Source organism: Pseudomonas sp. Emmai, from assembly GCF_055179735.1.
In genome coordinates, this window is the sequence record NZ_CM143685.1 from 1,876,577 (window position 1) to 2,328,284 (window position 451,708).

Here is a 451,708-nt window from a genome sequence, read left to right on the forward strand (position 1 = left end):
CGCGTAACGGCACCCGCCGTGTTGGAGGTTGAGGACGACGGGCCGGGCATTCCCCTGGAAGAGCGCGATCGGGTATTCGAGCGCTTTTACCGGCGTAATCAGCAGGTCGCGGGGTCCGGGTTGGGGTTGGCGATTGTGGGGGAGATTTGCCGCGCGCATTTGGCGCAGATCAGCCTTCACGACGGGGAGCGTGCGGGGTTGAAGGTGAGGGTGAGTTTTATTGCGGGGGAGTGAGGGTGTTTGTGCCGGCCTCTTCGCGGGCAAGCCTCGCTCCTGCAGAGGGCTCGTTGCGTCTGTAGGAGCAAGGCTTGCCCGCGAAGGCCGCAACTCGGTCTCGATTAATAAAACATCGACCTGGATTCTTCCAGCTCCAGGCACATCGGCTCGTTCTCGGGATCAATCCCCAGCTTCTTGAAGGCCGGCACACTGAACGCGTCGATGCGCGCCAGCGGGTGGTCGGTGCCTTTGTGGCAATACAGGCTGGCGACCTGCACCAGGTCGACATAATCAACCTTTGCGGACTCACGCTTGAAGTCCAGATACTGGCCCGGCAATTTCACCAGCATTTCCGGAAACTCCCAGACGCTGAGCAGTTTATCGCCCAGCAGCGGATGAATGCGGTCGATCACATGATTGAGGCTGACCGGGTCCGAGAGCAGTTCGTAGTGATCTTCGGCGTACGTCAGGATCGGCAGCACCCCAATCTGATGCACCAGACCGCCCAAGGCTGCCTGATCCGGTTTGAGCTGGGTGTAACGGCGGCACAGGGCATAACTGATCCCGGCGATTTCAAGGCTTTTGCGCCAGACATCGCGCATTTTCTGCTCTACCACCTCGGAACTGGCGTGGAAGATTTGCTCCATCACCAGGCCGATGGCCAGGTTGCTGCTGTAATTCACGCCCAGCCGGGTGATGGCGGTGTGCAGGTCGGTGACTTCCTGGGTCGCCCGCAGCAACGGGCTGTTGACCACTTTGATCAGGCGCGCCGACAGTGCGGTATCGCGGCCAATCACCTTACTCAAGGTGCTAACGCTGATTTCCGGATCTTCAGCGGCCTTGCGAATCCGCAGGGCCACTTCCGGTAATGTTGGCAGAACCAGGTCATCGTTATCGATGGCCTCAACCAAATCCTGTTGGACCTTATCCGCCAGCTCACTCATTTCTGTTCTCTAGGGTCTTGCAAAAAAATACTGCTCTCAGCGCTGGATTTCTTTATCGCGATCCAGCGTGTAGGGCAGGTCGAGCAGGTGCAGGGCAGGGCCTTCGAGCGCTGCCAGATGGATATCACCCGACTCTGCAGCTTCGGCTTGCAGCACCGCCAGGAGTTCAATGTTTAGTTCGCCGCGTGCGGCAATCACCACTTCGCCGATGGCGCTGCCGTGGCTTGGGGCAAACAGCTGGGTGCCGGGCTCAGGCAATTCATTGCCATCCAGCTTCAAGCGATACAAGCGACGCTTGAGTTTGCCCAGGTATTGCATGCGGGCGACGATTTCCTGGCCGGTGTAGCAGCCTTTCTTGAAACTCACGCCGCCGACGGCTTGCAGGTTGAGCATCTGCGGGATGAACAGCTCGCGGGTGCTCGGCATGACCTGGCCGATCCCTGCGCGGATCTGGCCCAGCAGCCATTGATTCAGCTCGCCTTCGGCCAGCAGGGTAGCGAGTTTGCCTTTGATCGCATCGGCTTGATCGGCAGCGACCCAAAGTTCCGCCCGCTCAGGCGATACACGAATGGCGATCAAGCCATCGTTACGCACAACACTGTCAGTGTCGGCCGGCAACTCAAGACCCAGGCTGCGCAATGCGGCATCGCCATGGTCGAGGCCCAGGCGCACCCAGGCGGCGCTTTCGTCGGTCAGTTTGGATTTGGAAAACACCGCGTATTTTTTCAGGTCCGCCAGTTGCGGCTCCAGCAGTTCGCTGGCCATGGCCAGGAGCACGCCATCGCCATCCAGCAGAATGCGGAAACTCGACTGCATCCGGCCTTTCTGGGTGCAGCGGGCACCGAGGCTGGCCTGGGTGTCACTCAGGTAATTGAGGTTGCAGGTCAGTTGGCCCTGCAGGAACTTGCCGGCATCCGCGCCGCGGACCGCGAGAACGCCTTCGTGTGACAGGGTGCAGAAAAAAGCAGAATCGGCCATGGGTCATCGCAGGGTAAAGAGTCTGGGGGACATCATAAGGGGGCGCCCATGAAATGGGTAGTTCACAAAAGGTCGGGAGGGCCGACCAAAGCCGACTGTTCGACCGTGCGCGGGGCTGTATACTTGCCGCCTATTTGAGGAGCGCTCCATGGTCGAAGATGTTGAACTGAATCGCCTCTACTGGCACAGCCGCCGCGGCATGCTTGAGCTTGACGTGTTGCTGGTGCCGTTCGTGAAAGAGGTCTACCCGCACCTCAATGATGTCGACCGCGATTGCTACCGTAAGCTGCTTGAGTGCGAAGATCAGGACATGTTCGGCTGGTTCATGGAACGCGCCGAATCGGAAGATCCGGAGCTTCAGCGCATGGTTCGCATGATCCTGGACCGTGTCCAGCCCAAGTAATGGGTTCGAATGCCGCTGGCATGCCTCACGGCAGTTGCTGGCGGTTTACGTTGTGGCCCAGCTGTTCGCGTTGGGTTCTTTGTTTCTTCTTTCTATACCTGCCTGGGCTAGCGTGCTCGGCATCTTGCTGTGCGCGGTTCATGGCTTTTGGGCGTTGCCGCGACAGATTTTACTGACGCATCCGCAGGCGTTTCGCGGGTTGCGTCGTGATGCGGACGGCTGGCAATTGTGGAATCAGGCGGGAGGTTGGCAACCGGTGCAACTGCGGCCGGACAGCCTGGCGCTACCGTTGGTCGTGGTGCTGCGGTTTCGTCTGCGGGGCGAGCGGCGGGTCAGGACGATCTGCGTGCCCCGGGATGCGCAAGCGGCGGATTTGCACCGACGCCTGCGGGTTCGGCTGAAATTCAGTCGGCGTAGGTGGGCGGCACCAGAATAGTGTCCAGGGCCACGGGCAGCAGGTTTGGGTAGTCGAGGGTGTAATGCAGGCCGCGGCTTTCCTTGCGTTCCATGGCTGAGCGGATCATCAATTCGGCCACCTGGGCCAGGTTACGCAACTCGATCAAATCCCGGCTGACTTTATAGTTGCTGTAGAACTCGTCGATTTCGTCCAGCAACAACCGCACCCGATGCTGGGCCCGTTGCAGACGCTTGTTGGTGCGCACGATGCCGACGTAGTCCCACATGAAGCGCCGCAGCTCATCCCAGTTGTGCGCGATGATCACGTCTTCGTCGGAGTCAGTAACCTGGCTGGCATCCCAGACGGGCAGGGCGATGGGGATCGACACCTGCGGCAACTGTTCAAGAATGTCCGCCGCCGCCGAACGCGCATAGACGAAACATTCCAGCAGCGAGTTGCTGGCCATGCGGTTGGCGCCGTGCAGGCCGGTGAAACTGGTTTCGCCAATGGCGTACAGGCCCGGCACATCGGTGCGGCCCTGCTGATCGACCATCACGCCACCGCAGGTGTAGTGCGCCGCCGGCACCACCGGGATCGGCTGTTTGGTAATGTCGATGGAAAACTCGAGGCAGCGCTCATAAACAGTCGGGAAGTGGGTCTTGATGAAGGCTTCGGGCTTGTGGCTGATGTCCAGGTAGACGCAGTCGACGCCCAGGCGCTTCATTTCATGGTCGATGGCCCGGGCGACGATGTCCCGGGGCGCCAGTTCGGCCCGGGGGTCGAAGCGCTGCATGAAACGTTCGCCGTTCGGCAGCTTCAGGTGCGCACCTTCGCCGCGCAAGGCTTCGGTGATCAGGAAGCTTTTGGCCTGGGGGTGATACAGGCAGGTGGGGTGAAACTGGTTGAATTCCAGGTTCGCCACCCGGCAGCCCGAACGCCAGGCCATGGCGATGCCATCACCGCAGGCGCCGTCGGGGTTGCTGGTATAGAGGTAGACCTTGGCGGCGCCGCCGGACGCGAGGATCACGAAGCGCGCGCCATAGGTGTCGACTTCGCCGCTGGCGCGGTTGAGCACGTAGGCGCCGAGGCAGCGGTCGCCTTCCAGGCCGAGGCGCTTTTCGGTGATCAGGTCGACCGCGACCCGCTGTTCCAGCAATTCGATGTTCGGGCGTTTTTTCGCCTGATCGAGCAGCGTCCTGAAGATCGCCGCACCGGTGGCGTCGGCGGCGTGGATGATGCGCCGATGACTGTGGCCGCCTTCGCGGGTCAAGTGAAACTCGAAACCGCCGTCTTCGGTGCCGGATTGTTCATCGCGAGTAAAGGGCACGCCTTGGTCGATCAGCCACTGGATGGCTTCCTTGCTGTGCTCGACGGTAAAGCGCACGGCATCTTCATGGCACAGGCCACCGCCGGCATTGAGCGTGTCATCGACGTGGGATTCAACGGTGTCGGTGTCATCCAGGACGGCGGCGACCCCGCCCTGGGCCCAGAATGTCGAGCCGTTGGCGAGGTCGCCTTTGCTCAAGACGGCGATGCGCAGGTGACCGGGCAAGGTCAGCGCAAGGCTCAGACCGGCAGCGCCGCTGCCAATCACCAGAACATCGTGTTGAAACTGTTGGCTCATTTCAGGATTCCGCTCAAAGCGACCCGGGTCGGGGTTGGCGCAAGACACCTGGATCGGCGAGTCAGGCAGCCATACAGCCCACTAGTATATAGAGGGGGGGAGCGGCACAATAGCCGGGCCACCATGGCATTGTGAAACTACAGTGACAGAAAAGACTGGACGCTTCGTCGGATGTTTTTTTCGCCGGTTCGGCGACAAGACGACTGTATCGAGGATTTAACACTCTTTTTCACTTCACGGTTGCACAATGTTGGTTGCACCCGGCTATAAATATTTGGAACTTTTGCCAAGGGCCCAAGATCAATAGCGGGTTGCCTGAATCAAGGGACAGTGTCGGCTTCAGTGCGGGACCTGCGGTTTGGTCCTCGCCGGCGAACCGATGACAAGATTATTCGCGCAGCCGGGTTGTCCCGAGCTGCGCTTTTCGTGCGTGCCAAATCAGAGAGCCCGCAGGAAACTTGCTTGGAGGGGGAGAACTTTTGCGAAAAGCCCGAGTCTATGTTTGCAAGTCTGGTCGTTTAGTTATGCAAGCCTCCTTCGAGCTTATCGAGGAGTGTTCATGCTAACCCAGGAAGAGGATCAGCAGCTGGTTGAGCGCGTCCAACGCGGCGACAAGCGAGCTTTCGATCTGCTAGTGCTGAAATACCAGCACAAAATTCTCGGGTTGATCGTGCGTTTCGTGCACGACACCCATGAAGCCCAGGATGTGGCACAGGAAGCCTTTATCAAGGCTTACCGTGCACTTGGTAATTTCCGCGGAGACAGCGCGTTTTATACGTGGCTTTACCGCATCGCCATCAACACGGCGAAAAACTATCTGGTTTCACGCGGCCGTCGGCCGCCGGATAGTGATGTCAGTTCCGAAGATGCAGAGTTCTACGACGGCGATCATGGCCTCAAGGATCTCGAGTCGCCAGAACGCGCATTGCTGCGGGATGAGATCGAAGGCACTGTCCATCGAACCATCCAGCAACTTCCAGAAGATTTGCGTACGGCCTTAACTTTACGTGAATTCGATGGTCTGAGTTACGAGGACATTGCGGCAGTCATGCAATGTCCGGTGGGTACCGTGCGTTCCCGGATTTTCCGGGCTCGGGAAGCCATCGATAAAGCCCTGCAGCCGTTGTTGCAGGAAAACTGAGACAGCGGCGACAGCCAAGAGAGGAACGCCATGAGTCGTGAAGCCCTGCAGGAATCGCTGTCCGCAGTGATGGATAACGAAGCGGACGAGCTGGAATTGCGTCGGGTACTGAATGCCTTTGACGATGTTGAAACCCGCGAAACCTGGGCTCGTTACCAGATCGCTCGGGCAGTCATGCACAAGGATCTGCTGCTTCCACGTCTGGACATCGCTGCGGCAGTCTCTGCTGCGTTGGAAGACGAAGCCGTCCCGGCCAAGGCAACTCGCGGTCCATGGCGTAGCCTGGGTCGTCTGGCCGTCGCTGCTTCGGTCACCGTTGCTGTATTGGCGGGTGTTCGTCTGTACAACCAGGACGAAATTGCTGGCGTCGAATTGGCGCAGCAATCCACTCAGTCCACCCTTGTTGCTCCACAAATCAAGGGTCCGGCTGTATTGGCAGGCTATAGTGAGAGTTCGGAAGCCACTGGCCCTATGGCCAACGGCGTATTGCAAGGTCAGCCGGGCTGGCACGATCAGCGTCTGCCAAGCTACTTGCGCCAGCATGCTCAACAGGCTGCACTGAAAGGCACTGAAAGCGCTCTGCCTTACGCTCGTGCAGCAAGCCTGGAAAGCCGTTAAGGAGGATCATGCGCGCCATCCCTCTACTTTCGCTTCTGCTTAGTGGCTGGTTCGTTGTTCCAGCCCACGCCGATGACGCCCAGGACTGGTTGACACGTCTGGGCCAGGCCGAGCAAACGCAAAGCTTTCACGGTACTTTTGTTTACGAGCGTAACGGTAGTTTTTCTACCCATAACATCTGGCATCGCGTCCAGGATGGCAAGGTCCGCGAGCGTTTACTCCAGCTCGACGGCTCGGCACAGGAAGTCGTGCGCATTGATGGGCATACTCAATGCGTCAGCGGTACCCTGATCGCAGGGCTGGGGGACTCTCCCAACTCTGCCGCTCGTGCACTCGATCCACAAAAGCTCAAGAATTGGTACGACCTTGCCGTCATCGGCAAGTCGCGTGTGGCTGGGCGTGCGGCGGTGATTGTTTCACTGACGCCGCGCGATCAGCATCGTTACGGTTTCGAGTTACACCTGGATAAAGAAACCGGCTTGCCCCTCAAGTCATTGCTATTGAATGACAAAGGGCAATTGCTGGAGCGTTTCCAGTTCACTCAACTGGATACCACCGACGCGCCGTCGGACAGCGATTTGCAGGCAGGCTCTGACTGCAAGGCGCTTGTCCTCGACACTGACAAGGCGACGGCGATCAAAACCGCCGAGGTCTGGCATTCGGATTGGTTGCCGCCGGGTTTCGAACTCAGCAGCAGCTCCTCGCGCAAAGATCCCGAGACAAAAACACAAGTCAGCAGTCTGATGTACGACGATGGCCTGGCCCGCTTCTCGGTGTTCCTTGAACCGTTGAATGGCGGCACCGTCACCGACACCCGTACTCAGCTGGGCCCAACCGTCGCGGTTTCCCGACGCTTGACCACGCCTCAGGGCGAGATGATGGTGACCGTTGTTGGTGAGATCCCGATCGGTACCGCCGAACGGATTGCGCTTTCCATGCGCTCCAACGCTACAACAGCCAAACAGTGAGCTGAACCAAAATGCTCATGGATCGACGATTTGATAGTGCGAGAGGTCAGCGATGCCCATCCCACCATTGAGATGTCGAAATGTTTAGTGAGCATTTCAATTTGCAAATCCCCCCGAATTTTCCTATAGGTCAGAGCCTCTCGGCTCTGGCCTTGTTTGTTGTTCCCGGAACAAAAATACCGGCGTATCGTTCCCGGTGTTCCTTGCTCCATATCGCTTAACCATGCTCGTCGTAACGGGAGCCGTATGTCGATACCACGCTTGAAGTCTTACCTTTCCATTTTCGCTACCGTGCTCGTGCTCGGTCAGGCGGTTTCTGCCCAAGCGGCGGAATTGCCTGACTTCACGCAACTGGTCGAACAGGCCTCGCCTGCGGTGGTGAACATCAGTACCACGCAAAAACTGCCTGATCGTAAAGTGTCAGGCCAGATGCCCGATCTCGAAGGCCTGCCGCCAGCGCTGCGCGAGTTCTTCGAGCGTGGCATGCCGCAACAGCGTTCGCCGCGTGGCGATCGTCAACGCGAAGCCACGTCCCTGGGTTCGGGTTTCATCATCTCGCCTGACGGCTACATCCTGACCAATAACCACGTGATTGCCGATGCCGACGAAATTCTCGTCCGCCTGGCTGATCGCAGTGAGTTGAAAGCCAAGCTGATCGGCACCGACCCGCGTTCCGACGTGGCACTGCTGAAAATCGAAGGCAAGGACCTGCCGGTGCTCAAGCTCGGCAAATCCCAGGACCTGAAGGCCGGTCAATGGGTTGTCGCCATCGGTTCGCCGTTCGGCTTTGACCATACCGTGACCCAAGGCATCGTCAGTGCCATCGGTCGCAGCCTGCCGAACGAAAACTATGTGCCGTTCATCCAGACCGACGTGCCGATCAACCCGGGCAACTCCGGTGGCCCGCTGTTTAACCTGAACGGTGAAGTGGTCGGGATCAACTCGCAGATCTACACCCGTTCCGGCGGCTTCATGGGCGTGTCGTTCGCCATCCCGATCGACGTTGCGATGGACGTGTCCAATCAGCTGAAAAGCGGCGGCAAAGTCAGCCGCGGCTGGCTGGGTGTGGTGATCCAGGAAGTGAACAAGGATCTGGCTGAATCGTTCGGCCTGGAGAAACCGGCCGGTGCACTGGTCGCTCAGATCCAGGATGACGGCCCGGCTGCCAAGGGTGGCCTGCAAGTGGGCGACGTGATCCTGAGCATGAACGGTCAACCAATCATCATGTCTGCCGACCTGCCGCATCTGGTCGGCGCGCTGAAGGCGGGTGCCAAGGCCAATCTTGAAGTTGTCCGCGAGGGCAAGCGCAAGAATGTCGAACTGGTCGTCGGCACGATCCCGGAGGAAGGTAAAGAGTCGGATGGCCTGCCGAAATCCGGTGTCGAGAGCAGCAGCAACCGCTTGGGTGTTTCTGTCATCGAGCTGACCGATGAGCAGAAGAAAACCTACGACCTCAAGGGCGGTGTGGTGATCAAGGACGTCGAGGATGGTCCTGCTTCGCTGATTGGCTTGCAGCCTGGCGACGTCATTACGCACCTGAATAACCAGGCGATCGGCTCCACCAAGGAGTTCACCGAAATCGCCAAGGCGCTGCCGAAGAACCGTTCGGTGTCGATGCGGGTTCTGCGTCAAGGTCGTGCCAGCTTCATCACCTTCAAACTGGCTGAATAAACCGGTTGTCGGCTGAATAAAAAACCGCCTCGAAAGAGGCGGTTTTTTTATGCCTGCTTTTTGTTGAAGAGGCTGGTTTAACCCATCATGTCCTTGATCATCCGCTCCTGCTCCATCAGCTCCCGTTGCCGGGCGTCGATGCGCGATGACAGCGGGAAGTTGCCGCTCGCCTTGCGCTTGGCGAAGTCCAGTTGCTGAATGGCCTGGCGGTAATCGCCGACCAGCGCGAAGTATTCGGCGCGCGCCTGATGCAAGCCGATGATATTGCCCGACAGGCCGCGAGTCTCCGCCACCATGTACCAGACATCCGGATCGTCCGGCCGAGACTTGAGCAGGTTTTCCAGGGCTTTTTCCGCATCGGCGGTGCGGTTCTGTTTGAGCAGCAGGTCGACTCGCACCTGATTCAGCGGGTAGTTGCCCGGGAACTGGGTGAGTAACCGGTCAACCCGGGACTGTGCATCCGGCAAGCGATTGTTGGTGATGTCCAGATCGACCTGGGCCAGGTTGTAGATGATCTCGTTCGGCGCCGTGGCCAGCAGTTGCTTGAGATTCTCCCGGGCTTCATTCAACTGGCCGCCCTTGATCTGGGCGATGGCCAGGCCGTAGCGAGCAACATCGTTTTTCGGGTTTTCATCGAGCTGCGCGCGAAAGCGTTTGGCGCCCAGACCGGGGGTTTCTTCGTAGACCAACTGCACCCGCGCGCGGATGAGTTGATAACGCATGCTGTCTTCGATGCCGCCCGCCTTGGCCTGTTCGGCACGGTTGCGGGTGTCGGCAATCCGCGATTCGGTCACCGGGTGAGTCAACAGGAACTCCGGTGGCTTGGCGTCGAAGCGATACTGGCGCATCAAGCGCTCGAACATGTTCGGCATCGAGCGCGGATCGTAACCAGCCTTTTCCAGATTGAGGATGCCAATCCGGTCGGCTTCCTGCTCGTTCTGGCGTGAGAAACGGCGTTGCTCCTGAATCGCGGCCGCCTGGGTGCCGGCAATGGTCGCGATCCCGGCATCACCGGCGCCAGCGGCGGCAATCACGATCCCGGCCAGCAGGGCGGCCATCATCGGCACTTGCATGCGTTGCGAAGCTTCAACGCCACGGGCGAAGTGGCGTTGCGACAAGTGAGCCAATTCGTGAGCCAGTACCGACGCGTATTCGCCTTCGGTCTGGGCATTGAGGAACAAACCGCCGTTGACCCCGATGATCCCGCCCGGCGCGGCAAAGGCGTTGAGCTGCGGGCTGTTGATCAGAATGAATTCCAGGCGCCGGTCAGTGACCTGGCTGGTCTCCACCAGCTTATAGACGCTGGATTCGACGTAATCCTTGAGCTGCGGGTCATTGAGCTGCGAGACCTGGCTGCGCAACATCGCCAGCCACGCGCGGCCCAACTGGTATTCCTGCTGCGGCGAGACAATGGCAGAACTGGCATCACCGAGTGACGGCAGGTCGTCGGCGAAGCCTGGTGAGGCGAGCAGGCAAGCGAGCGTCAGCAGGGTAGGGCGCAAAAAAGTCATGCACAAAGCCTTAGTCGACAAAGACCTTACTGTAGCCGGACACCGGGCTTCGGACCAGATATTCTAAGCCGCTCAACCACCTGACCCGGAGTGATGCAATGATTGACGCGGTAGCCCATGACGTTGAACTGGACGCCAGTGGCCTGAATTGTCCGTTGCCATTGCTCAAGGCCAAGCTGGAGCTCAATCGGATGGCCAGCGGCGCGGTTCTCAAGGTGATCGCCACGGATGCGGGTTCCCAGCGCGACTTCCGCACCTTTGCCCGGTTGGCCGGTCATACGCTGCTGCGTGAAGAAGACGAAGCGGGCATTTACCGCTATTGGTTGAAAAAAGCCTGAAACCGGCTGCGTTTGTGACTAAGGATTATTGATGTTCAAAGTGTTACGCGACTGGATTCAGCGCTACTTCTCCGATGAAGAAGCCGTGGTGCTGGCGGTGCTGCTGATCCTGGGCTTTACCGCCGTGCTCACCTTGGGCGGCATGCTCGCGCCGGTGCTGGCCGGGATGGTGCTGGCGTATCTGATGCAAGGACTGGTCGTCACCCTTGAGCGTCTGCGTGTGCCCGGTGGCGCGGCCGTAGGGCTGGTGTTCGCGTTGTTCATGGGGCTGTTGCTGGTGTTTATCGTGGTCGTGGTGCCGTTGCTCTGGCATCAGCTGATCACGCTGTTCAACGAATTGCCCGGCATGCTCGCCAAGTGGCAGTCGCTGCTGTTGCTGCTACCTGAGCGTTACCCGCACCTGGTGTCCGACGAGCAGGTGCTGCAAGCCATCGAAGTGGCCCGGGGCGAGATTGGCAAGTTTGGCCAGTGGGCGCTGACGTTCTCGTTGTCGAGCCTGCCGCTGCTGGTCAACATCATGATCTACCTGGTGCTGGTGCCGATTCTGGTGTTCTTCTTCCTGAAGGATCGGGAAATGATCGGGCAGTGGGTTCGCGGCTACCTGCCGCGTGAGCGGGCGCTGATTACTCGCGTTGCCCGTGAGATGAACCGGCAGATCGCCAATTACATTCGCGGCAAGGTCATTGAGATCTTCATCTGCGGTGGCGTGACCTACGTCGGTTTCGTCGTTCTGGGGCTCAACTATGCGGCGCTGTTGGCGTTGCTGGTGGGCGTTTCGGTGGTGGTGCCGTATGTCGGCGCCGTAGTGGTTACCGTGCCGGTCATGCTGATTGCGTTGTTCCAGTGGGGCTGGAGCGATCAGTTCATCTACCTGATGGCGGTCTACGGGATCATTCAGACCCTGGACGGCAACGTGCTGGTGCCGCTGCTGTTCTCGGAGGCGGTCAACCTGCATCCGGTGGCGATCATCTGCGCGGTGTTGTTGTTTGGCGGGTTGTGGGGCTTCTGGGGGGTGTTCTTTGCGATTCCCCTGGCGACGCTGTTCAAGGCTGTGCTCGATGCGTGGCCGCGCAAGGAGCCGGTGGTGGCGCCGTTGCTTTAGATTTCAATCTTGAGGACCTCTTCGCGGGCAAGCCTCGCGCCTGCAGACTTGCGTCGTTCCCGATCTGGCGAACGGCGCAAACTTTGTAGGAGCGAGGCTTGCCCGCGAAGGCGCCGGAACAGGCGTCAATAAAATCAGGCCTTGTTCAGTGCCTGAGCCGCCGCCAAAACCGCATCCACATGCCCCGGCACCTTCACGCCGCGCCATTCCTGACGCAGCACACCGTTCTTGTCGATCAGGAACGTGCTGCGATCAACGCCCATGTATTCCTTGCCGTAGAGCTTTTTCAGCTTGATCACATCGAACAGCTGGCAGAGCGCTTCTTCCTTGTCGCTGATCAGCTCGAAGGTGAACGCCTGCTTGGCCTTGAAGTTCTCGTGGGATTTCAGGCTGTCGCGGGACACGCCGAAAACTTCAGTGTTGGCGGCTTTAAAGGCCTCCAGATGGTCGCGAAAACCCTGGCCCTGGGTCGTGCAGCCCGGGGTGCTGTCCTTCGGATAGAAGTAAATCACCACCTGCTTGCCTTTGAGGCTCGCGAGGCTGACGGTCTGCCCGCTGGTGGCGGGTGCTTCGAAGTCGGTAACCGGTTGGTCGATAGCAACGGCCATTAAAGCTTCCTTACATTGGGTTTTGTGGGCGCCACGGTTCGATCAGGGCGTCCAGGTTCAGCGCGTCGGCGAAATCCAGGAACTGATCGCGCAGCCAGCTGATTTGCACGCCGGCCGGCAGCGTCACGGTAAACGTGGCGTTGAGCATGGTGCCGCCGGTTTGCGGTGCCTGATACGTGTCGCAGGTCAGGTTTTCCAGCTCGACGTTGTGGTCCATGAAGAACTGGCACAACTCGTTGATGATGTCCGAGCGGTAGGCCGAGCTGACATAGGCGACGTAAGGCAGGGCCTGTGGACGGTTCTCCAGGGCCGCGCTACGCACCACGTTGACCGTGAAGGCGTGCTTCTTGGCGAGGATCGGCAGGCTGCCTTCCAGGCGGGCCAGGGCATCCCAGCTGCCGGAGATCTCGAGGATCAGGGCACTGCACTCGCCATGACGGGTCAGGCGAGAAGTGACCACGGCGCAGCGGTTTTCATGGCTGGCGCGGCACAGGACGTTAGTCAGCTCCATGGGGTTGGCGCCGAGGGCACTGATGACAAGGAATTGTTCGCGAACTGTGGGGGTGGACATGCAGCATTCCTAAAGCGATGAGCGGTCGATACTTCTACGGGCTTTTTTTACCGGGGGCGACCCTGCGCAGACGAATTCAGAAAACCCGAGCCGAAGGTTGCAACGTGCTCCACAGTGGCGGGAGCGAGGGGTGGCAACGCTGGATCGGGGCTTGTGATGCCGAAAATGGAGGCTGGAACCCGGCGTACGAGCTTATCAGTACCGATCAAAGTCTGAAGGGTAGCGAAAAGCAGCGCCAAGGGGAATGGCAGCAGCGCAGTACTTCGCTTGTACAAGCATCTTGGCGCCAGTACCATTACGGCTCTCTTTTTCCGGCAGGAGCGGTTGCATGATTGCGGGCAGTATGGTGGCACTGGTCACACCCATGGATGCACAAGGTCGTCTCGACTGGGACAGCCTGAGCAAACTGGTGGACTTTCACCTGCAAAACGGCACCCACGCGATCGTGGCGGTCGGCACTACAGGTGAATCGGCCACGCTAGACGTGAACGAGCACATCGAAGTGATTCGTTACGTGGTCAAGCAGGTTGCAGGGCGCATCCCGGTCATCGCCGGTACGGGTGCGAACTCGACGCGCGAAGCCATCGAGCTGACCACCAACGCCAAGAGCGCCGGCGCGGACGCCTGCCTGCTGGTCACGCCGTATTACAACAAGCCGACCCAGGAAGGCTTGTACCAGCACTTCAAGGCCATCGCCGAAGCCGTCGATATCCCGCAGATCCTCTATAACGTGCCTGGCCGCACTGCGTGCGACATGCAGGCCGAGACCGTGATCCGCCTGTCGACCGTGAAAAACATCATCGGTATCAAGGAAGCCACCGGCGACCTGGCCCGTGCCAAGGCGATCATCGACGGTGTCAGCAAAGACTTCCTGGTGATCTCCGGTGACGACGCCACGGCGGTCGAGCTGATCCTGCTGGGCGGCAAAGGCAACATCTCGGTGACCGCCAACGTCGCCCCGCGTGACATGGCCGACCTGTGCAACGCCGCGCTCAAGGGCGACGCCGTGACTGCGCGGGCCATCCACGAAAAGCTGATGCCGCTCAACAAGACCCTGTTTATCGAATCCAACCCTATCCCCGTGAAATGGGCACTGCATGAAATGGGCTTGATGCCGGACGGTATCCGTCTGCCGCTCACCTGGCTCAGTGCTGCCTGTCACGAACCGCTGCGGCAGGCCATGCGCCAGTCCGGCGTCCTGGTTTAATTGAGGAAGTACAACGCATGAAGCGAATGGCCGGACTTTCCGCACTTGCCTTGATTATCTCCAGCACCAGTGGCTGTGGATGGATCTGGGGCCCGGAAGGTTACTTCCGTGACCGTGGTAGCGATTACCTGGAAGCGCAACAGACTGCACCGATGCAACTTCCACCGGATGTCCAGACCGCCAAACGTCTGGATCCGCTGTTGCCGATCCCGCGTAACGTGGCCGATGACACCGCCAAGGGCGAATACATCGTGCCGCGTCCGCAGCCGCTGTCGGCAGTGGCTGACGCCAGCGACTACACCCTGCAGAAAAGCGGTGACTCGAGCTGGGTCATGGGTCAACACCCACCGGCCGAAGCCTGGCCTGTGGCCGTGCAATTCTTCCAGGACAACGGTTTCCGTCTGGATGAACAACGTCCGCAAACCGGCGAATTCACCACCACCTGGCAGCATTCCGACGAACTGTCCGCCGCGATGGCCAAGCGCCTGAGCGCGGCCGGCGTCAGCGCCGACAGCGAAACCCGCGTGCGGGTCCGCATCGAGCCAGGCGTGCAGCGCAACACCAGTGAAATCTACGTGGTCAGCGCCCAGCGCCCGGCCGGCAGCACCGCCGACGTCGACTTCACCAACCGCTCGGTCAACACCGGCCTCGACGCTGCACTGGTCGACGACATGCTCGCGAGCATGAGCCGCACGGCCGAGAAGGGCGGTTCGGTTTCGATGCTGGCTTCCCAGGACTCCGATAAGCCAAGTCGCGTCAGCCTGAGCGAAGATGGCAGCGGCAACCCGATCCTGAACGTCGGTCCGGACCTGGACCGTGCCTGGTCGAGCGTCGGTCGCGCGCTGGAACAGGGCGAGTGGCGCGTTGAAGACATCAACCGCAGCCTGGGCCTGTACTACATCAACCTGTCCGAAAAAGCCGAGAAGAAAGACGAGAAGCCTGGCTTCTTCAGCAGCCTGTTCGGCAGTGCGCCGACCAAGGAAGAAGTTGAAGCCCGTGCCGAGCGTTATCAGGTTCGCCTGAGCAAGGTTGGCGAGAACGTCCAGGTCACCGTCGAGAAAAACATCAATACCGTGGCGCCGGCAGAAGTGGCGCGCAAAGTGTTGAGCGTGATTCAGGACAACCTGGGCTGATATCACATGCGTTTTGCCGTTCTCGGCAGCGGTAGCCAAGGGAACGGCACGCTGATAGCCAGCGCTGACACGTATGTGCTGGTGGATTGTGGTTTCTCCCTGCGGGAAACCGAAAAACGCCTGCTGCGCCTGGGTGTAAACCCGGCGCAGTTGAGCGCGATACTCGTGACCCACGAACATGCCGACCACGTGCATGGCGTGGGTTTGCTGTCTCGGCGCTACAATCTGCCTGTCTACCTCAGTCGCGGCACCCTGCGCGGGATGCGCAAACCGATCGAACCCGCAGGCTTCCTGGCCGGCGGCGAGCAATTGCAAATCGGCGCCCTGAACATCGAAGTCATTGCTGTGGCCCACGATGCACAAGAGCCGACGCAATACGTGTTCAATGACGGTGAGCGGCGCTTCGGCCTGCTGACCGACCTGGGCTCGTATTGCAACAAGGTGCTGGACGGCTATCGGGACCTCGATGCGTTGATGATCGAGTCCAATCATTGCCGTGACATGCTGGCTCGCGGTCACTACCCCTACTTCCTGAAGCAGCGGGTGGGCGGTGAACTGGGACATTTGAACAACCACCAGGCGGCATTCCTGGTGTCCGAGTTGGGCTGGCAAGGCCTGCAACACCTGGTCCTGGCCCATCTGAGCAGCAAGAACAACCTGCCGCAGCTGGCCCGGCAATGTTTTGTCGACACCCTCGGGTGCGACCCGGACTGGCTGCAACTGGCCGATCAAGATTCAGGGCTCGACTGGCGACACATCGCCTAGCCCACCTACTTAGCAAGCGGAGCCCATCATGGAAAAACGTGAAGAACTCTACCGCGGCAAAGCCAAATCGGTTTTCAAGACCGATGACGCTGACCGCTTGATCCTGCTGTTTCGCAACGACACCTCGGCGTTCGACGGCAAGCGCATCGAGCAGCTCGACCGCAAAGGCATGGTGAACAACAAGTTCAACGCCTTCATCATGCAGAAACTCGAAGCAGCCGGCGTGCCGACTCAATTCGACAAACTGCTGGGCGACAACGAATGCCTGGTTAAAAAACTCGACATGATCCCGGTCGAATGCGTCGTGCGTAACTACGCCGCCGGCAGCCTGGTCAAGCGTCTGGGCGTCGAAGAGGGCATGAAGCTCAACCCTTACACCTTCGAACTGTTCCTGAAGGACGACGCCAAGGGCGACCCGTTCATCAACGAATCCCACGTCGTGGCGTTCGGTTGGGGCACCGCCGAGCAACTGGTTCGCATGAAAGAACTGTCGCTCAAGGTCAACGAAGTCCTGAGCAAGCTGTTCGACGACGCCGGCCTGCTGCTGGTCGACTTCAAACTCGAATTCGGCGTGTTCTCCGACGGCTCCATCGTCCTGGGCGACGAATTCAGCCCGGACGGCTGCCGCCTGTGGGACAAGGCCACCGGCAAGAAAATGGACAAAGACCGCTTCCGCCAGGGCCTCGGTGACGTCATCGAAGCCTACGAAGAAGTCGCCAATCGTCTGGGCGTACCGCTTTAATCGACGCAAGCATCTGATAGCACGGAAAAAAATTGCTTAAGGGGGTTCGCTTCCGGCAAAAGTGTTGTTATGATGCGCGCCGTTGGAGAGATGCCAGAGTGGCCGAATGGGACGGATTCGAAATCCGTTGTACCTTCACCGGTACCTAGGGTTCGAATCCCTATCTCTCCGCCATTATTGAAAAACGAAAACCCCTGATAACTTCAACGTTGTCGGGGGTTTTTCGTTTAGGGCAAAAACAAAATGACTAATTCTGGTACGGTCTTCGTTAATTGGCGATCTGGATATCAGTCATGAACCTGGAAAAACCGCTGACACTCTTGCAGGAGCAACTTCCTGATCTGTTGGCTGTGTACGTATTCGGCAGTCAGATGACCGGTGATGCTGGCGCTGAGAGTGATCTGGATGTAGCGGTGCTTTCTGCAGGGGCGGTCGAGCCGCTGGTACTTTGGCGGTTGTCTGGAGAGCTTGCTGATATCGTAGGTGTTCCTGTCGATTTGCTCGATCTGCGTGCTGCATCAACAGTGATGCAATACCAGATACTGACTACAGGGCGTCGACTTTGGTCCAAAGACAGCCAGGCAGGTCTTTTCGAAAGCTTTATCTTGAGCGAAAAGACTGCATTGGATGCTGCAAGAGCGGAGTTGCTGGCAGATATCCAGAAGGAAGGGAAAGTGTATGGTCGATGATGTTCTCATCAATAAGGCTGCGAGCATTGAGCGTTGTGTAGCGCGAGCTCGTCAGGAATATGAGAAGGATCCCGTCAGTTTTGCCACTGATTTCACTCGTCAGGACGCCGCGATACTGAATATTCAGCGTGCCTGCGAAGCCGCGTTGGATATGGGGCAGCATCTAATTCGTCGTGAGCGTCTAGGGGTGCCACAGAGTGCGCGTGACGTGTTTGAGCTGCTATCCACGGGTGGATGGGTAAGCGCTTCGCTGCTCAGCAGTCTTAAGAATATGGTGGGGTTCCGCAATATTGCCGTACACGAGTATCAAATCCTCCAATTGCCGATTACTGTCGCGATAATCACCAATCATCTCGATGACTTTCTGCAATTCAGCTCCCATATTTTGATCAGGGATGCGAGTTTGGGAAGTCAACAGGGCTGACAACTCCCTCTTTCCGAGCGGATATATACGCTGCAACGTCTCCAACGATAAGCTGCGCAAAGTTCTACCCCCTGATCTCTCCGCCATTATTGAACAAGACGAAGCCCCCGTAATCATTGCTGATGACGGGGGCTTTTTCGTTTCTGGGGTTTTGTTTAGGGCAATTTAAAGTCCATACGAACAAGGGCGCTAAAAAGGCGCCCTTGTGGCGCAAGGACGTGCAAGGCTAGCCCGCTTTCGGCCACCCCCAGTGCCCGGAATCCGGCTCTACCAGCCGTTCAAAATGCCCACCAATCCCCTCAATCAACCCTGCATCCTTGACCGGATCCAGCCCCGGATACGGTTTGCCGTTGTAACTCCCCGTATACGTCAACATTGCCTCGACACTCCCGCTCTCTTCATAAAGCGTGCGCATCAACTGACTTTCCTGATCCTTGGCGTCCGTCGAACGCAGCGCGTAATGCAGGGCTAGCGCTGTGCCGAACTCGAGGCCGGTAGAATCGATCCCGTGTTTGCGGGCCAGGTCGATGCTGCGCAAGATGCGTTCGTTGCGTTGCAGTTTACGCAGCGGGTCACGGCCGACTCGGGCACACGGGTCTTTGAAGGAGGTGTTGCAGCGTTCGAGGAAGGTTTTGGCGAAACCGGCGACGGCTTCGCTCATTTGCGGGTTTTCCGCTACCAGGGCCGGACCGACTTCCTGGCGGATCAGGCGTTCAGCCAATGCACTGACACGCGGGTCGCCCATGCCCTGGCCCAGCCACGAATAGCCCAACAGGCTGGCGTACCAGGCAATGATCGCGTGGGGACCGTTCCACAAGAGGTTCTTGATGACCTGGGTCTGGGTGATGTCTTCCACGGTTTTCACCTGGCGCAGTCGCTCTAGCAAGTTGCTGCCGCGCTCGACGTAGAGAGGCATGTCCGGTTCGCTGTTGAACAGGATCAGGTGCATCTGGCTCAGGGCGTTGCTCGACTGGGCGAAGGGCCGGAAACGGCCGATCAGCCGTTCATATTCGGGCGCCTTTGTGGTCGTCAGTGCCTGGGGGGCGCTCGGTTCGTCGCTCAGGCTGTTCTGGAAGATCTTCGATTTGATCCGCAGTTGTCTGAGCAAGGCCTCGTTGGAAATCTTCGAGACGATGCGGCTGACGACGGTTTCGGCAAAGTGGGTCTTGTCCAGGATCTGCTGGCAAGTTTCAGGCGAAACCAGCAGCAACAGTTGCGCTTCGACATGGCGGCGGACGAAGGCGGCGCCACCGACCTTGTTCAGCACGATCAGGATGGTCAGTTCGCGTCTACGGCGTTCGTAACGGCGGATCAAACCCTTGGCGATGACATCGGCCTGTTTGCGGATGGCGGGCTCGGGCAGGCTCAGGCCGACGATTTCCGCGACGTCGTACATATCGATCACCGCTTCGGCGTCGTCCATGTCGATCATCCGCAGGTTTTCGATGGTCTGGTCGAAGGACGTGGCGCCGTAGCGCACGCTGAAGCGGCCGAAGGCGTCGACCGTTTCACGCAGCATGCGCGAACGGGTGGCGCCGATGATTTCACAGGGCCGGGTGTAACCGTCCCAGTGGGAGAAAATCTGTGTCAGGTAACCGCCGCCCATGGCGCCGAAGCCGTGGATGCCGACGCGAAACTGATTGAGGGCCTGGGGGAAGGTCTCGGTCAGTTCGGGGGTGCCGAGGTCGGGCATGCATTCGGTCAGGTCGCCGAGAAATTCCTGCATGTTGCTATAGGCCTTGAGCGCACCGGCCTTGACCTCAGGCGCGGGAGGCTTGATGTCTTCGATCAGGATCGGCTGCCCCTCGGCACGGATCGCCGAGAGCAGGCCGTTTTCCGAATCTTCGACCATGAAGCAGTGGCCCGGCTCGCAATTGAGCGCGCTGGCTGCCCGCAGGAAGATCTCGGGATGGGGCTTGCCCTGGGTGACTTCGTCGCCACACACGGTGATGTCGAAATACTTGAGCACGTTGGCATTGATCAAATACTCCTCGGCAATCGCCCGACGGCTTGAGGTCGCGACCGCCATGGTCAGGCCGTACTTGCGCAAGCGCTCCAGCACTTCCAGCAACCCGGCCTTGATCGGCACGCCTTCATTGCGCACATACGCTAACTCAAGTTCATCGGCGCGCTGGCGAATCTCGGCGTAGGGAAAGTCTTCCCCGTTGTGCGCTTTCGCCAGGGCCTCGGCCTTCTTGGCGCTCAGGCCCAGCGAGCCGATCAGGGTTTCCTCGCTCAACGACTTGCCGAAAATCTCGCTGGACGCCTGCTTGAGGGTTTTGAAGCGCAGGCGTTCGGTGTCAAACATGGTGCCATCCATGTCGAAGATGGCGCTGAATATTCTTTTTCCCTGGAAAAAAATCATTGATTGATACTCCTTGTACCGTGGGGTGGCGCGACGCAAAGCCGCCTGAAAAGGGGCACTGCATCTGCGAAATGAGATGGCCTGGAGCCGACGGGCACGGTTCGAGGCGCGAAGGCCGACCGGGCGATGTCTCGCTCAGGAAGGGATGGGTTCAGATGGAAAAGCCAGACGAGCACGAACTCCGCGAAAAAACGGAAGAAGGGCGCACCGGTTCAGTGGCTGATGATCAGGAACAGACAGGCGGAGGGACGGAGCAATGGCGCCGATGGGCGCACCAGTCCGACAATCGAAGTCGCAGGCGGTGTACAGCGAGGAGTGCAAAGAGGCGAGGAACAAGCCCTGTGGCTGCTTCAGCGAAGCGTTTGACGTGAGGCCCACAGTGCGCAATCAGGGATGCGGAAAGTGGGCCGACAAGGCGATCGATACGTGTGATTCCGAGCATAAGACGCTGTGATTTCCTGCGGCGTGGCTTAGGGTCTTTTTAGGTATACAGCATGGGAAGCGTCTATATCAAGGTTGGGGCGCGGTGGAGCTCGAGCGGGAATGAGGTGGTATGGCCCCATGCGCAAGCACATCACTCGCCCATGAAAAAATCTCCTGACGCCATGTTGAGAGGTTTTTTTGAGGGCTGGGATGTGCCCGTGCTCGTTCACGGGCGGATGAAGGTGCGGCCTCTTTTTACTAATAGAAATCGTAGTAAATGGCCCATGTTCCGTTGTTCCTGTTCTTCCAGAACATCAGGCTCCCGCTGTCCACGACATTCAAATTGATTTTCGAGTCGGACGAAATCTGGAACACGAATTCAAAATCATCGCCGGGGTCCATGCCTGACTGACAGAACGAGGGATAGCCGCCGATTTTGTGTTCGTAGGTGTGAGTGATCACGTCGTAATAGGATTCGATTTGCCCAGATCGCTCAAGTTCGAGTATTTCAAGCTCGAGATCTCTGGGGACACCGCCGCCGTCCCAGAGTGGAAAGTCCTCTTCAACCAATTCGGCCTTCAGCGCAAAGGGCTTGAGGAAGGTATTGGCTACCGGCAGTTCTTTGCGTACCAGCTCATCATCAAAGGTGTATTCCCGGATGACCCAGTTGTTGCCCATGGGTTCAAAGGGCTCGGGAAACGGGTAAGAGACAAAGACTGTCAGTACGCGAATCCCCTTGAGGGCCAGGCTGGCAAACGGCAGGCAGGGTAGAAAAAACTGAGCATAGGGATGCAGTTCCTCGCCTGCATCGTTTTTGGGGATCGCTTCATCCGGGCGGAAAAGGAATACGTTGCCCAGCCAGCTTTCCTCATCCTTGAGCGTAGGCCGGAACCCGCCAGCGACGAACTTGATGGCGGGTACCGCGAGGCGGCGCCTGATTTCTTGTATCTCCATTACAACCAAACTCCTGATCAGGGTGGTGCAGTCAACTATGTCTTGTCTGCAGTGTCGAGTTCGGGATCCAGGAGCTGCCCATCAAGCATGAGCAGCCGGCTCAATCCTTTAGATTTCCTTGACTGGAGTCTCCCCCTGCACCCCCTTGATCAACTCGATCACATGCAAACAGTCCGCCTTGTTCACATATGACTCCCCACTGGCAACCGTCTCATGATTCCCCGCCCGTAGCCGCCAGCGCCACTGTCCTTTTCCTGTGCTCGGGGTGCCTTTCGATTGCCTGTAAATCTCAAAATACATTCAGCTCGCTCCATGCGATGGGTCAATTGCGACAACCTGTGTGCCGCATGTCAGCAAGCCTAGCGGAGCTGGTTTTTTTGGCCATCGGGCATTTGTTTCCAATGATTTGAGGGCTTTTCCTACAGCTGGCCGGGCTCTGAAAGAATGGCCAAAACCGCCGCAGTTTCGCCCTTGCATCACCCTGCATGCTCCTGCTTAATACGACTCGGCTCATGGCGCTGGAAAACACCCCGGCGACCGAAGATTGTTGAAAAATCACTATAAAAAAGAGCAATCCATTGACTCATCAGCACGGAACGCAACTCGCCGGGCATGTGGCGCTTTCGCTCGTCATCCCGGTGTTCAATGAAGCGGCGACCATTGATCTGTTCATCGCGCGGATTTCTGACGTCTTCAAGGATGAGGCGCTGGTCAGTCTGGAAATGGTGTTCGTCAATGACGGCAGCACCGATGCGACTTTGGACATTCTTCTGGAACGCCAAGCGTCTGACCCGCGCGTGCGGATCGTCGATCTGAGCCGTAATTTCGGTAAGGAAGCGGCGTTGACCGCAGGCTTGCAAACAGCCACCGGCCAGGTGGTGGTGCCAATCGACGTCGATTTACAGGACCCGCCGGAAGTGATCCTGCAGATGATTGCCCTGTGGCGCCAAGGCTATGAAGTGGTGCTGGGCCATCGTGTGAGTCGCAAGACCGACTCCTGGGCCAAGAAAACCTCGGCCAACTGGTTCTATCGCCTGCACAACAAAATCGCGGATCAACCGCTGCCCAAGGATGTCGGCGATTTCCGGCTGATGGACCGCTGTGTGGTCGATGCCTTGCAGACCCTGCCCGAGTCCCGGCGCTTCATGAAAGGCTTGTTTGCCTGGGTCGGGTTTCGCACCACGCATGTCGATTATGAGCGCCCGGAACGGGTCGCCGGTGAAACCAAGTTCAACGGTTGGCGCCTGTGGAATTTCGCGCTGGAAGGCATCACCAGTTTCAGTACCGACCCGCTCAAGGTCTGGACCTATCTGGGGGCGTTCGTGTCCGTGGTGTCTTTCTCATTTGCCATTTTCATCATTTTGCGCACGTTGATTTCTGGCATCGATTTGCCAGGTTATGCCTCGCTGATGGTGGCCGTGACCTTTCTCGGTGGCCTGCAACTGATCGGCATCGGGGTGCTCGGCGAGTACCTGGGCCGCACCTATATCGAATCAAAACGCCGGCCGGTTTATCTGGTGCGCCGTGTCTATAACGCCAAGGACTGAACCATGGATCTCAAGGAAACCGACATCCTCGGTTCAAGCATTGATCAGCACTGGTATTACGCGTCCAAAGCGGCGGCGACCAAGCGTTTGCTGGGCGATACGCCCATCAGGAAAATCCTCGACGTTGGCGCCGGTTCCGGGTTTTTCACTCACCACCTGCTGACCCACACCGCCGCGAATGAAGCCTGGTGCGTGGATATCAGCTACGACGCCGATTCCGACGCCAGCACCTCCGGGAAACCGGTGCATTACCGTCGCGGCATCGAGGCGGTGGACGCCGATCTGGTGCTGCTGATGGACGTGCTGGAGCATGTCGATGACGACGTCGAGCTGCTCAAGGCTTACGTCGATAAAGTCCCGTCCGGCAGCCGTTTCCTGATGACGGTGCCGGCGTTCCAGTTTCTCTGGAGCGGGCACGATGATTTTCTGGAACACAAACGCCGTTACACCCTGGCGCAGTTTGAAACCGTGGCCCGGGACGCCGGTTTGACGGTGAAGCAGGGCGCTTACTACTTCGGCGCGGTGTTTCCGATTGCGGCCACCCTGCGGCTGTTGCCCAAGGGCACACAACCGTCGCCGCCGCGTTCGCAACTCAAGCAGCATCATCCGGTGGTGAATTCAATTCTGAAGACCCTGTGCAGCATCGAGCTGCCGTTCATGGGGGCCAATCGCCTGGCCGGCCTCACGGTGTTTGTGCTGGCGCAGAAGCCGTGACCTCAGCCGAAAAGTCAGCGTTGATCAAAAGAGCGTTGAGGTTTGCCGTGACCGGGTTGTTTGTCACGGCGCTTCACGCGGTCGTGGCTGTGCTGTTCATCAATTTCGTGATGCCGGTTCCGCCCCTGGCCAATGGCGTGGCATTTGCCGTGGCGACGGTGGTGTCTTACCTGATCAACACGACCTGGAGTTTTTCCGCCCGGTTGCATGGCCGCACGCTGCTGCGTTTCATGATGGTCTCGGCGGCGGGGTTCTTGCTGGCGATGTTCGTGGCCTGGGCGGCGCAAATCGCCGGGCTCAATTATTTGCTGGGGATTGGCGCGGTGGCGCTGACAATCCCGGCGTTTACCTTCGTATTGCATAATTTCTGGACGTATCGATGAAGGATTCGGGAAAGCGCTGGGCTGTCACGCTGCTGCCATTGCTGATGGGGGTATTGGCTTTTTTCATCGTGATTGGACCGCGGGCGCTCAATCCGCAGAACATTGCCTGGCTGGGCGCTGGTGATCCGGCCACTCATTATCTGGGCTGGGTGTTTTTCAGGCATTCGCCATGGACATTCCCGTTGGGGCTCAACCCTTCATATGGGCTCGAGTTGAGCAACGCGGTGATCTTCTCCGATTCCAACCCGCTGTTTGCGCTGATCTTCAAGCCGTTTTCAGCCCTGCTGCCAGAGCCATTTCAGTATTTCGGATTGTGGTTCCTGACGTGTTTCGTCCTGCAGAGCTGGTTCGCCTGGAAGCTGATGGGGCTGGCCAGCCGCAATGTGGCGGTGCGGCTGCTCGGCGCAGGGCTGTTTTTATTCATCCCTGCGATGATTATCCGGATGGGCGTGCATTTGTCCCTGGCAGGGCATTTTCTGGTGGTGGCGGCGCTCTATCTGGCGCTGCGGCCCTTTACGCACAAACGCTGCCTGGCATGGGGAGTGCTCTTGGCTGCGACAGCACTGGTGCACGCTTATTTGTTGGCGATGGTTGCATTGATCTGGATTGCGGACCTCGCAGCCAAAGCCCTCCAGCGCCGCCTGACCCCGGCCAAGGCATTGATCGAGCTCGTCGGTCTGTTCTTGCTGGTCAGCCTGTGTTGCTGGCAGGCGGGCTATTTCAGTCTCGGCGACAGTGGCCTGGCGTTAATGGGGTACGGCTTGTTCCGGGCCAATGTCCTGACCTTTTTCGACCCGGGTACCTGGTCCTACACCTTGCGGGACATACCGGGTGTACTGGGCGACGGCGAGGGTTTCGCGTTCCCGGGCCTGGGGGTGATCTTCCTGTTGGTCTGCGCGCTGGTGGTGCTGTTGCAAGGTTCCAGTGACCTCTGCGCAAAGGTGCGTCGATATCCGTTGCTGCTGCTTGCGCTGGCAGGCCTGACGATATTCGCGGTATCCAACAACATCGGAATCGGGGCGTTCGAGTTCCAGATTCCCTTGCCTGATGCCCTGATGGCTGTCGCTACCATTTTTCGCGGTTCGGGACGGATGATCTGGCCGGTCATGTACATGGCCATTTTTGTCATCCTTTATCTGGTGGTGCGGGGCCATGCGTCACGCACGGCAGTGTTGCTGTTGAGCATCGCTCTGGTGATTCAGGTAGTGGATACCCGTGCCGGGTGGGCGGTCTCACGTGGATTTTTCATGACCGCACCGACGCCCACATGGAAGACGCCGCTGACCGATCCGTTCTGGGAGCAAGCCGCACAGCATTATCAGTCTGTGCGATGGCTTCGCCCGCAGAATTACTCGGAACAGTGGATGACGCTGGCCGACTATGCAGGGACTCATCATCTGCCGACCAATGCCGTCTACCTGGGGCGGGTCAGTACGGTGGCCACCGAATCTGCGCAGGCTCAGTCGCAGCGGATGGTGGATTCGGGGATTTACGCAGCAGATACGCTGTACGTGCTGGATAACCGTACCTTGCTTCAGGCTGCTCTGACTTTGAACCGTGAGACCGATGTGCTCGCCAGAATTGACGGCTTGAATGTATTGGCGCCGGGCTGGAAGCGTTGTGCCGATTGTCCGCCCGTCCCGGCTCCCGATCCCTTGAAGCTGATTCCGGAGCTCAAGGAAGGCGAGAGGGTGGTGTTCAGTGTTGCGAGCCCGGCGGTGGCTTACCTGAGCAAGGGCTGGTCGCTTAACGAACCGTGGGGTACCTGGTCCGAGGGGGCTGAGTCGCAAATCGTTCTGCGGCCGACATCACGGGTGCATTCATTGTTACTGGAAACCACCGCGTTGCTCGCGCCGACGCATACCGAGCAGTCTCTGGAAATTTTCGTCAACGATGTGCGGGTACTCTCCACTCGGCTGGTCAAGCCCGAAGCTAACCGGATTGCCATCGAATTGCCTGTAGACGTGCAACAGCTGGTTGAGCGTCAAGGCGTGCTGCGTATTCAATTCAAATACGCCAATGCCATCAGTCCGGGTGAGCTTGGCATGAGTAAGGACTCGCGCAAACTGGCGATCGGCTTACAGGCACTTACAGTGAATTGAAGCTCAGGCGCGGTCAGCCCTGTCATTGACAGACGTACAGGCACGTAGACGTCATCCTTCGGTCTTTCTACACTGCCCGGAGTCTTGGGGACTGGGGTGCAGTGGATGAATCGCAATGAACTACGCAAGGCCGACATCAACCTGATGGTGGTGTTCGAGACCTTGATGCTGGAACGCAACGTGACGCGGGTGGCGGAGAAACTGTTTCTCGGTCAGCCGACCATCAGTGCCGCGCTCAACCGTTTGCGCACGATGTTCAACGATCCGCTGTTCATTCGTGTCGGCCATCGCATGGAACCCACGGCCCGGGCCGAAGAAATCATCCTGCACCTGTCGCCGGCGCTGGACTCGTTGTCAGTGGCCCTGAGCCTGACCCACGATTTCGACCCGGCCAGCAGCACCATGACCTTTCGGATCGGCCTGTCGGACGATGTCGAGTTCGGCCTGTTGCCGCCGCTGCTGCGCGCCCTGCGCCATGAAGCGCCTAAGGTGGTGTTCGTGGTCCAGCATGTCGATTACTGGCGCATTCCCGACCTGTTGGCCTCCGGCGATATCACCGTCGGCATCAGCCAGACCCGCGGTTTGCCGGCCAATGCCAAGCGCAAATTGCTGCGACACATCCTGCCCAGCATCTTGCGTGCCGATGCGTCCGACACGCCGCTGACGCTGGATGAATATTGCTCACGTCCCCATGTACTGGTGTCCCACACCGCCAACGTCAGTGGCTATGCCGATGAGTGGCTGGCGGAGATCGGGCGCAAGCGCCACGTCGTGCTTTCCGTACCGCAATACAGCTCGTTGCCGGCCTTGCTGGCGGGGACTGACCTGATTGCCAGCTTGCCGGACTACACCGCCACCGCCATGGCGGCGTCCGGTCAATTGTTCCAGGAACCCTTCCCGTTCAAGACTCCGACCCTGGACCTGTCCATGGTCTGGCTCAGTCATGTCGACACCGATCCGGCCGAACGCTGGTTGCGTTCGCGCCTGGAAGCGTTCATGAGTGAGCGTGGCCTGGCCGACCTGCACACTACCGGTTCACTCTGATAATCGAGTCCAAAGAAGCCGCCGGAGCGTAGCCCGGCTCTGTGATATATGTAGGCCCTTTCTTCCCATCCACAGGAGCACCGTCATGCCTCACCTGCACATGGAATACACCGCCAACCTGCCCGAGCTGAACGCCGACGTGGCGTTGATCCGGCTCAACAATACGTTGGTGGGGTCCGGGCAGTTTGCGGCGGAGTTCGATATCAAGAGCCGTGCCGTGAAGGTCGAGACCTTCAAGGTCGGTACCGCGTTGGGTGAGCGGGCGTTTGTGCATGTGAAACTGGCGTTGCTCAGTGGTCGCCCGCCGCAGGTCAAGAAGCAGCTGTCCGAAAGCCTGTTGGCCGTTGTGCAGGATTTGTGTGAATGGCCGACGGGGGTTGAAGTCCAGTTGTGTGTGGAAATCCTCGACATCGACCGCGAGTCCTACACCAAGACGGCCATCGGCCTCTGAGTGTTCAGGCGGCTTGCTGCTCCGCGCAGGCCAGGGCCACTTGTTCACGCAGCCAGGTGTTGGCGCTGTCCTGGTCGACGCTTTGGCTCCATTGCATGTCGAGGGTGAAGCCCGGCAAGCCGTTGGGTGCCTCGCAATGTTTGAATACCGCCTCGTTGGCCAGCAAGCGCTGGATGCGCCGGGGCAGGGTCAGGATGAAATCCGTGCCGGTAATCATCTTCAGCGCCGCGCTGTAGCTGTTGGATCGCGCCACAATCTGGCGCTTTTGCGCCTGCCGCGCCAGCCAGCCGTCGACCATGTTGGTGGTCGAGGTCCAGGGCGTCGGGAACACGTGACGGCGTTCGGTAAAGGCTTGCAGGCTTAAACGCGGTTCCAGCGGCGTGGCGCGCTTGTCGAAGACACACACCAGATCATCTTCTAGCAGCTTGCGGGACTTGAGGTCGGTGTGGCTGCAATGAAAGTTCGGCCCGAAACAGATCACCAGGTCGAGGCTGCCATCGCGCAGTTCGTCGGCCGGGATATCGGTTTCGAACTTATGCATGTTGACCAGCACCGGCAGGTCCGCGAAATCGAAACGCTTCAACAGGCGCGGCAGGATCAATTGCTCGAAGTATTCCGGTGCGCAGATATTGAAGGTGACGGGCTGTGCGGTCGGGTCGAACACTTGGGCGCCGGCGTGACACAAGTTGATGCTTTCAAGGATCTTCAGCACGTGGGAATACATGGTGCTGGCTTTGTAGGTGGGGCGCATGCCGGTGCGGGTGTTGATGAACAACTCGTCTTCGAAACTGGTCCGTAGTTTCTTCAGGCAGTAACTCACGGTGGATTGACTGACGAAGAGGGCCTCCGACACACCGGTGACGCTGCTTTGCTCATACACGGCGACAAACACCATGAGGTCCTGCATATCGAGCTTTCTAAGCAAGTTACTGTTCAGCATCCGTTCTGTCTCGCTGTGCTCCTTGCGCTGACAGTGCGCAAACGTGTGCGAACGATCCTAACGGAACGATGGTGCCAGGAGAATGGCCTGTAGGAAGTTTCACGTTCAGGTGTGGGACAGAAAATGTTGTGAACACGACCTACGATTTTAATCTCCGCAAACATGGCCAGAGGCCTCTAGCCTCAGGCCCCCGCGTTGGCGGGTCAGTGAATGTGTTTGGCATAGTGCCGTGGATCGAAGCGCAGGACCATCACTATCATCAGCGCCATGACCCCGGTCAGTGACCACCAGGCCCATTCGAAACTGCCCAACTGATCGCGAATCAGCCCGGCGATCAGCGGCGAGAGGCCGGCGATCAGGTAGCCGATGCCTTGCACGAAGGCCGTCAGTCCGCCAGCGCGCTGAGGGTTGTCCAGGTGATCGAGCGACACGATCAGGCTCATCGGAAACAGCCCGCCGATACCCAGGCCCAGCAGGCACGGCCACAGCAGGCTCAGGTGTTGCGGGCTGAGAATCAGGCCGCAGAAACCGGCCATGATCAGCCCCAGCAACACCACCAGTACCAGGCGTCGGTCGCGGCTGCGGTTGGCGATGGCCGGGGTCAGCAGGCCGGACAACACTTCCATCGCCGTCAGAAAGCCCAGCAACAATCCGGCGTTCTGTTCGCTCCAGCCTTTCTCCACGTAATACGGCGCCAGCCAGGCGAGCACACAGGTGTAGGACGCCGTGCCGAGGCCGAAGAAGATCGCCAGTAACCAGGCGCGGGAATTGGCGAAGAAGGATTCGCCGCGCCGTGCCTGCGCCGGTAGCGTCAGGGTCGTCTTGCGCTGGGCGGTCCAGAACAGCAACGCCAGCACGGCCAGCGCCGCCCAGATCGCCAGGCCGGTGCGCCAACTGCCGGTCTGGGTCATCACCAACGGCGCAAACGACGCCGCAATCGCCGCGCCGCCCATGATCGAGGTGACATACAGCCCCATGCACACGGCGACGTTGTCGCTGAAGCGGGATTTGATCAGCGCCGGCATCAATGCCTGGATCAACGCGATGCCGACGCCGGCGGCGATGGCGCTGACGATCAGTTCGGCGGCGGAGTCGAGGAAGAGTCGCGACGCTGTGGCCAGGCCGATAATCAGCAGCGACAGCACCACGGTACGCTGCTCGCCCAGGCGTTGGCTGATACCGGTCCCGAAAAACATCGCCAGCCCCATGGCCATCACCGGCAGCATCGTCAGCAGCGACGCGAGGCTGAAACTCAACGGGATATCCCCGCGTATCGCCGACAACAACGGACCGACGGCGGCCATGGAAGGCCGCAGGTTCAAGGCGACCAGAATGATGCTGACCATCAACCACAGGGCAGGGCGGGCTGTTGCGCGAACGTTTTCCATGAGCGGACCTTACAAAACAAGGCCCCGATTAGGCGGGAGGGGCAGGGCGGCGGCAAATCAGAAAGTCGGGAGTGGTATTTAGAAATTAAATAAGTGTTGCGTTGGTGTGCAGGAATAGAGCGAGCAACGAGAAACCTGTGGCGAGGGGGCTTGCCCCCGTTCGGCTGCGCAGCAGTCGTAAAGGATGCTGCACGGAGTGACTGAAAAACGCGCTTGGGGCCGCTGCGCATCCCAGCGGGGGCAAGCCCCCTCGCCACAAGGATTCGTGGCATCTCAGGAGTATGTTTAGCCAACCCGCAACCAAAGTTCTTGAATTCCCGATTTAACCCACCCTCCACCCGTGTGACGCTGCGGCTCATCTGTTTTCTGCGGTTTTCTCTATGGACGGTTGGCCAGTCGCACTCCACCACCCGGCATCCAGCGGCGCTTGTGCGTCCAGCCGTGGTCGTCGGTTCCGGCCTGCCACCGCGCCAAACCTCTCTGCACTTCCTTCCGAACTGGCCTTCTGGGCGCTATGGCATTGCCGTCATGCGCGCCCGCCGGATTCCTGCGTTTCCCGTTGATTGTTCCTACAGGTCCCCGCGCCACACGTCGGGATCAAATCGCTGACGCCTGTGCGTTTGCCTGACACGGAAAAACGAGAATTCCCATGAGTTGTGCCACGACCTCCTTTGCCACGCAGCAAGAAGCCCTGACCTTTCTGGAACAGAACCCGGATATCGAGATGTTCGAGTTGTTCATCCTCGACAACAACGGCGTACCCCGGGGCAAGTTGCTGCATCGCGATGAACTGCTGGCGGTGTACGAAAGCGGCCGGCCATTGCCGAGCACCATCCTCGGCCTGACGATCAACGGCGACGATGTGGAAAACTCCGGCCTGGTGTGGGACGTCGGCGACATCGATTGCCGCGCCTATCCGGTCAGCGGCAGTTTGCAGCGCATGCCCTGGCGGCTGATTCCGACGGCGGCGGTCCAAGTGAGCATGCACCCCACCGAAGGGATGCCGGCCACGATTGCCGACCCACGGCACTTGCTGGCCAAGGTCATCGAAGGCTTGCAGGCCGACGGCTATTACCCGGTGATGGCGGCGGAGCTGGAGTTCTACTTGCTGGATCAAAAGCGCGACAGCAACGGCCGACCCCAACCGGCGCGGGACGTCGATGGCGGCCGGCCGCGGGCCACCCAGGTCTACGGCTTGCGCGAGCTGGAGCAAATCGAGCCGTTCCTCGCCGACCTCTACAGCGCCTGCAAACTCCAGGGCATCCCGGCACGCACGGCGATTTCCGAATACGCGCCGGGCCAGGTGGAAATCACCCTCGAACACCGCACCGACGCCTTGCAGGCGATGGACGAAGCGGTGCGTTACAAGCGGCTGGTCAAAGGCGTAGCGCACAAGCACGGGATGGCCGCGTGCTTTATGGCCAAACCTTTTGATGACCTGGCCGGCACCGGCATGCACATGCACGTCAGCCTGGCGGACAAGGACGGCAACAACCTGTTCGCCAGCGAAGCGCCCGACGGCACGCCGCTGCTGCGACATGCGGTGGGTGGCATGCTCGGCACCTTGCTCGATTCGTTGCTGCTGTTCTGCCCCAACGCCAACTCCTATCGGCGCTTCCAGACCAACAGCTACGCGCCGCTGGCCGCCACCTGGGGCGTGGACAACCGCACCGTGAGCCTGCGCATCCCCGGCGGGCCGGCGTTCTCCCGGCACATCGAACACCGCATCTGCGGCGCCGATGCCAACCCGTACCTGGCCGCGGCGGCGATCCTGGCGGGCATTCACCGTGGCATCCGCGAGCAACTCGACCCCGGCGCCCCGGTGGAAGGCAACGGCTACGCCCAGGCCACGGAGCTACTGCCGACCGACTGGCTGACCACCCTGCGCGCACTGGAAGGTTCGGATTGGGCGCGGGAAGCGTTCGGCGCCGAGTTTCTGGGGGTGTACCTGGCGGTGAAGCGTGCCGAGTATCGGCAGTTCATGGGCGAGGTCGGCGAGCAGGACTGGCGCTGGTACCTGAACCAGGCCTGACCGCTTCTCAATGACTTTAAACGTTTCACGGTTATATCCGGAGCCAACTAATCGTTGGCTTCTTTTTCACGAAAAATTGATGGTTCGCTGCTTAAAGTTTGTGCTGTCGCGGAAAATGAAATTTTCACATTTCCGGCGGCACTTCTTTTCAGGAACAGTCGATCCGCATGTTGAAATTCAAAGCCGTGCGCCCCGAGTGGGTGACACTGATTGCCAGTGCGTTCTTATTGGCCGGGTTTAACCTGGTGCTTTGGCAGCATCTTTTCGAAATCACTGCCTCGGACGCCCAGGGCATTGCCATGCGCGTGGCGTTTGGCGTGATGGTGCTTGGCGCGTTCAATATTGTCCTGACCCTGCTGGCGTTCCGGCCGCTGCTCAAGCCGCTGCTGATGTTGATCTTTATGGTCAGTGCGGGCGTGGCGTATTTCATGAGCCAATATGGCGTATTGATCGACGCCGGCATGTTTCGCAACTTCGCCGAAACCAATGCCACGGAAGTGCGCGATTTACTCTCGATAAAGTTGTTTGTCTACATTGCTTTGTTGGGTGTTTTGCCCGCGTGGTTAGTGTGGAAAACACCGATCAATTATCGCGCCTGGCATCGTGATCTATTAAGTAAGGCATTGGTGAGTGTCGCCTCCGTAGTGGTGGTCGGTGGCGTCGCATTGGTGAACTACCAGGGCCTGTCGTCGCTGTTTCGCAATCACCATGAACTGCACCTGATGGTGGTGCCGAGCAACTACATCGGGGCGTCGGCCGGTTATTTGCGTGAACAGGTCGCATCGGCACAACAACCCTTCGTCAAGATCGGCGAGGACGCCCGCAAGGACCTGACCTGGCAGACCCACGGCCGTAAATCCCTGACAGTGCTGGTGGTCGGCGAAAGTGCCCGGGCCGAGAACTTCGGCATCCTGGGTTATGGCCGAAACACCACCCCCAAGTTGAGTAAAGAAGCGGGTCTGATCGCCTTCACTGACGTGCATTCCTGCGGCACGGAAACCGCAGTATCGGTGCCATGCATGTTCTCCAACATGGGTCGCAAAGACTACAGCGCCAGCAAGGCCAAGAATGAAGAAGGCTTACTGGATGTGCTCAAGCGCGCCGGGCTGGACGTGATCTGGCGCGATAATCAGTCGGGCTGCAAAGGCACGTGTGATCGGGTGACGATCGATGATGTCAGCAACTTGAAAGACCCGGTGCTGTGCTCCAGCAGTGAATGCCGCGATGAAATACTCCTGCAAGGTTTGCAGCACTTTATCGACACCCTGGACAAAGACACCGTGCTGGTCCTGCACCAGATGGGCAGCCACGGCCCGGAATACTTCAAGCGTTACCCGAAAGAGTACGAACACTTCACGCCGGTGTGTGAAAGCAATGCGCTGAACAATTGCAGTCGCGAAAGCATCGTCAATGGCTACGACAACACCCTGGTGTACACCGATCACGTGCTCTCGACCCTGATCGATCTGTTGCGCAGCAACCAGGACAAGGTCGATACCGCGATGCTGTACCTGTCCGACCACGGCGAGTCTTTGGGCGAGTACAACCTGTTCCTCCACGGCACGCCGTACATGATGGCGCCCGAGCAACAGAAACATGTGGCGATGCTGGCGTGGTTCTCCGACAGCTATCAACGCTCGTTCTCGGTGGACACTCATTGCCTGCAGATGAGTCGGGAAAAACCCCTGAGCCAGGACAATCTGTTCCATTCGATGATTGGTCTGCTGGAGGTCGACAGCAAGGTCTACAACCCGGACCTGGACATGTTCGCCGGCTGCCGCGCGCCTGTGATCGATGGCGTGCTGGCCAGGAAATGAGGGTTTCGACTTATTTTTCACAGGCTGGTCGCTAACCTGCGGCCGTTAGATCTTCCAATAAGAGCCCCTGTATATGTCCGCGCTGCCCCCATCTGTTGTCGAGCTTGAGTTCGCCCGGCGCTACGATCAGGAACACGCACGCGTCTGCCTGCAGCCGCAACCCCGTGGCCTGGCCGGGCGCCTGGCGTTCTGGCGCGTCGAGCAGTTGGTGCGCAATGCGCTCAAGGTCGCTGGTGAACCGGGTTTGTTGCTGGACGTGGCCTGTGGTGTCGGACGTTTCTGGCCGGTGCTGGCCGAGCACGGTAACCGCGTGATCCTGGCGTCGGACCCGTCCCAGGACATGCTCGATCACGCACGCACCCATCATCCGGCGCATTTGCTTGAGCGGATCAAGACCTTCCAGAGCTCGGCGTTCACCATCGGTTTGTCGGCGAACGCAGTCGACAGCATGATTTGCATGCAACTGTTTCAACATATCGCCAGCCCTGAACACCGGTTGGCCATGTTGGGGGAGTTTCACCGCGTCAGTCGTGACACCGTGATTGTCGCGGTGCGCCTCGCCAGCCGCTTCCAGCGTCGGCCCAGCGCTGCGCAGGGCGCCATGCCCACGCCGCTGGAGAGCAAGGCCGTGGTGGAAGCCGAGTTCAGGCAAGCGGGTTTCAGCCTGCTCAGTCATCAGGACTTCTTTCCCGCTTGCGCGCGGATGCGGGTCTACGTACTGCGTAAGACCGGATAACCTCCCTTCGTCAGACGCTTCTTGCCCTTTTGTAGGGTTTTTCGCTAAAGCTCTTGTGCAGTGGATGCGCGGAAATCGCCGGGGGCGATATATACTGCGCGCCATTCTTCAAGGGAGAGCCGTGTGGCCATCGATATTCACTGGATTCGCGACAACGATAGCCTCGGTCAGTTTTGCGCCGAGTGGCAAAAGCTGCCATTCGTTGCCCTCGACACCGAATTCATGCGGGTCGACACCTTTTATCCGATTGCCGGCCTGTTGCAGATCGGCGATGGCGTACGCGCTTACCTGATTGATCCGCTGACCATCGACAACTGGCAACCCTTGGCCGCGCTGCTGGAAAACCCGGCCGTGGTCAAAGTCGTGCACGCGTGCAGCGAAGACCTCGAAGTCCTGTTGCGCCTGACCGGCAGCCTGCCGGCGCCGTTGTTCGATACGCAACTGGCCGCCGCTTATCTGAACCTCGGTTTCTCCATGGGTTACTCGCGGTTGGTCCAGGAAGTGCTCGGCATCGACCTGCCCAAGGGCGAGACCCGCTCCGACTGGCTGCAACGTCCGCTGTCCGACACCCAGATCAGCTACGCCGCCGAAGATGCCCTGCATCTGGCGGAAGTCTACGTACGCCTGCAACCGAAGCTGTCCGAAGACAAATACAGCTGGGTGCTGGAGGACGGCGCCGAACTGGTGGCCAACCTGCGCCGCGAGGTCGACCCGTACGAGGTCTACCGCGAAGCCAAACTGGCCTGGAAGCTGTCCCGCGCCCAACTCGCCGTATTGCGTGAACTCTGCGCCTGGCGCGAGCACGAGGCCCGCGCCCGTGATCTGCCGCGCAACCGCATCGTGCGTGAGCATTCCTTGTGGCCGCTGGCCCGGACTCAGCCGGACAACCTCGGCGCGCTGGCGAAAATCGAAGACATGCACCCGCGTACCGTGCGTCAGGACGGCGAATTCCTGCTTGATCTGATCAAGCGTTCTGCCACTGTGTCGCCGGATCAATGGCCGCCGGCGGTGCCGGAGCCGTTGCCGGTGGACGCCGCCACGCTGGTCAAGCAACTGCGGGCCATCGGCCAGGCCGAAGCCGAGCGCCTGAACATCGCGCCAGAACTGATGCTGCGCAAGAAAACCCTGGAAGCGCTGCTCAAGAGCGGCTACCCCAACGGTCCTTACCAATTGCCTGATTCGCTGCGTGGCTGGCGCCGCGAATTGATGGGCCAGGCGCTGCTCGACAGCCTGGCCACCGCCGGAGAACAGCCTTGAAACGTATTTGCTCCATCTACCGCAGCCTGAAGAAAAACGAGATGTACCTTTATGTGCTCAAAAGCGATGCACTGGAGCGCGTCCCGGAATCGCTGATGGCGGCGTTCGGCAAGCCCCATCACGCCTTCGACCTGGTGCTGAGCCCCGAGCGCAAACTGTCGCGCGAGGACATCACCGTGGTCCTGGAAAACCTTGAAAAGCAGGGTTACCACTTGCAGATGCCGCCGGCCGAGGACGAGTACATCGAACACTTGCCCGAAGAGTTGCTGCGTCGCAACGACCCGATGTGATCGGCAGACAGGTTCTGTTCAGAGCCTGTATGAAACACTGGAATGATTTTGGCGATGGCCGCCGCGACAGCGCGGTGGCCGTTTGCACTGTTTTCGAAAGGTTTGAACCATGCGCGTTCTGATTGCTGAACACGACCACCCTGTGTACGCCCAACTGCTGCGTCAGGCAGCGCCCGAGCTGGAAGTGCTGACCAGCGGCGACTCCGCCGAACTCGCCCGCCAGGCCGCCGATTGCCCGATCTGGCTCGGCCAGCCGGACTTGCTGGCCAACCTGCTGCGTCAGAGCCACCAGCCACAGTGGCTGCAATCGACCTGGGCCGGCATCACGCCGCTGCTGGCCGACGGCCTGCCACGCCACTATCGCCTGACCCGGGCGGTGGGGATTTTCGGCCAGGTCATGGCTGAATACGTTTTGACTTATATGCTCGGCCACGAGCGCGAAGTACTGGCGCGATTGGTCAGCCAGGTCGAGCGCAAATGGGACAGTCGTCAGGGGCAAAGCCTGGCGGGGCGCAAGGCGTTGATCGTCGGTACCGGCGACATCGGCCAGACCGTGGCGCAGTTCCTCGTACCCTTTGGCGTCGAGTTGTACGGCATCGCCAGCGAAGCCCGGGAACAGGCGCCATTCGTTGAAGTCGGCGCGCTGGCTGACTTGCCGCGCCTGGTTGGCGAAGTGGATTACGTGATCAACCTGCTGCCCAACACACCCAATACCCACGACCTGTACGACGCGGCACTGTTCAAGCAATTCAAGCCGACGGCTGTGTTCATCAACGTCGGGCGCGGCGTGGCGGTGGTGGATGCGGATTTGGTCGAAGCCTTGAAAGAAGGGCATCTGGCCGGCGCGGTGATCGACGTCTGCCGTCAGGAGCCCTTGCCGCAACGGCATCCGTTCTGGACTGCCTGGGGCTTGCTCCTGACCGGCCACAGCTCGGCACCGACCTCGCCATCGATGATGGTGAACCTGTTTGTCGAGAACCTGCGGGCGTACGAGGCGGGTGAAGCGCTGCGCGGGGAAGTGGATTTCAATCGCGGGTATTGAACCCACTCCAATCAACTGTGGCGAGGGGGCTTGCCCCCCGTGATCGTTCCCACGCTCTGCGTGGGAATGCATCCCGTGACGCTCTGCGTCACTTCCAGAAGCGGAACGCGGAGCGTCCCTGGCGGCATTCCCACGCAGAGCGTGGGAACGATCAGGCGATCAGGCGATCAGGCGATCAAGCGATCAGGCGATCGGGGTAGTGGGTTAGAGGGTGAAGCTGCCTTCTGCCGCGAGTTCACTCAACGGCCGACGCGGGCTCGGTTCTTCCCGGGCTTGCAGATATTCCGCCAACGTCGCTTTATCCCCCAGTTTGCCAACGGCCACCGCAGCGTGCAGTGCATAACCCTCGGGAATGTTCAGCTCTTTGCGGGTCAGTTCCTGGTCGAACCCGGCCATGCCGTGGGTGTGCCAGCCGCTGATGCTCGCTTGCAGCGCCAGGTGGCCCCAGGCCGAGCCGGTGTCGAAGGTGTGCCACAACGCCGGGGTTTCTTCGGTGGCGCCCGGTGCGGTGAAGGTGGTTTTCGAGATCACGATCACCAGCGCCGAGGCGTGTTGCGCCCAGCCACGGTTGAATTCGTTCAACAGGCCGAGGAAACGCTCCCAGTTTGGCGTATCGCGACGTGCATACAGAAACCGCCAAGGCTGCGAGTTGTAGGCCGACGGCGCCCAGCGCGCGGCTTCGAAGAAGCTCAGCAGGGTTTCTTCCGGGATGGCTTCGCCGGTAAACGCCCGTGGCGACCAGCGATCGGTGAACTGTGGGTGAATGGCGTAATCGGCGACGCGTGGGTTGGCACTCATGCAGAGGTTCCTTGCTACGTTTGAGTAAGACTGTCGAAGTAAAAACCTGCGGCCGCAGTTGAGCTGAGCGATGAGGTTTTCATGAGCCGTGGCAGTTCACCGGAATGCAACGCGGTTGCGCGTTAATGGCCTTCGGGTTTGGCTCGTTGCGACTGGCAAAGCTACGCGGCGGCGCAAAAACTGACAAGAGCGTTCTACCGACAGTCGCCGGCGCTTGGCCCGCAAGGCCTGGGGCACTAGACTGGCGGCCTTTTCACCACCTGATGTTGATGCTTGAACCATGGTCGCCAAAGTCGAACCGTTCTGGATGCGCAAAACCCTCGATCAACTCGATCCCCAGGAATGGGAATCGCTGTGCGACGGCTGTGGCCTGTGCTGCCTGCAAAAGCTCGAAGATGAAGAAGACAACAGCGTCTACTACACGCGCATCGCCTGCAAACTGCTGGACCTGAACACCTGCCAGTGCACGGACTACCCGAACCGTCGCGAATTCGTGCCGGACTGCATCCAGCTCACGCCGGGCAAGGCGGAAGAGTTCCAGTGGCTGCCGCCGACCTGCGGCTATCGGCTGGTCAGCGAAGGCAAGGACCTGCCGCTGTGGCATCACCTGGTGTGCGGCGATCGCGAGGCAGTGCACCACGAACGTATCTCCCAGTCCGGGCGCATGCTCGCCGAAGGCAGCGTGCCGGAAGACGATTGGGAAGATCACCTGATTTTCCGCGCGGGTTAATTTGTGGCGAGGGAGCTTGCTGTGGCGAGGGAGCTTGCTCCCGCTTAAGTGCACAGCAAAACCATCAGTGATTACTAAAATTTGGGGCCGCTACGCAGCCCGGCGCGAGCAAGCTCGCTCGCCACATAAGGAGTGTGTATGGCTGTGGGATTGCGGCTCGCGTTGGCCGTCGGGGCGTTGGCCCTGAGTTCGTCGGTGTGGGCGGCGAAGAAGGTCGATCTGGATTATCACGTGCGCCTGTTGCCCCAAAGCGATCAGGCCGAAGTGCGCCTGACCCTCGCCCAAGGTTCGGCGGTGCGCAGCCTCGACTTTGACCTGGGCGATGGCAGCCACTACAGCGACTTCAAGGCCGACGGCCAATGGCAACTGACCCCGGGGAAAACCGCTCGCGGTGTTTGGCACCCGGCCGCCGACAAAGCCAGCCTGACCTACCGCGTGCGCATCAGCCACGGGCGCAAGAACGGCAGCTTCGACACGCGCATGACTCCGACCTGGGCACTGATGCGCGGTGACGACCTGGTGCCGGCGGCCAAGCTCGATCAGCAGGACGGCGTCGAGTTGGTGTCACGCCTGGAATTCGAATTGCCCAACGGCTGGAAAAGCGTCGAAACCGCCTGGCCGCGCATCGGCAAGAACAAATTCCGTATCAACAACGTCTCCCGGTTGTTCGACCGCCCGACCGGCTGGATGCTCGCCGGCCACCTCGGCAGCCGTCGCACCCGGTTGGGCGAAACCGAAGTCACCGTCGCCTCGCCGTTGGGGCAGGGCATGCGCCGCATGGACGTGCTGACGTTGCTGACCTTCGTCTGGCCGCAAGCCCAGGCCGTGTTCCCCCGTCACCCGAGCAAACTGCTGATCGTCGGCGCCAACGACCCGATGTGGCGCGGCAGCCTGGCGGCGCGGGAGTCGATCTACCTCAACAGCCGCTTGCCGCTGGTCAGCGAAAACGGCACCAGCCCGTTGGTGCGTGAATTGGCGCAAATTTTCGGGCGGGTCAATGACCGCCAGCACAGCGACTGGATCAGTGAAGGCCTGGCCGAGTTTTACGCCATCGAACTGGTGCGCCGCGGGGGTGGCATGAGTGATGAGCGCTATGAGGCTTTGCAGAAGAAGTTGGCCAAGGACAGCCAGAAGGTGACAACTTTGCGCGGCTCGCAGATCAGCCCGGCGCAGATGGCCAAGGCTGTGTTGCTGCTACAGGAACTGGACCGCGAGATTCGCCTGAAGACTCGCAACAAACGCTCGCTGGATGATGTACAGCGTGGGGCGATGCACCTGGAAAGCGTCGATACCAAGGAATTTGTTCAGCTCGCCGAAAGCGTGATTGGCGAACCTTCCAAAGTCCTCGATACCGAGTTGCTTCAGTAACGCAGCCTTCGCGGGCAAGCCTCGCTCCTACAGGACATGAGTCGCTCACCCATTATGTGAACGACCTCAATCCCGTAGGAGCGAGGCTTGCCCGCGAAGAGGCCATCAACCTCACCGCGATATCCGGATTGATCGTTCCCACGCTCTGCGTGGGAATGCCTCCGGGGACGCTCTGCGTTCCAGCGCTGGAAAGGGACGCGGAGCGTCCCGGGCTGCATTCCCACGCGGAGCGTGGGAACGATCGGGACGGGGGGTTAAACCCCGGCTTTCGGCGATTTCAACGAATCATTGCCGGTCACCGTAGCGGTATGGGTCGCCGCCTCGGCATTGGCCTTCAACTGGCTCAATTCTTCCCCCGCGCGCTGAATCTTCGCCCGCACGTTGTTCATGTCCTGACGACTTTTCTCCAGCAGGCTTTTCACCGAGCTGTGCCCGGTAATGCCACGTGCCAGGGCCACGCCGCCGATCGCCACTTGAATCAAGCCAAACACACCGCCGCGACGCAGGCCCTTGCCGACCATCACCACGCCGCCGGCCAGGGAACCGATGCGCTCCCAGCCCTCGACGTTCTGTTCGTGGCGAGTCTGGAACGGGGTGGATTCGATGCGTTCTACGCGTTTGAGTTCGCTCATGATCTGTCTCCAGGCAGGGAAGGATAATTAAGCTGACTGCCGAGGCGCGCCGCTTGTTCCATCGGATGTGCGGTGAGTCAGCGGAATTTCGCCCCCGAGCGAGTGTTCAGCCCTTTGGCCATGCGGTCGTAGAGCACGACGTTGACCGTGGCCGCCAGGTTCATGCAACCGGTGGTCGGGATGTAGACCACGTCTTCGCACCAGTCACGGATCTCTTTATCCAGCGAGCCGTCTTCCGGGCCGAAGATGTAGAGGGCGCGATCCGGGTGGGTGTATTCCGGCAGCGAGCGCGCGCCTTCGACCAATTCCACGGCGACCGGCACACAGCCGAGCGGCAGGATCTTTTTCAGGTCGTCGATGCCGATCAGCGGGATGTCGTAGTGCACGCGCTTGGTGTCGGTAACGAAGTCGGCGGCGCGCTCATAGCGCTTGCCGGTGTAGAACACCGACGCCACGCCATAACAGCCCGCGGCGCGCATCACCGAACCGACGTTCTCCGGTGACTTGGGGTTATACAAACCAATGCAGCTGTACCGTTTGTCTGCCACGAGCGGGGTGCCTTCGGGAAAAAGAGGGCGATTATACGGGGATTGGCCGGGAGCGGGCAGTTTCGGGATTGGCGGCGTTCGGGCGACTGTCATCGCGGGCAAGCCTTGCTCCTTGGGGTTTGTGTCGAACCCCAAATGAGTGAACGCCCCAATCCCGTAGGAGCAAGGCTTGCCCGCGAAGAGGCCAGCACATCCAGCCTCAATTTTCGGCGCTGTTCCACCCCCCACCCAACGCCACCACCAACCCGACACTCGCCTGCAACTGCCGTGTCTGTAACGTCTGCAACCGCCGCTGCGCTTGCAGCGCCGAGGTCTGGGCCGTCACCACATCCAGATAATTCACCGCCCCGGCCTCATAGCTGTTCATCGCCAATGTCTGCGTGCGCTGCGCCGCCTCGACCGCCGCCTGCTCATCCTCTGCCTCCCGTTGCAGGTCGCGCAGTTGCCCGAGGTTGTCTTCGACTTCGCGCACCGCCCGCAGCACCTGGCTACGGTAATGCGCGGCCGCTTCTTCGAACTCGGCCTTGGCCTGGCGTTCGTTGGCGTCGAGGCGACCGCCGTCGAAGATCGGCAGGTTGACCAACGGCCCCAACGCCCAATAACGATTGCTGGCGGCCAGCAGATTACCGCTGCCCGCCGTTTGCCCACCGAGTAACCCGGTCAAGCTGAAATCCGGGTACCACGCGGCGCGGGCCACGCCGATATTGGCGTTGGCGGCATACACCCGGCGTTCGGCGGCCGAGATGTCCGGGCGGCGTTGCAGCAGGGTGCTCGGCAGCGCGTCGGGGACTGAAGGAAGTCCCAATGCCTGATCGCTCGCACTCAATCGGAAAACACTCGCCGGCTCACCCACCAACTCCCCAATCGCATGCTCGGCCAGATCCCGCTGCGCCCGCACATCGTCCAGTTGTGCCCGGGCCTCGGCCAGTTGGCTTTGCGCCCGGGTCAGGTCCAGTTCCGAAGCGATGGCGCCTTCGTAGCGGTCGCGGGTCAGTTGCAGCGCCTGGGTGTAATCGTCGAGGGAGCTGGCGAGAATTTTGCGCTGGGCATCCAGGCCATTGAGCTGGATATACAGCGTCGCCAGTTGCTGTTGCAGGCTCAGCCGCGCCGCCGCCAAGTCGTCCGCCGACGCCTGGGCCTGGGCATCACCCGCCGCCACCTGATTGCGAATCCGCCCCCACAAATCGAGATCGAAGTTCAGCGCCAACCCGGCGGTATTGCTGTTGTACACCGACGGCTGATTGCTGCCGCGCAACGGCTTGCCGTCCGACTGACGCTGACGCAGCGGCTGGGCGCTGGCGTTGATTTGCGGGAACAACCCGGCATGCAGTTGACCGGCATACGCCTGCGCCGCCTCAAAGTGCGCGAGGGCCGCCGCCAGGTCCGGGTTGGCCTTGAGCAATTGCTGTTGCAGGTGGTTCAGGCGCGGGTCCCGATAGAGCTGCCACCAGTTCGACGCCAAGGGCGGCGCTTTTGCCAAGTGCCACGGACCGTCGCTGGTCTGCTCGCGATACTGCGCCGGCAAGTCGATCGCCGGCACCTTGTACGTCGGCGCCATCGAACAGCCTTGCAACAGCAACGTCATCACCAGCAGCTCAAGCCTTGGGCGCATGCACACCTCCAGCGTCGGCCAGCTGCACGGCATCGCCTTCACGCAGGGCATCCGGCGGGTTATCCACCACTCGATCCGCAGGTTTCAAGCCCTGATCTATCACCAGCCGCTCCCCCAGATCCAGACCGATATGAATGTCGCGCAAGTGCACATGGTTATCCGGATCCAGCACCGCCACCTGGGTGCCCTGGGCGCGGAAGATCAGCGAACTCGCCGGTATGCTCACGCCATGGGTATCGGCGGGAATCTGCAACGTCGCCTCGGCATAGTCACCGGGCAACAACGCGCCGTCGGGATTGTCCGCGACAAACTGCGCGAGCAAGGTGCCGGAGCGGCGATCCACCGCCGTCGAATCCCCGAGCAACCGCGCGGTGAAGTGCTGGCCGGGATGCTCCGGCACGATCAATTCAGCCGACATGCCGGGTCGGATCACACTGGCGTAGTTCTGCGGCACCGGCACGTAGAGGCGCAGTTGATGGGTGTCGGCGATGTCGAACAGTTGCGGATCGCTGTCATTGTCGGCCTTGATCAACTGGCCGATGTCGGTGTTGCGCGCGGTGATGGTGCCGGCGAATGGCGCACGAATAGTCTTGTAGTCTTCCAGCGCCGACAGTCGCGCGTAATCAGCCGCAGCGGCATCAGCGTTGGCCTTGGCGGCGGCCGCGTTGGAGCGTTTTTCATCGGCTTCCTGACGCGAAACCGAATGCGTCGCCAACAGGTTTTGCCAACGGCTGGCGGTGGTTTCGGCCAGGCGCGCATTGGCCTGTTCCTGAATCAACCGGGCACGGGTTTGCGCCACTTGTTGATCGAGGTCCGGGCTGTCGATCTCGGCCAGGATCTGCCCGGCCTTCACATGGGCGCCGATGTCGGTTTTCCAGTCCTTGAGGTAGCCGCTGACCCGTGCATGGATTGGCGCCTTGCTCCACGCCTCCAGATGCGCCGGCAAGCGCAGGCTGTCGCCCTGCACGTTCTGTTGCGGCTGGAACACGCTGACCAGCGGCATCGCTGCGGTTTCAGTCCAGGCGGCCACGGCTTTCTCGTGGCGAGTGCGGGCGGCCAGACCGTTGGCCACCAGCAGCGCGGCCAGGGTCAGGCCGCCGACCCCGACCCACATCAGGCGTTTGCGCGACGGTTTTTGATCAGACATGAGTGCTTTCCCCAGAAAGGTTTTCTTCAGCAACAGCGCGAGAGGATTGACGTCCGTGGACCAGGCTGAACACCACCGGTACGAACAGCAGCGTGGCGGTGGTGGCGAGGATCAGGCCGCCGATCACAGCGCGGCCCAACGGCGCGTTCTGTTCCTCGGACAGGGCCAGCGGCAGCATGCCGATGATCATCGCCAGGGCGGTCATGCACACCGGGCGAAACCGGGTGTAGCCGCCTTCGAGCGCAGCCTTGAGCGCATCGCCGTGTTCGGCCAGGCGTTCACGGCAGAAACTCACCACCAGAATCGAGTTGGCCGTGGCCACGCCCATGCACAGGATCGCCCCGGTCAGGGCCGGCACCGACAGCGAGGTGCCGCTGAGAAACAGCATCCACACAATCCCGGCCAGCGCGGCGGGCAGGGCGGTGATGATCACGAACGGATCGACCCAGGACTGGAAGTTGACCACGATCAGCAAGTAGATCAGCACCACCGCGCCGAGCAGGCCGAAGCTCAAACCGCTGAACGCTTCGTGCAGCGCATCGATCTGCCCGTGCAGGCTGATCACCGCGCCTTTGGGCCGCATCGAAGCGGTGTCATCCAGCACTTTTTGAATGTCCTTGGCCACGCCGCCGAGGTCGCGGCCCTGCACATTCGCGTACAGGTCGAGGGTCGGCATGATGTTGTAGTGACTGACCACCGCCGGGCTCTGCACCCGGGAAATGCTCGCCAGACCACCAAGGATCTGCGATTGCCCGTCACTGCCGGTCACCGGCAAGGCTTCCAGCGACGGCAGGCTGTCGAGGCGATATTGCGGCGTCGCGGCGACCACGCCGTAGGACACGCCGTTGGCTGGGTTGAGCCAGAACGTCGGCGCGGTCTGCGAACTGCCGGCCAGGGACGCGACCATGCTGTTGGTCACGTCGCGCTCGGTGACGCCCAGGCCATTGGCCCGCAGTCGATCGACATTGACCTGCAACGACGGATAACCGGTGGACTGCTGGATGCGCAAATCGGCGACCCCGGCCACATGCTGCAAGCGTCGCTCAAGCTCCACGGCATAGGCGCGGTTCGCCACGTCATTGGGCCCGGAGATTTTCACGTCCAGCGGTGCCGGGGCGCCGAAGTTGAGGATCTGGCTGCTGATGTCCGCCGGCAGGAACGCGAAGTGGCTGCCGGGAAAACTCTCGGGCAAGGCTTCGCGCAGGCGTTTCACGTACTCGGCGGTGGGGCGGTGCTCGGCCTTGAGGCTGACCTGGATGTCACCGTCCTGCGGGCCGATGGTGCCGCTGTTGCTGTAGGCCATGTCGATGCCGCTCAGCGGGATGCCGATGTTGTCGACGATGGTGTCCAGTTGCTCGGCGGGGATGATCTCGCGGATCCGCGCTTCGATGCAGTCGAACGCCGCCGCGCTTTCCTCGATCCGCGTGCCCAGCGGCAAGCGCACATGCAGCGACAACGCGCCAGCGTCGGTGGCGGGAAAGAAGTCCTCGCCCAGGCTCGGCAGCAGCGCAAACGAAGCCAGCACACAGGCCAGGAACCCGAGCAGGAACCGCTTGCGGTATTCCAGCGCCAGCTCCAGCAACCCGAAATAGGTGTCCCGCAGGTTGGAGAAATGCCGCTCGAAACCCTGCTGGAAATTCAGCACCCGCTGCAGCAACGGATGATGGGTTTTTCGGTGCTGCTCACCCTCGTGATGGTTGATGAATTCATCTTCCGGGTGATGCCCCGGACCTTGCTCGGGTACGTGAGGTTTGAGCAAAAACATCGCCAGGGTCGGCACCAAGGTGCGCGACAGAATGAAGGAGCTGGCCATGGCAAACATCACCGCCAGCGCCATCGGCCGGAACAGGTAGCCGGCGATGCCCTGCAACAGGAACATCGGCACAAACACGATGCAGATGCACAGCAACGACACGAACGCCGGGCCGACAATCTGTTTAGCGCCGTCGAGGATCGCGGTCTTCACCGCTTTGCCCTGTTCCAGGTGCCAATTGATGTTCTCGATGGTCACCGTGGCGTCGTCCACTAGAATCCCCACCGCCAACGCCAACCCGCCGAGGGTCATGACGTTGAGGGTCTGGCCGCTGGCGGCGAGCAGGGCGATGGCCGACAACACCGCGAGCGGAATCGAGGCGGCGATGATCAGGGTTGAACGCCAACTGCCAAGAAACAGCAGGATCATCGCGCTGGTCAGCAACGCGGCGATGATGCCTTCCTTCGCGACGCTGCCCACCGACTGTTTGACGAACACCGAGGCATCGCCCAGCAGGGAAGTCTTGAGCGACGGCGGCACGGTTTCGTTGATGCGCGGCAGCATCTGGCGAATGCCGTCGATGATCGACAGCGTGGAAATATTGCCGTTCTTCAACGCCGGCATCAGCACCGCACGACGGCCATCGACCCGCACGATATTGGTCTGCGGCGGTGAGCCATCGCGCACGTGGGCCACCTGGCCGATGGTGATCAGCGCGCCGTCGACGGTTTTGATCGGCAGGTCGTTGAGTTCGTCGATGGCTTTCGGGCTGTTGTTCAGCAGCACCGTGTATTCATTGGGACCGAGTTTGGCAGTGCCCACCGGGATGATCTGGTTCTGGGCAGCCAGCGCATTGCCGACGTCCTGGGCGGACAAGCCTTTGGCGGCCAGCGCCTGCGGGTCGAGGTCGAGGGTGATCTGCCGTTGTTTGCCGCCCATCGGCGTCGGAATCGCCAGGCCCGGCACCGAGGTCAGGGGCAGGCGAATGTTGTTCTGCACCAGGTCGCGGATCTTCGCTTCCGACAGCGTGGGGCTTGAGAACGCCATCTGCAAAATCGGCACGGTCGAGGCGCTGTAGTTGAGGATCAGCGGCGGGGTGATGCCCGGTGGCATCTGTTTGAGCACGGTCTGCGACACCGCCGTGACCTGGGCGTTGGCGGTGCGGATATCGACGCCGGGCTGGAAGAAAATCTTGACGATGCCCATGCCCGGCAGGGATTGCGACTCGATGTGCTCGATGTCGTTGACCGTGGTGCTCAGGGAGCGCTCATAGGTGTAGATCACCCGCCCGGCCATGTCCTGCGGCGCCAGGCCGTTGTACTGCCACACCACGGCGATGACCGGAATGCCGATGTCGGGAAACACATCGGTGGGCGTTCGCAGGGCCGCCATCGGCCCGATGATGCAGATGAAAATTGCCAGCACGATAAACGTGTAGGGCTTGAGCAGTGCGGTCTTTACCAGCCCGAGCATGCCGTAAACCTCCGAGGTCTTGAATGCAATTGCCCGGCAGTCTTGCGTGTGCAACTTAAAGATTTGCCTTCACGGGGATGAAGAAATCTTTAACGTTTTCCTGAAAAACCTTTCATGGGTCTTCATTTGTCCGCGCCGCTCTAGCCCGCCACTCTTCACCTCAAGCCGATGGCCCGTCGTCACACCTGACGGCGGCATCGACGCTCAACTTTCGAGGTGTTTTTCCATGACGCTCAAACCCCAGTTACTGGTCCCGGGCCTGAGCCTGATCTGCCTGTTATCGGCGTGTGCCGGCCCGGAACCCAAGTCGGACCCGAGCGAAGCCTGGATCGATCTGCAACAACCGGGAAACACCAACGTGCTGGCGGAAAAGATCGATGGCCAGCGCGTTAAAGACGGACGTTATTTCGAGGTCAAGCCCGGCGTTCATCGGCTGGACGTGACGCTGATCCGCGGCACCGATGGCAACTCGGCGGAACCTATTTGCACGGGGCGCCTGGACTACAGCCACTTTCAGGCGGGTGAGCGCTACCAGATGAATGCGTCCAGCGCAGGCTTGTCGGCCAGCGCCAGCCTGGTGGACTCCCACGGCAAACAGGTGGCGCAGAGCGATCGTTTTCAGTGCTCGTAGGCCCGGCGTTTCAAGGTTGTTTTTTCATGAAGGAAGGTCATTGCAATGACACTTAAACCACTGCTGTTGATTCCGGGCCTGAGCCTGGTTTGTCTGTTGTCCGCTTGCGCCGGGCCGATGCCCAAACCCGATCCGGGCATGGCCTGGATCGGGCTGCAGGAAGAGGCGCCCAATGACATGCTGGCCGAACGGGTGGATGGCCAGCGTATCGATGACGGCCGCTTCTTCGAAGTGGCCCCCGGCGCCCATGACCTGGAGGTGACGTTGTTCGAGATGCCGAGTGGCGATTCGAACCAGGAGGATTGTGAGGGCAAGGTCAGTTACCCGCAGTTCAAGGCTGGCGAGCATTACCGGTTGGTAGAGTCGAGTCTGGGCGAGGAGGTGAGCGCGCGGCTTGAGGATTCGCACGGCAAGCAACTGGCGCAGACTGGCGATTTCCAGTGCATGCCGGGATAAGCCGCTGCGCGACGGCGGTGTGCCGAACATCGCCCCTGTAGGAGCAAAGCTTGCTCGCGATAGCGTCCCCGAGACCGCCATCGCCTGTAGGAGCAAAGCTTGCTCGCGATAGCGTCCTCGAGACCGCCATCGCGAGCAAGCTCCTACAGGTCGTCATCGCTGGCCTTTAAAGCGGTTCTGCAATCACATACCCCGACCCACGCATGGTGCGGATCAACGGCGGCATACCCGGCGGGTCGATTTTCTTGCGCAGCCGGCCGATGTGCACGTCGATCAGGTTGGTGCCCGGATCAAAGTGATAGCCCCAGACCTCCTCGAAAATCATCATCCGCGACAGAATCTGCCCCGGGTTGCGCATCATGAATTCCAGCAGTTTGTACTCGGTGGGCAGCAGGCTCAGCGGCTGGTTGGCGCGGTGGGCTTCGTGGCTGATCAGGTCCAGTTCCAGGTCGGCGATGCGCAGGGTGGTGTCGAAGGTTTTGGCCGGGCTTTTACGTCGCAGCAACACTTCGACCCGCGCGGCCATTTCGTCAGTGGCGAACGGTTTGGCCAAATAATCATCGCCCCCGGCACGCAAGCCGCGCACGCGTTCATCGACGTCGGAGAGGGCGCTGATCATCAGGATTGGCGTCGCCACGCCAATGGCGCGCAGGGTGGTGACGATGGCCAGGCCATCCAGCTCGGGGAGCATGCGGTCGAGGGTGATCAGGTCGTAATTGCCACTGACCGCGCTCACCAGACCTTCGCGGCCATTGCTCACCCAATCCACTTCAAAACCGTGGCTTTGCAACTCGGTGACGATTTCCGTGGCGGTCACGGCATCGTCTTCGATGGTCAAGATTCGGGACATGTCGGTTACCTGTGAAGAGTTCCGTATGTCGCGATTTTGCCAATAAACGATTGCCGGCTTTCTGATGAAAGTTTCATGTGCGATACAAAGGAAATGCGCTAGGCCTGATGCGGTTTCATTTTGCAGGAGCAAGGCTTGCCTGCGATGGCGAACTGAAGATCGCTATCGCGGGCAAGCCTTGCTCCTACAGACAATGCGCCCGATTCACTGCGCCTTGGGCAACATCGCTTTGAGCTTGGCCATCATGGAGGCCGGCGCATTGGCGATCTGGTTGCTCGCCGGGTCCTTGCTCCCCGTACCGTTGGTATCAACGCCCGCGAGGATTTCCGCCAGATTGTTGAAGTGCCCGTCTTTTTTCTTGCCCCCGGCGACGGCATCGTCCTTGCCGTACTGGGTCAACGCGTCCTGCAAGGTCTGGTGCTGGGACAGCCATTCGGGCTTGGTCTTTTCCTCGGGGCTCATGTTGTCGAGGAAATTCAGCGCAGCCTTGGCCCGGCCAATCGGGTCGTTGGCGAACGGGTCTTTCCAGTTTTTCTTCTGATCTTCCGGGCCGCTGTAATGACCCGACGCCAAGCGCACCTGTTGCTGCATCAGCGCCTTGGCCGCTTCCTGTTCATCGCTGGAAAACTTGCCGCCCTCGTTGGTGGCCACGGCGTTCAGCGAACGGCGATCCAGGTCGCCCATCAACGCATTCTTGTCTTCAACGCTGGCGTCGTAGGGCTTTTCGCCGGCCTTCATCTGCGCGTATTTCACGTCCATACGCTTGCGTGCATCCGCGGCGACTTCCGGGAAGGTCTTGTCCTTGGAGCTGGACACCGCGCCGGGTTGGGTGACGCCCAGCACCAGGGCGTCCGCGTTCATGCCCTTGCGCACCGGGAAGAACGGCGCGTTGTTGCCGATAGAGCCGCTGTAGTCGGTGGACTTTGGCGAGAGGCTGACCGAGTCACCGGTCTTGGGGTCTTTGGCGGCCTGCTCGGTGGCAGCGGTTTTAGCCTTGGCCTGAGCAGCGGCGCCGTAAGCCAGCATCGCAGGGCTGTTGAAGGTTGAGGTGACGTTCATCGTCTTCCACTGTCTGGCGTGTATTGATGCGGATACATCGCAAGAACAGTGCCAGCAACGCTGATGGCACCTCGAACCCAAACGGGCAGGGGCTTTTGTAACGGGTCAGACACGATTGGAGCGCGGCAAAAAAATGACATCCTTTGCCAGCAGCGGCAGTTTTTGGCCGCTGCATGGCCAGGTGTCAGTCTTCTTTCTTCATCAACCCCGCCAGCGCGGCGAACGGGTTGTGCGTGGCCTTGGCGACTTTCGGCGTGCTGAGGGAGCCTTCGCTGAAGTACTGCTGGTCGGTGTAGCGCGAGTGTTCGTTGTCGTGGCAATACAGGCACAACAATTCCCAGTTCGAGCCGTCCTGGGGGTTGTTGTCGTGGTTGTGGTCGCGGTGGTGCACGGTCAATTCGCTCAGGCGCTTGCCGGAAAATTCACGGGCACAGCGGCCGCACACGTGCGGGTACATCTTCAGGGCCTTGTCGCGGTAACCCATTTCCTTGTCGCGCTGGTTGTCGGCGAGGATGCGATCCAGCTTCGAGGTATTGGTCGGGGTGGACGAACTCATGGGTTCACCTTTGTAGAAGACTAATGACGGTAATGAACAGAGTTTAGCTCAGCCCTTGAGCTTCTCGGCAATCCAGATCGTATGGCGCGTGCCTTTGTTGCCGTGGGCGAAGACCTGGACTTCTTCGGCCTTGAACCCGGCCTTCTTCAATTTGTCGGAAAACTGCTTGTCGGCGCTGGCCGACCACACCGCCAGTATGCCTTTGGGGCGCAGGGCCTTGGCACAGGCGCTGAGGCCGCCGGAGGAATAGAGCCAGCTGTTGGCGCGCTGGGTCAGGCCTTCGGGGCCGTTGTCGACGTCGAGCATGATCGCGTCGAAACCCTGGGGCTCGGCTTGCAGCACTTTGGCCACGTCTTCCATGCGAATCACGGTACGCGGGTCGAGCAGCGGGTTGCCGGCCTTTTCGCCCAGCGGTCCGCGATTCCACTCGACCACGCCGGGCACCAGTTCGGCGACCACCACTTCAGCGGTCTTGCCCAGGTGCTTGAGGGCGGAGGCGAGGGTGAAGCCCATGCCCAGGCCTCCGATCAAGACGCGGGAGTTCGGCCGGCCGGCGACCTTGCGGCACGGGATCTCGGCCAGGGCGTCTTCGGAGCCGTGCATGCGGGTGTTCATCAGTTGCCCGCCATCGCCACCCTGGATCTTGATGACGAAATCCTCGCCGTATTCGAACAGGCACAGGGCACCGCCGTTTTCAGGGATGGGGGCGGTGTCGAGTAGAACGAAACGTTTCATGGCAGGCTCTTGGAAAAAATTGGCATAAGGCAAACGGACGCGGTTGGGAGTAGCCTGCAAGCAGACAACAAGGCCAACGGAGCCATTGATGAAGCGCACCATTCTAACGGTCATTGCCTTGGCCGCGCTCTCGATAACTGCAGTGCAGGCCCAGGAGCAGCAAATCATCCCCATCAGCCCGGCGCCAATGCCCGGCTCGCCCGGCACCGCGACCCCCACGCCCTACCCGCAAATCACCCCGACCAGCGTGCCCCGCACCGGGCCTGGCAGCGGCGGCCCGCCCCTGGTGCCGATCGAAATGCCCAGCCCGCCGTCCAAGGACCAGCCGTTGCCGGGCCTTGAGCCGAACGGAGCGAAAAGCAAGTCGCCGGGGGGTTAGACCTGTTGCGAGAGCAACTGCCCGTCGGCCATGCGCAAACGCTTGGACAGGGAGACGGCGAGGGCGCGGATGATCTTGGCGGCGATTTTCGGCGCGTCGTTGAGCATCTTTTCCAGCGAATCCTTGCCCAGGTTGAGCAGTTGGCAGTTGCTCGCCGCGACGCAACTGGCCGAGCGCCGCTCGCCGTCGAGCACGGCCATTTCGCCGAACGCCCGACCGCTGCGCAGGGTGGCCATGATCACCGTTTGCCCGTCGCTGTTGGTCTTCTGCACCGAGACCTGGCCGGTGTGGATGATGCACATGAAACTGCCGGCATCGCCCTCGTGGAAGATCTCCTCGCCCTGGGCGATGGTGCTGATGCTGAAGTAGCCGGACGCGGCGGCGAAGTCCACCGGCAGCAGTTGATCGAACAGGCCGCAGTCCATCAGCCAGTCGCGGATTTCGTTGTTCAGTAAGGTCGGTTCTGACATGTCGTCACGGTCTTTTTTGTTTTTTGCTGAATGATGCTCGTATCCCTGTAGGAGCGAGGCTTGCCCGCGAAGGCGTCGTGTCAGCCAACATAGATGTTGAATGTTGCGGCCTCTTCGCGGGCAAGCCTCGCTCCTACAAGGGCGGGTCGGCGTATGAGGTTTAAGACCGGAACGCCGAGCCAAGTTCCTCAGGCAATGCCCAAAACCTGGAAAACAAATGCGTATTCGAGGGCTACGTCACGTAATCCCTGGTAACGCCCGCTCATCCCGCCATGCCCGGCGCCCAGTTCGGTCTTGAGCAGCAGCGGGTTGTCGTCGGTTTTGGTCGCGCGCAATTTCGCCACCCACTTGGCCGCTTCCCAATACTGCACGCGACTGTCGTTGTAGCCGGCGATCACCAGCGTCGCTGGATACGCCTGGGCGGTGACGTTTTCGTACGGGGCGTAGGCCTTGATCCGATCATAGACGTCCGGCTCTTCCGGGTTGCCCCATTCGTCGTATTCGGTGACGGTCAGTGGCAGGTCCGGGTCGAGCATGGTGTTGAGCACATCGACGAACGGCACCTCGGCAATCGCCGCCGCGAACAGCTCTGGACGCTGATTAAGCACCGCGCCGATCAACAAACCCCCGGCGCTGCCACCGCTGATCGCCAATTGCTGCGAAGTGGTGAAGCCATTGGCGATCAGATGCTCGGCGCAGGCGATGAAGTCGCTGAAGGTGTTGTGCTTGTGTTCCTGCTTGCCGGCGCGGTACCAGGCTTCGCCCAATTCACCGCCGCCGCGCACATGGGCGATGGCGAAGGCGACGCCGCGATCCAGCAGGCTCAGGCGCGCATGGGAGAACCACGGGTCGAGGCTTTCGCCATAGGCGCCGTAGCCGTACAGATAAAGTGGCGTCGGTTTGCCGAGTACTTCGCGTTTGACCACCAGGCTGATCGGCACTTGTGTCCCGTCCGGCGCGGTCGCCCACAGGCGCTGGCTGACATAGGCATCGGCGTCGAACGGGCCGAGCACCGGGGTTTCCTTGAGCACTTTCTGCTCGCCGGTGGCCAGGTCCAGCTGACGCACCTGCGCCGGACGGTTCAACGCCTCATACCGCAGGCGGATCCGGTCGCTGACGAATTCCAGGCTGTTTTGCACATGCAGGCTGTAGGCCGCGTCCGGCAATTGCACGCGATAAGGCGCCAGGCCTTGTGGACGCACCTCGATGATCGGCAAGCCGCCTTCGCGCAGGCTCAGGGTCACGGCTTCGACGTTCAGGCTCAGGCCTTCGATCATCACCGTGTCGCTGTGGGGGATCAGGTTCTGCCACTCGGCCTCGGTCGGCGCCACGCCCGTGTCGGCGGCTGTGTACAGGGCGAAGTTGATGCCGTCGCGATTGCTGCGGATGAACCACGTCCACTGGCCATCGAGGGCGCCGTGATCGACGTCGTACTCGTGGTCTTCGACCCGTGGCGCCAGGCAGGTAAAGGCCAGGTGCGGCTGGAACGCATCGAGCACCCAGACTTCGCTGGTGGTCTTGCTGCCCAGGGACAGCAGCAGTTGCTGTTCGGAGCTGGAGCGGTAGCAATGCAGGAAGAATCGGCCGTCCGGCTCATGGAACACTTCTTCGGCCGCCGTGCCGTCCAGGCGATAGCGCATCAGTTTGTGCGGGCGATGGGTGTCGTCCAGTTCGCCGAAGAACAGGGTCAGGCTGTCGTTGGCCCAGGTCATGCTGCCGTCGCAGTCCTCGAACGCCAGTTCGCTGACACGGCCGCTGGATAATTCCTTCACGAACAGCGTGTAAATCTCATCGCCCGTGGTGTCGAGGCTGTAGCCCAGGCGCTGGTGGTCCGGGCTGATGCTGAAGGCGCCGAGGGAGAAGAAGCCGCCGTTGGCCAGTGCGTTCGGGTCCAGCAGCAGTTGCTCCTGGCTTTCGTCGATCAGCAGGCTGTCATCGGCCGGGCGCGGGCAGCGGTAGTGGCGAGCGTATTCGTCACCGGCCGTGGTGCGGGTGTAATACAAAAACGGCCCCCACGGCGACGGCAGGGACAGGTCGGTTTCCAGAATCCGGCCCTTGATCTCTTCGAACAGGGTTTCACGCAATCCGGCCTGATCGGCGGTTTGTGCTTCTTGATAGCTGTTTTCTGCCTTCAGGTAGTCGAGCACCGCGTCGGTGTCGCGCTCCTGGAGCCAGGCATACGGGTCAACCCCATCGGCCTTGCGGGCAATCGGGGCGCGGGTGACGTTGGCGGTTAAGGGCATGAAGGGCTCTCGGACAATGTACGGAATAAGGGTTTCGCAGCGCTGCAGAACCTGGTGGGTGCGGACCTGTGGCGAGGGGGTTTACCCCCGTTCAGCTGCGCAGCAGTCGTAAAACCATTGCACGCGGTGTATCTGGTGCACCGCGATCTCAGGTTTTGGGGCCGCTTCGCGACCCAACGGGGGCAAGCCCCCTCGCCACACAAGCTCATTGACCATACGAGCTCATTGGCCACACAAGCTCGCTCCCACAGGTTCTGTGTCTTGACCGGCTGGCATTGGGACAAGCCGGACGCGCGAAAAGTCGTTACTATAAGCGCCTCTTTGCCTGCCTTGCCATGGACACCATGACCGAGAACGACTATCTGATCGCTTGGGGCCTCTACGCCTTTGCCGCTTTAGGCTGCCTGTTGGTGTGGATGCGCCTGACCCGCTGGATGTGGCGCTACCTGCGTGAACCCCTGCGGCTGCTGATGGCGGTGTTGCTGTTCAGCCCGACCATCATCGACCCGGTGAAGGAAAAGGTCGCTCCGGCCATCGCCATCACCGCCCTGGACCTGGCGTTCAAAGTGGGCAACAACGCCTGGCGCGCGATTTCCGATCTGTTCATGTACGGCATGATCGCCTTCGGCCTCTACCTGATTCTGGTGCTGATCCGCTGGCCGATCGAACGCGCCGCCGCAACCCGCAAGGAACAGGCCGCTGCTGCCAAAGCCGCGATCAAACCTGACGATTATGAAGACGATCAACCGTTCGGCGTCGCCGGGGATGATCGCTACGGCCGTCCACCAATCCCGAACAACCCTCAGCGTTCGCGCATCGAACCGCGTTTGTAACCTTGCCCCAGCATTGAAGCGAGAGTCCGAGCATGTGTGAGTTATTGGGCATGAGCGCCAATGTCCCGACCGATATCGTGTTCAGCTTCACCGGGCTGATGCAGCGCGGCGGGCGTACCGGGCCGCACCGTGACGGTTGGGGCATCGCCTTCTACGAAGGCCGTGGCCTGCGTCTGTTCCAGGACCCGGCGGCGAGTTGCGAGTCCGAGGTCGCGAACCTGGTGCAGCGCTACCCGATCAAGAGCGAAGTGGTGATCGGGCATATCCGCCAGGCCAACGTCGGCAAGGTCTGCCTGTCCAACACCCACCCATTCGTGCGCGAGTTGTGGGGGCGCAACTGGTGTTTCGCCCACAACGGCCAGCTTGCGGACTTTGAACCGATCAAGAGTTTCTACCGCCCGGTCGGCGATACCGACAGCGAAGCAGCGTTCTGTGACTTGCTCAACCGCGTGCGCGCAGCGTTCCCGGAACCGGTGGAAATCGAAGCACTGCTGCCGGACCTGGTAGCGGCTTGCGCCGAATACCGCAGCAAAGGCGTGTTCAACTGCCTGCTCAGCGACGGCGACTGGCTGTTCTGCTATTGCTCGACCAAACTGGCGCAAATCACCCGCCGCGCCCCGTTCGGCCCGGCGCGCCTGAAGGACGTCGATGTGATCGTCGACTTCCAGGCCGAAACCACGCCCAACGACGTGGTCACGGTGATCGCCACCGAACCCTTGACCGAAAACGAAACCTGGACCCGCTACGAACCGGGCCAATGGAGCCTCTGGCGACGCGGTGAATGCGTCAGCCAGGGCAAGACCGAATAAGGACTTACCCCATGTTGCTCAGTTATCTACGGCTGGTGTTGTTTGCGGCGGGCCTGTTGATCGGTGTCCAGGTGCCGGGGTTTATCAGCGACTACGCCAAGCGGATCGAAGCGCACCTGATTGAGGCGCAGACCGGGTTGAGCGGTTTCCAGGGCACGGCCAATGAGTTCTTCAAGGGCGACATGCAGGCGTTGGTCGCGCATTACCGGGCGAGCGAAGACCCGATCTTTCGCAGCGATGCCGACAGCCTGAGCAACCTGCTCACCCGTCAGGTCGCCCTCGATAAACAGCACATGGCGATGCAAGGCCCGTGGTACATCCGCTTCCTGCAAGTGGCACTGGCGGCTGATCCGGACATTCGCAAGGAAACCTGGAACGGCTACAGCTACCAGATCCTGCTGACCCCGGAAGCGATGATCTGGGGCATGAGCGGCGCATTGCTGCTGTCGTTCGGCATTGAATGCCTGTTCCGGTTGATCGACTGGGTGGTACTGGGCGGCAAACGCCTGCGCCAGAGCCGTCCGATTGAAGATCGGGATGTGCGCGGCCTCTAAAACCAAAGATCACTGCCCCCTGTAGGAGCGAGGCTTGCCCGCGAAGGCATCGTGTCAGTCGACATCGACGTTGTTTGACACGACGCCTTCGCGGGCAAGCCTCGCTCCTACGAGGGCAGCGGTGTGTCAGGCCAGCACGATGTAGCTTTCACCCACCTTGCGCGCATACCCCTCCAGCACCTGCTGACTCAACGCCACAATCTCCTCGACCCATTCCACCCCGACCCGCCACGACACCACCACTTGCAAGTTCGGTGGCCGTTGATCAATGGCCAGCAAGGTCAATTCCCCCCGGGCCAGCTCCTCGGCCACCAGCACCGGTGGCAACGCGCCGATACCAAAGCCATCGCGCAGCAACCGGGTAATCGCCGACACCGAGTTCACGCAGTTCAACCGTGGCGCCATCACGCCATTGGCCTGCATCAACGCCAGGATGTCCTGGTGCGGATGGGAGTTTTTCGAGTAGGTAATGATCCGCTCGCGGGCCAGGTCCGCAACCCCTGAATACTCGCGGTTGTAGATGGAGTTGCTGGCCACGATCCAGCCCATCGGGTGGCTGGCCAGTTCCAGGCTGCGAACGCTTTCCTGGCGCAGCAGGTCGGTTTGCAGGATCAGGTCGAGAAAGCCTTTTTGCAGCTGATCGCAGAGGTTCAGCGAGGTATCGGCCACCAGCTCGATTTCCACCAGTGGATAGTGATCCATCATCTGCGCCACCAACGGGCTGAGCCAGGTGTGAATCACCGTGTCCATCACCCCGATCCGCACCCGCCCGACCTTGCTCGAACGGGTCTCGATCGACTGCTTGAGCGCCTGCATGGTGTCCATCATCTGCTCGGCGTATTCGAGCACTTTCAAGCCTTCCGGGGTCAGGCTCACGCCCCGGGAATCGCGCAGGAACAGCTTTACCCCCAGCTCGCTTTCGAGCACGGCGATGCGGCTGGAAATCGACGCCTGGGTGGTGAAGAGCTTGTCCGCGGTCAGGCGAAAACTCTTCAGCCGCGCGACCCAAACGAAGGTTTCGAGGAACTTCAAATTCATAAGATCAACTTTTTCTTATGCCTGGGCCGGGTTTTTATTAGTTGGACGCAGCAGGGCCGGGCGCCCAAAAATCGGGCCATCCGGTTCCCACGATAGGCGTCGTCGGGGCTTCGAACAATACCAATAAAATTTGCACGGAGATTCGCCATGAGTGCGCCCGACACCACAGCCATCCCCAAGGCCACGGCTCGCCCCGGACCTTTCGACTGGTATCGCAACATCAACAAACAAGAACGCCGCACGTTCTGGAGCTGCAAGATCGGCTATGGCCTGGACGGCATGGACACCCAGATGCTCAGCTTCGTGGTGCCGACCCTGATTGCCATGTGGGGCATTACCACCGGTGAAGCGGGGCTGATTCACACCAGCACCCTGATCGCCTCGGCCATCGGCGGCTGGGTCGCGGGGATTCTCTCCGACCGCATCGGCCGGGTGCGCACCTTGCAACTCACCGTGCTGTGGTTCGCGTTCTTCACCTTCCTCTGCGGCTTCGCCCAGAATTACGAACAGCTGCTGATCAGCCGCACCTTGATGGGCTTCGGTTTCGGTGGTGAGTGGACGGCTGGCGCGGTGTTGATGGGTGAAGTGATTCGCGCCAAGGACCGTGGCAAAGCGGTGGGTATGGTGCAATCCGGTTGGGCGCTGGGCTGGGGGCTGACCGCGATTCTGTATGCGCTGCTGTTCTCGGTACTGCCGCCGGAAGACGCCTGGCGCGCCTTGTTCATTCTCGGCATCGTCCCGGCGATTTTCGTGATTTTCGTCCGCCGCCTGGTCAAGGACCCGGAAATCTATCGCGAAGCCAAAGCCAAACAAACCCCGGACAACCCGGCCAAGTTCTACGAGATCTTCGCCCCTGGCATCCTCTTCACCACGATTCGCGCTTCGGTGCTGACCACCGGCGCACTGGGTGGTTACTACGCGATCACCTCCTGGCTGCCGACCTTTCTGAAGAACGAACGGGGCTTGAGCGTACTCGGCACAGGCGGTTATCTGGCGATGGTGATCGTCGGTTCCTACGTCGGTTACGTCATCAGCGCGTACTTGACCGACATCCTCGGGCGCAAGAAGAACTTCATCCTGTTCGCCGTCGGCTCGTTCACCATCGTCTTGCTCTACACCCAATTGCCGGTCAGTAACGGCGTGATGCTGTGGCTGGGCTTCCCGTTGGGCTTCTTTGCCTCGGGGATTTTCAGCGGCATGGGCGCGTTTTTGACCGAGTTGTTTCCGACGCGGATTCGCGGCTCGGGCCAGGGCTTTTGCTACAACATCGGGCGGGCGCTGGCCGCGTTGTTTCCACTGTTTATCGGTTTGCTCAGCCAGAAAGTGCCGCTGAGTGTCGGCATCGGAGCGTTTGCGGCGGTGTCCTACGGCGTGGTGATCCTGGCGGCGTTGAGCCTGCCGGAAACCCGTGGCAAGCAACTTGAAGCCGAGTAACTGATAATCTGCCGGGCATGTTTTACAAGCATGTCCCGGCAGTTAAAAAAGAATATGCCTACAGGAGTGTTCACCGTGAGCCGCCTGCTATTGAACTGCGACATCGGCGAAAGCTTCGGCAACTGGACCATGGGTCTGGACGCCGAGGTCATGCCCTTCATTGATTGCGCCAACATCGCCTGCGGCTTCCATGCCGGCGACCCGAGCATCATGCGCAAGACCGTCAGCCTGGCCCTGAGCCATGGCGTACAGATCGGCGCGCACCCGGCGTATCAAGACCTGGTCGGCTTCGGCCGGCGTTCCATGGCCTACACCGCCCAGGAACTGCAAGACATTCTGCATTACCAGATCGGCGCCCTCGACGGCATCTGCCGGGCCCAGGGCGGCAAGGTCAGCTACGTCAAACCCCACGGCGCGATGTACAACGACATGATGGCCAACCCGGCGCAATTGCGCGCGGTGATCCAGGCTGTGGCCGCCTATGACCGCACCTTGCCGCTGATGCTGATGGCCACCCGCGACAACAGCGCCGCGCAGCAATTGGGCGATGAGTACGGCGTGACCCTGTGGTTCGAAGCCTTCGCCGACCGCGCCTACGACAGCGCCGGGATGCTGGTCTCGCGGCAATTGCCGGGGGCGGTGCATCACGATCCGGAGAAGATCATCGAACAAGCGCTGATCATCGCCCGTGGCGATCACCTCACGGCCAATGACGGCAGCGCTTTGCACTTGCGGGCCAACACCCTGTGCGTGCACGGCGACAACGCCAGTTCGGTGGCGGCCGTGCGCCGTATCCGTGAGGCCTTGAACCAGCAGAGCGCGTCATGAAACCACGGGTGGAAGTGGTCGCGCTGGATTGCCTGATGGTGCGCCTGTTCGATGAAATCGCCGAAGCGAACATGCCATGGATGCTCGCGGCCAGCGAAAGTCTGCGCGCTGCGTTTGCCGGGCATTTGATCGATCTGGTGCCGTCCTACACGACATTGATGGTGCATTACGACCTGACCGCGCTGAGCCCGGCCCAGGCGCGGGAATTGATCGCTGAGGCGTTGATCGATCTGTCGCCCAATGCCAGTGCCGGTGGCAAATGCCATGTGCTGCCGGTCTGGTATGACTTGAGCGTGGGTCCCGAATTGAGTCTGTTGTCTCAACGCAGCGGCTTGGCGATGGACGAGGTGATCCGCTGCCACAGCGAGCGTGAGTACCAAGTGTTCGCACTGGGCTTCGCCCCGGGGTTTGCCTTCATGGGGTTGGTAGAGGAAATCCTCGCCGCACCGCGCCTGAACACGCCGCGCAAGAAAGTCGCGGCGGGCAGCGTCGGCATTGCCGAGCGACAAACCGCGGCTTACCCGGTGGTGTCCCCTGGCGGCTGGAACCTGATCGGCCGCACCCCGGCCAAACTGTTCGACCGCGAGCGGGACGGCTACAGCCTGATGCAGCCCGGCGACACGGTGCGCTTCGAAGCCGTCAGCCATGCCGAGTTCATCAACCTGGGCGGCGACGACACGCCACTGGAGGCCCAGGCATGAGCCGTCTAAAAATTGAAGCGAGTACGCCGCTGTGCCTGTTGCAGGATGCCGGCCGATTCGGCGTGCGGCACCTGGGCGTGACCCAGGGTGGCGGGCTGGATTGGCGGTCGATGTCGTGGGCCAATTGGCTGCTCGGCAATGGGCTGGATGCACCGGTGATCGAAATCACCCTCGGTGGCCTTAGCGTGGTGGCCGAAGAGGATTGTGTATTGGCGTTGGCCGGCGCGGATCTGGGCGCGCAAGTGGATGGCGAGGCGTTGGCGCCGTGGCGCAGTTTCAGGCTGCATAAAGGTCAGCGACTGCAATTCACCCAACCGCTGCTTGGCGCTCGGGCCTATCTCGCCGCGCCGGGCGGGTTTGATGCGCCGAAGGTGTTGGGCAGCAGTTCGACGGTGGTTCGCGAAGAACTTGGTGGACTTGATGGCATGGGCCGGCCGTTGGCCAAGGACGCGCCGTTGAGCTATTCGGGCAGCGGGTTAATCCTGTTGCGCGTACTGCCGCAGGAGCATGTCCCGGATTTCAAACTCAATGCACCGCTGGACCTGGTGCTCGGCGCGCAGATTGGTGCGTTCAGCGGGCAAAGTCTGTTCGACGCGTTCAACAGTGTCTGGGAATTGGACAGTCGTGCCGACCGCATGGGCATTCGCCTGCTGGGCACGCCGCTGGAATACCAGGGCAAACCGATGATCTCCGAAGGCATCCCGCTGGGCGCCGTGCAGGTGCCGCCGGATGGACAGCCGATTGTGTTGCTCAATGATCGGCAGACCATTGGCGGTTATCCGCGTTTGGGGGCGTTGACGCCGTTGGCCTTGGCGCGGCTGGCGCAGTGTCTTCCGGGGGCGAAGGTCAGGTTGCGGCCGGTGGTGCAGGACGTGGCGCATCGGGAGCAGGTCGGGTATTTGCAGCGGTTTGCTTCACAGTAATCGTTCCCACGCTCTGCGTGGGAATGCATCCAGTGACGCTCCGCGTCACAGGGGACGCAGAGCGTCCCGGGCGGCATTCCCACGCGGGAGCGTGGGAACGATCGGTAAGGCATCCCGCTGGGCGCGGTGCAGGTGCCGCCGGATGGACAGCCGATTGTGCTGCTCAATGATCGGCAGACCATTGGCGGTTTGCTTCACAGTGATCGTTCCCACGCTCTGCGTGGGAATGCATCCAGTGACGCTCCGCGTCACAGGGGACGCAGAGCGTCCCGGGCGGCATTCCCACGCGGGAGCGTGGGAACGATCGGTAAGGCATCCCGCTGGGCGCGGTGCAGGTGCCGCCGGATGGACAGCCGATTGTGCTGCTCAATGATCGGCAGACCATTGGCGGTTTGCTTCACAGTAATCGTTCCCACGCTCTGCGTGGGAATGCATCCAGTGACGCTCCGCGTCACAGGGGACGCAGAGCGTCCCGGGCGGCATTCCCACGCGGGAGCGTGGGAACGATCGGTAAGGCATCCCGCTGGGCGCGGTGCAGGTGCCGCCGGATGGGCAGCCGATTGTGTTGCTCAATGATCGGCAGACCATTGGCGGTTTGCTTCACAGTAATCGTTCCCACGCTCTGCGTGGGAATGCATCCAGTGACGCTCCGCGTCACAGGGGACGCAGAGCGTCCCGGGCGGCATTCCCACGCGGGAGCGTGGGAACGATCGGTAAGGCATCCCGCTGGGCGCGGTGCAGGTGCCGCCGGATGGGCAGCCGATTGTGTTGCTCAATGATCGGCAGACCATTGGCGGTTTGCTTCACAGTGATCGTTCCCACGCTCTGCGTGGGAATGCATCCAGTGACGCTCCGCGTCACAGGGGACGCAGAGCGTCCCGGGCGGCATTCCCACGCGGGAGCGTGGGAACGATCGGTAAGGCATCCCGCTGGGCGCGGTGCAGGTGCCGCCGGATGGGCAGCCGATTGTGTTGCTCAATGATCGGCAGACCATTGGCGGTTTGCTTCACAGTGATCGTTCCCACGCTCTGCGTGGGAATGCATCCAGTGACGCTCCGCGTCACAGGGGACGCAGAGCGTCCCGGGCGGCATTCCCACGCGGGAGCGTGGGAACGATCGGTAAGGCATCCCGCTGGGCGCGGTGCAGGTGCCGCCGGATGGGCAGCCGATTGTGTTGCTCAATGATCGGCAGACCATTGGCGGTTTGCTTCACACTGATCGTTCCCACGCGGGAGCGTGGGAACGATCGGTACGCTACTTGGAAAGAAACCGCATCCCTTCTTCCAACCCACGCAGCGTCAGCGGGTACATCCGGTCTTCAATCAAATCCCGAACAATGTTGGTCGACGAGGTATAGCCCCAGGTGTCTTTTGGATACGGGTTAATCCAGATCAGCTTCTTGTACTTCTCCATGAAGCGTTGCATCCACAAATAGCCCGGCTCTTCGTTCCAGTGCTCGACGCTGCCGCCAGCCTGGGTGATTTCGTAGGGCGCCATGGCGGCGTCGCCGATGAAGATCACCTTGTAGTCGGCGCCGTATTTGTGCAGCAAATCCTGGGTCGAAAAGCGCTCGGAGGTGCGGCGCATATTGTTCTTCCACACCGATTCATAGACGAAGTTGTGGAAGTAGAAATACTCCAAGTGCTTGAACTCGGTCTTGCAGGCCGAGAACAGTTCTTCGCAAATCTTCACGTGGGCGTCCATCGAGCCGCCGATGTCGAACAGCAGCAACAGCTTGACGGTGTTGCGCCGCTCCGGCCGCATCTGGATGTTCAGCAGGCCAGCATCCCGGGCGGTATGGTCGATAGTGCCATCGATGTCCAGCTCTTCCGCCGCACCCTGACGCGCAAATTTGCGCAACCGGCGCAGGGCGACCTTGATGTTGCGCGTGCCCAGTTCCACCGAGTCGTCGAGGTTCTTGTACTCGCGCTGGTCCCAGACTTTCACCGCTTTGCCCTGACGCTTGCCGGCATCGCCGACCCGGATGCCTTCCGGGTTGAAGCCGCCGGAACCGAACGGGCTGGTGCCGCCGGTGCCGATCCACTTGTTGCCGCCGGCGTGGCGTTCTTTCTGTTCTTCCAGGCGTTTCTTGAACTCTTCGATCAGCTTGTCCAGACCGCCGAGGGACTGGATTTGCGCGCGCTCTTCATCGCTCAGGGAGCGCTCGAACTCCTTGCGCAGCCAGTCTTCGGGGATCAACGCCTGAAGGTGATCGTCGAGTTTTTCCAGGCCATTGAAGTAGGCACCGAAGGCGCGGTCGAACTTGTCGAAATGCTTTTCGTCCTTCACCAGGATCGCCCGGGCCAAGTAATAAAACTCGTCCATGTCGGCGAAGACCACGCGCTGTTTCAGCGCGTTGATCAGGTCCAGCAACTCGCGCACCGAGACCGGCACCTTGGCGGCACGCATTTCATTAAACAGGTTGAGCAGCATGGCGGTCAGCCTCTTAGCGGGTGCCGCGACGGCTCATGAACGCCAGGCGCTCAAGCAATTGCACGTCCTGTTCGTTCTTCACCAGGGCTCCAGCCAGCGGCGGGATGGCCTTGGTCGGATCGCGCTCGCGCAGCACCGCTTCGCCGATGTTGTCGGCCATCAGCAGTTTCAGCCAGTCCACCAGTTCCGAGGTCGAAGGCTTCTTCTTCAGGCCCGGCACCTTGCGCACGTCGAAGAACACGTCCAGCGCTTCGCTGACCAGGTCTTTCTTGATGTTCGGGTAATGCACGTCGACGATGCGCTGCATCGTGGTGCGGTCCGGGAACGCGATGTAGTGGAAGAAGCAGCGGCGCAGGAACGCGTCTGGCAGCTCTTTCTCGTTGTTGGAAGTGATGATGATGATCGGGCGAACCTTGGCCTTGATGGTCTCGTCGATCTCGTAAACGTAGAACTCCATCTTGTCGAGTTCTTGCAGCAAGTCGTTCGGGAACTCGATGTCAGCCTTGTCGATCTCGTCAATCAGCAGGATCACCCGCTCCTCGGACTCGAAGGCTTCCCACAACTTGCCCTTCTTCAGGTAGTTGCGCACGTCGTGGACCTTCTCGGTGCCCAGTTGCGAATCGCGCAAGCGGCTGACCGCGTCGTACTCATACAGGCCCTGATGCGCCTTGGTGGTGGACTTGATGTGCCAGGTGATCAACCGGGCGCCAAAGGACTCGGCCAATTGCTCGGCGAGCATGGTCTTGCCCGTGCCCGGCTCGCCCTTGACCAGCAGCGGACGCTCCAGGGTGATGGCGGCGTTGACCGCCAGCTTCAGGTCATCGGTGGCGACGTAGGCCTGGGTGCCTTCGAACTTCATCTGCTAATCCTCGAACGGTAACGCCGGCCTGAACGGGGCAGGGCGGGACGCGACATTTATGATGCCCCGACTATAACGCGCTGCCCGGTCGACTGTGAACGCAGACGGGTTATTCAGTCTCTGAATGGGGCGTCACTTGGTGACTTAACCCTTATCCGGCTTCGGCTGTTCATACCGCGCATTGAACGCCTGGACGAAACCATTACGCAAAATCTGCAAAAACGCCTGGAACGCGCTGATATCTTGCTGGTGCACGTTGCCGCTGAGTTCAACTTTGGTGGCGAACTGGTTCTTGCGCTGGTTCTTCAGCACGGTTTCGGTGCTGCCGACGATGGCTTCCCAGACGGAGCGCAAGATCCCTTTGTTCTTGTTCTCGACGTCCTGCTGCCAGTTGAACACTTCAACGTCTCGCAGCAACGGTTTGATGTAACCCTTTAGCTGGCCCTTGTTGGCTTCGGCTTCGATCACCACGTCGCCGTGGCCGGCATTGAAATCGAATTTGCCGTAAGCCGAGGCGAAGTCGTTCAAGCGTTTAAGTTCGATGTCCTTGGCCCGCAGGCGGAATTCGAAGTCTTCGAAGTTGCTCAGGGGATCGAAGGTGGCGGTGGTTTCCAGCGGGGCGTGGCCCAGCAGCAGGGCCTTGCCTTCGAAACGGGCGTCGCGCTTGCCTTGGGTGTCGACCACGTTGGTCAGGTTATAGAGGCTGGCGTTGACCTGGGTGGCGTTCATGTTCACCGGCGGCGTGGAGTTGAAGTTCCTGAAGCTGATTTTGCCGTCGTTGATCCGCACTTCGTTCAGGGTAAACGGCAGCAGTTTGCTCAATTGAGCGCGCCAGTCAGTGCCGCGACCGGTCTGGGAGTTCTGTTTGTTGGCCCCGCCATCGACGAAGTTCACTTCGGGGTTGATGAACTGCACCTCGGCCACCACGGCATGGTCGTACCACAGGGAGTGCCAACTCACCGAGAGGTCGATCAGCGGCGCGTTGACGAAAGGCACCGGGACCTTGCCGTCGACCTTGACGATCTTCAGCCCGTTGATCTTGTAGGCACCGCGCCACAGGGCCAGGTCCACATCGACCACCTGGCCACGGTAGTCGCCCATGTCCGCGAGTTTGTCGTTGAGGTAATTGCGCACCATATAGGGCAAGGCGATGTCCAGGGCGACCAACAGGATAACGAGGCCGGCGAGGGTCCAAAGGGGCCAACTGTATCGACGTTTCATGATGGCAATTCCTTGGCAATGTAAAGCCATTGACTGCTGGCGCCGGCGGACGTTCGACCTGACTGGACGACCCTCGGCAACAGGCATACCTTGAACAGCTAATTCAACGCTGCATAAGGACCCAGCCATGAGCCGTATTTTCGCTGACAACGCCCATTCCATCGGTAATACACCGCTGGTGCAGATCAATCGCATCGCGCCTCGGGGCGTGACCATCCTGGCCAAAATCGAGGGACGCAACCCCGGTTACTCGGTCAAGTGCCGGATCGGCGCGAACATGATCTGGGACGCCGAAAGCACCGGCAAACTCAAGCCTGGCATGACCATCGTGGAGCCGACGTCGGGCAATACCGGCATCGGCCTGGCGTTTGTGGCCGCCGCCCGTGGTTACAAGCTGATGCTGACCATGCCGGCGTCCATGAGTATCGAGCGGCGCAAGGTGCTCAAGGCGTTGGGGGCTGAGCTGGTGCTGACCGAGCCCGCCAAGGGCATGAAAGGCGCGATTGAAAAGGCTGCGGAAATTCTCGCCAGCGACCCGGCCAAGTACTTCATGCCGGCGCAGTTCGAAAACCCGGCCAACCCGGCGATCCACGAAAAAACCACCGGTCCGGAAATCTGGAACGACACCGACGGTGCGGTCGATGTACTGGTGGCAGGCGTCGGAACGGGCGGAACCATTACCGGTGTTTCGCGGTATATCAAGAATACCCAGGGCAAACCGATTCTCTCGGTGGCCGTGGAACCGATGTCGTCGCCGGTGATTACCCAGAAACTGGCCGGTGAAGAGATCAAGCCGAGCCCGCACAAGATCCAGGGCATTGGCGCCGGTTTTGTGCCGAAAAACCTCGATTTGTCGATGGTTGACCGGGTCGAACTGGTAACCGACGACGAATCCAAGGCCATGGCCCTGCGCCTGATGCAGGAAGAGGGGATTTTGTGCGGGATCTCTTGCGGTGCGGCGATGGCGGTGGCAGTGCGCCTGGCCGAAACCCCGGAAATGCAGGGCAAGACGATTGTGGTGATCCTGCCGGACTCGGGCGAGCGTTACCTGTCGAGCATGTTGTTCAGTGATCTGTTTACCGAGGCGGAGACCCAGCAATAATCTGTGTATCGGTTGTGGCGAGGGAGCTTGCTCCCGCTGGGCTGCGCAGCGGCCCTAAAATGTTGTGAGCGCTGCGCACTCAAGCGGGAGCAAGCGCCCTCGCCACACAATGCACCCTGACTCCCAATGGTTGACTCCGGTCAGCCTTCGTTCAGGAACCTTATGTTAATAAGTGCTTTGTTGCGCAATCCTCAACACTGTTTGTTCAGATAGGTGGGTTTTTCCCCAGTCCGGTAGTGGGTATCATGGCCGGCTGCCACGTCGGGTAAATGGCGCGGTGCACAGTTGTTTATTCTCAAGGAGTCGTTGATGACCTTTTCCCTGGCCGCGAAAGCGTCGGTGTTGCTGTTATTCCTCGGCAGTACGCTCTATGTGCATTTGCGCGGCAAGGCACGGTTGCCGGTCCTGCGTCAGTTCGTCAACCATTCGGCGCTGTTCGCACCTTATAACGCCCTGATGTACCTGTTTTCTGGTGTTCCGTCCAAACCCTACCTGGATCGCAGCAAGTTCCCGGAACTGGACGTGCTGCGGGACAATTGGGAAATCATCCGCGACGAAGCCATGCACCTGTTCGACGAGGGCTATATCCGCGCCGCCGAAAAGAACAACGACGCCGGTTTTGGCTCGTTCTTCAAGAAGGGCTGGAAGCGTTTTTACCTCAAGTGGTACGACAAGCCTTTGCCCTCGGCCGCAGCCCTGTGCCCGAAAACCGTGGCACTGGTCAGCAGTATCCCGAATGTCAAAGGCGCGATGTTTGCCCTGTTGCCGGGCGGCAGCCATTTGAACCCGCATCGCGACCCGTTCGCCGGGTCCCTGCGTTATCACCTGGGGCTGTCGACCCCGAACTCCGACGATTGCCGCATCTTTGTCGACGGTCAGGTCTACGCCTGGCGCGATGGCGAGGACGTGATGTTCGACGAAACTTATGTGCACTGGGTCAAGAACGAAACCGAGAAGACCCGGGTCATCCTGTTCTGCGACATCGAGCGACCGTTGAGCAACCGCGTCATGACCCGTATCAACCGCTGGGTCAGCGGCTTGCTGGGCCGCGCCACCGCACCGCAGAACCTTGATGATGAACGCGTCGGCGGGATCAACCAGGTTTACGCCTGGAGCAAGAATTCCACTGACAAGTTCAGCGGCGTAGTCAAACAGTGGAAACGCCGTCATCCCAAGGCCTACCGCGTATTGCGCCCGGTGCTGGCAGTGGTGGTGCTGACGTTGTTGGGGTATTGGTTGTTTGGTTAAAGCCTTCACCACTCATTAACGCCGATCAGTTAAACCAGGCACCGACTCTGTGGCGAGGGAGCTTGCTCCCGCTCGACTGCGCAGCAGTCGTAAAACAAGTGCATGCGGTTTACCTGAAAAAAACGCGATTGCAGGTTTTGGGGCCGCTGCGCAGCCCAGCGGGAGCAAGCTCCCTCGCCACAGGTTATTCATCGCTAGCCCCCTCTCTTCACTGACTGGCCTCGCTCTTTTATGCCGGTCAGACAATGCGCAAAAGCGCGACAAACCGACACAAGCCGTTAAACTCCCTCCCGGCGGTACGGCCCTGAACCACAGGCTTTTCCCTTGGCTGGCTCGCGCACTCCCTCAATGAAGGCGCAGCACACCTGCAGTGTGCTGCCATACACCCCATGGAATAGGCGACTCCCCTTGACTCAATCCCTCAAGCCCGGCGAAAACACCACCCTCAGCCTGCCCAAAGGGCATGTCGTGGTCACCCATGCGGCTGGCGACCAGCTGGACGTCAACCTCACCGCCTTCCTGGTCACCGAAACCGGCAAGGTGACGAACGACAGCGACATGGTGTTCTTCAACGCCCCGGAACACGCGTCCGGCGCCGCCATGTTCATCGCCCCGGTCACGCAAAGCGGCACCGTCAGCCACCGTATCGGCTTTGATCTGTCGCGCCTGCCGGCCAGCATCACCAAGATCGCCATCACCCTGACCCAAGATGGCAGCGCCGGCGGTTTTGCGGCGGTCAAGGACCTGCGCGCCCAAGTGGTGGTCGGCGACCAGGTGCTGGAGCTCGCGCCGGGTGCGTTCTCCCAGGAGACCGGCATTGTCGTGCTCGAGTTGTACGTTCGAAACGGCCAGATGAAGGCGCGCTCGGTCTGGCAGGGGTTCGCTTCGGGCCTGGCCGGGCTCTGCGGTCTCTACGGGATTGAAGTGGACGACGCGCCTGCCCCGGCAGCGGCCCCGACTCCCGCCGCCAAACCAGTCAATATCGTCAAATCGGTCATCACCCTGGACAAGCCAGGCACCAGCCACAAGGTGTCCCTGGAAAAAGGCCCGAGCGCACCGAAGGTCATCCGGGTCAGTGCGACCTGGGTGGACAACGGCGATGGCGAGGACAACGACGACCTCGACCTGCGCATCGGCATCCTGCGCCCGGACGGCCGGATGTCCATCATCCAGGCGCCCGACAAGAGCGGTGCCTTTGACGTCGACCCTTTTGTGTTCCACACCGGCGACGTGGTCAGCGCCAGTGCGTCGGCACCGGGCATCGAAACGGTCGAAATCAACCCGGCGATCTCCCAGCGCATGGGTGGCAAGGTCGCGCTGGTCTGCAGCGTCTACTCCGCGGTGGACAACGGCGCCGTCTCGGTGGCGTCGCTGAAACCGAAAATGCGCATGGAATACGGCGACCAGATCGTCGAATGCGCCTTTGAGTTCAAGGACGGTTTTTTCAGCAGCGCGATTTACACCTACGTCATTGGCCTGATCGAAATCGACCTGGATCACATTGAACTGAGCCCGTCCGGCAAGACCTCCAAGAGCACCAGCGAAGCGACCCCGTGGCTGTCGCGCAAGGGTGACAAACTGGAAATCACCATGGATGGCCCCGCTGTGTTCAAAGGTCATCCGCCGGAAAACAGCGGCAACAAACGTTACGTCTGAGTCCCTGTGACGGGCGCGTGGCACTCGTCGAGTCGCCACGCGCTAACGTGACGCAACGCAGGCTTGCCGAGCCTTTTCGGCAAGTCGTTGCAATCTGTGTCTGGCGCTGGTTATAGTCGGCGCTCGGTTGTCTTGCGACGCACCGTTCTTCCCCTCAAAAAAGATCAGCCCATGCCTGCATCCCACATCAACGCGGTAGTCGATTCAGCGGTCAACGCTGGCGTCGTGCCGTGCGGGATCCAGCAGCCTGTGCAGATCAGTCATTACCCCCCTCCTGTCAGTAGCACGCCGGTGTGCGCCGTCGTATCACCGCCAGGCGTTGGCATTTCGGGCTGATCAGCTTTTCTCTGCTGTTCCCCCATGCCCGTCTGAAAAAACGACTGAACTTCAGCCTCGGCTGAGTTGGCTTTTTTGCCTGATGACAGGTGGTATTTCATGTTTGTCCTTTCGAAAAAAACCGCGCTCGCGGCGGCGTCCACGAGCCTGTTCGTCCTGCTGTGGAGCAGCGGGGCGATCTTCTCCAAATGGGGCCTGGCCCACGCGTCACCGTTTGCCTTTCTGTTGATCCGCTTCACCATCGCCCTGTGCGGGCTGCTGCTGTTGATGCCGTTGCTCAAGCTGAAACGGCCCAAGGGCGGCAAGCCGATGCTGTATGCGATGGCCACGGGCGTGGTGTTGCTGGGGGCGTATCAGATTTTCTATCTGCTGGCCCTGGACCTGAAGGTCACGCCGGGCGTGATGGCGACGATCATGGGCGTGCAGCCGATCCTCTCCGTGGTGATCATGGAGCGCCAGCGCTCTATTAGCCGCCTGTTCGGCCTGGCGCTGGGGTTGGCCGGGTTGATCATGGTGGTTTACCAAGGCATCGGCCTGGCCGGGATGTCGCTGGCCGGAATGCTGTTTGGGTTGCTGGCGCTGGCGAGCATGACCTTCGGCTCGATCATGCAAAAACGCATCACCGACAATCCCCTCGGCACGCTGCCCGTGCAATACCTGGCCGGGCTGTTGCTGTGCGGGATCTTTGTGCCGTTCCAGCCGTTTCATTTCGAACACAACACCGGGTTTATCGTGCCGGTGTTGTGGATGGGCCTGGTGGTGTCGGTGCTGGCGACGTTGCTGCTGTATCGGCTGATTGCCCGGGGCAATCTGGTCAACGTCACCAGCCTGTTTTACCTGGTGCCGGCAGTGACGGCGGTGATGGATTACCTGATCTTTGGTAATCGGCTGGCGTTGTTGAGCGTGCTTGGGATGTTGCTGATCATTGTGGGATTGGTGTTTGTGTTCCGTCAGTCGCGCTAACGCTGACGGGTGGTCCTACAGCGAACCTGTGCGCTGTCGCGGCGGCGCACAACTTTCCAAGACGTTTCCTACGACGTACCCTGTTGCCGCGTTTTGGTATCGACCTCTATAGTTTGGGCTCGCGGAAAATCCCGCGAATGACCTTGGCCGGTCGAGCATCCAAAACGCATCAGCGTCATTGTTCAGGCATTTTCATGCCTGGATGTCGTGTTATGGCAGCTGTGCTCGGGACATCTTCGGGTGTGCCGGTTTGATGGGTGCCGGTCGGCCAACCCGTACACAGCTGCCACCTTTTTCGTTTGGCCGCGGACGAGAGGTAGCCCTATTTGGAGTTTTACCCATGCTCGAAGTAATGCCGCGTTACCTTCCCATCGATACCTACGACGCCGACCACCCGGTGCTCTACATCAACACCCACCGAGAAATCAGCGACATCGCCGCCTGCGCGATGCACCGCTTCACCGTGATCCGCGACCTGACCGACACCCTGACCAGCCTCAACCTCACCGGCATTTCCGACGGCGACCTGACCCGCGTCACCCGTGCCGTTCACCTGCTGGCGCGCGAAGGCTGCGCCATGCTCAACGTGGTCCAGGCCCGGGCGCGGCAGCGAGAAGACGGTTACAAAGCGGCGGTGTAGCGACTGACGCCTGACCAGCGTGCGGTATGCCAGGCACGCCGCACACGAAAAATAACCCTCGGATTTTGCAGAAAACCTCAAGAACCGACCCCTGCCTGTCGACAACCTCCTTACATACTCAAGGAGCGTTCACTATGAACAGTCAGCGTTTGGCCGTCGGGATCAGTCTGTTTTTCGCCATGAGCGGTGCTTGCCTGGCGAGCACGACGATCAGCCAGGGCGTCATCGAGTTTCGCGGCAGTCTTGTCGAATCGAGTTGCGCCACCGGCATCGGGGCGAACTCGACGGTTGAACTCAGCGATTGCGCGACGTCGGCGCGGGGTGGCAACGTCAGTGCGCATCGCGTCGAACCGGCGCGTTCGGTGAGTGCACTGGACCCTTCCAGCGTGGATGTGAAACTGCTGAGCGAAAGCCGTCAGGGTGAGCATTACTACGATCAGCAATACGCCTTGGTCGACGGCGCCGGCAAACCGGTGACGACCGGCAATTACCTGATTACGCTGACAGCGCCTTAATAGCCGCTCAGTACCCCGAGCTGCCGAAGGCTGCGATCTTTTGATCTTGTTTTTACGATCAGGATCAAAAGATCGCAGCCTTCGGCAGCTCCTGCGGGGGGCAGTCTCTAGCGGGTAGCCACCTCAGCCGGCTTCACCACCGCCGGTTTCAACACCAGCCACAACGCCGCCGCAATCAACACCCCGCCATAGATGTGCGCCATCGACAACGGCTCATCCAGCAACAGCGCGCCCCACAACACGCCGAACGGCGGGATCATGAAGGTCACGGTCATCGATTTCACCGGGCCGATGGAGCTGAGCAAGCGGAAGTACACGATGTACGCAAACGCGGTGCACACCAGGCCCAGCCCCAGCAGCGACAACCAGACATTCCAGCCGCCCCAGCTTGCCGGAGGGTTGCTGATCACGCTGTAGCCGAACAGCGGCAACAGGAACAATGTCGCGCCAAGCATGCTGCCCAACGCCGACAAGCGACTGTCGAGGCCGCCGGCCTGATCCAGCCAGCGACGGGCCAGGAACCCGGCGAAGCCGTAGCACGTGGTGGCGAGCAGGCAGGCGAGGGCGCCCATCAGCAATTGCAGGTCGAACGCCACCGGCCCGGCGCGGGTCAGCACACCGACGCCAAACAGCCCGAGGAACACCCCGCCTAGCTTGGCTGCGGTGAGTTTTTCATGGAAGAACAACCCGCCGATCAACACGCCCATCAGCGGCGTGGTGGCGTTGAAAATCGCTGAGTAACCGGCCGGCAGCACTTGGGCAGCCACGGAATACAGGGTCGCCGGAATCCCGGAGTTGATCACCCCGAGCAGCATCACGGTCTTGAGTTTGCCTTTGAAGTCCCAGCTGATGCGCATCAGCCCCAGGATCACCAGCAAGCCAACGGCCGCAATCGACACCCGGAAAAACGCTGTGGGAATGGTGCCAATCACCGGGGCGATGATGCGCATGAACAGGAAACTCGCGCCCCAGATCGCCGCCAGCGAGAGTAAACGGACAATATCGACAGGGCTCACGGTGCACTCCTTCCTTTATGGGGACGGAAGTGTTGCCGAGCGCCTGATCGATGGCAACCGAAAAACGTGCAATTAACTCCGGCCGAAAATTACGCTTCTCCTGCACCCGGTTCACTGGCTAAGCTCAGGGCTCCGAAATACCCGCAGAGGTCTCACCATGCCGCAGCAATGGCCAGCCGCCGATATCGCCCGAAGGATCCTCGACGGCTTTGACGATTACCGCGAGCATTTTCGCCAGATCACTGACGGTGCCCGGGCGCGTTTCGAGCAGGCCCGGTGGCAGGAGGCGCAAGTCGCCTCGGCGGCGCGGATCAACCTCTATGAAGAAAAGGTCGGCGAAACCATCGAGCGATTGCGCGCGGCCTTAGACAGCGAAACGCTGATGGACGTGAGCTGCTGGCCACTGGTCAAAAGCGCCTATATCACGCTGATCGACCTGCGCTTCGACGATGAACTGTCCGAGACCTGGTACAACTCGATCTTCTGCGGGCTGTTCAGCCATGACCTGATCAGCGACGGCTGCATGTTCATCCACACCACCCGGCCGAGCCTGCGCCGGGCCCGGGCCGCGCAGACCCGCACCTACAAGCCCCAGGGGCACCTGTCGGAAATGTTGGCGAGTATTTTTGCCGACTACCGCTTCAGCGAAGATTACGCCGACCTGGCCGGCGACCTGCGCCGCCTCGAAGCGCAACTGCGCGAGAACCTGCCGGACTGGGTGTGCAAGGACCCGGAACTGTCCGTCGAACTGTTCTCCTCGGTGCTCTACCGCAATAAAGGCGCATACCTGGTCGGGCGCATCTACACCCAGGACGAGCAATGGCCGCTGGTGATTCCATTGCTGCACCGCGAAGGGCGCGGGATTCAGATCGATGCGTTGATCACTGATGAAGCGGATGTGTCGATCATCTTTTCGTTCACCCGTTCGTACTTCATGGTCGATGTGCCGGTGCCGGCGGAGTTCATCGGCTTCCTCAAGCGCATCCTGCCGGGCAAGCACATCGCCGAGCTGTACACCTCGATCGGCTTCTACAAACACGGCAAGTCCGAGTTCTACCGGGCGCTGATCAACCACCTGGCCAACACCGACGACCAATTCATCATGGCCCCCGGTGTGCGCGGCATGGTCATGAGCGTGTTCACCCTGCCGGGCTTCAACACCGTGTTCAAAATCATCAAGGACCGCTTCTCGCCGTCGAAAAACGTCGACCGCGCCACGGTGATCGAAAAGTATCGACTGGTGAAAAGCGTCGACCGGGTCGGGCGCATGGCCGACACCCAGGAATTCGCCGACTTCCGCTTCCCGCTGAGCAAGTTCGAACCGGCGTGCCTGGAAGAACTGCTCGACGTGGCGGCGTCCACGGTGTCAGTCGAAGGCGACACCGTGCTGATTCGCCACTGCTGGACCGAACGGCGCATGACGCCGCTCAACCTCTATCTGGAAAACGCCAACGAGGCGCAGGTCCACGAGGCGCTGGAAGATTACGGCCTGGCGATCAAGCAACTGGCGGCGGCGAACATCTTTCCCGGCGACATGTTGCTGAAGAACTTCGGCGTCACCCGACATGGGCGGGTGGTGTTTTATGACTACGACGAGATTTGTTTCCTGACCGAAGCCAACTTCCGCCACATCCCGCAGCCGCGCACGCCGGAAGACGAGATGGCGTCCGAGCCGTGGTATTCGATCGGGCCGCTGGACGTGTTTCCCGAGGAGTTTCCGCCGTTTCTGTTTGCCGATGCCGGGCAGCGGCGGTTGTTTGATCAGTTGCATGGCGAGTTGTACAACGCCGATTACTGGAAAAGCCTTCAGGAAGCGATTCGGGCCGGGAAGGTTATCGACGTGTTCCCGTATCGGCGTAAGGGAGGAGAGCAGCTGTAAGCATCAAGCTGCAAGCTTCAAGCTAAAAGCCGATCTGCTTGTAGCTTGATGCTTGTAGCTTGCCGCTGCTTCTCTGTGCTGATCGTTCCCACGCTTCGCGTGGGAATGCCTCCCTGGACGCTCCGCGTCCGCTCTTGGAACGCAGAGCGTCCCTGGCTGCGTTCCCACTCAGAGCGTGGGAACGATCACAGAGCAGCTGTAAGCATCCAGCTGCAAGCTTCAAGCTAAAAGCCGATCTGCTTGTAGCTTGATGCTTGTAGCTTGCCGCTGCTTCTCTGTGCTGATCGTTCCCACGCTTCGCGTGGGAATGCCTCCCTGGACGCTCCGCGTCCGCTCTTGGGACGCAGAGCGTCCCTGGCTGCATTCCCACGCAGAGCGTGGGAACGATCACAGAGCAGCTGTAAGCATCCAGCTGCAGGCTTCAAGCTAAAAGCCGATCTGCTTGTAGCTTGATGCTTGTAGCTTGCCGCTGCTTCTCTGTGCTGATCGTTCCCACGCTTCGCGTGGGAATGCCTCCCTGGACGCTCCGCGTCCGCTCTTGGGACGCAGAGCGTCCCTGGCTGCATTCCCACGCAGAGCGTGGGAACGATCACAGAGCAGCTGTAAGCATCCAGCTGCAGGCTTCAAGCTAAAAGCCGATCTGCTTGTAGCTTGATGCTTGTAGCTTGCCGCTGCTTCTCTGTTACCCTTGCGGCTTTTGGCTTACAGCTTGCCGCTGCTTCTATGACTGACGAATCGCCTTCCATCGACAAACTGCTGAAAAACCTCGATCACGCCATGATTGCCGACCGCCACCGGCTGCGGCGGCAGTTGCTTGAGCTGCGCAAGAAACCTGACGAGGCCAAGTTGGCCCAGTGGGTGACGCGCATGCAGGCGTCCTGTGATCAGGTGTTGGCGCGGCGCGCCAGCCTGCCGGTGATTCGCTACGACGACAGCCTGCCGATCGCCGCCAAGCGCGACGAAATCAAAGAGGCGCTGCTCAAGCATCAGGTGCTGATCATTGCCGGCGAAACCGGTTCGGGTAAAACCACCCAGTTGCCGAAGATCTGCCTGGAAATCGGGCGCGGCCAGCATGGTTTGATCGGCCACACCCAGCCGCGTCGGATCGCTGCCCGCAGCGTCGCCAGCCGGGTCGCCGAAGAACTGACCACGCCACTGGGCGCGCTGGTCGGCTATCAGGTGCGGTTCGAGGATCAGAGCGATTCCAACACCCTGATCAAGCTGATGACCGACGGCATCCTGCTGGCGGAAACCCAGAACGACCGCTACCTCGAACGCTACGACACGATCATCGTCGACGAAGCCCACGAACGCAGCCTCAACATCGACTTCCTGCTCGGTTACCTGAAAACCCTGCTGCCGCGTCGCCCGGACCTGAAAGTCATCATCACTTCGGCGACCATCGACCTGGAGCGTTTCTCCAAGCATTTCGATGACGCGCCGATTGTCGAAGTCTCGGGCCGGACCTTCCCGGTGGACACCTGGTATCGCCCGCTGACCCTGGAGCAGGACGAAGAGGGCAACCGCGTCGAGGATGACTTGACCGTGGACCAGGCGATCCTCGCCACCCTCGACGAAATCGCCGCGTTTGAACGCAGCGAGCGCAAGAGCCCCGGCGATGTGCTGGTGTTTCTGCCCGGCGAGCGCGAGATTCGCGACGCCGCGGACATGCTGCGCAAGGCCCAGCTCAAGCACACCGAAATTCTGCCGCTGTACGCGCGGTTATCGCCGGCCGAACAGCAGCGGATTTTCCAGTCGCACCCAGGGCGCCGCGTGGTGCTGGCGACCAACGTCGCCGAAACCTCGCTGACGGTGCCGGGCATTCGTTACGTGATCGACAGCGGCACCGCGCGCATCAGTCGCTACAGCTACCGCGCCAAGGTCCAGCGCTTGCCCATCGAAGCGATTTCCCAGGCCAGCGCCAACCAGCGCAAAGGGCGTTGCGGGCGGGTCGAGCCGGGCATTTGCATTCGTCTCTACGGTGAAGAAGATTTCATCGGTCGCCCGGAATTTACCGATCCGGAAATCCTGCGCACCAACCTCGCCGCCGTAATTTTGCAGATGCTGCATCTGCGCCTCGGCGAGATCACCGATTTCCCGTTTATCGAGCCGCCGGATGGCAAGGCGATCAGCGACGGTTTCAACCTGCTGCAAGAACTCTCGGCAGTGGATCGCAACAGCCAACTGACCCCGCTGGGGCGCAATCTGGCGCGCCTGCCGGTGGACCCGCGCATGGGCCGCATGTTGCTGGAAGCGGCGAAACTCGGCAGCTTGCAGGAAGTGCTGATCGTCGCCAGCGCCATGTCGATCCAGGACCCGCGCGAACGTCCGCCGGAACGCCAACAAGCCGCGGACCAGGCCCACGCCCAGTGGAAAGACGTGGATTCGGACTTCGCCGGGCTGGTCAATCTGTGGCGCGGTTTTGAAGAGCAGCGCCAGGCGTTGACCGCGAGTCCGCTGCGTAACTGGTGCCGCAAGAATTTCCTCAACTACTTGCGCCTGCGCGAGTGGCGCGACTCGCATCGGCAATTGAGCCTGATCTGCCGCGACATGCAGTTGACCCTCAATAAAGAGCCGGCGGACTACCCGAAACTGCACAAAGCCGTGCTCTCCGGGTTGCTCAGCCAGATCGGCCAGAAAACCGACGAGGGCGACTACCTTGGCGCGCGTCAGCGGCGTTTCTGGATTCACCCGTCATCCGGCCTGGGCAAGAAGCGCCCGCAATGGCTGATGGCCGCCGAACTGGTGGAAACCACCAAGTTGTATGCGCGCATGGTGGCCAAGATCGACGCCGACTGGATCGAGCCGCTGGCCGGGCACCTGATCAAGAAAAACCACTTCGAACCGCATTGGGAGAAGAAGCGCGGCCAGGTTGTGGCGTTTGAACAGATCACCTTGTTCGGGCTGATCGTGGTGGGGCGCCGACCGGTGCATTACGGGCCGATTGATCCGGTGGTGTCCCGTGAATTCTTCATTCGCGAAGGCCTGGTCCGGGGCGAGATTCAGTCCAAGGCCAAGTGCCTGACCGCCAATGCGCAGTTGCTGGAACAGCTCGACGAACTGGAGGCCAAGGCCCGGCGTCGCGACATCCTCGCCGACGAAGAAACCCTGTTCGCCTTCTACGACGCGCGGCTGCCGGCGGAGATCCACCAGACCGCAACCTTCGACAGTTGGTACAAGGTCAACAGCCAGAAAGACCCGCAACTGCTGATCATGCGCGAAGAAGACGTGCTGGCCCGGGAGGCCAGTGAAGTCACCGCCCTGCATTACCCGGACACCCTGCACATCGGTGATCTGGAACTGGCCCTGAGTTATCACTTCGAGCCCAATCACCCCCGCGACGGCGTGACCCTGCGCGTACCGGCACCGTTGTTGCCGATGCTGCCGCCGGAACGCCTGGAATGGCTGGTGCCGGGCGTCATTGAAGCCAAGTGCATCGCGTTGGTGCGCAACCTGCCCAAGGCGCTACGCAAGAACTTCGTGCCGGTGCCGGATTTCGTCAAAGCCGCGCTGCAGCGCATGACCTTCGCCGAGGGCTCATTGCCCCAGGCTCTGGGCCGCGAACTGCTGCGCATGACTGGCGCGCGGGTCAGCGATGAAGCCTGGGCCGAAGCGGCGCAGCAGGTCGACAGCCATTTGCGGATGAACCTGGAAATCGTCGATGGCCAGGGCAAGTTCCTTGGCGAAGGGCGGGATCTGGCGGAGTTGACCGCACGCTTCGCCGAGGCCAGCCAAGCGGCATTGGCCGTGCCGCAAACCGCGAAAAACCAGCAACCGGTGGAGCCGAAAGTCTTCGCCGCTGTCGCCGAGAAAACCCAGCAGAAGATCGCCGGGTTGTCGATGACGGTGTATCCGGCATTGGTGGAGGAGAGCGGGACGGTCAAGGAAGGGCGTTTTTCGACCCCGGCTGAGGCCGAGTTCCAGCATCGCCGGGCCTTGCAGCGTTTATTGATGCAGCAACTGGCCGAGCCAGCGAAGTTTCTGCGCGGCAAGTTGCCGGGCCTGACCGAATTGGGGCTGATGTACCGCGAATTGGGGCGCATTGATGCCCTGGTCGAAGACATCCTGCTGGCGAGTCTCGACAGCTGCATCCTCGACGGCGAAGACCCGTTGCCGCGCGATGGCGCCGGGTTGGCGTCGCTGGCCGAGCGCAAGCGTGGCGGCTGGACCGAGCACGCCGAACGTCTGGCGAAGCTGACCCTGGAGATTCTCAAGCTCTGGCACGGTCTGCAAAAACGCTTCAAGGGCAAGATCGACCTGGCCCAGGCCGTGGCGTTGAACGACATCAAGCAGCAGCTCAGTCATCTGGTGTATCCGGGATTTGTCCGGGAAACCCCGATGCAATGGCTCAAGGAACTGCCGCGCTACCTGAAAGCGGTCGAGCAGCGTTTCGAGAAGATCGGCGCGCAGGTGCAGCGGGATCGGGTCTGGAGCGGAGAGTTGTCGGGCCTGTGGACGCAATACCAGACCCGCGCCAACAAACATGCGCAGGAAGGCAAACGCGATCCGCAACTGGAACTGTATCGCTGGTGGCTGGAGGAATACCGGGTTTCCCTGTTCGCCCAGCAGTTAGGGACCAAAGTGCCGATCTCCGATAAGCGCCTGAACAAACAGTGGACCCAGGTCGAGCCATAACCCCTCTGTGGGAGCGGCTTTTGTGGCGAGCGAGCGAGCTTGCTCGCGCTGGGCTGCGCAGCGGCCCCAAAATTTTGTGAGCGCTGCGCACTCAAGCGGGAGCAAGCTCCCTCGCCACAAAAGCCCGCTCCCACAGGGGTGAGGTGTTTGATCCGGCAAATAGGGCCAAACCCCAGCGTTTATGGCAAACTTCGCGCCTATAAACGCCGGCCCCGCCGTTTTGCGCCTTCACAGGCCCGGGCGGTTCGGAATAAAGCGATGCCAGGTTTGCTTCCCCGGACGGGAAACGACCCTTTGTGTGTTGGTACGTCGGTGCCAACGCTTTCTGCCTGAACAGATTAGAGAAACGACCATGCATAACGTCGTCATCAGCGGCACCGGCCTCTACACCCCGGCCAACAGCATCTCCAACGAAGAGCTGGTGCAGTCTTTCAACGCTTACGTCGCGCAATTCAACGCCGACAACGCCGACGCCATCGCGCGCGGCGAGCTCGAAGCGTTGACCGAGTCCAGCGCGGCGTTTATCGAAAAAGCCTCCGGCATCAAGAGCCGCTTTGTCATGGACAAGGACGGCATCCTCGACCCGCAACGCATGGCGCCACGCCTGCCCGAGCGGTCCAACGACGAATGGTCGGTGCTCTGCCAGATGGCCATCGGCGCTGCCGAGCAAGCCTTGCAGCGCGCCGGCAAGACCGCCGCGGACATCGACGGCGTGATCGTTGCCTGTTCCAACCTGCAACGCGCCTACCCGGCCATCGCCATCGAAGTCCAGGAAGCCCTGGGCATTGAAGGTTTCGGCTTCGACATGAACGTGGCCTGTTCCTCGGCGACCTTCGGTATCCAGGCCGCCACCAACAGCGTGCAACTGGGCCAGGCCCGGGCGATCCTGATGGTCAACCCGGAAGTCTGCACCGGTCACTTGAACTTCCGCGACCGTGACAGCCACTTCATCTTCGGCGACGCCGCCACCGCGGTGATCATCGAACGTGCCGACCTGGCGACCTCCCCGTACCAGTTCGACATTGTCAGCACCAAGCTGCTGACCAAGTTCTCCAACAACATCCGCAACAACTTCGGCTTCCTCAACCGCGCGGCGGAAGAGGGCATCGGTGCCAAGGACAAACTGTTCGTGCAGGAAGGCCGCAAGGTATTCCGCGACGTGTGCCCAATGGTCGCCGAGCTGATCGCCACGCACCTGGACGAAAACAAGCTCAACATCGGCGATGTGAAACGCTTCTGGCTGCACCAGGCCAACCTCAGCATGAACCACTTGATCGTCAAGAAACTGCTGGGTCGCGAAGCCACCGAAGAAGAAGCCCCGGTGATTCTTGATACCTACGCCAACACCAGCTCCGCCGGTTCCGTGATTGCGTTTCACAAGAACCAGGATGACCTGGCCAGCGGTTCGCTGGCGGTGCTCAGCTCGTTTGGTGCCGGGTATTCGATTGGTAGCGTGATTCTGCGTAAGCGCTGAGTTCGCTTTAAAAGATCGCAGCCTGCGGTAGCTCCTACAGGATCGGGTTCAACTCAATAGTGAGGTTGGACTCGATTCTGTAGGAGCTGCCGCAGGCTGCGATCTTTTTTTGTGCATGAGGTATTTGGGCCAAGGACGCTTCTGTGGCGAGGGAGCTTGCTCCCGCTCGGCTGCGAAGCAGTCGTAAAGTCAGCGAATGCGGTCTGTCTGATGAAATGCAGGGGACCGCTTCGCGCTCCAACGCGAGCAAGCTCGCTCGCCACAAAAGGCCGGTGTGAATGGGAAATGAAAACAGCCCCGCGTTGGGCTATCGGACGGATGATGGGGACCGATAGACCAACGCGAGGCTGTAAAGGAGCAGCTTCGAGCGGCAAGCTTCAAGCTGCCAGCAGTGCGCTTGAATTTGAAGCTTGTAGCTTGAAACTTGCAACTGCTTTTTTAGAACTTGGCTTCGGCATCCAGTTGCAGGGTCTTGATGTCCGAGTCGCGGATGGTGGCGTTGGTGAAGTCGGATTTAGCCATGAAATACGTCGCGCCCAGGGCGAAGTTCTTGTCGATTTCATAGCTGACTTTCAACTTGCTGCCACGCGAACCGGTGAAGCCGTTGGCGAAGTCGGAATCGGTGAAGGCACCGACCACGGCGTTACGCTGTACGTCGCGATAGTTGTAATCCACAGCGAAGCCGTAAAGCTTGGTCTTCACACCGGTCAACCAGGCGGCGTCCTGATCGTTGCTGGCGTCTTTGTTGGTGACGTATTGACCGTACAGCGACAACGGCATTGGCAGGCCGCCGATGTCGATCTGACCAAAACCTTCGTACAGCTTGAACTGTTCGTTCGGGGTGTTGCCGTTGGTGGCCAGGATCGATGGCGTGGTGGTGCCGCCTGCGGTGATGTCGTCGTCGTTGTCGTAACCGTAGACGCTGCCACCCAGGGTCAGTTTCAGATTGTCGGTGATGGCGAAGCGCGCACCCAACTGACCGGCGTACAGGCGCAGGTCGTGCTTGAACTGCACGCCGTCGCCGTCGACGTTGTCCTTGAGGGTGTAATGGCCGGCGCTGCCGAACAGCTCGGTGCTGGCGCCCAACGGGTACTTGTAAGTCAGTGCCAGACCTTCCGGGCTGATGTCGCTATCCCAGATGATGTCGCCCATGCTCACCCATTGCTGCGGCATCTTGCCGCCCACAACGTGCAGGTTCTTGAGGAAGTCGGGGTGGTAGTCGACGTAGCCCTGATCCAGCCAGATCGACTTCTTGTCGAAGTAGCCGTCCAGGCTCTGGTTGGTGGAGCGAGCGTCGTCGTTGTTGCCGGTGGCGATACGGATACCGGTGTCGACCTGCGGGTTGATTTCGCTGTAGGCACCCAGGCGAACGCGAATGCGCTGACGGTCCTGGTCTTTGTTGTTCGACACACCATCGTTCTTCACCGTTTCCTGGCGGAAACGCACGTCACCCTTGAACTGGGTCTTGGCGGCCCAGGCCAGTTTCTGGTCGAAGGTGCTCAGTTCATTGGTTTTCTTCGCAGTCGCGGCGATCTGCTCGTTGGTCTCTTGCTGAGCCTGGCGGGCGATTTGCTGGTCTTTCTGGTCACGGGCCAGTTCGGCTTGCAGTTCGGCGTATTGCGCCTGGGAAATCGAGCCGTTTGCCTTGAGCATGTCGAGCAGTTTGGCGTCGACTGCGGCGCTGGCCGGAACGCTCATGGCCAGCATCAGGCCGCCACACAAGGCCGCCGCAGTTTTCGTGGAAGCAAGACGCATATCAATCTCCGAAGATGAAAGGGATGACTGAGCCATCCAGGACACAACCGACCAATGACGGACGGAAAACAGTGACCGGGTAGAACCCGGCGCTCTAAAAACAGGCGCCAGTATCGCGATGGTTTATGACAGTGCAGTGGCAAAGTGATGGCAGCTCGATGACGATACAAACCTTTCGTGAACCTTTGTTCTAGAGCACTGTCGGCGGATGACGGGTGTGCAATGGGCGGCGATAAGCGATACTCGCCGGGCTGTTACGCGAACAATTGTGAGAATGCCGATGCCGCTGCAACGTCTGGAAAGCCTGTCCGAAATCGCGCCGCTCACGTGGGACGCGCTGGTGCCCGAAAATCAGCCATTCCTGCGCCATGCCTTCCTCAGTACGTTGGAAGACAGCGGCAGCGTCGGCCCGCATTCCGGCTGGCAACCCGAGCATTTGCTGCACATCGAAGGCGAGCGTCTGATCGCCGCATTGCCCAGTTACCGCAAGTGGCATTCTTACGGCGAATACGTGTTCGATCATGCCTGGGCCGATGCCTGCGCCCGTGCCGGCATCGACTATTACCCCAAACTCCTGACCGCCGTGCCGTTCAGCCCGGTCAGCGGCCCGCGCTTGTTGGCGGCCCGTGTCGAGGATGGTTTTGAGTTGCTCAAAAGCCTGCCGGGTTATCTGGAAATCGAAGAACTCTCCAGCGCGCACATCAATTTCACCGACCCGTTCACCGACGCCGCGTTGGCCGAACAGCCCGGCTGGCTGCAGCGCATCGGCTGTCAGTACCACTGGCAGAACCGCGACTATCGGGACTTCCAGGACTTTCTCGACGCCCTCAGTTCGCGCAAGCGCAAGCAGATGCGCAAAGAGCGCGAGCAAGTGGCGGGGCAGGGCATCGAGTTCGAATGGCTCGAGGGGGCGCAACTGACCGAGGCGCAGTGGGATTTCGTCTACGCCTGCTACGCCAATACTTATGCGGTGCGTCGGCAAACGCCGTACCTGACGCGGGAATTCTTCAGCCTGCTGGCCGAGCGCATGCCGGAATCGATTCGCGTGGTGCTGGCCAAGCAAGGTTCACGGCCGGTGGCCATGGCCTTCAGCCTGGTGGGGGGCGACAGTTTCTACGGTCGTTACTGGGGTTGCCTGGCGGAGTACGACCGTTTGCATTTCGAGACGTGTTTCTATCAGGGCATGGATTACGCCATCGCCAATGGCTTCCAGCGATTCGACGCCGGGGCTCAGGGCGAGCACAAGTTGATTCGCGGCTTCGAGCCGGTGATCACCCATTCCTGGCACTACTTGCGGCATCCGGGGTTGAAAGCGGCGGTCAAAGACTTCCTGCAACAGGAACGGGTCGGGGTGTTGGCGTATGCCGAGGAAGCGAGGACCGCCTTGCCTTACCGGCAAGCCTGATCCTCGCCACGGGCATCAGCTGCCTTCCTTGGACAGCCAGCGATAAGTCACCCCGCCGACCACCGCGCCGAGCAGCGGGGCGACCCAGAACATCCACAACTGCGCGATGGCCCAGCCGCCGACTATCAACGCCGGGCCGGTGCTGCGCGCCGGGTTGACCGAAGTGTTGGTGACAGGAATCGAGATCAGGTGGATCAGCGTCAGGGCCAGGCCGATGGCGATCGGTGCCAGCCCGGCCGGCGCGCGTTGGTCGGTGGCGCCGAGGATGATCAGCACGAACATCGCTGTCATCACCAGTTCACAGACGAAGCCTGCGGCCATCGAGTATTTGCCGGGGGAATGCTCGCCGTAGCCGTTGGAGGCCAGGCCTGCCGACAGGTCGAAGCCTTCCTTGCCGCTGGCGATGTAGTAAAGCAAGGCCGCCGCGATGATCCCGCCAATGACTTGGGCGATGATGTAGGCCGGCAATTCCTTGGCCGGGAACCGACCGCCGACGAACAGGCCGACCGATACGGCCGGGTTGAGATGACATCCAGAGATATGGCCAATGGCGAACGCCATGGTCAGCACGGTAAGACCAAACGCCAGGGCTACACCCAGCACCCCGATACCCAACGGCGAAGACGCGGCCAGCACCGCACTGCCGCAACCTCCCAACACCAGCCAGAACGTACCTAACAACTCAGTGACTGAACGTTTGAACAGAGACATGAGAGCGTCCTTGATAGGCGACCTATCGAGACTGTAGTGCGTGATGCGTCCTGCAGATGTACGACAGGCTCATTTCCAGAACCTTGGCTGAGTACAGCAGGGTTCTGGCGGAAATCCAGCAGCCATGAAAAAACCGCCAGAGCACGTCATTAAAGGGCTCTGGCGGTGATCGTTCCCACGCTTCGCATGGGAATGCAGCCCGTGACGCTCCGCGTCACTGGACGCGGAGCGTCCCCTGAGGCATTCCCACGCAGAGCGTGGGAACGATCAGGTAACGGTTTCAATCGATCCCGACAAACCCACCCGTCTGGTGCGCCCACAACCGCGCATATAACCCGCCATGGGCCAACAGTTCGGCGTGGGTGCCGGTCTCGGCGATCTTGCCGTTTTCCAGCACCACCAGACGGTCCATGCGCGCGATGGTCGAGAGGCGGTGGGCGATGGCGATCACGGTTTTGCCTTGCATCAGGGTTTCCAGGCTTTCCTGGATCGCCGCTTCGACTTCCGAGTCCAGTGCCGAGGTGGCTTCGTCCATGATCAGGATCGGCGCGTCCTTGAGCAGCACCCGGGCGATGGCGATCCGCTGACGCTGGCCACCGGAGAGTTTCACCCCGCGCTCACCGACGTGGGCATCAAAACCGCTGCGACCTTCGGCGTCCGAGAGCAACGGGATGAACTGGTCGGCGCGGGCTTTGTGCACCGCGTCCCAGAGTTCGGCGTCGGTGGCGTCGGGCCGGCCGTAAAGCAGGTTGTCGCGAATCGAACGGTGCAGCAGCGAGGTGTCCTGGGTGATCATGCCGATACGCTCGCGCAGGCTTTCCTGGCCGACTTCGGCGATGTTCTGGCCATCAATGAGGATGCGTCCGCCCTCGACGTCGTAGAGGCGCAACAGCAGGTTGACCAGGGTCGATTTGCCGGCACCGGACGGGCCGATCAGGCCGATTTTTTCGCCGGGTTTGATGTTCAGGTTGAGGCCGCCGATGATGCCTTTCTTCTTGCCGTAGTGGAAATCCACGTGCTCGAAACGCACCTCGCCACGGGCCACGGCCAGGGGTTTGGCTTGCGCGTGGTCGGTGACGCTGACCGGTTGCGCGATGGTGCGCAGACCGTCCTGGACCATGCCGATGTTTTCGAAGATGCCGGTGACCACCCACATGATCCAGCCGGACATGTTGACGATGCGGATCACCAGGCCGGTAGCCAGGGCAATTGCGCCCACCGAGATCAGCGACTGCGACCACAGCCACAGCGCGAGGCCGGTGGTGGTGACGATCAGCAAGCCGTTCATGCTGGTGATGGCCACGTCCATGCTGGTGACCACGCGGCCGGCCATCTGGGCTTTTTCGGTCTGTTCCTTGATGGCTTCCTTGGCGTACTGCTGTTCGTAATTGGTGTGGGCGAACAGCTTCAACGTGGTGATGTTGGTGTAGCCATCGACGATCCGTCCCATGAGTTTGGAACGCGCATCGGAGGACTGCACCGAGCGGTCCTTGACCCGTGGCACAAAGTAATAGAGCGCGCCGATGAAACCGGCGATCCAGGTGATCAACGGGATCATCAGGCGCCAGTCGGCTTCGGCAAACAGCACCAGGGCGCTGATCGCGTAGATCAACACATGCCACAGCGCATCCACCGCTTGCACGGCCGAGTCGCGCAGGGCGTTGCCGGTTTGCATGATGCGTTGGGCGATGCGCCCGGCGAAGTCGTTCTGGAAGAAATTCAGGCTCTGCTTGAGCACGTAGCGGTGGTTCTGCCACAGGATCAGGCTGGTCATGCTCGGGGTCAGGGTCTGGTGCACCAGCAGGTCATGCAGGCCGAAGAAAATCGGGCGCAGCACCAGGGTGACCACCACCATCCAGGTCAGTTCGAGGGCGTGATCCTGGAAGAAATTCGGGTTCGGCGTGCCTTGCGCCAGGTCGATGATGCGGCTCAGGTAATTGAACAGCGCGACTTCGATCAGCGAGGCGAACAGGCCGACAATCAGCAGGGCGGCGAAACTCGGCCAGACCTGCTTCAGGTAATAGGTATAGAAGGGGAGAACCCGGTCCGGCGGAGCCGCCGTTGGTGCATCGCGGAAGATGTCGATCAGTTTTTCAAAACGGCGATAAAGCATGGGTTCTCCGCCCGCGCTGGGGCTCTCCTTTGAACAGTGTGAGCGGTGCCGCAGGGCGACAACCGCTCAAGACATCCTGTGAAGCTTAGTCGATGACTTTGGCCGACTTGATGAACACAGGATCGGCGGGTACGTCTTTCATGCCGCCACGGGTAGTGGTTGGCGTGTTGACGATGATGTCCACCACGTCCATGCCTTTGACGACTTTACCGAATACGGCGTAGCCATCGCCCTGGTCGAGGAAATCGTTGTCCTTGACGTTGACGAAGAACTGGCTGGTGGCCGAATCCGGATTGGAAGTACGCGCCATGGACAGCGTGCCACGCACGTTATGCAGGCCGTTTTTGGATTCGTTCTTGATCGGCGCCTTGGTGTCTTTCTGCTGCATCTGCTGCGTGAAACCGCCGCCCTGGACCATGAAGCCCGGGATCACACGGTGGAAAATCGTGTTGTTGTAGAAGCCACTGTTGACGTAATCAAGGAAGTTCTTGGTACTGATCGGTGCCTTGACCGCGTCCAGCTCGATTTCGATCTGGCCGTTGGTGGTGTCCAGCAGCACGTGCGGTGCCTTGGCGGGCGTGGCGGCCATCAGGTTGGCGGCAAACAGCACGGAGCCAGCGACGAGGGCGATTTTTTTCAGCATGGGTCAGTGATCCTGAGTAGTGGTGTCGACTGCGGTGAGAAACTCGAGCAGGGTTTGGTTGAAGCGTTCGGGTTGATCCAGCGGGGTGGCGTGGCGCGAATCGGCGATCACCACCAGCCGCGCATCGGGCAGCAGTTTTACATAGGTTTCTTTCAGCGCCACCGGCGTGTAGTCACGGTCGGCGCTGACGATCAGGGTTGGACAGACGACCTTCGAAAGTCGTTCCTGAACCCCCCAGCCAACGATGGCATCGAAGCTGGCGAGATAAGCATGTTTGTCGTTTTTTGCCCAGCGCTCGGTCATCTTTTGTCGCAAGTCCGCCTGCTCCGGTTTCGGGAACAGCTTGGCGCCCAGGGCCTTGCCGATGGCGCCGAGGCTGAGTACGCGCATCAGACTCCAGCGCTTGAACCACTGCCAATAGTCGTCGCGGCTGCGCAACTTGACCTCGGGCGAGCTGTTGACGATGCACAGGCTCTTAAGCAGTTGCGGCTGATCCGTGGCTAGCTGGAAACCGATCATGCCGCCCATGGACAGGCCCACGTAATGGGCCGGGCCGAGGTTCAGGTGTTCCATCAGCGCGATCAGGTCGGCGCTGAACCCGGCGATGCTGTAGCGCTCGCGGGGTTTGTCCGAACGACCGTGGCCGCGCACATCCGGGACGATCACCCGGTAGCGGGCGGACAGCGCCGGGATCTGCATTTCCCAGTCCAACGTGCTGGAACCCAGCCCGTGGACCAGCAGCAACGGCGTGCCGTGGCCATATTCCTCATAGTGCAGGTTGCAACCTTCATGTTCGAAATAGGCCATGCAAAAACTCCGTGTCAGGCTTGTTCAGGGGCGGCGAAAGGCGCATCCAGCGGCGCAGTGTCGAAGGTGCGCAGCAGTTCGATGAGGATTTGCGTCGCCGGGCCCAGGGGTTTGTCCTTGTTCGAGTACAGATAGAAGCTCGGGTTGCGACTGCCGCCCTGGTCCAACGGTAGCAGCTTGAGCGTACCTTCCTTCAATTCCCGTTCGATCATGTGCCGGGGCAACCAGGCAAAGCCTAGCCCGCTGCTGACAAAAGTCGCGGCGGTGGCCAGGCTGCCGACGGTCCAGCGCTGTTCGGCGCCGAGCCAGCCGACGTCCCGTGGCTGCTGGCGACCGGAGTCGCGGATCACCACTTGCATCTGGGTTTCCAGGTCCTGGAAATTGATTTCGCGGTTGAGTCGATGCAGCGAGTGATCGGGGTGGGCGACGGCGACAAATTCCACATCGCTCAATTCCGCGCCCAGGTAGCCGGGAATGCTGAAACCGGTGATGGCCAGGTCGGCCACGCCTTCGAGCAGGACTTCCTCGACCCCCGACAACACTTCCTCGCGCAGCCGCACCCGGCAGCCACGGCTTTGCGGCATGAACGCGGTCAAGGCGCGCACGAGACGGGCGCTGGGGTAAGCGGCATCGACCACCAGCCGCACTTCCGCTTCCCAGCCTTGTTCCATGTGATGGGCCAGGTCTTCCAGTTGACTGGCCTGTTTCACCAATTGCCGCGAGCGACGCAGCAACACGCCGCCGGCTTCGGTGAGCACGGCTTTACGGCCATCGATGCGCAGCAGCGGCACGCCGAGCTGGTCCTGCATGCGGGCCACGGTGTAGCTGACCGACGATTGCGAGCGATGCAGCGCTTCGGCGGCCTGGGCGAAACCGCCGTGGTCGACCACGGCTTGCAATGTTCGCCATTGATCAAGGGTCACGCGGGGCGCTTTCATGATGAGCTCCTCTTGTCCTAAGCTGGCGGTCCCTATTGGAGACTGCCGAATGAAAAAATTCTGTTGTGTAGTGTTGGCGCTGTTGCCGCTGACGGCGTTTGCCTATCCGATCGATGTTCAAAAACAGCTCAATGGCATGAGCATCGACTACAACGCCTTCGACACGGATAACGACATCGCGTCCATTCAGGTCAACAACTACGGCAGTACGGATGCGACGTGTAAGGTGGTGTTCAACAACGGCCCGGAAGCACCGCGCACCCGCACCGTCGACGTGCCCGCCGGCAAACATAAAAACGCCACGGCCAAATTCACCCGTACGATCATCAAGATGCGTATCAACCTGAGCTGCACCCCGAAATAGATGTCTCCCCGGTAGGAGCGAGGCTTGTGTGGCGAGGGGGCTTGCCCCCGTTCGGCTGCGAAGCAGTCGTAATCCAATCACCGCGGATTATCTGGAACACCGCGGTGGATGGTTTTGGGGTCGCTTCGCGTCCCAACGGGGGCAAGCCCCCTCGCCACACAAGCCCGCTCCCACAGGAATAGGGCATGCTCAGCTTATAAACGAATTTATCGATGCTTTATAGCAGTTATTTGCGCTTTTTCATCGATATAACTCTGTTTAACCTCCACTCCATCGCCCTACAGCATTCTCAGATGGAGGCTACATCCCATGTCCCGCGTTCTGATCATCGAAAGCAGCGCCCGTCAGCAAGACTCGGTTTCCCGTCAGCTGACCCAGACCTTCATCAGCCAATGGAAAGCCGCGCACCCGGCGGATCAAATCACCGTCCGTGACCTGGCCGTCAACCCGGTGCCGCACCTGGACATCAACCTGCTCGGCGGCTGGATGAAACCTGCCGAACAACGCAACGACATCGAACAGGCGTCCCTCGACCGTTCCAACCAGTTGACCGACGAACTGCTTGCCGCCGACGTATTGGTGATGGCCGCGCCGATGTACAACTTCGCGATCCCGAGCACCCTCAAAGCCTGGCTCGACCACGTGCTGCGTGCCGGCGTGACCTTCAAATACACCGACACCGGCCCCCAAGGCCTGCTCAGCGGCAAACGTGCCTACGTGCTGACCGCTCGCGGCGGGATCTATGCCGGTGGCCCGGCGGATCACCAGGAACCGTACCTGCGTCAGGTCATGGCCTTCATCGGCATCCACGACGTGACCTTCATTCACGCCGAAGGCATGAACCTGGGCGGCGACTTCCAGGAGAAGGGCCTGAACCAGGCCAACGCCAAGCTTTCCCAAGTGGCCTGAGGCTTTAATCGCCAGATAATCCCTTGATGTTCAAGTGGCCTGGCGCAACCCCTTCAAGGCTTTACGCGCATCGAACCTCCCTTTGCACTTGTTGCTCCTGAGTGCTGTAGCCCGATTGAACGCATTAGCGAGATCGGGCTTTTTTTTGCCCGGGATTCACACAGACCTGTAGGAGCGAAGCTTGCTCGCGAAAGCGGTGTGTCAGCCAACATCAATGTTGGATGGGCCGCCGCCTTCGCGAGCAAGCTTCGCTCCTACAAGGGATTTGTGTGATTAGCCGTGAAGCGCAAAACCCGCTATCGTCGCCGCCATTCGAAACGAGGCGAGCATGGGCTATCTACTTTTTGTCACGCTGATCCAGGCGTTTTCCTTCAGTTTGATCGGCGAGTACCTGGCCGGGCATGTCGACAGTTACTTCGCGGTGCTGGTGCGGGTGCTGCTGGCCGGGCTGGTGTTTATTCCGCTGACGCGCTGGCGTTCGGTCGAGCCGGCGTTCATGCGTGGCATGTTGCTGATCGGCGCGTTGCAGTTCGGCGTGACCTACGTCTGCCTGTACCTGAGTTTCCGGGTGCTGACGGTGCCGGAAGTGTTGCTGTTCACCATCCTCACGCCATTGCACGTGACCTTGATCGAGGATGCGCTGAACCGGCGCTTCAACCCGTGGGCCCTGGTCGCGGCCCTGGTGGCGGTGGCAGGCGCGGCGGTGATTCGCTACGACCGGATCAACCCGGACTTCTTCATGGGTTTCCTGCTGCTGCAACTGGCCAACTTCACCTACGCCGCGGGGCAAGTCCTTTATAAACACCTGGTGGCCCGTCACCCCAGCGACCTGCCGCATTACCGGCGTTTCGGCTACTTCTACCTCGGCGCATTGGCGGTGGCGTTGCCGGCGTTCCTGCTGTTCGGCAAACAGAACTTCCTGCCCGAAGCACCGCTGCAATGGGGCGTGCTGGTATTCCTCGGGCTGGTCTCGACCGCGCTGGGGCTGTACTGGTGGAACAAAGGCGCGTGCCTGGTGAACGGCGGGACGCTGGCGGTGATGAACAACCTGCATGTGCCGGTGGGGTTGCTGATCAATCTGCTGATCTGGAACCAACATGAGGAGTTGGGGCGGTTATTCTTCGGTGGTTCGGTGATCCTGGCGGCGGTGTGGATCAGTCGATTGGGCGTACGCCGGCCTGTCTTGACGTCGTAAGCGCAAGTGCGCAAAAAGTTGCGCACTGCTTTTGGCTAAAACGACGGGTAAATGCGCTGTAAGCCACGCTGCTCAAGGCTTACAGCCAAGTGCGCAACTTCTTGCACAGTACTGCGCAACTTCTTGCGCACTTGTCGGCCGTTTCCTACAGCAAAAGTCGGAAAAAACCCACGGTCACGTCGCCCAAACCCTTGAAACATAATGGCCACATGATGGCTGGCACGCCTTTTGATATCTCCTTCGGCACCTGGACAGGCAATCACGCCGTCCGGTCCTGTCTTTCAAGCAAGGAGAGCACCCCATGGCAACACCTGCCTACATGTCCGTCACTGGCGAAAAACAAGGCCTGATCACTGCTGGCGCCTTCACCGCCGACTCGGTTGGCAACACCTACCAGGAAGGTCACGAAGACCAGGTCATGGTTCAGGCGTTCAGCCACGACGTGATCATCCCGCGTGACCCGCAATCCGGCCAACCGACCGGTCAGCGCGTGCACAAGCCAGTGGTGATCACCAAGGTCTACGACAAGGCTTCGCCACTGCTGCAAGCTGCTCTGACCTCCGGCGAGCGCATGAGCGAAATCGTTATCCAGTGGTACCGCACTTCGGCCCAAGGGACCCAAGAGCACTACTACACCACCAAACTGGAAGACGCGATCATCGTCGCCATCAACAACAAAATGCACAACTGCCAGGATCCGTCGAACGCCCACTTCACGCACCTGGAAGAAGTGCAATTCACCTACCGCAAAATCACCTGGACCCACGAAGTATCCGGTACTTCGGGTTCCGATGACTGGCGTCTGCCGGTGGCCTGATCCAGGTTGACCGTTGTACCGCCTCGGCCCGCGCGGCCGGGGCGGTTGGTTGTCCCCTAAAGAATTTTTGCAGTCGTTGATCGCCAACGGGCGTCGACGGCTGTCGCAACATCGCATGAGGAACACGGAATGTTCGCACCGGCCAATCAGACCCACTTTGCCCTGACTATCGACGGGGCCGACAGCTATTTTCAGGTGCTGTCCTTCACCGGCCGGGAAGCGCTCAACCAACCGTTCGAATTCGAGCTGGAACTGGTCAGCGAAAAGGCCTCGCTGAACCTCGAAAGCCTGTTGCACAAACTGGCGTTTTTACAGCTCGCGCAAAACGGCACCGGCATCCACGGGTTGGTCTACAGCATCGCCCAGGGCGAGGCCGGCAAGCGTCTGACCCGCTACAAGATCTCGCTGCGCCCGCAACTGGCGTACCTGGCGCACCGGGTCAATCAGCGGATCTTCCAGCAGATGAGCGTGCCGCAGATCATCAGCCAGGTGTTGGAAGAACACGGCATCCTCGCCAGCGACCACAAGTTCCAGCTCAGCGCCGTGTACCCGGAGCGCATCTACTGCGTGCAGTACGACGAATCCGACCTGCACTTCGTCCAGCGCCTGTGCGAAGAGGAGGGCATTCACTACCACTTCCAGCACAGCGCTTCCGGGCATCTGCTGATGTTCGGCGACGACCAGACCGTTTTCCCGAAACTGGCGCCGGTGACTTATCAGCAGGACACCGGACTGGTCGCCGATCAGCCGGTGATCAAGCGTTTCGGCCTGCGCGTAATCACCCGAACCAGCCGCACCACGCGCCGCGATTACGACTTCACCAAACCGAAGATCGAGCTCGAAAGCGACGCCAAGAGCGCGGCCAAACCGGACCTTGAGGACTACGATTACCCCGGCCGTTTTGTCGACCGCGAGCGCGGCAAACACCTGGCCAATCGCGCCCTCGAAAGACACCGCAGCGACTACCGTTTGGCCGAAGGCAGCAGCGATCAACCGCTGCTGGTGACCGGGCATTTCCTCGCCCTGACCGCGCACGCCAACCCGGCGTGGAATGACCTGTGGCTGCTCACCGAAATCTTCCACGAAGGCAAACAGCCGCAAGTGCTGGAAGAGGTGATCAGCAGTGACGTCACCGACCTCAAGGACGACTTTCACCAGGGCTATCGCAACCGTTTTTCCGCGACCCCGTGGAACGTACCGTACCGCCCGCCGCTCGAGCACCCGAAACCCAAAGTCCTCGGCACCCAGAGCGCGGTGGTCACCGGCCCCGAAGGCGAAGAGATTTTCTGCGACCAGTACGGCCGGGTGAAGGTCCAGTTCTTCTGGGACCGCGAAGGCCAGCACGACGACAAGACCAGCTGCTGGATGCGCGTCGCCTCGAACTGGGCGGCGCAGACCTTCGGCTCGATCAACCTGCCACGGGTTGGCATGGAAGTGCTGATCACCTTCCTCGAAGGCGACCCCGACCAGCCGCTGATCACCGGTTGCCTGTACCACGGCGTCAACCTGCCACCGTACAAACTGCCGGACTTCAAAACCCTGGCCACGGTCAAGAGCAAGGAATACAAGGGCAGCCGCGCCAACGAACTGCGCATCGACGACACCACCAGCGAGATCAGCATTGCGCTGCGCAGCGATCATGGCGCCAGTGCGATCAACCTCGGTTACCTGACCCATCCACGCCCGTCCGGCGGCCAGCCGCGTGGCGAAGGTTTTGAACTGCGTACCGACCGTCATGGCGCGGTGCGTGCGGCCGCCGGTCTGCTGATCACCACCGAGCCGCGTCCCAACGAATCCAAACACCATAAAGACTTGCCGGAAACCGCCGAGCGTTTGGCCACGGCCAGCGAGCAGCAGGACGGTTTTGCGATACAGGCCAAGGAACTGCAAGCCCAGGAAGCGGGCGATCAGGACGACGTGGCCAAGGCGTTGCACGCTCAGCACCAGGGCATTCTCGGTAGCGGCCCGGCGAACATGAGCGCCAACGAATTTCCCGAGTTCACCGAAGCGCATCTGGTGCTCGCCAGTCCGGCGGGCATCGCCCTGACCACCCCGCGCTCCAGCCACATCGCCACCGGCGAACACCTGGCCCTGAGCAGCACCGGCCACACCAGCCTGTCGATCGGTAAACGCCTGCTGGCCAGCGCCAGCCAGGGCATGCGCCTGTTCGTGCAAAACCTCGGCTGGCGGCTGGTCGCGGCGTCGGGTGACATCGACATTCGCGCCTTGAAAGACAGCATCAACCTGCTGGCCAAACTCAACATCACCGCGAATGCCGACCGCATCACCATCACCGCGAAAACCGAACTGGTGATCCAGGGCGGCGGCAGCGCCACGACCTACAACGCCGGCGGCATTACCCATGCCACCACCGGGCCGTACACCGCCCACGCGGCGAACTTCGCCTACACCGGGGCGAAAAGTCTGGCAGGGGTATTCCCCGAACCGCCGAAACCGGGCAAGGGCAACCTGGAGCTGTTCAACCAGTACGCCGGGCAGCAGGGGATCAAGGGCGGCGACTTCGAAGTGATCGACGCGTTGGGCAAAAGCCTCAAGGGCACGCTGGATGCCAAGGGGTTTGCTACGGTTTCCGGTGCCGCACCGGGGCCGGCGCGGGTGATGTTTGGCAAGGACCCGGCGGACACCTGGAGTGATGGAAGTTACATCGGTAAACCGGAATGGCCGCTCAGTCCGCTGACGGAGGATGACATCCCGTCGCAGGTGCAAGCCATGGTTGCCCAGGTATTGCCGAGCAAAAACTGGGACGTGCTGGAGCAAGGCAAAGGCCTGGCGCAAAGCGGCATGAGCGCCGTGCAAAGCGCCCAAGGCGCGATGCAGACCGCGCAGCAAGTCAAAGGCGCGGTGCAGGGCGGCGTGGCCGGGTTGCCGAAACTCGCCAGCGCCTCGATGCCGAGCGCCTCAAGCCTCCTCGGCGCCGCCAGCAAGAGCGGCAAGTTGCCGAGCCTGCCGGCTGTCACGCCTCCCAAGACCTCCTTTAAAACCCCGGGCCTGCTGGCGGGTGAGATGCTGTCATGACCACTGAATTCGTAAAACGTGAACCGCAGGTTGCCATTGTTCCGCTGAGCGCTATCGACGTTCAGGACGTCGCCAGCAGCGCGGCAGTCTTCGACGCCTGGTTGCAATCCGCCAGCGGCGGCGTGGTCACCCTCGACCGGATCAAGAACGTCGCCGGTGCCTTGCCGGTGGTGGGCAACATCATGGCGCTGGTCGATGCGCTGGGCGACATCGTCACCCTGTCGAATGCCCAGAAACGCGACCTGCTCGCCTGGGCCAGTCTCGGCATCAACCTGATCGGCGTCCTGCCGTTGCCGCCGGCCATGGCCGCTGCACGCATGACCCTGCGTCCGACCCTGTTTCTGGTGCGTCAGGAGATGAAGGCCTCGACCAAAGCGCTGCTTGGCTCGTCGGTGGTCGAAATACTGATAGGGCACTTGAACGATTCGATTATCGGTACCCTCGACGACTTCGTTGAACAAGCCAAAGGCAAGCTGCCGGGTATTCTGGCGGACGCCGGCAAGCTGGGCGAGGACGTCATCAACGAGATCGCCAAAGGCCTCGACGCGGTGGCCAATGGCAAGCTCGATGCCAAGGGTGATGCCCAGGCGGCCGGTCAAAAAATCAGCGCCGCCGGCGACCAACTGCTCAATGATCCACTCGCGGCGATCGGCAACATTTTCGGGGCCGCAGCCAGTGCATATAAAGCCGCAGGCAAGGGCCTGGCCAATAGCGCAGCCGAAAACCTGCTACCCGATGACATCAAAGAACGGGTGGCCACCGAAACCAAGAAGTTGCGGGCGATGGGGCCGGAACTGCGCACGCAGTTGAGCAAGCTGGACGATGAATCGGTGCAGAACTCCATCGGCTGGTTGCTGTTTATCCTGTCCAGCGCCGTCACCGTCTGGCGTAAGCGCAATGCTCATGGTCAGAGCGCTGGAGTCAAACCTGACAAGACGAGTCAGGCCAAGCGCACGGCGTCTGAGGGTGGTTTGGGGGCCAACAGTCATCAGGTGCCGGCCACGAATACTGCCAATGGCAAGAAAAATGGCACCTGTACCGGCACCTGCAACAGCATCAGTTTTGCCATGGGGTCGGAGAGTCTTAGCCACACCGATTTCAGCCTGCCGGGGCCGTTCCCGATTGAGTGGACTCGTACCTACAGTTCGCGCCTCGGGGCCTACGATCAAAGCGAGCTCGGCGCCCGCTGGATCACTGAATTCACCACCCGTTTTGACTGCATTGGCGATGGCCTGAAGTTTCACGACGCCGACGGCCGCAGCCACGACTATCCGCTGCCGAAGGTCGGCCTGTTTCAATACGACGCCATCGAAAACATCACCCTGGTGCGCTCGGGAGATGACCAATTACTGCTGTGCCGTGGTTTCGAGCGCAAAGAAACCTACGTCCGTCGCGGCCAGCGTTATGTGCTGACGAATGTGGTCCTGCGCAACGGCGCCGGGATCATGCTGCATTACGAGCATCGCCACGGCGAGCAGTCGGTGCTGTCGGACCTGATCACGTATCAAGAAAACGACATCAGCAAAGTTCACCTGCACCTCGGTACGATGATCGACGATCACGGTCGGCTTATTGGCCTCTGGGAAATCGTCGACGGTGCACCGCTGCGACAGCTCTGTGCCTATCAGTACGACGCTTACGGCGACCTGATGCAGGCGCAAGACGAGAACGGCGCCGCCTGGTCCTATCAGTACCAACATCACCTGATCACCCGCTACACCGACCGCACCGGTCGCGGCATGAACCTGGAATGGCAAGGTACCGGCACCGACGCCAAAGCAGTGCGCGAATGGGCCGACGACGGCAGCTTCGACACCCGTCTGGAGTGGGACGAAAACATCCGCCTGACCTACGTCACCGACGCCCACGGCAACGAGACCTGGCACTACTACGACATCCTTGGCTACACCTACCGCATTCGTCACCCGGATGAGCGTTCGGAATGGTTTTTCCGCGATGACGCCAAGAATGTGATTCGTCATGTCCGTACGGATGGCAGCACGGATCGCTACACCTACGACGAGCGTGGCAACCGCCTCGAACACATCCGCGCCGACCACACCGTGATGCACTACGCCTACGACGATCAGGACTTGCTGATCAAGATCAGCGATGCCGAGGGCGGCCAGTGGCAACGGGCCTACGATGATCAGGGCAACCTGGTCGAAACGGTCGATCCGCTGGGCAACAAAACCGAATACGCCTACAACAAATCCGGCCAACCCACCGCGATCAAAGACGCCAACGGCAACGAAAAAGCCCTGGCCTACAACGACGCCGGGCAGTTGGTGGAATACGTCGATTGCTCGGGCAAAACCAGTGTTTGGGAATACAACGAACTCGGGCAGATGATTTGTTTCACCGATCCGGCCGGGCAGAGCACTGAGTACGAATACAAGGCCGGGCAGTTGGTGTTGATCAAACACCCGGACAAGACCGAAGAGCGCTTCGAGCGCGATGCCGAAGGTCGTTTGCTCACCCACGTCGATGGCCTCGATCGCTGCACCACCTGGAGCTACACCGCGGCCGGTCTGATCGCCGAACGGGTCGATGCCGCCGAACAAACCCTGCGCTACCGTTGGGACCGCCTCGGCCAGTTGCTGGCCCTGGAAAACGAAAACGAACAACGCGCGCACTTCCACTACGACCCGGTCGGTCGCCTGCTGGAAGAAACCGGCTTCGACGGCCGCTCCACGCGCTATCAATACGACGCCCAGACCGGGCGCCTGGCCCACACCGTCAACGGCGAACGCGTGATCTCGGTCAGCTTCGACCCCATGGGGCGCCTGACCGAACGCCGCGCCAGCCTGGGGGACAAGTCGCAAAGCGAAACCTTCGCCTACGACGGCAACGGCAACCTAGTCATGGCGAACAACGCCGACAGCCGCTTGCAATGGTTCCACGACCCGGCCGGCAACCTGTTGCGCGAACACCAGCATTACCTCGGCCTGGAACAACCCACGGTCGCCATCTGGCAGCACGAGTACGACGTGCTCAACCAGCGTGTCGCCACCGTACGCCCGGATGGGCACCGCGTCAGTTGGCTCACTTATGGCAGCGGCCACTTGCTGGGCCTGCGTTTGGACGATCACGAACTGATCGGCTACGAACGCGACGACCTGCACCGCGAAGTCGCCCGCCACCAGGGCAACCACCTGCTGCAAACGCAAAAATGGGACCCGGCCGGCCGCTTGCAAGAGCAACTGCTGGGACGCAGCGACGACCAATCCACGCTGCTCAAGCGTGAATACAAGTACGATGCCGCCGGCCAACTGACCGACATCAACGACAGCCGCCGCGGCCCGCTCGCCTATCGTTACGACCCGGTCGGCCGCCTGCTCAGCGCTACCACCCGCCAAGGCGTGGAAACCTTTGCCTTCGACCCGGCCAGCAACCTGCTCGACGACAAAATCACGGAAATCCGCCGCCCACTGGATCAGACTCCGCCACGCAGCAAACTGGTCGACAACCTGCTGCGCGAATACGCCGGCACCCACTACGACTACGACGAGCGCGGCAACCAGATCCAGCGCTGGCACAACGGCACCCGCAGCGATCTGAAATGGGACCTGTTTGATCGACTGGTGCGTTTCGAAGACCCACGCCTGGCCGTCGACTTCGCCTACGACGCGTTAGGACGGCGCCTGCACAAAAACTCCAGCGCCCACTACAAACAGCGTCCCGAAGCCGGCTCGCAATGGAACCGCAGCGAACACGCGCGCAAACAACGCGAATACGGCTGCGGCTTCACCCTCTACGGCTGGGACGGCGACAACCTCGCCTGGGAAAGCAGCCCGGCGCAAACCGACGGCGCGCCGGGCCGCACTGTTCACTACGTCTTCGAACCCGGCAGTTTCGTCCCGGTCGCCCAGGCTGTGCGTCACGCACCGATCAACCTGGCGGGCCAACCGGATTACAGCGGCGAATACAGCCTCGACGAGGATCCGTTGTGGAATTACAAGGTAAGCGCCCCAGCGTTTGATGCGTTGGCGTGGTACCAGTGCGATCACTTGGGTACGCCGCAGGAATTGACTGACCCGCAGGGCAACATGGCCTGGACCGCGCAGTACAAGGCGTGGGGGCAGGTGACGGAGCAACGTTCGGAATGGGCGCGGCAGCAGGGGGTGGTGAACCCGATACGGTTCCAGGGTCAGTACCACGATCATGAGACGGGGCTGCATTACAACCGGTATCGGTACTACGATCCGGGGGTTGGGCGGTTTGTTAGTCAGGACCCGATTAGTTTTGCCGGGGGGACGAATTTCTATCAATACGCGTCCAATCCTGTCATATGGATTGACCCGCTTGGGCTCGCTGCTGATGGGCAGTTAGGTACGTATGGTAGCCTCAATGGCGGTAGCAATGTCGGTGATCAGTTGGAGGTACATGAACTCGTCAGGCATGAGTCTCTCGTTCAAATGGGGTGTGCTAATAAAAGGCGCCGCAACAAGGCCAACCCATCTATTGCTATAGACCCGACACGACATGACGCTATTCACTCGAACGAAAACGCTTTGGCGCGAACTCATCTAGGCTTGGGGGTTAATGAATTTGATTTTGACCCAGCAACGGGTAAACCGTCTAAGCGGCAAATGGACGTTTGGCAAGGGGCCATTCGTCAGTCGGGAATATCAGCTTCACAGGCCCGACGGCTTAGAAAGTGCTCGGGTCAATATGTAAATTCACTTAACTGCTGCTGCGATCAATAACTGAGTGGAGAGATGCGGATGTTTAACGAACTGATTTTTAGCCATGAACCGCCTACAACTCATGATGCCTATGCGGGCGGTGGTGTCTATCTTCCAAATCATATGGCTTGGCCTTGCTCGGCTGACGGAACCCCTCTCACACATCTAGCTTCTTTTCCTGGAAGTTGGTTTTCAGATGAGTTGATGGATAAATCGTATTGGGTTTCTGTGTTTGTACCTTACGTATCGGGTGAAGTTGGTCACTATCGAAAGCTCCGCGCAAGTAATGGAGGGTCTGAAGCGGTTGTTTTAGGATATATTCGTGCAAGTGACGAACGAAATGAAGCCTCTGATAAGATTTTAGATTGCGGAAAAATCCTGCTTTCGGAAAATTCCGACTCAGATGATGATGAGAATTTAGCGTCTAAGTTGGATGGCGTAGATGCTTGGTTGCAGGCGCCTATTTCGTCAAATATAGGGCGTAGAAGAGTCTCTATTTATGGTGGTGATCTTGATGTTGCGCTACCTCGTAACAAAGGCATACTTTCGGATGGTATGGGCTACCTTTTTTTGAGTGAGAACTTTTCAGAGAAGGCGATCGCCGAAAATGGCAGGTTCTTTCTGCAGTTAGGTTAGAGCAAGATACTTGAGCGCTCAGAGTGCAAAGGGTTCAAATTCGAGTTGGGTTGAAGCTTCTAATGCACGCATGAGAGTGAGCAGCAGTTTGAAATATGCTATTCGTTTGGGCGATTGCGCTAGCAAGGTAAAGGAAGGTAAAGGGGACGGATTTATTTTCAAGGTAAAGGGGACGGATTTATTTTCTACCCAGTTGCTAAAAAATCAGCCTAGGAAATAAGGAATAAAAAAAAGGGGACAGATTTATTTTTATCCAGTCGGTAAAAGTAAAAAAAGGGGACAGTTTTATTTTTATCCAGTCGGTAAAAGGATCAGCCCTGGAACTAAGGAAAATAAATCAGTCCCCTTTTCGGAAGCCAACGCGGGTACCAGCACCGCAACACCTTCCAAGAGACGGAGTCGATAAATGAGTACACCTACTAATCAGCAAGCCTATGCCAAGACCAAATTGCTCGTAGAGGCCATTGATCGGCGTGACTCGCCGGCGCTTGAGAGAGATTTTGGAATATCCAGCGCGGTTGCTGATGAGATTTACGAATCTATCGATGATTACTTCGACAAAGGAACCAAGATATCCATCGCACCAGAAGAAAAAGCTTTTGATTCACGTGCACAACACCGTCCTTTCATTGATGCATATGAAACTGACGGTAAAGCACTCGGATTAGAATGTGTCCTTTTTGCTAATGGCGCCCCCGGTGAAGCGATCCTTCATCTTGAGGTTTCCGAAAGTAATGGCCAATTGGCGGTTTATTATAAGTACATTGGTTCCTGATAGCTCATGGAGAGCGTGAATCAATGCGGGCATTGACCACTGATAATTTTTACGGAATCAAGGCGAGGGAAGTTGCTCAATGAAAGGCGTTATACGATTGGGCGACTCCACCTCCCACGGTGGAGTGGTGCTCGAGGCGTTCTCTCAAGCCAATAAAGGGGGACGGATTTATTTTCTACCCCGTCGGTAAAGAGTTTAGCCCTGAAAATAATGTGCTCATATAATTTGATGGTAAAAAAAAGGGGGCGGATTTATTTTTTGTCCAGTCGGTAAAAGGATAAGACCTGGAAATAAGGAAAATAAATCTGTCCCCTTTTTGTTCCAAGTAATGGAGGGTCTGAAGCGGTTGTTTTAGGATATATTCGTGCAAGTGACGAACGAAATGAAGCCTCTGATAAGATTTTAGATTGCGGAAAAATCCTGCTTTCGGAAAATTCCGACTCAGATGATGATGAGAATTTAGCGTCTAAGTTGGATGGCGTAGATGCTTGGTTGCAGGCGCCTATTTCGTCAAATATAGGGCGTAGAAGAGTCTCTATTTATGGTGGTGATCTTGATGTTGCGCTACCTCGTAACAAAGGCATACTTTCGGATGGTATGGGCTACCTTTTTTTGAGTGAGAACTTTTCAGAGAAGGCGATCGCCGAAAATGGCAGGTTCTTTCTGCAGTTAGGTTAGAGCAAGATACTTGAGCGCTCAGAGTGCAAAGGGTTCAAATTCGAGTTGGGTTGAAGCTTCTAATGCACGCATGAGAGTGAGCAGCAGTTTGAAATATGCTATTCGTTTGGGCGATTGCGCTAGCAAGGTAAAGGAAGGTAAAGGGGACGGATTTATTTTCAAGGTAAAGGGGACGGATTTATTTTCTACCCAGTTGCTAAAAAATCAGCCTAGGAAATAAGGAATAAAAAAAAGGGGACAGATTTATTTTTATCCAGTCGGTAAAAGTAAAAAAAGGGGACAGTTTTATTTTTATCCAGTCGATAAAAGGATCAGCCCTGGAACTAAGGAAAATAAATCAGTCCTCTTTTCGCACCAAAAACTGGTAGGGGAAAGTAATGAACATTCAATTTTCGGCAAAATATTATGATTCCTCCGCAGAGGATGATGTTTTAACAGTAGGGTTGGCAGACAGTGAAGATGATCCTAAGCACTTTCTGATTTTGCAGCGCGCTGAAGACGTTGATGAGCAAGATGTAGAGCTTGGCCAGGACACGTACTACGTTGAGATTGGTGAGCCTGGGATGGCTGGCTATGGTGGCATTGATGATGTTTTGATAGCAGCAGATAAGCTGATTTTCAGTTTTTCAAGCGCCACCAAGTGGTGCAAGACTATAAAAACTATTGAAATTGAAATTGCGCCTCAGTTGGGATCTATTGACGATATTGAGAAATCTCTTAGAGAGATATTCATAGACACGCCAACAACAATCTCACGGTCGTAATTGGTCATGAGGTCGGATAGGGGAACGAAACCATGAAGGACATCATTCGTCTAGGCGACTCCACCAATCATGGCGGAGTGGTGCTTGAAGCGTTCTCTCAAACTGACCTCAATGGCAAACCCATTGCTGGTGTAGGCCATAAGGTAAGTTGCCCACTGTGCAAAGGCGTTTTCCCCATCGCCGAGGGAAGTAGTACGAACACGGTGGGAGGGATCGCTGTGGCGCTTGATGGTATGAAAACGGCCTGCGGTGCCAGTCTGATTGCCAGTGGTCCCAAGGGCGCAGTGATCAGCTGATTCCAATTTGGATACCTATATTACCCGAGCTGAGTGGCCTTTCAGCGCGAGAAATATGTCTGTAACGAGGCCCGCTAGCAACAGAAAAGGTGACGGATTTATTTTAAGAACATTGGCATGTAAAGAATAAATCCCTCAGTTTTTCTAAATTACTAATTTTGATTAGTTGTCCCGTGATCTTAGTGATAATTCGTCGAGATCGCCTGAAATCGCTTCAAATAACGCTTAACCCACCATCCCAATATGAGATTTTTGTATGCTGCAATTAACTCCTGTCTTTAACCGTTTCCGAACTGCCTGCATCGTCACTTCGGTTCTCTTCTGCGGCCCGAGCCTGGTGCAAGCTCAGTCGGCGGACGTGTCCAAGCAACTGGATAATGCGGTACTTCAATACGCTTATTCCAAAGAGCAGAAAGATCTTGAGGCCGTGAACCGGTTACTCAAGAGTGGCGCCAAACCCGATATTCAGATTTTGTGGCATGCCGCTTATTACAAGCGTCCTGACCTGGTCGATCGTTTTCTTGAATTTCCGATTGATGTCAATCAGCCCATCAGTGACAACGGAGAAACCGTACTGCTGTCAATGCTGGGGCATATGGGCGATCCAGAAGAGCTCAAAGATACAACGCACATTGTGCATAGTTTGCTCAAGGCGGGTGCCGACACTAATGTGATTGCTCAGGGCGGGACTAATACCCCACTTATTGCGGCGGCAAAGCTAGAGAAGTCATCGGCGCCGGAGTTGATTAAGTTACTGTTGCAATTTGGTGCTGATGCCAAGATGGTGACGCCGCAGGGGTTTTCGCCACTCATGAAGTCGGCGTCTGATCTTGAGGTTATCAAGGTGTTGATTGCCGCTGGCACCGATCCTTATGGTGTCACCAAGGTTGGTTCAACCGCTTTGCATTTTGTTTGCGAGCGCGCCTATAACCTGAGCGATCAACCTGATCCGCAAGCTGCACAGCGGATTGCCCTGCTGCACAAGGCTGGCACTTCGATTGATGCATTTCAGCCACAGCAGCAGGCATGGCCTGTTGGTACACCTTTGCTGGAAAGTGCGATCCACCACAATCCTGACTGCACCAAGGCCTTGATGGCAGCAGGTGCTGACAAGGATGCTCTCGCTTTCCCTCCGGAATATGTGGCTGAAGATCCCAGTGCGAAAGGCCAGACGGTGCGTCAAAATGTACTGAAGTCGGCAAAAGATGTACCTGATCTGTATTCGGATGCCGTTGTGAAGTTGTTCCAGTAAAAACATTAAACCGAGCACCATTAATTTAAGGATGAATATGAAAAACGCAGCATTGATCTTCGTACTCACAAGCACTTTTTCAACCTTTAACGTCGCACAGGCAGAAGACGTTGATCCCGCAGCAATGAAGAATGTCTACGACTCCACACGCAACATTGCCGGTCTCATTACTTACTGCGTCGATAAAGGCTTTCTAAAGTCGGACAGTACTGAAAACGCCAAGAAGATGGTGGCGTTCGCGAAAGGTATGCCTGGCGGTGTGGACACCAGCGACGGGGATAAGAACGAAGCCTATGGTCGCGAGGGTAAGGGCAAGGGGCCAGACGGAAAGTACGAGCGCGTGGAAAGTGCCGCGCCCCAGGGTGTTGAAGCCTGGTGCAAAGAAGCCGATGAAGGCGTGCGTGAAGGGTTGAAGTCAGTCGGTCTGTAGGCGTTACTGCACTTGCCACTATGATTGCCTGGACTGAAAGACGCTCGCTGACTGGCGAGCGTTTTCAGCTGTCGGGGACGTTCGGTTATTACAGGGATGACCACATCATGAAAGACATCATTCGCTTGGGCGACTCCACCAGCCACGGTGGCGTGGTGCTTGAAGCCTTTTCCCAAACTGACCTCAACGGCAAGCCGATTGCCGGTGTCGGCCACAAGGTCAGTTGCCCACTGTGCAAAGGGATTTTTCCGATTGCCGAGGGCAGCAGCACCTACACCGTGGGCGGTATCGCGGTGGCGCTGGATGGGATGAAAACTGCGTGCGGTGCTGCGTTGATTGCCAGCGGGCCAAAGGGCGCAGTGATCAGTTGAGTATCGAACAGGGTTACATGACGTGTTTTTCCTGTTCGGGAATATGGCTTGCGCCGAGCACCGCTGGCAGCAACCCGGACCGCAAATCTCCACCACTCGGCTGTTGATACAGGCTCAAGCCGAACTCCGGCAGCACCGCCAGCAGGTAATCGAAGATATCGCCCTGGATCCGCTCGTAATCGGCCCACGCGGTGGTGCGGGTGAAGCAGTAGATTTCCAGCGGGATACCTTGGGCGGTGGTCTGCATCTGGCGGACCATGCAGGTCATGTTCGGCTGGATCTCCGGGTGGCTTTTCAAGTACGCCAGCGCATAGGCGCGGAAGGTGCCGATGTTGGTCATGCGCCGGCGGTTGGCCGACATCGCCGCGACATTGCCCTGGGCCTCATTCCAGACCTTGAGTTCCGCTTGTTTGCGGCCGATGTAGTCGGTCAGCAGGTGCACTTGGGCCAGTTTCGCCTCTTCGTCATCGCGCACGAAACGCACGCCGCTGGCGTCGATGAACAGGCTGCGCTTGATCCGGCGTCCACCGGACTGCTGCATGCCGCGCCAGTTCTTGAACGACTCGGACATCAGGCGCCAGGTCGGGATCGAGACGATGGTCTTGTCGAAATTCTGCACTTTGACCGTGTGTAACGTGATGTCCACCACGTCACCATCGGCACCGACTTGCGGCATCTCGATCCAGTCACCGACCCGCAGCATGTCGTTGCTGGTGAGTTGCACACTGGCGACGAACGACAGCAGCGTGTCCTTGTAGACCAACAGAATCACCGCCGACATCGCGCCCAGACCCGAGAGCAGCAACAGCGGTGAACGGTCGATCAATGTGGCGACGATGATGATTGCGCCGAGCACGTACAAGACCATTTTCGTCAGTTGCACGTAGCCTTTGATCGAGCGGGTGCGGGCGTGTTCGGTGCGGGCGTAGATGTCCAGCAGGGCGCTGAGCAGGGCACTGGCTGCCAATAGAAGGAACAGAATGGTGAACGACAGCGCGACGTTACCGAGGAAGATCCGGCTGGTTTTGCTCAGTTCCGGCACCAGGTACAGGCCGAACTGGATCACCAGTGACGGCGTCATCTGCGCCAGCCGATGGAAGACCTTGTTGTGCCGTAAATCGTTGACCCAATGCAGCGCCGGTTGGCGGCCGAGCATTTTGGTGGCGTGCAGAATGAGGTAGCGCGCCACTCGTCCGAGGACCAGCGCCACCACCAGTAGCAGGACCAGCGCCAGGCTGGAATGCAGGAGCGGGTGCTGGTCGAGGGCGCCCCAAAGGTCTTGGGCATTGAGCCAGAGCTGTTTGATATCCATGGGCGAAAACGATTCTTCTGTAGGTTGCGTCGGGGCGATTAGAGCATTTAAGACGCTGTGGATGACGTTTGGAGACAAACAGGCAACAAAAAAGCCACTGTTTACTGTCGTTTGTATAAAGAAACTCGGCCTTAGCGCTCGAAACCGTTACCCTATGCAGCTGTTTTTTTGTATTTCTTCGAGGTAGCACCCGTGTTTTCCCAATTCGCCCTGCACGAACGCCTGCTCAAAGCCGTGGCCGAGCTTAAATTTGTCGAGCCAACGCCTGTGCAAGCAGCGGCTATTCCGCTGGCGCTCCAAGGGCGTGACCTGCGGGTGACAGCGCAAACCGGCAGCGGCAAAACCGCTGCTTTTGTTTTGCCGATCCTCAACCGTCTGATCGGCCCGGCGAAAGTCCGCGTCAGCATCAAGACCCTGATCCTGCTGCCGACCCGTGAGTTGGCCCAGCAGACCATCAAGGAAGTCGAGCGCTTCGCCCAGTACACGTTCATCAAGTCCGGCCTGATTACCGGCGGTGAAGACTTCAAGGTCCAGGCCGCCATGCTGCGCAAGGTGCCGGACATCCTGATCGGTACGCCGGGCCGGATGATCGAGCAATTGAACGCCGGCAACCTCGACTTGAAAGAAGTTGAAGTGCTGGTGCTCGACGAAGCCGACCGCATGCTCGACATGGGCTTTGCCGAAGACGTTCAGCGTCTGGTGGCAGAGTGCACCAACCGTCAGCAGACCATGCTGTTCTCCGCCACCACCGGCGGTTCAGGTCTGCGCGACATGGTCGCCAAGGTCCTGAACAACCCTGAGCACTTGCAGCTCAACAACGTCAGCGACCTGAACGCGACCACCCGTCAGCAGATCATCACCGCTGACCACAATCAGCACAAAGAACAGATCGTGAACTGGCTGTTGGCCAACGAGACCTATCAGAAGGCCATCGTGTTCACCAACACCCGGGCCATGGCCGACCGTATCTACGGCCGTCTGGTGGCGCAGGAATACAAAGCGTTCGTGCTGCACGGCGACAAGGACCAGAAGGATCGCAAACTGGCGATCGACCGTCTGAAGCAGGGCGGCGTGAAGATTCTGGTTGCCACCGACGTTGCCGCTCGCGGCCTCGACGTGGAAGGCCTGGACCTGGTGATCAACTTCGACATGCCGCGCAGCGGCGACGAATACGTGCACCGCATCGGACGTACCGGGCGTGCCGGCAACGATGGCCTGGCCATCTCGCTGATCTGCCACGGCGACTGGAACCTGATGTCGAGCGTCGAGCGCTACCTCAAGCAGAGCTTCGAGCGCCGCACCATCAAGGAAGTCAAAGGCACCTACGGCGGACCGAAAAAGGTCAAGGCTTCGGGCAAAGCCGTTGGCGTGAAGAAGAAAAAAGTCGACGCCAAAGGCGACAAGAAGAAAACCGGCGCCAAGGCCCCGACCAAACGCAAAATTGCTAACCGCCCGAAGACCGACGCCCTGTCGCTGGTCAGCAAGGACGGCATGGCGCCGCTCAAGCGCCGCAAGCCGGAAGCGCCGGCTGCTGAGTAAAGCTGTGGCGAGGGAGCTTGTTGTGGCGAGGGAGCTTGCTCCCGCTGGGGCGCGAAGCGACCCTAAAAAGAAAGGACTGCTGCGCAGTCCAGCGGGAGCAAGCTCCCTCGCCACAGGTTCTGTGTTGCACCTGAATGACCCAATAAAAAACCCGGACAAGTGTCCGGGTTTTTTTATCTCCAGCGTTTATCAGCTCCCCAACAGCCCACTGGTGTCCGCATCAAAGCGTTGCTTGGCCTGATCCGCCACCGGTTTGAGCAAAGCCAGCAGCGCCGCCTCGCTGTACAACTGAGTGACCGCCAGTTCCTTGGGCGTCGGCTCAATCGGGATCAGCACGTCTTCACCGTCTGCATGCAGCCAGATCGCCACAAGGTGAATCGCCGAGACAAACAGCACCCGCAGTTCAACGGTTTTACCCTGCAATTGCGGCGACTGCTCCGCCAGTTTCAACGCAGCCACCGTGGCGGCCGCGATGGCCCCGTGGTTCAGCGAGGCGAACTCGACATGACCGCGGACATCGGCCAATTGCGCATCGGCAATCGTCACGCCATCGGAAAACACCAGGTAATGCCAATCGCCGACCTTGGCGTCTTTCAGGCCTTTGCCGTGGCTCAAGTCCTCCAGGCTGAGCGAGTAACCGCGATAGGCCTCGCTGAGGCTGATCTTGCTGGCCGTGGCGCTGGCGAACTGGCGATTAATGCCAAAGCCTTGGGTTTGTAGCGCGGCTTGCAGCGCCGGACGCAATGTTTGCACGCCGTTGGAAGGCGCCTTTGGATAAGTCAGTTGCATGATGTCGCCCTCCTAGTTTTTCACGGTGAAGTAAGTGTTGGTCCAGTTGCCGCCGCCGTTGTACGAACCGGGGAACGAGTTCAGCGCGCGGGTCGAGTAACCGTAGATGGAATCCGCGATCAACACGTAGTTGCCGTTGGTCCCATAGATCGTCACGAAGTGCGCACCGCCGCCATACCAGGCACAGCGCAAACCAATCGGTCGGCCCATGTTGATCTGGTTCTGAATGGCCGACATCTGCAACGAGCCTTGATTCATGCCGTTGAAACTGCGGGTGATCCTCAAGGCTGAATCCAGATAGCCATACACATTGCACGGCCCTGGCTGATTACAGCAATTGCGGTCCAGCGCAGCAGTGGCCACGCCGCATTGGGTCCAGGACCCGGTGCCGTAATAGTTGCCGACCGAGGCCGAGACTGCCGCCCAGCACCAGTTGGTCTGGGTTTGTGGCTGCATCGTAAAGTTGAGGCTGGCAGCGGCCAGTGCATTGAGTGGTGCCGCCGACTCGACGTCGACCAGGTGCGGGTTGAGCAGATGACCGGTCAGGCACCTTGGCAGTGTCTCGCCGGTGAATTGCGTTGCTTCAGTGGTTAACATTTTTCAATCCTCCATGAGTGAAAACTAGTGTCCAGCTAGTGGGGGTGTAGCGGTGTTGCTGAGCGATCGGCGTACGCGGTTTGCCATGTTGAATGGCCGGCTCCGATCCAGGCTCGAGGTAACCTTAGGTGCGGTTATGCGTTTGTGCAAATAATTAAATGCACTAGTGCAAAATCAAAGTCAAAAGATCGCAGCCTTCGGCGGCTCCTACGGGAATGTCGGTCTTACACGATCCCCGTAGGAGTTGCCGAAGGCTGCGATCTTTTGATCTTGCCTCTAACTCTCAGCCTTCTTATCCGCCGCATCCAATTCCTTCAGCCGCTGATCAATCAACTGGCACTTGTCCGGCAAATCCGCGCTGGCTGTGCCGAGATCCATCTTCTGCAACTCATCGTTAATCTCCTTGGCCTTCTTCGGATTCTGCTCGGTGGGAAGAAAAGGGGACGGATTTATTTGTTTGGCTGTGCAATCGCTAGAAAATAAATCTGTCCCATTTTTCCGATGCTGTGCTGGGTGAGGTTAAGTCGCTTGGTATAAGAGGGGCAAGCCGGGTACTGGCTGTCAGCTCAAAAGGAAATGGCAATCAACCAAACACTGATATAACGCCAAGCAGACCCACGGTTACCAAAATTGAAAAAATGGAAGACTTTTTCAATCAGTCTGGTTTTGGCAGAAAGTTGTTGGAAGGAGCTAGAAAAAACATCAAAAAGATATCAAGGGCAAACGGTATTTAAAGCGACTGAAAAAATAGGTGATAATATTAAGAAGGTGATCAGATACATTTGGACAATTTGCATAAAGATCACCTGGAGGTTTTTGATAAATTCGGTGATTTAAAGTTTGTTTTGAATTTGGATGGCTCAAAAAATATTGAAAAAAACAGACAAGGCAATCGCGTCGGGAAGGAAGCTGAAATGAATGATTTAGATGTGATAAAGGGTTTTATTGTTCAACTGGTGCAAGACAAGAAAGGCAGTTTCGATGGCAGCGAATGGGAGGCTGATTATAAGTTGAGCTGGAATTCAGAGTTCGCCGAAAGAATGGAGAAAGGGCGTTCTAATATTGCAAAAGCAATGTCTGCAAGAAAAAACAAAGACGAAGTTATGTTGAAAGCAGCTTTATTGCATGCTCGTGTGGATTTTATGGATTTGGCTAGTTTTTTCAGAGATATTTATGAAGATCTTGATGCTCTTGTAAAGGACAAGTCGTGGCCTGAGATTCCTGAAGATTTTGATTATTAGAAAGATATAAAACAGCGGTGATGGGGCAGGGATAATGGGGCGAGGGATAATGGGTCAGATTTATTTGTTTGACTTTGCAATGCTCAGAAAATAAATCTGTCCCCTTTTTTTCGGGGGGTATATTTCTGGTGGCGTGCCAGAGGCTGTCATTCCCGGGCAGTTGCGAATTGATCAAGTCGCTGTAAAGGCTGTGGAGGAGTTGTTCAGTGGAAATTGATTTGCCACTTGGTTATTGGTTGAAGAACACTAGTGAAGGGCATTTTTGCATCGGCTTTCAATATGGGGGGCACATGGGGGGGGAATGTGAAATATTTCTTCCAAGGTCCAAGTTGCAAAAGTTTTGCTCTGATGACGAATGGCGTAATCAGACTATAAATCGATTTTACAAAATTGTTTTTCTAGCCATCCCAGAACTGAATGTGCCGACCCCTGAGACTGAAGCAAAAAAGGACGGCGTAGTTCCTGATGACTGGGCTTGAAATAAAAGTCGCAATAGAAAACAATAGGGTGCAAAAGGAGAATTCGGGAGAATTGAGCCACCCATTCCCAAAGTAGATGTCACAAATGGTTTTATGATGAGTGTGTCCAACGGGGGGACTACTCTTATGAAGAAAAGGGGTCAGATTTATTTGTTTGACTGTGCAATGCTGAGAAAATAAATCTGTCCCCTTTTTTTACTAGGGGTAAAGTGGCTGAAAGCTTTGGCCTGAAGCCGGGTGTGCCGTTAAAGGAGCAAGGGTATCCTAACGGCATTCCTATTGAGGTTATGAATTTCCCTGGTGCCAAGTAATGAAAGAAAAAGATGTTGTTTCAATCTTGAAGGAGCAGGGCTGGGTTTGTAGCAAGGATGAAGTTGGTGATTATTTTTGCGTCACCGATGTCGGAGGGGTTCAACTTCAGGTTATCCCATCTGTGGGTAAACGCTCGGACCATTTTCGGGTTTCGCTTATGCCCTCCATTTCCTCCAAAGAATTTTCGGAGGCTGTTTCTCTTATATTGGGTGATGGCGGTAGTAATGCTCCGATTATAGTTAGCAATGAAGCTCCGGAGAAATTGTCTGATTTTTCTAGTGATGATGTTATTAGGTTGTCTGAGAAGGCTATGTCTTGGGCTCGTTCTCAGAGTATTGAGGAGGGGTTGGCGGTTTATAGGCAGCTCCCAACTGATGTTAAAGGTGCAATGCCTATCCGACATTTGGCGGCTCTAGCAATAGCTGGTGATACTGGACGTTTAGACGAATACAAGAAAAATTTTGAGAAAGGCGATAGGCTCGGATTTGTGCCTTACATTACTTCCGATATGATTGATCGAGCACTCATGATAGCCCAAAAAAATAAATAACCGTCCAATAAGAACCCCGGTCAAAGAGCTGGGGTTTTTATTGCCTGTGATTTGCATTCGTCGCCCTCGCTGTTTAACTGCATGCAGGAAAGCCTTCGCCCCACTCCGGCAAATAGAGCTCAGAAAGTGTTTGATGAGCTTAGAATTAAATACATTTCAGTGAAGGTGATTCATGAGCCAGGAAATCAATAAACAGGTTGTACGAGCTATTGCTGAGGTTGCTGTATTCCTTGAATTTTCGGGGGAGGATGCAATAAATCCGGATGCTGCCGTGCAGATGCTTGAGCAATTAGCTTCGACATTGCAAATGATGGACTCAAAAAACAAATCATCTTTGTGTTCGCTGTTTGAAAATATTGCAGTGGAATACTCAGGTGAACAGGCAGAATTTGTGGAAAGTCTGGGTGAAACGCTGGGATTGATCGAGGAGTAGTTCCCCCTCCGGTTGTACCGTGATGTAGATGTTCTAGCACCGGCCTTGCGCCGGTGTTTTTTTATCTGGCTTTTGGTTTTTCGACTTTTTCTTTGAAGAAAAGGGGACGGATTTATTTGTTTGAAGTTCCCGACCTGTGCGAAACGTTCTATGTCACCGGTTTCCAACATGATGACCGTTGCCCGTACTTCACCCACGCCGGGCATCGTCTTCAGCAACAAATATTCAGGTCGTAGTTTGGGTTGTTGCAGCAGTCGCGCTTCAAGTCCGGCGATTTGTGCCTCGAGCGTCTGGATAACCACCACATTGGCCTTCATCGCCAAAGCCACATCTGTTGGCAGGCCCAGCCTGTCAACAGATGTGGCGCAAAAGCCTTTGATTTCATTACAGCTGAAACCATGGCCGAACTGGCGTGCGGCGATGTTCTCGACCGCCAGAATGTGCTGAGTCCGACTGCGTACCAGTTGAATACGTTTTCGTGCCAAATCTCGCAGCGCACGTTCTTGCGGCGGGTGGATGTATCCGGTCGGTAGAATCCCGAGTCGCAGCAAATGCGCCAGGAAAGTCGCATCATCCTTGTCGTCTGAATGCTTCAAACCGTCGTAGCGTTTCATCGCCACGGGGTGGGCCAGCCTGACCTCGAAGCCCGCCGCCTTAAGGCCATCGACCAACCAATACCAGTTGTAGGTGGACTCAACCACGACGCCAACCAGTTCAGCACGATGTGGTTCGAGCAGCGAAAGGATTGGCGTCAGCTCGTTGGGGCAGCGTCGACTGACCAGTACCCGATCCGTTTCGTCGGTAACCACCACAACACTGTTGTTCGAATGCGGGTCAATGCCACAGAATTTCATCACGGCCTCCTCAGCAAAAGTCTAAGTTCGCACCTTGAATTTTGCGCCACCTCCGTGAGGTGGGGAGGCCGGCCAGATGATTCTCAGATTTATTTGTTTGGTCGTGCAATGGATAGAAAATAAATCTGTCCCATTTTTCCCTGATTTATTTGTTTGACTGTGCAATGGTCAGAAAATAAATCCGTCCCCATTTTTTTGTTTTTCTCAACCTATGAAGTGCTTCCTGATGGGTCCAGACGTTTTATTACTACCATTCCGAAAGGCATGACTAAACAATGAGTAATCTGAATAGCTATCCTGACGCCAGTGAGTTGTTTGAGTTTTTTTGTACGGAACCATTGTTTTTTGACCGAGAGAAAGGACATTTCGCCTATGAAATCTCTGTGGGTTCAGAGGGCGTGTTGATTTTTTCTTTTTCCGTCGTTGAGGGATGGGTTCAGACCGTTTTAAAGTTTAAAGATAATGTGGTGACAAAGTTTCTTTCCGAAGGGATTAGTGAAGTATGGATTTCGACGGGTACTGATAATGCTCTTTGTGCGCGAGGAGGTTTTAACGGTTCAACGGTGGCGTTGCGTTTAAGGATCTATCCAGATCTTTGTATTGATTGGTCCATTCTTGAGGATTAAGGGCTAGAAGAGAAAAGGAGGCGGGATAAACAGGGGTAGTCCACGTTTTTCTTGAAGAACGAGGGATAATGGGTCAGATTTATTTGTTTGACTGTGCAATGCTGAGAAAATAAATCTGTCCCCTTTTTTTGTTTTTTTAGTTCAATAAATCCCTTTCAAGCTCACTCACGCCCGCAGACGTTGAGTAAAGCTTCTCCAGGTTCGCCACTTCGACGAGCTGCTGCGGCCCCAGTGCCTTCTCCTCATGGTCCAATTGCGACTGCATGTTTGGGCCGACGTCCTTGGGCAATGTTTGCTTGAGTGCCACTCGAATCAGAGCACACGCCTTGATTTCGCTTTTGGTGATGCCTCGGCCATTACCGAGATTAATGGCCAGTGAAATTTGAGAAAGAGCATGTCCCTGCATCGCCGCTTGCAAGTACCAATGGCTGGACAGACGATCATCCGCAGGGACGCCTTTCTGACCGGAGTAAAGCGAGCCCAACACAAATTGCGCCGTGGCTTGACGGTGTTCGGCGGCTCGGGTGTACCAACGCAGCGCTGCTGTTACATCTTTGGGCATTCCGACGCCGTTTAGTGCGAAAGAACCCAACATTTCCTCGGCGCGGCCGCTATTGAGTTCGGCGGCTCGCTTCAGCAGTTCAATGGCTTTTTGCTGGTCCGCGGGTACACCTTCGCCAAAATGGTAGAGCACCCCCAGCAGTGCCAGTCCATCCGGATGTCCTTGTGCGGCGGCCTTGCTGGCCCACTCGAATGCGCGAGATGCGCTTTGCTCGACCCCAGTGCCGGCACTGTAAAGCCAAGCCAGTTGATATTGTGAAGTGGCCATACCTTGGGCCGCAGCCATGGCTAACCAGTGGGCAGCTTTTGCCAAGTCACGGGGTTCGCCGTTGCCCCCCAGCGCGGAAATGCCTACATATTGTTGAGCCGGTGCATAGTCTTGTGCGGCTGATTTCATCAGCCATTGGCCGGCGTTGGCCGAATCGATCGCAACCCCTCTGCCGGAAAACAGCCTCATGGCCAATTCATATTGAGCAATGCGGTCGCCTTTCATCGCTGCGTAGCGGTACCAGTCGGCGGCCTTGACGGGGTCACTATTCTGATAAGCCGAAGCAATCAACGTTCCTATGCTGTAAGTACTTACGGCAAGGAACACAGGGAAACTGAGCAGGGCGATGGCAATGCTAGCCAACAGGATAAGGGTCAGGCGACGGTACATAGGTCTTCAACCAATAAGTCAGGGCGTGGATTATAAGGTTATCAAGGCATTGTGCAGGCTATCAGTGTGGCGGTAGGGATTGTTTCGATAATGCGTTAGTATCCGAACGACTTATTAAGGAACCCATACATAATGCGAGGCAGTGAATACGCCCAGCTTCGGGCCTTTGTCGCGGTGGTCGAGCACGGTAGTTTCGTGCGGGCGGCGGCTCATCTGGGGATGTCGGCGTCGGCGCTGAGCCAGACCATCCGCCAGCTGGAAGAGCGGTTGGACGTGCGCTTGCTCAACCGCACCACCCGCAGTGTGTCGCCGAGCGATGCCGGTGCGCGGCTGTTGTTGCGCCTGCAACCGGCGCTGAACGAGGTGGACGCGGCTCTGGCCGGGGTCACGCAAACGCCGGGTACGCCCAGCGGCCGACTGCGCATCAATGCACCACGGGTGGCGGCGATTCACTACCTGGCGCCGCTGATTGGTCCGTTCCTCAATACGTATCCCGGCGTGAGCCTCGACATCGTGACCGATGAGCGTCTGGTGGACATGGTGGCGGGCGGTTTTGATGTGGGTATTCGGCTTGGTGAAAGCCTCGACCAGGACATGATCGCCGTGGAGTTGAGCGGGCATCTGGAAATGATGGTCGTGGCCTCACCGGCCTACATCGAGCAATTCGGCACGCCGCATACGCCTCACGATTTGAGCGAGCATCAGTGCCTGTCTTATCGCTGGCCCACCGATGGCAGCCTTTATCGCTGGGAGTTCGAGCGTGCGGGCGAACGCCTCGCGATTTCGGTCAACGGTCCGCTGGTGGTCACCGAACCGGAGATGCTCACCCGTGTGGCGCTTGAGGGTGCTGGCATTGCGTACCTGTTCGAGCATCAGGTTCGGGAGCACATCAGCGCTGGCCGGTTGGTCCATCTGTTGCAGGACTGGACACCGGCCTTTCCCGGTTTTTACCTTTATTACCCGAGTCAGCGGCAGATGGCGCCGGCGCTGCGGGCGTTTCTGGATTTTGTGAAGAAGCCGATGCCACCGGATTCCTGATTCTTTGTAGGAGCGAGGCTGCCCGCGAAAGCGATTTCATGATCAACCGAGATGTTGAATGCTAAATCGCTTGCGCGAGCAATTGCACTCCAGGGCGCTATCCGCCATGGCAGCAACTGGCCGACGCCTTGTCGTCGTATTTGTCGTGGTGCTTCACCCACTCCATGATTTCTTCTTCATTGCGGCCCTTGGGCGTCAGGTCGAGGTAGTTGTAGGCGCCGACCAGCAGGTCCAGACCTCGTTCGTAGGTGGAGTAGGTGTGGAAGATGTCGCCGGCTTCGTTGCGATAAAAAACGCTTAGGCCGGGCATTTCTTCCTCGGTCCAGTCAGATTTTTCGTAGTTGTAGGTAGCCGTTCCGGCCGCGACGTCTTCAGCTCGGGCGGAGACGCCAAAGTCGTAGTTGAAATCGCAACCTTCTGACGACACCCATTCGAATTTCCAGCCCATGCGTCGCTTGAATTCCTGGAATTCGGCAAGTGGTGCGTGGGAAACCGCCACCACCGCTACGTCATGGTGGGCCAGGTGCTGGTTGGCGCCGTCGATGTGGTCGGACAGGAACGAGCAGCCGGTGCAGCCTGCGTCCCAGCCTTTGGCGAACATGAAGTGATAAATGATGAGTTGGCTGTGGTCGCCGAACAGGTCGGCCAGTTTCAGTTCGCCATTCGGGCCCTGAAAGCGATAGTCCTTGTTGATCTTCACCCAGGGCAGGGCGCGGCGTTCGGCGCTGAGTTTGTCGCGTTCTTTGGTGAAGGCTTTTTCGTGGGCCAGGTGTTGCTTGCGGGCGGCGAGCCATTCTTCTCGCGATACGACGGGATGATTCTGAATGTTCATCGGGTTTTCTCCTGCGGGATGCTGGGAGTTGGCTTACACAACCTAGTCGTTCGGCCTGTGGGAATTTCGACATGCCACCGATCAGCGCCGTTCAAAACCTCGGCTGAACGGCTACCCGCCGCGCCGGTCACAACCTATGAAGGCCATCACACACTCTGGCTTGGAGGTTGAACAGGATGACGACTTATAACTGGGATTTGATTGAGCGCTTGCTACACGAAGTGCAACACGGTGAAGGCAGCTACACGCCACGCGCCTATGCCGAGCAGTACGCGGCGGAGAAAGCCTCCGAGGGCGAGCAGACTGAAAACCTGGACCATCTGAAAGCGGTGGCCGGCGAGTACGAAAAATTACTGCTGGAACGCGGCTATATCGAGCCCCGGCCCGAAGAGCAGGGCGGCTCTGGTTCGAATTACATTCTGACGCCGCGAGGTTCGAGCCTGTTGAGCCTGATCGACAGCAGCATTCCGGGTACTGACCATCCGCGCCAAGTGCTGGATGAACAGGCGGATGCGCTGGATGAAGTGACGTTTGATGAGGTGGCATCGAAGGCGCAGATTGCTTAGATCGATAAAAGCATCGCGGGCAAGCCTTGCTCCTACAATTCACACGGACTGTAGGAGCAAGGCTTGCCCGCGATAAATCTCACTGTGCCGACGTTACCCCTGCTTCACCGCCTTCAAACACTTCAAATTGTTGAAATCATTCCTCACCCCATCAATCTTCTTCAACAACCGCTCGCGCTGAGCCGGTGTGCTCTCGGCCATCAGATCCACCAGCAACCCGCGAGCCTGGTCTTCGGTATTGGCGTAGGCCTGGCGGTAAGCCGGTGTCCATAAACTCTCGCGATTGACCAGAAGTGTCTCGATTCGTTGTGGGAATTCTGGACTCTGGCGTTGTGCGACGGCCGCGCTGAATTGCTTCTGCCAGTGCACGCGGTTGGCGATCCATTGCTGATTTTGATCGCCCAGGGCGTTCGACCAGGCCATCACCCGTTGCTGCTGGGTGGGGCTGAGGGGGCCGAGCCAGTCATTCAGGCGTTTGTCCATGCGCGCGCCACGGTCCTTGATTTGCTGGTCGAGGGACGGCTTGAGGTATTCCTCCTGGCGTTTGCGCTGGTCCTTGGCGAAGGCGTCGTTCATCTCCGCCACTTGTTGGTCATTCAAGTCCTGCAGCAACTCGATGGCCGACGGGGTGATTTCCCGGGCGGTCTGGGCGATGGCTTGTTTGGCTTCCTGGGTGCGGGCCTTGAGCGCGTCGTCGGTGACCTGGTTGGTCTCGACCATGGTCTGCAAGCGGTCCAGCCAATCAAGGTAACCCGGCAGCTGCGTGGTGCAGTGCCAGCTCAAGTGTTCCTTGAGGCGTTCGTTGAACCAGCCTTTTTGTTCGCCGTTCATGTCCAGGTAGTCGCTGAGCGTCCACGGGATGATCACGTCGAGGTTGCGGTAAGCCAGTCCCATGCGGCTGCACGCGCCGAGGGCCAGGGTGATGGTGAGGAGGAGGGCAACGCGTTTGAACCAGCGCGACATGGGCGAATCCTTGCGAAGGCCTGGCTTCTTCAATGTGATTGTCTATGTGAACGCAAGATAAGCCCGGCAGTTCAAGCCAATCAATAGAAGGCGCGTTCGGCCTTGAGCGTTACCAACCCGTCGCACTGGCTGTTGTGCCCGGAGTAGGCGGAGCAGTCGCTGCCGCTGAGGTTGGAGTCGCTGTAGATCAGGTCCAGGTCGACGCCCATGAACGCTCGGGACAGTTGCAGTGACCAGTCGGTGAAACTGCCGACCATGCCGCCATCTACGGAAACCGGCGCGTTGAGCTGGTGGGTGGTGTACTTCATGCTGATCCCGATGCCGAACGGCTGATTGCCACCGAGGTCCGCGAACACCGTGCTGTTCTGTTTGTCCGGGTCGTTGCTGAAGGCGGCGCCGAAACGGCTGCCGAGAAAGGTCAAGCCACCGAACAGCTCCTGGCTGTCGAGGGTGTCCACTTTCGGATAGCTGTAATGGATCATGCCGACTTCGTAGCCGAGGGTACGGTCGAAAGGATGTTTAAAACCCATGTAGGAATCGATTTCGAGGTTGCTGCCCGGGTTTAGGCCGGCGCTCGGTGACCATTGGCCCACGTAGAAACCGCTGCCGTGGCTCAAGTCGAGGCCGCCGTGGAATGAGCCGGTGCTGGCGGGCTTGACCAGCCCCTGGGCCATGCTGCGGCTGGGCGTGGTGCCGAGCTTGAGGTCGAAGTCGCCCAATTCGCGCTGGAAGATTTGCGCGTGGGCGATCGAGCACGACAAGAGCAGGCTGCCGAGCAATAAGTAGGAGAATTTGAGCATGCGTCACTCCATGACAGCGAGGAAGCAGTGACCGAAAGTCTGCTGAAACGCTTAATCTAGACGGGTGCAAGCATACCGGCGAATGCTCGGCATTGAAGGCCGTTCGTCGATTTCTGAAATATTGATGGGTTTTGCGGGGTGTGGCGGGAGGGTTCCAGTCCAAGCGCTTCGAAGCTCAAAGCGCTTACGGACCAGTTAAAGCAGGGTGTTACTTCTTGCCGAGCGTGATTTGCTTCGACGGGCCGAATGTCTGGCCGCTGACGCCTTTGGCAATTTGCTGGATCTCGCCACCGGACTTGAGGAACGCAGCGATCTGGTTGTTGATCGATTCGCTGGTTTCAACGGCTGGAGCTGGCTTTGCTTTGCTGTTGGATGCTTTTACACGCATGGCGGCCATTAACCTGTAGAAAATTAACTTGGCCAGGCATCGTACAGGAAATACTTGACAATTGCTTGGCAAATATCCCCCTGAAATAACCGAGGCCATCACTCGATTATTCACAAGTTATTGATCGAAATACCCGGCTAAGCTGCTGTTTTAAATAAAGATGGGGCAATAAAAAACCTGTTTGGCCGCAACGAATGCTGGCCAGGGCTGGCGGATCGGTCAGACGAGCGGTGAGAAACCTGTCGGCAAGCCCAGGAAAATTAAGGCTCCCGGAGGATTTTCTCGCGCCACCGGGCCGGCCGGCGAACGCGGCCCGCAAAACCGGGTAGAATGCCGCCCACGCAATGAGGGTATTGGAAATGGCTTTAGTCGGGCGCTACAACAGTTTGCAAGTGGTTAAACACACTAACTTCGGTTTATATCTGGACGGTGGCGCGGATGGCGAAATCCTTCTGCCCAATCGTTATATCCCCAAAGATATTCCCAGCGAAGATGAAGATTGGCTCAACGTTTTTGTTTATCTGGACAGCGATGACAAACTCATCGCAACTACCGAAACACCGAAAGTTCAGGTCGGTGAATTCGCCAGTTTGAAAGTCGTTGAAGTCAACAGCATCGGCGTGTTCCTGGATTGGGGTCTGCCGAAGGACCTGTTGCTGCCGTACTCCGAAGAAAAACGCCAGATGACCGCCGGCGAGTATGTGGTGGTGCATGTCTACCTCGACAAGCACACCCGCCGCATCACCGCGACTGCGCGTCTGGACCGTTACCTGGACAAGACCCCGGCCAACTACACCCCGGGCCAGGAAGTTGATTTGCTGGTGGCCGAAGCGACCGACATGGGCTTCAAGGCGATCATCAACAACAAGCATTGGGGCTTGATCCACAAGAACGAAATCTTCAAGTTCATGCGCGCCGGTAAAGAAGAGAAGGGCTTTATCAAGGAAGTCCGTACCGACGGCAAGATCAGCCTGAGCCTGCAACCGGTCGGCGAAGAAGCCGCCACCAGTCTGAACTCGAAGATCCTCGCCAAGTTGCGTGATAACAACGGCACCCTGCCGATCAGCGACAAGAGCGATCCGACCCTGATCAGCAGCATGTTCGGCGTCAGCAAAGGCAACTTCAAGAAGGCTATCGGCGCGTTGTACAAGAACGGCCAGATCGTCATTCATGCTGATCGCATTGAACTAAGCTGACCACGCGCCGGCCCCATGTAGGTCGATGACATGGGGTTGGACTGCGATGAAAAAAGTTCTGTTTGCCTACGCCGGCACCTTGCTGGCGTTTCTCCTGCTCGACGGCCTCTGGCTCGGCGTGTTGATGGCGCCGACTTACCGCACGCTGCTCGGCCCCCTGATGCTCGACCAACCGCTGCTGGCCCCGGCAGCGGTGTTCTATCTCCTTTATGTCTTCGGTTGTGTGGTGTTCGTGGTGTTGCCGGCCCTGAGCTGGCAGCGGGCCGCGCGCCTGGGGGCGTTGTTGGGGCTGGTGGCTTATGGCACTTATGACTTGAGCGACTGGGCGACGTTGAAGGGATGGTCGGCGGGGTTGGCGGTGATGGATATGGCGTGGGGGACTTTTGCCACAGGTGTGGCGTGTACCGCTGGTTACTGGGTGGCGCACAAGCTGACGAAGGTCAAAGCCTAGCAACCGGCAGCGTTGATGACGCAATCGGGAATCTGAAGGTCCACTTCAGGCGGCATTTCCTGGCCATCTGGTTAATAATCGACGGCATGATTTTTCGCCCCAGCCTTGTGCTGGGGCTTTGCTTTTACTGTCGAGTTCCTGCCATGGATTGTGTTGTCGAGGTGTTCCGGTGAGCGCCACCCGGCGTAGCGCCGATGGGTTTGCCCTGCAAGTGATGCTCGGGTTGTGCCTGATCTGGGGCGTGCAACAAGTGATGATCAAGTGGGCGGCGCCGGACATTGCGCCGGTCATGCAAGCCGCCGGGCGGTCGGGTATTTCTGCGTTGCTTGTAGGGCTTCTCATCTGCTGGAAGGGCGGTTGGGATCAGGTGAGCCATACGTGGCGCGGTGGACTACTGACCGGTGCGCTGTTTGGCCTGGAGTTCTTCTTCATTTCCGAAGGTTTGCAACTGACCACGGCGGCGCACATGTCGGTGTTTCTCTACACCGCGCCGATCTTTACCGCATTGGGTGTGCATTGGCTGTTGCCCAGCGAGCGCTTGAGGCCGGTGCAATGGTTGGGGATTTTTCTAGCATTTGTCGGGATCTCCATCGCGTTTGCCGGCGGTGTGTCGTGGGATAACCTCGACCATCGCATGTTGATGGGCGATGCATTGGGCGTGCTGGCCGGCGCTTCGTGGGGCGCGACCACGGTGGTGGTGCGAGCCTCGCGCCTGTCGGAAGCGCCGGTAACCCTGACCCTGTTCTATCAACTGATCGTCGGTTTCGTCGGCCTGTTGCTGATTGCAGTGCTCAGCGGCCAGGTCACCCACGTCAGCCTGACCACCGTGGCGGTGGCCAGCGTGTTGTTTCAGGGGTTGGTGGTGTCGTTCTTCAGTTACCTGACCTGGTTCTGGTTGTTGCGCCGTTATCTGGCGGCGAACCTGGCGGTGTTCTCGTTCATGACGCCGCTGTTCGGCGTTACCTTCGGCGTGGTGCTGCTGGGTGAAGATCTGAGCCTCAACTTCGTGATCGGCGCAGTGCTGGTGTTGCTTGGCATTACGTTTGTCAGCGCTGAGCAGTGGGTGCGCCGTCGTTTGCGCAAAGCCCTCGGCCAGCAGTGAGCGGGCGCAGGAGCAAACCGCCGGCGATCAGCAAACCGCTGCCGGCGAATATCAGCGCAGGCTGCAAACCACCGCTGAAATGGCTGCTCAATGCGGCCAGCAACGGCCCGGCGAGCTGACCCACGGCAAAGCATGCGGTCAACAGCCCGGCGTTGCGCTGGGTGGCGTGGGGCGCCAGTTCCTGGGAGCGTTGCATCACCAATTGCATGCAGGCCAGGAACGGCGTGCCGCAGAGGATCACGCCCAACGCCAGGCCCGGGCCGCTGCCCAGCAAGCAGGCGAAGACCCCGGCGGCTTGCAGCCATAACGTGGCGATCAGCCAATGGCGCGTGGCGTTCGGCGTGTGTCGACGTAAACTCACCAGCAACACCCCAAGCGCTGCCGCGAGGCCGAAGCATGGCCAGAACAGATCCGCCATCCATTGCCCGTGGAACTGCGCGTTGGCCATTTGCGAGAGGAACGTGGCGGGGATGATGTAGCCCAGGCCGTACAAGCCGTAGATCAACCCTAAGCGGCCGATGCCCTGATTGCCTGAAGTCGTAACAGGTGGTGCCGAGACGGCGGCAGTCGGTTGCGGCAGGAAGGGCAGGATCGCCAGCAGCATCACCAATGCGACGGCGGCATATATCAGCCACAAAGTTGCCGAAGTCTGCCCTAACAGGTGTGAGACCAGAGCCAGCATCCCTGTCAGAAAAATTCCCAACCCCGGTCCGGCAAACACCAGCGCGCCAAGCCGTGGACGACCGGCGGCCGCAGCCAATGGCTGGCTCAACGCAGTAATCATGACCAACACCCAGGCGCTGGCTACGCCGGTGCCGAAGCGCAGCAGCAGATGCGACCAGAAGCCGTTGGCCCAGAACGAAGCCAGGGTCAGCAATACGCAGAGCCACAGGCCACCCAACAGGCGCAGGCGCACATGGTGATGGCGGCGGGCGAACATCGCGTCCACCGCGCCGACGAAGTAGCCAAGGTAGTTGGCCGCCGCAATCAGACCAGCGGCCGTCAGGTCAATCTGACCTTCACTGAGCAAGTGTGGAAGTTGCGGCGTCAGGGCGAAACGCCCGATACCCATGGCCATCATCAGGGCGATGAAACTGGCGGTTAAGCGAATCAGCGGGGACATGGTCCGGATTCCTGCAGAGGTTCAATGACCGTCAGGCTAGGACTGATTGACTTTCGTTAAAAATGAATAATAGTGAGCAACTTGTTCTGAATTGGAGAAGGTTGTGGAATTCAGCCAACTGCGGATTTTCCAGGCCGTCGCGCAAGAGGGCTCCATCACTCGCGCGGCCGAACGCCTGCACCGGGTACCGTCGAACCTGTCGACCCGGCTTAAACAGCTGGAAGAGCAACTCGGTGTCGAACTGTTCCTGCGCGAGCGTCAGCGTTTGCAGTTGTCGCCTGCGGGAAAAGTCCTGCTGGACTACACCGCCAAACTGTTTGCCCTGCACGACGAAGCCAGTGCGGCGGTGCAGGGCGGGCAACCGGCCGGCGACTTCGTGCTCGGCACCATGTACAGCACCGCTGCCATCCATCTTCCGGGGCTGTTGGCGAACTATCACCGCACCTATCCGGCGGTGAACCTGCAAGTGCAGTCTGGCCCCAGCGGCGAATTGCTTGAAGGTCTGCTCACCGGGCGCCTCGACGCGGCGCTGGTGGACGGTCCGCTGCAACTGGCGGGGCTCGATGGCGTGCCGCTGTGCGACGAACGGCTGGTGCTGATCAGCGAGGCCGGTCACCCGCCGATCCTCAGCGCGATGGATGTGCAAGGGCGCTCGGTGTTCACCTTTCGTCAGGGCTGTTCCTACCGGATGCGCCTGGAAGCCTGGTTTGCGCATTACCACGCGGCGATGGGCCGGGCGATAGAAATCGAGTCTTATCCGGGAATGCTCGCCTGTGTGATCGCAGGCTCAGGCGTGGCGCTGATGTCGGAGTCGATGCTCGCCAGTCTGCCGGGCCGTGAAAGCGTGGCGGTGCACCCGCTGGCCGAGCCATTTGCCAGCGCCACGACGTGGCTGATGTGGCGCAAAGGCATGCTCGGGGCGAATTTGAACGCGTGGCTGGAGCAGCAGCAATTGGCCTTTCCAACGGCGCCGAGTCAGGCGCTGGCGACGGCTTGAACTTTCGGTCAGCTATTTGGATCAATTCAGTAACAGATCATTGCGATCTTGGGCGAGCATTGCTTGGCACTTCGGACTACTATCAGTGCGAAGTGGCTACAGAATTGCGCCACTCGGCACTACCCTGAAGGGGGCACCATGAAAGAGAAAATCCAAAACTGGCTGCACGACCTGGGTGTCGCACTCGGTTTGATCGAACCGCCTCTGCAACCTGTGCCAATCCGCACTGACGACGAACAACGTCGACGCCAGCCGCGCCGCCGGTAAGCTGCATGCAGTGCCTGTGGCGAGCGGGCTTGCTGTGGTGAGGGGGCAAGCCCCTCGCCACAAAAGCCTCCCTGCCATAGATATCGGTGTGTTTGGCAGCCATTCTCAATCCCGTCCAATCCTCACTAAAAACCGACTCAAATCTTCCGCCGTCCTGGCGTCCTTGAGCATCCGGTCTTCCTCCGCCGTAAACGCTGTCAGCCCCAGCTCATCCTCCAGATGAAAGATCAGCTCTTCGATATCCTCTTTATCCAGCCCCAACTGCGCCAGGCTGGCGTTGTCATCGAAGTCATCCCGGCCTTCCAGCAGGCGGCTGATAAAGCGGTGCACGGCGGCACGAACGGCGGCTCTTTTCATGGTCGTTCTTCGAGGGCGTTATTGTTGTTGTCCCTGGGCTGAGTACAGCAGGCTTCAGCCGTGGCAGCGCTGCCACTCGTCAATCATCGTGCGCAGATGCTCTCCGGAAAAACTGCCGAAATGCCCGCCATGCACCGTGCGAATCGGTAGCGCGCGCAAGCGTTGCAGGCTGTGGGCATAGTCGTCGAGGTTGGAATGGTAGGCGTCTTCGATCAGCGGCCCGTCGTAGATGATGTCGCCGCTGAACAGGGTTTCGGTCGCCGCTTCATACAGGCTGATGCCGCCCGGCGAATGCCCCGGTGTGTGCAGCACTTGCAACACGCGGTCACCCAGATCCAGCACGTCACCCTCCTCAATGAAACCCGTGGCCGGCGCGGCTTTGACCCGGTATTCGGCATAGCACAGCGGGCAGTCCGGGTGCGCCTCGAACATCTCGTCACCGACAAACGCCGTGCTCAAGGTGTTCTCGCCGTCGGGCGACGCGAGAATCTGCGCTTCAGCCGGGTGCACCAGGCGTTCAGCGAATTCGTGATGCCCGGCAATGTGGTCGAAATGGCAATGACTCGCCACTGCCACCAACGGCCGCTCGGTAATCCATGGCAGTTGCTCGCGCAGGCTCACCAGCCCCGAGCCGCTGTCCAGCAGCAAGTCCTTGTCGCGGCCCTGGATGTGCCAGAGGTTGCAGCGGTAGAAGGGGCGGATGTACGGCTCGTGAATCAGGCGAATGCCGTCGGACAAGGTTTTCACTTCAAACCACTGGTCACGAGAAACAATCTTCATAAGCAGTTTCCTTCAGACGAAAAAAAACGGGTGTGGCAACCGACGCCACACCCGTCGAAGAAAGCATCAGTTCTTTATAGAAGCTTAGGCCGCGCTAGCCAAAACGGCCGGGCGACGGGACAGCAGGCTGACCAATACAAAGCTCACCAAACCTACGCCGAGGCTGTAATAGATCGGTGTGTTCGCATCCAGACCATCCTTGAACATGAACACCAGCGCCGTGGCGAAGCCCATGCCCATGCTGGCGATGGCGCCGGCAGTGGTGGCGCGTTTCCAGAAGATCGCGCCCATCAGCGGGATCAGCATGCCGCCCACCAACAGGTTGTAGGCCAGGGTCAGGGCGCTGATCACGTCATTCACGATCAGGGCAATGCCGAGCACGACAACGCCGGTCATCAGGGTGAACAGACGGTTGATGCGCAGGCTCGACTGTTTACCGCCACGCAGTTTCGGCAGCAGGTCTTCGGTCAGGGTGGTGGCGGCGGCGAGCAGGCCGGCGCTGGCAGTGGACATCATGGCGGCCAGTGCCGCGGCGATCACCAGGCCACGGATACCGTCCGGCAGGGACAGCTTAACGATGGCAGCGAAGGCGTTGTTGACGTTGTCCAGGTCCGGAATCAGCACATGAGCGGCCATGCCGATCAGGGCACAAGCCAGGCCGTAGAGGATGCAGTAGAAACCGGCAAAGGTACCGGCGTACTGCGCGACTTTGGCCGACTTGACGGTGAACACCCGCTGCCAGATGTCCTGGCCAATCAGGATCCCGAAGAAGTAGATCATGAAGTAGGTAATGATCGTGTCCCAACCGATGGTGGTGAAGCTGAAGGCAGTCGCCGGCAGTTTCAGCACCAACTCATCCCAGCCGCCAACGCGATACAGGCAGATCGGCAACAGGATGAACATCAGGCCCACAGTCTTGATCACGAACTGGACGATGTCGGTCAGGGTTAACGACCACATGCCGCCGATCGCCGAGTAGATCACCACCACGCCACCGCCGAGCAGTACCGAAATCCAGAACGGCAGGCCGAACAGCACTTGCAGCACGGTGCCGATCGCCAGGATCGAGGTCACGCCGATCATCAGCGCATACGCCAGCATGATCACCGCGCTCGCCGAGCGGGCCATCGGGTTGTAGCGTTTTTCCAGGACCTGGGTAACGGTGTAGATCTTCAGTTTCAGCAGCGGTTTGGCGAGGAACAGGTTCAGCGCCACGATCCCGCAACCGAGGGCCGCGCACAGCCAGAAACCGGAGATGCCATGGACGTAGCCCAGGCGCACGGTGCCGACGGTGGATGCGCCGCCCAGAACGGTGGCGGCCATGGTGCCCATGTACAGGCTCGGGCCGAGGTTGCGACCGGCGACCAAAAAGTCTTCGTTGGTCTTGGCTTTGCGCATGCCGTAATAGCCGAGTATCAGCATCGCGGCGGCGTAGATGAGTACGACGAATAAATCCAGGGCCATGATGGCGTGTCTCCGATTGTCTTTTTTATGGTGAGGCGAAAATCAATTCCTGCGAAAACATCATCCCTGTAGGCGCGAGGCTTGCCCGCGAAGGGGGCGATGCGGTCTGTCAGGCAGACCGCGTTATCGTTCTTCGCGGGCAAGCCTCGCGCCTACAGGTCATGCGTTGTCCACAAGTAATGCGTTGAATCAGGCGGCTTGGCGCAACGCCGGTTTACCCAGCGAATCCGTGCCCTTGCTGCGTGCATCCTGCGGGCCGAACACTTCCTTCGGTTCCGGGAACAGGCTCAGCAGCATGAAATACACCAGGGAGGCCAGACCCAGGGTCACCGGCAGGCTGATGTCGATGCCGCCAGCGAGGTTGCCCAGCACACCCACGAACTGCCCCGGCAGGTTCACAAAGCACAAACCCACCAGCGCACTCGGGATCCACGCCCCCAGGCCACGCCAGTTCCAGCCGTGGGTGAACCAGTAGCGGCCACCTTTCTCGCCACGGGTGAACACTTGCAGGTCATCCGGGCAGTAAAAGCCGCGGCGCACCACCAGGCCGATGATCATGATCACCATCCATGGGGTGGTGCAGGTGATGATCAGCACGGCGAAGGTCGACACGCTCTGCACCAGGTTCGCCGCAAAGCGCCCGATAAAGATGAAGGCAATCGACATCACCCCGATCAACAGCGTCGCCTTGACCCGCGATAGCAACCGAGGGAACACGCTGGACATGTCCAACCCGGTGCCATACAGCGAGGTGGTGCCGGTGGACATGCCGCCGATCACCGCAATCAGGCACACCGGCAGGAAGAACCAGCTCGGTGAAACGGCCAGCAGACCGCCGACGTAGTTGTTGGCCGCGATGTAGTCCGGGGCCTTGATCGCCACGATGGTCGCGGTGGTCAGGCCGAACAGGAACGGGATGAAGGTTGCGATCTGCGAGATCACCACCGCCGCCATGATCCGGCCTTTTGGCGTGTCGCGAGGGATGTAGCGCGACCAGTCACCGAGGAACGCCCCGAAGGAAATCGGGTTGCTCATCGCCACCAGCGCAGCGCCGATGAACGCGGCCCAGAAGCCTGGTTGACCCATGCTCACGGTGCCGGCGAAGTTCACATCGAAGGGACCGGCGAAAGCGAAGATGCCCAGCAGGAACAGCAGGCTGGCGCTCCACACCGCGATCTTGTTGACCCACAACAGGAAGCGGAAGCCGTAGATGCACACGGTCAGCACCAGGATCGCGAACAGACCGTAGGCCAGGCCCAGAGTCAGGTCGGTTTCCGGCAGGCCGATCAAGCGTTTTGCACCACCAATCAACGCATCTCCCGAACTCCACACACTGAGCGAGAAGAAGGCGATGGCGGTCAGCAACGACAGGAACGAACCGACGATCCGCCCGTGCACGCCGAAGTGCGCACCGGAAGACACGGCGTTGTTGGTGCCATTGATCGGGCCGAACAGGCCCATCGGCGCGAGGATCAGCGAACCCAGCAACACCCCCAGCACAATCGCCCAGACACCGGCCTGGAACGACAGGCCGAACAGCACCGGGAAACTGCCGAGCACGGCGGTGGCGAAGGTATTGGAACCGCCGAAGATCATCCGGAACAAGTCCGTCGGGCCTGCGGTACGTTCGCTGTCCGGGATCTGTTCGACCCCGTAGGTTTCAATTTGCGTAAGGCTTTGGTCTTTGTCTTTGTTGTTGTTATTCATGATCAGCTCCGATCATAAAGGCGCGCTCATCGTGTGTGAGCGTCACCTGTTTGGCTAAGGGGATGGCAGCCCTTCCGGCATAGCGGACAAATGTTCGTGACAGGCCAGCCAAAGGCCTTGTTGTTCTTTGCGAAAGACGATGGTCTCGCGCTCCTGGCTGAAGTGTTGCTCCCCTTGCATGCGCAGCTCGGTGGCCACGTCATGGATGAAAATCGCCACGTCACCCTGCAGGCTGACAAAGGCGTTGCTTGAAGTGCACGACAGCACTTCGAAGCCATCCTCGGCGCGCCAGGTGTCCCACAACGCCTGGTAGGCATCGCGCGACAGCAGGGGCTGTTCGAGGGTGTAGAACACGAAGCTGGCATCGGCGCTGAAGGCGCCGAAGTAGGCTTCGCGATCATTACGGGCAAAAGCGCTCACCAGATCGGCGGCGGCTTTCAAAACCTGATCGCGTTCGTTCATGACCACTCCTCAGCGGTGGGCCACGCCCGGCAGTACGCAGAGCATTTCGTACAGCAGGTTGGCGGCCAGCAGCGAGGTATTACCGGTGGTGTCATAAGCCGGCGAGACTTCTACCAGATCGCAGCCGACCAGGTCGAGGCCTTGGCAGCCACGCACGATTTCAATTGCCTGAATGGTCGTCAGACCACCGATTTCCGGGGTGCCGGTGCCAGGTGCCCAGGCCGGATCGATGCCGTCGATATCGAAACTCAGGTACACCGGACCGCCGCCGACTTTCTCGCGAACTTCGGCCATTAGCGGCGCCAGGGATTTGTGCCAGCACTCTTCGGCCTGAACCACGCGGAAGCCTTGTTTGCGGCTCCAGTTGAAGTCTTCGGACGTGTAACCCTGGGCGCGCAGGCCAATCTGCACCACGCGGTCGGGGTCCAGAAGACCTTCTTCGACGGCGCGACGGAAGGTGGTGCCGTGGGCGATTTTCTCGCCAAACATGTGATCGTTCACATCGGCGTGAGCGTCGATGTGCACCAGGCCGACCTTGCCGTGCTTTTTATGAATTGCACGCAGGATCGGCAGGGTGATGGTGTGGTCGCCGCCCAGGGTCAGCGGGATCACGTCGTGTTCGAGGATGCTGTGGTAGGACTCTTCAATGATCCGCACGGCGTCCAGCAAATTGAAGGTGTTGATCGCCACGTCACCGATGTCGGCAACCGACAGCGAATCGAACGGCGCAGCGCCGGTGGCCATGTTGTACGGGCGGATCATCACCGATTCGGCGCGGATTTCGCGAGGTCCGAAACGAGTGCCAGGGCGCAGGGAAGTGCCGATGTCCAGCGGCACGCCAATGAAGGCAGCGTCCAGGCCGGCAGCGGTGGTCAAGTGGGGGAGTCGCATCATGGTGGCGATGCCGCCGAAGCGCGGCATTTCGTTGCCGCCCAGTGGTTGGTGAAGAATCTTGTCCACGGGTAAGGCCTCATCGTCGTTGTTTTATTTATGTCGGCGCGCCGTTCACGGGAGAGACGGGCACCGCTGTGGGCCGATAATGCGAAATGTAGTGGGCGGGAAGAATCGCTACGGGCAAATACTTAGTTCAGATTTTTCTAAACTAATGAGAATGACGGCGATAGACTGCGCGGACCCCTGTGGCGAGGGAGCTTGCTCCCGCTGGGCTGCGAAGCGGCCCCAAAACCATTCACCTCTGTGTGTCAGACAGAACGCGTTGTCTGGATTACGACTGCTGCGCAGCCGAGCGGGAGCAAGCTCCCTCGCCACAAAAGCAACAGGCATTACCTTGCGATCGGAGAACCCCATGGCCAACGCTTTACCCGACCTGAAACTATTACGCATCTTCGTCAGCGTGGTCCGTCATCAGGGGTTCGCCAACGCCCAGCAAGAGCTCAACCTCTCGACCTCGGCGATCAGCACCTACATGAGCCAGCTCGAAGCCGCGCTCGGTCTGGTGCTGTGCCATCGCGGGCGCGGTGGGTTCAGCCTGACCAGTAAGGGCGAGTTGTTCCATCAGGAAACCTTGCGGCTATTGGCTGAACTGGAAGGTTTCGAGCAATACGCAGCGGCATTGAAGGGTGAGTTGCGTGGCACTCTGAACCTCGGGGTCATCGATTCCACCGTCAGCGACAAGGCCTTGCCCTTTGCCGAAGCCATCGGCGCCTACAGCCAGGAACACCCGGCAGTGCATTTGCATTTGTCGGTAATGAGTCCCTACGAACTGCAACTCGGCGTGCAGGACAACCGCCTCGACCTGGCCATCGGCGCGTTTTCCACGCGCATGAGCGGCCTGGTGTACATGCCGCTGTACCGCGAACAACACTGGCTGTATTGCAGCAGCCGCCATCCGCTGTTCACCGAGCGGCGCATTCCCGAACAAGTCATCACCCAGCAGCGCATGGTCGGCCGCGGTTACTGGAGCCAGGCGGAATTGGCGCGCCACGGCTTCAAGCACAGTGCCGCCACCGTGGAAAGTATGGAAGCCCAACTGATCCTGGTGCTGTCCGGCGCCTACATCGGTTACTTGCCGGAGCACTACGCCCAGGCCTGGGCTGACAAGGGCGACTTACGGGTGTTGCTGCCAGCAACCTTCGGTTATCAGGCGCCGTTCTCGATGATCGTGCGCCGAGGCCGCAGCCGCGAACCGCTGATCCAGACCTTCCGCGATCTGCTCAAAGCACAGCTTAATCAGGCTTAAGAACATGTCCAGAATCCAATGCCCCCGCTGCCTGCGTCCGCAAAGCCATTGCCTGTGCCCGCTGATCCCGAGCCTCGACAGCCGCACCCGGGTGTTGCTGTTGCAGCATCCCAGTGAAGTGAACCATGCGCTGAACACCGCGCGTCTCGCCGCGTTGGGCTTGAAGAATGCCGAGTTGATCGTCGGTGAGGTGTTCGAGGATTTGCCGGCGCTGCTGAACCCGCCTGGTTATCAGGCGCGGTTGTTGTTTCCTGCCGATGAGGCGCAGCCGTTGCGCAGTTATGCCGAAAACGATCAACCGCTGTTGCTGGTGGTCCCGGACGGCACGTGGCGCAAGGCGCGCAAGATGCTGCACCTCAATCCGTTGCTGGCGGCGTTGCCCCGGGTGACATTGGTCGATGGCGGTGTGTCGCGGTATCGGCTGCGCAAGGCTCCGGGGCCGGGGGCGTTGTCGACGGTGGAGGCGATTGTGCAGGCGTTGCAGACGCTCGAAGCGCCGACGTCGTTCGAGCCGTTGTTGAAGCCGTTCGAGGCGTTGATCGAGGGGCAGATTGCGGCGATGGGGGAGGAGACGTACCAAAAGAATCACGGACAGTGATCACCTGTGGCGAGGGAGCTTGCTCCCGCTGGGCTGCGCAGCAGCCCCAAAACCATCCACCCCGATTTATCAGGAATATTGTGCTGGCAGGTTTTGGGAGCGCTTCGCACTCCAGCGGGAGCAAGCTCCCTCGCCACAGGGAGTGTGAAGCCTACCTTTCGCGCATCGCTTCGGTCCGTGCCTTCAGCACCGGCTTGAGCAGATAATCCAGCACACTTTTCTCCCCGGTAATGATGTCCACCGTCGCCACCATCCCCGGAATGATCAGCAGCGGTTTCACATCCCCGCCCAAGTGATTCTTATCGGTCCTGACCTGAATCAGATAGAAGCTGTTGCCCTTGTCATCGGTAATCGTATCCGCCCCGATCAACTCCAGCTTGGCACTCAGCCCACCATAAATCGTGTAGTCATACGCACTGAACTTGACCATGGCTTTCTGCCCTGGATGCAGGAACGCCACGTCTTGCGGGCGGACCTTGGCTTCGATCAGCAGGTTGTCTTCCAGCGGTACGATTTCCACCATGTCGCTGCCCGGCTGGACCACGCCGCCGATGGTGTTGACCTTCAGCACCTTGATGATCCCGTGCACCGGCGATACCACCGTGGTACGGGTCACCCGGTCGTCGATGGCGATGCTGGAGGCGGTGATTTTCGACAGGTCGGTGCGTTTCTCATTCAGCTCCTTGGCCGCATCCGAGCGGAAGGACTGTTCCGATTCGTCGATCTTGCTTTTGATCTCGTTGATTGCCGATTCCGCCCGAGGAATGGCCAGCGTCGTGGCATTCAGCGAACCGCGAATCTCCACCGCGCTGCGTTTGAGCCGCAGGATTTCCACCGGGGATACCGCCCCGGTGCCCACCAGCGGCGCGGACATGTTCATCTCTTGTTGCAGCAACGCCAGGCTCGAACTGAATTGCCCTTGTTTCGAGCGGAATTCCGCCAGTTCCTGGGTTTTTTGCCGAAGTTGTTCGGTCAAGGTCCGCTGTTCACTGGCCAGGCGCCGTTGCCGTTGCTCGTACAACGAGCGTTCGTCCTCGGCCACTTGCGGTGCTTTGGCGATCACTTCGGGGGAGAGCTTGAACGGTCGTCCTTCAGCCTCGGCGGACAAGCGCTCGACCTGCGCGGTCAACGCATAGCGATCCGCCTCGCTTTCGCCCTTGTTCGACAAAAAACGCGTGTCATCCAGGCGCAGCAGGGTGTCGCCCTTGTTCACCATTTGCCCTTCACGGACGAAAATCTCAGTGACGATGCCGCCCTCCAGGTTCTGGATCACCTGGACCTTGCTCGACGGAATCGCCTTGCCTTCGCCCATGGTCACTTCTTGCAACACTGCAAACTTGGCCCAGACCAGCGCCGAAATCAGCAGCCCGGCCGCGAGCCACACGGTGATCCGCGACAGGCGCGGAGAATCCTGCAACGCCGCGCCGGCGGTTTCCGGCATGTATTCGCTTTCCGCGCTTTTGCTGAAGCTGCCGAAGTAGCCGCGATCCTTTGAAACATCGGACGATGAGCGAGCCATGGGCAACTCCTAGACGGCCGCAGAGCCGACACGGCCCTTGCGCAGTGCATCGATGACCGCTTCTTTCGGACCGTCAGCCACGATCCGCCCGTTGTCCAGCACCACCAGCCGATCCACCAGGCTCAGCATCGAGGTGCGGTGGGTGACCAGCAGCAGGGTTTTGCCCTGGACCCAGCTATGGAGTTTTTGCCGCAGAACGTCTTCGCTGCTGTTGTCCATGGCGCTGGTGGGTTCGTCGAGCAGCATGATTGGCGGGTCGAGCAACAAGGCCCGGGCCAGCAACACTGCCTGACGCTGACCGCCGGACAGCAGTTGTCCGCGTTCACCTACCGGCCGGTCGAAGCCTTGCGGGTGTTGCCGCGCCAGTTCGGTCACGCCGGTCAATTCCGCGACTTCGAGCATCCGCGAATCGCTGACGTAACGGGCGCCGAGGGTCAGGTTGTCGCGCAGGCTGCCGGCCAATAGCGGCAGGTCATGGGCGACGTAGCCGATCTGTTGGCGCAGGTCGGCGACGTCCAGTTGCCGCAGGTCCAGGCCATCGAGCAGCAGTTGGCCTTCTTCCGGTGCGTAGAAACCCATCACCAAACGAGCGAGCGTGCTTTTGCCCGAACCGCTGCGGCCGATGATGCCGATCCGTTCGCCGGGTTTGACGCTGAAACTGATGTTGGCCAGCGCCGGGGCGTTCTGGCCGTTGTAGTGGAAGGTCACACCGCTGACGTCCATCGCGCCTTGCAGTTGCGTGCGTTCCAGTGGGCGTTGTTTCGGATCGCGTTCTTGTGGCAAGGACATCAGCGCATCCGTGCTTTTCATGGTCAGTTGCGCTTGCTGGTAGCGGGTGATCAAACCGGCAATCTGCCCCAGCGGTGCCAGCACGCGGCTGCCGAGCATGTAGGTCGCCACCAGCGCGCCGACGCTGAGGTTGCCGGCGATGATGCTGTAGACCCCGGCGACGATGGTCGCCATGCCGGAGAATTGCTGGATGAACAGCGTGCCGTTGGTCGCCAGCGCCGAGAGGTTGCGCGCATGGCTGTCGAGGCGGGTGAGGGCGCCGTGGGTGCTTTCCCATTTGTGCTGGCGTTCGCTTTCGGCGCTGCACGCTTTCAGGGTTTCCAGGCCGCCGAGGGTTTCGATCAGCAGTGCCTGGCGTTCGGCACCCAGGCTCAGGCTTTTCTGCACGGTGTCGCGCAAACGTACCTGGATCACCATCGCGAAAATGATCGTGATCGGAAACGCCAGCAGCGGAATCACCACCAGCCAGCCACCGAGCAGGCCGATCACCACCAGCATCAATACCGCGAACGGCAGGTCGATCAGGCTGGTCAGGGTCACGGCGGTGAGAAATTCCCGCAGGCCCTGGAAGTCATGGATGCTCTGGGCGAAACCGCCGATGGTCGCCGGCCGGGCTTTCATCGCCATGCCGGTAATGCGTTCGAACAGGGTTGCGGACAGGATCACGTCGGTTTTCTTGCCCGCGGTGTCCAGCAAGTGCGCGCGGACCACCCGCAGCACCAATTCAAAACCGGTGCCGATCAGCAGACCGATAGCCAGCACCCACAAGGTCGAAACCGCCTGGTTCGGCACCACCCGGTCGTAGGTCTGCATCACAAACAGGGGCACCATCAGCCCCAGCAGGTTGATCAGGAAACTGGCGAGGATCGCATCGCTGTACAGCCATTTCGACAGCTTCAGCGTGTCGCGAAACCACGCTTCGACTCGCGGCACCAGCGGCGAGCGCAGGTCTTCGAGTTCATGGCGCGGCCGGGCGAATAACGCCTGGCCACTGTAATTGGCGGTCAGCTCTTCACGGCTGACCCATTGTTCACCGCCCTCGGCTTCGCTGGGCAGGATCAGCAGCTGACCATCCTCGCCAAAGCGGCGCAGCACGGCGGTGCGACCATTGTTCAGGATGAGCAGAACGGGCAGGTTGAGCGCGGAAATATCCGCCAGATCCCGGCGTAACAAACGCGCCTGCAAACCGGCCCTGGCCGCTGCGCGGGGCAGCAGGTCCAGGCTCATGCGTTGCTTGTTCAGGGGCAGGCCGGCACTCAGGCTGGCGCGGCTGACGGCCGCGTCGTGGAGTTTGCAGAGGATCAACAGACCGTCCAGAAGCGGGTCATCGAAGCTCAGGCGCGGATCGACACCAGTGTTGCCGGGTTCCATGCTGGTCAAATTGATCGCTCCTGTTGGCATAGGTAACCACACACCTTCCGACGTAGGAGCTGCCGAAGGCTGCGATCTTTTGATCTTAAAAAATCAAAATCAAAACATCGCAGCCTTCGGCAGCTCCTACGCGGGGGGTTATTTCAGTTCAGGCAAACGCGCTTCGTTTTTCACTTCCGAGGAGGCGATCGCATCGGCGGGCAGCACCACCCGTTGTTTGCTCAGCAACTGACCCATGTTCGCCAGCACGCGGTACATCGAGTACTCCTCGGTGTAGCGCACTTCGGTGTAGCGGCGGTTGGCGTTGTAGAGCTCGTTTTCACTGTCGAGCAAGTCGAGCAGGGTTCGTTGGCCGAGGCCGAACTGGTCCTGATAGGCCGCGCGTACACGTTTGGTGGTTTCGGCATATTCGCGTGCGGTCGGGGTCTGTTTCTTGGCATTGACCATGGCGTTCCAGGCCAGGTGAATGTTCTCGTTGAGTTGGCGCAGGGCGTTGTTGCGGATGTCCATCGCCTGGTTGATCTGGTGCGCATCGGAAGCCAGGCGCGCCTTGTCGCTGCCGCCGCGGAACAGGTTGTAGTTCATCACCACGCCGACGCGCCACTCGTTGTCGTGGCCTTCATCGCCCTGCACGTTGTTGTTCGCGCCCACCGCGGCTTCGGCGTCGAAGCGTGGGTAGAACGGCGACTTGGCGACTTCGTACTGGCTCTCGGCCGATTGCACGTCGGCCTGGGCGGATTTCAGGTACGGGTTGTTTTCGACCATGCTCTGCTGGGCTTCCGGCAGGCTGGTTGGCAATTCGCCGCGGGTCGATGCCGGGGTTTCGAGCTCGTCGGGGATACGCCCGACGACGCTGTAGAAGTTCGACTCGGCGTCGGCCAGGTCGACTTCAGCGGTGTCGAGGTTGTTCTGCGCCAGTGCCCGGCGAGCGGTGGACTGATCGGAGTCGGCGTTGCTGCCGACACCGCGCTGGGTGCGCAGGCCGATCTGGTCGTTGACCCGCATGTGCGCTTGCAGGTTGTTGGTGGCCAGCGTCACCAGCTCGCGGCGCTTGAGCACTTCGAGGTAGACCTCGATGGTGCGCAGGGCCAAATCCTGGGCGGTGCCCTGGGCGTAATAGGCCCGGGAGTTGGACACGCCTTTGGTGCGCTCGACTTCGTTCGCGGTGTTGAACCCGTCGAACAGCATCTGCCGCAGGCGCAATTCAGATTGGGTGTAATTGAGGATTTCGGTGTGGTGGTTGCCGAAGGCCCGGGTGTTGGTGTTATCGCTGTAGCCGCGCCCGTAGGCAGCGTTCAGATCCACCGATGGATAGAAGCCCCCTTTGGCGACTTTCACTTGTTCATCCGCCGACAAGCGCGCGTCCACGCGCGATGCAAGTTCGGGGTGCGTCGCGATGGTGCTTTGGATCGCGTCGGTCAACGACATGGCCTGAGCCTGAGAAGTGCAGGCCATGGCCAGCAAAACCGCGCTGCAGAGGGGGGTTAAAAGGCGCATGGGTACTTCTCCCTGTTTCCTGATGGTGCTTACTTGTCGTCAAATACTTGACGTTTTTTTAGGCGAAACCGTTTCACTCTTGTAACAACAGAGCTAAGAACATTCTAGGGAAAACCTAAGAACTATTTCTCATAAGGCTTATGTCAAAAAAAACTTATGCGCTCTGAAAAATCCAGCACATTGTTCAATCCGAAAGCCCTTGATTTATGAGCCTTAGGGAGCTCCAGAGGGTTTGAGGAAAGTTCCATCCACTTAGCGACATAGGGCGGAGAAGTGCTGGAGGGGAGGGAGGTGGGACGGTTTTGAGGCGACATTTTTTTGTCACTTGAGTGAATCAGGACCGTTACGCATCGCTCGCAGGGAGGTTGTTCCGCAGTGGGAACCCGATGCCATTGATTGCAGAGGGTTTTATGCCGAGCCGAACAAATGGCCCGCGAACGACACGCTTGGCGAGAACGTCGCCAGGAATGCGTTTTACCTTGGTAAACACGTATTCCGGTAGACGATCCGCCAGGCAAGCCCGCTTTCGCCATGAGCACGTTCTTCGCGCAACCAGATGCCGACAGCGGTTGGCAGCGCAGGAGATTTGCACATGGCTACGCTCATTGGGATCGTCAGTAAGGTCATTGGTCAGGTGTTTGCGGTTGCGGCCGACGGTACTCGACGCGCGTTGGTCGAGGGCGACCGGTTGTTTGCCGGCGATCAGTTGGTCACCGGGGCCGAAGGCGCGGTGGCGGTGCATCTGCAAAATGGCCAGGAGCTGACGCTTGGGCGAGGCAGTAGCCTGCAAATGACGTCCCAACTGCTCGCGCATCAGGCGCCCCACGTGGACACCCCTGAAGCGGTGACGCCGACTGAAGCGCAGTTGACCGATGTACAAAAACTCCAGCAAGCCATCGCGGCTGGCGCCGACCCGACCCAAACCGGTGAAGCCACCGCTGCCGGCCCGACGTCGACCGGTGCGCCTGGCGGTGCCTTGGGTGGCGGTCACAGTTTCGTGCTGCTCGAAGAAGTGGGCGGGCGGGTTGATCCGAACATCGGTTTCCCTACCGCCGGGTTTGGCGGCATTCCGGAGTTTCCTGAAGAACGGCACAACGCCGACGTGCAGCAGAACGACAACACCGTGGTGGTGCCACCGGTGAATAACATCGTCACCCTCGGCGGCCTCGACGCCGCGGGCGGTGAACTGACCCTCAACGAAGCCAATCTGCCCGACGGCTCGGCGAGCAATCCGGCGGCCCTGACCCAGAGCGGCACCTTCACCGTGACCGCGCCCGATGGCCTGCTGAGCCTCAGCATCGGCGGCATCAACGTGATCAGCGGCGGGGCGGCCTCGGGCTTCCCGCAATCGATCACCACCCAACTCGGCAACACCCTGACCATCACCGGCTACAACCCGGCCACTGGCGTGGTGAGCTACAGCTACACCCTCAACGGCAACGACACCCATTCGGCCGGCGATGGCGCCAACAACCTCAGCGAACAATTCACCGTGGTCGCCGGGGACACCAATGGCGACACGGCCACCGGTTCCCTGGACATCAACATCACCGACGACGTGCCCAAGGCCGTGGATGACAACAACGGCACCGCATCTGAAACGCTGCTGACGTTGACCGGCAACGTGCTGACCAACGACGTGCAAGGCGCGGATCGCGTGGCCATCGGCCCGAATTCCGGCCCGATCACCCCCGGCACCTTCACCGGCACTTACGGCACTCTGGTGCTGAATGCCAACGGCACTTACACCTACACGCTCAACACCAGCGATGCGGATTTCAAAGCCCTGCACGGCGGCGGCAACGGCACGGAAACCTTCGCCTACACCCTCACTGATTCCGACGGCGACACCAGCACCGCCAACCTGGTGCTGCAGATCCACAACAACGATGACCCGGTCACGCTGGGTGGGTTGAACGTGGAAGGTGGCGAGCTGACGGTTTTCGAGAAAAACCTCAGCCTGGGCAGTGCACCGGATTCCACCGCGTTGACCCAGAGCGGCACCTTCACCATCACGGCGCTGGATGGCGTGCAGACGTTGAGTGTCGGCGGGATCAACGTCGTCAGCGGCGGCGTGGCCGCAGGTTTCCCGCAGTCGATTGCGACCGGGTTGGGCAACACCCTGACCATCACCGGTTTTGATCCAGCCACCGGCGTGGTCAGCTACAGCTACACCTTGAACGGCAACGATGCGCATCCGACGGCCAACGGTGCGAATAACCTGCCTGAGCAATTTGCGGTGACGGTGGTCGATGACAACGGCACCACGGCCAACGGCTCGCTGGACGTCAACGTCATCGACGATGTGCCGAAAGCCATCGACGACAGCAACGCCAGCACTGCGTCTGAAACCTTGCTGACACTGAACGGCAACGTGTTGACCAACGACGTGCAAGGCGCGGATCGCGTAACCACCGGCCCTGTGACGCCCGGCACTTTCACCGGTACTTACGGCACGCTGGTGCTCAACGCCAACGGCACCTACACCTACACGCTCAATACCAGCGATGCGGATTTCAAAGCGCTGCACGGTGGCGGCAACGGCACCGAAAACTTCACCTACACCATTACCGATTCTGACGGTGACACCAGCACTGCCAACCTGGTGCTGCAGATCCACAACAACGACGATCCGGTCATCATCAATGGCCTGAACGTCGAGGGTGGCGAACTCACGGTCTACGAGAAAAACCTCAGCCTCGGCAGCGCGCCCGACAGTACTCAACTGACCCAAAGCGGCACCTTCACCATCACCGCCCTCGATGGCGTGCAAACCCTCACTGTCGGCGGCATCACCGTCGTCAGCGGCGGCGTGGCGGCAGGTTTCCCGCAATCGATCCCGACCGGTTTGGGCAATACGCTGACCATCACTGGGTTTGATGCGACCACCGGCGTGGTCAGCTACAGCTACACCTTGAACGGCAACGATGCGCATCCGACGGCCAACGGTGCGAATAACCTGCCTGAGCAATTTGCAGTGACGGTGGTCGATGACAACGGCACCACGGCCAACGGTTCGCTGGACGTCAACGTCATCGACGATGTACCGAAAGCCATCGACGACAGCAACGCCAGCACGGCTTCGGAAACCTTGCTGACACTGAACGGCAACGTGCTGACCAACGACGTGCAAGGCGCGGATCGCGTGGCCACTGGCCCGGTCACGCCTGGCACTTTCGCCGGCACTTACGGCACCTTAGTGTTGAATGCCAACGGCACCTACACCTACACGCTCAACACCAGCGATGCGGATTTCAAAGCGCTGCACGGCAATGGCAACGGCACCGAAACCTTCGCCTACACGATTACCGATTCTGACGGTGACACCAGCACCGCCAACCTGGTGCTGCAGATCCACAACAACGACGATCCTGTGACCCTCAACGGCCTCGACGTCGTGGGTGGCGAGCTGACGGTCTACGAGAAAAACCTCAGTGACGGCACCAGCCCGAACGCGCCGGCTCTGACTCAGACCGGTTCGTTCACCGTCACCGCACTCGACGGCTTGCAAACCCTCGATGTGGGCGGCATTCATGTGGTGGTCGGTGGCGTGGCGGCGGGCTTCCCGCAATCAATCGTGACCCCGCTCGGCAGTACGCTGACGGTCACTGGTTACGACGCGACCACGGGCGTGGTCAGCTACAGCTACACCCTGGTGGGCACCGAAACCCATCCGAACGCCAATGGCGCCAACAGCATCAGCGAAAACTTCAACGTGGTGGCCACGGACACCGACGGCAGCACGGCCACCAATCAGATCAACGTCAATATCGTCGACGACTTGCCGACAGCCCACCCGGACAGTGCGTCGGTGGCTGAGGGCGGGACGGTGTCGGGCAACGTGCTGGATAACGACATCGGCGGTGCCGATGGCCCCGCGGTGACGGGCGCAGTCGTTGGCGTACGCGCCGGCAGTGACACCTCGACCTCGGCCATCGGTGGCCTGGGCTCGAACATCAACGGCACCTATGGTTACCTGACCCTGGATGCCAACGGCAACGCGGTCTATCACAGCAATCCCAACGCGGTGAACGCCCCGGGCGCCACCGATACCTTTGTCTACACCGTGCGCGATGCCGATGGCGATGAAAGCACCACCACCATCACCATTGACGTGTCGAACAGCTGCATCAAAGCGGTCAGCGATACCGACGTGACCGTCTACGAAAAAGCCCTGGACCTGACCAAAGATGGCCAGGACCTGGCGGCCGGCACCGTCGTCGGCAGCGACCCGACCAGCACCGGCGAAACTGCCAGCGGCACACTGGTGGGCTCGGTCACCGGGGCGATCGGCGCGATCACTTATTCCCTGGTGGGGAGCGCCAATGGCAACTATGGCCAGATTGTGCTCAACCCCAACGGCACCTACACCTACACCCTGACTTCGCCGGCGAGCACCACACCGCATGCCGACGACGGCGCGAATACGCTGACGGAAAGCTTCACCTACCAAGCCACCGATTCCCTGGGCAACATCACCACCAGCACCATCGTCGTGCAGATCGTCGATGACGTGCCAAAAGCGGTAAACGACAGCAACAGTGGTGTGGCCTCAGAGACTGCGTTGACCCTCAATGGCAACGTCCTGACCAACGACATTCAGGGCGCGGACCAGGTTGCCACCGGGCCGAACGCCGGGCCGGTCACCCCCGGCACCTTCACCGGCACTTACGGCACCTTGGTGCTGAATGCCAACGGCACCTACACCTACACGCTGAACACCAACGATGCCGACTTCAAAAACCTGCACGGCGGCGGCAACGGCACGGAGACGTTCGCCTACACCATCACCGACGCGGACGGCGACACCAGCACCGCCAACCTGGTGCTGCAAATCCACAACAACGACGATCCCGTCACCCTCAATGGCCTCAACGTCACCGGCGGCGAGCTGACCGTCTACGAGAAAAACCTCAGCGACGGCACCAGCCCCAACACCCTGGCCCTGACCCAAAACGGCACCTTCACCGTCACCGCGCTGGACGGCTTGCAAACCCTTGATGTCGGCGGCATTCATGTGGTCGCGGGCGGCGTGGCCGCAGGCTTCCCGCAATCGGTCACCACGGCGCTCGGCAGCACGTTCACCGTCACCGGTTACAACGCCACCACCGGCGTGGTCAGCTACAGCTACACCCTGGTGGACAACGAAACCCATCCGACCGCCAACGGCGCCAACAGCATTACCGAGAACATCAACGTGGTGGCCACGGACGCCGACGGCAGCACCGCGTCGGGGCAGATCAACGTCAACATCGTCGATGATTTGCCAACCGCTGCGCCGAACACTGGCACCGTGACCGAAGGCGCAACCGTCAACATCAGCGTGCTCGGCAACGACGTGCTCGGTGCCGATGGCGCAGCGGCCGGCGGGGCGGTAGTCGGCGTGCGCGCCGGCAGCAACACCGCGACTTCGGCGGTGGGCGGCTTGGGCACTAACATCAACGGCACCTACGGCTACCTGACCCTGGATGCGGCGGGCAACGCCGTGTACCACAGCAACCCGAACTCGGTGGGCGTGGCGGGGCGACCGATACGTTCGTCTACACCGTGCGCGATTCCGACGGTGACGAAAGCACCACCACCATCACCATCAACGTCAACGACAGCGGCCTCAAAGCGGTGGTCGATCAGGACGTGACGGTCTTCGAAAAAGCCCTCGACCTGAGCAAGGATGGCCTCGACCTGGCCCCCGGCACAGTCACCGGCAGCGACCCCACCAACACCGGCGAAACGGCCACGGGCACGCTGGTCGGTTCGGTCACCGGCGGCACCGGTCCATTGACTTACAGCGTGGTCGGCAGCGCCACCGGAACCTACGGGCAAATCCTGATCAACCCGGACGGCAGCTACACCTACACCCTGACCTCGGCGCCAAAAACCTCGCCGAACGCTAACGACGGGGCGAACACCCTGAGCGAAAGTTTCACCTACAAAGCCACCGATGCCCTGGGCAACAGCACCACCAGCACCATCGTGGTCAACATCGTCGATGACGTGCCCAAAGCCGTGGCGTCGGACCGTTCGGTCACCGCAGTGGAAATCGATTCCAACCTGCTGCTGGTGATCGATGTCTCCGGCAGTATGGCGGATGCTTCCGGCGTGCCCGGCCTGTCGCGGATAGCCTTGGCGAAGCAGGCGATCAGCGCCTTGCTCGATAAGTACGATGACCTCGGCGACGTGCGAGTGCAGATCGTCACCTTCAGCAGCAGCGCGACCGACAAGACCACAGTCTGGGTCGATGTGGCGACCGCCAAGTCGATCATCGCCTCGCTCACCGCCGGCGGTGGCACCAACTACGACGCGGCGGTCGCGGCGGCGAAACTCGCGTTCGGCACACCGGGGCAACTGACCGGGGCGCAGAACGTCGGGTACTTCTTTTCCGACGGCAAACCCACCTCCGGCCAGGAAACCGGTACGGCGGATGAGGTCGCCTGGAAGGCTTTCCTCGACGCCAACGGCATCAAGAACTATGCAATCGGCCTTGGGAGCGGCGTCAGCAATGCCAACCTCAACCCGCTGGCCTATGACGGCAGCACCCACACCGACACCAACGCGGTGGTGGTGACCGACCTCAACCAGCTCAACTCGGTGCTCTCGGGCACGGTGCAAGGCGCGCCGGTCACCGGCACGTTGCTGGAGGGCGGTTCGTTCGGTGCCGATGGCGGCTTCATCAAAACCATCGTGGTCGACGGCACCACTTACACCTACGACCCGAAAGGCAACAGCAACCAGGGTTCGCTGACCTTCAGCGGCGGCACCAACCATGGCACCTTCAACACTGCCGATAACAGCATCAGCATCGCCACCAACAACAGCGGCACCCTGGTGATCAACCTCGATACCGGTGAATACACCTACACCTCGCAAAAAACCACGGCGGTGGTGATCACTGAAAACATCGGCTTCACCGTGAGCGACAACGACGGCGACCTGGCCAGCTCCACGCTGACGGTCAAAGTCATTCCGAACGCACCACCGGTGGCAGCGGATGACCACATCATCACCAACGTGCTGTCGGGCACCATCGTGGTGCCGGGCGAGCTGCTGCTGGCCAACGACACCGACGCCAATGGCGATCCGATGACGGCCACCCCGACCACGTTCAACACCGGTTGGGCCGCCAAGGGCGCGGACTTCACCGGCACGGGCGCGATCAGCTTCGCCGGCACCGGCAATACCGCCGCCAACCAGGCACTGGCCGATGTGCGTAACGCGTTTGCGGCCAACACGGCAGCGATGACCGCCGTGCTGGTGATCAGCGGCTACCTCGGCACCGTCACCACGGCTAACGCCAACGATGAAGACCTCATCACCGTCAAACTGAAACAAGGCGAAACCCTCAACCTCGACCACAACCTGGCGGCCGGCCACGTGACCATGGAGTACTCGCTCAACGGCGGCGCGTTCGTGAGCATCGCCGATGGCGGGACCATCACCGCGACATCCGATGGCACCTACCAGATCCACGTCACCAACATCACCAACACCAGTGGCAGCAACCCCACGGGGTCCGAGAACTATCAGCTGACCATGACCGTCAACTACGCCGGGGCCCACGATGTCACCCCGGACTACCATGGCACCTACACCGCCAACGACAACCATGGCGGCAGCGACACGGCGAACGTGACCATCAGCTACCAGGACGGCCACACCCTCACCGGCACGGCGGGCGATGACGTGTTGGTCGCGGGCACTGGCAACAATGTCCTCAACGCCGGCGACGGCAACGACGTGCTCACCGCCGGCTCAGGCAACAACGAGTTGCACGGCGGCGCCGGCAATGACTTGTTGTACAGCGGACCGGGCAACGACCTGCTCGACGGCGGCACCGGCACGGACACCGCCAGCTACGCCCACGCCACGGCCGGCGTCACCGTCGACCTGAGCCTGCTCACCGCACAAAACACCCTCGGCGCCGGCACCGACACCCTCACCGGGATCGAGAACCTGACCGGCTCCAACTTCAACGACACCCTGACCGGAGACAACAACAGCAACGTGATCAACGGCGGCCTGGGCAACGACGTGCTCAACGGTGGTGGTGGCGATGACTTCCTGATCGGCGGCCTGGGCAACAACACCCTCACCGGCGGCGCGGGTGCCGACACCTTCCAGTGGCTGGCCGGCAACAGCGGCCACGACGTGGTCACCGACTTCACCCCCGGCACCGACAAACTCGACCTGTCGCAACTGCTGCAAGGCGAAAACGGCACCGCAGCGTCGCTGGATGACTACCTGCACTTCAAAGTCACCGGCAGCGGCGCCACCCTCGTCACCAGCATCGACGTCAGCGCCATGGCCGGCGCCACGCCGAACCAGACCATCGACCTGGCCGGCGTCAACCTGGCCAGCCACTACGGCGTCACACCGGGAGCGGGCGGCGTGGTTGCGGGCGGACATGACACGGCGACCATCATCACCGGCATGCTCAACGATCACTCGTTGAAGGTGGATACGGTTTGATGCGCCAGGGCTGGAACGACGAAACCCGCCATCCTTCGTGAAAGGGGATGGCGGGTTTTAAAGTCAAAAGATCGCAGCCTTCGGCAACTCCTACAGGGATTGGCGTACACCTGGAGCTGCCGAAGGCTGCGATTTTTTGATCTTGATCTCCTACAGGACCAATGATGATGCTGATGACATCACACCTCATGTGGCGAGGGGGCTTGCCCCCGTTCGAGTGCGCAGCGCTCGCAAAGTCGTGAATGTCTTTAGCATTTTGGGGTCGCTTCGCAACCCAACGGGGGCAAGCCCCCTCGCCACAGTTCCGCGCTAGCCTTGCGGGTCGAGGTTATCCAGCGCCCGATTCACCGCCAGTTCGCCGAGCATGATGACCTGCGCGATGCCGAGCAATGTGTGGCGGTGAGGACTTTCCAGGAAGCCTGCAAGATCGTTGGCCATGACATGGGCCGAGGCCAGTGATTCACAGGCGTTGGCCAACAGGCTTTCGGTGTTGATGCCGGGAGCCACCAGGAAAAACAGACTGGGCTTGCGCGGAGGGTTGGGTGTGGCTTTGAACATGGTGATGCTCCTTGATTAATGGAGCCGCCACGGTTCGCGGTCAACCGAATAAGGTGGCAGCTGTACGCGGGTTGACCGACCGGAAATCAAGGAATCCGGCACACCCGAAGGTGTCCCACGCACAGCCACCGCGACACGATATTTCAGACGATTATCTGAAACAGGTCTTGGACGCTGGCGCGCCTTGATTGAGTCGGACGGTCAAATCCGATCGCTGATTTCAGCGACCCGCAAACCTTAAAGCCCGACCCCAAGGCGCACAAGCCGGCGGATTCTGGCGTAGCTGTAGGCAGTGGCGCAAGGATGTGTAGGGTGAGAGGGGTGTCTGGAGATGTCGGTTAAACAGTGTTGTTTAAATTTCACTGATGGGATGTTTTCAGGCATGCACAGACAGCGAGTGGCGTATCGCAGTGGAAAAAGGCAGGTGCGCAGTTTTTTGAATTTCCTCGTCGAGGAACGCCTGCAAACCTTCAATCTCTGGATCTTCTGTAAACATATCCAAAAGGGCTTGGGCAGTATCCAGATGAGGGCGTACGGCTTCCCGTCTCATTTGACGAAGCGCACCGTTTTCAGCATTCAGATTGAAAATGCGCAGGGTTTGCACCGCCCTATGACGAGATGCATCGTCGATGCCTGCACGCACGGCAATGGTTCCGTCGCTGACAAAAACGAAGTAATCATCAGGATCGTCATCATCCGGCTTGATCAGAACAGCGTGGTCATAGGCACCGTAATGGTCTTTGAATTTTCCGCACGACGCTTCACGGTTGCATGAGCCAAACAGGTTGCTCCAAGCAAAGGTGCCTTGCGGGAATCTGTCCCGCTGTCGGAAATGCTCCAGGTGTGCATTGTCGCGACTGCTGATATCGGCTTCGCAATAGGCACAGCGATTATCGTGCACCGTCTCAAGTTGTTCCCAGATTTGCCCTCGTTCCTCTCTAGTGGGCGATTCCGGTGACCACTTGTGAACACCGTGTTGATAGCGGGTCAAGCAACGTGGTCCTTCACCCCGAACAAGCTTGCGCATGTACCGATTTCCTTCGCTTACTGTTTGGCTTGTTTACGTTTGAACATTTGCAACCTGATCAACCTTTCGCAATCCAGCATGTCAGGGTGTTGAACCCCGAAATGTGCATCAAGGTACTTACGTAGCACTACCCCATCCTCTGACTCATGCAAGTTCTGCTCAATCAAAGCCAGATAGGCGCTCAGTTTGTTCGCAGGCTCATTGTCAGGTGTCGGGTCAATCTGCATGACGTGAGCCAGAACCTGAGAGCTGGCAACGCCTTGGGTCTGTTGCTCGACGTTGCTGATCGTGACGCGTTGGCCATGACCATTTTCGTCGCTCACTGTTTGCAGAACGCGAATACAGTGCGCCGGCACCGATGTGATGACTTGAGGGCTGTGGGTGGTGACGATGAACTGGATGCGTGGGAACGCCCGGAGCAAGTCGGGAATGACGGTCTGCTGCCACGCTGGATGAAGGTGCATGTCCACTTCGTCGATCAACACGATCCCAGTGCTGTCCTCGCAGGCGAGCAAACCCAAATGAGGATTGAGTTTGACGCAGCGATACGCGATGTCGGCCGTCAGGGCGACGATGTTGCGTATGCCGTCGCTGAGTTGGCTGACTTTCAAAATGCCGTGAACAGGATGCTCCAGCACCAGGTCGGCGAATTCGCTGCTGTAGGCCAGATCTCGCCACCCGGTTTGGGATTCAAGGATCGCATTGACCGCGTTTTGCACCGCTTTCACCGGGTGCACAATCTCGTCTTTCAGATTGAAGCTGGATTGACCGCGTTCAAGGCTGCGAATTTGTTCCTCTCGGTAGCTGAGAAAAATACGTGTGTACCATTTAGCGAAATTTTTGTAACTGGAGGTGATATCAAGGCAATCCTGATAGCCGAAGGTTCTGGAGTATTCGGAGTTATCGATTTTTTGAAAAGTTGGAGGTTTATGACTCCAAAGGCGCCCGGTGCCGTAATACGCTAGAACAGGTAAGTCGGGCGTTTCGGGGGCGCCAATCAGAGCACTTTTAAAAACCCCTATTTGAAGAGTTTTAGCAGCGTGCTCCAGCTTTCTGGCGCCAGTGTCACTTTTGTTTTTCGTGCCTTTTCGGATGCTGTCCCGACTGCGTGACCAGCGCCAGTCCGCGTTCTGAAAGCTAGCCTGTGCTGTCAGCCGAGCGGGAAGAGATGGTTCCATCTGATGCGCTTTGAGTGGCCGTAGAAAAACGTCGTCAGGTTGAATGCTGGTCAATGTGGATCTGCCGAGATCGAAACCACGGATGTACGGCCACAACACAACCTTGATCGCGTCCAGCAAACTGGTCTTGCCCTGACCATTGCGCGCAACCAACAACGTCAATTGCTCATCAAGCTCTAGCGTCAGCGCGGGGAAGCAACGATAGTTTTCCAGCTCCAGCCTGATCAGTTTCACAGACTTTCCTCCATGTGGACCGATGCCAGGCTGCGGCAGAGGTGATGTTCCTTGGGGAACAGATAATGGCGCGAATTCTACTGTGAATAAAAACACGTGAACACCACGGACACATGGCTTTGCACAATCACATCGGCTCCGGCGGCCCGATCAACCGCCCCATGACACCAAACAGCCCCAGCGACTTGATCTCCGCCAACTCTCCCTGCGTTTCAACCCTCTCCGCAATCAACGGCAGATCAATGCTGTTGGTTGCCCTGTATATCGCTTCAATGAACAGCCGCTTATCACTGTGTTCATCAATCCCCCGAATGTAGCTCCCGTCAATCTTCAGGTACGCCAATCCCAGCTGAGTGAGGTTGCCGATCTGGCTAAAACTCCCGCCAAAATGCTGTAACCCGATGCGATACCCCGTGTTGAGCAAGCTGTGGCTCAGGCGCTGCAATTCGTCCGGGGGCGGGAGTTGGCGTTCGTCGATTTCCAGGATCAGCAGCGGCGCGAGTTCCGGCAGGGAGTCGAGAGACTGCACGATCTGTTGCAACGAGGCCGGATCGCGCAGGGTGGTGCCGGACAGGCTCAGTGCCAGGGGCCAGCGATTGACCGCAAGGTAGTCGAGGGTGGCGTCGAGCATGGCGAGGTCGAAGCGGGCCGACCAGCCGAGGCGTTCGATCCACGGCAGGAAGTGGCCGGCGGCAATCGCTTCGCCCTGTGGGTCGAGCAGGCGCGCGAGGACTTTGTGGTGCAGCACCTGGCTGGTGTCGACGCATTGCACCACCGGTTGGAAATACAGTTGCAGCTTGCCGTGGGTCAGGGCGTCGTCGATCCAGTTGCGCCAGTCGTGTTGGGACTGGTTCGGCGCGGTGCTGGAATGATCCAGATGCGCCCACGGCCGCTCGGGGTGTTGCTGGGCCTGGGTCAGGGCCTGATCGAGGCGCAGCAGCACCTCGCCGGCCGGCTCGCCCGGTTGGTAGGCGACGATGCCCAGGTGCGCCACCGGCATGCTGTCGCTGGCACCGGTCAGGCGCAGGTTTTCCAGGGTGGCGCTGATTTCGGCGCACAGGCGCGCGGCGTCCTTGTCGTCCAGGCCCGGGGTCAGCAGGCTGAACTCGCCGCCGCGATTGCGCGCTGCCAGCCAGGTCCGACGCTCCGGGATTTGCGTCAGGCGTTTGAGCAACTCGGCGACGGCACCGATCAAGGCATCAGTGCGCTGGCCGCCCAGGCGTTGGTTGAGGCCCGCCAAGTCGTTGATCCGCAGCATCAGCAAGTGGCCGTCACTGCTCTGTTCGCTGACCAGCAAGTGATCGGCCAGTTGCTCGTCCAGCAAGCGTCGGTTGGCCAGTCCCGTGAGGTTGTCCTGATAGGAATCGGCCCGCAGCTTTTCACTGCGCGCCGCCTCTTCGGCGAACAGCGCCTTGAGCTTCTCGACCATCTGATTCATCGCCAGCACCACCCGTTTCAGTTCCGGCGTGCGTGGCAGTTTGGGTAGGCTGAGAAATTCCCGTTTGCTGATGGCTTCGGCCTGTTTGACCATCGTGTCCAGCGGGCGCAATTGCCGGCGCAGCAACCAGCCGCCGAACATCGCACTGACCACGCCGCACAGCAGCAGCCAGGCCAAACTGCCGAGGGTGCTGTCCCAGAGCTTGGCCAGTGCGAACTGCGGATTGCTCAACACTTCGACCCGCGCCACTTGCTCCCAGCCGCGCATGATCAGCGCATCGCCCCCTTGCGCGTGCAGGTTCACCAGGCGCACGAACCAGTCGGGTACACCCTCGATCCGCGCCGGAGCGTCACGTTCCACCAGCACCTGTTCATCGGCGATGTTGACCACGCGGATGCTGCTGAAATAGCCACTGTCGAAAATCGAGCTGACCATCAACTCGATCATCGCCGGGTCGTCGATCTGCGTGGTCAGCGACAGCCCCAGCGCGGTGGCGGCGTCCTGGGCGTGGGAGCGCAATTGTCCGAGCATTTGCTCGCGCGAGCTTTCCAGGCCGACAAAAAAACTGCCGCTGAACGCCACCAGCAGAAACAGGCAAATGGCGAGAAACAATTGTTTGCGCAGTGACATAAAACGCTCCTTGCTCTGGCGGCTAGCCGTCGCCCACGGCGAACCCTTCGGCCTGCATTTTTTTCAACACGTCTTGCCAGCGCGATAGCTTCTTCGAGTCGCTGCTGCGCTTGCCGCCATTGGCGCCCGGCAGGTACAGGCCTTCGGCGTTGAAGGCATACACCGGCAGCAGGTCTTTGCGCTGCGAGGCAGGGCGGATCTCGCCGATCAGGTTGTCCAGCACCAGCGGATCCGCCGTGGGGCTGCTGTAGAAGGTCAGCACCATGTGCGCCTGGTTCTGGGTCAGGGCCTTGACGTAGGTGATGCGCAGTTTTTCGCTGGGAACCCCGAGCTGACGCAGGCTGAAATATTTCGCCAAGGCGTAGTCCTCGCAGTCGCCGGCGCCCTTGATCAGGGATTCTTCTGGCGTGGCCCAGTAATCGATCTGCTGCCAGATGCGACTGTCGTCTTGAAAACTCAGTTGCTGATTGAAGAAGCGATTGACCGCGTTCAGTTGCTCGCGCTCTGGCTGGTTGCGTTCACCTTGCAGCATCTGGTTCCAGGCCTTGATCCGCCCCTGGGCCGGGCCGAGGGCGCCGTAGCGTTTTTCGGCGGTTTGCAGGATCAGTCCGAAATCCCAGTCGGCGCAGACTCGGCCCAGCCCGGCCAGCAAAAAAAACGCCAGCAGCCCGCCGCCGAACCGAAGTCGGAGCGCTGGCCATCCTGGACTACGCCGACTGCAAGACATGTCTGGCTGCTCGGGTGCAGATGACTGGAGTTTAGGTGGTGTTTTGGCTGGGGGAGGGTTGATCGTCGGCTTGCAGTGAACCCTGTGGCGAGGGGGCTTGCCCCCGTTCGGTTGCGCAGCAGTCGTAAAACCAGCCGGCATGGTGTGTCAGAAGAAACCGGGTTGCAGGGGTTGGGGTCGCTTCGCAACCCAACGGGGGCATGCCCCCTCGCCACAAAAGCCCTTTACCACGGAGACAGGATCAGGGTTTTTGCAGGGTTTTCTGCTTGAGGATGTAAACCGTGACCAGCACCGCACTGGTCAACATAAACCCCCGCGCCCAAGGCAATGGCACCAGGTAGCAGGAGAACAGAATGCTCACCCACATCAGGCCGATGGCGTAGACCTTGCCCTTGAGCGGGATACCGTTGCCGTCCAGGTAGTCGCGAATCCACGGTCCAAGCCGTGGGTGCTCGACCAGCCATTGGTAGAAACGCGGCGAACTGCGTGCGAAACAGGCGGCGGCCAGCAGCAGGAACGGCGTGGTGGGCAATACCGGCAGGAAAATCCCGATCACCCCCAACGCCACGCTCAGCCAGCCGATGGCCAGCAGCACGTAGCGCAACATCAGGGAGCGGTGGCCTATGGGGTTGTCCATAGGCAAGACCTTAGTGGTGACGTGGCTTGAGGATCGCCGGTTTCTCGTCGGGTGCCTGGCACAGCAGGTACAGCGCGGTCAGGGCTTCCGGGATCTGCACGATCATGTCGTCCATCAGGTTGGCGTCCTTGGCGATGTCTTCGAACTCAGGCTGTTCGTCGAACAGACCGGAACCGACCATGATCGGCAGGAGCATTTCGCTGACTTCGTCTTCGGCGGTTTCGAACCAGGCCGCTTCGCGCAGGAACACGCCTTCCATGAAACCGATGCACCAGCCGCGCAGGTCGGAATCATCCGGCTCTTCGCCCAGGTCCAGGTCGCATGGCAGCTCGAACTCTTCGTCGGAAGCCAGTTGGCGCGCGATGTGAGCCTTGAGGGCCAGCAGGGTGGATTCGATCGCTTCACGCTCGGTGTCGTCGGCGTAATGCGGCTCTTCGGCGAAGAGGGCGTCGATCCATTCACGGTCTGGAACGTTTTCGGAACAGATCGACAGCGCCGTGAGGTAGCCGTGGGCGGCCACGTAGTCCAGCGCCTCGTCATGCAGCTCGTCGGCGTCGAGGAAGACTTGCAGGCGGGTTAGTTGCTCAGCGAAGGACATTAAAAGCTACCTTGGGGAATTAAACAGATGCGGGAATTCTAGGCCTTCTTGAGCCCTCAGGCCAGCCGCGCGGGATATTTGCCCCTCATACACACCACCTTTCCCTGTAGGCGCTGCCGAAGGCTGCGATCTTTTGATTTTGCTTTTTAAAGACAAGATCAAAAGATCGCAGCCTTCGGCAGCTCCTTGGGGGATCAGTGTTTGTCCTGATGTGTCTTATCAGCGGCACCCTTTGCCGGGAAGGGGTCGGGTATACTCGCGCGTTTTGTGATGCCCTGCTGGCGTCGCGGCTGAGATGTGAAGCGTCATGCAATGCGCACTTACGATTTGTCAGTGCAGCCTGCGTGGTTCTGAACCAGCCTTGCAGGGATGTTTCGGTGATTTTTGGAGTTTTTATGCTCGAACAGGCTCAACGCGTCCTCAAGGACATCTTCGGCTACGACAGTTTCCGTGGCCGCCAGGGTGCAATCATTGAGCGCGTGGCCAATGGCGGCGACGCCCTGGTGCTGATGCCCACCGGTGGCGGCAAGTCCTTGTGCTTCCAGGTTCCGGCGCTGCTGCGCGAAGGCCTGGCGGTGGTGGTGTCGCCGCTGATCGCGTTAATGGACGACCAGGTCGCGACCCTTGAAGAGCTCGGCGTTGCTGCCGCGGCGTTGAACTCGACCCTGAGCGCCGAGCAACAGCGCGACCTGGCCGCCCGGATCAAGCGCGGCGAAGTGAAAATGCTCTACCTGGCGCCCGAACGTCTGGTCCAGCCACGGATGCTGGCCTTCCTGCAAAGCCTGGAAATCGCCCTGTTCGCCATCGATGAGGCGCATTGCGTATCCCAATGGGGTCACGACTTCCGCCGCGAATACCTGCAACTGGGCCAGTTGGCCGAGCTGTTCCCCAACGTCCCGCGCATCGCCCTGACCGCCACCGCCGACAAACGCACCCGGGAAGAAATCGTCGATCGCCTGCATTTGCAGGATGCCGAGCGCTTCCTGTCGAGTTTCGACCGGCCGAACATTTTCTATCGCATCGTCCCCAAGGAGCAGCCGCGCAAGCAATTGCTGGCGTTCCTCGCCGAACGGCGCAGTGACGCAGGCATCGTCTATTGCCTGTCGCGCAAGAAAGTCGACGAAGTAGCGGTGTTCCTCAGTGAACAAGGCTTCCCGGCGCTGCCGTACCACGCCGGTCTGCCCAACGAGACGCGATCCCATCACCAGAAGCGCTTCCTCAACGAGGAAGGCCTGATCATGGTCGCCACCGTGGCGTTCGGCATGGGCATCGACAAACCCAACGTGCGCTTTGTCGCGCATCTGGATTTGCCGAAATCCCTTGAGGCGTATTACCAGGAAACCGGTCGTGGCGGCCGTGATGGTCTGCCAGCGGATGCCTGGATGGCCTACGGCCTGCAAGACGTGGTGATGCTCAAGCAGATGCTGCAAAACTCCGAAGGCGACGAGCGCCACAAGCGCCTGGAGCAGCACAAGCTCGACGCCATGCTCTCGCTCTGCGAAGAAACCCGCTGCCGTCGCCAGACGCTATTGGCCTACTTCGATGAAGACATGCCCGAGCCCTGCGGCCACTGCGACAACTGCGTCGACGGCGTGCAGACCTGGGACGCCACCGAGCCGGCCCGTCAGGCACTTTCGGCGATCTACCGCACCGGCCAGCGCTACGGCGTCGGCCATTTGGTGGACGTTTTGCTGGGCAAGGACAACGAAAAGGTGCGCAGCTTCGGCCATCAGCACCTGTCGGTCTACGGTGTCGGCAAGGCGATGGGCGAGAGTGAATGGCGCTCGCTGTTCCGCCAGCTTGTTGCCCGTGGCTTGGCGGACATCGACCTCGAAGGCTACGGCGGCCTGCGTCTGAGCGACACCTGCCGGCCGCTGCTCAAGGGCGAAGTGACCCTGGAACTGCGCCGCGATCTCAAGCCGCAGACCACCGCCAAAAGCAGCAAGAGCCAGGCGAGCCAACTGGTGCGTGGCGAAGAGCGCGAACAGTGGGAAGCCTTGCGCGCCCTGCGGCGCAAGCTTGCCGAAGAACACGGCGTGCCGCCTTACGTCATCTTTCCCGACTCGACCTTGCTGGAAATGCTGCGCAGCCAGCCGACTTCGTTGGCGGAAATGGCCACGGTCAGCGGCGTCGGCGCCCGCAAGCTCGAGCGTTATGGCGAGGCCTTCCTCGAGGTGCTCGGCGGTCAGGTCGAGGCGCCGAAAGTGGTGGCCGACGTGCGCCACGAGCTGATCACCCTGGCCCGGGCTGGCATGACGCCGCTGCAGATTGCCGGTCAGCTGCAATGCTCGGAAAAGAACGTCTACACCCTGCTTGCCGAAGCGATTGGCAAGCAGCAATTGTCCCTGGAACAGGCGTTGGACCTGCCGGAAGAGTTGATGGGCGAAATCCAGGACGCGTTCCTCGACGGCGAGGGCGAGTTGCCACCGGTGGCGGAGATTGCCGCGTTGTTCGCCGGTCGTGTGCCGGAAGGGGTTTTGTACTGCGTGCGAGCGGCGCTGCAATCCGAATTCGAGATTTAGGTGACCCACCGCATAGATGTAACGATTCAGTACGGAGCAAACCTTGCCTATAGCGAAAGGTCATGCTTAGCTGACTAATAATTAGATTTTCTCTATTTAAGCCTAACCATGAGTTTTTTATGCCGTTAACCGATCAACACCGCTTTGGCATGCAATTGGCCCAGATGTCTCGTGGCTGGCGTGCCGAACTGGACCGCCGTCTCGCCGGCCTGGGTCTGTCCCAGGCGCGCTGGCTGGTGCTGCTGCACCTGGCGCGCTTCGATGAAGCCCCGACCCAGCGCGAACTGGCGCAAAGCGTCGGCGTCGAAGGGCCGACCCTGGCCCGCTTGCTCGACAGCCTGGAAAGCCAAGGCCTGGTTCAGCGTCAATCGGTGGTTGAAGACCGCCGGGCGAAAAAAATCGTCCTTTGTGCTCCGGCTCGACCGTTGATCGAACAAATCGAAACCATTGCCACCCAACTGCGCCACGAACTGTTCGAAGGCGTCGATGAGGCGGATTTGAAGGTCTGCATGCGGGTGCACGGTCACATCCTGGGCAACCTCGAAAAATCTTGAGGTAAATCCAGACGCCGAGTTTTTGAGATACCCCGTTGGGCAGACTATAAAGAACTACTCGGCAATATCGTGTTCGTACCGGATGTGCGAACGCGTACAGGTTGGTTCTGCTTAATCTAAGGGATGCTCATGCTCGAGAGTTGGCACGTGGTATTGCGGTATTGCACCCAGCTGCTTGTGGTGGGTGGTGCGGTCACTTACTCGGCATTGGCACCTGCCCTTGGGTTGGGTGACATCACGCTGCATTCGGCGCTGAACCAGCCGCTCAGCGCCGACATCGCATTGGTGGATGCCTCCGGTCTGGCGGAGGGCGACCTGTCGGTCAGCCTGGCCACGGCCGACGAGTTCAGCCGTGCGGGCGTCGAACGTGTGTTTTTCCTCAATAACCTGAAATTCACCCCGATCCTGCGGGGTAATCGCGCGCTGATCCGGGTGACCTCCAGCAAACCGGTCAATGAACCCTTCCTGAATTTCCTGGTGCAACTCAATCAGCCCAACGGGCGCTTGCTGCGAGAGTTCACCGTGCTGATCGATCCACCGGGTTCGCCGGGGATTGTTCCGGCGACTGACGAACCGACGGCCAGCGCTCCGACTTCCGGGTTCCCAAGCGTCGAACCTTTGGTTGCCCCCAAGGCCAAACCTTCGGCGAAAGTCGCTGCGCTCGCCGCAGTCGTAGCTCCACCGGCGGCAGCGCCAGCAAACGATGCAGTGGCCGAGCAACTGGCCGCCAGCATCTTGCAAAACCAGCAACTGCAAAAAACCATCGATGAGTTGAACGCCAGGCTCAAGACCCAGGATGGGCAAATCGCCGACGAGAGAAAGCAGGTCAGCGACTTGCAGACCCGATTGTCCGAAGTCGCGCAGACGCCAGCCGCCGCGCCAGTCGCCGTGGCACCTGCACCTGTCGTGGTTGAACAGCCCGAGACCGGCAACTGGCTGTTGATGGCCGGATTGCTGGGGCTGGTGCTGCTGGTGCTGCTGGGATTGTTTATTCGCCGCCAGCGGCAGCAAGCGCTGACCGAGCCGTTATCGATGACCCCCGATGAGCCCGCGCAAGAGGTGCAGCCATCGTCGCTCAGCCTCGCGAAAGTCCCCGATCACCACGAAGAAACCCCCGTCGGCGATGTGCTGGAAGGCGTGGGCATCTACCTGGCTTATGGTCGGTTTTCCGAAGCGGCCGGCCTGTTGCGTGAGGCGTTGGTCAAGGAACCGCAACGTACCGACCTGGCCGTGCAACTGTTGGAGGTGCTGGGTAAGCAGGGGGACGTGGCGGCCTATGCCGCGCAGGAAAGCAGCCTGCGTGACGCCGGGTTTGACCCGCAGCAACTGACGGACATTCGCGCTCGCTACCCGAAACTGGCGAATGCCACCCCGATCGCGGCCATTGCGCCGACGGCAGTCATTACACCCGTTGCGGCGGCGGTGGCCGAAGCCGCACCTCGTGATGAGTTCCAGCTGAACCTGGACGACCTGTCGATGGATTCCAATTGGGATCTGGTCAGCCCGTTCGACGACGCACCGGCGGCCAAACCATCGACGCCGCCGGACGAACCCGCGTTCACGTCCAATCTGCACGTAATGCCCGACGTTTTCGAAATGCCGGATGAGCCGGCGTTGGGCGAACCGGAGCTGGAGTGGGATGCCGTACCCGAGGCGGAATCCCTGGACGACAGCTTCCTCGACGCCTTCAGCGAGCCGGGTCCGGCGCTGGAGCTTGAGCCATTGCCGAGCAGCGCCGGGAAACTGGAACAAGCCCAGACCTGCATCGATGACGGTGATCTGGACAGCGCCATCGAGCTGCTCAACGAGTTGCTCAAGGAAGGCGACGAACCGCTGAAGCAGACTGCGCGCAACTTATTGGCCGGCATCCGCTGATCCTTGGCATGTGATCCATTGTGGCGAGCGAGCGTGCTCCCGCTCGGCTGCGCAGCAGAGGTTATTTCAACGCTCACGGTGTACCTGACACACTGGCTAAGCAGGTTTTGGGGCTGCTTTGCAGCCCAGCGGGAACAAGCTCCCTCGCCACTGGGTTCAGTGTTTTGCCATCGGGTCGGCGCTCAGAACGTCTGCCCCAAATTCAGATAAACCGCCTGCTCATCCGCATCATTGAGGCCATAGCTGAAGTTCAGCGGCCCCAGCGGTGTGTCAAAACCGATGAACACGCTGGCGGCGTTGATGTAGCCGCTGTCGAACGCATTGTCGTTGTTCCACGCCCGGCCGCGTTCCAGCGAGCCGCCGATGTACAGCGGGAAGTCCAGCGGCAGGTAGGAGCGCGGTGTCAGGCGTCGGTAATAAACGCCGCGCATCAGGCTGATGTTCTGCCCGGAAATCGCATCCTCGCGAAACCCCGACAACTGCCGCGCACCGCCGAGCAGGAAGCTTGAAGTCACCACGTTGGCATCGTCCAAAGTGCGGCCATAGCGCCCACCGAGAATGAGGGTGTCGGGCCCGCTGCTCATGGCCTTGTCCAGTTTGAACTCCCACTGGCGGTAACGTTGGTCCGAGCCCAGCCCCGGTTCGAATTGCCGGAACGCGAGGCTGATGTCCTTGCCTTCGTGAGGGAAGTAGACGTTGTCGAACGAGTCGAACGAATACTTGAGCTGATAGAAACCCTCGTTGAAGCTTTCACTCGGCAAGTCCTGATCACCGATGCGCACGTCCGCCTTGCCCCAGGCCTCGCCGACGCCGAAGCGGATTTCGCCGCTATTGCCGATCTGTCGGCCGATATTCAGGCCGAAGCCATAACGTTCGACGCGGTACTGGGCGATCGGGTCGTTATCCAGGATCGACTCGACGTTCTGCGCTTCAAACGCCGCGTAGGGCGCGATGAAATAGCGTGAACCGACGTCCAGCGGTTGATAGAACTCGCTGTAGAGTTCCTGTTTGTCGCCGAGCTGCGCCCGGGTCAGCCATTCGGCGCCGAGGCGATTGATGCCGTTGACCCGGTAACTGGCGCCGAGGTTGAAGGCGCTGTCGCCACGCATGTCGTCCGACAGGTTCAAGCCGACCCGCAGGTAATCGGTGCCGCTGCGCTTGCCCCGGGCGCTGATCACCAGGGTGTGATCCTCGCTCTTGTGCACCACGCGGTATTGCACCTGTTCGAAGTAATCGAGGCCGTACAGGGTGCCCATGTCGGTTTGCAGGCGGCCCATGTCCAGCGGTTCGCCGACGTGTTGGCGAATGTAGTAGCGAATCACGTCGTCGCCGACTTTCGAGTCGTTTTCCACCTTGATCGCGGTGATGATCGGCGTGCGCTGGCTCGGTGCCCGGGCGGCGGTCAGTTCGGCGTCCAGCGCTTGCGCCGGTTTGAGTTGGGTCAGGCGCGGTTCGAGGATTTTGGTGGCGCGGTAACCGGCGTCGATCATGTCCTGGGCGCGGCCGAAATCAGTCACGCCGAAACTGGCGAGTGACGGCTGAATCAGCACGTCGTCCTTGTGCAGGGCGGCGAGTTGTTCTTCGGAGTTGCGCCGGGTCATCAGGGTAATCGACTGGTTCAGCACATCGACCACGGTGGTCAATTGTTTGCGGTTGCGCAGCGGGGTGCCGATGTCGACCACGATGGCGATATCGACGCCCATCTCCCGCGCCACATCCAGCGGGATGTTGTCGGTCATGCCGCCGTCCACCAGCAGCCGACCGCCCAGTTCGACCGGGGCAAACACCGCCGGGATCGACATGCTGGCGCGGATCACCTGGGGCAAATGGCCTTTGCGGAACACGACTTTTTCGCCGGTGGAAATGTCGGTGGCGACCGCGCGGAACGGGATCGGCAGTTTGTCGAAGTCGCGGGTGTCACTGGCATGGGCCAGCAGGCTTTCCAGCAACAAGGCCAGGTTCTGGCCTTGAATCACCCCGAGCGGCAGGCCGAGGCTGCCGTCATCGCGAAAACTCAGCTTCTGTTTCACCAGGAAGTCCCGGTCATCCTGCTTGCGCCGGAACGGCACGTCTTCGCGCGGCGGTGCGTCTGACAGGGCCTGTTGCCAGTCGATGTTCAGCGCCAGTTTTTCCAGCTCATCGATCTTGTAGCCCGAGGCGTAGAGCCCGCCGATTACCGCGCCCATGCTGGTGCCGGCAATCGCATCGATCTTGATGCCTTGTTCTTCCAACGCCTTGAGCACCCCAATGTGGGCAAGGCCACGGGCGGCGCCGCCGGACAGCACCAGGCCGATTTTCGGTCGGGGCGCATCGACGGCTTGGGCGATCAGGGGGAGGAGGCAAAGCAACAGGCAACAGAATAAACGGCGCATCGTGAATCTCGGGGCAAGCGACAAAGGCGGCTATTATAGCGGCGCCCCTCTGGCTCAGGAGTTTCAGCGATCATGACCATGCAAAAACCGGAAATCGTCATCACGTATTGCACGCAATGCCAGTGGCTGTTGCGCGCCGCCTGGCTGGCCCAGGAACTGCTCAGCACCTTTGGCGATGATTTGGGCAAGGTGTCCCTGGTGCCGGGCACGGGCGGGGTCTTTCATATCTTTTGTAACGAGGTGCAAATCTGGGAGCGCAAGGCCGACGGCGGTTTCCCCGAGGCCAAGGTGCTCAAGCAACGGGTCCGGGATCAAATCGACCCGGACCGCGACCTCGGGCACAACGACCGCACTCAGTGAGAGGCGGCTTCGGCGGCCACGGTTTTCTTGCTGCTGCCGGATAACCGACTGCTGACCACGATGGCGACGATGATCAATGCACCGCCGAGCAACATGCGCGGGGTCGGGTTTTCATCGAACAGCAGCCAGGCCACGGTGATGCCGTAGATCGGCTCCATGGCAAACACCACCGCGGCGGTCCGCGCCTTGATCACCGCCAGGCTGGCAACGAACAGGCTATGGGCAACGCCGGTGCAGAACACCCCGAGCAGGCCGATCCACAACCAGTCGAGGGCGTGCACTTCGCTCAACTGCGGCGCCGCCACCGGAAACAGGCACAGCGCGACCACCACGTTCTGGCACAGCGCCGCCTGCACCGCCGGAATGCGCCTGGAACTGGCGCGGTTGGTCAGGGACAGCAGGGCGAACAGCAAACCGGAACCCACGGCCCAGAGCAGGCCGACGGTCGCGCCGGTGCCCAGGTCGAAGGCGGGGGTAACGAGCACCAGGCCTACGCTGACCAGTACCACCAACAGGATTTCATTGGCGCGGATGCGCTCGCGGAAAATCAGCCCTTCGAGGATCACGGTAAACGCGGGGAAACTGGCAAAGCCCAGGGTCGCAATCGCCACCCCCGCGACTTTGACCGCGATGAAAAAACTGACCCAATGCCCGGCCAACAGCAAGCCGCTGAGCAGCAGGCGGCGCCAGTCCACGGCTTCAAGTTTCTGCCAACGGGTGTTGCTGGCGAACCGCGCAAAAAACGCCAGGGCCAGCACCGCGAACGCCGCACGGCCGAAAACGATGACGGCGGGGGAGGCGGCCGCGAGTTTGCCGAACACGCCTGTCAGGCCAAACATCAATGCGCCGATATGCAGGGCGCCGAGGGCGGTACGGGGAGTCATTGCAGTCCTTGATAAACGTGTTGAGTCGGGCCATTGAACCGCGTAATGCCCCGGCCTGTCTGTCGGCAGACTATCGTCTTTTGTCGCCAGCCTCGCGCCGCAATGTCCCGGGCGATGCGCCAAACTCGCGCAACACCGCTGCCGCAAACGCACTTTGTGAGCTGTAGCCGACGCGGCTGGCAATCTCCCCAATCGGCAATGGCGTATCCCGCAACAACCCCACCGCGATGTGCAAGCGCCGACTGCGAATGTAGTCCATCGGTGTCTGCCCGCATTCCGCCACGAATCGCGCGTGCAGCCGAGCGCTGGAGAGGTCGGCAATGCGCGCCAGGTCGGCCACTTGCAGCGGATAGGCCGCGTGTTGATCGATGTGCGCATTCATCGCCGCATACGGCAGGCGCCGCCCACCGATGGCGTCCGGTTTGACGTTATTGAGACTGGCCAGCAACAGCACCGCGCCTTGCTGGGCTATCAGCGGATCGCTCACCGGGCTGCCCGCCAGCCAACTGACCAATTGGCTTTGCCCGGCATCCAGTGGCAGCCGTCCGGCGTTGTCGAGCAAGCGGCGGCTGGCGTCGGCGTGTTCGCCCAACGATTGCGAAACCCACTGATCGCTCGGCACATCCAGCACCAGGCAACGACTGCCGTTGGCGCTGCCACAGGCGTGGTGCATGCCGGACGGGACCACCACGAAACTCTGCTGGATCACCTGGCTGCCATGGCCGCCGACCTCGAAATCCAGCGCACCCGAGAGCCCGAACACCAGTTGCGCGTGGTCGTGGCTGTGGATGATCAGGTCTTCGGTGTACTGGCGCAGCGTGAGGAGCGGTCTCATCGCAGGTCTCCGGGCAAGGTGCGGCCAGTCTACACCGGCCGGGCGCTGTCACAGGATTGACTCGCCACTGTCATGGGCAATTAATCCGACCGGCGCAAGCTTGTAAAAACATCGCAGAGGGTTGCCCATGACCAGCGCCGAGCTCGCCAAACCCAGCCGTAAACAACGTGTGCGCACCCTATGGATTTCCGATGTGCATTTGGGCACGAGGGATTGCCAGGCTGAGCACCTGTCGCAGTTTCTCAAGGGCTACCATGCGGACAAGGTCTATCTGGTGGGCGACATCATCGATGGCTGGAAACTGCGCAGCGGCATGTATTGGCCCCAGGCCCACACCAACGTGATCCGCCGTTTGCTGACCATGAGCAAACGCGGCACCGAGGTGATCTACGTCACCGGCAACCACGACGAATTTCTGCGTCGTTATTCAAAGCTGATCCTGGGCAACATCCAGTTGGTGGACGAGGCGGTGCACGTGACCGCCGATGGCCGGCATCTGCTGGTAATCCACGGCGACCAGTTCGACGTGATCACTCGTTATCACCGCTGGCTGGCCTTTCTCGGCGACTCGGCCTACGAATTCACCCTGACCCTCAACCGCTGGCTCAACCATTGGCGCGCCCGCTATGGCTACGGCTATTGGTCGTTGTCGGCATACCTCAAGCACAAGGTGAAAACCGCAGTCAGCTTCATCAGCGACTTCGAAGAAGCCATCGCCCACGAATGCGTCAAACGCGAGTTGCACGGCGTGGTGTGCGGGCACATTCACCATGCCGAGATTCGCAAGGTCGGCGGGGTGGATTACCTCAATTGCGGGGATTGGGTGGAGTCGTGCACGGCGCTGATCGAGCATTGGGACGGGTCGATCGAGCTGTATCGCCTGGCGGATGCCCAGGCGCGGGAGGCGGAGTTGAAAGCGGTGAAAATCGCGGAGCCGGCGTAGGAAAGTCAGACGCCTTCGCGGGCAAGCCTCGCTGCTACGATTGGAATGCATTTCCCTGCAGGAGCGAGGCTTGCCCGCGAAGAGGCCATCACAATCACCCTGATCTCAGGCCGGCGCGTGCTCTTCCATCGCCGCCTTGTAAATCGAATGCTTCGGCTGCGCAAACAACCGCTCCATCATCGGTTCGAAGAAACTCAACGGCAAATGCTCATACGCCGGATCAAACGCCGCCGCATCGTATTTGGCACAGAATTCAATGGTCGCCTGGTACTGCGGATGCCCGCTGAATTGTTCGCGCAGGTGCCGGTCCATCCCCAAGTGATGGAAGAAGTAATAGCCCTGGAAGATCCCGTGTTGCTCCACCATCCACAAATTCTCGGCGCTGACGAAGGGCTTGAGGATCGCGGCGGCGATGTCCGGGTGATTGTAGGAGCCGAGGGTGTCGCCGATGTCGTGGAGCAGGGCGCAGACCACGTATTCCTCGTCGCGGCCATCGCGAAAGGCGCGGGTGGCGGTTTGCAGGGAATGGGTCAGGCGATCCACCGGGAAGCCACCAAAGTCACCCTCCAGTAATTTCAGGTGCACCACAATCCGTGTCGGCAATTGCTTCGCGTAGGCACTGAAGTCGGCGGCGATGATCGCCCAGTCTTCTTGCGTGCCGTCCTGCATGTGGGTGAAGCGGGCATTGGCGTTCATCGGCGATCTTCTTGTTTTTGGCGAAGTGATGGCTTGAGTGTAGAACTTGGATCCACTGCTGCACTGTCTGCACGGGACGCATTACTGGCCTGCGGAGCCTAGAACGGCACGCGGCCCAGAATCATGTCGCGGTACATGACGAAATCGCCGAGCAGGCTGTAGAGCGGATGCTGGAAGGTGGCGGGACGATTCTTCTCGAAGAAGAAATGCCCGACCCAGGCGAAGCTGTAACCGGCCAGCGGCAGGGCGATCAGCAGCAGCCACGCGCCTTTGCCGATGGTCAGCGCCAGGATGAAAATGACCAGGGTGGTGCCGATAAAGTGCAATCGTCGGCAAGTACTGTTGCTGTGTTCGCTGAGGTAATACGGGTAAAACTCAGCGAAGCTATTGAAACGTTTGGTGTTTTCCACGACTGCGATCTCTGTGGTTATTGTTCTGATGGCAAGTTGTTCTGCGGGTAGCTTATTTGAGTCTAGAGTGATCATTGGCATCAGCCAGTGACAATAGGCGCCACTTTAGTATCCTTCGGTAATTGGCCGTAGCATGCGGCTCATCATTTAAGTAAACGCCATGAGCGAACGAACGACTTCTGCAAGCTGGGCGATGGGGATTGTCAAAGCACTGGAGATGGACGGCCTGGATTGCCGGGTTCTGTTCAAGCAACTGGGGCTCGACTACGCGTCGCTGGATGATCCGGATGCGCGCTTCCCGCAGGATTCCATGACGCGGCTGTGGCAGCGTGCGGTCGAACTGTCCGGTAACCCGGCGATCGGCCTGAACATGGGCAAGGTGGTTCGACCGGCATCCTTCCATGTTGCCGGTTACGCCTTGATGTCGAGCCAGACATTGGCCGAAGGCTTTCAGCGGCTGGTGCGTTACCAGCGGATCATTGCCGAAAGTGCCGACCTGAGTTTCCGCTTGCTGGACGAGGGTTACGCGCTGATCCTGACGGTGCATGGCGACCACCTGCCACCGACCCGGCAAAGTGCCGAAGCGTCATTGGCCTGCGCACTGGCGCTGTGCGGCTGGCTGACCGGGCGCACCCTGCAACCGCGCAAGGTGCTGGTGCAAGGGGATGAACCCACCGATCTGGAACCCTATAAACAAGCCTTCCACGCGCCTTTGGTGTTCAACGCGCCGTATGACGCGTTGATCTTCGAGCGCGCCGACATGGAAGCACCGCTGCCCACCGCCAACGAGGCGATGGCGCTGCTGCATGACCGGTTTGCCGGTGAGTACCTGGCGCGGTTTTCTGAAAGCCGCGTGACCCACAAGGCCCGGCAAGTGCTGTGCCGGTTGCTGCCCCAGGGCGAACCGAAGCGCGAAACCGTGGCGCAGACGTTGCACCTGTCGCAACGCACCTTGCAGCGCCGCCTGCAGGAAGAAGGCACGAGTTTCCAGACCTTGCTCGACGACACCCGCCGCGAACTGGCCGAGCAGTACCTGGCGCAGCCAACGATGACTCTGCTGGAAATTGCCTACCTGTTGGGGTTTGCCGACCCGAGCAACTTCTTCCGCGCCTTCCGCCGCTGGTTTGACGCCACGCCCGGCGAGTACCGGGCGCGGTTGCTCGACGCGCCGAAACTGATCAGTGACGCCAGAACGCCGGAATACACAGAACGAACACCGTAATAATCTCCAATCGGCCGAGCAGCATGCCGAACGAAAGAATCCATTTGGCGGCGTCCGGCAGGGTGGCGAAATTGCCCGCCGGGCCGATGGTCTCGCCCAGCCCCGGGCCCACGCCAGACACGGTACTGGCGGCGCCGGTCAGCGCGGTCATCCAGTCCACACCCAGCAGCGACAGCAGCAGCGCGATCACGCAGATGGTGATGGCGAAGAAGAAGGAAAAGGTCAGGATCGAGCGCACGATCTCTTCGTCGAGGCGATGGCCGTTGTACTTCTGCTTGATCACCGCGCGCGGGTGAATCAGCTGGTTAAGGTTGGCCTTGAGCAGGATGTAGGCGACCTGGAAGCGGAAAATCTTGATCCCGCCCGCCGTCGAGCCCGAACAGCCGCCGACAAAGCCCAGATAAAAGAACAGCATCAGCGAGAAATTGCCCCACAGGCTGTAGTCCCCCAGCGCAAAGCCGGTGGTCGTGACCACCGAGGTCACGTTCAGCGCCACGTGCCGCAGGGCATCCAGCCAATGCAGATCGGTAGTCCACCAGTACCAGGTGCCGAGCACCAGCCAGGTCACCAGCAACATGCCGAGCAAACCCTGGACCTGCTGATCCTTGATCAGGGCCCGGCGGTTGCCGCGCAAGGTTGCCACGTACAAGGTGAAAGGCAGGCTGCCGAGAATCATGATCACCACCGCGACCCAGTGCACCGCCGGTTGTGTCCATTTGGCCAAGGACTGGTCGGAGGTGGAGAACCCGCCGGTGGAAATCGCCGACATCGCGTGGTTGATCGCATCGAACAGACTCATCCCCGCCCACCAGAACGCCAGGCTGCCGACGATGGTGATGCCGACGTAGGCGGCGACGATCAGGCGCGCCACCATGTGCGAACGGGGCATGACCTTTTCGGAACGGTCCGACGATTCGGTCTGGAACAGGCGCATGCCACCGATGCGCAACAGCGGCAGAATCGCCACCGCCATGCCGATAAAGCCGATGCCGCCGATCCAGTGCAGCAACGAACGCCACATCAGGATGCCGGGGGACATGGCGTCGAGACCGGTGAGCACCGTGGAACCGGTGGCGGTGATGCCGGACATGCTTTCGAAGAACGAGTCGGTGTAGCTGATGTGCTGGGTCAGCAGGAACGGCAGCGCAGCGAAGATGCACACCACCAGCCAGCTGCTGACGGTCAGCAGGTACATGTCCCGGGGGCGCAGGTGTATGTGCTCGGGGCGGCCGGGGATGACCAGCGCCAGGCCGGCGACGAAGGTGATCATGCTGGCCCAAAGGAACGATGGCAGGTCGCTGGTGCGGTCGAAAATCACCAGCGTGGCCATAGGCACGACCATGGCGATGGCCAGGGTGATCAGGAAGATGCCGATGATGAAACCAATGATCCGTAAGGTCGGCAACGCCATGAAGTCCGCTCGGGCTGAAGTAGTGAAGGGCGCCATTCTACCTGTGGGGCAGGGCATGTAAACCGGCACTCCCGAGGTGGATCCCGCTAGAATAGCCAAACATTTTTTACAGGAGGTGGCCGATGCAGGCTCTCGACGCTTTGCTCAACCGTGTTTCCGTTCCACGACTGGTCGAACCGGCCCCTACCGCCGAGCAGCGCGAAGTGCTGTTCGCCGCCGCGATGCGCGCGCCGGACCACGGCCATTTGCAGCCATGGCGCTTTTTGACCGTCGAAGGCGCGGCCCGCGAGCAAATGGGTGAGTTGCTGGCCGAAGCGGCAAAGTTGCAGGACAGCGAAGTGTCCGAAGCGGCGCTGGACAAGGCACGCAACGGCCCGCTACGAGCACCGCTGGTGGTCGTGGTGATTGCGCGGTTGCAGGATCACGTCAAGTATCCGAAGTCCGAGCAACTGCTGGCGGCAGGGTGTGCGGCGCACGGGATTTTGCTGGCGGCTTATGCGCAGGGGATTGGTGCGGTGTGGCGTACGGGTGAGTTGGCGTATTCGGCGCATGTGGCCAAGGGCCTGGGGCTGACGGAAGGGGAAGAGGTGATTGCGTTTCTGTACCTCGGCACGCCGCAGAAAGAGGCGCGGGTGGCGGAGAAGGTTGATCTGGCCGAGTTCGTTAGCGCCTGGCCGGCCGCTTGACGATCGTTCCCACGCTCTGCGTGGGAATGCCTCAAGGGACGCTCTGCGTTCCAATGGGGCGCGGAGCGTCCCGGGCTGCATTCCCACGCAGAGCGTGGGAATGATCTAAGCAGGCACTCCCGGCACCAACGGCAATTCCAGGCTGGCAATAAACCCGCCCTCCGGGTGATTGGCCAGCACCAGGCTGCCGCCATGGCGCTCAGCGGCTCGCCGCGCAATGGCCAGCCCCAGGCCATGCCCGGCGGCCGTTTGCCCCGGCGCGCGGTAGAACGGTTCGCCCAGCAGATTCAAGTGTTCGGCCCCGACCCCCGGCCCATGGTCACGCACGCTCACCACCATCCGCTCGCCCTGGCGCGAGGCCTGCATTTCAATCGGCTGGCCTACCGGGTTAAAGCGCTGGGCATTGCGCAGCAGATTGTCCACCGCGCGCTCGATCATGGTCGGCCAACCCTTGAGGTTGAGCTGCGGCTCGGCGTCCAGGCGCACGGTCTGTTCCGGGAAGCCCAGTTGCGCATCCTTTTGCAGGGTATGAAGCAAGGCGTTGAGATCGACCTCTTCGGCGCTGGCGTTATCAGCATCGACCCGGGCCAGGACCAGGATTTCGCTGATCAGCGCTTCCAGTCGGTCGCATTCACGGGTCAGGCGCGGCCAGAGTTTTTGCCGTTCTTCAGGGTTGGCCCGTTCGGCCAGGGCCAGGGCAATCCGTAACCGCGCCAGCGGCGAGCGCAGTTCGTGGGACACGTCCCGCAGCAGTTGTCGCTGACTACCGATCAGGCTTTGCAGACGTGCGCCCATGCGGTTGAAGTCGTTGGCCAGCACGCCGAACTCATCACGACGGTTAGCCAGTTTCACCAGGCTGTTCTGCTGATAAGTGGTTTGCCCCAGATCATGCACCGCACCGCGCAAACGGCTGAGCGGGCGGGTGATCGAGAGGGTCACCAGCAAACTGAACAAGGTCAGCACCACCAGCGCAATCCCCAGCGCACTCAACGGCCAGAGCAGGCTTTCGCGGTGCCACGAGTCCAGTTCCGGGTGCGGGATGCGGTAGATCAACAGGTAGGTGTTGCCGGTTTTTTTGCTGGTGTATTCAGCGGTCAGGCGGCGCCATGGCAGGCGACGATCATCATCATTCTGCCGCGCTTCGAAGGCCGCCGCACGCCGTGGGAAGGTGCCGCGCACCACCGGGTCGCCGCTCTCGTTGAGCACCTGAACGTCGATGTGATACTGGCGTTTGCGCTGTTCGAGGATGTCCTGGGCGGCATCTTCGCCTTGGGCTTCGTAGGTTTGCGTCCACTCTTCGGCCAGGGTGTTGAGGCCCGGGTGGCGGCTGAGAATCCACGCGTCCTGGTTGAGCATGTGCCCCAGCAAAAGGGAAAGCCCTGCAACCAGAGCGATGGCCAGCCAGAAGCTGGCCAAGATACGCCAGAACAATGAACGCACAGAAAATCCTCGAACAAACACAAATCCCATGTAGGAGCGAGGCTTGCCCGCGAAGGCGATTTCATGATCAACCGAAATGTTGAATGTCAGATCGCTTTCGCGGGCAAGCCTCGCTCCTACAGGGGCTTGCACCCACATTGAACAATGGCAAAAGACCCAACGGGGTGAGCCGTTGGGTCCGTAGTTAACGCATTATTGCGCTTTTTGCGGCTGTTGCGCTTTCCAGGCCTTGAACTCGGCCCACTCGGCACGGCGCTCGGCTTGTTTCTTCTGGATCTCGTCGAATTTCTTCTGTTGATCCGGTTTCAGCACGGCGCGTACATCGGCCTGGGCTTTCTGATGCTTGGCGGCCATTTCGTCTTTCATGGCTTTCTGGTCAGCCGGGGAGAGTTTCTCCAGGTATTTCTCGACCAGTTGTTTGCGATCATGCATCTGCTCGCCCATGATTTTGCGGATCTGCTCGCGCTGTTCGCGGCTCAGGTCCAGCTGGCTGTACGGGCCTTTGCCGTGCATGCCGTGCATCTGACCGCCGTGGCGCGAACCGTCCATCGGGCCACCCATCGGGCCGGCACCTTCAGGCATGGCCATGGCAACGGTCGGCAGGGCGGCGGCGAACATCAGAGCGATAAGAGTCTTGCGCATGGTGAATCTCCTTGTCTCGTTCCCGGTACGTTCCGGATGAGTTCAGATTACGGAGATCAAGGTCAGCGGCGGTCAGCGGAGCGTAAAGCTTGGGTAAAGACAGTTTTGCGCCGACCTGACAAAACTTACACGTTGCGTAGGAGCAAGGCTTGCCCGCGATGGCGTCCTCCAGAACGTCATCGCGGGCAAGCCTTGCTCCTGCACGGAAAATGCTCGGGGTTAGAGGCTGTAGTAATAGCCGCGGCTGCGCAGGGCGACGATGCGCGGACGACCGTCAGGGTGCGGGCCGATCTTCTTGCGCAGGTTGCTGACGTGCATGTCCAGGCTGCGGTCGTACAGAGTCAGCTTGCGACCGAGGGCGATCTGCGCCAGTTCCTGTTTATCCAGGGGCTCGCCGGGTTGTTTGATCAGGGCTTCGAGCAGGCGACTTTCGGAGACGGTGAGGGTGAATTCCTGTTCATCGATGCTGACCACGCCGCGCACCGGGCTGAAGCACAGGTCGCCGAGTTCGAGCTGGCTGGACACTGCGGCCGGATGACTGCGGCGCAACACCGCACGCAACCGGGCTGTCAGTTCTCGTGGGTCGCATGGCTTGGCCAGGTAATCGTCGGCGCCGAGTTCCAGGCCGAGGATGCGATCCAGCGGTTCGCCCCGGGCTGAGAGCATCAGCACCGGCAAGTCCGGGTGGTCGCTGCGCAATTGCTTGAGCAGTTCCAGGCCGCTGCCGTCGGGCAGCATCACGTCCAGCACCACGGCCGCCGGGGAGGTTTCGGCCAACGCACGGCGGGCACTCTGGCCATCGTGACAGGCACGGACCACAAAGCCTTCCTGACTCAACCAACTGCCCAGGAGCTCACACAGCTCCTGGTCATCATCAATTAATAACAGCTCGCTCATGACTCACTCAATTTAGCCATTGCCGACGTTTTCGACTTGCTCCACTGGCAAAGATACCGCAGAGCAGGGCCAATAGCGCCACTCCGCCACCGGTGACGAACCATTGCTGCTGATCCGTCAGCAAGCGAGGCAGCGGGCTGCTGGCCAGGGCTTCCTTGAGTTGCAGCTTCAAGCGCTGGTTCTCCTGGCGCAACCGGCTCAGCTGGGCGCTTTCGCGTTCGGCATCGACACTTTGCAGTTGTTTGTTCAGTTCTTCTCGTTGCTGCTCGCTGACTTTCAAACGCTGCTGCAACTCGGCGATCTGGCTGCCGGCGCTCAACGACAACGGTGTGGAGTTACTGCCGGGGGCAGCCTCTTCACCGTGCACGGGGGCCACGATCGACAACGTCACCAACATCAGACACAACGGACCCTTGCGCATCACGACTCCTGATTCCAATCGAGTTATTGGGCAAGTTGTCGGCAGGCAAACGAGAATAATGAGCGATTGAGAGCGCGATGAACCGATAAGGTTCATCGCGAGGGGAGAGATTACGGCAGGACTTGCTTGAACGGCTTCACGGAAACGTTGGCGTAGACGCCTGCGGCCACAAACGGATCGGCCTCGGCCCAGGCTTGTGCGGCGACCAGGGATTCGAATTCGGCGACGATCAAACTGCCGGTGAAACCTGCGGCACCCGGATCATTGCTGTCCACGGCAGGGTTGGGGCCGGCCAGCACGATACGACCTTCGCTCTTGAGCTGTTGCAGGCGCTCAAGGTGCGCGGGCCGGTTGGCCAGGCGGGCTTCCAGGGAGTTGGCGACGTCTGTGGCAACAATGGCGTAGAGCATGTCAGTCCTCGGTTTTTGGCGTAGTAGTGTCAGCGTCATGCAGGTGGCGGGACAGGTAGATGCCTTGCGCGACCAGGAACAGCAGGGTCATGCCCAGGCTGCCGAACACCTTGAAGTCGACCCAGTAGTTCTGGAAGGTGAACGCGACGAACAGGTTGGCGGCGCCGCAGAACAGGAAAAAGGCGATCCAGGCGATGTTCAGGCGAGTCCAGACTGCATCCGGCAGGGTCAGCGCGTGGCCCATGATGCGTTTGATCAGCAACTGGTCGCCGATGAAGTGGCTGCCGATGAATGCCAGGGCGAACAGCCAGTTGACCACCGGGGCTTTCCATTTCAGGAAGGTTTCGCTGTGGAAGGCCAGGGTCAGGCTACCGAAGACCAGGCAGGCGATCAGGGTCAGCCACTGGCTCTTCTCCAGCTTGCGCTGTTTGATGAAGAGCGTGCCGTACACCACCAGGGAACTGATGATCAGCATGGCGGTGGCACTGTAAATACCGCCTACAGTGACCTCATGACCGGCAATGTCGACGACCCGTGGATCGATTTTGAAGACGATGAAAAACAGCAGAAGCGGGATGAAGTCGATGAATTGTTTCACAGTGGCAGCCAGAAGCAGGATGTGTCGGCATAATAACAAACATATTGACGCGCGATAGCGCCAGCTGATTTGAGGTTACAAAGCCCTGTGAATGTTGATTTGCACTGCCATAGCACGGCCTCCGATGGCGCCCTGGCGCCTGCGGTACTGGTTGCGCGTGCGTTCGAGAAAGGCGTGCAAGTGCTGGCCTTGACCGATCACGACACCCTCGAAGGCCTCGATGAGGCCCGCAGCGCCGCGACGGCGCTGGGGATGCAACTGGTCAACGGCGTCGAATTGTCCTGCACCTGGGGCGGCGCGACCATTCATGTACTGGGCTACGGTTTCGACGTCAACGCGGTACCGTTGGTCGAGGCGATTGCCCGATTGCACGATGGCCGCTGGCTACGGTCCGAAGAAATAAGCCGCAAACTCGCGCTCAAGGGCATGCCCGGTGCGATGGACGGTGCCCGGGAGATGCAACAGGCCCTGGGTGACAGTGGCAACGCGCCGGCCCGTCCGCATTTTGCCGACTGGATGGTGCGCGAAGGCTACGTCAAGGATCGCGCCGAAGCGTTCCGCAAATGGCTCGGCGCCGGCAAGCTGGGGGACGTCAAGCAGCACTGGCCGACCCTGGAAGACACCGTCGCCACCCTGCGCGCCGCCGGTGCCTGGGTCAGCCTGGCGCACCCGTGGCATTACGATTTCACTCGCAGCAAGCGTCGCCGCCTGATTTCTGACTATATTCAAGCGGGAGGCCACGCGATTGAAGTGGTCAATGGCCATCAGCCCGCCGAACAGGTCGGCAGCCTGGCCATACTTGCTCGCGAGTTCGGTCTGCTGGTCAGCGCCGGCAGCGATTTTCATGGCCCTGGAGGCTGGTCGGAAATCGGTGAATACCGCCCGGTTCCGGAGGATCTGCCACCGTTATGGTGTCGATTCAAACATGACCCAATTATTGCCGCCGTCTGAACAGGTAGAGAATGTGAGTCAATTTTTCCAGATTCATCCGGAAAACCCGCAAGCGCGCCTGATCAAACAGGCGGTCGAGATCATCCGCAAAGGCGGGGTGGTGATTTATCCAACAGACTCGTCCTACGCCATTGGTTGCCAGATCGGCGACAAGAACGCCGTGGAACGCGTGCGCCGGCTGCGTGGGCTGGATGACAAGCACAACTTCGCGTTGATTTGCAGCGACCTGTCGCAACTGGGCATCTTCGCCAAGATCGACACCGGAACCTTCCGCATCCTCAAGGCCCATTTACCTGGGCCCTATACGTTTATCCTCAACGCCACCCGCGAAGTGCCGCGCCTGTTGCTGCACGCCAAGAAGCGCACCATCGGCCTGCGGGTGCCGAGCCATCCGATTGCCCTGGCGCTGCTGGCCGAATTGGGCGAGCCGCTGATGAGCGTGACCCTGATCCTGCCCGGCGACACCGATCCGCTGAGCGATCCCCACGAAATGCGCCAGTTGCTGGAGCACCAGGTGGACCTGATCATCGACGGCGGTTTCGGCGGGATCAAGGCGTCCACGGTGATCAACCTCGCCGATGGCGAACCGGAAGTGATCCGCGTCGGTTGCGGCGACCCAGCGCCGTTCATGGCCGAGGCGTAGATGTCTGCAGTAGAACCCGTCGACAGTCAGGCCGGAGCCCAGCAAGAGCTGCCCTTCGCGATGGTCTATGGCCAGGCGGTCATGGAAATGCCGCTGGACCTGTACATCCCGCCGGATGCCCTTGAAGTCTTTCTCGAAGCCTTCGAGGGTCCGCTCGATTTGCTGCTGTACCTGATCCGCAAGCAGAACATCAACATCCTCGACATCCCGGTGGCGGAAATCACCCGGCAATACATGGGTTATGTCGAGTTGATGCAGTCGGTGCGCCTGGAACTGGCCGCCGAGTACCTGGTGATGGCCGCGATGCTGGCTGAGATCAAGTCGCGAATGCTGCTGCCCCGCGCCGAGTCCATCGAAGCCGAGGAAGACGACCCGCGCGCCGAGCTGATCCGGCGCTTGCAGGAATACGAGCGCTTCAAGGCTGCCGCCGAAGGCATCGATGGCCTGAGCCGGGTCGGTCGCGACGTCGTGGTGCCCAAGCTCGATGCCCCGGAAGCGCGGGCGCGCAAACTGGTGCCGGACGTGAGCCTGGAAGAGTTGCTGATGTCCATGGCCGAGGTCCTGCGCCGGGGCGACATGTTCGAAAGTCACCAGGTCAGCCGGGAGGCCTTGTCCACCCGCGAGCGCATGAGCGATGTGCTGGAACGGCTCAAGGGCGGCGGTTTCGTGCCCTTTGTCGAGCTGTTCACCGTTGAGGAAGGACGGCTGGGGGTGGTGGTGACCTTTATGGCGATCCTCGAACTGGTCAAGGAATCCTTGGTCGAGCTGGTGCAGAATGAAGCGTTCGCGCCGATCCATGTGCGGGCCCGAGCCGAATAACGAGTTGAATCATGAACCTGACTGAACCCCGCGAGCTGGCGCCACTGCTTGAAGCCTTTCTGTTGGCCTCGGGAAAACCGCAATCCCTTGAACGCCTGTTCGAACTCTTCGAAGAGGGCGAGCGGCCTGAACCGCCGGTGTTCAAGAAAGCCCTGACGATCCTCGCCAAGTCCTGCGACGGCCGCGCCTTCGAATTGAAGGAAGTCGCCTCCGGCTACCGCCTGCAGATCCGCGAGAAGTTTTCGCCGTGGGTCGGTCGGTTGTGGGAAGAGCGCCCGCAGCGTTATTCCCGGGCCATGCTCGAAACCATGGCGCTGATCGCCTATCGCCAGCCGATCACCCGGGGCGAGATCGAAGACGTGCGGGGCGTGGCGGTCAACAGTCACATCGTCAAGACGTTGCTGGAGCGCGAGTGGATTCGCATCGTCGGTTATCGCGATGTGCCGGGTAAACCGGCGATGTTCGCCACCACCAAGGTGTTTCTCGATCACTTCAACCTGAAAAATCTCGACGACCTGCCGCCGTTGGCTGAACTGCGCGAGATGGAGCCCGACCCGGTGCTCGATTTCGATGACGCGCCAGTGCCGGCCGGCTTGCAGGAACTGGCCGACGCCAGCGCCGAGCCGGAAGAGCCCAAGGAAGAAACCAGTTTCCATACGCTGCTGCTGGAACTGGATGACATGGAGCAGGGGATCAAGACGGACTTTGATGACTTGTTGCGTGATGGGGCGGTGACGGAGACGGAAGAAGGTCTGGATCTAGCGGTGCCAGAGCCAGTCATCGAAGTTGAACTTCAGCCTGACCCGGAAGCCACAATCGAAGACGAGCCGGAAGAGGAGCTGGAGGATGATGTTCTGGGCGTTGCCGAAGCCCGCGAGAAACTCCTGGCTGCTGTCGCTGCGTTAGAGCCACACAAGCCCGAACCGGAACCCGAGCTGAGCGACGAAGAAGCCGAAGCCCGCGCCCTGGCTGAAGCGATCGAAGCCGAACGCCGGGAATTCGACGACTGACCGAATCCCCGCGGGCAATAAAAATCCCTTGTAGGAGCGAAGCTTGCTCGCGAAGACGGCGGCACATCCAGCATCGATGGGTCAGACACACCGCTTTCGCGAGCAAGCTTCGCTCCTACAGGAAGCGCGTTCACAGGAATTATTGATGAGCTCAACCAAAGACCCCTGCATCAGCCTCTGCAAGTTCACCGACGACATCTGCGTCGGTTGCGGGCGCAGCAAGCGTGAAATCAAGGCCTGGAAGAAACTCGACAAGACCGACAAGCGCACCGTGCTCGCCGAAGCGGCGTTGCGCTTGATCAAACTCGGTGCCACCGGTCGGCGGAAAGCCAAGTAAGTCTGCATTCATCAGCTAGTCTCTGATGCGCGAACGCTTGCATGAGCGTATGATTCGCGACCCTCCGGCGATCCCTTCGTCCGAGACCCAGCTTTCAACACTTCAGGGCCTTCACTTCAGAGCGTCCTGAACAGACCACACCGGGAGGTGCCCAGATGAGTATCAACGACCAGAAAGACGGCCCGAAAGACGACGCCGAAATCGGCCCCGCAGGCGAGAAACTGCAGAAAGTCCTCGCCCGTATCGGCGTCGGCTCGCGCCGTGACGTAGAAGCCTGGATCAGCCACGGCCGCATCAAGGTCAATGGCAAAGACGCCACCCTTGGCCAGCGCGTCGACATGCACGACGCCATCACCATTGATGGCCGCGTGATCAAGCGCGAAGAAGCCGCCGAGTCGGTACGCCGCGTGATCATGTACAACAAGCCCGACGGTGAAATCTGCACCCGCCTTGACCCGGAAGGCCGTCCGACCGTATTCGACAAGATGCCAAAACCGAAAGAAGGTCGCTGGATCAACATCGGCCGTCTGGACATCAACACCACCGGTCTGCTGATGTTCACCACCGACGGTGAACTGGCCAACCGCCTGATGCACCCTTCCTACGAAATGGACCGTGAATACGCGGTGCGTGTGCGTGGCGAAGTCGATGACGAGATGATCGAGCGCTTGAAAGCAGGGGTTGTCCTCGAAGACGGCCCAGCCAAGTTCACCGACATCAAGCAGGCGCCGGGCGGCGAAGGTTTCAACCACTGGTACCACTGCGTGGTGATGGAAGGTCGCAACCGCGAAGTTCGTCGCTTGTGGGAATCCCAGGGCCTGGTGGTCAGCCGTCTGAAGCGCGTGCGTTTCGGTCCGGTGTTCCTCAACTCCGACCTGCCGATGGGTCGCTGGCGCGAAATGAGCCAGTACGAAGTCGACATTCTGAGTGCTGAAGTGGGCCTGACGCCTGTGGCCATGCCGCAGATGAATGCCAAGAGCAAAGACAAGCTCGACCGTATGCAGCGTAAATCGTCGCGTCCGATGGGCAAGACCGAGCGCGTGCGTTCGTTGCGTCCAGCCATCGGCAACCAGACCGCTGCGACGCCGCGTGACACCCGCGAACCGCATATCGAAGGCGAGCGTCCAGCCCGCAAGCCCGCAGCACCTCGTGCTGATGGCGAGCGCGGTCCACGCACGCCACGTCCGGCCAATGGTCGCACCGAGCGCGGCGAAGGCCGTGGTGCGCCAAGCGGTGGTCGTAGCGATCGCGGTGCTCCTCGTGGTGAGGCCCGTGGTGATTCGAGTCGCGGTACGCCAGTGGCGGACCGTCCGGCCGACACCAAGCGTCCGGCCAAGGCGCCGGCGAAGAAACGCCCGGGCATCGTGCTGGTCGACAAGGACACGCCATCGGGCAAGCGCCGTGGCGCACCGGCCGGTTCGGGCCAGCGTCCGGGGTTCGGGCGTCGTAAGCCGGAGTGAAGCAGCGTTGAGTTTTTAGCGGCAAGCTGCAAGTGAAAAACGCCAACCTCAGGGTTGGCGTTTTTTTTCGTCTGGCTGATCGTTCCCACGCTCTGCGTGGGAATGCATCAATGGACGCTCCGCGTCCGCTTCGCAAGGGACGCGGAGCGTCCCGGGCTGCATTCCCACGCAGAGCGTGGGAACGATCATTTAAAAGACAAACCGCCCATCAAACACCGGCTCATCATCGAGCGCCAACACACCGCCGGAGAAGATCAGGTCCAGGTGATGACTGCCCTTGGCCCCGCCGCCCAACCCCAGATGCAAGCCGCAATGGCGCTCCTCGAACCCGGCGTTGCGCGCGTAAAGCTCCTTCACGCCTTCATTGGTGCCAATGCCCAACTCCTCGATCCGCCGATTCGACGGATTGGCGTCCAGGTATTTATTGAAGTCATGTTCCAGCCCCGGCACGTCCGTGGCGATTTTGTGGATGGTCGAGTTCTTGATCCACAGTTCCAGCGGCGATTCCAAGACCCCGTATTTGCGCGCGAACGGAATGGTGCTGAGGAACGTCCCCATGAACTTCACGCGGCCATTGATCTCTTCGCTATGCGTCGCGATCTCGCCGGGGGCCAGGTCAAAGTTGCCCACACCGTTGATATCAGTCCACTTCTTGATGCTGCTCAACGGTGCTTCGAACCATGAGCCGTGATCATCTTTGAAGCTGAGCGTCGTGGCATGGGACATGCGCTGGATCAAGTGGCTGTTCAACCCGGCAATGCGCTGCGGGGTGACGCTGAAGGTGTCGTAGAAGTAATCGCCGTAATCCTTGAACAGCAACGACTTCTTCCAGTTTTGCGCCATCACCCCTTGCAGCGCGCGGACAAACTCCGGGCCATCGGGACGTGGGTTGGGCAGGGTGGAAGAGTCGTAGAAGAAAATGTACAGATCGCTGTCAGTAATCGCCTGCGCCAGCAATTCGGTGGGTTCGAGGTCCAGGCGCAGGGTGCTGAAGCTGAACGGTGTGCTGAGACCGGCCTGTTCGGCGATGGCGCCGGTCAGTGCCTCGTAATCAGCGGTGTGGCCGAGCAAGACCTTCGCCGGGTTGATACCGACAAGGGCCGGGTGGTGTTCGAGGTAGTAAAGGAAATGCGAGATAGCCCGTTGCTTATCCATGTAATCCTCCCTGACAAACCGAGAAAATGTGGCAGGCACAACCGGCCGGATCGTGCCTGCCGGGGATGGCTTACAGAGGCCACATCGCCGTGCCGAACGGAACAACCGCGTCGGCTTGCATCATTTCAACGGCGGCTTCATGGGTCGGTGCTTCAAACCAATCGTCCAGTTGCAGTTCAGTTTCCAAGTCTTTGTCCAGTTGCATGTGAATCTCCTAGATGACTTTTGAGTAAGAACAGCGGCGTAGTTTTCAATCGATGAATACAACGCCAACTTGCCGGTCGATATGGCTCGGCAAGTCGCTGAAAACCTAGTTCACTGGTTTTTAAAATGCAAAAAAATAATTAAATAAGATTTGTTTGAACTATTTATTCCATTTTTCCAGAGTGAATTTCTTAATAAGAAACAAAAAACTAACTCGACCTTTTCCTTAGGAAGCTTCCTAACGTCAATTTGCAGTCGGCCTATGGAATGATCTGGTTTGGCAAATTTACGTTACGGCGTGTAACGCAATCTTGACGAAATACGCGGACATACCTCGCCTGTTAGCGTCTTCTCGTCGACTGTAAGGAAAAGCTTCCGCCATGCCCGCTCACAGTCCATCCGCAGGGCTCTGGCCCGCTTGTTTCAGCCGCGCTTGACGGGTGAGATGCGTGCCATGCCTGCCGTGCAGGTGCATAACAAGAAGGAGGCGCAATGAACGCCGTGATCGATCTCCAATTCTCTCCGTGGGCCGATTCTTCCATCGCCCGCGCCGACGACCTGCAAAGGTCTGACTCCTTTTTTGCAGCTGCCCGGCACCCCCGAGGCGGACACAGACAATCCCGGCAACCGACGCGCTGATCCAGCGGGTCTGGCAGCAGGGGGTTAGCGGTGTACAATGCGCCGCGTTTTAACTGTGACCTCCTGCGCATCTGCGCACTTCAAGGCTACCCGTCTTGTTCACTCCGCCGCGCCACAAGCGTGTCGGGTTCGATTTCGTCACGGATAAAAACAAACAGGTGACGCATGACCGTTGTAAATACGCTGAACTCCTGGTGCTTGCGCTGGGGTTTGATCGGCGCTGCTTGAAATTGCAACCGAGCAGCAACGTCTACTGAACATCATCAAACCTTGCGTGAGACCCTTTTCATGAGTGGACCAAACTCGCATTCAGGCGAGCTGAAACGCGGCCTGAAAAATCGCCACATTCAACTGATCGCCCTCGGTGGCGCGATCGGCACCGGGCTGTTCCTCGGCTCGGCGGGCGTGCTGAAATCCGCCGGCCCGTCGATGATCCTCGGCTACGCCATCTGCGGCTTCATTGCGTTCATGATCATGCGCCAACTCGGCGAAATGATCGTCGAAGAGCCGGTGGCCGGTTCCTTCAGCCACTTCGCGCACAAATACTGGGGCGGTTTCGCCGGCTTCCTGTCGGGCTGGAACTGCTGGATTCTGTACATTCTGGTGGGCATGTCGGAGCTGACCGCGGTCGGCAAGTACATCCACTACTGGGCGCCGGATATCCCTACGTGGGTCTCGGCCGCCGGGTTCTTCGTATTGATCAACCTGATCAACCTGGCCAACGTCAAAGTGTTTGGCGAAGCCGAGTTCTGGTTCGCGATCATCAAGGTCGTGGCGATTGTCGGCATGATTGCCCTGGGCAGCTATTTGCTGGTCAGCGGCAACGGCGGCCCGCAGGCCTCGGTGAGCAACCTGTGGTCCCACGGTGGTTTCTTCCCGAATGGCGTCAGTGGTCTGGTGATGGCCATGGCGATCATCATGTTCTCCTTCGGCGGCCTTGAAATGCTCGGTTTCACCGCAGCCGAAGCCGACAAGCCGAAGACCGTGATCCCGAAAGCCATCAACCAGGTGATCTACCGGATCCTGATTTTCTACATCGGCGCCCTGGTCATCCTGCTGTCGCTGACGCCATGGGACAGCCTGCTGGCGACCCTGAATGCGTCCGGCGATTCCTACAGCGGCAGCCCGTTCGTGCAGGTGTTCTCGATGCTGGGCAGCAACACCGCCGCGCACATCCTCAACTTCGTGGTCCTGACCGCGGCATTGTCGGTGTACAACAGCGGCACCTACTGCAACAGCCGCATGTTGCTGGGCATGGCCGAGCAGGGCGATGCGCCGAAGGCCCTGGCGAAGATCGATAAGCGCGGCGTGCCGGTGCGTTCGATCCTGGCGTCGGCGGCGGTGACGTTGATCGCCGTGTTGCTCAACTACCTGATCCCGCAAAACGCCCTGGAGCTGTTGATGTCCCTGGTGGTGGCGACCCTGGTGATCAACTGGGCGATGATCAGCTTCTCGCACTTCAAGTTCCGCCAACACATGAACAAAACCAAGCAGACGCCGCTGTTCAAGGCCCTGTGGTACCCGTACGGGAACTACATCTGCCTGGCGTTCGTGGCCTTCATCTTGTGCGTGATGCTGCTGATCCCGGGCATTCAGATCTCGGTGTATGCGATTCCGGTGTGGGTCGCGTTCATGTGGATCTGTTACGGCATCAAGAACAAGCGCCGCGCACAGCACGCGTTGCACACCGCGGTGAAATAACGCGGTACGCAGAAACAACAAACCCGGCCAAGTGCCGGGTTTGTTGTTTTTTTAACGCTCACTGCTTTAATGCCGCCAATACATGATCAGGATCATTATGTATCGCTCGCAGCAGAGCGCGGGCAGGCCCTTGCGGGTCGCGACGGCCTTGCTCCCAGTTACGAAGAGTGCCCAATGCCACATCAATAGTTTCGGCAAACCGGGCTTGAGATAGCCCTGTGGCCTGTCGGATTTTTTTTACCTGTGCAGCATCAATGTGGAATTCACGTGACGGCTGACGCTCGCCACGGTCAATTTCGTCCATCTGGGTCATGCTTTCTACAAGGCGGTTGAAGAGATTTTTTTCCATCATTTCCACCTACTGTTTAGTTCGCGAAGCACTTTTTTCTCATCCTCGGACAGATCGTCTTTGGCCCCTTTCTGATAGATCAGAATCAGGCGGATCTGGTAAGCCGATACGAGATGGTAGTAGATCACTCTAACCCCACCTCGCTTGCCCTTTCCTTGTGCGCCCCAGCGTACCTTCCTGAGACCTCCTGTTCCTTGGATTACATCCCCCGTGTCCGGGTTTTCTGCCAACGAATTCTGTAGTGCTCGATACTCATCCTCACTGAGAAGACCTTTAACGTCTTCGGTAAAGATCGGGGTTTCAATAACGATCATGCCTTTCCTTGGCGTACGTCAGTGGCGTAGTTCGACTATAGCCATTCAATCAAGGTGGAGCAACGACAAACTCGAGCCGCACCCACATGATCTTCTGCGCGTCGTAAATTGCATTCGCGCTATCCTGCACGTCCTGAACCCGGACGCTTTTCCATGCTGGTTATCTCCAACAACGTGCACCTACCGGATGCCGAGATCGAATTGACCGCCATCCGCGCCCAGGGCGCCGGTGGGCAGAACGTCAATAAGGTTTCCAGCGCGATGCACCTGCGCTTTGACATCCCGGCCTCGTCCTTGCCCGAATTCTACAAGGAGCGGCTGCTGGCGCTACGCGACAGTCGCATCACGAGCGACGGCGTATTGATCATCAAGGCACAGCAATACCGCACGCAGGAAGCCAATCGCGCCGATGCGCTGGAGCGGCTGGTGGAGTTGATCCTCAGCGCCACCAAAGTCGAGAAGAAGCGCCGTCCGACCAAGCCGACCCTTGGTTCGAAGAAGCGTCGGCTGGAGTCGAAGACCAAGCGCGGCAGCATCAAGGCCGGGCGCGGTAAGGTGGATTTCTAACGGGTGTCGCGCTCTTCGCGATACTTCGGCGCCTGGCGGTACAAGTAGACGCTCAACGCCAAACCGCTCAATGCGGCGAGGGCGGCGAACAGGAAGATCGAGGCAAAACCAAAACCCGCCGCAATCGCACCGGCCAGTGGCCCGGTAATCCCCAGCGACAAATCGATGAACAGCGAATAAGCCCCCACCGCGGCACCACGGCTGGAGGCTGGCACCAGGTTCACCGCTTCCACGCCCAGCGCCGGGAACACCAGCGAGAAGCCGAAGCCACTCAGCGCCGCACCGGCCAACGCCCAATTGGCGTCCGGCGCGAGCCATAGCAGCAGCAAGCCCAGGGTTTCCACCGACAGGCAGGCAATTGCCACGCGAAACCCGCCGAGGCGGTTGATCAGATTGCCGAACAGCAGGCGCGCACCAATGAAGCTGGCACCGAACAGGCTCAGGCACAGCACCGCGTTCGACCAATGCTGGGTCGCGTAATACAGGGTGATGAAGGTGGCGATGGTGCCAAAACCGATCGAGCCCAGCGCCAGGCCGCAACCGTGGGGCAACACCCGGCCCAGCACATGCATGAACGGCAGGCGTTCACCGACGACAATCGGCGCGGCGGTTTTCGGCCAGGCCAGCGCCAGGCCCAACACGGCCAGCAGCACAATGCTCACGCCCATGCTCCACAAGCCCAATTTAGACACCAGCCACACGCCAAACGGAGCGCCGATGGCAATGGCGCCGTAGCTGGCAATGCCGTTCCAGGAGATGACCTTGGCCGTGTTTGCCGCGCCGACTCGGCCGATGCCCCAGCCGATCGAGCCGGAGCCCACCAGGCTTTCCGCGCTGCCGAGGATCAGGCGGCCGATCAGCAGGCTGATGAGGCTGAGCATTGGCAGGCTTTGGGTCCAGGCCGACACCAGCATGAACACACCGCTCAAACCGCAGCCGGCGAGGCCGTACATCACCGCCAGTTTGCTGCCCTTGTTGTCGATAATGCGCCCGGCGTAAGGCCGACTGAGCAGGGTGGCCAGGTATTGCACGCTGATCACCAGCCCGGCGATCACCGCGCCGAAGCCCAGGTCGCTGTGGACGTAGCCCGGCAATACGGCCAGGGGAATGCCGATGTTGAGGTAGCCGATGAAGGTGAACAGGACGATGGAAACGACTTGCAGCGTGACCGCCAGGGGGCGCTGGTTTTCTGACATGGGTAAAAGTCCACGGGGCAGCAGGATAGATAGGCTGCTTATGATAGCGGCGCGAAGGGCGGGCGGTCGTGGAAAAGTAAAACTATTTGCCGGGCGGGGGGAGTCAGGGTTTGGCGGGGGCGACCAGTTGCGTGGTGACCAGGGCGGCGAGGGCATTTTCTTCGCTGCCGAAACGGGCCAGCAGGGCGGCTTGTTTTTCAGGGGAGAGGCGATTCCAGATCTCGATCATCTTCTCGGCGGTGCCGATCAGGACGCTGGCCTGGGTGTCGGAAAATTCGTTGGTCATGGCGGGGGACTCGGGGTTCAGGCGGTGTGGAAAGCGCATGTTAGCGCTTTCCACACGGTCTGGCATTGCAGGTGGATCAGTCTTCGCTGTCAGTCTTTCGACGGTCAGTGGCTTCTTTCGGCTCAGGCTGTTGGGCACTGGCTTGTTGCGGGGTTGTCTGCTCAGTTTCGTGCAGGCTTGGGAAGGGGAGATTAGGGATCTCGTGCATGTTTCGCGCTCCTCGCAAAGTCTGTTGATAGATCTGGTAGATCCGCGCTTTTAAAAAGCTTGGGCAGGATACAGCAGGACAAATGACAAACAGACTTTTATCTGGGATTTCTGCGACCAATGGCCGCAGGGGGGGCGAAACGCAAAAGATCGCAGTCCCTAGATGATCGTTCCATGCGCTGCGTGGGAATGCCTCAATGGACGCTCTGCGTCCGCTTTGGGACGCGGAGCGTCCCGGGCTGCATTCCCACGCGGAGCGTGGGAACGATCGGTGCTGATGAGGGTTATTTGCAGACTTCAGCAATGGCTTCAGCCAGCAACGCCAGGCGCGTCGCATCAATCCCCGCCACGTTGGCCCGGCCGGAGTTGACCATGTACACGCTGTGATGATCGCGCAGCTGTTTAACCTGTTCCGCCGTCAATCCGGTGTAGGAGAACATCCCGCGTTGCACGCCGATATGCGCAAAGCGTTCGCGCAAGCCGTGCGGTTCCAGGGCTTCGACCAAACCGCTGCGCAGTTGCGCGATACGCAAGCGCATGGCTTCCACTTCGTCGGCCCAGAGGCTTTTCAGCTCCGGGTCGCCAAGGATGGTCGCCACCACGGCCGCGCCGTGATCCGGTGGCGTCGACCACAGGTTGCGGGCGATGTTGGCCAGTTGGCTGCGGATATCCACCAGTTTGTCGGCGGTTTTCGCGCAGACAATCAGTGCGCCGGTGCGATCGCGGTACAGGCCGAAGTTCTTCGAGCAAGAACTGGTGATCAGCACTTCCGGCAATGCATCGGCGAACAACCGGGTTGACCACGCGTCCTGTTCCAGGCCATCACCAAAACCCTGGTAGGCGAAGTCGATCAGCGGCAATAGCTCGCGGCGACGGACCACGTCCAGCACCCGACGCCAATCGTCATGGGACAGATCGAAACCGGTCGGGTTGTGGCAGCAGGCGTGCAGCAACACCACGTCGCCCTTGGGCGCTTCGTTGAGCACCCCGAGCATGGCGTCGACGTCGAGGCGATTGTCGCTGCCCACGTACGGGTAGTGACTGACCTTGACCCCGGCCGTGGCGAAAATCGTTTCATGGATCGGCCAGGTCGGGTTGCTCAACCAGACGCCACGGCCCGGCAGCATGTGCGCGATAAAGTCCGCGCTCAAGCGCAGCGCACCGGTGCCACCCGGGGTCTGGGTGACGCCGGCCCGTTGCTCGGCGATCAAGGGCGAATCGGCGCCGAGCACCAGCTCGTTCATGACTTTGCCGAATGCCGGATCGCCATGGCCACCGATGTAGGTCTTGGTGGTCTGGCGATCCACCAGTCGCGCCTCGGCGAGTTTCACCGCTTGCGGAATCGGCGTCAGGCCCTGGGCGTCTTTGTAGACACCCACGCCCAGGTCGAATTTGCGCGGGTTGGGGTCCTGCGCATAGGCCTCCATCAGGCCGAGAATCGGGTCGCCGGGTACTCGGCCGATGGCGTCGAAATGCATTATTTGCGGCCCTCGGCATCCTTGGCCACGTCGTCAGTGCGCGCAGCCATGATGAAGTCGTTGCGGTGCAGGCCCTTGATGGAGTGGCTCCACCAGGTCACGGTGACTTTGCCCCACTCGGTCAACAGGCCCGGGTGGTGACCTTCGGCTTCGGAGATTTCACCGACCGCGTTGGTAAACGCCAGGGCGTGCTTGAAATTCTTGAACAGGAAAACTTTTTCCAGCTGCATCACGCTGTCGCGCACTTCGATGTTCCAGTCAGGGATCTGTTTGATCAGTACCGGCAACTCTTCGTCGCTGACCTGAGGGGCGCCGGCTTGGCAGGCTTCGCAGTGGGCTTGGTTCAAAGTGGACATAGTCTGTTTCCTGTATCGGATGTTTTTTATATCGGTCGTCAATGCCGTCACGCTAAACCAAAGTCACGACGACTGACAGACTCACTTGTGAGTAAAAGTCGCGGTTCACGCAGCCTTCGGTTTGGGTGGGAATTTCGGTGCGTGCAAGCCCAGCTGCATGCCTTGCTTGACCATGCCCATGATGTCTTCGTGGGCCACGTCGAACAGGCGCTTGAGGTTGGGCAGCACAAAGTACAGCGGCTGCAGGATGTCGATGCGATACGGCGTGCGCATGCATTCCAGCGGATCGAAGGCCTGGTGTTCTGGCTCATCCGACATGCAATAAACAGTTTCCTTGGGCGAGGACAGGATGCCACCGCCGTAGATGCGCAGGCCTTGCGGGGTGTCGACCATGCCGAACTCGATGGTCATCCAGTACAGGCGCGCCAGGTACACGCGTTCTTCCTTGGTGGCCTGTAGGCCAAGTTTGCCGTAGGTGTGGGTAAATTCGGCAAACCAGGGGTTGGTCAGCAGCGGGCAGTGGCCAAAGATCTCGTGGAAAATGTCCGGCTCTTGCAGGTAATCCAGCTCTTCACGGGTACGAATAAAGGTCGCCACCGGAAACTGCTTGCTGGCGAGCAATTCGAAGAATGTCTGGAAGGGGATCAGCGCCGGGACTCGGGCAACTTGCCAGCCGGTGGTTTCACCGAGGACTTTGTTGATCTCTCCGAGTTGCGGAATGCGGTCGTGGGGCAGACCGAGTTTTTCGATACCGTCCAGGTATTCCTGGCACGCACGACCCTCAATCACCTTCAGTTGACGAGTGATCAGCGTGTTCCACACCGCATGTTCTTCGGCGGGGTAGTCGATAAAACCTTGCGCATCGGGCTCGCGGGCCACGTATTGCGTCTGCTTCATGCTGCTCTCCTGCTAGGGGGAATTCATTCTTGTTATGTACAGCTATGGACCTAGAGATACCCCAAGGCGTGCGGTGATGCAGCAGGTGGTTTGCGTCGCGCGTAGGAAAAATCTGTGCTTTTCGTAAAGTTTTCGTTACGGAATGGCCGCTGTGGCGCAGGTATTGAGTTTTCCGGGTTTGAAAAGCGCTCTGGCTGTCACATAATCTTGACGACTAACTGAGCACTCCCGCAGAAATTTTCCGGCGGTGAGCCTCGATCACTCTGTTCAGGCTCTTTATATGCGTATCAAAGTCCACTGCCAAAACCGCATCGGCATCCTGCGTGACATTCTCAACCTGCTGGTGGAATACGGGATCAACGTCGCGCGCGGCGAGGTTGGCGGTGAACATGGCAACGCGATCTACCTGCACTGTCCGAACCTGATCAATATCCAGTTCCAGGCGCTGCGTCCTAAATTCGAGGCGATTGCCGGGGTATTCGGCGTCAAGCGGGTAGGGCTGATGCCCAGCGAGCGTCGGCACATGGAGTTGAACGCGTTGCTCGGTGCCCTGGAGTTCCCGGTGCTGTCGATCGACATGGGCGGTTCCATCGTGGCGGCCAACCGGGCGGCGGCGCAGTTGCTCGGGGTGCGGGTGGACGAGGTGCCGGGGATTCCCTTGTCCCGGTACGCCGAGGACTTCGACTTGCCGGAACTGGTGCGCGCCAACAAATCGCGGATCAATGGCCTGCGGGTCAAGGTGAAGGGCGATGTGTTTCTCGCCGACATCGCCCCGCTGCAATCGGAGCACGACGACAGCGAGGCCATGGCCGGCGCGGTATTGACCTTGCACCGGGCCGACCGGGTGGGTGAGCGCATCTATAACGTGCGCAAGCAAGAGTTGCGCGGTTTCGACAGCATTTTCCAGAGCTCGAAAGTCATGGCAGCGGTGGTGCGCGAAGCCCGGCGCATGGCACCGCTGGATGCGCCGCTATTGATCGAAGGCGAAACCGGCACCGGCAAAGAGCTGCTGGCCCGGGCCTGTCATCTGGCGAGCCCTCGCGGCCAGTCGCCGCTGATGGCGCTCAATTGCGCGGGCCTCCCGGAGTCCATGGCCGAGACCGAGTTGTTCGGTTACGGCCCCGGTGCCTTCGAAGGCGCGCGGGCCGAGGGCAAGCTTGGGCTGCTGGAACTGACGGCGGGCGGTACGCTGTTTCTCGATGGCGTCGGCGAGATGAGCCCGCGCTTGCAGGTGAAATTGCTGCGCTTCTTGCAGGACGGCTGCTTCCGCCGTGTCGGCAGTGATGAAGAGGTGTATCTCGACGTGCGGGTGATCTGCGCCACGCAAGTGGACCTGTCGGAGCTCTGCGCGCGCGGCGAGTTTCGCCAGGATTTGTATCACCGCTTGAACGTACTGTCGTTGCACATCCCGCCGCTGCGCGAATGTCTCGACGGTTTGACGCCGCTGGTGGAGCACTTCCTCGATCAGGCCAGCCGGCAGATCGGCTGCCCATTGCCGAAACTGGCGCCGGCGGCCATGGAACGGCTCAGTCATTACCATTGGCCGGGCAATGTCCGGCAGTTGGAAAACGTACTGTTCCAGGCGGTTTCCCTGTGCGAGGGCGGGACGGTCAAGGTCGAGCATATTCGCCTGCCGGATTACGGCGTGCGTCAGCCGCTTGGCGATTTCTCGCTGGAAGGCGGGCTGGATGCGATTGTCGGGCGCTTTGAAAAAGCGGTGCTGGAGCGCTTGTACTCAGAGCATCCGAGCAGTCGGCAGCTGGGTAAGCGGTTGGGGGTTTCCCATACGACGATTGCCAATAAGTTGCGTGAGTACGATGTCGGTAAAGAACCCGGAAACTAAGGTAATGCGAGGCTTTTGTGGCGAGGGAGCTTGCTCCCGCTCGGGCGCGAAGCGGCCGCAAAACCATCCCGTGCGGTGTGTCTGTCAGATCTCGGACGTCCGTTTTGGGGCCGCTTCGCAGCCCAGCGGGAGCAAGCTCCCTCGCCACAGGGTACGGCGTGGTCCATGAAGGCCGGACCTTGCCGTTAGCGGCATAACACCGCCGGTTTTTCGACTTCGACACAATCCTCCTATCCCCTCAAAACCCCTCAAGTCCTTTGTTTGCAGGGCCCGGCGCCGTCAGAAAAAAGTTGGTCTGCAAATTGCTTAAGGCTCAGCAGTACAGCAGTGGGCGGCAAACGTCCGGCATGCAGAGGAAAGAGTGTGGACAAGTACCTTTATGTGGCAATGACCGGCGCCAGCCAGAATGCACTGGCGCAGAAGGCTCATGCGAACAACCTGGCGAACATCTCCACCAACGGTTTTCAAAAGGACCTGGAGCAGGCCCGTTCGATGCCGGTGTTTGGTGACAGCTTTCCGGCGCGTGCCTATGCGATGTCCGAACGCCCGGCCACCGACTTCTCGCCAGGTTCGATGGTGGAAACCGGTCGTGACCTCGACGTCGCCGTGGCCGGCAACGGCTGGATCGCCGTGCAGACGCCCGATGGCGGTGAAAGCTACGTGCGCACCGGCAGCCTGAACATTGACGCCCTGGGCGTATTGCGCGCCGGCAATGGGATGCCGGTGATGGGCAATGGCGGGCCGATTGCCGTGCCGCCCGAGCAGAAAATCGAAGTGGGCGAGGACGGCACCATCAGCATTCGTTCGATGGGCGAAGGTCCGCGAGTGATGGCCGAAATCGACCGCATCAAACTGGTCAACCCTGACCTGAAGAACATGACCAAAGGCCTGGATGGTTCTATCCACACCAAAGACGGCAAGCCGGCGCAAGCCGATGCGGGCGTCAAGCTGGTGTCCGGGTTCCTGGAGTCGAGCAACGTCAATGCCGTGGAAGAGATGACGTCGGTGCTGGCTTTGTCGAAGCAATTCGAGCTGCACATCAAGATGATGAACACCGCCAAAGACGATGACCAGGCCATGGCTCGGGTCTTGCAGATCACCTAATTACCAGAACGTCGCGCCGTAAAACAGGCGCACGAGGAGAATCGAAATGCTTCCGGCTCTATGGGTTGCCAAAACAGGTCTGTCCGCCCAGGACACCAACCTGACCACCATTTCCAACAACCTGGCGAACGTATCGACCACGGGTTTCAAACGTGATCGCGCCGAGTTCCAGGACTTGCTGTACCAGATCAAACGCCAGCCTGGCGCCCAGTCGACCCAGGACAGCGAACTGCCGTCCGGCCTGCAATTGGGTACCGGTGTGCGCATCGTCGGCACCCAGAAGAACTTCTCCGCCGGCAGCTTGCAAACCACCGAGCAGCCGCTGGACCTGGCGGTCGACGGTCGCGGTTTCTTCCAGATCCTGCAACCGGATGGCACCACGTCCTACACCCGTGACGGTACTTTCCACCTCGACTCCAATGGCCAGATCGTCAACGCCAGCGGTTTCGCCCTGGAGCCGGCGATTGTCATCCCGAACAACGCCCAGACTTTCACCGTCGGCACTGACGGCACGGTGTCCATCACCGTTCCCGGCAACCCGGCTTCCCAGGTGATCGGCAACCTGCAAACCGCCGACTTCATCAACCCGGCCGGTCTGCAAGCAGTGGGTAACAACCTGTTCCTGGAAACCGCCGCCAGCGGCGCGCCGCAAGTCGGCACACCGGGCCTGAACGGTTTCGGCACCACGCTGCAGAACACCCTGGAAGGTTCCAACGTGAGCACCGTTGAAGAGATGGTCAACATGATCACCACTCAGCGTGCCTACGAGATGAACTCCAAGGTGATCTCCACCGCCGACCAGATGCTCTCGTTCGTAACGCAGAATCTGTAATCAAGTCTATGGGGCGGCCATAAGGTCGCCAGCAGCACCGTGAGGTAGGGTCATGAATCGCTTTGTATCTGTTGTGGCACTGAGTGGGGTGGTCGCGCTCGCGGGCTGCGTCGCGCCGACGGCCAAGCCCAATGACCCTTACTACGCCCCGGTGTTGCCGCGCACGCCGTTGCCGGCGGCCGCCAATAATGGCTCGATCTACCAGGCCGGTTTCGAACAGAACCTGTACAGCGACCGCAAGGCATTCCGGGTCGGTGACATCATCACCATTACCCTGAACGAGAAGACCCAGGCCAGCAAAGGCGCCAACTCGCAGATCGGCAAGACCAGCAAGACCGGCATCGGCCTGTCGTCGCTGTTCGGTGGCGGCTTGAGCACCAATAACCCGGTAGGCAGCGGCGACCTGAGCCTGGACGTCGGCTACAGCGGCGACCGTGCCACCAACGGCGCCAGCAAATCCGGCCAGAGCAACAGCCTGACCGGTTCGATCACCGTGACCGTCGCCGACGTCTTGCCCAACGGCATCATTGCCGTGCGCGGCGAGAAGTGGATGACGCTCAACTCCGGTGATGAGCTGGTGCGGATTGCCGGTCTGGTACGCGCCGACGATATCGCTACCGATAACACCGTGTCGTCGACCCGCGTCGCCGATGCACGTATCACCTATTCGGGCACCGGCGCGTTTGCCGATGCGAGTCAGCCAGGCTGGTTCGACCGTTTCTTCCTCAGCCCGCTGTTCCCTTTCTAGGTGGCTACGTTGAATCTTAAACACCTGATGGTGGCTGCCCTGTTGCTGTCCGCAGCGTTCACCGCTCAAGCCGAGCGTTTGAAGGACATTGCCAGTATTTCCGGCGTGCGGACCAACCAATTGATCGGTTACGGCCTGGTGGTCGGGCTTAACGGTACCGGCGACCAGACGACCCAGACCCCGTTCACTCTGCAGACCTTCAACAACATGCTCTCGCAGTTCGGCATCAAGGTGCCGCCGGGTTCGGGCAACGTGCAGTTGAAGAACGTCGCGGCGGTGTCGATCAGTGCGGATCTGCCGGCGTTTGCCAAGCCAGGTCAGCAGGTCGACATCACGGTGTCGTCCATCGGTAACTCCAAGAGCCTGCGCGGCGGCACCTTGCTGCTGACGCCGCTTAAAGGTATCGACGGCAACGTCTACGCCATCGCCCAGGGCAACCTGGTGGTCGGCGGTTTCGATGCCGAAGGTCGCGACGGTTCGAAGATCACCGTCAACGTTCCGTCGGCCGGTCGAATCCCTGGCGGTGCGTCGGTCGAGCGTTCGGTGCCGAGCGGTTTCAACCAGGGCAATAGCCTGACGCTGAACCTCAACCGTTCCGACTTCACCACCGCCAAGCGCGTGGTCGACAAGATCAACGACCTGCTCGGCCCCGGCGTGGCCCAGGCCATCGACGGCGGTTCGATCCGCGTCACCGCGCCACTGGATCCGAGCCAGCGCGTCGACTACCTGTCGATCCTGGAAAACCTTGAAGTCGATCCGGGCCAGGCGGTGGCGAAAGTCATCATCAACTCGCGCACCGGCACCATCGTGATCGGCCAGAACGTCAAGGTTTCTCCAGCCGCCGTGACCCACGGCAGCCTGACCGTGACCATCACCGAAGACCCGATCGTCAGCCAGCCCGGCCCTCTGTCCAACGGGCAGACGGCGGTCGTGCCGCGCTCGCGGGTCAACGCCCAGCAGGAAGCCAAGCCAATGTTCAAGTTCGGCCCGGGCACCACCCTCGACGAGATCGTGCGTGCGGTGAACCAGGTCGGCGCGGCGCCGGGTGACTTGATGGCCATCCTTGAAGCACTGAAACAGGCCGGCGCGCTGCAAGCCGACCTGATCGTGATCTGAGGACGACGACCATGATGGATATGCGCAAAGGCGCTTTGGTTGGCACCGGCGATTCGGGTTCGTACTCGGACCTTAACCGCCTGAACCAACTGAAAGTCGGCGACAAGAACAGCGAAGGCAACATGCGTAAAGTTGCGCAGGAATTCGAATCGCTGTTCCTCGGTGAAATGCTCAAGTCCATGCGCTCCGCCACTGACGAGTTGGGCAAGGACAATCCGCTCAACACGCCAGCCGCCAAGCAATACCAGGAAATGTCCGACCAGCAGTTGGCCGTTTCCATGTCCCGCGAGGGCGGCGGTATTGGTCTGGCGGACGTGTTGTTGCGCCAGATGTCGAAGAACAAACCGCTGGCGCCGGGTGAAGCCGCTGCCAACTCGGCAGCCAAGCAGGACGCGGCGAAAGCCAAGGCCGAGGCGATCATCACGCCGGTGGCCGCCGGCACAACTGCCACCAATGGTCCGTTGTCGCGCCTCAATGGCGAGCGTCCGTTGTGGGCTTCGCGCGGGGTCAAGGCGCCGACGGCGACCGCCGCTCACAGCAATGACGTGGCGCTGCTCAACCAGCGGCGCCTGGCCTTGCCGCCGAAACTGGCCGACCGCTTGCTCGCCGGCCTGGTGCCGTCCATCGCGACCGCCTCCACGTCTGTGGCAACGACCCTCAAGAATGTATTGCCAGAGCGCGCCACGGCCATGACGACCGGCGCCGGCCCGCTGTACAACGGCGATTGGCTGGCCTCGGCGACCGCATCGGCGTCGGGCGGGCAGATGCAGATTTACGGCCGTGCCATGGCGCAGATTCCGTTGGCGCCGGCGAAGAAAGCGTTCAGTTCCGCCGACGAATTCGTCAACACCATGTTGCCGATGGCCAAGGAAGCCGCCGACCGCATCGGCGTCGATCCGCGTTACCTGGTGGCCCAGGCCGCCCTGGAAACCGGTTGGGGCAAATCGGTCATGCGCGCTCAGGATGGCAGCAGCAGTCACAACCTGTTCGGCATCAAGACCGGCAGCAGTTGGAAGGGCGATTCGGCACGGGCAATCACCAGCGAATTCAGGGATGGCGCGATGGTCAAGGAGACGGCGGAGTTCCGCTCCTATGCCTCATACAAGGACAGCTTCCACGACCTTGTGACGTTGCTGCAATCCAATAATCGCTATCAAGATGTGGTGAAGTCGGCCGATAACCCAGAACAGTTTGTGCGCGAGTTGCAAAAGGCCGGTTATGCAACCGACCCGAACTACGCCAACAAGATTTCGCAGATAGCCAAGCAGATGACGAGTTACCAAAACTACGCTGCGGCGGGCGCTACCACCACGCCTTTATAGGCACAAGGCATAAGGTCTGAACCATGAGTTTGCTCAATATCGGGATGTCGGGTCTGGCGGCTAGCCAATCCTCTTTGGCTGTCACGGGCAACAACATTGCCAACGTCGACACCGCCGGTTACTCGCGTCAGCAAACCGTGCAGGGCACCAAGGCCTCGCAGCAGTACGGGAATGTTTTCATCGGCACTGGCACGACCCTGGCGGATGTGCGCCGGGTGTACAACGCCTACCTCGATTCCCAGTTGCAGACCGCCACTTCGCTCAACAGCGAAGCCGCTTCGTTCCAGGCCCAGGCCACGCCGCTGGATGCGTCGCTGTCGGACGTCAACACCGGCCTGACCGGCGTGTTGCAGAAATTCTTCACCTCGATGCAGGGTGTCTCGACCTCGGCGACCGACGATACGTCCCGTCAGTCGGTGCTGACCGGTGCCCAGGCGTTGAGCAATCGTTTCAATACCATTGCCAAGCAGTTGAGCGACCAGAACACCACCATCAATGGCAGCCTCGCTGACATGGCGGCCCAGGTAAACAAGCTGGCTACCACAATTGCCGGCCTGAACCAGAAGATCGGCGAAGTCTCCACCAGTGGCGGCCAGCCAAACGACTTGCTCGATTCCCGTAACGAAGCGGTGCGCCAACTGTCCGAGTTGACCGGTGCGCAAGTCGTCGAGCGCGGTACCAGCTACGACATCTATGTCGGCAGCGGCCAGCCATTGGTGATGGGCAACACCACCAATACCCTGGAAACCGCCCCGAGCAAGGACGACCCGACGCGCATGGGCCTGCAGATGAACCGCGGCTCCAGCACCATCGACATCACGTCAGTGATCAGCGGTGGCGAAATCGGCGGCCTGCTGACCTACCGCAAGGAAGTACTCGACCCGTCGCTCAATGAGTTGGGGCGTGTGGCGTTGGTGATTGCGGACCAGATGAACAGCCAGCAAGCGCAAGGCATCGACAAGAACGGCGATTTCGGCGCGGCCATTTTCAACAACATCAACAGTGCCGCGCTGATCAGTCAGCGCAGCATCGGCAATGCGAGCAACAGTGCCGGTTCCGGCAACCTCGATGTCACCATCAAGGACACCGGCAAGCTGACCACCAGCGATTATTCGGTGACGTTCACCAGTCCCACCGCGTACAGCGTCAAGCGTTCCGACGGTACCGATATGGGCTCGTTCAACACCGGGACCACGCCGCCCCCAGTGATCGACGGTTTCACCCTGTCGCTGAACGGCGGTGCCTTGAGCGCCGGTGACAGCTTCAAGATAACCCCGACTCGCGGTGCCGCAGCCAGCATTCAGATGGTACTGAGCGACCCGAAAAAGATCGCGGCGGCCGCTCCGTTAACCGGCGTCACCAGCGCGGCTAACGGCGGCACCTACACCCAGCCAACGCTCAGCAGCACCCTGGACATCTACAACCCGGCGTCCCAGGCGGAATTGCAGTCGGCGCTGAAAAACTCGACCCCGGTCAAACTGTCGTTCGGTGCCGCCAGCGGTGGCAGCCAGACTTACACCCTGAGCGACGCCCAAGGTAACCCGTTGGGTAGCGGCACCATCGTGCCGGGCCAGAGCAACACCCTGAACCTGAAAGTGGGCATGGTCGACGCCAGCGGCAACGCGATCATGGACGGCGGCACCCCGCCGGCGCAGAAAACCTTCACCGTGCAGACCACCGTAGGCGGTACGCCGAAGGCCAACGAAAGCTTCACGATTTCCCTGACCGGCGCGTCCTCCTCGGACAACCGCAACGCGCAATCCCTGGTAGCGCTGCAAACCAAACAAACCGTGGATACCGGTTCGGCGAGCAAGGGCATCAGCCTGACCGACGCCTACAGCAAACTGGTGACCAACGTCGGTACCCAGGCTGCCCAGGGCAAGTCCGACGCCGCTGCCACCTCGGCGATCCTGACCCAGGCCAAGGGCGCGCGTGATTCGCTCTCCGGGGTCAACCTGGATGAAGAAACCGGCAACCTGGTCAAATACCAGCAGTACTACACCGCCTCGTCGCAGATCATCAAAGCGGCGCAGGAAACTTTCAGCACGCTGATCAACAGCCTTTAAGGAGTCGTAATTCATGCGCATTGCTACCGCCCAGTATTACGAAACAACCGCTGCCAACTATCAGCGCAACTTCAACAACGCCATTGCCACCAGTGCTGAAGCCAGTAGCCTGCAACGCATCAACACCGCCTCCGATGATCCGATCGGTGCAGGGCGTTTGCTCTCCCTCGGCCAGCAGAGCGCGGATCTTGAGCAGTACACCACCAACATCAGCAGCACCAAGAGCGCGCTGAGCCTTCAGGAAACCACCCTGTCGTCCATCGGCACGGCGTTGCAACGCGCCAAGGAACTCGGCCTCGCCGCGAACAACGGTATTGCTACCGACTCGGATCGCAAGGCCTATGCGGCGGAGCTCGGCCAGATTCAGTCACAAGTTTTGGGCCTGATGAACTCCAAGGATGCGGACGGCAACTACCTGTTTTCCGGCTCGAAGACCGACACCGCGCCTTACTCGCAGAATTCCGACGGTACCTACAGCTACAACGGCAACCAGACCAGCATCAACCTGGGCGTTGGCGACGGCATGACGGTTGCCACCAACACCACGGGTTGGGACGCGTTCCAGCAGACCATCAACACCAGCCGCACCCAGACCAACATGACCGCTCCGGCGGTGGATGACGGTCGCGTGGTTCTGTCCAACGGTACGGTCGGCACTGCAGCGACCTACAACGCCAAATTTACCGGTGGCGAGCCGTACACCGTCAGTTTCCTGAGCAGCACCCAGCTGAAAATCACCGACGCCCTGGGCAACGACGTCACCGCCGAAGCCAGCAAGAGCGGCGTGATCAGCAACAGCAACGGCGCTAATCAGCAGATCAGTTTCCGTGGCGTTGATCTGCAACTGAACATCAACCTCAAGGCGGGTGATGCCGCCAACCCGGATGCCGCTATCGCCGGTCACACCTTCAAGTTGTCGGCCACGGCGGACACGTTTAACACCTCGCGCAGCCCGGGCAACGCGTCGACCGCGGTCGTCACCGGTGCCACCATCACCGACCCGACGGCCTACAACAGTGCCTTCCCGGCGGGCGGGGCGATCCTCAAGTTCACCAGCGCCACGGCCTTCGACCTGTATGCCGCGCCGGTCACCGCCGACAGCCGGCCGGTGTCGTCCGGCACCGTGGCCGGCAGCAATGCCACCGCTGCGGGCGTGACCTTCGCGCTGGGCGGCGGTGCCCCGGCAGCGGGTGATCAGTTCGTGGTCCAGCCCAACAATCACCAGACCCAGAACGTGCTCGACACACTGGGCAAGATGATGAACGCCATGACGGCGCCGATCGACGGTAATGACGTCGCCAAGCAGCAGTTTCAAGGCGCCATGGAAGCGGCCCTCGGTAACCTCGACAGCGCCAGCAATCAGATCGGTACTGCCGTCACCTCGATTGGTGCCCGCGGTCAGACCCTGGACACTCAAAGCTCGACCAACTCAAGCCTGAGCATGGCGAACACCACGACCCAGGGGGCGATTCGCGATTCCGACCCTGCCGAAGTCATGACCCGCCTGACCTTGCAGCAAACCATGCTGCAAGCGGCGCAACTGGCGTTCAGCAAGATCTCCTCGCTGGGTCTGTTCAACAAGATCTAACGGTGTCGGGCGCGCAAGCGCCCGTTAGCCTGACCCTTCAATAGTCATCGTCTTTTAGCGGTTTCAAGGGCTCGCTTTCCTGAGCGGGCTCGCACCGCCTGTGAGCCCGCCGTGAATTCACTCCCCCTTGTCAGCCTGGTCATTCCTGCCTTCAACCCGCGCTTCTTCGAACGGGCGTTGCGCAGTGCCATGAGCCAGGGCTACGGCAATCTCGAAATCATCGTCTGCGACGACAGTCGCGGTCATGAGATCGAGGACATTGTCACCTCGCTGAGCGAGCAGACCGGCGTGGCGGCGCGCTACGTGCGTAACCCGCGGACCCTGGGGCTGGTGGGTAACCTGGCGCAGTGTCTGGAGGAAGCGCAAGGCGAGTTCATCAAATTTCTGTGTGACGATGATCAGCTGTTCTCGACCTGTATCGAGCGTCAGGCCCACGTGCTCGCCCATCTTGAAGAGGTCAATCTGGTATTGGCCCAGCGCCTGTTCTGGGATGCCGATGATCTGGCCCTGCCTTCGCGGCTTGAAAATACGCCGCTGTCCCCGTTGTGCGGGTTGTTCAAGGGCGAGGACCTGCTGGCGATTTTCGAGAACTTCCCGGTCAATATCCTTGGTGGTTTCAGCAATGCGCTGTTCCGTCGTCGCGATGTGCTGGAGTTGTTGCCAGCCCTGACCCAGGCCGGTCACTGCTTTGTCGCGAGCCTCGATTTTGCCTTGTATGTGTGCCTGCTGCGCCGTGGCAACGTCGTGGTCTCCAATCACGTGCTGAGTGTCGAACGCCTGTATCCAGAGCGCTTGAGTGGCCAGCAACCGATGAAGGATGCCCTGGAAGTCGAGCGCCAGTGGGTCTTGCAGATGCTCAAGGCGCGCAGCGGCGAATCGGCGCCGGCCCCCGGCTGGGTGCGCTACCTGCCACTGACCAAGGCCGACGAGTTGCCGCGTGTCTGGGAAGAGTTGCCCCTGAGCCGAACCCTGGGCACCAAGCAGAGCAATCAGGAGTGGCATGTCGGCGTCAACAGCGTCAGTTTTTCCGAGCTGTATGCGCAGTGGCTGTCCTGTCGTACCTTGACTGACGGTCAGCGCAAGCAGTTGCCGGATGCCCTGGCGAGTTGGCCGTACAACCCTAAAATCGTCCCGATCATTGTCGATAGCCTCGGCAGCCGCTCGGCCCTTGAGTTCACCTTGGAGTCGTTGGCTGCGCAGGATTACGCACCCGAACTGACCCTGGTGCTGTCCACCTCCTGCACCGAGGCTGAACTGGATGGGCGGGTGTTCCGCTTGCCACTGCAAGATGACTGGCAGCAGCAAGTCAATGATCTGCTGCCGCAACTCGACGGGGCTGACTGGTTCTATCTGCTGCGTGCGGGCGACCGTCTGATTCCGCCGGCCTTGCTGGCGATGGCGGAGCGAATTGCCCTCACGCCCGCGCTGACGTGCCTGTACAGCGACGAAGGCAGTTTGCTGCAGGGTGAGTCTGCCAGTCCGGCGTTCAAGCCCGACTTTAACCTGGACCTCATGCGCAGCTACCCCTACGTCGGCAGGGCCCTGGCGTTCGAGCGCGAAGGTTTCCTGGCCCTGGGCGGTTTTCATTCCAGTTACGGCGAGTTGGCTCCCCACGATGTGCTCTGGCGCATGGTCGAGCATAAAGGCCCGCAGGTGATCGGCCATGTGGCCGAGGTCTTGCTGGAATCGACGTTCGACCTGGCGAAGTGGCTGTCACTGCCCGAAGTGGTCGACACCAACCCGCTGGTGCTCGAAGCTCACCTGGATCGGCTGGGGATCGCCCATGGCATTCGCAGCGGTAGCTCGGCGCTGCTCAATCGGGTCGATTATCAGCATGTGGCTCGGCCGCTGGTATCGATCATCATCGTCTGCAAGGACCATGTCATGGCCTTGCAGCGCTGTATTGAAAGCCTGCTGGAAAAGACCCTCTACAGCGAATATGAACTGCTGCTGGTGGACAACGGCAGCGAGAGTGTCGAGGCTCGGGAATGGCTGGCCGGCATGGCGCAGCTGGGCGGTGAGCGGGTCCGTGTGCTCAGCTATCCGGCCCAGGGCAATGGCGCCGCAGTGCGCAACTTCGCCGTCGAACAGGCCCGGGGCGACTATGTCCTGCTGCTCAACCCTTACACGGTGATCGTCGACGGCGACTGGCTGAGTGAGCTGCTCAATCACGCGCAACGTCCGGAAGTCGGCGTGGTCGGTGCCAAGTTGTTCAACCCGGATGGTCGCGTGTTGCACGCCGGCCTGATCCTGGGTCTGCAAGGGCCCGCCGGTGTGCCGTTTCACGGTGAGCCGGTGCACGCGTCGGGGTACATGTACCGGTTGCAGGCCGCTCACGATTTAAGCGCGGTCGGCAGCGATTGCCTGATGATCCGCAAAAGCATTTTTGACGCGGTCGGTGGTCTGGACGAGCAGAACCTTGCGCTATCGCTCAGTGATGTCGACCTGTGCCTGCGTGTCGGTCGCGACGGTTACCTGGTGGTCTGGACGCCGTTTGCCCGATTGGCGTTGGGCGTCCAGCCGGCCGTGGCGGCGCAGGCCTCGGATGACGCGTTGCGCAGCCAGGAGCAGGAAGTGTTTTATAAGCGCTGGCTCCCCTTGGTTGCGCGGGATCCGGCCTATAACACCAACCTGGCATTGAACGGTCCGACCGGGACCAGTTTCAGTCTCGACCCGGGCCTGCGCAGCGGCTGGAGTCCGTTTACCAAGCCCCAACTGCCACGGGTGCTGGCGGTGCCGGCCAACTCCTCTGCCATCGGTCACTACCGAGTGACCCAGCCCTTGATCGAGCTGGAAGCGGCGGGCAGGGCGCAAGGCTGCATCCACTACAACTTGCCATCGATTATTGAAATCGAGCGTCAGTCACCTGACGTGATCGTCTTGCAGGGGCGCTATTCCGAGGCCTCGATCAAAGAAATCCCGGCCCTGCAAAAGTACTCCAGTGCCCGCCGCATTTATGAGCTGGATGACTACGTCATCAATGTTCCACACCGCAACGCGCATATTCGCAACATGCCGGGCAAGGACGACATGGAAAAACTGGTCCGGCGTGCCATCGGCATGTGCGACCGCGTCGTGGTGTCGACCGAGCCGCTGGGTAATGCGCTGTCGGACATGCACCATGACATTCGCGTGGTCCCGAACATGCTTGCCAAGCACTTGTGGAGTGACCTGCACAGTCAGCGCCGGACCTCTAAAAAACCTCGCGTCGGCTGGGGCGGCGGCACCAGTCACCACGGTGACCTGGCGATCATTGCCGATGTGGTGCGCGAACTGGCCAATGAAGTCGACTGGGTGTTCTTCGGCATGTGCCCGGATGACTTGCTGCCGTTCATGCATGAGTTCCACGGCGTGATCGCGCTGGATATCTACCCGGCCAAACTCGCCAGCCTGAACCTCGACCTGGCCCTGGCGCCGCTTGAGTTTCACATCTTCAACGACTGCAAGAGCAACCTGCGCCTGCTGGAGTACGGCGCGTGCGGCTACCCGGTGATCTGCACCGACACCGAGGCCTATCGCGGTTACCTGCCGTGCACCCGGGTCAAGACCAACTCCACGGACGAATGGCTGCAAGCGATCCGCATGCACCTGGCCGACCCGGATGCCAGCTATCGCATGGGCGATGAGTTGCGCGAGGTGGTCCTGCGTGACTACGTGTTGCGTGGGGACAACCTGCGTTATTGGGAGAATGGCTGGCTGGCGGACTGATCGTTTTGCCGATGCCATTTCCAAAACAGGCGACTTTCGAGTCGCCTTTTTGTTGCCTGTGATATCGAGGTGCCCGACTCCCTCGCCACAGGTTGTTTATCGCCAATCCCTTCGCTTGCCTGACTGGCATTAGGCGATTGAAAGAGCTGGCGCGTTTCCTGCAAGTCCCCCTCCATATCGCCATAAAAAGAGCACTGGCGGCGTTGCCGGCGGTGCCAGGCGCGGCGTTCAGCGTTTTATCCAGATGGCCCGCCAACGCTTGATACAGCGTGGCCGGGCCCTGTGACGAACAAGAGGGGAAGAGGATGAAGGCAGTTATTTTGGCGGGCGGACTGGGCACTCGCATCAGTGAAGAGTCGCACCTCAAACCCAAACCGATGATCGAGATCGGCGGCAAGCCAATTCTCTGGCACATCATGAAGCAGTACTCCGCCCACGGTATCCACGATTTCGTGATTTGCCTGGGTTACAAGGGCTACGCGATCAAGGACTTCTTCGCCAACTATTTCCTGCACACCTCTGACGTCACCTTCGACATGTGCAACAACCGCATGGATGTGCACCAGAACTACAGCGAGCCATGGCGCGTCACGCTGATTGATACTGGCGAAGACACCATGACGGGCGGCCGTTTGCGCCGCGCCCGGCGTTACGTCGAAGACGAGCAGGCCTTCTGTTTTACTTACGGCGACGGTGTCTCGGACCTGAACATCGGGGCCCTGGTGGACTTCCACCTTGAACACGGCAAGCTCGCGACCGTCACGGCCGTGCAACCCCCAGGCCGCTACGGCGCGCTGAATCGCGATGGCGACCGCGTCCTTGGCTTCACCGAAAAACCCCGGGGCGATGGTGGCTGGATCAATGGCGGCTTCTTTGTCCTGTCGCCCAAGGTCTTGCCCTTGATCGACGGCGACGACACGTCGTGGGAGTCGGGGCCGCTGGATGGCCTGGCCGAACGCGGTGAGTTGATGGCGTTCCAGCACGACGGCTTCTGGCAACCGATGGACACCCTGCGCGACAAGAACCACCTCGAAGCACTGTGGCAGAGCGGGGAGGCCCCATGGAAGCAATGGGACTGAGCCCGCAATTCTGGCGTGGCAAGCGGGTGCTGGTCACCGGGCACACCGGTTTCAAGGGCAGTTGGCTGACGTTGTGGCTGCAAAGCCTGGGCGCCGAGGTCAGCGGGTTTTCCCTGGATCCGTCGACCGAGCCGAGCCTGTTCGAACTGGCGCGCGTGCACGAAGGCATCAACGATCAGCGGGGCGACCTGCGTGACCTCGGCGCTTTGCTGGAACTGATCGCCGACACCGAGCCGGAGATTGTCTTGCACCTGGCGGCACAGCCGCTGGTGCGTGAAGGGTATCGCGACCCGTTGGGTACTTATTCCAGCAACGTCATGGGCACCCTGAACCTGCTCGAAGCGATCCGCCAGGTTGGCTGCGTCCGCGCCTGCGTGCTGGTGACGACCGACAAGGTCTACGCCAACAAGGAATGGCTGTGGCCGTACCGCGAAGACGAAGCCCTCGGTGGCCACGATCCCTACAGCAGCAGCAAGGCCTGCTGCGAATTGCTGGCGCAATCCTATGCCGCGTCGTTTTTCGCCGCCGAGCGTTATGAAGAACACGGTCTGGCCCTGGCCACGGCCCGTGCCGGCAACGTGCTGGGCGGTGGCGACTTCGCGCCGGAGCGACTGATCCCGGACGTGCTCAAGGCCTGGTCGGCCAACGAGCCGGTGACCCTGCGCTACCCGCAAGCCGTGCGCCCGTGGCAGCACGCGCTGGAGCCGCTGGCCGGTTACCTGCAACTGGCGGCCGGGCTTTACGAGAAAGGCCCGGACTACGCTGGTGCGTGGAACTTCGGCCCGAGCGAGGCGGACATGTGCAGCGTTGGCGAAGTGGTCGAACTGCTCGCCAGCCGCTGGCCGCAAGCCCGTGGCTTGCGCATCGAACCGAGTGATCTGCATGAAGCCGGCCTGTTGCGCCTCGACAGCAGCCGTGCCCGGCAACTGCTCGGCTGGCAGCCACGCTGGTCGTTGCAGCAATGCCTGACGCAGACCCTCGACTGGCATCTGGCGTGGCAAAACGGCGATGACATGCGCGGCGTCACGCTGAGCCAGTTGAACCTGTACCGAGGCGCACTGTGAGCGAGTTTTTACTGAAAGCATTGCCGCTGAACGGCTTGTTCAGCGTGCAGCACAAACGCTTTGAAGATGATCGCGGGCACTTCGCCCGACTGTTCTGCGAGGGCAGCCTGAGCGCCTTCGGCCAGGCGTTTCATATCCGTCAGATCAACCATTCCTGCACCCGCGAGCGCGGCAGTGTGCGCGGCTTGCATTACCAGAATGCCGAGGCCCCGGAAGCCAAGTTGATCACTTGCCTGCGCGGTGAAGTCTGGGATGTGGCGGTGGACCTGCGCCCCGACTCCGAGACCTTCCTGCACTGGCACGCCGAACACCTGCGCGCCGGTGACGGTCGCAGCCTGTTGATCCCGGCCGGGTTCGCCCACGGGTTCCAGACCCTCACCGATGACGCCGAGTTGCTGTACCTGCACAGCGCCGACTACGCGCCGGCCCATGAGGGCGGTGTGTCGGTGAACGATCCACGGCTGGCGATTGCCTGGCCGTTGCCTGTCAATAATCTGTCAGCCCGGGACGCGAGCCATCCCGTGCTCGACGAACACTTCGCCGGAGTGCGTCTATGAACTGCCGTGGTTGCGCTACGCCGCTGGCCTTGCCGCTGATCGACCTCGGCACCTCGCCGCCGTCCAATGCCTATGTACGCGCCGATCAATTGGAGCAGGCCGAGCAGTGGGTGCCGCTGAAAGTCGCGGTGTGCCAGCAATGCTGGCTGGTACAAACCGAGGATTACACCAGCGCCGACAGCCTGTTCGACGCCGAATACGCCTATTTCAGTTCGTTCTCCAGCACCTGGCTGGCCCATGCCGAGCGCTATGTGGCGGAGATGGTCGAGCGCTTCGGCTTGACGGCTGACAGCCGCGTGGTGGAAATCGCCGCCAACGACGGTTACCTGTTGCAGTACGTCGCCGGGCGCGGCATTCCGTGCCTGGGTGTCGAGCCGACCCGCAGCACCGCGCAAGCGGCGCGGGAAAAAGGCCTGGAGATTCGTGAACTGTTCTTCGGTCGCGAGACGGCGTCGCAACTGGTCACGGAAGGCTGGTCCGCCGACCTGATGGCCGCCAATAACGTGCTGGCCCACGTCCCGGACATCAATGATTTCCTCGGCGGTTTTGCGACCCTGCTCAAACCGACCGGCGTGGCGACCTTCGAGTTTCCGCAACTGCTGACGCTGATCGCCGGCCAGCAGTTCGACACGCTGTATCACGAGCACTATTCGTACCTGTCCCTGACGGCCGTGCAAACCTTGTGCGAGCGCAATGGCCTGGAAGTGTTCGATGTCAGCCAGTTGTCGACCCACGGCGGTTCGCTGCGGGTGTTCGTCCAGCGCGCCGATGGTCAGCGTCGCGAGGTCCAGCCAGCGGTTCAACAGCAGTTGCAGGCCGAAGTCGCGGCGGGTGTGAAAACCCCTGAGTACTACGCGACCCTGGCGCCCGCCGCCGAACGCATCAAGCACGAGCTGCTGCGTTTCCTGTTGCAGGCCAAGGCCGACGGTAAACGTGTCGTCGGTTATGGCGCCGCCGCCAAGGGCAACACCTTGCTCAACTACGCCGGGGTCAAGCCGGATCTGCTGGCCTGGGTCGCCGATGCCAACCCGCACAAGCAGGGCAAGTACCTGCCGGGCAGTCGCATTCCGATTGTCTCGCCCGAACGCATCGAGATCGAGAAACCCGACTACGTGCTGGTGTTGCCGTGGAACCTGCTGGATGAAATCACCCAGGCGTTTGCCGGCATTCGTGCCTGGGACGGTCGTTTTGTCATCGCCATTCCCGAGTTGATTATTCGATGAGCCGAATTCATTACACCAAACCGAGTGTCGGTGAGCTGGAAGCGCGTTACGCCCTCGATGCCGTGCAGAACGGTTGGGGCGAGCGCTGTTACGAATACCTGACCCGCTTCGAAAAAGCCTTCGCCGAGCACATGGGCGTGCCCTATGCGATTGCCACCTCCAGCTGCACGGGTGCCTTGCACATGGGCATGGCGGCACTGGGCGTCGGCGCGGGAGACGAAGTGATCTTGGCCAATACCAACTGGATCGCCTCGGCGGCACCAATCACGTACCTGGGCGCAACCCCGGTGTTCGTCGATGTGTTGCCCGACAGTTGGTGCCTGGACCCGGAGCAGGTGCGTCGCGCGATTACCCCGCGGACCAAAGCCATTCTCGCTGTGCATATCTACGGCAATTTGTGTGACATGGACGCACTGCTGGAGATCGGCAGGGAATTCGACCTGCCGGTGATCGAGGACGCCGCCGAAGCCATCGGCTCGCAATGGCGCGGCCGCCCGGCGGGCTCGCTGGGGGCGTTTGGTGCGTTTTCGTTTCATGGCACCAAGACCATGACCACCGGTGAGGGCGGGATTTTTGTCTGCTCGGACAAAGCCTTGTACGAGCGCGTCCTGACCCTGTCCAACCATGGCCGCGTCGCGGGCAGCACGCGTCAGTTCTGGCCGGATTTTGTCGGCTACAAGTACAAGATGAGCAACTTGCAGGCGGCGGTCGGCTGCGCGCAGATCGAGCGCGTCGAGGAACTGATCGAGCGCAAGCGTGCGATCTTCGACAACTACGCCCAGGCGCTGGTCGGTTTGCCGGGTGTGTCGATGAACCCGCAGCCAGCGCATTCGCAAAACGGTTACTGGATGCCCACGGTGGTGTTCGATGAAACCACAGGGATCACCCGCGAAGACCTGATCGCGGCGTTCCAGGCCGCCAACATCGACGCCCGGGTGTTCTTCTGGCCGCTGTCGTCGTTGCCGATGTTCTGTGACGTACCTGTCAATACGCCGGTGGCCTTCGCGTTGCCTGGGCGTGCAATCAACCTGCCGAGCTATCACGACATGACGGACGCCGATCAGCGTCGGGTCATCGAGGTTGTGCGCGGTGTTCTCATGAGCAAGGGGAAATTGTGAAAGTCTATCTACTCGGTGCGGCCAACCCTGAATCGATCCGCATGATCCAGGCGGTCCAACGCGCAACGCCCAACCTCGAATTCGCGTTTCTGGACAACGACCCGGCCAAGCAAGGCACGTTGTACTACGGCGTGCCGGTGGTCGGTGGCCTGGACCGCGTCGCGGACCTCAAGGGTGACGACGTGCGTTTCGTCAACTTGATCACCGGCAGCACGACCACCCGTTATCAAACCACCTGCCAGATCGTTGAGGCCGGCGGGCTGCTGGGTAACTTCCTGCACCCCAACATCGACCTGACCATGACCCGCATCGGCCTGGGCAACTACCTGCAAGATGGCGTCATGTTGCAGGCCGAAGTATCCATTGGTGACAACAGCAGCATTCACATGGGCGCGTTGATCGGCCATGAAAGCCACATCGGCAACTCGGTGTTCATTGCCCATGGCGTGAGCGTTTCCGGTTGCTGCGAGATCGGTGACGGCACGTTCATCGGCACCAATGCGAGCATCTTGCCGCGCACCCGGATCGGCCGCTGGGCCACGATCGGCGCTGGCGCGGTGATCACCAAAGATGTTCCGGATTATGCGGTCGTCGTCGGCAACCCCGGCAAGGTCCTCAAATCCAACCCTGATTCCTTTCAAGACGGCCGGGTTTTCAAGTAACCGCCGCAGCCCATTTCTGGAGAGTGTGATGAATCCGCATGAACAGTTTCGTGAAGAAGTAAAAGACAACATCGAAGGCCTGCAACAAGACAAAGCCCTGCAAGCCGCCTCGCAGGACTGGATCAGTACGACCGCCAAACACAAGTACACCTACAACTTCAGCTGGATGGGCCGCCCGATCATCCAGTTCCCCCAGGACATGGTCGCCATGCAGGAGATCATCTGGGAGCTGCGCCCGGACATCATCGTCGAAACCGGTATCGCCCACGGCGGTTCCCTGGTGTTCTACGCGTCGATTCTGGAGCTGATGGGCCATGGCGAAGTGCTGGGCATCGACATCGATATTCGCCAGCACAACCGTGAAGCGATCGAAGCGCACCCGATGTTCAAGCGCATCGACATGATCCAGGGCTCGAGCATCGATCCGGCGATCGTCGATCAGGTTCGCCAGCGCATCGAAGGCAAGAAAGTGCTGGTGGTGCTGGACTCCAACCACACCCACGAACACGTGCTCGAAGAACTGCGCGCCTATGCGCCGATGGTCTCGGTGGGCAGCTACTGCGTGGTGATGGACACCGTGGTTGAAGACATGCCGGAAGATGCGTTCCCGGACCGTCCGTGGGGCAAGGGGGATAACCCGAAAACCGCCGTGTGGGCCTACCTGGAAGAAAACCGCGATTTCGAAATCGACCAGGCCATTCACAGCAAATTGCTGATCACCGTCGCGCCGGATGGCTACCTGCGTCGCGTGCGTTAATCAACAACATCGTCGGGTTTTTTCGGCTAACAACCGGTTGTGGGGACATTTATGCAAGGCAAGAACAATTCTGAACACGGGCTGGCGCTCAACGAACAGTTGACCGTGGTGCTGATCTCTCACGAACGTCCGGCCTTTCTGCGGCGGGCGGTACGTTTTTACAGCAGCTTGCCCTGCAGGATTCTCGTACTGGACTCCTCGGCCCAGGCCCATCCAGCCATGGCGGGTCAATTCCCGAACGTGGACTATCAGCACCTGCCGCAGTTCGGTTACTGGGGGATTCGCGCGAAGTTGGCGTATGGCGTCGAGCAAGTGACCACACCGTTCATGGTGTTTGCCGCCGACGATGACTTCCATGTGCATGACGCGTTGTACGAAGCCACCGAATTCATGATGGCCAACCCCGACTACGCCTTGTGTCATGGCTACAGCATGATGTACCTGGCGCTGGCCAATGGCGTCAGTTACTACCGGCGCGACAAGAAAGTCTGTGAAGATTATTCGGCGGAATGTGCCCAGGCCCGCACCCGGGATTACATGGAGCAATACCTCCCGCCGTTCTATGCCGTGCAGCGCACCGCGCTGCTGCATGATTGGTATCAAGTCCTGCCGGAGCAAACCAGCTTCCAGTGGCAGGAAGTCGGCCATACGTATTACATGCTGGCACGTGGCAAGGCGCGCATTCTGCCAATCCCCTATGTCGTGCGTGAAATCAACTACGAGCACTCCGACCACAAGACCGAGATTTTCCACTCGCTGGCCTATACCGACGCCAAATCGGTCGCCGAGCGCGAAGACTTCGCCGGTTTCCTGGCCGGGCTGACCACGCAAGTGGGTGATCAGGACCCAGAGCAGGGGGCGCAGGTCGTGCTCCAAACCTTCGCGGCGATGGCCGATGGCCTGCGAAAGGGGCGTGCACTGACGGCCGAATTGATCATCGAGTCCGCATGGACGAGTGCCGAGCCAGGTCCTCAGCGTCGTTTCGGGCCCAAGCAGTACGTCGAAATGCCGTTTTACAATCAGGCGTTTTTCGATCAGTTGACGCACTTCGAATTCCTGATGCACGCCATGCCGGCCGGTCGTGTCCAGTTGCAAGGCCTGGAAGGTGTGTGGACACAGCAGGAACACTTGCTGCGCGCGCGCAACAACGATACGCCGGAAAGTGTGGTCGACCGGTTGTGGATGGCCCATGACTGCAATGCGTTCAACCGCACCGTGGTCAAACGCCTGGCGGCGCAACTCGAGCTGCTGGGCGAGGAGGAGGACGCGCAAACCCTGCGTGACTGGCTCGCTCGCCTCGAGGCCGTATCGGTCGATACGCAACAAGCGGCCTTTGACAAGATGCAGTCCGGCCGCCTGCTCAAATGGCTGGCGCCGCGACAGCCCGATGCCGAGCAGTCCGAGTCAATTGCCCGGCACCTGGCCGCGAACGATGGCGGCCCGCAGTTCGGCATCTTTGTGCTCGACCTCGACAACAACATCGACCAGGTGCAAGTCACCCTCGACAGCCTGGTCGAGGGGCATGGCAAAGCCTTCAAAATCGTGGTCTTCACCACCGGTGAACCGCCAGCGGCGACCACCGGGCACAACACATTGCACTTTGTCCGGGTCACCCAGGGCAACTTTGTCGACAAGCTCAACCAGAGCGCCCGGCAGTCGGCATGCGACTGGCTGTTGCTGGCGCAAGCGGGTGACGAGTTCACCGCTGGCGGGCTGTTGCGCGCCAGTCTGGAGCTGATGGCGGCGACCGATGTGCGAGCAGTCGCCACCGACGAAATCCAGCGAATGGCCAATGGTGCGCTGGTGGATGTGTTCCGCCCTGGCTTCAACCTTGACCTGCTGCAAAGCCTGCCGGCGCTGATGGCGCGGCACTGGCTGATTCGTCGGGACGTGCTGCTTGAGGTCGGTGGTTACGAAGCCGATTTCAGCAAGGCGCTGGAATTCGACGTGCTGCTGCGCATCATTGAACAGGGCGGTCTCGGCGGTCTGGCGCATCTGGACGAGCCGTTGCTGATCACCCAGGCACCCGCGCTGGAAGAAAACCCGCATGAGCGTCAGGCGTTGCTGCGACACCTGGGCAATCGTGGCTACAAGGCCAAGATCACATCGTCGGTGCCGGGCACCTATCAGATCGATTACCGCCATACCGAACGGCCGCTGGTCTCGATCATTGTGCCTGCCGGGGATGATCTGCCTGAGTTGCAACGCTGCCTGGAAGGCGTGTTGCTCAGAACCCGATACACCCGCTATGAAGTGCTCATCGCGGCCAACCCGAATCAGTCGGCGGCCGTCAACGATTGGCTGGGCACGCTGCAGAACGCCAAGGTGCGGGTCCTGTTTGCGGATCAACCCTTGAGCGACGCGGCCGCGTGCAACGCCGCCAGTCAGCAGGCTCAGGGCGAGTACCTGGTGCTGTTGGCCGCTGACGCTGAAGTGGTCAACCCGAACTGGATCGAGTCGTTGCTCAACCATGCCCAACGTCCGGAAGTCGGTATCGTCGGTGCCAAGTTGATTGATCGTGAGCGCAAGATCGCCCAGGCCGGTCTGATTCTGGGCTTGAACGGCGGTGTCGGTTCGGCCTTTGTCGGGGAAGAATACGACGCCAGCGTCTACATGCAGCGACTGGTGGTGGAGCAGAACTACTCCGCCGTCTCAAAGGTGTGCCTGATGGTGCGCAAAGACCTGTTCGACGCCTTGGGCGGTCTGGACGACGTGACCTTCGGCGACGGTTTCAGTGATGTCGATTTGTGCCTCAAGGCCGGGCAGGCGGGTTATCTCACCGTGTGGACGCCGCTGGTCCAGGTGATTCATTCGGGCGACCTGTCGCAGGCGCCGCAGGCCCTGAGTGCGTTGCGTGAAAAATGGTCCGCCCACTTCGCTCAGGACTCGGCCTACAACGCCAACCTGGCCTTGACTGGCAAAGGCTTCGCCCTGGGCGAAAGCACTCCGATCGACTGGGCGCAGTTGCTCGTCTAAAAGGATTCACGGCATGTTCAACGGTAAATCGATTTTCATCTCGGGCGGCACCGGTTCGTTCGGGCGCAATTTCATCCGCCGCTTGCTGGAGCAATACCAGCCCAAGCGGGTGGTGGTGTTCTCCCGCGACGAGCTCAAGCAGTACGAGATGCAGCAGACGTTCAACGCACCCTGCATGCGCTACTTCCTCGGTGATGTGCGCGATGCCGAGCGTTTGCGCCAGGCCATGCGCGGCATCGATTACGTGGTGCATGCCGCAGCCCTCAAGCAAGTGCCGGCCGCCGAATACAACCCGACCGAATGCATTCGGACCAACGTCAACGGCGCGGAAAACATCATTGCCGCCGCCATCGACAACGGCGTCAAGCAAGTGGTCGCGCTGTCCACCGACAAGGCGGCCAGCCCGATCAACCTGTACGGCGCGACCAAGTTGCTGTCGGACAAACTGTTCGTGGCCGCCAACAACATTGCCGGCGAGCAACAGACGCGGTTTGCCGTGGTGCGCTACGGCAACGTGGCCGGCTCGCGGGGCTCGGTGGTGCCGTTTTTCAGCAAGCTGATCAACGAAGGCGCCACCGAACTGCCGATCACCGACGAGCGCATGACGCGCTTCTGGATCACCCTCGATCACGGTGTGCAGTTCGTGCTCGACAGCTTTGCCCGGATGCACGGCGGTGAAGTGTTCGTGCCCAAGATCCCGTCGATTCGCATCGTCGATCTGGCGCTGGGCATGGCCGAGCACTTGCCGCACAAACACGTGGGGATTCGTCCGGGGGAAAAACTCCATGAACTGATGGTGCCGCTGGACGATGCACGGATGACCCTGGAGTTCGCCGATCACTACACCATCCAGCCGTCGATCCGCTTCACCAGCGTCGACGTGGATTTTGCCGTGGACAAACTGGGCGAGCAGGGCAAACCGGTGAGCGAAGACTTCGAGTACCGCTCCGACACCAACCCGCATTACCTCACGGTGCGCCAGATCGCCGATCTGCACGCGGAGTTGCCGGCATGATTCCCTATGGTCGGCAAAGCCTGGATCAGAGCGACATCGACGCGGTGGTCGCGGTGTTGCAGTCCGACTGGCTGACCCAGGGCCCGACCATCGAGCGTTTCGAGCAGGCCATGGCCGAGCGTTGCCAGGCCGATTTCGCGGTGGCGGTGTGTAACGCCACGGCGGCGTTGCACATCGCTTGCCTGGCGGCGGGGCTTGGGCCGGGCGATCGGTTGTGGACCACGCCCAATACCTTTTTGGCGTCGGCCAATTGCGGCCGTTATTGCGGCGCCGAGGTGGACTTCGTCGACATCGACCCGCTGACCTGGAACCTCGATGCCTACGCCCTGAAAGCCAGACTGGAAGCGGCGCAGGATAACGGCACGCTGCCCAAAGTGCTGGTGGCGGTGGCGTTCTCCGGGCAGAGCTGCGACATGCGGATGATCGCCGCACTGGCCGAGCGTTACGGCTTCACGGTCATTGAAGACGCCTCCCACGCGGTCGGCGCCTCCTATGCCGGGCGACCGGTGGGCTGCGGTGAATTTGCGGCAATGACGGTGTTCAGTTTTCATCCGGTGAAAATCATCACCAGCGCCGAGGGTGGCATGGTCCTGACCAATCGCCAGGACCTCGCCGAGCGCCTGCAACGCTTGCGTAGCCACGGCATGACCCGGGACCCGGCGCAGATGACCGAACCCAGCCACGGCCCCTGGTATTACCAGCAAGTGGAACTGGGCTTCAATTACCGGATCACTGATTTGCAAGCGGCCCTTGGGCTGTCGCAACTCAACAGGCTCGATGACTTTATCGAGCGTCGGCGGGAACTGGCCGCGCGTTACGACCGCTTGCTGGCGTACTTGCCGTTGACCTTGCCGAGCGCCCAACCCGAGGCCGAATCGGCGTGGCACCTGTATGTGGTGCGCTTGCAGCTGGATCGCATCAGTCTGAGCCATCGGCAGGTCTTCGAAGGGTTGCGAGCGGCGGGAATCGGCGTAAACCTGCACTACATTCCGGTGCATTTGCAGCCCTACTACCGTGACCTGGGGTTTGCTGAAGGCGATTTTCCTGAAGCGGAACGTTACTACGCCGAGGCCATCAGCCTGCCGCTGTTTCCGTTGCTCAGCGATGAACAACAGGACTACGTGGTCGAGCAACTGCGACGATTGACCGAACAATGACCTCGACCCCTACGGGTGTACACCCCGGTGTTAGTGATAAGCGGATGGGAATGTGCAATGCGTGAGCTGAGTGAACAGGAAAAATTCTGGCAGGGCGATTTCGGCAACCAGTACGTCGAGCGCAACGTCGGGCAACCCTTGGTCGCGGCTAACCTGGCCTTGTTCGCCAAGGCGCTGACCCGCGCCGGGCGCATCGAAAGCCTGGTGGAGTTGGGCACCAATGCCGGCAACAATTTGCAGGCCCTGCGTCAGCTGTTGCCGCAATCGGAACTGTTCGGCGTGGAGATCAATGAAAGCGCGTGCGCCCAGGCCCAGGCGCTGGGGATCGCCCAGATCTGGCACGGTTCGCTGTTCGATTTCCCTCGTCAGCGCACGTTTGACCTGACCCTGAGCAAAGGCGTGCTGATTCATCTGGCGCCGGAACTGCTGTCCGCCGCGTATGCGCAATTGTATGAATTGAGCCAGCGGTACATCCTGATTGCCGAGTACTACAACCCGGTGCCGGTCGAGGTGTCGTATCGCGGTAACAGCGGTAAGTTATTCAAGCGTGATTTCGCCGGTGAAATGCTCGATCGTTACGCTGACCTGCAACTGCTGGATTATGGGTTCGGCTACCATCGCGACCCGCAATTCCCGGTGGACGACATCACCTGGTTCCTTCTGGAAAAACGCCCTTGAACAACGTCGCAATCATCCCGGCCCGCGGTGGCAGCAAACGCATACCGCGCAAGAACCTCAAGCCGTTCGACGGCGTGCCGATGATTGCCCACTCGATTAAAACCGCCCTCGATTCGGGGTTGTTCGCCCAGGTCGTGGTCAGCACCGACGATGAAGACATCGCCGAGCTGGCCCGGGCCTGTGGCGCACAGGTGCCGTTCATGCGGCCAGCGGCGCTGGCGGATGACTTCACCGGCACGGCGGCGGTGATTGCCCACGCCTTGCAAGCGTTACCGGAGCAGGATTTTGATTTCGCCTGTTGCATCTATGCCACGGCGCCGCTGCTGCAAATCCGGTTTCTGCAACAGGGCCTGGCGTTGCTGGAGCAGCACCCGGACAAGTCCTTTGCGTTCTCGGTGTGCGACTTCGCCTTCCCCGTACAGCGGGCGCTGACCCTTGACGATCACGGCGCATTGACCGCGTTGTACCCGCAGTTCAGCCAGACGCGTTCGCAAGATCTGCCGCCGGCCTATCAGGACGCCGGGCAGTTTTATTGGGGGCGGCGCAGCGCCTGGTTGCAGGGCGAGGTGTTGTATTCGACGCAAAGCCTGCCGGTGATCTTGCCGCGCTATCTGGTGCAAGACATCGACACACCTGAAGACTGGAAGCGCGCCGAGTACCTGTATGCCGCGTTGAAGGCCGGTGGGGAGTTGCAATGAGAGTGCTGATCCGTGCCGACGCCTCGCCGACCATCGGCAGCGGCCATATCGCCCGCTTGCTGCCCCTGGCCCGGACCTTGCGCAAGCAGGGCGTGCACGTCGCGTTTGCCTGCCGCAAGTTGCCGGGGCATCGGCTCGACAGTCTGGCGGCCGAAGGCTTTGAAACCTTCGCGCTACCTGAGCGCTATCCCGAAGAAGACCCGCAACAAGCCATCGAATCGATGCTGCCGTGGCAGGCAGACATTGCCGCGCTGGGCGTGTTGCTGGAAAGCCAGGCGTCGTTCGACTGGATCATCGTCGACCACTATGGCCTCGATCATCACTGGCAGACCGCCGCCCGGCGCTGGGCGCCACGGATCGCGGCGGTGGATGATCTGGCGACACGCACCTACAGCGTCGACTTGCTGCTGAACCAGAACCTGTCGGGCACGCCACAGGCCTATGCCGGGCTGATTGGCCCCGATTGCCGGACCTTGCTCGGACCCCGTTTCGCCCTGCTGCGCGATGAATTCTGCTGCCCGGTGATTGATATCAAACCCCAGGCCAAACAGGTGCTGGTGAACTTCGGCGGCTTCGATGCCGCGATGCAAACCCATCACGCCATGCTCGCGCTGATGGACTTTGCAGAACTGGAAGTCGACTTCGTCGCCGGTGCCGACAACCCGGCCTGGGACGCAATGCACGCGCTGGCAGCCGGTCGTCCGAATTGGCGTTTGCACCGTTTTGTCAGCGACTTTTACCGGTTGATGACCGAGGCCGATCTGTTTATCGGCGCCGGTGGCGGCACCAGTTGGGAGCGCGCCGCCATGGGGCTGCCGACGATTTGCATTGCCGTGTCGAACAATCAGCAGGCCAATGGCGAGGTCATGGCCACTGCAGGGGCCCATGTGTTCCTCGGCGCCCGGGAGCAGGTCAGCGTCGAGCAACTGCGCCAGGCCATCGGTTTCGTGGCGGGCAATCAGGGTTTACGCCAGAGCCTGGCCGAGCGTTCCCGGCAGTTGGTCGATGGCCGTGGTGCGCAGCGAGTGGCGACCGCGCTGGTCGGTGCGGTGTTGCCGCTGCGCGAGGCGACGCTCGACGACGCGCGATTGTTGTTCGACGGACGCAATGCCGACGCGGTACGGCGCTGGTCACTGGACAGCCGCCTCCTCGATTGGCCGTCGCACCAGGCGTGGCTGGCGGCAAGTCTGGACAACGAGCAGCGCGTGCTATTGATCGCCGAGGCCGGCGATGGCCCGGTCGGGGCGCTGCGTTATGACCTTCATGGGTTGAGCGCCGAAGTTTCGATTTATCTGTTCGAAGGCCGTTTCGGGCTGGGCTGGGGCAGGGCGCTGCTGGCCCGGGGCGAAGCCTTCGTGAAGGCCCGCTGGCCGCAACTGCAAAGCATCACCGCGCACGTCTTGCCCGCCAACCAGCCGTCGCTGAGCCTGTTTCGCGAAGCCGGTTTCACCCAGAGTGCTTGCGCGTTCACCCGCGTATTGAAGGATCACGTAAATGACTAGTTTCAAGATTGGCGATCGCCTGATCGGTGCCGATGCGCCGCCGTTCATCATTGCCGAGATGAGTGGCAACCATAACCAGTCCCTGGACGTGGCGCTGCAAATCGTCGACGCCGCCGCCAAGGCCGGCGCCCACGCCTTGAAACTGCAAACCTACACCGCCGAGACCATGACCCTGGACCTCGATGAAGGCGAGTTCTTCATCAAGGACCCCAACAGCCTGTGGACCGGCACCTCGTTGTACGCGCTGTACGAGAAGGCCCATACGCCGTGGGAGTGGCACGCGCCGATTTTCGCCCGCGCCAAGGCGTTGGGCATGTTGGCGTTTTCGACGCCGTTCGACGATACAGCGGTGGACTTCCTCGAAAGCCTCGATGTGCCGGCCTACAAAATCGCCAGTTTCGAAAACACTGATCTGCCGCTGATTCGCCGTGTGGCCGCGACCGGCAAGCCGCTGATCATCTCCACCGGCATGGCCAGCATCGCCGAGCTCGACGAAACCGTGCGCGCCGCCCGCGAGGCCGGTTGCAAGGATCTGGTGCTGCTCAAGTGCACCAGTACCTACCCGGCGACCCCGGCCAACAGCAATGTGCGGACCATCCCGCATCTGCGGGAATTGTTTGGTTGTGAGGTCGGGCTGTCCGATCACTCCATGGGCGTCGGCGTGTCGGTCGCGGCGGTGGCGCTCGGGGCGACCGTGGTGGAAAAGCACTTCACCCTCGACCGTGGCGCTGGCGGGGTCGACGCCAGTTTCTCCCTGGAGCCGGCGGAACTGGCCAGCCTGGTGATCGAAACCGAGCGCGCCTGGCAGGCCATGGGGAATGTGCATTACGGCGTGACCGAGGCCGAGCGCAAGTCGCTGGTGTACCGACGCTCGCTGTACGTTACCCAGGACATGGCCGCCGGTGAACCCTTCACCGCCGCCAATCTGCGGGCCATTCGCCCAGGCCTGGGGCTGGCGCCCAAACACGCGCAAACCCTGCTGGGGCGCCGCGCCCGCCAGGCGATCAAGCGCGGAACGGCGCTCGACTGGTCATTGGTCGAATAACCCTTGTCGGGCTGATTCGGCAAAATAGCGTGACCTGTGAGTCATAACGCGCATCTTCACTGTATTGTATTGACCGGGGAGATGGCGCCTGGCCCTTTATCGGGTCCAGTGATAGCCCTTGACGCTTCCCGCTGCCGCCCGTTTCGGGCGGCTGAAAATCTTTGTATGTCGGCGCCCCTCGAATCCTTGCGAGCGGTGGTATTGGGCTGTTTATTATTGGGAAGCCGTAATGATTGGCATAAAAAGCATTGCGAGCTACGTTCCTGTAGCCGGCGTGGACAATTACGCACAAGGTGCAAAATTCGAGAAGGATGAAGAGTTCATCCTGGGCAAGATCGGTTCGGCCTTCCTGCCGCGCAAAGACGCTGAGCAGGAAACCTCGGACCTGTGTGTCGAAGCAGCCAACGCGCTGTTCGCCAACAACCCCGATTTGAAACGTGAAGCCATCGACGTGCTGATCGTCGTGACCCAGAACGGTGACGAAGAAGGCCTGCCGCACACCGCCGCCATCGTTCAGGACAAGCTGGGCCTGTCGACCAACGTGGCCGCGTTTGATATTTCCCTGGGCTGCTCGGGCTATGTCTACGGCCTCTACGCGATCAAGGGCTTCATGGAAGCCACGGGCCTGAAGAATGGCCTGCTGATCACCGCCGATCCGTACTCCAAGATCGTCGACCCGGAAGATCGCAACACCACCATGCTGTTCGGCGATGCCGCCACCGCGACCTGGATGGGCGACGGCGCGCCGTGGCAACTGGGCAAGGCCAAGTTCGGCACCGATGGTTCCGGCGCGCCGCACTTGAAGGTCACCGATGGCGTGTTCTACATGAACGGTCGCCAGGTCTTCAATTTCGCGCTGCTCAAAGTCCCGGCGCATCTGCATGAACTGCTGGATGAGTCAGGCCTCAAGGCTGACGACATCGACGCCTTTTGCATTCACCAGGGCAGCGCGGCAATTGTCGATGCGGTCGCCCGGCGTTTCGAAGGCGAGCCGGAGAAGTTCATCAAGGACATGGTCGAGACCGGTAATACCGTGTCGTCGAGTATTCCGCTGCTGCTGGAAAAACACGTCCTGGACTCTGACTGGCAGCGCGTTGCGCTGAGCGGCTTTGGGGTGGGACTGTCGTGGGGTTCGGCGATTATCTATCGTCCCTGAGCCGGTTCTGTAGGCGCAGCCTTCGGTAGCTCCTACCGGGTATGCAGCAGCCTTGAGAACCAAAAGGGCCGACACAAAAAAGCGTTCAAGGGTTAACCTTGAACGCTATTTTTTTGCCTGTATGAACAGCGAGGCAGCATGAGCGAATGCTTTGATGACAATGCCCAGGTGATCGAGCGCCGCTGGCCGGCGTTGTATACGCGGTTGATGCTGGAAGACAGCACGTCGGTCCAGGCCGAGTTGACCGAGGGCCTGGCTTCGACGCTGAGCATTGACGGCATCCAGCTCACCAGTCGCCATGACCGTGTCCATGAAGCCCGTGTGCAGGCCGCCAGTTTGCCGACGGACAGGCCGCAGTTGCATGTCTACGGCACCGGCCTTGGGGACTTGCCGGCGGTCCTGCTGGAGCGTTCCGGGCTTGAGCGCTTGTACGTGCACATCCTCAACGGCGCCCTGTTTGCGCTGGTGCTGCAATTGCTCGATCAGCGGCACTGGCTCGACGACCCACGGGTGGAGCTGCTGTATGCCGGCGATCATGCGGATATCTACACGCCGTTTTTCGCACTGCCGGCGGAAATGCTGCTAGCCGATGACTTCAACGCTAAGATTCGTGATCGGCTGGTCAACGAAGTCCATCTGAGTTTCAACAATCGCGATTTCGACCCGCAATTGCCGTTCATTCAGCAGCGCTTGCAGGATTGCCTGGACGTGTTGCTCGCGGATGACGATGTGGCACATCTGTTTGGCACCTGCACCGGCCGTGAAATCTATGTGATTGGCACCGGGCCGACCCTGGAAAGTCACTTCGAGCGCCTGGCGGCGGTGCGCGGGCAGGCCGAGCGGCCGCTGTTCATCTGTGTCGACACCGCCTATCTGCCCTTGCGCAAGCACGGGATCGTCCCCGATCTGGTGGTGACGATCGACAAACTGATCAGTTTTCGACACTTGCCTTTCGAGGAATCCGACGGCATCCCGTTGGTGTACCTGCCCATGAGCGATCCGGCGGTGTTGAAGGCCTGGAAGGGCAAGCGCTATGGCGGTTATACCGCCAGCCCGATCTACGACGCGTTGCGTCAGCAGCATCCCAGGGCGCAACTGCATGCGGGCGGCAGCGTGATTCACCCGGCCGTGGACCTGGCGGTAAAGATGGGCGCCACGCGCATTACCCTGTTCGGCGCCGACTTTGCCTTCCCGATGAACAAGACCCATGCCGGGTGGAATGACGGCGACCTGGGGCCCGCCCTGGAGCAGGCTCGACATTGGGTCCGTGACGGCTATGGCGAACGGGTCCGCACGCAGCTGAATTTTCGCGGCTACCTGTGTGTGCTGGAGCGTTATATCGCCGCGCATCCGCAAGTGAACTTCCTTAACAGCAGCCGCGCGGGAGCGATGATCGTCGGTACGCAGTTCAATCAGGAGTTTGTGCAATGAGTGCGCTGGTGAAGTGCATCGGCGAATGCCGCCAATGCGCCGGATTGTTCCGGTTGGGGCGGGATGTCGAAGCGGCGTTGGTCATGGTGGATGTCTTCGATGAGGCGCAGCGGCTTTTAGCGTCCGCGCCTCAGGATGTTCAGCAGTCGTGGACGCAGGTACTGACCCAAATGCTGGCGAGTCAGGAGCGTCAGGATTGGTTGGGGCTTGCCGATTTCATGGAATATGAGCTGATTGATTTGCTGGAAAGTGCTCAGGGTTGAGGTCGACCAACGGCTCTGGCCTACGGGTTGGTGCCATGGACAGTTTTATGACGTCATTTTTTCGTGGTTGAGGGGCCGCCAAGCCCTTGTTTTGCAAGGGGTGGCAGGGTGATGGCAAATATTTTTGAAAAAGCCCTCAAGCAACCTGCCAAGCCGACGATAACTATTACGAAGGTTCTCTAGGCCACACCCGGCGGTTGCCAGGGCCGGAAGCCGCAGTACCCAACCAACGAGGAATTCGTCATGGCTTTAACAGTAAACACCAACACTACGTCGTTGAACGTTCAGAAAAACCTGAACCGCGCTTCCGATGCCCTGTCCACCTCGATGCAGCGCCTGTCCTCCGGCCTGCGTATCAACAGCGCTAAAGACGACGCTGCTGGCCTGCAGATCGCAACCCGCATGACGACTCAGATCCGTGGTGGCAACCAGGCGATCCAGAACGCCAACGACGGTATCTCCGTTGCTCAGACCGCTGAAGGCGCGCTGCAAGCTTCGACCGACATTCTGCAGCGTATGCGTGAACTGGCTGTTAAAGCACGTACCGGTACCAACGGCAGCGTTGACCAGACCGCTACCAACTCTGAATTCGCTCAGATGTCTGACGAATTGTCCCGTATCGCCGCTTCCACCAACCTGAACGGCAAAAACCTGCTGGACGGTTCGGCTGGCACCGTGACCCTGCAAGTGGGCGCAAACACTGGTTCGGCTAACCACATCGACCTGGTACTGAGCTCCAAGTTCGACGCCGTCAGCCTGTCGGTTGGTAGCGGTACTGTAGTTCTGACCGGTGCAAGCGTTTCGGGCGCTGCTGCAAACATCGACAACGCAATCACTGCAATCGATGCTGCAATCGCGGCAATCAACAGCACTCGCGCCAGCCTCGGTGCTTCGCAAAACCGTCTGACCAGCACCATCGCCAACTTGCAAAACATTGTTGAAAACACCACGGCTGCACAAGGTCGCGTACAAGATACCGACTTCGCCGCAGAAACAGCTAACCTGACCAAACAGCAAACTCTGCAACAAGCTTCCACCGCTGTTCTGGCCCAGGCTAACCAGCTGCCATCCGCTGTACTGAAACTGCTTCAGTAATATCGGATCGGGTTTTGGCGGGGGAGTGCGCTTGCGTGCTCTCTCGCTTTTTCCGTTTAAGAGGTGATGGTTATGGACATGGGCGTGAAGCTGAACTTGTCTTACCCGGCCGCGCAACCGGCGGTCAGCACTACCGAAAAGCCGGTCGAAAAGCCTCGTGCCGAAAGTACCCAGCCTGTCGCAGCCAGCAAAGGCTCTGATTCTGGTAAATCGGACAATTCGGATGAGTTGAAAATGGCCGTTCAAGAGATCGAAAAGTTCGTTCAGTCGGTTAAGCGCAACCTGGAATTTTCCATCGATGAAACGTCCGGCAAGGTCATCGTCAAGGTGATTGCCAGTGAGTCCGGTGAAGTCATTCGGCAGATTCCGTCAGCCGAAGCAATGAAGCTGGCTGAAAGCCTGCACAATGCCAGCAATGTTTTGTTCGATGCCAAAGCCTGATACTGGCATGAAACGTGTTTGTACGATCATTGATCGCTGACAGTGGTCAAAAGACCGGCGACACACAGAAAGGGAGATGCACATGGCAAGTCCAATTTTACCGGGTGCGGGTCTAGGCTCTGGTCTCGACATCGGTTCGATCGTGTCCGCGCTGGTCAACTCCGACAAGTCGGCCAAACAAACGCAAATTGATACCCAGACCAAAACCAACACCCTGAAAATTTCCGGTGTCGGCTCCTTGAAGAGTGCGCTGGCGGCCTACCAGGCCACGCTGACTCAACTCAACAGCGCGACCAGTCCTGCGTTTGCCGGTTTTACCGCGACGTCGGGCAATACTTCTGTTCTGGCTGCAACCTCGGATAACACGGCGGTTGCGGGTACCTACAACGTGGTTGTGCAGAGTCTGGCCACGGGTTCGAAAGTCGGCAGTGCTGCTTTCGCCGGCGGTGCCGCCAGTGCCATTCCGAGTGGTACTCTGAAAATCAGTCAAAATGGCACTGATTACAACGTCACGATTCCGGCCAATGCGACGTTGCAAAGTACCCGGGACGCGATCAACACCGCTCAAGCTGTCAACGGTATTTCCGCCAACATCGTGACCGACAGCACGGGTGCCTCGCGCCTGGTGATCAACTCCAACAAGACCGGTGCCGGTTCTGACCTAAATGTCAGCGGTATTGCCGGCCTCGAAATTGATGGCACCGTGCCGATGGGGTCCACCCCTGCGCCGGGTGCTTCCGGGGCCATCAACGGGATTGCCGCAGATGCCAAGCTGACCATCGACGGCCTGACCGTTACCAGCAAGAGCAATACGGTGACCGGTGCGATCAGTGGCCTGACGCTCAACCTGGCTGCAATGAGTCCAACTTCGGGTGGGGTTGGAACCCCGACAGTGGTCACTGTGGCGAGCAACACCACCGGTTTGCAGACGTCGATTCAGGCGTTCGTCGATGCCTACAACACCCTGAAAAAGACCATTGATACCCTGACCACTGCGACAGCGGATGCCGATGGCAAGCTGACTGTTTCAGCGGCGTTCACCGGTGATTCGCTGCCGCGCTCGCTGATTGCGGACGTACGTGGCGTGCTGACCGCGCCGGGTGCGGCGGGTCCGTTGTCCGTGCTGTCGCAGATCGGTGTGATGACAGACGCGTTCACCGGTAACCTGAAATTCGACACGGCTGCGTTCACCAAGACCATGAGCAACAATGGCATGACCGGCCAGGTGCAGCAGTTGTTCAGTGGTACGGACGCTAACAACGGCTTGTTGGCGCGCATGGGCAAGGCGATCGACCCTTACTTGAAGACGGGCGGATTGCTCGATCAGCGCAACACCAACCTTACCAGTACGGCCAAGAAAATTTCCGAGCAGCAGAAGACGCTGGATCTGCATGTCACCAGCCTGACGCAGACCTTGACGGCCAAGTACAACGCCATGGATCTGCTGGTTGGGCAAATGAAAGCGACGGCGAGCAACATCACCTCGTTCTTCGCTTCCTTGAACGCCCAGAAGTCAGCCAGCTAGTCATGAGCTGACGACAAAAACCCGGCTACGCTTTCTGGCGTGCGCCGGGTTTTTGTCTTTTGATCTAAAGTTTTTTGGCTCGCAGGCGATACACTGGTCATACGAGTCATTGTGGCAATGAGGTAGAACATGAATCCGATGTTAGCCCTTCGGCAATACCAGAAGGTGGGCGCGCAAGCACAGGCGTCCGAGGCCAGTCCGCACCGTCTGGTGCAAATGCTGATGGAAGGCGGCCTGGACCGCATCGCCCAGGCCAAGGGTGCCATTGAGCGTAAAGACGTGCCTGCCAAGTGCGTGGCGATCAGCAAGGCCATCGGCATTGTCGGTGGCTTGCGTGAAGGCCTGGATCTGGACAAGGCCGCCGAAACCGTTGGCGAACTTGACCGTCTTTATTCCTACATGATGAAGCGCCTCGCCGAAGCGAACATCAAGAGCGACCCGCGGATTCTCGATGAAGTCGCCGGTTTGCTGCGCACGGTCAAAGAAGGCTGGGATGCTATCGCAGCGCCAGGTCCGCAGTTTTAAGGAGATCACCATGAGTCTTGTATTGCAGCGAATCGAACAAACCCGCGAAGCGTTGGTCGGTGCCCTGGCCGAACGCAACTGGGAGGCAATCGGTCAGTTGGACCTGGATTGCCGTTCCTGCATGGAAGACGTCTTGAGTGAAGCTTCGCTGGACGAGGGGGCGTTGCGCGACAATCTTGAGGAGCTGCTGCATGTCTACAAGCAGCTGCTTGAGGTGGCGATGGGGGAGAGGCAGGCGATAGTCGACGAGATGTCTCAGATCCACCAAGCACAGAATGCCGCAAAGGTTTACCATCTGTTTGGTTAATCCGCGGTTAATCCAAACATAGTGCGCCATAAATTTGACTGTGCACGGTTTTTTGACTTAACTAGTGGCTGTATCCAGATTTCAGGCGTCTACAGGCATAACGTGTCTGCAAGCGTCTAGCTTGCCCCCTCATTTCGGGCATTGAGTTGACTAGGGAAGTTGCTATTGCATGTGGCGTGAAACCAAAATTCTGCTAATTGATGACGATAGCGTCCGTCGCCGCGATCTGGCGGTGATTTTAAATTTTCTCGGTGAAGAAAATTTACCCTGCGGAAGCCATGACTGGCAGCAGGCGGTCGGCTCGTTGTCATCAAGTCGTGAAGTCATTTGTGTGCTGATCGGGACGGTCAATGCTCCTGGCGCGCTTTTGGGCTTGCTAAAGACACTCTCAACCTGGGATGAGTTCCTTCCGGTTTTGTTAATGGGCGATAATTCTTCCGTTGACTTGCCTGAAGACCAGCGTCGCCGAGTGCTTTCGACCCTCGAAATGCCGCCCAGCTACAGCAAATTGCTCGACTCCCTGCACCGTGCCCAGGTCTATCGCGAGATGTATGACCAGGCCCGCGAGCGCGGTCGTCACCGCGAACCCAATCTGTTCCGCAGCCTTGTCGGCACCAGCCGTGCGATCCAGCACGTGCGCCAGATGATGCAGCAGGTGGCCGACACCGATGCCAGCGTGCTGATCCTCGGCGAATCCGGCACTGGCAAGGAAGTGGTCGCGCGCAATCTGCATTACCACTCCAAGCGTCGCGACGCGCCGTTCGTTCCGGTCAACTGCGGGGCGATCCCGGCCGAGTTGCTGGAAAGCGAACTGTTTGGCCACGAGAAGGGCGCCTTCACCGGGGCCATCACCAGCCGCGCCGGGCGTTTCGAACTGGCCAACGGCGGTACGCTGTTCCTCGACGAAATCGGTGACATGCCGTTGCCGATGCAGGTCAAGCTGCTGCGGGTCCTGCAGGAGCGCACCTTCGAGCGCGTGGGCAGCAACAAGACCCAGAGCGCCGATGTGCGCATCATCGCGGCGACCCACAAGAATCTCGAAAGCATGATCGAGATCGGCGCCTTCCGCGAAGACTTGTACTACCGCTTGAACGTATTTCCGATCGAGATGGCGCCGCTGCGCGAACGTGTCGAAGACATCCCGTTGCTGATGAACGAGTTGATCTCGCGCATGGAGCACGAGAAGCGCGGTTCGATCCGTTTCAACTCGGCGGCGATCATGTCCCTGTGCCGTCACGGCTGGCCGGGCAACGTCCGTGAACTGGCCAACCTGGTGGAGCGCATGGCGATCATGCATCCATATGGGGTGATCGGTGTGGTCGAGTTGCCGAAGAAATTCCGCTACGTCGACGACGAAGACGAACAGCTGGTCGACAGCCTGCGCAGCGATCTGGAAGAGCGGGTGGCCATCAACGGGCACACCCCGGACTTCAGCGCCAATGCCCTGCTGCCGCCGGAAGGCCTGGACCTGAAGGACTACCTCGGTGGTCTGGAGCAAGGGCTGATTCAGCAGGCGCTGGATGATGCCAATGGCATCGTTGCGCGTGCCGCCGAGCGTCTGCGCATTCGTCGCACCACCCTGGTGGAGAAGATGCGCAAGTACGGCATGAGTCGTCGTGACGGTGATGAACAGGCGGATGATTGACGCCTGTTTTTCAAGTCCTTCATTTATAGGCGGTTTTTTTTAGGCACGGGTATTGCTACATCTCTCGCAACGTTCCGTTTCACTGACGGTCAGCCAAGCGAGAGAGCACGATGCCCCAAGCCGCCCAGATGTCTCCTGTCCCTGACGCTTCGGGGCAACCGTCGTCCGTAGAGCAGGCAAGCCGGCTGGGTCTTGAGCAGGCGTTCGCGCTGTTCAACCAGATGTCGAGCCAACTGACTGACTCCTACAGCATGCTCGAAGCCCGGGTCACCGAGCTCAAGGGTGAGCTGGCGGTAGTCAGCGCCCAGCGCATGCAGGAGCTGGCGGAAAAAGAACGCCTGGCCAACCGCCTGCAAAACCTCCTTGATCTGTTACCCGGTGGCGTCATCGTAATCGACGCCCAGGGCATGGTGCGCGAAGCCAACCCGGCGGCTTGCGAGTTGCTCGGCCTGCCCCTCGAAGGCGAGCTGTGGCGCCAGGTGATTGCGCGATGCTTTGCACCCCGTGAAGACGACGGTCATGAAATCTCCCTCAAGGATGGTCGACGCCTGTCGATCGCCACCCGCTCGCTGGATGCCGAGCCAGGTCAGTTGGTATTGCTCAACGACCTGACCGAAACCCGCCACCTGCAAGATCAACTGGCCCGTCATGAACGCCTGTCGTCCCTGGGTCGGATGGTGGCCTCGCTGGCTCACCAGATTCGCACGCCACTGTCCGCCGCGCTGCTGTACGCCAGTCATTTGACTGAGCAGGAATTGCCCGTCGCCACCCAGCAACGTTTCGCCGGTCGTTTGAAAGAGCGTCTGCACGAGCTGGAGCATCAGGTGCGGGACATGCTGGTGTTCGCGCGCGGCGAACTGCCGCTGACCAATCGCGTGACGCCCAAAGAATTGCTGCAATCACTGCAAGCGGCGGCACTGACCCACGTTCAGGACCTGCCCATCCGCTGGCAGTGCGACAGTCATGCCGGGGAGTTGCTGTGCAATCGCGACACCCTGGTCGGGGCGATTCTGAATTTGATCGAAAACGCGATTCAGGCCAGCAACGGCGCTGTTCGCTTGAAGGTTCACCTCTATACCCGGGGTAGCAATCTGCGCCTGTGCGTCAGCGACAGCGGCAGTGGCATCGATGACGCCGTACTGGCGCGCCTGGGCGAACCCTTTTTCACCACCAAGACCACCGGGACCGGGCTGGGTTTGACCGTGGTCAAGGCAGTGGCCCGCGCTCATCAGGGAGAATTGCAGTTGCGCTCGCGGCTCGGTCGCGGCACCTGTGCGCTGGTGTCCCTGCCGTTGTTTATCAGCGCATCGGACGCGGAGTGAAGGGCATGGCAATCAAGGTTCTACTGGTCGAGGATGACCGCGCGCTACGGGAAGCACTGGCGGATACGCTGCTGCTCGCGGGGCACGATTACAAGGCGGTCGGTTCGGCGGAAGAGGCGCTGGCGGCGGTCGGCGTCGAAGCGTTCAATCTGGTGGTCAGTGACGTCAACATGCCAGGCATGGATGGCCATCAGTTGCTCGGATTGTTGCGGGCACGCCAGCCGCAATTGCCGGTGCTGCTGATGACCGCGCACGGCGCTGTGGAGCGGGCCGTCGATGCCATGCGCCAGGGCGCGGCGGATTACTTGGTCAAGCCGTTCGAACCCAAGGCGTTGCTCGATCTGGTGGCGCGGCATGCGCTCGGCAGTCTGGGTGCCACCGACGGTGAAGGGCCGATTGCCTTTGAGCCGGCCAGTGCGCAATTGTTGGAACTGGCCGCGCGGGTGGCGCGCAGCGATTCCACGGTGTTGATCTCCGGCGAGTCCGGCACCGGCAAGGAAGTGCTGGCGCGCTACATCCACCAGCATTCCCATCGCTCCAGCCAACCGTTCATTGCGATCAACTGCGCGGCGATTCCCGACAACATGCTCGAGGCCACGCTGTTCGGTCACGAAAAAGGCTCGTTCACCGGCGCCATCGCGGCCCAGGCCGGCAAGTTTGAACAGGCCGACGGCGGTACCATCCTGCTCGACGAAATTTCCGAAATGCCCATGGGCTTGCAGGCCAAGTTGCTGCGAGTGTTGCAGGAGCGCGAAGTCGAACGGGTGGGCGCGCGCAAACCGATCAGTCTGGACATTCGCGTCGTCGCCACCACTAACCGTGATCTGGCCGGTGAAGTGGCGGCGGGGCGTTTTCGTGAAGACCTTTATTATCGGCTGTCGGTTTTTCCGCTGGCCTGGCGTCCGTTGCGCGAGCGCACCGCCGACATCCTGCCGCTGGCCGAGCGTCTTTTGGCCAAACACGTCAATAAAATGAAGCATGCGGCGGCCAGGCTGTCGCCCGAGGCGCAGGCGTGCCTGATCGGTTATCCATGGCCGGGCAATGTGCGTGAGCTGGATAACGCCATCCAGCGCGCGCTGATCCTGCAGCAGGGCGGTTTGATCCAGCCGCAGGATTTCTGCCTGTCGGGGCCGGTCGCCTGTGCGCCGTTACCCGCGTTGACGCCGGTGCGGGCGGTGGAGGTTGAGGCAGAATCGGCCAGTGCCTTGGGGGATGACCTGCGCCGTCATGAGTTCCAGATGATCATCGACACCTTGCGCGCCGAGCGCGGCCGGCGCAAAGAGGCTGCCGAACGCCTGGGCATCAGCCCGCGCACCTTGCGCTACAAACTGGCGCAAATGCGTGACGCCGGAATGGATGTGGAAGCTTATCTGTTTGCCACCTGATTCACCGGCAAGGCTTTTGTGAAGCAAGGCCACTGAGCTGGCACCCTTGTTGCTAACACCTCAGTACCCGCCGAGTGAGTGTCAAAAAATTGCGGGTCGCCAGAGAGAGTAGACCATGAGCCAAGGTATTGAATTTAATCGATTGATGTTGGACATGCGCTCCATGCAGATGGACGCGATGTCGGCACCGAAATCGACTGCCGCAGTTCCCGAACTGGGTGGCAGCAGCTTTGCCGACATGCTCGGTCAGGCCGTCAATAAAGTGAATGACACCCAGCAGGCGTCCAATCAGCTGTCCAGTGCCTTTGAAATTGGCAAGAGCGGCGTTGATCTGACGGATGTGATGATTTCTTCGCAGAAGGCCAGTGTGTCTTTCCAGGCGTTGACCCAGGTGCGTAACAAGCTGGTTCAGGCGTACCAAGACATCATGCAGATGCCGGTTTAAGGACGAGATTGAGTCATGGCAGAAGCAGTCGCCGATAATGTTCCGGCCAAGGCCACCCCAGTAGACGGCAAACCGCCGTTGTTCGGGTTGTCCTTCCTGGAAAACCTCTCCGAGATGACCATGTTGCGTCAGGTGGGCCTGTTGGTCGGCCTGGCTGCGAGCGTGGCGATTGGCTTTGCCGTGGTGTTGTGGTCGCAGCAGCCGGACTACCGGCCTCTGTACGGCAGTCTTGCCGGTATGGACGCCAAGCAGGTCATGGAAACCCTGGCCGCCGCTGACATCCCTTATACCGTTGAACCGAACTCCGGCGCCTTGCTGGTCAAGGCCGATGATGTGTCCCGTGCGCGGCTCAAGCTCGCGGCCGCTGGTGTCACTCCCAGCGACGGCAACATCGGTTTTGAAATCCTCGACAAGGACCAGGGCCTGGGCACCAGCCAGTTCATGGAAGCGACCCGATATCGTCGCGGCCTCGAAGGCGAACTGGCTCGTACCATCTCCAGCCTGAACAACGTCAAGGGCGCCCGCGTCCATTTGGCGATTCCGAAAAGCTCGGTGTTCGTGCGCGATGAACGCAAGCCTAGCGCTTCGATTCTGGTTGAGCTGTATTCCGGCCGCTCCCTGGAGCCAGGCCAGGTACTGGCGATCATCAACCTGGTCGCCACCAGCGTTCCCGAACTGAGCAAGTCGCAGATCACCGTCGTCGACCAGAAGGGCAACCTGCTGTCGGATCAGGCGGAGAACTCCGAGCTGACCATGGCCGGCAAGCAATTCGATTACAGCCGCCGTATGGAAAGCATGCTCACCCAGCGTGTGCACAACATCCTGCAACCGGTGCTGGGCAATGACCGCTATAAAGCCGAAGTCTCGGCTGATGTGGATTTCAGTGCCGTCGAATCGACGTCCGAGCAGTTCAACCCGGATCAACCGGCGCTGCGCAGCGAGCAATCGACCTCTGAACAACGCACCGCCAGCAATGGCCCGCAAGGTGTGCCGGGTGCTTTGAGCAACCAGCCGCCGTCGCCAGCCTCCGCGCCGCAAACCACCGGTGGCGCCACTGCGTCGGCCGGCATGGTGCAGCCAGGCCAGCCGTTGCTCGATGCAAATGGTCAGCAAATCATGGACCCGGCCACCGGCCAGCCTATGCTTGCTCCTTACCCGGCGGACAAGCGTCAACAATCCACCAAGAATTTCGAGCTTGATCGCTCCATCAGCCACACCAAGCAGCAACAGGGTCGTTTGAATCGCCTGTCGGTGTCGGTGGTGGTGGATGACCAGGTCAAGATCAACGCGGCCAACGGGGAAACCACCCGCGCGCCGTGGAGCGCCGACGAATTGGCGCGCTTCACTCGCCTGGTGCAGGACGCCGTCGGTTTCGACGCCAGCCGTGGTGACAGCGTCAGCGTGATCAACATGCCGTTCTCCGCCGAGCGCGCCGAAGCGATTGCCGATATTCCGTTCTACTCCCAGCCTTGGTTCTGGGACATCGTCAAGCAAGTGCTGGGTGTGTTGTTCATCCTGGTGCTGGTGTTCGGTGTGCTGCGTCCGGTGCTCAACAACATCACCGGTGGCGGTAAAGGCAAACAGCTTGCAGGCTTGGGCAGCGACGTCGAGTTGGGTGGCATGGGCGGCCTGGACGGCGAACTGGCCAACGACCGCGTCAGCCTGGGCGGTCCGCAAAGCATCCTGTTGCCGAGCCCGAGCGAAGGCTATGACGCACAGTTGAATGCAATCAAGAGTTTGGTGGCAGAAGATCCGGGTCGTGTGGCCCAGGTCGTGAAAGAGTGGATTAACGCAGATGAGTGATAACCGAGCCGCTGTCGCCAAACTGTCCCGGGTCGATAAAGCCGCGATTCTGCTGCTGTCCCTGGGTTCGACTGACGCCGCCCAAGTGCTGCGCCACATGGGGCCTAAAGAGGTCCAGCGTGTGGGCGTGGCCATGGCGCAAATGGGTAACGTGCACCGCGAGCAGGTCGAGCAGGTGATGAGCGAGTTCGTCGACATCGTCGGCGACCAGACCAGCCTGGGCGTCGGCTCCGACGACTACGTGCGCAAGATGCTCACCCAGGCCTTGGGCGAAGACAAGGCCAACGGCCTGATCGACCGCATTCTGCTGGGTGGCAACACCAGCGGCCTCGACAGCCTGAAGTGGATGGAACCGCGCGCTGTCGCTGACGTGATCCGATACGAGCACCCGCAGATCCAGGCGATCGTCGTGGCGTACCTCGACCCGGACCAGGCCGGTGAAGTGCTCGGCAACTTCGACCATAAGGTGCGCCTGGACATCATCCTGCGCGTCTCGTCGTTGAACACCGTGCAACCTGCGGCCCTGAAAGAACTGAACCAGATTCTCGAGAAGCAGTTCTCCGGCAACTCGAACGCCTCGCGCACCACCCTGGGTGGCATCAAGCGTGCGGCCGACATCATGAACTTCCTCGACAGCTCGATCGAAGGTCAGTTGATGGACTCGATCCGCGAAGTCGACGAAGACCTGTCCGGTCAGATCGAAGACCTCATGTTCGTGTTCAACAACCTGTCCGATGTCGACGACCGCGGCATCCAGGCGTTGCTGCGCGAAGTGTCTTCCGATGTGCTGGTGCTGGCCCTCAAGGGTTCGGACGAAGGCGTCAAGGAAAAGATCTTCAAGAACATGTCCAAACGAGCGGCCGAACTGTTGCGCGACGACCTCGAGGCCAAAGGCCCGGTGCGTGTCAGCGACGTGGAAACCGCGCAGAAAGAAATCCTCACCATTGCCCGCCGTATGGCCGAAGCCGGAGAAATCGTTCTCGGTGGGAAGGGTGGCGAAGAGATGATCTAAGGTCACTATGTCGTCCAAACATGATGAGTCCAACACCGACCTGATCCGTGGCAAGGAGGTCGGTGGTTTCGACGTCTGGTCGCTGCCCAGCTTCGACCCGCATGTGCCCGAGCCCGAGCCGGAACCCGAGCCCGAGCCGCCGGAAATGGAAGAAGTGCCGCTGGACGAAGTCCAGCCACTGACCCTGGAAGAACTCGAAAGCATCCGTCAGGAGGCCTACAACGAAGGCTTCGCCACGGGTGAGAAAGAAGGTTTCCACAGCGCCACGCTCAAGGTTCGCCAGGAAGCCGAAGTGGCCCTGACCGCCAAGATTGCCGGCCTGGAACAGCTGATGGCCAACCTGTTCGAGCCCATCGCCGAGCAGGACACCCAGATCGAAAAGTCCCTGGTCGACCTCGTGCAGCACATCACCAAACAGGTGATTCAGCGCGAGCTCGCCATCGATTCCACGCACATCGAAAGCGTCATGCGCGAAGCCCTCAAACTGTTGCCGCTGGGCGTGGGCAATGTGCGGCTGTACATCAATCCCCAGGATTTCGAACAGGTCAAAGCCCTGCGCGAGCGCCATGAAGAAACCTGGCGCATCGTCGAAGACGAAGCCTTGTTGCCGGGCGGTTGCCGGGTCGAAACCGAGCACAGCCGCATCGACGCCACCGTCGAAACCCGCGTCACCCGGGTCATGGACAAGTTGTTCGATCAGTTGCATGAACAAGCGCTGCACCCGGCCGAGCCGGACATGAGCCTTGAACTGCCGATCGATGCCAAGCCTGAGCCCGCGCCGGAAGCGGAGCTGGAACTGCCGCCAGAACTGGACACTCCCGATGCGCCTTGATCGCACCAGTTTCGCCAAGCGCCTGGGCAGCTACGTCGAGGCCACGGAACTGGAAGGCGCGCCAATCCTTGAAGGTCGCTTGCTGCGCATGGTCGGCCTGACCCTGGAAGCCGAAGGCTTGCGCGCCGCCATGGGCAGCCGCTGCATGGTCATCAACGACAACAGCTATCACCCGGTGCAGGTCGAAGCCGAAGTCATGGGCTTCTCCGGCAGCAAAGTGTTTCTGATGCCGGTGGGCAGCGTCGCTGGCATTGCCCCTGGCGCGCGGGTGGTGCCGATGGCCGATACCGGGCGTTTGCCGATGGGCATGAGCATGCTCGGTCGGGTGCTTGACGGCGCCGGTCGCGCACTCGACGGCAAGGGCGGGATGAAAGCCGAAGACTGGGTGCCGATGGATGGCCCGACCATCAACCCGCTCAAGCGCCACCCGATCAGCGAGCCGCTGGACGTGGGGATTCGCAGCATCAACGGTTTGTTGACGGTCGGTCGCGGTCAGCGTCTGGGCCTGTTCGCCGGTACCGGCGTGGGTAAGTCGGTGCTGCTGGGCATGATGACCCGGTTCACCGAGGCCGACATTATCGTGGTCGGGCTGATCGGTGAGCGGGGTCGTGAGGTTAAAGAGTTCATCGAGCACATCCTCGGTGAAGAAGGCCTCAAGCGCTCGGTGGTGGTGGCGTCCCCGGCGGACGACGCGCCGCTGATGCGTTTGCGCGCGGCGATGTACTGCACGCGCATTGCCGAGTATTTCCGCGACAAGGGCAAGAATGTCCTGTTGCTCATGGATTCGTTGACCCGTTTCGCCCAGGCCCAGCGGGAAATCGCCCTGGCCATTGGCGAGCCGCCGGCGACCAAGGGGTATCCGCCGTCGGTGTTCGCCAAGTTGCCGAAACTGGTGGAACGGGCCGGTAACGCCGAGAAGGGCGGCGGTTCGATCACCGCGTTCTACACCGTATTGTCCGAAGGCGATGACCAGCAGGACCCGATCGCCGACGCCGCCCGAGGCGTGCTCGACGGCCACATCGTGCTGTCCCGGCGCCTGGCCGAGGAAGGGCATTACCCGGCCATTGACATCGAAGCGTCCATCAGCCGGGTCATGCCGTCGGTGGTCACGCCGGAACACATGATGCGCGCCCAGTATTTCAAGCAACTGTGGTCGCGGTATCAGCAGAGTCGCGACTTGATCAGCGTCGGCGCCTATGTGGCCGGTGGCGATCGGGAAACCGACCTGGCGATTTCCCTGCAACCGCAGTTGGTCCGCTACCTGCGCCAGGGCCTGAACGACAAAATCGGCCTGGGCGAAAGCGAATCCTACCTCGGTACGCTCTTCGCCCCTGCGGCCGGCGGTTAACCGATCATGGCCCAGAGTCGCGCAGGGCGCCTGGCACCGGTGGTCGAAATGGCCGAAAAGGCCGAGAAGACCGCGGTGCAGCGCCTGGGCCACTTTCAGGGCCAGGTGCGCCTGGCCCAAAGCAAGCTCGACGACCTGGAAGCCTTCCGCCTCGATTACCAGGAACAATGGATCGTGCGTGGCAGCAGTGGCGTGTCCGGCCAATGGTTACTGGGTTATCAGGGCTTTCTGGCGCAACTGGGCACGGCCATCGATCAGCAGCGACAGAGCCTGGTCTGGCACCAGAACAACCTGAACAAGGCGCGTGATGCCTGGCAGCAGGCGTTTGCCCGGGTCGAAGGCTTGCGCAAACTGGTCCAGCGCTACATGGACGAGGCGCGCAAGCTCGAAGACCGGCGCGAGCAGAAGCTGCTGGATGAGTTGTCCCAGCGGTTGCCGCGTCAGGATCCGTATTAAGGCAGGTCTACCGCGTTATCGTTCATCGCGGGCAAGCCTTGCTCCTACAAGCGATAGCGATCTATCTGTCGCAACACAACTTCCCGCCTTGCCCCCACCCCCGCCAAGTGCTAAACCTTGTACACGCACGTTCACCAATGACAAGGAAGCCGTTAAATGTCAGTCGTTACAGAAGTCTCCCAAGATGGGCAAAAGCTGACGATTTCGATCAAGGGACGATTCGATTTTGCCAAGCATCAGGAATTTCGCGAGTCCTACGAAAATCTTCAGCCAAAACCCGAGTCCTTTGAGGTTGACCTGAAGGACGCCACCTACCTCGACAGTTCGGCGCTCGGCATGTTGTTGCTGTTGCGTGATCACGCCGGTGGCGAGAACGCCGAGATCAAGCTGACCCACGCCAATGCCGATGTGCGCAAGATCCTGGCTATCTCCAATTTCGAACAGATCTTCGACGTGGCATGAGCGCCGTGCAGTCGGTGTTCGAGCCGCTGACGATCCTGATCGCTGAAGACAGCGCGGCCGATCGCATGCTGCTGTCGAGTATCGTCCGGCGCCAGGGCCATCAGGTGCTGACGGCGGCCAATGGTGCCGAAGCGGTTGCCGCGTTCCGTGAGCAACGGCCGCAACTGGTGCTGATGGACGCCATGATGCCGGTGATGGACGGTTTCGAGGCGGCGCAGCAGATCAAGGCACTGGCCGGGGAAACCCTGGTGCCGATCATCTTCCTGACGTCACTGACTGAAAGCGAAGCCTTGGCCCGTTGTCTGGAGGCCGGGGGCGACGACTTTCTGGCGAAGCCCTATAACCAGGTGATCCTCAGCGCCAAAATCAAGGCGATGGACCGCTTGCGGCGCTTGCAGGCCACGGTGCTTGAGCAGCGCGACCAGATTGCCCGGCACCACGAATACCTGCTTAACGAGCAGCGGGTGGCGAAGGCGGTGTTCGACAAGGTGGCCCACTCCGGCTGCCTGAATGCGCCGAATATCCGTTACCTGCAATCGCCTTACGCATTGTTCAACGGCGATCTGCTGCTGGCCGCGTTCACCCCGGCCGGCGACATGCATGTGTTGCTCGGCGACTTCACCGGTCATGGCTTGCCGGCCGCCGTCGGCGCCATGCCGCTGGCGGAAGTGTTCTACGGCATGACTGCAAAGGGCTACGGCTTATCCGAAACCCTGCGCGAGATGAACGCCAAGCTCAAGCGCATCCTGCCGGTGGACATGTTCTGTTGCGCAACCCTGTTGTGCCTGAGCTTTCAGCGCCGTTCGGTGGAAGTCTGGAACGGCGGGATGCCGGACGGTTATCTGCACAGCAATGCCACGGGCGAGCGCACGCCGCTGCGGGCGCGGCACCTGCCGTTGGGGGTGTTGAGCCCGACCACGTTTAACGATCGCACGGAAGTGTTTCCGATGGCGGTCGACGATCGGGTGTTCCTGTTGTCCGACGGGGTGATCGACACCTGCGATGTGAACGAGCAATTGTTTGGCGTGGAGCGGCTGGAGCAGGTGTTTGCCGCCAACCGTCGGCCGGATGCATTGTTCGCGGAGATCGAGCAGGCCCTGCGCGATTTCCGTGGCGAGGCCCGGGACGATGTGAGCATGGTCGAGGTCCGCCTGCTGGAATCGGCGCAACTGAGCCCGCCGGCGCTGGTGTATTCCGATAGTGGACAGTCGTGCCCGCTGGACTGGTCCGTGAGTTTCGAGTTTCGCGCCGCCACCCTCAAGCGCTTCAATCCGCTGCCCTATCTGTTGCAATTGTTGCTTGAAGTTCATGGCCTGCGGGCGCAAAGCGGCGCGTTGTACAGCGTGCTGGCCGAGCTGTATTCCAATGCCCTGGAGCACGGCGTGCTGGGGCTGGACTCCAGCCTCAAGCGTGATGCCTCGGGTTTTGCGCGCTATTATCAGGAGCGCAATTCCCGCCTCGACCAATTGCAGGACGGCTATGTGCGCTTGCATTTGCAGGTCACGCCAAAGGGCGAGGGCGGTTGCCTGTCGATTCGGGTCGACGACAGTGGCAAGGGTTTTGATGTGGCGCGGGTGATGGAGCGGCCGGTGGATGGCGTCGGTCTGTCGGGGCGCGGTGTCGGATTGATCCGCCAGTTGAGCCGCAAGGCGAGCTGGTCCGACGAAGGTCGTAGTGCGCACGTGGAGTTTTATTGGGAGGCTCTGGCATAATCCCGCGAATTCTTGATCAAGGAGTGAACAAGTGGCTGATACACATTTGGATCGCAACGTGCTGAACGCGTTGCAGGAGGTCATGGAGGACGAATATCCGACATTACTGGATACCTTCATTGCCGACTCCGAGGAGCGTCTACTCGTCCTGCGCAAGGCCGAGGATGCGGTGCAGCTCATGAATGCGGCCCATAGTTTCAAAGGCAGCAGCAGCAACATGGGCGCCGTTCGCCTGGCGGAACTGTGCAATGAGCTGGAACAGCGAGCCAAGCACCAGCGCCTCGCCGGCATTGAGAAACTGGTCGGCGAAATTGACGGCGAATTCGCCATCGTCCGTCCGCTCTATGAAGCCGAGCGTCAGCGTTCTTTAGCGCAGTAGCATGACCGTCCGGCGCATCAGGCGCCGGTTTTCCAAACCTGGCTCGACCTTTGCATTCATCTCACTCAACTGTACCTACGATCCCAGTGCAGCGGAGACCGCGTCATGCCCGTTACCCCCAATTTGCTTCTTCAGGCCGCTGCCAAGGCCAAGCCTCAAGCTGCCTCCGCCAATACCCCGGCGGTGACCGCTGAGCCTGGGGATAAGGCCTCCAGCTTCGCCAATGTCTTCGCCAAACAGGGCCAGAACAAGCCTGCCGCATTGGCTGATGCGCCGGTCAAACCGTCCCGGGATAAAACCCCGGACAACCCGGCGAAGAAAGACGTCAGCAACGACAAGTCTGCCGCCCCGCAGCCAGCGGTTGCCGATAGCGGCAAATCCTTGCCCGCCGACAAACCGGCGTCCGCCTCGACAGATGACAAGAGCGCCAGCGACAGCGACCCGGAGACGACCACTACGCCGGTGGCGGTCGATGCTCCGCCGGTCGACCCGACGCTGGACCCGGCCTTGATGCAAGCGGTGCAGCCAGTGGCGCCCGCACCCGCACCCGAAACCCCGCCAGCGGTAGCCGCTGTGCAACCGCAAGTCGAGGCAGCGGTTGCTGCCGCCGTCACCGCCGCGCCGGTACAGGCCGCCGCGACCACCGACACCGATTTCGATCCAGAGGCCGACCCGCTCGACGCGCTGCCGGCCCTGCGCATGGCCATGGAACAGAGCGGTCACGTCTCCGCCTCCAGCCAATCCCAGGCCAAAGCGACACCGGCCCAGGCATCCGCCGAGGGTGAGCTGACTTCGGCGCAGAACTTTGCCGCCGGCATGGCGAGCATGCTCACTGTGCAATCCGACAAGGACAGTACCAGTCAGGGCGGCGAGAAGGCGTTCAGTGGCCTGCTCAATGAAGGGCTCAAGGACCTGACGTCCGCCAGCAGCGATACCCGCGTCGATGATTTCGCCAGTCGTCTGGCGGCATTGACCCAGGCTGCCACACCGAAGACCGCCAATGCGCTGCCGGTCAATCAACCGATCGCCATGCATCAGAGTGGCTGGACCGAAGAAGTGGTCAACCGGGTCATGTACCTGTCCAGCGCCAATCTCAAGGCGGCCGACATTCAGTTGCAGCCCGCCGAACTGGGGCGCCTGGATATTCGGGTGAACATGGTGCCGGACCAGCAGACCCAAGTGACCTTCATGAGCGCTCACCCGAGTGTTCGCGAAGCGCTGGACGGGCAAATGCATCGCTTGCGCGACATGTTCGCGCAGCAGGGCATGGGCCAGGTCGATGTCAACGTGTCCGACCAGTCCCGTGGCTGGCAGGGCCAGGGCCAGGAGCAACAGGCTCAGCAAGGGCAGGGCGGGCGCACCAGCGCCAGCGGTGGCCGGGTTGATGCCATGGATGACGAGATCGTGCCGGCCGTCGCGGAAGTCGCGGCCAGCACCGCCAGCGTCATTGGCTCCAGTGCCGTCGACTATTACGCCTAGTCTCCTGTAGGAGCGAGGCTTGCCCGCGAACAAGACGCTGCGGTTTATCAGTTAAACCCCGTCATCGTTCTTCGCGGGCAAGCCTCGCTCCTGCATGCCTGATCGTTCCCACGCTCTGCGTGGGAATGCAGCCTGGGACGCTCGGCGTCCCTGCCGAAGCGGACGCGGAGCGTCCATTGAGGCATTCCCACGCGAAGCGTGGGAACGATCATTCACCCCTGCCTCAAATCCCCTCCCCGACACTTCTGGCATAACACTTGCTCTTGCCTTGCCGTGCGACTGTGAAAACTTGAATAGTGACGGATTATTGGCATGGCGAAGAGCGAAGCAGCAGCAGTGGTTAAAGACCCTGCAACCAAAGGCAAACTCAAGCTGATCATTGCGATCGTGCTGGCAGTGCTGCTGGCCATCGGCTTGTCCGTGGGGGCCACGTGGTACTTCATGCACAGCGCCCAAAGCAAACCTGTCGCGGCGGCTGAAACGGCCCCGCTGGGCAAGCAACCGGCAGTCTTCGAACCCATGGCGCCGGCCTTCGTCGCCAACTACAACCAGAACGGTCGCCAGCGCTACATGCAGGTGAGCATCACCATGCTCGGCCGCAACCAGGCGGATATGGAAGCGCTCAAAGTGCACATGCCGGTCATTCGCAATAACCTCGTCATGCTGTTCTCCGGTCAGGACTTCGCCACCCTCGCGACCCCGGTCGGCCAGGAAATGCTGCGCCAGAAGGCCACCGCCAGCGTCCAGGAAGTGGCGCAGAAAGAGCTGGGCAAAGTGGTGATCGAACAGTTGCTTTTCACTAATTTCGTACTGCAGTAGGAACACGACATGGCCGTGCAAGACCTGCTGTCCCAGGATGAGATCGATGCGCTGTTGCATGGCGTCGACGATGGTCTGGTACAGACCGATACCGCCGCCGAACCCGGCAGCGTCAAAAGTTACGACCTGACCAGCCAGGATCGGATCGTCCGCGGACGCATGCCGACCCTGGAAATGATCAACGAACGTTTCGCCCGCTACACCCGCATCAGCATGTTCAACATGCTGCGCCGCTCGGCGGACGTGGCCGTCGGTGGCGTGCAGGTGATGAAGTTCGGTGAATACGTGCACTCGCTGTACGTGCCGACCAGCCTCAACCTGGTCAAGATCAAGCCGTTGCGCGGCACCGCGCTGTTCATCCTCGACGCCAAACTGGTGTTCAAGCTGGTGGACAACTTCTTCGGCGGCGATGGCCGTCACGCGAAGATCGAAGGGCGTGAGTTCACCCCGACCGAGCTGCGAGTGGTGCGCATGGTGCTGGAGCAGGCCTTCATCGATTTGAAGGAAGCCTGGCAGGCGATCATGGAAGTGAACTTCGAGTACATCAACTCGGAAGTGAACCCGGCCATGGCCAACATCGTTGGCCCGAGCGAAGCCATCGTGGTGTCGACTTTCCACATCGAACTCGATGGCGGTGGCGGCGATCTCCACGTGACCATGCCGTACTCGATGATCGAGCCGGTGCGCGAAATGCTCGACGCCGGTTTCCAGTCGGACCTCGACGATCAGGACGAACGCTGGGTCAACGCCCTGCGTCAGGACGTGCTGGACGTGGATGTGCCGATCGGTGCTACGGTGGCCCGTCGCCAACTGCGCCTGCGGGACATCCTGCACATGCAGCCGGGGGACATCATCCCGGTCGAGATGCCGGAAGAAATGATCATGCGCGCCAATGGCGTGCCTGCGTTCAAGGTCAAGATGGGTTCGCACAAAGGCAACCTCGCGTTGCAAGTGATCGAGCCGATCGAGCGCCGCTGACCGGCGCTCAACTCCCCCATTTAACACTGGCCGCTTCTAAGAGCTGCCCGCCGAGGACACATGATGAACGACGATATGAACGCCCAGGACGACCAGGCACTGGCTGATGAATGGGCCGCTGCCCTGGAAGAAACCGGTGATGCCGGCCAGGACGATATCGATGCGCTGCTGGCTGCCGATACCGGTAGCTCGGCGTCCAACCGTCTGCCGATGGAAGAATTCGGCAGCGTGCCGAAGAACAACGACCCGGTGACCCTGGACGGCCCGAACCTGGACGTCATCCTCGACATCCCGGTGTCGATTTCCATGGAAGTCGGCAGCACCGACATCAACATCCGCAACCTGCTGCAACTCAACCAGGGTTCGGTGATCGAACTTGATCGCCTGGCCGGTGAGCCGCTGGACGTGCTGGTCAACGGCACCCTCATCGCTCACGGCGAAGTGGTCGTGGTCAACGAGAAGTTCGGCATTCGCCTGACCGACGTGATCAGCCCTAGCGAACGCATCAAGAAGCTGCGCTAAGTGAACAAGGTCCTGGGGTTGTTGCTGGCGCTGCCGGTCAGCGCTTTGGCTGCCGAACCGGTGGCCACGGCGGCTGCGGCGGCTGCACCGGTGGTCAACAGCGGCGTGGCCGGGCAATTGACGCAATTGGTGTTCGGCCTGTTGTTCGTGCTGGCGTTGATCTTTTTCCTCGCCTGGCTGTTGCGCCGGGTCCAGCAGGCCGGGCCGGCGGGCAAGGCGCAGGTGATCGATATCATCGGTTCCCGCGCGCTGGGTCCCCGTGATCGCCTGATGCTGGTACAGGTCGGCAACGAACAGATTCTGCTCGGCCTCAGCCCCGGCACCATCACGGCATTGCATGTGCTCAAGGAGCCGGTGCACGTGCCGAGCGCGAGTGAAAAAACGACCCCGGAGTTTGCCCAGCGCCTGATGGAACTGTTGGGCAAGGATCAGAAGGATAAGAAGTAATGGGTGCGCTACGCATCGTCTTGACGCTGGCCCTGATGCTGGCGGCGCCGCTGGTGTTCGCCGCCGATCCGCTGTCGATCCCGGCCATTACGCTGGGCACCAATGCCCAGGGTGCGCAGGAATACTCGGTCAGCCTGCAGATCTTGCTGATCATGACCGCGCTGAGCTTCATTCCAGCGTTCGTCATGCTGATGACCAGCTTCACCCGGATCATCATTGTCTTCTCGATCCTGCGCCAGGCCCTGGGCCTGCAGCAGACGCCGTCGAACCAGATCCTCACCGGCATGGCGCTGTTCCTGACCATGTTCATCATGGCGCCGGTGTTCGACCGGGTGAATAACGATGCCCTGCAACCGTACCTGGCGGAGAAGCTCACCGCCCAGGACGCCGTGCTCAAGGCGCAAGTGCCGATCAAGGACTTCATGCTCGCCCAGACCCGCACCAGCGATCTGGAGCTGTTCATGCGCCTGTCCAAACGCACTGACATCGCCACGCCGGATCAGGCGCCGTTGACCATTCTGGTGCCGGCGTTCGTGACGTCGGAGCTGAAAACCGCCTTCCAGATCGGCTTCATGATCTTCATTCCGTTCCTGATCATCGACCTGGTCGTGGCCAGTGTGCTGATGGCGATGGGGATGATGATGCTGTCGCCGCTGATCATTTCCCTGCCGTTCAAGATCATGCTGTTTGTGCTGGTGGATGGCTGGGCGTTGATCATTGGCACGTTGGCCAGCAGCTTTGGAGGTGTTTCGCCATGACCCCGGAAGTCGCCGTAGACATCTTTCGGGACGCGCTCTGGCTGACCACCATGATGGTCGCGGTGCTGGTGATTCCGAGTCTGCTGGTGGGCCTTTTGGTGGCGATGTTCCAGGCGGCCACGCAGATCAACGAACAGACCTTGAGCTTCCTGCCGCGTCTGTTGGTGATGCTGGTAACGCTGATTGTGGCCGGCCCGTGGCTGGTACAGACCTTCATGGAATACATCCTGCGGCTGTACGGCAATATTCCTATGGTCATTGGCTAAACCATGTCGCTGCTGCAACTGACCGATACCCAGATCAGCACGTGGGTTGCGACGTTCATGTTGCCGCTGTTTCGCGTCGGCACCTTGCTGATGGTCATGCCGATTTTCGGGACGACCCTGGTGCCACGGCGGGTGCGGGCGTATTTCGCCCTGGCCATCACCGTCGTCATCACTCCGGCGTTGCCACCCATGCCTCCGGTCAATCCGCTTGACCTGAGTGGGCTGCTGCTGATCGGCGAGCAGATCGTCATCGGCGCCGTGATGGGGTTCTCCTTGCAGCTGTTCTTCCAGGCATTCGTCGTTGCCGGGCAGATTGTCGCGATCCAGATGGGCATGGGCTTTGCGTCCATGGTCGACCCTACCAACGGCGTGTCGGTGGCGGTGATCGGGCAGTTCTTCACCATGCTGGTGACGCTGCTGTTCCTGTCGATGAACGGCCACCTGGTGGTGTTCGAAGTCCTCACCGAAAGCTTCACCACGCTGCCGGTCGGCAGCGGGTTTATGGTCAATCATTTCTGGGAGCTGGCCGGCAAGCTCGGCTGGGTGCTGGGGGCCGCGCTGGTACTGGTCTTGCCGGCGGTCACCGCGTTGCTGGTGGTCAACATCGCGTTTGGTGTGATGACCCGGGCGGCGCCGCAACTGAACATCTTCTCCATTGGTTTTCCGCTGACCCTGGTCCTGGGGATGTTCATCCTCTGGGTCAGCCTGGGCGACATTCTCAATCAGTATCAACCGTTGGCCACCGAGGCCTTGCAGTTGTTACGTTCACTGGTACAGGCGCGCTGAGTCATGGCTGAGAGCGAAAGCGGTCAGGACAAGACAGAAGACCCCACGGAGAAAAAGAAAAAGGACTCCCGGGACAAGGGCGAGACGGCGCGCTCCAAAGAACTCAATACCTTGGCGATCATGTTGGTCGGCGCCAGTGCGTTGCTGATTTTCGGCGGTGCATTGGCCGAGGACATGATGGAATTGATGCGCATGAATTTCTCGTTGCCGCGCGAAGTCATCCTCGATCAGAAAGCCATGACCAACTACCTGCTGCACTCGGGGCAGATTGCCTTGTGGGCGATTCAGCCGATCATGATTTCCCTGGTGTTGGCGGCGCTTCTCGGCCCGATTTCCCTGGGCGGCTGGCTGTTCTCGGCCAGCAGCATGGCGCCGAAGTTCAGCCGGATGAACCCGCTCAGCGGCCTCAAGCGGATGTTTTCCACCAAGGCCCTGGTGGAACTGCTCAAGGCGTTTGCCAAATTCACCATCGTCCTGTTCGTGGCGCTGGCGGTGTTGTCATCGGACATCGATGACTTGCAGCGCATCGCTCATGAACCGTTGGAATCGGCGATCATCCACAGCATTCAAGTGGTGGGCTGGAGTACGTTGTGGATGGCCTGCGGGCTGATCATCATCGCCGCGGTCGACGTGCCGGTGCAGTTGTGGGAAAGCCACAAGAAACTGCTGATGACCAAGCAGGAAGTGCGCGATGAACACAAGGATTCAGACGGGCGACCGGAGGTCAAGCAGCGTATTCGTCAACTGCAACGCGAGATGTCCCAGCGCCGGATGATGGCGGCGATCCCCGATGCCGACGTGATCATCACCAACCCGACCCACTACGCCGTGGCCCTCAAATACGACCCGGACAAGGGCGGGGCGCCGATGCTGATTGCCAAGGGCAGCGACTTCCTGGCCTTGAAAATCCGCGAAATCGCCGTGGCCAACGAAGTGCTGCTACTCGAATCACCAGCCCTGGCGCGTTCGATCTACTACTCCACCGAACTCGATCAGGAAATCCCCGGCGGCCTGTACCTCGCCGTCGCCCAGGTCCTGGCCTACGTCTACCAGATCCGCCAGCACCGCGCTGGCAAGGGCAAACGCCCGGATCCGCTCAAGGACGACCTGCCGATTCCGCCGGATTTGCGCCGGGATTCCTGATAACGCCTCAATCCCTGCAAGCGGACTCACCCCCCACACGGATCGTTCCCACGCGCAGCGTAAGAACGATCATCCCCACCCCGGCAAAAGTTGGAAGGCTTCTTGCAGTAGCCGCTCTGCGTCTGCTTCAGGCGTCAAAAGTTTGCTTTAAAGGAACGGGGAAAACCGGTGGATCGCTCTCAGTTATTCAACAGTGCTCGCACAAACGTCGCCGACTTGAGTCGGGGTAATCTGGGTGTGCCGCTGTTGCTGCTGGTCATGCTGGCCATGATGATGTTGCCGGTGCCGCCGTTCCTGCTGGACGTGTTCTTCACGTTCAACATTGCCTTGTCGATTGTGGTGTTGCTGGTCTGCGTCTACGCCTTGCGGCCGCTGGATTTCGCGGTGTTCCCGACGATTTTGCTGGTGGCGACGCTGATGCGCCTGGCGCTGAACGTGGCCTCCACGCGGGTGGTGATGCTCCACGGTCAGGAAGGGCATGCCGCCGCCGGTAAGGTGATCCAGGCCTTCGGTGAGGTGGTGATCGGCGGTAACTACGTGGTCGGTATCGTGGTCTTCGCGATTTTGATGATCATCAACTTCGTCGTGGTGACCAAGGGGGCCGGGCGGATTTCCGAGGTGAGCGCACGTTTCACCCTCGACGCCATGCCCGGCAAACAAATGGCCATCGACGCCGACTTGAACGCCGGCCTGATCGATCAGAACCAGGCCAAACTGCGCCGCATGGAAGTTGCCCAGGAAGCCGAGTTCTACGGTTCCATGGACGGTGCCAGCAAGTTCGTGCGCGGTGACGCCATCGCCGGCCTGCTGATTCTGTTCATCAACCTGATCGGCGGCATGGCGGTCGGTATCTTCCAGCACGGCATGTCCTTCGGTGACGCCGGTCGGGTTTATGCGCTGTTGACCATTGGTGACGGTTTGGTGGCGCAATTGCCATCACTGTTGTTATCGACATCGGCCGCGATCATGGTGACCCGTGCTTCCGGCTCGGAAGACATGGGCAAGCAGATCGGTCGCCAGATGTTCGCCTCGCCCAAAGCGTTGGCCGTCGCGGCCGGTTTGATGGCGGTGATGGGCCTGGTGCCCGGCATGCCGCACTTCTCCTTTCTCAGCATGGCGGCCCTGGCGGCCGGCGGCGCGTACCTGTTCTGGAAGAAGCAGAACGTGGTCAAGGTCCAGGCCTTGCAAGAGGTCCAGCGTCAGCAAGAACTGCTGCCATCCCCGGCCCGCGCCCAGGAAACCAAGGAATTGGGCTGGGACGACGTGACCCCGATCGACATGATCGGCCTGGAAGTGGGCTACCGCCTGATTCCGCTGGTGGACCGCAACCAGGGTGGCCAGTTGCTCGCGCGGATCAAGGGTGTGCGCAAGAAGCTGTCCCAGGACTTGGGCTTCCTGATGCCGACTGTGCACATTCGTGACAACCTCGACCTGGCCCCAAGTGCCTACCGCCTGACGCTCATGGGCGTGATCCTCGCCGAAGCCGAGATTTACCCGGATCGCGAGCTGGCGATCAACCCAGGGCAGGTCTACGGCGCGCTCAACGGCATAACCGCCAAAGATCCGGCTTTTGGTCTGGAGGCGGTCTGGATCGAAATCAGCCAGCGCGCCCAGGCGCAGTCCCTCGGTTACACCGTGGTCGATGCCAGTACGGTAGTGGCAACCCACTTGAACCAGATTCTGTACAAGCACTCCAGTGAGCTGATCGGCCACGAAGAAGTGCAGCAACTCATGCAATTGCTGGCCAAAAGCTCGCCGAAACTGGCTGAAGAGTTGGTGCCGGGGGTGGTGTCGCTGTCGCAACTGCTCAAGGTCTTGCAGGCGTTGCTCGCCGAACAAGTGCCGGTTCGCGACATCCGCAGCATCGCCGAGGCCATCGCCAACAATGCCAGCAAGAGTCAAGATACTGCCGCGCTGGTGGCGGCGGTGCGCGTCGGCGTAAGCCGCGCCATCGTCCAAAGCATTGTAGGGACTGAGTCGGAGCTGCCAGTTATCACCTTGGAGCCAAGGTTGGAACAGATATTGCTCAATAGTCTTCAGAAGGCAGGACAAGGCTCGGAAGAGGGCGTTCTGCTGGAGCCAAGCATGGCAGAGAAGCTGCAACGTTCGTTGATCGATGCGGCACAGCGTCAAGAGATGCAAGGTCAGCCGGTGATTCTGCTGGTAGCCGGTCCGGTTCGCGCCATGTTGTCGCGTTTCGGCAGGCTGGCAGTCCCGGGTTTGCACGTGTTGGCGTATCAGGAAATCCCTGACAACAAGCAAGTGACCATCGTTGCGACAGTAGGGCCCAACGGCTGAGGTAGTGGTTTATGCAAGTTAAGCGTTTTTTCGCCGCCGATATGCGTCAGGCCATGAAACTGGTACGTGATGAGCTGGGCGCTGATGCGGCCATTATCGGCAACCGCCGGATTGCCGGTGGTGTCGAGCTGACGGCTGCCCTGGATTACAAATTGTCGGCGCTGGCCCCACGCGTTCCAAACATGGAACTCGAGGATGAGCTGCGCAAGACCCAGTCGCGCATCGTCACCGCCCAGGCCGAACTGAGCCTGCGCGGCGAAGGCGAAACCGACGGTGACAAGACCACCAATCGCCAGTTGTTCGCCGGCCTGCCATTGACCGCTGCCGAGCCGCTGATCGAACCGACTTACGAACAGCCCCGTCGTGCCGCGCCAGCCCCGGCACCCGTGTCCGGCGGTGTTGACCCACGGGCTTTCGATTCGATGCGTTTCGAACTCAACAGCCTGCGCGAATTGATGGAAGTGCAACTCGGCTCCCTGGCCTGGAATCAGCTGCAAGGCAGCCGTCCGGCCCAGGCCAACCTGTGGCGTCGCCTGCAACGCATCGGCTTGTCCGGCCCGTTGTCCCGCGACCTGCTGGCGCTGATTACCGATATTGAAGAGCCTCGTCAGGCCTGGCGCATGTTGCTGGCGCACCTGGCGCGGATGATCGCCACACCGGAAGTCGAGCCACTGGAAGAGGGCGGCGTGATTGCCATGGTCGGCCCTGCCGGCATGGGCAAGACCACCACCCTGGCCAAGCTCGCGGCCCGTTACGTGCTCAAGTACGGCGCGCAGAACATCGCGCTGGTGAGCATGGACAGCTACCGCATCGGCGCCCAGGAACAATTGAAGACGCTGGGCCGCATTCTGAATGTGTCGGTGACCCACGTCGATCCGGGCCAGTCCCTGGTGCAGGCGCTGGATCCGTTGCTGCGCAAACGCGTGATTCTGATCGATACCGCCGGCCTTCAGGCCAGCGATCCGGCCTTGCGCATGCAGCTCGAAAGCCTGGCCGGTCGGGGGATCAAATCGAAAAATTATCTGGTCCTGGCAACCACCAGCCAGAAACAGGTTCTAACCGCCGCTTATCACAGTTACAAGCGGTGTGGGCTGGCTGGCTGCATCCTGACTAAACTGGATGAAACGGCGAGTCTGGGCGAGGTGTTGAGCCTGGCCATCAGTCATGAATTGCCAGTGGCGTACCTCACCGATGGCCCGCGCATTCCAGATGATCTGCATCTGCCGCGGCGTCACCAGTTGGTCAGTCGCGCGGTGAGCGTGCAAATGCAGGAAGAACCCAGCGAGGAAGCCATGGCTGACATGTTCGCTGATATTTACCACAGCCCGACCAAGCAGGTTGGCTGAGGTACTAATGAACAGTTTTTGTACCTACATCGATGGTCTGCCATGCATTGTTCAGTTGATGAACGCGCAGCCAGTAATGTGGCCTCCGTCTATGCAAGACAAGGTAAAGAAATAACATGGGCAGCATGCATCCCGTACAGGTGATCGCGGTGACCGGCGGCAAAGGTGGCGTCGGGAAGACTAACGTGTCAGTGAACTTGTCCCTGGCTCTAGCAGAGCTTGGCCGACGCGTCATGCTGCTGGACGCCGATCTGGGTCTGGCGAACGTCGACGTTCTGCTGGGACTGACGCCCAAACGTACCCTGGCCGACGTGATCGAAGGCCGCTGCGAGCTGCGCGACGTTCTATTGCAGGGCCCGGGCGGTATCCGTATCGTCCCGGCCGCGTCCGGCACCCAGAGCATGGTTCATCTGAGCCCGGCCCAGCATGCCGGCCTGATCCAGGCCTTCAGCGATATCGGCGATAACCTTGATGTATTGGTGATCGACACGGCTGCGGGTATTGGTGACTCGGTCGTCAGTTTTGTCCGCGCCGCGCAAGAAGTGTTGCTGGTGGTCTGCGACGAGCCGACCTCCATCACCGACGCCTACGCCCTGATCAAATTGCTCAACCGCGATTACGGCATGAACCGCTTCCGCGTCCTGGCCAACATGGCCCAGAGCCCGCAGGAAGGGCGCAACCTGTTCGCCAAGTTGACCAAGGTCACGGACCGCTTCCTCGACGTGGCCCTACAATACGTCGGCGCCGTGCCTTACGACGAAAGCGTGCGCAAGGCCGTGCAGAAGCAACGTGCCGTCTACGAAGCCTTCCCGCGCTCCAAGTGCGCCCTGGCGTTCAAGGCGATTGCACAAAAAGTCGACACCTGGCCGCTGCCGGCCAACCCGCGCGGACACCTGGAATTTTTCGTCGAGCGCCTCGTGCAACAGACCGCAGGACCCGTCCTATGACAGCCAGTGGCTACAACCTCTACAAGAAGTCGGCACGTGATTCGCAATACGAGCTGATCGAGCGTTACGCGCCACTGGTCAAACGCATTGCTTACCACTTGCTAGCGCGTCTGCCGGCCAGTGTCCAGGTGGAAGACCTGATCCAGGCCGGGATGATTGGCCTGCTTGAAGTGTCAACCAAATACGACGCCAGCAAAGGCGCGAGTTTCGAAACGTACGCGGGCATTCGAATCCGTGGCGCGATGCTCGATGAAGTACGCAAGGGGGACTGGGCGCCACGTTCGGTCCACCGCAATACCCGCATGGTCAGCGACGCAATTCGCTCGATTGAAGCTAAAACCGGCCGTGATGCTAAAGATCACGAAGTTGCGGCCGAACTCCAATTGAGTCTCGACGATTATTACGGGATTTTGAACGATACCTTGGGCAGCCGGCTGTTCAGTTTCGACGACCTGTTGCAGGACGGCGAACACGAAGGGCTGCACGAGGATGGCGCCAGTGCTCATCTGGAGCCGTCGCGCGATCTGGAAGATGAACGCTTCCAGGCCGCCTTGGCGGACGCGATTGCCAATTTGCCGGAGCGTGAGCGACTGGTGTTGGCGCTGTACTACGACGAAGAGCTGAACCTCAAGGAAATCGGTGAGGTCCTGGGTGTCAGCGAATCCCGTGTCAGCCAGTTACACAGCCAGTGCGCGGCCCGTTTGCGGGGGCGTTTGGGGGAGTGGCGAGCGCGCTGAAGGCAGTGTGGGGACACTGCGAACGAGGCTGGTGTGGTGATGAACTGCAGCGGTCTCGATCTGTTGTGCTCCAGACAGTCATTTGAGTGCTTTGCCGGATTGAATGAAATGGCGCGTCCAGGTGCTGGGCGCGTTTAAGACTGCTTGGAGGTCGAATTGGACAAGAACATGAAAATCCTCATCGTTGATGACTTCTCAACGATGCGGCGGATCATTAAAAACCTGTTGCGTGACCTTGGGTTCACCAACACGGTCGAGGCTGACGATGGCACCACTGCCATTCCGGTGCTCAACAGCGGCAGCATCGACTTTCTGGTAACAGACTGGAACATGCCGGGCATGACCGGTATCGACCTGCTGCGCCACGTGCGCGCCGATGAAAAACTCAAGCACCTGCCAGTGCTGATGGTGACCGCTGAAGCCAAGCGCGAACAGATCATCGAAGCGGCCCAGGCCGGTGTTAACGGCTATGTGGTCAAACCCTTCACGGCCCAGGCGTTGAAAGAAAAAATCGAAAAGATTTTCGAACGCATCGGTTGAGTCACTGCGCCACGGGGTAGCTATGGACCACAACGAATCTTCACAGGGCGATTTTGAATCGACCCTGAAAAAACATGCCCGCGAACTGGTCGACAGCCTTGAAAAAGGCAAGTTTGGCGACGCTGTGCAACTGATTCATGAGCTCAACCAGACCCGTGACCGCGGCCTGTACCAGGAAGTTGGCAAGCTCACTCGCGAGCTGCATAGCGCGATCGTCAATTTCCAGATTGACCCAAACATGCCGCAAGCCGAGGAAGTCTCGCAGATCACGGACGCCACCGAGCGTCTGGGGTATGTGGTCAAGCTGACCGAGGCCGCTGCCAACCGCACCATGGACCTGGTGGAAAACGCCACGCCGCTGGTCAATGGCCTGAGCACTGAAGCCCAGGCATTGAGCGCCGACTGGGGACGCTTCATGCGTCGCGAAGTCGGGGCTGAAGAGTTCCGCGAGCTGGCCCGGCGGGTCGACGGTTTCCTGACGCGCAGCAGCGCGGACAATCGCACAGTGTCGAGCAACCTCAACGACATTCTGCTGGCCCAGGATTACCAGGACCTCACCGGTCAAGTGATCAAGCGCGTGACCCAATTGGTCACCGAAGTTGAAAGCAACCTGCTCAAGCTCGTGCTCATGGCCAGCCAGGTAGACCGCTTTGCGGGTATCGAACATGACCGTGAAGCGATGCTGGCTGAAAAAGATCCACAAAAACATCTCTCGCAGGGTGAAGGTCCGCAGATTCATGCCGATAAAAGAGAAGATGTTGTGTCCGGTCAGGACGATGTGGACGATTTGTTATCCAGTCTTGGATTTTAGGTTTTTTAGGTTTTTAGACCTTTAGGAGCACCCCCTTAATGAGCTTCGGCGCCGATGAAGAGATCCTTCAGGATTTCCTGGTTGAGGCCGGCGAGATTCTAGAGCAACTGTCCGAGCAACTGGTCGAGCTGGAAAGCCGACCGGATGATGCGGACCTGCTCAATGCAATTTTTCGCGGTTTTCACACTGTAAAAGGGGGCGCCGGCTTCCTCCAGCTCAATGAGCTGGTGGAGTGCTGTCACATCGCCGAGAACGTGTTCGACATCCTGCGCAAGGGTGAACGACGCGTCGACTCGGAACTGATGGACGTGGTTCTTGAAGCGCTGGATGCGGTGAACGGCATGTTCACCGAAGTCCGCGAACGCAGCCCGATCACGGCTGCCACTCCGCAATTGCTGGAAGCCTTGGCCCGTCTGGCCGAGCCACAATCGGCCGACGTCGCAGCCCCGGTTGCCGACGCGGTGGAAGAACCGGCCGCTGAAAGCGAGTCGGGCGACATCACCGATAACGAATTCGAACAACTGCTGGACTCGCTGAACGCCGTCAAGGCCCAGGCCGAAGCCCCGGCGGCTGTGCCTGCGCCGGCCGCATCGGCCAGCGACGAAATCACCGATGCCGAGTTCGAGTCGTTGCTCGATCAGTTGCACGGTAAAGGTCAGTTCGCGGTGGATGCCGTAGCCGCTCCGGCTGCCCCGGCACCCAAGGCCCCGAAAGCGGCTGGCGACAGCTCGGACATCACCGACGACGAATTCGAAGCACTGCTCGATCAGTTGCACGGCAAGGGCAACTTTGCCGTCGATGCGCTGGAAACCGCCATTGCCTCGGCGCCAGCCCCGGCTGCGCCAACCGCTAAAGCGGCCGGCGGCGATCTGATCTCCGATCACGAGTTCGAATCGCTGCTCGACGAATTGCACGGCAAAGGCAAGTTCACTGAAGTCGGTACCGGCACTGTGGTGACGGCTCCCGTCGCCAAAGCCCCGGCACCGGCGCCGAAACCTGTCGCCAAAGCGCCCGAGCCTAAAGCCGAAGCGCCGAAACCGGCCGCCGCGGCTGCACCGGCTCCGGCCCGTGCCCCGTCCGCGCCGCCACCGGAAAAACCGGCCAGCGAAGCCGAGACCACCGTGCGGGTTGATACCGCGCGTCTCGACGAAATCATGAACATGGTGGGCGAACTGGTACTGGTGCGTAACCGCTTGGTCCGTCTGGGCCTCAACAGCGGCGACGAAGCCATGTCCAAGGCTGTGTCGAACCTCGACGTGGTCACGGCCGACCTGCAAACCGCGGTCATGAAGACCCGGATGCAACCGATCAAGAAGGTCTTCGGGCGCTTCCCGCGCCTGGTTCGCGACCTGGCTCGCCAGCTCAAGAAAGAGATCAACCTGGAGCTGGTCGGCGAAGAAACCGACCTCGACAAGAACCTCGTCGAGGCCCTGGCCGACCCGCTGGTCCACTTGGTGCGCAACTCGGTCGACCACGGTATCGAAGAGCCGGCCGAACGCGAAGCGATGGGCAAGCCGCGCAGCGGCAAAGTGATTCTGTCCGCCGAACAGGAAGGCGACCACATCCTGCTGTCCATCTCCGATGACGGCAAGGGCATGGACGCTGATGTCCTGCGCGGTATCGCAGTCAAGAAAGGCTTGATGGACAAGGATGCGGCGGACCGTCTCAGCGAGTCGGATTGCTTCAACCTGATCTTCGCGCCGGGGTTCTCGACCAAAACCGAGATCTCCGATGTGTCAGGTCGTGGCGTGGGCATGGACGTGGTGAAAACCAAGATCGCCCAGCTCAACGGCACCATCAATATCTACTCGACCAAGGGCAAGGGCTCGAAGATCGTCATCAAGGTGCCACTGACCTTGGCGATCATGCCGACGCTGATGGTCATGCTCGGCAACCAGGCGTTTGCGTTCCCGCTGGTGAACGTCAACGAGATCTTCCACCTCGACCTGTCGCGCACCAACGTCGTCGACGGTCAGGAAGTGGTGATTGTGCGGGACAAGGCACTGCCCTTGTTCTACCTCAAGCGCTGGCTGGTCAGCTCCGCCGCTCATGAAGAGCAGCGCGAGGGCCATGTGGTGATCCTTTCGGTGGGCACCCAGCGGATCGGCTTTGTCGTCGATCAACTGGTGGGCCAGGAAGAAGTGGTCATCAAGCCATTGGGCAAAATGCTCCAGGGAACCCCGGGCATGTCCGGCGCCACCATCACTGGTGACGGCCGCATTGCGCTGATTCTCGATGTTCCGAGCATGCTCAAGCGTTACGCCGCACGGCGTATTTGATTCTGCCGCAGCGGGGCGACAACGCCCCGCTGCGTCTAACGGAGTGTTTATGGTAGTCAAAGTCCTGGTGGTGGACGATTCGGGGTTTTTCCGCCGCCGCGTCTCGGAAATTCTTTCAGCGGATCCGAACATCCAGGTTGTCGGTACGGCAACCAACGGAAAAGAGGCGATCGATCAGGCGCTGGCCCTCAAGCCAGACGTGATCACCATGGACTACGAGATGCCGATGATGGATGGCATCACGGCGGTGCGGCACATCATGCAGCGCTGCCCGACCCCGGTCTTGATGTTCTCCTCGCTGACGCACGAAGGCGCCCGGGTCACCCTGGATGCGCTGGACGCCGGTGCGGTGGATTTCCTGCCGAAGAATTTCGAAGACATCTCCCGTAACCCGGAGAAGGTCAAGCAACTGCTGTGCGAAAAGATCCTGAGCATCTCGCGCAGTAACCGTCGCGCCAATACCTACACGGCGCCGGCTCCGGTGGCAGCACCTGCACCGACGCCTGCGCCTTCGAGCGTCAGCAGCTATGGCAGCAGCGCGCCTGCGCGTCCGGCACCGGCACCGTTGCCGACCCGTGCGCCAGCGTCTGCCAGCCCATCGTCGCCCGCGCCAAAACGCAAAGCCTACAAACTGGTGGCCATCGGTACGTCCACCGGCGGGCCGGTTGCGCTGCAGCGGGTGTTGACCCAATTGCCGGCCAACTTCCCGGCGCCGATCGTGTTGATCCAGCACATGCCGGCGGCGTTCACCAAGGCTTTTGCCGAGCGCCTGGACAAGCTGTGCCGCATCAACGTCAAGGAAGCCGAGGATGGCGACATCCTGCGTCCGGGCCTGGCGCTGCTGGCACCGGGTGGCAAGCAAATGATGATCGATGGCCGTGGCGCGGTGAAAATCCTGCCGGGCGACGAGCGTCTGAACTACAAACCGTGCGTGGACATCACCTTCGGGTCGGCGGCCAAATCCTACGGTGACAAAGTTCTGGCGGTCGTGCTGACCGGCATGGGTGCCGATGGTCGCGAAGGCGCGCGTCTGCTCAAGCAGGGCGGCAGTGCGATCTGGGCCCAGGATGAAGCCAGCTGCGTGATCTACGGCATGCCGATGGCCATCGTCAAAGCCGATCTCGCCGATGCGATTTACAGCCTCGACGACATTGGCAAACATTTGGTTGAGGCCTGTATCTGATGGATGTACTGAGCCTTATCGGGATCATCATGGCGTTCGTCGCCATCATCGGCGGCAACTACCTTGAAGGCGGTCACCTCGGCGCTCTGGCCAACGGCCCGGCGGCGTTGATCGTCATTGGTGGGACCGTCGGTGCGGCGCTGTTGCAATCGCCGATGAGCGCGTTCAAGCGCTCCATGCAGATCCTTGCCTGGATTCTGTTTCCGCCTCGGGTGGATCTGGCCGGTGGTATCGATCGTGTTGTGAATTGGAGCCTCACCGCGCGCAAGGAAGGTTTGCTCGGTCTGGAAGGGGTGGCTGACGCCGAGCCGGACAACTACTCGCGCAAAGGCCTGCAACTGCTGGTCGATGGCGCTGAGCCGGAAGCGATTCGCAGCATCCTGGAAGTGGATTTCTACACCCAGGAAAGCCGCGACATCGAAGCCGCCAAAGTCTTCGAAAGCATGGGCGGCTACGCGCCGACCATCGGCATCATCGGTGCGGTGATGGGCCTGATCCACGTCATGGGCAACCTCGCCGATCCGTCGCAACTGGGCAGCGGGATTGCCGTGGCGTTCGTCGCGACCATCTACGGCGTGGCCAGTGCCAACCTGGTGTTGCTGCCGGTGGCGGCCAAGCTCAAGTCCATCGCGCTGCGCCAGTCGCGTTATCGCGAAATGTTGTTGGAAGGGATTCTGTCGATCGCCGAAGGTGAAAACCCTCGCTCTATTGAGCTGAAGCTTCAGGGCTTCATGGATTGATGGGGGTAATGGATTATGGCTCGTCGCCGGCAACCTGAAGAACACGTCAATCACGAACGCTGGTTGGTGTCCTATGCGGACTTCATTACCCTGCTGTTTGCGTTCTTCGTGGTCATGTACTCGATCTCTTCGATCAACGAAGGCAAGTACAAGGTCATCTCGGAAGCGTTGATCGGCGTGTTCACCGACTCGGACCGTGCCCTCAAGCCGATCCCGATCGGTGAAGAGCGCCCGTTGACCGTGACGCCGGCCAAGCCGCTGGTCAAGGATGCCGAGCAGGTTGACGCCGGCATCTCCGGTGCCAGCGATCCGCTTAAAACCATTGCCGATGACATCAGCGCCGCGTTCGGCGACCTGATCAGCTCCAACCAGATGACCATTCGCGGCAACGAGTTGTGGGTCGAGATTGAACTCAATTCCAGCCTGTTGTTCGGCAGCGGCGACGCCATGCCCAGCGACATGGCCTTCAACATCATCGACAAGGTCGCGGCGATCCTCAAACCGTTCGACAACCCGATCCACGTCGAAGGCTTTACCGACGATCAGCCGATCCGCACCGCGCAGTACCCGACCAACTGGGAACTGTCCTCGGCCCGTTCGGCGAGCATTGTGCGCATGCTGGCGATGCAGGGTGTAAACCCCGGTCGCCTGGCGTCGGTGGGCTACGGTGAATTCCAGCCCGTGGCCAACAACGCCACCGCCGAAGGCCGTGCACGCAACCGTCGGGTGGTGCTGGTGGTTTCGCGCAATCTCGATGTCCGTCGCAGTCTCACGGGCACCGGAACCGCTAATGCGAAACCGGACGCCGCATTGAAGCGGGCTGGCACACAAACTGCACCGACCCCGGTCAAGTCGCCGGTACGAGAGAGCGCCGTCAATTCTCCGTCACCCGCATTAATACGTTGAGCTATTTCTCGGTCGACCTGATCGACCGGGAGGAACAATCCGAATGAGAGTCTGGGCAGTTGCCAATCAAAAGGGTGGTGTTGGTAAAACCACTTCCTCTATCGCTTTAGCCGGGTTGCTGGCCGAGGCGGGCAAGCGCGTGGTCATCGTCGATCTTGACCCGCATGGCTCGATGACCAGCTATTTCGGCTATGACCCCGACACCCTGGAGCACAGCTGCTACGACCTGTTCCTGCACAAGGGCAGCGTGCCCCAAGGCTTGCCCGGTCAGCTGTTGATGCCTACCAGTCACGAGAATATTTCCCTGTTGCCGTCGAGCACCGCGCTGGCGACCCTTGAGCGTCAGTCGCCGGGCCAGAGTGGCCTGGGCCTGGTGATCGCCAAGAGTCTGGCGCAATTGTGGCAAGACTTCGATTACGCGGTGATCGACAGCCCGCCGTTGCTCGGTGTGTTGATGGTCAACGCCCTGGCCGCGAGCCAGCAGTTAGTGATCCCGGTGCAGACCGAGCACCTGGCCGTCAAAGGCCTGGAACGCATGGTCAACACCCTGGCGATGATCAACCGCTCGCGCAAACAGGCGTTGCCGTTCAGCATCGTCCCGACCTTGTTCGACCGCCGCACCCAGGCCTCCCTCGGGACCCTGCGGGTGTTGCGCGACAAGTACCCGGAAGAAATCTGGCAAGGCTACATCCCGGTGGACACCCGCATGCGCGACGCGAGTCGGGCCGGTGTCACGCCTTCGCAGTTCGACGGCAAGAGCCGTGGCGTGCTTGCCTATCGGGCGCTGCTCAAGCACCTGCTGGCCGCACAACTCGTCCCGGCGGTGGCCTGATGAACCCAATTTCTGTAGGAGCGAGGCTTGCCCGCGAAGGCAGCACCACGGTCTCCACAGTTAAACCGCGTTATCGTTCTTCGCGGGCAAGCCTCGCTCCTACAGGGCGGTGTCGTTCATGAACAGGCCGGTGAAGGTCACTTCGCGTCCGCAACTGGCGCTCCAGTCTTATCTGGACAGCTTGCTGATGGAGGCGACGGAAGAGTTGCCGCCGGAAGTCGAGGCGGTGGCTGAAGTCATTGAAGTTGTCGAAGCGGTCGAGGTTGAGGCGGCGCTGGATGAGTTCCAGTTGGCGGTGCTCGAAGAACAGGCCCGTGATGCGCGCCCAACGGCTGCCGTCGCCGCGCCAGTGGTTGCGCCAGTTGTTGAGCAAGCACCCGTCAAGGTGATCGAAGCCCCGGCCCCGATCCTGGCGCCCGTCTCGACCATCGCGCCGCTGCTGCAAGCCTTGGTACCACCTGTCGTTGAAGTGCACCTGCCGCCAAGCAACACGCCGCCACCGGTGGAAACCGATGGCCGTCCGTCCTGGGCCGCCGAGCCGTTTGAATGCCTGTTGTTCGACGTCGCGGGGCTGACCCTGGCGGTGCCGCTGGTGTGCCTGGGTTCGATTTATTCCTTGACCGGCCACGAACTGACGCCGTTGTTCGGTCAGCCGGAATGGTTCCTCGGGATCCTGCCGAGCCAGGCCGGCAACCTCAAAGTGCTGGATACCGCGCGCTGGGTCATGCCGGACCGCTATCGCGATGACTTCCGCCAGGGCCTGCAATACGTTATTTCAGTGCAGGGCTATGAGTGGGGGCTGGCGGTGCATCAGGTCAGCCGTTCGTTGCGCCTGGACCCGAACGAAATCAAATGGAGAAGTCACCGAGGTCAGCGGCCATGGCTCGCCGGCACGGTGATTGAGCACATGTGTGCGTTGCTGGACGTTTCCGCCCTGGCCGAGTTGATCGCCAGCGGTGGGGCAAAACACATGAGCGGCAGCAAGCCGCTACACAAATCGACATAGCAGCCGACATAACAAGTAAGCGACGGCATTGTTGAATGCCGCCACACAGAACACACACCGCCAAGCGCGGTTTTTCGAGGGGTCAGGGTATGAGTAGTCACGCGACGAATGCAAAAGGTTCTGAAGATCCGATCCTGCAATGGGTCACCTTCAAACTGGACAATGAAACCTACGGCATCAACGTGATGCGCGTTCAGGAAGTCCTGCGTTACACCGAAATCGCCCCGGTCCCGGGTGCCCCGAGCTACGTGCTGGGCATCATCAACCTGCGCGGTAACGTGGTTACCGTGATCGACACCCGTCAGCGCTTCGGCCTGATGAATGCCGAAATCAGCGACAACACCCGCATCGTCATCATCGAAGCCGACAAGCAAGTGGTCGGGATCATGGTCGACAGCGTGGCCGAAGTGGTTTACCTGCGTCAGTCGGAAATCGAGACCGCGCCGAACGTCGGTAACGAAGAGTCCGCCAAGTTCATCCAGGGCGTGTGCAACAAGAACAACGAACTGCTGATTCTGGTCGAACTCGACAAGATGATGAGCGAAGAAGAATGGTCGGATCTGGAGAACATCTGATTGATTCTTGAGGTTGCTGTCATTGTCCTGTTCCTGTTTTGGGCAGGCACGCTGGCGATGTTCCTGTCGTACATCCGCAGCCAGCGCGTGATCGCGGCGCAACAGGCCGAGGGCGATGCGCTGCGCGATCAGCGCATCAAGGACCTGGCCAAGCGCGTCGACAACTACCAGAGCGGCAACGTGCGCATGGGTGAAGACCTGCACGAGCTGCGCGCGGTGGTCAGCCCGTTGCCGGACAAACTGGCCCAGCTGGAACAGCGCGACCCTTCAAGCCTGTCGTTCGCCCAGGCGGCGCGACTGGTCGGGATGGGCGCCACCGTCGATGAACTGACTCAGTCCTGCGGCTTGACCCAGGCTGAGGCGGAGTTGATGCGTAAGCTTCACAAGAACTGACTGTTGAAATCGTTCCCACGCTCCGCGTGGGAATGCCTCTTGGGACGCTCCGCGTTCCGCTCTTGAACGGTGACGCAGAGCGTCACGGGCTGCATGCCCACGCAGAGCGTGGGAATGATCAGTAGTCGTCGCCACGCTCGGTAACGTCCTTCTCCACCTGCGGCGCATTCGGATCCGGTCCTTGCGGAAATTTCCCCTCCCATTTGAGATCGTTCCCACGCTCCGCGTGGGAATGCCTCTCGGGACGCTCCGCGTTCCGCTCTTGAACGGTGACGCAGAGCGTCACGGGCTGCATGCCCACGCAGAGCGTGGGAACGATCAGTAGTCGTCGCCACGCTCGGTAACATCCTTCTCCACCTGCGGCGCATTCGGATCCTGCCCTTGCGGGAATTTCCCCTTCAGGTTCCACGCGAACGCAATGATCTCGGCAATCGTGCGGTACAACTCTTCCGGAATGCTGTCCCCCAACTCCATCTTCGCCAGCAGCCTTACCAGCTCCGGGTTTTCATAGATCGGCACTTCGCATTCGCGGGCGATTTTCAGAATCGCTTCGGCCAGTTCTTCGTCGCCCTTGGCGGTGAGGGTCGGGGCGTGGGTGCCGTCGTATTTGAGGGCGATGGCCTGGCGCGGGGTGTTGGGGTTTCTCATGCGGTTTCGTCGACCCAGCGTTGTTCGAGGCGGGTTTGTGCGCCTTGGGGGGGAGTGCCGAGGTGGCAATCGAGTTCGCCGACGTTGAGCCCGGAGGCCAGCAAGCGCTCGCGCAGTGCCGCCAGGTTGCTTTCGATCAGGCTCGCGGTGTACGGCCGTTCGGCCCAGAGTTGGCTGGACAGGCTGCCCTGGATCAACTGCGCCTGAACCTGCAACGGGCCCAGGGGCTCCATGTCGAACGCCAGCTCGACCCGCCACAGTTGTTGTTTCGGCTCCCGTTCTTCGCGCCGTTCGTTTTGCGCTTGTTTTTCCGGTGCTTCTTCGCGCTGGAACTTGACCTGCAACGGCACGATGTCCTGGAGGTTGCGCATCGGAATTTCCAGCTGCCAAGTGCTCATCAGCCGCCCATCGTCGGTGACGCCGGTTTGTTCCAGGCTCGACAGTTGATGGCTTTGCAGGCGCGAAATGGCAGCGGCCGCCAGACGCAACAGATGCTCCAGATCGCCTTCGCCATCCTGGCTTTGCAACAGCCGATCGGGCAGGGGGAAATGGGTGGGCAGCGGTTTGGCGCTGACCTGGCCGAGCATGCCCAGCGCACTGCGCACGAAGCTTGGCATGGCCTGGGCCAGGGTGTTGGCGGCGATGATCGCGGTGAGGTTGGTGTTGGCCGGGGCCAATTGCGCGATCAATTTCAGCAGATCGGCTTTCATGTCCGGGGCCAGCGCCGGGGTCTGGCCGGTCAGCAGTTTCGCTTCGAGGAACATACCGCTGTTGGCCAGCGCCAGGGCCAGGCCTTTTGGCGTGCTCAACTGCTGCACGTCCGGCAGCCCGGCGAGCAGTTTGTTCACGGCGGCTTGCAGGTCGGCGGAGGTATCGTCGGTCTGCGGCAGGTTCTGCAAGGCGCTGAGCAAGCCGTCCAGCGAACCCTGGCGGCTCTGCTGGGTGGTCAACTGCTGTGACACCGCCAACTGGTCCTGGCGATTGCTCAGTGGCAGGAACTTCAGGGTCTGCGTATCTTGGACCAACGCGCTCAACAGCGTGCCGATGCGCAGCGGCTGAGGACTGTCGATGGTCAGGGTGCTGCCGCTCAGGGCGGTGTTGAGCAAACTCACCAGCGAACGAAACACCGTGGGCTGGCCCGGCGTCTGCGGCAACACCTGGGACGTCAGCACTTTGCCTTGCAGCAAGGTGCCGACCGGCAGTTGCGCGGTGTCGATGCGGGTGAGGGTGGCGACGCTGGAAGCAATTGCCTGCTGCACCGTGATCGCCAGGTTGCTGGCGGACGGCTGGGTGATCGCGAGATTGGTGCCGGTGGGCAGCGGTTGCAGGCTGGTGGCCTGGACTGTGGTCTGGCGGCCGCTGTCGAGGGTGACTTTGAGCAACAGTTGAAAGGTCTGATCCGCCTGTTTCAGCGACAGCACCTCGGCGTTGGCGGTCTGGCCGGCACTGATCAGGCCCTCCATCGGCGTCAACAGTTTGAGCAAGTCGCCGCTGACCACCGGCGCACGTGCAACCGTCGGCGTGGTCGGAGGGGCTGGGAGGATGTTCATTTCGCCTGTCATACGCGGTCACAACCTTCGGAAAATGCGCTCTTTAGAGTAAGGCATGGCATGTATAATGCCGCCCGTCTTTCAGGGGACGGTGAAAACATTGCAATTGTTTTGACGCAGCTCTCTAAAACCGGCCGCCAATGCATCTATGCTGCATCTCTTTAGCGGCCGCGCCACTGCTGACTTGAACCGCCGACTGTAACGCCGACTTGTAATGTAAAGGCCCGTGATCTCTTGACCAGTCCAGTCCTTCAAACCGTCGACCTCGCCTGTGAGCGAGACCTTCGGCTGCTCTTCGAAAATCTCGAATTGAGACTGTCCAGTGGCGAAATGGTGCAGATCAGCGGCCCCAACGGCAGCGGCAAGACCAGTTTGCTGCGCCTGCTGTCCGGATTGATGCAACCGACGGCCGGTCAAGTGCTGCTCAACGGCCAGCCATTGAACGAGCAACGCAGCGAACTGGCGCGCAACCTGCTGTGGATCGGCCACGCCGCCGGGATCAAGGATTTGCTGACCCCGGAAGAAAACCTTAGCTGGCTCTGCGCCCTGCACCAACCGGCAAGCCACGAGGCGATCTGGCAAGCGCTGGCCGCTGTCGGGCTGCGCGGCTTCGAGGACGTTCCCTGTCACACCTTGTCCGCCGGCCAGCAACGCCGTGTGGCCCTGGCGCGCCTTTACCTCGACAGCCCGCCGCTGTGGATCCTCGACGAACCCTTCACTGCGCTCGATAAACAGGGCGTGGCGCAACTCGAAGAACACCTGGCCGGCCACTGTGAGCGGGGCGGCATGGTGATTCTGACCACCCACCACACCCTGAGTCGCACACCGGCCGGCTATCGCGACATTGATCTGGGGAACTGGGCCGTATGAGTGTTTTCGGCCTGTTGGTCGCCCGTGAGGCTCGCTTGCTGTTCCGCCGTCCGGCAGAGCTGGCCAATCCGCTGGTATTCTTCGCCATCGTGGTGTCGCTGTTCCCGTTGGCGGTCGGACCCGAGTCTCAATTGTTGCAAACCTTGTCTCCGGGACTGGTCTGGGTAGCAGCCCTTTTATCGGTCCTGCTCTCGCTGGACGGGCTCTTCCGCAGTGATTTCGAAGATGGATCCCTCGAACAGTGGGTCCTTTCGCCGCACCCCCTGGCTCTTCTGGTTTTGGCCAAGGTACTGGCACACTGGGCCTTCTCCGGCCTGGCACTGGTTTTGCTCGCACCACTGCTGGCGTTGATGCTCGGTTTGCCTGCCGCTTGTCTGCCGGTGTTGCTGCTTTCTTTATTGCTGGGTACACCGGTACTGAGCCTGCTCGGTGCGGTGGGCGCGGCCCTGACGGTCGGATTGAAGCGCGGTGGCCTGTTGCTGGCGTTGCTGATTCTGCCGCTGTACATCCCGGTGTTGATTCTTGGCAGTGGCGCCTTGCAGGCTGCGCTCCAAGGCATGCCGGCGACCGGTTATCTGCTGTGGCTTGGTAGCCTGACCGCCCTGGCGATAACGCTTACACCTTTTGCAATAGCTGCTGGCCTGAAGATCAGCGTCGGCGAATAATAATGAGGTCTGGTTGTTTTTTAACCGCTTTTTGTTAAAAAAAGTAGACCCTTGGCTCTTCAATAGAGAAGAGCACCCGTGATGGAAACAGTAATGAACTGGACCTGGTTTCATAAGCTCGGCTCACCCAAATGGTTTTACGGCATCAGTGGCAAACTGCTGCCGTGGCTGAGCGTCGCGGCGTTGCTGCTGATCAGCGTCGGTGTGGTCTGGGGCCTGGCGTTCGCGCCACCGGACTACCAGCAAGGCAACAGCTTTCGCATCATCTATATCCATGTTCCCGCCGCCATGCTGGCGCAGTCCTGCTACGTGATGCTGGCGGTGTGCGGCGTGGTCGGGCTGGTGTGGAAGATGAAACTGGCCGATGTCGCCCTGCAATGCGCGGCGCCCATCGGGGCCTGGATGACCGCCGTGGCGCTGGTCACCGGGGCGATCTGGGGCAAACCGACCTGGGGCTCGTGGTGGGTCTGGGATGCGCGACTAACGTCCATGCTGATCCTGCTGTTTCTGTACTTCGGTCTCATTGCGCTGGGCAACGCCATCAGCAATCGTGACAGCGCGGCCAAGGCCTGCGCGGTGCTGGCGATTGTCGGCGTGATCAATATCCCGATCATCAAATACTCGGTGGAGTGGTGGAACACCCTGCACCAGGGCGCGACCTTCACCCTCACCGAAAAACCGGCGATGCCCGCCGAGATGTGGCTGCCGCTGCTGCTGACGGTGCTGGGTTTCTACTGTTTCTTCGGCGCGGTGCTGTTGCTGCGCATGCGTCTTGAGGTGCTCAAGCGCGAAGCCCGGGCGAGCTGGGTGAAAGCCGAAGTACAGAACAGTCTGGAGGCCGCTCGATGAGTTTTGCTTCCTTCGGCGATTTCCTCGCCATGGGCCATCATGCCCTGTATGTCTGGTCGGCCTATGGCATCTGCCTGGCGGTGCTGGTCTTCAACGTGGCGGCGCCGATACTGGCCCGCAAGCGGTATCTGCAACAAGAGGCGCGTCGTTTGCGCCGGGAGAACGGCAAGTGAATCCGCTGCGCAAAAAGCGTCTTATCATCATTCTCGCGATCCTGGTCGGAGTCGGCGCCGCCGTCGGCCTGGCCCTGAGCGCCCTGCAGCAGAACATCAATCTGTTTTACACCCCGACCCAGATCGCCAACGGCGAAGCCCCGCAAGACACGCGCATCCGCGCCGGCGGCATGGTCGAGAAAGGTTCGCTGCAACGTTCCGGCGATTCTCTGGACGTGAAATTCATCGTCACCGACTTCAACAAATCCGTAACCATCAGCTATCGCGGCATCCTCCCGGACCTGTTCCGCGAAGGGCAGGGCATCGTGGCCCTGGGCAAACTCAACGCCGAGGGTGTGGTGGTGGCCGACGAAGTGCTGGCCAAGCACGATGAAAAGTACATGCCGCCCGAAGTGACCAAGGCCCTGAAAGACAGCGGTCAGTCGGCGCCTACCCAAGCCAAGGAGGGTTGATCGATGACCTCTGCAATCTTTATCCCCGAACTGGGCCAACTGGCCATGATCCTGGCGCTGTGTTTCGCGCTGGTTCAGGCCATCGTGCCGTTGATGGGCGCCTGGCGCGGCGACCGCTTGTGGATGAGCCTGGCTCAACCGGCGGCCTGGGGGCAGTTCGCGTTCCTGGTGTTCGCCTTCGGTTGCCTGACCTACGCCTTCATGACCGACGACTTCTCCGTCGCCTATGTGGCCAGCAACTCCAACAGCGCGTTGCCCTGGTACTACAAGTTCAGCGCGGTGTGGGGTGCTCACGAAGGATCGCTGCTGCTGTGGGCCTTGATCCTCGGTGGCTGGACCTTCGCGGTGTCGGTGTTCTCCCGGCAGTTGCCGCAAGTCATGCTCGCCCGGGTGCTGGCGGTGATGGGCATGATCAGCACCGGTTTCCTGTTGTTCCTGATCCTTACCTCGAACCCGTTCGCGCGGATCCTGCCGCAGATTCCGGCGGACGGTCGCGACCTTAACCCGTTGCTGCAAGACATCGGCCTGATCGTGCATCCGCCGATGCTGTACATGGGTTATGTCGGGTTCTCCGTGGCGTTTGCCTTCGCCATCGCTGCTCTGCTGGGCGGTCGTCTTGATGCGGCGTGGGCACGCTGGTCCCGTCCGTGGACCATCGTTGCCTGGGCCTTCCTCGGTATCGGCATCACGTTGGGTTCGTGGTGGGCCTATTACGAACTCGGCTGGGGCGGCTGGTGGTTCTGGGACCCGGTGGAAAACGCCTCCTTCATGCCTTGGCTGGTGGGTACGGCGCTGATTCACTCCCTGGCGGTCACGGAAAAACGTGGCGTGTTCAAGAGCTGGACCGTGTTGCTGGCCATCGCCGCGTTCTCGCTGAGCCTGCTCGGGACCTTCCTCGTGCGTTCCGGCGTGCTGACCTCGGTGCACGCGTTTGCCTCCGATCCTGAGCGCGGCGTGTTTATCCTGATCTTCCTGCTGTTTGTGGTCGGTGGTTCGCTGACGCTGTTCGCCCTGCGCGCGCCAGTGGTCAAGAGCCACGTCGGCTTCAACCTCTGGTCCCGGGAAACCCTGCTGCTGGGCAACAACCTGGTGCTGGTGGTGGCGGCGTCGATGATCCTGCTCGGCACCTTGTACCCGCTGATTCTTGATGCGATGACCGGCGCCAAGCTGTCGGTCGGCCCGCCGTACTTCAACGCGTTGTTCATTCCGTTGATGGCGTTGCTGATGGTGGTGATGGCGGTCGGCATGCTGGTGCGCTGGAAAGACACCCCGGTCAAATGGCTGGTGGGCATGTTGACCCCGGTCCTGCTCGGCAGCGCCGCGCTGGCCGTGGTGGCTGGCGTTGCCTACGGTGATTTCAACTGGGCGGTGATCGCCACATTCATGCTCGCGGCCTGGGTATTGCTGGCCGGCGTACGCGACATTCTCGACAAAACGCGTCACAAAGGCCTGATCAAAGGCTTGCCGACCCTGACCCGCAGCTACTGGGGCATGCAAGTTGCTCACCTCGGCATCGCCGTGTGTGCGCTGGGTGTCGTGTTGTCGAGCCAGAACAGTGCCGAGCGCGACTTGCGCCTGGCGCCGGGCGAGTCCATGGACCTGGCCGGTTACCACTTCATTTTCGAAGGCGCCAAGCACTTCGAAGGGCCGAACTTCACCTCCGATAAGGGCACCGTCCGCGTGATCCGCGATGGCAAGGAAGTCAGCGTGCTGCACCCGGAAAAACGCCTGTACACCGTGCAAAACTCGGTGATGACCGAAGCCGGGATCGACGCCGGTTTCACCCGTGACCTCTACGTCGCCCTCGGTGAACCCCTGGGCGATGGCGCCTGGGCCGTGCGCGTGCACGTCAAACCGTTCGTGCGCTGGATCTGGTTCGGCGGCCTGCTTACAGGTTTCGGCGGGTTGCTGGCGGCGCTGGATCGCCGTTATCGGGTCAAGGTGAAAAGCCGCGTGCGTGAAGCACTCGGTATGACGGGAGCCACTGCATGAGACGTTGGTTGATGCTGCTGCCCCTGGCGATTTTCCTGGTGGTGGCTGTTTTCCTGTATCGCGGTCTGTACCTGGACCCCGCCGAGTTGCCCTCGGCGATGATCAACAAGCCGTTCCCGGAGTTTTCCCTGCCGGCAGTGCAGGGCGACAAGACCTTGACCAAGGCCGATATCCTCGGCAAACCGGCGCTGGTCAACGTGTGGGGCACCTGGTGCATTTCCTGCCGGGTCGAGCACCCGGTGTTGAACAAGCTGGCGGAGAAGGGCGTGGTGATCTACGGCATCAACTACAAGGACGTCAACGCCGACGCCTTGAAGTGGCTGACGGAATTCCACAACCCGTACCAACTGGACATCCGCGACGACGAAGGCACCCTGGGCCTGAACCTCGGCGTGTACGGTGCTCCGGAAACTTTCTTTATCGACGCCAAGGGCATCATCCGCGACAAGTACGTCGGCGTGATCGACGAACAGGTCTGGCGCGAAAAACTGGCGGCCAAGTATCAGGCGCTGGTCGACGAGGCCAAGCCATGAAGCGCTGGATCGCCGCCGCTGTACTGGGCTTGAGCATGGCTGGCGTGGCGCACGCGGCCATCGACACCTACGAGTTCGCCAAAGAAGGCGACCGTGAGCGTTTCCGTGAGCTGACCAAAGAGCTGCGTTGCCCCAAGTGCCAGAATCAGGACATCGCCGATTCCAACGCTCCGATTGCCGCTGACTTGCGCAAAGAGATTTTCCGCATGCTCGGCGAGGGCAAGGACAACCAGCAGATCATCGACTTCATGGTCGATCGCTACGGTGATTTCGTGCGCTACAAACCCGCTCTGAACGCCAAGACCGCTCTGCTCTGGTTCGGCCCCGCCGGCCTGCTGCTGGGCGGTTTCGTGGTCATCGCCGTGATCGTCCGCCGTCGTCGCGTGCAACGCGCTGACACCCCGGACACGCTTTCCGCCGAGGAGCGTCAGCGCCTCGACCACCTGTTGGATAAAAACCAAGAATGATTGATTTCTGGCTCGCTGCAGGTCTGCTACTTCTGGTTGCCCTGAGTTTTCTGTTGATCCCGGTTCTACGGGGCCGTCGTGCCCAGCTTGAAGAGGATCGTACGGCCCTTAACGTCGCGCTTTACCAAGAGCGCGTGGCTGAGTTGCAGACTCAGCAGGAAGAGGGCGTGCTCAACGCCGCGCAAATGGACACTGGCCGCGCCGAAGCGGCCCGCGAGTTGCTGGCGGACACCGAAGGTGTTGCCGCGCCGCGCGTGTCTCGTCTGGGTAAAGCGTTTCCGTTGTTGGCGGCGATCCTCGTTCCTGTGTTGGGCCTTGGCCTGTACCTGCACTTCGGGGCCAGTGACAAGGTCGAGCTGACCCGGGAATTCGCCCAGGCGCCGCAGTCGATGGAAGAAATGACCCGTCGCCTGGAACGTGCGGTGGCCGCTCAGCCGGATTCGGCGGAAGGCTTGTACTTCCTCGGTCGCACCTACATGGCTCAGGATCGCCCGGCGGACGCAGCGAAAATCTTCGAACGCACGGTGAACCTCGCCGGTCGTCAGCCGGAACTGCTCGGCCAATGGGCCCAGGCCCAGTACTTCGCCGATGGCAAGAAATGGTCAGACAAGATCCAGGCCCTGACCGATGAAGCGCTGAAAGCTGATCCGAAAGAAGTCACCAGCCTTGGCCTGCTCGGCATCGCCGCGTTTGAGGCCCAGCGCTATCAGGACGCCATCGACTACTGGAATCGCCTGCTGGCGCAACTGCCGCCGGACGACAACTCCCGTGGCGCGTTGCAAGGCGGGATCGCCCGGGCCACCGAGAAACTTGAGGCCAGCGGCGGCAAAGTGGCCCAAGTGCCGGTCACCAAAGGCGCGTTGCTCAAGGTGCGTGTCGATCTCGCGGCGGACCTGAAAGCCAAGGTGCAACCGGGTGACAGCGTATTCATCTTCGCCCGCGCCACCTCCGGCCCACCGGCACCGCTGGCGGCCAAGCGCCTGACCGTGGCCGACCTGCCGGCCACCGTTGAGCTGGGTGATGCCGACGCGATGATGCCGCAGTTGAAACTGTCGAACTTCCCTGAAGTCCAACTGGTTGCACGCATCTCCCGCGCCGGCCAACCGACCGCCGGCGAGTGGATCGGTCGCAGCCAGCCGCTGGCCAGCAGCACCACTGCGCAGCAGCACGTGACCATCGACAGCCCGGATAAATAACAGGAACCACCGCCATGACCGCCATCGCTCGTATCACCCTGCTCAGTCTCGTCCTGGGGTTAAGCGCTTGTGCGGTCCATCGGCCCCCTCAGCAGACGTTGCCGCCGATCCCGCCGTCGCAACCCCGCCCGACGCCGTCACCGACACCCACGCCGAGCAAACCGAGCATCCCGGCCAAACCCGCCAAGCCGCTGCCCCGCACCTCCGCCAGCTTCGCCCCGCCACCGGGGGGCAACAGCCATTGGGATGCGAAGATGGGCGTCTACGTCCTCGACGACCAACCCAACACCTTCTACCGCCAGCGCACCTACTACCGCTGGAACAACGGCTGGAGCCGCTCGATCAGCCCGAACGGGCCGTGGGAAGACACCGACATCCATGGCGTGCCGGGTGGGTTGGGACGGCAATTCGGGCAGTAATCAGAAAACGGCGATCTTTGGATCGCCGTTTTGCTGTCTGGCGTTTGAAAAGATCGCAGGCTTCGCCAGCTCCTACGGGACCGCGCACGACGATGATCTGCCGGTGTACTCGGCTTTTGCAGGAGCTGGCGAAGGCTGCGATCTTTTGATCATGCTTAAAGAATGGCGCGGTAATCAGTCAGCGCTTCAACCGAGCGGACCAAACCTTGGCGTAACAGAAGGTCAAGGTACGTTCCGACATCCATCTGCGGCATCTTGAGCTGCTTGCGTTGTCGTTGTGCCGCGCAGACAACCGCTGCCGGGTCTAGATCAAACAGGTCATCGACGAACTCGTCAGGATGCTGTGCCTCCAGACCAAAAGGCTCCAGCAATGTGCATGGGAAGTCTTTCTTGTTAAAAGTCACGATAACGCTGGCATTGCAGCGAATGGCCGCCGCCAGCACATGGCGGTCATTCATGTCTGGCAGCATTAACCCTTCAACGAGGTTTTCGTAACCCGTGACACAGGCGTCGGGGATGGCGTGATCCATCAGTTCGGAGGTTCGATCCAGTTGTTCGGCTGTCAGGTCTGGACGGTTCTTCAGCAGATTTCGTTTCCATTCGTTGTGTCTCTCCAATGACCACCGCGCCTGGAAACGTCCTGATAGCGCGAGCCACATCAGGAAATCTCTCAAAGGGGCAGGGTACAAAACACATGCGTCATATACAGCGGTAAACGGGGAGTGCCTCACTCGTATCCTGTCCTTAACGCTTGTGCTTGCTCGGCGAGAAGCGTCATTGCCTGCTCGCTGGCGGTGTCGCGCCGATCTTTATATTCCATCAAATCGGCAAAGCGCACACGTCGGTGCTTGCCTGTTTTGTGGTAGGACAACTCGCCGGATTCCAGCAGTTTAATGAGGTGCGGGCGTGAGACATTGAGCAGGTCCGCCGCTTCCTGGGTGGTCAGTTCGGCGTGCACCGGGACGACTTTGACGGCATTGCCTTCTGCCAATGCCGCCAGGATATCGACCAGCAAGCGCAGTGCCGACGTGGGAAGTTCGACGCTGTGGGCCTCGTTCTGCTCGTCGAAAATCTGGATGCGCTGGGTTTCGAATTGAGTGGCGAGGTAGGCGGTGAGGGCGCGCTGGCCTTCGATAGCAGCCTGGACTTCGCGCGCCATGGGCAGGTTGATCGGGGGATGGATGACTAAAGACATGATGGTTTCCAACATTCAAAGTAGCGATGTTGGAGAGGCTATTCGAATCAAACGAAAATCGCAACAAACGAAACTGGAGTCTTGTTTAAGACTCTTTTGCCATCAACGCCTGAACGTAATCAGCAAACGCCCGAGCCTTGGCACTGGCCATTCTCCCCGTCGGAAACACCGCCCACAGGTCCTGATTCGGCAAGGTCCAATCGCTCATCACTTCCACGACTGCACCACTGGCGAGTTCCGGCGCAAACATCCACTCGGACGCCATGGTCAGCCCCAGATGAGCCAGCACTGATTCACGCAGGCCTTCGGCGGCGTTGACGCGGATGCGGCCGCTGATGATCACCGGGTGTTCTTCGCCAGACTTCTGAAACTGCCAATTTGCACCGCCACCCAGGGTGTACACCACGGCCTGATGTTTGCTCAGGTCGGCAGGGCAGGCCGGTTTGCCGTGTTGTTCGAAGTACTGCGGTGTGCCCACCACAACACGCCGGCATTGAGCAATCTTGCGCGCGGTGAGGCCGGAGTCGATCAAGGTGCCCATGCGCAGGGCAATGTCGACGCCTTCCTCCACCAGGTTGATGTTGCGGTCGTCGAGCATCAGGTCGATGTTCAGTTCCGGGTTCTGCTCCAGGAACGGCCCCAGCTGCGGCACGATGTGCTGGCGGCCGAAGGTCACGGCGGCGCAGATCCGCAGGTTGCCGGTGAGGCCGCCGGCGGCACCGCGGGCCGCGTTGTCAGCCTCGTCGGCTTCTTCGATGGCGCGTTTGGCCCGGTCGAAGAAAGCCAACCCGGCTTCAGTCGGGGTCAGGCCACGGGTCGAGCGTAATAACAGGCGCACGGCGAGCCGGGTTTCCAGTTGCGCGATGGTTTTCGACACGGCGGGCTGGCCGATATTCAGACGCCGGGCCGCTGCGGAAAACGAACCGGTTTCCACCACATAGACGAAGGTTTCCATTGCGCCGAGGCGATCCATCTTGAGTCCTTGTGCAAATGTGGTGACTTGCCGAGATCCCCCTGTGGGAGCGGGCTTGCTCGCGAAAGCGATGTATCAGCAACATTGATATCGTCTGACACGCCGCCTTCGCGAGCAAGCCCGCTCCCATAGGGGATTTATGTGGTCTGAAAAAACCCATCAAAACGCCGCTTTACCCACCGAAGCACCACCATCGACAAACAGTGTCTGCCCGGTAATGAACCCGCTCTGCTCGGACAACAGAAAGGCAATCGCCGAAGCGATTTCTTCCGGTTGTCCCAACCGGCCCATCGGTACGCTAGCCAGATAACGCGCTTCACCTTCGCTGCCAATCGGATTGTTCTCTCGGAACAGTTCCGTTTCCGTCGGGCCGGGGGCCACGGCGTTGACCGTGATCCCGGTTTGCGCCAGTTCCAGCGCCCAGGATCGGGTGAAGCTGACCAGCGCCGCTTTCGCCGCCGCATACGCCGTGCGCTGGGTGATCCCGAGCACCGTCAGGCTGGAAATATTCACCACTCGGCCCCAGCCTTTGGCGCGCATGTTCGGCAGCAACGTCTGGGTTGTTTGCAGGGCTGAGTGCAGATTGACCCGCATCACGTCGTCAAAGGTGTCAAGGTCGATTTCGCCCAACACCTGCGGTCGGACCAGGCCGACGTTGTTCACCAGCCCATCGAACTCGTACTGGCTGGCCAGATCAGCCAATACTTCCCGGGTCAGCGTCCTGTCGCTCAGGTCGAGTGGAAACAGCGTGCCGGGAAACGACAGGTCGGGTGTCCGGGCAATCCCGACCACGCGATGACCAGCACGGTCCAAGTGCTCGGCCACGGCACGACCAATGCCTTTGCTGGCGCCGGTGATGAGAAATGTACGTGGGGTCATGACAACTCCTATCAGGATGTGCCGCGGGTAACGCGGCACTTGATCGGTTCAGCCGCGAAGCGCATCCAGCATCGCTTCAGGCTCTGGCCGCTGAGTGTAATCCGGGTTGACCTCGGCGTAACGGATCACGCCATCCTGGCCGATCACATAACGCGCCGGCATCGGCAGGGTCCAGGACGGGTCATCGTTGAAGGTGGGCAGGTCGTTGCGCAGGTTTTTGTACAACTCGACCAGGTAATCCGGCAACGCGAAACGCAGACCGAAAGCCTGCGCTACATCGTTGTGAGTGTCGCTCAGGATCGGGAACTCCAACCCGTTGATGCGCACTGATTTGCGGCTGTTGGCGGCGATCTGCGGCGAGATCGCCACCAGGTTCGCCCCCAATTCCTGCAACGTCGGCAGGAACGCCTGCACGGCTTGCAGCTCCATGTTGCAGTACGGGCACCAGACACCGCGATAGAACGTCAGCACCAACGGACCCTTGGCCAGCAGATCGGCGGAGGACACAGGGTTGCCGTCGGGGTCCTTGAGCGTAAACAACGGCGCCTTATCCCCGACCTTCAGGGCTTTGCCGGCCGCGCCGGACGCAATCAATTGCGCAGTGGCGCGCTCCATGATCGGGTGGATTTCAGCCGGGGCGTTGTAAGGCGGTTTACCGGCCTTGAAGTCAGCTTTGAACGCATCGAGTTTTGCTTGCAGGGTCATGATCGTAATCCTTGAAGAGGAAGCCGGTTGGCTGGGATCAATGGTGACCTTGGACGGGGCCGCGGGGAACGTGGGTGGGGGGCATAGGATTCATTCTTGGGGGGAATGTCGTGTCTCGAATCACACGCTGTAAAACAACCGAACGTCGTGCTTCCAGTTTTCATGCTTGAATAAAGATAACTCTAGAGTTACTTTTGTTTGGCCGGAGCAAGGAGGCTGGTGGTGCAAAGCAGGCTATTGATCAAGGAGCTGGAGGAGGCGGGCTGGACACTGGACCGGGTCACCGGCAGTCATCACATCTTCATTCACCGTTACAACCCATACACGATCCCCGTCCCGCACCCGAAAAAGGATTTACCGATCGGGACGGTTAAAAGCATCAGGAGGCGAGCCGGGCTGTATTGCCCGCCTGCCAGTTACACAGGAGATCCATAATGCAATATCCCATCTGTATCGAGTGGGGCGACGAGAACACCGCCATCGGTATTCAGATCCCCGATATTCCGGGCGCTGTCACTGCCGGGGATTCGTTTGAAGACGCCTATAACGCTGCAATCGAGGTTGCTCACATAATGCTGCAGGAAATTGCGGCTGACGGAGAGCCGATTCCTATGCCGACTTCAGCGGCCGCACACCGTGGCAATCCCGAGTTTGCTGATATGGGCTGGGGAATGCTGGAACTGGACATTGCGCCTTACATGGGCAAAACCGAGAAGGTCAACGTGACATTGCCCGGCTATGTCATCCAGCGTATCGACCGCTATGTGCGGGAACATAACATCAAAAGCCGCTCCTCCTTTTTGGCGGATGCGGCGATGGAAAAATTGGTTCGGCATTGAATGAAACAACATGTTCACGGGCAAGCCGGCGAAGGGCATGCCCGTAAGCGATCAACGTGTCATCGCGCTTGATCGGGAGGTCTGCAAAGGTCAGTCATGCCATGGTGGCTGATGAGCTCCCTGATTGACGTTCCCAGTGCACTTTGACTCAGGGCTATTTCAACTTCGCCGGTGTAGGACTCGTCAACATGTCCCCGTGTGTCTGCACTGGTGAGCGGGCTGATGCTGCTGTTCTGAGGGCTGAGGCGAAAGGTTGTGTAGGGGATGCCCGGGGTTGGCTTGTTCCTTTGCCGGGTGCTCATAAAGTCGAAGGAATAGGTTCTCCTGATGGAGTCCATGCACGCTGTAACGGTCTGCGGTGGCGACGCTTCGTTGTACATCACCACCGCCTTCTCGCCGAACTGCAGAAACAGGCAGCCGAACCACCATATGCAACTGGCGAGAACGGACAGGCCCCAGGCGCGCACCACCCCAACTCTGGAAAACAACAAGTTCAGCAGATAAGGCCAGGTCATCATCGGCAGAAAGTATTTGCCAATCTTCCAGGCCCAGCTCTGGTTACCAAGCCAGATTCCCGGGTTGTAGATCATCACCAGCATGACGATGGCGTAGAACACCACTGCCAACGTCCACACCACAAAGTTGGTGGCAAAACGACTCTCGTGCCGGGTTCGCTGTTCTTCCTTCAGTTCGGCGATAACTTGCGTGAAGTCGGTTTCAGCCACGGGAGGAGGGTTGGCTTTGCGTTCTTTATCGCGCAACGCCTTGCGCTGGCGTCGCAGACGCTCAGGGTTTTTTGAAGACATGAGGGGGAAATCTTCCTTGATTGCGCTGTTCGGCGGCAGCTCCATGTGTGCCTCGATGATTGCAAGCACCTGAGTGGGCGTGAGGATAAACACCCACGCCCGCTGCGTCGATAGCGGTCTCGATCAGGCCGTCACGGGCTCTGCGACGCGCGAAACACTCAAAAACCGCCCCAACGCCAACAGCGGAAACGCACTGCCCACAATCACGATCCACAACCAGCCACCCTGTTCATACACCGCACTGGCCACCGACGAACCAAACGCGCCGCCGATGAAGATGCTGGTCATGTACAGCGCATTCAAGCGGCTGCGGCTTTTGGCGTCGAGGGCGTAGACCGCGCGTTGGCCGAGGACCATGTTCATTTGTACGCAGAAATCGAGCACCACGCCGGTGACGGCCAGGCCGATCACGCTGTAGATCGGGTGGATGAACGCCGGCAGGAAGCTCAGGCTGGCGAACACCAGGGCCAGCAGCGAGGCGATGCGGGTGTGGCCGGCATCGGCCAGGCGACCGGCGATGGGCGCGGCGATGGCACCGATGGCACCGACCAGAGCGAAGATCGCGATCTGGGTCTGGCTCAGGCCATGATTGCGCGCCAGTTCCAGCGGTACGGCGGTCCAGAACAGGCTGAAGGTGGCGAACATGCAACCCTGGTAGAACGCACGCTGGCGCAGCACCGGTTGTTGACGCAGCAACGTCCACAACGAGCCAAGCAACTGGCCATAAGAGGCACTGTGATCAGGCTGACGCTTGGGGATTGTCAACGCCAGCACGATGCTGATCGCCGCCATCAACGCCGCCGCAATCATGAACATCGCCCGCCAGCCGAAGTGGTCCGCCACCACGCTGGACACTGGCCGCGCCAGCAGGATACCCAACAGCAAACCGCCCATGATCCCGCCGACCACCCGGCCGCGGGATTCTTCCGGCGCCAGATGGGCGGCCAATGGAATAAGGATCTGCACCGACACCGAACTGAAACCCACCAGCAACGAGATCAGCAGGAACACATTCGGCTGATCGGTAAACGCCGCGCCGAGCAGGCTGGCAATCGCCACCAGAGTGGTGATGATCATCAGCTTGCGGTTCTCCAGCAGATCACCCAGCGGCACCAGGAAAAACAGGCCCAGCGCATAGCCGATCTGGGTCAGCGAAACGATGAAACTGGCCATGGTGCTGGTCAGGCCGATGTCCGGTGCGATCAGGCCGATGATCGGTTGGGCATAGTAGATGTTGGCGACAATGGCGCCGCAGCAGAAGGCGAACAACATCACCATGCCTTTGGTCATTGTCACGGCGCCGTGGGGCGTCTGAGTTGCTGGGTTCATAACGTGTCTCGCTAAACAGGAGGAATGCGCGAAGGCTAAAGGGCTGACCCATACGGCGGAAGAGAGGTTGGAGTGATAGTAATCATTCCATTGCGGAATGAGTGATGGACACATGTGCTGTCCATCGGTGGACCTGGCGTCAAAACATTGAGGTCTGATGATACATTCACTTACATCTTGTTCGATAGCGTGCTTATGTTCTCTCTTCACGTTTCATAACAGGAAGGCACTTCCATGAATGCGATGTTTCGTCACCTGATTCGCGGTGCATCGGTGGTTACCTTGATCAGCTTGTTCACGGCAACCACCGCCATGGCGGCCGAAGCGCCAGGCACGCGCATCGGCGTGCGCGGCGAGATCACCGGGGTCAGCGCCGACAGCTTGAAGGTCCATGCCAACAGCGGCGAAAACGTGGTGATCAAACTGACCCAGGACACCAAAGTCCGCGCGGTCACCCTGGCCAATATCGAAGACATCAAACCCGGCAGCTACATCGGCTCGGCGGCGATTCCCCAGGATGACGGCACGCTCAAGGCTCTGGAAGTCCACGTCTTTCCGCCGGAACTGGCCGGCAGCGGCGACGGCCATCGGCCCTTCGACTTGGCCAAGGGCAGCAGCATGACCAATGGCAGCGTGGGTGATCTGGTGGTCAGCAACGGCAGGACCCTGACCGTTAATTACAAAGGCGGCCAGCAGAAGATTCTGGTGCCGGAGGACGTGCCGATCGTGAACCTGATGCCGGGGGATCGCAGCCTGCTCAAGGTCGGAGTGAAGATCGTGACGTTCGTGACCCAGAGCGCGGACGGGACGCTGACGGCGCAATCCATCTCCGCCGGCAAGGATGGCGTGGCCCCGCCGATGTAATGACCCCAACCGTTCGTTCCCATGTTCCGCGTGGGAATGCCTCAATGGACGCTCCGCGTCCGCTTGGGACGCGGAGCGTCCCGGGCTGCATTCCCACGCAGAGCGTGGGAACGATCAACGGGGGATCGCCGTCGTGCCGTGGGTTTGGGTGATACAGCGAGCACAAAAAAGGCGACCTCTGCAGGTCGCCTTTTTCATGGTTGCCTAGGCCTTACTGCGCATAAATCTGATCAAAGATCCCGCCATCATTGAAGTGGGTCTTTTGCACGGTGCGCCAGTCGCCAAAGGTCTTCTCTACCGAGAGGAAATCAACCTTCGGGAAGCGATCGGTGTACTTGGCCAACACCGCCGGGTCCCGCGGACGCAGGTAGTTAGCCGCCGCAATCTCCTGGCCTTCCGGCGACCACAGGTACTTCAGGTATTCCTCAGCCGCGGCGCGGGAGCCTTTCTTGTCGACGACTTTATCAACCACGGACACCGGCGGCTCCGCCTCAGCCGAAACGCTCGGGTAGATCACTTCAAACTGGTCGCGACCAAACTCGCGGGCAATCATTTCCGCTTCGTTCTCGAAGGTCACCAGCACGTCGCCGATCTGGTTGGTCATGAAGGTGGTGGTGGCGGCGCGGCCACCGGTATCGAGTACCGGCGCTTGTTTGAACAGTTTGCCGACGAAGGCTTTGGCCTTGTTTTCGTCGCCGCCGTTTTTCAGCACATAGCCCCAGGCCGAGAGGTAGGTGTAGCGGCCGTTGCCCGAGGTTTTCGGGTTGGGCACGATCACCTGGACGCCGTCCTTGAGCAGGTCGGGCCAGTCTTTCAGGGCTTTCGGGTTGCCTTTGCGCACGATGAAGACGGTGGCCGAGGTGAACGGCGCGCTGTTGTTCGGCAGGCGCGTGACCCAGTTGTCCGGGATCAGTTTGCCGTTGTCCGCCAGGGCGTTGATGTCGGTGGCCATGTTCATGGTGATGACATCAGCGGGCAGGCCGTCGATCACCGAACGCGCCTGTTTGCTGGAGCCGCCGAAGGACATCTGCAGGGTGATGTTTTCGTTGTGCTCGGCTTGCCAGTGTTTCTGGAACGCAGTGTTGTAGTCCTTATAGAAATCGCGCATCACGTCGTAGGAAACGTTGAGCAGGGTCGGTGCGGCCTGAGCCACGCTGGTCAGGGCCAGGCCTGCGGCCAGAAGTGAGGCGCCAAAGAGTTTTTTCACTGCGCATTCCTTGTTCTAAATAGGTGTTCTTATTAAAAGTGAGGCCATTTGCCAGCGACTATAGCCGGGCTTGCATAGGCCTTTAAAGATTAAAAAGCACTTTGCTTATTCCATTTTCTTAAACAGCTGATTGCCACACCGCGAGCAAAACGCCGCGCCATGTTCGTGGCTGTTTTTCTTGCACACCGGGCAGTCGTGTTGCAGTTGTTCACCGCGCATGGCGTTGGCCAGTTCGGCGGTGAAAATCCCCGTCGGTACGGCGATGATCGAGTAACCGGTGATCATCACCAGCGACGAAATCACCTGGCCCAGCGGGGTCTTGGGCACGATGTCGCCGAAGCCCACGGTGGTCAGCGTCACGATAGCCCAATAGATGCCTTTGGGAATGCTGGTGAAGCCGTGTTCCGGGCCTTCGATCACGTACATCAACGTGCCGAACACCGTCACCAGGGTGCAGACGCTGACCAGGAACACCACGATCTTCTGCTTGCTGCCGCGCAGCGCCGACATCAGATAGTTGGCTTGCTTGAGGTAGGGGCTGAGCTTGAGTACGCGGAAAATCCGCAACATCCGAATGATCCGGATGATCAGCAGGTACTGCGCATCGGCGTAATACAGCGCGAGAATGCCGGGCACAATCGCCAGCAAATCCACCAAGCCATAGAAGCTGAACGCATAGCGCAACGGCTTGGGCGAGCAGTACAGGCGCAGGCCGTATTCGATGGCGAAAATAACCGTGAAGCCCCACTCGATGTACGCCAGCACGTCGGCGTAGTTCTGGTGGATCGCGTCGATGCTGTCGAGCATCACGATCACGATGCTGGCGAGGATGATCAACAGCAAGATGCCGTCGAAGCGCCGCCCGGCCTTGGTGTCGCTCTGGAAAACCATGACGTAAAGCTCTTCACGCCAGTTTTTGCTGATGTCCATGGGTTACGCCTGAACCGAGAATCAGCGAAGCCTAGGTTGATTCTCCCCAGGAGCGCAAGGCTCAAGGGCGACTGTGGCTTTGCCGTGCTTTTGAGTGGCGGCGCGGACCAGCCAGCAGGCGAGGATGAACGGCGCGGTCAGCGTAGGCAGACCGATGGCGGCAAACACCGGCGTCAGCCACAGCGCTGACGCAATACCGAGCACAGGCAGCCACGACCGCTGGCGCTGCGAGCTGAAGGCGAGGGCGGCGAGTACGGCGTTATAGCTCCCGAGCCCGAGCAATGCGCTATAGAAGTCGTGGTGCAGCAGGCTCCAGCCCATGCCGGCGACGGACGCCAGCAACGCCCAGCAGAAGGCGCGGCGATCAGCGATCAGCAAACCGGCGGCAATCATCGCGCCGGCCAGTGGATGACCAAGGAACATCACTTGACCGAGGCCTTTGAGGGGCGCCACGAGCATGTTCAGCGTGTTGATTTCGATCAAATGCGCCGTGGTCGACGGTGTGGCGAAGCACAGCAGCAACCAGCTCATCCCCACAAAGGGGGTGGTGTAGGCCGGCAGATATTGGCTGACCCGCGCGCGTTTGAGCCACTGCTGCGTAATCATCGCGCTCAGACCGCCGCAGGCAATGATTAGCAGGGGTAACATCGCGGACCAGGGGAAATACAGGCTCAGCAGCACGCCAAGCAGAACGCCGTTATAGCTGAACAGCCCGGCCTGACGATCAGCCTTGGCATAGCCGCGACGTTGCGCGGTAAGCAACCCGGCGACCCCGCCCAGCAGCGCACCGCCGAGCAGCGCGGGTGCGGTAAAAAGAATCGCCAACAGACACAGCAGACCGCACAGCGGATGGCGCTGGAGGAAGATCTGACTGAAGCCGTTGAGCAGGGCCGTGGCCCAGTCGGGGCAGTGGGTGTTGAAGTGGTTGGCAGGCATGATAAGGGTCTTAGTACCGATCTTTCCCACGCTCTGCGTGGGAATGCCTCAATGGACGCTCTGCGTCTGCTCTTGGGACGCAGAGCGTCCCGGGCTGCATTCCCACGCAGAGCATGGGAACGATCATCGTGTGGGTTAAATCAACGTCTCGATACGCAACGAATTAGTCGACCCTGGCTGCCCAAACGGCACACCCGCGGTGATCAACAACGTATCCCCGCGCTGTGCCATGCCTTGGGCCTGGGCAATCTCCAGCGCCGTCGAACACACCTCATCCACCTGCCGCAGCCGATCATTGACCACCGAGTGCACGCCCCAGGCCACGGTCAAGCGGCGCGCGGTTTGCAGGTTTGGCGTCAGGTTGAGGATCGGCACCGTCGGCCGCTCCCGCGCCGCCCGCAGGCTCGAAGTCCCGGACTCGCTGTAGTTCACCAGCACCGCCACCGGCAGCACGTTGCTGATGCGACGAATCGCACAGCTGATCGCATCGGAAACCGTGGCTTCAGCCTTCGGCCGGCTCACGTCCAGTTGCGTCTGATAGTCCGGACCGTTTTCCACCTGGCGGATGATCTTGCTCATCATCTGCACCGCCTCCAGCGGGTACTCGCCGGACGCGGTTTCCGCCGACAGCATCACCGCATCCGCGCCTTCAGCCACGGCGTTGGCGACGTCGGTGACTTCGGCGCGGGTCGGGGCCGGGGAGAAGCGCATCGACTCCAGCATCTGCGTCGCCACCACCACCGGCTTACCGAGCTGACGGCAAATGCTGATGATGTTTTTCTGAATCTGCGGCACGCTTTCGGCCGGCACTTCCACGCCCAGATCACCGCGAGCGACCATGATCGCGTCGCTCAATTCGGCGATTTCCCGCAGTTGAGTGACCGCCGACGGTTTCTCGATCTTCGCCATCAAGAACGCCTTGTCGCCGATCAGCGCACGGGCTTCGCGGATGTCCTCCGGGCGCTGCACAAACGACAGCGCCACCCAGTCCACGCCCAGCTCCAGACCGAAGCTCAAATCGCGACGATCCTTGGCAGTCAGCGGGCTCAAGTCGAGCACCGCTTGCGGCACGTTCACGCCTTTGCGATCCGACAATTCACCGCCATTCAGCACCGTGGTATCGATCGCGTCGGAGTACTGGGTGACGACCCGCAGGCGCAGTTTGCCGTCGTCCAGCAGCAGGTCCATCCCCGGCTCAAGGGCGGCGATGATTTCCGGGTGCGGCAGGTTGACCCGGCGTTGATCGCCCGGGGTCGGATCGAGGTCCAGGCGCAGCGCCTGGCCGCGATGCAGTTGCACCTTGCCCTCGGCAAACTTGCCGACCCGCAGTTTCGGGCCTTGCAGGTCCATCAGAATCCCCAACGGGTAATTCAACTGACGCTCGACTTCACGAATCCACTGATAGCGCTGGGCATGGTCGGCGTGATCGCCGTGGCTGAAATTCAGGCGGAAGATATTCACCCCGGCCTGCACCAGTTCGCGAATGTCATCGATGCCGTCGGTGGCCGGGCCGAGGGTGGCGAGGATTTTGACCTTTTTATCAGGCGTCATTTTTTGTGCTCTCGAGAATCAGGATCGCGCGGAAGTCGTTGACGTTGGTGCGGGTCGGCTCGGTGACGATCAGGGCGTCCAGCGCCTCGAAATAGCCGTAGCCATTGTTGTTGTCCAGCTCGTCGCTGGCACTCAAACCGAGGGCAACCGCGCGGGCATAGCTGTCCGGGGTCATGATCGCGCCGGCGTTGTCTTCGGAGCCGTCGATGCCATCGGTGTCACCGGCCAGGGCGTACACGCCGGGGAGGCCTTTGAGGCTGTCGGTCAGGCTCAGCAGGAACTCGGCGTTGCGCCCGCCGCGACCATTGCCGCGCACGGTAACCGTGGTTTCACCGCCGGACAGAATCACGCACGGCGCCGCCAATGGCTGGCCATGCAAAACGATCTGCCGCGCGATGCCGGCGTGGACCTTGGCCACTTCCCGGGATTCGCCTTCCAGGTCACCGAGGATCAGCGGGCTGAAACCAGCCTGGCGGCACTTCACCGCCGCCGCTTCCAGGGATTGCTGGGGGCGGGCGATCAATTGGAAATGACTGCGGGCCAGGCTCGGGTCGCCGGGTTTGACGGTTTCCGATTCGGGGCTTTGCAGCCAGGTGCGCACGGACGCCGGGACGTCGATGTCGTAGCGCTTGAGGATCGCCAGGGCTTCGGCGGAGGTGCTCGGGTCGGCCACGGTCGGGCCGGAGGCGATGACGGTGGCGAGGTCACCCGGCACATCGGAAATCGCGTAGGTATAAACAGTCGCCGGCCAGCAAGCCTTGCCCAGGCGCCCGCCCTTGATCGCCGAGAGGTGCTTGCGCACGCAGTTCATCTCGCCGATGGTCGCGCCGGATTTGAGCAGGGCTTTGTTGATCGATTGCTTGTCCGCGAGGGTAATGCCTGCCGCCGGAAGGGCGAGCAGTGCCGAGCCACCGCCGGAGAGCAGGAAGATCACACGGTCGTCTTCGGTCAGGTTGCTGACCAGGTCCAACACCCGTTTGGCGACGGCAAGACCGGCCGCATCCGGCACCGGGTGCGCGGCTTCGACCACTTCGATTTTTTCGCACGGGGCGCCGTGGCCGTAGCGGGTCACCACCAGACCCGAGACTTCGCCCTGCCAGCAGCGCTCGACCACTTGGGCCATGGCGGCTGCGGCTTTACCGGCACCGATCACGATCACGCGAGCGCTGCGATCTTTCGGCAGATAGGCTTCGAGGACTTGCTGCGGATGGGCTGCGTCGATGGCTGTGGCAAACAGCTCGCGCAGCAGGTGTTGCGGATCGACCGACATGGCGGGCTCCCAATCTTATTGTTCTTGGTTTGGTGCTAATGATCGTTCCCACGCTGCGCGTGGGAATGCCTCAATGGACGCTCCGCGTCCGCTTCGACAGGGACGCGGAGCGTCCCGGGATGCATTCCCACGCGGAGCGTGGGAACGATCAGTGCCGCAAAGGGCTTACTTCTTATCGCGAATCGAGAAATTCGCCATGTGTTCCAGGCCCTTGATCAGCGCCGAGTGGTCCCAGTTGCTGCCGCCGATGGCCGCGCAGGTGCTGAACACTTGCTGGGCGTTGGCGGTGTTCGGCAGGTTGATGTTCAGTTCCTTGGCGCCTTGCAGGGCCAGGTTCAGGTCCTTCTGGTGCAGGCTGATGCGGAAGCCCGGATCGAAGGTGCCCTTGATCATGCGCTCGCCGTGTACTTCGAGGATCTTCGACGACGCGAAACCGCCCATCAGCGCTTCACGGACCTTGGCTGGATCGGCACCGTTTTTCGAGGCGAACAACAGGGCTTCGGCCACAGCCTGGATGTTCAACGCCACGATGATCTGGTTCGCCACTTTCGCGGTTTGACCGTCGCCGTTGCCGCCAACCAGGGTGATGTTCTTGCCCATCGCCTGGAACAGCGGCAGGGCGCGTTCGAAGGCGTCGGCATCGCCGCCGATCATGATGCTCAGGCTTGCCGCCTTGGCGCCGACTTCACCACCGGACACTGGCGCGTCGAGGTACTGGGCGCCTTTTTCGTTGATCTTGGCGGCGAAGGCTTTGGTGGCGGTCGGCGAGATCGAGCTCATGTCGATCACGACTTTGCCTTTGCCGACACCGGCAGCAATGCCGTCGGCGCGGAACAGCACGTCATCGACCTGCGGGGTATCCGGCACCATGATGATGATGAATTCGGCTTCCTGGGCGACTTCCTTCGGGTTGGCCAGGGCGACGGCGCCGCCGGCAATCAGATCCGCCGGGGCGGCGTCGTGGTGCGCCGACAGGAACAGGCTGTGACCGGCTTTCTGCAGGTTCAATGCCATTGGGTGGCCCATGATGCCGGTGCCGATAAATCCGATTTTAGCCATGAGAAAATCCTCTTGTTTTTGTGTAGCTCCCGATGCTTGACCGGTGAGCCTTTTGTGGCGAGGGGGCTTGCCCCCGTTGGGTCGCGAAGCGGCCCCAAAACTGTATTCACGGTGAATCAGACAGAACGCGTATGCAGGTTTTACGACTGCTTCGCAGCCGAACGGGGGCAAGCCCCCTCGCCACATAAGCCCGCTCCCACAAGGGGAACTGCTCAGATTGCGTTATGGGTTTTCAACCAGCCCAGGCCCGCTTCTGTGGTGGTCAGCGGCTTGTATTCGCAACCGACCCAACCCTGATAACCAATGCGATCCAGGTGTTCGAACAGGAAGCGGTAGTTGATCTCTCCGGTGCCTGGTTCGTTGCGCCCTGGGTTGTCTGCCAACTGCACGTGGTTGATTTCGCCCAGGTGCGATTGCAGGGTGCGGGCCAGGTCGCCTTCCATGATTTGCATGTGGTAGATGTCGTATTGCAGGAACAGATTGGCGCTGCCGACCTGTTCGCGAATCGACAGGGCTTGCGCCGTGTTGTTCAGGTAGAAACCCGGGATGTCGCGGGTGTTGATCGCTTCCATCACCAGTTTGATGCCCACCGCTTGCAGCTTGTCGGCGGCGTACTTGAGGTTGCTGACGAAGGTCTTTTCCACGGTGGCGTCATCGACGTTTTGTGGACGAATACCGGCCAGGCAGTTGACCTGGGTGTTGCCCAGGACCTGGGCGTAGGCAATCGCCAGATCGACCCCGGCGCGGAATTCTTCGACCCGATCCGGCAGGCACGCGATACCGCGTTCGCCCTTGGCCCAGTCACCGGCCGGCAGGTTGAACAGCACCTGGGTCAGACCGTTGGCGTCGAGCTTGGCCTTGATCTCGGCGGAGCTGAAGTCGTAAGGGAACAGGTACTCGACACCACTGAAACCGGCCTTGGCGGCCGCTTCAAAACGGGCAAGAAAATCCTGTTCGGTGAACAGCATGGACAGGTTGGCTGCGAAACGCGGCATGGTGGTCTCCCGTAAATGTGTGAGGGCCGATCGTTCCCATGCTCTGCGTGGGAATGCCGTCCCGGACGCTCTGCGTCCAGCCGTTATGTGACGCGGAGCGTCACCGGATGCATTCCCACGCAGAGCGTGGGAACGATCATAGTGGTCAATCGAGCAACGAAATCGCGGTTGGCGCATCGTTGCCGACCAGCGCCAGGTCTTCGAATTCGTTGACGGCGTTGATCTCGGTGCCCATGGAAATGTTGGTTACGCGCTCCAGGATAATCTCGACGATCACCGGCACCTTGAACTCTTCGATCAGCTCCTGGGCCTTGCGCAGGGCAGGCTGGATCTGACCCGGTTCGAACACGCGCAGTGCCTTGCAGCCGAGGCCTTCGGCGACTGCGACGTGGTCGACACCGTAACCGTTGAGCTCCGGAGCGTTGAGGTTATCGAAGGACAGCTGCACGCAGTAGTCCATGTCGAAACCGCGCTGGGCCTGACGGATCAGCCCCAGGTACGAGTTGTTCACCACCACGTGGATGTACGGCAGTTTGAACTGCGCGCCCACCGCCAATTCTTCAATCATGAACTGGAAATCATAGTCGCCGGACAGTGCCACGACCTTGCGCGTCGGATCGGCCTTGACCACGCCCAGCGCCGCCGGAATGGTCCAGCCCAACGGGCCGGCCTGACCGCAGTTGATCCAGTGACGCGGCTTGTAGACGTGCAGGAACTGCGCGCCGGCAATCTGCGACAGACCGATGGTACTTACATAGCAAGTGTCTTTGCCGAACACTTGGTTCATCTCTTCATACACGCGCTGCGGCTTGACCGGCACGTTGTCGAAGTGGGTCTTGCGTTGCAGGCTGGCCTTGCGCTGCTGGCAGTCTTGCAGCCAGGCGCTACGGTTTTTCAGCTTGCCGGCGGCCTGCCATTCGCGAGCGACTTCGATGAACACGGTCAGCGCGGCCGCGGCGTCGGAGACGATGCCCAGGTCCGGGTTGAACACGCGGCCGATTTGCGTCGGCTCGATGTCAACGTGAATGAATTTGCGGCCTTCGGTGTAGACGTCGATCGAACCGGTGTGGCGGTTGGCCCAACGGTTACCGACGCCCAGCACCACGTCCGATTTCAACAGCGTCGCGTTGCCGTAGCGGTGCGAGGTTTGCAGGCCGACCATGCCGACCATCAACGGGTGATCGTCCGGGATCGTGCCCCAGCCCATCAGGGTCGGGATCACTGGAATGCCGGTCAGCTCGGCGAACTCCACCAGCAAGTCGCTGGCATCGGCATTGATGATGCCGCCACCGGCCACCAGCAACGGACGCTCAGCCTGGTCGAGCATGGCCAGGGCCTTCTCGATTTGCACGCGGTTGGCGGTGGGCTTGGCCAGCGGCAGAGGCTGGTAGGCGTCGATGTCGAATTCGATTTCAGCCATCTGCACGTCGAACGGCAGGTCGATCAGCACGGGGCCAGGGCGGCCGGAGCGCATTTCATAGAAAGCTTTCTGAAACGCGTACGGCACCTGGCCCGGTTCCATGACGGTGGTGGCCCACTTGGTCACTGGCTTGACGATGGCGGTGATGTCGACTGCCTGGAAGTCTTCTTTATGCATGCGCGCCCGCGGTGCCTGGCCGGTGATGCACAGGATCGGGATCGAGTCGGCCGAGGCGCTGTACAAGCCGGTGACCATGTCGGTGCCCGCCGGGCCGGAAGTGCCGATGCACACGCCGATGTTGCCGGCCTTGGTGCGGGTGTAGCCCTCAGCCATGTGCGAAGCGCCTTCAACGTGGCGAGCGAGGACGTGATCGATGCCACCGACCTTCTGCAAGGCGGAGTACAGCGGGTTGATCGCGGCGCCCGGGATGCCAAAAGCGGTATCAACCCCTTCACGGCGCATCACCAGAACGGCGGCTTCGATTGCTCTCATTTTGCTCATGGTTTTGGTGCCTCTTACGTTTTGTAATTGTATACAAGTGGCTTTGCGCAGAGTGTATTCACGGCGGACGGCGCAGGTCAATCCATTTTCTCAAGCGGCTGTTTCATTCGTCGGAAGCCCGTTCTACTGTGGCTTTTCGTCGCATGTGGCGCTTTTCGAGAATTATTGTATACAAATAAATAATCTATTGTGTTCTATTTGTTGGATCGGACTGCGGCACAAAACCGCAGCCCAACCGCTTTCCAATAACAAAATGAGGACGGCACCATGAGCGCTTTAACCTTGAAAGACGCAGTCAACCTGACGAACCAGGCCATCGCCGCAGGGCGTGCAGTTTCCGCAGCTCCACTGACCATCGCGGTATTGGATGCCGGCGGACATTTGATTTCTTTGCAACGGGAAGACGGCGCCAGCCTGCTGCGCCCGCAAATCGCCATCGGCAAAGCGTGGGGCGCGATAGCGCTGGGCAAGGGCTCACGCCTGCTGGCGCTGGACGCCCAACAACGCCCGGCATTTATTGCCGCGCTCAATAGCATGGGGCAGGGCAGCGTGGTGCCGGCACCGGGCGGTGTGTTGATTCGGGATCAGGACGGCAACGTACTGGGTGCGGTAGGCATCAGCGGCGATCTGTCGGATGTGGACGAACAATGTGCGATCAGCGCGATCGAGGCCCAGGGCTTGCGCGCGGATGCTGGGGTGACGGCTTGATCTGAAGTAAATCGACACCGCCGGCAGCGCGGTGATGACGAAGCGGGGCGGGGTCGATAGACTGCCGCCCCTCTCGTTTTTGTATCAAGGAAGATCTGCGTGAAGACGCTACTTGGCATCACTCTGGCCACGGCCATGACCCTCTGCACACCTTTTCTGCACGCCGCCGAACCGCTGGACGCCGAAGACATTGCGTTCCAGGCCCTCAGCCCGGTGGTCACCGCGCTGCTCAATGCCGACGACGTGGATGAGCTGATGGCCCGGGCCGAAAAGCTCGAAGACACCGACACCCTGCAGGCCATCGCGGTGTATCTGGCGGCCAGCCGTGAAGACCCCAAGCAACTGCTCGCGCCTTATCAGGTGGCGGCGCTGTTCGCCCGGCGCGGCGATGACAAACTGGCGCAACGCTTCCTGAGGGAAGCCGATGATCGCGGCATGTGGTTCGGCCCGATGCTGGCCAGCGACGAAGACTTTTCCGAACTGCGCCAGACCGCCACTTACAAAACCGTGTTGGCCAACGCCCAGCAGCGCTATCAGAAAATCGCCCCCGGCAAGGTTGGCGCGATTTCGGTGCTCAATCCTCCCGCCAGTGTTCCCGTGCCCGCCGCGTGCCGGCCGGTGCTGGTGTGGATGCATGGCTACGGGGTCAACGGCGAGGTCGATGATTATCAGTCGCTCGCGGACACCGGCGCGATCGTTCTCGGCATCAACGGCACCGAGATGATCAATGCGGTCGACAGCTTCCGCTGGATCGGTCCGGGCTTTGAAGGCACCCATAAAGCGGTGCAGAACGGCTTGAAAGAACTGGAGGCGCAGCAATGCATCGACCGCAAGCATGTTTACCTGATGGGGTTCTCCCAAGGCTCGCAACATGCCGGCGCGCTGTTGGCGCAGCATCCGGATGACTACGCCGGCGCACTGCTGGTGTCACCCGGCGGCATGCAGCCAACGCCGACCGTGAGCAAGGCCCATGGCAAACGGGTGTTCGTGATCAACGGCAAGATGGAAGGGCCGGGCAACCAGCAGATGGCCACCGATTTCCGCAAGCTGTTCAGTGATGGCAACGAGGTTAAATCCCGTACCCATGAAGAAGGGCACACGTTCCCGGATGACTGGCGTACTTCGTTCCCGCAGGCGCTGCGCTGGTTGATGGGCAGCGAAGCTTGAAAGCAAAAGATCGCAGGTTTGAAGGCTGCGATCTTTGCTTGATTGAAAACCGGATCTAACGATCCGGTTCACACCCCTTGAGCACCAGGCGAATAATCGTCTGCGCTGCCGCTTCATAATCCGCCTCATCCAGCTTCGACTTGCCGGTGACTGCAGAGATCTGCCAGTCGAAGTCGGCGTACGTCTGGGTCGCGGCCCAGATGCTGAACATCAGGTGGTTGGGGTCGATGGGGGCGATCTGGCCGCGGTCGATCCAGGTCTGGATGCAGTCGATGTTGTGCTTGGCCTGCCCATTGAGGCGTTCGACCAGGTCGGCGCTCAGGTGCGGCGCGCCGTGCATGATTTCGCTGGCAAACACCTTGGAGGCGAAGGGCAGGTCGCGGGAGATGCGGATCTTGGAGCGGATGTAGCCGCTCAGCACTTCACTGGGCACGCCGTCGGCGTTGAACGGCGTCGAGGCCTGCAGGATCGGCTCGATGATGCTTTCCAGGACCTCGCGGTAGAGGTTTTCCTTGGATTTGAAATAGTAGTAGACGTTGGGCTTGGGCAATCCCGCCTTGGCCGCGATATCGCTGGTTTTGGTCGCAGCGAAGCCCTTGTCGGCAAATTCTTCACTGGCGGCACGCAGGATCAGTTCTTTGTTGCGCTCGCGGATAGTGCTCATAAACCAGGGGGTTCCTTGCCTGTTCTGGCGGTTGCGCATGGTAGCACCGGGCTCGCGCGGCGCTCAAGAATGCACCGTGCGGCGCTCGGCCGCGCTATGCTGCGCGGCATTCATTACTCGAAGGAAACCTGATTCATGGCAGGAAGCAGTTTGCTGGTGCTGATCGACGACATCGCCGCGGTACTCGACGACGTGGCATTGATGACCAAAATGGCCGCGAAGAAGACGGCTGGCGTACTCGGCGACGACCTGGCGCTCAATGCCCAGCAAGTCAGCGGTGTGCGCGCCGAACGGGAAATCCCGGTGGTCTGGGCGGTCGCCAAGGGCTCGTTTCTCAACAAACTGATCCTGGTGCCGTCGGCATTGGCCATCAGCGTGTTCATTCCGTGGCTGGTCACGCCGTTGTTGATGGTCGGCGGTGCTTATCTGTGCTTTGAGGGTTTCGAGAAACTGGCCCACAAGTTCCTGCACAGCAAGGCTGAAGACGACGCCGAGCACGCGCAACTGGTCGAGGCCGTGGCCGATCCGGCCACGGATCTGGTGGCGTTCGAACAGGACAAGATCAAAGGCGCGATCCGCACCGACTTCATCCTCTCGGCAGAAATCATCGCCATCACCCTCGGCACCGTCGCCGGCGCTTCGCTGACCCAGCAAGTGATCGTGCTGTCGGGCATCGCCATCGTCATGACCATCGGCGTCTATGGCCTGGTGGCGGGCATCGTCAAACTCGACGACCTGGGCCTGTGGCTGACCCAGAAACCGGGGCAAATGGCCAAAAGCATCGGCGGCGCGATCCTGCGGGCGGCACCGTACATGATGAAAAGCCTGTCGGTGATCGGCACGGCGGCGATGTTCCTGGTCGGCGGCGGGATCCTGACCCATGGCGTGCCGCTGGTGCATCACTGGATTGAAAGCGTCAGCGCGAGTGCTGGCGGTGCGGCGTTTATCGTGCCGACGTTGTTGAATGCGGTGGCGGGGATTGTGGCGGGGGCGGTGGTGTTGGCCGGCGTCATGATCGCAAGCAAGATCTGGCGTTCAGTCAAAGGCTGAACCTGTAGGAGCAAAGCTTGCTCGCGATGAGGCCATAACATTCAACATCTGGGTTGACTGCCGAGCCGCCATCGCGAGCAAGCGTTGTTCCTACAGTGGGTCGGTGGTGGTGTTGATTGATCGTTCCCACGCTCCGGGTGGGAATGCAGCCCGGGACGCTCCGCGTCCCATTCAAAGCTGAACGCGGAGCGTCCGTTGAGGCATTCCCACACAGGGCGTGGGAACGATCATCAGAAAGCAAAAAGGCCATTCGACTCGCATCGAATGGCCTTTTTTATTGCCGCCGGATTGTGTATCGCCAGCGTTACTCGGCGATCTGCAACTTACGCGACTCGGTGTACACGTAACGCACCTTCTCGTACTCGAACGGCGAGTTCAGCTGACCGTAGCGGAAGCTGGTCTGGTAGCGCTTGTCGACGCCGCGCAGGACCCAGATTTCCGGGTGGTTGGAGCTGACTTCGGAGACGTTCAGGAAGTTGACCGCCGACTCGCCGGTGTAGTCGACCACCAGCCCGGCGGTGTCGCGCAGGTTGGAGGGGCCGAGGATCGGCAGTACGAAGTAGGCACCGCCCGGTACGCCGTAGAAGCCCAGGGTCTGGCCGAAGTCTTCGCTCTGGCGCGGCAGGCCCATGGCGGTGGCCGGGTCCCACAGGCCGGCAACGCCGATGGTGGTGTTGAGCAGCAGTCGCGCGGTGGTTTCCAGCGAGCGGTGGCCCTTGAGCTGGAGCATGCTGTTCAACAGGTTCGGCACGTCACCGAGGTTGTTGAAGAAGTTGCTCACACCTGTGCGCAAAAAGCTCGGGGTCACGTAGCGATAGCCGTCGACCACGGGCAGGAACACCCATTGGTCGAAGCGGTAGTTGAAGTGGTAGACCCGACGGTTCCACTCCTCCAGCGGGTCGTAGACGTTCAGCGCGTTGAGCGTCGAGCGCTCGAACTCGCGCTGGTCCAGGCCCGGGTTGAACTTGAGTTTGCTCAGCGGTTCCTTGAAGCCATCGTTGTCGATCACGACCGGCGCGTTGGCTTTGCTGTTGTCGGCATTGGCGACGCCTGCACAGAGTAACGCTGCGATAAGCAGGAGATATTTAGCCACGGAAGAACTCCAGCATGGCGTCGCTGTTGACGCGATAGTTAAGGTTGCCGCAATGGCCGCCCAATGGGTAAACAGTCAAGCGATCGCCGAAGGTGCGGCGCAGGAAACCCAGGTCGCCAGGGCCGAGGATCACGTCGTCGGCGTTATGCATGACGGAGATTTTCGGGCTGTCGTGCAGGTAATCCTTCAAGGCATACAAACTCACCTGGTCGATCAGTTGCAGCAGGCTGCCGCCGTCGGTGCGGGCGCGCCACATCGGGATAACCTGCTCGGTGATGTAGCAGTCGAAGTCGCATTGCAGCGCACGCTTGAGGAACGGCGTGAGGCTGGTGCCTTCGGTGATCGGGTACTTCGGCGGCGTGATCAGGCCACGGCGGTTGATCAGGTCGGAGGTGAAGGCAATGTCGGCCGCCGAGAACCGGAACGAGGTGCCGATCAGCATCGCCATCTGTTCGTTGGTCAGGTGCTGCTTGGACTGCTGGAAGTCGTAGAGCAGGGCATCGTTGAGGTCGATGTAGCCTTTTTGCTGGAAGTAGCGGGTCAGTTTGTTCAGCACCAGTTCATAGAAAGTGGTGCTGTTGTTGATGCCCTTGACCTCGGTCTGCACCAGCTTGTCGAGGTTGGTGATCGAGGTGTAGAGGTTGACCGGCGGGTTGAGCAGCAAGACTTTCTTGAAGTTGAAGCTGCGACGGGTTTCGTCCAGGTGCGCGACGAAGGCTGCGTCCAGTGCGCCGAGGCTGTAACCGGTCAGGTAGTACTCGGTGACGGGCGTCTTCGGGTTTTGCGCCCGCACGGCCTGCATCACCCGGTACATGTCTTCGGCGTCTTCCTTGGTGATACCGGGCGTGGCGAAGCGTGACGCGGCGCTCATGAAGTCGAAGCTGGTCGGCGACGACAGCTGCACCACGTGGTAGCCGGCCTTGTAGTAAAGCTTCTTCAGGTATTCGTTGAGGCTGCTGTCATAACGCGCGCCGGTGCCGGCGATCAGGAAAATCAGCGGCGCGGCGTGATCCTGGGTGGCGATGCGATAGGTGAGTTTCTTCACCGGCCAGAAGTTGTCCGGCAGGCTGAATTCACGCTCCGGGCGCAAACGGACGCTACGGTCCTGCTGATTGATGTCTTCGTTGGCCGGCAACTCCGGGCGCAACTCCGGTGGAGTGGTGGCAATGGTCGCCTCGAACGGGTTCGTCAAGGGGTAGCCATAGCTGGCGGCGTCGATGTCGACCGCCAGTGCGGACGCACTCAAAATAAGGCCGCCAAACAGGGCGGCGAAGCGCAAGGAACGGAGCATGACTAAATCCCTTAGAGGAAAGGTGCCGATTGAGGTTCGCAGGCTATGACCACGGGGTTTGCGCCAAAGTGCCATGGATCGGCACCAATCAGGCCTAAATTCGGGGTAATAGTAGCTGGACGATACACTTTGCAGTGATTGCCTGCCCAGTTAAGTGTTGTTAAGGCTTGCACAAAGCCGCCGGGCGCTTAAGCTGGCCGCCGTTTTCGTCTATTGGAGTGCTTCATGTCCCGCCGTCTGCCCGTGATTCTGCTGCTTGTTTTGCTGCCTTTATGGCTGGCCGCCAGTTATGGCGCGCGTTATGGCTTCATGGAGGACGCGCAATGGGTCGGCCTGTGCGTGGACGAGGCGAGCCGCTGGGAGTGCCAGGTCCGCTCGAACCTGGGGCTGATGATTCACTTCAAGGTCTTGGGCTGGGGCGCAGTCGCCGCGGCGGTCATCGGTTTTGTCGTACCGGGGCGGGCAGGGTGGTGGCTGGCGGTGTTGGCGCTGGTGCTGGGGTTCCCGGCGTTGGCGTTGTACAACACGACGCTGGCAGTGTTTGCGGTGGTGATTGCGGCGTTGCGGTTGGTTCGGGCTTCTCGTAGCGCCTGATAGATCGCCTTCGCGGGCAAGCCTCGCTCCTACGGATTGTTGTCGTTCACATAATTTGTGAACGACACACCCCTGTAGGAGCGAGGCTTGCCCGCGAAGAGGCCCGCAAATTCGCCGAGGATCAGCCCTTGCGAACCCGCAAACACCGCCACAACGCCGCCACCATCAATACACTCACCAGCGCCCAACCCCAGGCCTGCTGGTTCTGCAACCCTTCACGAAACAGCTGCGGCGCAATGCCGGCACCGATGATGAAGGTCAGCAGCGCAATCTCCCGACGCGGTACGCTCACCGGACGGCACAGGTACACCAGCGCCGGCAGGATAAACGCGACACTCGGGAAACTGCGATAGCGCGGGTCGAACACCAGCTCCAGCATCATCACTGCCGCCGCAAACCCGGCGGCTGCTACCAGCCAGCCTGCTCGGCGCTCCAGCAGATTAAAGGCGCATTCACGCCAACCGTTGCGCGCACTCAAGGTCAGCGCGGCATGGGCCAGCACCAACAGATTCAATGCCGTCAGCAAGCCGACCCACAGCCATTCACTGGCAAACCGGGTGGTGACCCGCGCCAGGTCGCCCCAGGCCCCGATCGAGCAAGCCGCCAGCGCCGCCAACAGTGGCAGCACCAATGCCGCGCGGGTGCTGCGGACCCGACCGCCCAGCAGCAAGGTGCCAAGGAAGATCACACCGCCCACCGCCAGCCATTGTGACCAGTACGGCACGTTGGATACCGGACCGGCCAGCACGCCCTTGTCCTGGCGATCAGCATCAAACAGGCCCCAGTAACCGCCGACCGCGCCTTCGCTGGCGCGCTTCCACGGCTGGTCAAAGGCTTCGATCAGGTTGTAATGCCAGCCCTGTTGCTCGGCCATGGCGACAAAACCACGGATGAACTTGGCTTCGTTGACTCGGCTCGGCAGCGCGGTTTCACGCTGGCGACCTTCGCTCGGCCAGCCGGTTTCGCCGATCAGCACGTCCTTGGGCGCGAACTTGTTGCCGAACACCTGGCGCACTTCGGCCACGTGTTGCAGGGCTGCGTCGATGTTCGACGGATCATCTTCCCAGTACGGCAACAAATGGATGGTCAGGAAATCCACCGCCGGGGCGATTTCCGGGTGCTTGAGCCAGAACTCCCAGACGTCGGCATAAGTGACCGGCTGCTTGATCTGGCTTTTCACCTGATTGATCAGCTTCGCCAATTGCGCGCCAGTGACTTCCTTGCGCAGCAGCGCTTCGTTGCCGACGATCACCGAGGTCACGACGTCCGGGTTGGCGTTGGCCGAAGCGATCAGCAGATCGACTTCCTTGGCCGTGTCCACGGGGTTGCTGTTGACCCAGGCACCGATCATCAGCTTCAACCCGTGCTTGCGCGCCAGGTCGGGCAGGGCCTCGAGGCCGGTCATGGAATAGGTGCGGATGCATTCGAAGCTTTTGGACAGCAGCGCGAGGTCGGCGTCCATGCGCTCGGGGCGCAATTTGAACGGCTGGTCGAACGGCGACTGGTCCTTGTCGAACGGGGTGTAGGAGGCGCATTGCAACTTGTGCGTGGCGCTGGCCACGTCCGGCAGAATCACCGGTTTGCCGAGGCCGTACCAGAAACCGCCAAGGGCAAACAGCCCGAGCAGGCAGGCGAAAACATAAGCGAAAAAAGGAAAGCGTGATGTCGCGGGCATGGTCAGGCCGTCTGGGAGCAAAGCCGCGCATGTTACCTGCATTTGCCCCGGGCTTGGTGCCCTGCATGATTTTGACATGCAAAGTTCGGGCGGATCGGGCGGGGTGGTTGCGGCGATCACGATTAATGGCGTTCTGATGTCGTTTCTCGATGCCTTGAGGTCGTTGGCAGCACAGGTCGCTGTTGTCGTGAGGTTGATTATCGAAGCGTCAGTACTCCGCTGACGTTTTCACGATTTTGCGGTGAGGCGTGATGGGGGCGCTGTGCACCATAACAATACGTTGACGCCGCTCGGCATCCGTCGGGCGCAGCACTTTCGGGGAAGTAACGATGAAGATGCGACGACTTTTAGGCGCGAGTGCCGCTCTGGTGCTTGCGATTGGCTCCACATTCGCCAATGCCGAGAGCAAGACCCTGAGCATCGGTTACGTTGACGGCTGGTCCGACAGCGTTGCGACCACTCACGTGGCCGCCGAAGTGATCAAGCAGAAACTCGGCTATGACGTGAAGCTGCAAGCCGTCGCGACCGGGATCATGTGGCAAGGCGTGGCCACCGGCAAACTCGACGCCATGCTGTCCGCCTGGCTGCCGGTGACCCACGGCGACTACTGGACCAAGAACAAGGATCAGGTCGTCGACTACGGCCCGAACTTCAAGGATGCAAAAATCGGCCTGATCGTGCCGGAGTACGTGAAAGCCAAGAGCATCGACGATCTGAAAACCGATGACAGCTTCAAAGGCCGTATCGTCGGCATTGACGCCGGTTCGGGCGTGATGCTCAAGACCGATCAGGCGATCAAGGACTACGGCCTGACCAACTACACCCTCAAGGCCAGTTCCGGCGCCGGCATGATTGCCGAGCTGACCCGTGCCGAGAAAAAGAACGAATCCATCGCTGTCACCGGTTGGGTGCCGCACTGGATGTTCGCCAAGTGGAAACTGCGCTTCCTCGACGACCCGAAAGGCGTGTATGGCGCGGCTGAAACCGTGAACAGCATCGGCAGCAAGGAATTGGCAACCAAAGCGCCGGAAGTGGCCAAGTTCCTGAAAAACTTCCAGTGGGCCTCGAAAGACGAAATTGGCGAAGTCATGTTGGCGATTCAGGATGGTGCAAAACCTGAAGCCGCGGCCAAGGACTGGGTGGCCAAACACCCGGAGCGCGTTGCCGAATGGACCAAGTGATTTGAGCGCAAGCGTCTAATCAGCATCTCTCAAGGCCCCTTGGCATAACTGCCAAGGGGCCTTTTGCATTCCTGTAGGAGCAAGGCTTGCCCGCGATGGCGATCCCGAGCACGCCGTCGCGGGCAAGCCTTGCTCCTACAGATGCAAAGCAGGCTAATTATTTTGTTCTAGAAATTGGCGAAACCGTCATGTCGTTCTAATACTAAGGTCGTCTGGAAGCCGTCCCGCAGCCGCATAAAGTGGCTACGTTCTAACAATAATTTGTGCTGCGAGGATAAAAACAATGAACGACAGCATTTACCTCTCGATTCAAAACAGCCCGCGCTTCAAGGAGCTGGTTAGTAAACGAGAAAAGTTCGCCTGGATTCTATCGGCGATCATGCTTGGGCTTTACTCCGGATTCATCCTTTTGATTGCTTACGGGCCGCATATTCTGGGGGCGAAAATCAGCCCTGAATCTTCGATTACCTGGGGGATACCGATTGGTGTCGGGCTGATTCTCTCGGCCTTTATCCTGACTGCAATCTACGTACGACGCGCCAATGGCGAATTCGACGACCTGAACAATGCGATTCTCAAGGAGGCTCAGCAATGATCCGGCGTCTAATGGCTCTATTGAGCATCGCAGCCTTCGCACCAGGCGCCTGGGCGTCTGAAGCCCTGACCGGCGAAGTGCACAAACAACCGCTCAACGTGTCCGCGATCCTGATGTTCGTGGCGTTTGTCGGTTTGACCCTGTGCATCACCTACTGGGCCTCCAAGCGCAACAACTCGGCGGCCGACTACTACGCGGCCGGCGGCAAGATCACCGGTTTCCAGAACGGCCTGGCGATTGCCGGTGACTACATGTCGGCGGCGTCCTTCCTGGGGATTTCCGCGCTGGTGTTTACCTCTGGCTACGACGGTCTGATCTACTCGATCGGCTTCCTGGTGGGCTGGCCGATCATCCTGTTTCTGATCGCCGAGCGCCTGCGTAACCTGGGTAAATACACTTTTGCCGACGTGGCGTCTTACCGCCTCGGGCAAACCCAGATCCGCACACTGTCCGCCTGCGGTTCGCTGGTGGTGGTGGCGTTCTATCTGATCGCGCAAATGGTCGGTGCCGGCAAGCTGATCCAGCTGCTGTTCGGTCTCGACTACTACGTCGCGGTGATCCTGGTCGGTATCCTGATGTGCATGTACGTGCTGTTCGGCGGCATGCTGGCGACGACTTGGGTGCAGATCATCAAGGCTGTGTTGTTGCTGTCCGGTGCCACGTTCATGGCGCTGATGGTGATGAAGCACGTCAACTTCGACTTCAGCCAGCTGTTTTCCGAGGCGATCAAGGTTCACCCTAAAGGTGAAGCGATCATGAGCCCGGGCGGCTTGGTGAAAGACCCGGTCTCGGCGTTCTCCCTTGGCCTGGCACTGATGTTCGGTACCGCGGGCCTGCCGCACATCCTGATGCGCTTCTTCACCGTGAGTGATGCAAAAGAAGCGCGCAAGAGCGTGTTGTATGCAACTGGCTTCATCGGCTACTTCTACATCCTGACGTTCATCATCGGCTTCGGCGCGATCTTGCTGGTCAGCACTAACCCTGCGTTTAAAGATGCGGCTGGCGCGCTGTTGGGCGGCAACAACATGGCGGCGGTGCACCTGGCTAACGCGGTGGGTGGCAGTATCTTCCTGGGCTTCATTTCGGCAGTCGCGTTCGCGACCATTCTGGCTGTAGTGGCTGGTCTGACGCTGGCCGGCGCTACGGCGGTGTCTCATGACCTGTACGCCAGTGTGATCAAGAAGGGTAAAGCCAACGACAAGGATGAGATCCGCGTTTCGAAAATCACCACCGTCTGCCTGGGTGTGTTGGCGATCGGCTTGGGCATTCTGTTCGAAAGCCAGAACATTGCGTTCATGGTAGGCCTGGCGTTCTCCATCGCGGCGAGCTGTAACTTCCCGGTGCTGTTGCTTTCCATGTACTGGAAGAAACTGACCACGCGCGGTGCGATGATTGGTGGCTGGTTGGGCCTGATCAGTGCCGTGGGCTTGATGGTGCTTGGGCCGACCATTTGGGTGCAGATTCTGCATCATGAGAAGGCGATCTTCCCTTACGAGTATCCGGCGTTGTTCTCGATGGCGATTGCGTTTATCGGGATCTGGTTCTTCTCGATCACTGACAAGTCGACTGCGGCTGACAATGAGCGGGCGTTGTTCTTCCCTCAGTTTGTTCGTTCGCAGACTGGGTTGGGGGCGAGTGGGGCGGTTTCGCACTAAGGCTTTTATATAAGCTGCGTTGAATGGAAATGCCCTGGTCGAGAGATTGGGGCATTTTTTTGGTTTGGTTTTGTGCTTTTGTAGGAGCGAGGCTTGCCCGCGAAGGCGGCCTCATTGCCAGCCGGGATTTTTGATGGTGTACATATCCATTCCTGCGGTAACGGCCACTTATGGTTTCGCCCTTACGGCGAGTCACTTTGGAAGAGCCTGCGCGGCCCGGCGCAAAGTAACCAAAACGCTTTCGCCCCTGACGTACGGTGCCTCGCCTGGGCTCGGCATGCCCTCACTCCGGTCCTGCTCCGTGGGCCCGCCGCCATCGGCCATTCATGGCCGGGGGCGGCTACCGCGGCATCCCTGCCGCGGTGCCCGCTGCGCAGAACCTGCGTTCGGCCTTCCGACGGGGCAGATCAAGATCAAAAGCCAAAACAAGATCAAAAGCTTCGCGGGCAAGCCTCGCTCCTACAGGGATTTGTTTCTGTGATCGTTCCCATGCTCCGCGTGGGAATGCCGCCGGGGACGCTCTGCGTTCCGCTGTCGACGCGAGTCTTGAGTCCTGCGCAATGGTGACGCGAAGCGTCACGGGATGCATTCCCACGCGGAGCGTGGGAACGATCAGTAGCTGGCGTACGCGCACAACCCCCGAGCCAGGCCGGCCGGCAGGCCGCCTCGCGGTGCGATGCAGGCCCCCTCGGGAGGCCGGAGCGAGGGCATGCCGAGCCTGGGCGAGGCACCGAACGAAAGGGGCAAAAGCGCTTTGGTTACTTTCGCGCTTTTCGAAAGTGACTCGCTGTAAGAGCGAAACCAATAGTCGCCGTTACCGAAGGAATGGATATGCACACAACCCAAACAAACAAAAACGGCCTCAAAAATAGAGGCCGTTCCCGGTGCAACTTAAAGACGTTATCGCAAGACAACTCTTATTTGCGGTCTTCCAGCTTGGTGATATCACGCGACTCGTAGCCGGTATACAACTGGCGCGGACGGCCAATCTTGTACGGGCTGGAGAGCATTTCTTTCCAGTGGGAGATCCAGCCCACGGTCCGCGCCAAAGCGAAGATCACGGTAAACATGCTGGTCGGAATGCCAATCGCCTTGAGGATAATCCCCGAGTAGAAGTCGACGTTCGGGTACAGCGAGCGCTCGATGAAGTACGGATCGGTCAGGGCGATCTCTTCCAGGCGCATGGCCAGTTCGAGTTGCGGATCGTTGTTGATCCCCAGTTCCTTCAGTACTTCGTCGCAGGTCTGCTTCATGACGGTAGCGCGTGGGTCGCGGTTTTTGTAAACCCGGTGACCGAAGCCCATCAATTTGAATGGATCGTTCTTGTCCTTGGCCTTGGCGATGAACTTGTCGATGTTCGACACATCGCCAATTTCGTCCAGCATGGTCAGGACCGCTTCGTTCGCGCCGCCGTGGGCAGGGCCCCACAGTGCAGCGATACCGGCGGCAATACAGGCGAACGGGTTGGCACCCGAAGAACCGGCCAGGCGTACGGTCGAAGTCGATGCGTTCTGCTCGTGGTCGGCATGGAGGATGAAGATCCGGTCCATGGCCTTGGCGAGTACCGGGCTGATCGGTTTGATCTCGCACGGGGTGTTGAACATCATGTGCAGGAAGTTTTCCGCGTACGTCAGGTCGTTGCGCGGGTACATCATGGGTTGGCCCATGGAGTACTTGTAAACCATCGCTGCCAGGGTCGGCATCTTGGCAACCAGGCGGATCGCGGAAATTTCGCGATGCTGCGGGTTATTGATGTCCAGGGAGTCGTGGTAGAAGGCCGAGAGGGCGCCGACTACACCGCACATGACGGCCATTGGGTGGGCGTCGCGACGGAAGCCGTTGAAGAAGGTCTTCAACTGCTCGTGGACCATGGTGTGGTTCTTCACGGTGCTGACGAACTGGGCCTTCTGTTCTGCGGTCGGCAGTTCGCCGTTGAGCAGCAGGTAGCAGGTTTCCAGGTAGTCCGACTTTTCAGCCAGCTGTTCGATCGGGTAGCCGCGGTGCAGCAGGATGCCGTTGTCGCCGTCGATATAGGTGATCTTCGACTCGCAGGAGGCGGTCGACATGAAGCCAGGGTCAAAGGTGAAACGGCCCGTGGCCGTCAGGCCCCGAACATCAATTACATCGGGACCAACGGTGCCGGTTAAAATGGGCAGCTCGACGGGGGCTGCGCCCTCGATGATCAACTGCGCTTTTTTGTCAGCCATGTGGCCTCCTATTTATGCTTGAAATCATCAGACAGACCCCCCACGCAGGGCCCGCACCACTATAGTGAGATAAATTCGAATGTCAATTTGCCTAAAGTCTTGCTCCAGAAGGCTTTAACCGGACTTTTTCCTCGAAATTACCTGCCGTTTACGCCTTTTATCCGACTTGTGCAATGAGCTATTAGGGGAAGGTGATTGCGTTGTCATTAGTAGCCTAACTGTCTATACTCGGCCACCGACCGCCAGGGGCTTTTGGGCCCGCTTCGCTGGGGGTCGCATCCCTGGGTGGTGGTTACCTGACCAGTGCACTCCCCAACAACTTTGCCCTGATTGTTAGGGGCTCTTCAGTGTGAAAAAAGCCGTGAAAAGCCAACGACCTGTAAACCTAGACCTAAGGACCATCAAACTCCCCATCACCGGCGTTACGTCGTTTCTTCACCGTGTTTCCGGCATCATCCTCTTCCTGGGCATTGGCTTCATGCTGTACGCATTGAGCAAATCCTTGGGTTCCGAGGAAGGTTTTGCCGACGTGAAGGCAACCTTGACCAGCCCGCTGGCCAAGTTCGTAGCATGGGGCCTCCTGTCCGCTCTGCTGTATCACCTGGTAGCCGGTGTGCGCCACTTGATCATGGACATGGGCATCGGTGAGACGCTGGAAGGCGGCAAGCTGGGCTCGAAAATCATTATCGCCGTGTCTGCGGTGTTGATCGTTCTGGCGGGAGTTTGGATATGGTAACCAGCGTTACGAACCTGTCGCGTTCAGGCCTCTATGACTGGATGGCACAGCGTGTGTCTGCGGTTGTTCTCGCGGCTTATTTCATCTTCCTGATCGGATACCTCGCAACCCACCCTGGCATTGGCTACGTCCAATGGCATGAGCTGTTTGCAAGCAACGGAATGCGTATCTTCAGTCTGCTGGCCCTGGTGGCCCTGGGCGCACACGCCTGGGTTGGCATGTGGACCATCGCGACCGACTACCTGACGCCGATGGCGCTGGGCAAGTCCGCGACTGCAGTACGTTTCCTCTTCCAGGCAGTATGCGGCGTTGCGATGTTCGCCTACTTCGTCTGGGGTGTGCAGATTCTTTGGGGTATCTGATTCATGTCTACTACAGTTAATACGCTTTCGTTCGACGCCATTATTATTGGCGGCGGCGGTGCCGGCATGCGCGCTGCGCTGCAACTGGCACAAGGTGGTCACAAGACTGCCGTGGTAACCAAGGTTTTCCCGACTCGCTCGCACACCGTATCCGCCCAGGGTGGCATCACCTGCGCCATCGCCTCGGCCGATCCGAACGATGACTGGCGCTGGCACATGTACGATACCGTCAAGGGTTCCGACTATATCGGTGACCAGGACGCTATCGAATACATGTGTTCCGTAGGCCCGGAAGCGGTTTTCGAGCTCGAGCACATGGGCTTGCCGTTCTCCCGTACCGAACAAGGCCGCATCTACCAGCGTCCGTTCGGCGGTCAGTCGAAAGACTTCGGTAAAGGTGGCCAGGCTGCCCGTACCTGCGCTGCTGCCGACCGTACCGGTCACGCACTGCTGCACACCCTGTACCAGGCCAACCTCAAGGCCGGCACCGTATTCCTCAACGAATACTATGGCGTCGACCTGGTGAAGAACGAAGATGGTGCCTTTGTCGGCATGATCGTCATCTGCATCGAAACTGGCGAAACCTCCTACGTCCGCGCGAACGCCACCGTATTGGCGACCGGCGGTGCAGGCCGTATCTACTCGTCCACCACCAATGCCCTGATCAACACCGGTGACGGCGTCGGCATGGCCCTGCGTGCAGGCGTGCCGGTACAAGACATCGAAATGTGGCAGTTCCACCCGACCGGCATCGCCGGCGCCGGTGTACTGGTTACAGAAGGCTGCCGTGGTGAAGGCGGTTACCTGATCAACAAGCACGGCGAGCGTTTCATGGAGCGTTATGCTCCGAACGCCAAAGACTTGGCTGGTCGTGACGTAGTGGCTCGCTCGATGGTTAAAGAAATCATCGCCGGCAACGGTTGCGGTCCGGATGGCGACCACGTAATGCTGAAACTCGATCACCTCGGTGAAGAAGTTCTGCACAGCCGTCTGCCAGGCATCATGGAACTGTCCAAGACCTTCGCCCACGTCGATCCAGCCGTGTCGCCGATCCCGGTCGTTCCGACCTGCCACTATATGATGGGCGGCGTGCCGACCAACATTCATGGCCAGGCGATCACCCAGGACGCTGAAGGCGTAGACCAGATCATCCCGGGCCTGTTCGCTGTTGGCGAAGTGGCTTGCGTATCGGTTCACGGTGCCAACCGTCTGGGCGGCAACTCGCTGCTCGACCTGGTGGTATTCGGTCGCGCTGCCGGCCTGTTCCTGGAACAGACCCTGAAAGAAGGCGTCGACTACGCTCGCCCACGCCAGTCCGACATCGACGCTGCCCTGGCACGTCTCGATGGCCTGAACTCGCGGACCGAAGGCGAAGACGTCGCTACCCTGCGTAAAGAACTGCAAAGCTGCATGCAGAACTACTTCGGTGTATTCCGTACCGGCGAATACATGCAGAAGGGTATTGCCCAGCTCGCTGACCTGCGTGGCCGTATCGCCAACGTCAAGATCAACGACAAGAGCCAGGCGTTCAACACCGCCCGTATCGAAGCGCTGGAACTGCAAAACCTGCTGGAAGTGGCCGAAGCCACCGCCATCGCTGCAGAAATCCGCAAAGAGTCCCGCGGCGCTCACGCCCGTGAAGACTACGAAGACCGCGACGACGAAAACTGGCTGTGCCACACCCTGTACTTCCCGGGTGACAAGCGCGTAACCAAGCGTGCCGTGAACTTCTCGCCGAAGACTGTTCCGACTTTTGAACCTAAGATTCGGACTTATTAAGGGTGGCTGCCATGTTGAAAGTCAGTGTTTATCGCTACAACCCTGATCAGGACGCCGCGCCGTTCATGCAGGAATTCCAGGTCGATACCGGTGGTAAAGACCTGATGGTGCTGGACGTGCTGGCCCTGATCAAAGAGCAGGACGAGGGTTTCTCCTATCGTCGCTCTTGCCGTGAAGGTGTTTGCGGTTCCGACGGCATGAACATCAACGGCAAAAACGGCCTGGCGTGCGTCACGCCGCTGTCCGCTGTCGTAAAAGGTAACAAGCTGATCGTTCGTCCGCTGCCAGGTTTGCCGGTTATCCGTGACCTGGTCGTCGATATGAGCATCTTCTACAAGCAATACGAGAAGGTGAAGCCATTCCTGCAGAACGACACGCCGGCTCCGGCCATCGAACGTCTGCAGACCCCGGAAGAGCGTGAAAAGCTCGATGGTCTGTACGAGTGCATCCTGTGCGCTTGCTGCTCGACCTCTTGCCCGTCCTTCTGGTGGAACCCGGACAAGTTCCTGGGTCCAGCTGCCCTGCTGCAAGCGTACCGCTTCCTGGCAGACAGCCGTGACACCCAGACTGCCGAGCGTCTGTCTTCGCTGGATGACCCGTTCAGCGTATTCCGCTGCCGCGGGATCATGAACTGCGTCAACGTCTGTCCGAAAGGCCTGAACCCGACTAAGGCCATCGGTCACATACGTAACATGCTGCTGCAAAGCGGCGTGTGATACAGGCTGTAACTGCAGGACCGTTGTACCCGTAGATGCTACGGCGCAGGCTTCAACCGGCGCCGTAGTTTTAACCTGGGCAGCAGCCCATAAAGCTGCGGCTCTTATTTTGAAGAAATGAGACAAGCAGGGGCATCCGGGCTGGTACCCGGACTATCAGCGTGATCCTAAGTGGCTTGTTTTGGTCGCTGCATTCGGACTTCTGCAAGTTTGCTCGGTGTCGACGCCGGTGGTGTTCCCCTAACCGAGGGTGACCAAGCATGCAAGAAAGCGTGATGCAGCGCATGTGGAACAGCGCCTACCTATCCGGTAGTAACGCTGCCTATGTGGAAGAGCTCTATGAGCTCTACCTGCACGACCCTAACGCTGTGCCAGAAGAGTGGCGCACCTACTTTCAGAAGTTGCCTGCTGACGGCAACACTGCCACCGATGTTTCGCACTCCACAATTCGCGATCATTTCGTCTTGCTGGCAAAGAACCAGCGCCGCGCCCAACCGGTTTCCGCCGGGAGCGTGAGCAGTGAGCACGAGAAGAAGCAAGTTGAAGTGCTGCGATTGATCCAGGCCTACCGTATGCGTGGCCACCAGGCAGCCCAGCTTGACCCGCTGGGGCTGTGGCAGCGTCCTGCACCTGCAGACCTGTCAATCAATCATTACGGCTTGACCAATGCCGATCTTGATACGACCTTCCGTGCCGGCGACCTGTTCATCGGCAAAGAGGAGGCGAGCCTACGCGAAATTCACGAAGCGTTGCAGCAGACATATTGCCGCACCATCGGCGCTGAATTCACGCACATCACCGATTCCGAGCAGCGTCACTGGTTCCAGCAGCGTCTGGAAAGCGTGCGTGGTCGTCCGACGTACTCCGCCGACATCAAGAGCCACCTGCTCGAACGCGTCACTGCCGGCGAAGGTCTGGAAAAATACCTGGGCACCAAATACCCGGGTACCAAGCGTTTCGGCCTGGAAGGCGGCGAGAGCCTGATTCCGATGCTCGACGAGCTGATCCAGCGTTCCGGTTCCTACGGCACCAAGGAAATCGTGATCGGCATGGCCCACCGTGGCCGTCTCAACGTACTGGTCAACACCTTCGGCAAGAACCCGCGCGAGCTGTTCGACGAGTTCGAAGGCAAGAAGAAGGTCGAGCTGGGTTCCGGTGACGTTAAATATCACCAGGGCTTCTCGTCCAACGTCATGACCACCGGCGGTGAAGTTCACCTGGCCATGGCCTTCAACCCATCCCACCTGGAAATCGTTTCTCCAGTGGTCGAGGGTTCGGTCCGTGCCCGTCAGGATCGTCGTAACGACCCTACCGGTGAAAAAGTCCTGCCGATCTCCATCCACGGTGACGCTGCATTCGCAGGTCAGGGCGTGGTGATGGAAACCTTCCAGATGTCGCAGACCCGCGGTTTCAAAACCGGCGGCACCGTGCACATCGTGATCAACAACCAGGTTGGTTTTACCATCAGCAACCCGCTGGACTCGCGTTCCACCGAGTACGCCACCGACGTTGCGAAAATGATCCAGGCGCCGATCCTCCATGTGAATGGTGATGATCCGGAAGCCGTATTGTTCGTGACCCAGCTGGCCATCGACTACCGCATGCAGTTCAAGCGTGACGTGGTAATCGACCTGGTCTGCTACCGTCGTCGCGGCCACAACGAAGCTGACGAGCCGAGCGGCACCCAGCCTCTGATGTACCAGCAGATCACCAAGCAGCGCACCACCCGTGAGCTGTACGCCGAACGCCTGACCCAGGCCGGTGTGGTTGATGATGCGCGCGTACAGGCCAAGATCGACGAATACCGCAACGCGCTGGACAACGGTCTGCATGTTGTGAAAAGCCTGGTCAAAGAGCCGAACAAAGAGTTGTTCGTGGACTGGCGTCCGTACCTGGGCCACGCCTGGACTGCACGTCACGACACGCGTTTCGACCTGAAAACCTTGCAGGAACTGTCCGCCAAGCTGCTGGAAATCCCGGAAGGCTTCGTGGTTCAGCGCCAGGTCTCGAAAATCTACGAAGACCGTCAGAAGATGCAAGTCGGCGGCCTGCCGATCAACTGGGGTTACGCCGAAACCATGGCGTACGCGACCCTGGCGTTCGAAGGTCACCCGATCCGCATGACGGGCCAGGACATCGGCCGCGGTACGTTCTCGCACCGTCATGCCGTGTTGCACAACCAGAAAGACGCCGGCAGCTACATCCCGCTGCAGAACCTGTACAAAGGCCAGCCACGTTTCGACTTGTACGATTCGTTCCTGTCCGAAGAAGCGGTTCTGGCGTTCGAATACGGTTATTCGACCACCACGCCTGAGGCGCTGGTGATCTGGGAAGCCCAGTTCGGCGATTTCGCCAACGGTGCCCAGGTGGTTATCGACCAGTTCATCACCAGTGGCGAACACAAGTGGGGCCGTCTCTGCGGTCTGACCATGCTGTTGCCGCACGGTTATGAAGGTCAGGGTCCGGAGCACTCTTCGGCACGTCTGGAGCGTTACCTGCAACTGTGCGCCGAGCACAACATCCAGGTAGCAGTACCGACCACGCCGGCCCAGATCTACCACTTGCTGCGTCGTCAGGTGATCCGCCCGCTGCGCAAGCCATTGATCGTGCTGACTCCGAAGTCGCTGTTGCGTCACAAGCTCGCCATATCGACCCTGGAAGATCTGGCCGAAGGTTCGTTCCAGACCGTTATCCCGGAAATCGATGCCCTGGACCCGAAAAAGGTCGAGCGCATTGTTCTGTGTAGCGGCAAGGTCTACTACGACCTGCTGGAAAAACGCCGTGCCGAAGGTCGTGATGACATCGCCATCGTGCGTATCGAGCAGCTGTACCCATTCCCTGAGGACGACTTGAACGAAGTCCTGGCTCCGTACACCAACCTCAAACATATCGTTTGGTGTCAGGAAGAGCCGATGAACCAGGGTGCCTGGTACTGCAGCCAACACCACATGCGCCGCATCGTGGGCAATCACAACAAGGCACTCGTTCTCGAGTACGCCGGTCGTGATGCTTCTGCTGCACCGGCTTGTGGTTATGCATCGATGCACGCTGAGCAGCAGGAAAAACTGTTGCAAGACGCCTTTACTGTTTAACGCCTTCGCGCACCTGAAACCGAATTTAAGGACCCACAGATAATGGCTATCGAAATCAAAGCCCCCACTTTCCCGGAATCGGTTGCCGATGGCACCGTTGCCACCTGGCACAAAAAACCAGGCGACGCCGTCAAGCGTGATGACCTGATCGTCGATATCGAAACCGACAAAGTGGTACTGGAAGTGTTGGCCACCGCTGACGGCGTGCTGGGCGCTATCGTCAAGAACGAAGGCGACACCGTTCTGTCCGACGAAGTCCTGGGCTCGATCGAAGAGGGCGGCGCTGCTGCTGCCGCTCCGGCTGCTGCCGCTGCTCCTGCCGCCGCACAAGCTGCTGCCCCGGCCGCTGAAGGCGAAGACGATCCTGTTGCTGCACCGGCTGCTCGCAAGCTGGCTGAAGAAAACGGCATCAACATCGCTTCCGTTGCCGGTACTGGCAAAGGCGGTCGTGTGACCAAGGAAGACGTCGTCGCTGCTGTTGCTGCCAAGAAAGCCGCTCCGGCCGCCGCACCTGCCAAGGCTGCTGCCCCGGCTGGCGCTGCGCCTGTGTTCGCCGCTGGCGACCGCATCGAGAAGCGCGTACCGATGACCCGCGTGCGGGCCACCGTTGCCAAGCGTCTGGTCGAAGCCCAGTCGAACATGGCGATGCTGACTACTTTCAACGAAGTCGACATGACCGAAGTCATGGCCCTGCGTTCGAAGTACAAGGATCTGTTCGAGAAGTCCCATAACGGCGTACGCCTGGGCTTCATGTCGTTCTTCGTTAAAGCAGCCACCGAAGCGCTGAAACGCTTCCCGGCTGTCAACGCGTCGATCGACGGTGCTGACATCGTTTACCACGGCTACGCCGACGTCGGTGTGGCTGTTTCCAGCGACCGTGGCCTGGTTGTACCGGTCCTGCGTAACGCTGAACTGATGAGCCTGGCTGAAATCGAAGGCGGCATCGCCGCTTTCGGCAAGAAGGCTCGCGACGGCAAGCTGTCGATGGACGAAATGACCGGTGGTACGTTCACCATCACCAACGGTGGTACCTTCGGTTCGATGATGTCGACCCCGATCGTCAACCCGCCGCAAGCGGCCATCCTGGGCATGCACAACATTCTGCAGCGTCCTATGGCGATCAACGGTCAGGTCGTTATCCGTCCGATGATGTACCTGGCTCTGTCCTACGATCACCGTCTGATCGATGGCAAAGAAGCTGTGACCTTCCTGGTTACCATCAAGAACCTGCTGGAAGACCCGGCTCGTCTCCTTCTGGATATCTGATAGAGAAGCAGCGGCAAGCTTCAAGCTACAAGCTGAAAGAAAAACAGCTTGGCTTGAGGTTTGTCGTATCGCATACGGCTATGAGCTGCAAGCTAAAGGCTGCAAGGTACATGCAGCTTGGCTTGCCGCTTGAAGCTTGAAGCTTGAAGCTAAAAGAGGATTCTTTTACATGTCGCAGAAATTTGACGTAGTAGTGATCGGTGCGGGCCCTGGCGGCTACGTGGCTGCCATCAAAGCAGCGCAACTGGGTCTCAGCACTGCCTGCATCGAGAAATACACCGACAAGGAAGGCAAACTGGCTCTGGGCGGTACTTGCCTGAACGTCGGCTGCATTCCTTCCAAGGCGCTGCTGGACAGCTCCTGGAAATACAAGGAAGCCAAAGAAGGCTTCGCGATCCACGGTATCAATCACGCTGGCGTGACCATGGACGTGGCGGCAATGGTTGGCCGTAAAGCCAACATCGTCAAAGGCCTGACCTCTGGCGTTGCCACCTTGTTCAAGGCCAACGGCGTTACTTCCCTGCAAGGCCACGGCAAACTGCTGGCCGGCAAGAAAGTCGAGCTGACCAAGCCAGACGGCACCGTTGAAATCATCGAAGCCGAGAACGTGATCCTGGCTTCCGGTTCGCGTCCGATCGACATTCCACCGGCTCCGGTTGACCAGAACGTGATCGTCGATTCGACCGGTGCTCTGGAATTCTCGGCCGTACCTAAGCGTCTGGGCGTGATCGGCGCTGGCGTGATCGGTCTGGAACTGGGTTCGGTATGGTCCCGCCTGGGCGCTGAAGTGACTGTTCTGGAAGCCCTGGAGAAGTTCCTGCCAGCGGCTGACGAAGCGGTTTCCAAGGAAGCCTACAAAACCCTGACCAAACAAGGTCTGGACATCAAACTGGGCGCTCGCGTTACCGGTTCCAAAGTGAATGGCGACGAAGTCGTTGTGAACTACACCGATGCCAACGGCGAACAGAACATCACGTTCGACAAGCTGATCGTTGCCGTTGGTCGCCGTCCGGTGACCACTGAGCTGCTGGCAGCTGACAGCGGTGTGAACATCGACGAACGTGGCTTCGTTTTCGTTGACGACCAGTGCGCTACCAGCGTTCCGGGCGTTTTCGCAATCGGTGACGTGGTTCGCGGCATGATGCTGGCGCACAAGGCGTCCGAAGAAGGCATCATGGTTGTAGAGCGCATCAAGGGCCACAAAGCCCAGATCAACTATGACCTGATCCCGTCTGTTATTTATACCCACCCGGAAATCGCGTGGGTCGGTAAAACCGAGCAAACCTTGAAAGCTGAAGGCGTTGAAGTTAACGTCGGCACTTTCCCGTTCGCAGCCAGTGGCCGTGCCATGGCAGCCAACGACACCGGCGGTTTCGTGAAAGTCATTGCTGATGCCAAGACTGACCGCGTACTGGGCGTCCACGTGATTGGCCCGAGCGCTGCAGAACTGGTTCAGCAGGGCGCGATCGGTATGGAATTCGGCACCAGTGCCGAAGACCTGGGCATGATGGTTTTCTCCCATCCGACCCTGTCCGAAGCCTTGCACGAAGCTGCTCTGGCAGTGAATGGCGGCGCCATTCACATCGCCAACCGCAAGAAGCGTTAAGACAAGACAATAAGAAACCACGGCGGAAGGCCCGTCGTGAGCCTTGCGTGCAAGACTCACCGCGGAATGTCCGCCGGACGCAGCCTTGCGTAGTCTCACCGGTTATCCGGAACACCTACGCAAGCAGCAGTCACAGGTGGTGCGGCACTTCAACAGTGCAGCACCGAATGCGCAGTACCTAACGAAGACGGTAATAAGCATGAATCTTCACGAGTATCAGGGTAAGCAGCTGTTCGCTGAGTACGGCCTGCCAGTATCCCAGGGTTTCGCCGTAGACACCCCGGAAGCAGCAGCAGAAGCGTGCGATAAAATCGGCGGGACCGAATGGGTTGTCAAAGCCCAGGTTCACGCAGGTGGTCGCGGTAAAGCGGGCGGCGTTAAGCTGGTTCGCAGCAGAGAAGACGCCAAAGCATTCGCTCAACAGTGGTTGGGCAAGCGTCTGGTGACTTACCAGACTGATGCCAATGGTCAGCCAGTCACCAAGATCCTGGTTGAATCGTGCACTGATATCGCTAAAGAGCTGTACCTGGGCGCTGTCGTTGACCGTTCGAGCCGTCGTATCGTGTTCATGGCTTCCACCGAAGGTGGCGTGGACATCGAGAAAATCGCTCACGACACGCCAGAAAAAATCCTGAAAGCCACGATCGATCCACTGGTTGGCGCTCAGCCATTCCAGGGTCGCGAGCTGGCATTCCAGCTGGGTCTGGAAGGTAAGCAAGTTACTCAGTTCGCCAAGATCTTCGTAGGTCTGGCCAAGCTGTTCAAGGATCACGACCTGGCTCTGCTGGAAGTGAACCCGCTGGTGATCAAGACTGACGGCGATCTGCATTGCCTCGATGCCAAGATCAACATCGACGCCAACGCCATGTACCGTCAGCCTAAGCTGAAGACTTTCCACGATCCGTCGCAAGACGATCCGCGCGAAGCGCACGCTGCCAAGTTCGAACTGAACTACGTAGCACTGGAAGGCAACATCGGTTGCATGGTCAACGGTGCTGGCCTGGCCATGGGTACCATGGACATCGTCAATCTGCATGGCGGCAAACCAGCCAACTTCCTCGACGTGGGCGGCGGTGCTACCAAAGAACGCGTTACCGAAGCGTTCAAGATCATCCTGTCCGACACTAACGTCGCTGCAGTATTGGTCAACATCTTCGGCGGCATCGTTCGTTGCGACATGATTGCCGAAGGCATCATCGGTGCAGTGAAAGAAGTCGGCGTGAAAATCCCGGTTGTTGTTCGCCTTGAAGGCAACAACGCTGAGCTGGGCGCTAAAGTACTGGCAGAAAGCGGTTTGAACATCATCGCGGCTACCAGCCTGACCGACGCTGCTCAACAAGTTGTCAAAGCTGCGGAGGGCAAATAATGAGCGTCCTGATCAATAAAGACACCAAAGTTATCTGCCAGGGTATTACCGGTTCGCAAGGTAGTTTCCACACCGAGCAAGCCATCGAATACGGCACCAAGATGGTTGGCGGCGTAACGCCTGGCAAAGGCGGCACCGAGCACCTGGGTCTGCCAGTGTTCAACACCGTGAAAGAAGCTGTAGCTGCTACTGGCGCCACCGCCAGCGTGATCTACGTTCCAGCTGCTTTCTGCAAGGACTCCATCCTGGAAGCAGCCTTCGGCGGCATCAAGCTGATCGTTTGCATCACTGAAGGCATTCCTACCCTGGATATGCTGGATGCCAAGGTCAAGTGCGACGAACTGGGCGTAGTCCTGATCGGTCCTAACTGCCCAGGCGTGATCACTCCAGGCGAATGCAAGATCGGCATCATGCCAGGTCACATTCACTTGCCAGGCAAGGTCGGTATCGTTTCCCGTTCCGGCACCCTGACCTACGAAGCTGTGAAGCAGACAACTGACGCTGGTTTCGGTCAGTCGACTTGCGTCGGCATCGGTGGTGACCCGATCCCGGGTTCGAACTTCATCGACATCCTGAAGCTGTTCCAGGAAGACCCGAAGACCGAAGCGATCGTAATGATCGGTGAGATCGGCGGTTCGGCTGAAGAAGAAGCAGCTGCCTACATCAAGGCACACGTGACCAAGCCGGTTGTTTCCTACATCGCTGGTGTGACTGCCCCTGCGGGCAAGCGCATGGGCCATGCTGGCGCAATCATCTCTGGCGGCAAGGGCACTGCAGACGAGAAGTTTGCTGCCCTGGAAGACGCAGGCGTTAAAACCGTGCGTTCGCTGGCAGACATCGGCAAGGCTTTGTCCGAGCTGACCGGTTGGGCGATCAAATAAGCCTCGCGCTTAGCTGACGCTTCACCAGACAAAGGCCACCTTCGGGTGGCCTTTGTTGTTTCTGGGTGATCGTTCCCACGCTCCGCGTGGGAATGCCGCCGGGGACGCTCCGCGTTCCGCCTTCGAATGCGACGCAGAGCGTCGCGGGATGCATTCCCACGCAGAGCGTGGGAACGATCTGACCTGAGGTGGAAAATTAGATATGTAAACGCGACACGGAAATGTCGCGTATCGGATAGTTCGCCCTCTAACAGTGCGTTTGTCAGGCAAATTCGTTAGGCTGGCAGCCATTTTTGCGCCCGCCGCCCACAAGGCCGCTATGCGCTAAACGGGTTGGCCCTATACGGATCGACAGCATTTCCCTCACCCACAGGGAAATCCCTCTCTAAATTCCGATTCAGTAGTGTGGTATTTCCTTAATGAAAGTGTTGAAAGGCCAGGACATCCTGGCACTTGGTTTTATGACGTTTGCCCTGTTCGTCGGGGCTGGCAACATTATCTTCCCGCCTATTGTCGGCTTGCAGTCCGGGCCTAATGTCTGGATGGCGGCGCTGGGCTTTCTGATCACGGCGGTTGGCCTGCCGGTGATCACCGTGGTCGCCCTGGCCAAAGTCGGCGGTGCCATGGATGCCTTGAGCAGCCCGATCGGTAAAGTCGCCGGTGGCATTCTGGCCGCTGCGTGCTACCTGGCGGTCGGTCCGTTGTTCGCCACGCCACGCACCGCCACTGTGTCCTTCGAGGTGGGCCTGGCGCCGCTGACCGGCGAGAGCCCGCTGGCATTGTTCCTCTACAGTTCGGTGTACTTCCTGCTGGTGTTCTTCATCTCGCTCTATCCGGGTCGTCTGCTGGACACCGTAGGACGCTTCCTAGCACCGCTGAAGATCATCGCCCTGGCTGTGCTCGGCATCGCCGCGTTCGCCTTGCCGGCCGGTGACATTGGCGTGGCTACGCCTGAATACGTCGCGGCACCGTTCTCCCAAGGCTTCATCAATGGTTACCTGACCATGGATACCCTGGGTGCGCTGGTGTTCGGCATCGTCATCGTTAACGCCATTCGTTCCCGAGGCGTCGAGTCGCCAGCCTTGATCACTCGTTACGCGATCATTGCCGGGCTGATTGCTGGCGTGGGTCTGGCGCTGGTGTATGTCAGCCTGTTCCGCCTCGGTTCGGGCAGCCATGAAGTGGCCGCCGGTGCCGCGAATGGTGCGGCGGTGCTGCATGCCTACGTGCAGCACACCTTCGGTTCCCTGGGCAGCGGTTTCCTTGCAGTGCTGATCTCGCTGGCCTGCCTGGTGACCGCGGTTGGCCTGACCTGCGCCTGCGCCGAATACTTCAGTCGGGTGCTGCCACTGTCCTACAAGACGTTGGTCATTATCCTGGCGGTGTTCTCGCTGTTTGTGTCCAACCTGGGCCTGACCAAGCTGATCGCGTTCTCGATCCCGGTGCTGACCGCAATCTACCCGCCATGCATCGCCCTGGTCGCCCTGAGCTTCTGCAAGGACTTCTGGCGTGACCAGCGCCGCATCGTCGGCCCGGTGATGCTGGTGTCGTTCATCTTCGGCCTGATCGACGCGCTCAAGGGCGCAGGCCTGGCGGACTGGATGCCGACGCAACTGTCGCACCTGCCGTTGAGCGAGCAAGGTCTGGCGTGGCTGGTGCCGTCGGTCATGACCCTGGTCGTGGCCGCCGTGTGCGACCGCATGCTTGGCAAGCGCGCCGAAGCGTTGGCGTAAACTGATCGTCCGTCACAAGCGGGCAATGGGTTGAAACACAAATGCCCCGTATCCATTGATACGGGGCATTTTTATTGGGCGCGATGCAGTGTCTTTTCCCGCGAAGCAACGTCGAACCACTACTAAAAACCGATGTGGGTCCACGCTTGTGTGGCGAGGGGGCTTGCCCCCGTTGGGTCGCGAAGCGGCCCCAAAGAATGGGCCTGCTGTGCAGCCCAACGGGGTCAAGCCCCCTCGCCACACAAGCCTCGCTCCTACACGTTCTGCCAACGTCTCACAGGGAATTGCATGTCGTTTATCCACGCCAACCTGATCCACCTGCTCGCCGCGCTCTGGTTTGTCATCTGCTGGGGCGGTTACACCCGTTATGCGACGTGGAAGGGCCGCGATACCGCGTGCCTGGCCAGCGTGTTGCATCTGTATCGCGAAGACTGGATGCGTCGCATGCTGCTGCGCGACAACCGCATCGCCGATGCCAGCGTGATCGGCAACCTGGAACGTAATGCCTCGTTCTTCGCCTCCAGCACGTTGATTATCCTGGCGGGCATTCTCACCGTGCTCGGCGCCTCCGAACGGGCGGTGTCGTTGCTGGCGGACATTCCCATGGTGCAGCAGGCGTCCCAGGGCATGTCGGAGATCAAGTTGCTGTGCCTGGCGCTGGTGTTCGTCTACGCGTTCTTCACCTTCAGTTGGTGCATGCGCCAGTACAACTTCGCGGCGATCCTGGTGGGGTCAGCGCCGATGATCGGCGAGCGGCATGTCTCCGAACAGGAGCGCAAAGCCTTCGCGGCACGGGCGGCGCGGGTGATTTCGATGGCGGCCAACCAGTTCAACTTCGGCCTGCGTTCGTACTATTTCGGCATGACCATGCTGGCGTGGTTCGTCAGTCCGTGGCTGTTCATGTTGATGAGCGCCGGCGTGGTGCTGGTGTTGTATCGCCGGGAGTTTCATTCCGACGTTCTCGATGTGATGGTCTATACCCCTACAGAGGCGCCATTGCCCGAAGCCAACAAAGAGGCCGCTTGATGAGTATTCCGTTCTGGTGTGTGTTTATCAGCGCATTGCTGATCTACGTGGCCCGCATGCCGGTGGCCAAGGCGATGAAAGAGCAGGGCGGCTACAACAATCACCTGCCGCGTCAGCAACAGGCGCAATTGACCGGTTTCGGTGCGCGTGCGGTGGCGGCTCATCAGAACTGTTTTGAGGCGTTCATCTTGTTTGCGGTGGGCGTGTTGATGGCGCACACCACGCAAACGCAGGGGTGGCTGATAGATTCGCTGGCGATCATTTTTGTGATCACGCGCATCATTTATTTGCTGTGTTATTGGGGCGATCTTGCCTGGCAGCGCAGCCTGGTGTGGTTGATCGGCCTGGTGTGTTCGTTGTTGCTGATGATCAGCCCGACGTTCAGGACCGTATTGCTCTAGCACGACAGGCCGGGGCATTGCGCAGCCGCATGATGGCGTTGTAACGTCCGGCTTCGGTTTCCCATGGAAGGCAGTTCTTGAACGGATTTCAAACGTGTCAGCCACCACGCCGCCGACGCGGCTGGTGGGTATGGGCCCTGATGGCCGGCAGTGCGCTGGCGCAGGCCTCCCCGTCCGCCGAGCCTCCCAAGCCCGAGGCCAAACGATTCGGCGATTTCCTGGTTGTCCCGCCGGCACCCACAAAAACGCTTGCTGGCTACGGACCGCAGTTGTCTATCAGTTTTCGTTCCCGCCAGTACCGGCCCTTCGGTTCCTGGGAAGTCGGTGGTGTGCGGCCGATCAAGGCGCTGAGCGAGGGGCAGCCCATGCTGTTGGCGGTCACCTCGGGCTACAGCGGCGTCGGTACGCTGCTCATCAGCGTACAAAATGGCGTGCCCTTGTCGCGGGTGTTAAGCCCAATCAACGATCTGAAACATCCCGACTGGGGCGTGCCGCAACCAGGGCGTGAGGAGGTTTTGCTGTTTAGGGGGTCCGGTCGCGCGTTGGATACCCACACCGGCGAAGTGCTGTGGTTTGACACCCGGTTCAAGGCCAAGGTCTACAGCTCCGGGGGGACACTGATGTCGGTGTCCCCGGACAATCGGCTGGCGGCGTTCCTGAACTTCAGACAAATATTGGTCGGCGGACGTGAGGACGGCCTGAGTGCGGCCTATCAGTTGCCAGCCGATGCCAACGTCGGTGAACTGGCCGATATTTCAAAGGCCGCTTATGCCCAGGCCGTCCAGGCACACAAGGATGGCAAGCCAAGCATTGATGACAAGCGTCTGGCCGAGGACATGACGATTGCCTGGTTTGCAACGCGCTTCCACTGGCAGGCCAAAAACGGCTCGTGGGAACTGGTCGGCCGTGGCCTGGGCCCCGCATTACCCCTTTCCGAGCGCTAAGCCTGATGAACAATTCACTAACGGGTCGTGGCGCCTTGCTGCTGATCGGTATCGCCGTGTCGCTGGGTGGTTGCGTCACTGAGGATGGCTCCACCGACAGGGAGTTCCTGTCCGAAAACCTGGACGTCGATAAAGCGTTGCTGACGTTTGATGTCGCCTTCGCATTGGCGCCGGATTACAAGCCGTCCCAAAGTCAGTTTCATCGCGACGACCGTATCACTTACAGCGGCTTCCCCTATATCGAGGTGCCTTATTTCCAGAAAGGCCTGGACGTTGATACCGGCCTGACCGGGCTGCCCTACGTCCTGCCGATTCCCTATCCGGTGCCCAAGATCGAGACTGGGCGCAGCACCTACAAGGTGTTTGGCCAGCGGCTGGACGAACTGCACTATCGTTTCGTGGTACCGAGCAAATCGATGTGGAACAGCGGCCACACCTTCTCATTGTTATTTCAGCGTCGGGAACGGTGGGACAGCATTACCTTTCGCTTCAATACACAGACCGCCTGCGCATCGACTTTGAAGGTGATAACGCCGGACTACGGTTATCCGTTATCCGTCAGTGCCAAGTTTAAAAACCAGGCGAGCTGTTTGACCGTGTGTGATGGTCGACCGGGCTATTCGGGTGAATGTGCCTTTCAGCCACCACCAACTAGCGGCGGTTGAAATTGCTGTAAGGGTAAATGCCAGGCAAAAGAAAACCCGCACTTGGCGGGTTTTCTTTAATCACGCTAAAAACTGTTTTAGTTTTTAGGTGCTTCGGTTGGAGCGGCCGGAGCGGACTCCTGTGCTGCAGCTTTGTTCGATTCAGCCTGAGCTTTGGCGGCTTCGGCGTTTTCTTTCGCAGCGTCGTTCACTTTATCCTGTGCTTTGTTCATGTCTTGCTGAGCTTGCTCAGCATGTTGGTTAGCATCTTGAGCTTTGTCCTCGGATTTTTTATCGCACGCAGCGAGACCGAGGGAAGCGGTCAACATCAAGGCAATAGCTAAAGTCTTACGCATGGGGTGTTTCTCCTTATGGAAAATATCTACTGGCCTTTCGAGCACAGCCGTCAGCGATAAGTTCCTCATTTCATACAGATATATAAGTTTTAAACCTGATTGAACTTTTACCTGATAACCCAATGCGTTGATCCGATACTAAGAAGAGTTCCTATCCAATGGCCGAAAACCCCGTTTTTGAGCGCGCAACACGATTTCTCTCGGCACTGCGACATTGTCAGGTGCTCGGTTTACGAGTTCACAGCGCGAGTACGGACGGACTAACGGTCGTCCTGCCCTACAGCCCGCAAATCGTTGGCAATCCACAAACCGGGGTCATTCACGGGGGCGCTTTGACGTCGCTGATGGACACCGCTTTAGGCATGTCGACTCTGTGCGTACTGCCGGAATTCGAAGTCTGCCCGACCCTCGACCTGCGCATCGACTACATGCACGCCGCCGAACCCCATAGGGATGTCTACGGTTTCGCCCAATGTTACCGGGTGACCACCGATGTGATCTTCGCCCGGGGCTTTGCCTACCAGGACGATCCCGAGCAGCCCATCGCCCATGTGGTCGGCACCTTCATGCGCATGGGCAAAGGCATCAAGGGCACCAAAGGCTTTGGTGGCGCCATCGCTGGAGGTGCGAAATGACTGACTCGTTCAAGGAACAACTGCAACAGGCCCATGCGCAAGGGGACTACGCCTCGCTGCTGCACCTGATTCCCTACGCCAAGTTGATCGGCATCGAATGTTCACGGGTGGGGGATGAGCTGCTGTTTCGCCTGCCGGCGAACAAGGACAACATTGGTAACCCTTTATTGCCGGCGATCCATGGCGGCGTGATCGCCGGGTTCATGGAGCTGTCGGCCGCGTTGCACCTGTTGATTTTCACTGGCTCGCCCGGTGTACCGAAGATCATCGACTTCTCCCTCGACTACCTGCGCGCGGGGCAATTTCGCGATACCTGGGCGCGCTGCCAGGTGTGTCGCCAGGGGCGGCGGGTGGCCAACGTGGCGGTGACGGCCTGGCAAAGCACCGAAGCCGAGCCGATTGCCACGGCCCGTGGACATTTCAAAATCGAAGAGCCCTTGAAATCCTGAACTCAGCCCCAAACTCTGATGACAACCCGCCGTCGACCCTGAAGGTCACGGCCACTGCCATCTGATTGGAGTTTGATGACCATGAGTGTGGAAACTCAAAAGGAAACCCTGGGCTTCCAGACCGAGGTGAAGCAACTGCTGCACCTCATGATCCATTCGCTGTATTCCAACAAGGAAATTTTCCTTCGCGAGTTGATCTCGAACGCCTCTGACGCTGTCGACAAATTACGTTTCGAAGCCCTGTCCAAGCCTGAGTTGCTGGAAGGTGGCGCCGAACTGAAAATCCGAGTGAGCTTCGACAAGGACGCGAAAACCGTCACCCTCGAAGACAACGGTATCGGCATGAGCCGCGAAGACGCGATCACCCACCTGGGGACGATCGCCAAGTCCGGCACCGCTGATTTCATGAAACACCTGTCCGGCGATCAGAAGAAAGATTCGCACCTGATCGGTCAGTTCGGTGTGGGTTTCTACTCCGCTTTCATCGTTGCCGATAAGGTTGACGTGTTCAGCCGTCGCGCCGGTGCTGCCGCTTCCGAAGGCGTGCATTGGTCGTCCAAGGGCGAGGGCGACTTCGAAGTTGCCACCGTCGAGAAAGCCGAGCGCGGCACCCGTATCGTTCTGCACCTGAAGTCCGGTGAAGACGAATTCGCTGATGGCTGGCGCCTGCGCAACATCATCAAGAAGTACTCCGATCACATCGCTTTGCCGATCGAGTTGCCGAAAGAAGTGGCAGCCGTTGAAGGCGAAGAGGCACCGGCCGTTGAGTGGGAAACCGTCAACCGCGCCAGCGCCCTGTGGACCCGTCCTCGTACCGAGATCAAGGACGAGGAATACCAGGAGTTCTACAAGCACATCGCCCATGACTTCGAGAACCCACTGAGCTGGAGCCACAACAAGGTCGAAGGCAAGCTGGAATACAGCTCGCTGCTCTACGTGCCGACCCGTGCTCCGTTCGACCTGTACCAGCGTGAAGCGCCGAAAGGCCTGAAGCTGTACGTGCAGCGTGTGTTCGTGATGGATCAGGCCGAGTCGTTCCTGCCGTTGTACCTGCGCTTCATCAAAGGCGTGGTCGACTCCAACGACCTGTCGCTGAACGTGTCGCGGGAAATCCTGCAGAAAGACCCGATCATCGATTCCATGAAGTCGGCGCTGACCAAGCGCGTTCTGGACATGCTGGAAAAACTGGCGAAGAACGAGCCTGAGCAATACAAAGGCTTCTGGAAAAACTTCGGCCAGGTCATGAAAGAAGGCCCGGCTGAAGATTTCGCCAACAAAGAGAAAATCGCTGGTCTGCTGCGTTTCGCCTCCACCCAGGGCGAAGAAGGCGAGCAAGTGGTCGGTCTGGCTGACTACCTGGCCCGCGCCAAGGAAGGTCAGGACAAGATTTACTACCTGACCGGCGAAACCTACGCGCAAGTCAAAAACAGCCCGCACCTGGAAGTCTTCCGCAAGAAAGGCATCGAAGTGCTGCTGCTGACCGACCGTATCGACGAGTGGCTGATGAGCTACCTCAGCGACTTCGACGGCAAGAGCTTTGTCGACGTGGCACGCGGTGACCTGGACCTGGGCAACCTGGACTCGGAAGAGGACAAGAAAGCCGCGGAAGAAGTCGCCAAGTCCAAAGAAGGCCTGGTTGAGCGTCTGAAAACCGCACTGGGCGATTCTGTCGCTGAAGTCCGGGTTTCCCATCGCCTGACCGACTCCCCGGCGATCCTCGCTATCGGCGAACAGGACCTGGGCATGCAAATGCGTCAGATCCTCGAAGCCAGCGGGCAGAAGGTTCCGGATTCGAAGCCGATCTTCGAATTCAACCCGGCTCACCCGCTGATCGAGAAACTCGACGCCGAGCAGAGCGACGAGCGCTTCGGCGACCTGTCGCACATCCTGTTCGATCAGGCGGCCCTGGCGGCCGGCGACAGCTTGAAAGACCCGGCAGCCTACGTGCGCCGTCTCAACAAGCTGTTGGTTGAACTGTCGGTTTAACTGCGTTGTACAAAAACCCGCTTCGGCGGGTTTTTTTATTCTTGAGACTCAGGAGTCTGAAATGAGCCAAGTCACTGTGCGTTCCGTGGTCTATCAGCTTGATGGCCAGTCTTACGAAAGCCGCCTGGCCTTTGATGCCGACCACAAAGGGCCACGCCCGGGTCTGTTGATGGCGCCGAACTGGATGGGCATCAGCGCCGGTGCCGAAGAGATTGCCAAGTCAGTGGCGGCCAAAGGTTATGTGGTGCTGATCGCCGACCTGTACGGCCAGTCGGTGCGTCCGCAGAACGGCGACGAGGCGGGCGCGGCGATGATGCCGCTGAAGAGTGACCGTGGCCTGTTGCGCCAGCGTATGCAGGCGGCGTTCGAGCAGTTGCAGGCTCAGGGCGATGCGGCGGTCGATACCTCGAAACTGGCCACCTTCGGTTTCTGCTTTGGTGGTTGCTGCGCGCTGGAACTGGCCCGCAGCGGTGCGCCGGTGAAAGCGGCGGTGTCGTTCCATGGCTCGCTGGATACGCCGAACGTCAACGATGCGAAAAACATCAACGGCTCGGTACTGGTGTTGCACGGGGCGTCCGATCCGCTGGTGCCGAAAGAGCAACTGCCGGCGTTCGAAGCTGAAATGAACGCGGCGGGCGTGGATTGGCAACTGCTGAGCTATGGCGGCGCGGTGCACTCGTTTACCGATCCACATGCGAATGTGCCGGGCAAAATGATGTATGACGCGAAGACCGCCAGTCGGGCGTTTGTGTCGATGCATAACTTGCTGGATGAAGTGTTCAGCGGCTGATGATCGTTCCCGCACGGAGCGTTTGATCGTTCCCACGCGCAGCAAAGGAATGCCTCCAGGGACGCTCCGCGTTCCAATGGGACGCAGAGCGTCCCGGGCTGCATTCCTTTGCTGCGCGTGGGAACGATCATGTCAGCGCGGCAGTTCGATCCTTTCACTTTCCCCTGGCACCGTCGGCCAATCCCCGGCCGCCCAGCGTCGGCGAGCTTCATCAATCGCCGCCGGATCGCTCGCCACAAAATTCCAGTTGATCCGCCGTGGCCCATCCAGCGGTGCACCGCCGAACAGCACGGCGTGACAGTCGCTCTCGGCAAACAACGTCATCTCTTCCCCGACCGGCAACACCACCAGCGAATGCGGCTCTATCAACTCGCCATCCAGTTGTACCTCGCCGTCCAGCACATACAGTGCCCGTTCTTCGTGTTCGGTGGGAATCAGCAAAGTCGTCGCCGTTTGCAGGTTCAGTTCGGCATACAAGGTAGGAGAAAGCACCGGCACCGGCGATTCCAGGCAAAAGCCTGACCCGGCAATCATCCGGATCTTCACCCCGAGGTTGTCGCTGACCGGCAGCGTGGCCGCCGGGTGATGGCTGTAATGCCCCGGACCCTGCTCATGCTCTTTGGGTGATGCCAGCCAGATCTGCAAACCGTGCATCGTGAAGCCGCTGTCTTTCAGCGCTTCAGGCGTGCGTTCAACGTGTGCTATCGCGCTGCCGGCAGTCATCCAGCTGACATCTCCAGTGCCTACAACCTGATCGGAACCGAGGCTGTCCTTGTGCTGGATCTGCCCCTGGAACAAATAGGTAAGGGTCGACAGACCGATGTGCGGATGTTGTCGGATGTTCATGCCTTTACCCGGCGGATAACGGGTTTCGAGCATGTGGTCGAAAAACACGAAAGGCCCGACGCTGCGGCATTTGGCTGACGGCAATGGGCGAAGAATCGGCTGACCTTCGACATCTTCGGCGCGGGGGCGGATCACGAGGGGCGTGTTCATGCGGCTTTCCAGGCTGGGCGGGTGATGCACAGAGCATAACCCGCCGCTGACATCGCCGTGGTTACTGGCTGTCGAAGCCCTGTGGGGCGTGGGTTTCGATAGTGACCTCGGTGGTGGTCATCAGTTTATGAATCGGGCAGCGATCCGCGACACGCAGCAATTCCTCGCGCTGGGCGTCGCTGAGCACACCTTTGAGCGTGAGGGTCACGTGCAGCGCGTATTTGCCTTTCTGTTCTTGGCTATTGTCGCGTTTGACTTCGACACCCACGCCGGTCAGCGGGATGTCTTTTTTCTTGGCGTACATTTTCAAGGTCAGGGCCTTGCAGGCCCCGAGGGCGGCGTCGAAGTAATCGTGGGGCTCCGGCGCCGAGCCCTCGCCACCGGCTGAGGTGGGTACATCGGCGAACAGTTCGTGATCATCGATCTGGACAGTGTGACGAAAGCCTTCGCTGGAAATGGTATTGACGGTAACAGTCATGGGAAACCTCTTCGGCAGTAGGAAAAGTCATTCGAGCAAAAACGGACCCTGAAGGTATAGAGCATCTGTGCTGTGCTGCGTTCCACTTTGTTGCCGGCTGAACCCTGGTTGGCGCCGTGGGGTCTATGTCGCTAATGCCCCCGGAGATTGCTCGTGCCCCAGACCCGCTTGCGCCTCGCCTGGTTGTTACTGCTGTGCAGCGCATCCGCCAACGCCCGCGAATACGCCTACAGCGATGCGCACCTGCATTACGTGGATTTCTTCCAGGAAACGGCGGGAATGCCGACATTGCTCAAGGCGATGGCTGACAACTCCATCGATCACGTGATGATTTCCGGCATCCCGGTGGCCAAGAAATGGCATGAAGACGAACCCAAGCGCCCGCGCTATTACGCCGGTGATGATGCCGACGCCTATTGGTACAGCGCGACCGACGTGATCGTTGCCGCTGCGGTGAACAAGCTTACGCCCGAGCAACGTCAGCGTTTTCACCCGTTCCTGTCGGGCTTCAACCCCAACGATAAAAACTCCGAGGCGCATATCCAGCGCATGCTCGATCTCAATCCGGGGCTGTGGCAGGGCATCGGCGAAGTCTTCACCCGGCACGATGACCTGACGGCCCTGACCTCGGGAGATACGCCGCGCGCCAACAATGAGGCGATGACGCGGATTTATCATCTGGCCGCCGAAAACGACCTGCCGGTAATGCTGCATTCCAACCTCACCTCCAAGCGTGAGAAAAATCCGCTGTACCTCGCGGAAGTCGAAGAGCCGCTGCGTAATCACCCGCACACCCGGTTTATCTGGGCCCACGCCGGCACCAGCGTGGAGATCCATCGGCATCAGACCCAGCTGGATTTTCTGTTGCCGACCCTGACCCGAATGCTTGAGGCGTACCCGAACCTGTTCATCGACCTGTCGTGGAGCATGCTCACGCCGTATCTATTGGATGAGCAGGGCAAGCCTCGGGAGGAGTGGCTGAAACTGGTGGAGCGCTTCCCGGAGCGGTTCATGCTGGGTTCGGATGTGGTGGGACGTTTCAACAAGCTCGGTCAGGAAATGCGCAGCTTTGACCCATTTCTTGATGCCTTGCCTGAGGACGTTGCGCGAAAAGTCGCACGGGACAATTTCCTTTCGATTCTGCCCAAAGAGAGAAAGGGGTTATTGCGCTGAAGAGATTGCGGCCTTCGGCAGCTTCTACAGCAGATCGTATTTCTTCCGAAGGAGCTGCCGTAGGCTGCGATCTTTTGCTGTTATCTACCGCGCTGAATCGTTCCCGCCCGAGGATCGAAGTAGCAAAGCGTTTTGATATCACGTTTCGGTCTTACGCAAAATTTCCCGGGGCCGATACCTTCTAAGGCAACCCGCTGTAGGGAAATGCAGTGTTCATTGGAAGGAACCAAAGCAATGAGTATCCGAAATCTCAATATTGCGCCGCGCGCGAGTCTGGGTTTTGGCCTGTTGGCATTGATGGTGTTCGGTTTGGGGGCGTTCGCCCTGCAACAAATGTCGAACATGCGGGCTCAATCCGACCAGGTCGATAACAACTGGCTACCCAGCGTGATGGCCGTCGGGGAAATGAGTCAGGACATGCTGCGGCTGCGTGCCTTGACCATGCGCCTGCTGATCAACCGCGATCCCCAGGCGTTGGCCCAGAATGTCGGCAAGCTCAATGAACTCAAAGGCGTGCTCGGCGATGCACAGCAACGCTATAACGCGTTGATCGTGCTGCCCGAAGAGCGCTCGCTGTTTGATCGCTTTAAAGCGGCGGAGCAAAAATACCTGCAATTCCAGGGGCAGGTGATGAACCTGTCCAGCCAAGGGCGGGTTGAGGAGGCAGCGGTCATCGTCAATGACGAGATGAGCCCGTTGGCCGATGACATCGCCGTCACCCTCAAATCCCTGGTGGAACTGAACAAACAGAACGCCAACCTGGCGACCGAAGCGGCGCGTCTGGTGTTCAGCAATTCCCGGGTGTGGGTCGGGGTGATGGTCGCCATTGCGGCACTGATGACCATTGGCTTGGCGTTATTGTTGACCCGCAGCATCGTCCTGCCGCTGTCCCAGTCGTTGCGGGTGGCCGAGATTGTGGCGGGCGGCGACCTGACGGGCGATATCAGCATCACCGGCAAGGACGAGCCGGCGCGATTGCTCCATGCGCTCAAGAGCATGCAGCAGAGCCTGCGCGAGACTATTCGGCGCATTTCCGACTCGTCCAGCCAATTGGCCTCGGCCTCGGAAGAACTCAGTTGCGTTACGGAAGACGCCACCCGTGGCTTGCACCAGCAGAGCCTGGAAATCGAACAGGCCGCCACGGCGGTCAATCAGATGACCGCGGCGGTGGAAGAAGTGGCGAGCAACGCGGTGGCCACGTCCGAAGCGTCCCGAGAGTCTGACCGGATTGCCCAGCACGGCCGTGAGCAAGTGCATCAGACCGTGCTGTCCATCGAATCCCTGGCAGACGATGTCACCGCCAACGCGACCCAGGTCGAGGACCTGGCGCAGAAGGTCTATGGCATCAGCAAGGTGCTGGATGTGATTCGCTCGATCGCCGAGCAGACCAATTTGCTGGCCCTGAACGCGGCGATCGAAGCGGCCCGCGCGGGGGATGCCGGGCGCGGTTTTGCCGTGGTGGCGGACGAGGTGCGGGCGCTGGCCCATCGCACGCAACAGTCGACCCAGGAAATCGAGCAGATGATCAGCGGCATCCAGCAAGGCACCGATTCGGCCGTCAGCTCGATGCAACAGAGCAATAGCCGGGCGCGCTCGACCCTGGAAGTGGCGAAGGCGGCGGGGGTGGCGCTGGAGGAGATTGCCTCGGCGTTTACCTTGATCAACGAGCGCAACATCGTGATCGCCAGCGCTTCGGAGGAGCAGGCAGCGGTGGCGCGGGAGGTGGATCGCAACCTGATGAACATTCGTGATCTGGCGTTGCAGACCTCGGCGGGGGCGAACCAGACCAGTGCCTCGAGCCAGGAGTTGTCGCGGTTGGCGGTGGATTTGAACAGCATGGTGGCGCGGTTTTCGGTCTGATCCATCGTTCCCATGCTCCGCGTGGGAACAATCGGCAAAAAAAAGCCCCGCAATCGCGGGGCTTTTTGTGTTGATCCGGATCAGCTGCCTTTGACAGCCTTGCCGTTGACCGTACCGTCCAGGAGCATGATGTTGTACTCCTTGCCGTCGGTTTCAACCTGTTGCAGGCGGACCAGCAGGTAATCCCAGTCCTTGGCGAACCACATCACGGTGATGCGTTTGCTTTGCGTCGGGTCGCGTACGCGCTCGACCTTGATCGCATCGATCTGGCCAGCCTTGGTGTCGACTTTTTCCGGGCCCAGCACGCGGAAGTCATAGGTATCGACTTCGCCGTCATCGACGACCTGGTAGCTCATGCTTTTCTTGCCAGCGGCCACGTCGTGTTGCAGGGCCAGCTGATAAGTGGATTTGTCGACCATGCCACGGTTGAGTGGGATCTTGACCGGGTCACCGCGATCGGTGCCGGTGACCATTTTGGCGGTCCAGTCGAAGTCCAGGTCTGCCTTCTTGGCTTTGCCCAGGCCGCCACGTTCAAAGTGGTAGGACTGAGGCAGCAAGGTGTCCTTGTCCAGGGTCAGGGTGCTTTGTTCGGACAGGCTGGCGATCATCATCGACGCCTTGAAGCTGAGCGTCCAGACACCGTTGGCGCCCTTGACCAGGCTGCGTTCGGCGGTGCCGCTCATGGGCAGCTGTTTCCAGTCGGCGGTGTAGCTGGCGGAGAAGGGTTGAAGGTCTGCGGCCTGCGCGAAGGGCAGGGCGAGCAGAGCGCAAGCGAAGAGCAAGGCGCGACGCATAATATCTCCTAGGTTCGAATCAAGTGGCCGCTGGCCGCGAGTAACTTTTCATCCAGTAAAGCACCGTGTTCGCCGAGGGCTAAACGACCTTCGGCAAACCAGCGTACGGCCATCGGGTAGATCAGGTGTTCCTGAACGTGGACCCGCTGCGCCAGACTCTGCGGCGAATCGTGCAACTCTACCGGTATTACTGCCTGTACGACCAGAGGTCCGCCATCGAGTTCCTCGGTAACGAAGTGCACGGAGCAGCCGTGCTCGGTGTCTCCGGCCTCCAGCGCGCGCTGGTGAGTGTGTAACCCTTTGTATTTGGGCAGCAACGAGGGATGGATATTGAGCAGGCGACCCTGGTAATGACGCACGAAACCGGCGCTGAGAATGCGCATGAAACCGGCGAGTACCACGAGTTTGGGATTGAAGGCGTCGATCAGTTCGATCAGCGCGGCGTCGAAGGCCTCGCGGCCCTCGAAAGCCTTGTGATCCAGGGCGCGGGTGTCGATACCCGCGTCCCTGGCGCGTTGCAGGCCGTAGGCGTCGGCGCGGTTGGAAATCACCGCAGCGATGCGGACCGGGCTGTCGCCGGTCCGCGTGCTGTCGATCAAGGCCTGCAAGTTACTGCCGGTGCCGGACAACAGCACCACCACATCACAGGTGACAGACATTAATGAGCCTTGAGGTTCTTCAGTTCGACCTGAGCCGCGCCTTCGGCAGCGGTGGAGATCTGACCGATGACCCAAGGCTGCTCGCCGGCTTCACGCAGCACGTTCAGCGCGGTTTCAACGTGCTCTTGAGCCACGCAGATGACCATGCCGACGCCGCAGTTCAGCACGCGGTGCATTTCGTTTTCGTCGACGTTGCCTTTCTCTTGCAGCCAGTCGAACACCGCAGGGCGGGTCCAGCTCGCGACATCAACGACAGCTTGCGCGCCTTTTGGCAGTACGCGCGGGATGTTGTCCAGCAGGCCGCCACCGGTGATGTGGGCCATGGCTTTGACCGCGCCGGTGTCCTTGATCAGCTTGAGCAACGGCTTCACGTAGATACGGGTCGGGGCCATCAGCAGGTCGGTCAGCGGTTTGCCGTCGAGCTGGATGTTTTCGATGTCGGCACCGGACACTTCGATGATCTTGCGGATCAGCGAGTAGCCGTTGGAGTGCGGGCCGGAAGACGGCAGGGCGAGCAGGGCATCGCCGGCCGCGACTTTGGAACCGTCGATGATTTCGGATTTTTCCACGACGCCGACGCAGAAGCCGGCCAGGTCGTAGTCTTCACCTTCGTACATGCCAGGCATTTCAGCGGTTTCGCCGCCGACCAGGGAGCAGCCGGACAGTTCGCAGCCGGCGCCGATGCCGGTCACGACCTGGGTCGCGGTTTCGACGTTGAGTTTGCCGGTGGCATAGTAGTCGAGGAAGAACAGCGGCTCGGCGCCGCACACCACCAGGTCGTTGACGCACATGGCGACCAGGTCGATGCCGATGCTGTCGTGCTTGTTCAGGTTCAGCGCCAGGCGCAGCTTGGTGCCGACGCCGTCGGTGCCGGAAACCAGCACAGGCTGCTTGTAGCCGGCCGGGATTTCGCAGAGGGCGCCGAAACCGCCCAGGCCGCCCATGACTTCCGGGCGCGCAGTGCGCTTGGCGACGCTCTTGATGCGTTCGACCAATGCTTCACCGGCGTCGATGTCTACACCGGCGTCCTTGTAGCTCAGGGAGGGTTGCTTGCTCATGATCCAGGCCTTTAGGGGGGATTCAGGGGTAACGACCGAGTCCATTAGGGCCGCCGAAACAACGTAGGCGAAAGCCTTGCGCGCTATTCCGACACTGCCCGGCTGTTGCCGGTCTGCGAAGGCGCGCGATTTTATCAGGCTTGAGAGGCAGCGGCCATCCTCGCGCCGACGGCAGGGGCATATCCCGTTAAAAAAACCGCAATTGCCCGTGTGGGTGGCGTCGCTCATGCCTGTATAAGGTATCGCCATTAACCGTCTATCGTTATGACAGTGTGAAAAACTTATCGAGGCCGGGTGAATGTTTTGCGCGGGGTGATGGTCACAGCCTTGCTCCATACGTTCACGCGGCCAGTTCCAGCCGCTCTTGTCGTCAGGAATCTTCCATGCGTTTTTTTTCTAAATTTATGTTTGCCGGTTGTTTGTCGCTTGTCACCCTGGCGAGTCATGCCGAACCCGTGAAAAATCTTTATCAGGTCCGCCAGCCGGTCAGCGGTCAGAGCCCGGAGATCCGCGATCAGGCGACCCAGGCGGCGCTGGATACATTGGTGCTGCGCCTCACCGGCGATCCCAAGTCTGTGCAAAACCCGGGGTTGGCGGCGATCCGCAAAGACCCGCAGCAAATCATCAGCCAGTACGGCTTTGACGCCGGGCCGCCGGAAGTGCTCAAGGTCGATTTCGACCCGGCCACCACCGATCAGGCGCTGCGCCGTGCCGGGCTGTCGTTGTGGGGCGCGAATCGGCCGTCGATCCTGGGCTGGTGGTTGAATGACTCCACCGAGGGTTCGAGCCTGGTGGGCGACGGCCAGGCCAGCGCGGCGCCATTGCGGCGTGCAGCGCAACACCGCGGTTTGCCATTGCGCCTGCCGCTGGCGGATTTGAGTGAGCAACTGGTGGCCACGGCCCCCAATCTTGAAGGCAGCGATGCGGCCCCCTTGCGCGGTGCATCGGAACGCTACAACGCGGACGCCTTGCTGGCGGTGCATGCCCATGAAGAGGGCGGCCAGTGGCAGGCCAAGTGGCATTTGTGGCTGGGCGACCAGAAGGAAGCGGGCAGTGTGCAGGGCGCGGACCAGGCGGCGGTGACCGATGCGGTCATGCTGGCGGTGGCTGAGCGCCTGGCGCCACGTTTTGTGGTCAAGGCCGGCGCGTCGAGCGAACAATTGCTTGAAGTGCAGGGCATGAACCTGGAGCGCTATGCGGCGCTGGGCCGTTTACTCGATCCTTTCGGCGGGCGCCTGTTCAGTATCGACGGCGACCGTGTTGTTTATCGCATCAACGGCAGTGCCGAGCAGTTGCGCTCGCAGTTGTCACTGGCGAAGTTGCAAGAGGTGCCGGCCGGTGAGGCGCCTGCACCGGTCACGCCGGTCACTCCGGTGGCGCCAGTGGCCGACGGTTCCGCGCCCGTCGCAGCGCCGACTCCGGCACCCGTGCCGCAGTTGCGATTCCGTTGGTAAGGTTTTCTTTCTTTATATAGATGCATAGGGAGTTGTACATGGCCGATACGCGGCGGTGGTTCTGGTTGGGTGGGGTGGTCCTGCTCTGCGCGTTTGTCTGGCTGTTGCATCCGATCCTGACGCCATTTCTGGTGGCGCTGCTGTTGGCCTATCTGTTCGATCCCCTGGTGGATCGCCTGGAGAGGGCCGGTCTGTCACGGACCTGGGGCGTGGTGGCGGTGTTTGCGCTGTTTACCTTGATCTTCACCACGTTGCTGTTGGTGCTGGTGCCATTGCTCGCCAAGCAGTTGTTCCGCTTGTACGAACTCGCGCCGCAGATGCTTGATTGGTTGCAGCACACCGCGTTGCCGTGGGCGCAATCGAAGTTTGGCTTGTCGGATAACTTCTGGAAGTTCGACAAGCTCAAGGCTGCGATCAGCGAACACATGGGCCAGACCACCGACATTGTTGGCGTGGTGCTGAGCCAGGCGACGGCTTCCGGGCTGGCGCTGATCGGCTGGCTGGCGAATCTGGTGCTGATCCCGGTGGTGAGTTTCTACCTGCTGCGCGATTGGGACCTGATGATGGCGAAGATCCGCAGCCTGCTACCCCGTGATCGCGAAGAACGCGTGGTGACCCTGGCCGGCGAATGCCATGAAGTGCTCGGGGCGTTTGTGCGCGGACAGTTGCTGGTGATGCTGGCGCTGGGCGTGATCTATGCCGCCGGTTTGATGCTGCTCGGGCTGGAGCTGGGGCTGTTGATCGGCCTGATTGCCGGTTTGGCGGCAATCGTGCCGTACATGGGCTTTGTCATCGGCATTGGCGCGGCGCTGATCGCTGGACTGTTCCAGTTCCATGGCGATCTCTACCCGATGCTCGGCATTGTCGCGGTGTTCATGGTCGGGCAGGCGCTGGAAGGCATGGTGCTCACGCCATTGCTGGTCGGCGACCGGATCGGTCTGCACCCGGTGGCGGTGATTTTCGCGATTCTGGCCGGTGGCGAGCTGTTCGGCTTTACCGGCGTGCTGCTGGCGTTGCCGGTGGCGGCGGTGATCATGGTGCTGGTGCGCCATCTACATGATTTGTATAAAGATTCGGATGTGTACAGCGGGGTCGACGAACCCGAGCTGTAAAGTCGTCTGATCCCCCATGACGGGCGGCCTGGTTTCCTGCCAGGCTGGCCCGATTCCCTCCGGTGGCTGTCACATGCACCGCCAAAGAAACTGCCATAAAACCAGTGCATTAACGCAAACCTTTGATTTTGCTTGTGGTCTGCCGCATTGTGCGGGCTGCCCCACGGGTATAAACTTCGCAAACTTTACACAGAGGCCACTAACGGTTCCTTTGGAACTGTTCAGTCAGCATGAAACCGATTCAGCTGCCCCTAGGTGTGCGTCTGCGTGATGACGCTACCTTTATCAATTACTACCCAGGCGCCAATGCCGCTGCACTCGGCTATGTCGAGCGGCTATGCGAAGCCGACGCCGGCTGGACCGAAAGCCTGATTTACCTCTGGGGCAAGGACGGGGTAGGGCGCACGCACTTGTTGCAGGCGGCATGCCTGCGCTTCGAGCAGATGGGCGAACCGGCGGTGTATCTGCCGCTGGCTGAGTTGCTGGATCGCGGCATTGAAATCCTCGACAACCTCGAACAATACGAACTGGTCTGCCTTGATGATCTGCAAGCCGTCGCCGGCCGGGCGGATTGGGAAGAGGCGTTGTTTCACCTGTTCAACCGTCTGCGTGACAGCGGTCGGCGTCTGTTGATTGCCGCTTCGACCTCGCCGCGTGAACTGCCGGTGAAGCTGGCGGATCTCAAATCGCGCCTGACCCTGGCGCTGATCTTCCAGATGCGCCCACTCTCCGACGAAGACAAATTGCGTGCCCTGCAGTTGCGCGCATCCCGTCGCGGTTTGCACCTGACTGACGAAGTCGGGCATTTCATCCTGACTCGCGGCACCCGCAGCATGAGTGCGCTTTTCGAGCTGCTTGAACGTCTCGATCAGGCTTCGCTTCAAGCCCAGCGCAAGCTGACCATCCCCTTCTTGAAAGAAACCCTAGGCTGGTAAATCCGGGGCCTGCAGCGGGTTTTGACATATTCCAGGCGCCAGAAAATCCGCTTTCCTGCAGGGGCGCAGGCTGCGCAAACATTCAAAATGGGCTTAAGCGCTTAGATGTAAACGAGAAACCGAGAAGTCACAAAAAGATCGATTGAATTTGCAAATGAGGTTGATAGCGGGCATAGTCTCGGCTTCTTTACAACTATCAGCCACGGTCGTGCCCATGCTAAATCGCTTCGCACCCCTCGTGCCTCTCGCACTCGTCACCCTGTTGTTCGGTTGCGCTGCTCACTCTCCAGTGTCCCAGCAGGCGCCTCAACAGCAGGTTAAAAACTCTGTTACCGCCCAATCTTCCGTTCTTTATCAGGAAGAGGTGGCCACCGAAAAGGAACTGGCAGACTTCGCCGATGGCAAGTCCTACCAGCTTCCGGTTCTGGCCGACAGCATCCTCGAACGTGGCATGTCCCTGATCGGTACTCGTTACCGTTTCGGCGGTACCTCTGAAGCCGGTTTCGACTGCAGCGGTTTCATCGGCTATCTGTTTCGTGAAGAGGCCGGCATGAACCTGCCGCGCTCCACTCGCGAAATGATCAACGTGGACGCCCCTCTGGTGTCGCGCAACAACCTGAAGCCTGGCGACTTGCTGTTCTTCGCCACCAACGGTCGTCGCGGTCGCGTCAGTCACGCCGGTATCTACCTCGGTGATGACCAGTTCATCCACTCCAGCAGCCGCAAAAGCGGTGGCGTGCGGGTCGATAACCTGGGCGACAGCTACTGGAGCAAGACCTTCATCGAAGCCAAGCGCGCACTCGCGATGGCTCCGACCGTGGTCACTGCTCGCAAGTAAGCACACTTTATGTAAGGCGAACTTAAAGTCTTACTTGAAGTTTGGCGCATAGGCGCTAGAATCCTGATCTATTATTGATGGCAAACCGCCTGCGCCCAGCGCAGGCGGTTTTCTTTTCTGTCCTTCCGACAGAAAAAGCCGCAGCCCGATCAGGTGTTTTGCTTATGACAATGTCAGCCCGCCTCACCCTGATGTTCTTCGCAGCGCTGCTCAGCGGCTGCGCCAGCCGCACACCACCGCCATCTGCGCCCGTGGTTCGCGCGCCGATTGTTTTCAGTGCCGCCCAATCATTCTCGCCTGAAGCCGAAGACGTGTTGTTCCGCGCCTTGGGCCTGGTGGGCACGCCGTATCGCTGGGGCGGCAACACGCCGGATTCCGGGTTCGATTGCAGCGGCCTGATCGGTTACGTCTACCGTGACGTCACCGGCATTTCCCTGCCGCGCACCACCCGCGAGATGATCAGCATGCAAGCGGCCAATGTCGGCAAGGAAGGCCTGCAAACCGGCGACCTGATCTTCTTCGCCACCAACGGCGGCTCCCAAGTCAGCCACGCCGGAATTTATGTCGGTGAAGGCCGCTTCGTCCACGCCCCGGCCACCGGCGGCACGGTGAAGCTCGACAGCTTGTCCAAAGCCTATTGGCAGAAAGCCTACCTGAGCGCCAAACGCGTCTTGCAACCTGAGCACCTGGCGCGTAATCAGTAATTTTCCCGGCAAGAGGTTGTCATGACCGCTCGCACGCTCAATCTCGACGATTCCCTCTATAGCTACCTGCTCGACGTTTCCCTCAGGGAAACGCCGCTGCTCAAGCGTTTGCGCGATGAAACCCAGGCGCTGCCCACGGCGCGCTGGCAGGTAGCGCCGGAGCAGGGGCAGTTCCTCGCCTTGCTGGTCAAGCTCACCGGCGCCCGGCGTTTGCTGGAAGTGGGCACCTTCACCGGTTACAGCGCCTTGTGCATGGCGGCGGCGCTGCCGGATGACGGCTCGCTGATCTGTTGCGATATCCCTGGCGACTACAACGCCACGGCCGTGCGTTACTGGCAGGAGGCAGGCCTGGCCGAGCGCATCGACCTGCGCCTGGCGCCAGCGCTGGAAACCCTTGCGCAACTGTCAGGGCCGTTTGACCTGATCTTCATCGATGCCGACAAGGCCAACTACCCGAGTTATCTGGAACACGCCCTGCGTTTATTGCGGGTGGGTGGTTTGGCGGTGTTCGATAACACGTTGTGGAGTGGGCGGGTGCTGGAGAGCAATCCCGACAGTGCGGACACGCGGGCGATTCAAGCGCTGAATCGAGCCTTGAAGGGGGACGCACGAGTGGATTTGTCGTTATTGCCGATTGGCGATGGATTGACGCTGTGCCGCAAACGGTAAGTGTCTGTTGAAAAATCGCAGCCTTCGGCAGCTTCCACAATGGATTGCCGAAGACTGCGATTTTTTTTGCTGTTTATTTAACTGCCGAAACCCGCCACACCTTGTTCCCCACATCGTCCGCCACCAGCAAGTCCCCCTGCTGATCGATCACCACACCCACCGGCCGGCCCAAGGCGTTTTCGTCCTTGTCGAGGAACCCGGTCAGCACATCCACCGGCGCCCCGGTCGGTTTGCCCGCCGTGAACGGTACGAAAATCACTTTATAGCCGCTGTGCGGTTTGCGGTTCCACGAGCCGTGCTGGCCGACGAAAGCGCCGTTGGTAAACGGTGCCGGCAACTTGCTGCCTTCGGCAAAGGTAAAGCCCAGCGAGGCGGTGTGCGGGCCGACGGCGTAGTCCGGGGCGATGGCTTTGGCCACCAGGTCCGGGTTCTGCGGCTCGACGCGCACATCGACGTGCTGCCCGTAATAGCTGAACGGCCAGCCATAGAAGGCGCCGTCCTTGACCGAGGTGATGTAGTCCGGCACCAGGTCGCTGCCGATTTCATCGCGCTCGTTGACCGATGTCCACAGCGCACCGCTATTCGGTTCCCAGCCCATGCCGTTGGGGTTGCGCAGGCCGGAGGCGAAGATTCGGTGGTTGCCGGTGGCGCGGTCGACTTCCCAGATCGCCGCGCGACCTTCTTCCTTGTCCAGGCCGTTTTCGCCGACGTTACTGTTGGAGCCCACGGTCACGTACAGCTTGCTCCCGTCCTTGCTGGCGATGACGTTCTTGGTCCAGTGGTGATTCAGCGTGCCGCCCGGCAGGTCGATGACCTTCATGGGCTCTGACTTGATCGCCGTATCGCCGGTTTCATAGTGAAAACGCAGCAAACGATCGGTGTCGGCGACGTACAGGTCATTGCCGACCAGGGTCATGCCGAACGGCGAGTTGAGGTTTTCCAGGAACACCGTACGGGTTTCGGCCACGCCATCGTGGTCCTTGTCCCGCAGCAGCGTGATGCGGTTGGGGCTCGGCACGGCGGCACCGGCGCGACCCATGACTTTCTTCATCACCCAGCCGCGAATGCCTGTGCCGTCATCGGGCTTGGGCGGCGCGTTGGTTTCGGCCACCAGCACATCGCCGTTGGGCAGCACGTAAAGCCAGCGCGGGTGATCGAGATTTTCGGCAAACGCCGCCACCTGCGTGCCGGCTGCAGCGGTGGGTTTGGCACCGGCCGGCCAGCCGATCGCCGGGGCGATGTTCACCGTCGGGATCAGGGTTTTATTCGGTTCTGGCAACTTGGGCGAAGGGCCGGTGCCGTCCGTGACTTGCAGGCTGGAATGCTCGCCGCAGGCAACAAGCCCTCCGGCGAGCGCAATGACGAAAACGAGCTGGGGCTTGCGCATGCTGATCTTCCCTATGAATGCACTGTTTAATCATAGAGAAGTAAAAAAGCGCGATGGTTCAACCCGTCAACCACGGGCCTCTTTGAACAGCACGGCGATACCGGGGTGATAGTGGCCGGCTTCGTTGCGCAATTTGCGGTAGGCGTAGGGGAAATACCAGGCCACGGCGCAGGTGTGTTCCTTTTGCAGGTCGTCGACCATGTCCTGGAGTTCTTCCGGGGTCGCGCTTTGCTGGGCCTTTTGCGGGGCGACGAACAGGCAGCCGAGTTTCAGGTCGCTGGCGTAGCTGATGCGCTTGGCGTCGCTGGTGATATCGACCAGGGCTTGTGTCAGGTTCAGGCTGTTGACCTTGGGCCAGCGCTGGGTCGTCTGGAGGTAAGCACGTTCGTCGCTGGTGGCGATAAACAGGTCGGCGCGGGCATTGCGTTCGCCTTCTTCGACCTGCTTGCGGGTCGGCGTTTGTTGCAGCGTGACCATTTCCGCCATCCAGGCCGCCGCCGACAGCAGGCTGAGGTTGGCCTTTTCGTCAAACCAGTACGGCGTATCGTTGTCGCCGCGCACGGCGTTGTAGCGGTCGATACAGTCAAACCAGCGTTCCAGCAGCGGGCGCAGGAATTCCAGCTTCGGATTGCTGATGATCATGCCTTGCATGTGGCTCACCCTTGTTATTGTGTTGTGAGATGTGGCTCTTTGATATCATCGCTGAGCCTGTGGCACAAGAATAGCGGCAGATAATTGATCGACGGCAGTTATTCGCCCAGTGGCGTCCCGGCTTTAATTGACGCTCCACCCCCAACCCTCTAACCTTCGCGGCTTGTTTCAGGTGCTCTGTGGCTGCGGTCGACAGAGTGAAACAGGGAAACCGGTGAGTGATTTGCCCCACGTGTGCACAATCACGATCCCGGCGCTGCCCCCGCAACGGTAAATGAGTGAAAAACTGCGCCTAGAGCCACTGTGTTGAAAAACATGGGAAGGCGCGCAGTCCGGTGCAAACCGCTCATGAGCCCGGAGACCGGCCTGATCCATCCAGCGGCATCACGGTGGGCGATGCCAGGCTTCTTGCCGTCTATTCTTGTGCCTGCCCGCCGTTATCCAGCCTCAACGGAGAGCTCCCCCATGACTGATACCCCCGATCGTGACGAACGCCACCTGGCGCGCATGCAGCGCAAAAAAGCCGTGATTGACGAACGCATCGCCAACTCGCCGAACGAATGCGGCCTGCTGCTGGTGCTGACCGGCAACGGCAAAGGCAAAAGCAGCTCGGCCTTCGGCATGCTCGCCCGGTCCATGGGCCACGGCATGCAGTGCGGCGTGGTGCAGTTCATCAAGGGGCGTAACAGCACCGGCGAAGAGCTGTTCTTCCGCCGCTTCCCGGAGCAAGTGCGCTTTCATGTGATGGGCGAGGGCTTCACCTGGGAAACCCAGGACCGTCAGCGTGACATCGCCGCCGCCGAAGCCGCGTGGGAAGTGTCCCGCGAGCTGCTGCGCGATCCGTCGATCGGCCTGGTGGTGCTGGATGAGCTGAACATCGCCCTCAAGCACGGCTACCTCGATCTCGATCAAGTGCTCAGCGACTTGCAGGCCCGCCCGCCGATGCAGCACGTGGTGGTCACCGGTCGCGGCGCCAAGCCGGAGATGATCGAGCTGGCCGACACCGTCACCGACATGGGCGTGATCAAGCACGCGTTCCAGGCCGGGATCAAAGCGCAAAAAGGCGTCGAATTGTGAGTCAACCCCGTCACTGCCCGGCAGTACTGATTGCTGCGCCGGCCTCCGGCCAGGGCAAGACCACCGTCACCGCCGCGCTGGCCCGGTTGCATCGCAATCAGGGGCGTAAAGTGCGCGTGTTCAAATGCGGCCCGGACTTCCTCGACCCGATGATCCTCGAGCGTGCCAGCGGTGCGCCGGTGTATCAACTGGACATGTGGATGGTTGGCGAGCAGGACAGTCGTCGGCTGTTGTGGGAAGCGGCGGGTGAAGCCGACCTGATCCTGATCGAAGGCGTGATGGGTTTGTTCGACGGTACGCCGTCCAGCGCTGACCTGGCGCGGCATTTCGGCGTGCCGGTGCTCGGCGTGATCGACGGCACCGCCATGGCTCAGACCTTTGGCGCTTTGGCGTTGGGCTTGGCGAAGTATCAACCGGACTTGCCGTTTGCCGGCGTCCTGGCCAACCGCGTCGGCACCTTGCGTCACGCACAATTGCTCGAAGGCAGCCTCACCGAAGGCCTGCGTTGGTACGGCGCGCTGTCCCGGGAAACCGGGATCGAATTGCCCAGCCGTCACCTCGGTCTGGTCCAGGCCAGCGAGTTGAACGACCTCGATCTGCGCCTTGATGCCGCTGCCGATGCGTTGGCCAGCAGTTGCGAGGTAGCGCTGCCACCCGCTGTCGAATTCGCCGCCCCGGACGTGATCACCGCTGAACCGTTACTCAAAGGCGTGCGCATCGCCGTGGCCCGTGACGAAGCGTTTGCCTTCACCTACGGCGCCAGCCTGGATCTACTGCGGGCGATGGGTGCCGAGCTGGTGTTCTTCTCGCCGATCCGCGATACCCAATTGCCGGAGGCTGACAGCCTGTACCTGCCGGGTGGTTATCCGGAACTGCACCATGTGGCGCTGGCGCAGAACACTTCGATGCTGAGCGCAATCCGTGCGCACCATCAAGCAGGTAAACCCTTGCTCGCCGAATGCGGCGGCATGTTGTACCTGCTCGATTCCTTGACCGATGTCGAAGGCACCCGCGCGGAACTGGTCGGCTTGCTGGCCGGGGACGCCGTGATGCAAAAGCGTCTGGCCGCGTTGGCGTTGCAAGCCGTGGAACTGCCTGAGGGCTTGTTGCGCGGGCACACCTATCACCATTCGTTGACCAGCACCGAGCTGGAGCCGATTGCCCGGGGCCTGAGCCCCAACGGCGGGCGCGGGGCCGAAGCGGTTTATCGGGACGGGCGCATGACCGCTTCCTACGTGCACTTTTATTTCCCGTCCAACCCGCAAGCGATGGCGGCGTTGTTCAAGCCATGAAGCCAGAGGATCTTGCGTTCAGCGCGGCTGAGCGCGCGGCGGTCTACCGCGCCATCGGCGAACGTCGCGACATGCGTCACTTCAGCGGCGGCACCGTCGAACCCGAACTCCTGCGGCGCCTGCTCGAAGCCGCGCACCAGGCGCCCAGCGTCGGCCTTATGCAGCCGTGGCGCTTTATCCGCATCAGCGATAAAGCTCTACGCGGGCAGATCCAGCAACTGGTGGAAGAAGAACGCATCCGCACCGCCGAAGCCCTCGGCGAGCGCACCGATGAATTCATGAAGCTCAAGGTCGAAGGCATCAACGACTGCGCCGAAGTGCTGGTCGCCGCGCTGATGGACGACCGCGAGCGCCACATCTTCGGCCGTCGCACCTTGCCGGAAATGGACATGGCCTCGCTGTCCTGCGCGATCCAGAACCTGTGGCTGGCGTCCCGCGCCGAAGGATTAGGCATGGGCTGGGTGTCGTTGTTCGAGCCGCAAGCCCTGGCCGACCTGCTGGGTTTGCCCGCCGGTGCCAAGCCGTTGGCTGTGTTGTGCCTGGGCCCGGTCAAGGCCTTCTATCCGGCGCCGATGCTGGTGCTCGAAGGCTGGGCGCAGGCGCGTCCGCTCAGTGAGCTGCTGTACGAAAATTATTGGGGAGTGAGTCAATGAGTGTGGCGTTGTTGAGTGTCGCCGCCGTGGCGCTGGATGCGCTGCTGGGTGAACCCAAACGCTGGCATCCGCTGGTGGCGTTCGGTGGTTTTGCCGATCGCATCGAGCAACGATTCAACTCCGGTGGCCGCGGCTGGCGCAGTCATGGCGTCACCGCGTGGGTGATCGCGGTATTGCCACTGACCCTGTTGGCCACGGCGCTTTCATGGGCGCCTTATGTTGGTTGGCTGGTGGAAATCCTGGCGCTGTATTGCGCCCTCGGCATGCGCAGCCTCGGCGAACACGTCGAGCCGGTGGCCAAGGCCCTGCGCAGCGATGATCTGGAAGAAGCGCGCAAACGCGTAGGGTATCTGGTCAGCCGCCAGACCAGCGAACTGGATAAAACCGAAGTCGCCCGCGCCGCCACCGAATCCGTCCTGGAAAACGGCAGCGACGCGGTATTCGCCGCGCTGTTCTGGTTTGCGGTGGCCGGTGCGCCGGGCGTGGTGCTCTATCGTCTGAGCAACACCCTCGACGCCATGTGGGGCTATCGCAACGAACGTTTCGAACGCTTCGGCTGGGCGGCGGCGAAGATCGACGACGTCCTCAACTACATTCCTGCACGCCTGGTGGCGTTGACCTACGCGCTGCTGGGTAAAACCCGACTCGCACTGAAATGCTGGCGCACTCAAGGCCCGACCTGGGACAGCCCGAACGCCGGCCCCGTGATGGCGGCCGGTGCCGGGGCGCTGGGGGTCGAGCTGGGCGGGGCGGCGATTTATCACGGCGAACTGCATCAGCGTCCACAACTGGGCGAAGGCCCGGCGGCGGATGCCGACTCCATCGACCGTGGCTGGCAATTGGTCCAGCGCGGCGTATGGTTATGGCTGCTGATTCTCTGCGTGGGAGCTGAATTCTATGCTTGAGCACGGTGGCCGGTTGCGCAAGGCGGCGCTTGAATACGGCATCGCCGAAGCCGATTGGCTCGACCTCTCCAGCGGTCTGGCGCCGTGGCCGTTTCCGATCCCGGAGATTCCGCTGCGGGCCTGGGCGCGACTGCCGGAAACCGATGACGGTCTGGAGCAGGCCGCTTGCGATTATTACGGCGCCGCGCAAGTGCTGCCGGTGGCCGGTTCGCAAATGGCGATCCAGTTGCTGCCGCGTTTGCGTCGGGCCGGCAAGGTCGGCGTGCTGTCGCCGTGTTACGCCGAACATGCCGAAGCCTGGCGGCGCAATGGTTACATCGTGCGCGAAGTGCTGGAGCAGGAAGTCGACTTCTTTCTCGACCGCCTCGATGTGCTGGTGGTGGTCAACCCGAACAACCCGACGGGCCTGAGCCTGAGCCCGAGTCGCCTGCTCGACTGGCACTCGCGGCTGGCCCAGCGCGGCGGCTGGCTGGTGGTGGACGAAGCGTTCATGGATAACACGCCGCAGCTGAGCATCGCGCCGTTTGCCAATCAGGTCGGTTTGATCGTGTTGCGCTCCTTCGGCAAGTTTTTCGGTCTCGCCGGGGTGCGGCTGGGCTTTGTCCTGGCCGAGCGCAAATTGCTTAAATTGCTGGCCGAGCAAGTCGGACCTTGGGCCGTCAGCGGCCCGACCCGAGTGCTGGGTCAAGCCTGTTTGCAAGACACCGAAGGCCATGCCCGGCAACGGCTGCGCAGTGATGAGGCCAGTCAGCGTTTGGCCGCGTTGCTGGAGCGCTACGACCTCAAACCCCAGGGTGGTTGCGCCTTGTTTCAATGGCTGATCACCGAACGCGCCGAAGAGCTGCACGAATTCATGGCCCGGCGCGGCATCCTGCTGCGGTTGTTCACGAACAACAGCAGCCTGCGTTTCGGCCTGCCCGCCGATGCCGCCGAAGAAGCCCGTCTCGAACAAGCGCTGCAAGCCTTCGCCAAGGAAAGCCAATGACTACGTTGATGGTGCAGGGCACCACGTCCGACGCCGGTAAAAGCACGCTGGTGACGGCGTTGTGTCGCTGGGTTACGCGTCATGGCGTCAGTGTCGTGCCGTTCAAGCCGCAGAACATGGCGTTGAACAGCGCCGTGACTGCCGACGGTGGCGAGATCGGTCGCGCCCAAGCGGTGCAGGCCCAGGCCGCCAATCTGGAGCCGCACACCGACATGAACCCGGTACTGCTCAAACCCAACAGCGATACCGGCGCCCAAGTGATCATCCATGGCCGCGCCGTCACCACCATGAACGCCGTGGCCTATCACGATTACAAAGCCATCGCGATGCAAGCGGTGCTGGCCTCCCACGAACGGCTGAGCGCGGCATATCCGGTGGTGATGGTCGAAGGTGCGGGCTCGCCGGCGGAGATCAATCTGCGGGCCGGCGACATCGCCAACATGGGCTTTGCCGAAGCGGTGGATTGCCCGGTGGTGCTGATCGCCGACATCAATCGCGGCGGGGTTTTCGCCCATTTGGTCGGCACGCTGGAGCTGCTGTCGCCCAGCGAGCAGGCGCGGGTCAAAGGTTTCATCATCAACCGTTTTCGCGGTGACATCGCGTTGCTGCAACCGGGCCTCGACTGGCTCGAAGCACGCACCGGCAAACCGGTGATCGGCGTGCTGCCGTATGTGATGGACCTGCACCTGGAAGCCGAGGACGGCATCGACCAGCGCCAGACCGACAAGGCTGATCAGGTGTTGAAAGTGGTGGTGCCGGTGTTGCCGCGCATCAGCAACCACACCGATTTCGATCCGCTGCGTTTACACCCGCAAGTGGACCTGCAATTCATCGGCCCCGGCCAGGCGATTCCCGCCGCTGACCTGATGATTCTTCCCGGCTCGAAAAGCGTGCGCAGCGACCTCGCGTACCTGCGCGCCAACGGTTGGGACACGGCGATCTCCCGACACTTGCGCTACGGCGGCAAAGTGCTGGGGATTTGCGGCGGCCTGCAGATGCTCGGCGAACAGGTCCATGACCCATTGGGTCTCGAAGGCGCGCCGGGTTCCAGCGCCGGGCTGGGGTTGTTGGCCTTCGAAACCTTGCTCGAAGAAGAGAAGCAGTTGCGCAATGTGCGTGGGCGGCTGGCGTTGGAGAATGCCGAAGTCAGTGGTTATGAAATCCACGCGGGCGTGACCAGCGGGCCGGCACTGGAGCATGCGGCGGTGCAGTTGGATGACGGTCGCTGTGATGGCGCGCAAAGCCTCGACGGGCAGATTTTCGGCACTTACCTGCATGGCCTATTTGAATCACCTGCGGCGAGCAGCGCGCTGTTGCGTTGGGCTGGATTGCAGGACGTGCAGGACGTGGATTATCACGCCTTGCGCGAGCGCGATATCGAGCGGTTGGCGGATTTGGTGGAGAAGCATCTGGATACCGCGCTGTTGCGTGAGCTCTGTGGGTTTTGAGGTGATTTTGAGGGCGCCTTCGCGGGCAAGCCTCGCTCCTACAGGTAAAGCGGTGCTCACAAATACGACGCTAACCCTGTAGGAGCGAGGCTTGCCCGCGAAGAGGCCCGCAACAACACCGACGATTTTAAGGAATGAACCATGCTCCAACTAATCCTCGGCGGCGCCCGCTCCGGCAAAAGCCGCCTGGCTGAAAAACTCGCCACCGACAGTCGACTCCAGGTCACCTACATCGCCACCAGCCAACCTTTGGACGGCGAGATGAACGAACGGGTCGCCCATCACCGCGCCCGTCGCCCCGCCGAATGGGCGCTGATCGAAGAACCCCTGGAACTGGCCCGCGTCCTGCGCGAAAGCGCCCGCGCCGAGCGTTGCCTGCTGGTGGATTGCCTGACCCTGTGGCTGACCAATCTGCTGATGCTCGATAACCCCGAGCGCCTGATGGCCGAGCGCGATGCCTTGCTGGACTGCCTGGCCTCGCTGCCGGGTGAAATCATTTTTGTCAGCAACGAGACCGGAATGGGTGTCGTGCCGCTGGGCGAATTGACTCGCCGCTATGTCGATGAAGCCGGTTGGCTGCATCAAGCCCTGGCTGAGCGCTGTCAGCGTGTTGTCCTGACCGTCGCCGGCCTGCCCCTGACTCTGAAAGGTACTGCGTTATGACTCAATCCTGGTGGCTGAACCCGTGCAAGCCGATCGATGTGGCCGTCGTCGAACAGGCCGAGGCCCGGCAACAGCAACTGACCAAACCGGCCGGCTCCCTCGGTCGACTGGAAGCGGTAGCGGTGCAACTGGCCGGGTTGCAGGGGCAGGTCAAGCCGAGCCTCGATCAGCTGTGGATCGCGATTTTTGCCGGTGACCATGGCGTGGTCGCGGAAGGGGTGTCGGCGTTTCCCCAGGAAGTCACCGGGCAGATGCTGCACAACTTCGTCACCGGCGGCGCGGCGATCAGCGTGTTGGCGCGGCAGTTGGGCGCGCAACTGGAAGTGGTCGATCTCGGCACTGTCACACCGTCGTTGAACCTGCCTGGCGTGCGCCATCTGAACGTCGGCCCCGGCACGGCCAACTTTGTGAACGGCCCGGCCATGACCGTCGCTCAAGGCGAACGGGCGATGCAGGCCGGTCGCGACAGCGTATTACGCGCCATTGCCAGCGGTGCGCAATTGTTCATCGGCGGCGAAATGGGCATCGGCAACACCACCGCCGCCAGCGCCCTGGCTTGCGCGTTGCTGGATTGCCCGGTGGTACACCTGACCGGGCCGGGCACCGGGTTGAACGCGGCGGGTGTCAGCCATAAGGCGCAAGTGATTGAACGCGCATTGGCGTTGCACGGCGCTCAACGCGGCGATGCGCTGCAAACCCTGTTCAACCTCGGTGGGTTTGAGATTGCGGCGTTGGTCGGTGCCTATCTCGCCTGCGCCCAGGAAGGTGTGGCGGTGTTGGTGGACGGCTTTATTTGCAGCGTTGCCGCGTTGGTGACGGTGCGTTTGAATCCAGAGTGCCGCGAGTGGCTGCTGTTCGGCCATCGCGGCGCCGAGCCGGGCCATCGTCATGTGCTGGAAACCCTGAACGCCGAGCCGTTGCTGGATCTGGGTCTGCGTCTGGGCGAGGGCAGTGGGGCGGCATTGGCGGTGCCGTTGTTGCGCCTGGCCTGCGATCTTCATGGGCAGATGGCGACCTTCGCTGAAGCTGCGGTGGCGGACCGTCCGGCATGACTTTGCGCCTGGATCTTTTGCGCCACGGCGAGACCGAGCTCGGTGGCGGCTTGCGTGGCAGCCTCGACGACGCGCTGACCGACAAGGGCTGGGCGCAGTTACGTGCGGCAGTGATCGGGCAGGGGCCGTGGGATCGTCTGGTCAGCTCGCCGTTGCAGCGCTGTGCGCGGTTTGCCGAAGAAATTGGCGCGCAACTCGGCCTGCCGGTGCAGCTGGAAAAAGACCTGCAAGAACTGCATTTCGGCGCGTGGGAAGGACAGAGCACGGCGGTGCTGATGCAAACCAGTGCCGAAGCGTTGGGGCGGTTCTGGACCGATCCGTATTCCTTTACCCCGCCCGAAGCCGAGCCAGTGGCGGACTTTTCTGCGCGAGTATTGGCGGCGGTCGAGCGGCTGCACGCGGCCTATGCCGGCGAGCGGGTATTGCTGATCACCCATGGCGGCGTCATGAAGTTGCTGCTGGCCCAGGCCCGTGGCTTGCCCCGCGAGCAGTTGCTCAACGTTGAAGTCGCCCACGCTTCGTTGCATTCGCTGACGGTCGGCGCCGGCCCGTTGTTACGGGAAGCGCTCTGATCATGTTGCCGTTCTGGATCGCCCTGCAATTTTTGAGCAGCCTGCCGATTCGTCTGCCGGGCATGCCGGCGCCTCAGGCGTTGGGGCGTTCGCTGCTGTTTTATCCGCTGGTCGGCCTGCTGTTCGGCGGTTTGTTGTGGGCGTTGAACGGGCTGTTGTCGGGCGCGCCGCTGTTGTTGCACGCCGCGCTACTGCTGACGGTTTGGGTCTTGCTCAGCGGCGCGTTGCACCTGGATGGCCTGGCCGACAGCGCCGATGCCTGGCTCGGTGGATTTGGTGATCGCGAACGCACCCTGACCATCATGAAAGATCCACGCAGCGGTCCGATCGCGGTGGTGACGCTGGTGTTGGTGTTGCTGCTGAAATTCACCGCGTTGCTGGCGTTGATCGAGCAGGGGCACGGCGTTGTGCTGGTCATCGTTCCGTTGATCGGGCGGGCGGCGTTGTTGGGATTGTTCCTGACCACGCCTTATGTGCGCGCCGGCGGGTTGGGGCAGGCGTTGGCGGATCATCTGCCGCGTCAGGCCGGTTGGCAGGTGTTGGCGGTCAGTGCGCTGGTTTGTGTGTTGATCGCCGGCCTTTTCAACGGCCTGGTGGCGCTCGCGCTGGCGACGGTGGTGTTTGTCTGGTTGCGGCAGGTGATGATGCGGCGATTGGGCGGCACCACCGGCGATACGGCGGGGGCGTTGTTGGAATTGCTGGAAATGACGCTGCTCGTTGGATTAGCGCTGCTCCCGTAGGAGCGAGGCTTGCCCGCGAAGAACGCACCGCGGTATCGCAGGCACACCGCGTTATCGTTCTTCGCGGGCAAGCCTCGCTCCTACGGGGCCAGATGTATCAAAAATTTGCTTTCATTCAACCGCGGGTATATACACGCACCATGCTCGACTCTCAATGTTTATGCACCAACCTGCGTCGCGCCGCCCGTGGCGTCAGCAGGCATTACGACGGCGCTCTCGACGGCTTCGGGATCAACGTCGCCCAGTATTCTTTGCTGTGTAACCTGCAGCGTCTGGATCAACCGAGTATTTCCACCCTGGCCGAGGCCATGGGCCTGGACCGCAGCACCCTCGGGCGCAATCTGCGGGTGCTGGAGGGCGAAGGGCTGGTGGCGATGGTCGAGGGCGAGGACATGCGCAATCGCATCGTGAGGCTCACCGAGGCCGGCGCCGAACGCCTGGCAGCCGCTTTGCCGGCGTGGGAAGCGGCGCAGCAACGGTTGATCGATCGGCTGGGCGCCGAAAAACGTGAAACCTTGATCAAATTGCTGAACGAACTGGCTTGAGGCCGGTTTTTTCGATCTTAAGCGGGTATATACCCGCTACCGGAGAATAAGAATGACATCGATGTGGCGTACTTGCGGTTGGGTGTTGGTGGGGAGTGCGCTGATACTCGCGTTGTCCTTGGGCGTGCGCCACGGCTTCGGGCTGTTCCTGGCGCCCATGAGTGCCGAGTTCGGCTGGGGCCGTGAGACGTTTGCCTTTGCCATCGCCTTGCAGAACCTGATCTGGGGCCTGGCGCAGCCGTTTACCGGTGCTTTGGCTGACCGCTTCGGCGCAGCCAAAGTGGTGCTGGTCGGTGGCGTGTTGTACGCCGTGGGCTTGATCTGCATGGGCTTTGCCGACTCGGGCGTGACCTTGTCCCTGAGCGCCGGCCTGCTGATCGGCATCGGCTTGTCCGGTACGTCGTTCTCGGTGATCCTCGGCGTGGTCGGTCGCGCGGTGCCGCCGGAGAAACGCAGCATGGGCATGGGCATTGCCAGCGCCGCCGGTTCTTTCGGCCAGTTCGCCATGTTGCCCGGCACGTTGGGGTTGATCGGCTGGCTCGGCTGGTCCGCCGCGTTGTTGGTGCTGGGCCTGTTGGTGGCGCTGATCGTGCCGCTGGTGAGCATGCTCAAGGACACGCCATTGCCGACCCTCGGCCATGAACAAACCCTGTCCGAAGCCTTGCGTGAAGCCTGTTCCCACTCCGGGTTCTGGCTGCTGGCGTTCGGCTTTTTTGTCTGCGGTTTCCAGGTGGTGTTCATCGGCGTGCACCTGCCGGCCTATCTGGTGGACCAACACCTGCCGGCCAGCGTCGGCACCACGGTGCTGGCGTTGATCGGGTTGTTCAATATCTTCGGGACGTATACGGCAGGCTGGCTCGGCGGGCGGATGTCCAAGCCGCGTTTGCTTACCGGTTTGTACCTGCTGCGGGCGGTGGTGATCGGGTTGTTCCTGTGGGCGCCGGTCACGACGACTACGGCGTACTTGTTCGGCATGGCCATGGGCTTCCTGTGGCTGTCCACGGTGCCATTGACCAACGGCACCGTGGCGACCTTGTTCGGTGTGCGAAACCTGTCCATGCTCGGTGGGATTGTGTTCCTGTTCCACCAGCTCGGCTCGTTCCTCGGTGGCTGGTTGGGCGGGGTGGTGTATGACCGGATGGGGAGCTACGACTTGATCTGGCAAGTGGCGATACTCTTGAGCCTGTTGGCAGCCGCCCTGAACTGGCCAGTGCGCGAGCGGCCGGTGGCGCGGTTGCAAACCCAAATGATTGCGATATGAACAGTCTCTGGCCACGGATCATTGTCGCCGCCGGCGGCGCCTTGTTGCTGGCCCTGGCGTGGTGGGGCTGGCACCAGGGCGGGCTGGCGTTGATGCAGCTGGGCATGGGTGCTTGCTAGGGGGTTGCGAGGGCGAGTAACGTCACCTTCTGACGACTTCTCAAGGATGTACCGACATGCTCAAACGCTGGCTTGCAGTCCCCGCGTTGCTGATGGCGTTCACCGGGCTGGCGCAAGCGGCCGATTGTCCGGAGCTGTTGCAGGGCTCGTTGCCCAAGTTGCGCGCCAAGGAATCCATCGATCTGTGCCAGCGTTTCGCCGGCAAGCCGCTGGTGGTGGTCAACACCGCGAGCTTCTGCGGGTTCGCCCCACAGTTCAAAGGCCTTGAGGCGCTGTATCAGCGCTACAAGGACCAAGGGCTGGAGGTGATCGGCGTTCCGTCCAATGACTTCAAGCAAGAGGCCAAGGACGGCGCTGAGACCGCCAAAGTCTGCTACGTCAACTACGGCGTGACCTTCACCATGACCGAGCCGCAGAACGTTCGCGGTGCCGACGCGACTCACTTGTTCAAAATCCTCGCCGAGCAAAGCAGCGCGCCGAAGTGGAATTTCTACAAATACGTGGTTGATCGCCAGGGCAAGGTGATTGCCAATTTCTCCAGCCTGACCAAGCCCGACGACCCTGAGTTCATCGAAGCCGTCGAAAAAGCCCTGGCCTCGAAACCCTGATCGACGCCCACTAAAAAGCCCCGCCTCTGGACAAGAGAGCGGGGCTTTTTCGATTCAGGCAGCGAGCGATTCAGGCTCGCCTTGAATCATCAGAAGCGGTAGGTCGCGCCTACACCAAAACCGTTCGCATAGTTTTGATACTTGGCGTCGTAGCTCTGGCCACGGTCGTTGCTGTTGGCAACCTTGACCGACTCTTCACGCAGGTACGAGTACGCCACGTCGATGGTCAGGTCGTCGGTCGGGCTCCAGCCGGCGCCCAGGCTGAAAATCTTGCGATCGCCAGTCGGGATGCGTGGGGAACGGTCGACGTTGTTGGTCGGTGCCTGGTCGAAGGACAGGCCGGTACGCAGTACCCATTCCTTGTTCAGCTGGTAGGACGCGCCGATGGCGTGAGCCCAGGTGTCGTGCCAGTTCTGTTCTTCGGTAATCGAACCGAATTGACCGTTGAGGATGGCCGGAACACCTTTGTTTTCGACGGTGATTTCTTTCAGGCGGCTCCAGCGCGTCCAGGTGCTGCCTGCGTACAGGGTCCACTTGTCGTCGAGCTGATGAGTAACCGAGAAGTCCACCGATTCAGGGGTGGTCAGGTCCAGCGATGCGTCGTACTTCTGGCTTGGGTTCTGGCCCACGGCAGCGAGGACGCCGTAGTTGACCTTGGTGTTGCCTTCCAGCTTGTACTTCACTTTCGAGTGGTAAGTCAGGCCGACACGAGTGCTGTCGGTGGCTTGAACCAGTACACCGATGTTGTAGCCCAGCGCGGTGTCGTCGCCTTTGATCTTCACTTCACCATCTGGAGCTGCCTGGGTAATCGACAGGTTCGATTCCAGCTTGCCGTCAATACGGTTGATGGTCGGACCGAAACCGATCGACACCTTGTCGTTGAAGGCGTAGCTCACGGTCGGTTGCAGGGTCACGACTTTTACATCGCTGGTGCTGCCGAAATAACGGCCGGCAAAACCGTGCTCGTAATCGGTCACCAGACCGAACGGTGCGTACACGCCAACACCGACTGCCCATTTGTCATCGATAGGCTTGACGTAGTAGCCCATCGGTACGGCGATGAACGGGACCATGTCGCCGTCGTGGCTGCCGCCGTTAGGGCTGGAGCTGGACTTGCTGATATCGGTGTGTGCATCGAGCATTGCAGCGCCGCCGGTCACTTGTTCGCGCTTGATGCGCGACATGCCGGCAGGGTTGCCAAAAATTGTGCTTGCGTCATCGGCAGATGAAGATCGCCCGGCAAAACCTGTACCCATACCGCTGATGCTTTGTTCGTTGATGGCGAAGCCACTTGCGAAGAGCTGGGTGGATGCCAAGGTAACGGCGAGGCTAAGGGTGGTTTTGAGCATTACTTTTTTCATTATTAGAACTCCTGGTGATCACCGGGGCGAAAATTACCAACATTTTCGTCCCAGCGCTATAGCCTGTATGGGTTGAGTTAGAGCGGTTTTGTAGGACAATCAGACCAGAATCGCTACCGGTTGTGGGATCTTGTGCAACCGGGTGGTCAGCAAGCGACCTGATTCAGCGATGAAACACAGGTCTGCCAAGCGCAAGTGAAGTCGCGCAGGCGTCCCTGGGGCTGGAAGGTCTGGCGCCAGATTCGGGCCATGCCCAGCACATCATCGGGATCGGGGAGGGGAGTGTTTTGCTCTTCTACCAGCAGCCAGGCGATGGCGGTGGCGTAACGCAGGTTGACGGTCAATTCCAGGTGCGGACTGCTTAAAAAGGCGTGCTGGCTGGCCAGGCCACGCACCAGGCTCGCCCGTTCAGGGTCGAGGGCCAGGTAGTGATCCCAGAGGGCACGGTGGCGGGGTTCGGCGATTCTATACAGGCCATGTCCACGGCGGTCATGCAGGGCGGAGCCAAGGGCTGACTGGCTGGCGGCGATGCCCAGCAGCAGGGATTCGGCAGTTGCGCTATGGCGCCCGAGGTAGATCAAGGTCGGGCGAATCACATAACGGCACAGTTCGCTGGCAGCGATACCCATAAAGCCCTCGAAACATGAAATGGGCGGCGATACCTGAATGGGGGGCTTTGGCAGCAGTGAATCGACTCAGGCTCGCCGGAAGCGGATCAAGCCGCTTGAGTTGAAGTGTAGTGTCATATTCGCGCCGTAAAGGCCTGTTTTTAAAATATTTCCGGCAGCCAGTTATAACCGTTATATCGGTTAGTACTTAGGCCGAGGGGGAGAAAAGAGAAATATCAGGCAATAAAAAGCCCCGCTTTTTGAGCAGGGCTTTTGCGGTTTTCAGTCTTTCTGGCGTCTCAGGCAACCAGTGCCTGACGAGTACGATCGATCACGGCCTGCAGCGGTTCAGCGCTGGAGTATTGATCGGGGTACAGGCGTTCGCTGTGACGAGCGATGCCGTGTTCGTTGACCAGAGTGAAGCTGAAGCAGCCTTTGCGAGCGGCCATGATCAGGCAGTTCATTGGTGCAAAAGCGTTGGTTAGGGTGCGAATGGCATCCTGAGTGTGGATTTGAGTAGACATTATTAGGTGTTCCTACAAGCGACACGGAGTAAGAGCCGTGCAAAATTTAAACGTTCCAGTGACGACGACCACCGTTGGTCGAACGAAGAACCCGACTGGAACAAAGCAGACAGTTTGAAGCGCTGATAATTGGCGCGCTTGGGCTGGCAGGTAGGTACTTAGGAGGGCAGGCAACACATCAAGGGCAAAGGTTCTGGGCCCGGGGTGAAGATCCTGATCAATTTGCAGGCTGGTTCGGTCAGAGTAAGTGAGCTTCGCAACACCCTTTGCATTCATTTCAAAGGCAGTGTTGACACAAGGTTTACCTGGAAACCATCGAGGTGGTCGATCCCGCTTTGTCGGTGGAGGCTTCTCTAAGGGAAGGCTGACCGGGGGGATTTGTTCGACCAGAATTGACTTTCAGCTTGGTACTAACGCCGCGGATACTAACGGATTGAATTTGAGAAAGGAAGTGTGTCAGCAAAAAAAAGTTTTCTTCAGGCTTGTAGCGGCAGCGAAGCAGTCGAACGCAGCCTCGCGTCGCTCGGCAGCGGCTACGGGGCCATGCGCCAGTCAGGCTTATCCCCAGGCTTGGCTGCAAAATGCGCCGAAAAAGTGCATCGATATAACCACCGCGAAGGTACTTGTGCACATTAGTTGCGCAGACTGTCACGCCGCTGTCACCTTGGCATCAAACCCGGTAGGTGCCTGTAATGAAAATTTAAGTCAATGAAAAACATCGCTTTTTTTTACTGGTGAAAAAATCGTCAGTTTGACTGCGAGCCCCATTCCACAGGGCTTTGCGAGAGTTCAAGGTGGGTTGTCCACTGAGTTATCCACAGCTTCTGTGGATTGTCCCAAGCGCTTGCTCTAGGACGGGCGTGCCGGGTTTTTTCGACTTTACCTGTACGAAAAAAAGAGTAGAGTGGCGCGCCTTCCGATCTGCCCCACAGTGCTTTATGAAGTTTCGCTCAGTATCAACCGCTGTTACCGCAACACCCCCTGTTGTTACCCCAACCAAGCGCTTTTCCCTGCGTGTGGCCGAGTGGCTTCTGGACAGCCCGCGCCTGGGCGATAACCCCAACGTCAAACACTTTGCCGGACGATTGCTCAAGCAACCGGCCCGCGAAGGTGTGGTCGCTGCGCAAAGCCGTCTGGGTCAATTGATGTGCCGCGAGTGCGGTAACGCCCGGGATCGGCGCATCGGGCACGACATGTTGCGCCAGGCCGCCCGCGCCGGTGACCGCCGCGCCCAGCGGGAATTGGGGCTGACCGAAGACTGAGCTGTCCAAGACCTGACGCCTTGGTTAACCTTCAAGCTTTATCTCAACGGCAGGAGTGGCTATGGCTATCGACTTGACCAGCATCTTGCTCGGTCTGGCAGGGGCAGCATTGCCATTGCTGGCACTGGCCTGGCAAATCCAGCGCCGGGCCAGCGTCGGGCAGGCGGACGTGGCGTTGCTGGAAGAGCGGCTGGCCATGGCCCAATTGGCCCAGGACGGCTTGAACGCCCAGCTCGATGCATGCCGCGACGAAATCGGCGATCTGAGCCAGGCCAACTCCACCAAGCAAGCTGATCTTGCCGCGCTGCGCCGTGAAGTCGAACTGCTGCAAATCGAACGCGACGATGCCCGCGACGCTGCCCACGCCTGGAATATCGAGCGCGCCGGCAAAGAGGCTGAGTTGCGTCGCCTGGACGCGCAAGCCGCCTCCCTCAACGCCGAGCTGCGCGAGCAGCAGGAAAGCCATCAGCAGCGCCTCAACGACCTCCAGGGCTCGCGCGATGAATTGCGGGCGCAGTTTGCCGAACTGGCGGGCAAGATCTTCGACGAGCGTGAGCAGCGATTTGCCGAAACCAGTCAGCAGCGCCTGGGGCAGTTGCTCGATCCGTTGAAAGAACGCATTCAGTCCTTCGAAAAACGCGTCGAAGAAAGCTATCAAGCCGAGGCCCGCGAGCGCTTTTCCCTGGCCAAGGAGCTGGAGCGCTTGCAGCAACTGAACCTGCGCCTGAGCGACGAAGCGACCAACCTGACCCGTGCCTTGAAAGGACAGAAGACTCAAGGCAACTGGGGCGAGTTGATTCTCGAGCGCGTGCTTGAACACGCCGGGCTGGAGAAGGGCCGCGAGTACCAGACCCAAGTCACCCTCAAAGGCCCGGACGGCGAGCGTTTCCAGCCGGACGTAATCATTTACCTGCCCGGCGACAAACAAGTGGTGGTCGACTCCAAAGTCAGCCTCACGGCCTATCAGCAATACGTTGCGGCCGAAGACGATGCCATCGGCCAGATCGCGATCAAGCAGCACGTGCTGTCCCTGCGCAATCACGTCAAAGGCTTGTCCGGCAAGGATTACAAGCGACTGGACGGCTTGCACAGCCTGGATTTCGTTCTGTTGTTCGTACCGATTGAAGCGGCATTTTCCGCGGCATTGCAGGCCGAGCCGACGCTGTTCCAGGAAGCCTTCGACCGCAACATCGTGATCGTCAGCCCGACCACCTTGCTCGCCACGCTGCGCGTCATCGACAGCCTGTGGAAACAGGAACGCCAGACCCAGAACGCCCGGGAAATCGCCGAGCGGGCGGGGTGGCTGTACGACAAGTTCGTGTTGTTCATCCAGGACCTGGACGAAGTCGGCAATCGCTTGCAGCAACTGGATAAAGCCTACAGCTCGGCGCGTAACAAGCTGACGGAAGGGCGCGGCAACCTGGTCAGCCGTAGCGAGCAATTGAAGTTGCTGGGCGCGCGGGCGAGCAAGAGCTTGCCGGCGGATTTGCTGGAACGGGCGATGACCGATGTGGATGGGTTGGCTGAGCTACCCGAGTAACCGCTTTTGTGGCGAGGGAGCTTGCTCCCGCTCGGCTGCGCAGCAGTCGTAAAGCAGTCAGCGCGATGTGCCTGGCAGTCATAGTGGCAGGAATTGGGGCTGCTTCGCAGCCCAGCGGGAGCAAGCTCCCTCGCCACAGGTTTTGGGTTGTTTTTTAGGCCTCATTCACAACGGCAAATGCCGACTCAATAACGCCCGCAACGCCGCCGGTTTCACCGGTTTGGCCAGATAATCCAGCCCCGCCGCATGCACCTGCGCCACCATTTCCGGGCGCCCGTCGGCACTGATCACCACCCCCGGCACCGGCTCACCCAATCGCGTGCGCAGCCACGCCATCAACTCGGTCCCGGTTTCGCCATCGTCCAGGTGGTAATCCACCAGGGCCAACTGCGGCCGCATCCCGTCATCGAGCAACGTTGCGCATTCTTCACGGTTGCGCGCAGTCCAGACCTGGCAACCCCAGCGCGTCAGCAGGCTGTTCATGCCAATCAAAATGCTGTCTTCGTTATCGATGCACAGCACCTGCGCACCTGTCGGCAATTTGCCGTTGAGTTCGACCACGGTGTTCGGCACCACGGTCTGCGCCCGAGCCAGCGGCACGCTGACGCTGAATACGCTGCCGTGCCCCGGCCAGGAGCGCACCTGCAAGGTATGGCCGAGCACCCGGCACAAGCCGTCGGCAATCGCCAGGCCCAGGCCCAGGCCCTTCTCGGCGCGGGTCTGGTGGCTGTCGAGGCGTTTGAACTCTTCGAAAATCACTTGCCGTTTATCTTCCGCAATCCCCGGGCCACGGTCCCAGACTTCCAGGCACAGTTCGCCCTTTCGCCGCCGAACCCCCAGCAGCACCGGGCCTTTGGCGTAGCGAAAAGCGTTGGTCAGGAAGTTTTGCAGGATGCGTCGCAGCAACTTGATGTCGCTGTCGACCCGCAACGTGCTGCCGCGCAGGCGGAATTTCAGGCCTTGTTCCTGCGCCAGTGCCTTGAATTCGGCGCCGAGGATATCGAACAGCTCATTGAGCACGAACGGCTTGGGATCGGGGTTGATCTTGCCGTTTTCCAAGCGGGAAATGTCCAGCAAGTCGCTGATCAAGTCCTCGGCCGAACGCAACGAAGTGTCCAGATGATGGATCAGTTTCTGCGCCTCAACGGACAAGCCGTCGTCCTGATGGGTCAGGGCGGCGGAGAACAGCCGTGCGGCGTTCAGCGGCTGCATCAAGTCATGGCTGACCGCCGCCAGAAAACGGGTTTTCGACTGGTTTGCCGACTCGGCGGTGCCTTTGGCTTCGGTGAGGGCGACGTTGAGTTGCGAGAGTTCGTGGGTCCGTTCGGTCACCCGTTGTTCCAGGCCTTCGTTGGCCTCGGTCAGCGCCTGCTCGGCTTCGCGGAACGCGGTGATGTCAGTGAAGCTCATGACGAAACCACCGCCGGGCATCGGGTTGCCGATCAGCTCAATCACGCGACCATTGGGGAACAGCCGCTCCGAGGTATGGGCACGGCCCTGACGCATCCAGTGCAGGCGGCGGGCGACGTGGACTTCCGCTTCGCCCGGGCCGCATAAGCCGCGCTCGGCGTTGTAGCGAATGATGTCGGCAATCGGCCGGCCAACGCTGATCAAACCGTCCGGGTAGTTGAACAACTCCAGATAGCGCCGGTTCCAGGCCACCAGTTTCAACGACTGGTCGACCACGCTGATGCCCTGGGTGATGTTTTCGATCGCCCCTTGCAGCAGCGCGCGGTTGAACTGCAACACTTCTGACGCTTCATCGGCGATGCGCACGACATCTTCCAGCTGCATCTCCCGACCTTCGATGGCGGCTTTTACTACAGCCCGCGTCGAAGACGCGCCGAGGACACCGGCGAGTAAACGTTCGGTATGGGCGATCCATTCGCCGTCGGCGTTTTGGTTCGGATTGAAGCCTTTGCCCTGGCGATAGGCGAAGCGGATAAAGCTTTGGCGGGCGCGCTCTTCACCGACAAAACGCGCGGCCAGTTGCAGCAGATCATCGATTTGCACCGACAGCATCGAGCGTGCACTGGGCCGGGCGCTGATTTCCTGGCCAATGAAACGACCGGCCTGCCAGTGCTCCGAAACCCGCGTGCGCGACAGCACCGAGACCCAGGCAAACAACGTGAAGTTGGCCGCCAGCGACAACACCACGCCTTGGGTCAGCGGGGTCAGCGGCAGGTGCAGCGGGTTGCTGTGCAACCAGGCCAGCCCCGGGAACGTGCTCAGGGACAAGCCGAGGCTGTGGGCGGCAATCGGCAGAACCAAGGTGTAGAACCACAGGAATGTCCCGGCAGCCAGGCCGGCAAACACACCGCGACGGTTGGCCTGTTTCCAGTACAGCGCGCCGAGCATCGCCGGGGCCAATTGAGTCACGGCGGCGAAGGCGATCTGGCCGATGGTCGCCAGGCTGGCGGTGGAGCCGAGCAGGCGATAACTGACGTAGGCCAACAGCAAAATCACCACGATGGTGACGCGACGCACCGACAGCATCCACTGGCGGAACACTTCGAAGGGACGCTCTGCATTGTTACGGCGCAGCAGCCACGGCAACAACATGTCGTTGGAGACCATGGTCGACAGCGCCACGCTGGCCACGATCACCATGCCCGTGGCCGCCGAAGCGCCGCCGATAAACGCCAGCAGCGCCAGCGCCGGGTGGGCCTGGGCCAGCGGCAGGCTGATGACGAAGGAGTCCGGGAGTACGGAGCTCGGTAGCAACATCTGACCGGCCAGGGCGATCGGGACGACAAACAGTGCTGCCAATGCCAGGTAGGCCGGGAACACCCACTTGGCCAGGCGCAGATCCTGAGGCTCGATGTTCTCCACCACCGTGACGTGGAACTGCCGGGGCAGGCAGATGATCGCCATCATCGCGACGCCGGTCTGCACCACCATCGACGGCCAGTTGATGGTTTCCTTCCAATACTCTTCCAGGCGCGGGGCGAGCATGGCCTGGTCGAACAGGTCGTCGAATCCGTCGTACAAGCCGTAGGTCACGAACGCACCGACCGCGAGAAACGCGAACAACTTGACCAGCGATTCGAACGCAATCGCCAGCACCATGCCGCGGTGGTGTTCGGTGGCATCGAGGTTGCGGGTGCCGAAGACAATGGTGAACAGCGCCAGCACCAGGGACACGATCAACGCCGTGTCCTGGGCGCGCGTGCCCATGGCGTCGGCTCCGGCGCCGATCAGCAAGTTCACCCCGAGCACGATGCCCTTGAGCTGCAACGCAATGTAGGGCAACACGCCGACCAGGCAGATCAGCGCCACCACCACCGCCAGCGATTGCGACTTGCCATAGCGCGCGGCGATAAAGTCGGCGATGGAGGTGATGTTCTCCTGTTTGCTGATCATCACCATTTTTTGCAGGACCCACGGTGCGCACACCAGCAGCAGGATCGGCCCGAGGTAGATCGGCAGGAAAGACCAGAGCTGTTCGGCGGCCTGGCCCACGGCGCCAAAGAACGTCCAGCTTGTGCAATAGACGGCCAGCGACAGGCTGTACACCCACGCGCGCACTCGCGGCGGCAACGGCGTGCTGCGACGGTCGCCGTAGAAGGCGATGGCGAACATGATGGCCATATAGGCCAGGGCAACGGCGGCGATCAGCCCGCTGGACAGCGACATGGAAACTCCCGGCAAAAGACATCCGGGGTTCAGGCCCGGACCGACAGTCTCGCACGATGGCGTGGGTTCGTCAGTGTCGACCAAGGTCGTGGCGTGGCGGGGTGTCGCAGGGTTTTGTGTCAGGCAGATGGTGGTGGTTTGGGTAGGCCTCTTCGCGGGCAAATCGAATCGTCGCACCGCTCTCTACTACAGACGATGATATCCGTAGGAGCGAGGCTTGCCCGCGAAGGCGGCCTCACTGACTCAACGCCATCTCAATCAACCGATGCAACTCTTCAACCTCCAGTGGCACCGCCGAAAACAGGACGCGAAACACCGTCGGCGCCGCGATCAGGTTGATCAGCCGATCGACGCTCGGCAGCGGCTGGTCAGGGTAGCGATCCAGAATGCTCTGCAACTGCCCGCCAATGATCGCCGTGCAAAAGCCTGGGGTAGAGCTGCATTGGACATCGCGCAACAGGTTGCGCCCAAGCTCCGAACTCATCTCATCCAGATACTGCTCGCCCCAGGCGCGCAAATCACCGCGCAGGCTGCCGGTGTTGGCCGGCTCGCTATCGGGACGCAGGCGGGCGAGGGCGACGTCCGCCAGCAACACCGACAAATCGCCCCAACGTCGATAAATCGTCGACGGCGTCACCCCCGCGCGCGCGGCGATTTGCGGCACGGTCACGGTGGAGCGCTCCTGCATTTCGAGGAGATCGCGGACTGCCGAGTGAACCGACTCCTGCACCCGGGCACTGCGGCCACCCGGGCGTAAACTAGGACCTGTCATCACTTATTTCCTGCGTCGCGCCGGGTCTGCTGTTGCGCAGGCCAAGGCGCGAGGAGTGTGGTTTGGTTTTTTCAAATGAACGACGAGCAACGCAGGCCTGCGCAACAGCAGGCCCGGCCCTCCGGGTTGTCACCTGAAAGCGGGCCATGCTGCGTTGCAGCCCTTGGCAAGGAAACGACATTACCTACGGACTGCGCCTTGCCTGGCCCGCTTTCAGGTGGCAACGCGACGCAGGAAATAAGTGATGACAGGTCCCTAATAGCCATGCGGCGGACCTTAACACAAAGAATTTGCTTTAAGCGCTAGCGAGTAGCACACTCCGCAAAAGCAAAAACTTAGCTTTTGCGGAGTGTGCCCATGTCTCGTCCTACGTCAAACCGTGCAAGCCTGTGGTTTCTGGCGTTCACTTTACTCAGTTTTCTCGCCGCTTCCACGGCGCCGACGCCGTTGTATCACCTGTATCAAGAGCAGTTGCAGTTCTCGGCCGCGACCCTGACTCTGATCTTCGGCGTGTACGCCCTCAGCTTGCTCGTAGCGCTGCTGACCGTCGGTTCGCTCTCGGATTTCCTCGGGCGCAAACCGGTGATCTTCACCGCGATCCTGCTGAACATGCTGGCGATGTTGCTGTTTATCAACGCCGACAGCGTCACTTGGCTGATCAGTGCCCGGGTGCTTCAGGGCTTCGCCACCGGGATGGCCACCGCCGTATTAAGTGCCGCGCTGCTGGATACCGATCGCCAGCAAGGGCCGCTGATCAATAGCGTGGCGCCGTTGCTGGGCATGGCCATCGGGGCGATGGGTTGCGGGTTGTTGGCCGAGTTCGCGCCGCTGCCGTTGCAACTGACCTTCTGGGTATTGCTGGCGCTATTCGTGATGCAGGCGCTGTACGTTTGGCGCCTGCCGGAAAGCGTCAGCGCGCAACCGGGCGCCTGGGCGTCGCTGCGACCGACCTTGCACGTGCCGGTCCAGGCGCGGCGGACCTTGTGGTCGGTGCTGCCGATCAACACCGCTGTATGGGCGCTGGGTGGTTTCTTCGCTTCCCTGGCCCCGTCGCTGGTACGCACGGCCACGGGCTCGACCTCGAACCTGATCGGCGGCGCGACGGTCGCGGCGTTGACGGTGACCGGTGCGCTGATGATCTACACCTTGCGCAATCGGCCAGCGGACAAAGTGCTGCGCCTGGGCGCCAGTCTGCTGCCCATCGGCGTTGTGCTGATCCTGATCGCCGTCCACAGCGCCGGCCTGTCGCTGTTTTTCATCGGTACGCTGGTGGCCGGATGCGGTTTCGGTGCCGGTTTCCTGGGGGCCGTGCGCAGCCTCGTGCCGTTGGCGTTGTCCCATGAGCGGGCGGGACTGATGTCGTCGTTTTATGCGCTCAGTTACCTGGCGTTCTGCCTGCCGTCGTTGTTGGCGGGGAATCTGACCCGCTCGTTTGGGCTGATCGCGACCACCGATGGCTATGGCGCGGTGCTGATCATCCTGGCTGTGGGTGCGTTGCTGGGATTGATGCGTCAGCGTGCAGTGAAAGCCTGTAGCGCCGATGCCGGATGACCGTTAGCCTTGGCGCAGCCACCCATTCGACGGACCGTCCCATGAAGATCATCCGCAGCAAATCCTTCACCGCCGAGCGTGCCTGGGGCGCGCTGGACATCGCCAATATGAACGGCATCACTACCCGTTTGCACTGGACCGATCAGCCGTACAAATGGCACGTCAACGATGGTCAGGAAGTGTTCGTGGTGCTCGATGGGCAAGTACGGATGCATTACCGCGAAGCCGGTGTCGAACAGGCGGTCTTGCTGGACGTCGGCGATATTTTTTATGCGTCGGTCGGCACCGAACATGTGGCGCATCCGCTGGGCGCGGCGCGGATCCTGGTGATCGAATCAGAAGGCAGCGTCTGACATATATCTGCAAAACAGATAACAGTTAGAGATATTACCCGTTATATAGATATTCGATTCGGTTCTACCATGGGCTCTACCTCATCAGAGGACAGGAGTTCGCCATGATCTGCCCCAACGCTGCCAAGCCCGGTAACAAACCTTTAAGTCTTCTTCCGCGCCCGCTGGAAGCGATTCGCCAATTCACCCCGAACTGGTTCGCCGCCACCATGGGCACCGGCGTGCTGGCCTTGGCGCTGGCGCAATTGCCCATGGCCATCCCCGGTCTGCCTGCGGTAGCCGAGGGGTTGTGGCTGTTCAATATCTTTCTGTTCGTGTTGTTCACCGGGCTGTACGCCGCGCGTTGGGTGCTGTTCTTCGATGAGGCGCGGCGGATTTTCGGGCATTCCACGGTCTCGATGTTTTTCGGCACCATCCCCATGGGCCTGGCGACCATCATCAACGGCTTCCTGGTGTTCGGTTTGCCGCGTTGGGGCGACGGGGTGATTCAGGTCGCCGAGGTACTGTGGTGGCTGGACGTGGCGATGTCGTTGGCCTGCGGCGTGCTGATTCCATACATGATGTTTACCCGCCAGGAACACAGCATTGACCAGATGACCGCCGTCTGGCTGTTGCCCGTCGTGGCCGCGGAAGTGGCCGCCGCCAGCGGTGGCCTGTTGGCGCCGCACCTGGCCGAGGCCCATTCGCAACTGGTGGTGTTGGTGACCAGCTACGTGTTGTGGGCGTTTTCCCTGCCGGTGGCGTTCAGCATTTTGACCATCCTGTTGTTGCGCATGGCCCTGCATAAATTGCCTCACGAAAACATGGCCGCTTCGAGCTGGCTGGCCCTCGGCCCGATCGGCACCGGGGCGCTGGGCATGTTGCTGCTGGGCGCCGATGCTCCGGCGATCTTTGCCGCCAACGGTTTGCCAGGCGTCGGTGAAATCGCTGCCGGGCTGGGGCTGGTGGCCGGGATCACGCTGTGGGGCTTCGGGTTGTGGTGGATGCTGATCGCGGTGCTGATCACCGTGCGTTACCTGCGCGCCGGCATCCCGTTCAACCTCGGTTGGTGGGGCTTTACCTTCCCGCTGGGCGTGTATTCCCTGGCGACGCTGAAACTGGCGAGCACCTTGAACCTGACTTTCTTCAGCATGTTTGGCTGCGTGTTGGTGGCGTTGCTGGCAGTGATGTGGCTGATTGTCGGCAAGCGAACGGTGCAGGGCGCCTGGCGTGGCGAGCTGTTTGTCTCGCCGTGTATCGCAGGATTAAAGAAATAACCTGCAAAGATTAGGTAATGTGTGGCCTGGATCGGCGTTCGGCATTCCAATAACCGTCTCCACGCCACTCTCTACCTAACATCAGGGAAACACGGAAGATGAGTCACCCCTCACAGTTCACCTTGCTTCGCACCCGGCGTTTCCTGCCGTTTTTCGTGACCCAGTCCCTTGGGGCGTTCAACGACAACATCTTCAAGCAGTCGCTGATCCTCGCCATTTTGTACAAGTTGACCATCGACGGTGACCGTTCGATCTGGGTCAACCTGTGCGCGCTGCTGTTCATCCTGCCGTTTTTCCTGTTCTCGGCGTTGGCCGGGCAGTTCGGGGAAAAATTCGCCAAGGACGCGCTGATCCGTCTGATCAAGCTCGGGGAAATCGCCATCATGGCGGTCGGTGCGGTCGGCTTCCTGTTCGATCACCTGTCGCTGATGCTGGTGGCGCTGTTCGCCATGGGGACTCACTCGGCGCTGTTCGGGCCGGTGAAGTATTCGATCCTGCCCCAGGCCTTGCGTGAAGAAGAGCTGGTGGGTGGCAACGGCCTGGTGGAAATGGGCACGTTCCTGGCGATCCTGGCCGGGACCATTGGCGCCGGGATCATGATGTCGTCCGGGCATTACGCGCCCCTGGTTTCCACGGCGATTGTCGGTATCGCAGTGCTCGGTTACCTGGCCAGCCGCAGCATTCCCCGCGCGGCCGCCGCGTCCCCGGAAATGCGTCTGAACTGGAACATCTTTACCCAGTCCTGGGCCACTTTGAAGCTGGGCCTGGGGCAGACCCCGGCGGTGTCGCGGTCGATTGTCGGCAACTCGTGGTTCTGGTTTGTCGGGGCGATTTACCTGACGCAGATCCCGGCCTACGCCAAGGAATGGATGCACGGCGACGAAACCGTGGTGACGCTGATCCTCACTGTGTTCTCGGTCGGTATTGCCCTCGGTTCGATGCTTTGCGAGAAGCTGTCCGGGCGCAAAGTCGAGATCGGCCTGGTGCCGTTCGGCTCGTTCGGCCTGACGGTGTTTGGCTTGCTGCTGTGGTGGCATTCCGGCGGCATTCCGGACAGCGTGACCGGCCATGGCTGGATCGAAGTCCTGGGTTTCGGCCACACCTGGCTGGTGCTGATCGACATTCTCGGGCTCGGGGTTTTCGGTGGTTTCTACATCGTGCCGCTGTATGCACTGATTCAGTCACGCACCGCCGAGAACGAGCGGGCGCGAGTGATTGCCGCCAACAACATCCTCAACGCGCTGTTCATGGTGGTCTCGGCGATTGTCTCGATCGTGCTGCTGAGCATGGTGAAACTGTCGATCCCGCAACTGTTCCTGGTGGTGTCGCTGCTCAACATCGGCGTCAACGCCTACATCTTCAGCATCGTTCCCGAGTTCAGCATGCGTTTCATGATCTGGCTGCTCAGCCATTCCATGTACCGCGTGGAGCATCGCAACCTGGACCTGATTCCCGACGAAGGTGCGGCATTGCTGGTGTGCAACCACGTGTCGTTCGTCGATGCCTTGCTGATTGGCGGCGCGGTGCGTAGGCCGATTCGCTTTGTCATGTACTACAAAATCTACAACCTGCCGGTGCTGAACTTTATCTTCCGCACCGCCGGGACGATTCCTATCGCCGGACGCCAGGAAGACATCCAGATCTACGAAAAGGCCTTCAAGCGCATTGCCCAGTATCTGAAGGACGGCGAGCTGGTGTGCATCTTCCCGGAAGGCAAATTGACCGCCGACGGTGAGATCAACGAGTTCAAGGGTGGGCTGACGCGGATTCTCGAAGAGACACCGGTGCCGGTGATTCCGCTGGCGTTGCAAGGGTTGTGGGGGAGTTTCTTCAGTCGCGATCCGGCCAAGGGCTTGTTCCGCCGGTTGTGGTCGCGGGTGACGTTGGTGGCGGGGCCAGCGGTGGCGGTTGAAGTGGCGGAGCCGGCGAAGTTGCAGGCGTTGGTCGGGGATTTGCGCGGGGCAGTCAGATAGTCGGTGATGTTGAGGGCGCCATCGCGGGCAAGCCTTGCTCCTACAGGTTTTGTGGCTTGCCCGCGAAGGCGATCTAATGGTTATGCACTGACCTTAAGCCCCACCAACCCGGCAATAATCAACGCCACACTGGCCAGCCGGAACAGCGCCATGGACTCACCAAACAGAATGATCCCGGCGATTACCGTGCCCACCGCGCCCACGCCGGTCCAGATTGCATAGGCCGTGCCCAGCGGCAATTCCTTCATGGCAAGGCCGAGCAAGCCCAAGCTGATGGCCATGGCGGCAACGGTTAACGCAGTGGGAAGAGGGCGGCTGAAGCCGTCGGTGTATTTCAGGCCAACGGCCCAGCCGACTTCGAACAAACCGGCGAAAAACAGAATGATCCAGGACATGAGAGACCTCCATCGATTGACGGGGTCGTCCCCAGATTAATGACTCGATCGAGCCGCGAGGTCGTCCTCGCGTTGCGCCATAGAGTGCCCATCATTAATCCGGGGATCAAGTTTGCCGCTTATTCAGTCGCCTGCCGCGCCGCTATTTCCCGATCTTCTTTCTCGCTCATGCGGCGGAAATACGTCGAGAGCAGCGCCCCGGAAATGTTGTGCCACACGCTGAACAACGCGCTCGGCACCGCCGCCAGAGGCGAGAAGTGCGCACTGGCCAGCGCGGCGCCCAATCCGGAGTTCTGCATGCCGACTTCCAGTGCCAGGGACTTGCGCTGGGGCAGCGGCAGCTTGAACAGGCGCCCGGTGAAGTAACCCAGCAAGTAGCCGAAACTGTTGTGCAGCATCACCACCGCCATGATCAGCAGGCCGGATTCGGCAATCTTGGCCTGACTGGCCGCAACCACCGCTGCAACGATGATCACGATGCTCACCACCGACACCAGCGGCAGCACTTCTACCGCGTGACGCACTTTGTTGCCGAGCAGCCGTTGCGCGACCACGCCAAGCACGATCGGCAGCAGCACCACTTGCAGGATCGACCAGAACAACTCCATGAACGACACCGGCAGCCAGGCCGAGGCCAGCAGCCAGATCAGCGCCGGGGTCAGCAGCGGGGCGAGGAGGGTGGTGACGGCGGCGATGGCCACCGATAGCGCCAGGTCGCCGCGCGCCAGCCAGGTCATCACGTTGGACGACGTGCCGCTCGGGCAGCAACCGACCAGGATCACGCCGACGGCGATTTCCGGTGGCAGGTGAAACACCTGGCAGAGCAACCACGCCATCCCCGGCATGATCACGAAATGCGCGACCACGCCCAACGCGACGCGCCAAGGATGGCGAGCGACTTCGGCGAAGTCTTCAAGTTTGAGGGTCAGACCCATGCCGAACATCACCAGCCCCAGCAGCGGCACGATGGCGCCTTTCAGGCCAATGAACCAGGTCGGTTCGAGGAACGCCAGGACGGCGAAAATCAGTACCCAGTAAGCGAAGGTGTTGCCGACAAAGCGACTCAATGCAGCCAGTGCGCGCATGGCCTGTTCCTTATTATGTGAAAGCGTTAGGGAGCTAAGCATACGCGGCCTGTAAAAAAAGATCGCAGCCTTCGGCAGTACCTACTTTGGAATGCGATTTCAGTAGGAACTGCCGAAGGCTGCGATCTTTTGTACAGGCACCTGCCCATCAAGGCAGGCGCCCTTCAAGGCTGTCAGATGCCTTGCGGAGTTTCTTCGCCACCTAACGCTTCAACCAGCGCCGGCAGGAAGTCGCCGAAGGTCAGCATCATCAAAGTGAAGCTCGCGTCCAGTTGGCCCAGGGCTTCGTCGCCGCCGTCCTGTTCCGCCTGGTCCTGCAGCAAGTCTTCGAACTTCAGGCGCTTGACGGTCATTTTGTCGTCGAGCATGAACGACAACTTGTCCTGCCACGCCAGGGACAACTGAGTCACCACTTTGCCGGTGCTCAGGTGCAGCTGGATTTCTTCGCTGGTCAGGTCCTGACGCTTGCAGCGCACGATGCCGCCGTCTTCGTGGGTGTCGCGCAGTTCGCACTCGTCCAGCACAAAGAAGTCGTCCGCGGCTTTCTGGGTCTTGACCCAGTCAGTCATGGTGGCGGTCGGGGCCATTTTTACGGTCAGCGGACGTACCGGCAGGGTGCCGATCACTTCACGCAACGTCGACAGCAGGTCTTCGGCGCGTTTCGGGCTCGCCGAGTTCACCAGGATCAGGCCTTGTTTCGGCGCGATGGCGGCGAACGTCGACGAGCGACGGATAAAGGCGCGCGGCAGGAAGGCCAGGATGATTTCATCCTTGATCTGGTCGCGTTCCTTCTTATAGACCTTGCGCATTTGCGTGGCTTCGATCTCTTCGACCTTTTCCTTGACCGCGTCGCGCACGACGCTGCCCGGCAGAATGCGTTCTTCTTTACGGGCGGCGATCAGCAGGAAGTCACCGCTGACGTGCGCCAGTGGAGCATCTTCGCCTTTGCCGAACGGCGCGACGAAACCGTAGGTGGTCAACTCCTGGCTTGCACATGGACGGGCCAGTTTGGTCGCCAGTGCAGTTTCCAACGCCTCGGCATCAAAAGGCAGATCTTGGGTCAGGCGATAGATAAGCAGGTTTTTGAACCACATGGGGCGAGTCTCTCCTTTATACAAAGGGGGGCATTATTCTCTTCGCGGCGCCATAGGCCAACCCTTCTCTAAGCCTTTGGAAGGCCTGAATAAATTAATTAAAAAAGTGCTTGCCAGAGGTGGGGGTGCTCCGTAGAATGCGCGCCACACCGAAACGAAGGGTGATTAGCTCAGCTGGGAGAGCGTCTGCCTTACAAGCAGAATGTCGGCGGTTCGATCCCGTCATCACCCACCATTCGTTCTTAGTGTTACGCGCAGCGGTAGTTCAGTCGGTTAGAATACCGGCCTGTCACGCCGGGGGTCGCGGGTTCGAGTCCCGTCCGCTGCGCCATATTCGGTAACCTGGAACGCTGAACGCCAGGTCACCACGGAAAAGCCCGCTCACGCGGGTTTTTTTCTGTCTGTTGTTCCCGCGGGATGTATCGTTTCACCGGTTTTCGGATTTATTTGAAAAAATATTCAATTAAATCAACACTTTACGAAAACCTGTGGCATAATGCGCCCCGCAACGAAGGTAAAGGGTGATTAGCTCAGCTGGGAGAGCGTCTGCCTTACAAGCAGAATGTCGGCGGTTCGATCCCGTCATCACCCACCACTTTCAGCGCTACGCGCAGCGGTAGTTCAGTCGGTTAGAATACCGGCCTGTCACGCCGGGGGTCGCGGGTTCGAGTCCCGTCCGCTGCGCCATATTCGGTAACCTGGAACGCTGAACGCCAGGTCACCACACAGAAAGCCCGCTTAATGCGGGCTTTTTGCTGTCCGGGATTTGGTAAATGCTGCTGTTACTGCTCGCCGTTGCGGCTGTGTCGGTAATCACTCACGGCCTCATACACCGCCTTACGCAGCCGATTGATCCCGCCAATCGGCCGATGCGCCTCCAGCCCGAACCACGGGTTGAACGACTGGTTATCGCATTGCAGATTCAGCGCCGGCGTGTCGAAGTCCTGCGCCGGCAGGTTGATCTTCGCGACTGTCTCGAACGGCGCATCACTTTCCCGCCACTCAATGCTGGTGTCTTCGATCGGCATGTACTTGTTCGCATCCTGGCGCTGGATCTGCAAGACGAAACACGCCGGGACCCGATCAGTCGATAGCTGTTGATTCAGCGCACTGCGCAGGAAGTTCGGCAGATCCTGATTTTGCTTGGGCAGGGTGTAGGCCGGGCAGCTTCCCGGATCGGGCATGACGCGGAACTTGGCATTGTTTGCGCCGAATTTGTAGGGCGAAACCGAGAAATACGTAGTCTGAGTCGGACTGTCGGGAGCAGGGGAGAGCGTCGCCAGTGCGATAAACAAGTGGCGAACCTGCCACGTGCGCGGGTCCCAACCCGGAAAAAACGCCATCGCCGACTTGCCGTCAGCCTGGGCGGCCACATTCTGACGGTACTCGGCGACATCGCTGACAAAGAAATTCGGATGGCTGAACATCACGAAATCCTGTTCGTGACGAGCCGCCTGGTCGGCCAGTAATTGTTTGCCGGGCACATCGAGCAACTTGATGGCCATGCCCCGCGCGTCGCGGATGCTGTCAAATTGCGGGTAGGCGTTGCCGTTGGACAATCGCACGCTCGCCTGCCAGGTTTTCCCCGGCTCGCTGAACACGCCTTGACGCAATTCCGCCGCCAGATCCGGCAACACCTGAACCTCGGCCCTCACGCAGCCATGGGCTTTTGCGTGGGCATCGCGCAGGTAGCGCGTGCTTTCGCGGTGCTGATCGACGATACGCACGGCGGTCTGGATGATGTCTTGGGTCATCGCCGACTCACCGTCCGGAATCTGTTCATCCGCCGACACCGCGCCGCTGTGCTGCCAGGCAAGCCACGCGGTGGCCAGCGCCCAACTCAACAACCCCAGACCCAGCACCCACAGCAGGAGTTTTCCGAGGAAGGCGCCGAGGCGCAGCCAAAGGGTAATCAACATCAGCAAGTCCTTTTGATGAATTCAGGATTCATGGCAATTGCGCCTCCAGCGGGCCGCCCAGCACTTTCAGGTATTCCAGCAACGCCCAGCGTTCCTGGGGTTGCAGCAAGCGGCCAATCACGCCGTTGCCACGCTCGCCGGCGCGGAATTCATGACCACTGTTGTGGTTGCCGGTGATGCGCGTGTCGAACACAAAACCGTTGGTAAAGGCTTCGGTGCGATAGCCCAGGTGTCTGGGGTCGTACTCGAAGGTGCCTTTATAGAAGGTGGTGGAGCGCTCATCCTGAGGCGACAGCAATTGGTAAATGCTCGGCACCGAACCGTTGTGCAGAAATGGCGCGGTGGCCCACACACCCGCCAGTGGCCGGGCTTTGTAGGCACGCAGCTCCTGAACACCGATAGGCAGGCCGAAGCCATCCAGGTCCCGGCGTTCCGCCGGGGTGAGCTTGGCCTCACGGTACGCCCGGTTTTCGACGAAGGCTGTGACGTAGGCCAGTCCCTTGGCCACCGAAAGTTTGCTCAGGTCCAGCGGCTCGGTCGGCTTGGGATGCAGTTGAACGTCGAGTTGCCCGAGTTCCGCCGGATCCCATTGCAACGCCGTGAGATCGAAGCGGTGGTCGGCAATGTTGTTGGCTGCGGTGGGATCGGTGCCGATCGCGGCGACCGGCAGCAACTTGAGCTGCTGCACTGGACGTCCGTTGATTGGCGTCACGCGGGGCACATGACAACTGGCGCAGTTCTCGGCGAACAACGTGCGACCTTGGGCCGCCAAAGGTTTGTCCACGCGACCCAGCACCTCTTCCGGCCAAGCGGGCGGCTTCAGGCGTTGCAGGGTTTCTTCGATCAGGTTCAGATCACGAACGCGAACGCTGGAGGGGTAGCGCGCATCACCCGTGAACGGCTGGCCGTTGTCGTCGAAGAAATTCAGGGTCGCGCCCACACCCAGCGCCTCGCCGATATTGCGCGCCATCGGCTGCTGCGCCGAGCCGTTCCACTGCACCCAATCGAAGGTCCAGATGTCCCACAGCTGTGGATAATCCACCGGGGCGTTGGCCACACGGTAGTTATCCGGGGTGATCGCGTCACCGAAACTGGCGTTGGCGATGCGTCCGAACGCATCGGTGCGGCCTGGGCCTTCTTCGGTCGGATAGAGCCCGCGATGGGTGTCGTTCCACGCGGTTTTCACGAAGGTATCGAGAGAGCGTTTGAAGTCTTCCCGTAGGATTTGATGCCGAGCGTCGTAGTCCGCGCCCAGCACGTTGCGTGCGAAACGTTCGAATTTCCAAGGGTTGTAATAAGTCGATACCAGACTGGCGACCAAGGCCTGGCCAAAACTGCCACCGCGCAGGGTCGGCACGCTGGGTGGCAAGACATGCTGCGCCGAGCCGCCATCGATACGCACAGCCTGGCCATTGAAACGCAACTCGCCGGTGTGGCAAGCGGCGCAAGTGATGTCGAGAAACTGGTCCGGGCTGCCCGGATTCTGGTGCCGGGCAAACCCCACGGGCAGGTTTCCCGGGTTGTTGGGCGTGGCTTTCTGCGCCGGATCGATCAGGAAGCCGAAGCGCGCGAGATATTCCGGGGTGGCAAATCGCTGTTGCGAGAACGGTAGCTCCAGGGCCTGGAACCAGTCGTAATGCAGGCCTTTGACCTGCGTGCCCTGGGGCGTGAAATAGTAGGTCAGGCGGTCGGCCGCGCTCCACTGCTCCAGGTAATGCATCTGTTGCACCGGGGTATAGAGAGGCAATCTGGGATTGGCGACGTAGTACAGAACTACCGTCAGGCCAAGTCCCAGCAGTACAGCGATCAGAGCCGGCAAACGGAATAAGAGGTGCAAGATAAACATCCTTGTCGATTTGTAGCTCTCTTATGCCTCAGCTGCTTAGGTGGCGGCAAGTGGCCATTACGCCAAGTGTTGTAGGAACCGGCGTCGGCGCTTGCGGGATCAAGATGACAGAAACTTCATCCAGCCCATTCCCGAAATGCTTTAAAAGACCTGAACTTATCAGAAGTTTCCTGCTCTCATGCCGGTAGCCATTGGTCGTGGCCGCCTGATAAGCTCGCGGCTTTATTCGATTGCCCTTTAGGCGCATGAACAAGGAAATAGCATGAAACAGCATCGGTTGGCGGCGGCGGTGGCCCTGGTAAGCCTGGTACTTGCGGGTTGTGATTCGCAGACCAGCGTAGAGCTGAAAACCCCGGCGCAAAAAGCTTCCTACGGGATTGGCCTGAACATGGGCAAGAGCCTGGCTCAGGAAGGCATGGATGATCTCGATTCCAAGGCCGTAGCCCAAGGCATCGAAGATGCCGTCGGCAAGAAAGAACAGAAGCTGAAGGACGACGAACTGGTCGAGGCCTTCGCAGCACTGCAGAAGCGTGCAGAAGAACGCATGGCGAAAATGAGCGAAGAGTCGGCAGCCGACGGCAAGAAATTCCTCGCAGAAAACGCCAAGAAAGCCGGCGTAGTGACCACTGCGTCCGGTCTGCAATATGAAGTTGTGAAAAAAGCGGATGGTCCTCAGCCTAAGCCGACCGACGTAGTGACTGTTCACTACACCGGCAAGCTGACCAACGGCACCACCTTTGACAGCTCGGTTGATCGCGGTAGCCCGATTGATCTGCCGGTCAGCGGTGTGATTCCAGGTTGGGTCGAAGGCCTGCAACTGATGCACGTCGGCGAGAAGTACAAGCTGTACATCCCTAGCGACCTGGCTTACGGCGCGCAAAGCCCAAGCCCGGCAATACCAGCCAACTCGGTGCTGGTATTCGACCTGGAGCTGCTGGCAATCAAAGATCCAGCGAAACAAGACGCCGCCAAGTAACGTCGTCTGCTGGAAAAACAACGCCTCGCATTATGCGGGGCGTTGTTGTATCCGGGGTTTGGCCGCTTGCAAAGAAAGCGAACGGATGCTGTAGGCTGGAGTCATAGGCAGTGAGAGCGTTGGGCTAGCCGCACCTCACCGCCAAGTCAATGAAATCTTGGGTTTTTTTATGTGAGTAAAAAACGCCCGATCTGAGTTGAGCCCTTATAAAACGGGGCTTGCAGACGTGAAATGCAGCTCTGTTCACAAGGTTATCCACAATTTGTGTGGATAACATTTCAGTGGGAGGAAAAGATGAAAGCACCCTGGAATTTCGCTCGCTTCCTGCCACTGGCCGGGCGTCTGTTGGCTAAAGGTCGATTGCCGACCCTGCTATTCGCCGTGGCCAGCAAAAGTGCCAGTGAAGGCGGCCGCCTGGGTAAGCTCAAGGATGACCTGCGGCTGTTGCAGGCCTTGTGCCTGGCCTACTGGCGCGGCGAGTACCGGGCCATCAGCCGCAAATCGATTCTGACTGTCGTGGCCGGCCTGATGTATTTCCTCAGCCCCCTCGATGCCATCCCGGACTTCATCCCGGTATTCGGCATGCTCGACGACATCGCCGTGCTGGCCTGGGTAATGAAAACCCTCGACGACGAACTCAACGCCTTCCGCGCCTGGCGCAATCGGCAGTTGCCGGAGAAGCTGGCCGTGGTCGAACGCCTGCCCGATACCCCGGAGCAACTTCAGCTTCAAGGCCCCAAAGATGACTAAGTGATGGCACTTTCATCTTAGATTGATGCCCTCGCGACCTTGGCCGCTGTTAGGATTACACTTCAAGGGAAAAGTGCCGACTCGCTAAGTGTCGTTGTCCTACGGGGAAGTCATGGATATTCAGATAATCACACGCGAAGGCGAGCCCGAATATGCAGTTGTTCCATGGGCTCAGTATCAGGCTCTACTGAAAGCAGCAGGCATCGAGCAACAACCGCCACGGGCCGCCCCAGAGCGCCCGGCGGCCGCAGCAGACCAGATCCTTCCGGGTCTGGATCAACTCCGCAGTTTGCGCGAAGGGAAGGGCATCGCCATCGAGGCGCTGGCCCGCACGGTAGGCATCAGCCCGTCTTATCTGGCCTTGATCGAAAGTGGCGAGCGTCAACCCGACGCTGCGATTCGCCGCAGCCTGGCCTGGGAATTGACGGTGCCAGGGTGGAGGGATGAATCGTGAGCGTACGCATCAGTCGTCAACATTGGGACGGGTTGCTGGGTGAACTGGACCAGGCGCGCCGCCAGCGCCATCTTCTGACTTATCGAGCGCTGCTGGAGCGTTTGCAGTTGCCCACCCCGGCCATGCAAACCCTGACCGCGGCCCTTGAACACCTGGCCGCCCTGGACGCCAAGGCCGAGCAGCCCTTGCGCAGCTCACTGGTGATCAGCCAAGGCGCCAGCCGCCTGCCGCGCACCGGCTTCTTCGAATGTGTCGAACGCCTTGGCCGGTTCTCCGGGCCGTCCGACGGCGTCGCGGCCGCTTCCTGGCATGCCTCGGAAGTGGTGCGGGTGTTCGAATACGAGTACCCCGAATCTGCGGAGGCCTGAGTGTTCTTACGACTCAAGGCGCGGGCCTCCTACTGGTTGGCCCGCAGGCTGTTTCACTGGTCGTGGTTTGTGAAACAGCCACGGGGCTGGAAATGGCTCGAAGGCCAATTCGCCCGCATGGCCAACCTCGGCGACGTCAGCGCGCAAAGCTTCTATGGCCACATCCTGACCTTTCGTGGCGTTGGCCTTGGTGCACGTGAGGAAGGCGTACGATTGCTGCGCCTGGCGGCGTTGGCGGGGGATGGCAAAGCGGCGTATCAGGTCGGGGTTATCAGTTTGGCGGGCACGCCGAGCAAAGCGCCGGACCCGGTGGAAGCCGCGCGGTTCTGGCGGATTGCGCTGAAGGCTGGGCACCCGTTGGCGGAGATCAAGTTGAAAGGGTTGCCGAGCGACAGTGCTTCGCAGTGATCCGATGCTTGTTCAATAAGCAGACGTGGCGCCTGACGATCGTCTGCGAAAAAACACTCGTCCGCGTCTTTCCCCTTGTGGCACCCAATGCCTACCCCTTATAAAAGCCACCTTCACTTTCGAAGTAAAAGGATACGAGCATGAGCGCTGCCTGGAACGAAGGATATTTCACCGACGAAGGCTACACCTACAGCTATAGCCGGGAAATCAATCCAGTCTTCCTGCGCTATTGCTTGTTGCTGCGCGGCTTTGCCAGTCTGGAGACAACCGACGGCTATCACTGCGAATTGGGCTTTGGCCAGGGCGTCTCGATCAACATCCATGCCGCCGCCAATCCAGGGTCCTGGGTAGGCACTGACTTCCATCCGGGCCAGGCGGCTCATGCCAGTGCACTGGCGACTGCCTGGAACAGCGATGCGCAGCTGTATGACGACAGCTTCGAACAACTGCTGGCCCGAGATGATTTGCCGCAATTCGACAGCATCAGCCTGCATGGCATCTGGACCTGGGTCAGTCGCGACAACCAGAAATTGATCGTCGAATTCGCCCGGCGTCACCTCAAGCCCGGTGGTCTGCTGTACATCAGCTACAACTGCTTCCCCGGCTGGTCGCCCCAGGCGCCATTACGTCACCTGTTCAGTCTGCACGACCGCTTTGCGACAAACCGCTCCGAACGCCCGGACCAGCGCATAGACGCCGCATTGCAATTCTCCGAAACGCTGCTGGCGGCCAACCCTGCTTACGCCAGCGCGGTCCCGAGCCTGAACGCCAAGCTGCAGAGCATCAAAGGCCAGGATCGCCAGTACGTCGCCCATGAATACTTCAACCGCGACTGGAATTGCATGTACTTCACCGACGTGGTCGATGCCCTCGCATCTGCCAAACTCGACTTCGCCACGACAGCCGTGCCGCTCGATACGGTGGATCCGCTCAACTTGAGCGCAGAAGCCATGGACTTTCTCGAGGGCATCGATCACCCGATCATGCGTGAGCAAGCGCGTGACTACTTCGTCAACCAGAGCTTCCGCCGGGACTTGTACGTGCGCGGTGCCAACCGACTGTCCGCCTCCGAACGCCGCCAAGCGATGCTCAATACACGTTTTGTCCTGCTCCAACCGGCAGAAAGCGTCCCCGACACCGTCAAAGGCCCGGCCGGCGAAGCGTCGCTGCAGGCAGAGATATACGTCCCCGTACTCGAAGCGCTGGCAGCCAACGCCTATGTCCCCAAAACGTTGCGGCAGTTGTCAGCGGCCGTGCCCTCGATGCCTTATGACGACCTGGTCCAGGCCATCACCGTATTGATAGGGATGAGCGCCGCGGCACCGTGCCAGAGCGAAGCGGCCGAGAAGCTGGTACAGGCGCGCTGCACCACCCTCAACCTGCAGCTCTGCAAACGCTCGCTGCTCAGCAACAAAATCCAGGTCCTGGCCAGCCCCGTGACGGGCGGCGGCGTGCCGATCAGCCGCTTCCAGCAACTGTTCCTGATATCGATCAAACAAGGCAGAAAGCATCCGGCGGAATGGGCGCAACTGGCCTGGAGTGTCATCAGTGAGCAGGGGGAGGGGTTGGTCAAGGACGGTAGGGCGCTGACCACCGCAGAAGAAAACATCGCGGAACTGACCGAACAGGCGCACGCCTTTGCCGACAACTCGCTGTTGATTCTTAAGGCGTTGGGCATCGTTTAACCCATTGAAGTAGTTGATTGATCGTTCTCACGCAGAGCATGGGAACGATCATATGAAACAGATTTCAGGACAGATGGATCAATCTAATCAAGGAAGATAAAAACAATGAACAAAGCTCTCGGCATCCTGGTTCTAACTTGCCTCACCACCAGCGCATTCGCCAACGATAACCCCATCGGCTTCCAGTCCTCGACGCTGCCAGACCCGCAAAACGAGCGCTCACTGGAAATGGTCGTCTGGTACCCCAGCACAACCACCGCCGCACCGCAGTTGTTCGGCGACAACCCCGTGTTCATCGGCGCCCTTGCCGTACCCAACGCGCCACCGACTGCCGGCGAGCATCCATTGGTGGTGCTCTCCCACGGTTACAACGGCAGCTGGATCAACCAGACATGGCTGGCCAGCGCACTGGCCCACAAGGGTTACATCGTCGCGGCGGTCAACCATCCCGGCAGCACCAGCCGGGACCGAAGCCCTCAAGCCGCCGCACAGCTATGGCAACGACCCGCCGACCTGAGCCGAGCCATCGACGCTGTCACGGCCCAGCCAGAAAAATTTGGCGCAGTCGCCAAGCGCCAAATTGCGGCGGTCGGCCATTCACTCGGCGGCTGGACCGTCCTGGAAATCGCTGGCGCCCGCTTCGACCCTGATCGCTTTGCCCAAGACTGCAACGCCCACCCAACGTTGGCCAGTTGCACCGTTTACCAACAGATGAATCCCGCAAGTACCCCGGCATCCAAAGCTCAATTGGCCGCCGACTTAAGCGATAAACGCATCACTGCCATTGTTTCACTGGACCTGGGCCTGTCACGCGGGATGACCGACGAAAGCCTCGCGGCGCTGCCGGTGCCGACGCTGGTCATCGCAGCGGGCGTACCGTCTGAAGAGCTTCCTGCGCAGTTGGAATCTGCCGACCTGGCCAAACGCCTGCCTCAAGCGTCGAAACGCTATGTGGAGATCAGTGATGCTAGCCACTTCAGCTTTATGGCGGTGTGTAAGCCAGGGGCGGTGGCGATGCTTGAGGAGGATGTGAAGGGTGATGGGATTATTTGTGGGGATGGGGTGGGTGGGAGGTCGCGTGGGGTGATTCAGCAGCAGGTTACTTCGGAGATTGATGAGTTTCTGAAGCAGTCTGAGTCTTGACGTCATGGAATCCTGCCCACGCTGTGGATCAATCCAGCACGTCAGCCTCGAGGCAGCTAATAGGCGTTAGGCCAAGTTTTCCAAACGCAGCTTCCGTCTCGTTACACGCAAACGGCATGCAATAATTTTTTGTCTTGGGAGGCAATTTGGCTAGGTTAATTCTGCAATTGACATACGACTGTAATCCCACTCCACCGCAACGATTTTGGCTAACCAGAACTCACCTCAAGGTGCTTTTGGAGATGCTGTCCAGAGATAAGCCCAGCAGGCGGAAGATTGATAACTACTACTTTGATTTCAATGGCTATTCGCTAGGGTTTAATACGACTAAAGCGAACGCTGGTAAATATGGTTTCGAGGAAACACCTTCTGAAATAAAGAAAATAGTGGAAGGGCTTTTGCTGACGTAATTTGCGTAGCGTTATCTGAGTATTGGTGGGTAGCGTTCGTTGAAGGAACCCTATCCATTTCAGGAGCAAAATCTGTCCCCTGGGCTCTCGGCCTAGGGCAGGGCGTACCGCTGTTCAATAGCGCTGGACGATGCTGATTTCCGCGCGACAAACCACTTAAGATTAAATAAGGAATTTTGATGAATCGTATTTTCGGACTGATTTTGTGTGCACTGGTGCTGCCAATGAGCGGCTGCGTGCAAGGGACTTACACCAAGTCCGTTCAGGTCACCAAGGATGAGACGGGTCGCGTTGTGCAGACCATCGAAACTGAGAGTGTTACGCAAGTGGGGCAGGGTAACGCTATGCGATTAGAAAAAATTAAAGGGGTTCAAAATTAAGTAACGGGAAACCGTCGTCCCATCTCAGAAAAGGGGACTGATCTATTTTTCAATCTATTTTTCAGAAAGGGGCGGAAAATAAATCTGTCCCCCTCCCTATAACCTAGCCACTGCCCCGTTTCACGCTTACCATACGCCCAACTCGTATTACCGCGGCTGCTGAACCCGGTATTCACGAGGACATGATCATGCAAAGAACCCGCGCCTGGAGACGTACCCAGGCCCGTAAATGTGGCAGGGATAAAGCGGTTCGTCCGCTGGAATTCAAGCCAGAAAAGAACTGGAAGCTGATGTACACCCGTGCTGACAAGTTGAGCAGGGCACGCCAACTCGGCATGAGCTATCCCATCCGCAGTACCCGCCAATTGTTGGATCAAGAGTGACTAACCTCCTGTTTGTCTGCAGTCGTAACCAATGGCGCAGCCCTACTGCGGAAGCGATCTGGCGCCGCCGTCCTGGCTTCGATGCCCGCTCGGCGGGCACTAGCCCAAACGCACGTAAACCCATCGGCCCAGCGGATATCCGCTGGGCCGATGTCATCTTTGTCATGGAGCGCAAACACCTGCATCGTCTGCAGGCCGGATACGCCCGCCTGCTTGAACACAAGCCGATTCACTCGCTCGATATTCCTGACGACTATCGTTATATGGATCCTGAGTTGGTGGAGATACTCGAAGATGCCGTGACACCCTATCTTTCTTCTTAGACTTCAAGCGCAAACGCCGGACAACAGCGGGCGCTTGAAACCACGGTAATACGATGAAGAAAAAAGCAAGAATGACTGCACTTCTGACCGGTGAAGCGGCCGTTCAGCCTGAGCCTTGCCGCAAGTTTGACCCTGATCGTATGACCCGAATACCCGATTGTCCGTCGATCATCGACGTGCTTCGCCGTATCAAATACGGTGGGCCAGAATGGGCGCGTCGTCACGTTACTCTGTAGTTCCCCGGACCATCCAATGCCTGGGCAATGGTGTACTTGTTTCAAGACGGCAGCGACCCGTACTTCGACTTCATGTACACCCACAAAGAACCGCCTGATGAAATGTTGTCTGCGCTTCTAGAGATGTACCCTCAGTGCACCGTTATCGATTGGTCGCCCGGTCGTTTGGCTTGTATCAGCGCCCCTGGGGCGGATATTGAGGCGCTGGTCAACATCATTCAGGCTGTCGTTGAAACCGTTTGGGATGAGCACATCACGGTCGTCAATGCTTCGTATGAGGAAATGGCTACAGCGTGACCCAAGAGCAGACGGTCCGAACATCAGTCTGAGTGGGTGGTGGCCATACACCTCTTCACGTGCGCGGTCAGTCCATTGAAATCCTCGAATGCCAGATCCCGAAAGCCAGGCTTCTCTCGTTCGAGGTATTGCCAGATTGGAAGGTTCGCATTCGTTGCTAGGCGCTCGATCAGGTCGGAGCGTTCGAGGCAAATCATCCAGTTTGTGCCGGGCAGGGGGGCTCTGATGTGGGCAAGCAGCAGCCAGCGCTCACGGCCTTCATAACTTGAAACAGCCGCCTCCAAGCGTTTCATCGTTGCCTCGTCTTCCTGCTCGAAACGAAACACCACCCACGGTAGCTTGCCAGGAAGCTCCACATGTTCGCGACCATTCCAGGTCTGGGCTATCCGCGAACCGTATTTCCGCCATTCGAGAGTGGCCAGATCAGCGAGAAAATTCAGCAGTTCACCTTCGGGAAGCTGTATTCGCGAGATATCGCCACTTTTCATTTGTATTGAGTTCAATAATCGGTTGCTCACCTTTTACACGGTGGATGAGCGGATGCAAAGAGTATCTGGAGCAAGCTCCCTCAATGCAGGGTTTAGAGTGGCTAGGATATTTGGCAGCTTCGCAGGCTAGCGGGCGGTTCCTTCGATAAGATCAAGATCAAAAGATCGCAGCCTTCGGCAGCTCCTACGGGATGGATACCATTTTTCTGTAGGAGCTGCCGAAGGCTGCGATCTTTTTAATTGGTCAATAGCGGATATTTAAATGTGTCTACGAAGTTGGCGGTGGTTCAAGTAAATAGGTATCTCGTTAAGCACCAAAGTTAAAAGCAATAGAGATTCGCGGTCTCGCGCCTTCAAAACGTTGTACTGAATGCATTAGCCACGATGGAAACATGATGAACGTTCCACTTCTGGCGGGATAAGTACAACTAAAACCGGCAGTAAGGCAATCTTCGACTCTCATTCGCAGAGCAGGATTATATGTCGATGCAACCATGCCGCGCGGGTCCATAAATTCCAGATCACCTCCGACAGCTGGATCGTCCTCCCGGCCGCCGGCGTCGACCCAGTAAGCCCCTGACCAGAACGCACCAGGGTGGCCATGCAGTGAATTGCTGTGGCCCGCCTCATTCACGTTTGCCCAAGCGTTGAGTTTCCATTCGAAACGGGGCTCGGTTAATCCGTATTGCTCGCTATGAACCGCAGTCAGTTGCTTGGCGAACGCTGTGGCAAACCTCACTAAAACCTCGCAGGCTTCTCCTCCCCATTCAGGGAAGTCGTGCGTAGATTGCCAACCACCGTCATTGCTACGTTGCGCGCCGTTGCGATCTTGCGCCATACGATTGATGACGATAGTTTTCAGCTCAGCATTGAGTTTTTCTGCGTCGGGGCACTGGATACTTGCCAGGGGAGTTGCGAACAGTCGTCGGATGTTTATAAGTTCAGGGTCTACTAGATTGTTGCTCGACTGCATTAAGTTTCATCCAGGCTTCGCGAGTTGCGAAAAACTATACTGGATGAAGTTTTTGGCTGATGTAAACCTTTGTTAAAATTTGCGAAGTTGATCGCTTAGTTGCATTAAAGCCAATTCCACATGGTCATGATCAAAGGATGATGATCGTTCCCACGCTCTGCGTGGGATTGCAGCCCGTGACGCTCTGCGTCACATTGGTGTACGGCTCGACATCAGCAGTGGGCCTGGAACGCGGAGCGTCCCTGGAGGCATTCCCGCGCGGAGCGTGGGAACGATCAGGTTAGCGATGGCCGGCGATTAATGTGTCTTCGGCTTCGGGCACCGCGAGGCTATCAATCACATGCACGCTGTACCCCGGAACATTCTTCGCGTGATGCTTGGCCTGTGACGCCATCTCGGCCAACTGGCTAGCATCGAGTTGTCCACAGGCCTCCGGGTGCAGATGTACTACGCCAATCGACAACGACAACAACGGAAACTCCTGCCTTACACCCTGACGATTCGGCGCAATAAAGCAGCCAGCCTCCAGATGTTCAGCGCGATAGAACCGCCGGCATTGGCTATGAAAATCATCCAGCAACTGGTTCAACCGTCTGCGCCAATCCTCCGGCCCAAGCACCAGCAAAAAGTCATCACCGCCGATATGTCCGACGAAGTCGCGGGAAGGATCAACGCGGTCATTCAGACATTGCGCCAGACACAGTAGGACTTCATCCCCCCGGCCGTAGCCGTAGATGTCGTTGAAGGGTTTGAAGCTGTCGATGTCGACGTAGCAGATCACCGATTCCCGCGCTTGTTGCAGCAGCCGTGTCAGGCATTGCTGGATCGGCACGTTGCCGGGTAACAGGGTCAGCGGGTTGGCGTAGCGGGCTTGTTGGATCTTGAGTTCAGTAATCAGCTTGAGCACGTCGATGACCCGGCCCAGCCCCAGATAACCGCCGTTGAGGGTGATGATGAAGTCTTCTTCGATGCGTTGCCGGGCGCGGCTGGTGATCAGGCGGCTGACTTGTTGCAGTGACTGGCTCATTTCCACGGCGAGGAAGTCGTCGTTCATCAAACGGCTGATGGGTTTGCGGGCGAACAGGTCGGTGGCAAAGGGCTTGAGCAGTGCGTCGGAGAGCGAATGGCGGTGGACGATGCCGCAGGGCTGGCCTTGCTCGTCGAGCACCGCCAGGGAGTTGAGATTGGCTTGGCGGCGGAAAGCTTCCAGCACCTCGGCTGTCGGCGTGTCGCGGTCCACGGCCGGTTGGTCGTTGAGCAGGGCGCTGAGGTCGCTGCTTTCGTCGTTCAGCGCCACCGCCGTGCTTTCCTGTTTGGGCATCAGAGCCCGAGCGTCCCGGGGCGGATGTTCCTGGGGGCGGCAAAGCAGATAGCCCTGCACCAGATCGACACCCATTTCGGTCAGTACCGCGAGTTCTTCCGGCAACTCGATACCTTCGGCGATCACTTGCGCACGGGAAGCTTTGGCGATTTGCAGGATCGAGCCGACGAACTCACGCTTGAGCGCGTCCTGGTGGATGCCGTCGATGAAGTGCCGATCAATCTTCACGTAATCCGGCCGCAGCTCGGACCACAGTCGCAAACTCGAATAGCCGGCGCCGAGATCGTCCAGCGCAATGGAAAACCCCATCGCCCGGTAGTGATGCAAGGCGTTTTGCAGCAACTGAAAATCATCGGTCGGGGTTTGCTCGGTGAGTTCGATCACCACCTGGCTCGGCGGAATGCCGAAGTCCTGCAGCAGTTGCAGGGTGCGACCGGGTTGGTGTGAGGTTTCGAGCAGGGATTCCGGCGACACGTTGAGGAACAACTTGCCCGGCAGTTGCTGTTCATTGAACCGCCGGCATGCGCTCTGGCGGCAGGCGATTTCCAGCTCACTGAGACGCCCGGCCTGACGGGCCACGGCGAACAGGGCGATGGGGGAGTGCAGCGGGCTGTTGGAGGGGCCACGGCTCAGGGCTTCGTAGCCGATGATTCGTCGTTCAGAGAGGGAGATGATCGGCTGGAACAGGCTGTGCAAACCGCTTTGAGCCAGTATTGAACTCAAGGCACTCAGCTGTTCGGTCGTGGTCATGGCGATCTCTGGCGATAAAAAAAGGACTGGGAGCAGCTAGCTCCCAGTCCTTCATTTCACGACAGAATGATGACTGTTTGATGACGCTCCGGGGAGCGTCAGCATTAAATTGCCATCATCTTAGTGCTTGGCCACCTGATTGCTCAGTTTCAAGTAATCCAACAACACTCGCCCGGTTTCGCTCAGGTAAGCATCGTCTTCTGGCTTGATCTTGTCCGGCTCGGCCGCGATCGCATCTTCGTCTTCTTTCTTCAGCTCTTTGAGCGGTTCTTCGCCCTTGGCCTTGCGACGGATGTTTTCCATGACCAGTTGCTTGGCTTCGATGTCGGCATGTTGCTTGCGACGATCGGCTTCGTTGAGGCTGACGGTTTTTTCTTCCATCAGCTTCTGGGCCAGGGCCAACTTGTCGCGGATGAACACGAACTCGGCATCTTTGGCCGAACGCACGTCATGCTCGGACTTGAGCTCGGCGATGTACGGCTTGAACGGGTCGGTCGCCGGTTTGATCGAGGCTTTGATGGTGTCCCACGGCATGGCTTCCGGCAGTGCGCTTTCGCCGATTTCCTTGGTGTCGATGATCGACGGGAAGTCCACGTCCGGCAGTACGCCCTGATGCTGGGTGCTCTGGCCGGAGACCCGGTAGAACTTGGCCAGGGTCAGTTTCAGCTCGCCATGGTTCAGCGGCTGAATGGTCTGCACGGTGCCTTTGCCGAAGGTCTGGCCGCCGATGATCAATGCGCGGTGGTAGTCCTGCATGGCGCCGGCGAAGATCTCCGAAGCCGAGGCTGACAAGCGGTTGACCAGCAACGCCATCGGGCCTTTGTAGAACGCACCTGGATTTTCGTCTTCCAGCACGTCGACCCGGCCATCGGCGTTACGCACGAGTACGGTCGGACCTTTGTCGATGAACAGACTGGTCAGCTCGGTGGCTTCCTGCAAGGAACCGCCGCCGTTGTTGCGCAGGTCGATGACCACGCCGTCGACCTTGTCTTTCTGCAACTCGGTCAGCAGCTTCTTGACGTCGCGAGTGGTGCTCTTGTAGTCCGGATCGCCAGCGCGGAACGCCTTGAAGTCCAGGTAGAAGGCCGGGATCTCGATGACGCCGAGTTTGTAGTCCTTGCCGTCCTGTTTCAGGTTGAGGATCGACTTTTTAACGGCCTGATCTTCAAGCTTCACTGCTTCGCGGGTAATCGGCACGATTTTGCTGGTCTGGTCGTTCGGCGCGTTGCTGGCTGGAATCACTTCCAGGCGCACCACGGTGCCTTTCGGGCCGCGGATCAGCTTGACCACTTCGTCCAGGCGCCAGCCGACCACGTCGACCATCTCTTTGTTGGCCTGGGCCACGCCAATGATCTTGTCGGCCGGGGCAACCATTTTGGTCTTGTCGGCCGGGCCCGCAGGCACCAGGCGCACGACTTTGACCTGGTCGTTATCGCTCTGCAACACGGCGCCGATGCCCTCGAGGGACAGGCTCATGTTGATGTCGAAGTTTTCCGCGTTATCCGGTGACAGATAGTTGGTGTGCGGGTCGTAGGACATGGCGAAGGTGTTGATGTACGCCTGGAAGATGTCTTCCGGACGGGTCTGGTCAAGGCGCGCCAACTGGTTCTTGTAACGCTTGGTCAGGGTTTCCTGGATCTGCTTGGAATCCTTGCCGGATATCTTCTGGCGCAGCACTTCGTCCTTGACGCGTTTGCGCCACAGGTCGTCCAGCTCGGCGGTGGACTTGAGCCACGGGGCATCCTTGCGATCGATCAGCAAGGTTTCCTTGGTGGTGAAGTCGATTTTGTCGACGCCCTTGTTCAGCTCGGCAAGGGCAAAGTCCAGACGCGCTTTGACGCGGTCCAGGTAGCGCTTGTAGATGGTGAACCCGGCATTCAGGTCGCCGCTTTTGAGGAAGTCGTCAAATTGGGTTTTCCACTTGTCGAATTCGGCAATGTCGCTGGCCATGAAGTAGCTGCGCGACGGATCCAGCAGCTTGAGATAGCTGTCGTAGATGATCGCGGAGCGCGCGTCATCGAGCGGCGGCTTGCTGTAGTGATGGCGCTTGAGCAGCTCGACGACGTTCAGACTGGCGATTACTTCGTCACGATCAGGCTGAAGGTTGTCCCAGCTATTGGCTGCAAACGAATTGCTCGACAACGGCAGTAAGCCGATACCGATAAATAGGGCTAGGGCGGTGCTGGGAAACAGTTGCTTCATGCTGATTCGACGCGGGGACAATTGATCACGCATATTAGGCCGTCTTTGAAGTCGCCGGTTCCACAAAGGGCCGGTCACATAATGCAAGAAAGCCCGGCGCTACAGCTACGGGCTCAGTCCAGACTCACTATGGAGGCACTGTGAAAGCATTGCAAGGCGTTGACGGTCAAGTGGAGTGGGTTGAAGAGCCGAGTCCTACATGCGATGTAGGACAAGTTCGCATCCGAGTGGCGGCAGCGGGTCTCAATCGCGCCGATTTGTTACAGAAAGCCGGGCTTTATCCGCCACCGCCGGGAGCCAGTCAGGTGCTGGGTCTTGAGTGTTCGGGGGTGATCAGCGAGGTCGGCGCGGGCTCGTCCTGGCAGGTGGGGGACCGGGTCTGCGCCTTGCTGGCCGGGGGCGGGATGGCCGAAGAGGTGGTAGTCGACGGACGGCATGTGCTGCCAGTGCCCGAAGGTTTGTCGTTGGCCGAGGCGGCGGCGTTGCCCGAGGTGTATGCGACTGTTTGGTTAAATTTATTTCATCTGGCTGGCCTCAAACCCGGTGAGAAAGTTCTGCTGCACGCCGGGGCCAGTGGAATCGGTTCAGCCGCCATTCAGTTGTGCAAGGCGTTTGGTAGCCCGTGCTGGGTCAGCGTCGGCTCCGCCGAGCGTTTGGCGTACTGCGAAGCGCTGGGCGCCCAGGGTGGGGTGGTGCGCACCGTGGACCTGGAGAGCTTGAGTGACCTGGGGCCGTTCAATGTGATCCTGGATCCGGTGGGCGGCAATTACGCGGCGCTGAATCTCAAGCTGATGGCGCTGGATGGTCGCTGGGTGTTGATCGGTTTGATGGGCAGGCGCGAGGCGAAACTGGATCTGGCGCAGGTGCTGGGCAAGCGCGTGCAGTTTCTCGGTTCGACGCTGCGCAGCCGTGACGATCAGTTCAAGGCGGATCTGTTCAGTGACCTGAGCCAGCATGTGTGGCCGTTGTTTGCGGAAGGGCGGTTGAAGCCGCAGTTGGCCAGGGCGTTCCCGATCAAGGATGCCGAAGCGGCGTTTGCGGAATTGGCGAGCAACAAGGTGTCAGGGAAGTTGGTCTTGGTGATTGATGAAAGCCTGACCTAACCCTCGTCACTGATCGTTCCCACGCTCCGCGTGGGAATGCAGCCCGGGATGCTCCACGTCCCAACAGCGGACGCAGAGCGTCCATTGAGGCATTCCCACGCAGAGCGTGAGAACGATCAGGCGGAGGTTATTTCCAGAGGTGGATCGGCCAGCCGGCCTTCTGGGCATGCTCCAGCAACACCGGGTCCGGGTTCACCACATGCGGGAAGTCCACCTTCAGCAACAACGGCAAGTCATTGCGTGAGTCCGAGTAGAAACTCGCGCCTTCGAGGTTTTCCTCTTCCGCATCCAGCCATTCCAGCAACCGGGTGATCTTGCCTTCGCGGTAGGTCAACGTGCCGACGGTGTGCCCGCTATAAACGCCATGGGCCACTTCCAGTTCGATCGCGAGAATCTCGTCGATTCCCAGGCGATCGGCAATTGGCCGCACCAGGTGCGTGCCCGACGCCGAGATCACCAGGATCCGGTCGCCGGCCTTGCGGTGGGCGGCGATGGTTTTGGTGGCGTCGCTGAAGATAATCGGCTCGATGAAATCTTCCACCCAAGGGCCAACCAGGTGATCGACCTCTTCCGGCGTGCGCCCGATCATCGGCTCCAGGCTGAAGGTCATGTAGTCCTCCATCCGCAGTTTGCCGTGGCTGTAGGCGTCCATCAGTTCGTTGTTCTGCCGCATGAACGACTCGGGATCGACCCAGCCCAGCCGGCCCATCTGTTCGCTCCAGAGGGTGGCGCAGTCGCCGTGGATCAAGGTTTCGTCCAGATCAAAAATTGCCAAAGCCATTGGGGCGGTTCTCTTCGAGAACAGCTTCAAGCGACAAGCTTGAAGCTGCAAGCGTGAATTTAGGTGGTCAGCAGTCTACAACTTGAAGCTGGCAGCTTGAAGCTTGCCGCTGGATTCAAGCCACCTCACACAGGGCCGTCGGATCGATGGAAAGTGCCAGGCGCTGACCATCGGGATGCAGATCGGCCGCCGAGCGGTTCAGCACATCCACCACCAATTCCACGCCCCGGGCTTCGACCCGGTAGCGAATCACGTTACCCAACAGACTGTGGCTGCGGATTTGCGCGTCAAGTTCGCCGTTGAGGCTCAGTTCAATGGCCTCCGGGCGAATCGCGATGCGGTGGCTGATCGGCCGTTGCAGCAGCTTCGAAGCGGCGTCGGCGTCCAGCAAGTTGTAGTTGCCGATGAAACCGGCGGCGAACACATCCACTGGCGCGGTGTAGAGGGTTTCGGCATCGCCGCTTTGTACGATCTTTCCCTGATTCATCAGGAAAATCCGGTCAGACATGGTCAGGGCTTCTTCCTGATCGTGTGTGACGAAGATCGTGGTCAGGCCCAGTTCGCGCTGGATCGCACGGATCTGTTCGCGCAGGTGCTTGCGAATCCGCGCATCCAGGGCCGACAACGGCTCATCCAGCAGCAACAGCCGTGGCCGGGTGACCAGCGAGCGAGCCAGGGCCACGCGCTGGCACTGGCCACCGGACATCTGGTGCGGATAGCGACCGGCAAAGTCGTTGAGCTCGACCAGTTTCAACACTTCGGCCACGCGTTTGTGGCTGTCGTCGGCGTTGACCTTTTGCATGCGCAACCCGAAAGCGACGTTCTGTTCCACGGTCATGTTCGGGAACAAAGCGTAGCTCTGAAACACCATGCCGATTCCGCGTTTCTGCGGGCTCAGCGGCACGATGTCGACGCCATCGAGCAGGATCTGGCCGCCATCCACCGAGGTCAGGCCGGCGATGCAGCGCAGCAGCGTGGACTTGCCGCAACCGGACGGGCCGAGGAGGGTGACGAATTCGCCCTTCTGGATCTCGCAGTTGATGTCGCTGAACACCGTGGTGCCCGCGTAATTCTTTTGAAGGTGTTGGACGCTGACATAGCTCATTCGCTTTTGTCCTTGTTCAAGATATTGGCCGCCCAGGTCAGAACCAGCACAAAGAAGAAGTAGGAAATCACCAGCGCACTGGTGAAATGGCCGCTGCTGTTACGCATGTTGTTGAGGTAGACCTGCAAGGTTTCGTAGCGGGTACCGACGAGGATGTTGGCGAACACGAACTCGCCGAACAGGAACGAGAACGACAGCAGCAACGCCACCATCAAGCCCTTGCGCAGGTTCGGCAGCACCACCAGGAACGCCGCTTGAAAGGTGCTGGCGCCGAGCAGCTGCGCGGCGTCCATCAAGTCGCGCAGGTTGATCGCTTGCAGGTTGTTGGTGATCGCCCGGTACATGAACGGCAGCGCCACGGTGAAGTAGCAACCGATCAGGATCCACGGCGTGCCGACCATGGCAAACGGCCCGGAACCATACAGCTGCAACAGCCCCACCGACGACACCACCGGCGGCACCGCGAAGGGCAGCAGGATCAGGATGTTCATCAGCGCATCGAGTTTGGGGAAGTGGTAATGCACCACGAACAGCAGCGGCAGAATCAGCACCACCGACAGAATCAGCGCACCGACGCACACCAGCAATGACTGCCCGAACGCATGCAGAAAGCGCGGATCGCTCCACAGCTGCACATACCATTTGAAGGTGAAGCCGCTGGGCAGGATGGTCGCCGACCAACTGCTGGCGATCGAGTAGATCAACGTCCCGGCGAGTGGCAGCAACAGAATGGCAAACAACAGGTACACCACGACCCGGTGGTAGACACCCGCAGGCCCTAATTCAGCGCGAGACATGGTAGCTCCTCTTCAACAGCAGCTGATGCACGATGGTCACCAGGGTCATCAACGCCACCAGCACCACGGCAAGGGCGCTGGCCAGGTTCGGATCAAGGGAAATATCGCCGGAGACCATCGCCGCGATGCGGATCGGCAGCACGTTGAAGTTGCCGGTGGTCAGGGCGTACACCGTGGCGTAGGCGCCCAGGGCGTTGGCCAGCAGGATTACGAACGTGCCGAGCAGCGCCGGGGTCAGCACTGGCAAGCCGATGTGGCGCCAGTATTGCCAGCCATTGGCGCCGAGCAGTTCGGCGGACTCGCGCCAGTCTTCACGCAACGCGTCGAAGGCCGGGTAGAGCAGCAGCACGCCGAGGGGGATCTGGAAGTAGGTGTAGAGAATGATCAGCCCGGTTTTCGAGTACAGGTTGAAATCCTGAATGATCCCGGCCTGTTTCAACATGATCGTGAAGCTGCCGTTGAAGCCCAGCAGAATGATGAACGCGAAGGCCAGTGGCACGCCGGCGAAGTTGCTGGTCATGTTGGCGAAGGCGTTGACGAAGTTGCGCAGTTTCGAGTCGACCCGGCGCAGGGAATAGGCGCCGAGCACCGCGATGATGATCCCGAATACGCTGGACCAGAAACTGATCTCAAGGCTGTACTGGATCGCCTGCAGGTAGAACTTCGAACTGAAGATTTTGGTGAAGTTTTCGATGCCCCAGCCGAACTCTTCCGATTGCAGACTGTTGATCATCACCCACACCAGCGGGGCGATCTCGAACACGATAAAGAACAGTGCGAAGGGCACCAGGCATAACGCTGCCAGCCATTTGCCGCGGAGGATGGAATTCACTTGAGCAGCTCCCGGCACACAGGTTTGTCGTGGGCCACGCCCAGCAGTTCGCAGACGGTGCCGCAGATGTCCGTCTGTTTCGGCGCGGCGCCGGCGTTGAAGCTGAAGGCATCGCCGAGGACGAACAGCGGCACTTCCCGTTCTTCCGGCAGCAGGCCGTTGTGGGAACGGTCGTTGTTCATGCCGTGGTCGGCGGTCACCAGCACCTGGTAACCGGCGTCGAGCCAGCCTTGCAGGTAATCGGCGAGGATGATGTCGGCGGAGCGCGCACTGTTGCGGTATTGCGCGGTGTCGAGGCCGTGCTTGTGCCCGGCGTCGTCGATATTCATGGGGTGGATCAACAGAAAGTTCGGCGCGTGGCGCAGGCGCAGGTTTTCCGCGTCGGCGAACAGGTGCGAATCGGGGTAGTGATCGCTCCAGTAGAAGTGACCGTGCTGGATCGGCAGTTCCGGGTTGTCGGTGTGACGGTCCCGGGCGGCCACGAACGGCGAGCGGTTATACAGCTCGCTGACCCAGTGATAAGCCGCCGCGGCGGTGGTCAGGCCGGCGTCGCGGGCGTAGTGATAGATGCTGCGCTGGTTGGACAGGCGCGAGACGTTGTTGTGGACGATGCCACTGTCGATCGGCGTAACGCCGGTCAGGATGCATTCATACAGCGGTCGGGACAGGGCCGGCAGTTCGCACTCCAGTTTGTAGAGCGCTGCGCGTCCTGCGCCGACGTAAGCCTGCAGATGCCCCATGGCGTGGCGCGCGACCTCGTAATTGAGGCCGTCGAGCACGACAAGGATGACGTTGTGCTTCATAGGGGCAAAACTCCGCAAAACATTGGATATCAACGAAACCTGCAGGAGCGAGCGGTGCGGCGATCCGGCTTGCCCGCGAAGGCGCACTTTCAGCCAACATCAATGTTGAATGTCAGTCCGTCTTCGCGGGCAAGCCTCGCTCCTACAGGATCTAAAGCATCATTTCATTTCGACGATGACTTCTTCGTTCCACTTCTGCGGCAGGGCCTTGGAGGTTTTTTCCCACGCGTCGGCATCTTTGATCGGCGTCACGTTTTTGTACTGCTCGTTCGGCAGCAGCTTGGCTTTCACGTCTTCCGGCAGTTGCAGATGCTCGGCGCGGATCGGACGGGCGTTGCCGCGCGCCAGGTTGATCTGGCCGGCGTCGCTGAAGATGTATTCGCGGGTCAGCTTGGCGGCGTTCGGGTTCTTCGCGTATTTGTTGATGATGGTGGTGTAGCCGGAAATCACCGAACCATCGGACGGGATCAGCACGGTGTAGTCATCCGGGTTGGCCATCTTGGCTTTGTAGCTCAAGCCGTTGAAGTCCCAGACCACGCCGACTTCGATCTCGCCTTTTTCCATGGTGGCGATGGTCGGGTTGGCCATCGACAGGCGACCTTGCTTGGCGATGTCTGCGAACAGCAGCAGGGCCGGCTGGATGTTTTTCTCGTCACCACCGTTGGCCAATGCTGCGGCCAGTACGCCGTTGGCGGCCTGGGCGGCGGTGCTTACGTCACCGATGGACACCTTGTATTTGCCGGTCTTGAGGTCAGCCCATTTGGTTGGGGCATCGGAACCGTGCAGCAGCTTCTTGTTGACGATGAATGCGATGGTGCCGGTGTAGGCCAGTGCCCAGTTGCCATCCTTGTCTTTCGCCCAGTCTGGAACCTGATCCCAAGTGGAGGGCTTGTAAGGTTGCACCACGCCTTGCTTGACCGCGATCGGGCCGAAGGCGGCACCGACGTCGCCGATGTCGGCGCTGGCGTTGTCTTTTTCCGCAGCGAACTTGGCGATTTCCTGGGCCGAGCTCATGTCGGTGTCGATGTGCTTGAGGCCATAGTTCTTGGCCAGGTCTTCCCAGGTGCCTTTCCAGTTGGCCCAGTCATCGGGCATGCCGACGCTGTTGACGGCGCCTTCCGCTTTCGCAGCGGCTTCCAGAGTTTTCAAATCCGTATCAGCAGCCATGGCGGCGGTGCACATGGCAATGGTCGAGCCTAACAGTGATGCCAGGAAAAGCTGTTTCATCCGAAGCTCCTTTGGGCGTTTTCAACGCTGCGATTGCGGTTGTGTTGGTCTAGGTCAGCAATACCTGAGCCAATTTAAGGGGACTGCATGACACTTTCATGTCGCTGGTCGCCCTTCAGGACTTTTATTTGCCCGCAATTGGCGGGTGCCCGGTAAGCGTAGACCATGGGTGAAGGCCCGCAGGGCAAGGCACTTGGCCGATGTATTGCAAGGTTTTGACCGGCGTTGGGGATGACCGTTGGGCAGCTGTCATCTCTCAGTCATCTGCACTGCCTAGGCTTGCAGAATGTTGAAACGAGCCGGTTTTGCCGTGCGGTTCTGCCCCGAAACAGTGCTGGTCTAGTCCAGATAGGTAACGTTGATGCGCGATGAGGCAACAAAAGCGGTGACAGCCATTGGCCAGGTCCTGCAGGAACAACTCGATCACGGCCTGTTGGCGGCTGGGAGCAAGCTGCCGGCCGAGCGCAAGCTCAGTGAGTTGTTCGGTACCACGCGGATTACCGTGCGCGAAGCGTTGTTGCAACTGGAAGCCCAAGGGCAGATTTATCGCGAGGAGCGCCGGGGCTGGTTCGTCTCGCCGCCGCGCCTGGCCTACAACCTGATGCAGCGCAGCCACTTTCACGCGATGGTCAGCGCCCAGGGGCGGGTGCCTTCGACTGAGGTGATTTCCGCGCGTTTGCAGCCGGCATCGGCGGCCGTTTGCGCCTGGTTGCAACTGCCGGCGTTGTCCAGCGTGATCCAGATTTGCCGGGCCCGGCGGATCGATGGGCGACTGGTGTTGTACGTGGAGCACTACCTGAACCCGCAGTATTTTCCGGGGATTCTCGACTTCGATCTGAATCAGTCGATTACCGAGCTGTATGCGCGGCACTACGATTTGCACTACGGGCGGGTGAGGTTCGAGATTGTGCCGACGTCGTTGTCGGTGGATGCGGCGGCGGCACTTCGGGTGTCAGTGGGGAGCCCGGGCTTGAGGATTGCCCGGGTCAATTACGATCAGCATGAGCGGTTGATCGATTGTGACCTGGAGTTTTGGCGCCACGATGCGATTCATGTGGGTGTCGACGTCGTGTGAAGCCCCCGCTCCTACAAAGGCGTCAGGGTTTGGTGTTGGCGTACAGGTAATCAGTCGCCAGCGAAGCCAACGTCCGCACCCCAACCCCCAGCGCCGACTCATCGACAAAGAACCCCGGATTATGATTCGGCGCCGCTTTGCTCATGTCCTGATCCCGCGGTGTGACCCCGAGAAACACAAACAGCCCCGGCGTTTCCTTGGCATAGAACGAAAAGTCCTCCGCGCCACCCACCAGCGGCCCTTGCACCACGTCATCTTTCGCGGCCCAGCGCAGGGTCGGTAGCATCTTCTCGGTCAGCGCCGGGTTGTTAATCGTCGGGTCGTATTTCTCGATGATGGTCACTTCAGCCTTCGCGCCGCCGCTCTCGGCGATTTTCTCAACGGTCTGGCGCACGTCGGCATGCAGTTTCTGGCGGATGCCGTAGTCGTAGGAGCGGATGGTGCCGGTCATGTCCACGGACTCGGGAATGATGTTGTAGCGGGTGCCGCCGTTGATGGTGCCGATGCTGACCACCGACGGATAAGAGGAGATATCGGTGCGGCGGCTGACCACGGTTTGCAGGCCGACGATGGTTTGCGCGCCGACAGTGATCGGGTCGATACCATCCCAGGGGCGACCGGCGTGGGTTTGTTTGCCGAGGATCTTGATGCGCAGGTCGTCGGAGCTGGCCAGGGTCGGGCCGGGGCGGTAGGCGATCTGACCGGCGGGGACGCCGGCCCAGACGTGCAGGCCGAAGACTGCGTCTGGCTTGGGCGATTTCATCACGCCTTCCTCGATCATCATCTTCGCGCCCCAGGTGTTTTTGCCATCCGGGATGAAGTCGCTCGGGCCTTCTTCGGCCGGCTGGAAATAGAACACCACGGTGCCGGGCAGGGTGTCGCGCATGCCGCTGAGGATTTTCGCCGTGCTCAACAGGATCGCGGTGTGGGCGTCGTGGCCGCAGGCGTGCATTACGTCGACTTCTCTATCGAGGTAGGTGCCTTTGGCTTTCGAGGCGAAGGGCAGGTCCGAGACTTCCTTGACCGGCAGCGCATCCATGTCGGCGCGCAGGGCCACGGTCGGGCCGGGCAGGGCACCTTTGAGGATGGCGACCACGCCGGTGCGGGCGACGCCGGTCTTGACCTCCAGGCCCATGGCCCGCAGTTGTTTGGCCACCAGTTCCGCCGTGCGTTTTTCGGTGTTGCCCAGCTCCGGGTGCGCGTGGATGTCACGGCGGGTTTCCAGCAATTCGGGTTCAAGCGCCTTGGCCTGGACGGCGATTTGCTCGCGGGCGCTCTCCAGCGTTGCGGCGCCGGCATGGCCGGCGAGGAGGGTCAGCAAAACTGTCTGGGCAATGCGTGTGAGCTGCATCGGGTTTCTCCTTGGTTATTGTTTTTCTGGCTGCCTTGCCTGTGACCCGAACCTCGCGCCTAAGTGCTATTCCTTCTGCTGCCCGCCGCCGGCTGTCATCACCTGCACGCTCATGCGCGGCGTCGCCAAATCCAGCCCCGCCTCATCCAGATGCCGTTTAAGCGACAGGTTGAACGCCCGGGACACTTCCCACTGCTTGATCGGCGCGGTCTTGAACCGGGCGCGAAGAATCGCGTTGCCGGACTCGAAGCTCTCGACACCCTGGATCTCCAGCGGCGACCAGATGTTGCGCCGTTGCAGCGGATCGGTGCGCATTTTCTGGCCGACTTCGCGCATCAGTTTGATTGCTTCGTCGATGTCCATGTTGGAGGGCACCGCCACCCGGAAGATTGCGTAGCCGAATTCCCGGGAGTAGTTCTTGATGCTTTTGATTTCGCTGAACGGAATGGTGTGGACGATGCCGTCGATGTCCCGCAGGCGCACGGTGCGGATGGTCAGGCCTTCGACGGTGCCCAGGTGACCGCCGACGTCCACGTAATCGTCGATGGCCAGGGAGTCTTCGATGATGATGAACAGCCCGGTGATCAAGTCTGCGACCAGCGACTGCGCACCGAAACCGATGGCCAGACCGATCACACCGGCACCGGCCAGCAGTGGCGTGACGTTCATGCCCATGTTCGCCAGGGCGACGATCAGCGCAATGATGAAGATCGCCACGAACAGCACGTTGCGGATCAGCGGCATCATCGTCTGCGCCCGGGCATTGGCCAGGCCTTTGCGCGAGCGGGTGAGGGCGTGGTGCACGGCGGTGTCGCTGAGGATCCAGATCAGCCAGGCGAAAATCAGCGTGCCGGCCAGGCTGAACAACTTGACGCTGACTTCATGGCCCTCACCTTCGGTGAAGGCAATCAGTGACATGCCCCAGACCCGTAAACCCAGCTCGATAAACACCAGCCACACCAACAGATGGGCCAGGGTGTAGCAGAAGCTTTTCAGACGCTCGGAATACAACGCATGGCGCTTCACACCCCGTTGTGGCCTCAGCGAGTGCCGGCGCACCAGCCCGTTGATGACCATGCACAACACCAGCAACACCGTGCAGATCAGCGACTGGCGCAACGCGGTGCTGGTATCGCCCGCCGAAATGAACGTGGCGAACAGCGAAATGCACACCAGCACCAGCGCCGGCACGTACCAGAAGGTGCCGAGGATATCGATGGTGTCGCTGAGGGCGCGGCGGGTCAGGCGCCGGGACAGCGGCTGGTTGCGGATCAAATGCGCGATCGGCCGACGGAAGCGCAGGATGAACAACCCGGTGGACAATGCGGCCAACACATTGGCCACCGTCGCAGCAGTGTGCGCGAGATGGCTACCGAGGCTGGCCACCAGGCGCGGGTCGCTCAGGGCTTCGCCGAACGCGGCGAAACTGCCGATCAGCCACAGTGGGCGGAACGCCTGATGGCGCAGGATGTACAAGGCGCGATGGCGGTGCGGGCCGTCGAGCACGGAAAAGGCGATCACGCAGATCGCCGAGAAACAGGTGCCGACCACCAGCGCATAAGCCAGCACCATCGCCAGGCTTTTACCCAGAGACGAGGGCAGCGCGTAGGTCATGTAAACCGTCATCACCAGGGCAATCAGCCACGGCCCGAGTTTGCGCAACGCGAAGCGCAGCATGTCGAGGGCCTTGGGGTGTTGCGGCAGTTCTTCGGTCAGGCCGAAACGCAGGCGCACCCGGTGACTGACCCAGATCAGCGCGGCGGCCAGCAGGCTCCAGACCATCAGGATCATGGCGAAGGCAAAGATGATCGGCAGCCATTCGTTGGCCGGCAGCATCAGCGCCGAGAGTTCTTCCTTGGCCAGGTCGAATTCTTCGGACCAGCGGGTTATCGGGCTATCGGCACCGGAAAACTGCTTTTCGAAACTGGCCAGGCTGCCGCCGATCAAGCCGAGTACGCCTTGCTCGGCGGTGGGCTGGGCTTTTTTGGTGACATCGCGCAGCTTCTTCAGGTCCGCCAGCAGTTTGGTGCGCTGCTGGTCGTTCTCCAGGGACTTGATCACTTCGTCGAGGGATTGGCCCAGGGGTTCCTGGGCTTCGGGCTGGGCCTTCGCTGAATTGTTGAGCAGCCCCGGCAGACTGACTGCCTGGGCAGGCGTCATCGGTAGCAGCGTCATGAGGCAGACAAGGAGTAAACAGGGCAGGGCAAAAAGACGAGCGAACACTAGGCGGTCAACCTCGGGAAGAGCGGATCGGCCGAGTGTACGAGCCCGTCAAAATCAATGCGAGCCGGGCGCGCGGATTTATTCGTTGAGTTTGGCCAGGATCTTGTAAACCACGGTGGCCAGGATCATCAGCATGCCGAGCCACATGGCGAACACGCCGGCGTTCTTGTCGCGGAAATTGAAGCCGATGGCCAGCATGATCATGCCGACGAGAATCGGGATCAGCATCGCGTGGAACGAGGACATCGAGATCATGGCGACTGCCTTGTCGTAGGGGATAACTTAAGTCTAGGTGGCTTTTCGGCGACCGGTGGAGGGGGGTATCAAAATTGAATCACTTGTGGCGAGGGGGCTTGCCCCCGTTCGGCTGCGAAGCAGTCGTCAATCCAGTCACTGCGGTCTGTCAGGCGGAACGCATTGGATGGTTTGGGGATGCTGCGCATCCCAACGGGGGCAAGCCCCCTCGCCACATAGGTTTTTCACAATTCCCGGGTTATGGAAGCTCGCGGCAGGCGTAGAACGCGCTCAGCACTTTGACCAGGTGCGCCAGGTCGTGGCTGCCGCACAGTTCGCGGATCGAGTGCATGGCGAAGGTCGGCAGGCCGATGTCCACGGTGCGTACGCCCAGGTGGCTGGCGGTGATTGGGCCGATGGTCGAGCCGCAGCCCATGTCGCTGCGCACCACGAAGCTTTGCACCGGGACTTCTTCGGCCATGCACAGATGGCGGAAGAACCCGGCGGTTTCGCTGTTGGTGGCGTAGCGCTGGTTGCTGTTGACCTTGATCACCGGGCCGGCGTTGAGTTTCGGGCCGTGGTTGGCGTCGTGCTTGTCGGCGTAGTTGGGATGAACGCCGTGGGCGTTGTCCGCCGAGACCAGCAGGGATTTCTGAATGGTGCGTACGAATTCATCACCCTCAGGCAGCAGGCGACGCAGGGTCTGCTCCAGCATCGGGCCATCGGCGCCGCAAGCCGAGCAGGAACCGACTTCTTCGTGATCGTTGGCCACCAGCACGCAGGTTTCGTCGGTTTCGGTGGTCAGCAACGCTTGCAGGCCGGCGTAGCACGACAGCAGGTTGTCCAGGCGCGCACCGGCAATGAAGTCGCCATGCAGGCCAATCACCGCAGCACTCTGGGTGTCGTAGAAGCTCAGCTCGTAGTCGAGCACCACGTCGGCGTTGAGCCCGTGTTCGCGGGCGAGTTGGTCGGTGAGCACGGCGCGGAAGTCCACGCGCTCGTCACCGGCGAATTGCGCGAGGATCGGCGGCAACTCGGTTTGCGCGTTGATCGCCCAGCCCATGTTGGCTTCACGGTTGAGGTGAATGGCCAGGTTCGGGATCGTAGCGATCGGTGCCTTGAAGTCGATCAACTGGCTCTCGACCTTGCCGTCGCGGCGGAAGGTCACGCGCCCGGCCAGGGACAGGTCACGGTCGAACCACGGTGCCAGCAGCGCGCCGCCATAGACTTCGACGCCCAATTGCCAGAAACCCTGGCGTTGCAGTTCCGGCTGCGGCTTGACCCGCAGGCAGGGGCTGTCGGTGTGGGCGCCGACCAGGCGGATGCCGCCGTGCAGGGGCGAGTGACGGCCCATCTTGAACGCGACAATTGAGGAGTCGTTACGGGTGACGTAGTAACGACCGTTGGTTTCGACGGTCCACGGCTCACGCTCGTCAAGACGCGCAAAACCTGCCGCTTCCAGACGCTGGACCAGGCTGGCAGTGGCATGAAACGGGGTAGGGGAGGCCTTGAGGAAGTCGATCAGGCCTTGGTTCAACTCTTCGCGCATAAGAAACTCCAGACAGCAATGGGCGGGAGTTTAACGTATTGGCCTGGGGCTTTGGGCATGACGTGTGTCGCCGACGTCAGCCGGCGGCCTCGACGCGTTTTTTCAGGTACTGCATGATCACCCGTTCATCTTCGGATTTGTCCGGTTTGGGCAATTGCTCCGGCCAGCGATTACGGGCGTTCAACAGCTTTTTCTGACTGTTCTTGTCCCAACGCAGGATTTCCCGCGAGGCGCATTCCCACCATTCATGGCGGCAAGCCCCGTAATACGCCCCCTCCGGTGCGGCGCTGCCATACAGCAAGTCGCGACCAACCTTGCGCAGCGCGCCGTTCTGGTGGCGCAACTTCCATTTGATTTTCAGCCGCTGCCAGGCCGACGGAAACGGTTTGACCCGCGGCACGTCACGGCAAAGCTCAACCAGATCCTGGCTGAACTGCTCGCCATGCCGGGAGAAGAAATAGGCAACCATCGCATGGAAGAAACGTTTTTCGGCGAAGTAGTGATAGATGTACTTTTTCGCCTCAGCCACGGGCTTGTTACGCATCGCGAACGACAACGCAATCTGCTCGATGGTGTGGATGTCGAAGCCGTCCCGGGTCCATTCGTCGATCAACCGGATGGATTGGTCGAACAGGGCGCCGTCACGGTCGGTCACGCCGCACAGGCCACTGTTGTACAGCTTGAAACCGTTGGTCGGGGTGATGCCGTGGGCGTCCAGGCACGCGCCGAGCTTCTGGTATTCGGGGCGCTCGCAGACGTAGTTCCAGTCGTACTCGAAGCGATCCATCAGGTATTGGCCAGGCTGAATCTGGCTGAAAATCCGGTTCGGGTCGCTGGTGAACAGCGTGTCGGTATCGACGAACAGGGTTTTTTCCGCAAGCTTCAGGCCGGCGGCAATCGCGCAGGCCTTGCGGCGGTGGTGATAGCCGTTTTCGCCCTGCCATTGGGTCAGGGTTTCCTGACTCAGAAATACGGTATCGACCGGCCAGCCAACATAGTCCTCGGGACGGTCCGTGAGGATTCGGATGCTGGGACACTTGCCGTTTTTGGCGTGGGACAGTGCGGTCAAGATGCTGAACTTGGCTTCGCGGCGGTAAACGTCCTGGTTGCCGTAGATCAGGTAAAGCAGTTGGTTGCGGGTTTTCTTGACGGGTGTTGCCAGGGGATCGGTACAACGCATCCGGATCGGTATCCTTATTTCTTAAAGCGGGCGACTGCTTGTCAGGCAGTGCTTAAAACGGTGCCGGACACTCGAAACGCAAGCGTTCGCCGGTTTGAGGATGGGTGAAGCTGAGCATGCTCGCGTGCAGGCACAGGCGCGGCCAGGCAGCCAGGGCCTGCTCGTGGGCGTAGAGCCCGTCACCCAGCAGCGGATGGCCGATGGACAACATGTGCACCCGCAGCTGATGGGAGCGGCCGGTGATCGGCGTCAGCTCGACACGGCACCAGTCGCCACAACGCTCAAGCACGCGCCAGAACGTCAGGGCGTTCTTGCCGAATTCGTGGTCCACCACATGCCGTGGCTTGGTCGGTGGATCGTAGCGCAGGGGCAGGTCGATGCTGCCGCTGTCCAGTTCCGGCTGACCCCAGGCCAGGGCGGTGTAGGCCTTTTCGGTTTCGCGGTCGTGAAATTGCCGAGACAGTTCGCGATGGGTATCCGGGTCACGGGCCAGCAGGATGATGCCGGAGGTTTCCCAGTCCAGGCGATGGACGATACGCGCTTCCGGGTAGCCGTTTTCCTGCAGGCGGGTGATCAGGCAATCCTTGTTGTCGTCGGCCCGGCCAGGGACGGAGAGCAACAGGGTCGGTTTGTTCACCACCAGGACAGCGTCGTCCTGATGGATGATGTGGACGTTGGACAACGGCATTAAAACAGCCTCGTAACAAACGCCAACGGCGGCTCAGAACCCTGCACCCCGTAGGAGCAAAGCTTGCTCGCGATGCAGGCAACTCGGTCCATCTGGTAAACCGAGGTGATGCTATCGCGAGCAAGCTTTGCTCCTACGCGGGGCGCAGGTCTGAGCCGCCGTGGCTCCCGCCGGATCGACTAGCGATCTGGCAGGGTGATATTGAGTTCCAGAATCGAGCAGCTACCCTGGTTTTCCAGGGCGACGTGCACGTCATCGGACCCGATATTGACGTACTTGCGGATCACTTCCACCAGTTCCTTCTGCAAGGCTGGCAGGTAGTCCGGGGTACTGCGCTGGCCGCGTTCATGCGCCACGATGATCTGTAGACGCTCTTTCGCTACCGACGCGGTACTAACCTTTTTACTGGCACGAAAGAAGTCAAAAAGATTCATTATTTACCTCCAAACAGGCGCTCGAAGAAGCCTTTCTTCGTCACATCGAGGAAACGATGTTCCTTTTCTTTGCCAAGGAGGCGGTCGACCGCATCGCCGTATGCCTGACCGGCATCGCTCTGGTCGTCGAGAATCACGGGCACACCGGAGTTGGAGGCTTTCAGTACGGCCTGGGATTCCGGGATGACGCCCAGCAGGGTCACGGCCAGAATCTCTTTGACGTCTTCAACACCGAGCATTTCGCCGTCGCTGACGCGTTGCGGGTTGTAGCGGGTCAACAGCAGGTGTTCCTTGATCGGGTCTTCACCCCGTTCGGCGCGACGGGACTTGCTGGCCAGCAGGCCCAGCATGCGGTCCGAGTCACGTACCGAGGAAACTTCCGGGTTGGTCACGATGATCGCTTCATCAGCGAAGTACATGGCCAGGTGAGCACCTTTCTCGATGCCGGCCGGGGAGTCGCAGACCACGAAATCGAAGTCTTCTTTCAGCGCCATCAGAACCTTTTCCACGCCTTCGACGGTCAGCGCGTCTTTATCGCGGGTCTGACTGGCGGCCAGTACGTAGAGGTTTTCCAGGCGCTTGTCTTTGATCAGGGCTTGTTGCAGGTTGGCTTCGCCGTTGACCACGTTGACGAAGTCATACACCACGCGACGTTCGCAACCCATGATCAGGTCGAGGTTACGCAAACCGACGTCGAAGTCGACGATCACTGTTTTGTGGCCGCGCAGAGCGAGGCCGGTACCGATAGCGGCGCTGGTGGTGGTCTTACCCACACCACCCTTGCCGGATGTAACCACGAGAATCTTGGCCAAGGTGTTTCACCCCTAAGGAAAAAGGACTTTTAGCCCCTGAAAAACATCTCTTGAAAAACTACTGCAGTCGGACAGCCTTGGCTGGAATCCGGTCCTGGGCGGCATTTACCGGCGGTAAGCACTGCTTTTGGCCTTTTTCCTACTTCGTTTGAGCCGTTTTCGCTACGTTTTAGAGATGCTTGGAAAATGCGGCAGTATCCGTTAAAGCCGAATGATGTTCAACACGTCGCCCGACAGGCTGACTTGTACGCCCGAGCCCCACAACGGATCGCGCCGCAGGTCCTCGGAAACCTTGTAATGACCAGCGATGGAGAGCAGTTCGGCGCTCATCTGCTGGCAGAAAATCCGCGCTTTCGTGTCGCCCTTGACCCCGGCCAGTGCACGACCGCGCATCGGGCCGTATACATGGATGTTCCCATCGGCGAGAAGTTCCGCCCCCGGGCTGACCGACGAAACGATGACCAGATCGCCACCCTGGGCATAGATCTGTTGGCCACCACGTACTGGCGAAGTGATTACCTTGGTCGGTTTAATCGTCGGTTCCGGTGGTTTTTCCGGCTTTTTCACCACGACGCCTTCGTTCGGGTCCAGCGGCCGCTCACGGGCACCGGACGGCGGCAGCACCGGCAGGTCGACGGCGATGGCGGCGGCGATGTCCTCGATGCGGCTGGCGCGGATCGCCAGGGTGCGCAGGCCATGGGAACGGCACACGCGCATCAGGCCCGGCAAATCGACGGCGCCTTCGCTGGCCGGGAGTTTGTCCAGGGCCAGCACCAGCGGCGCATTGCTGAAGAAATTCGGCGCCTGGGCAACCTTGGCGGCCAGTTGTCGATCGAGGTTCTCGAGGTCGTTACGGGCCAGTTCCAGCACCGTAATGGCGAGCATGCTGCCCTTCAACTGGAACACAGGATCTTGGTCTAGCGGTTCGGTTTGGCTCATGGTCGGCATACAACGGCTTGTCACTAAAAGTGCCGAGACTTATAACGAGAACGCCCGCAGGCCGCAAGCCGGGTCGAACGATGTAGAATGCGCGGCCATCGTCTTTCCGGAAGCTTTAATGGATCGCCCGCGTTTTCGTCCCGCCTTTCTTTCTCCACGTTTCTGGCCGCTGTGGTGCGGGCTGGGGCTGTTGTGGCTGATTGTCCAGTTGCCGTATCCGGCGTTGCTGCGAGTCGGCCGCCTCCTGGGTGCCTTGATGTACCGGGCGGCCGGCGACCGACGGCGCATCGCCAAGCGCAATCTTGAGCTGTGTTTCCCGCAAAAGTCCGCCGAGGAGCGCAAGCGCCTGCTCAAGGAAAACTTCGCCTCCACCGGCATCGCTTTCTTCGAAATGGCCATGAGTTGGTGGTGGTCGCGCCAGCGTCTGGCCAAACTGGCCCATGTCGAAGGCCTGGAGCATCTGAAAAAAGCCCAACGCGACGGCAAGGGCGTGATTCTGATGGCTGTGCATTTCACCACGCTGGAAATCGGCGCGGCATTGCTCGGTCAGCAGCACACCATTGATGGCATGTACCGCGAACACAAGAACCCATTGTTCGACTACATCCAGCGTCGCGGACGCGAGCGGCACAACCTCGATTCGCTGGCGGTAGAACGCGACGACGTGCGCGGCATGCTCAAGTTGCTGCGGGCGGGCCGGGCGATCTGGTACGCACCGGATCAGGACTATGGCGCCAAGCAAAGTATCTTCGTGCCGCTGTTCGGGATTCAGGCGGCGACCGTCACGGCCACCAGCAAATTCGCGCGGTTGGGCAAGGCGCTGGTGGTGCCGTTCACCCAGGAGCGACTGGCGGACGGCAGTGGTTATCGCTTGGTGATCCATGCGCCGCTCGAAGGTTTCCCCGGCGAGACCGAAGAGGCCGATTGCCTGCGCATCAATCAATGGGTCGAAGGCGCCTTGCGCGATTGCCCGGAGCAATACCTCTGGGCCCATCGCCGCTTCAAGAGCCGTCCGCCCGGCGAGCCGAAACTCTACGCAAAACGCGGTTGAACCACCGATCCCCTTAAGCACCATGGAGTGTTGCGATGCGCCCAGCTGAACCGGTTACAGGGTTGATTCTTTCCGGCGGCGGGGCTCGAGCGGCGTATCAGGTGGGCGTGCTGGCGGCGATTGCCGAATTGCTGCCGCCGGGCGCGGACAATCCGTTCCCGGTGATCGTCGGCACCTCGGCCGGGGCGATCAACGCCGTCAGCCTGGCCAGTGGGGCGATGGACTTTCGCGGCGCCATCGAGCGCCTGACCGCGTTCTGGCAAGGCTTGCGCAGTCATCTGGTGTTGCGCAGCGACTGGCCCGGCGTGATCCACCAGGCCAGCCGCTTTGTCAGCCACAGTTTGCTCGGCATCGGCGCCCAGGTGCCGGTGGCATTGCTCAACAGTTCGCCGCTGCGTGGCTTGCTCAACGACAAACTGCAAATGAACGGCATCGCCGAGGCCATCGCGCAGAAGCAGTTGCAGGCGGTGGCGGTGACCGCGTTCGGTTACGAATCCGGCCAGGCGGTCACCTTCTATCAGGGCGGCGGCACCATCGACGCCTGGTTGCGCCATCGCCGGATCGGCGTGCCGACCCAATTGACCGTTGAACACTTGCTGGCCAGCTCGGCGATTCCGTTGTTGTTCGCCCCGGTGAAGATCGGCGAAGAGTTTTTCGGCGATGGCGCGGTGCGCCAGTCGGCACCGATCAGCCCGGCCCTGCACCTGGGAGCGAGCAGGGTGCTGGTGGTGGGTGTCAGCGGCAACCCGCGCGGGGTCGACCCGGAACAACCGCTGCAACGGGCCTACACCGGCCAGCAGCCGACCCTGGCGCAGATTGGCGGGCACATGCTCAACAGCACGTTCATTGACAGCCTGGAAAGCGATATCGAGCTGTTGCAGCGTCTGAATCAGTTCAGCCACTTGATGCCCGATGGCACGCCGACCCGTGCCCTGGGCGTGGCGCCGGTGGAAGTACTGGTGATTTCGCCGAGCCAGCCAATCGACGAGATTGCCGCGCGGCATCGCCAGGAATTGCCGGCAGCGTTACGCCTGTTCCTGCGCGGGCCGGGTGCGACCAAGACCAGCGGGGCGGGGGTGTTGAGTTATCTGCTGTTCGAGGCGGGGTATTGCAGCGAGTTGATTGATCTCGGGCGGCGGGATGCGTTGGCCAAGCGCGATGAGTTGTGCCGGTTTTTGGGGTTGGCGGAGCCGGTGATCGCCGCTTGAGATTGGCGGTGTGGCTATCGCGAGCAAGCTTTGCTCCTACAGGTTTTGTGTCGTTCACATAATCCCCGAACGATACAAAACCTGTAGGAGCGAGGCTTGCCCGCGAAGACGTCCTCCCGGACACCACAAACAAAAGACCACAACCCCCACCCACCCCGGATGCGCACGTGGCGGACAGCAGCTGCGGTCTCTTGTCTTCAGCTCATCAGAAGTGGAACTTCACCAGGAAGCTCGTCACGTTCTGGTTGGTGGTAAACGCGTTGGTGTCATCAATCCCGTACTTGTTCTTCCAGTAGTCGTATTCCACACCGACGTACAACTGCTTCTCGCCGAAATTCAGCGCCTTGCCCAGGTCGTATTTGACCTGCGGGTTGAAGTGCAGGTTGGCGTGGTATTCGCCACGGGCGTTTTTGTCGTTGTCGACCACCCAGTCCATGTAGCCATCGATCAGGATGTTCGAGTCACCGACCGGGATGGTGTAGGACCAGACGGGGGTGATCTGCCAGACGTTGTTGCCTGGACGATCGCCATCAGGATGGCGCTGGTAGAAGTTCAGCTGGAAGTAGTCGAAACCGGGAATCGCCAGGTCGAAACCCGGGCCGATCAGGTAAGACTCGGAATCACCTTCGCCGAACTCGTAAGTCATCGCCAGCAAGACGTCTTTGATCGGGCCGAATTCGATCTTCTGGTCCAGGACTTTGCCCAACGAAATGCGGGGCTGGAACTCACCGTAATAGGTGTTCGGGCCGTTGTTGAAGTCCTTGTCACCGTTGTAGAAGATCTTGTCGATGAACAGGAAGTTATCCCCATATTTCCAGGCATCGGCGTGCTCGAAAGTGACGGTTTGCTGAATGTGCGGGTTGACCTTGAAGTCCTTGCCATACAGGTAGGTCAGGCTGTTGTTCTGCCATTGCAGCAGGTCGCCGGCCATCGCTTGGCCCCCGGCCAGCAAGGATCCCGCGAGCATCAGGCTGGTGCACGTACGTTTCATTCGGTTGCTCCCAAAAAGTAGGTGGTTCCACGTTTTTTTTCTTAGGTCGGCGCTCTGGTGTGGCGCCTTTCTTTGCAGCTTTGAAAATTCATCCATTCGGTCAGCTTTGTTGCTGTTAGCAAGAGCTGAGCCAAGGCTTTCGAAAAGCCAAAAAACTCCCGTTCGGCTGTTCGAAAACAGTCGATTACGGGAGATTTTTGAATGCCTTGCTACCGTCCAGTGCCGGGGTAAGTTGGCTTTCTGGTCAGGAATTAAATCCGGGCTTTTTTTTAGACCGGATTCGGGCGGCCGCGGAGAATACTGACTCCTTGGCCAGGTCTCAAGTGCCCCGCAACAGCGCACCGACGACAGGTTTGGGGCACGGTTGGCGGCGGGTGGCCTGGCGTCGCAAAACGACAGACTTGAGGGGGTAAAAACCATCTGGTGCTTCCTCTTGTTTTTATTGTTGAGGCGCAGGCAGTTGCTGGCTGCCACAGGGCAGCCAGGTCGCAGGTTTCGATCAGTGCGGGTGGGCGGCGCAGTCGTTGATGGCTGCGCGCTCTTTACCGCCGAGAATGTTGAACAGCAGGTTCAGGGACAGGGCACTCAAGGTCGCCATGGCGATGCCGCTGTGGGTGATCGGGCTCATCCACATCGGCAGGTGCGCGAAGAACTCCGGACGCACCACTGGGATCAGGCCCATGCCAATGCTCACCGCCACCAGCAACTGATTGCGCCGGTCGCCGATGTCGGCTTCTTGCAGGATCTTGATCCCGGTCGCCGCGACCATGCCGAACATCGCAATCGCCGCGCCGCCGAGGACTGCCGGGGGAATCGACGCCACCAGGAACGCCGCTTTCGGCAACAGGCTGAGCATCACCAGCAAGCCACCGGCGACGATGGTCACCGAGCGGCAGCGCACGCCGGTCATCTGCACCAGGCCGATGTTCTGCGCGAAGGAGGAGTGGGTGAAGGTGTTGAAGAATCCGGCGAAGAACGAGGCCGCGGCGTCACACAGCAGGCCGCGACGCAGCATCCGTGGGCAGACTTCGCGGTCGGTGATCTTGCCCAGGGCGAGGAACATCCCGGTGGACTCGACGAAGATAATTACCACCACCAGGCACATGGACAGGATCGGTGCGAGTTCAAATTTGGGCATGCCGAAATGCAGCGGCGTGACGATCTGCACCCACGGCGCCTGGGCCATGCCGCTGAGGTCGACCATGCCGATCACGCCGCAGAGTACGTAGCCCAGGCACATGCCGATCAGCACGGAAATATTGACCCAGAACCCGCGCATGAAGCGGTGGACCAGCAGAATCGTGGCCAGCACCAGTGCGGCGATGGCCAGGTAAATAGGCGAGCCGAATTGAGCGGCGCCGGCACCGCCGCCGGCCCAGTTCACGGCCACAGGGAACAGCGACAGACCGATCGAGGTGATGACCGTGCCGGTCACCAGCGGCGGGAAGAAACGCACGACTTTGGACATGAACGGCGCGATGAGCATGCCGAAGAACCCGGCGGCGATGGTCGCACCGAAGATCCCCTGCAAGCCGATCCCGGGCATGCCGGCCATGGCGACCATGCTGCCGACCGCAGCGAAACTGGCGCCCATCATCACCGGCATGCGAATGCCCATCGGGCCGATGCCGAGGGATTGCACGATGGTGGCGATGCCGGCCACCAGCAGGTCGGCGTTGATCAGGAAGGCGATTTCTTCACGACTCAGGCCAGCGGCCTGTCCGATGATCAGCGGCACCGCGATGGCACCGCCGTACATCAGCAGAACATGTTGCAGACCGACCAGGATCAGTTGCAAAAGGGGCAAACGCTGAATGGCGGGTGCGTCGGGGATGCGCGCTTCGGATAGCTCGGACATGCAACACCTCGGATCTTTTTTATTCTTGTGATTTTTGTATCAGGTGACCGCGGCGCGGCCGTTCGCGGGCAAGCCTTGCTCCTACAGGTCAGCGTGGACCTTGTAGGAGCGAGGCTTGCCCGCGAAGCTTTTCAGCGATTAATTGGTCTGGGCTCCCTGGTTGATCCACGCACCAATCAGGTCACGTTCCTGCTGGGTCATCTGTGTGATGTTGCCCAGTGGCATGATCTGGCTGGCGACGGCTTGCGCCTGGATCCGCGGGGCCAATTGCTGGATTTGTTGCGGGGTATCGAACATCACGCCGGCCGGGGCTGCACTGAACAGCGGGCTGGTGGGTTTGGCCGAATGACACACGGCGCAGCGTTCCTGAATCACGCTGTGCACCTTGTCGAACGCCGGGCCCTGGTTCGATGCTTGCGCCGGTGCGGCGGCTGGAGCTGCAGGTTTCGCCGCTTCAGGTTTGAGGCCTCCACCGACGGCGGTTTCCGGCAACGGTTGGTACTCGATGGTGCCAGGGGCCTTGGCCACTTCCGGTGCGCTCGGCATTTGCGCCGGGCCCGTCACGTAGGCCAGGCTGATCATGCCGACGGCTGCGACCGGCAGGGTCCAGGCAAACTTGTGGCTGTCGTGGCGGGTGTTGAAGTAGTGACGCACCAACACCGCCAGCACCGCGATCCCGGCCAGGATCAGCCAGTTGTATTGGCTGCCGTAGGTGCTCGGGAAGTGGTTGCTGATCATGATGAACAGCACGGGCAAGGTGAAGTAGTTGTTATGACGCGAACGCAGCAAGCCTTTGGCCGGCAGCGCCGGATCGGGCGTGCGGTTCTCGGCAATCGCCGCCACCAGTGCCCGTTGCGCCGGCATGATGATGCGGAACACGTTGCCGACCATGATGGTACCGATGATCGCGCCGACGTGCAGGTACGCACCACGACCGCTGAACACTTTGCTGAAGCCGTAGGCCGCCGCAATGATCAGCACGAACAGGATGCCGCCGAGCAGGGCAGGGCGTTTGCCCAGGGCTGAGTCGCAGAGGAAGGAGTAGATGAACCAGCCGATGAACAGCGAGCCGATACCGATGGCCACACCTTCAGGACCGCTCAGGGTGCTGCCCGGGGCCAGCAGATAGAGTGTCGGGTTGGAGTAGAACACCACGCACAGCAGCGCGATCCCCGACATCCAGGTGAAGTAGGCTTCCCATTTGAACCAGTGCAGGTTGTCCGGCATGGTCGGTGGAGCCAGTTTGTATTTTTCCAGGTGATAGATACCGCCGCCGTGGATCGCCCACAGATCGCCTGCCAGACCACTTTTCGGGTTGACCCGATTGAGGTTGTTTTCCAGCCAGACGAAATAGAACGACGCACCGATCCAGGCCACGCCAGTAATCATGTGAACCCAGCGCACGCTCAGGTTCAGCCATTCCAACAGATGTGCTTCCACAGTCTTTACCTCTCGCCTGTCACTCTGTTGTCGAGTGATCAGACCTTCTCTTATTGGTGGGGGGCAAGGATCAACCGCTCATCCTCTTTGAAAAAATGCTCATCGCAGTTATTGCCTGTGCCACTGCGATCAACCACCAGGAAGTCATCCCGCTTTTCGATCGTCAGCACCGGATGGTGCCAAACGCCGCGATGGTAATTAATGCCCTGCCTGCCGTTGGTGACGAAGGCGCGGACCAAGCCTGATACAGGTTCATCGCCAAGTGGCGCGACCACGATCAGAAAGGGGTTGCCGAGCAGCGGAATGAAAGCCTGGCTGCCCAGCGGGTGACGCTCCAGCATGCTGACGGTCAGCGGCATGTCCTGCGCGTCGGCGCGGAAGATGCTGATGATCGCGTTGTCTTCTGGCGTGGCGGTCTGCACCGTCGCCAGTTTATGAAAGCGCATGGTCGAACCGTTGTTGATCATGAAGTGATCGCTGCCGTCGGTTTCGATCACGTCACCGAAAGGGGCGAAGGCTTCTTTGGTCAGCGGTTCAATCGTCAGTGTGCGCATGCTGGTCTTCTTTTCGTTGAGTTCTGTTGATCGTTCCCACGCTCTGCGTGGGAATGCAGCCCGTGACGCTCTGCGTCACATCCAAAGCGGACGCGGAGCGTCCGGTGATGCATTCCCACGCAGAGCGTGGGAACGATCGGGTGTTATTTAGCGACCTTGCCCAATACGCGCAGGCGACTCACGCCCCCATCCGGGAACACATTGAGGCGGATGTGGGTGATCGGCCCCAGGGCCTTGATCTGCTCGGCGAAGCTGTGTTCGGCGTGCATTTCCAGTTTCTGCGCCGGCAGCAGTTCGCGCCAGAACAGCGATTGGGTTTCGATCTGGCTGTCGGTACCGCCCTTCACGAATGCACCTTGAATGGAGCAGGTGTCCGGGTAGTTGCCCTTGAAGTGCAGGGTGTCGACGATGACTTTCTCGACTTCGCCGGCATGACCCAGCGCCACGATCACCCAGTCATTGCCCGGTGTGCGACGACGCGCGGTTTCCCAGCCATCGCCCATGTTGATGCCACGGCCCGGGTTGAGGATGTTGCTCATGCGACCGAAATGTTCGTCGGAGCAGGCGAGGGCGCGGCCACCGTTGAGGGCTGCGGCCAGGTCGATCTGCTCGTTGTCGCCCACCGCCGACCAGTCACGGTGCGGCACACCGTACACACGCAGACGCGCTACGCCGCCATCCGGGTAGATGTTGAAGCGCAGGTGGCTGAAGGCCTGGTCGTTGTTGATTTCGTGGTAGTGGTGGCTGTTGCCTTGCAGCTCGACGGCCGACAGCACTTCAACCCACTGGGTGTTTTCGGTCGGCTCGCCTTCAGCCAGGAAACAGGCTTCCAGGGACGCCGACGGCGGGTAGTTGCCGGTGAAGAATGAAGTGTCGATGTCCACGCCTTTGATCGAACCCGCGACACCCAGGCGAATCACTGCGCTGTCATAGCCTTCGAAACGCTTGCGGCGCGATTCCCAGCCGTCCATCCACTTGCCGTTGTCATCGAACACGCCTTCTTTCCACACGGCCGGGGTCGGCTGGAACAGGCGGTTGGCATCAGCGAACCAGTCATCGGTGACCGAGATGATTTTGGTGCCCAGGCGGGCGTCGGCCAGGTTGACGAACTTCTCGAAAGGTACGGCGTAAGCTTTCATTCTTCTTGTCTGCCTTTAATTAGTTGGCTTGGGATGCTCTCGGGGCCCAGGGAAACGCAAGCGTTCATGAGGTTTCTTGGGCCAGGATCGCTATAGGGTCAGTAATCGGAACAGGGCGATCTTGTTGATCTCCGCCAGCGCGCATTTGAACTCGGTGTCTTCCGTGTTGTGAATGCGCGTTTCGAACGCCGCGAGGATCTGATGCCGGTTGCTGCCTTTTACCGCCATGATGAAGGGAAACTTGAACTTGGCTTTGTAGGCGTCGTTCAGCTCGGTGAAGCGCTGGAACTCTTCGGCCGTGCATTGGTGAATCCCGGCGCCAGCCTGTTCATTGGTGCTGGCTTCGGTCAGTTCGCCCTGGACGGCCGCACGGCCGGCCAGGTCGGGGTGAGCGTTGATCAGGGCCAGTTGGCTGTGTTGGTCAGCGCTCAACAAAATGTCGCTCATGCGCTGGTGCAGGGTTTCGATCTCGTCGATCGAAGCGTCCTGGCCCAGGTCGAAGGCCTTCTCGGCCACCCATGGCGAATGTTCGTAGATGTCGGCGAACGCGGCGACAAACGCGTCGCGGCTCAGGCTCGATGGTTTGACGGTTTGAAAGGTGCTCATTTCGCAGCCCCTTGGTACGGGTGGGTTTCGTGCCAGTGGCGAGCGATGTCGACGCGACGGCTGAACCACACCTGTTCATGACTTTTAGCGTATTCGATAAAGCGCTTGAGCGAGGCCAGACGCGCCGGACGGCCGATCAAGCGGCAGTGCAGGCCAATCGAGAGCATCTTCGGCGCCTCGGCACCTTCGGCGTACAGCACATCGAACGCGTCTTTGAGATATTCGAAGAAATCGTCGCCCTTGTTGAAACCCTGGACCTGGGTGAAACGCATGTCGTTGGTGTCCAGGGTGTACGGGATCACCAGGTGCGGCTTGCCGGTTGGGTTGTTCGGTTCCCAGTAGGGCAGGTCGTCGTCGTAGGTGTCGCAGTCGTAGAGGAAACCACCTTCTTCCATCACCAGCCGGCGGGTGTTCGGGCCGGTGCGGCCGGTGTACCAGCCCAACGGGCGTTCGCCGGTGAGTTCGGTGAGGATGCGGATCGCTTCGAGCATGTGCTCGCGTTCCTGGGCTTCGTCCATGTACTGGTAGTCGATCCAGCGATAGCCGTGGCTGCAGATTTCGTGGCCGGCTTCGACCATGGCACGGATCACGTCCGGGTGGCGCTGGGCGGCCATGGCGACGGCGAAGATGGTCAGCGGGATGTCGAATTCCTTGAACAGTTTAAGCACCCGCCACACGCCGGCGCGGCTGCCATACTCGTAAAGGGATTCCATGCTCATGTTGCGCGCGCCTTGCAGCGGCTGCGCCGAGACCATTTCCGAAAGGAAGGCTTCGGATTCTTTATCGCCATGCAGGATATTGCGCTCGCCACCTTCCTCGTAATTGAGCACGAAGGACAGGGCGATGCGGGCATTGCCCGGCCAGTGTGGGTGCGGAGGGTTACTGCCGTAACCAACCAGGTCGCGTGGGTAGTCAGCGCTCACTGCAGTCTTCCTTCTTGTTCGTGTCGACTTATTCAAGGTCAGAGTTGTGTGGCAGCCTGGTGTGGCGTCACAGCGATGGGCTGATTGTATACAACTTTATATTCAATTTGTAAGCCTGATTTTTTGCATTTTTCACTGACTGTCATGAATGGGTGTTACTGCAAGAAACCTGCCTGGCTGGTCAGCTAATGGGTAAGAGGTCCGCTGCACGCATGGTTCGTGGTCAGATTCGCCGGGAAACCTTGTGTGGCGGTGGTGGCGATAAAAATGTCGTTTTTATTGTGTACAATTTTTTTGAAAAGTGTCTTAATCAGTCGCTCGCCGCAGCTTTTCGTGCTCCGAAACGGTGCGGTCTCCTTTTCAACTGACTTCGGGAGGCGCGAGGCCTGACTGCTGTATGCAGGCAGGCGCGCAGAATCAATGGGACGTTTGACTACACACGTTTTGGACGCTGCACACGGTTGCCCGGGCAGCTCGATCAAGGTCGAGTTGTACCGCGTTGAAGGCTCGCAGCTGGAATTGGTCGCCAGCGCGATCACCAACAGCGATGGCCGTGTCGATGCACCGTTGCTGCAAGGCGATGACTACCGTTCCGGGGTCTATCAGGTTCAGTTTCATGCGGGCGATTACTACCGCGCCCGTGGCGTTCAGTTGCCGGAGCCGGCGTTCCTCGACGTGGTGGTGCTGCGGTTCGGCATCTCTGCGGAACAGGATCACTACCACGTGCCGCTGCTGATTTCGCCGTACAGCTATTCGACCTACAGAGGAAGCTAGACTCCCCCAAGAATCTGCGCATAAAGCTTCTTTGGTCTTTTGCCCGCCCACACTGCGGGCTTTTTTTTGTCCCGGAAAATGTGGTGTGGCGGATGACGCCTTCGCGGGCAAGCCTCGCTTCTACAGATGTTGTGCCGTCCGCAATGCCGGTGAACGACACAAACCCTGTAGGAGCGAGGCTTGCCCGCGAAGCTTTTGCCCTTAACGGCTCAACAACGACGCCGCCCCCGCACCACTGAACAACCCCGCGCTGATCCGGTTAAACCAACTCTGTCCTTTACCCGTGCGCAGATACCGAGCCGCGCCATGGGCGCCCAGCCCATACGCCAACTTGCACAGCAGATCGAGCACGGTCCAGGTCGCAATCATCACCAGCAGCTGCGGCAAAAACGGCTGCTCGGCACTCAAGAACTGTGGCAGGAAAGCGGCGAAGAACAGAATGTCCTTCGGATTGCTCGCGCCCAACACAAACGCGCGCCCGAACAGGGCACGAAAGCGCGGTACCGGCGCAGCCTGGGGCACTTCAGCGCCCACCGATGGCTGGCGCGATTGCTGCCAGCTCTGCCAGGCGAGGTAGAACAGGTACAGCGCGCCCACGATCTTCAGCGCGCTGAACAGCTGTTCCGATGCCAGCAGCAGGGCGCCCAGGCCCAGTGCCGAGGCACTGAGCAGACAAATCGAAGCAATCACGCCACCGAGAAACGCCGGGTACGACCGGCGCAAACCGTAGTTCAAACTGTTGCTGATCATCAGCAAAGACAATGGCCCCGGGATCAGGATCACCACCAGCGCAGCGCCGCTGAACAGCAGCCAGGTTTCCAGACTCATCACTTTCCTCCTAATGTGCAAAAGCCCCACCCGACGGGGTGAGGCTGTTTGAAGCTATGACGGGTTACAAGAAAATGAACTTGGCGATGAAGATCGCGCAGAGCACCCACAGACTGATGGAAATTTCCTTGTACTTACCGGTGCCGGCCTTCAGCACCACGTAAGTGATAAAGCCCAGCGCGATGCCGTCGGCGACCGAGAAGGTCAGCGGCATCATGATCGCGGTGACGATCGCCGGGATGCTGTCGGTCGCTTCATCCCATTCGATGTGAGCCATGCCGCTCATCATCAGCATCGCCACATAAATCAGTGCACCGGCGGTGGCATAAGCCGGAATCATGCCAGCCAGCGGTGCGAAGAACATCGCGGCAATAAATAGCACACCTACGGTCACGGCGGTAAGACCAGTCCGACCACCCGCAGCGACACCCGCGGCACTTTCTACATAGCTGGTGACCGGCGGAACACCGACCATCGCCCCGAAAACGCTGGAGGCGCTGTCGGCTTTCATCGCGCGGGAGAGGTTTTCGATACGACCGTCTGCGTTCACCAGGTTGGCGCGCTGGGCCACACCCATCAGGGTGCCGGCGGTGTCGAACATGTGCACGAAAAGGAACGCCAGCACCACGCTGATCATGCTGACGTTGAACACACCGGCGATGTTCATGGCCATCCAGGTCGGGGCCAGGCTCGGCGGGGCGGACATGATGCCTTCGTAATGGACGAGGCCCAGGCCCCAGCCGGCGGCCGTCACGGTGATGATGCTGATAAGGATCGCGCCGAACACCTTGTGGTAACTGAGCACGGCGATCATCAGAAAGCAGATGGCGGCCAGCAGCGGACCGGGTTCGCGCAGGGAACCGAGCTTGATCAGGGTGGCCGGGCTGGCAACGATGATGCCGGCAGTTTTCAGGCCGATGATCCCCAGGAACAGCCCGACACCCGCGCCCATGGCGTAGCGCAGGCTCACGGGAATGCTGTTGAGCAGCCATTCGCGGATCTTGGAAAAGGTCAGGATCATGAATAACACACCGGAGACAAACACCGCACCGAGGGCGGTTTCCCAGTTGTAGCCCATGGTGCCGACCACGGTGTAGGTGAAGAACGCGTTCAGGCCCATACCCGGCGCCAGGCCGACCGGCCAGTTGGCATACAGGCCCATCAACAGGCAACCGAGCGCGGCGGCGATGCAGGTGGCGACAAACGCGGCACCGTGATCGATGCCAGCGTCAGCCATGATGTTCGGGTTGACGAAGATGATGTAAGCCATCGTGATGAAGGTTGTCAGACCGGCAATCAGCTCGGTCTTCACCGTGGTGCCATGCAAGCTGAGTTTGAAGAGGCGTTCCAGCCAGCCATTGCGTAATGGCGGCGAGAGGTCCAGCGTCGGGGCTTCGGATTTGCGGCTTTCCACAGCGAATACTCCTCAAGAGTTTTATTTTTATTTCCAGGGCCGGACCCATGAGGGTGGCAGCGGCCCTTTGAGGCACTTGCGAATTTGTTGACCGCTTGGTCAGGAACTCGCACGAAGTGGATTATGCTTTTGTATACAAATAAAGCAAATAATGTTTTTGATTTTGTAGACGAAAGTTTTGGCGATAGGGATATATCGCCTGCGGTGACGCCTTTGCGGGCAAGCCTCGCTCCTACAGATAAACGCATGACCCTGTAGGAGCGAGGCTTGCCCGCGAAGGCGGACTCAAGGTCACATCGTCTGCTGGTTGTTCCCCAACGCCAGATTCACCGCCAACCACCCATCCACCGCCGCCTCCCCAGCCTCGGCAAACACCCGCTCCAGCAACTTCACCTGCTCACGCCGCAATGACTGCTCGAACCGCGCGCCATCCTCGGTCAGCTCCAGCAACCGCTTACGCTTGTCGGCCTCGGACGCCACGCTCTCCACCAGATGCATTTCCACCAATTGCCGCAGCGGAATGTTCAGCGCCTGCTTGCTCACGCCGAGCAACGCCAGCAATTCCTTCACGCTCAGGTTCGGATAACGGGCGATGAAAAACACGATGCGTTGATGCACTCGGCTCAAGCCACGACGCTCAAGCATTTCGTCGGCCTTGGCGGTGAACGCCTGGTAGCCGAAGAAAAACGCTTCCATGGCGTGTTGCTGAGTTGTGGGGTTTTTAAGGTCAAGCATATTGACGTATCCGCTCAAGCTGTCGTAATTTCGGTCAATCAGTTTGACTCATTTTCTTCTAGCCTCGCTACCGGTGACCCCATGGCTTTTTCCGAACGTGTCTCGCGCCTTAAAAGTTCTTTGATCCGAGAAATCCTCGCCGCCGCCCAGCGCCCAGAGGTGATGTCGTTCGCTGGCGGCTTGCCGGCCGAAGCCATGCTGCCGAAGGTCGAGTGGGCTGACATGCCGTTGTCCATGGGCCAATACGGCATGAGCGAAGGCGAGCCGGCACTGCGAGAAGCCCTGGCGGCCGAAGCGCGGGCGTTGGGCGTACCGTGTGAGGCGAGCCAGGTGTTGGTGGTCAGCGGCTCCCAGCAAACCCTCGATCTGGCGGCCAAGCTCTATATCGACAAAGGCACTGAGATCCTGCTGGAAGCGCCGACCTATCTCGCGGCGTTGCAGATTTTCCAGCTGTTCGGCGCCGACTGCATCACCGTGCCGCTGGAGGCCGATGGGCCCGACCTTGCACAAATGCGCGCGCGCCTGGAAAAACATCGTCCGGCGTTTATTTACCTGATCCCGACTTTCCAGAACCCGTCGGCCGTGCGCTACAGCGAAGCCAAACGCGATGCGGTGGCGGCGCTGCTCGATGAGTTTGGCGTGACGCTGATCGAAGACGAGCCCTACCGCGAACTGACCTTCGACGGCGCCAGCGCCACGCCAATCGTCAGTCGCTTGAAAACCGCCAGTTGGATCTACACCGGCACCGTATCGAAAACCCTGCTGCCGGGCCTGCGGGTTGGTTATCTGATCGCCAGTCCGGACCTGTTTCCGCACTTGTTGCGGCTCAAGCAATCGGCGGACCTGCACACCAATCGGGTAGGGCAGTGGCAGGCGCTGCAATGGATCGGCACCGAGAAATTCCAGCAGCATCTGAGTGAGCTGCGGGATTTCTATCGGATGCGTCGGGATGCCTTCCAGTCGGCACTGAAAACACATTTTTCCGATCTGGCGGATTGGAACGTGCCGCAAGGCGGGCTGTTTTTCTGGCTGACGCTCAAGCAACCGCTGGATACCCGCACGTTGCTCAAGACGGCCTTGGCAGCGGACGTGGCGTTTATGCCGGGCGAACCGTTCTTCCCTGATCCGGATAACAATCCCGGCCATTTGCGGCTGAATTTTAGTCACATCGACCCGGCGCGGCTGGAAGAAGGCCTCAAGCGGTTGGCGGCGGTGGTGAGGCAGGCCCAAGCGGCAAAGGCAGCCTGAAGTCATAAAAAACCGGCTTGAGGGCCGGTTTATTTTTATCTGGGATTTGCGGTGGCAGGGCGGGCCTCATCGCGGGCAAGCCTTGCTCCTACAGGTTGGGAGTGATCGCAAAATGTGAGCAGCGCCACCAATCCGTAGGAGCAAGGCTTGCCCGCGATGGCGTCCGCAAAAACGCCACTGAAAAATCAGGCCGCAGCGAAGCGCTTATCCAGATAATCAATAATCACCTTGGACTCATACATCCAGGTGGTCTGCCCATTCTCTTCAATGCGCAGGCACGGCACCTTGATCTTGCCGCCGTGATCCAGCAACGCCTGGCGATCCTGCTCGTTGTTCTTCGCATCGCGCAGCGCCACCGGTACGTTCAAGCGGCGCAGGGTGCGGCGGGTCTTCACGCAGAACGGGCAGGCGTGGAACTGATACAGGGTCAGGCCCTTGGCGGCGTTGTTGACCTGGGCCTGGACCTCGGCCGGGCGCTGCTTTTTGCCCGGGCGGGTGATGAAGTCGATGAAGATGATCAGTTGGCCAAGGCCGACACGAAGCGCTTTTACGAACACGTTGAAAGCCTCACGGTGGGAATCGAGAAAGGCGCGCAGCTTACCTGATTTTTCACAGGCGAAAAAAAACCGGCGATGAATGCCGGTTTTCTTCGTGCTGCGGATTACTTGATCAGGCTGAGAAACTCGCTGCGGGTGGCGGCGTTTTCCCGGAACTCACCGAGCATCACCGAGGTGATCATCGACGAATTCTGCTTCTCGACACCGCGCATCATCATGCACATGTGCTTGGCCTCGATCACCACCGCAACGCCCAGGGCGCCGGTGACTTGCTGGACCGCGTCGGCGATCTGGCGGCTGAGGTTTTCCTGGATTTGCAGGCGACGCGCATACATATCGACGATCCGCGCGACTTTCGACAGCCCCAAGACCTTGCCGCTCGGGATGTAGGCGACGTGGGCCTTGCCGATGAACGGCAGCAGGTGGTGTTCGCACAACGAGTAGAGCTCGATGTCCTTGACCAGCACCATTTCGCTGTTGTCGGAGCTGAACAAGGCACCGTTGGTGACTTCTTCCAGTGTCTGTTCATAACCGCGGCAAAGGTACTGCATGGCTTTGGCGGCACGCTTTGGCGTGTCGAGCAGGCCCTCGCGGGACACGTCCTCGCCCAATTGACCGAGAATCGCGGTGTAATTCTGTTCCAGGGACATGAAACTACCTGTGGGATTTTTCGCAAAGGGCAAGGGTACGGTGGCAAACACGGCGCTGCAAGCGTGGCGCGACAGCTTTACTCGTCGCGACCTTCCATCATGGTGCGTTTGAGCAGCACATAAACCGCGCCGGCGCCGCCGTGTTTGGCCTGGCACGAGGTGAAGCCGAGCACTTGGGAATGCTGGCGCAGCCAGGTGTTGACGTGGCTTTTGATCATCGGCCGCTTGCCGTCCAGGCGCACGGCTTTGCCGTGGGTGACGCGCACGCAGCGGATTTCGAATTTGGTTGCTTCGGCGAGAAAGGCCCAGAGGGTTTCCCGGGCCTTTTCCACGTTCATGCCGTGCAGGTCAAGGCTGCCTTCGAACGGGATCTGGCCAATCTTGAGTTTGCGGATCTGGCTTTCCTGCACACCGTCGCGGGCCCACATCAACTCATCTTCCGGGCCGACATCAATCACGAACTGATCGGACAAGCCATCAACGGTGGTGGCATCGGTGCGCACGGTGGCGGCCTGACGCAGCTTGGCGATCTGGGCGCGGTCGCTTTTGGGTTTGCCGGTTTCGGCGCGATCGTGCTTGATCGGCTTGATGCCTTGAGTCGCACTTTTGAACAGGGAAAAATCGTCGTCTTGCATGTCAGCCTCCGCGAAGGAGGGCAGTTTACCCAAGTCGGGACGCGATCCATAACAATTGGGCCCGGCAAGTTGCCGAGCCCAAGGATTCAGTCGTGTTTTTTCATCAGGTGCGGGGACATGTTCAGCGCTTGCGACTGGCGCGAGCGGCGACGGCAGCGGCGCCACAGCCACACGCCGATGTACAGCACGAACAGGCCGATCACCGCGATCACCGCCGCGCCGACCTTGTTGGTATTCAACTCGCCCAGTGCGGGCGCGTGGCCGAGCAGGCTGCCGACACCGGCCAGCGTCATCAATACGCCGAGCATCGCCAGCAGGGCGGCAATCGCTGCACCGATTCGAAAACGCCAGTTGCTTTGGCCTTTGGGCCGCAAGCGGCGTGCGTCAAAACCATCGGATAACTTCATTCCGACCTTCCTCAATGGGTATCGGCCCTTCGACCGGGAGTTGACCGGGATGTTCCTGAGGCTAGGGCAATTGCAGCAAATGAGAGGCTTTTGCGGATGAGCGGCGGCATGTGCCGCTCATCAAAAGTCGGTCAGATCAGATCGTGGGTCAGGGCAAGGGTGGCGAAGTTGTCCGCCATGATTGCCATTTCGGTCTGCTGAACGTGCTCGGCGCTGAGTACACCCCCCTTGTAAGGCAGGTCGCGGGTGGCACAGGCATCCTCGACCAGGGTGCAACGAAAGCCCAGGTTCTTCGCCGCGCGCACGGTGGTGCTGACACTGGAGTGGCTCATGAAGCCGCAAACGATCAGGTCCAGGGAGCCCAGCTCTTGCAGGCGATCGTACAGCGTGGTGCCGTGGAACGCGCTCGGCAGCAGTTTGCCGATAATGGTTTCATCGCTCGTTGGTTCGAGGCCCGGAATGAACTCGCCGCGTTCGCCCTGTGGATCGAACAGCCCGCCGACGGTGCCGAGGTGACGTACGTGCACGATCGGCCGACCGGCTGCGCGGGCAGCGGCCACGATTTGCTTGATGTTCGCGACGGCAGCTTCCATGCCGCTCAGGGCCAGCGGGCCGCTGAGGTATTCTTTCTGGGCATCGATGATGATGAGGGTCGCCTGGCTCAGTTTGGCCGCCGGGTAACCGCGACCGCTGAGTTGAAACATCGTTTGTGGAACGGACATTCTGGGGCTCCTTGGAGTGGGGCTTTTGCGACATTGTCCTCTGGCTGAGCGGTTCTGTGAATCGCTACCATCGTAGGCACCGTCGTTGCTGGCTTGCAGCCTTGTCAAGAGGCTCATTCTGTTCAATAGCCAAGCACAAAAATGGAAGAGTCCTACATCTGATCCGGTGTTTTTCCTGCGTCGTCGTGGCGCGTTTTGGCTGTTAGAATCGCCCGTCGTTTTATTTGCCAGTTTTATTTGGAGTTGCCGCTGTGATCACTTCCCGACTTCGTACCCTGCGTGACCATATCCGTTGGGCCGTCAGCCGCTTCCATGGGGAGGATCTGTTTTTCGGCCATGGGACCGACAACGCCTGGGACGAAGCCCGTCAACTGGTGTTGGGTGCATTGCACCTGCCGTGGGAAATTGCCGACAGCTATCTGGACTGCAATCTGGAAGACGATGAACTGGTCAATCTGCAACGCTTGCTCAAGCGTCGCATCGAGGAGCGCATTCCTACCGCTTACCTGTTGGGCGAGGCCTGGTTCTGCGGCATGTCGTTCATTGTCGATGAGCGTGTGCTGATCCCGCGCTCGCCGATTGGCGAACTGATCGAAAAGCGCTTCGCTCCGTGGCTGGGCAAGGATCCGGCGCGGATTCTCGACCTGTGCACCGGTTCCGGCTGCATCGGTATCGCCTGTGCCTACGAGTTCCAGAACGCCGAAGTGGTGCTGGCCGACCTGTCGTTCGAAGCACTGGAAGTGGCCAATCAGAACATCGAGCGTCATGGCGTCGATGAGCGGGTATACACGGTTCAGGGCGATGGCTTTGATGGGTTGCCGGGGCAGCGTTTCGACCTGATCGTGTCGAACCCGCCCTACGTCGATGCGGAAGATTTCGCCGACATGCCGGACGAATACCAGCACGAACCGGAACTGGGCCTGGCCTGTGGCGACGACGGTTTGAACCTGGTGCGCCGGATGCTCGCCGAAGCGGCGAATCACCTGACCGAGAAGGGTTTGCTGATTGTCGAAGTAGGCAACAGCCAGGTGCACGTCGAAGCGCTGTACCCGGAAGTCGACTTCGCCTGGCTCGATTTCGAGCGCGGTGGGCATGGCGTGTTCATGTTGACCGCCGAGCAGTGCCGCGATCACCAGGCGGTGTTTGCGTCCCGCGTTTAACCGCTAAAGATCGTTCCCACGCAGAGCGTGGGAACGATCAGCCATCAACGGTGCGTCGCAATCCAGATCAACAACCCCGCCTGAAACACCGAAAACGCCACCAGGCACGTAATCGTAAAACGCAGCCCGGCGTCTTCACGCTTGTACTTGCTGACCTTTTCTTCGTGCTTCTTGAGCTTCACTTCCTGCTCGGCCAGGTTCTGCTCCGCCTGCTGCAACATCTGCGCGGCTTCGAGAATTTCCACCTGTTGCAGCTTTTCGCTGTTCCAGTCCGCCAGCAAGTCGCCGACCTGGACCTCTTTGACGCTGCCCTTCAAATGCTGGGCATCGGCGTACGCGACTTCAAAACCGTGCATGCGCAAAAAGTGATCGCGGCGCAGGCGCGTGTCTTCGTTCAGCGCATCCTTGTTGTTCAGGTCGCTGCCGTCGACGGTGTAGGTGGGCCAACGCTTTTTCGCCCAGCTAATGCCTTGAGCGGCCAGGTAGCGTCCGATGCCGCGGTTCATCGGCTCGATCTGCAAGCCGCTGTCCGGGCCGAAATGCACGCGTTTGGTGTCGTGATCGACCCAAACGTCCAAGTGATTCTGCTCTTTGCGCACCCGCTGGCCCGGCAACTTGATGGTCAGGCGCATCAGGCTGCGTTCCTTGCTGTTGCGCTCGGCGTAACCGAACTCGACAAAGCGCAACGGCCGGCTACCGGTGTTGCGGTCGGTCTTCAACGGCGCCAGGCGAAGCATCTTGTGGTGCTCGGCGTGGACGTCCGCCCACGGCAACTCGACCGCTGGCGGTGTGTCTTTTTCAGCGGTGGTGTCGGGTGAAGTCTGGGTATCAGTCATAACGGCGAGATCCTGTCCAAGCGCTGCTTGCCGCCAGTCATAGCGCCGGCGACAAAGGCTTATCGGCCGTTTTTTTGAAGACTAGAGGGTAACAGCGCTCAACTGGAGCGAAGTCCGTCAATAAAGCCGAGGATTCGCGAGCCAAGTTCAGCGGCCAGGGGCAATTGTGGATCCTTATAGGATGCCAACTGCCGTTTCACATCGTTGGGCACGATGCGCATCACGTGGTTCATGCCCTCGATCACCGCCAGTTCGGCGTCCGGTTTGGCCTCCTTGAGCAGCTTGGCGTCGCCGACGCCGACCTGGATGTCGCTGGTGCCCTGGATGATCAGCGCCGGCATTTTCAACCGGGCGAAAGCGCCCGCCGGGTCCTGGCGGAACAGCGAAATCAGGTACGGCTGCACGCTCGGGCGAAAAATCACCTGCAACTGCGGCGGGACGTTGTCATCGGTGTGGCCGGCCTTGAGGCTGTCGAGCAGTTCATTGCTGCGCAGCATCAGCGGTGGCGGCAGGCGATTGCTCAATTGCTGGCGCAGCACCTGGTCCACTGGCCGGGCGCTGCCGGACATGGAAATCACCGCCGCCGCATCGACGCTCGGCGCCGCCAGCGTGGCGATCAACGCACCTTCGCTGTGGCCGAGCAGAATCAATTTGCCGAAACGCGGATCAGCCTTGAGCTTGCGGCTCCAGGCCTCGGCATCGGCTACGTAGGCTTCCACCGACAGATTGCGTTCGTCCGGGGTCGCGGCCAGGCTCGCCGCCACGCCGCGCTTGTCGTAGCGCACGCTGGCGATATTGTGTTTGGCCAGCACCCACGCCAGGCGCTTGAGGCTGTCGTTGCGCCCGCCGTCGGGGTTGTTTCCGTCGCGATCCGTAGGACCGGAGCCGGAAATGATCAGGACAACCGGCACCGGCGTGTCGGATTTAGGCAGCAACAATGAGCCGAAAAGCTCTCCGGTGCCGGTATCCAAACTGATCGGTCGTTGTAGGACAGTGGCCTGAACGAAGCCGGTAAACAGGGTAAGACTCAAGGCTAGAACTCGCAGCATCATCACGCCATCATGGATAAGGTGCCGGTTGGACTCGCGGGCACCGGTAAGGTTCGAGGATGAACTACTTGGGTTGCCTGCGTATACTGGCGCGCATTACGTATTCAGGTTCGATTTCACGGAGCGTCCCGCATGTCCGGCAATACCTACGGCAAGCTGTTCACTGTCACCACCGCAGGCGAAAGCCATGGTCCGGCGTTGGTCGCCATTGTCGACGGCTGCCCGCCGGGTCTGGAGATTTCCCTGGAGGATCTGCAGCGTGACCTTGACCGCCGCAAGCCCGGCACCAGCCGCCACACCACCCAGCGCCAGGAAGCCGACGAAGTCGAAATCCTCAGCGGCGTGTTCGAAGGCCGCACCACCGGTTGCGCCATCGGCCTGTTGATCCGCAACACCGACCAGAAGTCCAAGGACTACTCGGCGATCAAGGACCTGTTCCGCCCGGCCCACGCCGACTACACCTACCACCACAAGTACGGCGAGCGCGATTACCGCGGCGGCGGTCGCAGCTCGGCCCGGGAAACCGCCATGCGCGTGGCGGCCGGGGCGATTGCCAAGAAGTACCTGGCGACTCAGGGCATCGTTATTCGTGGCTACATGAGCCAGCTCGGTCCGATCGAAATCCCGTTCAAGACCTGGGATTCGGTGGAAGAAAACGCCTTCTTCAGCCCCGACCCGGACAAAGTGCCGGAACTGGAAGCCTATATGGACCAGTTGCGCCGCGACCAGGATTCGGTCGGCGCCAAGATCACCGTGGTCGCTGAAGGCGTGATGCCGGGCCTGGGCGAGCCGATCTTCGACCGCCTCGACGCCGAACTGGCCCACGCGCTGATGAGCATCAACGCCGTGAAAGGCGTGGAAATCGGCGCCGGTTTCGCCAGCGTCGCCCAGCGCGGCACCGAACACCGCGATGAAATGACCCCGGAAGGTTTTCTCAGCAACAACGCCGGCGGCATTCTCGGCGGCATCTCCTCGGGCCAGCCGATCGTCGCGCACCTGGCATTGAAGCCAACGTCGAGCATCACCACGCCGGGCCGTTCCATCGACATCCATGGCAACCCGGTGGACGTGATCACCAAGGGCCGTCACGACCCGTGCGTCGGCATCCGCGCCACGCCGATTGCCGAAGCGATGATGGCCATCGTGCTGATGGATCACCTGCTGCGTCATCGCGGGCAGAACGCCGATGTGCAAGTGAGCACGCCGGTGTTGGGTCAGCTTTAATGGCTCACCGCACAGTCGCCGGGGCCTGAAGACCTTGGCGGCGCTCCCGTACTGGCGGCTCTCCAGTTTCTATCTGTTCTATTTCGCCTTGCTCGGTTCGACAGCGCCATTTCTGGCGCTGTACTTCGATCACCTGGGCTTTTCCAGCGCGCGCATCGGCGAACTGGTGGCGATCCCGATGCTGATGCGCTGCGTGGCGCCGAACATCTGGGGCTGGCTCGGCGACTACACTGGCCGACGCCTGGCCATCGTGCGCTTCGGCGCAGTCTGCACGTTGCTGACGTTCTCGCTGATCTTCGTCAGCAAAACCTACGCCTGGCTGGCGATGGTCATGGCGCTACACGCGTTCTTCTGGCACGCGGTGCTGCCGCAATTCGAAGTCATCACCCTGGCGCACCTCAAGGGCCAGACCTCTCGCTACAGCCAGATTCGTTTGTGGGGCTCCATCGGTTTCATCATCACCGTGGTCGCCCTCGGGCGGGTGTTCGAGTGGCTGAGCCTGGATGTCTACCCCGTGGCGCTGGTGTTGATCATGGCCGGGATTGTCGTCAGCAGCTTGTGGGTGCCAAACGCACAACCGGTACAGAGCGAACGCGTGACCGGGGAGGGCTTCCTCAAGCAACTGCGCAGCCCCGGCGTATTGGCGTTTTACGGTTGCGTGGCGCTGATGCAGATGAGCCACGGGCCGTATTACACCTTTCTGACTCTTCACCTGGAACGTCTCGGTTACAGCCGTGGCGTGATCGGCATGCTCTGGGCCGTCGGTGTCGTCGCGGAAGTCCTGATGTTCCTGGCCATGAGCAAAATCCTCGCGCGCTTCTCGGTGCGCCGGGTGCTGATGGCGAGTTTTCTGCTGGCGGCCCTGCGCTGGTTGCTGCTAGGTTCGTTCGCTGAGTTTTTGTGGGTGCTGTTGTTCGCCCAAGTACTGCACGCAGCCACCTTCGGCAGCTTTCACGCGGCTGCCATCCAGTTCGTGCAACGTAGTTTCGGCGCCCGTCAGCAGGGCCAGGGCCAGGCGTTGTACGCAGCACTGGCCGGCACCGGCGGCGCACTCGGCGCGTTGTATTCCGGCTACAGCTGGAATGCCCTCGGCGCCACATTGACCTTTAGTATTGCCAGCCTCGCAGCCTTCGCCGCTGCCGTTATCATTGCCACACGTATGCAAGAGGACCGGCCATGAGCCTTACCCGTGAACACCTCGCCCAGGAAATCATCGACGCCGGGCGTTTTTTGTACGGTCGCGGCTGGTCGCCGGCCACCAGCAGCAATTATTCGACGCGCCTGTCACCGACCGAAGCGCTGCTGACCGTGTCGGGCAAGCACAAAGGCCAACTCGGCCTCGACGATGTGCTGGCCACCGACCTGTCCGGCAACAGCCTGGAACCGGGCAAGAAACCGTCCGCCGAAACCCTGCTGCACACCCAGCTCTACAGCTGGCGCCCGGACATCGGCGCGGTGCTGCACACCCATTCGGTGAACGCCACGGTGCTGTCGCGCCTGACGCCGCAAGCCTTCATCGAATTTGAAGACTACGAACTGCAAAAAGCCTTCAGCGGCGTCTCGACCCACGAGTCGTTGGTGCGGGTGCCGATTTTCGACAATGACCAGGACATTGCGCGCCTGGCCGCCAAGGTGCAGCCTTGGCTCGACGCCCATCCCGATTGCGTCGGCTACCTGATTCGCGGCCACGGCCTCTACACCTGGGGCGCACGCATGAGCGACGCCCTGCGGCAGATCGAGGCCTTTGAATTTTTGTTCGAGTGCGAGTTGAAGATGCGCTCGGTCTTGAACCGTCAAGCATGAACCGTTAAGGAGTTGCCCTGATGAGCAGCCTGTCCGTTTACCACGTCTCAAGCCCTGACATTCCGAACAAGGTGCTGACACATTTCGAAGACATCGCTTCGACCCTGGCCGAACAGGGCGTGCGTTTCGACCGCTGGCAAGCCACCGCGAAAATCCAGCCCGGCGCCAGCCAGGAAGAAGTGATCGCGGCCTACCAGGAGCAGATCGACAAGCTGATGACCGAGCGAGGCTACATCACCGTCGATGTCATCAGCCTGAACAGCGACCACCCGCAAAAAGCCGAACTGCGGGCCAAGTTCCTCGATGAACACCGCCATGGTGAAGACGAAGTACGATTTTTCGTCGCCGGCCGTGGGCTGTTTACCCTGCACATCGACGATTATGTCTACGCCGTGCTCTGCGAGAAAAACGACCTGATCTCGGTCCCGGCCGGTACGCCGCACTGGTTTGACATGGGCGAGCATCCGCATTTCGTGGCGATCCGTTTGTTCAACAACCCCGAAGGCTGGGTTGCCAAGTTCACCGGCGAAGACATCGCCAACCGCTTCCCGCGCCTGGAGGACTGATTCAATGCCGATCAAAGCGATTCTCACCGACATCGAAGGCACCACCAGCGCGGTGAGTTTTGTGTTCGACGTGTTGTTTCCCTACGCAGCTAAACACTTGCCGGACTTTGTTCGCCAACACGCCGCACGGGCGGATGTCGCTGAGCAACTGGACGCCGTGCGTCGGGACAGTAACGAACCCGAGGCAAACGTTGAGCGGGTCATTGAAATCCTGCTGGGCTGGATCGCCGAAGACCGCAAGGCCACGCCGCTCAAGGCGTTGCAAGGCATGGTCTGGGAGCAGGGCTATCAGGCCGGGCAGTTGAAAGGCCACGTGTACCCGGATGCCGTTGAAGCGCTCAAGCGCTGGCATCAGCAAGGTTTTCAACTGTTTGTGTATTCCTCGGGCTCGATCCAGGCGCAGAAGCTGATCTTCGGCTGTTCGGAGGCGGGGGATTTGTCGCCGCTGTTCAGCGGTTATTTCGACACCACGTCGGGACCCAAGCGTGAGGCGCAATCATACGAGCGCATCACTCAGGCCATTGGGTTGGAAGCAGGGCAGATTCTGTTCCTGTCCGACATCGTCGAAGAACTGGACGCGGCCCGCGCGGCGGGAATGGCGACTTGCGGGTTGGCGCGAGAGGGCGGCGAATTGGCAGGGCACATGACCGTCGACAGCTTTGCGCGGATCAACCCCGCCGCTATCTAACCCACACAACCTGTAGGAGCGAGGCTTGCCCGCGAAGGCGTCCGATCAGCCAACATTTATATCGCCTGATACGCCGCCTTCGCGGGCAAGCCTCGCTCCTACAAGGTATGCAGGGGATTGCAGGGGATTGCGTGACGCCAGAAACAATTCAGGCCGTGAAGCGAAAGCTATCACGGCCTGTTTGTTTAAAGCGCCAATCGATTTACGCCGAATGATAAGTCGGCAAAGCAAACCGCTGCTGGCTCTGCAGCATCGAGATTTGCGGCAATTCGCTGGCCTGTTCAGCCAGGTCACGGCGGATCGCGCTGATCACCCACGACAGTTGGTCGCCGGCATGCAATTGCTGGTAGGAAATCGAGCGTTTAAAGACTTTGCCTTCGGTGCTGCGCAGCGTCAGCAGGATGCCACCGTCAGGGCGTGCCTGGGTGGTCACGTCGAAGTTGGAGAACAGCGAGGTAAATTTTTCTTGGATCAGGCTCATGTCTATCAGCTCCGTTAGCACTTGATTAGCAAGCATGGAGAGGTAGTTGCAGCGTTTGTGCCAGCACTGAAATTTTTAAAAGTCGTTATAAATCAATAGGTTATTTAGTTGTCGATTTTTTGCTTTCGTGCAATCTGCATGAATGGCCATCGTGCATCCTGCATTTTGCGGGGTTTCGCACGATTGAATGGAACGAATGGCACGGCCAGGGATCACGTTTGCCCAGGTATCCAGGGCGGATACAAAACATTGCAAAAACCGCGTGTACAGCTCCAGAACCGCTGACGTATTTTCGGGCTCAATCAACGCCGCCCGACAATAAGAAGATCGAACGGGAGCCACCATGAGCGACACGATTACCTGGGGCATGATGCTCCGCAAATTGCCGACCATCGCCAAAGCCATCCCCCGCGTGGTGAAGGGCATGAAGGTCGCCAACGTCAAGGACCCGACCCAACCGTGTGGCCTCGGCTGGACCTTCGAGCAAGCAACCTTGCGCAATCCCGACGGCGTCGCCTTGCTGCAAGACGCGGTGGCGCTGACGTACACCCAGGTCAATCAGTGGGCCAACCGCATTGCCCATCACCTGACCGACCAAGGGATCGGCAAGGGCGATGTGGTGGCAATCTTCATCGAGAACCGCCCGGAACTGCTGGTGACGATTTTGGCGGTGGCCAAGGTCGGGGCGATCAGTGCGCTGCTCAATACTTCGCAAACCCGCGATACACTGGCCCACAGCCTGAACCTGGTGGCGCCGGTGGCGATCATTGTCGGCGAGGAGCTGGTGCCGGCCTATTCGGCGGTTCGCGAGCGGGTCGAGATCGCGGCGGCGCGCACCTGGTTCGTCGCCGATCGCGATACCTACAGCTATCCGGGCATTTCGCCCGATCGCTTCATCAACCTGATGATGGCCAGCGCCGACGCCTCCAACGACAACCCGGCCAGCAGCCATCAGGTGTTTTTCGACGATCCCTGCTTCTACATCTATACCTCCGGCACGACGGGGTTGCCGAAGGCCGGCGTGTTCAAGCATGGGCGCTGGATGCGCAGCTCCGCCAGCTTTGGCCTGATCGCCCTCGATATGCAGCCCGAAGACGTGGTGTATTGCACCTTGCCGCTTTATCACGCCACCGGGCTGTGCGTGTGCTGGGGCTCAGCCATCAGCGGCGCGGCGGGGTTCGCTATCCGCCGCAAGTTCAGCGCCAGCCAGTTCTGGAACGATGTGCGCAAATACCGCGCGACCACCCTCGGTTATGTCGGCGAATTGTGTCGCTACCTGGTTGATCAACCGGCCAGCGCCGACGACAGCCAACACGGCGTGACCAAGATGATCGGCAATGGCCTGCGCCCCGGCGCCTGGCGCGAATTCAAGACGCGCTTCGCGGTGGACCACATCTGCGAGCTCTACGCGGCCAGCGACGGCAACATCGGTTTCACCAATATCCTCAACTTCGACAACACCATCGGTTTCTCCCTGATGTCCTGGGAATTGGTGGCGTATGACCACGACAGCGGCGCGCCGATTCGCAACGCCAAGGGCTTGATGAGCAAAGTCGCCAAGGGCGGGCAGGGCTTGTTGCTGGCGAGAATCGACGACAAGGCGCCGCTGGACGGCTACACCGATCCGCAGAAAACCGAGAAAGTCGTGCTGCACGATGTGTTCGCCAAAGGCGACCGCTACTTCAATACCGGCGACCTGCTGCGCAACATCGGTTTCGGCCACGCGCAATTCGTCGATCGCCTGGGCGACACCTACCGCTGGAAGGGCGAGAACGTCTCCACCACCGAGGTCGAGAACATTCTGTTGCAGCATCCGAACATCTGCGAGGCGGTGGCCTACGGCGTGGAAATCTGCAACACCAACGGCCGCGCCGGGATGGCGGCGATTACGCCCACCGAGTCCCTGGCCACCCTGGATTTCACCGAGCTGCTGAGCTTTGCGCGCCAGCACATGCCGGCGTACGCGGTGCCTTTGTTCCTGCGCCTGAAAGTGAAAATGGAAACCACCGGAACCTTCAAATACCAGAAGACCCGACTCAAGGATGAAGCCTTCGACCCGGGCAAGACCGGCGATGACCCGATCTACGCCTGGCTGCCGGGTACCCAGACGTACGTGCAAGTCACCGAGCAGGTGCTGGCGGACATTCGTGGTGGCAAGTACCGCTATTGAATCTGGCTATGGCCGCGCTTGAGAAAAAAGGAGTGACAGGCGCCGGGGCGCTCGGGAAACTGTCGCCTTTCCGATTGACCGAATAGAGAGTCCCCCATGTCAGACCAAAGCCGCCAGATGACGCCCGAAGAAGCTGCCGAATTCGCCGAACAGGTGTTCAACAAAGCGCGCGAGGGCGATGCGGCCATGATGGCGGCGCTGCTGACCAAAGGCCTGCCGCCGAACCTGCGCAACCACAAGGGCGACACCTTGCTGATGCTCGCTGCCTACCACGGTCACGTGGAGACGGTGAAAGTGCTGCTGGAACACAAGGCCGACCCGGAAATCCGCAACGACAACGGCCAGAGCCCGATTGCCGGCGCCGCGTTCAAGGGCGACCTGGCGGTGGTCACGGCGTTGGTCGAAGGCGGGGCGCAAGTCGAAGGCTCGTCGTTCGACGGCCGCACGGCGCTGATGATGGCGGCGATGTTCAACCGCGTTGAAATCGTTGATTACCTGATCAGCAAAGGCGCAGATCCGAAGGCCAAGGACGCCAATGGCGTGTCGGCGCTGGATGCGGCGAAGACCATGGGGGCAGTGGATACCACCGCTCAACTGCAGAAATTGCTCGGCTGATATGCCTGGCGCGGTCCCCTGTGGCGAGGGAGCTTGCTCCCGCTGGGGCGCGTAGCGGCCCTCAAACCAGGCAATGCGATCCTTCAGGAAAATCGCATGCGCCGGATTTACGACTGCTTCGCAGCCGAGCGGGAGCAAGCTCCCTCGCCACAGGTCCATGCCAGATCCCGCCAAAATTCCTGCGAATGCGCTATCCTTCGCGCCCTCAAAATCTCCCTCGCTACAGGATCCATCCCCATGAAAACCGCACTCGTCGAACTCATCAGCAAAATCAGCTCCGGGTGCATGGGCGATGATGAAATCCTGAAGATCGCTGACGAAGCGGCCCAGGCCTACGCCGATCCCGAGGCGTTCCTGGGCGCCAACCCGGACATCAACTACGACGACACCTTCCCGATGCCGTTAGGCGAATGGGTCGTGGTGGGCAGTCTGCCGGAGACCGTGCTGTTCCAGGCTGACACCTACATGGATCTGTTCGCCCAGATCGTCTCTTCGTTCGGCCCGGGTGTGGACTTCAATATCAAGCCCAAGCAACTGGCCAAGACCGAAGCCCTGACCGCGCTCAACCGCATCCAGGTGCAGATGGGCAGCATGAACAAGGAAAACGGCGGTTACACGCTGATGAACTTCAGCCAGTTGCTCGACGACGAACTGCAAGTGGTGCTGGTCTACGGCAACGACGTGCCCCGCGTACTCGAACTGTGCGCTCAGGTCGGCATCGCCGCTGCGCCTTCTCTGGAAGCCTTGAAAGTGGCAATCCACGTTTAACGCAATAAAACGGAACCCTCGCAGGAGCCGACTATCCTAAGACTGCATGCCACTTTCTTCGGAGCAACACTATGGGTTCCAGTTTTAACGGTCTGGTTGGCCTGATCATTCTTGCCCTGGACATCTGGGCCATCATCAACGTGCTGAAAAGCGGTGCAGAAACCGGGATGAAGATCATCTGGGTGCTGCTGATCCTGCTGCTGCCGGTACTGGGCCTGATCATCTGGGCCATCGCCGGGCCACGGGGGAATGTCCGTATCTGACACCACCCTCTGTAGGCGCGAGGCTTGCCCGCGAAGGCGTCGTGTCATTCAACATTGATATCGACTGACACGACGCCTTCGCGGGCAAGCCTCGCTCCTACAGGATCGCGGTTCGTCATCACGTGACGTTCGACCTGTCATGTTCCGCAACGTAGAATGCGCCCCTTTGCCGGGCAATCGAGCCTCTCGATTGGCCATCATGGGCGGGTAACCGTCCGTTGCCGCCGCATTCATCGGAGCACTTCCCATGACCACCACCAAGACCAGCGAATACCTGGAAACCCTCTACGAAGGCTACGGCCAGCGTTTTCGCATGGAAAAACTGCTGCACGAAGTGCGCACCGAACACCAACACCTGGTGATCTTCGAAAACCCGCGCATGGGCCGGGTCATGGCGCTGGACGGTGTGATCCAGACCACCGAAGCCGACGAATTCATCTACCACGAAATGCTCACCCACGTGCCGATCCTCGCCCATGGCTCCGCCAAGCGCGTGCTGATCATCGGCGGTGGCGACGGCGGCATGCTGCGTGAAGTGGCCAAGCACGGCAGCGTCGAGCACATCACCATGGTCGAGATCGACGGCACCGTGGTCGACATGTGCAAGGAGTTCCTGCCAAACCACTCCAAAGGCGCGTACGACGACCCACGGCTGAACCTGGTGATCGATGACGGCATGCGTTTCGTTGCGACCACCACCGAGAAATTCGACGTCATCATCTCCGACTCCACCGACCCGATCGGGCCGGGCGAAGTGCTGTTCTCGGAAAACTTCTACCAGGCCTGCCACCGCTGCCTGAACGAAGGCGGCATCCTGGTGACCCAGAACGGCACGCCGTTCATGCAGCTGGGCGAAGTGCAAACCACTGCCGGGCGCCTGCGCAGCCTGTTCCCGGATTGGCATTTCTACCAGGCGGCCGTGCCGACCTACATCGGCGGCGCCATGACCTTCGCCTGGGGCGCGACCAACACCGCGTATCGCAAGTTGTCCCGCGAAACCCTGCAACAGCGCTTCGCCGGCAGCGGCATCATCACCCGCTACTACAACCCGGAAATCCACATCGGTGCGTTCGCCATGCCGCAATACGTGCTGAACGCGATCAACAAGCCAAGCAACGACTAAGTTATCCACAATCCCTGAACAACGCGTAACCCCTGGATAACGCGTAACCCCTGTAGGAGCGAAGCTTGCTAGCGAAAGCGGTGCATCAGTCGACATGTGTATTGACTGATACACCGCTTTCGCGAGCAAGCTTCGCTCCTACAGGGGTTTTTGTTTTTTCATGAGTCAGCATCCAATCCGTTTGAACGATCAGTCCGCCCAAAAGTCCAGATAGTTGTAAGCCCATTTGCGGGTTTGATCGAGGAGGCACTGATGCAAAAGTGGAAAATCACTTTCGTGGATGATCACGGCGAAACGCTCGACGAAGTCTTTGAGTGCGACGAGTGCCCGGATAACGAGCACGCGGCCAAACTCATCAAGGCCCGACTCCTTCCTGTGGCTGCCGAACTGGATCTGAACGATCTGGAAGGGCGAACCAGCGACGCCAGCGTCAAAAGTCTCAAGACCCAGAACAGCATTCAAATCCTCGGCATCACTCCTGTCTGAACCTCACCTGTCTCATTCTCAACCAGGCCTTGGCAGCGGCTCCGACTTGGGGCTACTCTGCAAGCGAGATCAGCGAACGGATCGCTAAGGTCTGGTCTTGTCAGCTACATGCTTAAATCCCGGCGGCAACCTGGTTGCCGTATCGCCTTCACCATTCGGTTGCGGGCGTCGGGTGTACGGAAAGTCTATCCATAGGGTTTTAGGAGGACGTTTCATGAGCACAGCCTATCAAGAAGACATCAGCACCAGCGTACTGCGCCGCATGAAGGAAGGCGGTTTCGACTTTTCACGATTCCATCCCATCGAGTTCTACGCGATTTTCCCGGACGAGGAGCGGGCACGCAGGGCGGCAGGTCATTTTTGTGGTGAATCCTTGAATGCCCAGATCAGCGTGCGCGACGACGGCGCATGGCACCTGGAACTGAGCAAAGTGATGTACGCCACCTATGACGGTATCGGCGACTTTGAGCAGGACTTCGAGGCGGTGGTTGAACCTTTGGGCGGCATCATCGAAGGATGGGGCGTCAAGCAGGAGGTACGAGGGCTACTCGCATAACACTATGAACAGCGACAACATTCACTAACGGCTGACCTTCGGGTTGGCCGTTTTCGTTTGTGGTTGCCTGAAACCCTGTTGGCAAAACGCTGAAACAAGAATCCTGGGCAAAAAAAACCGCCTGAACAGGCGGCCAAAGGGAAGTTCGAGAGGTTTTGCAACGATTGCGCGGATTATCCGCACCATCCCCCGGGCAGTGAAATCAACTCTGACTATGCTGGTGATAGGCGACAACATTGCTTCGCAATGAAGCGGGGGCGATCAGGTTGGGGCGTTTGCCGCACAGCATTGGTGCGGTGCTTTTGGGGCGATTATCCAACTGATTGAAATCTAAGCGTTTATGCCGATGGCACGGGCCTTGCGATGCCTAGATGTCCGGGTGACAAGGAGTACGGCATGATCCGCACCTATTTTGATGAGATGTACGATGCCGGCGGCCTGGTCCGCCCGCATTACCGGGAGTTTGCCCGTTGGCTGGCCGAAACGCCTGACGAGCTTTTGGCACAACGGCGACGCGAGGCCGATCTGTTGTTTCATCGCGCCGGCATAACCTTCACGCTCTATGGGGATGAGCAGGGGACAGAGCGCCTGATTCCCTTCGACACCATCCCCCGCAGCATCCCCGCCAGTGAATGGCGGATCGTCGAACGGGGCTGCATCCAGCGGGTCAAGGCGTTGAACATGTTCCTCGCCGACCTCTATCACGAGCAGCGCATCATCAAGGCCGGCATCATCCCGGCCGAGCAGGTGCTGGCCAACGAGCAATACCAGTTGGCGATGCAAGGCCTGGATTTACACCGGGACATCTATTCCCACATTTCCGGCGTCGATCTGGTGCGCGACGGCGACGGCACGTACTACGTGCTCGAAGACAACCTGCGTACCCCGAGCGGCGTGAGCTACATGCTCGAAGACCGCAAGATGATGATGCGCCTGTTCCCCGAGTTGTTCGCGGCGCAACGCATCGCGCCCATCGACCACTACCCGAACCTGTTGCTCGACACCCTGAAAAGCTCCAGCCCGATCGATAACCCGAGCGTGGTGGTGCTGACGCCGGGCCGTTTCAACAGCGCGTTTTTCGAGCACGCCTTTCTGGCGCGAGAGATGGGCGTGGAACTGGTGGAAGGCGCGGACCTGTTTGTGCGCGATGACAAGGTGTTCATGCGCACCACGGACGGGCCGAAAGCGGTCGACGTGATTTACCGGCGCCTCGACGACGCGTTCCTCGATCCGCTGGCGTTCAACCCGGATTCGATGCTCGGTGTGCCGGGGCTGTTGTCGTCCTATCGCTCCGGCAACGTCGTGCTGGCGAATGCCATCGGCACCGGGGTCGCGGACGATAAGTCGGTGTACCCGTTCGTGACCGACATGATTCGTTTCTATCTGGATGAAGAGCCAATCCTGAAAAACGTGCCGACCTTCCAGTGCCGCAATCCCTCGGAGCTGTCCCACGTCCTGGCCAATCTCCCCGACCTGGTGGTCAAGGAAACTCAGGGCTCCGGTGGTTACGGAATGCTGGTGGGGCCGGCGGCGACGGCGGCGGAAATCGAGTCGTTCCGCGCACGGATCAAAGCCAAGCCCCACGCGTACATTGCGCAACCGACCTTGTCGCTGTCGACCTGTCCGACCTTTGTCGAAAACGGCATCGCGCCACGCCACATCGACCTGCGTCCGTTTGTATTGTCTGGCCGCGAAACCCGGGTTGTGCCCGGTGGTTTGACCCGTGTTGCTTTGCGTGAAGGCTCCCTGGTGGTGAATTCCTCCCAGGGCGGCGGCACCAAGGACACCTGGGTGGTCGAGGATTGAAGGAAGCCTGCCATGTTAAGTAGAACTGCCTCGGATTTGTATTGGATGTCGCGTTACCTGGAGCGGGCGGAAAACCTCGCACGGATGCTCGACATCAGTTATTCGCTGTCGCTGATGCCGCAGGACGGTCGTGGCGATGGCCTGCATGAACTCGCCATGCCGCTGCTGATCACCGGCACCCTGGACGATTACCTGGAGCGCCACGGCGAGCTGCACGCCGAACGGCTGCTGCATTTCTTCGCCCTGGACGCGGCCAACCCGGCGAGCATCTACAGCTGCCTCGGTTCGGCGCGGGCCAGTGCCCACGCGGTGCGTGGGCGAATCACCGCCGACATGTGGGAAAACATCAACGCCACCTGGCTGGAAATTCGCGGGATCGCGGAACAGGGCTTGAGTCGCTATGGCATGAGCCGGTTTTGCGAGTGGATCAAGGAACGCTCCCACCTGTTTCGCGGCGCGTCCTACGGCACCATCATGCGTAACGATGCGTTTCGCTTCATTCGTCTAGGCACCTTTATCGAGCGGGCCGACAACACGCTGCGCCTGCTCGACGCGCGCTACGAAATGGCCGGCGATCAGGCCGAAGCGGTCAGCGACGGTACGGCTCACGCCTATTACCAGTGGAGTGCGTTGCTGCGGGCCTTGTCCTCGTTCGAGGCCTACACCGAGATCTACCGCGATGCGCCGGGCGCCCGGCATGTCGCCGAGCTGTTGCTGCTGCGCGCCGACGTGCCGCGTTCACTGCGTGCCTGCACCGAAGAAATCGACCAGATCCTCGCCCAGTTGCCGGGGGCCAACGGCCGTCCCGCGCAACGCCTGGCGGCGGAAATGGACGCGCGCCTGCGCTACACCGGCATCTCCGAAATTCTCGACGAGGGCCTGCACGCCTGGTTGACCGAGTTCATCCCGCTGGTGCGCCAGTTGGGCAACGCCATTCACAGTTCCTACCTGGAGGCTGCATGAGACTTTCCATTAGCCACGAGACCACCTATCACTACGAAGATCAGGTGCGGGCGAGCATCCAGTATTTACGGCTGACCCCTCACGACAGCGAGCGCCAGCACGTGCTCAGTTGGCAGCTCGACCTGCCGCGCCCGGTGCGCGCGCAACTCGATCCGTTCGGCAACATCCTGCACGTGCTGACCATGGACGAACCCCACGAGGCGATCATCATTGGCGCCCGTGGCCAGGTGGATATCGACGAACTGCGCGAAGCCGAGCACGAGAGCCAGTCGGCGCTGCCGTTCCTGCGCTTCACCCGGCTGACCGAAGCCGATGAAGCCCTGCGCGGGTTCGCGGAAAAGGAATGCAAAAAACGCCGGGACCGTACGGCGCTGATCGACTTGATGCAAAGCCTTAACCAGTACATGACCTACACGCCCGGTTCCACCGAAGTCGACACCACGGCGGCCAAAGCCTTCGCCGGGCGCTCCGGTGTCTGCCAGGATCACACCCACGCGTTCCTCGCCTGCGCCCGCAGCCTGGGGATTCCGGCGCGTTATGTGTCGGGGTATTTGTACAGCGAGAACAGCGAACACCTGGCCAGTCACGCCTGGGCCGAAGCCTGGCTGGATGACGCATGGTACAGCTTTGACGTGACCAACCAATTGGCCCGCCCGGAACGCCATCTGAAACTGGCGGTGGGCCTGGATTACCTGGACGCCTGCCCGGTACGCGGGATGCGCCGGGGCGGTGGGTGCGAACAGATGCATGCGAAGGTGTTTGTCTCGCCGACGCCGGTGCCGATGCCGGCGCCAGTGATCTCCGTCCAGCAGCAGTAACCCTCACGCTGATCGTTCCCACGCTCCGCGTGGGAATGCAGCCCGGGACGCTCCGCGTCCCAGAAGCAATGGGATGGACTCCTCCTCACTTCGGCATCTTGAGTGCCAGACTGAAAGTGCGAACCACAGTCAACGGTGAGAAGGAGTCCACACATGAAGCTTATGCGAATTGGGGTCGACCTGGCCAAGAACGTGTTTCAGATCCACGGCGTGGATTGTCATGAGCTACCCGTCTGGCGGCAGCGTTTATCGCGCGATCGCTGGCTGCAAACGGTGCTGGAAAAGATCGAACCCGGCTGTGAGATCGGCATGGAAAGTTGCGGTGGTGCGCACCATTGGGCGCGGCAACTACAAGCACGCGGATTTCGGGTGAAGCTGATCGCGCCGCAGTTCGTCAAACCGTACGTCAAGAGCAACAAGAACGACGCCAACGATGCCGAGGCGATCTGCGAAGCCATGAGCCGCCCCAGCATGCGCTTCGTCGCCGTCAAGACCATCGAACAACAGGATATTCAGGCGACGCATCGCATCCGGGCCGGCTTAATCGAACAGCGCACGGCCAAAGCCAATCAGATTCGTGGGCTGATCGCCGAGTACGGCCTCGTTGCGCCGAAGGAATTACTGATGCTGCGTCGCGCAATACCTTGCTGGCTGGAAGATGCAGATAACGGTTTGACGGCACGCTTTCGTCGTCTGCTGAATGGCTTGTGGGACGACCTACGCGCACTTGACGAGCGCGTGAGCGAACTCAATGGCGAGATATCTGCAATCGCGGCAAGTGAACCAACGGCCGTCCGCTTGCAGCAGTTACGCGGTGTAGGCCCAATGATCGCTACCGCGCTCATCGCCGCTATCGGTGATGCCCGCCAGTTTGCCAATGGCCGACAATTGGCGGCCTCACTAGGGCTGACACCCAGACAACACAGTTCTGGCGGAAAGGACCGATTACTTGGCATAAGCAAACGAGGAGATGCCTATTTGCGAACGTTGATGGTCCATGGTGCTCGATCAGCACTGCGCACGGCCAAATCCAAAGACGACCGGCTCAGCCAGTGGGCCGTCCGTTTGGCCGAGCGATCACATCCCAATGTGGCCGCTATCGCGCTGGCCAACAAAACTGCACGCATGGCTTGGGCAATGCTGCGCAATGACACTGATTACCAACCGGACAGGGCCGCAGCCTGACCCACAGACTTAAACGCCAACGAGTAAAAACTGCCTACCACGATTGCGAAGCAACCCTAACGATGGCAAACCGGTCGAACCGGCGTCGGCAAACCCCTCAAGCGTCCAAGTGCGCGAAGCACGTAGAAGCGATTGGGAGCCGGCGCGCGAATAGCCCATCATGGCCCTGCATCGAAACGATGCTGTATCCAGAGGCCGAATATACGTGTGCAGTCGGCACGGGCGCCAAAGAGAAGGAAGCTTCCCATCGAGGAGGAGTCCATATACGGACGCAGAGCGCCCGTTGAGGCATTCCCACGCAGAGCGTGGGAACGATCGGCTACACGCAGCTAGGGTTTAACCTTACGCCCCGCCATATGCTTCAAATACCCCACCAACAAATCCAGATCCCCCGCCGGCAATACCTGCTCGGAAAACGCCGGCATCTTCGCCTGCGGCCACTGACGCAAACTCTGCGGATCGCGAATGTAACGCTTGAGGAAGTCCGCGCCGAAATACTCGGTAGGGTTGTACGGAATATTCAGGTCCGGCCCGAACTGCGCATCCCCCGCGCCATTGAGTCGATGGCAGGCCAGGCAATTCTTTTGGAACAACGCAAACCCCTGGTTCACCGGATCGTCCGCCTTCAATGCCGGATCCGGCAGCAGGGCAGGGAAGCGCTGGGCCACCGGCGCCATGCGCTTGATGCTGGCGACTTCGAACGGCCATTGTTCGGGGCTGATATTGCCGGCCTGGGGGTCGGTCCAGACCAGATAAAACGGCCCGGCGCTGTGCTTGCCTTCCGACAGCGGTGGCCATGGCTTGGCCGGGTCTTCAATGGCTAGCCAGGCTTGCGCCCCTTTGGCATTGAGCAACGGTCCTGCCGCCAGTTCAGCGGCAAAACCGTCCAGGGCCACGGCTTGCAGGTGATCGTCAGGCTGGATGCCAGTCAACAACGCCGCCAACGGCACCGCTTGATAGCGCATGTCGCGTTTGTAGGAAACGTCATTGCTGATGCTGATGGTCTGGACCTGAGGGTGCTTGAGCAACTCCTCGGTCTGCCAGGTGCGACTGCTCGCGCCCAGCTCGAGGTTCAGCTGTGCAGCGTACAGGGGCGTGCCGAACAGCAAGGCCCCAACCAGAATAAGTGCTTTCAAGTGATCGCCGTCCATGTCGTGGAAGTGCCGCAAAGGTTGGCACACCCACGCAGGCCCGGGTAGCGAGCCAGTCACATTTTTTGATCAGACGATGTAAATCCCTGGCGCTGTTTCAGCCAATGACCTTGGTCAGGTTCGGCAAAATCAACAACAGCGTAGTGGCGAATAGGATGAGTCCGGCTTGACGTACTTTCGAATGTTTGAACATGGCTGACCGCCTTCTTTTTGTTATTTCCTGATGCCTGCCTGCATATCTCCATGACGGCAAAGCGCTGAACTTCCTGTAGGACGAGTGCCTCGGCAAAACCCGACGACAACTTCGTACATGTTCACCTTAGAGCCCGCGTCACGCTTGGTTTAGATCCATTTCGTATGGTGTAAAGGCTAAAAGCTATTAAAAAGGCATGAGGCCTATTGCCAGCTGCTTTGGCGCCCGTTGGCTAGACAGCTTCGTCACCTGAAACGGTTAATCCGATGGCCGATGACCGTCCGTCTGAGCGTGACCGTCAACGTCCGTGAGCATTGCGGTCATTGAATCCGGCGCTGCTCGGCATAAGGTGAGAACTCAGCATTTCACCGCACAGGTTCGAGGACCACATGACCGAAGCTTTGATTTTCGACGCGTTACGCACGCCCCGTGGCAAGGGCAAGGCCGATGGCGCGTTGCACAGCGTCAAACCGGTGAACCTGGTGGCCGGGTTGCTGAGGGCGTTGCAGCAGCGCACGTCCCTGGACACCAGCCAGGTCGATGACGTGGTGCTCGGCTGCGTCACGCCGATCGGCGATCAAGGCTCCGACATCGCCAAAACCGCGACGCAGGTTGCCGATTGGGACGTCAGCGTCGCCGGTCTGCAGATCAATCGCTTCTGCGCTTCGGGCCTGGAGGCGGTGAACCTCGGCGCGATGAAAGTCCGTTCCGGCTTCGAAGACCTGGTGGTGGTCGGCGGCGTCGAGTCCATGTCCCGCGTGCCGATGGGCAGCGATGGCGGTGCCTGGGCGCTCGACCCGGAAACCAATCTGCACAGCCACTTCACCCCGCAAGGCGTCGGCGCCGACCTGATCGCGACGATTGAAGGCTTTAGTCGTCAGGACGTCGATGCCTACGCGCTGCATTCCCAGCAAAAAGCCGCGCGAGCCCGGGCGGACGGATCGTTCAATAAGTCGCTGGTGCCGGTGCAGGACCAGAACGGCATCATCCTGCTCGATCACGATGAGTTCATCCGCGCCGAGTCGACGATGGAAGGCTTGGGTAAGCTCAAGCCGAGTTTCGAAATGATGGGGCAAATGGGCTTCGACGCCACCGCGCTGCGGGTCTACAGCCACGTGGAGCGGATCAACCATGTGCACACGCCGGGCAACAGTTCCGGGATCGTCGACGGCGCGGCGCTGATGCTGATCGGTTCCGAAGCACGCGGTCGGGCGCTGGGCTTGCAGCCGCGGGCGCGGATCGTCGCCACAGCGGTCACCAGCACCGACCCGACCATCATGCTCACCGGCCCCGCGCCGGCCACCCGCAAGGCCCTGGCCAAGGCCGGGTTGCGGGTCGAAGACATCGATTTGTTCGAGGTCAACGAAGCTTTCGCTTCGGTGGTGCTCAAGTTCATCAAGGACATGGCCATCGACCCGGACAAGGTCAACGTCAACGGCGGCTCGATCGCCATGGGTCACCCGTTGGGCGCCACCGGTTGCGCGATCCTCGGCACCCTGCTCGATGAACTGGAAACCCGGCGCTTGCGCTATGGCCTCGCGACCTTGTGTGTCGGCGGCGGCATGGGCATTGCCACCATCATCGAACGCCTCTGAGCCCCGACTTCAAGGAAATTTCTTCATGACTGAAGCCATTCGTTACGAAAAAGGCCAGGACCGGATTGTCGTCCTGACCATCGACATGCCGGGCCAGAGCGCCAATACCATGAACGCGGTGTACCGCGAGGCCATGGCAGCCCGCGTCGCCCAATTGGTGGTGGAAAAGGACAGCATCGCCGGCGTCATCATCACCTCGGCCAAGAAGACTTTCTTTGCCGGCGGCGACCTCAATGAACTGATCAAGGTCGGCAAACCCGAAGCCAAGGCGTTCTACGACATGGTGCTGACGTTGAAGGGGCAGCTGCGCACCCTGGAAACCCTCGGCAAGCCGGTGGTCGCCGCGATCAACGGTGCAGCATTGGGCGGTGGCTGGGAAATCTGCCTGGCTTGCCATCACCGCGTGGCGCTGGACAATCCGTCGGTGCAACTCGGCCTGCCGGAAGTGACCCTCGGTTTGTTGCCGGGGGGCGGCGGGGTGGTGCGCATGGTGCGTATGCTGGGCCTGGAAAAGGCCTTGCCGTATTTGCTCGAAGGCAAGAAGGTCCGGCCGCAACAGGCGTTGCAGGCCGGTTTGATCGATGAGCTGGCGGCGGATCCTGATGAACTGCTGGCCAAGGCGCGGGCGTGGATCATTGCCAATCCGGCGGCGGTGCAGCGTTGGGATGTGAAGGGTTATCAGATCCCCGGCGGCACGCCGTCGAACCCGAAAGTCGCGCAGATGCTGGCCATCGCGCCGTCGATCCTGCGCGCCAAAACCCAGGGCTGCCTGCCCGCGCCGGAGAAAATCCTCTGCGCGGCGGTGGAAGGCGCCCAGGTGGATTTCGACACGGCACACTTGATCGAGACCCGTTACTTCACGGAGTTGACCACCGGGCAGGTGTCGAAAAACCTGATCGGCACGTTCTGGTTTCAACTGAACGAGATCAATGCCGGTGGCTCGCGGCCACAGGGTTTTGCGCCGTATGTCACGCGCCGGGTCGGTGTGCTGGGGGCGGGGATGATGGGCGCGGGGATCGCTTTCGTCAGCGCCTCGGCGGGCATCGATGTGGTGTTGAAGGACATCGACCTCGCGGCGGCGGAGAAGGGCAAGGCGCATTCGGCGGCACTGCTGGACAAGAAGGTTGCCCGTGGCCAGTTGAGCGCTGAGCAGCGCGATGCGGTGCTGGCGCGGATTCACACCACGGAAAACGATGCGGATCTGGCGGGCTGCGACCTGATCATTGAAGCGGTGTTTGAAGATCGCGACCTGAAAGCCAAAGTCTCTGCTGCCGCACAGAAAGTCGTTGGTGCGGACGCGGTGATTGCCTCCAACACTTCGACCTTGCCGATCAGCGGCCTCGCCGCTGCGGTACCGGACCAGAGCAAGTTCATCGGCCTGCATTTCTTCAGTCCCGTAGAGAAAATGGCCTTGGTGGAAATCATCAAAGGCACGAACACCAGTAACGAAACCCTGGCCCGTGGTTTCGATTTCGTCCTGCAAATCAAGAAAACCCCGATTGTGGTCAACGACAGTCGCGGCTTCTTCACCTCGCGGGTGTTCGGCACTTTCACCAACGAAGGCATCGCCATGCTCGGCGAAGGCGTGAGCGCGCCGATGATCGAGACCGAAGCGCGCAAGGCCGGGATGCCGATCGGTCCGTTGGCCATTTCTGACGAAGTTTCCCTCAGCCTGATGAGCCACATCCGTCAGCAAACGGCCAAAGACCTACAAGCCGAAGGGAAGCCGCTGATTGAGCACCCGGCGTTCGCCGTGATTGACTTGCTGCTCAACGAATACAAGCGTCCTGGCAAGGCCGCAGGAGGCGGTTTCTATGATTACCCGGCCGGTGGCCAGAAACATCTGTGGCCGGAGCTGAAAACCCGTTTCGAGAAAGCCGACGGGCAGATTTCACCGAAGGATGTGCGTGATCGCCTGCTATTCGTGCAAGCCATCGAAACCGTGCGCTGCGTGGAGGAGGGCGTGCTGACCTCGACGGCGGATGCCAACGTCGGCTCGATCTTCGGTATCGGCTTTGCAGCCTGGACCGGCGGCGCGCTGCAATTTATCAATCAATATGGCGTGAAAGACTTTGTCGCCCGCGCCCAATACCTGGCCGAGCAGTACGGCGAACGCTTTGCTCCACCGGCGCTACTGTTGGAAAAAGCCGCCAAAGGGGAGGCGTTCTAAGGGACCGATGACGCACTTCGGGGCTTGCCTTGCCACCACGTTTCAAGGCAGGCTCTGAGGTGTGCATTATTCCCATCACGTGTCAGGTATTTTTTATGTCGTTACGCATCTGCATTCTGGAAACCGACATCCTGCGTCCGGAACTGGTCGATCAATATCAGGGTTACGGGCAGATGTTCCAGCGTCTGTTTTCGCAACAACCCATCGAAGCCGAGTTCTGCGTCTACAACGTGATGCAGGGCGAATATCCCGGCGATGAGCTGACCTTCGACGCTTACCTGATCACCGGCAGTAAGGCCGATTCCTTCGGCACCGACCCGTGGATCGAAACCCTCAGGACCTACCTGCTCAAGCGCTACGAGCGCGGCGACAAACTGCTGGGCGTGTGCTTTGGTCATCAGTTGTTGGCGTTGCTGCTGGGCGGCAAGAGCGAGCGCGCAACCCAGGGCTGGGGCGTGGGCATCCACAACTACAAACTCGCCGCCAAGGCGCCGTGGATGAGCCCGGTGCGGGAAGAGTTGACGTTGCTGATCAGTCACCAGGATCAGGTGACCGCACTGCCGGAAAACGCCACGGTGATTGCCTCGAGCGATTTCTGCCCGTTCGCCGCGTACCACATCAATGACCAGGTGCTGTGCTTCCAGGGGCATCCGGAGTTCATTCACGACTACTCACGGGCGCTGCTGGAGATTCGCCAGGAAGCGTTGGGTGAGCAGGTGTATTCCAAAGGCGTGGCGAGTCTTGAGCATGAGCATCACGGCACAACCGTTGCGGAGTGGATGATGCGGTTTGTGGCGCATAAGCCTGCTGCGGTTTAAGCGCCGAAAAGCTTCGCGGGCAAGCCTCGCTCCTACAGATCACGCTGACCTGTAGGAGCGAGGCTTGCCCGCGAATGTCACAGACGACTCGGTACTGGCTACAGCCATCCAGACTTCTTGAAACTCGCCCACAAACTCACACACCCCACGGCAATAAATCCCATCACCGCAAAATACCCGTAGTGCCAGCTCAACTCCGGCATGTTCTGGAAGTTCATCCCGTAGATCCCGGCCACCGCCGTCGGGAACGCCAGAATCGCCGCCCATGCTGCGAACTTGCGCTGCACCACGCTCTGGCGTGACGCCTCCAGCAACACCCCGACCTCAATGGTCTGGCTGGCAATATCCGCCAGGGTTGTCAGGTCTTCCATCTGCCGCGTGACGTGGATCTGCACATCGCGGAAATACGGACGCATGTTCTTGTCGATGAACGGGAAGCTCAGCTTCTGCAACTCTTCACCAATCTCCACCATCGGCGCCGCATACCGGCGCAAACGCAGCACGTCGCGGCGCAGGCTGTGAAGCTTTTGGATGTCGTGCTCATTGAGCGCGCTGCACAAGACGTTGCGTTCCAGCTCATCGATTTCAGCATGGATCGCTTCGCCCACCGGCTGGTAGTTTTCGATCACGAAATCGAGGATGGCATAGAGGACGAAATCTTCCCCGTGCTCCAACAACAACGGACGCGCCTCACAACGCTGACGGACATGGGCGTAGGACGCCGAGTGACCGTTGCGGGCGGTGATGATGTAACCCTTGCCGGCAAAGATGTGCGTCTCGATGAACTCCAGTTTGCCTTCATGGCGGATCGGCGAGTACGTGACGATAAACAGCGCATCGCCGAAGGTTTCGAGCTTCGGTCGACTGTGTTTTTCCAGGGCGTCCTCGATGGCCAGTTCGTGCAGGTTGAATTGGCGTTGCAGGTTGGTCAGCTCCTGGGCGTTGGGCTCTTCGAGACCGATCCACACAAAGTGCCCGGTCTTGGCGGCCCAGGCTGCGCCTTCATCGAGCGTGATATTGGTGATTTTTTTACCGGCGCTATAAACCGCAGCAGCAACAACTCTACCCATGATGGTGGTTCACTTCTTATCAATACGAATTGGCAGTGACAGGCAGTGTCCAGCTTAGCCTGCTGCTTGTAGAGATTCAGTGAAATCTGCGGAGTTCACGGGCAAGCGTTTCGCAGGCAAAAGAAAACCCGCACAGGGCGGGTTTCTGTTCAGGCAGCTTGCAGTTGCCGGTCCATCGCGGCGATGCACTCGCGCATCTGCTCGCGGCACTGGGCGATCAGCAGCGGCATATCGTCCATGCTCAATCCGGCGGTAGGAATCGCCGGCAGCGAGCGGATCAGAATTTTCCCACTGCGCCAGCGGTTCAGTCGCATGTGCTTGACGTAACTGCTGACACACACCGGTACGATCGGCACTCCGGCGGCAATCGCCATCTGGAACGCGCCTTTCTTGAACGGCAGCAAGTCCTCACCGAGGTTGCGCGTGCCTTCCGGGAACACCCAGATCGAGGTGTCTTCATGCTGCAAGGTGTGGGTGGTGGTGAGCATCGACTGGCGCGCCTTGTGCGCATTGCCTCGGTCGATCAACACATTGCCTGCCAGCCAGAACAACTGGCCAAACAGCGGCACCCATTTCAGGCTCTTTTTGCCGATACACACGGTGCGGCGGGGCACCACGTTGCCGAACACAAACAGATCGTAGTTGGATTGATGGTTGGCGATGATCACGCAGCTGTCGGGCTTGTCCATCAACGGACCGACGTCAGTCTTCACCCGCAGGCGCAAAATACACATCGCTGGCCAGGCATACAGGCGCGCGCATAAACGGCTGTTGTCCGGGTTGAACGGTCGGCACAGACCCAGAATCACCCCCAGCACACCGGCCAGAATAAAGTGCAGGCCCATCAATAACATACGAAACACAAACAACATTTACAGGCCCCACCGGGACAAAAGGTGGCGCAGTGTACGGATGTGCACTGTTTTCGGCAATTGCCACTATAGAGGCGGGAGATAGGCGATGTTTAAGCGCATGTTTCAGACTTGTGGGTCAGACGCGGCCTAGAGCGGTTGCAGACTTTTCAACAGAGCGCGTACGAAAAAGCCCGACACGACGGTCGGGCTTTTCGTTGCAGCAGGAATGGGCTTAACCCAGATGTTCCTGATCCTGGATGATCGCGTTGTCCAGCGTCTCCAGCAGTGCCTTGCGCACTTTCAGCTTGGTGTTCTTGTGCGCGGTCATGTTGATCTTCTTCAACTGGCGCGCCGCCGCCAGTGCTGCACCTTGCAGTTCCTCGGCCGATACCACCGCATCGAGGAAACCGGCAGCAATCGCGCTCTGCGGGTTGAACATCTCGCCATTGATCACCGAACGATGCAGCGCTGCGTTGCTCAAGCGATCACGGGCCAGCTCGATCCCGGCGTGGTGCATGGTCATGCCGATCTGCACTTCGTTCAGGCCAATGCTGAACGGGCCGTCGACCCCAATGCGGTAATCCGCCGACAACAACAGGAACGCACCCTTGGCCACCGCATGCCCAGGGCACGCCACGATCACCGGGAACGGGTGCGACAACAGGCGACGCGCCAGGGTCGAACCGGCCGTCACCAACGCCACGGCTTCTTTAGGGCCGGCGGTCATCACCTTCAAATCGTAACCACCCGACAGAATCCCGGGCGTGCCGGTAATGATCACCACTGCGCGATCAGTCACCGCCTGATCCAGCGCAACGTTAAACGCCGCAATTACGTCCGGGGAAATGGCGTTTACCTTGCCATTGCTCAACGTCAGGGTCGCGATACCGTCTTCGAGGTGGTAGGAAATCAACTCACTCATGACGCTATTCCTTGTATGAAAGTTGAGGCAGACGTTACCCACCGCGGCAAGCCAGGTAAAGCGCCGTGACTGACCCGCCGGTCACCCTTTCCCCGCCCGCCAAGCGTAGCCGGCCGCACCAGCCGTGCATTCCCCTCTATATAGAAGAGGGCGCGACGCCGGAGATTGGCAGGTTTGCCATACCCCGGAACCCGCCGCAGCGCCCGAATCGCTAACCGCATGAAAATTCTGAAAAAAATATTTGCCATCGGAAAAGCTTTCGACTACATTAGCGCGCCTCGACAGACAGAACATGTTTGAAGAGATACGGTGAAGTGTCCGAGTGGCTTAAGGAGCACGCCTGGAAAGTGTGTATACAAGAAATTGTATCGAGAGTTCGAATCTCTCCTTCACCGCCAAATTCGATGTAACCAGAACCCCTGATTTCGAAAGAAGTCAGGGGTTTTGTGGTTTCTGGCGTTCAAAAACACCAGGCGGCTTCTTAACAAAACCCCGGCCATGTGCCGGTTTTTTTGCTGAGCGCGGGAATACTCAAGAAAACGGGCCGCCCTCAGGTAGTAAGTCGCCATTCCCACGAGACAGCCTGCGAGCTTCCAGGAGATGACCCCGCGGCCATCGAGGCGCCATCCTATAGCTGTAGCATCTGGAAATATTTCCCGCCCCGCACGCTGTCAATTTGCCAGCGCATGCTATATTGACGCGCTTTTTGCAGCTGGGCCCAAGCCCTGTTTTTGGTTTCACAACTGTTCTGATTTGCCCCACAACAAGGATGTAACACGTGCGAAAGGGAGATGCGCTTGGGCTGGATCAACGAATTCTCTTTTTTCTGTGCGTTTACCTGGCCTGAACCTGGCTTGCCTGGGATAGCTTTGAAGGTGCGCGTTTTACAATGAAAAAAGTTTACTTGATCAGTAACGTCAAGCAAGGCGGAAAAACCTATCTTGAGTACTTGCGGCCAGCGCTGAATGCCCTTCGCAGTCATTACGACTGTGTGGTACTTCAAACCAACAATGTGGGTATCAGCAGAGTCGAAGCGGAACAGCTTCTGAATCATCCTGTTGAAGAAGTTACCCTGGATTTTATCGTGAAGATAAAGTCGCACGTCGTTATCTCTAATGATGGCTGGGTCGCGCGAATACTGGATGATTCAAACTTTGCTATTTTCATTGCCCATGGCAATGTCGGTATGCCGGCCAAGGATCAATACTATTTTTCTGAGTTGCTGAGTTATTGGGATGCGATTGTTTCCTCATCCCGATCGATTTCCGATCTGGTCAAAACGGGTCTGCAACTTTACCGACCTGACAGGCACGCGGGCCTAGCGGGCAATGCAACGAAAACGTTGCGCTCGGAATTCCGTAAAACCAATATCATCTCTGTATTACCGGTCAAGATACCCAAATCGTTCAAGGCGGCTCCTGACATTCAGCGGGTGCCCGATAAATGCGTCGTGGGCCTTCTGCCAACCCAGGTTGGTATATGCCCGAGCGGCGCTTCCCTGTATGAAAATATGGGGGTAGTGATTAACAGCATAAAATCCCAGATCCCCCATGCGCAATTTATCTTGCGCCCTTATATGACTGACTTCACACGCCCGTATGTCAGCGAAGTATGCGAGCAGCTTTCTCAGTATCCATGGATCACAATAGATACGACTAAAGGAAGCAGTCAGGATTTCTATCAGCAATGTGACAAACTCATCACTGACGCCTCAAGTGGTGGTGTTTCGTTCATGCTGAATACATGCAAACTGCCGATTTATTATGTTCCGGAAACCCATGAGAGCCACCCCATTGTTACGGCGTGGCTGGAGCAAATGCAGAGTCTGTTGCCAATCGCCAGAAGTAGTGACGATCTGAAAGATCTGATACTGGGTTTAGACCTGATTACGCCTGAGCAAAGTTACGCTATTTATAAGAAGTTTTATGAATCCGAGTACGGCGAACGCGAACATCCGGATGAGGTGTTCCTGGATCTGGTTCAGCAACAGCATGACTCTGATTTCCGCTGCTTTGTAATCGATGCCTGGGGAAAGGCCAGCGAATTCGAAGCTCAAACGAGCTCGCTGCAACTGTCATGAATCCCAAGCAATTGACGTTTCTAAATGGCCAAAGAGTCGGATGGATATGAAAGATGACGTTTGCGGGCAGGTGGTCTGGATTACCGGCCTGTCAGGTGCGGGCAAGTCGACGTTGGCCCAGGCGTTTGTAGACGGGCTTCGAAGTCATGGCCACTCGGTTGTCCTGCTGGACGGCGATGAACTGCGCGATGTTTTCGGGGCAACTGCTGCCAATACGAAAAACCACGGGCGGGAGGGGCGATTGGCCCTGGCCCTGCAATACGCCCATCTGTGCCGGGTCATCGCGGCGCAAGGGCACACCGTTGTGATCGCAACGATTTCGCTGTTCAGCGAAGTTCATGCCTGGAACCGCACCCATCTACCGGGTTATTTCGAAGTGTATTTGAAGGTGCCCGTGGCGGAACTGCGTCGTCGGGACCCCAAGGGAATCTATCGCCGGTTCGATGCCGGCGAGTTGGACAATGTCGCGGGTCTCGATTTACCGATTGATGAGCCGGACGCGGCAGATTGGGTGGTGGAGTTTGATCCTGACCGCTCCATACAAACGTTGACCGATAACTTGCTTCACCATTTTTTGAAAAGGAAGTTGGTATGAAAACCGAATGGGATTACTCCACCCTGGCCGACGCTTATCTGAAGCGTCCTGACTACGCCAATGCCGCCATTGACGCGATGCTGTCGATTGCCGGTGCCGAACAAGGCGACACGTTTTGCGACGTCGGCGCAGGCGTTGCGCACCTGACCTTGATGCTTGCTGCGCGTGGTCTGGACGTTGTGGCCGTGGAGCCGAATGATGCGATGCGAGCCAATGGCATCAAGCGTACCGCTGACTTGACCAACGTCAGTTGGCATGAAGGCACCGGCGAAGCGACCGGGCAAACTGATCAAGCATTCGACATGGTCACCTTTGGCAGTTCCTTCAATGTCTGCGACCGCCAGCAGGCACTCAAGGAAACCGCGCGCATCCTCAAGCCTCGGGGCTGGTTCGCCTGCATGTGGAACCATCGGTATCTTGAAGATCCTATCCAGGCCCGGATCGAAGCCATCATCAAGGATCGGGTCCAGGGTTACGGCTACGGTACTCGCCGTGAAGATCAAACCGCCGTCATCGACGCCAGTGCCTTGTTCGGCCCGGTTGTTCACCTGGATGCGCGGGTCACTCACGAACAGACCATCGAAGAGTGCCTGGAAGCCTGGCGTTCCCATGCGACGCTGGAGCGCCAGGCTGGCGCGAAATTCCACGAAGTGATCAGTGCCATTGATGACTATCTGAGAAGCCTTGATACGGCCTCGATCCAGATTCCGTACTCGACCAATATCTGGGTTGCTCAGCTGAGATAAGCCGATGTCGCTGCAATTCTCGACCAAGGCCGGCACATTGCTCAGCCTTCAGGAGCGACTCAGGTCCGCTCGCATCGCGCCCCTGTTGTCATTCACCGTGAAGGAATGGCAACAAGGGCGGCACGCCTGTTTTCGTGACGTTCGGGGAGGGTTGGGAGACGGGCCGTGGATCGTGCGTTCCAGCTGTTTGCGCGAAGATGGCGCGCAGGCATCTGGCGCCGGGGCTTATCTCTCGATCCCCGATGTCATTGAAGCGGACCTGGAGTCGGCGATTGAGCGGGTGATTGCCAGTTATGGCGATGCACATCCGTCGGACGAGGTGCTGATTCAGCCGATGTTGGGAAATGTGCTTCGCTCCGGTGTCGCCTTTTCCCACGACCCGAATACCTGTGCGCCGTATCGGGTGGTGAACTGGTCTGAAGGCACTGACACCGCTTCGGTCACTGGCGGCATGGGCGGTCGGTTGTGGCAACAGGCAGCGCGCAGCGAAGTGCCGCCACCGCCGAGCCTGGCCCCGCTTATGCTCTTGCTCGCCGAACTGCTGGCGTTGTTCGATAACGCACCCATCGATTGCGAGTTTGCGGTCACACGCGAGGCCGAGGGCGAAGTCCTGTGGCTGTTACAAGTGCGGCCATTGATTCTACCCAACCCTGCCGAATCCGAGGCTGACCAGGCTGCTCGCCTGGACAGCATTCAGCGCAAGGTGGCGCGGGGCATGCAACCTCACCCATTCCTGATGGGGCAGCGCACGGTCTATGGCGTGATGCCGGACTGGAACCCGGCTGAGATTATCGGTATCCGACCCCGGCCGCTTGCGCTCTCGCTGTACCGGGACCTGGTGACTGACTCGATCTGGGCTTACCAGCGCCATAACTATGGCTACCGCAACTTGCGCAGCTTTCCGCTGATGCCGCATTTTTTCGGGCTGCCGTACATTGACGTGCGCTTGTCGTTCAACTCGTTTATTCCGGCAGACCTCGACGAGGGGCTGGCAGGGCGGCTGGTTGATCACTACATCGATCGCCTGCTGGCCGAACCGACGCTGCACGATAAGGTCGAGTTCGAGATTGTGTTCTCGTGCTACACACTGGACTTGTCCCAGCGTCTGGAGCGTCTGGCCAGTGCCGGTTTTCAGGAGCACGAACTGGAAGCCATCAGCAGCAGTTTGCGCAAGCTGACCAACCGCATCGTCCATCCCAAGGATGGCTTGTGGCGCGCCGATGCCAATAAACTCGACATCCTCAATGAGCGACGCGAAGCGTTGCTGGCGTCCAATGCCGATCCCCTGGAACGGATCTACTGGTTGCTGGAGGATGCCAAGCGCTACGGCACCCTGCCATTTGCCGGTCTGGCGCGTGCTGGTTTCGTCGCCGTGCAGATGCTCAAATCCCTGGTGACCGTGGGCGTTTTCTCCCAGGCTGACTACGATTGCTTCATGGCGGGTGTCTCGACCGTCAGCGGTCAGTTGGCCCGTGACCGGGCAATCCTCGACAAGTCGACGTTCCTGGCGCGCTACGGTCATTTGCGCCCGGGCACCTACGACATCCTGTCGCCCCGTTACGATGAAGCACCGGAGCTGTATTTCGATTGGTCCCAGCGACCCGCCGCTCCGGAACCGTTAAAACCCTTTTCGCTGACCCTCCCGCAGATGCGTGCCATCGTGAAGCAATTGGAAGAGCACGGCTTGCAGCCCGATCCGGTCGGTTTGCTGGACTTCATGCAAGCGGGCATCGAGCTGCGCGAACTGGCCAAATTCCATTTCACCCGCAATTTGTCGGATGCCCTGGCATTGATTGCCGAAGTGGGCGCCCAGCATGGCATCAGTCGCGAAGACATCGCCTATTGCGACATCAGCGCCTTCAAGGAGCTGCACATAGCGGCTGTCGATCCGAAGGATGTGTTGTTGCGCAGCATCGAGCAGGGCAAGGCGCGCTACGCAGAAACCCTCAAGGTATCGCTGCCACCGGTGATTACCTGCCCTGAGGATGTCTGGTCCTTCGAATGGCCGGAAACCGCGCCCAACTTCATCACCCAGAAACAGGTGACCGCCCCCGTGGTGGGCAGTGATGACCGGGATAAGCTGACCGGGGCGATTGTCTGCATCCCCAATGCGGACCCGGGGTTTGACTGGTTGTTCGCCTACCCGATCGCCGGGTTGATCACGGCTTTCGGCGGCGCCAACTCGCACATGGCGATTCGCGCCGGCGAGCTTGGCCTGCCCGCCGTCATCGGTGCCGGTGAAGTGCTCTATCGTCGCTGGTCGACGGCACAGCGCCTGCACCTGGACTGTCCCGGCCGCTGGGTGGAGGTATTGGCGTGAAAGTCATCGCCGTCAGCCAGCGAGTGGACGTGTTGCCCGAGCGTGGCGAAAGCCGTGATGCGCTGGACCAGCGGCTGATTGATTTTCTACGGGCCGCCGGTTATTTGCCGTTGCCGGTGCCTAACGGTTTGGAGGGTGACCTGGAAGGCTGGTTGAGCGCGGTTTCGCCCCAGGCCATTGTGCTTTCGGGTGGCAATGACATCGGCCAGTGTCCGGCACGGGACCGGACCGAAAGCCGATTGCTTGACCATGCACGGGCTCACGGCCTGCCGGTACTCGGCATTTGCCGGGGCATGCAGATGATCGCGCACTGGTCGGGTGGTGTGCTCAAACCGGTGACCGGTCATGTGCGAACCCGGCATCAACTGTCGGGACAGATTGTTGCCGAGGTGAACAGTTATCACGGGTTGGCGCTTGCCGGGTGTCCCCATGGATTTGAGGTCCAGGCGCGCAGTGAAGATGGGGAAATCGAAGCCATTCGCCACCTCAGTCTGCCGTGGGCAGGCTGGATGTGGCATCCGGAGCGAGAAAGCGTTTTTGCAGCGCACGATGTTGATCGGCTGAAGCAGCTGTTCGGTGAATGAAGCGTCTTTATCTGAGGTAGAACGGTTGTGAAAGCCATTATCCTGGCTGCCGGACGTGGCAGCCGCATGAAAAGCCTCACGGATGAGCGTCCCAAATGCATGGTCGAGTTGCGGGGCAAGACACTCCTGGAGTGGCAACTTGAGGCGCTGCGCGGTGCCGGCATCAGCGAGATCGCTATCGTGACGGGCTACAAGCGCGAGTTGTTGGCCAATCAGGGATTGGTCGAGTTTCATAACCCGCGCTGGGCGGACACCAACATGGTGTCGTCGCTGGCCTGTGCTGAGGCATGGTTGGAACAGGAACCGTGCATCGTCAGCTATTCCGACATCTTCTATAGTC

Annotated in this window: 430 protein-coding genes, 6 tRNA genes, 8 pseudogenes and 1 riboswitch (2 of these 445 cut by a window edge); of the genes and pseudogenes, 279 read left to right on the plus strand and 165 right to left on the minus strand. The window is 60.0% G+C overall.

The features are described from left to right. Positions 1-234 carry the final stretch of a sensor histidine kinase gene (locus ACY4LX_RS08410; RefSeq protein WP_463259660.1) on the plus strand. It extends 1,155 nt beyond the left edge of the window, so only the last 234 of its 1,389 coding nucleotides appear in the window; its start codon lies off the left edge, out of view; it ends in the stop codon at positions 232-234. A gap of 104 nt (positions 235-338) precedes the next feature. Here the strand turns inward: ACY4LX_RS08410 and ACY4LX_RS08415 are convergent, their stop codons facing one another. Continuing rightward, positions 339-1,160, minus strand: coding sequence for an HDOD domain-containing protein (locus ACY4LX_RS08415; protein WP_463259661.1), 822 nt, complete (start codon positions 1,158-1,160; stop codon positions 339-341). Positions 1,161-1,196: 36 nt separating this feature from the next. Beyond that, positions 1,197-2,138, minus strand: coding sequence for a CAF17-like 4Fe-4S cluster assembly/insertion protein YgfZ (gene ygfZ, locus ACY4LX_RS08420; RefSeq protein ID WP_463259662.1), 942 nt, complete (start codon positions 2,136-2,138; stop codon positions 1,197-1,199). 148 nt (positions 2,139-2,286) lie between these two features. Between ygfZ and ACY4LX_RS08425 the strand changes: the two genes are divergently transcribed. Continuing rightward, positions 2,287-2,541 carry an FAD assembly factor SdhE gene (locus ACY4LX_RS08425; protein ID WP_007944081.1) on the plus strand — a complete coding sequence of 85 codons (255 nt, stop codon included), beginning with the start codon at positions 2,287-2,289 and terminating at the stop codon, positions 2,539-2,541. Continuing rightward, positions 2,525-2,977 (plus strand): protein YgfX, encoded by a 453-nt coding sequence (locus ACY4LX_RS08430; protein ID WP_463259663.1) that lies wholly within the window; start codon positions 2,525-2,527, stop codon positions 2,975-2,977. The genes ACY4LX_RS08425 and ACY4LX_RS08430 overlap by 17 nt, the downstream gene beginning before the upstream one ends. On the opposite strand, the gene nadB is transcribed toward ACY4LX_RS08430, so the two are convergent. Further along, positions 2,946-4,562 (minus strand): L-aspartate oxidase, encoded by a 1,617-nt coding sequence (nadB, locus tag ACY4LX_RS08435; protein WP_149657186.1) that lies wholly within the window; start codon positions 4,560-4,562, stop codon positions 2,946-2,948. The two genes, ACY4LX_RS08430 and nadB, sit on opposite strands and share 32 nt — an antisense overlap. A gap of 559 nt (positions 4,563-5,121) precedes the next feature. Here nadB and rpoE point away from each other — a divergent pair. The 4 genes from rpoE (at position 5,122) to ACY4LX_RS08455 (ending at position 8,960) form a co-directional block, all read left to right on the plus strand. Further along, on the plus strand, positions 5,122-5,703 hold the full coding sequence (gene rpoE / locus ACY4LX_RS08440) for an RNA polymerase sigma factor RpoE (protein WP_007944079.1): 582 nt from the start codon (positions 5,122-5,124) through the stop codon (positions 5,701-5,703). Positions 5,704-5,733: 30 nt separating this feature from the next. Continuing rightward, a complete protein-coding gene (locus ACY4LX_RS08445) occupies positions 5,734-6,321 on the plus strand; it encodes a sigma-E factor negative regulatory protein (RefSeq protein WP_463259664.1) in 588 nt (195 codons plus the stop codon). A gap of 8 nt (positions 6,322-6,329) precedes the next feature. Further along, positions 6,330-7,289, plus strand: a complete 960-nt coding sequence (locus tag ACY4LX_RS08450) for a MucB/RseB C-terminal domain-containing protein (RefSeq protein ID WP_463259665.1) — start codon at positions 6,330-6,332, stop codon at positions 7,287-7,289. Positions 7,290-7,535: 246 nt separating this feature from the next. Continuing rightward, on the plus strand, positions 7,536-8,960 hold the full coding sequence (locus ACY4LX_RS08455) for a DegQ family serine endoprotease (protein ID WP_149657182.1): 1,425 nt from the start codon (positions 7,536-7,538) through the stop codon (positions 8,958-8,960). Between the two features lie 77 nt (positions 8,961-9,037). Here ACY4LX_RS08455 and ACY4LX_RS08460 read toward each other — a convergent pair whose 3' ends face one another. Beyond that, the gene (locus tag ACY4LX_RS08460; protein ID WP_149657181.1) at positions 9,038-10,471 is read right to left on the minus strand and encodes a M48 family metalloprotease; all 1,434 of its coding nucleotides are present in this window, start codon (positions 10,469-10,471) and stop codon (positions 9,038-9,040) included. Between the two features lie 98 nt (positions 10,472-10,569). Between ACY4LX_RS08460 and ACY4LX_RS08465 the strand changes: the two genes are divergently transcribed. Together ACY4LX_RS08465 and ACY4LX_RS08470 are read left to right on the plus strand one after the other, a co-directional pair. Then, positions 10,570-10,809 carry a sulfurtransferase TusA family protein gene (locus tag ACY4LX_RS08465; RefSeq protein ID WP_133837453.1) on the plus strand — a complete coding sequence of 80 codons (240 nt, stop codon included), beginning with the start codon at positions 10,570-10,572 and terminating at the stop codon, positions 10,807-10,809. Between the two features lie 31 nt (positions 10,810-10,840). Then, a complete protein-coding gene (locus ACY4LX_RS08470; protein ID WP_463259666.1) occupies positions 10,841-11,911 on the plus strand; it encodes an AI-2E family transporter in 1,071 nt (356 codons plus the stop codon). Positions 11,912-12,045: 134 nt separating this feature from the next. Here ACY4LX_RS08470 and ACY4LX_RS08475 read toward each other — a convergent pair whose 3' ends face one another. Next, positions 12,046-12,519 (minus strand): peroxiredoxin, encoded by a 474-nt coding sequence (locus ACY4LX_RS08475; RefSeq protein WP_463259667.1) that lies wholly within the window; start codon positions 12,517-12,519, stop codon positions 12,046-12,048. Positions 12,520-12,529: 10 nt separating this feature from the next. Continuing rightward, a complete protein-coding gene (locus ACY4LX_RS08480) occupies positions 12,530-13,090 on the minus strand; it encodes a glycine cleavage system transcriptional repressor (protein WP_054046705.1) in 561 nt (186 codons plus the stop codon). A 328-nt stretch (positions 13,091-13,418) separates the two neighbouring features. Here ACY4LX_RS08480 and dapA point away from each other — a divergent pair, with 328 nt between their 5' ends. The 7 genes from dapA to hepT all read left to right on the plus strand — a co-directional run bounded on the left by dapA (position 13,419) and on the right by hepT (position 18,050). Beyond that, positions 13,419-14,297, plus strand: a complete 879-nt coding sequence (gene dapA / locus ACY4LX_RS08485) for a 4-hydroxy-tetrahydrodipicolinate synthase (RefSeq protein WP_463259668.1) — start codon at positions 13,419-13,421, stop codon at positions 14,295-14,297. A 17-nt stretch (positions 14,298-14,314) separates the two neighbouring features. Continuing rightward, positions 14,315-15,430, plus strand: a complete 1,116-nt coding sequence (bamC, locus tag ACY4LX_RS08490; RefSeq protein WP_149657177.1) for an outer membrane protein assembly factor BamC — start codon at positions 14,315-14,317, stop codon at positions 15,428-15,430. A 6-nt stretch (positions 15,431-15,436) separates the two neighbouring features. After that, entirely contained in the window at positions 15,437-16,195 is a 759-nt protein-coding gene (locus ACY4LX_RS08495; protein ID WP_123406244.1) for an MBL fold metallo-hydrolase, read from the plus strand. A 28-nt stretch (positions 16,196-16,223) separates the two neighbouring features. Continuing rightward, positions 16,224-16,937, plus strand: a complete 714-nt coding sequence (gene purC, locus ACY4LX_RS08500; protein WP_008034929.1) for a phosphoribosylaminoimidazolesuccinocarboxamide synthase — start codon at positions 16,224-16,226, stop codon at positions 16,935-16,937. 84 nt (positions 16,938-17,021) lie between these two features. Continuing rightward, a tRNA-Ser gene (locus ACY4LX_RS08505) sits at positions 17,022-17,111 on the plus strand. 119 nt (positions 17,112-17,230) lie between these two features. Beyond that, entirely contained in the window at positions 17,231-17,626 is a 396-nt protein-coding gene (gene mntA, locus ACY4LX_RS08510; RefSeq protein WP_463259669.1) for a type VII toxin-antitoxin system MntA family adenylyltransferase antitoxin, read from the plus strand. Next, positions 17,616-18,050 (plus strand): type VII toxin-antitoxin system HepT family RNase toxin, encoded by a 435-nt coding sequence (hepT, locus tag ACY4LX_RS08515; RefSeq protein WP_149657174.1) that lies wholly within the window; start codon positions 17,616-17,618, stop codon positions 18,048-18,050. The genes mntA and hepT overlap by 11 nt, the downstream gene beginning before the upstream one ends. Before the next feature lie 226 nt (positions 18,051-18,276). Here hepT and mtlD read toward each other — a convergent pair whose 3' ends face one another. The 3 genes from mtlD to ACY4LX_RS08530 all read right to left on the minus strand — a co-directional run bounded on the left by mtlD (position 18,277) and on the right by ACY4LX_RS08530 (position 22,092). Continuing rightward, entirely contained in the window at positions 18,277-20,415 is a 2,139-nt protein-coding gene (gene mtlD / locus ACY4LX_RS08520) for a bifunctional mannitol-1-phosphate dehydrogenase/phosphatase (protein ID WP_463259670.1), read from the minus strand. A 681-nt stretch (positions 20,416-21,096) separates the two neighbouring features. Further along, the gene (locus tag ACY4LX_RS08525) at positions 21,097-21,792 is read right to left on the minus strand and encodes a DUF1963 domain-containing protein (RefSeq protein ID WP_463259671.1); all 696 of its coding nucleotides are present in this window, start codon (positions 21,790-21,792) and stop codon (positions 21,097-21,099) included. A 108-nt stretch (positions 21,793-21,900) separates the two neighbouring features. Further along, entirely contained in the window at positions 21,901-22,092 is a 192-nt protein-coding gene (locus tag ACY4LX_RS08530; protein WP_007958030.1) for a YegP family protein, read from the minus strand. Positions 22,093-22,370: 278 nt separating this feature from the next. Between ACY4LX_RS08530 and ACY4LX_RS08535 the strand changes: the two genes are divergently transcribed. From ACY4LX_RS08535 to ACY4LX_RS08560, 6 genes are all read left to right on the plus strand, one after another. Then, positions 22,371-23,339, plus strand: a complete 969-nt coding sequence (locus tag ACY4LX_RS08535; protein WP_463259672.1) for a glycosyltransferase family 2 protein — start codon at positions 22,371-22,373, stop codon at positions 23,337-23,339. A 3-nt stretch (positions 23,340-23,342) separates the two neighbouring features. Then, positions 23,343-24,053, plus strand: a complete 711-nt coding sequence (locus ACY4LX_RS08540) for a class I SAM-dependent methyltransferase (RefSeq protein WP_463259673.1) — start codon at positions 23,343-23,345, stop codon at positions 24,051-24,053. Beyond that, on the plus strand, positions 24,050-24,436 hold the full coding sequence (locus tag ACY4LX_RS08545; protein WP_463259674.1) for a GtrA family protein: 387 nt from the start codon (positions 24,050-24,052) through the stop codon (positions 24,434-24,436). The genes ACY4LX_RS08540 and ACY4LX_RS08545 overlap by 4 nt, the downstream gene beginning before the upstream one ends. Continuing rightward, a complete protein-coding gene (locus ACY4LX_RS08550; protein WP_463259675.1) occupies positions 24,433-26,538 on the plus strand; it encodes a DUF6311 domain-containing protein in 2,106 nt (701 codons plus the stop codon). The genes ACY4LX_RS08545 and ACY4LX_RS08550 overlap by 4 nt, the downstream gene beginning before the upstream one ends. A gap of 105 nt (positions 26,539-26,643) precedes the next feature. Beyond that, the gene (locus ACY4LX_RS08555) at positions 26,644-27,582 is read left to right on the plus strand and encodes a LysR substrate-binding domain-containing protein (protein ID WP_149657167.1); all 939 of its coding nucleotides are present in this window, start codon (positions 26,644-26,646) and stop codon (positions 27,580-27,582) included. 85 nt (positions 27,583-27,667) lie between these two features. Next, positions 27,668-28,033 (plus strand): 5-carboxymethyl-2-hydroxymuconate Delta-isomerase, encoded by a 366-nt coding sequence (locus tag ACY4LX_RS08560; RefSeq protein ID WP_149657166.1) that lies wholly within the window; start codon positions 27,668-27,670, stop codon positions 28,031-28,033. A gap of 4 nt (positions 28,034-28,037) precedes the next feature. On the opposite strand, the gene ACY4LX_RS08565 is transcribed toward ACY4LX_RS08560, so the two are convergent. Continuing rightward, positions 28,038-28,973, minus strand: coding sequence for a LysR family transcriptional regulator (locus tag ACY4LX_RS08565; protein ID WP_149657165.1), 936 nt, complete (start codon positions 28,971-28,973; stop codon positions 28,038-28,040). Positions 28,974-29,176: 203 nt separating this feature from the next. After that, entirely contained in the window at positions 29,177-30,361 is a 1,185-nt protein-coding gene (locus tag ACY4LX_RS08570) for a cyanate transporter (protein ID WP_463259676.1), read from the minus strand. Positions 30,362-31,010: 649 nt separating this feature from the next. Between ACY4LX_RS08570 and ACY4LX_RS08575 the strand changes: the two genes are divergently transcribed. The 6 genes from ACY4LX_RS08575 to ACY4LX_RS08600 all read left to right on the plus strand — a co-directional run bounded on the left by ACY4LX_RS08575 (position 31,011) and on the right by ACY4LX_RS08600 (position 37,535). Then, the gene (locus ACY4LX_RS08575) at positions 31,011-32,393 is read left to right on the plus strand and encodes a glutamine synthetase family protein (RefSeq protein ID WP_149657162.1); all 1,383 of its coding nucleotides are present in this window, start codon (positions 31,011-31,013) and stop codon (positions 32,391-32,393) included. A gap of 167 nt (positions 32,394-32,560) precedes the next feature. After that, complete coding sequence (locus ACY4LX_RS08580; RefSeq protein WP_463259677.1) at positions 32,561-34,210, plus strand: phosphoethanolamine transferase; 1,650 nt, start codon at positions 32,561-32,563, stop codon at positions 34,208-34,210. Between the two features lie 73 nt (positions 34,211-34,283). Further along, positions 34,284-34,946 (plus strand): class I SAM-dependent methyltransferase, encoded by a 663-nt coding sequence (locus ACY4LX_RS08585; RefSeq protein WP_149657160.1) that lies wholly within the window; start codon positions 34,284-34,286, stop codon positions 34,944-34,946. Positions 34,947-35,069: 123 nt separating this feature from the next. Then, a complete protein-coding gene (rnd, locus tag ACY4LX_RS08590; RefSeq protein ID WP_149657159.1) occupies positions 35,070-36,203 on the plus strand; it encodes a ribonuclease D in 1,134 nt (377 codons plus the stop codon). Further along, positions 36,200-36,493, plus strand: coding sequence for a YcgL domain-containing protein (locus ACY4LX_RS08595; protein ID WP_133837473.1), 294 nt, complete (start codon positions 36,200-36,202; stop codon positions 36,491-36,493). The genes rnd and ACY4LX_RS08595 overlap by 4 nt, the downstream gene beginning before the upstream one ends. 109 nt (positions 36,494-36,602) lie before the next feature. Beyond that, the gene (locus ACY4LX_RS08600) at positions 36,603-37,535 is read left to right on the plus strand and encodes a D-2-hydroxyacid dehydrogenase (protein WP_149657158.1); all 933 of its coding nucleotides are present in this window, start codon (positions 36,603-36,605) and stop codon (positions 37,533-37,535) included. 204 nt (positions 37,536-37,739) lie between these two features. Here the strand turns inward: ACY4LX_RS08600 and ACY4LX_RS08605 are convergent, their stop codons facing one another. After that, positions 37,740-38,333: a nitroreductase family protein gene (locus tag ACY4LX_RS08605; protein WP_149657157.1), complete on the minus strand. Its 594-nt coding sequence runs from the start codon at positions 38,331-38,333 to the stop codon at positions 37,740-37,742. A 280-nt stretch (positions 38,334-38,613) separates the two neighbouring features. Between ACY4LX_RS08605 and ACY4LX_RS08610 the strand changes: the two genes are divergently transcribed. Together ACY4LX_RS08610 and ACY4LX_RS08615 are read left to right on the plus strand one after the other, a co-directional pair. Further along, positions 38,614-39,063 (plus strand): YcgN family cysteine cluster protein, encoded by a 450-nt coding sequence (locus ACY4LX_RS08610; protein ID WP_463259678.1) that lies wholly within the window; start codon positions 38,614-38,616, stop codon positions 39,061-39,063. Between the two features lie 138 nt (positions 39,064-39,201). Then, complete coding sequence (locus tag ACY4LX_RS08615) at positions 39,202-40,431, plus strand: hypothetical protein (protein ID WP_463259679.1); 1,230 nt, start codon at positions 39,202-39,204, stop codon at positions 40,429-40,431. 254 nt (positions 40,432-40,685) lie between these two features. Here ACY4LX_RS08615 and ACY4LX_RS08620 read toward each other — a convergent pair whose 3' ends face one another. From ACY4LX_RS08620 to ACY4LX_RS08640, 5 genes are all read right to left on the minus strand, one after another. Next, the gene (locus ACY4LX_RS08620) at positions 40,686-41,063 is read right to left on the minus strand and encodes a YgaP family membrane protein (protein WP_149657154.1); all 378 of its coding nucleotides are present in this window, start codon (positions 41,061-41,063) and stop codon (positions 40,686-40,688) included. Between the two features lie 77 nt (positions 41,064-41,140). Further along, a complete protein-coding gene (locus ACY4LX_RS08625) occupies positions 41,141-41,611 on the minus strand; it encodes an RNA methyltransferase (protein ID WP_010462134.1) in 471 nt (156 codons plus the stop codon). Between the two features lie 199 nt (positions 41,612-41,810). Beyond that, positions 41,811-43,223, minus strand: a complete 1,413-nt coding sequence (locus ACY4LX_RS08630) for an efflux transporter outer membrane subunit (RefSeq protein WP_463259680.1) — start codon at positions 43,221-43,223, stop codon at positions 41,811-41,813. Continuing rightward, complete coding sequence (locus ACY4LX_RS08635) at positions 43,207-44,370, minus strand: efflux RND transporter periplasmic adaptor subunit (protein WP_463259681.1); 1,164 nt, start codon at positions 44,368-44,370, stop codon at positions 43,207-43,209. Before ACY4LX_RS08635 ends, ACY4LX_RS08630 begins: the two co-directional genes overlap by 17 nt. Beyond that, positions 44,363-47,596, minus strand: a complete 3,234-nt coding sequence (locus ACY4LX_RS08640) for an efflux RND transporter permease subunit (protein ID WP_463259682.1) — start codon at positions 47,594-47,596, stop codon at positions 44,363-44,365. Before ACY4LX_RS08640 ends, ACY4LX_RS08635 begins: the two co-directional genes overlap by 8 nt. A 226-nt stretch (positions 47,597-47,822) precedes the next feature. On the opposite strand from ACY4LX_RS08640, the gene ACY4LX_RS08645 reads away from it, so the two are divergent. Together ACY4LX_RS08645 and ACY4LX_RS08650 are read left to right on the plus strand one after the other, a co-directional pair. Continuing rightward, entirely contained in the window at positions 47,823-48,227 is a 405-nt protein-coding gene (locus ACY4LX_RS08645) for a PA0061/PA0062 family lipoprotein (RefSeq protein ID WP_463259683.1), read from the plus strand. 45 nt (positions 48,228-48,272) lie between these two features. Further along, entirely contained in the window at positions 48,273-48,683 is a 411-nt protein-coding gene (locus ACY4LX_RS08650; RefSeq protein WP_149657150.1) for a PA0061/PA0062 family lipoprotein, read from the plus strand. 166 nt (positions 48,684-48,849) lie between these two features. On the opposite strand, the gene ACY4LX_RS08655 is transcribed toward ACY4LX_RS08650, so the two are convergent. The 4 genes from ACY4LX_RS08655 to ACY4LX_RS08670 form a co-directional block, all read right to left on the minus strand. Further along, a complete protein-coding gene (locus ACY4LX_RS08655) occupies positions 48,850-49,533 on the minus strand; it encodes a response regulator transcription factor (protein ID WP_149657149.1) in 684 nt (227 codons plus the stop codon). A 204-nt stretch (positions 49,534-49,737) separates the two neighbouring features. Beyond that, positions 49,738-50,592, minus strand: a complete 855-nt coding sequence (locus tag ACY4LX_RS08660; protein WP_463259684.1) for a hypothetical protein — start codon at positions 50,590-50,592, stop codon at positions 49,738-49,740. A gap of 184 nt (positions 50,593-50,776) precedes the next feature. Continuing rightward, positions 50,777-51,148: a YajD family HNH nuclease gene (locus ACY4LX_RS08665; RefSeq protein ID WP_133839269.1), complete on the minus strand. Its 372-nt coding sequence runs from the start codon at positions 51,146-51,148 to the stop codon at positions 50,777-50,779. A 48-nt stretch (positions 51,149-51,196) separates the two neighbouring features. Further along, positions 51,197-51,883, minus strand: a complete 687-nt coding sequence (locus ACY4LX_RS08670) for a spermidine synthase (protein WP_133839268.1) — start codon at positions 51,881-51,883, stop codon at positions 51,197-51,199. Between the two features lie 88 nt (positions 51,884-51,971). On the opposite strand from ACY4LX_RS08670, the gene ACY4LX_RS08675 reads away from it, so the two are divergent. Next, a complete protein-coding gene (locus ACY4LX_RS08675; RefSeq protein ID WP_149657147.1) occupies positions 51,972-52,262 on the plus strand; it encodes a hypothetical protein in 291 nt (96 codons plus the stop codon). Here ACY4LX_RS08675 and ACY4LX_RS08680 read toward each other — a convergent pair. Together ACY4LX_RS08680 and ACY4LX_RS08685 are read right to left on the minus strand one after the other, a co-directional pair. Then, positions 52,259-52,732, minus strand: coding sequence for a cyclic nucleotide-binding domain-containing protein (locus tag ACY4LX_RS08680; protein ID WP_133839266.1), 474 nt, complete (start codon positions 52,730-52,732; stop codon positions 52,259-52,261). The two genes, ACY4LX_RS08675 and ACY4LX_RS08680, sit on opposite strands and share 4 nt — an antisense overlap. Before the next feature lie 188 nt (positions 52,733-52,920). Further along, on the minus strand, positions 52,921-54,975 hold the full coding sequence (locus tag ACY4LX_RS08685) for a S9 family peptidase (RefSeq protein WP_463259685.1): 2,055 nt from the start codon (positions 54,973-54,975) through the stop codon (positions 52,921-52,923). A 335-nt stretch (positions 54,976-55,310) separates the two neighbouring features. On the opposite strand from ACY4LX_RS08685, the gene ACY4LX_RS08690 reads away from it, so the two are divergent. The 3 genes from ACY4LX_RS08690 to ACY4LX_RS08700 are packed head-to-tail and all read left to right on the plus strand — an operon-like array spanning position 55,311 to position 57,171. After that, positions 55,311-55,808, plus strand: a complete 498-nt coding sequence (locus ACY4LX_RS08690; protein ID WP_149657145.1) for an MFS transporter — start codon at positions 55,311-55,313, stop codon at positions 55,806-55,808. A 32-nt stretch (positions 55,809-55,840) separates the two neighbouring features. Continuing rightward, complete coding sequence (locus ACY4LX_RS08695; RefSeq protein WP_149657144.1) at positions 55,841-56,617, plus strand: class II glutamine amidotransferase; 777 nt, start codon at positions 55,841-55,843, stop codon at positions 56,615-56,617. 11 nt (positions 56,618-56,628) lie between these two features. Beyond that, the gene (locus ACY4LX_RS08700; RefSeq protein WP_133839262.1) at positions 56,629-57,171 is read left to right on the plus strand and encodes a DUF2937 family protein; all 543 of its coding nucleotides are present in this window, start codon (positions 56,629-56,631) and stop codon (positions 57,169-57,171) included. A 126-nt stretch (positions 57,172-57,297) separates the two neighbouring features. Here ACY4LX_RS08700 and ACY4LX_RS08705 read toward each other — a convergent pair whose 3' ends face one another. Next, positions 57,298-58,209, minus strand: coding sequence for a LysR family transcriptional regulator (locus tag ACY4LX_RS08705; protein ID WP_463259686.1), 912 nt, complete (start codon positions 58,207-58,209; stop codon positions 57,298-57,300). 147 nt (positions 58,210-58,356) lie between these two features. Here ACY4LX_RS08705 and ACY4LX_RS08710 point away from each other — a divergent pair, with 147 nt between their 5' ends. From ACY4LX_RS08710 to ACY4LX_RS08755, 10 genes and pseudogenes are all read left to right on the plus strand, one after another. Further along, entirely contained in the window at positions 58,357-59,643 is a 1,287-nt protein-coding gene (locus tag ACY4LX_RS08710; RefSeq protein WP_463259687.1) for an MFS transporter, read from the plus strand. Positions 59,644-59,718: 75 nt separating this feature from the next. Further along, complete coding sequence (locus ACY4LX_RS08715; RefSeq protein ID WP_463259688.1) at positions 59,719-60,471, plus strand: 5-oxoprolinase subunit PxpA; 753 nt, start codon at positions 59,719-59,721, stop codon at positions 60,469-60,471. Beyond that, complete coding sequence (locus ACY4LX_RS08720; RefSeq protein WP_149657140.1) at positions 60,468-61,172, plus strand: 5-oxoprolinase subunit B family protein; 705 nt, start codon at positions 60,468-60,470, stop codon at positions 61,170-61,172. The genes ACY4LX_RS08715 and ACY4LX_RS08720 overlap by 4 nt, the downstream gene beginning before the upstream one ends. Then, a complete protein-coding gene (locus ACY4LX_RS08725; protein WP_463259689.1) occupies positions 61,169-62,095 on the plus strand; it encodes a 5-oxoprolinase subunit C family protein in 927 nt (308 codons plus the stop codon). Before ACY4LX_RS08720 ends, ACY4LX_RS08725 begins: the two co-directional genes overlap by 4 nt. Positions 62,096-62,203: 108 nt before the next feature. Continuing rightward, positions 62,204-62,284: pseudogene (locus ACY4LX_RS08730) on the plus strand (hypothetical protein); the annotation flags it as partial. 122 nt (positions 62,285-62,406) lie between these two features. Beyond that, positions 62,407-62,487: pseudogene (locus ACY4LX_RS08735) on the plus strand (hypothetical protein); the annotation flags it as partial. Between the two features lie 122 nt (positions 62,488-62,609). Then, positions 62,610-62,690, plus strand: a pseudogene (locus ACY4LX_RS08740) (hypothetical protein); the annotation flags it as partial. A gap of 122 nt (positions 62,691-62,812) precedes the next feature. After that, positions 62,813-62,893: pseudogene (locus ACY4LX_RS08745) on the plus strand (hypothetical protein); the annotation flags it as partial. A 131-nt stretch (positions 62,894-63,024) separates the two neighbouring features. Beyond that, positions 63,025-63,084: pseudogene (locus tag ACY4LX_RS08750) on the plus strand (hypothetical protein); the annotation flags it as partial. Positions 63,085-63,218: 134 nt separating this feature from the next. Then, positions 63,219-63,299 (plus strand): annotated as a pseudogene (locus ACY4LX_RS08755) (hypothetical protein); the annotation flags it as partial. A 50-nt stretch (positions 63,300-63,349) separates the two neighbouring features. On the opposite strand, the gene ACY4LX_RS08760 reads toward ACY4LX_RS08755, so the two are convergent. The 3 genes from ACY4LX_RS08760 to ACY4LX_RS08770 all read right to left on the minus strand — a co-directional run bounded on the left by ACY4LX_RS08760 (position 63,350) and on the right by ACY4LX_RS08770 (position 66,608). Continuing rightward, entirely contained in the window at positions 63,350-64,528 is a 1,179-nt protein-coding gene (locus ACY4LX_RS08760; RefSeq protein ID WP_054049045.1) for a vWA domain-containing protein, read from the minus strand. A gap of 13 nt (positions 64,529-64,541) precedes the next feature. After that, complete coding sequence (locus ACY4LX_RS08765; RefSeq protein WP_149657138.1) at positions 64,542-65,387, minus strand: AAA family ATPase; 846 nt, start codon at positions 65,385-65,387, stop codon at positions 64,542-64,544. Between the two features lie 144 nt (positions 65,388-65,531). Continuing rightward, positions 65,532-66,608 carry a DUF748 domain-containing protein gene (locus tag ACY4LX_RS08770; protein WP_463259690.1) on the minus strand — a complete coding sequence of 359 codons (1,077 nt, stop codon included), beginning with the start codon at positions 66,606-66,608 and terminating at the stop codon, positions 65,532-65,534. 127 nt (positions 66,609-66,735) lie between these two features. Here ACY4LX_RS08770 and cysK point away from each other — a divergent pair, with 127 nt between their 5' ends. From cysK to ACY4LX_RS08785, 3 genes are all read left to right on the plus strand, one after another. After that, positions 66,736-67,710: a cysteine synthase A gene (cysK, locus tag ACY4LX_RS08775; RefSeq protein ID WP_463259691.1), complete on the plus strand. Its 975-nt coding sequence runs from the start codon at positions 66,736-66,738 to the stop codon at positions 67,708-67,710. Between the two features lie 309 nt (positions 67,711-68,019). Beyond that, on the plus strand, positions 68,020-68,958 hold the full coding sequence (locus tag ACY4LX_RS08780) for an aspartyl/asparaginyl beta-hydroxylase domain-containing protein (RefSeq protein ID WP_149657136.1): 939 nt from the start codon (positions 68,020-68,022) through the stop codon (positions 68,956-68,958). 408 nt (positions 68,959-69,366) lie between these two features. Then, positions 69,367-70,614: a TerD family protein gene (locus ACY4LX_RS08785; protein WP_149657135.1), complete on the plus strand. Its 1,248-nt coding sequence runs from the start codon at positions 69,367-69,369 to the stop codon at positions 70,612-70,614. A 263-nt stretch (positions 70,615-70,877) separates the two neighbouring features. Here the strand turns inward: ACY4LX_RS08785 and ACY4LX_RS08790 are convergent, their stop codons facing one another. Then, complete coding sequence (locus ACY4LX_RS08790) at positions 70,878-71,051, minus strand: hypothetical protein (protein WP_178128985.1); 174 nt, start codon at positions 71,049-71,051, stop codon at positions 70,878-70,880. Between ACY4LX_RS08790 and ACY4LX_RS08795 the strand changes: the two genes are divergently transcribed. From ACY4LX_RS08795 to ACY4LX_RS08805, 3 genes are all read left to right on the plus strand, one after another. Next, positions 71,050-71,913 carry a DMT family transporter gene (locus tag ACY4LX_RS08795; RefSeq protein ID WP_463259692.1) on the plus strand — a complete coding sequence of 288 codons (864 nt, stop codon included), beginning with the start codon at positions 71,050-71,052 and terminating at the stop codon, positions 71,911-71,913. The genes ACY4LX_RS08790 and ACY4LX_RS08795 overlap by 2 nt on opposite strands. Before the next feature lie 340 nt (positions 71,914-72,253). Beyond that, the gene (locus ACY4LX_RS08800; RefSeq protein WP_463259693.1) at positions 72,254-72,553 is read left to right on the plus strand and encodes a hypothetical protein; all 300 of its coding nucleotides are present in this window, start codon (positions 72,254-72,256) and stop codon (positions 72,551-72,553) included. A gap of 134 nt (positions 72,554-72,687) precedes the next feature. Beyond that, complete coding sequence (locus ACY4LX_RS08805) at positions 72,688-73,068, plus strand: type 1 fimbrial protein (protein WP_463259694.1); 381 nt, start codon at positions 72,688-72,690, stop codon at positions 73,066-73,068. Between the two features lie 107 nt (positions 73,069-73,175). On the opposite strand, the gene ACY4LX_RS08810 is transcribed toward ACY4LX_RS08805, so the two are convergent. Continuing rightward, positions 73,176-74,084 carry a DMT family transporter gene (locus ACY4LX_RS08810; protein ID WP_149657132.1) on the minus strand — a complete coding sequence of 303 codons (909 nt, stop codon included), beginning with the start codon at positions 74,082-74,084 and terminating at the stop codon, positions 73,176-73,178. A gap of 157 nt (positions 74,085-74,241) precedes the next feature. On the opposite strand from ACY4LX_RS08810, the gene aceK reads away from it, so the two are divergent. From aceK to ACY4LX_RS08825, 3 genes are all read left to right on the plus strand, one after another. Continuing rightward, on the plus strand, positions 74,242-75,963 hold the full coding sequence (gene aceK, locus ACY4LX_RS08815) for a bifunctional isocitrate dehydrogenase kinase/phosphatase (protein WP_149657131.1): 1,722 nt from the start codon (positions 74,242-74,244) through the stop codon (positions 75,961-75,963). Between the two features lie 723 nt (positions 75,964-76,686). After that, positions 76,687-80,598, plus strand: a complete 3,912-nt coding sequence (gene hrpA / locus ACY4LX_RS08820; protein ID WP_463259695.1) for an ATP-dependent RNA helicase HrpA — start codon at positions 76,687-76,689, stop codon at positions 80,596-80,598. A 352-nt stretch (positions 80,599-80,950) separates the two neighbouring features. Continuing rightward, positions 80,951-82,072, plus strand: coding sequence for a beta-ketoacyl-ACP synthase III (locus ACY4LX_RS08825; RefSeq protein ID WP_463259696.1), 1,122 nt, complete (start codon positions 80,951-80,953; stop codon positions 82,070-82,072). Between the two features lie 438 nt (positions 82,073-82,510). Here ACY4LX_RS08825 and ACY4LX_RS08830 read toward each other — a convergent pair whose 3' ends face one another. Then, positions 82,511-83,827 carry a putative porin gene (locus ACY4LX_RS08830; RefSeq protein ID WP_149657127.1) on the minus strand — a complete coding sequence of 439 codons (1,317 nt, stop codon included), beginning with the start codon at positions 83,825-83,827 and terminating at the stop codon, positions 82,511-82,513. Between the two features lie 280 nt (positions 83,828-84,107). Between ACY4LX_RS08830 and ACY4LX_RS08835 the strand changes: the two genes are divergently transcribed. After that, positions 84,108-85,232: a GNAT family N-acetyltransferase gene (locus ACY4LX_RS08835; protein WP_149657126.1), complete on the plus strand. Its 1,125-nt coding sequence runs from the start codon at positions 84,108-84,110 to the stop codon at positions 85,230-85,232. 15 nt (positions 85,233-85,247) lie between these two features. Here the strand turns inward: ACY4LX_RS08835 and aqpZ are convergent, their stop codons facing one another. The 5 genes from aqpZ to ACY4LX_RS08860 form a co-directional block, all read right to left on the minus strand. Beyond that, the gene (gene aqpZ, locus ACY4LX_RS08840; protein ID WP_463259697.1) at positions 85,248-85,943 is read right to left on the minus strand and encodes an aquaporin Z; all 696 of its coding nucleotides are present in this window, start codon (positions 85,941-85,943) and stop codon (positions 85,248-85,250) included. A 280-nt stretch (positions 85,944-86,223) separates the two neighbouring features. Beyond that, complete coding sequence (locus ACY4LX_RS08845; RefSeq protein WP_463259698.1) at positions 86,224-88,056, minus strand: ABC transporter ATP-binding protein; 1,833 nt, start codon at positions 88,054-88,056, stop codon at positions 86,224-86,226. Between the two features lie 85 nt (positions 88,057-88,141). After that, the gene (locus ACY4LX_RS08850; RefSeq protein WP_463259699.1) at positions 88,142-88,699 is read right to left on the minus strand and encodes a peptidylprolyl isomerase; all 558 of its coding nucleotides are present in this window, start codon (positions 88,697-88,699) and stop codon (positions 88,142-88,144) included. Between the two features lie 3 nt (positions 88,700-88,702). Continuing rightward, a complete protein-coding gene (locus ACY4LX_RS08855; protein ID WP_149657122.1) occupies positions 88,703-89,506 on the minus strand; it encodes an alpha/beta fold hydrolase in 804 nt (267 codons plus the stop codon). Between the two features lie 14 nt (positions 89,507-89,520). After that, positions 89,521-90,444 carry a LysR family transcriptional regulator gene (locus tag ACY4LX_RS08860; RefSeq protein ID WP_149657121.1) on the minus strand — a complete coding sequence of 308 codons (924 nt, stop codon included), beginning with the start codon at positions 90,442-90,444 and terminating at the stop codon, positions 89,521-89,523. Positions 90,445-90,493: 49 nt separating this feature from the next. Here ACY4LX_RS08860 and ACY4LX_RS08865 point away from each other — a divergent pair, with 49 nt between their 5' ends. The 13 genes from ACY4LX_RS08865 (at position 90,494) to ACY4LX_RS08925 (ending at position 106,655) form a co-directional block, all read left to right on the plus strand. Beyond that, the gene (locus ACY4LX_RS08865) at positions 90,494-90,808 is read left to right on the plus strand and encodes a 3-phosphoglycerate kinase (protein ID WP_149657120.1); all 315 of its coding nucleotides are present in this window, start codon (positions 90,494-90,496) and stop codon (positions 90,806-90,808) included. Positions 90,809-91,117: 309 nt separating this feature from the next. Then, positions 91,118-91,717 (plus strand): FMN-dependent NADH-azoreductase, encoded by a 600-nt coding sequence (locus ACY4LX_RS08870; RefSeq protein ID WP_123507765.1) that lies wholly within the window; start codon positions 91,118-91,120, stop codon positions 91,715-91,717. 328 nt (positions 91,718-92,045) lie between these two features. Continuing rightward, on the plus strand, positions 92,046-92,912 hold the full coding sequence (locus ACY4LX_RS08875; protein ID WP_149657117.1) for a carboxylate/amino acid/amine transporter: 867 nt from the start codon (positions 92,046-92,048) through the stop codon (positions 92,910-92,912). A gap of 301 nt (positions 92,913-93,213) precedes the next feature. Further along, a complete protein-coding gene (locus ACY4LX_RS08880) occupies positions 93,214-93,729 on the plus strand; it encodes an Hcp family type VI secretion system effector (protein WP_149657116.1) in 516 nt (171 codons plus the stop codon). A gap of 129 nt (positions 93,730-93,858) precedes the next feature. Continuing rightward, the gene (locus ACY4LX_RS08885; protein ID WP_463259700.1) at positions 93,859-96,765 is read left to right on the plus strand and encodes a type VI secretion system Vgr family protein; all 2,907 of its coding nucleotides are present in this window, start codon (positions 93,859-93,861) and stop codon (positions 96,763-96,765) included. Further along, positions 96,762-101,474, plus strand: a complete 4,713-nt coding sequence (locus tag ACY4LX_RS08890) for an RHS repeat-associated core domain-containing protein (protein ID WP_463259701.1) — start codon at positions 96,762-96,764, stop codon at positions 101,472-101,474. Before ACY4LX_RS08885 ends, ACY4LX_RS08890 begins: the two co-directional genes overlap by 4 nt. Positions 101,475-101,492: 18 nt before the next feature. After that, complete coding sequence (locus tag ACY4LX_RS08895) at positions 101,493-102,089, plus strand: hypothetical protein (RefSeq protein WP_463259702.1); 597 nt, start codon at positions 101,493-101,495, stop codon at positions 102,087-102,089. A gap of 406 nt (positions 102,090-102,495) precedes the next feature. After that, complete coding sequence (locus tag ACY4LX_RS08900; RefSeq protein ID WP_149657114.1) at positions 102,496-102,864, plus strand: hypothetical protein; 369 nt, start codon at positions 102,496-102,498, stop codon at positions 102,862-102,864. Between the two features lie 1,055 nt (positions 102,865-103,919). Then, positions 103,920-104,306 carry an Imm10 family immunity protein gene (locus ACY4LX_RS08905; RefSeq protein WP_149657113.1) on the plus strand — a complete coding sequence of 129 codons (387 nt, stop codon included), beginning with the start codon at positions 103,920-103,922 and terminating at the stop codon, positions 104,304-104,306. A 32-nt stretch (positions 104,307-104,338) separates the two neighbouring features. Continuing rightward, a complete protein-coding gene (locus ACY4LX_RS08910) occupies positions 104,339-104,602 on the plus strand; it encodes a PAAR domain-containing protein (protein WP_463259703.1) in 264 nt (87 codons plus the stop codon). A 256-nt stretch (positions 104,603-104,858) separates the two neighbouring features. Next, positions 104,859-105,854, plus strand: a complete 996-nt coding sequence (locus ACY4LX_RS08915; protein WP_149657109.1) for an ankyrin repeat domain-containing protein — start codon at positions 104,859-104,861, stop codon at positions 105,852-105,854. Between the two features lie 37 nt (positions 105,855-105,891). Next, positions 105,892-106,284, plus strand: coding sequence for a hypothetical protein (locus tag ACY4LX_RS08920; RefSeq protein WP_149657108.1), 393 nt, complete (start codon positions 105,892-105,894; stop codon positions 106,282-106,284). A 107-nt stretch (positions 106,285-106,391) separates the two neighbouring features. Beyond that, positions 106,392-106,655 carry a PAAR domain-containing protein gene (locus ACY4LX_RS08925; RefSeq protein ID WP_163909000.1) on the plus strand — a complete coding sequence of 88 codons (264 nt, stop codon included), beginning with the start codon at positions 106,392-106,394 and terminating at the stop codon, positions 106,653-106,655. Between the two features lie 13 nt (positions 106,656-106,668). Here the strand turns inward: ACY4LX_RS08925 and ACY4LX_RS08930 are convergent, their stop codons facing one another. Continuing rightward, the gene (locus ACY4LX_RS08930) at positions 106,669-107,967 is read right to left on the minus strand and encodes a mechanosensitive ion channel family protein (RefSeq protein ID WP_463259704.1); all 1,299 of its coding nucleotides are present in this window, start codon (positions 107,965-107,967) and stop codon (positions 106,669-106,671) included. 192 nt (positions 107,968-108,159) lie between these two features. Between ACY4LX_RS08930 and ACY4LX_RS08935 the strand changes: the two genes are divergently transcribed. After that, entirely contained in the window at positions 108,160-109,506 is a 1,347-nt protein-coding gene (locus tag ACY4LX_RS08935; protein WP_123406347.1) for a DEAD/DEAH box helicase, read from the plus strand. Between the two features lie 189 nt (positions 109,507-109,695). On the opposite strand, the gene ACY4LX_RS08940 is transcribed toward ACY4LX_RS08935, so the two are convergent. Continuing rightward, entirely contained in the window at positions 109,696-110,295 is a 600-nt protein-coding gene (locus ACY4LX_RS08940; protein ID WP_463259705.1) for a hypothetical protein, read from the minus strand. Positions 110,296-110,307: 12 nt separating this feature from the next. Continuing rightward, positions 110,308-110,892 (minus strand): papain-like cysteine protease family protein, encoded by a 585-nt coding sequence (locus ACY4LX_RS08945; RefSeq protein WP_463259706.1) that lies wholly within the window; start codon positions 110,890-110,892, stop codon positions 110,308-110,310. Between the two features lie 782 nt (positions 110,893-111,674). Here ACY4LX_RS08945 and ACY4LX_RS08950 point away from each other — a divergent pair. From ACY4LX_RS08950 to ACY4LX_RS08960, 3 genes are all read left to right on the plus strand, one after another. Continuing rightward, complete coding sequence (locus tag ACY4LX_RS08950; protein ID WP_463259707.1) at positions 111,675-112,133, plus strand: hypothetical protein; 459 nt, start codon at positions 111,675-111,677, stop codon at positions 112,131-112,133. A gap of 206 nt (positions 112,134-112,339) precedes the next feature. Next, complete coding sequence (locus ACY4LX_RS08955; protein ID WP_463259708.1) at positions 112,340-112,612, plus strand: hypothetical protein; 273 nt, start codon at positions 112,340-112,342, stop codon at positions 112,610-112,612. 310 nt (positions 112,613-112,922) lie between these two features. Further along, on the plus strand, positions 112,923-113,474 hold the full coding sequence (locus ACY4LX_RS08960; protein ID WP_463259709.1) for a DUF6990 domain-containing protein: 552 nt from the start codon (positions 112,923-112,925) through the stop codon (positions 113,472-113,474). A 156-nt stretch (positions 113,475-113,630) separates the two neighbouring features. Here ACY4LX_RS08960 and ACY4LX_RS08965 read toward each other — a convergent pair whose 3' ends face one another. Beyond that, positions 113,631-114,761, minus strand: a complete 1,131-nt coding sequence (locus tag ACY4LX_RS08965; protein WP_463259710.1) for an IS110 family transposase — start codon at positions 114,759-114,761, stop codon at positions 113,631-113,633. A gap of 275 nt (positions 114,762-115,036) precedes the next feature. On the opposite strand from ACY4LX_RS08965, the gene ACY4LX_RS08970 reads away from it, so the two are divergent. Beyond that, positions 115,037-115,387, plus strand: a complete 351-nt coding sequence (locus ACY4LX_RS08970; protein ID WP_463259711.1) for a hypothetical protein — start codon at positions 115,037-115,039, stop codon at positions 115,385-115,387. 136 nt (positions 115,388-115,523) lie between these two features. On the opposite strand, the gene ACY4LX_RS08975 is transcribed toward ACY4LX_RS08970, so the two are convergent. Beyond that, positions 115,524-116,606, minus strand: a complete 1,083-nt coding sequence (locus ACY4LX_RS08975; RefSeq protein ID WP_463259712.1) for a tetratricopeptide repeat protein — start codon at positions 116,604-116,606, stop codon at positions 115,524-115,526. A 132-nt stretch (positions 116,607-116,738) separates the two neighbouring features. Here ACY4LX_RS08975 and ACY4LX_RS08980 point away from each other — a divergent pair, with 132 nt between their 5' ends. Beyond that, positions 116,739-117,644, plus strand: coding sequence for a LysR family transcriptional regulator (locus ACY4LX_RS08980; protein WP_149657100.1), 906 nt, complete (start codon positions 116,739-116,741; stop codon positions 117,642-117,644). Between the two features lie 97 nt (positions 117,645-117,741). Here the strand turns inward: ACY4LX_RS08980 and ACY4LX_RS08985 are convergent, their stop codons facing one another. Continuing rightward, positions 117,742-118,476, minus strand: coding sequence for a DUF899 domain-containing protein (locus ACY4LX_RS08985; protein ID WP_463259713.1), 735 nt, complete (start codon positions 118,474-118,476; stop codon positions 117,742-117,744). A gap of 176 nt (positions 118,477-118,652) precedes the next feature. Between ACY4LX_RS08985 and ACY4LX_RS08990 the strand changes: the two genes are divergently transcribed. Further along, on the plus strand, positions 118,653-119,042 hold the full coding sequence (locus tag ACY4LX_RS08990; RefSeq protein WP_463259714.1) for a transcriptional regulator: 390 nt from the start codon (positions 118,653-118,655) through the stop codon (positions 119,040-119,042). A gap of 93 nt (positions 119,043-119,135) precedes the next feature. On the opposite strand, the gene ACY4LX_RS08995 is transcribed toward ACY4LX_RS08990, so the two are convergent. The 3 genes from ACY4LX_RS08995 to ACY4LX_RS09005 form a co-directional block, all read right to left on the minus strand. Next, positions 119,136-120,005, minus strand: coding sequence for a DUF6279 family lipoprotein (locus ACY4LX_RS08995; protein WP_463259715.1), 870 nt, complete (start codon positions 120,003-120,005; stop codon positions 119,136-119,138). Between the two features lie 80 nt (positions 120,006-120,085). After that, a complete protein-coding gene (locus ACY4LX_RS09000) occupies positions 120,086-120,805 on the minus strand; it encodes a TorF family putative porin (RefSeq protein ID WP_463259716.1) in 720 nt (239 codons plus the stop codon). Positions 120,806-121,013: 208 nt separating this feature from the next. Further along, complete coding sequence (locus tag ACY4LX_RS09005) at positions 121,014-121,202, minus strand: hypothetical protein (protein WP_017337097.1); 189 nt, start codon at positions 121,200-121,202, stop codon at positions 121,014-121,016. A gap of 350 nt (positions 121,203-121,552) precedes the next feature. On the opposite strand from ACY4LX_RS09005, the gene ACY4LX_RS09010 reads away from it, so the two are divergent. The 3 genes from ACY4LX_RS09010 (at position 121,553) to ACY4LX_RS09020 (ending at position 123,942) form a co-directional block, all read left to right on the plus strand. Then, entirely contained in the window at positions 121,553-122,389 is an 837-nt protein-coding gene (locus tag ACY4LX_RS09010; protein ID WP_054049140.1) for a CvfB family protein, read from the plus strand. Between the two features lie 46 nt (positions 122,390-122,435). Next, a complete protein-coding gene (locus tag ACY4LX_RS09015) occupies positions 122,436-122,840 on the plus strand; it encodes a DUF2177 family protein (protein ID WP_463259717.1) in 405 nt (134 codons plus the stop codon). A gap of 169 nt (positions 122,841-123,009) precedes the next feature. Next, positions 123,010-123,942 (plus strand): DMT family transporter, encoded by a 933-nt coding sequence (locus ACY4LX_RS09020; protein WP_463259718.1) that lies wholly within the window; start codon positions 123,010-123,012, stop codon positions 123,940-123,942. Here ACY4LX_RS09020 and ACY4LX_RS09025 read toward each other — a convergent pair. Then, complete coding sequence (locus tag ACY4LX_RS09025; RefSeq protein ID WP_463259719.1) at positions 123,887-125,065, minus strand: MFS transporter; 1,179 nt, start codon at positions 125,063-125,065, stop codon at positions 123,887-123,889. The two genes, ACY4LX_RS09020 and ACY4LX_RS09025, sit on opposite strands and share 56 nt — an antisense overlap. Positions 125,066-125,168: 103 nt before the next feature. On the opposite strand from ACY4LX_RS09025, the gene ptrR reads away from it, so the two are divergent. Together ptrR and ACY4LX_RS09035 are read left to right on the plus strand one after the other, a co-directional pair. Further along, on the plus strand, positions 125,169-126,062 hold the full coding sequence (ptrR, locus tag ACY4LX_RS09030) for a putrescine utilization regulator PtrR (protein WP_463259720.1): 894 nt from the start codon (positions 125,169-125,171) through the stop codon (positions 126,060-126,062). Between the two features lie 138 nt (positions 126,063-126,200). Continuing rightward, positions 126,201-126,329 carry a PA1414 family protein gene (locus ACY4LX_RS09035; protein ID WP_003184145.1) on the plus strand — a complete coding sequence of 43 codons (129 nt, stop codon included), beginning with the start codon at positions 126,201-126,203 and terminating at the stop codon, positions 126,327-126,329. A 105-nt stretch (positions 126,330-126,434) separates the two neighbouring features. Here the strand turns inward: ACY4LX_RS09035 and ACY4LX_RS09040 are convergent, their stop codons facing one another. From ACY4LX_RS09040 to speB, 6 genes are all read right to left on the minus strand, one after another. Continuing rightward, positions 126,435-126,686 carry an acyl carrier protein gene (locus ACY4LX_RS09040; protein ID WP_149657091.1) on the minus strand — a complete coding sequence of 84 codons (252 nt, stop codon included), beginning with the start codon at positions 126,684-126,686 and terminating at the stop codon, positions 126,435-126,437. A 54-nt stretch (positions 126,687-126,740) separates the two neighbouring features. Further along, positions 126,741-127,466, minus strand: coding sequence for an MBL fold metallo-hydrolase (locus ACY4LX_RS09045; RefSeq protein WP_463259721.1), 726 nt, complete (start codon positions 127,464-127,466; stop codon positions 126,741-126,743). Positions 127,467-127,550: 84 nt separating this feature from the next. Beyond that, the gene (locus tag ACY4LX_RS09050) at positions 127,551-128,930 is read right to left on the minus strand and encodes a sodium:solute symporter family protein (protein WP_149657089.1); all 1,380 of its coding nucleotides are present in this window, start codon (positions 128,928-128,930) and stop codon (positions 127,551-127,553) included. A gap of 189 nt (positions 128,931-129,119) precedes the next feature. Then, positions 129,120-130,637: a purine-cytosine permease family protein gene (locus ACY4LX_RS09055; protein ID WP_463259722.1), complete on the minus strand. Its 1,518-nt coding sequence runs from the start codon at positions 130,635-130,637 to the stop codon at positions 129,120-129,122. A 54-nt stretch (positions 130,638-130,691) separates the two neighbouring features. Further along, positions 130,692-131,099: a YybH family protein gene (locus ACY4LX_RS09060; protein WP_149657086.1), complete on the minus strand. Its 408-nt coding sequence runs from the start codon at positions 131,097-131,099 to the stop codon at positions 130,692-130,694. Between the two features lie 9 nt (positions 131,100-131,108). After that, positions 131,109-132,059, minus strand: a complete 951-nt coding sequence (gene speB, locus ACY4LX_RS09065) for an agmatinase (RefSeq protein ID WP_054049162.1) — start codon at positions 132,057-132,059, stop codon at positions 131,109-131,111. Between the two features lie 346 nt (positions 132,060-132,405). Here speB and ACY4LX_RS09070 point away from each other — a divergent pair, with 346 nt between their 5' ends. Together ACY4LX_RS09070 and ACY4LX_RS09075 are read left to right on the plus strand one after the other, a co-directional pair. Next, complete coding sequence (locus tag ACY4LX_RS09070) at positions 132,406-133,299, plus strand: LysR family transcriptional regulator (RefSeq protein WP_008013540.1); 894 nt, start codon at positions 132,406-132,408, stop codon at positions 133,297-133,299. Positions 133,300-133,303: 4 nt separating this feature from the next. Further along, positions 133,304-133,897 carry a tRNA-uridine aminocarboxypropyltransferase gene (locus ACY4LX_RS09075; RefSeq protein WP_463259723.1) on the plus strand — a complete coding sequence of 198 codons (594 nt, stop codon included), beginning with the start codon at positions 133,304-133,306 and terminating at the stop codon, positions 133,895-133,897. A gap of 151 nt (positions 133,898-134,048) precedes the next feature. Here ACY4LX_RS09075 and ACY4LX_RS09080 read toward each other — a convergent pair whose 3' ends face one another. The 3 genes from ACY4LX_RS09080 to ACY4LX_RS09090 form a co-directional block, all read right to left on the minus strand. Next, positions 134,049-135,416: an HlyD family type I secretion periplasmic adaptor subunit gene (locus tag ACY4LX_RS09080; RefSeq protein ID WP_133839208.1), complete on the minus strand. Its 1,368-nt coding sequence runs from the start codon at positions 135,414-135,416 to the stop codon at positions 134,049-134,051. Between the two features lie 9 nt (positions 135,417-135,425). Next, positions 135,426-137,585: a type I secretion system permease/ATPase gene (locus ACY4LX_RS09085; RefSeq protein ID WP_149657084.1), complete on the minus strand. Its 2,160-nt coding sequence runs from the start codon at positions 137,583-137,585 to the stop codon at positions 135,426-135,428. Between the two features lie 129 nt (positions 137,586-137,714). Next, positions 137,715-139,073, minus strand: a complete 1,359-nt coding sequence (locus tag ACY4LX_RS09090) for a TolC family outer membrane protein (RefSeq protein WP_149657083.1) — start codon at positions 139,071-139,073, stop codon at positions 137,715-137,717. 592 nt (positions 139,074-139,665) lie between these two features. Here ACY4LX_RS09090 and ACY4LX_RS09095 point away from each other — a divergent pair. Then, positions 139,666-147,539 (plus strand): annotated as a pseudogene (locus tag ACY4LX_RS09095) (retention module-containing protein). A gap of 309 nt (positions 147,540-147,848) precedes the next feature. Here ACY4LX_RS09095 and ACY4LX_RS09100 read toward each other — a convergent pair. From ACY4LX_RS09100 to ACY4LX_RS09130, 7 genes are all read right to left on the minus strand, one after another. Further along, entirely contained in the window at positions 147,849-148,097 is a 249-nt protein-coding gene (locus tag ACY4LX_RS09100; protein WP_463259724.1) for a DUF6124 family protein, read from the minus strand. Between the two features lie 376 nt (positions 148,098-148,473). Further along, a complete protein-coding gene (gene ptuB, locus ACY4LX_RS09105; RefSeq protein WP_463259725.1) occupies positions 148,474-149,124 on the minus strand; it encodes a retron Ec78 anti-phage system effector HNH endonuclease PtuB in 651 nt (216 codons plus the stop codon). A 17-nt stretch (positions 149,125-149,141) separates the two neighbouring features. Next, positions 149,142-150,536: an AAA family ATPase gene (locus ACY4LX_RS09110; RefSeq protein ID WP_463259726.1), complete on the minus strand. Its 1,395-nt coding sequence runs from the start codon at positions 150,534-150,536 to the stop codon at positions 149,142-149,144. 127 nt (positions 150,537-150,663) lie between these two features. Then, entirely contained in the window at positions 150,664-152,604 is a 1,941-nt protein-coding gene (lapD, locus tag ACY4LX_RS09115; RefSeq protein WP_463259727.1) for a cyclic di-GMP receptor LapD, read from the minus strand. A gap of 22 nt (positions 152,605-152,626) precedes the next feature. Beyond that, the gene (gene lapG, locus ACY4LX_RS09120; RefSeq protein ID WP_463259728.1) at positions 152,627-153,331 is read right to left on the minus strand and encodes a cysteine protease LapG; all 705 of its coding nucleotides are present in this window, start codon (positions 153,329-153,331) and stop codon (positions 152,627-152,629) included. A gap of 241 nt (positions 153,332-153,572) precedes the next feature. Beyond that, complete coding sequence (locus ACY4LX_RS09125; protein ID WP_149657079.1) at positions 153,573-153,968, minus strand: YbaN family protein; 396 nt, start codon at positions 153,966-153,968, stop codon at positions 153,573-153,575. Positions 153,969-153,978: 10 nt separating this feature from the next. Continuing rightward, complete coding sequence (locus tag ACY4LX_RS09130) at positions 153,979-154,566, minus strand: UPF0149 family protein (RefSeq protein ID WP_133839201.1); 588 nt, start codon at positions 154,564-154,566, stop codon at positions 153,979-153,981. A gap of 395 nt (positions 154,567-154,961) precedes the next feature. Here ACY4LX_RS09130 and recQ point away from each other — a divergent pair, with 395 nt between their 5' ends. The 3 genes from recQ (at position 154,962) to ACY4LX_RS09145 (ending at position 159,517) form a co-directional block, all read left to right on the plus strand. Next, positions 154,962-157,088, plus strand: coding sequence for a DNA helicase RecQ (gene recQ, locus ACY4LX_RS09135; protein ID WP_149657078.1), 2,127 nt, complete (start codon positions 154,962-154,964; stop codon positions 157,086-157,088). A gap of 119 nt (positions 157,089-157,207) precedes the next feature. Then, positions 157,208-157,642: a MarR family transcriptional regulator gene (locus ACY4LX_RS09140; protein WP_133839199.1), complete on the plus strand. Its 435-nt coding sequence runs from the start codon at positions 157,208-157,210 to the stop codon at positions 157,640-157,642. Between the two features lie 129 nt (positions 157,643-157,771). Further along, positions 157,772-159,517, plus strand: coding sequence for a FimV/HubP family polar landmark protein (locus tag ACY4LX_RS09145; RefSeq protein ID WP_463259729.1), 1,746 nt, complete (start codon positions 157,772-157,774; stop codon positions 159,515-159,517). Between the two features lie 182 nt (positions 159,518-159,699). Here the strand turns inward: ACY4LX_RS09145 and ACY4LX_RS09150 are convergent, their stop codons facing one another. After that, positions 159,700-161,889: a patatin-like phospholipase family protein gene (locus tag ACY4LX_RS09150; RefSeq protein WP_463259730.1), complete on the minus strand. Its 2,190-nt coding sequence runs from the start codon at positions 161,887-161,889 to the stop codon at positions 159,700-159,702. Between the two features lie 72 nt (positions 161,890-161,961). Between ACY4LX_RS09150 and ACY4LX_RS09155 the strand changes: the two genes are divergently transcribed. Continuing rightward, positions 161,962-162,249: an Rdx family protein gene (locus tag ACY4LX_RS09155; RefSeq protein ID WP_054049193.1), complete on the plus strand. Its 288-nt coding sequence runs from the start codon at positions 161,962-161,964 to the stop codon at positions 162,247-162,249. Here ACY4LX_RS09155 and ACY4LX_RS09160 read toward each other — a convergent pair. Both ACY4LX_RS09160 and ACY4LX_RS09165 read right to left on the minus strand, forming a co-directional pair. Continuing rightward, the gene (locus tag ACY4LX_RS09160; RefSeq protein WP_463259731.1) at positions 162,243-163,133 is read right to left on the minus strand and encodes a DMT family transporter; all 891 of its coding nucleotides are present in this window, start codon (positions 163,131-163,133) and stop codon (positions 162,243-162,245) included. The two genes, ACY4LX_RS09155 and ACY4LX_RS09160, sit on opposite strands and share 7 nt — an antisense overlap. A 70-nt stretch (positions 163,134-163,203) precedes the next feature. Beyond that, on the minus strand, positions 163,204-163,968 hold the full coding sequence (locus ACY4LX_RS09165) for a helix-turn-helix transcriptional regulator (RefSeq protein WP_149657074.1): 765 nt from the start codon (positions 163,966-163,968) through the stop codon (positions 163,204-163,206). Positions 163,969-164,095: 127 nt separating this feature from the next. Here ACY4LX_RS09165 and ACY4LX_RS09170 point away from each other — a divergent pair, with 127 nt between their 5' ends. Then, positions 164,096-164,911 (plus strand): UDP-2,3-diacylglucosamine diphosphatase, encoded by an 816-nt coding sequence (locus ACY4LX_RS09170; protein ID WP_033055919.1) that lies wholly within the window; start codon positions 164,096-164,098, stop codon positions 164,909-164,911. Positions 164,912-165,016: 105 nt separating this feature from the next. On the opposite strand, the gene ACY4LX_RS09175 is transcribed toward ACY4LX_RS09170, so the two are convergent. Next, positions 165,017-165,607, minus strand: a complete 591-nt coding sequence (locus tag ACY4LX_RS09175; protein ID WP_463259732.1) for an HD domain-containing protein — start codon at positions 165,605-165,607, stop codon at positions 165,017-165,019. 98 nt (positions 165,608-165,705) lie between these two features. Beyond that, a complete protein-coding gene (locus tag ACY4LX_RS09180; RefSeq protein WP_149657072.1) occupies positions 165,706-166,017 on the minus strand; it encodes an Mpo1-like protein in 312 nt (103 codons plus the stop codon). Positions 166,018-166,177: 160 nt separating this feature from the next. Here ACY4LX_RS09180 and ACY4LX_RS09185 point away from each other — a divergent pair, with 160 nt between their 5' ends. Further along, positions 166,178-167,239, plus strand: a complete 1,062-nt coding sequence (locus ACY4LX_RS09185; RefSeq protein WP_149657071.1) for an AraC family transcriptional regulator — start codon at positions 166,178-166,180, stop codon at positions 167,237-167,239. Here the strand turns inward: ACY4LX_RS09185 and ACY4LX_RS09190 are convergent. After that, positions 167,196-168,650: a TrkH family potassium uptake protein gene (locus ACY4LX_RS09190; protein WP_149657070.1), complete on the minus strand. Its 1,455-nt coding sequence runs from the start codon at positions 168,648-168,650 to the stop codon at positions 167,196-167,198. The two genes, ACY4LX_RS09185 and ACY4LX_RS09190, sit on opposite strands and share 44 nt — an antisense overlap. Before the next feature lie 122 nt (positions 168,651-168,772). Here ACY4LX_RS09190 and ACY4LX_RS09195 point away from each other — a divergent pair, with 122 nt between their 5' ends. Further along, the gene (locus ACY4LX_RS09195) at positions 168,773-169,336 is read left to right on the plus strand and encodes an NAD(P)H nitroreductase (protein ID WP_463259733.1); all 564 of its coding nucleotides are present in this window, start codon (positions 168,773-168,775) and stop codon (positions 169,334-169,336) included. A 105-nt stretch (positions 169,337-169,441) separates the two neighbouring features. Here the strand turns inward: ACY4LX_RS09195 and ACY4LX_RS09200 are convergent, their stop codons facing one another. The 6 genes from ACY4LX_RS09200 to ACY4LX_RS09225 form a co-directional block, all read right to left on the minus strand. Then, a complete protein-coding gene (locus tag ACY4LX_RS09200) occupies positions 169,442-170,776 on the minus strand; it encodes a sensor histidine kinase (RefSeq protein WP_149657068.1) in 1,335 nt (444 codons plus the stop codon). A gap of 192 nt (positions 170,777-170,968) precedes the next feature. Beyond that, complete coding sequence (locus ACY4LX_RS09205; protein ID WP_463259734.1) at positions 170,969-171,418, minus strand: Spy/CpxP family protein refolding chaperone; 450 nt, start codon at positions 171,416-171,418, stop codon at positions 170,969-170,971. Positions 171,419-171,637: 219 nt separating this feature from the next. Further along, entirely contained in the window at positions 171,638-172,315 is a 678-nt protein-coding gene (locus ACY4LX_RS09210) for a response regulator transcription factor (RefSeq protein ID WP_123409237.1), read from the minus strand. A gap of 7 nt (positions 172,316-172,322) precedes the next feature. Continuing rightward, complete coding sequence (locus tag ACY4LX_RS09215) at positions 172,323-172,736, minus strand: translation initiation factor 2 (protein ID WP_463259735.1); 414 nt, start codon at positions 172,734-172,736, stop codon at positions 172,323-172,325. 110 nt (positions 172,737-172,846) lie between these two features. Next, on the minus strand, positions 172,847-173,146 hold the full coding sequence (locus ACY4LX_RS09220) for a YciI family protein (RefSeq protein ID WP_149657065.1): 300 nt from the start codon (positions 173,144-173,146) through the stop codon (positions 172,847-172,849). A gap of 1 nt (position 173,147) precedes the next feature. Beyond that, the gene (locus ACY4LX_RS09225) at positions 173,148-173,744 is read right to left on the minus strand and encodes a septation protein A (RefSeq protein WP_133839185.1); all 597 of its coding nucleotides are present in this window, start codon (positions 173,742-173,744) and stop codon (positions 173,148-173,150) included. Positions 173,745-173,831: 87 nt separating this feature from the next. On the opposite strand from ACY4LX_RS09225, the gene ACY4LX_RS09230 reads away from it, so the two are divergent. The 6 genes from ACY4LX_RS09230 to rluB all read left to right on the plus strand — a co-directional run bounded on the left by ACY4LX_RS09230 (position 173,832) and on the right by rluB (position 178,964). After that, positions 173,832-174,695: a PHP domain-containing protein gene (locus ACY4LX_RS09230; protein ID WP_149657064.1), complete on the plus strand. Its 864-nt coding sequence runs from the start codon at positions 173,832-173,834 to the stop codon at positions 174,693-174,695. A gap of 13 nt (positions 174,696-174,708) precedes the next feature. After that, positions 174,709-175,338: an L-threonylcarbamoyladenylate synthase gene (locus tag ACY4LX_RS09235; protein WP_133839183.1), complete on the plus strand. Its 630-nt coding sequence runs from the start codon at positions 174,709-174,711 to the stop codon at positions 175,336-175,338. 60 nt (positions 175,339-175,398) lie between these two features. Beyond that, complete coding sequence (locus ACY4LX_RS09240; protein ID WP_463260574.1) at positions 175,399-176,157, plus strand: segregation and condensation protein A; 759 nt, start codon at positions 175,399-175,401, stop codon at positions 176,155-176,157. A gap of 11 nt (positions 176,158-176,168) precedes the next feature. Next, the gene (scpB, locus tag ACY4LX_RS09245; protein WP_463259736.1) at positions 176,169-177,167 is read left to right on the plus strand and encodes an SMC-Scp complex subunit ScpB; all 999 of its coding nucleotides are present in this window, start codon (positions 176,169-176,171) and stop codon (positions 177,165-177,167) included. 145 nt (positions 177,168-177,312) lie between these two features. Further along, a complete protein-coding gene (locus ACY4LX_RS09250) occupies positions 177,313-177,504 on the plus strand; it encodes a DUF1289 domain-containing protein (RefSeq protein WP_463259737.1) in 192 nt (63 codons plus the stop codon). A gap of 155 nt (positions 177,505-177,659) precedes the next feature. Beyond that, positions 177,660-178,964 carry a 23S rRNA pseudouridine(2605) synthase RluB gene (gene rluB / locus ACY4LX_RS09255; RefSeq protein ID WP_169371063.1) on the plus strand — a complete coding sequence of 435 codons (1,305 nt, stop codon included), beginning with the start codon at positions 177,660-177,662 and terminating at the stop codon, positions 178,962-178,964. Between the two features lie 189 nt (positions 178,965-179,153). On the opposite strand, the gene ACY4LX_RS09260 is transcribed toward rluB, so the two are convergent. Further along, positions 179,154-180,119, minus strand: a complete 966-nt coding sequence (locus ACY4LX_RS09260; RefSeq protein WP_149657060.1) for a M29 family metallopeptidase — start codon at positions 180,117-180,119, stop codon at positions 179,154-179,156. 70 nt (positions 180,120-180,189) lie between these two features. Next, positions 180,190-180,324, minus strand: coding sequence for a hypothetical protein (locus tag ACY4LX_RS09265; protein WP_054049237.1), 135 nt, complete (start codon positions 180,322-180,324; stop codon positions 180,190-180,192). Between the two features lie 926 nt (positions 180,325-181,250). Here ACY4LX_RS09265 and ACY4LX_RS09270 point away from each other — a divergent pair. Then, positions 181,251-182,663, plus strand: coding sequence for an amino acid permease (locus tag ACY4LX_RS09270; protein ID WP_463259738.1), 1,413 nt, complete (start codon positions 181,251-181,253; stop codon positions 182,661-182,663). A gap of 58 nt (positions 182,664-182,721) precedes the next feature. Here ACY4LX_RS09270 and ACY4LX_RS09275 read toward each other — a convergent pair whose 3' ends face one another. Together ACY4LX_RS09275 and ACY4LX_RS09280 are read right to left on the minus strand one after the other, a co-directional pair. Further along, the gene (locus ACY4LX_RS09275; protein ID WP_463259739.1) at positions 182,722-183,012 is read right to left on the minus strand and encodes a helix-turn-helix domain-containing protein; all 291 of its coding nucleotides are present in this window, start codon (positions 183,010-183,012) and stop codon (positions 182,722-182,724) included. Further along, on the minus strand, positions 183,012-183,326 hold the full coding sequence (locus tag ACY4LX_RS09280) for a hypothetical protein (RefSeq protein WP_463259740.1): 315 nt from the start codon (positions 183,324-183,326) through the stop codon (positions 183,012-183,014). The genes ACY4LX_RS09275 and ACY4LX_RS09280 overlap by 1 nt, the downstream gene beginning before the upstream one ends. Positions 183,327-183,479: 153 nt before the next feature. Here ACY4LX_RS09280 and arfB point away from each other — a divergent pair, with 153 nt between their 5' ends. After that, positions 183,480-183,893 carry an alternative ribosome rescue aminoacyl-tRNA hydrolase ArfB gene (gene arfB, locus ACY4LX_RS09285; protein WP_007920134.1) on the plus strand — a complete coding sequence of 138 codons (414 nt, stop codon included), beginning with the start codon at positions 183,480-183,482 and terminating at the stop codon, positions 183,891-183,893. Here the strand turns inward: arfB and ACY4LX_RS09290 are convergent. The 6 genes from ACY4LX_RS09290 to phhA all read right to left on the minus strand — a co-directional run bounded on the left by ACY4LX_RS09290 (position 183,890) and on the right by phhA (position 188,313). Next, the gene (locus ACY4LX_RS09290; protein ID WP_463259741.1) at positions 183,890-185,089 is read right to left on the minus strand and encodes an MFS transporter; all 1,200 of its coding nucleotides are present in this window, start codon (positions 185,087-185,089) and stop codon (positions 183,890-183,892) included. The two genes, arfB and ACY4LX_RS09290, sit on opposite strands and share 4 nt — an antisense overlap. A gap of 103 nt (positions 185,090-185,192) precedes the next feature. Then, complete coding sequence (locus ACY4LX_RS09295; protein ID WP_149657730.1) at positions 185,193-185,375, minus strand: hypothetical protein; 183 nt, start codon at positions 185,373-185,375, stop codon at positions 185,193-185,195. Between the two features lie 76 nt (positions 185,376-185,451). Beyond that, positions 185,452-185,583: a hypothetical protein gene (locus ACY4LX_RS09300; RefSeq protein ID WP_256672193.1), complete on the minus strand. Its 132-nt coding sequence runs from the start codon at positions 185,581-185,583 to the stop codon at positions 185,452-185,454. A 283-nt stretch (positions 185,584-185,866) separates the two neighbouring features. After that, entirely contained in the window at positions 185,867-187,060 is a 1,194-nt protein-coding gene (locus tag ACY4LX_RS09305) for an amino acid aminotransferase (protein ID WP_463259742.1), read from the minus strand. After that, on the minus strand, positions 187,060-187,416 hold the full coding sequence (locus ACY4LX_RS09310; protein ID WP_123509107.1) for a 4a-hydroxytetrahydrobiopterin dehydratase: 357 nt from the start codon (positions 187,414-187,416) through the stop codon (positions 187,060-187,062). The genes ACY4LX_RS09305 and ACY4LX_RS09310 overlap by 1 nt, the downstream gene beginning before the upstream one ends. Before the next feature lie 105 nt (positions 187,417-187,521). Next, positions 187,522-188,313 (minus strand): phenylalanine 4-monooxygenase, encoded by a 792-nt coding sequence (gene phhA / locus ACY4LX_RS09315; RefSeq protein WP_149657054.1) that lies wholly within the window; start codon positions 188,311-188,313, stop codon positions 187,522-187,524. 280 nt (positions 188,314-188,593) lie between these two features. Here phhA and ACY4LX_RS09320 point away from each other — a divergent pair, with 280 nt between their 5' ends. The 66 genes from ACY4LX_RS09320 (at position 188,594) to ACY4LX_RS09645 (ending at position 259,506) form a co-directional block, all read left to right on the plus strand. After that, a complete protein-coding gene (locus ACY4LX_RS09320) occupies positions 188,594-190,156 on the plus strand; it encodes a sigma-54-dependent transcriptional regulator (protein ID WP_149657053.1) in 1,563 nt (520 codons plus the stop codon). A 363-nt stretch (positions 190,157-190,519) separates the two neighbouring features. Beyond that, the gene (locus ACY4LX_RS09325) at positions 190,520-191,260 is read left to right on the plus strand and encodes a flagellar basal body rod protein FlgF (RefSeq protein ID WP_149657052.1); all 741 of its coding nucleotides are present in this window, start codon (positions 190,520-190,522) and stop codon (positions 191,258-191,260) included. Positions 191,261-191,306: 46 nt separating this feature from the next. Beyond that, positions 191,307-192,092, plus strand: a complete 786-nt coding sequence (flgG, locus tag ACY4LX_RS09330; RefSeq protein WP_054049256.1) for a flagellar basal-body rod protein FlgG — start codon at positions 191,307-191,309, stop codon at positions 192,090-192,092. 52 nt (positions 192,093-192,144) lie between these two features. Further along, positions 192,145-192,840: a flagellar basal body L-ring protein FlgH gene (flgH, locus tag ACY4LX_RS09335; RefSeq protein WP_149657051.1), complete on the plus strand. Its 696-nt coding sequence runs from the start codon at positions 192,145-192,147 to the stop codon at positions 192,838-192,840. A gap of 27 nt (positions 192,841-192,867) precedes the next feature. Next, positions 192,868-193,956: a flagellar basal body P-ring protein FlgI gene (locus ACY4LX_RS09340; RefSeq protein WP_463260575.1), complete on the plus strand. Its 1,089-nt coding sequence runs from the start codon at positions 192,868-192,870 to the stop codon at positions 193,954-193,956. 14 nt (positions 193,957-193,970) lie between these two features. Further along, positions 193,971-195,278, plus strand: a complete 1,308-nt coding sequence (flgJ, locus tag ACY4LX_RS09345; RefSeq protein ID WP_463260576.1) for a flagellar assembly peptidoglycan hydrolase FlgJ — start codon at positions 193,971-193,973, stop codon at positions 195,276-195,278. Between the two features lie 23 nt (positions 195,279-195,301). Next, the gene (gene flgK, locus ACY4LX_RS09350) at positions 195,302-197,344 is read left to right on the plus strand and encodes a flagellar hook-associated protein FlgK (protein WP_463259743.1); all 2,043 of its coding nucleotides are present in this window, start codon (positions 195,302-195,304) and stop codon (positions 197,342-197,344) included. Between the two features lie 13 nt (positions 197,345-197,357). Continuing rightward, positions 197,358-198,932, plus strand: coding sequence for a flagellar hook-associated protein 3 (locus ACY4LX_RS09355; RefSeq protein WP_463259744.1), 1,575 nt, complete (start codon positions 197,358-197,360; stop codon positions 198,930-198,932). 111 nt (positions 198,933-199,043) lie between these two features. Next, positions 199,044-202,640 (plus strand): glycosyltransferase, encoded by a 3,597-nt coding sequence (locus ACY4LX_RS09360; RefSeq protein WP_463259745.1) that lies wholly within the window; start codon positions 199,044-199,046, stop codon positions 202,638-202,640. A 305-nt stretch (positions 202,641-202,945) separates the two neighbouring features. Then, a complete protein-coding gene (rfbF, locus tag ACY4LX_RS09365; RefSeq protein WP_149657047.1) occupies positions 202,946-203,719 on the plus strand; it encodes a glucose-1-phosphate cytidylyltransferase in 774 nt (257 codons plus the stop codon). Further along, the gene (gene rfbG, locus ACY4LX_RS09370; RefSeq protein WP_149657046.1) at positions 203,701-204,783 is read left to right on the plus strand and encodes a CDP-glucose 4,6-dehydratase; all 1,083 of its coding nucleotides are present in this window, start codon (positions 203,701-203,703) and stop codon (positions 204,781-204,783) included. The genes rfbF and rfbG overlap by 19 nt, the downstream gene beginning before the upstream one ends. Then, complete coding sequence (locus ACY4LX_RS09375) at positions 204,780-205,340, plus strand: dTDP-4-dehydrorhamnose 3,5-epimerase family protein (protein ID WP_463259746.1); 561 nt, start codon at positions 204,780-204,782, stop codon at positions 205,338-205,340. Before rfbG ends, ACY4LX_RS09375 begins: the two co-directional genes overlap by 4 nt. Continuing rightward, positions 205,337-206,563 carry a methyltransferase domain-containing protein gene (locus ACY4LX_RS09380; RefSeq protein WP_463259747.1) on the plus strand — a complete coding sequence of 409 codons (1,227 nt, stop codon included), beginning with the start codon at positions 205,337-205,339 and terminating at the stop codon, positions 206,561-206,563. The genes ACY4LX_RS09375 and ACY4LX_RS09380 overlap by 4 nt, the downstream gene beginning before the upstream one ends. Continuing rightward, entirely contained in the window at positions 206,560-207,681 is a 1,122-nt protein-coding gene (locus ACY4LX_RS09385) for a DegT/DnrJ/EryC1/StrS family aminotransferase (RefSeq protein WP_463259748.1), read from the plus strand. Before ACY4LX_RS09380 ends, ACY4LX_RS09385 begins: the two co-directional genes overlap by 4 nt. Next, positions 207,678-208,343, plus strand: coding sequence for a DapH/DapD/GlmU-related protein (locus tag ACY4LX_RS09390; RefSeq protein WP_133839160.1), 666 nt, complete (start codon positions 207,678-207,680; stop codon positions 208,341-208,343). Before ACY4LX_RS09385 ends, ACY4LX_RS09390 begins: the two co-directional genes overlap by 4 nt. 28 nt (positions 208,344-208,371) lie before the next feature. Then, on the plus strand, positions 208,372-209,100 hold the full coding sequence (locus tag ACY4LX_RS09395) for a cephalosporin hydroxylase family protein (RefSeq protein WP_463259749.1): 729 nt from the start codon (positions 208,372-208,374) through the stop codon (positions 209,098-209,100). Positions 209,101-209,151: 51 nt separating this feature from the next. Beyond that, positions 209,152-212,076, plus strand: coding sequence for a TIGR00180 family glycosyltransferase (locus tag ACY4LX_RS09400; protein WP_463259750.1), 2,925 nt, complete (start codon positions 209,152-209,154; stop codon positions 212,074-212,076). Between the two features lie 13 nt (positions 212,077-212,089). Continuing rightward, complete coding sequence (pseB, locus tag ACY4LX_RS09405) at positions 212,090-213,091, plus strand: UDP-N-acetylglucosamine 4,6-dehydratase (inverting) (protein ID WP_463259751.1); 1,002 nt, start codon at positions 212,090-212,092, stop codon at positions 213,089-213,091. Further along, positions 213,088-214,248 (plus strand): UDP-4-amino-4,6-dideoxy-N-acetyl-beta-L-altrosamine transaminase, encoded by a 1,161-nt coding sequence (gene pseC / locus ACY4LX_RS09410; RefSeq protein ID WP_463259752.1) that lies wholly within the window; start codon positions 213,088-213,090, stop codon positions 214,246-214,248. The genes pseB and pseC overlap by 4 nt, the downstream gene beginning before the upstream one ends. Before the next feature lie 57 nt (positions 214,249-214,305). Further along, positions 214,306-214,926, plus strand: coding sequence for a pseudaminic acid biosynthesis-associated methylase (locus ACY4LX_RS09415; RefSeq protein ID WP_463259753.1), 621 nt, complete (start codon positions 214,306-214,308; stop codon positions 214,924-214,926). After that, a complete protein-coding gene (pseF, locus tag ACY4LX_RS09420) occupies positions 214,923-215,624 on the plus strand; it encodes a pseudaminic acid cytidylyltransferase (RefSeq protein WP_463259754.1) in 702 nt (233 codons plus the stop codon). The genes ACY4LX_RS09415 and pseF overlap by 4 nt, the downstream gene beginning before the upstream one ends. Continuing rightward, a complete protein-coding gene (gene pseG / locus ACY4LX_RS09425) occupies positions 215,621-217,126 on the plus strand; it encodes a UDP-2,4-diacetamido-2,4,6-trideoxy-beta-L-altropyranose hydrolase (RefSeq protein WP_463259755.1) in 1,506 nt (501 codons plus the stop codon). The genes pseF and pseG overlap by 4 nt, the downstream gene beginning before the upstream one ends. Next, complete coding sequence (gene pseI / locus ACY4LX_RS09430; protein WP_149657035.1) at positions 217,119-218,171, plus strand: pseudaminic acid synthase; 1,053 nt, start codon at positions 217,119-217,121, stop codon at positions 218,169-218,171. Before pseG ends, pseI begins: the two co-directional genes overlap by 8 nt. Positions 218,172-218,400: 229 nt before the next feature. Continuing rightward, positions 218,401-219,327 (plus strand): ketoacyl-ACP synthase III, encoded by a 927-nt coding sequence (locus ACY4LX_RS09435; RefSeq protein WP_463259756.1) that lies wholly within the window; start codon positions 218,401-218,403, stop codon positions 219,325-219,327. Positions 219,328-219,465: 138 nt separating this feature from the next. Then, positions 219,466-220,758: a motility associated factor glycosyltransferase family protein gene (locus ACY4LX_RS09440; RefSeq protein ID WP_463259757.1), complete on the plus strand. Its 1,293-nt coding sequence runs from the start codon at positions 219,466-219,468 to the stop codon at positions 220,756-220,758. After that, entirely contained in the window at positions 220,755-221,021 is a 267-nt protein-coding gene (locus ACY4LX_RS09445; RefSeq protein WP_463259758.1) for a hypothetical protein, read from the plus strand. Before ACY4LX_RS09440 ends, ACY4LX_RS09445 begins: the two co-directional genes overlap by 4 nt. A gap of 243 nt (positions 221,022-221,264) precedes the next feature. Next, the gene (locus tag ACY4LX_RS09450) at positions 221,265-222,116 is read left to right on the plus strand and encodes a flagellin domain-containing protein (protein WP_463259759.1); all 852 of its coding nucleotides are present in this window, start codon (positions 221,265-221,267) and stop codon (positions 222,114-222,116) included. Between the two features lie 72 nt (positions 222,117-222,188). Next, entirely contained in the window at positions 222,189-222,557 is a 369-nt protein-coding gene (locus ACY4LX_RS09455; protein WP_463259760.1) for a flagellar protein FlaG, read from the plus strand. An 82-nt stretch (positions 222,558-222,639) separates the two neighbouring features. Further along, complete coding sequence (gene fliD / locus ACY4LX_RS09460; protein WP_463259761.1) at positions 222,640-224,082, plus strand: flagellar filament capping protein FliD; 1,443 nt, start codon at positions 222,640-222,642, stop codon at positions 224,080-224,082. A 129-nt stretch (positions 224,083-224,211) separates the two neighbouring features. Continuing rightward, positions 224,212-224,607: a flagellar export chaperone FliS gene (gene fliS, locus ACY4LX_RS09465; protein ID WP_149657030.1), complete on the plus strand. Its 396-nt coding sequence runs from the start codon at positions 224,212-224,214 to the stop codon at positions 224,605-224,607. A gap of 10 nt (positions 224,608-224,617) precedes the next feature. Beyond that, the gene (locus ACY4LX_RS09470; protein ID WP_133839144.1) at positions 224,618-224,914 is read left to right on the plus strand and encodes a flagellar protein FliT; all 297 of its coding nucleotides are present in this window, start codon (positions 224,618-224,620) and stop codon (positions 224,912-224,914) included. A 169-nt stretch (positions 224,915-225,083) separates the two neighbouring features. Continuing rightward, positions 225,084-226,559: a sigma-54 dependent transcriptional regulator gene (locus ACY4LX_RS09475; RefSeq protein ID WP_133839143.1), complete on the plus strand. Its 1,476-nt coding sequence runs from the start codon at positions 225,084-225,086 to the stop codon at positions 226,557-226,559. Positions 226,560-226,687: 128 nt separating this feature from the next. Beyond that, positions 226,688-227,881 carry a sensor histidine kinase gene (locus ACY4LX_RS09480; RefSeq protein ID WP_178128979.1) on the plus strand — a complete coding sequence of 398 codons (1,194 nt, stop codon included), beginning with the start codon at positions 226,688-226,690 and terminating at the stop codon, positions 227,879-227,881. Positions 227,882-227,886: 5 nt separating this feature from the next. Then, on the plus strand, positions 227,887-229,266 hold the full coding sequence (locus tag ACY4LX_RS09485; protein ID WP_149657028.1) for a sigma-54-dependent transcriptional regulator: 1,380 nt from the start codon (positions 227,887-227,889) through the stop codon (positions 229,264-229,266). Between the two features lie 115 nt (positions 229,267-229,381). Next, positions 229,382-229,711: a flagellar hook-basal body complex protein FliE gene (gene fliE, locus ACY4LX_RS09490; RefSeq protein WP_054049322.1), complete on the plus strand. Its 330-nt coding sequence runs from the start codon at positions 229,382-229,384 to the stop codon at positions 229,709-229,711. 15 nt (positions 229,712-229,726) lie between these two features. Continuing rightward, entirely contained in the window at positions 229,727-231,514 is a 1,788-nt protein-coding gene (gene fliF, locus ACY4LX_RS09495; RefSeq protein WP_463259762.1) for a flagellar basal-body MS-ring/collar protein FliF, read from the plus strand. Beyond that, the gene (gene fliG / locus ACY4LX_RS09500) at positions 231,507-232,526 is read left to right on the plus strand and encodes a flagellar motor switch protein FliG (RefSeq protein ID WP_003184041.1); all 1,020 of its coding nucleotides are present in this window, start codon (positions 231,507-231,509) and stop codon (positions 232,524-232,526) included. Before fliF ends, fliG begins: the two co-directional genes overlap by 8 nt. A gap of 7 nt (positions 232,527-232,533) precedes the next feature. After that, the gene (fliH, locus tag ACY4LX_RS09505; RefSeq protein WP_149657026.1) at positions 232,534-233,358 is read left to right on the plus strand and encodes a flagellar assembly protein FliH; all 825 of its coding nucleotides are present in this window, start codon (positions 232,534-232,536) and stop codon (positions 233,356-233,358) included. Then, positions 233,348-234,706, plus strand: coding sequence for a flagellar protein export ATPase FliI (gene fliI, locus ACY4LX_RS09510; protein ID WP_149657025.1), 1,359 nt, complete (start codon positions 233,348-233,350; stop codon positions 234,704-234,706). Before fliH ends, fliI begins: the two co-directional genes overlap by 11 nt. 6 nt (positions 234,707-234,712) lie before the next feature. After that, complete coding sequence (gene fliJ, locus ACY4LX_RS09515; RefSeq protein ID WP_133839137.1) at positions 234,713-235,162, plus strand: flagellar export protein FliJ; 450 nt, start codon at positions 234,713-234,715, stop codon at positions 235,160-235,162. A gap of 156 nt (positions 235,163-235,318) precedes the next feature. Then, positions 235,319-235,624 (plus strand): STAS domain-containing protein, encoded by a 306-nt coding sequence (locus ACY4LX_RS09520; protein ID WP_149657024.1) that lies wholly within the window; start codon positions 235,319-235,321, stop codon positions 235,622-235,624. Beyond that, positions 235,621-237,336 (plus strand): SpoIIE family protein phosphatase, encoded by a 1,716-nt coding sequence (locus ACY4LX_RS09525; RefSeq protein ID WP_463259763.1) that lies wholly within the window; start codon positions 235,621-235,623, stop codon positions 237,334-237,336. Before ACY4LX_RS09520 ends, ACY4LX_RS09525 begins: the two co-directional genes overlap by 4 nt. 31 nt (positions 237,337-237,367) lie before the next feature. Continuing rightward, positions 237,368-237,715, plus strand: coding sequence for an Hpt domain-containing protein (locus tag ACY4LX_RS09530; RefSeq protein ID WP_463259764.1), 348 nt, complete (start codon positions 237,368-237,370; stop codon positions 237,713-237,715). A gap of 105 nt (positions 237,716-237,820) precedes the next feature. Continuing rightward, the gene (locus tag ACY4LX_RS09535) at positions 237,821-239,194 is read left to right on the plus strand and encodes a flagellar hook-length control protein FliK (RefSeq protein ID WP_463259765.1); all 1,374 of its coding nucleotides are present in this window, start codon (positions 237,821-237,823) and stop codon (positions 239,192-239,194) included. A gap of 312 nt (positions 239,195-239,506) precedes the next feature. After that, complete coding sequence (gene fliL / locus ACY4LX_RS09540; protein WP_149657020.1) at positions 239,507-240,013, plus strand: flagellar basal body-associated protein FliL; 507 nt, start codon at positions 239,507-239,509, stop codon at positions 240,011-240,013. A 9-nt stretch (positions 240,014-240,022) separates the two neighbouring features. Then, entirely contained in the window at positions 240,023-240,991 is a 969-nt protein-coding gene (gene fliM / locus ACY4LX_RS09545; RefSeq protein WP_123409179.1) for a flagellar motor switch protein FliM, read from the plus strand. Positions 240,992-241,054: 63 nt separating this feature from the next. Further along, the gene (gene fliN / locus ACY4LX_RS09550; RefSeq protein ID WP_149657019.1) at positions 241,055-241,513 is read left to right on the plus strand and encodes a flagellar motor switch protein FliN; all 459 of its coding nucleotides are present in this window, start codon (positions 241,055-241,057) and stop codon (positions 241,511-241,513) included. Then, positions 241,514-241,960 carry a flagellar biosynthetic protein FliO gene (fliO, locus tag ACY4LX_RS09555; RefSeq protein WP_463259766.1) on the plus strand — a complete coding sequence of 149 codons (447 nt, stop codon included), beginning with the start codon at positions 241,514-241,516 and terminating at the stop codon, positions 241,958-241,960. Then, positions 241,960-242,718, plus strand: a complete 759-nt coding sequence (gene fliP / locus ACY4LX_RS09560; RefSeq protein WP_149657017.1) for a flagellar type III secretion system pore protein FliP — start codon at positions 241,960-241,962, stop codon at positions 242,716-242,718. Before fliO ends, fliP begins: the two co-directional genes overlap by 1 nt. Beyond that, positions 242,715-242,984, plus strand: a complete 270-nt coding sequence (gene fliQ, locus ACY4LX_RS09565) for a flagellar biosynthesis protein FliQ (protein ID WP_123409175.1) — start codon at positions 242,715-242,717, stop codon at positions 242,982-242,984. Before fliP ends, fliQ begins: the two co-directional genes overlap by 4 nt. A 3-nt stretch (positions 242,985-242,987) precedes the next feature. Beyond that, positions 242,988-243,770: a flagellar biosynthetic protein FliR gene (fliR, locus tag ACY4LX_RS09570; RefSeq protein WP_149657016.1), complete on the plus strand. Its 783-nt coding sequence runs from the start codon at positions 242,988-242,990 to the stop codon at positions 243,768-243,770. Positions 243,771-243,773: 3 nt separating this feature from the next. Further along, positions 243,774-244,913, plus strand: a complete 1,140-nt coding sequence (gene flhB, locus ACY4LX_RS09575; RefSeq protein ID WP_149657015.1) for a flagellar biosynthesis protein FlhB — start codon at positions 243,774-243,776, stop codon at positions 244,911-244,913. Between the two features lie 168 nt (positions 244,914-245,081). Further along, entirely contained in the window at positions 245,082-247,211 is a 2,130-nt protein-coding gene (gene flhA / locus ACY4LX_RS09580) for a flagellar biosynthesis protein FlhA (protein ID WP_463259767.1), read from the plus strand. Between the two features lie 11 nt (positions 247,212-247,222). Beyond that, a complete protein-coding gene (flhF, locus tag ACY4LX_RS09585; protein WP_149657013.1) occupies positions 247,223-248,557 on the plus strand; it encodes a flagellar biosynthesis protein FlhF in 1,335 nt (444 codons plus the stop codon). Between the two features lie 116 nt (positions 248,558-248,673). Then, positions 248,674-249,504, plus strand: a complete 831-nt coding sequence (gene fleN, locus ACY4LX_RS09590; protein WP_003222917.1) for a flagellar synthesis regulator FleN — start codon at positions 248,674-248,676, stop codon at positions 249,502-249,504. Continuing rightward, positions 249,501-250,241 carry an RNA polymerase sigma factor FliA gene (gene fliA / locus ACY4LX_RS09595; RefSeq protein ID WP_085716996.1) on the plus strand — a complete coding sequence of 247 codons (741 nt, stop codon included), beginning with the start codon at positions 249,501-249,503 and terminating at the stop codon, positions 250,239-250,241. Before fleN ends, fliA begins: the two co-directional genes overlap by 4 nt. Positions 250,242-250,409: 168 nt before the next feature. Further along, positions 250,410-250,781, plus strand: a complete 372-nt coding sequence (locus ACY4LX_RS09600) for a chemotaxis response regulator CheY (RefSeq protein ID WP_003183998.1) — start codon at positions 250,410-250,412, stop codon at positions 250,779-250,781. A 22-nt stretch (positions 250,782-250,803) separates the two neighbouring features. After that, the gene (locus ACY4LX_RS09605) at positions 250,804-251,592 is read left to right on the plus strand and encodes a protein phosphatase CheZ (protein WP_149657012.1); all 789 of its coding nucleotides are present in this window, start codon (positions 250,804-250,806) and stop codon (positions 251,590-251,592) included. A gap of 38 nt (positions 251,593-251,630) precedes the next feature. After that, positions 251,631-253,871: a chemotaxis protein CheA gene (locus tag ACY4LX_RS09610; protein WP_463259768.1), complete on the plus strand. Its 2,241-nt coding sequence runs from the start codon at positions 251,631-251,633 to the stop codon at positions 253,869-253,871. 49 nt (positions 253,872-253,920) lie between these two features. After that, complete coding sequence (locus tag ACY4LX_RS09615) at positions 253,921-255,054, plus strand: protein-glutamate methylesterase/protein-glutamine glutaminase (RefSeq protein ID WP_463259769.1); 1,134 nt, start codon at positions 253,921-253,923, stop codon at positions 255,052-255,054. Next, positions 255,054-255,794, plus strand: a complete 741-nt coding sequence (locus ACY4LX_RS09620) for a flagellar motor protein (RefSeq protein ID WP_092271414.1) — start codon at positions 255,054-255,056, stop codon at positions 255,792-255,794. The genes ACY4LX_RS09615 and ACY4LX_RS09620 overlap by 1 nt, the downstream gene beginning before the upstream one ends. 12 nt (positions 255,795-255,806) lie before the next feature. Continuing rightward, a complete protein-coding gene (gene motD / locus ACY4LX_RS09625; RefSeq protein ID WP_463260577.1) occupies positions 255,807-256,700 on the plus strand; it encodes a flagellar motor protein MotD in 894 nt (297 codons plus the stop codon). Positions 256,701-256,743: 43 nt separating this feature from the next. After that, entirely contained in the window at positions 256,744-257,532 is a 789-nt protein-coding gene (locus ACY4LX_RS09630; RefSeq protein WP_133839117.1) for a ParA family protein, read from the plus strand. Positions 257,533-257,650: 118 nt separating this feature from the next. After that, on the plus strand, positions 257,651-258,538 hold the full coding sequence (locus tag ACY4LX_RS09635; protein WP_149657008.1) for a CheW domain-containing protein: 888 nt from the start codon (positions 257,651-257,653) through the stop codon (positions 258,536-258,538). An 89-nt stretch (positions 258,539-258,627) separates the two neighbouring features. Further along, positions 258,628-259,113 carry a chemotaxis protein CheW gene (locus ACY4LX_RS09640; RefSeq protein ID WP_149657007.1) on the plus strand — a complete coding sequence of 162 codons (486 nt, stop codon included), beginning with the start codon at positions 258,628-258,630 and terminating at the stop codon, positions 259,111-259,113. Next, positions 259,114-259,506 (plus strand): DUF2802 domain-containing protein, encoded by a 393-nt coding sequence (locus ACY4LX_RS09645; RefSeq protein ID WP_123509158.1) that lies wholly within the window; start codon positions 259,114-259,116, stop codon positions 259,504-259,506. A 118-nt stretch (positions 259,507-259,624) separates the two neighbouring features. On the opposite strand, the pseudogene ACY4LX_RS09650 reads toward ACY4LX_RS09645, so the two are convergent. From ACY4LX_RS09650 to fliK, 3 genes and pseudogenes are all read right to left on the minus strand, one after another. Further along, positions 259,625-259,705: pseudogene (locus ACY4LX_RS09650) on the minus strand (EscU/YscU/HrcU family type III secretion system export apparatus switch protein); the annotation flags it as partial. 119 nt (positions 259,706-259,824) lie between these two features. After that, positions 259,825-260,154 (minus strand): EscU/YscU/HrcU family type III secretion system export apparatus switch protein, encoded by a 330-nt coding sequence (locus ACY4LX_RS09655; RefSeq protein WP_348133895.1) that lies wholly within the window; start codon positions 260,152-260,154, stop codon positions 259,825-259,827. Next, positions 260,151-261,716, minus strand: a complete 1,566-nt coding sequence (gene fliK / locus ACY4LX_RS09660) for a flagellar hook-length control protein FliK (RefSeq protein WP_463259770.1) — start codon at positions 261,714-261,716, stop codon at positions 260,151-260,153. Before fliK ends, ACY4LX_RS09655 begins: the two co-directional genes overlap by 4 nt. 222 nt (positions 261,717-261,938) lie before the next feature. On the opposite strand from fliK, the gene ccmA reads away from it, so the two are divergent. From ccmA to ACY4LX_RS09710, 10 genes are all read left to right on the plus strand, one after another. Beyond that, positions 261,939-262,574, plus strand: coding sequence for a cytochrome c biogenesis heme-transporting ATPase CcmA (ccmA, locus tag ACY4LX_RS09665; RefSeq protein ID WP_149657004.1), 636 nt, complete (start codon positions 261,939-261,941; stop codon positions 262,572-262,574). Beyond that, a complete protein-coding gene (gene ccmB, locus ACY4LX_RS09670) occupies positions 262,571-263,239 on the plus strand; it encodes a heme exporter protein CcmB (RefSeq protein ID WP_007980754.1) in 669 nt (222 codons plus the stop codon). Before ccmA ends, ccmB begins: the two co-directional genes overlap by 4 nt. A gap of 93 nt (positions 263,240-263,332) precedes the next feature. Next, positions 263,333-264,088 carry a heme ABC transporter permease gene (locus ACY4LX_RS09675; protein ID WP_133839105.1) on the plus strand — a complete coding sequence of 252 codons (756 nt, stop codon included), beginning with the start codon at positions 263,333-263,335 and terminating at the stop codon, positions 264,086-264,088. After that, complete coding sequence (gene ccmD, locus ACY4LX_RS09680; RefSeq protein ID WP_463259771.1) at positions 264,085-264,261, plus strand: heme exporter protein CcmD; 177 nt, start codon at positions 264,085-264,087, stop codon at positions 264,259-264,261. The genes ACY4LX_RS09675 and ccmD overlap by 4 nt, the downstream gene beginning before the upstream one ends. After that, positions 264,258-264,713 (plus strand): cytochrome c maturation protein CcmE, encoded by a 456-nt coding sequence (ccmE, locus tag ACY4LX_RS09685; RefSeq protein WP_123510460.1) that lies wholly within the window; start codon positions 264,258-264,260, stop codon positions 264,711-264,713. Before ccmD ends, ccmE begins: the two co-directional genes overlap by 4 nt. Positions 264,714-264,716: 3 nt before the next feature. Continuing rightward, a complete protein-coding gene (locus ACY4LX_RS09690; protein ID WP_149657002.1) occupies positions 264,717-266,705 on the plus strand; it encodes a heme lyase CcmF/NrfE family subunit in 1,989 nt (662 codons plus the stop codon). Next, positions 266,702-267,238: a DsbE family thiol:disulfide interchange protein gene (locus tag ACY4LX_RS09695; protein WP_149657001.1), complete on the plus strand. Its 537-nt coding sequence runs from the start codon at positions 266,702-266,704 to the stop codon at positions 267,236-267,238. The genes ACY4LX_RS09690 and ACY4LX_RS09695 overlap by 4 nt, the downstream gene beginning before the upstream one ends. Then, positions 267,235-267,705, plus strand: coding sequence for a cytochrome c-type biogenesis protein (locus ACY4LX_RS09700; protein WP_149657000.1), 471 nt, complete (start codon positions 267,235-267,237; stop codon positions 267,703-267,705). The genes ACY4LX_RS09695 and ACY4LX_RS09700 overlap by 4 nt, the downstream gene beginning before the upstream one ends. Continuing rightward, positions 267,702-268,901, plus strand: coding sequence for a c-type cytochrome biogenesis protein CcmI (ccmI, locus tag ACY4LX_RS09705; protein ID WP_463259772.1), 1,200 nt, complete (start codon positions 267,702-267,704; stop codon positions 268,899-268,901). Before ACY4LX_RS09700 ends, ccmI begins: the two co-directional genes overlap by 4 nt. A 14-nt stretch (positions 268,902-268,915) precedes the next feature. After that, a complete protein-coding gene (locus tag ACY4LX_RS09710) occupies positions 268,916-269,320 on the plus strand; it encodes a hypothetical protein (RefSeq protein ID WP_463259773.1) in 405 nt (134 codons plus the stop codon). 155 nt (positions 269,321-269,475) lie between these two features. Here ACY4LX_RS09710 and ACY4LX_RS09715 read toward each other — a convergent pair whose 3' ends face one another. From ACY4LX_RS09715 to ACY4LX_RS09735, 5 genes are all read right to left on the minus strand, one after another. After that, positions 269,476-270,051 (minus strand): PIN domain-containing protein, encoded by a 576-nt coding sequence (locus ACY4LX_RS09715; protein WP_463259774.1) that lies wholly within the window; start codon positions 270,049-270,051, stop codon positions 269,476-269,478. Further along, positions 270,048-270,515 (minus strand): helix-turn-helix domain-containing protein, encoded by a 468-nt coding sequence (locus tag ACY4LX_RS09720; RefSeq protein WP_463259775.1) that lies wholly within the window; start codon positions 270,513-270,515, stop codon positions 270,048-270,050. Before ACY4LX_RS09720 ends, ACY4LX_RS09715 begins: the two co-directional genes overlap by 4 nt. A gap of 85 nt (positions 270,516-270,600) precedes the next feature. After that, a complete protein-coding gene (locus ACY4LX_RS09725) occupies positions 270,601-271,488 on the minus strand; it encodes a LysR family transcriptional regulator (protein ID WP_463259776.1) in 888 nt (295 codons plus the stop codon). Between the two features lie 159 nt (positions 271,489-271,647). Further along, the gene (locus ACY4LX_RS09730) at positions 271,648-272,367 is read right to left on the minus strand and encodes an SDR family oxidoreductase (RefSeq protein WP_463259777.1); all 720 of its coding nucleotides are present in this window, start codon (positions 272,365-272,367) and stop codon (positions 271,648-271,650) included. Positions 272,368-272,415: 48 nt separating this feature from the next. Beyond that, positions 272,416-273,072 carry a peroxiredoxin-like family protein gene (locus ACY4LX_RS09735; protein WP_463259778.1) on the minus strand — a complete coding sequence of 219 codons (657 nt, stop codon included), beginning with the start codon at positions 273,070-273,072 and terminating at the stop codon, positions 272,416-272,418. Between the two features lie 222 nt (positions 273,073-273,294). On the opposite strand from ACY4LX_RS09735, the gene ACY4LX_RS09740 reads away from it, so the two are divergent. Together ACY4LX_RS09740 and ACY4LX_RS09745 are read left to right on the plus strand one after the other, a co-directional pair. After that, complete coding sequence (locus tag ACY4LX_RS09740; RefSeq protein WP_149656993.1) at positions 273,295-273,507, plus strand: type II toxin-antitoxin system HicA family toxin; 213 nt, start codon at positions 273,295-273,297, stop codon at positions 273,505-273,507. Continuing rightward, positions 273,507-273,911, plus strand: a complete 405-nt coding sequence (locus ACY4LX_RS09745) for a type II toxin-antitoxin system HicB family antitoxin (protein WP_149656992.1) — start codon at positions 273,507-273,509, stop codon at positions 273,909-273,911. Before ACY4LX_RS09740 ends, ACY4LX_RS09745 begins: the two co-directional genes overlap by 1 nt. Positions 273,912-273,970: 59 nt before the next feature. Here ACY4LX_RS09745 and ACY4LX_RS09750 read toward each other — a convergent pair whose 3' ends face one another. Together ACY4LX_RS09750 and ACY4LX_RS09755 are read right to left on the minus strand one after the other, a co-directional pair. Then, complete coding sequence (locus ACY4LX_RS09750) at positions 273,971-274,762, minus strand: hypothetical protein (protein ID WP_463259779.1); 792 nt, start codon at positions 274,760-274,762, stop codon at positions 273,971-273,973. Positions 274,763-274,840: 78 nt separating this feature from the next. Next, on the minus strand, positions 274,841-276,046 hold the full coding sequence (locus ACY4LX_RS09755) for an MFS transporter (RefSeq protein WP_463259780.1): 1,206 nt from the start codon (positions 276,044-276,046) through the stop codon (positions 274,841-274,843). A 234-nt stretch (positions 276,047-276,280) separates the two neighbouring features. Between ACY4LX_RS09755 and ACY4LX_RS09760 the strand changes: the two genes are divergently transcribed. Beyond that, positions 276,281-276,910, plus strand: a complete 630-nt coding sequence (locus tag ACY4LX_RS09760; RefSeq protein ID WP_178128976.1) for a DUF5666 domain-containing protein — start codon at positions 276,281-276,283, stop codon at positions 276,908-276,910. Positions 276,911-277,121: 211 nt separating this feature from the next. On the opposite strand, the gene ACY4LX_RS09765 is transcribed toward ACY4LX_RS09760, so the two are convergent. The 8 genes from ACY4LX_RS09765 to gcl all read right to left on the minus strand — a co-directional run bounded on the left by ACY4LX_RS09765 (position 277,122) and on the right by gcl (position 286,779). Next, a complete protein-coding gene (locus tag ACY4LX_RS09765; RefSeq protein WP_149656989.1) occupies positions 277,122-278,117 on the minus strand; it encodes a sulfate ABC transporter substrate-binding protein in 996 nt (331 codons plus the stop codon). Between the two features lie 105 nt (positions 278,118-278,222). Beyond that, entirely contained in the window at positions 278,223-279,047 is an 825-nt protein-coding gene (locus ACY4LX_RS09770) for an ion transporter (protein WP_149656988.1), read from the minus strand. 21 nt (positions 279,048-279,068) lie between these two features. Next, the gene (locus ACY4LX_RS09775) at positions 279,069-279,983 is read right to left on the minus strand and encodes an urea transporter (protein WP_463259781.1); all 915 of its coding nucleotides are present in this window, start codon (positions 279,981-279,983) and stop codon (positions 279,069-279,071) included. Between the two features lie 135 nt (positions 279,984-280,118). Further along, complete coding sequence (gene pyk / locus ACY4LX_RS09780; protein ID WP_149656986.1) at positions 280,119-281,534, minus strand: pyruvate kinase; 1,416 nt, start codon at positions 281,532-281,534, stop codon at positions 280,119-280,121. After that, positions 281,524-282,804, minus strand: a complete 1,281-nt coding sequence (locus ACY4LX_RS09785; RefSeq protein ID WP_463259782.1) for a glycerate kinase type-2 family protein — start codon at positions 282,802-282,804, stop codon at positions 281,524-281,526. The genes pyk and ACY4LX_RS09785 overlap by 11 nt, the downstream gene beginning before the upstream one ends. Positions 282,805-282,969: 165 nt before the next feature. Beyond that, positions 282,970-283,863 (minus strand): 2-hydroxy-3-oxopropionate reductase, encoded by an 894-nt coding sequence (locus ACY4LX_RS09790; RefSeq protein ID WP_133839090.1) that lies wholly within the window; start codon positions 283,861-283,863, stop codon positions 282,970-282,972. A 212-nt stretch (positions 283,864-284,075) separates the two neighbouring features. Beyond that, positions 284,076-284,858, minus strand: a complete 783-nt coding sequence (hyi, locus tag ACY4LX_RS09795) for a hydroxypyruvate isomerase (protein WP_149656984.1) — start codon at positions 284,856-284,858, stop codon at positions 284,076-284,078. Between the two features lie 145 nt (positions 284,859-285,003). After that, positions 285,004-286,779, minus strand: a complete 1,776-nt coding sequence (gene gcl / locus ACY4LX_RS09800; RefSeq protein ID WP_123510515.1) for a glyoxylate carboligase — start codon at positions 286,777-286,779, stop codon at positions 285,004-285,006. A 267-nt stretch (positions 286,780-287,046) separates the two neighbouring features. Here gcl and ACY4LX_RS09805 point away from each other — a divergent pair, with 267 nt between their 5' ends. Both ACY4LX_RS09805 and ACY4LX_RS09810 read left to right on the plus strand, forming a co-directional pair. Then, positions 287,047-287,487, plus strand: a complete 441-nt coding sequence (locus tag ACY4LX_RS09805; RefSeq protein ID WP_149656983.1) for a GlcG/HbpS family heme-binding protein — start codon at positions 287,047-287,049, stop codon at positions 287,485-287,487. A gap of 99 nt (positions 287,488-287,586) precedes the next feature. After that, positions 287,587-288,654, plus strand: a complete 1,068-nt coding sequence (locus ACY4LX_RS09810) for an alpha/beta hydrolase (RefSeq protein ID WP_463259783.1) — start codon at positions 287,587-287,589, stop codon at positions 288,652-288,654. A 55-nt stretch (positions 288,655-288,709) separates the two neighbouring features. Here ACY4LX_RS09810 and ACY4LX_RS09815 read toward each other — a convergent pair whose 3' ends face one another. Continuing rightward, a complete protein-coding gene (locus tag ACY4LX_RS09815; protein WP_149656981.1) occupies positions 288,710-289,318 on the minus strand; it encodes a TetR/AcrR family transcriptional regulator in 609 nt (202 codons plus the stop codon). Between the two features lie 135 nt (positions 289,319-289,453). Between ACY4LX_RS09815 and ACY4LX_RS09820 the strand changes: the two genes are divergently transcribed. Further along, positions 289,454-290,368: a DUF808 domain-containing protein gene (locus tag ACY4LX_RS09820; protein ID WP_463259784.1), complete on the plus strand. Its 915-nt coding sequence runs from the start codon at positions 289,454-289,456 to the stop codon at positions 290,366-290,368. A 304-nt stretch (positions 290,369-290,672) separates the two neighbouring features. On the opposite strand, the gene ACY4LX_RS09825 is transcribed toward ACY4LX_RS09820, so the two are convergent. Continuing rightward, positions 290,673-291,461 (minus strand): MlaA family lipoprotein, encoded by a 789-nt coding sequence (locus ACY4LX_RS09825; protein WP_149656979.1) that lies wholly within the window; start codon positions 291,459-291,461, stop codon positions 290,673-290,675. Then, positions 291,454-292,752: a serine/threonine protein kinase gene (locus ACY4LX_RS09830; protein ID WP_054049439.1), complete on the minus strand. Its 1,299-nt coding sequence runs from the start codon at positions 292,750-292,752 to the stop codon at positions 291,454-291,456. The genes ACY4LX_RS09825 and ACY4LX_RS09830 overlap by 8 nt, the downstream gene beginning before the upstream one ends. Before the next feature lie 225 nt (positions 292,753-292,977). On the opposite strand from ACY4LX_RS09830, the gene ACY4LX_RS09835 reads away from it, so the two are divergent. After that, positions 292,978-293,346 (plus strand): hypothetical protein, encoded by a 369-nt coding sequence (locus tag ACY4LX_RS09835; RefSeq protein ID WP_054615728.1) that lies wholly within the window; start codon positions 292,978-292,980, stop codon positions 293,344-293,346. Between the two features lie 121 nt (positions 293,347-293,467). On the opposite strand, the gene ACY4LX_RS09840 is transcribed toward ACY4LX_RS09835, so the two are convergent. Beyond that, on the minus strand, positions 293,468-295,063 hold the full coding sequence (locus ACY4LX_RS09840) for a glycoside hydrolase family 17 protein (RefSeq protein WP_463259785.1): 1,596 nt from the start codon (positions 295,061-295,063) through the stop codon (positions 293,468-293,470). A 287-nt stretch (positions 295,064-295,350) separates the two neighbouring features. On the opposite strand from ACY4LX_RS09840, the gene ACY4LX_RS09845 reads away from it, so the two are divergent. The 3 genes from ACY4LX_RS09845 (at position 295,351) to ACY4LX_RS09855 (ending at position 298,452) form a co-directional block, all read left to right on the plus strand. Next, entirely contained in the window at positions 295,351-296,202 is an 852-nt protein-coding gene (locus ACY4LX_RS09845) for a glycine betaine ABC transporter substrate-binding protein (RefSeq protein ID WP_149656975.1), read from the plus strand. 283 nt (positions 296,203-296,485) lie between these two features. Continuing rightward, the gene (locus ACY4LX_RS09850; RefSeq protein ID WP_008148580.1) at positions 296,486-296,797 is read left to right on the plus strand and encodes a DUF485 domain-containing protein; all 312 of its coding nucleotides are present in this window, start codon (positions 296,486-296,488) and stop codon (positions 296,795-296,797) included. Then, entirely contained in the window at positions 296,794-298,452 is a 1,659-nt protein-coding gene (locus ACY4LX_RS09855) for a cation acetate symporter (protein ID WP_149656974.1), read from the plus strand. Before ACY4LX_RS09850 ends, ACY4LX_RS09855 begins: the two co-directional genes overlap by 4 nt. A 917-nt stretch (positions 298,453-299,369) precedes the next feature. On the opposite strand, the gene gltA is transcribed toward ACY4LX_RS09855, so the two are convergent. Further along, positions 299,370-300,659: a citrate synthase gene (gltA, locus tag ACY4LX_RS09860; protein WP_003222994.1), complete on the minus strand. Its 1,290-nt coding sequence runs from the start codon at positions 300,657-300,659 to the stop codon at positions 299,370-299,372. A gap of 349 nt (positions 300,660-301,008) precedes the next feature. On the opposite strand from gltA, the gene sdhC reads away from it, so the two are divergent. The 14 genes from sdhC to ACY4LX_RS09930 all read left to right on the plus strand — a co-directional run bounded on the left by sdhC (position 301,009) and on the right by ACY4LX_RS09930 (position 317,232). Further along, entirely contained in the window at positions 301,009-301,395 is a 387-nt protein-coding gene (sdhC, locus tag ACY4LX_RS09865; RefSeq protein ID WP_178076575.1) for a succinate dehydrogenase, cytochrome b556 subunit, read from the plus strand. Beyond that, positions 301,389-301,757 carry a succinate dehydrogenase, hydrophobic membrane anchor protein gene (gene sdhD, locus ACY4LX_RS09870; protein WP_133836530.1) on the plus strand — a complete coding sequence of 123 codons (369 nt, stop codon included), beginning with the start codon at positions 301,389-301,391 and terminating at the stop codon, positions 301,755-301,757. Before sdhC ends, sdhD begins: the two co-directional genes overlap by 7 nt. A gap of 3 nt (positions 301,758-301,760) precedes the next feature. Further along, positions 301,761-303,536 carry a succinate dehydrogenase flavoprotein subunit gene (gene sdhA / locus ACY4LX_RS09875; protein WP_123510548.1) on the plus strand — a complete coding sequence of 592 codons (1,776 nt, stop codon included), beginning with the start codon at positions 301,761-301,763 and terminating at the stop codon, positions 303,534-303,536. A gap of 11 nt (positions 303,537-303,547) precedes the next feature. Further along, positions 303,548-304,252 (plus strand): succinate dehydrogenase iron-sulfur subunit, encoded by a 705-nt coding sequence (locus tag ACY4LX_RS09880; protein ID WP_149656973.1) that lies wholly within the window; start codon positions 303,548-303,550, stop codon positions 304,250-304,252. A 260-nt stretch (positions 304,253-304,512) separates the two neighbouring features. Continuing rightward, a complete protein-coding gene (locus tag ACY4LX_RS09885; protein WP_149656972.1) occupies positions 304,513-307,344 on the plus strand; it encodes a 2-oxoglutarate dehydrogenase E1 component in 2,832 nt (943 codons plus the stop codon). A 42-nt stretch (positions 307,345-307,386) separates the two neighbouring features. After that, positions 307,387-308,610, plus strand: coding sequence for a 2-oxoglutarate dehydrogenase complex dihydrolipoyllysine-residue succinyltransferase (gene odhB, locus ACY4LX_RS09890; RefSeq protein WP_149656971.1), 1,224 nt, complete (start codon positions 307,387-307,389; stop codon positions 308,608-308,610). Between the two features lie 169 nt (positions 308,611-308,779). After that, positions 308,780-310,216 carry a dihydrolipoyl dehydrogenase gene (lpdA, locus tag ACY4LX_RS09895; RefSeq protein ID WP_463259786.1) on the plus strand — a complete coding sequence of 479 codons (1,437 nt, stop codon included), beginning with the start codon at positions 308,780-308,782 and terminating at the stop codon, positions 310,214-310,216. A gap of 199 nt (positions 310,217-310,415) precedes the next feature. Further along, a complete protein-coding gene (gene sucC, locus ACY4LX_RS09900; RefSeq protein ID WP_463259787.1) occupies positions 310,416-311,582 on the plus strand; it encodes an ADP-forming succinate--CoA ligase subunit beta in 1,167 nt (388 codons plus the stop codon). After that, positions 311,582-312,463 carry a succinate--CoA ligase subunit alpha gene (gene sucD / locus ACY4LX_RS09905; RefSeq protein WP_149656969.1) on the plus strand — a complete coding sequence of 294 codons (882 nt, stop codon included), beginning with the start codon at positions 311,582-311,584 and terminating at the stop codon, positions 312,461-312,463. The genes sucC and sucD overlap by 1 nt, the downstream gene beginning before the upstream one ends. A gap of 419 nt (positions 312,464-312,882) precedes the next feature. Next, on the plus strand, positions 312,883-314,196 hold the full coding sequence (gene brnQ / locus ACY4LX_RS09910) for a branched-chain amino acid transport system II carrier protein (protein WP_463259788.1): 1,314 nt from the start codon (positions 312,883-312,885) through the stop codon (positions 314,194-314,196). Positions 314,197-314,484: 288 nt separating this feature from the next. Then, positions 314,485-315,222: a DUF599 domain-containing protein gene (locus tag ACY4LX_RS09915; protein ID WP_133836535.1), complete on the plus strand. Its 738-nt coding sequence runs from the start codon at positions 314,485-314,487 to the stop codon at positions 315,220-315,222. Then, positions 315,222-315,623 (plus strand): MAPEG family protein, encoded by a 402-nt coding sequence (locus ACY4LX_RS09920; protein ID WP_149656967.1) that lies wholly within the window; start codon positions 315,222-315,224, stop codon positions 315,621-315,623. The genes ACY4LX_RS09915 and ACY4LX_RS09920 overlap by 1 nt, the downstream gene beginning before the upstream one ends. A gap of 77 nt (positions 315,624-315,700) precedes the next feature. After that, entirely contained in the window at positions 315,701-316,567 is an 867-nt protein-coding gene (locus tag ACY4LX_RS09925) for a hypothetical protein (protein ID WP_463259789.1), read from the plus strand. A 5-nt stretch (positions 316,568-316,572) separates the two neighbouring features. Further along, entirely contained in the window at positions 316,573-317,232 is a 660-nt protein-coding gene (locus ACY4LX_RS09930; protein ID WP_463259790.1) for a hypothetical protein, read from the plus strand. A gap of 77 nt (positions 317,233-317,309) precedes the next feature. Here the strand turns inward: ACY4LX_RS09930 and ACY4LX_RS09935 are convergent, their stop codons facing one another. Further along, positions 317,310-317,567: a hypothetical protein gene (locus ACY4LX_RS09935; RefSeq protein WP_149656965.1), complete on the minus strand. Its 258-nt coding sequence runs from the start codon at positions 317,565-317,567 to the stop codon at positions 317,310-317,312. A gap of 158 nt (positions 317,568-317,725) precedes the next feature. On the opposite strand from ACY4LX_RS09935, the gene ACY4LX_RS09940 reads away from it, so the two are divergent. The 4 genes from ACY4LX_RS09940 to ACY4LX_RS09955 all read left to right on the plus strand — a co-directional run bounded on the left by ACY4LX_RS09940 (position 317,726) and on the right by ACY4LX_RS09955 (position 321,427). Beyond that, a complete protein-coding gene (locus ACY4LX_RS09940; RefSeq protein WP_463259791.1) occupies positions 317,726-318,202 on the plus strand; it encodes a PaaI family thioesterase in 477 nt (158 codons plus the stop codon). After that, the gene (locus ACY4LX_RS09945; protein ID WP_149656963.1) at positions 318,199-318,651 is read left to right on the plus strand and encodes a PaaI family thioesterase; all 453 of its coding nucleotides are present in this window, start codon (positions 318,199-318,201) and stop codon (positions 318,649-318,651) included. Before ACY4LX_RS09940 ends, ACY4LX_RS09945 begins: the two co-directional genes overlap by 4 nt. 81 nt (positions 318,652-318,732) lie before the next feature. Next, positions 318,733-320,637 carry a molecular chaperone HtpG gene (gene htpG / locus ACY4LX_RS09950; RefSeq protein ID WP_149656962.1) on the plus strand — a complete coding sequence of 635 codons (1,905 nt, stop codon included), beginning with the start codon at positions 318,733-318,735 and terminating at the stop codon, positions 320,635-320,637. A gap of 61 nt (positions 320,638-320,698) precedes the next feature. Then, positions 320,699-321,427, plus strand: a complete 729-nt coding sequence (locus tag ACY4LX_RS09955; RefSeq protein ID WP_463259792.1) for a dienelactone hydrolase family protein — start codon at positions 320,699-320,701, stop codon at positions 321,425-321,427. 132 nt (positions 321,428-321,559) lie between these two features. On the opposite strand, the gene ACY4LX_RS09960 is transcribed toward ACY4LX_RS09955, so the two are convergent. Next, positions 321,560-322,423 carry a pirin family protein gene (locus tag ACY4LX_RS09960; protein WP_149656960.1) on the minus strand — a complete coding sequence of 288 codons (864 nt, stop codon included), beginning with the start codon at positions 322,421-322,423 and terminating at the stop codon, positions 321,560-321,562. A gap of 61 nt (positions 322,424-322,484) precedes the next feature. Beyond that, positions 322,485-322,901: an OsmC family protein gene (locus tag ACY4LX_RS09965; RefSeq protein WP_149656959.1), complete on the minus strand. Its 417-nt coding sequence runs from the start codon at positions 322,899-322,901 to the stop codon at positions 322,485-322,487. Between the two features lie 153 nt (positions 322,902-323,054). On the opposite strand from ACY4LX_RS09965, the gene ACY4LX_RS09970 reads away from it, so the two are divergent. Then, positions 323,055-324,074, plus strand: coding sequence for an amidohydrolase family protein (locus ACY4LX_RS09970; RefSeq protein WP_149656958.1), 1,020 nt, complete (start codon positions 323,055-323,057; stop codon positions 324,072-324,074). A 234-nt stretch (positions 324,075-324,308) separates the two neighbouring features. Then, a complete protein-coding gene (locus tag ACY4LX_RS09975) occupies positions 324,309-325,934 on the plus strand; it encodes a methyl-accepting chemotaxis protein (protein WP_463259793.1) in 1,626 nt (541 codons plus the stop codon). An 80-nt stretch (positions 325,935-326,014) separates the two neighbouring features. Here the strand turns inward: ACY4LX_RS09975 and ACY4LX_RS09980 are convergent, their stop codons facing one another. From ACY4LX_RS09980 to purM, 3 genes are read right to left on the minus strand one after another with little or no spacing between them, the layout of a single operon-like run. Further along, positions 326,015-326,728 carry a DUF3108 domain-containing protein gene (locus ACY4LX_RS09980; protein WP_149656956.1) on the minus strand — a complete coding sequence of 238 codons (714 nt, stop codon included), beginning with the start codon at positions 326,726-326,728 and terminating at the stop codon, positions 326,015-326,017. An 8-nt stretch (positions 326,729-326,736) separates the two neighbouring features. Further along, entirely contained in the window at positions 326,737-327,387 is a 651-nt protein-coding gene (gene purN / locus ACY4LX_RS09985; RefSeq protein WP_149656955.1) for a phosphoribosylglycinamide formyltransferase, read from the minus strand. Next, positions 327,387-328,445, minus strand: coding sequence for a phosphoribosylformylglycinamidine cyclo-ligase (gene purM, locus ACY4LX_RS09990; RefSeq protein ID WP_133836547.1), 1,059 nt, complete (start codon positions 328,443-328,445; stop codon positions 327,387-327,389). Before purM ends, purN begins: the two co-directional genes overlap by 1 nt. Positions 328,446-328,828: 383 nt before the next feature. On the opposite strand from purM, the gene ACY4LX_RS09995 reads away from it, so the two are divergent. The 6 genes from ACY4LX_RS09995 (at position 328,829) to ACY4LX_RS10020 (ending at position 334,157) form a co-directional block, all read left to right on the plus strand. Next, positions 328,829-329,899, plus strand: a complete 1,071-nt coding sequence (locus ACY4LX_RS09995; protein WP_463259794.1) for a DUF2066 domain-containing protein — start codon at positions 328,829-328,831, stop codon at positions 329,897-329,899. A 38-nt stretch (positions 329,900-329,937) separates the two neighbouring features. Then, on the plus strand, positions 329,938-331,011 hold the full coding sequence (locus tag ACY4LX_RS10000) for an AI-2E family transporter (RefSeq protein ID WP_463259795.1): 1,074 nt from the start codon (positions 329,938-329,940) through the stop codon (positions 331,009-331,011). 230 nt (positions 331,012-331,241) lie between these two features. Continuing rightward, positions 331,242-331,946, plus strand: coding sequence for a DnaA regulatory inactivator Hda (gene hda / locus ACY4LX_RS10005; protein WP_054049492.1), 705 nt, complete (start codon positions 331,242-331,244; stop codon positions 331,944-331,946). Between the two features lie 214 nt (positions 331,947-332,160). Next, entirely contained in the window at positions 332,161-332,784 is a 624-nt protein-coding gene (locus ACY4LX_RS10010; RefSeq protein WP_149656952.1) for a C40 family peptidase, read from the plus strand. A gap of 164 nt (positions 332,785-332,948) precedes the next feature. Continuing rightward, positions 332,949-333,488, plus strand: a complete 540-nt coding sequence (locus tag ACY4LX_RS10015; RefSeq protein ID WP_463259796.1) for a C40 family peptidase — start codon at positions 332,949-332,951, stop codon at positions 333,486-333,488. A gap of 21 nt (positions 333,489-333,509) precedes the next feature. Next, complete coding sequence (locus ACY4LX_RS10020; protein WP_463259797.1) at positions 333,510-334,157, plus strand: O-methyltransferase; 648 nt, start codon at positions 333,510-333,512, stop codon at positions 334,155-334,157. A gap of 73 nt (positions 334,158-334,230) precedes the next feature. Here the strand turns inward: ACY4LX_RS10020 and ACY4LX_RS10025 are convergent, their stop codons facing one another. Beyond that, on the minus strand, positions 334,231-335,544 hold the full coding sequence (locus ACY4LX_RS10025; protein ID WP_149656949.1) for a PQQ-dependent sugar dehydrogenase: 1,314 nt from the start codon (positions 335,542-335,544) through the stop codon (positions 334,231-334,233). Positions 335,545-335,610: 66 nt separating this feature from the next. Further along, complete coding sequence (locus tag ACY4LX_RS10030) at positions 335,611-336,195, minus strand: hypothetical protein (protein WP_463259798.1); 585 nt, start codon at positions 336,193-336,195, stop codon at positions 335,611-335,613. A 153-nt stretch (positions 336,196-336,348) separates the two neighbouring features. Further along, positions 336,349-336,579, plus strand: a riboswitch (cobalamin riboswitch). Positions 336,580-336,660: 81 nt separating this feature from the next. On the opposite strand from ACY4LX_RS10030, the gene cobO reads away from it, so the two are divergent. The 14 genes from cobO to ACY4LX_RS10100 all read left to right on the plus strand — a co-directional run bounded on the left by cobO (position 336,661) and on the right by ACY4LX_RS10100 (position 348,115). Further along, positions 336,661-337,272, plus strand: a complete 612-nt coding sequence (gene cobO, locus ACY4LX_RS10035) for a cob(I)yrinic acid a,c-diamide adenosyltransferase (RefSeq protein WP_149656947.1) — start codon at positions 336,661-336,663, stop codon at positions 337,270-337,272. Next, positions 337,269-338,564 carry a cobyrinate a,c-diamide synthase gene (locus tag ACY4LX_RS10040; protein ID WP_149656946.1) on the plus strand — a complete coding sequence of 432 codons (1,296 nt, stop codon included), beginning with the start codon at positions 337,269-337,271 and terminating at the stop codon, positions 338,562-338,564. Before cobO ends, ACY4LX_RS10040 begins: the two co-directional genes overlap by 4 nt. Continuing rightward, on the plus strand, positions 338,561-339,217 hold the full coding sequence (gene bluB, locus ACY4LX_RS10045; RefSeq protein ID WP_149656945.1) for a 5,6-dimethylbenzimidazole synthase: 657 nt from the start codon (positions 338,561-338,563) through the stop codon (positions 339,215-339,217). Before ACY4LX_RS10040 ends, bluB begins: the two co-directional genes overlap by 4 nt. Next, entirely contained in the window at positions 339,214-340,122 is a 909-nt protein-coding gene (gene cbiB, locus ACY4LX_RS10050) for an adenosylcobinamide-phosphate synthase CbiB (RefSeq protein ID WP_463259799.1), read from the plus strand. Before bluB ends, cbiB begins: the two co-directional genes overlap by 4 nt. Then, on the plus strand, positions 340,115-341,107 hold the full coding sequence (cobD, locus tag ACY4LX_RS10055) for a threonine-phosphate decarboxylase CobD (protein ID WP_463259800.1): 993 nt from the start codon (positions 340,115-340,117) through the stop codon (positions 341,105-341,107). The genes cbiB and cobD overlap by 8 nt, the downstream gene beginning before the upstream one ends. Then, positions 341,104-342,555: a cobyric acid synthase gene (locus tag ACY4LX_RS10060; RefSeq protein WP_463259801.1), complete on the plus strand. Its 1,452-nt coding sequence runs from the start codon at positions 341,104-341,106 to the stop codon at positions 342,553-342,555. The genes cobD and ACY4LX_RS10060 overlap by 4 nt, the downstream gene beginning before the upstream one ends. 141 nt (positions 342,556-342,696) lie before the next feature. Further along, entirely contained in the window at positions 342,697-343,218 is a 522-nt protein-coding gene (gene cobU / locus ACY4LX_RS10065) for a bifunctional adenosylcobinamide kinase/adenosylcobinamide-phosphate guanylyltransferase (protein WP_149656941.1), read from the plus strand. Further along, a complete protein-coding gene (gene cobT / locus ACY4LX_RS10070; protein WP_463259802.1) occupies positions 343,215-344,270 on the plus strand; it encodes a nicotinate-nucleotide--dimethylbenzimidazole phosphoribosyltransferase in 1,056 nt (351 codons plus the stop codon). Before cobU ends, cobT begins: the two co-directional genes overlap by 4 nt. Next, positions 344,267-344,842, plus strand: a complete 576-nt coding sequence (cobC, locus tag ACY4LX_RS10075) for an alpha-ribazole phosphatase family protein (RefSeq protein ID WP_149656939.1) — start codon at positions 344,267-344,269, stop codon at positions 344,840-344,842. Before cobT ends, cobC begins: the two co-directional genes overlap by 4 nt. Before the next feature lie 2 nt (positions 344,843-344,844). Further along, positions 344,845-345,582 carry an adenosylcobinamide-GDP ribazoletransferase gene (locus ACY4LX_RS10080; RefSeq protein WP_463259803.1) on the plus strand — a complete coding sequence of 246 codons (738 nt, stop codon included), beginning with the start codon at positions 344,845-344,847 and terminating at the stop codon, positions 345,580-345,582. Positions 345,583-345,722: 140 nt separating this feature from the next. Then, positions 345,723-346,127: a MarR family winged helix-turn-helix transcriptional regulator gene (locus tag ACY4LX_RS10085; RefSeq protein WP_149656937.1), complete on the plus strand. Its 405-nt coding sequence runs from the start codon at positions 345,723-345,725 to the stop codon at positions 346,125-346,127. A gap of 52 nt (positions 346,128-346,179) precedes the next feature. After that, positions 346,180-347,388, plus strand: a complete 1,209-nt coding sequence (locus tag ACY4LX_RS10090; protein ID WP_463259804.1) for an MFS transporter — start codon at positions 346,180-346,182, stop codon at positions 347,386-347,388. Continuing rightward, a complete protein-coding gene (locus ACY4LX_RS10095; protein WP_256672180.1) occupies positions 347,385-347,507 on the plus strand; it encodes a hypothetical protein in 123 nt (40 codons plus the stop codon). Before ACY4LX_RS10090 ends, ACY4LX_RS10095 begins: the two co-directional genes overlap by 4 nt. A gap of 56 nt (positions 347,508-347,563) precedes the next feature. Further along, positions 347,564-348,115, plus strand: a complete 552-nt coding sequence (locus ACY4LX_RS10100; RefSeq protein WP_149656935.1) for a glutathione peroxidase — start codon at positions 347,564-347,566, stop codon at positions 348,113-348,115. Positions 348,116-348,204: 89 nt separating this feature from the next. Here the strand turns inward: ACY4LX_RS10100 and ACY4LX_RS10105 are convergent, their stop codons facing one another. The 3 genes from ACY4LX_RS10105 to ACY4LX_RS10115 form a co-directional block, all read right to left on the minus strand. Continuing rightward, positions 348,205-349,476: an OmpP1/FadL family transporter gene (locus tag ACY4LX_RS10105; protein ID WP_149656934.1), complete on the minus strand. Its 1,272-nt coding sequence runs from the start codon at positions 349,474-349,476 to the stop codon at positions 348,205-348,207. A 146-nt stretch (positions 349,477-349,622) separates the two neighbouring features. Further along, positions 349,623-350,105 carry a hypothetical protein gene (locus ACY4LX_RS10110; RefSeq protein WP_133836569.1) on the minus strand — a complete coding sequence of 161 codons (483 nt, stop codon included), beginning with the start codon at positions 350,103-350,105 and terminating at the stop codon, positions 349,623-349,625. 278 nt (positions 350,106-350,383) lie between these two features. Then, a complete protein-coding gene (locus tag ACY4LX_RS10115; protein ID WP_003214941.1) occupies positions 350,384-350,608 on the minus strand; it encodes a hypothetical protein in 225 nt (74 codons plus the stop codon). 938 nt (positions 350,609-351,546) lie between these two features. Between ACY4LX_RS10115 and ACY4LX_RS10120 the strand changes: the two genes are divergently transcribed. Continuing rightward, positions 351,547-351,870: an SEL1-like repeat protein gene (locus tag ACY4LX_RS10120; protein ID WP_149656933.1), complete on the plus strand. Its 324-nt coding sequence runs from the start codon at positions 351,547-351,549 to the stop codon at positions 351,868-351,870. A gap of 175 nt (positions 351,871-352,045) precedes the next feature. After that, a complete protein-coding gene (locus ACY4LX_RS10125; RefSeq protein WP_169374230.1) occupies positions 352,046-353,410 on the plus strand; it encodes a DNA recombination protein RmuC in 1,365 nt (454 codons plus the stop codon). A 165-nt stretch (positions 353,411-353,575) separates the two neighbouring features. Here the strand turns inward: ACY4LX_RS10125 and ACY4LX_RS10130 are convergent, their stop codons facing one another. Together ACY4LX_RS10130 and ACY4LX_RS10135 are read right to left on the minus strand one after the other, a co-directional pair. Next, complete coding sequence (locus ACY4LX_RS10130; RefSeq protein ID WP_463259805.1) at positions 353,576-357,046, minus strand: hybrid sensor histidine kinase/response regulator; 3,471 nt, start codon at positions 357,044-357,046, stop codon at positions 353,576-353,578. A 235-nt stretch (positions 357,047-357,281) separates the two neighbouring features. Further along, on the minus strand, positions 357,282-357,818 hold the full coding sequence (locus ACY4LX_RS10135; protein ID WP_463259806.1) for a TetR/AcrR family transcriptional regulator: 537 nt from the start codon (positions 357,816-357,818) through the stop codon (positions 357,282-357,284). Between the two features lie 357 nt (positions 357,819-358,175). Here ACY4LX_RS10135 and ACY4LX_RS10140 point away from each other — a divergent pair, with 357 nt between their 5' ends. The 4 genes from ACY4LX_RS10140 to ACY4LX_RS10155 all read left to right on the plus strand — a co-directional run bounded on the left by ACY4LX_RS10140 (position 358,176) and on the right by ACY4LX_RS10155 (position 362,951). After that, entirely contained in the window at positions 358,176-359,369 is a 1,194-nt protein-coding gene (locus tag ACY4LX_RS10140) for an MFS transporter (RefSeq protein ID WP_463259807.1), read from the plus strand. A gap of 41 nt (positions 359,370-359,410) precedes the next feature. Next, positions 359,411-359,722, plus strand: coding sequence for a cupin domain-containing protein (locus ACY4LX_RS10145; protein ID WP_463259808.1), 312 nt, complete (start codon positions 359,411-359,413; stop codon positions 359,720-359,722). Positions 359,723-359,826: 104 nt separating this feature from the next. Further along, the gene (locus ACY4LX_RS10150) at positions 359,827-360,978 is read left to right on the plus strand and encodes a TDT family transporter (RefSeq protein ID WP_463259809.1); all 1,152 of its coding nucleotides are present in this window, start codon (positions 359,827-359,829) and stop codon (positions 360,976-360,978) included. 98 nt (positions 360,979-361,076) lie between these two features. Beyond that, positions 361,077-362,951, plus strand: coding sequence for an MFS transporter (locus ACY4LX_RS10155; RefSeq protein ID WP_463259810.1), 1,875 nt, complete (start codon positions 361,077-361,079; stop codon positions 362,949-362,951). Positions 362,952-363,031: 80 nt separating this feature from the next. Here the strand turns inward: ACY4LX_RS10155 and sugE are convergent, their stop codons facing one another. The 3 genes from sugE to rdgC all read right to left on the minus strand — a co-directional run bounded on the left by sugE (position 363,032) and on the right by rdgC (position 365,525). After that, positions 363,032-363,346 (minus strand): quaternary ammonium compound efflux SMR transporter SugE, encoded by a 315-nt coding sequence (gene sugE, locus ACY4LX_RS10160; protein ID WP_027922462.1) that lies wholly within the window; start codon positions 363,344-363,346, stop codon positions 363,032-363,034. 119 nt (positions 363,347-363,465) lie between these two features. After that, positions 363,466-364,431: a bile acid:sodium symporter family protein gene (locus tag ACY4LX_RS10165; RefSeq protein WP_463259811.1), complete on the minus strand. Its 966-nt coding sequence runs from the start codon at positions 364,429-364,431 to the stop codon at positions 363,466-363,468. Positions 364,432-364,604: 173 nt separating this feature from the next. Next, positions 364,605-365,525: a recombination-associated protein RdgC gene (gene rdgC / locus ACY4LX_RS10170; RefSeq protein ID WP_149656925.1), complete on the minus strand. Its 921-nt coding sequence runs from the start codon at positions 365,523-365,525 to the stop codon at positions 364,605-364,607. 159 nt (positions 365,526-365,684) lie between these two features. On the opposite strand from rdgC, the gene ACY4LX_RS10175 reads away from it, so the two are divergent. From ACY4LX_RS10175 to ACY4LX_RS10190, 4 genes are all read left to right on the plus strand, one after another. Beyond that, positions 365,685-365,760: transfer RNA gene (locus tag ACY4LX_RS10175), tRNA-Val, on the plus strand. Positions 365,761-365,779: 19 nt separating this feature from the next. After that, positions 365,780-365,856 (plus strand) — tRNA-Asp (locus ACY4LX_RS10180). A 188-nt stretch (positions 365,857-366,044) separates the two neighbouring features. Next, positions 366,045-366,120, plus strand: a tRNA-Val gene (locus tag ACY4LX_RS10185). Positions 366,121-366,135: 15 nt separating this feature from the next. Beyond that, positions 366,136-366,212: transfer RNA gene (locus ACY4LX_RS10190), tRNA-Asp, on the plus strand. A gap of 95 nt (positions 366,213-366,307) precedes the next feature. Here the strand turns inward: ACY4LX_RS10190 and ACY4LX_RS10195 are convergent. Both ACY4LX_RS10195 and ACY4LX_RS10200 read right to left on the minus strand, forming a co-directional pair. Next, positions 366,308-367,444, minus strand: a complete 1,137-nt coding sequence (locus tag ACY4LX_RS10195; protein ID WP_149656924.1) for a catalase family protein — start codon at positions 367,442-367,444, stop codon at positions 366,308-366,310. Positions 367,445-367,472: 28 nt separating this feature from the next. After that, a complete protein-coding gene (locus tag ACY4LX_RS10200) occupies positions 367,473-369,281 on the minus strand; it encodes a di-heme-cytochrome C peroxidase (protein WP_463259812.1) in 1,809 nt (602 codons plus the stop codon). Between the two features lie 271 nt (positions 369,282-369,552). On the opposite strand from ACY4LX_RS10200, the gene ACY4LX_RS10205 reads away from it, so the two are divergent. The 11 genes from ACY4LX_RS10205 (at position 369,553) to ACY4LX_RS10255 (ending at position 377,103) form a co-directional block, all read left to right on the plus strand. Beyond that, a complete protein-coding gene (locus ACY4LX_RS10205; protein WP_133836585.1) occupies positions 369,553-370,266 on the plus strand; it encodes an FKBP-type peptidyl-prolyl cis-trans isomerase in 714 nt (237 codons plus the stop codon). Between the two features lie 294 nt (positions 370,267-370,560). Further along, on the plus strand, positions 370,561-371,016 hold the full coding sequence (locus ACY4LX_RS10210; RefSeq protein ID WP_149656922.1) for a YkvA family protein: 456 nt from the start codon (positions 370,561-370,563) through the stop codon (positions 371,014-371,016). A gap of 112 nt (positions 371,017-371,128) precedes the next feature. Next, positions 371,129-371,470 (plus strand): helix-turn-helix domain-containing protein, encoded by a 342-nt coding sequence (locus ACY4LX_RS10215; RefSeq protein ID WP_149656921.1) that lies wholly within the window; start codon positions 371,129-371,131, stop codon positions 371,468-371,470. Then, a complete protein-coding gene (locus tag ACY4LX_RS10220) occupies positions 371,467-371,838 on the plus strand; it encodes a hypothetical protein (protein WP_003223109.1) in 372 nt (123 codons plus the stop codon). The genes ACY4LX_RS10215 and ACY4LX_RS10220 overlap by 4 nt, the downstream gene beginning before the upstream one ends. Next, positions 371,839-372,246 (plus strand): SEL1-like repeat protein, encoded by a 408-nt coding sequence (locus ACY4LX_RS10225; RefSeq protein WP_149656920.1) that lies wholly within the window; start codon positions 371,839-371,841, stop codon positions 372,244-372,246. 140 nt (positions 372,247-372,386) lie between these two features. After that, a complete protein-coding gene (locus ACY4LX_RS10230; protein WP_463259813.1) occupies positions 372,387-373,931 on the plus strand; it encodes a methyltransferase regulatory domain-containing protein in 1,545 nt (514 codons plus the stop codon). A gap of 105 nt (positions 373,932-374,036) precedes the next feature. Then, complete coding sequence (locus tag ACY4LX_RS10235) at positions 374,037-375,074, plus strand: alpha/beta hydrolase family protein (protein ID WP_463259814.1); 1,038 nt, start codon at positions 374,037-374,039, stop codon at positions 375,072-375,074. A gap of 589 nt (positions 375,075-375,663) precedes the next feature. Continuing rightward, the gene (locus tag ACY4LX_RS10240) at positions 375,664-375,864 is read left to right on the plus strand and encodes a hypothetical protein (protein WP_157711633.1); all 201 of its coding nucleotides are present in this window, start codon (positions 375,664-375,666) and stop codon (positions 375,862-375,864) included. Positions 375,865-376,052: 188 nt separating this feature from the next. Then, positions 376,053-376,247 (plus strand): hypothetical protein, encoded by a 195-nt coding sequence (locus ACY4LX_RS10245; RefSeq protein WP_463259815.1) that lies wholly within the window; start codon positions 376,053-376,055, stop codon positions 376,245-376,247. Continuing rightward, positions 376,244-376,570, plus strand: coding sequence for a low molecular weight protein tyrosine phosphatase family protein (locus ACY4LX_RS10250; protein ID WP_463259816.1), 327 nt, complete (start codon positions 376,244-376,246; stop codon positions 376,568-376,570). The genes ACY4LX_RS10245 and ACY4LX_RS10250 overlap by 4 nt, the downstream gene beginning before the upstream one ends. A 263-nt stretch (positions 376,571-376,833) precedes the next feature. Next, positions 376,834-377,103 (plus strand): hypothetical protein, encoded by a 270-nt coding sequence (locus tag ACY4LX_RS10255; protein ID WP_463259817.1) that lies wholly within the window; start codon positions 376,834-376,836, stop codon positions 377,101-377,103. 23 nt (positions 377,104-377,126) lie between these two features. Here ACY4LX_RS10255 and ACY4LX_RS10260 read toward each other — a convergent pair whose 3' ends face one another. From ACY4LX_RS10260 to ACY4LX_RS10275, 4 genes are all read right to left on the minus strand, one after another. Beyond that, entirely contained in the window at positions 377,127-377,591 is a 465-nt protein-coding gene (locus tag ACY4LX_RS10260; RefSeq protein WP_463259818.1) for a hypothetical protein, read from the minus strand. A gap of 307 nt (positions 377,592-377,898) precedes the next feature. Continuing rightward, positions 377,899-378,564 carry a TIGR02466 family protein gene (locus ACY4LX_RS10265; protein ID WP_463259819.1) on the minus strand — a complete coding sequence of 222 codons (666 nt, stop codon included), beginning with the start codon at positions 378,562-378,564 and terminating at the stop codon, positions 377,899-377,901. Between the two features lie 280 nt (positions 378,565-378,844). Further along, on the minus strand, positions 378,845-380,635 hold the full coding sequence (locus ACY4LX_RS10270; RefSeq protein ID WP_463259820.1) for a bifunctional diguanylate cyclase/phosphodiesterase: 1,791 nt from the start codon (positions 380,633-380,635) through the stop codon (positions 378,845-378,847). A 120-nt stretch (positions 380,636-380,755) separates the two neighbouring features. Next, on the minus strand, positions 380,756-382,837 hold the full coding sequence (locus ACY4LX_RS10275; RefSeq protein ID WP_463260578.1) for a carboxy terminal-processing peptidase: 2,082 nt from the start codon (positions 382,835-382,837) through the stop codon (positions 380,756-380,758). A 140-nt stretch (positions 382,838-382,977) separates the two neighbouring features. Between ACY4LX_RS10275 and ACY4LX_RS10280 the strand changes: the two genes are divergently transcribed. Then, on the plus strand, positions 382,978-383,940 hold the full coding sequence (locus ACY4LX_RS10280; protein WP_463259821.1) for an NAD(P)H-quinone oxidoreductase: 963 nt from the start codon (positions 382,978-382,980) through the stop codon (positions 383,938-383,940). Positions 383,941-384,067: 127 nt separating this feature from the next. Here the strand turns inward: ACY4LX_RS10280 and ACY4LX_RS10285 are convergent, their stop codons facing one another. The 6 genes from ACY4LX_RS10285 to ACY4LX_RS10310 all read right to left on the minus strand — a co-directional run bounded on the left by ACY4LX_RS10285 (position 384,068) and on the right by ACY4LX_RS10310 (position 389,485). Continuing rightward, positions 384,068-384,721: an HAD family hydrolase gene (locus ACY4LX_RS10285; protein ID WP_463259822.1), complete on the minus strand. Its 654-nt coding sequence runs from the start codon at positions 384,719-384,721 to the stop codon at positions 384,068-384,070. Positions 384,722-384,836: 115 nt separating this feature from the next. Then, the gene (locus ACY4LX_RS10290) at positions 384,837-385,826 is read right to left on the minus strand and encodes an ABC transporter ATP-binding protein (protein ID WP_149656912.1); all 990 of its coding nucleotides are present in this window, start codon (positions 385,824-385,826) and stop codon (positions 384,837-384,839) included. Next, on the minus strand, positions 385,823-386,623 hold the full coding sequence (locus ACY4LX_RS10295) for an ABC transporter permease (RefSeq protein ID WP_463259823.1): 801 nt from the start codon (positions 386,621-386,623) through the stop codon (positions 385,823-385,825). The genes ACY4LX_RS10290 and ACY4LX_RS10295 overlap by 4 nt, the downstream gene beginning before the upstream one ends. Beyond that, positions 386,610-387,455 carry an ABC transporter permease gene (locus ACY4LX_RS10300; RefSeq protein ID WP_149656910.1) on the minus strand — a complete coding sequence of 282 codons (846 nt, stop codon included), beginning with the start codon at positions 387,453-387,455 and terminating at the stop codon, positions 386,610-386,612. Before ACY4LX_RS10300 ends, ACY4LX_RS10295 begins: the two co-directional genes overlap by 14 nt. Further along, positions 387,452-388,258 carry an alkaline phosphatase family protein gene (locus ACY4LX_RS10305; RefSeq protein WP_463259824.1) on the minus strand — a complete coding sequence of 269 codons (807 nt, stop codon included), beginning with the start codon at positions 388,256-388,258 and terminating at the stop codon, positions 387,452-387,454. Before ACY4LX_RS10305 ends, ACY4LX_RS10300 begins: the two co-directional genes overlap by 4 nt. 159 nt (positions 388,259-388,417) lie before the next feature. Further along, a complete protein-coding gene (locus ACY4LX_RS10310) occupies positions 388,418-389,485 on the minus strand; it encodes an ABC transporter substrate-binding protein (protein ID WP_463259825.1) in 1,068 nt (355 codons plus the stop codon). Positions 389,486-389,846: 361 nt separating this feature from the next. Here ACY4LX_RS10310 and ACY4LX_RS10315 point away from each other — a divergent pair, with 361 nt between their 5' ends. Beyond that, a complete protein-coding gene (locus ACY4LX_RS10315; RefSeq protein ID WP_123510692.1) occupies positions 389,847-390,560 on the plus strand; it encodes a UTRA domain-containing protein in 714 nt (237 codons plus the stop codon). 22 nt (positions 390,561-390,582) lie between these two features. Here the strand turns inward: ACY4LX_RS10315 and ACY4LX_RS10320 are convergent, their stop codons facing one another. The 9 genes from ACY4LX_RS10320 to minC form a co-directional block, all read right to left on the minus strand. After that, a complete protein-coding gene (locus ACY4LX_RS10320; protein WP_463259826.1) occupies positions 390,583-391,911 on the minus strand; it encodes an amidohydrolase in 1,329 nt (442 codons plus the stop codon). Positions 391,912-391,977: 66 nt separating this feature from the next. After that, entirely contained in the window at positions 391,978-394,134 is a 2,157-nt protein-coding gene (locus ACY4LX_RS10325; RefSeq protein ID WP_463259827.1) for a mechanosensitive ion channel family protein, read from the minus strand. 78 nt (positions 394,135-394,212) lie between these two features. After that, complete coding sequence (locus ACY4LX_RS10330) at positions 394,213-394,389, minus strand: hypothetical protein (RefSeq protein WP_185058280.1); 177 nt, start codon at positions 394,387-394,389, stop codon at positions 394,213-394,215. Between the two features lie 238 nt (positions 394,390-394,627). Next, positions 394,628-395,917 carry a M18 family aminopeptidase gene (locus ACY4LX_RS10335; protein WP_463259828.1) on the minus strand — a complete coding sequence of 430 codons (1,290 nt, stop codon included), beginning with the start codon at positions 395,915-395,917 and terminating at the stop codon, positions 394,628-394,630. A gap of 76 nt (positions 395,918-395,993) precedes the next feature. Continuing rightward, positions 395,994-397,097, minus strand: coding sequence for a hypothetical protein (locus ACY4LX_RS10340; RefSeq protein ID WP_463259829.1), 1,104 nt, complete (start codon positions 397,095-397,097; stop codon positions 395,994-395,996). Positions 397,098-397,149: 52 nt separating this feature from the next. Then, entirely contained in the window at positions 397,150-397,785 is a 636-nt protein-coding gene (locus ACY4LX_RS10345) for an RluA family pseudouridine synthase (protein ID WP_133836605.1), read from the minus strand. 179 nt (positions 397,786-397,964) lie between these two features. Continuing rightward, entirely contained in the window at positions 397,965-398,219 is a 255-nt protein-coding gene (gene minE, locus ACY4LX_RS10350; protein WP_007898843.1) for a cell division topological specificity factor MinE, read from the minus strand. Next, entirely contained in the window at positions 398,219-399,031 is an 813-nt protein-coding gene (minD, locus tag ACY4LX_RS10355) for a septum site-determining protein MinD (protein ID WP_054049606.1), read from the minus strand. The genes minE and minD overlap by 1 nt, the downstream gene beginning before the upstream one ends. A gap of 201 nt (positions 399,032-399,232) precedes the next feature. Next, entirely contained in the window at positions 399,233-399,970 is a 738-nt protein-coding gene (minC, locus tag ACY4LX_RS10360; RefSeq protein ID WP_149656903.1) for a septum site-determining protein MinC, read from the minus strand. A 118-nt stretch (positions 399,971-400,088) separates the two neighbouring features. Between minC and ACY4LX_RS10365 the strand changes: the two genes are divergently transcribed. Both ACY4LX_RS10365 and ACY4LX_RS10370 read left to right on the plus strand, forming a co-directional pair. Continuing rightward, positions 400,089-401,021 carry a lipid A biosynthesis lauroyl acyltransferase gene (locus ACY4LX_RS10365; RefSeq protein WP_149656902.1) on the plus strand — a complete coding sequence of 311 codons (933 nt, stop codon included), beginning with the start codon at positions 400,089-400,091 and terminating at the stop codon, positions 401,019-401,021. 35 nt (positions 401,022-401,056) lie between these two features. Beyond that, positions 401,057-402,229 carry a patatin-like phospholipase family protein gene (locus tag ACY4LX_RS10370; protein WP_463259830.1) on the plus strand — a complete coding sequence of 391 codons (1,173 nt, stop codon included), beginning with the start codon at positions 401,057-401,059 and terminating at the stop codon, positions 402,227-402,229. A 205-nt stretch (positions 402,230-402,434) separates the two neighbouring features. On the opposite strand, the gene ACY4LX_RS10375 is transcribed toward ACY4LX_RS10370, so the two are convergent. From ACY4LX_RS10375 to puuE, 7 genes are all read right to left on the minus strand, one after another. Beyond that, positions 402,435-403,220 (minus strand): outer membrane protein OmpK, encoded by a 786-nt coding sequence (locus tag ACY4LX_RS10375; protein ID WP_149656901.1) that lies wholly within the window; start codon positions 403,218-403,220, stop codon positions 402,435-402,437. A gap of 499 nt (positions 403,221-403,719) precedes the next feature. Continuing rightward, a complete protein-coding gene (locus ACY4LX_RS10380; RefSeq protein ID WP_463259831.1) occupies positions 403,720-405,078 on the minus strand; it encodes a nucleobase:cation symporter-2 family protein in 1,359 nt (452 codons plus the stop codon). Between the two features lie 138 nt (positions 405,079-405,216). Next, positions 405,217-406,518, minus strand: a complete 1,302-nt coding sequence (locus ACY4LX_RS10385; protein WP_463259832.1) for a urate hydroxylase PuuD — start codon at positions 406,516-406,518, stop codon at positions 405,217-405,219. A 50-nt stretch (positions 406,519-406,568) separates the two neighbouring features. Beyond that, positions 406,569-407,072 carry an ureidoglycolate lyase gene (locus ACY4LX_RS10390; RefSeq protein WP_010456681.1) on the minus strand — a complete coding sequence of 168 codons (504 nt, stop codon included), beginning with the start codon at positions 407,070-407,072 and terminating at the stop codon, positions 406,569-406,571. Between the two features lie 143 nt (positions 407,073-407,215). Then, positions 407,216-408,211 (minus strand): allantoicase, encoded by a 996-nt coding sequence (alc, locus tag ACY4LX_RS10395; RefSeq protein WP_463259833.1) that lies wholly within the window; start codon positions 408,209-408,211, stop codon positions 407,216-407,218. A gap of 90 nt (positions 408,212-408,301) precedes the next feature. Further along, a complete protein-coding gene (gene uraD, locus ACY4LX_RS10400; protein WP_463259834.1) occupies positions 408,302-408,817 on the minus strand; it encodes a 2-oxo-4-hydroxy-4-carboxy-5-ureidoimidazoline decarboxylase in 516 nt (171 codons plus the stop codon). Then, complete coding sequence (puuE, locus tag ACY4LX_RS10405; RefSeq protein WP_054048713.1) at positions 408,814-409,740, minus strand: allantoinase PuuE; 927 nt, start codon at positions 409,738-409,740, stop codon at positions 408,814-408,816. Before puuE ends, uraD begins: the two co-directional genes overlap by 4 nt. A gap of 420 nt (positions 409,741-410,160) precedes the next feature. Here puuE and uraH point away from each other — a divergent pair, with 420 nt between their 5' ends. Next, the gene (gene uraH, locus ACY4LX_RS10410) at positions 410,161-410,514 is read left to right on the plus strand and encodes a hydroxyisourate hydrolase (protein WP_010456673.1); all 354 of its coding nucleotides are present in this window, start codon (positions 410,161-410,163) and stop codon (positions 410,512-410,514) included. 201 nt (positions 410,515-410,715) lie between these two features. Here the strand turns inward: uraH and ACY4LX_RS10415 are convergent, their stop codons facing one another. The 3 genes from ACY4LX_RS10415 to ACY4LX_RS10425 all read right to left on the minus strand — a co-directional run bounded on the left by ACY4LX_RS10415 (position 410,716) and on the right by ACY4LX_RS10425 (position 413,491). Further along, on the minus strand, positions 410,716-411,342 hold the full coding sequence (locus ACY4LX_RS10415) for a LysE family translocator (protein WP_054048710.1): 627 nt from the start codon (positions 411,340-411,342) through the stop codon (positions 410,716-410,718). Positions 411,343-411,406: 64 nt separating this feature from the next. Beyond that, entirely contained in the window at positions 411,407-412,756 is a 1,350-nt protein-coding gene (locus ACY4LX_RS10420; protein WP_149656896.1) for an NCS2 family permease, read from the minus strand. Positions 412,757-413,047: 291 nt separating this feature from the next. Then, positions 413,048-413,491: a MarR family winged helix-turn-helix transcriptional regulator gene (locus tag ACY4LX_RS10425; RefSeq protein WP_463259835.1), complete on the minus strand. Its 444-nt coding sequence runs from the start codon at positions 413,489-413,491 to the stop codon at positions 413,048-413,050. Positions 413,492-413,572: 81 nt separating this feature from the next. Between ACY4LX_RS10425 and ACY4LX_RS10430 the strand changes: the two genes are divergently transcribed. Then, on the plus strand, positions 413,573-414,739 hold the full coding sequence (locus tag ACY4LX_RS10430; protein WP_463259836.1) for an aminotransferase-like domain-containing protein: 1,167 nt from the start codon (positions 413,573-413,575) through the stop codon (positions 414,737-414,739). 185 nt (positions 414,740-414,924) lie between these two features. Here ACY4LX_RS10430 and ACY4LX_RS10435 read toward each other — a convergent pair whose 3' ends face one another. From ACY4LX_RS10435 to ACY4LX_RS10455, 5 genes are all read right to left on the minus strand, one after another. Then, positions 414,925-415,296: a glutathione S-transferase N-terminal domain-containing protein gene (locus ACY4LX_RS10435; RefSeq protein ID WP_149656893.1), complete on the minus strand. Its 372-nt coding sequence runs from the start codon at positions 415,294-415,296 to the stop codon at positions 414,925-414,927. A 104-nt stretch (positions 415,297-415,400) separates the two neighbouring features. Then, complete coding sequence (folE, locus tag ACY4LX_RS10440; RefSeq protein ID WP_003204506.1) at positions 415,401-415,946, minus strand: GTP cyclohydrolase I FolE; 546 nt, start codon at positions 415,944-415,946, stop codon at positions 415,401-415,403. 77 nt (positions 415,947-416,023) lie between these two features. Continuing rightward, positions 416,024-416,581 carry a Smr/MutS family protein gene (locus ACY4LX_RS10445; protein WP_133836618.1) on the minus strand — a complete coding sequence of 186 codons (558 nt, stop codon included), beginning with the start codon at positions 416,579-416,581 and terminating at the stop codon, positions 416,024-416,026. 86 nt (positions 416,582-416,667) lie between these two features. Then, positions 416,668-416,988 (minus strand): hypothetical protein, encoded by a 321-nt coding sequence (locus ACY4LX_RS10450; protein WP_149656892.1) that lies wholly within the window; start codon positions 416,986-416,988, stop codon positions 416,668-416,670. A gap of 131 nt (positions 416,989-417,119) precedes the next feature. Then, positions 417,120-417,710, minus strand: coding sequence for a cysteine hydrolase family protein (locus ACY4LX_RS10455; RefSeq protein ID WP_149656891.1), 591 nt, complete (start codon positions 417,708-417,710; stop codon positions 417,120-417,122). A gap of 251 nt (positions 417,711-417,961) precedes the next feature. Here ACY4LX_RS10455 and prmB point away from each other — a divergent pair, with 251 nt between their 5' ends. Continuing rightward, positions 417,962-418,870, plus strand: a complete 909-nt coding sequence (gene prmB / locus ACY4LX_RS10460; RefSeq protein ID WP_149656890.1) for a 50S ribosomal protein L3 N(5)-glutamine methyltransferase — start codon at positions 417,962-417,964, stop codon at positions 418,868-418,870. Positions 418,871-418,914: 44 nt separating this feature from the next. Here prmB and ACY4LX_RS10465 read toward each other — a convergent pair whose 3' ends face one another. Together ACY4LX_RS10465 and ACY4LX_RS10470 are read right to left on the minus strand one after the other, a co-directional pair. After that, entirely contained in the window at positions 418,915-419,706 is a 792-nt protein-coding gene (locus tag ACY4LX_RS10465) for a hypothetical protein (RefSeq protein WP_463259837.1), read from the minus strand. Between the two features lie 98 nt (positions 419,707-419,804). Next, positions 419,805-420,758 carry an alpha/beta hydrolase gene (locus ACY4LX_RS10470; RefSeq protein WP_463259838.1) on the minus strand — a complete coding sequence of 318 codons (954 nt, stop codon included), beginning with the start codon at positions 420,756-420,758 and terminating at the stop codon, positions 419,805-419,807. A 129-nt stretch (positions 420,759-420,887) separates the two neighbouring features. Here ACY4LX_RS10470 and aroC point away from each other — a divergent pair, with 129 nt between their 5' ends. From aroC to mtnC, 5 genes are read left to right on the plus strand one after another with little or no spacing between them, the layout of a single operon-like run. Then, positions 420,888-421,979 carry a chorismate synthase gene (gene aroC, locus ACY4LX_RS10475; RefSeq protein WP_149656887.1) on the plus strand — a complete coding sequence of 364 codons (1,092 nt, stop codon included), beginning with the start codon at positions 420,888-420,890 and terminating at the stop codon, positions 421,977-421,979. A gap of 34 nt (positions 421,980-422,013) precedes the next feature. Then, positions 422,014-423,159 carry an MFS transporter gene (locus ACY4LX_RS10480; protein ID WP_149656886.1) on the plus strand — a complete coding sequence of 382 codons (1,146 nt, stop codon included), beginning with the start codon at positions 422,014-422,016 and terminating at the stop codon, positions 423,157-423,159. Beyond that, positions 423,156-423,782 carry a methylthioribulose 1-phosphate dehydratase gene (locus ACY4LX_RS10485; RefSeq protein WP_149656885.1) on the plus strand — a complete coding sequence of 209 codons (627 nt, stop codon included), beginning with the start codon at positions 423,156-423,158 and terminating at the stop codon, positions 423,780-423,782. The genes ACY4LX_RS10480 and ACY4LX_RS10485 overlap by 4 nt, the downstream gene beginning before the upstream one ends. Before the next feature lie 20 nt (positions 423,783-423,802). Continuing rightward, positions 423,803-424,348: a 1,2-dihydroxy-3-keto-5-methylthiopentene dioxygenase gene (locus ACY4LX_RS10490; protein WP_149656884.1), complete on the plus strand. Its 546-nt coding sequence runs from the start codon at positions 423,803-423,805 to the stop codon at positions 424,346-424,348. Between the two features lie 4 nt (positions 424,349-424,352). Beyond that, complete coding sequence (gene mtnC, locus ACY4LX_RS10495; protein ID WP_463259839.1) at positions 424,353-425,036, plus strand: acireductone synthase; 684 nt, start codon at positions 424,353-424,355, stop codon at positions 425,034-425,036. A 202-nt stretch (positions 425,037-425,238) separates the two neighbouring features. Here mtnC and ACY4LX_RS10500 read toward each other — a convergent pair whose 3' ends face one another. Further along, positions 425,239-425,517 (minus strand): DUF3509 domain-containing protein, encoded by a 279-nt coding sequence (locus ACY4LX_RS10500; RefSeq protein ID WP_054048577.1) that lies wholly within the window; start codon positions 425,515-425,517, stop codon positions 425,239-425,241. A gap of 343 nt (positions 425,518-425,860) precedes the next feature. On the opposite strand from ACY4LX_RS10500, the gene ACY4LX_RS10505 reads away from it, so the two are divergent. The 11 genes from ACY4LX_RS10505 (at position 425,861) to ACY4LX_RS10555 (ending at position 436,270) form a co-directional block, all read left to right on the plus strand. Further along, entirely contained in the window at positions 425,861-427,687 is a 1,827-nt protein-coding gene (locus tag ACY4LX_RS10505; RefSeq protein ID WP_463259840.1) for a long-chain-acyl-CoA synthetase, read from the plus strand. Positions 427,688-427,783: 96 nt separating this feature from the next. Then, a complete protein-coding gene (locus tag ACY4LX_RS10510; RefSeq protein ID WP_149656881.1) occupies positions 427,784-428,302 on the plus strand; it encodes an ankyrin repeat domain-containing protein in 519 nt (172 codons plus the stop codon). Positions 428,303-428,539: 237 nt separating this feature from the next. Continuing rightward, the gene (locus ACY4LX_RS10515) at positions 428,540-429,070 is read left to right on the plus strand and encodes a hypothetical protein (protein ID WP_463259841.1); all 531 of its coding nucleotides are present in this window, start codon (positions 428,540-428,542) and stop codon (positions 429,068-429,070) included. Positions 429,071-429,141: 71 nt separating this feature from the next. Further along, positions 429,142-429,333 carry a PLDc N-terminal domain-containing protein gene (locus ACY4LX_RS10520; protein WP_123403173.1) on the plus strand — a complete coding sequence of 64 codons (192 nt, stop codon included), beginning with the start codon at positions 429,142-429,144 and terminating at the stop codon, positions 429,331-429,333. Positions 429,334-429,580: 247 nt separating this feature from the next. Beyond that, complete coding sequence (speE, locus tag ACY4LX_RS10525; protein WP_133836632.1) at positions 429,581-430,456, plus strand: polyamine aminopropyltransferase; 876 nt, start codon at positions 429,581-429,583, stop codon at positions 430,454-430,456. 252 nt (positions 430,457-430,708) lie between these two features. Beyond that, positions 430,709-430,942 (plus strand): hypothetical protein, encoded by a 234-nt coding sequence (locus ACY4LX_RS10530; RefSeq protein WP_149656879.1) that lies wholly within the window; start codon positions 430,709-430,711, stop codon positions 430,940-430,942. Positions 430,943-431,156: 214 nt separating this feature from the next. After that, a complete protein-coding gene (locus tag ACY4LX_RS10535; protein WP_054048564.1) occupies positions 431,157-431,498 on the plus strand; it encodes a ribonuclease E inhibitor RraB in 342 nt (113 codons plus the stop codon). A gap of 396 nt (positions 431,499-431,894) precedes the next feature. Then, positions 431,895-433,304: a circularly permuted type 2 ATP-grasp protein gene (locus tag ACY4LX_RS10540; RefSeq protein WP_054048561.1), complete on the plus strand. Its 1,410-nt coding sequence runs from the start codon at positions 431,895-431,897 to the stop codon at positions 433,302-433,304. A gap of 12 nt (positions 433,305-433,316) precedes the next feature. Beyond that, on the plus strand, positions 433,317-434,267 hold the full coding sequence (locus ACY4LX_RS10545) for an alpha-E domain-containing protein (protein ID WP_133836635.1): 951 nt from the start codon (positions 433,317-433,319) through the stop codon (positions 434,265-434,267). Then, positions 434,264-435,085: a transglutaminase family protein gene (locus ACY4LX_RS10550; protein WP_133836636.1), complete on the plus strand. Its 822-nt coding sequence runs from the start codon at positions 434,264-434,266 to the stop codon at positions 435,083-435,085. The genes ACY4LX_RS10545 and ACY4LX_RS10550 overlap by 4 nt, the downstream gene beginning before the upstream one ends. Positions 435,086-435,238: 153 nt before the next feature. Beyond that, positions 435,239-436,270 (plus strand): IS110 family RNA-guided transposase, encoded by a 1,032-nt coding sequence (locus ACY4LX_RS10555; protein WP_463259842.1) that lies wholly within the window; start codon positions 435,239-435,241, stop codon positions 436,268-436,270. Between the two features lie 329 nt (positions 436,271-436,599). Here ACY4LX_RS10555 and ACY4LX_RS10560 read toward each other — a convergent pair whose 3' ends face one another. Further along, positions 436,600-437,421: a c-type cytochrome gene (locus ACY4LX_RS10560; RefSeq protein ID WP_149657724.1), complete on the minus strand. Its 822-nt coding sequence runs from the start codon at positions 437,419-437,421 to the stop codon at positions 436,600-436,602. A gap of 582 nt (positions 437,422-438,003) precedes the next feature. Here ACY4LX_RS10560 and ACY4LX_RS10565 point away from each other — a divergent pair. The 3 genes from ACY4LX_RS10565 (at position 438,004) to ACY4LX_RS10575 (ending at position 442,197) form a co-directional block, all read left to right on the plus strand. Further along, positions 438,004-439,209 carry an acetyl-CoA C-acetyltransferase gene (locus ACY4LX_RS10565; protein WP_463259843.1) on the plus strand — a complete coding sequence of 402 codons (1,206 nt, stop codon included), beginning with the start codon at positions 438,004-438,006 and terminating at the stop codon, positions 439,207-439,209. Positions 439,210-439,234: 25 nt separating this feature from the next. Then, the gene (locus ACY4LX_RS10570; RefSeq protein ID WP_463259844.1) at positions 439,235-441,379 is read left to right on the plus strand and encodes a 3-hydroxyacyl-CoA dehydrogenase NAD-binding domain-containing protein; all 2,145 of its coding nucleotides are present in this window, start codon (positions 439,235-439,237) and stop codon (positions 441,377-441,379) included. Between the two features lie 95 nt (positions 441,380-441,474). Then, positions 441,475-442,197, plus strand: a complete 723-nt coding sequence (locus ACY4LX_RS10575; protein ID WP_463259845.1) for an amidotransferase — start codon at positions 441,475-441,477, stop codon at positions 442,195-442,197. A 98-nt stretch (positions 442,198-442,295) separates the two neighbouring features. On the opposite strand, the gene ACY4LX_RS10580 is transcribed toward ACY4LX_RS10575, so the two are convergent. The 3 genes from ACY4LX_RS10580 to ACY4LX_RS10590 form a co-directional block, all read right to left on the minus strand. After that, entirely contained in the window at positions 442,296-443,267 is a 972-nt protein-coding gene (locus ACY4LX_RS10580) for a magnesium and cobalt transport protein CorA (protein WP_149656873.1), read from the minus strand. A gap of 149 nt (positions 443,268-443,416) precedes the next feature. After that, the gene (locus ACY4LX_RS10585) at positions 443,417-444,139 is read right to left on the minus strand and encodes a 1-acylglycerol-3-phosphate O-acyltransferase (protein ID WP_149656872.1); all 723 of its coding nucleotides are present in this window, start codon (positions 444,137-444,139) and stop codon (positions 443,417-443,419) included. A 214-nt stretch (positions 444,140-444,353) separates the two neighbouring features. Further along, the gene (locus tag ACY4LX_RS10590; protein ID WP_149656871.1) at positions 444,354-445,043 is read right to left on the minus strand and encodes a crotonase/enoyl-CoA hydratase family protein; all 690 of its coding nucleotides are present in this window, start codon (positions 445,041-445,043) and stop codon (positions 444,354-444,356) included. Between the two features lie 308 nt (positions 445,044-445,351). On the opposite strand from ACY4LX_RS10590, the gene ACY4LX_RS10595 reads away from it, so the two are divergent. The 7 genes from ACY4LX_RS10595 to ACY4LX_RS10625 form a co-directional block, all read left to right on the plus strand. Then, a tRNA-Ser gene (locus ACY4LX_RS10595) sits at positions 445,352-445,441 on the plus strand. Positions 445,442-445,932: 491 nt separating this feature from the next. Then, positions 445,933-447,123, plus strand: coding sequence for a hypothetical protein (locus ACY4LX_RS10600; RefSeq protein ID WP_463259846.1), 1,191 nt, complete (start codon positions 445,933-445,935; stop codon positions 447,121-447,123). 40 nt (positions 447,124-447,163) lie between these two features. Beyond that, entirely contained in the window at positions 447,164-447,718 is a 555-nt protein-coding gene (locus ACY4LX_RS10605) for an adenylyl-sulfate kinase (protein ID WP_463259847.1), read from the plus strand. Continuing rightward, entirely contained in the window at positions 447,715-448,464 is a 750-nt protein-coding gene (locus ACY4LX_RS10610) for a class I SAM-dependent methyltransferase (protein WP_463259848.1), read from the plus strand. Before ACY4LX_RS10605 ends, ACY4LX_RS10610 begins: the two co-directional genes overlap by 4 nt. Before the next feature lie 4 nt (positions 448,465-448,468). After that, entirely contained in the window at positions 448,469-450,784 is a 2,316-nt protein-coding gene (locus ACY4LX_RS10615; protein WP_463259849.1) for a PEP-utilizing enzyme, read from the plus strand. After that, positions 450,781-451,368 (plus strand): gamma-glutamyl-gamma-aminobutyrate hydrolase family protein, encoded by a 588-nt coding sequence (locus tag ACY4LX_RS10620; protein WP_149656867.1) that lies wholly within the window; start codon positions 450,781-450,783, stop codon positions 451,366-451,368. The genes ACY4LX_RS10615 and ACY4LX_RS10620 overlap by 4 nt, the downstream gene beginning before the upstream one ends. Before the next feature lie 27 nt (positions 451,369-451,395). After that, positions 451,396-451,708: the start of a phosphocholine cytidylyltransferase family protein gene (locus ACY4LX_RS10625; protein WP_463259850.1), read on the plus strand. The gene runs 401 nt beyond the window's last position; the window shows 313 of its 714 coding nt (coding positions 1-313); it begins with the start codon at positions 451,396-451,398; its stop codon lies off the right edge, out of view.

What these genes read in the sequence shown, in the direction of transcription:
- ACY4LX_RS08640 (WP_463259682.1), bottom strand. Translation starts at nt 47,596, where the DNA reads ATGCTCGGGCTGGTAAAGACCGCACTGCTCAAGCCCTACACGTTTATC.
- ACY4LX_RS09050 (WP_149657089.1), bottom strand. Translation starts at nt 128,930, where the DNA reads ATGGCCCTGGATTTATTCGTCGTACTCATCTACGCCGCCGCGATGCTG.
- ACY4LX_RS08685 (WP_463259685.1), bottom strand. Translation starts at nt 54,975, where the DNA reads ATGCCCTTAACCGCCAACGTCACCCGCGCCCCGATTGCCCGCAAGGCC.
- fliK (WP_463259770.1), bottom strand. Translation starts at nt 261,716, where the DNA reads ATGACAGGCGAAATGAACATCCTCCCAGCCCCTCCGACCACGCCGACG.
- ACY4LX_RS09130 (WP_133839201.1), bottom strand. Translation starts at nt 154,566, where the DNA reads ATGTCCTTCGCTGAGCAACTAACCCGCCTGCAAGTCTTCCTCGACGCC.
- ACY4LX_RS08850 (WP_463259699.1), bottom strand. Translation starts at nt 88,699, where the DNA reads ATGCTGAAAAAAATCGCCCTCGTCGCTGGCTCCGTGCTGTTTGCCGCC.
- ACY4LX_RS08700 (WP_133839262.1), top strand. Translation starts at nt 56,629, where the DNA reads ATGTTGCTCAGTTATCTACGGCTGGTGTTGTTTGCGGCGGGCCTGTTG.
- ACY4LX_RS10575 (WP_463259845.1), top strand. Translation starts at nt 441,475, where the DNA reads ATGTCGTTACGCATCTGCATTCTGGAAACCGACATCCTGCGTCCGGAA.
- ACY4LX_RS10545 (WP_133836635.1), top strand. Translation starts at nt 433,317, where the DNA reads ATGTTAAGTAGAACTGCCTCGGATTTGTATTGGATGTCGCGTTACCTG.
- ACY4LX_RS08895 (WP_463259702.1), top strand. Translation starts at nt 101,493, where the DNA reads ATGTTTAACGAACTGATTTTTAGCCATGAACCGCCTACAACTCATGAT.
- ACY4LX_RS08805 (WP_463259694.1), top strand. Translation starts at nt 72,688, where the DNA reads ATGAACAGTCAGCGTTTGGCCGTCGGGATCAGTCTGTTTTTCGCCATG.
- mtnC (WP_463259839.1), top strand. Translation starts at nt 424,353, where the DNA reads ATGCCGATCAAAGCGATTCTCACCGACATCGAAGGCACCACCAGCGCG.
- ACY4LX_RS09215 (WP_463259735.1), bottom strand. Translation starts at nt 172,736, where the DNA reads ATGCGCAAGGGTCCGTTGTGTCTGATGTTGGTGACGTTGTCGATCGTG.
- purN (WP_149656955.1), bottom strand. Translation starts at nt 327,387, where the DNA reads ATGTCTGTCACCTGTGATGTGGTGGTGCTGTTGTCCGGCACCGGCAGT.
- ACY4LX_RS10145 (WP_463259808.1), top strand. Translation starts at nt 359,411, where the DNA reads ATGAAGATCATCCGCAGCAAATCCTTCACCGCCGAGCGTGCCTGGGGC.
- ACY4LX_RS09980 (WP_149656956.1), bottom strand. Translation starts at nt 326,728, where the DNA reads ATGCGTCGCGCCTTGCTCTTCGCTTGCGCTCTGCTCGCCCTGCCCTTC.
- ACY4LX_RS09815 (WP_149656981.1), bottom strand. Translation starts at nt 289,318, where the DNA reads ATGAGCACTATCCGCGAGCGCAACAAAGAACTGATCCTGCGTGCCGCC.
- ACY4LX_RS08550 (WP_463259675.1), top strand. Translation starts at nt 24,433, where the DNA reads ATGAAGGATTCGGGAAAGCGCTGGGCTGTCACGCTGCTGCCATTGCTG.
- ACY4LX_RS09850 (WP_008148580.1), top strand. Translation starts at nt 296,486, where the DNA reads ATGAACGACAGCATTTACCTCTCGATTCAAAACAGCCCGCGCTTCAAG.
- ACY4LX_RS09145 (WP_463259729.1), top strand. Translation starts at nt 157,772, where the DNA reads ATGCTCGAGAGTTGGCACGTGGTATTGCGGTATTGCACCCAGCTGCTT.
- ACY4LX_RS10260 (WP_463259818.1), bottom strand. Translation starts at nt 377,591, where the DNA reads ATGAAAAGTGGCGATATCTCGCGAATACAGCTTCCCGAAGGTGAACTG.
- ACY4LX_RS09070 (WP_008013540.1), top strand. Translation starts at nt 132,406, where the DNA reads ATGGCCAACGCTTTACCCGACCTGAAACTATTACGCATCTTCGTCAGC.
- ACY4LX_RS08980 (WP_149657100.1), top strand. Translation starts at nt 116,739, where the DNA reads ATGCGAGGCAGTGAATACGCCCAGCTTCGGGCCTTTGTCGCGGTGGTC.
- ACY4LX_RS10600 (WP_463259846.1), top strand. Translation starts at nt 445,933, where the DNA reads ATGAAAAAAGTTTACTTGATCAGTAACGTCAAGCAAGGCGGAAAAACC.
- pseG (WP_463259755.1), top strand. Translation starts at nt 215,621, where the DNA reads ATGAGAGTGCTGATCCGTGCCGACGCCTCGCCGACCATCGGCAGCGGC.
- bluB (WP_149656945.1), top strand. Translation starts at nt 338,561, where the DNA reads ATGAAGCCAGAGGATCTTGCGTTCAGCGCGGCTGAGCGCGCGGCGGTC.
- ACY4LX_RS08770 (WP_463259690.1), bottom strand. Translation starts at nt 66,608, where the DNA reads ATGAAACGTCGATACAGTTGGCCCCTTTGGACCCTCGCCGGCCTCGTT.
- ACY4LX_RS10105 (WP_149656934.1), bottom strand. Translation starts at nt 349,476, where the DNA reads ATGAAAAAAGTAATGCTCAAAACCACCCTTAGCCTCGCCGTTACCTTG.
- ACY4LX_RS08615 (WP_463259679.1), top strand. Translation starts at nt 39,202, where the DNA reads ATGGCTGTGGGATTGCGGCTCGCGTTGGCCGTCGGGGCGTTGGCCCTG.
- ACY4LX_RS08835 (WP_149657126.1), top strand. Translation starts at nt 84,108, where the DNA reads ATGCCGCTGCAACGTCTGGAAAGCCTGTCCGAAATCGCGCCGCTCACG.
- ACY4LX_RS08765 (WP_149657138.1), bottom strand. Translation starts at nt 65,387, where the DNA reads ATGAAGTTCGAAGGCACCCAGGCCTACGTCGCCACCGATGACCTGAAG.
- fliJ (WP_133839137.1), top strand. Translation starts at nt 234,713, where the DNA reads ATGGCCCAGAGTCGCGCAGGGCGCCTGGCACCGGTGGTCGAAATGGCC.
- ACY4LX_RS08945 (WP_463259706.1), bottom strand. Translation starts at nt 110,892, where the DNA reads ATGTTAACCACTGAAGCAACGCAATTCACCGGCGAGACACTGCCAAGG.
- ACY4LX_RS08530 (WP_007958030.1), bottom strand. Translation starts at nt 22,092, where the DNA reads ATGTATTTTGAGATTTACAGGCAATCGAAAGGCACCCCGAGCACAGGA.
- ACY4LX_RS09785 (WP_463259782.1), bottom strand. Translation starts at nt 282,804, where the DNA reads ATGTCGGTCGATCCGCAACACCTGCTGCGCGAGCTGTTTGCCACAGCC.
- ACY4LX_RS08525 (WP_463259671.1), bottom strand. Translation starts at nt 21,792, where the DNA reads ATGGAGATACAAGAAATCAGGCGCCGCCTCGCGGTACCCGCCATCAAG.
- ACY4LX_RS08930 (WP_463259704.1), bottom strand. Translation starts at nt 107,967, where the DNA reads ATGGATATCAAACAGCTCTGGCTCAATGCCCAAGACCTTTGGGGCGCC.
- ACY4LX_RS08600 (WP_149657158.1), top strand. Translation starts at nt 36,603, where the DNA reads ATGCGCGTTCTGATTGCTGAACACGACCACCCTGTGTACGCCCAACTG.
- ACY4LX_RS09620 (WP_092271414.1), top strand. Translation starts at nt 255,054, where the DNA reads ATGGATGTACTGAGCCTTATCGGGATCATCATGGCGTTCGTCGCCATC.
- ACY4LX_RS10530 (WP_149656879.1), top strand. Translation starts at nt 430,709, where the DNA reads ATGCAAAAGTGGAAAATCACTTTCGTGGATGATCACGGCGAAACGCTC.
- cobD (WP_463259800.1), top strand. Translation starts at nt 340,115, where the DNA reads ATGCTTGAGCACGGTGGCCGGTTGCGCAAGGCGGCGCTTGAATACGGC.
- ACY4LX_RS10520 (WP_123403173.1), top strand. Translation starts at nt 429,142, where the DNA reads ATGGGTTCCAGTTTTAACGGTCTGGTTGGCCTGATCATTCTTGCCCTG.
- ACY4LX_RS10285 (WP_463259822.1), bottom strand. Translation starts at nt 384,721, where the DNA reads ATGGCTTTGGCAATTTTTGATCTGGACGAAACCTTGATCCACGGCGAC.
- fliR (WP_149657016.1), top strand. Translation starts at nt 242,988, where the DNA reads ATGTCGCTGCTGCAACTGACCGATACCCAGATCAGCACGTGGGTTGCG.
- ACY4LX_RS09935 (WP_149656965.1), bottom strand. Translation starts at nt 317,567, where the DNA reads ATGCGTAAGACTTTAGCTATTGCCTTGATGTTGACCGCTTCCCTCGGT.
- ACY4LX_RS08900 (WP_149657114.1), top strand. Translation starts at nt 102,496, where the DNA reads ATGAGTACACCTACTAATCAGCAAGCCTATGCCAAGACCAAATTGCTC.
- ACY4LX_RS09295 (WP_149657730.1), bottom strand. Translation starts at nt 185,375, where the DNA reads ATGACCAACGAATTTTCCGACACCCAGGCCAGCGTCCTGATCGGCACC.
- ACY4LX_RS09260 (WP_149657060.1), bottom strand. Translation starts at nt 180,119, where the DNA reads ATGGATAAGCAACGGGCTATCTCGCATTTCCTTTACTACCTCGAACAC.
- ACY4LX_RS09760 (WP_178128976.1), top strand. Translation starts at nt 276,281, where the DNA reads ATGAATGCGATGTTTCGTCACCTGATTCGCGGTGCATCGGTGGTTACC.
- ACY4LX_RS10570 (WP_463259844.1), top strand. Translation starts at nt 439,235, where the DNA reads ATGACTGAAGCCATTCGTTACGAAAAAGGCCAGGACCGGATTGTCGTC.
- ACY4LX_RS09475 (WP_133839143.1), top strand. Translation starts at nt 225,084, where the DNA reads ATGTGGCGTGAAACCAAAATTCTGCTAATTGATGACGATAGCGTCCGT.
- ACY4LX_RS09470 (WP_133839144.1), top strand. Translation starts at nt 224,618, where the DNA reads ATGAGTCTTGTATTGCAGCGAATCGAACAAACCCGCGAAGCGTTGGTC.
- flhF (WP_149657013.1), top strand. Translation starts at nt 247,223, where the DNA reads ATGCAAGTTAAGCGTTTTTTCGCCGCCGATATGCGTCAGGCCATGAAA.
- ACY4LX_RS09265 (WP_054049237.1), bottom strand. Translation starts at nt 180,324, where the DNA reads ATGCAACTGGACAAAGACTTGGAAACTGAACTGCAACTGGACGATTGG.
- ACY4LX_RS08475 (WP_463259667.1), bottom strand. Translation starts at nt 12,519, where the DNA reads ATGGCCGTTGCTATCGACCAACCGGTTACCGACTTCGAAGCACCCGCC.
- fliF (WP_463259762.1), top strand. Translation starts at nt 229,727, where the DNA reads ATGGCAGAAGCAGTCGCCGATAATGTTCCGGCCAAGGCCACCCCAGTA.
- ACY4LX_RS09300 (WP_256672193.1), bottom strand. Translation starts at nt 185,583, where the DNA reads ATGCACGAGATCCCTAATCTCCCCTTCCCAAGCCTGCACGAAACTGAG.
- ACY4LX_RS09025 (WP_463259719.1), bottom strand. Translation starts at nt 125,065, where the DNA reads ATGTCCCCGCTGATTCGCTTAACCGCCAGTTTCATCGCCCTGATGATG.
- ACY4LX_RS09005 (WP_017337097.1), bottom strand. Translation starts at nt 121,202, where the DNA reads ATGGCCGCCATGCGTGTAAAAGCATCCAACAGCAAAGCAAAGCCAGCT.
- ACY4LX_RS09840 (WP_463259785.1), bottom strand. Translation starts at nt 295,063, where the DNA reads ATGCAGGTAACATGCGCGGCTTTGCTCCCAGACGGCCTGACCATGCCC.
- ACY4LX_RS09885 (WP_149656972.1), top strand. Translation starts at nt 304,513, where the DNA reads ATGCAAGAAAGCGTGATGCAGCGCATGTGGAACAGCGCCTACCTATCC.
- ACY4LX_RS09730 (WP_463259777.1), bottom strand. Translation starts at nt 272,367, where the DNA reads ATGACCCCACGTACATTTCTCATCACCGGCGCCAGCAAAGGCATTGGT.
- ACY4LX_RS09165 (WP_149657074.1), bottom strand. Translation starts at nt 163,968, where the DNA reads ATGAGACCGCTCCTCACGCTGCGCCAGTACACCGAAGACCTGATCATC.
- ACY4LX_RS08415 (WP_463259661.1), bottom strand. Translation starts at nt 1,160, where the DNA reads ATGAGTGAGCTGGCGGATAAGGTCCAACAGGATTTGGTTGAGGCCATC.
- ACY4LX_RS09015 (WP_463259717.1), top strand. Translation starts at nt 122,436, where the DNA reads ATGAAAAAAGTTCTGTTTGCCTACGCCGGCACCTTGCTGGCGTTTCTC.
- ACY4LX_RS09305 (WP_463259742.1), bottom strand. Translation starts at nt 187,060, where the DNA reads ATGCATTTCGACGCCATCGGCCGAGTACCCGGCGACCCGATTCTCGGC.
- ACY4LX_RS10025 (WP_149656949.1), bottom strand. Translation starts at nt 335,544, where the DNA reads ATGCGCAAGCCCCAGCTCGTTTTCGTCATTGCGCTCGCCGGAGGGCTT.
- ACY4LX_RS10120 (WP_149656933.1), top strand. Translation starts at nt 351,547, where the DNA reads ATGAAGTTTCGCTCAGTATCAACCGCTGTTACCGCAACACCCCCTGTT.
- ACY4LX_RS09640 (WP_149657007.1), top strand. Translation starts at nt 258,628, where the DNA reads ATGAGTAGTCACGCGACGAATGCAAAAGGTTCTGAAGATCCGATCCTG.
- ACY4LX_RS10205 (WP_133836585.1), top strand. Translation starts at nt 369,553, where the DNA reads ATGAAACAGCATCGGTTGGCGGCGGCGGTGGCCCTGGTAAGCCTGGTA.
- fliQ (WP_123409175.1), top strand. Translation starts at nt 242,715, where the DNA reads ATGACCCCGGAAGTCGCCGTAGACATCTTTCGGGACGCGCTCTGGCTG.
- ACY4LX_RS10555 (WP_463259842.1), top strand. Translation starts at nt 435,239, where the DNA reads ATGAAGCTTATGCGAATTGGGGTCGACCTGGCCAAGAACGTGTTTCAG.
- ACY4LX_RS09435 (WP_463259756.1), top strand. Translation starts at nt 218,401, where the DNA reads ATGATTGGCATAAAAAGCATTGCGAGCTACGTTCCTGTAGCCGGCGTG.
- ACY4LX_RS09010 (WP_054049140.1), top strand. Translation starts at nt 121,553, where the DNA reads ATGGCTTTAGTCGGGCGCTACAACAGTTTGCAAGTGGTTAAACACACT.
- ACY4LX_RS09045 (WP_463259721.1), bottom strand. Translation starts at nt 127,466, where the DNA reads ATGAAGATTGTTTCTCGTGACCAGTGGTTTGAAGTGAAAACCTTGTCC.
- ACY4LX_RS08880 (WP_149657116.1), top strand. Translation starts at nt 93,214, where the DNA reads ATGGCAACACCTGCCTACATGTCCGTCACTGGCGAAAAACAAGGCCTG.
- ACY4LX_RS09210 (WP_123409237.1), bottom strand. Translation starts at nt 172,315, where the DNA reads ATGAGCGAGCTGTTATTAATTGATGATGACCAGGAGCTGTGTGAGCTC.
- rfbG (WP_149657046.1), top strand. Translation starts at nt 203,701, where the DNA reads ATGGAAGCAATGGGACTGAGCCCGCAATTCTGGCGTGGCAAGCGGGTG.
- ACY4LX_RS09700 (WP_149657000.1), top strand. Translation starts at nt 267,235, where the DNA reads ATGAAGCGCTGGATCGCCGCCGCTGTACTGGGCTTGAGCATGGCTGGC.
- ACY4LX_RS09735 (WP_463259778.1), bottom strand. Translation starts at nt 273,072, where the DNA reads ATGACCCTGCAAGCAAAACTCGATGCGTTCAAAGCTGACTTCAAGGCC.
- ACY4LX_RS10110 (WP_133836569.1), bottom strand. Translation starts at nt 350,105, where the DNA reads ATGGGTATCGCTGCCAGCGAACTGTGCCGTTATGTGATTCGCCCGACC.
- ACY4LX_RS10335 (WP_463259828.1), bottom strand. Translation starts at nt 395,917, where the DNA reads ATGCGCGAAGAGTTGAACCAAGGCCTGATCGACTTCCTCAAGGCCTCC.
- ACY4LX_RS09915 (WP_133836535.1), top strand. Translation starts at nt 314,485, where the DNA reads ATGTCGTTTATCCACGCCAACCTGATCCACCTGCTCGCCGCGCTCTGG.
- ACY4LX_RS09100 (WP_463259724.1), bottom strand. Translation starts at nt 148,097, where the DNA reads ATGTTCAAAGCCACACCCAACCCTCCGCGCAAGCCCAGTCTGTTTTTC.
- ACY4LX_RS08660 (WP_463259684.1), bottom strand. Translation starts at nt 50,592, where the DNA reads ATGAACGTCACCTCAACCTTCAACAGCCCTGCGATGCTGGCTTACGGC.
- ACY4LX_RS09355 (WP_463259744.1), top strand. Translation starts at nt 197,358, where the DNA reads ATGCGCATTGCTACCGCCCAGTATTACGAAACAACCGCTGCCAACTAT.
- sdhA (WP_123510548.1), top strand. Translation starts at nt 301,761, where the DNA reads ATGTCTACTACAGTTAATACGCTTTCGTTCGACGCCATTATTATTGGC.
- ACY4LX_RS10375 (WP_149656901.1), bottom strand. Translation starts at nt 403,220, where the DNA reads ATGAAACGTACGTGCACCAGCCTGATGCTCGCGGGATCCTTGCTGGCC.
- ACY4LX_RS10230 (WP_463259813.1), top strand. Translation starts at nt 372,387, where the DNA reads ATGAGCGCTGCCTGGAACGAAGGATATTTCACCGACGAAGGCTACACC.
- ACY4LX_RS10345 (WP_133836605.1), bottom strand. Translation starts at nt 397,785, where the DNA reads ATGCCGTTGTCCAACGTCCACATCATCCATCAGGACGACGCTGTCCTG.
- ACY4LX_RS08445 (WP_463259664.1), top strand. Translation starts at nt 5,734, where the DNA reads ATGAGTCGTGAAGCCCTGCAGGAATCGCTGTCCGCAGTGATGGATAAC.
- ACY4LX_RS09695 (WP_149657001.1), top strand. Translation starts at nt 266,702, where the DNA reads ATGAGACGTTGGTTGATGCTGCTGCCCCTGGCGATTTTCCTGGTGGTG.
- ACY4LX_RS08830 (WP_149657127.1), bottom strand. Translation starts at nt 83,827, where the DNA reads ATGCGTCTTGCTTCCACGAAAACTGCGGCGGCCTTGTGTGGCGGCCTG.
- ACY4LX_RS10215 (WP_149656921.1), top strand. Translation starts at nt 371,129, where the DNA reads ATGGATATTCAGATAATCACACGCGAAGGCGAGCCCGAATATGCAGTT.
- ACY4LX_RS08635 (WP_463259681.1), bottom strand. Translation starts at nt 44,370, where the DNA reads ATGTCTGATCAAAAACCGTCGCGCAAACGCCTGATGTGGGTCGGGGTC.
- ACY4LX_RS10275 (WP_463260578.1), bottom strand. Translation starts at nt 382,837, where the DNA reads ATGAAGCAACTGTTTCCCAGCACCGCCCTAGCCCTATTTATCGGTATC.
- ACY4LX_RS10340 (WP_463259829.1), bottom strand. Translation starts at nt 397,097, where the DNA reads ATGCGTTGTACCGATCCCCTGGCAACACCCGTCAAGAAAACCCGCAAC.
- lapD (WP_463259727.1), bottom strand. Translation starts at nt 152,604, where the DNA reads ATGTCACTGCGCAAACAATTGTTTCTCGCCATTTGCCTGTTTCTGCTG.
- ACY4LX_RS09175 (WP_463259732.1), bottom strand. Translation starts at nt 165,607, where the DNA reads ATGAACGCCAATGCCCGCTTCACCCACATGCAGGACGGCACGCAAGAA.
- ACY4LX_RS10155 (WP_463259810.1), top strand. Translation starts at nt 361,077, where the DNA reads ATGAGTCACCCCTCACAGTTCACCTTGCTTCGCACCCGGCGTTTCCTG.
- ACY4LX_RS09485 (WP_149657028.1), top strand. Translation starts at nt 227,887, where the DNA reads ATGGCAATCAAGGTTCTACTGGTCGAGGATGACCGCGCGCTACGGGAA.
- ACY4LX_RS10030 (WP_463259798.1), bottom strand. Translation starts at nt 336,195, where the DNA reads ATGCAAGGCATGATCATCAGCAATCCGAAGCTGGAATTCCTGCGCCCG.
- ACY4LX_RS09940 (WP_463259791.1), top strand. Translation starts at nt 317,726, where the DNA reads ATGGCCGAAAACCCCGTTTTTGAGCGCGCAACACGATTTCTCTCGGCA.
- ACY4LX_RS08650 (WP_149657150.1), top strand. Translation starts at nt 48,273, where the DNA reads ATGACACTTAAACCACTGCTGTTGATTCCGGGCCTGAGCCTGGTTTGT.
- nadB (WP_149657186.1), bottom strand. Translation starts at nt 4,562, where the DNA reads ATGAGCCAACAGTTTCAACACGATGTTCTGGTGATTGGCAGCGGCGCT.
- ACY4LX_RS09310 (WP_123509107.1), bottom strand. Translation starts at nt 187,416, where the DNA reads ATGTCCACTTTGAACCAAGCCCACTGCGAAGCCTGCCAAGCCGGCGCC.
- ACY4LX_RS08605 (WP_149657157.1), bottom strand. Translation starts at nt 38,333, where the DNA reads ATGAGTGCCAACCCACGCGTCGCCGATTACGCCATTCACCCACAGTTC.
- ACY4LX_RS10455 (WP_149656891.1), bottom strand. Translation starts at nt 417,710, where the DNA reads ATGTCCGTTCCACAAACGATGTTTCAACTCAGCGGTCGCGGTTACCCG.
- ACY4LX_RS09455 (WP_463259760.1), top strand. Translation starts at nt 222,189, where the DNA reads ATGGACATGGGCGTGAAGCTGAACTTGTCTTACCCGGCCGCGCAACCG.
- ACY4LX_RS09975 (WP_463259793.1), top strand. Translation starts at nt 324,309, where the DNA reads ATGAGTATCCGAAATCTCAATATTGCGCCGCGCGCGAGTCTGGGTTTT.
- fliI (WP_149657025.1), top strand. Translation starts at nt 233,348, where the DNA reads ATGCGCCTTGATCGCACCAGTTTCGCCAAGCGCCTGGGCAGCTACGTC.
- ACY4LX_RS09675 (WP_133839105.1), top strand. Translation starts at nt 263,333, where the DNA reads ATGAACTGGACCTGGTTTCATAAGCTCGGCTCACCCAAATGGTTTTAC.
- ACY4LX_RS10265 (WP_463259819.1), bottom strand. Translation starts at nt 378,564, where the DNA reads ATGCAGTCGAGCAACAATCTAGTAGACCCTGAACTTATAAACATCCGA.
- ACY4LX_RS09290 (WP_463259741.1), bottom strand. Translation starts at nt 185,089, where the DNA reads ATGTCAGAAAACCAGCGCCCCCTGGCGGTCACGCTGCAAGTCGTTTCC.
- recQ (WP_149657078.1), top strand. Translation starts at nt 154,962, where the DNA reads ATGCTCGAACAGGCTCAACGCGTCCTCAAGGACATCTTCGGCTACGAC.
- ACY4LX_RS09805 (WP_149656983.1), top strand. Translation starts at nt 287,047, where the DNA reads ATGAGCGCTTTAACCTTGAAAGACGCAGTCAACCTGACGAACCAGGCC.
- ACY4LX_RS09835 (WP_054615728.1), top strand. Translation starts at nt 292,978, where the DNA reads ATGTCCCGCCGTCTGCCCGTGATTCTGCTGCTTGTTTTGCTGCCTTTA.
- ACY4LX_RS10615 (WP_463259849.1), top strand. Translation starts at nt 448,469, where the DNA reads ATGTCGCTGCAATTCTCGACCAAGGCCGGCACATTGCTCAGCCTTCAG.
- ACY4LX_RS08585 (WP_149657160.1), top strand. Translation starts at nt 34,284, where the DNA reads ATGTCCGCGCTGCCCCCATCTGTTGTCGAGCTTGAGTTCGCCCGGCGC.
- ACY4LX_RS09450 (WP_463259759.1), top strand. Translation starts at nt 221,265, where the DNA reads ATGGCTTTAACAGTAAACACCAACACTACGTCGTTGAACGTTCAGAAA.
- rpoE (WP_007944079.1), top strand. Translation starts at nt 5,122, where the DNA reads ATGCTAACCCAGGAAGAGGATCAGCAGCTGGTTGAGCGCGTCCAACGC.
- ACY4LX_RS08970 (WP_463259711.1), top strand. Translation starts at nt 115,037, where the DNA reads ATGAGTAATCTGAATAGCTATCCTGACGCCAGTGAGTTGTTTGAGTTT.
- ACY4LX_RS08565 (WP_149657165.1), bottom strand. Translation starts at nt 28,973, where the DNA reads ATGCTGAACAGTAACTTGCTTAGAAAGCTCGATATGCAGGACCTCATG.
- purC (WP_008034929.1), top strand. Translation starts at nt 16,224, where the DNA reads ATGGAAAAACGTGAAGAACTCTACCGCGGCAAAGCCAAATCGGTTTTC.
- ACY4LX_RS08695 (WP_149657144.1), top strand. Translation starts at nt 55,841, where the DNA reads ATGTGTGAGTTATTGGGCATGAGCGCCAATGTCCCGACCGATATCGTG.
- ccmI (WP_463259772.1), top strand. Translation starts at nt 267,702, where the DNA reads ATGATTGATTTCTGGCTCGCTGCAGGTCTGCTACTTCTGGTTGCCCTG.
- ACY4LX_RS10020 (WP_463259797.1), top strand. Translation starts at nt 333,510, where the DNA reads ATGACCGCTCGCACGCTCAATCTCGACGATTCCCTCTATAGCTACCTG.
- arfB (WP_007920134.1), top strand. Translation starts at nt 183,480, where the DNA reads ATGCTGGTTATCTCCAACAACGTGCACCTACCGGATGCCGAGATCGAA.
- ACY4LX_RS10550 (WP_133836636.1), top strand. Translation starts at nt 434,264, where the DNA reads ATGAGACTTTCCATTAGCCACGAGACCACCTATCACTACGAAGATCAG.
- ACY4LX_RS09400 (WP_463259750.1), top strand. Translation starts at nt 209,152, where the DNA reads ATGCAAGGCAAGAACAATTCTGAACACGGGCTGGCGCTCAACGAACAG.
- alc (WP_463259833.1), bottom strand. Translation starts at nt 408,211, where the DNA reads ATGAAAGCTTACGCCGTACCTTTCGAGAAGTTCGTCAACCTGGCCGAC.
- ACY4LX_RS08570 (WP_463259676.1), bottom strand. Translation starts at nt 30,361, where the DNA reads ATGGAAAACGTTCGCGCAACAGCCCGCCCTGCCCTGTGGTTGATGGTC.
- ACY4LX_RS10590 (WP_149656871.1), bottom strand. Translation starts at nt 445,043, where the DNA reads ATGAGTGAGTTGATTTCCTACCACCTCGAAGACGGTATCGCGACCCTG.
- ACY4LX_RS08470 (WP_463259666.1), top strand. Translation starts at nt 10,841, where the DNA reads ATGTTCAAAGTGTTACGCGACTGGATTCAGCGCTACTTCTCCGATGAA.
- ACY4LX_RS10610 (WP_463259848.1), top strand. Translation starts at nt 447,715, where the DNA reads ATGAAAACCGAATGGGATTACTCCACCCTGGCCGACGCTTATCTGAAG.
- ACY4LX_RS10490 (WP_149656884.1), top strand. Translation starts at nt 423,803, where the DNA reads ATGAGCAGCCTGTCCGTTTACCACGTCTCAAGCCCTGACATTCCGAAC.
- ACY4LX_RS09000 (WP_463259716.1), bottom strand. Translation starts at nt 120,805, where the DNA reads ATGCTCAAATTCTCCTACTTATTGCTCGGCAGCCTGCTCTTGTCGTGC.
- ACY4LX_RS09525 (WP_463259763.1), top strand. Translation starts at nt 235,621, where the DNA reads ATGAGCGCCGTGCAGTCGGTGTTCGAGCCGCTGACGATCCTGATCGCT.
- ACY4LX_RS09280 (WP_463259740.1), bottom strand. Translation starts at nt 183,326, where the DNA reads ATGATCGTTATTGAAACCCCGATCTTTACCGAAGACGTTAAAGGTCTT.
- ACY4LX_RS10605 (WP_463259847.1), top strand. Translation starts at nt 447,164, where the DNA reads ATGGATATGAAAGATGACGTTTGCGGGCAGGTGGTCTGGATTACCGGC.
- cobU (WP_149656941.1), top strand. Translation starts at nt 342,697, where the DNA reads ATGCTCCAACTAATCCTCGGCGGCGCCCGCTCCGGCAAAAGCCGCCTG.
- ACY4LX_RS10535 (WP_054048564.1), top strand. Translation starts at nt 431,157, where the DNA reads ATGAGCACAGCCTATCAAGAAGACATCAGCACCAGCGTACTGCGCCGC.
- ACY4LX_RS08940 (WP_463259705.1), bottom strand. Translation starts at nt 110,295, where the DNA reads ATGCAACTGACTTATCCAAAGGCGCCTTCCAACGGCGTGCAAACATTG.
- ACY4LX_RS08995 (WP_463259715.1), bottom strand. Translation starts at nt 120,005, where the DNA reads ATGTCGCGCTGGTTCAAACGCGTTGCCCTCCTCCTCACCATCACCCTG.
- fliH (WP_149657026.1), top strand. Translation starts at nt 232,534, where the DNA reads ATGTCGTCCAAACATGATGAGTCCAACACCGACCTGATCCGTGGCAAG.
- fliL (WP_149657020.1), top strand. Translation starts at nt 239,507, where the DNA reads ATGGCGAAGAGCGAAGCAGCAGCAGTGGTTAAAGACCCTGCAACCAAA.
- ACY4LX_RS09955 (WP_463259792.1), top strand. Translation starts at nt 320,699, where the DNA reads ATGAGCCAAGTCACTGTGCGTTCCGTGGTCTATCAGCTTGATGGCCAG.
- ACY4LX_RS08620 (WP_149657154.1), bottom strand. Translation starts at nt 41,063, where the DNA reads ATGAGCGAACTCAAACGCGTAGAACGCATCGAATCCACCCCGTTCCAG.
- dapA (WP_463259668.1), top strand. Translation starts at nt 13,419, where the DNA reads ATGATTGCGGGCAGTATGGTGGCACTGGTCACACCCATGGATGCACAA.
- ACY4LX_RS09415 (WP_463259753.1), top strand. Translation starts at nt 214,306, where the DNA reads ATGCGTGAGCTGAGTGAACAGGAAAAATTCTGGCAGGGCGATTTCGGC.
- cobO (WP_149656947.1), top strand. Translation starts at nt 336,661, where the DNA reads ATGACTGATACCCCCGATCGTGACGAACGCCACCTGGCGCGCATGCAG.
- ACY4LX_RS08450 (WP_463259665.1), top strand. Translation starts at nt 6,330, where the DNA reads ATGCGCGCCATCCCTCTACTTTCGCTTCTGCTTAGTGGCTGGTTCGTT.
- ACY4LX_RS09720 (WP_463259775.1), bottom strand. Translation starts at nt 270,515, where the DNA reads ATGTCTTTAGTCATCCATCCCCCGATCAACCTGCCCATGGCGCGCGAA.
- uraH (WP_010456673.1), top strand. Translation starts at nt 410,161, where the DNA reads ATGGGACGTTTGACTACACACGTTTTGGACGCTGCACACGGTTGCCCG.
- ACY4LX_RS10415 (WP_054048710.1), bottom strand. Translation starts at nt 411,342, where the DNA reads ATGAGTCTGGAAACCTGGCTGCTGTTCAGCGGCGCTGCGCTGGTGGTG.
- ACY4LX_RS09140 (WP_133839199.1), top strand. Translation starts at nt 157,208, where the DNA reads ATGCCGTTAACCGATCAACACCGCTTTGGCATGCAATTGGCCCAGATG.
- ACY4LX_RS08665 (WP_133839269.1), bottom strand. Translation starts at nt 51,148, where the DNA reads ATGAGTTCGTCCACCCCGACCAATACCTCGAAGCTGGATCGCATCCTC.
- ACY4LX_RS10330 (WP_185058280.1), bottom strand. Translation starts at nt 394,389, where the DNA reads ATGATCTCGATGTCCTCGTTCCACGCGATGCTGATCCCGATTCTCGTC.
- ACY4LX_RS10270 (WP_463259820.1), bottom strand. Translation starts at nt 380,635, where the DNA reads ATGACCACGACCGAACAGCTGAGTGCCTTGAGTTCAATACTGGCTCAA.
- ACY4LX_RS09240 (WP_463260574.1), top strand. Translation starts at nt 175,399, where the DNA reads ATGGTCTATGGCCAGGCGGTCATGGAAATGCCGCTGGACCTGTACATC.
- sucD (WP_149656969.1), top strand. Translation starts at nt 311,582, where the DNA reads ATGAGCGTCCTGATCAATAAAGACACCAAAGTTATCTGCCAGGGTATT.
- fleN (WP_003222917.1), top strand. Translation starts at nt 248,674, where the DNA reads ATGGGCAGCATGCATCCCGTACAGGTGATCGCGGTGACCGGCGGCAAA.
- ACY4LX_RS09995 (WP_463259794.1), top strand. Translation starts at nt 328,829, where the DNA reads ATGCGTTTTTTTTCTAAATTTATGTTTGCCGGTTGTTTGTCGCTTGTC.
- bamC (WP_149657177.1), top strand. Translation starts at nt 14,315, where the DNA reads ATGAAGCGAATGGCCGGACTTTCCGCACTTGCCTTGATTATCTCCAGC.
- ccmD (WP_463259771.1), top strand. Translation starts at nt 264,085, where the DNA reads ATGAGTTTTGCTTCCTTCGGCGATTTCCTCGCCATGGGCCATCATGCC.
- sugE (WP_027922462.1), bottom strand. Translation starts at nt 363,346, where the DNA reads ATGTCCTGGATCATTCTGTTTTTCGCCGGTTTGTTCGAAGTCGGCTGG.
- ACY4LX_RS09340 (WP_463260575.1), top strand. Translation starts at nt 192,868, where the DNA reads ATGGTGGCTGCCCTGTTGCTGTCCGCAGCGTTCACCGCTCAAGCCGAG.
- hyi (WP_149656984.1), bottom strand. Translation starts at nt 284,858, where the DNA reads ATGCCGCGTTTCGCAGCCAACCTGTCCATGCTGTTCACCGAACAGGAT.
- ACY4LX_RS09755 (WP_463259780.1), bottom strand. Translation starts at nt 276,046, where the DNA reads ATGAACCCAGCAACTCAGACGCCCCACGGCGCCGTGACAATGACCAAA.
- pseB (WP_463259751.1), top strand. Translation starts at nt 212,090, where the DNA reads ATGTTCAACGGTAAATCGATTTTCATCTCGGGCGGCACCGGTTCGTTC.
- ACY4LX_RS10010 (WP_149656952.1), top strand. Translation starts at nt 332,161, where the DNA reads ATGCTAAATCGCTTCGCACCCCTCGTGCCTCTCGCACTCGTCACCCTG.
- fliG (WP_003184041.1), top strand. Translation starts at nt 231,507, where the DNA reads ATGAGTGATAACCGAGCCGCTGTCGCCAAACTGTCCCGGGTCGATAAA.
- ACY4LX_RS08720 (WP_149657140.1), top strand. Translation starts at nt 60,468, where the DNA reads ATGAAACCACGGGTGGAAGTGGTCGCGCTGGATTGCCTGATGGTGCGC.
- ACY4LX_RS10465 (WP_463259837.1), bottom strand. Translation starts at nt 419,706, where the DNA reads ATGACTGATACCCAGACTTCACCCGACACCACCGCTGAAAAAGACACA.
- ACY4LX_RS08455 (WP_149657182.1), top strand. Translation starts at nt 7,536, where the DNA reads ATGTCGATACCACGCTTGAAGTCTTACCTTTCCATTTTCGCTACCGTG.
- ACY4LX_RS10000 (WP_463259795.1), top strand. Translation starts at nt 329,938, where the DNA reads ATGGCCGATACGCGGCGGTGGTTCTGGTTGGGTGGGGTGGTCCTGCTC.
- ACY4LX_RS09320 (WP_149657053.1), top strand. Translation starts at nt 188,594, where the DNA reads ATGCGTATCAAAGTCCACTGCCAAAACCGCATCGGCATCCTGCGTGAC.
- ACY4LX_RS09170 (WP_033055919.1), top strand. Translation starts at nt 164,096, where the DNA reads ATGACCAGCGCCGAGCTCGCCAAACCCAGCCGTAAACAACGTGTGCGC.
- fliM (WP_123409179.1), top strand. Translation starts at nt 240,023, where the DNA reads ATGGCCGTGCAAGACCTGCTGTCCCAGGATGAGATCGATGCGCTGTTG.
- ACY4LX_RS08425 (WP_007944081.1), top strand. Translation starts at nt 2,287, where the DNA reads ATGGTCGAAGATGTTGAACTGAATCGCCTCTACTGGCACAGCCGCCGC.
- ACY4LX_RS09220 (WP_149657065.1), bottom strand. Translation starts at nt 173,146, where the DNA reads ATGCTCTACGCCATTGTTGCCACAGACGTCGCCAACTCCCTGGAAGCC.
- ACY4LX_RS09195 (WP_463259733.1), top strand. Translation starts at nt 168,773, where the DNA reads ATGCAGGCTCTCGACGCTTTGCTCAACCGTGTTTCCGTTCCACGACTG.
- htpG (WP_149656962.1), top strand. Translation starts at nt 318,733, where the DNA reads ATGAGTGTGGAAACTCAAAAGGAAACCCTGGGCTTCCAGACCGAGGTG.
- ACY4LX_RS10135 (WP_463259806.1), bottom strand. Translation starts at nt 357,818, where the DNA reads ATGACAGGTCCTAGTTTACGCCCGGGTGGCCGCAGTGCCCGGGTGCAG.
- mtlD (WP_463259670.1), bottom strand. Translation starts at nt 20,415, where the DNA reads ATGATTTTTTTCCAGGGAAAAAGAATATTCAGCGCCATCTTCGACATG.
- fliE (WP_054049322.1), top strand. Translation starts at nt 229,382, where the DNA reads ATGAGCCAAGGTATTGAATTTAATCGATTGATGTTGGACATGCGCTCC.
- flgJ (WP_463260576.1), top strand. Translation starts at nt 193,971, where the DNA reads ATGGATATGCGCAAAGGCGCTTTGGTTGGCACCGGCGATTCGGGTTCG.
- ACY4LX_RS08990 (WP_463259714.1), top strand. Translation starts at nt 118,653, where the DNA reads ATGACGACTTATAACTGGGATTTGATTGAGCGCTTGCTACACGAAGTG.
- ACY4LX_RS10095 (WP_256672180.1), top strand. Translation starts at nt 347,385, where the DNA reads ATGAACAGTCTCTGGCCACGGATCATTGTCGCCGCCGGCGGCGCCTTG.
- ACY4LX_RS09610 (WP_463259768.1), top strand. Translation starts at nt 251,631, where the DNA reads ATGAGCTTCGGCGCCGATGAAGAGATCCTTCAGGATTTCCTGGTTGAG.
- ACY4LX_RS10380 (WP_463259831.1), bottom strand. Translation starts at nt 405,078, where the DNA reads ATGTCCGAGCTATCCGAAGCGCGCATCCCCGACGCACCCGCCATTCAG.
- ACY4LX_RS09480 (WP_178128979.1), top strand. Translation starts at nt 226,688, where the DNA reads ATGTCTCCTGTCCCTGACGCTTCGGGGCAACCGTCGTCCGTAGAGCAG.
- ACY4LX_RS10235 (WP_463259814.1), top strand. Translation starts at nt 374,037, where the DNA reads ATGAACAAAGCTCTCGGCATCCTGGTTCTAACTTGCCTCACCACCAGC.
- ACY4LX_RS09920 (WP_149656967.1), top strand. Translation starts at nt 315,222, where the DNA reads ATGAGTATTCCGTTCTGGTGTGTGTTTATCAGCGCATTGCTGATCTAC.
- ACY4LX_RS10580 (WP_149656873.1), bottom strand. Translation starts at nt 443,267, where the DNA reads ATGGGTAGAGTTGTTGCTGCTGCGGTTTATAGCGCCGGTAAAAAAATC.
- folE (WP_003204506.1), bottom strand. Translation starts at nt 415,946, where the DNA reads ATGTCCCTGGAACAGAATTACACCGCGATTCTCGGTCAATTGGGCGAG.
- ACY4LX_RS09930 (WP_463259790.1), top strand. Translation starts at nt 316,573, where the DNA reads ATGAACAATTCACTAACGGGTCGTGGCGCCTTGCTGCTGATCGGTATC.
- ACY4LX_RS08905 (WP_149657113.1), top strand. Translation starts at nt 103,920, where the DNA reads ATGAACATTCAATTTTCGGCAAAATATTATGATTCCTCCGCAGAGGAT.
- ACY4LX_RS09655 (WP_348133895.1), bottom strand. Translation starts at nt 260,154, where the DNA reads ATGAGAAACCCCAACACCCCGCGCCAGGCCATCGCCCTCAAATACGAC.
- ACY4LX_RS09775 (WP_463259781.1), bottom strand. Translation starts at nt 279,983, where the DNA reads ATGCCTGCCAACCACTTCAACACCCACTGCCCCGACTGGGCCACGGCC.
- ACY4LX_RS08920 (WP_149657108.1), top strand. Translation starts at nt 105,892, where the DNA reads ATGAAAAACGCAGCATTGATCTTCGTACTCACAAGCACTTTTTCAACC.
- ACY4LX_RS08680 (WP_133839266.1), bottom strand. Translation starts at nt 52,732, where the DNA reads ATGTCAGAACCGACCTTACTGAACAACGAAATCCGCGACTGGCTGATG.
- ACY4LX_RS09790 (WP_133839090.1), bottom strand. Translation starts at nt 283,863, where the DNA reads ATGGCTAAAATCGGATTTATCGGCACCGGCATCATGGGCCACCCAATG.
- ACY4LX_RS09845 (WP_149656975.1), top strand. Translation starts at nt 295,351, where the DNA reads ATGAAGATGCGACGACTTTTAGGCGCGAGTGCCGCTCTGGTGCTTGCG.
- ACY4LX_RS08580 (WP_463259677.1), top strand. Translation starts at nt 32,561, where the DNA reads ATGTTGAAATTCAAAGCCGTGCGCCCCGAGTGGGTGACACTGATTGCC.
- ACY4LX_RS10370 (WP_463259830.1), top strand. Translation starts at nt 401,057, where the DNA reads ATGCGCCCAGCTGAACCGGTTACAGGGTTGATTCTTTCCGGCGGCGGG.
- ACY4LX_RS08875 (WP_149657117.1), top strand. Translation starts at nt 92,046, where the DNA reads ATGGGCTATCTACTTTTTGTCACGCTGATCCAGGCGTTTTCCTTCAGT.
- ACY4LX_RS08495 (WP_123406244.1), top strand. Translation starts at nt 15,437, where the DNA reads ATGCGTTTTGCCGTTCTCGGCAGCGGTAGCCAAGGGAACGGCACGCTG.
- ACY4LX_RS08705 (WP_463259686.1), bottom strand. Translation starts at nt 58,209, where the DNA reads ATGAATTTGAAGTTCCTCGAAACCTTCGTTTGGGTCGCGCGGCTGAAG.
- ACY4LX_RS10390 (WP_010456681.1), bottom strand. Translation starts at nt 407,072, where the DNA reads ATGCGCACACTGACGATTGAACCGCTGACCAAAGAAGCCTTCGCCCCT.
- minC (WP_149656903.1), bottom strand. Translation starts at nt 399,970, where the DNA reads ATGAGCCAAACCGAACCGCTAGACCAAGATCCTGTGTTCCAGTTGAAG.
- hepT (WP_149657174.1), top strand. Translation starts at nt 17,616, where the DNA reads ATGGTCGATGATGTTCTCATCAATAAGGCTGCGAGCATTGAGCGTTGT.
- ACY4LX_RS08925 (WP_163909000.1), top strand. Translation starts at nt 106,392, where the DNA reads ATGAAAGACATCATTCGCTTGGGCGACTCCACCAGCCACGGTGGCGTG.
- ACY4LX_RS08645 (WP_463259683.1), top strand. Translation starts at nt 47,823, where the DNA reads ATGACGCTCAAACCCCAGTTACTGGTCCCGGGCCTGAGCCTGATCTGC.
- ACY4LX_RS09075 (WP_463259723.1), top strand. Translation starts at nt 133,304, where the DNA reads ATGTCCAGAATCCAATGCCCCCGCTGCCTGCGTCCGCAAAGCCATTGC.
- ACY4LX_RS08845 (WP_463259698.1), bottom strand. Translation starts at nt 88,056, where the DNA reads ATGCTTTATCGCCGTTTTGAAAAACTGATCGACATCTTCCGCGATGCA.
- ACY4LX_RS08985 (WP_463259713.1), bottom strand. Translation starts at nt 118,476, where the DNA reads ATGAACATTCAGAATCATCCCGTCGTATCGCGAGAAGAATGGCTCGCC.
- speE (WP_133836632.1), top strand. Translation starts at nt 429,581, where the DNA reads ATGACCACCACCAAGACCAGCGAATACCTGGAAACCCTCTACGAAGGC.
- ACY4LX_RS10315 (WP_123510692.1), top strand. Translation starts at nt 389,847, where the DNA reads ATGCGCGATGAGGCAACAAAAGCGGTGACAGCCATTGGCCAGGTCCTG.
- ACY4LX_RS08670 (WP_133839268.1), bottom strand. Translation starts at nt 51,883, where the DNA reads ATGAAACGTTTCGTTCTACTCGACACCGCCCCCATCCCTGAAAACGGC.
- ACY4LX_RS09185 (WP_149657071.1), top strand. Translation starts at nt 166,178, where the DNA reads ATGAGCGAACGAACGACTTCTGCAAGCTGGGCGATGGGGATTGTCAAA.
- ACY4LX_RS10305 (WP_463259824.1), bottom strand. Translation starts at nt 388,258, where the DNA reads ATGAAGCACAACGTCATCCTTGTCGTGCTCGACGGCCTCAATTACGAG.
- ACY4LX_RS08860 (WP_149657121.1), bottom strand. Translation starts at nt 90,444, where the DNA reads ATGAAAGCGCCCCGCGTGACCCTTGATCAATGGCGAACATTGCAAGCC.
- rdgC (WP_149656925.1), bottom strand. Translation starts at nt 365,525, where the DNA reads ATGTGGTTCAAAAACCTGCTTATCTATCGCCTGACCCAAGATCTGCCT.
- ACY4LX_RS09040 (WP_149657091.1), bottom strand. Translation starts at nt 126,686, where the DNA reads ATGAAAAGAGCCGCCGTTCGTGCCGCCGTGCACCGCTTTATCAGCCGC.
- ACY4LX_RS09125 (WP_149657079.1), bottom strand. Translation starts at nt 153,968, where the DNA reads ATGGACAACCCCATAGGCCACCGCTCCCTGATGTTGCGCTACGTGCTG.
- ACY4LX_RS09395 (WP_463259749.1), top strand. Translation starts at nt 208,372, where the DNA reads ATGAATCCGCATGAACAGTTTCGTGAAGAAGTAAAAGACAACATCGAA.
- ACY4LX_RS09690 (WP_149657002.1), top strand. Translation starts at nt 264,717, where the DNA reads ATGACCTCTGCAATCTTTATCCCCGAACTGGGCCAACTGGCCATGATC.
- ACY4LX_RS08540 (WP_463259673.1), top strand. Translation starts at nt 23,343, where the DNA reads ATGGATCTCAAGGAAACCGACATCCTCGGTTCAAGCATTGATCAGCAC.
- cysK (WP_463259691.1), top strand. Translation starts at nt 66,736, where the DNA reads ATGAGCCGTATTTTCGCTGACAACGCCCATTCCATCGGTAATACACCG.
- ACY4LX_RS08610 (WP_463259678.1), top strand. Translation starts at nt 38,614, where the DNA reads ATGGTCGCCAAAGTCGAACCGTTCTGGATGCGCAAAACCCTCGATCAA.
- ACY4LX_RS10060 (WP_463259801.1), top strand. Translation starts at nt 341,104, where the DNA reads ATGACTACGTTGATGGTGCAGGGCACCACGTCCGACGCCGGTAAAAGC.
- ACY4LX_RS10115 (WP_003214941.1), bottom strand. Translation starts at nt 350,608, where the DNA reads ATGTCTACTCAAATCCACACTCAGGATGCCATTCGCACCCTAACCAAC.
- ACY4LX_RS09710 (WP_463259773.1), top strand. Translation starts at nt 268,916, where the DNA reads ATGACCGCCATCGCTCGTATCACCCTGCTCAGTCTCGTCCTGGGGTTA.
- ACY4LX_RS10505 (WP_463259840.1), top strand. Translation starts at nt 425,861, where the DNA reads ATGAGCGACACGATTACCTGGGGCATGATGCTCCGCAAATTGCCGACC.
- ACY4LX_RS10150 (WP_463259809.1), top strand. Translation starts at nt 359,827, where the DNA reads ATGATCTGCCCCAACGCTGCCAAGCCCGGTAACAAACCTTTAAGTCTT.
- ACY4LX_RS09155 (WP_054049193.1), top strand. Translation starts at nt 161,962, where the DNA reads ATGACCATGCAAAAACCGGAAATCGTCATCACGTATTGCACGCAATGC.
- ACY4LX_RS08465 (WP_133837453.1), top strand. Translation starts at nt 10,570, where the DNA reads ATGATTGACGCGGTAGCCCATGACGTTGAACTGGACGCCAGTGGCCTG.
- ACY4LX_RS10365 (WP_149656902.1), top strand. Translation starts at nt 400,089, where the DNA reads ATGGATCGCCCGCGTTTTCGTCCCGCCTTTCTTTCTCCACGTTTCTGG.
- ACY4LX_RS08960 (WP_463259709.1), top strand. Translation starts at nt 112,923, where the DNA reads ATGAAAGAAAAAGATGTTGTTTCAATCTTGAAGGAGCAGGGCTGGGTT.
- ACY4LX_RS10565 (WP_463259843.1), top strand. Translation starts at nt 438,004, where the DNA reads ATGACCGAAGCTTTGATTTTCGACGCGTTACGCACGCCCCGTGGCAAG.
- purM (WP_133836547.1), bottom strand. Translation starts at nt 328,445, where the DNA reads ATGAGCAAGCAACCCTCCCTGAGCTACAAGGACGCCGGTGTAGACATC.
- gltA (WP_003222994.1), bottom strand. Translation starts at nt 300,659, where the DNA reads ATGGCTGACAAAAAAGCGCAGTTGATCATCGAGGGCGCAGCCCCCGTC.
- ACY4LX_RS10295 (WP_463259823.1), bottom strand. Translation starts at nt 386,623, where the DNA reads ATGTCTCGCGCTGAATTAGGGCCTGCGGGTGTCTACCACCGGGTCGTG.
- ACY4LX_RS09770 (WP_149656988.1), bottom strand. Translation starts at nt 279,047, where the DNA reads ATGGACATCAGCAAAAACTGGCGTGAAGAGCTTTACGTCATGGTTTTC.
- ACY4LX_RS09635 (WP_149657008.1), top strand. Translation starts at nt 257,651, where the DNA reads ATGAACAGGCCGGTGAAGGTCACTTCGCGTCCGCAACTGGCGCTCCAG.
- ACY4LX_RS10245 (WP_463259815.1), top strand. Translation starts at nt 376,053, where the DNA reads ATGCAAAGAACCCGCGCCTGGAGACGTACCCAGGCCCGTAAATGTGGC.
- ACY4LX_RS09250 (WP_463259737.1), top strand. Translation starts at nt 177,313, where the DNA reads ATGAGCTCAACCAAAGACCCCTGCATCAGCCTCTGCAAGTTCACCGAC.
- ACY4LX_RS09855 (WP_149656974.1), top strand. Translation starts at nt 296,794, where the DNA reads ATGATCCGGCGTCTAATGGCTCTATTGAGCATCGCAGCCTTCGCACCA.
- lpdA (WP_463259786.1), top strand. Translation starts at nt 308,780, where the DNA reads ATGTCGCAGAAATTTGACGTAGTAGTGATCGGTGCGGGCCCTGGCGGC.
- ACY4LX_RS08825 (WP_463259696.1), top strand. Translation starts at nt 80,951, where the DNA reads ATGCATAACGTCGTCATCAGCGGCACCGGCCTCTACACCCCGGCCAAC.
- flhB (WP_149657015.1), top strand. Translation starts at nt 243,774, where the DNA reads ATGGCTGAGAGCGAAAGCGGTCAGGACAAGACAGAAGACCCCACGGAG.
- sucC (WP_463259787.1), top strand. Translation starts at nt 310,416, where the DNA reads ATGAATCTTCACGAGTATCAGGGTAAGCAGCTGTTCGCTGAGTACGGC.
- ACY4LX_RS10310 (WP_463259825.1), bottom strand. Translation starts at nt 389,485, where the DNA reads ATGAAACAGCTTTTCCTGGCATCACTGTTAGGCTCGACCATTGCCATG.
- aceK (WP_149657131.1), top strand. Translation starts at nt 74,242, where the DNA reads ATGCCGCAGCAATGGCCAGCCGCCGATATCGCCCGAAGGATCCTCGAC.
- ACY4LX_RS08855 (WP_149657122.1), bottom strand. Translation starts at nt 89,506, where the DNA reads ATGGCCTATTTCGAACATGAAGGTTGCAACCTGCACTATGAGGAATAT.
- ACY4LX_RS09750 (WP_463259779.1), bottom strand. Translation starts at nt 274,762, where the DNA reads ATGGAGCTGCCGCCGAACAGCGCAATCAAGGAAGATTTCCCCCTCATG.
- ACY4LX_RS10540 (WP_054048561.1), top strand. Translation starts at nt 431,895, where the DNA reads ATGATCCGCACCTATTTTGATGAGATGTACGATGCCGGCGGCCTGGTC.
- ACY4LX_RS10500 (WP_054048577.1), bottom strand. Translation starts at nt 425,517, where the DNA reads ATGAGCCTGATCCAAGAAAAATTTACCTCGCTGTTCTCCAACTTCGAC.
- cobC (WP_149656939.1), top strand. Translation starts at nt 344,267, where the DNA reads ATGACTTTGCGCCTGGATCTTTTGCGCCACGGCGAGACCGAGCTCGGT.
- ccmB (WP_007980754.1), top strand. Translation starts at nt 262,571, where the DNA reads ATGAGTGTTTTCGGCCTGTTGGTCGCCCGTGAGGCTCGCTTGCTGTTC.
- ACY4LX_RS08800 (WP_463259693.1), top strand. Translation starts at nt 72,254, where the DNA reads ATGCTCGAAGTAATGCCGCGTTACCTTCCCATCGATACCTACGACGCC.
- rfbF (WP_149657047.1), top strand. Translation starts at nt 202,946, where the DNA reads ATGAAGGCAGTTATTTTGGCGGGCGGACTGGGCACTCGCATCAGTGAA.
- odhB (WP_149656971.1), top strand. Translation starts at nt 307,387, where the DNA reads ATGGCTATCGAAATCAAAGCCCCCACTTTCCCGGAATCGGTTGCCGAT.
- cobT (WP_463259802.1), top strand. Translation starts at nt 343,215, where the DNA reads ATGACTCAATCCTGGTGGCTGAACCCGTGCAAGCCGATCGATGTGGCC.
- ACY4LX_RS09205 (WP_463259734.1), bottom strand. Translation starts at nt 171,418, where the DNA reads ATGCGCAAGACTCTTATCGCTCTGATGTTCGCCGCCGCCCTGCCGACC.
- ACY4LX_RS10450 (WP_149656892.1), bottom strand. Translation starts at nt 416,988, where the DNA reads ATGAAGTTATCCGATGGTTTTGACGCACGCCGCTTGCGGCCCAAAGGC.
- fliS (WP_149657030.1), top strand. Translation starts at nt 224,212, where the DNA reads ATGAATCCGATGTTAGCCCTTCGGCAATACCAGAAGGTGGGCGCGCAA.
- brnQ (WP_463259788.1), top strand. Translation starts at nt 312,883, where the DNA reads ATGAAAGTGTTGAAAGGCCAGGACATCCTGGCACTTGGTTTTATGACG.
- ACY4LX_RS08710 (WP_463259687.1), top strand. Translation starts at nt 58,357, where the DNA reads ATGAGTGCGCCCGACACCACAGCCATCCCCAAGGCCACGGCTCGCCCC.
- cbiB (WP_463259799.1), top strand. Translation starts at nt 339,214, where the DNA reads ATGAGTGTGGCGTTGTTGAGTGTCGCCGCCGTGGCGCTGGATGCGCTG.
- ACY4LX_RS09275 (WP_463259739.1), bottom strand. Translation starts at nt 183,012, where the DNA reads ATGGAAAAAAATCTCTTCAACCGCCTTGTAGAAAGCATGACCCAGATG.
- ACY4LX_RS09535 (WP_463259765.1), top strand. Translation starts at nt 237,821, where the DNA reads ATGCCCGTTACCCCCAATTTGCTTCTTCAGGCCGCTGCCAAGGCCAAG.
- hrpA (WP_463259695.1), top strand. Translation starts at nt 76,687, where the DNA reads ATGACTGACGAATCGCCTTCCATCGACAAACTGCTGAAAAACCTCGAT.
- ACY4LX_RS10240 (WP_157711633.1), top strand. Translation starts at nt 375,664, where the DNA reads ATGAATCGTATTTTCGGACTGATTTTGTGTGCACTGGTGCTGCCAATG.
- ACY4LX_RS10015 (WP_463259796.1), top strand. Translation starts at nt 332,949, where the DNA reads ATGACAATGTCAGCCCGCCTCACCCTGATGTTCTTCGCAGCGCTGCTC.
- flgG (WP_054049256.1), top strand. Translation starts at nt 191,307, where the DNA reads ATGCTTCCGGCTCTATGGGTTGCCAAAACAGGTCTGTCCGCCCAGGAC.
- ACY4LX_RS09445 (WP_463259758.1), top strand. Translation starts at nt 220,755, where the DNA reads ATGAGTGCGCTGGTGAAGTGCATCGGCGAATGCCGCCAATGCGCCGGA.
- ACY4LX_RS10485 (WP_149656885.1), top strand. Translation starts at nt 423,156, where the DNA reads ATGAGCCTTACCCGTGAACACCTCGCCCAGGAAATCATCGACGCCGGG.
- ACY4LX_RS10130 (WP_463259805.1), bottom strand. Translation starts at nt 357,046, where the DNA reads ATGTCGCTGTCCAGCGGGCTGATCGCCGCCGTTGCCCTGGCCTATATG.
- ACY4LX_RS10510 (WP_149656881.1), top strand. Translation starts at nt 427,784, where the DNA reads ATGTCAGACCAAAGCCGCCAGATGACGCCCGAAGAAGCTGCCGAATTC.
- ACY4LX_RS09385 (WP_463259748.1), top strand. Translation starts at nt 206,560, where the DNA reads ATGAGCCGAATTCATTACACCAAACCGAGTGTCGGTGAGCTGGAAGCG.
- aroC (WP_149656887.1), top strand. Translation starts at nt 420,888, where the DNA reads ATGTCCGGCAATACCTACGGCAAGCTGTTCACTGTCACCACCGCAGGC.
- ACY4LX_RS09270 (WP_463259738.1), top strand. Translation starts at nt 181,251, where the DNA reads ATGAGTGGACCAAACTCGCATTCAGGCGAGCTGAAACGCGGCCTGAAA.
- ACY4LX_RS08725 (WP_463259689.1), top strand. Translation starts at nt 61,169, where the DNA reads ATGAGCCGTCTAAAAATTGAAGCGAGTACGCCGCTGTGCCTGTTGCAG.
- ACY4LX_RS10585 (WP_149656872.1), bottom strand. Translation starts at nt 444,139, where the DNA reads ATGTTGTTTGTGTTTCGTATGTTATTGATGGGCCTGCACTTTATTCTG.
- sdhD (WP_133836530.1), top strand. Translation starts at nt 301,389, where the DNA reads ATGGTAACCAGCGTTACGAACCTGTCGCGTTCAGGCCTCTATGACTGG.
- ACY4LX_RS09960 (WP_149656960.1), bottom strand. Translation starts at nt 322,423, where the DNA reads ATGAACACGCCCCTCGTGATCCGCCCCCGCGCCGAAGATGTCGAAGGT.
- rluB (WP_169371063.1), top strand. Translation starts at nt 177,660, where the DNA reads ATGAGTATCAACGACCAGAAAGACGGCCCGAAAGACGACGCCGAAATC.
- ACY4LX_RS09160 (WP_463259731.1), bottom strand. Translation starts at nt 163,133, where the DNA reads ATGACTCCCCGTACCGCCCTCGGCGCCCTGCATATCGGCGCATTGATG.
- phhA (WP_149657054.1), bottom strand. Translation starts at nt 188,313, where the DNA reads ATGAAGCAGACGCAATACGTGGCCCGCGAGCCCGATGCGCAAGGTTTT.
- ACY4LX_RS09600 (WP_003183998.1), top strand. Translation starts at nt 250,410, where the DNA reads ATGAAAATCCTCATCGTTGATGACTTCTCAACGATGCGGCGGATCATT.
- ACY4LX_RS09945 (WP_149656963.1), top strand. Translation starts at nt 318,199, where the DNA reads ATGACTGACTCGTTCAAGGAACAACTGCAACAGGCCCATGCGCAAGGG.
- fliD (WP_463259761.1), top strand. Translation starts at nt 222,640, where the DNA reads ATGGCAAGTCCAATTTTACCGGGTGCGGGTCTAGGCTCTGGTCTCGAC.
- hda (WP_054049492.1), top strand. Translation starts at nt 331,242, where the DNA reads ATGAAACCGATTCAGCTGCCCCTAGGTGTGCGTCTGCGTGATGACGCT.
- pseI (WP_149657035.1), top strand. Translation starts at nt 217,119, where the DNA reads ATGACTAGTTTCAAGATTGGCGATCGCCTGATCGGTGCCGATGCGCCG.
- ACY4LX_RS09725 (WP_463259776.1), bottom strand. Translation starts at nt 271,488, where the DNA reads ATGGATCGCCTCGGCGCAATGGAAACCTTCGTCTATGTGGTGGAAACC.
- ptuB (WP_463259725.1), bottom strand. Translation starts at nt 149,124, where the DNA reads ATGCGCAAGCTTGTTCGGGGTGAAGGACCACGTTGCTTGACCCGCTAT.
- ACY4LX_RS08890 (WP_463259701.1), top strand. Translation starts at nt 96,762, where the DNA reads ATGACCACTGAATTCGTAAAACGTGAACCGCAGGTTGCCATTGTTCCG.
- ACY4LX_RS09820 (WP_463259784.1), top strand. Translation starts at nt 289,454, where the DNA reads ATGGCAGGAAGCAGTTTGCTGGTGCTGATCGACGACATCGCCGCGGTA.
- mntA (WP_463259669.1), top strand. Translation starts at nt 17,231, where the DNA reads ATGAACCTGGAAAAACCGCTGACACTCTTGCAGGAGCAACTTCCTGAT.
- pseC (WP_463259752.1), top strand. Translation starts at nt 213,088, where the DNA reads ATGATTCCCTATGGTCGGCAAAGCCTGGATCAGAGCGACATCGACGCG.
- ACY4LX_RS09520 (WP_149657024.1), top strand. Translation starts at nt 235,319, where the DNA reads ATGTCAGTCGTTACAGAAGTCTCCCAAGATGGGCAAAAGCTGACGATT.
- ACY4LX_RS09080 (WP_133839208.1), bottom strand. Translation starts at nt 135,416, where the DNA reads ATGGCTCGCTCATCGTCCGATGTTTCAAAGGATCGCGGCTACTTCGGC.
- ACY4LX_RS10445 (WP_133836618.1), bottom strand. Translation starts at nt 416,581, where the DNA reads ATGCAAGACGACGATTTTTCCCTGTTCAAAAGTGCGACTCAAGGCATC.
- ACY4LX_RS10085 (WP_149656937.1), top strand. Translation starts at nt 345,723, where the DNA reads ATGCTCGACTCTCAATGTTTATGCACCAACCTGCGTCGCGCCGCCCGT.
- ACY4LX_RS08790 (WP_178128985.1), bottom strand. Translation starts at nt 71,051, where the DNA reads ATGAAATACCACCTGTCATCAGGCAAAAAAGCCAACTCAGCCGAGGCT.
- flgH (WP_149657051.1), top strand. Translation starts at nt 192,145, where the DNA reads ATGAATCGCTTTGTATCTGTTGTGGCACTGAGTGGGGTGGTCGCGCTC.
- ACY4LX_RS10430 (WP_463259836.1), top strand. Translation starts at nt 413,573, where the DNA reads ATGGCTTTTTCCGAACGTGTCTCGCGCCTTAAAAGTTCTTTGATCCGA.
- ACY4LX_RS09150 (WP_463259730.1), bottom strand. Translation starts at nt 161,889, where the DNA reads ATGCGCCGTTTATTCTGTTGCCTGTTGCTTTGCCTCCTCCCCCTGATC.
- gcl (WP_123510515.1), bottom strand. Translation starts at nt 286,779, where the DNA reads ATGAGCAAAATGAGAGCAATCGAAGCCGCCGTTCTGGTGATGCGCCGT.
- ACY4LX_RS10090 (WP_463259804.1), top strand. Translation starts at nt 346,180, where the DNA reads ATGACATCGATGTGGCGTACTTGCGGTTGGGTGTTGGTGGGGAGTGCG.
- ACY4LX_RS10320 (WP_463259826.1), bottom strand. Translation starts at nt 391,911, where the DNA reads ATGCAGCTCACACGCATTGCCCAGACAGTTTTGCTGACCCTCCTCGCC.
- ACY4LX_RS08575 (WP_149657162.1), top strand. Translation starts at nt 31,011, where the DNA reads ATGAGTTGTGCCACGACCTCCTTTGCCACGCAGCAAGAAGCCCTGACC.
- uraD (WP_463259834.1), bottom strand. Translation starts at nt 408,817, where the DNA reads ATGAGCACCTTTCAAACCGTCAAACCATCGAGCCTGAGCCGCGACGCG.
- ACY4LX_RS08760 (WP_054049045.1), bottom strand. Translation starts at nt 64,528, where the DNA reads ATGCTGCTCAACCTGTTTAATGAAATGCGTGCCGCCAAGGTGCCGGTC.
- flgK (WP_463259743.1), top strand. Translation starts at nt 195,302, where the DNA reads ATGAGTTTGCTCAATATCGGGATGTCGGGTCTGGCGGCTAGCCAATCC.
- scpB (WP_463259736.1), top strand. Translation starts at nt 176,169, where the DNA reads ATGAACCTGACTGAACCCCGCGAGCTGGCGCCACTGCTTGAAGCCTTT.
- ACY4LX_RS08975 (WP_463259712.1), bottom strand. Translation starts at nt 116,606, where the DNA reads ATGTACCGTCGCCTGACCCTTATCCTGTTGGCTAGCATTGCCATCGCC.
- ACY4LX_RS08780 (WP_149657136.1), top strand. Translation starts at nt 68,020, where the DNA reads ATGACCTTTTCCCTGGCCGCGAAAGCGTCGGTGTTGCTGTTATTCCTC.
- ACY4LX_RS08555 (WP_149657167.1), top strand. Translation starts at nt 26,644, where the DNA reads ATGAATCGCAATGAACTACGCAAGGCCGACATCAACCTGATGGTGGTG.
- fliP (WP_149657017.1), top strand. Translation starts at nt 241,960, where the DNA reads ATGGGTGCGCTACGCATCGTCTTGACGCTGGCCCTGATGCTGGCGGCG.
- ACY4LX_RS08460 (WP_149657181.1), bottom strand. Translation starts at nt 10,471, where the DNA reads ATGACTTTTTTGCGCCCTACCCTGCTGACGCTCGCTTGCCTGCTCGCC.
- ACY4LX_RS10165 (WP_463259811.1), bottom strand. Translation starts at nt 364,431, where the DNA reads ATGCGCGCACTGGCTGCATTGAGTCGCTTTGTCGGCAACACCTTCGCT.
- ACY4LX_RS08910 (WP_463259703.1), top strand. Translation starts at nt 104,339, where the DNA reads ATGAAGGACATCATTCGTCTAGGCGACTCCACCAATCATGGCGGAGTG.
- ACY4LX_RS08915 (WP_149657109.1), top strand. Translation starts at nt 104,859, where the DNA reads ATGCTGCAATTAACTCCTGTCTTTAACCGTTTCCGAACTGCCTGCATC.
- ACY4LX_RS08655 (WP_149657149.1), bottom strand. Translation starts at nt 49,533, where the DNA reads ATGTCCCGAATCTTGACCATCGAAGACGATGCCGTGACCGCCACGGAA.
- aqpZ (WP_463259697.1), bottom strand. Translation starts at nt 85,943, where the DNA reads ATGTCTCTGTTCAAACGTTCAGTCACTGAGTTGTTAGGTACGTTCTGG.
- ACY4LX_RS08690 (WP_149657145.1), top strand. Translation starts at nt 55,311, where the DNA reads ATGGACACCATGACCGAGAACGACTATCTGATCGCTTGGGGCCTCTAC.
- ACY4LX_RS10290 (WP_149656912.1), bottom strand. Translation starts at nt 385,826, where the DNA reads ATGAGCTATGTCAGCGTCCAACACCTTCAAAAGAATTACGCGGGCACC.
- ACY4LX_RS08675 (WP_149657147.1), top strand. Translation starts at nt 51,972, where the DNA reads ATGAAGCGCACCATTCTAACGGTCATTGCCTTGGCCGCGCTCTCGATA.
- ACY4LX_RS10210 (WP_149656922.1), top strand. Translation starts at nt 370,561, where the DNA reads ATGAAAGCACCCTGGAATTTCGCTCGCTTCCTGCCACTGGCCGGGCGT.
- ACY4LX_RS09055 (WP_463259722.1), bottom strand. Translation starts at nt 130,637, where the DNA reads ATGAATAACAACAACAAAGACAAAGACCAAAGCCTTACGCAAATTGAA.
- ACY4LX_RS10195 (WP_149656924.1), bottom strand. Translation starts at nt 367,444, where the DNA reads ATGTTGATTACCCTTTGGCTGCGCCTCGGCGCCTTCCTCGGAAAACTC.
- ACY4LX_RS09090 (WP_149657083.1), bottom strand. Translation starts at nt 139,073, where the DNA reads ATGCGCCTTTTAACCCCCCTCTGCAGCGCGGTTTTGCTGGCCATGGCC.
- ACY4LX_RS08885 (WP_463259700.1), top strand. Translation starts at nt 93,859, where the DNA reads ATGTTCGCACCGGCCAATCAGACCCACTTTGCCCTGACTATCGACGGG.
- fliN (WP_149657019.1), top strand. Translation starts at nt 241,055, where the DNA reads ATGAACGACGATATGAACGCCCAGGACGACCAGGCACTGGCTGATGAA.
- ACY4LX_RS09060 (WP_149657086.1), bottom strand. Translation starts at nt 131,099, where the DNA reads ATGAACGAACGCGATCAGGTTTTGAAAGCCGCCGCCGATCTGGTGAGC.
- ACY4LX_RS09830 (WP_054049439.1), bottom strand. Translation starts at nt 292,752, where the DNA reads ATGCTCCGTTCCTTGCGCTTCGCCGCCCTGTTTGGCGGCCTTATTTTG.
- ACY4LX_RS09605 (WP_149657012.1), top strand. Translation starts at nt 250,804, where the DNA reads ATGGACCACAACGAATCTTCACAGGGCGATTTTGAATCGACCCTGAAA.
- ACY4LX_RS10560 (WP_149657724.1), bottom strand. Translation starts at nt 437,421, where the DNA reads ATGGACGGCGATCACTTGAAAGCACTTATTCTGGTTGGGGCCTTGCTG.
- ACY4LX_RS08560 (WP_149657166.1), top strand. Translation starts at nt 27,668, where the DNA reads ATGCCTCACCTGCACATGGAATACACCGCCAACCTGCCCGAGCTGAAC.
- ACY4LX_RS10100 (WP_149656935.1), top strand. Translation starts at nt 347,564, where the DNA reads ATGCTCAAACGCTGGCTTGCAGTCCCCGCGTTGCTGATGGCGTTCACC.
- pyk (WP_149656986.1), bottom strand. Translation starts at nt 281,534, where the DNA reads ATGACGCCTGATAAAAAGGTCAAAATCCTCGCCACCCTCGGCCCGGCC.
- ACY4LX_RS09380 (WP_463259747.1), top strand. Translation starts at nt 205,337, where the DNA reads ATGAACTGCCGTGGTTGCGCTACGCCGCTGGCCTTGCCGCTGATCGAC.
- ACY4LX_RS08795 (WP_463259692.1), top strand. Translation starts at nt 71,050, where the DNA reads ATGTTTGTCCTTTCGAAAAAAACCGCGCTCGCGGCGGCGTCCACGAGC.
- fliA (WP_085716996.1), top strand. Translation starts at nt 249,501, where the DNA reads ATGACAGCCAGTGGCTACAACCTCTACAAGAAGTCGGCACGTGATTCG.
- ACY4LX_RS10425 (WP_463259835.1), bottom strand. Translation starts at nt 413,491, where the DNA reads ATGCTTGACCTTAAAAACCCCACAACTCAGCAACACGCCATGGAAGCG.
- ACY4LX_RS08480 (WP_054046705.1), bottom strand. Translation starts at nt 13,090, where the DNA reads ATGTCCACCCCCACAGTTCGCGAACAATTCCTTGTCATCAGTGCCCTC.
- ACY4LX_RS09965 (WP_149656959.1), bottom strand. Translation starts at nt 322,901, where the DNA reads ATGACTGTTACCGTCAATACCATTTCCAGCGAAGGCTTTCGTCACACT.
- ACY4LX_RS08965 (WP_463259710.1), bottom strand. Translation starts at nt 114,761, where the DNA reads ATGAAATTCTGTGGCATTGACCCGCATTCGAACAACAGTGTTGTGGTG.
- ACY4LX_RS09745 (WP_149656992.1), top strand. Translation starts at nt 273,507, where the DNA reads ATGCAATATCCCATCTGTATCGAGTGGGGCGACGAGAACACCGCCATC.
- ACY4LX_RS09615 (WP_463259769.1), top strand. Translation starts at nt 253,921, where the DNA reads ATGGTAGTCAAAGTCCTGGTGGTGGACGATTCGGGGTTTTTCCGCCGC.
- ACY4LX_RS09190 (WP_149657070.1), bottom strand. Translation starts at nt 168,650, where the DNA reads ATGGCGTTGCCGACCTTACGGATCATTGGTTTCATCATCGGCATCTTC.
- ACY4LX_RS10255 (WP_463259817.1), top strand. Translation starts at nt 376,834, where the DNA reads ATGGTGTACTTGTTTCAAGACGGCAGCGACCCGTACTTCGACTTCATG.
- ACY4LX_RS08865 (WP_149657120.1), top strand. Translation starts at nt 90,494, where the DNA reads ATGAAAAAATTCTGTTGTGTAGTGTTGGCGCTGTTGCCGCTGACGGCG.
- ACY4LX_RS10515 (WP_463259841.1), top strand. Translation starts at nt 428,540, where the DNA reads ATGAAAACCGCACTCGTCGAACTCATCAGCAAAATCAGCTCCGGGTGC.
- ACY4LX_RS10470 (WP_463259838.1), bottom strand. Translation starts at nt 420,758, where the DNA reads ATGATGCTGCGAGTTCTAGCCTTGAGTCTTACCCTGTTTACCGGCTTC.
- ygfZ (WP_463259662.1), bottom strand. Translation starts at nt 2,138, where the DNA reads ATGGCCGATTCTGCTTTTTTCTGCACCCTGTCACACGAAGGCGTTCTC.
- ACY4LX_RS09630 (WP_133839117.1), top strand. Translation starts at nt 256,744, where the DNA reads ATGAGAGTCTGGGCAGTTGCCAATCAAAAGGGTGGTGTTGGTAAAACC.
- ACY4LX_RS09880 (WP_149656973.1), top strand. Translation starts at nt 303,548, where the DNA reads ATGTTGAAAGTCAGTGTTTATCGCTACAACCCTGATCAGGACGCCGCG.
- ACY4LX_RS09440 (WP_463259757.1), top strand. Translation starts at nt 219,466, where the DNA reads ATGAGCGAATGCTTTGATGACAATGCCCAGGTGATCGAGCGCCGCTGG.
- ACY4LX_RS09035 (WP_003184145.1), top strand. Translation starts at nt 126,201, where the DNA reads ATGAAAGAGAAAATCCAAAACTGGCTGCACGACCTGGGTGTCGCACTC.
- ACY4LX_RS10140 (WP_463259807.1), top strand. Translation starts at nt 358,176, where the DNA reads ATGTCTCGTCCTACGTCAAACCGTGCAAGCCTGTGGTTTCTGGCGTTC.
- minE (WP_007898843.1), bottom strand. Translation starts at nt 398,219, where the DNA reads ATGAATCTTTTTGACTTCTTTCGTGCCAGTAAAAAGGTTAGTACCGCG.
- ACY4LX_RS08870 (WP_123507765.1), top strand. Translation starts at nt 91,118, where the DNA reads ATGTCCCGCGTTCTGATCATCGAAAGCAGCGCCCGTCAGCAAGACTCG.
- lapG (WP_463259728.1), bottom strand. Translation starts at nt 153,331, where the DNA reads ATGTCTTGCAGTCGGCGTAGTCCAGGATGGCCAGCGCTCCGACTTCGG.
- ACY4LX_RS10080 (WP_463259803.1), top strand. Translation starts at nt 344,845, where the DNA reads ATGTTGCCGTTCTGGATCGCCCTGCAATTTTTGAGCAGCCTGCCGATT.
- ACY4LX_RS08630 (WP_463259680.1), bottom strand. Translation starts at nt 43,223, where the DNA reads ATGCGCCCAAGGCTTGAGCTGCTGGTGATGACGTTGCTGTTGCAAGGC.